Origin of the sequence: Aeromonas sp. 84A (assembly GCF_051919345.1) — a bacterium.
Lineage (GTDB): Bacteria > Pseudomonadota > Gammaproteobacteria > Enterobacterales > Aeromonadaceae > Aeromonas > Aeromonas veronii.
Window position 1 is genome coordinate 1,484,845 of the sequence record NZ_JBQBEW010000001.1, and the last position, 461,373, is coordinate 1,946,217.

Annotated in this window: 393 protein-coding genes, 16 tRNA genes, 1 other RNA gene, 18 pseudogenes and 2 riboswitches (2 of these 430 cut by a window edge); of the genes and pseudogenes, 227 read left to right on the forward strand and 201 right to left on the reverse strand. The window is 58.0% G+C overall.

All coding sequences use genetic code 11. From position 1 onward, the window contains the following. The 6 genes from ACTG20_RS06915 to ACTG20_RS06940 all read right to left on the reverse strand — a co-directional run. Window positions 1–173 carry the 5' end (the start) of a response regulator gene (locus ACTG20_RS06915; protein ID WP_194495478.1) on the reverse strand. 514 nt of this gene lie to the left of the window's left edge, so 173 of the gene's 687 nt are visible here — the first part of the coding sequence; the start codon lies at window positions 171–173; its stop codon lies off the left edge, out of view. 130 nt (window positions 174–303) lie between these two features. Beyond that, window positions 304–936, reverse strand: coding sequence for a tetratricopeptide repeat protein (locus tag ACTG20_RS06920; protein ID WP_139473655.1), 633 nt, complete (start codon window positions 934–936; stop codon window positions 304–306). Between the two features lies 1 nt (window position 937). Continuing rightward, the gene (locus ACTG20_RS06925) at window positions 938–1,807 is read right to left on the reverse strand and encodes an SDR family oxidoreductase (RefSeq protein WP_194495477.1); all 870 of its coding nucleotides are present in this window, start codon (window positions 1,805–1,807) and stop codon (window positions 938–940) included. A 34-nt stretch (window positions 1,808–1,841) separates the two neighbouring features. Beyond that, the gene (locus ACTG20_RS06930) at window positions 1,842–2,495 is read right to left on the reverse strand and encodes a TenA family transcriptional regulator (RefSeq protein ID WP_005354042.1); all 654 of its coding nucleotides are present in this window, start codon (window positions 2,493–2,495) and stop codon (window positions 1,842–1,844) included. Continuing rightward, the gene (locus ACTG20_RS06935; RefSeq protein WP_194495476.1) at window positions 2,492–3,958 is read right to left on the reverse strand and encodes an AMP-dependent synthetase/ligase; all 1,467 of its coding nucleotides are present in this window, start codon (window positions 3,956–3,958) and stop codon (window positions 2,492–2,494) included. Before ACTG20_RS06935 ends, ACTG20_RS06930 begins: the two co-directional genes overlap by 4 nt. Continuing rightward, window positions 3,955–4,629 (reverse strand): thermostable hemolysin, encoded by a 675-nt coding sequence (locus ACTG20_RS06940; protein WP_194495475.1) that lies wholly within the window; start codon window positions 4,627–4,629, stop codon window positions 3,955–3,957. The genes ACTG20_RS06935 and ACTG20_RS06940 overlap by 4 nt, the downstream gene beginning before the upstream one ends. 144 nt (window positions 4,630–4,773) lie before the next feature. Here ACTG20_RS06940 and ACTG20_RS06945 point away from each other — a divergent pair, with 144 nt between their 5' ends. Then, complete coding sequence (locus tag ACTG20_RS06945; protein WP_194495474.1) at window positions 4,774–5,421, forward strand: class I SAM-dependent methyltransferase; 648 nt, start codon at window positions 4,774–4,776, stop codon at window positions 5,419–5,421. 46 nt (window positions 5,422–5,467) lie between these two features. Here ACTG20_RS06945 and ACTG20_RS06950 read toward each other — a convergent pair whose 3' ends face one another. Continuing rightward, a complete protein-coding gene (locus ACTG20_RS06950) occupies window positions 5,468–6,856 on the reverse strand; it encodes an NAD(P)/FAD-dependent oxidoreductase (protein WP_194495473.1) in 1,389 nt (462 codons plus the stop codon). A gap of 28 nt (window positions 6,857–6,884) precedes the next feature. Beyond that, on the reverse strand, window positions 6,885–7,808 hold the full coding sequence (locus tag ACTG20_RS06955) for an ABC transporter six-transmembrane domain-containing protein (RefSeq protein ID WP_194495472.1): 924 nt from the start codon (window positions 7,806–7,808) through the stop codon (window positions 6,885–6,887). A 107-nt stretch (window positions 7,809–7,915) separates the two neighbouring features. On the opposite strand from ACTG20_RS06955, the gene ACTG20_RS06960 reads away from it, so the two are divergent. The 3 genes from ACTG20_RS06960 (at window position 7,916) to ACTG20_RS06970 (ending at window position 10,683) form a co-directional block, all read left to right on the forward strand. Next, entirely contained in the window at window positions 7,916–8,509 is a 594-nt protein-coding gene (locus tag ACTG20_RS06960) for a TetR/AcrR family transcriptional regulator (RefSeq protein WP_005335070.1), read from the forward strand. A gap of 106 nt (window positions 8,510–8,615) precedes the next feature. Continuing rightward, complete coding sequence (locus ACTG20_RS06965) at window positions 8,616–9,842, forward strand: winged helix-turn-helix domain-containing protein (RefSeq protein WP_194495471.1); 1,227 nt, start codon at window positions 8,616–8,618, stop codon at window positions 9,840–9,842. Between the two features lie 91 nt (window positions 9,843–9,933). Further along, window positions 9,934–10,683, forward strand: coding sequence for a substrate-binding periplasmic protein (locus tag ACTG20_RS06970; protein ID WP_139408141.1), 750 nt, complete (start codon window positions 9,934–9,936; stop codon window positions 10,681–10,683). 88 nt (window positions 10,684–10,771) lie between these two features. On the opposite strand, the gene ACTG20_RS06975 is transcribed toward ACTG20_RS06970, so the two are convergent. The 10 genes from ACTG20_RS06975 to mscM form a co-directional block, all read right to left on the reverse strand. Then, window positions 10,772–11,896, reverse strand: coding sequence for a M20 family metallopeptidase (locus tag ACTG20_RS06975; protein ID WP_194495470.1), 1,125 nt, complete (start codon window positions 11,894–11,896; stop codon window positions 10,772–10,774). Window positions 11,897–11,921: 25 nt separating this feature from the next. Further along, window positions 11,922–12,389, reverse strand: coding sequence for a YjiG family protein (locus tag ACTG20_RS06980; protein ID WP_005335063.1), 468 nt, complete (start codon window positions 12,387–12,389; stop codon window positions 11,922–11,924). Further along, on the reverse strand, window positions 12,386–13,114 hold the full coding sequence (locus tag ACTG20_RS06985) for a nucleoside recognition domain-containing protein (protein ID WP_194495468.1): 729 nt from the start codon (window positions 13,112–13,114) through the stop codon (window positions 12,386–12,388). Before ACTG20_RS06985 ends, ACTG20_RS06980 begins: the two co-directional genes overlap by 4 nt. Before the next feature lie 251 nt (window positions 13,115–13,365). Then, complete coding sequence (gene frdD / locus ACTG20_RS06990; RefSeq protein ID WP_005335059.1) at window positions 13,366–13,722, reverse strand: fumarate reductase subunit FrdD; 357 nt, start codon at window positions 13,720–13,722, stop codon at window positions 13,366–13,368. A 10-nt stretch (window positions 13,723–13,732) separates the two neighbouring features. Then, window positions 13,733–14,131 carry a hypothetical protein gene (locus ACTG20_RS06995; RefSeq protein WP_005335058.1) on the reverse strand — a complete coding sequence of 133 codons (399 nt, stop codon included), beginning with the start codon at window positions 14,129–14,131 and terminating at the stop codon, window positions 13,733–13,735. 16 nt (window positions 14,132–14,147) lie between these two features. After that, the gene (locus tag ACTG20_RS07000) at window positions 14,148–14,882 is read right to left on the reverse strand and encodes a succinate dehydrogenase/fumarate reductase iron-sulfur subunit (RefSeq protein WP_005335057.1); all 735 of its coding nucleotides are present in this window, start codon (window positions 14,880–14,882) and stop codon (window positions 14,148–14,150) included. Beyond that, window positions 14,875–16,659, reverse strand: coding sequence for a fumarate reductase (quinol) flavoprotein subunit (gene frdA, locus ACTG20_RS07005; RefSeq protein WP_005335056.1), 1,785 nt, complete (start codon window positions 16,657–16,659; stop codon window positions 14,875–14,877). The genes ACTG20_RS07000 and frdA overlap by 8 nt, the downstream gene beginning before the upstream one ends. 509 nt (window positions 16,660–17,168) lie before the next feature. Then, a complete protein-coding gene (locus tag ACTG20_RS07010) occupies window positions 17,169–19,046 on the reverse strand; it encodes a methyl-accepting chemotaxis protein (RefSeq protein ID WP_429221005.1) in 1,878 nt (625 codons plus the stop codon). A gap of 157 nt (window positions 19,047–19,203) precedes the next feature. Beyond that, window positions 19,204–19,881 carry a glycerophosphodiester phosphodiesterase gene (locus tag ACTG20_RS07015; RefSeq protein WP_429221004.1) on the reverse strand — a complete coding sequence of 226 codons (678 nt, stop codon included), beginning with the start codon at window positions 19,879–19,881 and terminating at the stop codon, window positions 19,204–19,206. Window positions 19,882–19,905: 24 nt separating this feature from the next. Next, on the reverse strand, window positions 19,906–23,187 hold the full coding sequence (gene mscM, locus ACTG20_RS07020; protein ID WP_439987525.1) for a miniconductance mechanosensitive channel MscM: 3,282 nt from the start codon (window positions 23,185–23,187) through the stop codon (window positions 19,906–19,908). A gap of 155 nt (window positions 23,188–23,342) precedes the next feature. Between mscM and ACTG20_RS07025 the strand changes: the two genes are divergently transcribed. Next, a complete protein-coding gene (locus ACTG20_RS07025; RefSeq protein ID WP_421255648.1) occupies window positions 23,343–24,680 on the forward strand; it encodes an MATE family efflux transporter in 1,338 nt (445 codons plus the stop codon). 88 nt (window positions 24,681–24,768) lie between these two features. Here ACTG20_RS07025 and ACTG20_RS07030 read toward each other — a convergent pair whose 3' ends face one another. Further along, window positions 24,769–25,590: a peptidoglycan DD-metalloendopeptidase family protein gene (locus ACTG20_RS07030; RefSeq protein ID WP_204382106.1), complete on the reverse strand. Its 822-nt coding sequence runs from the start codon at window positions 25,588–25,590 to the stop codon at window positions 24,769–24,771. A 302-nt stretch (window positions 25,591–25,892) separates the two neighbouring features. Here ACTG20_RS07030 and ACTG20_RS07035 point away from each other — a divergent pair, with 302 nt between their 5' ends. Beyond that, window positions 25,893–26,672, forward strand: a complete 780-nt coding sequence (locus ACTG20_RS07035; protein WP_042054576.1) for a BPSS1780 family membrane protein — start codon at window positions 25,893–25,895, stop codon at window positions 26,670–26,672. A gap of 66 nt (window positions 26,673–26,738) precedes the next feature. On the opposite strand, the gene ACTG20_RS07040 is transcribed toward ACTG20_RS07035, so the two are convergent. Then, window positions 26,739–27,638 carry a LysR family transcriptional regulator gene (locus ACTG20_RS07040; protein ID WP_005362277.1) on the reverse strand — a complete coding sequence of 300 codons (900 nt, stop codon included), beginning with the start codon at window positions 27,636–27,638 and terminating at the stop codon, window positions 26,739–26,741. 126 nt (window positions 27,639–27,764) lie between these two features. Here ACTG20_RS07040 and ACTG20_RS07045 point away from each other — a divergent pair, with 126 nt between their 5' ends. The 4 genes from ACTG20_RS07045 (at window position 27,765) to oxyR (ending at window position 32,213) form a co-directional block, all read left to right on the forward strand. Further along, on the forward strand, window positions 27,765–28,625 hold the full coding sequence (locus ACTG20_RS07045; RefSeq protein WP_042082822.1) for a Vmh family MBL fold metallo-hydrolase: 861 nt from the start codon (window positions 27,765–27,767) through the stop codon (window positions 28,623–28,625). 75 nt (window positions 28,626–28,700) lie between these two features. After that, on the forward strand, window positions 28,701–29,345 hold the full coding sequence (locus ACTG20_RS07050) for a DsbA family protein (RefSeq protein ID WP_440007974.1): 645 nt from the start codon (window positions 28,701–28,703) through the stop codon (window positions 29,343–29,345). 171 nt (window positions 29,346–29,516) lie between these two features. Further along, entirely contained in the window at window positions 29,517–31,157 is a 1,641-nt protein-coding gene (locus tag ACTG20_RS07055) for a methyl-accepting chemotaxis protein (protein ID WP_439987527.1), read from the forward strand. A gap of 156 nt (window positions 31,158–31,313) precedes the next feature. Further along, the gene (gene oxyR / locus ACTG20_RS07060) at window positions 31,314–32,213 is read left to right on the forward strand and encodes a DNA-binding transcriptional regulator OxyR (protein ID WP_439987528.1); all 900 of its coding nucleotides are present in this window, start codon (window positions 31,314–31,316) and stop codon (window positions 32,211–32,213) included. A gap of 49 nt (window positions 32,214–32,262) precedes the next feature. Here oxyR and ACTG20_RS07065 read toward each other — a convergent pair whose 3' ends face one another. After that, window positions 32,263–34,734 carry a penicillin-binding protein 1A gene (locus ACTG20_RS07065; RefSeq protein WP_042054572.1) on the reverse strand — a complete coding sequence of 824 codons (2,472 nt, stop codon included), beginning with the start codon at window positions 34,732–34,734 and terminating at the stop codon, window positions 32,263–32,265. A 300-nt stretch (window positions 34,735–35,034) separates the two neighbouring features. Between ACTG20_RS07065 and tapM the strand changes: the two genes are divergently transcribed. The 19 genes from tapM to ACTG20_RS07160 all read left to right on the forward strand — a co-directional run bounded on the left by tapM (window position 35,035) and on the right by ACTG20_RS07160 (window position 53,337). Continuing rightward, window positions 35,035–36,096 (forward strand): PilM family type IVa pilus assembly protein TapM, encoded by a 1,062-nt coding sequence (gene tapM, locus ACTG20_RS07070; protein ID WP_429151277.1) that lies wholly within the window; start codon window positions 35,035–35,037, stop codon window positions 36,094–36,096. After that, window positions 36,084–36,662, forward strand: a complete 579-nt coding sequence (gene tapN, locus ACTG20_RS07075) for a PilN family type IV pilus biogenesis protein TapN (protein ID WP_139460500.1) — start codon at window positions 36,084–36,086, stop codon at window positions 36,660–36,662. The genes tapM and tapN overlap by 13 nt, the downstream gene beginning before the upstream one ends. Continuing rightward, a complete protein-coding gene (gene tapO / locus ACTG20_RS07080; protein ID WP_019446350.1) occupies window positions 36,659–37,258 on the forward strand; it encodes a PilO family type IV pilus biogenesis protein TapO in 600 nt (199 codons plus the stop codon). The genes tapN and tapO overlap by 4 nt, the downstream gene beginning before the upstream one ends. Further along, complete coding sequence (locus ACTG20_RS07085) at window positions 37,255–37,788, forward strand: pilus assembly protein PilP (protein ID WP_005335020.1); 534 nt, start codon at window positions 37,255–37,257, stop codon at window positions 37,786–37,788. Before tapO ends, ACTG20_RS07085 begins: the two co-directional genes overlap by 4 nt. Before the next feature lie 16 nt (window positions 37,789–37,804). Beyond that, the gene (locus ACTG20_RS07090) at window positions 37,805–40,030 is read left to right on the forward strand and encodes a type IV pilus secretin PilQ (protein WP_439987529.1); all 2,226 of its coding nucleotides are present in this window, start codon (window positions 37,805–37,807) and stop codon (window positions 40,028–40,030) included. Between the two features lie 191 nt (window positions 40,031–40,221). Then, window positions 40,222–40,740 carry a shikimate kinase AroK gene (gene aroK / locus ACTG20_RS07095; RefSeq protein ID WP_005335014.1) on the forward strand — a complete coding sequence of 173 codons (519 nt, stop codon included), beginning with the start codon at window positions 40,222–40,224 and terminating at the stop codon, window positions 40,738–40,740. 14 nt (window positions 40,741–40,754) lie between these two features. After that, entirely contained in the window at window positions 40,755–41,837 is a 1,083-nt protein-coding gene (gene aroB, locus ACTG20_RS07100; RefSeq protein ID WP_127005894.1) for a 3-dehydroquinate synthase, read from the forward strand. Beyond that, window positions 41,827–43,407 (forward strand): SPOR domain-containing protein, encoded by a 1,581-nt coding sequence (locus ACTG20_RS07105; protein ID WP_439987530.1) that lies wholly within the window; start codon window positions 41,827–41,829, stop codon window positions 43,405–43,407. Before aroB ends, ACTG20_RS07105 begins: the two co-directional genes overlap by 11 nt. A gap of 70 nt (window positions 43,408–43,477) precedes the next feature. After that, the gene (locus ACTG20_RS07110) at window positions 43,478–44,350 is read left to right on the forward strand and encodes a Dam family site-specific DNA-(adenine-N6)-methyltransferase (RefSeq protein ID WP_439987531.1); all 873 of its coding nucleotides are present in this window, start codon (window positions 43,478–43,480) and stop codon (window positions 44,348–44,350) included. Between the two features lie 189 nt (window positions 44,351–44,539). After that, window positions 44,540–45,214 (forward strand): ribulose-phosphate 3-epimerase, encoded by a 675-nt coding sequence (gene rpe / locus ACTG20_RS07115; protein WP_005335006.1) that lies wholly within the window; start codon window positions 44,540–44,542, stop codon window positions 45,212–45,214. After that, on the forward strand, window positions 45,201–45,869 hold the full coding sequence (locus ACTG20_RS07120) for a phosphoglycolate phosphatase (RefSeq protein ID WP_323936656.1): 669 nt from the start codon (window positions 45,201–45,203) through the stop codon (window positions 45,867–45,869). The genes rpe and ACTG20_RS07120 overlap by 14 nt, the downstream gene beginning before the upstream one ends. Window positions 45,870–45,911: 42 nt before the next feature. Next, window positions 45,912–46,916 carry a tryptophan--tRNA ligase gene (gene trpS / locus ACTG20_RS07125; RefSeq protein ID WP_005362251.1) on the forward strand — a complete coding sequence of 335 codons (1,005 nt, stop codon included), beginning with the start codon at window positions 45,912–45,914 and terminating at the stop codon, window positions 46,914–46,916. Window positions 46,917–47,034: 118 nt separating this feature from the next. Next, entirely contained in the window at window positions 47,035–47,250 is a 216-nt protein-coding gene (locus tag ACTG20_RS07130; protein ID WP_005334997.1) for a hypothetical protein, read from the forward strand. Window positions 47,251–47,271: 21 nt separating this feature from the next. Continuing rightward, window positions 47,272–47,853 (forward strand): aminodeoxychorismate synthase component II, encoded by a 582-nt coding sequence (locus ACTG20_RS07135; RefSeq protein ID WP_075114953.1) that lies wholly within the window; start codon window positions 47,272–47,274, stop codon window positions 47,851–47,853. A 276-nt stretch (window positions 47,854–48,129) separates the two neighbouring features. Beyond that, window positions 48,130–49,347: an aspartate aminotransferase family protein gene (locus ACTG20_RS07140; RefSeq protein ID WP_139438888.1), complete on the forward strand. Its 1,218-nt coding sequence runs from the start codon at window positions 48,130–48,132 to the stop codon at window positions 49,345–49,347. Between the two features lie 76 nt (window positions 49,348–49,423). Further along, window positions 49,424–50,443: an arginine N-succinyltransferase gene (astA, locus tag ACTG20_RS07145; RefSeq protein WP_005334994.1), complete on the forward strand. Its 1,020-nt coding sequence runs from the start codon at window positions 49,424–49,426 to the stop codon at window positions 50,441–50,443. Window positions 50,444–50,515: 72 nt separating this feature from the next. Next, window positions 50,516–51,985, forward strand: coding sequence for a succinylglutamate-semialdehyde dehydrogenase (astD, locus tag ACTG20_RS07150; RefSeq protein WP_194495456.1), 1,470 nt, complete (start codon window positions 50,516–50,518; stop codon window positions 51,983–51,985). A 59-nt stretch (window positions 51,986–52,044) separates the two neighbouring features. Continuing rightward, the gene (locus ACTG20_RS07155) at window positions 52,045–52,842 is read left to right on the forward strand and encodes a DUF1338 domain-containing protein (protein ID WP_194495454.1); all 798 of its coding nucleotides are present in this window, start codon (window positions 52,045–52,047) and stop codon (window positions 52,840–52,842) included. Between the two features lie 234 nt (window positions 52,843–53,076). Continuing rightward, window positions 53,077–53,337 carry a hypothetical protein gene (locus tag ACTG20_RS07160; protein ID WP_194495452.1) on the forward strand — a complete coding sequence of 87 codons (261 nt, stop codon included), beginning with the start codon at window positions 53,077–53,079 and terminating at the stop codon, window positions 53,335–53,337. An 85-nt stretch (window positions 53,338–53,422) separates the two neighbouring features. Here the strand turns inward: ACTG20_RS07160 and ACTG20_RS07165 are convergent, their stop codons facing one another. Beyond that, window positions 53,423–54,019, reverse strand: a complete 597-nt coding sequence (locus tag ACTG20_RS07165; RefSeq protein WP_194495450.1) for an HAD family hydrolase — start codon at window positions 54,017–54,019, stop codon at window positions 53,423–53,425. A 171-nt stretch (window positions 54,020–54,190) separates the two neighbouring features. Between ACTG20_RS07165 and ACTG20_RS07170 the strand changes: the two genes are divergently transcribed. Beyond that, window positions 54,191–55,555: an MDR family MFS transporter gene (locus ACTG20_RS07170; RefSeq protein ID WP_194495448.1), complete on the forward strand. Its 1,365-nt coding sequence runs from the start codon at window positions 54,191–54,193 to the stop codon at window positions 55,553–55,555. A gap of 111 nt (window positions 55,556–55,666) precedes the next feature. Here the strand turns inward: ACTG20_RS07170 and nifJ are convergent, their stop codons facing one another. The 7 genes from nifJ to pnuC all read right to left on the reverse strand — a co-directional run bounded on the left by nifJ (window position 55,667) and on the right by pnuC (window position 64,339). After that, window positions 55,667–59,212 (reverse strand): pyruvate:ferredoxin (flavodoxin) oxidoreductase, encoded by a 3,546-nt coding sequence (gene nifJ / locus ACTG20_RS07175; RefSeq protein ID WP_194495446.1) that lies wholly within the window; start codon window positions 59,210–59,212, stop codon window positions 55,667–55,669. A 228-nt stretch (window positions 59,213–59,440) separates the two neighbouring features. Continuing rightward, window positions 59,441–61,081, reverse strand: coding sequence for an alpha-glucosidase (locus tag ACTG20_RS07180; protein ID WP_194495444.1), 1,641 nt, complete (start codon window positions 61,079–61,081; stop codon window positions 59,441–59,443). Window positions 61,082–61,281: 200 nt separating this feature from the next. Then, entirely contained in the window at window positions 61,282–61,683 is a 402-nt protein-coding gene (locus ACTG20_RS07185; protein ID WP_194495442.1) for a DUF1622 domain-containing protein, read from the reverse strand. Window positions 61,684–61,750: 67 nt separating this feature from the next. Further along, window positions 61,751–62,074, reverse strand: coding sequence for a N(4)-acetylcytidine aminohydrolase (yqfB, locus tag ACTG20_RS07190; RefSeq protein ID WP_194495440.1), 324 nt, complete (start codon window positions 62,072–62,074; stop codon window positions 61,751–61,753). A 42-nt stretch (window positions 62,075–62,116) separates the two neighbouring features. Further along, complete coding sequence (locus ACTG20_RS07195; protein ID WP_194495438.1) at window positions 62,117–62,788, reverse strand: Crp/Fnr family transcriptional regulator; 672 nt, start codon at window positions 62,786–62,788, stop codon at window positions 62,117–62,119. Between the two features lie 105 nt (window positions 62,789–62,893). Beyond that, a complete protein-coding gene (locus ACTG20_RS07200; RefSeq protein ID WP_159144214.1) occupies window positions 62,894–63,619 on the reverse strand; it encodes a nucleoside phosphorylase in 726 nt (241 codons plus the stop codon). Between the two features lie 3 nt (window positions 63,620–63,622). Then, window positions 63,623–64,339, reverse strand: coding sequence for a nicotinamide riboside transporter PnuC (gene pnuC, locus ACTG20_RS07205; protein WP_194495436.1), 717 nt, complete (start codon window positions 64,337–64,339; stop codon window positions 63,623–63,625). A gap of 263 nt (window positions 64,340–64,602) precedes the next feature. Between pnuC and ACTG20_RS07210 the strand changes: the two are divergent. Beyond that, window positions 64,603–66,433: pseudogene (locus ACTG20_RS07210) on the forward strand (SLC13 family permease). A 218-nt stretch (window positions 66,434–66,651) separates the two neighbouring features. Here ACTG20_RS07210 and ACTG20_RS07215 read toward each other — a convergent pair. From ACTG20_RS07215 to ACTG20_RS07250, 8 genes are all read right to left on the reverse strand, one after another. Continuing rightward, window positions 66,652–66,735: transfer RNA gene (locus tag ACTG20_RS07215), tRNA-Leu, on the reverse strand. Between the two features lie 8 nt (window positions 66,736–66,743). Further along, window positions 66,744–66,820: transfer RNA gene (locus ACTG20_RS07220), tRNA-Met, on the reverse strand. A 39-nt stretch (window positions 66,821–66,859) separates the two neighbouring features. Next, window positions 66,860–66,934 (reverse strand) — tRNA-Gln (locus ACTG20_RS07225). Between the two features lie 10 nt (window positions 66,935–66,944). After that, window positions 66,945–67,021, reverse strand: a tRNA-Met gene (locus ACTG20_RS07230). Between the two features lie 39 nt (window positions 67,022–67,060). Further along, a tRNA-Gln gene (locus tag ACTG20_RS07235) sits at window positions 67,061–67,135 on the reverse strand. Between the two features lie 41 nt (window positions 67,136–67,176). Then, window positions 67,177–67,251: transfer RNA gene (locus ACTG20_RS07240), tRNA-Gln, on the reverse strand. A gap of 46 nt (window positions 67,252–67,297) precedes the next feature. After that, window positions 67,298–67,372, reverse strand: a tRNA-Gln gene (locus ACTG20_RS07245). Between the two features lie 8 nt (window positions 67,373–67,380). After that, window positions 67,381–67,457 (reverse strand) — tRNA-Met (locus ACTG20_RS07250). Between the two features lie 444 nt (window positions 67,458–67,901). Here ACTG20_RS07250 and ACTG20_RS07255 point away from each other — a divergent pair. Then, complete coding sequence (locus ACTG20_RS07255) at window positions 67,902–69,176, forward strand: tyrosine-type recombinase/integrase (protein ID WP_068982117.1); 1,275 nt, start codon at window positions 67,902–67,904, stop codon at window positions 69,174–69,176. A 351-nt stretch (window positions 69,177–69,527) separates the two neighbouring features. Here ACTG20_RS07255 and ACTG20_RS07260 read toward each other — a convergent pair whose 3' ends face one another. Next, window positions 69,528–70,502 carry a hypothetical protein gene (locus ACTG20_RS07260; RefSeq protein WP_139118884.1) on the reverse strand — a complete coding sequence of 325 codons (975 nt, stop codon included), beginning with the start codon at window positions 70,500–70,502 and terminating at the stop codon, window positions 69,528–69,530. A gap of 806 nt (window positions 70,503–71,308) precedes the next feature. Between ACTG20_RS07260 and ACTG20_RS07265 the strand changes: the two genes are divergently transcribed. From ACTG20_RS07265 to ACTG20_RS07280, 4 genes and pseudogenes are all read left to right on the forward strand, one after another. Further along, window positions 71,309–71,485 (forward strand): helix-turn-helix transcriptional regulator, encoded by a 177-nt coding sequence (locus tag ACTG20_RS07265; protein ID WP_068982116.1) that lies wholly within the window; start codon window positions 71,309–71,311, stop codon window positions 71,483–71,485. A 374-nt stretch (window positions 71,486–71,859) separates the two neighbouring features. Further along, on the forward strand, window positions 71,860–72,528 hold the full coding sequence (locus ACTG20_RS07270; RefSeq protein WP_162516195.1) for a YagK/YfjJ domain-containing protein: 669 nt from the start codon (window positions 71,860–71,862) through the stop codon (window positions 72,526–72,528). Window positions 72,529–72,651: 123 nt separating this feature from the next. Beyond that, window positions 72,652–73,170, forward strand: a complete 519-nt coding sequence (locus tag ACTG20_RS07275; protein ID WP_224969626.1) for a Fic family protein — start codon at window positions 72,652–72,654, stop codon at window positions 73,168–73,170. Window positions 73,171–73,230: 60 nt separating this feature from the next. Further along, window positions 73,231–73,475: pseudogene (locus tag ACTG20_RS07280) on the forward strand (transposase); the annotation flags it as partial. Between the two features lie 307 nt (window positions 73,476–73,782). Here the strand turns inward: ACTG20_RS07280 and galK are convergent. From galK to galE, 3 genes are read right to left on the reverse strand one after another with little or no spacing between them, the layout of a single operon-like run. Continuing rightward, on the reverse strand, window positions 73,783–74,940 hold the full coding sequence (gene galK, locus ACTG20_RS07285; RefSeq protein WP_068982252.1) for a galactokinase: 1,158 nt from the start codon (window positions 74,938–74,940) through the stop codon (window positions 73,783–73,785). Window positions 74,941–74,949: 9 nt separating this feature from the next. Further along, on the reverse strand, window positions 74,950–75,990 hold the full coding sequence (gene galT / locus ACTG20_RS07290; protein ID WP_068982253.1) for a galactose-1-phosphate uridylyltransferase: 1,041 nt from the start codon (window positions 75,988–75,990) through the stop codon (window positions 74,950–74,952). Window positions 75,991–76,016: 26 nt separating this feature from the next. Then, complete coding sequence (galE, locus tag ACTG20_RS07295) at window positions 76,017–77,036, reverse strand: UDP-glucose 4-epimerase GalE (RefSeq protein WP_206424613.1); 1,020 nt, start codon at window positions 77,034–77,036, stop codon at window positions 76,017–76,019. A gap of 312 nt (window positions 77,037–77,348) precedes the next feature. On the opposite strand from galE, the gene galR reads away from it, so the two are divergent. Then, window positions 77,349–78,350 carry an HTH-type transcriptional regulator GalR gene (galR, locus tag ACTG20_RS07300; protein ID WP_068982255.1) on the forward strand — a complete coding sequence of 334 codons (1,002 nt, stop codon included), beginning with the start codon at window positions 77,349–77,351 and terminating at the stop codon, window positions 78,348–78,350. Between the two features lie 467 nt (window positions 78,351–78,817). Further along, window positions 78,818–80,104 carry a maltoporin gene (locus ACTG20_RS07305; RefSeq protein WP_081326103.1) on the forward strand — a complete coding sequence of 429 codons (1,287 nt, stop codon included), beginning with the start codon at window positions 78,818–78,820 and terminating at the stop codon, window positions 80,102–80,104. Between the two features lie 365 nt (window positions 80,105–80,469). Here the strand turns inward: ACTG20_RS07305 and ACTG20_RS07310 are convergent, their stop codons facing one another. The 4 genes from ACTG20_RS07310 to ACTG20_RS07325 form a co-directional block, all read right to left on the reverse strand. Then, entirely contained in the window at window positions 80,470–81,474 is a 1,005-nt protein-coding gene (locus tag ACTG20_RS07310; protein WP_068982257.1) for a glycoside hydrolase family 53 protein, read from the reverse strand. Between the two features lie 123 nt (window positions 81,475–81,597). Beyond that, complete coding sequence (locus ACTG20_RS07315; protein ID WP_068982258.1) at window positions 81,598–82,017, reverse strand: hypothetical protein; 420 nt, start codon at window positions 82,015–82,017, stop codon at window positions 81,598–81,600. A gap of 25 nt (window positions 82,018–82,042) precedes the next feature. Then, window positions 82,043–84,085 (reverse strand): methyl-accepting chemotaxis protein, encoded by a 2,043-nt coding sequence (locus ACTG20_RS07320; protein ID WP_068982259.1) that lies wholly within the window; start codon window positions 84,083–84,085, stop codon window positions 82,043–82,045. 297 nt (window positions 84,086–84,382) lie between these two features. Further along, window positions 84,383–85,465: an ABC transporter ATP-binding protein gene (locus ACTG20_RS07325; RefSeq protein WP_068982260.1), complete on the reverse strand. Its 1,083-nt coding sequence runs from the start codon at window positions 85,463–85,465 to the stop codon at window positions 84,383–84,385. 559 nt (window positions 85,466–86,024) lie between these two features. On the opposite strand from ACTG20_RS07325, the gene ACTG20_RS07330 reads away from it, so the two are divergent. From ACTG20_RS07330 to ACTG20_RS07370, 9 genes are all read left to right on the forward strand, one after another. Continuing rightward, on the forward strand, window positions 86,025–87,254 hold the full coding sequence (locus ACTG20_RS07330) for an extracellular solute-binding protein (RefSeq protein ID WP_068982261.1): 1,230 nt from the start codon (window positions 86,025–86,027) through the stop codon (window positions 87,252–87,254). Window positions 87,255–87,332: 78 nt separating this feature from the next. Continuing rightward, window positions 87,333–88,637, forward strand: coding sequence for a carbohydrate ABC transporter permease (locus ACTG20_RS07335; protein WP_068982262.1), 1,305 nt, complete (start codon window positions 87,333–87,335; stop codon window positions 88,635–88,637). Window positions 88,638–88,649: 12 nt separating this feature from the next. Further along, window positions 88,650–89,501 (forward strand): sugar ABC transporter permease, encoded by an 852-nt coding sequence (locus tag ACTG20_RS07340; protein WP_068982263.1) that lies wholly within the window; start codon window positions 88,650–88,652, stop codon window positions 89,499–89,501. A gap of 22 nt (window positions 89,502–89,523) precedes the next feature. Further along, window positions 89,524–90,723, forward strand: coding sequence for a glycoside hydrolase family 53 protein (locus tag ACTG20_RS07345; RefSeq protein WP_081326102.1), 1,200 nt, complete (start codon window positions 89,524–89,526; stop codon window positions 90,721–90,723). Window positions 90,724–90,786: 63 nt separating this feature from the next. Further along, the gene (locus ACTG20_RS07350; protein ID WP_068982264.1) at window positions 90,787–92,841 is read left to right on the forward strand and encodes a beta-galactosidase; all 2,055 of its coding nucleotides are present in this window, start codon (window positions 90,787–90,789) and stop codon (window positions 92,839–92,841) included. 54 nt (window positions 92,842–92,895) lie between these two features. Beyond that, complete coding sequence (locus ACTG20_RS07355) at window positions 92,896–93,243, forward strand: glucose PTS transporter subunit EIIB (protein ID WP_068982265.1); 348 nt, start codon at window positions 92,896–92,898, stop codon at window positions 93,241–93,243. A gap of 1 nt (window position 93,244) precedes the next feature. After that, window positions 93,245–94,420 (forward strand): glycoside hydrolase family 53 protein, encoded by a 1,176-nt coding sequence (locus tag ACTG20_RS07360; RefSeq protein ID WP_068982266.1) that lies wholly within the window; start codon window positions 93,245–93,247, stop codon window positions 94,418–94,420. Between the two features lie 44 nt (window positions 94,421–94,464). Further along, complete coding sequence (pykF, locus tag ACTG20_RS07365; protein ID WP_068982267.1) at window positions 94,465–95,877, forward strand: pyruvate kinase PykF; 1,413 nt, start codon at window positions 94,465–94,467, stop codon at window positions 95,875–95,877. A gap of 684 nt (window positions 95,878–96,561) precedes the next feature. Continuing rightward, complete coding sequence (locus ACTG20_RS07370; RefSeq protein WP_224970172.1) at window positions 96,562–96,834, forward strand: S16 family serine protease; 273 nt, start codon at window positions 96,562–96,564, stop codon at window positions 96,832–96,834. A gap of 61 nt (window positions 96,835–96,895) precedes the next feature. Here ACTG20_RS07370 and ACTG20_RS07375 read toward each other — a convergent pair whose 3' ends face one another. The 19 genes and pseudogenes from ACTG20_RS07375 to lolB form a co-directional block, all read right to left on the reverse strand. Then, a complete protein-coding gene (locus ACTG20_RS07375; RefSeq protein WP_123172552.1) occupies window positions 96,896–97,240 on the reverse strand; it encodes a type IV toxin-antitoxin system YeeU family antitoxin in 345 nt (114 codons plus the stop codon). 91 nt (window positions 97,241–97,331) lie between these two features. After that, the gene (gene radC, locus ACTG20_RS07380; protein WP_068982369.1) at window positions 97,332–97,829 is read right to left on the reverse strand and encodes a RadC family protein; all 498 of its coding nucleotides are present in this window, start codon (window positions 97,827–97,829) and stop codon (window positions 97,332–97,334) included. Between the two features lie 63 nt (window positions 97,830–97,892). Then, window positions 97,893–98,198 carry a hypothetical protein gene (locus tag ACTG20_RS07385; protein WP_068982368.1) on the reverse strand — a complete coding sequence of 102 codons (306 nt, stop codon included), beginning with the start codon at window positions 98,196–98,198 and terminating at the stop codon, window positions 97,893–97,895. Then, a complete protein-coding gene (locus tag ACTG20_RS07390; RefSeq protein WP_068982367.1) occupies window positions 98,191–98,601 on the reverse strand; it encodes a hypothetical protein in 411 nt (136 codons plus the stop codon). The genes ACTG20_RS07385 and ACTG20_RS07390 overlap by 8 nt, the downstream gene beginning before the upstream one ends. Before the next feature lie 9 nt (window positions 98,602–98,610). Beyond that, entirely contained in the window at window positions 98,611–99,036 is a 426-nt protein-coding gene (locus tag ACTG20_RS07395; protein ID WP_068982366.1) for a DUF2787 domain-containing protein, read from the reverse strand. Window positions 99,037–99,097: 61 nt separating this feature from the next. Then, window positions 99,098–99,676, reverse strand: a complete 579-nt coding sequence (locus tag ACTG20_RS07400) for a lecithin retinol acyltransferase family protein (protein ID WP_068982365.1) — start codon at window positions 99,674–99,676, stop codon at window positions 99,098–99,100. Between the two features lie 87 nt (window positions 99,677–99,763). Then, window positions 99,764–100,207, reverse strand: a complete 444-nt coding sequence (locus tag ACTG20_RS07405; protein ID WP_068982364.1) for an IrmA family protein — start codon at window positions 100,205–100,207, stop codon at window positions 99,764–99,766. A gap of 40 nt (window positions 100,208–100,247) precedes the next feature. Then, entirely contained in the window at window positions 100,248–100,691 is a 444-nt protein-coding gene (locus ACTG20_RS07410; protein ID WP_081326110.1) for a hypothetical protein, read from the reverse strand. 75 nt (window positions 100,692–100,766) lie between these two features. Next, window positions 100,767–101,315, reverse strand: coding sequence for a recombinase family protein (locus tag ACTG20_RS07415; RefSeq protein ID WP_043124758.1), 549 nt, complete (start codon window positions 101,313–101,315; stop codon window positions 100,767–100,769). 262 nt (window positions 101,316–101,577) lie between these two features. Next, complete coding sequence (locus ACTG20_RS07420) at window positions 101,578–102,546, reverse strand: recombination directionality factor (protein WP_068982363.1); 969 nt, start codon at window positions 102,544–102,546, stop codon at window positions 101,578–101,580. Further along, window positions 102,543–103,532 carry a YqaJ viral recombinase family nuclease gene (locus ACTG20_RS07425; RefSeq protein WP_123172553.1) on the reverse strand — a complete coding sequence of 330 codons (990 nt, stop codon included), beginning with the start codon at window positions 103,530–103,532 and terminating at the stop codon, window positions 102,543–102,545. The genes ACTG20_RS07420 and ACTG20_RS07425 overlap by 4 nt, the downstream gene beginning before the upstream one ends. A gap of 94 nt (window positions 103,533–103,626) precedes the next feature. Continuing rightward, the gene (locus ACTG20_RS07430; RefSeq protein ID WP_123172554.1) at window positions 103,627–104,577 is read right to left on the reverse strand and encodes a DUF932 domain-containing protein; all 951 of its coding nucleotides are present in this window, start codon (window positions 104,575–104,577) and stop codon (window positions 103,627–103,629) included. Window positions 104,578–104,923: 346 nt separating this feature from the next. Continuing rightward, window positions 104,924–106,015, reverse strand: a complete 1,092-nt coding sequence (gene ychF, locus ACTG20_RS07435; protein ID WP_005353921.1) for a redox-regulated ATPase YchF — start codon at window positions 106,013–106,015, stop codon at window positions 104,924–104,926. 116 nt (window positions 106,016–106,131) lie between these two features. Further along, a complete protein-coding gene (gene pth / locus ACTG20_RS07440) occupies window positions 106,132–106,728 on the reverse strand; it encodes an aminoacyl-tRNA hydrolase (protein ID WP_005334960.1) in 597 nt (198 codons plus the stop codon). Window positions 106,729–106,946: 218 nt separating this feature from the next. Beyond that, window positions 106,947–108,935 carry a bifunctional metallophosphatase/5'-nucleotidase gene (locus tag ACTG20_RS07445; protein WP_194496763.1) on the reverse strand — a complete coding sequence of 663 codons (1,989 nt, stop codon included), beginning with the start codon at window positions 108,933–108,935 and terminating at the stop codon, window positions 106,947–106,949. 116 nt (window positions 108,936–109,051) lie between these two features. Beyond that, window positions 109,052–109,999 carry a ribose-phosphate pyrophosphokinase gene (locus tag ACTG20_RS07450; RefSeq protein WP_005343846.1) on the reverse strand — a complete coding sequence of 316 codons (948 nt, stop codon included), beginning with the start codon at window positions 109,997–109,999 and terminating at the stop codon, window positions 109,052–109,054. A gap of 197 nt (window positions 110,000–110,196) precedes the next feature. Continuing rightward, a tRNA-Gln gene (locus ACTG20_RS07455) sits at window positions 110,197–110,271 on the reverse strand. Next, window positions 110,251–111,121 (reverse strand): annotated as a pseudogene (gene ispE / locus ACTG20_RS07460) (4-(cytidine 5'-diphospho)-2-C-methyl-D-erythritol kinase). The gene ACTG20_RS07455 and the pseudogene ispE overlap by 21 nt, the downstream one beginning before the upstream one ends. Beyond that, window positions 111,121–111,699: a lipoprotein insertase outer membrane protein LolB gene (lolB, locus tag ACTG20_RS07465; RefSeq protein WP_005353907.1), complete on the reverse strand. Its 579-nt coding sequence runs from the start codon at window positions 111,697–111,699 to the stop codon at window positions 111,121–111,123. Before lolB ends, ispE begins: the two are co-directional and overlap by 1 nt. A gap of 126 nt (window positions 111,700–111,825) precedes the next feature. Between lolB and hemA the strand changes: the two genes are divergently transcribed. The 7 genes from hemA to ACTG20_RS07500 all read left to right on the forward strand — a co-directional run bounded on the left by hemA (window position 111,826) and on the right by ACTG20_RS07500 (window position 119,019). Next, on the forward strand, window positions 111,826–113,085 hold the full coding sequence (gene hemA, locus ACTG20_RS07470) for a glutamyl-tRNA reductase (protein ID WP_194496761.1): 1,260 nt from the start codon (window positions 111,826–111,828) through the stop codon (window positions 113,083–113,085). A gap of 51 nt (window positions 113,086–113,136) precedes the next feature. After that, the gene (gene prfA, locus ACTG20_RS07475; RefSeq protein ID WP_042061304.1) at window positions 113,137–114,225 is read left to right on the forward strand and encodes a peptide chain release factor 1; all 1,089 of its coding nucleotides are present in this window, start codon (window positions 113,137–113,139) and stop codon (window positions 114,223–114,225) included. A 61-nt stretch (window positions 114,226–114,286) separates the two neighbouring features. Next, window positions 114,287–115,138: a peptide chain release factor N(5)-glutamine methyltransferase gene (prmC, locus tag ACTG20_RS07480; RefSeq protein WP_194496760.1), complete on the forward strand. Its 852-nt coding sequence runs from the start codon at window positions 114,287–114,289 to the stop codon at window positions 115,136–115,138. A gap of 56 nt (window positions 115,139–115,194) precedes the next feature. After that, window positions 115,195–115,578 (forward strand): SirB2 family protein, encoded by a 384-nt coding sequence (locus tag ACTG20_RS07485; protein WP_167574296.1) that lies wholly within the window; start codon window positions 115,195–115,197, stop codon window positions 115,576–115,578. Window positions 115,579–115,590: 12 nt separating this feature from the next. Beyond that, a complete protein-coding gene (locus ACTG20_RS07490; protein ID WP_194496759.1) occupies window positions 115,591–116,391 on the forward strand; it encodes a SirB1 family protein in 801 nt (266 codons plus the stop codon). A 182-nt stretch (window positions 116,392–116,573) separates the two neighbouring features. Beyond that, window positions 116,574–117,428, forward strand: coding sequence for a 3-deoxy-8-phosphooctulonate synthase (gene kdsA, locus ACTG20_RS07495; protein ID WP_005334937.1), 855 nt, complete (start codon window positions 116,574–116,576; stop codon window positions 117,426–117,428). Between the two features lie 310 nt (window positions 117,429–117,738). Further along, the gene (locus ACTG20_RS07500) at window positions 117,739–119,019 is read left to right on the forward strand and encodes a dicarboxylate/amino acid:cation symporter (RefSeq protein ID WP_058059198.1); all 1,281 of its coding nucleotides are present in this window, start codon (window positions 117,739–117,741) and stop codon (window positions 119,017–119,019) included. A 118-nt stretch (window positions 119,020–119,137) separates the two neighbouring features. On the opposite strand, the gene grcA is transcribed toward ACTG20_RS07500, so the two are convergent. Further along, a complete protein-coding gene (gene grcA / locus ACTG20_RS07505) occupies window positions 119,138–119,518 on the reverse strand; it encodes an autonomous glycyl radical cofactor GrcA (RefSeq protein WP_005334936.1) in 381 nt (126 codons plus the stop codon). A gap of 368 nt (window positions 119,519–119,886) precedes the next feature. Between grcA and ACTG20_RS07510 the strand changes: the two genes are divergently transcribed. From ACTG20_RS07510 to ACTG20_RS07520, 3 genes are all read left to right on the forward strand, one after another. Continuing rightward, complete coding sequence (locus tag ACTG20_RS07510; protein WP_194496758.1) at window positions 119,887–120,627, forward strand: substrate-binding periplasmic protein; 741 nt, start codon at window positions 119,887–119,889, stop codon at window positions 120,625–120,627. A gap of 69 nt (window positions 120,628–120,696) precedes the next feature. Then, entirely contained in the window at window positions 120,697–121,374 is a 678-nt protein-coding gene (ung, locus tag ACTG20_RS07515; protein WP_005353881.1) for a uracil-DNA glycosylase, read from the forward strand. Between the two features lie 70 nt (window positions 121,375–121,444). Beyond that, window positions 121,445–121,996: a hemerythrin domain-containing protein gene (locus tag ACTG20_RS07520; protein WP_005362195.1), complete on the forward strand. Its 552-nt coding sequence runs from the start codon at window positions 121,445–121,447 to the stop codon at window positions 121,994–121,996. Between the two features lie 100 nt (window positions 121,997–122,096). Here ACTG20_RS07520 and ygjK read toward each other — a convergent pair whose 3' ends face one another. The 4 genes from ygjK to ACTG20_RS07540 form a co-directional block, all read right to left on the reverse strand. Next, complete coding sequence (ygjK, locus tag ACTG20_RS07525; protein WP_194496757.1) at window positions 122,097–124,577, reverse strand: alpha-glucosidase; 2,481 nt, start codon at window positions 124,575–124,577, stop codon at window positions 122,097–122,099. Between the two features lie 195 nt (window positions 124,578–124,772). Beyond that, complete coding sequence (locus ACTG20_RS07530; RefSeq protein WP_042054529.1) at window positions 124,773–125,573, reverse strand: helix-turn-helix transcriptional regulator; 801 nt, start codon at window positions 125,571–125,573, stop codon at window positions 124,773–124,775. Window positions 125,574–125,584: 11 nt separating this feature from the next. Further along, window positions 125,585–126,121, reverse strand: a complete 537-nt coding sequence (locus ACTG20_RS07535; RefSeq protein WP_043822362.1) for a YbhB/YbcL family Raf kinase inhibitor-like protein — start codon at window positions 126,119–126,121, stop codon at window positions 125,585–125,587. 196 nt (window positions 126,122–126,317) lie between these two features. Next, window positions 126,318–127,574, reverse strand: a complete 1,257-nt coding sequence (locus ACTG20_RS07540) for an adenylosuccinate synthetase (RefSeq protein ID WP_439987537.1) — start codon at window positions 127,572–127,574, stop codon at window positions 126,318–126,320. Window positions 127,575–127,744: 170 nt separating this feature from the next. Between ACTG20_RS07540 and ACTG20_RS07545 the strand changes: the two genes are divergently transcribed. Beyond that, on the forward strand, window positions 127,745–128,659 hold the full coding sequence (locus ACTG20_RS07545; RefSeq protein WP_005353868.1) for a LysR family transcriptional regulator: 915 nt from the start codon (window positions 127,745–127,747) through the stop codon (window positions 128,657–128,659). Between the two features lie 124 nt (window positions 128,660–128,783). Here the strand turns inward: ACTG20_RS07545 and ACTG20_RS07550 are convergent, their stop codons facing one another. Together ACTG20_RS07550 and ACTG20_RS07555 are read right to left on the reverse strand one after the other, a co-directional pair. Beyond that, window positions 128,784–130,196 carry a TAXI family TRAP transporter solute-binding subunit gene (locus ACTG20_RS07550; protein ID WP_194496756.1) on the reverse strand — a complete coding sequence of 471 codons (1,413 nt, stop codon included), beginning with the start codon at window positions 130,194–130,196 and terminating at the stop codon, window positions 128,784–128,786. An 82-nt stretch (window positions 130,197–130,278) separates the two neighbouring features. Continuing rightward, a pseudogene (locus ACTG20_RS07555) lies at window positions 130,279–131,420 on the reverse strand (MalY/PatB family protein). Between the two features lie 182 nt (window positions 131,421–131,602). Here ACTG20_RS07555 and ACTG20_RS07560 point away from each other — a divergent pair. Continuing rightward, window positions 131,603–132,775, forward strand: a complete 1,173-nt coding sequence (locus tag ACTG20_RS07560) for an MFS transporter (RefSeq protein ID WP_439987538.1) — start codon at window positions 131,603–131,605, stop codon at window positions 132,773–132,775. Between the two features lie 14 nt (window positions 132,776–132,789). Here the strand turns inward: ACTG20_RS07560 and ACTG20_RS07565 are convergent, their stop codons facing one another. Together ACTG20_RS07565 and ACTG20_RS07570 are read right to left on the reverse strand one after the other, a co-directional pair. Further along, entirely contained in the window at window positions 132,790–133,704 is a 915-nt protein-coding gene (locus ACTG20_RS07565; RefSeq protein WP_064340871.1) for a LysR family transcriptional regulator, read from the reverse strand. Between the two features lie 132 nt (window positions 133,705–133,836). Continuing rightward, on the reverse strand, window positions 133,837–134,592 hold the full coding sequence (locus ACTG20_RS07570) for a YciK family oxidoreductase (RefSeq protein WP_040069067.1): 756 nt from the start codon (window positions 134,590–134,592) through the stop codon (window positions 133,837–133,839). A gap of 222 nt (window positions 134,593–134,814) precedes the next feature. Here ACTG20_RS07570 and sohB point away from each other — a divergent pair, with 222 nt between their 5' ends. Both sohB and ACTG20_RS07580 read left to right on the forward strand, forming a co-directional pair. Then, window positions 134,815–135,822, forward strand: coding sequence for a protease SohB (gene sohB / locus ACTG20_RS07575; protein ID WP_103250804.1), 1,008 nt, complete (start codon window positions 134,815–134,817; stop codon window positions 135,820–135,822). 199 nt (window positions 135,823–136,021) lie between these two features. Beyond that, a complete protein-coding gene (locus ACTG20_RS07580) occupies window positions 136,022–137,245 on the forward strand; it encodes an MFS transporter (RefSeq protein WP_194496754.1) in 1,224 nt (407 codons plus the stop codon). A 34-nt stretch (window positions 137,246–137,279) separates the two neighbouring features. Here ACTG20_RS07580 and ACTG20_RS07585 read toward each other — a convergent pair whose 3' ends face one another. After that, window positions 137,280–138,362: a diguanylate cyclase gene (locus ACTG20_RS07585; protein ID WP_194496753.1), complete on the reverse strand. Its 1,083-nt coding sequence runs from the start codon at window positions 138,360–138,362 to the stop codon at window positions 137,280–137,282. Window positions 138,363–138,537: 175 nt separating this feature from the next. Beyond that, a complete protein-coding gene (locus ACTG20_RS07590; protein WP_005334901.1) occupies window positions 138,538–138,891 on the reverse strand; it encodes a DsrE/DsrF/TusD sulfur relay family protein in 354 nt (117 codons plus the stop codon). Window positions 138,892–139,049: 158 nt separating this feature from the next. Between ACTG20_RS07590 and ACTG20_RS07595 the strand changes: the two genes are divergently transcribed. Then, window positions 139,050–139,442, forward strand: a complete 393-nt coding sequence (locus tag ACTG20_RS07595; RefSeq protein ID WP_194496752.1) for a DUF1090 domain-containing protein — start codon at window positions 139,050–139,052, stop codon at window positions 139,440–139,442. A gap of 56 nt (window positions 139,443–139,498) precedes the next feature. Here ACTG20_RS07595 and ACTG20_RS07600 read toward each other — a convergent pair whose 3' ends face one another. The 3 genes from ACTG20_RS07600 to ACTG20_RS07610 all read right to left on the reverse strand — a co-directional run bounded on the left by ACTG20_RS07600 (window position 139,499) and on the right by ACTG20_RS07610 (window position 142,104). Beyond that, a complete protein-coding gene (locus ACTG20_RS07600; RefSeq protein ID WP_005334896.1) occupies window positions 139,499–139,747 on the reverse strand; it encodes a YfhL family 4Fe-4S dicluster ferredoxin in 249 nt (82 codons plus the stop codon). A gap of 1 nt (window position 139,748) precedes the next feature. Next, a complete protein-coding gene (gene trhP, locus ACTG20_RS07605) occupies window positions 139,749–141,110 on the reverse strand; it encodes a prephenate-dependent tRNA uridine(34) hydroxylase TrhP (protein WP_005334895.1) in 1,362 nt (453 codons plus the stop codon). Window positions 141,111–141,366: 256 nt separating this feature from the next. Beyond that, the gene (locus ACTG20_RS07610) at window positions 141,367–142,104 is read right to left on the reverse strand and encodes an EAL domain-containing protein (protein ID WP_194496751.1); all 738 of its coding nucleotides are present in this window, start codon (window positions 142,102–142,104) and stop codon (window positions 141,367–141,369) included. Window positions 142,105–142,378: 274 nt separating this feature from the next. Between ACTG20_RS07610 and ACTG20_RS07615 the strand changes: the two genes are divergently transcribed. From ACTG20_RS07615 to ACTG20_RS07630, 4 genes are all read left to right on the forward strand, one after another. Then, window positions 142,379–143,083, forward strand: a complete 705-nt coding sequence (locus ACTG20_RS07615) for a hypothetical protein (RefSeq protein ID WP_194496750.1) — start codon at window positions 142,379–142,381, stop codon at window positions 143,081–143,083. A gap of 46 nt (window positions 143,084–143,129) precedes the next feature. Next, complete coding sequence (locus tag ACTG20_RS07620; protein WP_194496749.1) at window positions 143,130–143,627, forward strand: CS1 type fimbrial major subunit; 498 nt, start codon at window positions 143,130–143,132, stop codon at window positions 143,625–143,627. A 64-nt stretch (window positions 143,628–143,691) separates the two neighbouring features. Then, entirely contained in the window at window positions 143,692–146,109 is a 2,418-nt protein-coding gene (locus ACTG20_RS07625; protein ID WP_194496748.1) for a TcfC E-set like domain-containing protein, read from the forward strand. Next, the gene (locus ACTG20_RS07630; RefSeq protein WP_439987539.1) at window positions 146,096–147,301 is read left to right on the forward strand and encodes a hypothetical protein; all 1,206 of its coding nucleotides are present in this window, start codon (window positions 146,096–146,098) and stop codon (window positions 147,299–147,301) included. The genes ACTG20_RS07625 and ACTG20_RS07630 overlap by 14 nt, the downstream gene beginning before the upstream one ends. Here ACTG20_RS07630 and ACTG20_RS07635 read toward each other — a convergent pair. Further along, window positions 147,298–147,936 (reverse strand): response regulator, encoded by a 639-nt coding sequence (locus ACTG20_RS07635; RefSeq protein WP_103250811.1) that lies wholly within the window; start codon window positions 147,934–147,936, stop codon window positions 147,298–147,300. The genes ACTG20_RS07630 and ACTG20_RS07635 overlap by 4 nt on opposite strands. Window positions 147,937–148,184: 248 nt before the next feature. Here ACTG20_RS07635 and ACTG20_RS07640 point away from each other — a divergent pair, with 248 nt between their 5' ends. Next, on the forward strand, window positions 148,185–151,502 hold the full coding sequence (locus tag ACTG20_RS07640) for an ATP-binding protein (RefSeq protein WP_194496746.1): 3,318 nt from the start codon (window positions 148,185–148,187) through the stop codon (window positions 151,500–151,502). Here ACTG20_RS07640 and ACTG20_RS07645 read toward each other — a convergent pair. The 5 genes from ACTG20_RS07645 to astB form a co-directional block, all read right to left on the reverse strand. Further along, window positions 151,476–151,766 (reverse strand): hypothetical protein, encoded by a 291-nt coding sequence (locus tag ACTG20_RS07645; RefSeq protein ID WP_042082561.1) that lies wholly within the window; start codon window positions 151,764–151,766, stop codon window positions 151,476–151,478. The genes ACTG20_RS07640 and ACTG20_RS07645 overlap by 27 nt on opposite strands. Before the next feature lie 142 nt (window positions 151,767–151,908). Further along, window positions 151,909–151,993 (reverse strand) — tRNA-Tyr (locus tag ACTG20_RS07650). A gap of 44 nt (window positions 151,994–152,037) precedes the next feature. Next, window positions 152,038–152,122: transfer RNA gene (locus ACTG20_RS07655), tRNA-Tyr, on the reverse strand. Window positions 152,123–152,160: 38 nt separating this feature from the next. After that, window positions 152,161–152,245 (reverse strand) — tRNA-Tyr (locus ACTG20_RS07660). A 241-nt stretch (window positions 152,246–152,486) separates the two neighbouring features. Next, the gene (gene astB / locus ACTG20_RS07665) at window positions 152,487–153,824 is read right to left on the reverse strand and encodes an N-succinylarginine dihydrolase (protein ID WP_194495965.1); all 1,338 of its coding nucleotides are present in this window, start codon (window positions 153,822–153,824) and stop codon (window positions 152,487–152,489) included. Window positions 153,825–154,179: 355 nt separating this feature from the next. On the opposite strand from astB, the gene topA reads away from it, so the two are divergent. Both topA and ACTG20_RS07675 read left to right on the forward strand, forming a co-directional pair. Beyond that, a complete protein-coding gene (topA, locus tag ACTG20_RS07670; RefSeq protein ID WP_194495966.1) occupies window positions 154,180–156,801 on the forward strand; it encodes a type I DNA topoisomerase in 2,622 nt (873 codons plus the stop codon). A gap of 108 nt (window positions 156,802–156,909) precedes the next feature. Next, window positions 156,910–157,074 (forward strand): hypothetical protein, encoded by a 165-nt coding sequence (locus ACTG20_RS07675; protein ID WP_005334891.1) that lies wholly within the window; start codon window positions 156,910–156,912, stop codon window positions 157,072–157,074. Window positions 157,075–157,090: 16 nt separating this feature from the next. Here ACTG20_RS07675 and ACTG20_RS07680 read toward each other — a convergent pair whose 3' ends face one another. The 11 genes and pseudogenes from ACTG20_RS07680 to ACTG20_RS07730 form a co-directional block, all read right to left on the reverse strand. Continuing rightward, complete coding sequence (locus ACTG20_RS07680) at window positions 157,091–157,447, reverse strand: MGMT family protein (RefSeq protein ID WP_194495967.1); 357 nt, start codon at window positions 157,445–157,447, stop codon at window positions 157,091–157,093. A gap of 66 nt (window positions 157,448–157,513) precedes the next feature. After that, the gene (locus tag ACTG20_RS07685; protein ID WP_019446728.1) at window positions 157,514–159,067 is read right to left on the reverse strand and encodes a methyl-accepting chemotaxis protein; all 1,554 of its coding nucleotides are present in this window, start codon (window positions 159,065–159,067) and stop codon (window positions 157,514–157,516) included. A gap of 212 nt (window positions 159,068–159,279) precedes the next feature. Then, window positions 159,280–161,145: a beta-N-acetylhexosaminidase gene (locus tag ACTG20_RS07690; protein WP_194495968.1), complete on the reverse strand. Its 1,866-nt coding sequence runs from the start codon at window positions 161,143–161,145 to the stop codon at window positions 159,280–159,282. Continuing rightward, window positions 161,130–162,001 (reverse strand): annotated as a pseudogene (locus ACTG20_RS07695) (BadF/BadG/BcrA/BcrD ATPase family protein). The gene ACTG20_RS07690 and the pseudogene ACTG20_RS07695 overlap by 16 nt, the downstream one beginning before the upstream one ends. Further along, a complete protein-coding gene (locus ACTG20_RS07700) occupies window positions 161,994–163,709 on the reverse strand; it encodes a glycoside hydrolase family 9 protein (protein ID WP_194495970.1) in 1,716 nt (571 codons plus the stop codon). Before ACTG20_RS07700 ends, ACTG20_RS07695 begins: the two are co-directional and overlap by 8 nt. A 114-nt stretch (window positions 163,710–163,823) precedes the next feature. Further along, window positions 163,824–164,816: an ABC transporter ATP-binding protein gene (locus ACTG20_RS07705; RefSeq protein ID WP_005353824.1), complete on the reverse strand. Its 993-nt coding sequence runs from the start codon at window positions 164,814–164,816 to the stop codon at window positions 163,824–163,826. An 11-nt stretch (window positions 164,817–164,827) separates the two neighbouring features. After that, window positions 164,828–165,847: an ABC transporter ATP-binding protein gene (locus ACTG20_RS07710; RefSeq protein ID WP_005334876.1), complete on the reverse strand. Its 1,020-nt coding sequence runs from the start codon at window positions 165,845–165,847 to the stop codon at window positions 164,828–164,830. Next, a complete protein-coding gene (locus tag ACTG20_RS07715; protein ID WP_440007977.1) occupies window positions 165,844–166,764 on the reverse strand; it encodes an ABC transporter permease in 921 nt (306 codons plus the stop codon). The genes ACTG20_RS07710 and ACTG20_RS07715 overlap by 4 nt, the downstream gene beginning before the upstream one ends. A 1-nt stretch (window position 166,765) precedes the next feature. Continuing rightward, the gene (locus tag ACTG20_RS07720; RefSeq protein WP_194495972.1) at window positions 166,766–167,749 is read right to left on the reverse strand and encodes an ABC transporter permease; all 984 of its coding nucleotides are present in this window, start codon (window positions 167,747–167,749) and stop codon (window positions 166,766–166,768) included. Window positions 167,750–167,867: 118 nt separating this feature from the next. Beyond that, window positions 167,868–169,553 (reverse strand): ABC transporter substrate-binding protein, encoded by a 1,686-nt coding sequence (locus ACTG20_RS07725; protein WP_005353816.1) that lies wholly within the window; start codon window positions 169,551–169,553, stop codon window positions 167,868–167,870. Window positions 169,554–169,968: 415 nt separating this feature from the next. Further along, on the reverse strand, window positions 169,969–173,406 hold the full coding sequence (locus ACTG20_RS07730) for an ATP-binding protein (RefSeq protein ID WP_194495973.1): 3,438 nt from the start codon (window positions 173,404–173,406) through the stop codon (window positions 169,969–169,971). Between the two features lie 249 nt (window positions 173,407–173,655). Here ACTG20_RS07730 and ACTG20_RS07735 point away from each other — a divergent pair. Then, window positions 173,656–173,731 (forward strand) — tRNA-Gly (locus ACTG20_RS07735). 57 nt (window positions 173,732–173,788) lie between these two features. Continuing rightward, a tRNA-Cys gene (locus tag ACTG20_RS07740) sits at window positions 173,789–173,862 on the forward strand. Between the two features lie 50 nt (window positions 173,863–173,912). Here ACTG20_RS07740 and ACTG20_RS07745 read toward each other — a convergent pair. Beyond that, window positions 173,913–174,206 carry a hypothetical protein gene (locus tag ACTG20_RS07745; protein WP_005347702.1) on the reverse strand — a complete coding sequence of 98 codons (294 nt, stop codon included), beginning with the start codon at window positions 174,204–174,206 and terminating at the stop codon, window positions 173,913–173,915. Window positions 174,207–174,418: 212 nt separating this feature from the next. Here ACTG20_RS07745 and ACTG20_RS07750 point away from each other — a divergent pair, with 212 nt between their 5' ends. The 9 genes from ACTG20_RS07750 (at window position 174,419) to ACTG20_RS07790 (ending at window position 181,658) form a co-directional block, all read left to right on the forward strand. Further along, on the forward strand, window positions 174,419–174,619 hold the full coding sequence (locus ACTG20_RS07750) for a YbfA family protein (protein WP_005334863.1): 201 nt from the start codon (window positions 174,419–174,421) through the stop codon (window positions 174,617–174,619). A 436-nt stretch (window positions 174,620–175,055) separates the two neighbouring features. Beyond that, entirely contained in the window at window positions 175,056–175,319 is a 264-nt protein-coding gene (locus ACTG20_RS07755) for a BufA1 family periplasmic bufferin-type metallophore (RefSeq protein ID WP_005334862.1), read from the forward strand. Window positions 175,320–175,391: 72 nt separating this feature from the next. Further along, the gene (gene bufB / locus ACTG20_RS07760) at window positions 175,392–176,240 is read left to right on the forward strand and encodes an MNIO family bufferin maturase (RefSeq protein ID WP_194495974.1); all 849 of its coding nucleotides are present in this window, start codon (window positions 175,392–175,394) and stop codon (window positions 176,238–176,240) included. Beyond that, window positions 176,233–176,985: an HvfC/BufC N-terminal domain-containing protein gene (locus ACTG20_RS07765; protein WP_194495975.1), complete on the forward strand. Its 753-nt coding sequence runs from the start codon at window positions 176,233–176,235 to the stop codon at window positions 176,983–176,985. The genes bufB and ACTG20_RS07765 overlap by 8 nt, the downstream gene beginning before the upstream one ends. Then, complete coding sequence (locus ACTG20_RS07770; RefSeq protein ID WP_194495976.1) at window positions 176,982–177,425, forward strand: DoxX family protein; 444 nt, start codon at window positions 176,982–176,984, stop codon at window positions 177,423–177,425. Before ACTG20_RS07765 ends, ACTG20_RS07770 begins: the two co-directional genes overlap by 4 nt. Window positions 177,426–177,523: 98 nt before the next feature. Then, window positions 177,524–178,006, forward strand: a complete 483-nt coding sequence (locus ACTG20_RS07775) for a GNAT family N-acetyltransferase (RefSeq protein WP_194495977.1) — start codon at window positions 177,524–177,526, stop codon at window positions 178,004–178,006. 179 nt (window positions 178,007–178,185) lie between these two features. Next, window positions 178,186–179,481 carry a methyl-accepting chemotaxis protein gene (locus ACTG20_RS07780; protein ID WP_043822414.1) on the forward strand — a complete coding sequence of 432 codons (1,296 nt, stop codon included), beginning with the start codon at window positions 178,186–178,188 and terminating at the stop codon, window positions 179,479–179,481. Window positions 179,482–179,642: 161 nt separating this feature from the next. Continuing rightward, window positions 179,643–180,197 (forward strand): DUF3332 domain-containing protein, encoded by a 555-nt coding sequence (locus ACTG20_RS07785; protein ID WP_194495978.1) that lies wholly within the window; start codon window positions 179,643–179,645, stop codon window positions 180,195–180,197. 87 nt (window positions 180,198–180,284) lie between these two features. Next, on the forward strand, window positions 180,285–181,658 hold the full coding sequence (locus ACTG20_RS07790) for an HD-GYP domain-containing protein (RefSeq protein ID WP_069554035.1): 1,374 nt from the start codon (window positions 180,285–180,287) through the stop codon (window positions 181,656–181,658). 76 nt (window positions 181,659–181,734) lie between these two features. On the opposite strand, the gene ACTG20_RS07795 is transcribed toward ACTG20_RS07790, so the two are convergent. From ACTG20_RS07795 to ACTG20_RS07820, 6 genes are all read right to left on the reverse strand, one after another. Next, entirely contained in the window at window positions 181,735–182,793 is a 1,059-nt protein-coding gene (locus ACTG20_RS07795) for an FUSC family protein (RefSeq protein ID WP_194495979.1), read from the reverse strand. Window positions 182,794–182,855: 62 nt separating this feature from the next. Continuing rightward, window positions 182,856–184,619 carry a bifunctional molybdopterin-guanine dinucleotide biosynthesis adaptor protein MobB/molybdopterin molybdotransferase MoeA gene (locus ACTG20_RS07800; RefSeq protein WP_194495980.1) on the reverse strand — a complete coding sequence of 588 codons (1,764 nt, stop codon included), beginning with the start codon at window positions 184,617–184,619 and terminating at the stop codon, window positions 182,856–182,858. Next, window positions 184,616–185,260 carry a molybdenum cofactor guanylyltransferase MobA gene (mobA, locus tag ACTG20_RS07805; RefSeq protein ID WP_194495981.1) on the reverse strand — a complete coding sequence of 215 codons (645 nt, stop codon included), beginning with the start codon at window positions 185,258–185,260 and terminating at the stop codon, window positions 184,616–184,618. The genes ACTG20_RS07800 and mobA overlap by 4 nt, the downstream gene beginning before the upstream one ends. Next, window positions 185,232–185,927: an energy-coupling factor ABC transporter ATP-binding protein gene (locus ACTG20_RS07810; RefSeq protein WP_019446237.1), complete on the reverse strand. Its 696-nt coding sequence runs from the start codon at window positions 185,925–185,927 to the stop codon at window positions 185,232–185,234. Before ACTG20_RS07810 ends, mobA begins: the two co-directional genes overlap by 29 nt. Window positions 185,928–185,962: 35 nt before the next feature. Continuing rightward, complete coding sequence (locus ACTG20_RS07815) at window positions 185,963–186,664, reverse strand: ABC transporter permease (RefSeq protein WP_194495982.1); 702 nt, start codon at window positions 186,662–186,664, stop codon at window positions 185,963–185,965. A 129-nt stretch (window positions 186,665–186,793) separates the two neighbouring features. Then, complete coding sequence (locus ACTG20_RS07820; RefSeq protein WP_115521201.1) at window positions 186,794–187,636, reverse strand: substrate-binding domain-containing protein; 843 nt, start codon at window positions 187,634–187,636, stop codon at window positions 186,794–186,796. A 254-nt stretch (window positions 187,637–187,890) separates the two neighbouring features. Between ACTG20_RS07820 and ACTG20_RS07825 the strand changes: the two are divergent. After that, window positions 187,891–189,245, forward strand: a pseudogene (locus ACTG20_RS07825) (sigma-54-dependent transcriptional regulator). Window positions 189,246–189,270: 25 nt separating this feature from the next. Then, window positions 189,271–191,373, forward strand: a complete 2,103-nt coding sequence (locus ACTG20_RS07830; protein ID WP_194495983.1) for a sensor histidine kinase — start codon at window positions 189,271–189,273, stop codon at window positions 191,371–191,373. A gap of 80 nt (window positions 191,374–191,453) precedes the next feature. Here the strand turns inward: ACTG20_RS07830 and ACTG20_RS07835 are convergent, their stop codons facing one another. From ACTG20_RS07835 to ACTG20_RS07845, 3 genes are all read right to left on the reverse strand, one after another. Then, window positions 191,454–192,320, reverse strand: a complete 867-nt coding sequence (locus ACTG20_RS07835) for a helix-turn-helix transcriptional regulator (RefSeq protein WP_104014986.1) — start codon at window positions 192,318–192,320, stop codon at window positions 191,454–191,456. Between the two features lie 15 nt (window positions 192,321–192,335). Further along, complete coding sequence (locus ACTG20_RS07840; protein WP_194495984.1) at window positions 192,336–193,193, reverse strand: formate dehydrogenase accessory sulfurtransferase FdhD; 858 nt, start codon at window positions 193,191–193,193, stop codon at window positions 192,336–192,338. Window positions 193,194–193,288: 95 nt separating this feature from the next. Continuing rightward, window positions 193,289–193,873: a hypothetical protein gene (locus ACTG20_RS07845; protein WP_194495985.1), complete on the reverse strand. Its 585-nt coding sequence runs from the start codon at window positions 193,871–193,873 to the stop codon at window positions 193,289–193,291. Between the two features lie 508 nt (window positions 193,874–194,381). On the opposite strand from ACTG20_RS07845, the gene ACTG20_RS07850 reads away from it, so the two are divergent. The 9 genes from ACTG20_RS07850 to ACTG20_RS07890 all read left to right on the forward strand — a co-directional run bounded on the left by ACTG20_RS07850 (window position 194,382) and on the right by ACTG20_RS07890 (window position 203,434). Then, window positions 194,382–194,960, forward strand: coding sequence for a DUF3305 domain-containing protein (locus ACTG20_RS07850; RefSeq protein WP_194495986.1), 579 nt, complete (start codon window positions 194,382–194,384; stop codon window positions 194,958–194,960). Further along, complete coding sequence (locus ACTG20_RS07855) at window positions 194,953–195,537, forward strand: DUF3306 domain-containing protein (RefSeq protein WP_194495987.1); 585 nt, start codon at window positions 194,953–194,955, stop codon at window positions 195,535–195,537. Before ACTG20_RS07850 ends, ACTG20_RS07855 begins: the two co-directional genes overlap by 8 nt. 103 nt (window positions 195,538–195,640) lie before the next feature. Beyond that, a complete protein-coding gene (locus tag ACTG20_RS07860; RefSeq protein ID WP_320628417.1) occupies window positions 195,641–197,413 on the forward strand; it encodes a 4Fe-4S binding protein in 1,773 nt (590 codons plus the stop codon). A gap of 10 nt (window positions 197,414–197,423) precedes the next feature. After that, a complete protein-coding gene (locus ACTG20_RS07865) occupies window positions 197,424–198,041 on the forward strand; it encodes a TorD/DmsD family molecular chaperone (protein WP_194495988.1) in 618 nt (205 codons plus the stop codon). 101 nt (window positions 198,042–198,142) lie between these two features. Then, the gene (locus ACTG20_RS07870) at window positions 198,143–198,346 is read left to right on the forward strand and encodes a transcriptional initiation protein Tat (RefSeq protein WP_005303194.1); all 204 of its coding nucleotides are present in this window, start codon (window positions 198,143–198,145) and stop codon (window positions 198,344–198,346) included. A 23-nt stretch (window positions 198,347–198,369) separates the two neighbouring features. Further along, on the forward strand, window positions 198,370–201,264 hold the full coding sequence (locus ACTG20_RS07875; protein ID WP_194495989.1) for a formate dehydrogenase subunit alpha: 2,895 nt from the start codon (window positions 198,370–198,372) through the stop codon (window positions 201,262–201,264). 4 nt (window positions 201,265–201,268) lie between these two features. Further along, window positions 201,269–201,895, forward strand: a complete 627-nt coding sequence (gene fdh3B / locus ACTG20_RS07880; RefSeq protein WP_194495990.1) for a formate dehydrogenase FDH3 subunit beta — start codon at window positions 201,269–201,271, stop codon at window positions 201,893–201,895. After that, window positions 201,892–202,863: a formate dehydrogenase subunit gamma gene (locus ACTG20_RS07885; protein WP_323918806.1), complete on the forward strand. Its 972-nt coding sequence runs from the start codon at window positions 201,892–201,894 to the stop codon at window positions 202,861–202,863. Before fdh3B ends, ACTG20_RS07885 begins: the two co-directional genes overlap by 4 nt. A gap of 160 nt (window positions 202,864–203,023) precedes the next feature. After that, entirely contained in the window at window positions 203,024–203,434 is a 411-nt protein-coding gene (locus ACTG20_RS07890; RefSeq protein ID WP_439987540.1) for a DNA breaking-rejoining protein, read from the forward strand. 87 nt (window positions 203,435–203,521) lie between these two features. Here the strand turns inward: ACTG20_RS07890 and ACTG20_RS07895 are convergent, their stop codons facing one another. Continuing rightward, window positions 203,522–204,286, reverse strand: coding sequence for a substrate-binding periplasmic protein (locus ACTG20_RS07895; protein WP_439987541.1), 765 nt, complete (start codon window positions 204,284–204,286; stop codon window positions 203,522–203,524). A 274-nt stretch (window positions 204,287–204,560) separates the two neighbouring features. On the opposite strand from ACTG20_RS07895, the gene ACTG20_RS07900 reads away from it, so the two are divergent. Beyond that, window positions 204,561–206,276: an NAD-dependent malic enzyme gene (locus ACTG20_RS07900; protein ID WP_108614326.1), complete on the forward strand. Its 1,716-nt coding sequence runs from the start codon at window positions 204,561–204,563 to the stop codon at window positions 206,274–206,276. A gap of 89 nt (window positions 206,277–206,365) precedes the next feature. On the opposite strand, the gene ACTG20_RS07905 is transcribed toward ACTG20_RS07900, so the two are convergent. Together ACTG20_RS07905 and ACTG20_RS07910 are read right to left on the reverse strand one after the other, a co-directional pair. After that, the gene (locus ACTG20_RS07905; protein WP_040065365.1) at window positions 206,366–206,707 is read right to left on the reverse strand and encodes an RT0821/Lpp0805 family surface protein; all 342 of its coding nucleotides are present in this window, start codon (window positions 206,705–206,707) and stop codon (window positions 206,366–206,368) included. Window positions 206,708–207,105: 398 nt separating this feature from the next. Then, window positions 207,106–208,365 (reverse strand): annotated as a pseudogene (locus tag ACTG20_RS07910) (hypothetical protein); the annotation flags it as partial. A gap of 306 nt (window positions 208,366–208,671) precedes the next feature. On the opposite strand from ACTG20_RS07910, the gene ACTG20_RS07915 reads away from it, so the two are divergent. The 5 genes from ACTG20_RS07915 (at window position 208,672) to ACTG20_RS07935 (ending at window position 214,481) form a co-directional block, all read left to right on the forward strand. Continuing rightward, the gene (locus tag ACTG20_RS07915) at window positions 208,672–209,910 is read left to right on the forward strand and encodes a uracil-xanthine permease family protein (RefSeq protein ID WP_439987542.1); all 1,239 of its coding nucleotides are present in this window, start codon (window positions 208,672–208,674) and stop codon (window positions 209,908–209,910) included. Window positions 209,911–210,461: 551 nt separating this feature from the next. Further along, window positions 210,462–211,193 carry a substrate-binding periplasmic protein gene (locus tag ACTG20_RS07920; protein ID WP_005334783.1) on the forward strand — a complete coding sequence of 244 codons (732 nt, stop codon included), beginning with the start codon at window positions 210,462–210,464 and terminating at the stop codon, window positions 211,191–211,193. A 64-nt stretch (window positions 211,194–211,257) separates the two neighbouring features. Continuing rightward, the gene (locus ACTG20_RS07925; RefSeq protein WP_440007979.1) at window positions 211,258–212,784 is read left to right on the forward strand and encodes a methyl-accepting chemotaxis protein; all 1,527 of its coding nucleotides are present in this window, start codon (window positions 211,258–211,260) and stop codon (window positions 212,782–212,784) included. A 376-nt stretch (window positions 212,785–213,160) separates the two neighbouring features. Next, complete coding sequence (locus ACTG20_RS07930; protein WP_236767388.1) at window positions 213,161–213,952, forward strand: winged helix-turn-helix domain-containing protein; 792 nt, start codon at window positions 213,161–213,163, stop codon at window positions 213,950–213,952. Window positions 213,953–213,962: 10 nt separating this feature from the next. Next, window positions 213,963–214,481 (forward strand): hypothetical protein, encoded by a 519-nt coding sequence (locus ACTG20_RS07935; RefSeq protein WP_005353702.1) that lies wholly within the window; start codon window positions 213,963–213,965, stop codon window positions 214,479–214,481. Here the strand turns inward: ACTG20_RS07935 and ACTG20_RS07940 are convergent. Continuing rightward, window positions 214,471–214,890 carry a GNAT family N-acetyltransferase gene (locus ACTG20_RS07940; RefSeq protein WP_040065353.1) on the reverse strand — a complete coding sequence of 140 codons (420 nt, stop codon included), beginning with the start codon at window positions 214,888–214,890 and terminating at the stop codon, window positions 214,471–214,473. The genes ACTG20_RS07935 and ACTG20_RS07940 overlap by 11 nt on opposite strands. A gap of 160 nt (window positions 214,891–215,050) precedes the next feature. Between ACTG20_RS07940 and ACTG20_RS07945 the strand changes: the two genes are divergently transcribed. Next, window positions 215,051–215,551: an SRPBCC family protein gene (locus tag ACTG20_RS07945; protein WP_139741077.1), complete on the forward strand. Its 501-nt coding sequence runs from the start codon at window positions 215,051–215,053 to the stop codon at window positions 215,549–215,551. 205 nt (window positions 215,552–215,756) lie between these two features. On the opposite strand, the pseudogene glk reads toward ACTG20_RS07945, so the two are convergent. Continuing rightward, window positions 215,757–216,728, reverse strand: a pseudogene (glk, locus tag ACTG20_RS07950) (glucokinase); the annotation flags it as partial. A gap of 347 nt (window positions 216,729–217,075) precedes the next feature. On the opposite strand from glk, the gene ACTG20_RS07955 reads away from it, so the two are divergent. The 3 genes from ACTG20_RS07955 to befA all read left to right on the forward strand — a co-directional run bounded on the left by ACTG20_RS07955 (window position 217,076) and on the right by befA (window position 220,532). Continuing rightward, window positions 217,076–217,930 (forward strand): MurR/RpiR family transcriptional regulator, encoded by an 855-nt coding sequence (locus ACTG20_RS07955; RefSeq protein ID WP_005334759.1) that lies wholly within the window; start codon window positions 217,076–217,078, stop codon window positions 217,928–217,930. Between the two features lie 163 nt (window positions 217,931–218,093). Then, window positions 218,094–219,533, forward strand: coding sequence for a pyruvate kinase (gene pyk / locus ACTG20_RS07960; protein ID WP_439987544.1), 1,440 nt, complete (start codon window positions 218,094–218,096; stop codon window positions 219,531–219,533). 213 nt (window positions 219,534–219,746) lie between these two features. Further along, window positions 219,747–220,532 (forward strand): beta cell expansion factor BefA, encoded by a 786-nt coding sequence (befA, locus tag ACTG20_RS07965; RefSeq protein ID WP_058055727.1) that lies wholly within the window; start codon window positions 219,747–219,749, stop codon window positions 220,530–220,532. A gap of 56 nt (window positions 220,533–220,588) precedes the next feature. Here befA and ACTG20_RS07970 read toward each other — a convergent pair whose 3' ends face one another. Together ACTG20_RS07970 and ACTG20_RS07975 are read right to left on the reverse strand one after the other, a co-directional pair. Then, window positions 220,589–222,340 (reverse strand): amidohydrolase, encoded by a 1,752-nt coding sequence (locus ACTG20_RS07970; protein WP_194495999.1) that lies wholly within the window; start codon window positions 222,338–222,340, stop codon window positions 220,589–220,591. A gap of 66 nt (window positions 222,341–222,406) precedes the next feature. Beyond that, complete coding sequence (locus ACTG20_RS07975; protein WP_179085046.1) at window positions 222,407–223,318, reverse strand: AraC family transcriptional regulator; 912 nt, start codon at window positions 223,316–223,318, stop codon at window positions 222,407–222,409. 154 nt (window positions 223,319–223,472) lie between these two features. Here ACTG20_RS07975 and fliE point away from each other — a divergent pair, with 154 nt between their 5' ends. The 39 genes from fliE (at window position 223,473) to ACTG20_RS08170 (ending at window position 259,323) form a co-directional block, all read left to right on the forward strand. Then, entirely contained in the window at window positions 223,473–223,790 is a 318-nt protein-coding gene (fliE, locus tag ACTG20_RS07980; RefSeq protein ID WP_005353687.1) for a flagellar hook-basal body complex protein FliE, read from the forward strand. 62 nt (window positions 223,791–223,852) lie between these two features. Next, complete coding sequence (gene fliF, locus ACTG20_RS07985; protein ID WP_042054467.1) at window positions 223,853–225,562, forward strand: flagellar basal-body MS-ring/collar protein FliF; 1,710 nt, start codon at window positions 223,853–223,855, stop codon at window positions 225,560–225,562. Continuing rightward, a complete protein-coding gene (gene fliG / locus ACTG20_RS07990) occupies window positions 225,555–226,616 on the forward strand; it encodes a flagellar motor switch protein FliG (protein WP_005334749.1) in 1,062 nt (353 codons plus the stop codon). Before fliF ends, fliG begins: the two co-directional genes overlap by 8 nt. Window positions 226,617–226,684: 68 nt before the next feature. Next, on the forward strand, window positions 226,685–227,509 hold the full coding sequence (gene fliH / locus ACTG20_RS07995) for a flagellar assembly protein FliH (protein WP_005362059.1): 825 nt from the start codon (window positions 226,685–226,687) through the stop codon (window positions 227,507–227,509). Between the two features lie 52 nt (window positions 227,510–227,561). Next, complete coding sequence (fliI, locus tag ACTG20_RS08000) at window positions 227,562–228,893, forward strand: flagellar protein export ATPase FliI (protein ID WP_194496000.1); 1,332 nt, start codon at window positions 227,562–227,564, stop codon at window positions 228,891–228,893. Window positions 228,894–228,920: 27 nt separating this feature from the next. Further along, entirely contained in the window at window positions 228,921–229,361 is a 441-nt protein-coding gene (fliJ, locus tag ACTG20_RS08005) for a flagellar export protein FliJ (RefSeq protein ID WP_005334746.1), read from the forward strand. Between the two features lie 67 nt (window positions 229,362–229,428). After that, a complete protein-coding gene (locus ACTG20_RS08010) occupies window positions 229,429–231,357 on the forward strand; it encodes a flagellar hook-length control protein FliK (RefSeq protein WP_194496001.1) in 1,929 nt (642 codons plus the stop codon). Window positions 231,358–231,414: 57 nt separating this feature from the next. Then, a complete protein-coding gene (gene fliL, locus ACTG20_RS08015; RefSeq protein ID WP_040065335.1) occupies window positions 231,415–231,930 on the forward strand; it encodes a flagellar basal body-associated protein FliL in 516 nt (171 codons plus the stop codon). A 7-nt stretch (window positions 231,931–231,937) separates the two neighbouring features. Continuing rightward, complete coding sequence (fliM, locus tag ACTG20_RS08020; RefSeq protein ID WP_005334736.1) at window positions 231,938–233,008, forward strand: flagellar motor switch protein FliM; 1,071 nt, start codon at window positions 231,938–231,940, stop codon at window positions 233,006–233,008. Window positions 233,009–233,057: 49 nt separating this feature from the next. Further along, the gene (fliN, locus tag ACTG20_RS08025) at window positions 233,058–233,450 is read left to right on the forward strand and encodes a flagellar motor switch protein FliN (protein ID WP_005298791.1); all 393 of its coding nucleotides are present in this window, start codon (window positions 233,058–233,060) and stop codon (window positions 233,448–233,450) included. After that, window positions 233,447–233,827 (forward strand): flagellar biosynthetic protein FliO, encoded by a 381-nt coding sequence (fliO, locus tag ACTG20_RS08030; protein WP_005362049.1) that lies wholly within the window; start codon window positions 233,447–233,449, stop codon window positions 233,825–233,827. The genes fliN and fliO overlap by 4 nt, the downstream gene beginning before the upstream one ends. Next, window positions 233,814–234,587, forward strand: a complete 774-nt coding sequence (gene fliP, locus ACTG20_RS08035; protein WP_005334729.1) for a flagellar type III secretion system pore protein FliP — start codon at window positions 233,814–233,816, stop codon at window positions 234,585–234,587. The genes fliO and fliP overlap by 14 nt, the downstream gene beginning before the upstream one ends. 25 nt (window positions 234,588–234,612) lie before the next feature. Continuing rightward, window positions 234,613–234,882 carry a flagellar biosynthesis protein FliQ gene (gene fliQ, locus ACTG20_RS08040; RefSeq protein WP_042082491.1) on the forward strand — a complete coding sequence of 90 codons (270 nt, stop codon included), beginning with the start codon at window positions 234,613–234,615 and terminating at the stop codon, window positions 234,880–234,882. Next, complete coding sequence (gene fliR / locus ACTG20_RS08045) at window positions 234,879–235,676, forward strand: flagellar biosynthetic protein FliR (protein ID WP_194496002.1); 798 nt, start codon at window positions 234,879–234,881, stop codon at window positions 235,674–235,676. Before fliQ ends, fliR begins: the two co-directional genes overlap by 4 nt. After that, window positions 235,669–236,799, forward strand: a complete 1,131-nt coding sequence (gene flhB / locus ACTG20_RS08050) for a flagellar biosynthesis protein FlhB (RefSeq protein WP_194496003.1) — start codon at window positions 235,669–235,671, stop codon at window positions 236,797–236,799. The genes fliR and flhB overlap by 8 nt, the downstream gene beginning before the upstream one ends. 108 nt (window positions 236,800–236,907) lie before the next feature. Next, window positions 236,908–239,010, forward strand: a complete 2,103-nt coding sequence (flhA, locus tag ACTG20_RS08055; RefSeq protein WP_005353675.1) for a flagellar biosynthesis protein FlhA — start codon at window positions 236,908–236,910, stop codon at window positions 239,008–239,010. Window positions 239,011–239,026: 16 nt separating this feature from the next. Further along, window positions 239,027–240,451, forward strand: coding sequence for a flagellar biosynthesis protein FlhF (gene flhF, locus ACTG20_RS08060; protein WP_194496004.1), 1,425 nt, complete (start codon window positions 239,027–239,029; stop codon window positions 240,449–240,451). Window position 240,452: 1 nt separating this feature from the next. Then, on the forward strand, window positions 240,453–241,328 hold the full coding sequence (locus ACTG20_RS08065; protein ID WP_013723550.1) for a MinD/ParA family protein: 876 nt from the start codon (window positions 240,453–240,455) through the stop codon (window positions 241,326–241,328). Next, the gene (locus ACTG20_RS08070; RefSeq protein WP_019444723.1) at window positions 241,321–242,040 is read left to right on the forward strand and encodes an RNA polymerase sigma factor FliA; all 720 of its coding nucleotides are present in this window, start codon (window positions 241,321–241,323) and stop codon (window positions 242,038–242,040) included. Before ACTG20_RS08065 ends, ACTG20_RS08070 begins: the two co-directional genes overlap by 8 nt. Window positions 242,041–242,163: 123 nt before the next feature. Then, window positions 242,164–242,535 carry a chemotaxis response regulator CheY gene (gene cheY, locus ACTG20_RS08075; protein ID WP_005334709.1) on the forward strand — a complete coding sequence of 124 codons (372 nt, stop codon included), beginning with the start codon at window positions 242,164–242,166 and terminating at the stop codon, window positions 242,533–242,535. A gap of 12 nt (window positions 242,536–242,547) precedes the next feature. Continuing rightward, entirely contained in the window at window positions 242,548–243,288 is a 741-nt protein-coding gene (locus ACTG20_RS08080; protein ID WP_005353668.1) for a protein phosphatase CheZ, read from the forward strand. An 11-nt stretch (window positions 243,289–243,299) separates the two neighbouring features. Then, window positions 243,300–245,537 (forward strand): chemotaxis protein CheA, encoded by a 2,238-nt coding sequence (locus tag ACTG20_RS08085; RefSeq protein WP_439987546.1) that lies wholly within the window; start codon window positions 243,300–243,302, stop codon window positions 245,535–245,537. Between the two features lie 32 nt (window positions 245,538–245,569). After that, entirely contained in the window at window positions 245,570–246,685 is a 1,116-nt protein-coding gene (locus ACTG20_RS08090; protein WP_139741084.1) for a protein-glutamate methylesterase/protein-glutamine glutaminase, read from the forward strand. A 2-nt stretch (window positions 246,686–246,687) separates the two neighbouring features. After that, on the forward strand, window positions 246,688–247,425 hold the full coding sequence (locus tag ACTG20_RS08095; protein WP_162517715.1) for a flagellar motor protein: 738 nt from the start codon (window positions 246,688–246,690) through the stop codon (window positions 247,423–247,425). Between the two features lie 2 nt (window positions 247,426–247,427). Next, window positions 247,428–248,348 (forward strand): flagellar motor protein MotB, encoded by a 921-nt coding sequence (locus ACTG20_RS08100; RefSeq protein ID WP_194496006.1) that lies wholly within the window; start codon window positions 247,428–247,430, stop codon window positions 248,346–248,348. A gap of 4 nt (window positions 248,349–248,352) precedes the next feature. Then, window positions 248,353–249,147: a ParA family protein gene (locus tag ACTG20_RS08105; protein WP_043820930.1), complete on the forward strand. Its 795-nt coding sequence runs from the start codon at window positions 248,353–248,355 to the stop codon at window positions 249,145–249,147. Further along, on the forward strand, window positions 249,144–250,016 hold the full coding sequence (locus ACTG20_RS08110; protein ID WP_194496007.1) for a chemotaxis protein CheW: 873 nt from the start codon (window positions 249,144–249,146) through the stop codon (window positions 250,014–250,016). Before ACTG20_RS08105 ends, ACTG20_RS08110 begins: the two co-directional genes overlap by 4 nt. Before the next feature lie 69 nt (window positions 250,017–250,085). Continuing rightward, window positions 250,086–250,574, forward strand: a complete 489-nt coding sequence (locus ACTG20_RS08115) for a chemotaxis protein CheW (protein WP_005298836.1) — start codon at window positions 250,086–250,088, stop codon at window positions 250,572–250,574. 28 nt (window positions 250,575–250,602) lie between these two features. Next, window positions 250,603–250,980 carry a DUF2802 domain-containing protein gene (locus tag ACTG20_RS08120; RefSeq protein ID WP_005353661.1) on the forward strand — a complete coding sequence of 126 codons (378 nt, stop codon included), beginning with the start codon at window positions 250,603–250,605 and terminating at the stop codon, window positions 250,978–250,980. Between the two features lie 198 nt (window positions 250,981–251,178). Beyond that, on the forward strand, window positions 251,179–251,823 hold the full coding sequence (gene ccmA, locus ACTG20_RS08125) for a cytochrome c biogenesis heme-transporting ATPase CcmA (protein WP_005353659.1): 645 nt from the start codon (window positions 251,179–251,181) through the stop codon (window positions 251,821–251,823). A gap of 4 nt (window positions 251,824–251,827) precedes the next feature. Beyond that, window positions 251,828–252,496: a heme exporter protein CcmB gene (gene ccmB, locus ACTG20_RS08130; protein WP_005353658.1), complete on the forward strand. Its 669-nt coding sequence runs from the start codon at window positions 251,828–251,830 to the stop codon at window positions 252,494–252,496. Between the two features lie 170 nt (window positions 252,497–252,666). Next, a complete protein-coding gene (locus tag ACTG20_RS08135) occupies window positions 252,667–253,407 on the forward strand; it encodes a heme ABC transporter permease (RefSeq protein WP_194496008.1) in 741 nt (246 codons plus the stop codon). A gap of 2 nt (window positions 253,408–253,409) precedes the next feature. Then, window positions 253,410–253,616 (forward strand): heme exporter protein CcmD, encoded by a 207-nt coding sequence (ccmD, locus tag ACTG20_RS08140; protein WP_005353657.1) that lies wholly within the window; start codon window positions 253,410–253,412, stop codon window positions 253,614–253,616. After that, window positions 253,613–254,104 carry a cytochrome c maturation protein CcmE gene (ccmE, locus tag ACTG20_RS08145; RefSeq protein ID WP_005334685.1) on the forward strand — a complete coding sequence of 164 codons (492 nt, stop codon included), beginning with the start codon at window positions 253,613–253,615 and terminating at the stop codon, window positions 254,102–254,104. The genes ccmD and ccmE overlap by 4 nt, the downstream gene beginning before the upstream one ends. Before the next feature lie 82 nt (window positions 254,105–254,186). Further along, entirely contained in the window at window positions 254,187–256,142 is a 1,956-nt protein-coding gene (locus ACTG20_RS08150; protein ID WP_194496009.1) for a heme lyase CcmF/NrfE family subunit, read from the forward strand. Continuing rightward, window positions 256,139–256,669: a DsbE family thiol:disulfide interchange protein gene (locus ACTG20_RS08155; RefSeq protein ID WP_005353655.1), complete on the forward strand. Its 531-nt coding sequence runs from the start codon at window positions 256,139–256,141 to the stop codon at window positions 256,667–256,669. Before ACTG20_RS08150 ends, ACTG20_RS08155 begins: the two co-directional genes overlap by 4 nt. Window positions 256,670–256,680: 11 nt before the next feature. Then, entirely contained in the window at window positions 256,681–257,160 is a 480-nt protein-coding gene (locus ACTG20_RS08160; protein WP_017788562.1) for a cytochrome c-type biogenesis protein, read from the forward strand. Beyond that, a complete protein-coding gene (gene ccmI, locus ACTG20_RS08165; protein WP_194496010.1) occupies window positions 257,157–258,425 on the forward strand; it encodes a c-type cytochrome biogenesis protein CcmI in 1,269 nt (422 codons plus the stop codon). Before ACTG20_RS08160 ends, ccmI begins: the two co-directional genes overlap by 4 nt. A gap of 85 nt (window positions 258,426–258,510) precedes the next feature. Next, on the forward strand, window positions 258,511–259,323 hold the full coding sequence (locus ACTG20_RS08170; protein WP_005334673.1) for an MlaA family lipoprotein: 813 nt from the start codon (window positions 258,511–258,513) through the stop codon (window positions 259,321–259,323). A gap of 112 nt (window positions 259,324–259,435) precedes the next feature. On the opposite strand, the gene sodB is transcribed toward ACTG20_RS08170, so the two are convergent. Further along, window positions 259,436–260,020, reverse strand: coding sequence for a superoxide dismutase [Fe] (gene sodB, locus ACTG20_RS08175; protein ID WP_005334664.1), 585 nt, complete (start codon window positions 260,018–260,020; stop codon window positions 259,436–259,438). A gap of 288 nt (window positions 260,021–260,308) precedes the next feature. On the opposite strand from sodB, the gene ACTG20_RS08180 reads away from it, so the two are divergent. From ACTG20_RS08180 to ACTG20_RS08205, 6 genes are all read left to right on the forward strand, one after another. Beyond that, window positions 260,309–260,653: a Grx4 family monothiol glutaredoxin gene (locus tag ACTG20_RS08180; protein ID WP_005353650.1), complete on the forward strand. Its 345-nt coding sequence runs from the start codon at window positions 260,309–260,311 to the stop codon at window positions 260,651–260,653. 358 nt (window positions 260,654–261,011) lie between these two features. Then, window positions 261,012–262,016 carry a bifunctional threonine ammonia-lyase/L-serine ammonia-lyase TdcB gene (gene tdcB / locus ACTG20_RS08185; RefSeq protein WP_103251234.1) on the forward strand — a complete coding sequence of 335 codons (1,005 nt, stop codon included), beginning with the start codon at window positions 261,012–261,014 and terminating at the stop codon, window positions 262,014–262,016. 11 nt (window positions 262,017–262,027) lie between these two features. Further along, window positions 262,028–263,359, forward strand: a complete 1,332-nt coding sequence (gene tdcC, locus ACTG20_RS08190; protein ID WP_194496011.1) for a threonine/serine transporter TdcC — start codon at window positions 262,028–262,030, stop codon at window positions 263,357–263,359. Between the two features lie 199 nt (window positions 263,360–263,558). Then, a complete protein-coding gene (tdcD, locus tag ACTG20_RS08195) occupies window positions 263,559–264,767 on the forward strand; it encodes a propionate kinase (RefSeq protein WP_439987549.1) in 1,209 nt (402 codons plus the stop codon). Window positions 264,768–264,811: 44 nt separating this feature from the next. After that, a complete protein-coding gene (gene pflB / locus ACTG20_RS08200) occupies window positions 264,812–267,106 on the forward strand; it encodes a formate C-acetyltransferase (protein ID WP_194496013.1) in 2,295 nt (764 codons plus the stop codon). Window positions 267,107–267,175: 69 nt separating this feature from the next. Beyond that, on the forward strand, window positions 267,176–267,559 hold the full coding sequence (locus ACTG20_RS08205) for a RidA family protein (RefSeq protein ID WP_194496014.1): 384 nt from the start codon (window positions 267,176–267,178) through the stop codon (window positions 267,557–267,559). An 81-nt stretch (window positions 267,560–267,640) separates the two neighbouring features. Here the strand turns inward: ACTG20_RS08205 and ACTG20_RS08210 are convergent, their stop codons facing one another. Next, on the reverse strand, window positions 267,641–268,852 hold the full coding sequence (locus ACTG20_RS08210; protein WP_047434271.1) for an RsmB/NOP family class I SAM-dependent RNA methyltransferase: 1,212 nt from the start codon (window positions 268,850–268,852) through the stop codon (window positions 267,641–267,643). A 214-nt stretch (window positions 268,853–269,066) separates the two neighbouring features. On the opposite strand from ACTG20_RS08210, the gene ACTG20_RS08215 reads away from it, so the two are divergent. The 9 genes from ACTG20_RS08215 (at window position 269,067) to ACTG20_RS08255 (ending at window position 280,062) form a co-directional block, all read left to right on the forward strand. Beyond that, window positions 269,067–271,055, forward strand: coding sequence for a reprolysin-like metallopeptidase (locus tag ACTG20_RS08215; protein WP_194496015.1), 1,989 nt, complete (start codon window positions 269,067–269,069; stop codon window positions 271,053–271,055). Next, window positions 271,052–271,381, forward strand: coding sequence for a hypothetical protein (locus tag ACTG20_RS08220; protein WP_021229901.1), 330 nt, complete (start codon window positions 271,052–271,054; stop codon window positions 271,379–271,381). The genes ACTG20_RS08215 and ACTG20_RS08220 overlap by 4 nt, the downstream gene beginning before the upstream one ends. 252 nt (window positions 271,382–271,633) lie before the next feature. After that, on the forward strand, window positions 271,634–273,598 hold the full coding sequence (locus tag ACTG20_RS08225; RefSeq protein WP_194496016.1) for a reprolysin-like metallopeptidase: 1,965 nt from the start codon (window positions 271,634–271,636) through the stop codon (window positions 273,596–273,598). Continuing rightward, window positions 273,577–273,915 carry a hypothetical protein gene (locus tag ACTG20_RS08230; RefSeq protein WP_080768659.1) on the forward strand — a complete coding sequence of 113 codons (339 nt, stop codon included), beginning with the start codon at window positions 273,577–273,579 and terminating at the stop codon, window positions 273,913–273,915. Before ACTG20_RS08225 ends, ACTG20_RS08230 begins: the two co-directional genes overlap by 22 nt. 304 nt (window positions 273,916–274,219) lie before the next feature. Further along, complete coding sequence (locus ACTG20_RS08235) at window positions 274,220–276,409, forward strand: reprolysin-like metallopeptidase (RefSeq protein WP_194496017.1); 2,190 nt, start codon at window positions 274,220–274,222, stop codon at window positions 276,407–276,409. A gap of 177 nt (window positions 276,410–276,586) precedes the next feature. Next, window positions 276,587–277,225 (forward strand): pyridoxamine 5'-phosphate oxidase, encoded by a 639-nt coding sequence (pdxH, locus tag ACTG20_RS08240; RefSeq protein WP_194496018.1) that lies wholly within the window; start codon window positions 276,587–276,589, stop codon window positions 277,223–277,225. Window positions 277,226–277,261: 36 nt separating this feature from the next. Further along, window positions 277,262–277,876 (forward strand): glutathione S-transferase family protein, encoded by a 615-nt coding sequence (locus ACTG20_RS08245; protein WP_194496019.1) that lies wholly within the window; start codon window positions 277,262–277,264, stop codon window positions 277,874–277,876. Further along, the gene (locus tag ACTG20_RS08250) at window positions 277,876–279,516 is read left to right on the forward strand and encodes a GNAT family N-acetyltransferase (RefSeq protein ID WP_194496020.1); all 1,641 of its coding nucleotides are present in this window, start codon (window positions 277,876–277,878) and stop codon (window positions 279,514–279,516) included. Before ACTG20_RS08245 ends, ACTG20_RS08250 begins: the two co-directional genes overlap by 1 nt. Window positions 279,517–279,522: 6 nt before the next feature. Then, complete coding sequence (locus ACTG20_RS08255; RefSeq protein ID WP_194496021.1) at window positions 279,523–280,062, forward strand: GNAT family N-acetyltransferase; 540 nt, start codon at window positions 279,523–279,525, stop codon at window positions 280,060–280,062. A 96-nt stretch (window positions 280,063–280,158) separates the two neighbouring features. Here the strand turns inward: ACTG20_RS08255 and ACTG20_RS08260 are convergent, their stop codons facing one another. The 11 genes and pseudogenes from ACTG20_RS08260 to ACTG20_RS08310 form a co-directional block, all read right to left on the reverse strand. Further along, a complete protein-coding gene (locus tag ACTG20_RS08260) occupies window positions 280,159–280,572 on the reverse strand; it encodes a hypothetical protein (protein ID WP_194496022.1) in 414 nt (137 codons plus the stop codon). A gap of 183 nt (window positions 280,573–280,755) precedes the next feature. Then, a complete protein-coding gene (locus tag ACTG20_RS08265; RefSeq protein ID WP_005353621.1) occupies window positions 280,756–281,886 on the reverse strand; it encodes a ribosomal protein uL16 3-hydroxylase in 1,131 nt (376 codons plus the stop codon). Between the two features lie 139 nt (window positions 281,887–282,025). After that, entirely contained in the window at window positions 282,026–283,396 is a 1,371-nt protein-coding gene (purB, locus tag ACTG20_RS08270; protein WP_005334624.1) for an adenylosuccinate lyase, read from the reverse strand. 129 nt (window positions 283,397–283,525) lie between these two features. Next, window positions 283,526–284,140 carry a high frequency lysogenization protein HflD gene (gene hflD, locus ACTG20_RS08275; RefSeq protein ID WP_005334622.1) on the reverse strand — a complete coding sequence of 205 codons (615 nt, stop codon included), beginning with the start codon at window positions 284,138–284,140 and terminating at the stop codon, window positions 283,526–283,528. 23 nt (window positions 284,141–284,163) lie between these two features. Then, window positions 284,164–285,270 carry a tRNA 2-thiouridine(34) synthase MnmA gene (gene mnmA, locus ACTG20_RS08280; protein WP_005353619.1) on the reverse strand — a complete coding sequence of 369 codons (1,107 nt, stop codon included), beginning with the start codon at window positions 285,268–285,270 and terminating at the stop codon, window positions 284,164–284,166. Window positions 285,271–285,573: 303 nt separating this feature from the next. Beyond that, window positions 285,574–286,065, reverse strand: a complete 492-nt coding sequence (locus ACTG20_RS08285) for an NUDIX hydrolase (RefSeq protein WP_194496059.1) — start codon at window positions 286,063–286,065, stop codon at window positions 285,574–285,576. Continuing rightward, window positions 286,065–286,975 (reverse strand): annotated as a pseudogene (rluE, locus tag ACTG20_RS08290) (23S rRNA pseudouridine(2457) synthase RluE). The gene ACTG20_RS08285 and the pseudogene rluE overlap by 1 nt, the downstream one beginning before the upstream one ends. A 104-nt stretch (window positions 286,976–287,079) precedes the next feature. After that, a complete protein-coding gene (locus tag ACTG20_RS08295; RefSeq protein ID WP_194496024.1) occupies window positions 287,080–287,847 on the reverse strand; it encodes a PTS sugar transporter subunit IIA in 768 nt (255 codons plus the stop codon). Then, window positions 287,847–288,152, reverse strand: coding sequence for a PTS fructose transporter subunit IIB (locus ACTG20_RS08300; RefSeq protein WP_005334611.1), 306 nt, complete (start codon window positions 288,150–288,152; stop codon window positions 287,847–287,849). Before ACTG20_RS08300 ends, ACTG20_RS08295 begins: the two co-directional genes overlap by 1 nt. 218 nt (window positions 288,153–288,370) lie before the next feature. After that, the gene (uhpT, locus tag ACTG20_RS08305) at window positions 288,371–289,777 is read right to left on the reverse strand and encodes a hexose-6-phosphate:phosphate antiporter (RefSeq protein WP_439987550.1); all 1,407 of its coding nucleotides are present in this window, start codon (window positions 289,775–289,777) and stop codon (window positions 288,371–288,373) included. 601 nt (window positions 289,778–290,378) lie between these two features. Beyond that, window positions 290,379–292,286: a PTS fructose transporter subunit IIABC gene (locus ACTG20_RS08310; protein WP_201986597.1), complete on the reverse strand. Its 1,908-nt coding sequence runs from the start codon at window positions 292,284–292,286 to the stop codon at window positions 290,379–290,381. 757 nt (window positions 292,287–293,043) lie between these two features. Between ACTG20_RS08310 and ACTG20_RS08315 the strand changes: the two genes are divergently transcribed. The 5 genes from ACTG20_RS08315 to ACTG20_RS08335 are packed head-to-tail and all read left to right on the forward strand — an operon-like array spanning window position 293,044 to window position 295,898. After that, complete coding sequence (locus tag ACTG20_RS08315; RefSeq protein WP_440007983.1) at window positions 293,044–293,547, forward strand: NifB/NifX family molybdenum-iron cluster-binding protein; 504 nt, start codon at window positions 293,044–293,046, stop codon at window positions 293,545–293,547. A 35-nt stretch (window positions 293,548–293,582) separates the two neighbouring features. Continuing rightward, the gene (locus ACTG20_RS08320; protein ID WP_139463799.1) at window positions 293,583–294,569 is read left to right on the forward strand and encodes an SLAC1 anion channel family protein; all 987 of its coding nucleotides are present in this window, start codon (window positions 293,583–293,585) and stop codon (window positions 294,567–294,569) included. A gap of 4 nt (window positions 294,570–294,573) precedes the next feature. Then, complete coding sequence (locus ACTG20_RS08325) at window positions 294,574–294,915, forward strand: carboxymuconolactone decarboxylase family protein (protein ID WP_005353600.1); 342 nt, start codon at window positions 294,574–294,576, stop codon at window positions 294,913–294,915. A gap of 49 nt (window positions 294,916–294,964) precedes the next feature. Beyond that, a complete protein-coding gene (locus ACTG20_RS08330) occupies window positions 294,965–295,402 on the forward strand; it encodes a PaaI family thioesterase (protein WP_439987552.1) in 438 nt (145 codons plus the stop codon). A 4-nt stretch (window positions 295,403–295,406) separates the two neighbouring features. Continuing rightward, window positions 295,407–295,898, forward strand: a complete 492-nt coding sequence (locus ACTG20_RS08335; RefSeq protein WP_005334596.1) for a Dps family protein — start codon at window positions 295,407–295,409, stop codon at window positions 295,896–295,898. A 40-nt stretch (window positions 295,899–295,938) separates the two neighbouring features. On the opposite strand, the gene ACTG20_RS08340 is transcribed toward ACTG20_RS08335, so the two are convergent. The 8 genes and pseudogenes from ACTG20_RS08340 to ACTG20_RS08375 form a co-directional block, all read right to left on the reverse strand. Further along, complete coding sequence (locus ACTG20_RS08340) at window positions 295,939–296,205, reverse strand: hypothetical protein (RefSeq protein ID WP_439987553.1); 267 nt, start codon at window positions 296,203–296,205, stop codon at window positions 295,939–295,941. 11 nt (window positions 296,206–296,216) lie between these two features. Then, the gene (locus ACTG20_RS08345; protein ID WP_194496031.1) at window positions 296,217–296,732 is read right to left on the reverse strand and encodes an AAA family ATPase; all 516 of its coding nucleotides are present in this window, start codon (window positions 296,730–296,732) and stop codon (window positions 296,217–296,219) included. A 41-nt stretch (window positions 296,733–296,773) separates the two neighbouring features. Continuing rightward, a pseudogene (locus tag ACTG20_RS08350) lies at window positions 296,774–296,863 on the reverse strand (GNAT family N-acetyltransferase); the annotation flags it as partial. A 55-nt stretch (window positions 296,864–296,918) separates the two neighbouring features. Further along, window positions 296,919–297,182 carry a hypothetical protein gene (locus ACTG20_RS08355; RefSeq protein ID WP_021229928.1) on the reverse strand — a complete coding sequence of 88 codons (264 nt, stop codon included), beginning with the start codon at window positions 297,180–297,182 and terminating at the stop codon, window positions 296,919–296,921. 124 nt (window positions 297,183–297,306) lie between these two features. Then, entirely contained in the window at window positions 297,307–297,786 is a 480-nt protein-coding gene (locus ACTG20_RS08360) for a hypothetical protein (RefSeq protein ID WP_076491456.1), read from the reverse strand. Continuing rightward, on the reverse strand, window positions 297,783–298,496 hold the full coding sequence (locus ACTG20_RS08365; protein WP_320628418.1) for a winged helix-turn-helix domain-containing protein: 714 nt from the start codon (window positions 298,494–298,496) through the stop codon (window positions 297,783–297,785). Before ACTG20_RS08365 ends, ACTG20_RS08360 begins: the two co-directional genes overlap by 4 nt. A 180-nt stretch (window positions 298,497–298,676) precedes the next feature. Beyond that, window positions 298,677–299,204: a hypothetical protein gene (locus ACTG20_RS08370; RefSeq protein ID WP_194496033.1), complete on the reverse strand. Its 528-nt coding sequence runs from the start codon at window positions 299,202–299,204 to the stop codon at window positions 298,677–298,679. A gap of 31 nt (window positions 299,205–299,235) precedes the next feature. Continuing rightward, complete coding sequence (locus tag ACTG20_RS08375) at window positions 299,236–299,628, reverse strand: hypothetical protein (RefSeq protein WP_194496034.1); 393 nt, start codon at window positions 299,626–299,628, stop codon at window positions 299,236–299,238. Window positions 299,629–300,070: 442 nt separating this feature from the next. Between ACTG20_RS08375 and ACTG20_RS08380 the strand changes: the two genes are divergently transcribed. Continuing rightward, entirely contained in the window at window positions 300,071–300,412 is a 342-nt protein-coding gene (locus tag ACTG20_RS08380) for a DUF805 domain-containing protein (RefSeq protein WP_194496062.1), read from the forward strand. A gap of 166 nt (window positions 300,413–300,578) precedes the next feature. Here the strand turns inward: ACTG20_RS08380 and ACTG20_RS08385 are convergent, their stop codons facing one another. Then, on the reverse strand, window positions 300,579–301,616 hold the full coding sequence (locus ACTG20_RS08385; protein WP_194496035.1) for a Mal regulon transcriptional regulator MalI: 1,038 nt from the start codon (window positions 301,614–301,616) through the stop codon (window positions 300,579–300,581). Window positions 301,617–301,896: 280 nt separating this feature from the next. Between ACTG20_RS08385 and malX the strand changes: the two genes are divergently transcribed. Both malX and ACTG20_RS08395 read left to right on the forward strand, forming a co-directional pair. Next, a complete protein-coding gene (malX, locus tag ACTG20_RS08390; RefSeq protein ID WP_115522584.1) occupies window positions 301,897–303,468 on the forward strand; it encodes a maltose/glucose-specific PTS transporter subunit IIBC in 1,572 nt (523 codons plus the stop codon). Between the two features lie 87 nt (window positions 303,469–303,555). Beyond that, complete coding sequence (locus ACTG20_RS08395) at window positions 303,556–304,746, forward strand: MalY/PatB family protein (protein ID WP_194496036.1); 1,191 nt, start codon at window positions 303,556–303,558, stop codon at window positions 304,744–304,746. Between the two features lie 53 nt (window positions 304,747–304,799). Here the strand turns inward: ACTG20_RS08395 and ACTG20_RS08400 are convergent, their stop codons facing one another. The 6 genes from ACTG20_RS08400 to ACTG20_RS08425 form a co-directional block, all read right to left on the reverse strand. Beyond that, the gene (locus tag ACTG20_RS08400; RefSeq protein ID WP_194496037.1) at window positions 304,800–305,408 is read right to left on the reverse strand and encodes a hypothetical protein; all 609 of its coding nucleotides are present in this window, start codon (window positions 305,406–305,408) and stop codon (window positions 304,800–304,802) included. A 313-nt stretch (window positions 305,409–305,721) separates the two neighbouring features. After that, window positions 305,722–306,243, reverse strand: a complete 522-nt coding sequence (gene ruvC, locus ACTG20_RS08405) for a crossover junction endodeoxyribonuclease RuvC (protein ID WP_005334512.1) — start codon at window positions 306,241–306,243, stop codon at window positions 305,722–305,724. Window positions 306,244–306,358: 115 nt separating this feature from the next. Further along, the gene (locus tag ACTG20_RS08410; protein ID WP_194496038.1) at window positions 306,359–307,408 is read right to left on the reverse strand and encodes an efflux RND transporter periplasmic adaptor subunit; all 1,050 of its coding nucleotides are present in this window, start codon (window positions 307,406–307,408) and stop codon (window positions 306,359–306,361) included. A 15-nt stretch (window positions 307,409–307,423) separates the two neighbouring features. After that, window positions 307,424–310,486 carry an efflux RND transporter permease subunit gene (locus ACTG20_RS08415; RefSeq protein ID WP_194496039.1) on the reverse strand — a complete coding sequence of 1,021 codons (3,063 nt, stop codon included), beginning with the start codon at window positions 310,484–310,486 and terminating at the stop codon, window positions 307,424–307,426. Between the two features lie 167 nt (window positions 310,487–310,653). Then, window positions 310,654–312,993 carry an acyl-CoA dehydrogenase gene (locus ACTG20_RS08420; RefSeq protein WP_194496040.1) on the reverse strand — a complete coding sequence of 780 codons (2,340 nt, stop codon included), beginning with the start codon at window positions 312,991–312,993 and terminating at the stop codon, window positions 310,654–310,656. A gap of 48 nt (window positions 312,994–313,041) precedes the next feature. Continuing rightward, window positions 313,042–313,695, reverse strand: coding sequence for a TetR/AcrR family transcriptional regulator (locus ACTG20_RS08425; RefSeq protein ID WP_041208826.1), 654 nt, complete (start codon window positions 313,693–313,695; stop codon window positions 313,042–313,044). Between the two features lie 468 nt (window positions 313,696–314,163). On the opposite strand from ACTG20_RS08425, the gene ACTG20_RS08430 reads away from it, so the two are divergent. From ACTG20_RS08430 to ACTG20_RS08445, 4 genes and pseudogenes are all read left to right on the forward strand, one after another. After that, window positions 314,164–314,904, forward strand: a complete 741-nt coding sequence (locus ACTG20_RS08430; protein WP_194496041.1) for a phosphatase — start codon at window positions 314,164–314,166, stop codon at window positions 314,902–314,904. Between the two features lie 89 nt (window positions 314,905–314,993). After that, window positions 314,994–315,069, forward strand: a tRNA-Thr gene (locus tag ACTG20_RS08435). 152 nt (window positions 315,070–315,221) lie between these two features. Then, a pseudogene (locus tag ACTG20_RS08440) lies at window positions 315,222–315,374 on the forward strand (IS1595 family transposase); the annotation flags it as partial. A 126-nt stretch (window positions 315,375–315,500) separates the two neighbouring features. After that, window positions 315,501–318,578: a UvrD-helicase domain-containing protein gene (locus ACTG20_RS08445; protein WP_323925224.1), complete on the forward strand. Its 3,078-nt coding sequence runs from the start codon at window positions 315,501–315,503 to the stop codon at window positions 318,576–318,578. Here the strand turns inward: ACTG20_RS08445 and ACTG20_RS08450 are convergent. Both ACTG20_RS08450 and ACTG20_RS08455 read right to left on the reverse strand, forming a co-directional pair. Beyond that, window positions 318,559–318,699, reverse strand: a pseudogene (locus ACTG20_RS08450) (IS3 family transposase); the annotation flags it as partial. The gene ACTG20_RS08445 and the pseudogene ACTG20_RS08450 overlap by 20 nt on opposite strands. A gap of 291 nt (window positions 318,700–318,990) precedes the next feature. Further along, window positions 318,991–323,493: a sacsin N-terminal ATP-binding-like domain-containing protein gene (locus ACTG20_RS08455; protein WP_440008079.1), complete on the reverse strand. Its 4,503-nt coding sequence runs from the start codon at window positions 323,491–323,493 to the stop codon at window positions 318,991–318,993. Window positions 323,494–324,095: 602 nt separating this feature from the next. On the opposite strand from ACTG20_RS08455, the gene ACTG20_RS08460 reads away from it, so the two are divergent. Beyond that, window positions 324,096–324,461: a hypothetical protein gene (locus ACTG20_RS08460; protein WP_439987559.1), complete on the forward strand. Its 366-nt coding sequence runs from the start codon at window positions 324,096–324,098 to the stop codon at window positions 324,459–324,461. Between the two features lie 321 nt (window positions 324,462–324,782). Here the strand turns inward: ACTG20_RS08460 and ACTG20_RS08465 are convergent, their stop codons facing one another. The 4 genes and pseudogenes from ACTG20_RS08465 to ACTG20_RS08480 all read right to left on the reverse strand — a co-directional run bounded on the left by ACTG20_RS08465 (window position 324,783) and on the right by ACTG20_RS08480 (window position 329,152). Continuing rightward, window positions 324,783–325,340 (reverse strand): recombinase family protein, encoded by a 558-nt coding sequence (locus ACTG20_RS08465; RefSeq protein ID WP_323925222.1) that lies wholly within the window; start codon window positions 325,338–325,340, stop codon window positions 324,783–324,785. Between the two features lie 193 nt (window positions 325,341–325,533). Next, window positions 325,534–325,717 (reverse strand): annotated as a pseudogene (locus ACTG20_RS08470) (IS1-like element transposase); the annotation flags it as partial. Window positions 325,718–326,313: 596 nt separating this feature from the next. Then, window positions 326,314–327,729, reverse strand: coding sequence for a hypothetical protein (locus ACTG20_RS08475; RefSeq protein ID WP_439987560.1), 1,416 nt, complete (start codon window positions 327,727–327,729; stop codon window positions 326,314–326,316). Between the two features lie 218 nt (window positions 327,730–327,947). Further along, window positions 327,948–329,152 (reverse strand): IS3 family transposase gene (locus tag ACTG20_RS08480; RefSeq protein WP_100654772.1). Its coding sequence is split into 2 segments (ribosomal slippage): window positions 327,948–328,834 and window positions 328,834–329,152, totalling 1,206 coding nucleotides; the frame shifts between segments, so codons are not numbered across the junction. Between the two features lie 349 nt (window positions 329,153–329,501). On the opposite strand from ACTG20_RS08480, the gene ACTG20_RS08485 reads away from it, so the two are divergent. Then, window positions 329,502–330,664, forward strand: a protein-coding gene (locus ACTG20_RS08485; protein WP_439987562.1) for an IS3 family transposase whose coding sequence is annotated in 2 segments (ribosomal slippage) — window positions 329,502–329,757 and window positions 329,757–330,664 — 1,164 coding nt in all. Because the reading frame shifts where the segments join, the coding sequence is not laid out codon by codon here. A 532-nt stretch (window positions 330,665–331,196) separates the two neighbouring features. Here ACTG20_RS08485 and ACTG20_RS08490 read toward each other — a convergent pair. The 3 genes from ACTG20_RS08490 to ACTG20_RS08500 all read right to left on the reverse strand — a co-directional run bounded on the left by ACTG20_RS08490 (window position 331,197) and on the right by ACTG20_RS08500 (window position 333,580). Continuing rightward, a complete protein-coding gene (locus ACTG20_RS08490) occupies window positions 331,197–331,994 on the reverse strand; it encodes a hypothetical protein (RefSeq protein WP_439987875.1) in 798 nt (265 codons plus the stop codon). A gap of 172 nt (window positions 331,995–332,166) precedes the next feature. Continuing rightward, complete coding sequence (locus ACTG20_RS08495) at window positions 332,167–332,808, reverse strand: hypothetical protein (protein ID WP_439987563.1); 642 nt, start codon at window positions 332,806–332,808, stop codon at window positions 332,167–332,169. Beyond that, the gene (locus tag ACTG20_RS08500; protein ID WP_439987564.1) at window positions 332,795–333,580 is read right to left on the reverse strand and encodes a hypothetical protein; all 786 of its coding nucleotides are present in this window, start codon (window positions 333,578–333,580) and stop codon (window positions 332,795–332,797) included. Before ACTG20_RS08500 ends, ACTG20_RS08495 begins: the two co-directional genes overlap by 14 nt. 270 nt (window positions 333,581–333,850) lie before the next feature. On the opposite strand from ACTG20_RS08500, the gene ACTG20_RS08505 reads away from it, so the two are divergent. Further along, complete coding sequence (locus ACTG20_RS08505) at window positions 333,851–334,069, forward strand: hypothetical protein (RefSeq protein ID WP_144715261.1); 219 nt, start codon at window positions 333,851–333,853, stop codon at window positions 334,067–334,069. 22 nt (window positions 334,070–334,091) lie between these two features. Here the strand turns inward: ACTG20_RS08505 and ACTG20_RS08510 are convergent, their stop codons facing one another. From ACTG20_RS08510 to ACTG20_RS08525, 4 genes are all read right to left on the reverse strand, one after another. Then, the gene (locus ACTG20_RS08510; protein WP_144715259.1) at window positions 334,092–334,376 is read right to left on the reverse strand and encodes a helix-turn-helix domain-containing protein; all 285 of its coding nucleotides are present in this window, start codon (window positions 334,374–334,376) and stop codon (window positions 334,092–334,094) included. Between the two features lie 186 nt (window positions 334,377–334,562). After that, window positions 334,563–335,084, reverse strand: coding sequence for a hypothetical protein (locus ACTG20_RS08515; RefSeq protein WP_211029013.1), 522 nt, complete (start codon window positions 335,082–335,084; stop codon window positions 334,563–334,565). Between the two features lie 133 nt (window positions 335,085–335,217). Next, the gene (locus ACTG20_RS08520; RefSeq protein ID WP_440007986.1) at window positions 335,218–336,564 is read right to left on the reverse strand and encodes a tyrosine-type recombinase/integrase; all 1,347 of its coding nucleotides are present in this window, start codon (window positions 336,562–336,564) and stop codon (window positions 335,218–335,220) included. A 243-nt stretch (window positions 336,565–336,807) separates the two neighbouring features. Next, a complete protein-coding gene (locus ACTG20_RS08525) occupies window positions 336,808–338,004 on the reverse strand; it encodes an ROK family transcriptional regulator (RefSeq protein ID WP_194496042.1) in 1,197 nt (398 codons plus the stop codon). A gap of 119 nt (window positions 338,005–338,123) precedes the next feature. Here ACTG20_RS08525 and ACTG20_RS08530 point away from each other — a divergent pair, with 119 nt between their 5' ends. From ACTG20_RS08530 to ACTG20_RS08540, 3 genes are all read left to right on the forward strand, one after another. Further along, on the forward strand, window positions 338,124–341,402 hold the full coding sequence (locus ACTG20_RS08530; protein WP_194496043.1) for a DUF5107 domain-containing protein: 3,279 nt from the start codon (window positions 338,124–338,126) through the stop codon (window positions 341,400–341,402). 81 nt (window positions 341,403–341,483) lie between these two features. Then, window positions 341,484–342,935, forward strand: coding sequence for a sugar porter family MFS transporter (locus tag ACTG20_RS08535; protein WP_194496044.1), 1,452 nt, complete (start codon window positions 341,484–341,486; stop codon window positions 342,933–342,935). Further along, complete coding sequence (locus ACTG20_RS08540; RefSeq protein ID WP_194496045.1) at window positions 342,932–343,789, forward strand: aldose 1-epimerase; 858 nt, start codon at window positions 342,932–342,934, stop codon at window positions 343,787–343,789. Before ACTG20_RS08535 ends, ACTG20_RS08540 begins: the two co-directional genes overlap by 4 nt. A 95-nt stretch (window positions 343,790–343,884) precedes the next feature. Here ACTG20_RS08540 and fdhF read toward each other — a convergent pair whose 3' ends face one another. The 11 genes and pseudogenes from fdhF to ACTG20_RS08595 form a co-directional block, all read right to left on the reverse strand. After that, window positions 343,885–348,051, reverse strand: a complete 4,167-nt coding sequence (fdhF, locus tag ACTG20_RS08545; protein ID WP_439987566.1) for a formate dehydrogenase subunit alpha — start codon at window positions 348,049–348,051, stop codon at window positions 343,885–343,887. A 529-nt stretch (window positions 348,052–348,580) separates the two neighbouring features. Further along, a complete protein-coding gene (locus tag ACTG20_RS08550; protein WP_042082185.1) occupies window positions 348,581–349,792 on the reverse strand; it encodes an EAL domain-containing response regulator in 1,212 nt (403 codons plus the stop codon). After that, a pseudogene (locus tag ACTG20_RS08555) lies at window positions 349,785–353,165 on the reverse strand (ATP-binding protein); the annotation flags it as partial. The gene ACTG20_RS08550 and the pseudogene ACTG20_RS08555, both read right to left, overlap by 8 nt. Before the next feature lie 145 nt (window positions 353,166–353,310). Continuing rightward, window positions 353,311–354,243, reverse strand: coding sequence for an IS5-like element ISKpn13 family transposase (locus ACTG20_RS08560; RefSeq protein WP_004235553.1), 933 nt, complete (start codon window positions 354,241–354,243; stop codon window positions 353,311–353,313). 35 nt (window positions 354,244–354,278) lie between these two features. Continuing rightward, window positions 354,279–355,181 carry a transporter substrate-binding domain-containing protein gene (locus ACTG20_RS08565; protein ID WP_234915318.1) on the reverse strand — a complete coding sequence of 301 codons (903 nt, stop codon included), beginning with the start codon at window positions 355,179–355,181 and terminating at the stop codon, window positions 354,279–354,281. Between the two features lie 1,087 nt (window positions 355,182–356,268). Beyond that, the gene (locus ACTG20_RS08570; protein ID WP_440007988.1) at window positions 356,269–357,645 is read right to left on the reverse strand and encodes an McrC family protein; all 1,377 of its coding nucleotides are present in this window, start codon (window positions 357,643–357,645) and stop codon (window positions 356,269–356,271) included. Continuing rightward, window positions 357,632–360,178: an McrB family protein gene (locus ACTG20_RS08575; protein WP_439987570.1), complete on the reverse strand. Its 2,547-nt coding sequence runs from the start codon at window positions 360,176–360,178 to the stop codon at window positions 357,632–357,634. The genes ACTG20_RS08570 and ACTG20_RS08575 overlap by 14 nt, the downstream gene beginning before the upstream one ends. 143 nt (window positions 360,179–360,321) lie before the next feature. Then, complete coding sequence (locus ACTG20_RS08580) at window positions 360,322–361,056, reverse strand: type I restriction enzyme endonuclease domain-containing protein (protein ID WP_440008081.1); 735 nt, start codon at window positions 361,054–361,056, stop codon at window positions 360,322–360,324. A 25-nt stretch (window positions 361,057–361,081) separates the two neighbouring features. Continuing rightward, a pseudogene (locus tag ACTG20_RS08585) lies at window positions 361,082–363,601 on the reverse strand (type I restriction endonuclease subunit R); the annotation flags it as partial. 86 nt (window positions 363,602–363,687) lie between these two features. Next, window positions 363,688–365,067: a restriction endonuclease subunit S gene (locus ACTG20_RS08590; protein ID WP_439987572.1), complete on the reverse strand. Its 1,380-nt coding sequence runs from the start codon at window positions 365,065–365,067 to the stop codon at window positions 363,688–363,690. Next, complete coding sequence (locus ACTG20_RS08595; protein WP_439987573.1) at window positions 365,057–366,673, reverse strand: N-6 DNA methylase; 1,617 nt, start codon at window positions 366,671–366,673, stop codon at window positions 365,057–365,059. Before ACTG20_RS08595 ends, ACTG20_RS08590 begins: the two co-directional genes overlap by 11 nt. 610 nt (window positions 366,674–367,283) lie before the next feature. On the opposite strand from ACTG20_RS08595, the gene ACTG20_RS08600 reads away from it, so the two are divergent. Then, window positions 367,284–368,450: a hypothetical protein gene (locus ACTG20_RS08600; RefSeq protein WP_439987574.1), complete on the forward strand. Its 1,167-nt coding sequence runs from the start codon at window positions 367,284–367,286 to the stop codon at window positions 368,448–368,450. Window positions 368,451–368,816: 366 nt separating this feature from the next. On the opposite strand, the gene ACTG20_RS08605 is transcribed toward ACTG20_RS08600, so the two are convergent. The 11 genes from ACTG20_RS08605 to smpB form a co-directional block, all read right to left on the reverse strand. Next, window positions 368,817–369,167 (reverse strand): hypothetical protein, encoded by a 351-nt coding sequence (locus ACTG20_RS08605; RefSeq protein WP_439987575.1) that lies wholly within the window; start codon window positions 369,165–369,167, stop codon window positions 368,817–368,819. A 538-nt stretch (window positions 369,168–369,705) separates the two neighbouring features. Further along, complete coding sequence (locus tag ACTG20_RS08610) at window positions 369,706–371,631, reverse strand: DNA primase family protein (protein WP_439987576.1); 1,926 nt, start codon at window positions 371,629–371,631, stop codon at window positions 369,706–369,708. Beyond that, a complete protein-coding gene (locus tag ACTG20_RS08615) occupies window positions 371,628–371,864 on the reverse strand; it encodes a hypothetical protein (RefSeq protein ID WP_439987577.1) in 237 nt (78 codons plus the stop codon). The genes ACTG20_RS08610 and ACTG20_RS08615 overlap by 4 nt, the downstream gene beginning before the upstream one ends. A 116-nt stretch (window positions 371,865–371,980) precedes the next feature. Then, the gene (locus tag ACTG20_RS08620) at window positions 371,981–372,235 is read right to left on the reverse strand and encodes a hypothetical protein (protein WP_439987578.1); all 255 of its coding nucleotides are present in this window, start codon (window positions 372,233–372,235) and stop codon (window positions 371,981–371,983) included. Beyond that, window positions 372,232–372,399 carry a host cell division inhibitor Icd-like protein gene (locus ACTG20_RS08625; RefSeq protein WP_439987579.1) on the reverse strand — a complete coding sequence of 56 codons (168 nt, stop codon included), beginning with the start codon at window positions 372,397–372,399 and terminating at the stop codon, window positions 372,232–372,234. The genes ACTG20_RS08620 and ACTG20_RS08625 overlap by 4 nt, the downstream gene beginning before the upstream one ends. Window positions 372,400–372,752: 353 nt before the next feature. Continuing rightward, on the reverse strand, window positions 372,753–373,178 hold the full coding sequence (locus ACTG20_RS08630) for a hypothetical protein (RefSeq protein ID WP_439987581.1): 426 nt from the start codon (window positions 373,176–373,178) through the stop codon (window positions 372,753–372,755). Window positions 373,179–373,188: 10 nt separating this feature from the next. Further along, window positions 373,189–373,410: a helix-turn-helix transcriptional regulator gene (locus ACTG20_RS08635; protein WP_439987582.1), complete on the reverse strand. Its 222-nt coding sequence runs from the start codon at window positions 373,408–373,410 to the stop codon at window positions 373,189–373,191. Between the two features lie 196 nt (window positions 373,411–373,606). Next, a complete protein-coding gene (locus ACTG20_RS08640; RefSeq protein ID WP_439987583.1) occupies window positions 373,607–374,533 on the reverse strand; it encodes a hypothetical protein in 927 nt (308 codons plus the stop codon). Between the two features lie 103 nt (window positions 374,534–374,636). Continuing rightward, the gene (locus tag ACTG20_RS08645; RefSeq protein ID WP_439987584.1) at window positions 374,637–375,920 is read right to left on the reverse strand and encodes an integrase domain-containing protein; all 1,284 of its coding nucleotides are present in this window, start codon (window positions 375,918–375,920) and stop codon (window positions 374,637–374,639) included. Window positions 375,921–376,098: 178 nt separating this feature from the next. Next, window positions 376,099–376,458: a transfer-messenger RNA gene (gene ssrA, locus ACTG20_RS08650) on the reverse strand. A 166-nt stretch (window positions 376,459–376,624) separates the two neighbouring features. Then, entirely contained in the window at window positions 376,625–377,113 is a 489-nt protein-coding gene (gene smpB / locus ACTG20_RS08655; protein WP_157162244.1) for an SsrA-binding protein SmpB, read from the reverse strand. A gap of 169 nt (window positions 377,114–377,282) precedes the next feature. On the opposite strand from smpB, the gene ACTG20_RS08660 reads away from it, so the two are divergent. Together ACTG20_RS08660 and ACTG20_RS08665 are read left to right on the forward strand one after the other, a co-directional pair. Further along, on the forward strand, window positions 377,283–377,717 hold the full coding sequence (locus ACTG20_RS08660) for an SRPBCC family protein (RefSeq protein WP_005334496.1): 435 nt from the start codon (window positions 377,283–377,285) through the stop codon (window positions 377,715–377,717). Beyond that, a complete protein-coding gene (locus ACTG20_RS08665) occupies window positions 377,710–378,057 on the forward strand; it encodes an RnfH family protein (protein ID WP_019446547.1) in 348 nt (115 codons plus the stop codon). Before ACTG20_RS08660 ends, ACTG20_RS08665 begins: the two co-directional genes overlap by 8 nt. Window positions 378,058–378,137: 80 nt before the next feature. Here ACTG20_RS08665 and ACTG20_RS08670 read toward each other — a convergent pair whose 3' ends face one another. After that, complete coding sequence (locus tag ACTG20_RS08670) at window positions 378,138–379,412, reverse strand: amidohydrolase (protein WP_160882430.1); 1,275 nt, start codon at window positions 379,410–379,412, stop codon at window positions 378,138–378,140. Between the two features lie 180 nt (window positions 379,413–379,592). After that, window positions 379,593–382,049 carry an acyl-CoA dehydrogenase FadE gene (fadE, locus tag ACTG20_RS08675; protein WP_194495834.1) on the reverse strand — a complete coding sequence of 819 codons (2,457 nt, stop codon included), beginning with the start codon at window positions 382,047–382,049 and terminating at the stop codon, window positions 379,593–379,595. Between the two features lie 255 nt (window positions 382,050–382,304). Between fadE and lpcA the strand changes: the two genes are divergently transcribed. From lpcA to ACTG20_RS08690, 3 genes are all read left to right on the forward strand, one after another. After that, on the forward strand, window positions 382,305–382,883 hold the full coding sequence (gene lpcA, locus ACTG20_RS08680; protein WP_005334485.1) for a D-sedoheptulose 7-phosphate isomerase: 579 nt from the start codon (window positions 382,305–382,307) through the stop codon (window positions 382,881–382,883). A 164-nt stretch (window positions 382,884–383,047) separates the two neighbouring features. After that, entirely contained in the window at window positions 383,048–383,857 is an 810-nt protein-coding gene (locus tag ACTG20_RS08685) for a class II glutamine amidotransferase (protein WP_194495833.1), read from the forward strand. 291 nt (window positions 383,858–384,148) lie between these two features. Then, on the forward strand, window positions 384,149–384,484 hold the full coding sequence (locus ACTG20_RS08690) for an Hpt domain-containing protein (protein ID WP_194495832.1): 336 nt from the start codon (window positions 384,149–384,151) through the stop codon (window positions 384,482–384,484). A 42-nt stretch (window positions 384,485–384,526) separates the two neighbouring features. On the opposite strand, the gene ACTG20_RS08695 is transcribed toward ACTG20_RS08690, so the two are convergent. Next, window positions 384,527–385,441, reverse strand: coding sequence for a gluconeogenesis factor YvcK family protein (locus tag ACTG20_RS08695; RefSeq protein WP_005334480.1), 915 nt, complete (start codon window positions 385,439–385,441; stop codon window positions 384,527–384,529). A 113-nt stretch (window positions 385,442–385,554) separates the two neighbouring features. Between ACTG20_RS08695 and ACTG20_RS08700 the strand changes: the two genes are divergently transcribed. Continuing rightward, entirely contained in the window at window positions 385,555–386,739 is a 1,185-nt protein-coding gene (locus tag ACTG20_RS08700; RefSeq protein ID WP_194495831.1) for an FIST signal transduction protein, read from the forward strand. Window positions 386,740–386,770: 31 nt separating this feature from the next. Further along, window positions 386,771–388,866 (forward strand): annotated as a pseudogene (locus ACTG20_RS08705) (ATP-binding protein). A gap of 248 nt (window positions 388,867–389,114) precedes the next feature. On the opposite strand, the gene ACTG20_RS08710 reads toward ACTG20_RS08705, so the two are convergent. The 3 genes from ACTG20_RS08710 to narQ form a co-directional block, all read right to left on the reverse strand. Next, window positions 389,115–389,690, reverse strand: a complete 576-nt coding sequence (locus ACTG20_RS08710; RefSeq protein WP_005334473.1) for an LON peptidase substrate-binding domain-containing protein — start codon at window positions 389,688–389,690, stop codon at window positions 389,115–389,117. A 103-nt stretch (window positions 389,691–389,793) separates the two neighbouring features. Beyond that, the gene (gene narL / locus ACTG20_RS08715; protein ID WP_005334471.1) at window positions 389,794–390,432 is read right to left on the reverse strand and encodes a two-component system response regulator NarL; all 639 of its coding nucleotides are present in this window, start codon (window positions 390,430–390,432) and stop codon (window positions 389,794–389,796) included. Continuing rightward, complete coding sequence (narQ, locus tag ACTG20_RS08720; protein WP_005334468.1) at window positions 390,432–392,144, reverse strand: nitrate/nitrite two-component system sensor histidine kinase NarQ; 1,713 nt, start codon at window positions 392,142–392,144, stop codon at window positions 390,432–390,434. The genes narL and narQ overlap by 1 nt, the downstream gene beginning before the upstream one ends. A gap of 78 nt (window positions 392,145–392,222) precedes the next feature. Further along, a riboswitch (molybdenum cofactor riboswitch) is annotated at window positions 392,223–392,363 on the forward strand. Between narQ and moaA the strand changes: the two genes are divergently transcribed. From moaA to ACTG20_RS08800, 16 genes and pseudogenes are all read left to right on the forward strand, one after another. Next, complete coding sequence (moaA, locus tag ACTG20_RS08725) at window positions 392,351–393,346, forward strand: GTP 3',8-cyclase MoaA (RefSeq protein ID WP_194495830.1); 996 nt, start codon at window positions 392,351–392,353, stop codon at window positions 393,344–393,346. It overlaps the preceding riboswitch by 13 nt. Window positions 393,347–393,585: 239 nt before the next feature. Further along, window positions 393,586–394,128 carry a ferredoxin-type protein NapF gene (napF, locus tag ACTG20_RS08730; RefSeq protein WP_088869499.1) on the forward strand — a complete coding sequence of 181 codons (543 nt, stop codon included), beginning with the start codon at window positions 393,586–393,588 and terminating at the stop codon, window positions 394,126–394,128. 29 nt (window positions 394,129–394,157) lie between these two features. Next, window positions 394,158–394,412, forward strand: coding sequence for a chaperone NapD (locus tag ACTG20_RS08735; protein WP_031227438.1), 255 nt, complete (start codon window positions 394,158–394,160; stop codon window positions 394,410–394,412). 101 nt (window positions 394,413–394,513) lie between these two features. Beyond that, entirely contained in the window at window positions 394,514–397,003 is a 2,490-nt protein-coding gene (gene napA, locus ACTG20_RS08740) for a nitrate reductase catalytic subunit NapA (RefSeq protein ID WP_194495829.1), read from the forward strand. Between the two features lie 16 nt (window positions 397,004–397,019). Next, the gene (gene napG / locus ACTG20_RS08745; protein ID WP_064340968.1) at window positions 397,020–397,757 is read left to right on the forward strand and encodes a ferredoxin-type protein NapG; all 738 of its coding nucleotides are present in this window, start codon (window positions 397,020–397,022) and stop codon (window positions 397,755–397,757) included. Continuing rightward, window positions 397,754–398,628 (forward strand): annotated as a pseudogene (gene napH, locus ACTG20_RS08750) (quinol dehydrogenase ferredoxin subunit NapH). The gene napG and the pseudogene napH overlap by 4 nt, the downstream one beginning before the upstream one ends. Beyond that, entirely contained in the window at window positions 398,628–399,083 is a 456-nt protein-coding gene (locus ACTG20_RS08755; protein ID WP_005334452.1) for a nitrate reductase cytochrome c-type subunit, read from the forward strand. Before napH ends, ACTG20_RS08755 begins: the two are co-directional and overlap by 1 nt. 11 nt (window positions 399,084–399,094) lie before the next feature. Beyond that, window positions 399,095–399,685 carry a cytochrome c3 family protein gene (locus tag ACTG20_RS08760; RefSeq protein WP_005353459.1) on the forward strand — a complete coding sequence of 197 codons (591 nt, stop codon included), beginning with the start codon at window positions 399,095–399,097 and terminating at the stop codon, window positions 399,683–399,685. Window positions 399,686–399,927: 242 nt separating this feature from the next. Next, window positions 399,928–400,434 (forward strand): molybdenum cofactor biosynthesis protein B, encoded by a 507-nt coding sequence (moaB, locus tag ACTG20_RS08765; protein WP_005344126.1) that lies wholly within the window; start codon window positions 399,928–399,930, stop codon window positions 400,432–400,434. A 9-nt stretch (window positions 400,435–400,443) separates the two neighbouring features. Then, window positions 400,444–400,968: a cyclic pyranopterin monophosphate synthase MoaC gene (moaC, locus tag ACTG20_RS08770; RefSeq protein WP_194495827.1), complete on the forward strand. Its 525-nt coding sequence runs from the start codon at window positions 400,444–400,446 to the stop codon at window positions 400,966–400,968. Continuing rightward, window positions 400,965–401,210 (forward strand): molybdopterin synthase sulfur carrier subunit, encoded by a 246-nt coding sequence (gene moaD, locus ACTG20_RS08775; RefSeq protein ID WP_107685090.1) that lies wholly within the window; start codon window positions 400,965–400,967, stop codon window positions 401,208–401,210. Before moaC ends, moaD begins: the two co-directional genes overlap by 4 nt. A 2-nt stretch (window positions 401,211–401,212) precedes the next feature. After that, window positions 401,213–401,686 (forward strand): molybdopterin synthase catalytic subunit MoaE, encoded by a 474-nt coding sequence (moaE, locus tag ACTG20_RS08780; RefSeq protein ID WP_064340972.1) that lies wholly within the window; start codon window positions 401,213–401,215, stop codon window positions 401,684–401,686. An 87-nt stretch (window positions 401,687–401,773) separates the two neighbouring features. Further along, window positions 401,774–402,502, forward strand: a complete 729-nt coding sequence (modA, locus tag ACTG20_RS08785; RefSeq protein ID WP_194495826.1) for a molybdate ABC transporter substrate-binding protein — start codon at window positions 401,774–401,776, stop codon at window positions 402,500–402,502. A 111-nt stretch (window positions 402,503–402,613) separates the two neighbouring features. Continuing rightward, a complete protein-coding gene (gene modB, locus ACTG20_RS08790) occupies window positions 402,614–403,294 on the forward strand; it encodes a molybdate ABC transporter permease subunit (protein WP_005361814.1) in 681 nt (226 codons plus the stop codon). Beyond that, window positions 403,291–404,391 (forward strand): molybdenum ABC transporter ATP-binding protein, encoded by a 1,101-nt coding sequence (modC, locus tag ACTG20_RS08795; protein ID WP_376787908.1) that lies wholly within the window; start codon window positions 403,291–403,293, stop codon window positions 404,389–404,391. Before modB ends, modC begins: the two co-directional genes overlap by 4 nt. Before the next feature lie 91 nt (window positions 404,392–404,482). Next, a complete protein-coding gene (locus tag ACTG20_RS08800) occupies window positions 404,483–405,259 on the forward strand; it encodes an alpha/beta fold hydrolase (protein WP_194495825.1) in 777 nt (258 codons plus the stop codon). 70 nt (window positions 405,260–405,329) lie between these two features. Here ACTG20_RS08800 and moeB read toward each other — a convergent pair whose 3' ends face one another. Next, complete coding sequence (gene moeB, locus ACTG20_RS08805; protein WP_194495824.1) at window positions 405,330–406,085, reverse strand: molybdopterin-synthase adenylyltransferase MoeB; 756 nt, start codon at window positions 406,083–406,085, stop codon at window positions 405,330–405,332. Next, the gene (gene moeA / locus ACTG20_RS08810) at window positions 406,082–407,308 is read right to left on the reverse strand and encodes a molybdopterin molybdotransferase MoeA (RefSeq protein WP_196783505.1); all 1,227 of its coding nucleotides are present in this window, start codon (window positions 407,306–407,308) and stop codon (window positions 406,082–406,084) included. Before moeA ends, moeB begins: the two co-directional genes overlap by 4 nt. Window positions 407,309–407,617: 309 nt before the next feature. Between moeA and folE the strand changes: the two genes are divergently transcribed. Continuing rightward, window positions 407,618–408,274, forward strand: coding sequence for a GTP cyclohydrolase I FolE (gene folE, locus ACTG20_RS08815; RefSeq protein WP_194495822.1), 657 nt, complete (start codon window positions 407,618–407,620; stop codon window positions 408,272–408,274). Window positions 408,275–408,685: 411 nt separating this feature from the next. Continuing rightward, window positions 408,686–410,341 carry a methyl-accepting chemotaxis protein gene (locus ACTG20_RS08820; RefSeq protein ID WP_194495821.1) on the forward strand — a complete coding sequence of 552 codons (1,656 nt, stop codon included), beginning with the start codon at window positions 408,686–408,688 and terminating at the stop codon, window positions 410,339–410,341. Between the two features lie 72 nt (window positions 410,342–410,413). Here ACTG20_RS08820 and ACTG20_RS08825 read toward each other — a convergent pair whose 3' ends face one another. After that, window positions 410,414–412,144, reverse strand: coding sequence for a formate--tetrahydrofolate ligase (locus ACTG20_RS08825; RefSeq protein WP_194495820.1), 1,731 nt, complete (start codon window positions 412,142–412,144; stop codon window positions 410,414–410,416). 67 nt (window positions 412,145–412,211) lie between these two features. On the opposite strand from ACTG20_RS08825, the gene ACTG20_RS08830 reads away from it, so the two are divergent. Beyond that, a complete protein-coding gene (locus tag ACTG20_RS08830) occupies window positions 412,212–412,640 on the forward strand; it encodes a hypothetical protein (protein WP_106842653.1) in 429 nt (142 codons plus the stop codon). A gap of 58 nt (window positions 412,641–412,698) precedes the next feature. Here ACTG20_RS08830 and ACTG20_RS08835 read toward each other — a convergent pair whose 3' ends face one another. After that, window positions 412,699–413,598 carry a LysR family transcriptional regulator gene (locus tag ACTG20_RS08835; RefSeq protein WP_194495819.1) on the reverse strand — a complete coding sequence of 300 codons (900 nt, stop codon included), beginning with the start codon at window positions 413,596–413,598 and terminating at the stop codon, window positions 412,699–412,701. Between the two features lie 109 nt (window positions 413,599–413,707). Here ACTG20_RS08835 and ACTG20_RS08840 point away from each other — a divergent pair, with 109 nt between their 5' ends. The 4 genes from ACTG20_RS08840 (at window position 413,708) to ACTG20_RS08855 (ending at window position 416,697) form a co-directional block, all read left to right on the forward strand. Further along, on the forward strand, window positions 413,708–414,268 hold the full coding sequence (locus ACTG20_RS08840; protein ID WP_194495818.1) for a YceI family protein: 561 nt from the start codon (window positions 413,708–413,710) through the stop codon (window positions 414,266–414,268). Beyond that, window positions 414,268–415,005 (forward strand): hypothetical protein, encoded by a 738-nt coding sequence (locus ACTG20_RS08845; RefSeq protein WP_194495817.1) that lies wholly within the window; start codon window positions 414,268–414,270, stop codon window positions 415,003–415,005. Before ACTG20_RS08840 ends, ACTG20_RS08845 begins: the two co-directional genes overlap by 1 nt. Before the next feature lie 182 nt (window positions 415,006–415,187). Beyond that, window positions 415,188–416,312 carry an adenosylhomocysteinase gene (locus ACTG20_RS08850; RefSeq protein WP_194495816.1) on the forward strand — a complete coding sequence of 375 codons (1,125 nt, stop codon included), beginning with the start codon at window positions 415,188–415,190 and terminating at the stop codon, window positions 416,310–416,312. A 76-nt stretch (window positions 416,313–416,388) separates the two neighbouring features. After that, on the forward strand, window positions 416,389–416,697 hold the full coding sequence (locus tag ACTG20_RS08855; RefSeq protein WP_043821170.1) for a SelT/SelW/SelH family protein: 309 nt from the start codon (window positions 416,389–416,391) through the stop codon (window positions 416,695–416,697). Window positions 416,698–416,811: 114 nt separating this feature from the next. On the opposite strand, the gene ACTG20_RS08860 is transcribed toward ACTG20_RS08855, so the two are convergent. Further along, window positions 416,812–418,521, reverse strand: coding sequence for a lysophospholipid acyltransferase family protein (locus tag ACTG20_RS08860; RefSeq protein ID WP_194495815.1), 1,710 nt, complete (start codon window positions 418,519–418,521; stop codon window positions 416,812–416,814). Window positions 418,522–418,722: 201 nt separating this feature from the next. Then, the gene (gene pepT / locus ACTG20_RS08865; protein WP_194495814.1) at window positions 418,723–419,946 is read right to left on the reverse strand and encodes a peptidase T; all 1,224 of its coding nucleotides are present in this window, start codon (window positions 419,944–419,946) and stop codon (window positions 418,723–418,725) included. A 1,014-nt stretch (window positions 419,947–420,960) separates the two neighbouring features. Between pepT and speA the strand changes: the two genes are divergently transcribed. After that, entirely contained in the window at window positions 420,961–422,862 is a 1,902-nt protein-coding gene (gene speA, locus ACTG20_RS08870; protein ID WP_005344160.1) for a biosynthetic arginine decarboxylase, read from the forward strand. 84 nt (window positions 422,863–422,946) lie between these two features. Here the strand turns inward: speA and ACTG20_RS08875 are convergent, their stop codons facing one another. After that, window positions 422,947–423,471 carry a hypothetical protein gene (locus ACTG20_RS08875; protein WP_005353417.1) on the reverse strand — a complete coding sequence of 175 codons (525 nt, stop codon included), beginning with the start codon at window positions 423,469–423,471 and terminating at the stop codon, window positions 422,947–422,949. Then, window positions 423,468–425,464: pseudogene (locus ACTG20_RS08880) on the reverse strand (alkyl/aryl-sulfatase). The gene ACTG20_RS08875 and the pseudogene ACTG20_RS08880 overlap by 4 nt, the downstream one beginning before the upstream one ends. A gap of 235 nt (window positions 425,465–425,699) precedes the next feature. Between ACTG20_RS08880 and ACTG20_RS08885 the strand changes: the two are divergent. Continuing rightward, a complete protein-coding gene (locus ACTG20_RS08885) occupies window positions 425,700–425,888 on the forward strand; it encodes a hypothetical protein (protein WP_005334402.1) in 189 nt (62 codons plus the stop codon). 80 nt (window positions 425,889–425,968) lie between these two features. On the opposite strand, the gene ACTG20_RS08890 is transcribed toward ACTG20_RS08885, so the two are convergent. The 3 genes from ACTG20_RS08890 to ACTG20_RS08900 all read right to left on the reverse strand — a co-directional run bounded on the left by ACTG20_RS08890 (window position 425,969) and on the right by ACTG20_RS08900 (window position 430,019). Then, window positions 425,969–426,256: a hypothetical protein gene (locus ACTG20_RS08890; protein ID WP_194495812.1), complete on the reverse strand. Its 288-nt coding sequence runs from the start codon at window positions 426,254–426,256 to the stop codon at window positions 425,969–425,971. 267 nt (window positions 426,257–426,523) lie between these two features. Further along, complete coding sequence (locus ACTG20_RS08895) at window positions 426,524–428,530, reverse strand: methyl-accepting chemotaxis protein (RefSeq protein WP_194495811.1); 2,007 nt, start codon at window positions 428,528–428,530, stop codon at window positions 426,524–426,526. Between the two features lie 193 nt (window positions 428,531–428,723). Continuing rightward, the gene (locus ACTG20_RS08900; protein WP_021229327.1) at window positions 428,724–430,019 is read right to left on the reverse strand and encodes an amino acid permease; all 1,296 of its coding nucleotides are present in this window, start codon (window positions 430,017–430,019) and stop codon (window positions 428,724–428,726) included. 251 nt (window positions 430,020–430,270) lie between these two features. On the opposite strand from ACTG20_RS08900, the gene ACTG20_RS08905 reads away from it, so the two are divergent. The 7 genes from ACTG20_RS08905 to ACTG20_RS08935 all read left to right on the forward strand — a co-directional run bounded on the left by ACTG20_RS08905 (window position 430,271) and on the right by ACTG20_RS08935 (window position 438,495). Further along, window positions 430,271–430,654: a Rid family detoxifying hydrolase gene (locus ACTG20_RS08905; protein ID WP_194495810.1), complete on the forward strand. Its 384-nt coding sequence runs from the start codon at window positions 430,271–430,273 to the stop codon at window positions 430,652–430,654. 22 nt (window positions 430,655–430,676) lie between these two features. Further along, window positions 430,677–431,966 (forward strand): L-cysteine desulfidase family protein, encoded by a 1,290-nt coding sequence (locus ACTG20_RS08910; protein WP_194495809.1) that lies wholly within the window; start codon window positions 430,677–430,679, stop codon window positions 431,964–431,966. A gap of 64 nt (window positions 431,967–432,030) precedes the next feature. Further along, complete coding sequence (locus ACTG20_RS08915) at window positions 432,031–432,684, forward strand: helix-turn-helix transcriptional regulator (protein WP_040065159.1); 654 nt, start codon at window positions 432,031–432,033, stop codon at window positions 432,682–432,684. Between the two features lie 155 nt (window positions 432,685–432,839). After that, window positions 432,840–433,427 (forward strand): histidine phosphatase family protein, encoded by a 588-nt coding sequence (locus tag ACTG20_RS08920; protein WP_058059918.1) that lies wholly within the window; start codon window positions 432,840–432,842, stop codon window positions 433,425–433,427. Window positions 433,428–433,750: 323 nt separating this feature from the next. Then, the gene (locus tag ACTG20_RS08925; RefSeq protein WP_127005743.1) at window positions 433,751–435,376 is read left to right on the forward strand and encodes a methyl-accepting chemotaxis protein; all 1,626 of its coding nucleotides are present in this window, start codon (window positions 433,751–433,753) and stop codon (window positions 435,374–435,376) included. 287 nt (window positions 435,377–435,663) lie between these two features. Further along, window positions 435,664–436,857, forward strand: a complete 1,194-nt coding sequence (gene fabV / locus ACTG20_RS08930) for an enoyl-ACP reductase FabV (protein WP_005353312.1) — start codon at window positions 435,664–435,666, stop codon at window positions 436,855–436,857. 162 nt (window positions 436,858–437,019) lie between these two features. Beyond that, window positions 437,020–438,495 carry a YfcC family protein gene (locus ACTG20_RS08935; RefSeq protein ID WP_108541957.1) on the forward strand — a complete coding sequence of 492 codons (1,476 nt, stop codon included), beginning with the start codon at window positions 437,020–437,022 and terminating at the stop codon, window positions 438,493–438,495. A 63-nt stretch (window positions 438,496–438,558) separates the two neighbouring features. Here ACTG20_RS08935 and ACTG20_RS08940 read toward each other — a convergent pair whose 3' ends face one another. Beyond that, a complete protein-coding gene (locus ACTG20_RS08940; protein WP_005334367.1) occupies window positions 438,559–439,773 on the reverse strand; it encodes a pyridoxal phosphate-dependent aminotransferase in 1,215 nt (404 codons plus the stop codon). Between the two features lie 381 nt (window positions 439,774–440,154). Between ACTG20_RS08940 and ACTG20_RS08945 the strand changes: the two genes are divergently transcribed. Next, window positions 440,155–440,367, forward strand: a complete 213-nt coding sequence (locus ACTG20_RS08945) for a DUF1653 domain-containing protein (protein WP_005334366.1) — start codon at window positions 440,155–440,157, stop codon at window positions 440,365–440,367. 270 nt (window positions 440,368–440,637) lie between these two features. After that, complete coding sequence (aqpZ, locus tag ACTG20_RS08950; RefSeq protein ID WP_005334357.1) at window positions 440,638–441,327, forward strand: aquaporin Z; 690 nt, start codon at window positions 440,638–440,640, stop codon at window positions 441,325–441,327. 92 nt (window positions 441,328–441,419) lie between these two features. On the opposite strand, the gene ACTG20_RS08955 is transcribed toward aqpZ, so the two are convergent. Next, the gene (locus ACTG20_RS08955; protein WP_409012646.1) at window positions 441,420–442,169 is read right to left on the reverse strand and encodes a lytic transglycosylase domain-containing protein; all 750 of its coding nucleotides are present in this window, start codon (window positions 442,167–442,169) and stop codon (window positions 441,420–441,422) included. A 328-nt stretch (window positions 442,170–442,497) separates the two neighbouring features. Between ACTG20_RS08955 and ACTG20_RS08960 the strand changes: the two genes are divergently transcribed. Further along, a complete protein-coding gene (locus ACTG20_RS08960; protein WP_041980377.1) occupies window positions 442,498–442,938 on the forward strand; it encodes a GNAT family N-acetyltransferase in 441 nt (146 codons plus the stop codon). A 5-nt stretch (window positions 442,939–442,943) separates the two neighbouring features. Here ACTG20_RS08960 and ACTG20_RS08965 read toward each other — a convergent pair whose 3' ends face one another. Continuing rightward, window positions 442,944–443,486, reverse strand: coding sequence for a DUF1439 domain-containing protein (locus ACTG20_RS08965; protein ID WP_236356979.1), 543 nt, complete (start codon window positions 443,484–443,486; stop codon window positions 442,944–442,946). 97 nt (window positions 443,487–443,583) lie between these two features. On the opposite strand from ACTG20_RS08965, the gene cls reads away from it, so the two are divergent. After that, window positions 443,584–445,065: a cardiolipin synthase gene (gene cls / locus ACTG20_RS08970; protein ID WP_005361740.1), complete on the forward strand. Its 1,482-nt coding sequence runs from the start codon at window positions 443,584–443,586 to the stop codon at window positions 445,063–445,065. 107 nt (window positions 445,066–445,172) lie between these two features. Next, on the forward strand, window positions 445,173–446,435 hold the full coding sequence (locus ACTG20_RS08975; RefSeq protein WP_439987588.1) for a DUF945 family protein: 1,263 nt from the start codon (window positions 445,173–445,175) through the stop codon (window positions 446,433–446,435). 79 nt (window positions 446,436–446,514) lie between these two features. Here ACTG20_RS08975 and purU read toward each other — a convergent pair whose 3' ends face one another. Beyond that, the gene (gene purU / locus ACTG20_RS08980; protein ID WP_005334346.1) at window positions 446,515–447,351 is read right to left on the reverse strand and encodes a formyltetrahydrofolate deformylase; all 837 of its coding nucleotides are present in this window, start codon (window positions 447,349–447,351) and stop codon (window positions 446,515–446,517) included. Window positions 447,352–447,610: 259 nt separating this feature from the next. Next, a riboswitch (FMN riboswitch) is annotated at window positions 447,611–447,767 on the forward strand. 107 nt (window positions 447,768–447,874) lie between these two features. Between purU and ribB the strand changes: the two genes are divergently transcribed. Both ribB and ACTG20_RS08990 read left to right on the forward strand, forming a co-directional pair. Then, the gene (gene ribB / locus ACTG20_RS08985; protein WP_439987589.1) at window positions 447,875–448,528 is read left to right on the forward strand and encodes a 3,4-dihydroxy-2-butanone-4-phosphate synthase; all 654 of its coding nucleotides are present in this window, start codon (window positions 447,875–447,877) and stop codon (window positions 448,526–448,528) included. A gap of 225 nt (window positions 448,529–448,753) precedes the next feature. After that, window positions 448,754–448,996, forward strand: coding sequence for an Lpp/OprI family alanine-zipper lipoprotein (locus tag ACTG20_RS08990; protein WP_005334342.1), 243 nt, complete (start codon window positions 448,754–448,756; stop codon window positions 448,994–448,996). Between the two features lie 173 nt (window positions 448,997–449,169). Here ACTG20_RS08990 and ACTG20_RS08995 read toward each other — a convergent pair whose 3' ends face one another. Together ACTG20_RS08995 and ACTG20_RS09000 are read right to left on the reverse strand one after the other, a co-directional pair. Continuing rightward, on the reverse strand, window positions 449,170–450,018 hold the full coding sequence (locus tag ACTG20_RS08995; RefSeq protein ID WP_005353298.1) for a tetratricopeptide repeat protein: 849 nt from the start codon (window positions 450,016–450,018) through the stop codon (window positions 449,170–449,172). Beyond that, window positions 450,015–450,737, reverse strand: a complete 723-nt coding sequence (locus ACTG20_RS09000; protein ID WP_194495806.1) for a 4'-phosphopantetheinyl transferase family protein — start codon at window positions 450,735–450,737, stop codon at window positions 450,015–450,017. The genes ACTG20_RS08995 and ACTG20_RS09000 overlap by 4 nt, the downstream gene beginning before the upstream one ends. A 275-nt stretch (window positions 450,738–451,012) precedes the next feature. Here ACTG20_RS09000 and ACTG20_RS09005 point away from each other — a divergent pair, with 275 nt between their 5' ends. The 4 genes from ACTG20_RS09005 to ACTG20_RS09020 all read left to right on the forward strand — a co-directional run bounded on the left by ACTG20_RS09005 (window position 451,013) and on the right by ACTG20_RS09020 (window position 455,254). Then, window positions 451,013–451,501 (forward strand): C40 family peptidase, encoded by a 489-nt coding sequence (locus ACTG20_RS09005; RefSeq protein WP_005334331.1) that lies wholly within the window; start codon window positions 451,013–451,015, stop codon window positions 451,499–451,501. Between the two features lie 148 nt (window positions 451,502–451,649). After that, window positions 451,650–452,621 carry a 23S rRNA (adenine(1618)-N(6))-methyltransferase RlmF gene (rlmF, locus tag ACTG20_RS09010; RefSeq protein WP_194495805.1) on the forward strand — a complete coding sequence of 324 codons (972 nt, stop codon included), beginning with the start codon at window positions 451,650–451,652 and terminating at the stop codon, window positions 452,619–452,621. A 246-nt stretch (window positions 452,622–452,867) separates the two neighbouring features. Then, a complete protein-coding gene (locus tag ACTG20_RS09015; RefSeq protein ID WP_019445964.1) occupies window positions 452,868–453,593 on the forward strand; it encodes a MaoC family dehydratase in 726 nt (241 codons plus the stop codon). 245 nt (window positions 453,594–453,838) lie between these two features. Next, a complete protein-coding gene (locus ACTG20_RS09020; RefSeq protein WP_005334328.1) occupies window positions 453,839–455,254 on the forward strand; it encodes an SLC13 family permease in 1,416 nt (471 codons plus the stop codon). Between the two features lie 116 nt (window positions 455,255–455,370). Here the strand turns inward: ACTG20_RS09020 and ACTG20_RS09025 are convergent, their stop codons facing one another. Continuing rightward, window positions 455,371–456,357 carry a DUF481 domain-containing protein gene (locus tag ACTG20_RS09025; RefSeq protein ID WP_139463700.1) on the reverse strand — a complete coding sequence of 329 codons (987 nt, stop codon included), beginning with the start codon at window positions 456,355–456,357 and terminating at the stop codon, window positions 455,371–455,373. 39 nt (window positions 456,358–456,396) lie between these two features. Continuing rightward, window positions 456,397–457,353, reverse strand: a complete 957-nt coding sequence (locus ACTG20_RS09030; protein ID WP_194495804.1) for a L,D-transpeptidase family protein — start codon at window positions 457,351–457,353, stop codon at window positions 456,397–456,399. Window positions 457,354–457,744: 391 nt separating this feature from the next. Between ACTG20_RS09030 and ACTG20_RS09035 the strand changes: the two genes are divergently transcribed. Together ACTG20_RS09035 and ACTG20_RS09040 are read left to right on the forward strand one after the other, a co-directional pair. After that, window positions 457,745–457,834: transfer RNA gene (locus tag ACTG20_RS09035), tRNA-Ser, on the forward strand. 165 nt (window positions 457,835–457,999) lie between these two features. Then, window positions 458,000–459,250 (forward strand): integrase domain-containing protein, encoded by a 1,251-nt coding sequence (locus ACTG20_RS09040; protein ID WP_201902199.1) that lies wholly within the window; start codon window positions 458,000–458,002, stop codon window positions 459,248–459,250. A 214-nt stretch (window positions 459,251–459,464) separates the two neighbouring features. On the opposite strand, the gene ACTG20_RS09045 is transcribed toward ACTG20_RS09040, so the two are convergent. Then, a complete protein-coding gene (locus ACTG20_RS09045) occupies window positions 459,465–460,640 on the reverse strand; it encodes a hypothetical protein (RefSeq protein WP_439987591.1) in 1,176 nt (391 codons plus the stop codon). A gap of 712 nt (window positions 460,641–461,352) precedes the next feature. Here ACTG20_RS09045 and ACTG20_RS09050 point away from each other — a divergent pair. After that, window positions 461,353–461,373, forward strand: partial view of a type I restriction-modification system subunit M gene (locus ACTG20_RS09050; protein WP_439987592.1) — the start only. It continues 1,824 nt past the right edge of the window; only the first 21 of its 1,845 coding nucleotides appear in the window; its start codon is at window positions 461,353–461,355; its stop codon lies off the right edge, out of view.

Here is a 461,373-nt window from a genome sequence, read left to right on the forward strand (position 1 = left end):
TCGATGTCGGGCAGGTTGAGATCGAGGATCAGGGCGGCGAATTCGTCGCTCTTGAGGGCTGCCAGAGCGGGCAACCCCTGTTGCAGCCAGTCCACCGTATAACCGCTGTGGCGCAAGGCATCCTGCATGCCATCACCCAGCATCACATCATCTTCCACCAGCAGGATCCGCATTCTTTTCTCCCTGTTTGTTGGGTGTGGCGATCTGGCTAAGCGCCAGGGCGTGCCGTGGCATAAACAACCCTGCCCACCAGTATGCAAGCTGGTGGGCAGAGTTTAAATAGTTCTTTGATCCATCAGGGTTTTATAGCTTGGCCAGCCGATCGCGGATCTCCATTCTGCGCCCTTCGTCGGCCACTTCGCGACCTGGGCGGGCCGGGGCTGCCAGCGCCTTGTCGAGGTAGGTTTTGGCCTCGGCCTTGCGACCCTGATCCAGCAGGAAGTCGCCATAGAAGAAGTTGGGGTCGATGCCATCCGGATTGATGGCCAGCGCCTGCTTGAGCAGCTGTTCTGCCTTTTCGTCATCGCCAAAGCCGACCGGCCAGCCGGGCACCTGATAGTAGAGGGAGCCCAGACTGGTGTAGGCAGAGCCGTCCAGCGCTTTGGGATCCTGCTTGAGCGCCAGCTCCAGCTTGGCCTTGGCCTCTTTCACCAGACCCAGTGCCCCCAGCCCCCCTTTGGCCCCCGCCCAGGTGCTCTTGACGATGGCAGACCAGATCAGCAGGTCGGCGCGAAAAGGCTCCTTGGCGCTGGCCGCTTCGGCTTGGGTGCTCAGTGTTTCGAGGCAGCTCTCTTTCGCCTTGCCGCTCTGTTGATACTGGCAGACGGCCCACTGTTGCTGGATGGGGACGAGGGCATCACCCGCGGCCATGACCGAGGAGGACCCCAGCAGGATGGCGATGGCACAAGAGGTCACGGATTGACGGAAAAAATTCATATTAATGCTCCTTCTTGGTCGGGATCGGGCGGGACAAGTCTGGTTGTGGCGCACTGTTGGCGCCGGCATCAGCCGTCCCTGGCTGAAGATGACGGGCATAACGTTTGATGATCGGCAGCTGTCTGGCCAGCGCTTTATCGACGATGCCGGGCAGCAGGGCGTTGAGCCGCACGAACAGTTTTTCCGGCCAGCCGAGCCAGCTGCGGCGGGTTTCGTTGCACAGGGCGATGACCGCCTCTTCGGCCACCTCCTGCGGGCTGTCAGTCTGGGTGCCAAGCGCTGCATTCAGATCAAAGGCGGCCTCGGAGTTGAGCTTGGTACGGGTGGCGCGGGGGGAAAAGTGCAGCACCTTGATGCCACTCCCCTCCAGCTCCCGTCCCAGCGCTTCGCTAAAGCCGCGCAGGGCAAATTTGCTGGCGCAGTAGACGCTGTAACCGGGGTAGCCGATGCTGCCCAGGCTCGAGCCCATGTTCATGATGATCCCCGGCTTGCGCATGGTTGGCAGCAGGGCACGGGTGAGCTGGATGGGCGCCTCGATATTGAGCAGCAACTGGCGCTCCACCTGTTCGAAGCTCTGATCTTCCAGCCAGGCAAACTGGTTGCAGCCAGCGTTGTTGATCAGGATGTCGATCCCGTCCTCCAGCGCAGGGTGTTGCAACAGCTTGGCCCGCTCCTGCGCAGAGCCGAGGTCGGCGAGCACCACCTGATGGCGCTCGGGGTGGGGCAGTGACTTGCACAGCCGCTCCAGTGCGGGGCCGCGACGACCGTGCAGCAGCAGGTGTGCTCCCTGGGCGGCCAGCTCCTGCGCCAGCTCCTCACCTATGCCACCGCTGGCGCCGGTGAGCAGCACGAGTTTCCCTTCAAGGTTCATGGTATGGATTCCCTTTTTGCTGTCTGCTGCCGACTTACGGTGTGGCGGTGAGGTTGTAGAGCATCTCGCCATAGAGGCGATAAACCACCTTGGCCCCGTGGATGATGGCGGCCTGATCCGCCGGGCTTTCGACCTTATCCATCAAGGATTCAAAGAACTTGAGGTGCTCCTGATCCAGGGCGCCGTGGGAACTCAGGTAGCTCATCGCCTGGGGTGGCAGGCCGAGACCCTTTTTCAGCTGGTCGGCGACGGTGAGGGCGATGGCCACGCTGGTGCCTTCCAGCACCTGTACCATGCCGAAGAAGCCCATGGGGTTGCCGCGCTGGATCTGGTCGTAGAGGAAGGCGACCATCAGCTCGATGGGCAGCCCGGGCTGGCCGTGGCGCACCGCCTCGGCATCACCGCCACAGGCGCGGATATCGTTGAGGATCCACTCCTGATGGCCATACTCCTCGTCGATGTACTCGGCAATGGCACCGCGCACCCACTCGTACTCCTGACCTAGCTTGCCACCGGTTGCCATCAGCAGCGGAACTGTGTGGCGCACGTGGTAGTAAGCCTGTGCCAGAAAGGCGAGATAGGTGTCACGGCTGATGTCGCCACGGCGACAGGCTTCGATAATGGGGGCGTTGAACAGATGCTCACGCTCCTGGGCTGTGGCTTGTTGCAGAGTCTGATAGAAGCTCATGACGATTCTCCTGTAAGGCATTGGCTGATTTGCCGGGAAAAGTGTTGGTAAATCTCGTTGCGACGGGGGCGCCCGTTGGCGGTCAGCAGGCCGGGATGCTGGTCGAGTGCCACCGGCAACCAGTGGTGCAGCCGGGCATAATCGGGCAGCCGCTGGTTCAGACCTGCGATCTGGCGTGGCAGATCCGCCTCTTTGCCCGGCAGGGGCTGGATCAGCGCCACGTTGGCGGGTTGACCATCGCCAAACACCACGATGCGGGCGATGGCGGGGCAGAGCTGTGCTTCGGCCTCCACCCACTCGGGGGAGAAGTTGCGGCCAAAGGCGGTGATCTGGACATTCTTCTTGCGCCCGGTGATATGGAGGTAGCCCTCATCATCGAGATGACCCAGATCGCCTGTGGCGATCTGCATGGCAGAAGGTTCGCTGCTGCCGAGATAGCCCAGCATGGCGCTGCCGCTCACCATAATTTCGCCGTCGCTGGCGATGGTGACCTGACAGTGGGGCAGGGGGCGGCCGACGCTGCCGGGCTTGTCAGCATCTGGGCTGTTGAGCGCCACCACGGAGCCACACTCCGAGAGGCCATAACCTTCGTATACCGGCAGGCCGAGCTGGCGGGCATGTTTGATCAGGTCGGGGGCCACCTTGCCGCCACCGACGGCAATAAAGCGCAGGCTCTTGAGCTGCTGGGCCAGCGTCGGTGTGCTGGTGCAGAGCGCCAGCAGCAGGCGCAGCAGTTCGGGCACCAGCACCAGACTATGGGTCGACCAGCGCAGCAGGGCCTCCCCCAGCATGGCAGGGTTGAGCGAGCTGGAGCCGGTGAAACCGAGCTCACCGAGGGACGGAATGCGGCTGCAGGCACCGGTCAGCAGCGGCACATAAAGGCCGGTGATGTTCTCAAGCAGGGTCGCCAGCGGCAGCAGGGTCAGGTGTTTTTCCACCTTGGCTGGCGCGACTCGCTCGGCCAGCGCATGGCTCACCGCCATCATCTGGGTCAGTGACAGGCAGACGCCCTTGGGCTGGCCCGTGGTACCGGAGGTGTAGGTGATCTTGGCGGTGCCCTTGGGCAGCGCCGGTCGATTAGCCGGTGTGTGGCGCCAGAGTGGCAGCTCGCCGGTGATCAGCGAGAGCGGCTCGGCGGCATGCCACCCCTGATGATATGGGCCGACCAGCGCATCGGCGCCGCTGCTCTCCAGCAACCAGGCCTGCTGGGCCTGACTGAAGAAGTGGGGCACCGGAATGACCACGATACCGGCGCGGGTGCAGGCGAGATCCAGCAGCGCCCAGGGCAGGCCGTTGTCCAGTTGCAGCGCCAGACGGCTGACGTCGAGCTGTTGCAACTGGCTGGCCAGACGCTGGATCTGTTGCCACAGGGTCTGGTAATCGAGACGCTGCAGGCTGCTCAGCAGCGCAGGGGATTGCGGAGCCTCGTGGGCATGTTTGGCGATGGCGTCGAACAGGCTCATTGGGCGCACCTTTTTTGATGGGGCTGGTTATCACTGCTCTTGCCGGCATCCTCAAACAGGGTCGGCATGGGGGCCAGCAGATTGAGCAGCAGGCTGCTCTGGGCCAGCACCTCGCGCCCCTGATTGATGTCACCCACCATCACCTTGGGTTGGCAACGGTAGTACTCGCCCCAGGCATCGGCGTCGGCCCCCACCTGATGGGCCTGGGCGGGGGCCAGCTCCACCGGATTGAGTTGCAGCCGGGCAAAGCTGTTGCGCAGCTTGGCCGTGCCGGTAAAGACCACGTAGTCGAGGGCGTTTTCACACAGCAGACGACACAGGGCCGCGAACATCAGGCGGGCATTGCCTGGTTCGCTGCAGGCCAGATTGCCCACTTCGATAATCCGATTGCGTGCCGGGTAGACCCCGAGGCGGGTGTTGATGGCGGCCTCGATGGGTTGCTCCAGATACTGTTCCAGATAGAGAGCCCCCTCACTGGCATGATTGAGACCACAGGCACCGACCAGCGTCCCGTCCGCCCGATAGAGCCCCAGCAGGCAGGGGAGGAAATGGGGGATGCGGGCATTGAACTCGAGGGTGTAGGCGGCCTGGATATAGGTTTGCAGCGCCATGACCTGCTGCGGGGACTTGGCTAGCAGCAATCGGTAGGGGGCCTGGATCTCGATGGTCATGGGTGACTCCTTCTCTTGCGATGGTTTGAGAGTAAAAGGGCAAACTTAAGAAACCCTTAAGGAGCAAAAAAAGTTGTCAGCGAGGCAGCGGGCAGGCAATCTGCGCCGCTGTTATCCAACAGGAAGCCCCCAAGAGGAACCGCCATGTCATCCACCGTCAGCTGCCCCCTGTGTGCCAGCCATCGCAGTTATCCCCTGCCGGTGGCGGGCAAGCGCTATCATCGCTGCCTCGCGTGCGAGCTGGTCTGGCTGGATGAGGCGGATCATCTGGATGAGGCGGCGGAGAAGGCGGTCTATGACGGTCACGACAACCGGGTGGATGATCCCCGTTATCGCAGCTTTCTGATGCGGGCATTTGGCGAGGTGTTGAGCCGGGTGCCAACTCCTGCCTGTGGTCTCGATTTTGGCTGTGGCCCGGGCCCGGCGCTGGTGGCGATGGGGCGTGAGGCGGGTTACGACATGGTTGGATATGACAAGTTCTATGCCGATTTTCCCGAGTTGCTGACGCGTCAGTATGACTTCATCACCAGTACCGAGGTGATCGAGCATATCGCCGAGCCGCGCACGGTGCTGGCGCAGTTGTGGGATTGCCTCAAGCCTGGTGGCCTGCTGGTGCTGCAGACCCAGCGGGTGCTCGGTGACGAGCGCTTTAAAAACTGGCGCTATCGCCACGACCCGACCCACATCGTCTTCTTTGCCGAGGCATCGTTTCAGGTGCTGGCCGCCAGCTGGCAGGCCGAGCTCAGCTTCCCCCACGCCGATGTGGCGGTATTGCAGAAAGGCACGCAGTGAGGCGTGCCTTTGTCTGTTACTCGGCTGTTTCTTGCTCGGCTCTCGGTTACTCCTTGTAGCCCTTGTCCTGCCACTGGTAGTACATCAGGGCAGATTTGACGCCGATTGACTTGAACGGCTCTGGCGGCAGCCACATTGGCAGCGTCTGCTCCGCGTGGTTGAACCAGGGGTGATCCTTGCCCTGATAGAGGCTGGCTACAATGTCGCCAAACAGGAAGGAGAGGTTGATGCCGTGGCCGTTGTAGCCGAGAGCGTAGTAGATGTTCTTGTGAGCCCCCATTACCCCCACCGCTTCGGTGCTGTCACCTGTCATGCCGAGCACCCCGTCCCACACCTGCTCAAATTTGATCCCCTTGAGGGCCGGATAGAGGGTCACCAGCTCGGTCATCATCATCTCGCTGACCCGGTTAAGATCGCCTTTGTAGTTGAGGCCGTCGTTGAAGACGTACTCGGCATTGCCGCCACCGATGACGATATGGTTATCCGGGGTCAATACCAGATGGAACAGGATGTTGCGGGTGTCGTAGTAGGGCACCCGACTCTGCCACTGGATGGCGGCCAGCTGCTTTTTGGTGAGCGGCTCGGTGACGGCGCTCTGGGCGTGTACCGGAAAGACCCGGCCGCTGAAGTAGCCAAGTTTTGAGGTATAGCCGTTGGTCGCCAGCACTATGCTGTCGGCGGTCACCTTGTACTTGTCGGCTACATTGAGCTCGATCTGCTTGCCCTCCTTGATCCCCATTACCGGGCTCTGCTCGTAGATGGTAACGCCCGCCTGCTCCACCGCCTTGCGCAGGGCATTGACCAGTTTCATGGCGTGTACCTGACCGCCATTGGGGTCGTAGACCGCCCCCACGTAGCGGTCGGTGCCCAGTTTCTCTTCGGTGGTATCGGCGTTCCAGTACTGGAGCGGGATGCCGAGGCGATTGGCGGTTTTCACATAGTCGCGGTACTCGGCGATATCCTCCTCATCGAGGATTGCCTCTACATAGCCATCGAGCTTGAGGTCGGCCTCGACGCCGGTTGAGGCGACCAGCGCCTGCAGCTTGCGCATGCTGGCGACGGTGAGATCGTAGTGGCGTTTGCTCGCTTCCCCCTCTTCGTAGAGATCCATCACCTCGGAGCCCGGCAACACCATGCCGCCGTTGCGGCCCGAGGCACCACTGCCCACCTGCCGGGCTTCGAAGATGGCGATCTTGAGCGACGGATTGGCTTTGGCCAGATGCCATGCACTGGAGAGGCCGCTGTAGCCGCCACCTATGATGGCGATATCCACCTTCGTGTCTTGTGCCAGCGGGGCGCTCTCCTCTGTCGGTTTCTCCTTGAACCAGTAGCTGGTGTTGGGCTCAAAGTCGCTCATCTTGGGGCCGCAGGCGGTGAGGAAAAAACAGCTGATGCACATGGTCAACGCTCGTTGGCAAAGGGTGGTCGGATTCATCTTCTACTCCGGTTACAGATACAAAATATCAAATCATTTCATCGGGTTGGGCGGTATTGACCCGGCGGCCTATGTCTCTCAGCCGGGCCAGCTGATCGGCAAGACCGGGCCCCTCATCCAGGCTGGTGACAAAGTTCCAGAGGTAGGTCATCACAGCATAGACATGGCCTGCCGAGACCTGGGGCTGGGCCATCAGCATGGTGATGGCCAGCAGGAACAGCAGGGAGGCGCTGATGCCGACCGCCAGAAAAGCGAGTGCCTCCCGATCCGAAATCCGGATACGGAGCCAGGCCAGCGCGCGGTAGTGGCGGGCGAGGCTGGCTGACTGGGCATGAGTGACCAGCTTGACCTCGTGTTCCAGCCGATCGTTGAGCCGCTCGTGCAGCAGCTGGTTCTTGCGCGAAAAGCCGGGCAGTAGCAGGCCGAACAGCAGCAATACCCCCATGCAGGCGATGCCGACCCAGAACTCGATCACCATCAGCATCACGGCCGCCCCGACGATGGAGATCAGGCTGGTAGCCAGGATCGGGATATGTTTCTCGAAGAAGTCGACAAACTCCCGCGCCAGAGTGACCCGCGCCACTATGGTGGATTGCCCCTCCTGCTGCTGGCGCTGGGTCAGGATCACCGGCACCGCCAGTGCCGCATAGATATGGGTAAAGGTGCGGGTATCAACCGCCCGGCGCAGGGCGCCGATGAGCCAGAACAGCAGCACGATCAGGGCGTAGCTCGAGGCCTGCCACCACTGGCCCTTGACGATGGCGTCGATGGCAAAGCCGGCGAACAGGGGATAGACCACCAGCAGGATGTTTTCGAGGGCCACCAGCGAGAAGGTGCCCGCCAGCTTGAGGGGATTGGCCCGTGCAATCGCCCCCAGCGAACGACCGGCCGAGTGTGGCAACGGCGTGGCCTGCTCGTTGCAACTGGCTGCCGAAGTGGTTGGTGTTGTCATGGGTTATCTCCTAAGATGTCGGAAACGCTAATTTTGAGCGAGTGCTCAAAGTTTGTTTGAGCGACTGCTCAAAGTCAAGCAGTTCGATTGATATCGCAGGAGGTCAGATGGCACGCCCATCAGCAGAACAGCGCAAAGAGATGATCATCGAGGCCGTACTGGCCCTGTTTCGAGAGAAGGGGATGGCGGCATCGTCAACCCGTGATATTGCCGAGCGCACCGGTCTGGCGCGCAGCCACGTCTACCACTACTTCAAGGATTGGAAGGAGCTCTGCCTCTGCGCCGTGGAGCGTTTCACCTATCAGGAGATCGCCGAGCAGCGGGAGTGGCTGTTGCCGCTGCCGGCCCGCGAAGCGTTGCCGCTCTTTGTGCGGGACAACCTGCCGACCAGTCAGGATGCCTCCTGGGCCATCTATCTGGATGCCTGGAACGAGTCACTGCGCGACCCTGTGTTTGCCGAGAGCTACCGCAAAATCATTCTGGCGTGGCGGGAGGTGCTGGAGCAGATCCTGCAAAAGGGGATCGACAGCGGCGAGTTTGTGGCGGGCGATGCCCGGCGACTGGCGCGTCAGATCACCTCCCTCATCAACGGCTATGCCGATGACCTGATTCTGGAGCCGACTCCCGAGACGGTAGAGGCCACTTATCAAGAGATCATGCTGGTGGTGAATCAGCTGGTCTTGCCCCCGGCCCATTCATAGCGGCGCTGGCACACAGGGAGGGGAGGCATACCAGCGTGGTACCTCCCCCGGTTTTGTTGGCCATCCGCCGGGCGCGCGATGGTCAGATACCAGGGAGCGGTTGTTGATGTCGATTACCCATTTGTCACAGCAAGATGCCCGTCATCTGCAACTGGCAGCGCAAGGGCTGCTCGCCCCCCGTCGCAGCAAGGCGACCCCGGCCGATCTGTTGGCCACCATTCGCCGCATGGCGCTGCTGCAGATCGATACCATCTCGGTGGTGGCGCGCAGCCCCTATCTGGTGCTTTTTAGCCGCCTTGGCCAGTACGAACCGCGCTGGCTGGAGCAGTTGCTGGCCGACGGCGAGATCTTCGAATATTGGGCCCACGAGGCCTGCTTTGTGCCCCGCGAGAATTACCGGCTGCTGCGCCACCGAATGCTCGACCCCGCCGCCATGGGCTGGAAGTTTTCGGCCAACTGGCTCGCTACCCATCAGCAGGAGATCGACCTGCTTATCGAACGCATTCGCCAGCACGGCCCGGTGCGGGCGGCTGACTTTGAACGCACAACCGGCAAGGGCAATGGCTGGTGGGACTGGAAGCCGGAGAAGCGCCATCTGGAGGTGCTCTTTACCAGCGGTCAGCTGATGGTACGGGAGCGGCGCAACTTTCAGCGGGTCTATGATCTCGCCGAACGGGTGCTCCCCGAGTGGAGCGACCAGCGGGATCTGCCAAGCGTCGAGCAGGCCCAACGGGATATGGTGCGCGCCAGCTGCCGGGCGCTGGGGCTGGTCAAAACCGGTTGGGTGGCGGACTACTACCGGCTGCGGCGCGGCAAATATGACGCCTTGCTCCATCAACTGGCGGACGAGGGTGAACTGTTGCCGGTACGAGTGGAGGGATGGCAGCACGGCGCCTTTGTGCACGCCTCGCTGGCCGATGAGCTGGCAAGGGCACAGGCGGGCACCCTCAAGGCAACCCATACCACCGCCTTGTCGCCGTTTGACCCGCTGGTGTGGGATCGCAAACGGGCCAGTGAGTTGTTCAACTTCGACTATCGCATCGAGTGCTATACCCCGGCCCCCAAGCGCCAATACGGTTACTTCGTGTTGCCCTTGCTCCATCGCGGCAAGCTGGTGGGCAGGATGGATGCCAAGGCCCATCGCCAGCAGGGGATCTTCGAGATCAAGAGCCTCTATCTGGAAGCTGGTGTGAGAGTGACCCGCCAGCTTGCACAGGATCTGGCGAAAGCCCTGCAAAAGCTGGCTGACTGGCACCAGACGCCGCAGCTTCGTTATGGTGCCATTCCGGCCAATTTGCTGGCGTTGTGGCATGAAAGCACCCCTGCAAAGTGAGCTCTATCCCTTCTGGGCTAAGCTGCAAGAGGGATAAACAGTCCGGGAGCGGGAGATGAAACGAGTGGCAACATGGTGGGCGGGATTGGCGATGGCCATCTTGTCCCCCGCGCTATGGGGGCAAGAGCCGCCAGTGAAGATCTGTCTGGGGGAGGGCAACGAGTGGGCCCCCTTTACCTACTGGGAGCGCAAGGACGGGGTGCCCGATACCAGCCGCCTGACCGGTTCGGCGACAACGCTGGTGCTCGATGCCCTGCAACAGAGCGGGCTCTCGCACCAGATCCGCTATCTGCCCTGGGCGCGGGTGCAGCAGGAGCTGGCGGATTATCGCCAGAATGGTCTGTGCGAGCTGACCTGGGATGCCAGCTACAAGCCGGAGCGGGCCGAGTTTGCCTTCTACAGCGTTCCCCTCTACTACACCCACCTCGGTTTCTTCTATCTCAAGCGCCGCTACCCCGAACCGCCGGATCTGCAGACGGTCAATCGTTCCCGGGTGTGCGGGGTGATTGGCTACAACTACACGCCCTACGGGCTTGCGCAGGAGCCACGCCGGGTCAAGCAGTTGCAGCAGGCGCTCGATATGCTGGAGCGGGATCGTTGCGACTTTCTGCCGAGCGAAATCGAACCTCTGGTGGCAGGCATCAGCCTTGGCATCTACCGCAGCGAGAGCGGGTTGCTCAATCTCGCCCTGCCCAGCCGCAAGGGATTCTATCTGCTGGTGAGCAAGGGCTCCCCCCGCGCCCACCAGCTGGTGAACATCCTCAATCAGTCGCTGGTGGCATTTCAGGAAGGGGGGCATACGGATGAGGTGATGCGCCGCTTCTTGCCACCGATGGAGTAATAGCAAAGGGGGCTGTCATTCAGGAGGAGCAGATGGACAGAGGGCCAGCCGGTGCAAACCGGCTGGCCCTTTTCTACGTGAGAGGCTGTCAGGCTGCCAGACGGGTCAGTACCTTCACCAGCAGCTCGATGCGCGGGGCAATGCTGGCCAGATCCAGATACTCCTCGTTACTGTGGAAACCGGCACCGATGGGGCCCAGACCATCCAGAGTGGGAATGCCGAGGGCGGCGGTCAGGTTGGCATCGGAGCCGCCCCCCACCTCCTGCCAGCTAATTGGCAGTCCCAGTTCGGCGCCACACTCCTCCACCAGCTGCATCAGCGCCAGAGTGCCTTCTGATGGCACCATGGCCGGTTTGTGGGCCTCGCGGGTCAGCTGGATGGTGACGCCGTCCAGATGCGGCCGCTCGGCCAGGGTGAGCAGATGATCGTCGATCTGGTGGTACTCCTGATTGTCCCAGAAGCGGACGTCTACCACGGCGCTGGCATGGGCCGGCACTATGTTGGCGCCATTGCCCCCCTCGACAATGCCGATGTTGAGGGTGGTGCCGCTCTCGAAGTTGGTCAGGGCGTTGATGGCCAGGATCCAGTGGCCCAGCTCGGTGATGGCGCTGCGCCCCTTCTGCGGTTCGTTGCCCGCGTGAGCCGCCTTGCCGGTGAAGTCGATGCGATAACGGGCCATCCCCTTGCGCGCCTTGACCAGCGAGCCATCGGCGCGGGCCGCTTCGGCCACCAGCACCTGTTTCGCCTGTTTGGCCACCGCTGCCAGCCAGTCACTGGAGTGGAGGGAGCCAATCTCCTCATCCGGGTTCATGCAGACGCAGATGCTCAGGCGATCGCGCACCTCGCGGGGCAGTTCACGCAGGGCATAGACGATGTTGAGCAGGCCGGATTTCATGTCGGAGACACCGGGGCCGTAAGCGCGCTCACCATCGATGCTCATCGGGCGGGCGGCGGCGGTGCCGAGGGGGAAGACGGTATCCATATGGCCGATCAGCATTACATCGATCTGTGCCGCATCAGGCTGGTTGCGGATCTCCAGTCCCACCCCGGCTGCGCCACAGTCGACCCGCTTGATCTGCCAGCCGCCCATGGCCTCATATTTGGCAGCCATCAGGTCGGCCACTGCCGCAATGCCCGGCTGGTGCAGGGATCCGCAATCCAGATTGATCAGCGGGGCCAGTTCGGTCAGGTATTGATCCAGAGAAAAAGTCATTGCTTGCTCCACTATCAGATTCGGGTCAGAGAAGGATGTTCATCACCAGCATGGCGCCGAAGGCGTTGAGTACCGAGATGGCGACCATGATGGGGATGTAACGCCCTTCGGTGCCGATGCAGCCGAGAATGCGGCCCATGTACTGCACCTGGGAGCCCATCAGGTAGATGGCTGGCGCCAGAATGGCGATGTGGGTGCCGTTGAGGATCCCCTGATCGAACAGGGTGATGACCACACCGACCGCACCGCCCATCGACATCCAGGCGCCGATCAGCACGGCTGCCGCTTCACCGGGCAGACCGAAGATGGCCATGACGGGGGAGAAGATGGCGCCCATGGCATCCAGCGCGCCGGTGATCTGCAGCGCCTTGATGATGACGAAGGCCATCAGTACGTTGGGTACGGTGGAGGTGGTGGCGATGACCCAGCCCTTCTTGGCCCCTTCGACGAAGATATCGGTGACGATGGGTTTCTTGATGTTGGCCTGGCTCATTTGGCTTGCTCCTGAGAGTTGAGAGTCTGCTGGGTGTTGTTATCGGTCTGCTTGCCTTCGCTCATATTGAGGTAGACCCGGAACAGGTTGGCCCCGACAAATTTGAAGGCGAACATCACGATGACAGCCAGACCGATGGAGGAGCTGACCGCCGGGCTGCCATCTGCCAGCGTCAGAGTGAACAGCACGGCGCCGGAGGAGAAGAAGTTGACGATGGTGGCACCAGCGGAGAACTGGAACATGGTGAACACGTCGGTTTCACGCTTGGTGATGAGCCCTTCATCCTTGAGCTGACGAGTCATGGCGGCACCGGCATCGGTACTCTGCAGGGAGGCAATAAGGGCGAGGCCGGTGTTGCCCGGGATCCCCATCAGCGGGCGCAGCAGCGGGGTCAGCAACTTGCGGGCCGCTTCCAGCGCGCCGTAGTGTTCCAGCACATTGATCATGCCGAGGGCAAACATCACGGTGGGGATCAGGGTCAGGGCAAACAAGAAGCCATCGCGAGCGCCGTTGCCCCCCTTGCCGCGCATGTCGGTCATGGCGGTCTTGATGCCGTCACCATTCTCGCTGACGCTCTGGACCATGGTACCGAACGAACCGTTCAGCGTGGTGAAATCGAATACCCCGTACCACTCGCCGGATTGCAACAGTCCGGAGAAGAAGACCACGGCGAAGGCCAGTGCCAGGTAACTGCCTATGCTCACCGAGCGTGTTTTGTCTGTCATTAGCTAGCTCCATATGAATAATTATTTAATCTGAATAATTATAATTGATATGGATGTCACTAAATTGATGGTGGTCAAAATGGTTTGCTACAAATGACGAATGTATTGGGGTTATGTGACTGTGATCGCCATATGATTGGACGATAATCTGGTTTTTATCGAATTGTTTGAGTGAATAAAAAGCAGGGGCGGGATAACGGGGCAAAAAAAACCGGGCACGAGGCCCGGTTTGGTCAATCAGTCAGATGTGATTACTGGAGTACCAGCACCATCAGCAGGCCGACACTAATGGCAGATACCAGGAAGGCAAAGCCATAGAACACATAGTGGTGCAGCTTGGTGGTGTGGATCCCCAGATCGTGCAGACCGTGGTAGATACGGTGCATACCGTGCCAGACTGGCAGAGCGATGATCACCAGCAGGATGCAGGCACCCCACCAGGAGCTGGCGAACGCGTGCACGCGGTCATAGCTCATGGTTTCCACGTCCATGATGCCCATGGGCACCAACAGACCGGTGATGAGGACAATGACCGGCAGCAGCATGGCAACGACCATGCCACCCGCACCAAACAGACCCCAGTAAATTGGTTCGTCAGAACGTCTCATTGTTTTCTCCTCAGGCCACGATGATCAGGACAAGCAGGGACACCACCGCCAGCGCCACATACTGGGCGAGAACGATCGGCTTCTCCGGTACCAGGTCTTCACCACGGAAGATGCGCATGGCTTTCGGCGCCAGGGCGAACCAGGTTTTGGCATGGAACAGGCACGCCGCCAGAGCGACGACATGGAACAGGATAGCGATCGGGCTTTGCAGGGATTCCAGCCAGCCGTTGAACGCTTCCTGACCCTGAACCAGGCGCATCAGGCCCCACATCAGCACAACGGCGTAGATGGAGACGAAGATACTGGTGCCTTCACGGATCATGTAACCGGTGTAGAAGGCGTTCTTCAGCCACCAGTCTTTCTTCATTTCGCGGACGTAAGGTTTACGTTTGCTATCAGTGTTGTTCATGGTCTCAATCCTGCTCTCAATCTGGCTTGAACATGGCGATCATGTAGTCCTTGGCGCTTTCGACCTTGCCAAGCTGGATGGCCGCCGCCGGATCGACGCCTTTCGGGCACACTTCGGAGCAGTAGCCCACGAAGGTACAGCCCCAGACGCCTTCGTCCTGGCTGATGATGCGCATACGCTCTTTGGCGCCGGCATCACGGTTGTCGACGTTGTAGCGATAGGCCAGAGCCAGTGCCGCTGGACCGGTGAACTTCTTGTTGATGCCGTACTGCGGGCAGGCTGCGTAGCAGAGACCACAGTTGATGCACTGGGAGAACTGCTTGTACTGCGCCATCTGGGCCGGAGTCTGGATGTACTCGCCATCACACAGGCTGCGCGGCTCGCTCGGGATGATGTACGGCTTGATGCTCTCCAGCTTCTCGATGAAGTCGGACATGTCGACCACCAGATCGCGCTCGATCGGGAAGTTGTTGAGCGGCTCGACGGTCATCTTGCCCGGCAGATAGTCGCGCAGGAACGCCTTGCAACCCAGCTTGGGCACACCGTTGACCATCATGCCGCAGGAGCCGCAGATCGCCATCCGGCAGGACCAGCGGAAGCTCAGGGTAGAGTCCAGGTGATCCTTGATGTACTGCAGGGCGTCCAGCAGAGACATCTCTCTCTGGTATGGCACCTGGAAGGTTTGCATCCAGGGCTCGTTATCCTGTTCCGGACGGTAGCGCAGGATCTCAATTTCAATCATCTCAGCCATTCTTCTTAGCCTCGTCTTGTTTCTCACCCTCGGAGCCGTACACGCGTTTTGCCGGCTGGGACTTAGTGATCTTCACATCGGAGTAATCGATGGAGGGCGTTTCGCCATTTTTGTAGAACGAGAGCGTGTGCTTGAGGAAGTTCACGTCATCGCGCTCTTCGTAACCATCCAGACGCTGGTGGGAACCGCGGGACTCTTTACGATTGATGGCGGAGTGTGCCATGGCTTCAGCCACGTCCAGCATGTAACCCAGTTCGATGGCGTACAGCAGATCGGTGTTGAAGACAGAGGACTTGTCGTTGATCTTGACCTTCTTGTAACGGGCTTTCAGCTCGTTGATCTTGTCGATGGTGCCCTGCATCAGCTCTTCGGTACGATAGATACCGACACCGGCTTCCATGGACATGCCCAGCTCGTTGCGGATATCGGCCGGGTTTTCGGTACCGTCTACATCCATCAGGGAGAGGTGCTGCTTGATGAGTGCCTCGGCCTTGGCGGCCAGCGCTTCGGTGTTGCCATGCTTCTGAGTCTTGGCAAATTCACCTGCCTGCTCACCGGCCAGCTTGCCGAATACCACGATTTCGGACAGGGAGTTGGAACCCAGACGGTTGGCACCGTGCAGACCGACGGAGGCACATTCGCCCGCGGCGTAGAGGCCGGGCAGACGGGTGGCACACTTGTTGTCAGTCTCGATACCACCCATGGTGTAGTGGGCAGTCGGACGTACCGGGATAGGCTCTTTGGCCGGATCCACGTTGACGTAGGCTTTGGCCAGTTCGCAGATGAACGGCAGACGCTCTTTCAGGTACTTCTCGCCAAGGTGACGCAGGTCGAGGTGAACCACATCGCCCATCGGGCCCTGAATGACGCGGCCTTTCTGCTGCTCTTGCCAGAATGCCTGGGAAACGCGGTCGCGCGGACCCAGTTCCATGTATTTGCTCTTCGGCTGGCCGATCGGCGTTTCCGGGCCCAAGCCGTAGTCTTGCAGGTAGCGGTAGCCATCCTTGTTCAACAGGACGCCACCCTCACCACGACAACCTTCGGTCATCAGGATGCCGGTGCCCGGCAGGCCGGTCGGGTGATACTGGACAAACTCCATATCACGCAGCGGTACGCCGTGACGGTAGGCCAGTGCCATGCCGTCGCCGGTGACGATGCCACCGTTGGTGTTGTAGCGATAGACACGGCCAGCGCCGCCGGTTGCCACGATCACGGATTTGGCCTGGATGAAGCGGGTGATACCGTTCTGGATGTCGAAGGTCAGTACGCCCTGGACACGGCCGTCGTCCACGATCAGATCAAGGCAGAAATGCTCGTCGAAGCGCTTGATGCTCGGGTATTTGACGGAGGTCTGGAACAGGGTGTGCAGAATATGGAAACCGGACTTGTCTGCGGCGAACCAGGTACGCGGAACCTTCATGCCACCAAACGGACGCACGTTGGCTTTACCATCCGGCTTGCGGCTCCAGGGGCAACCCCAGTGCTCCAGCTGGATCATCTCTTTGGTTGCGTTGTTGACGAAGTATTCCACTACGTCCTGCTCGCACAGCCAGTCACCACCGGAGACGGTGTCGTTGAAGTGGTTTTCGAGGGAGTCGTCATCACGGACGACACCGGCGGCGCCGCCTTCGGCAGCAACCGTGTGGCTGCGCATCGGGTAAACCTTGGAAATCAGGGCGATGTCCAGGTCTGGCTGTGATTCGGCTATAGCGATAGCGGCGCGTAAGCCGGTACCGCCAGCACCGATGATGGCCACATCGGTCTTGATAATATCCACATCTGCCTCCTTAGGGATAGATTTGCTGGGCACGATTTTGCTCTATGAAAAAAATTCAGGCTTGATGCAAGTCAAACTGCTAGGTTTTATTCCCTTTTTATTGGTTATTTTTCTATAAAACACCCAAATCCCTGGATGAAAATGTCGTTATTATCGTCATTTTTTGGTGTTACTGAGCAGTTGAACACCTAGCTACGAGTACTTTAACTTCTGGATTGTACGTAGTTTTCTTTCAATAAAATGCGAATCACCTCTCTTTTTAGGTACTCGCGAAAAAAATTTTAAGTTTTTTATTGTATTTTTTTAATGAGAATTATTGGCATTTATCTATTCGGATAGAAATAGGTAATCCGAAGTGCTGCGGTGACCACGGCGGTGATCTGATAATCCCAGACGAATCACAAGGATTTCAAGGCGGGGTATTTGGCGGGTAATGTGAGATTACTCACTGAAAATTAAGCGCTATTTAGAAAAATAAAAGGGGCCTGTACGGCCCCTTTTGCTCATGCTCAAATGCGGAACATGCCTACCTGATTGCTCAGTTCACCCGAAATATTTTTAAGTTGTTCAGAGAGATGGCGTGAGCTGTCTGCATCCACTGCCAGTTCGTCCGAGACATCTTTCACCGCCTGAATGTTGCGGCTTACCTCGTCGGTGACGGCCCGCTGCTCTTCAGCCGCGCTGGAGATCTGGGTTGCCATGTCTGAGATCTGGTTGATCGAGGTGGTGATCTGTTCCAGCGCATGGGTGGCGTTGTTGGCATCATCCACGCTGTTCTGGGCCAGCAGCTGGCCTTCGTGCATGGTGCTGACCGCTCCCTGGGTATTGCGTTGCAGGGTTTCGATCATATTGCGGATCTCGACGGTGGAGCTGTGGGTACGCTGTGACAGGACGCGCACCTCGTCGGCTACCACCGCAAAGCCGCGGCCCTGTTCACCGGCACGGGCCGCTTCGATGGCGGCGTTGAGTGCCAGCAGGTTGGTCTGCTCGGCGATGCCCTGAATGGTGGATAGGATGGTGTTGATCTCCTGAGCGTTTTTCTCCAGTTCCTGAATGATGTTGGAAGCCTGTTCCACCTGAGTGGCCAGATCGGTGATGGAGCGCTGGTTGCGGGCGATCACCTGCTTGCCATGCTCGCAACTGCTGGAGGAGCTGCGGGCCGCTTCGGCGGTCTGCTCCGCGTTGCTGGCAACCTCGACCGCAGTGGCCGACATCTCGTGTACCGCAGTGGCGATCTGGGAGATCTCGTTTTGCTGGCGTGCCAGCCCCTGATTGGCCTTCTCCGCCATGCTGTGGGAGGACTTGGCCTGCTGATTGAGCTGGCCGGAGGAGTTGGAGATATCTTGTACCATCACATGGATCCGCTCAATGAAGGTGTTGACGTGTTTGGCAACCGCGCCTACTTCATCCTCACGTTCAATCTTGATGCGGCGAGTCAGATCGCCGTTGCCACGGGAGAGATCGGCAATCGCTTCGCCCAGGGTTTTCAGAGGGGCCAGCGAGCCGTTGATGGCGACATAGGAGAAGCCTGCCACGATCAGTATGGTGATAAGCCCCTGAATGAAGGAGGAGGTAACCATGCGGCGTACCGACTGGTAGGCGATCTCTTCATCCACCATCATGCCGTAATACCAGTTGGTATTGGGAATGGCATTAAAGTCGTAGACCTCTTTCTTGCCGCTGATCACCAGCTCGTGGATCATGCCGTCATGGGCGACCTGATTGATGTAGGCCGCAGTCAGTTCCGGTGCCAGAGCGGTGGCGGATTTCAGGCTCAGGGAGGCATCGGGGTGGGCGATGATGGTGCCATTGCTGTCCACCAGCATGGCGTAGGTGCCCTCGGTGGTGACCGCCAGAATGTCCGAGATCAGTGAGCTGATGGAGACGTCACCGGCGATGACCCCCTGGGTATTGCCGCGCTGGAACGGCTCGGCAATGGTAACAATCAGTTGGCCGGTGGAGATATCGGCATAAGGGGAGGTGATGGTCATCTTGCCAGCAGCCATTGCGTCTTTGTACCAGGGGCGTTGACGTGGGTCATAACCGGCGGGCAAATCGGTTGGTTTGCTCTGGATCATTTCGCCGTCTGCGGTACCGGCATAGACCAGGTCGAAGCCACCGGCATTCATGGACTGGGCCAGATGGCTGATGGGTTCATCCTCTTTGACAAAGGCCTCCTTGGTGCTGCTGACGATGGCGATACGGGAGTCAACCCAGCGGGAGATCCCCTTGACGTTGGCCATGGAACTTTCGTCGATGATATTCCAGACCAGTCGCTGGGTTTCGCTGCGCAATTGCGAGGTGTTGTACCAGACCTGTACCCCGGTAATCACCAGAATGATGATGCCGATAGCCAGGACCAGCTTGTTTTTAATCGATAAGTTCATAGTTACATCCTTGTGAGCGTCAGTCTGTGTTAGGAAACTGGTTATTGTTATGTGCCTGTTCTTATCGGCTTAAGTTGAGATCCTTGTATCCCTAATTTGCTATGTAAAGTTAGTGCCCAAATCAGAGCTTATCCATATATGTATCCTTGTCAGGTGGCTACAGGAAGCGATCTGGACGATTGGTGAAGATTCCATCGATCCCCATGCTGGCTAGTTTTTCATAATCTTCATGATAATCAACGGTATAAACTAGAACTCTTAATCCGCGTTGATGTGCATCTTCCACCAGTGTCCGGTCGACAAAATCCACGTCGCAGTTAAGTGACCAGGCCCCCAGCTCATCAGCAAACAGCGCCAGGTTGAGTGGCAGATTGGCAGTCAGGGCACCGAGCTTTATATCGGGCCGCGAGGCGGCAAATCGGGCCAGCTCCGGGTGATGGAAGGAGGAGACCACCCACTGTCCGGGTGTAAAGCCCAGCTCGACCTCTGCCCGTCGGGTCAGGGCTGCCACCACATCGGCGGTATGGGCGCCCTTGAGCTCGATATGCAACTCGCAGCGTCCGGCGATGATCTCCATTACCTGCCATAGGGTCGGGATCACCTCTCCCTCACCGGCATCGAGCTGCTCCAGATAGGAGCGGGATTGCTCGGTCAGCACCCCCTTGCCATTGGTGCAGCGCTCCAGCCGTCGGTCGTGGAAGACCCACAACTCGCCATCGGCCGCCTGCACGTCGATCTCGATGGCTGATGCTCCCAGCTCCAGCGCTTTGGCCATCGCCTTGAGGGTGTTCTCCGGTGCCAGACCGCTGGCGCCACGGTGGGCAATAATCTGCATGTTCTGCTCCTTTTACCTCGCGGATCAGCCGCGGCTCAGGTGAATGTCGATCTGTTGATGGGGCAGGGTAAGTCCCTGCTGCTGCATCTTCTCCAGCACCAGCGAGTGTACCTCGTGGGTGATGGGCATTCGGTGATCCATGTTATTGACGTAGAGACGGATCTCGTAGATCAGCGCTGAGTCGGTGAATTCGGTCAGGAAGACCTCGGGCGTCGGCGTCTCCAATACCAGGGTCGATGCCTGGATGGACTCTTCCAGAATGCGCTGCACCAGTTTCGGATCCCGGGTCAGGCCGATCCGGATCCGCAGTTTGACCCGGGTGATGGCATCGGAGAGCGACCAGTTGATGAACTGCTCGGTGATGAAGGCCTTGTTGGGCACGATGATCTCCTTGCGATCCCAATCCACTATGGTGGTTGCCCGGGTTTTGATCTTGGTGACCGTGCCGGTGAGATCGCGGATGGTGACGGTGTCACCGAGCCGGATCGGCTTCTCAAACAGGATGATGAGGCCGGAGACAAAGTTGGCGAAGATCTCCTGCAGACCGAAACCCAGCCCCACCGAGAGAGCCGCGACCAGCCACTGGGTCTTCGACCAGTCGATGCCGAGCATGGAGAAGCCGGTGAGGGCGCCGATCAGGATCACCAGATATTTGCTGATCGTAGTGAGGGCAAAGCCGGTACCGGGTGAGAGGCTCAGGTGTTGCAACAGGGTCAGCTCCATCAGCCCCGGCAGATTGCGGGCGGTCACCACGGTCAGAATGAAGACGAAGGCGGTCAGCATCAGATCCTGCAAGGTGATGGCAGAGAGTTGCTCGATGCCGCCAATCTTGCTGCTCACCTGCCACACTTCGATATTGCTGAGGAAGCTGAATGCCGAGTTGAGATCAGACCATTGCACCACCACCAGCATGGTGAAGCCCAGCATCAGCAGGGTGCGCACCAGTCCCAGCGACTGGGCGCTGATGGTGTCGAGATCCAGCTCGTTATCTTCCACCACATCGGGGATCTCCGAGCTCAGCTCCTCCTGATTGTCGTCACGCTCGCGCTGGGCCAGCATCTCGGCCCGTTTGCTCTTGGCGCGCTCGAAGGCGAGGCGGCGGCGCTGGATCAGCATCCAGCGTCTGGCCAAGTAGTAGATGAGCAGGCAGCCGAGCCCCATCAGCAGGCTCAGCTCCAGCTGGCGCAGCAGGGTGCGCGAAGTATAGAAGTAGCCAAACAAGGCGCCAATCACCGCCAGCAGCGGCGCCAGCATTAGGCTGTTCCATATGAAGTGGTGCAGCAGATGAGGCTTGGTCATGTCGGTCTGGCCCCAGGTGAGTGGCAGCCGCTCCCGGTTGAGGCGGGCAAAGAAGAGCAGCAGCCAGAGTGCGCCGATCATGAAGGCCATCCGGCCGAGGGAGTCGTAGAAGGCGTGCTCCTGATAGCTGTTGGCCATCCCCTGCACAAAGAAACTCGGGATCAGCACCAGCAGCAGGGTGCGAAACTGCCCCCATACCTTTTGCACCTGTTCTCGGGGCCAGCGGAAGTGGTGGATCAAAATCCCCCTCTCCAGTGTCAGATGGCGGGCCATCACCAGCGCCAGCAGCAGAAACCAGATCTCGCCAAGACCGCGCGCCACCGCCACCGCAAACGGGTATTGCCAGGCCCCTTCGAGCAGGCCGCGCACCATCAGCACCATGGCGGGCAAGGGGAGGGCGGCAAGCAGGGAGCGCAGCAGCAAGCGGCTGGTGAGGCTGAATTTGTCCTGAGTTACCTTGCCGATCCGCGGCGCAATATGGTCGCAATAGAGGCTCAGGTGACGGGCCAGCTTGAACCAGCTCCAGGCCAGCACCAGCAGCCCAATACCGGCCAGCGTGAGGCTCAGCGGGCTGTTCTCGGCGATGGCGTAGGGCAGTTGCAGCCAGTTATCCGGGTTGAAGGCCAGGGTCAGCGCGGCGGGAATGCCGAGCATCACCCGTGGGGTAAAGGGGCGCACATCCGGCATCCAGAACAGGTGGCTGGCGCTTATTTCACGGATCTCGTCGATCTTGCTGTTCTGACGGCTGTATAGCAGCTTGAGACGAGTCTGCTCCTGAATGAGGGTGTCTGAGGCGTCGTTGAGCCGGGTCAGCAGCTGGCGCCGGGCCTTGAGCAGGTTGTCGAGCACCGCTTGCTGTGGCCGATCCAGCGTCACCTCCTCTTCGGCCATCAGCTTGTCGCGCAGCTGGCGGGTATCCTTGAGCCCATCCTGCTCGCTCTCGTACTGGTACTTGGCCATGCGGGCGCTGACGATGGCGGACTCCAGCTTGTCGAGGGGGAACTGGGGAGGCAGATCGGAGAGTTTGCTGCGCAGGTTCTCGCCGTAGGCATTACTGATCTGCAGCCACTCCAGCTGTTCGCGTACCGAGTTGACCAGTTCATTCAGTTCAAACAGATTCTTGTCGACGCTGCGCTGCTCGTCCTGCACCCGCTCAATCTGATCCTCCAGCGTGCCGAGCTGGATGGAGAGTGCCTGATTCTGCTGTTGCTGCTCCAGCAGCAGCGGCATGTCGGTGGTGAGCTGCTTGCGCAGCCGTTCGCTCTCCTCCAGCGCCTGCTCGGTCTTCTCCCGCCGCAGCTGGTTCTGCTGGGTCAGCAGGCTGGCTTGCCACTCATCCTCGTCGGCGATGGCCAGATTGAGCTCCTGCAGCTTCAGCTTGCCGAGATCGTTGCGCTGCTGGGCCGAGAGCTGCTCCAGCTCCAGCATCTGGATCCGGTCGGAGAGGCTCTGCTCTTTCATTCTGGTCAGCAGCAGTTGTGCCTCCTGCTGGCGATCCGATTCGCTGCTGAAGCTCAGTCGCTCCAGCTGGCTGCGGGTCAGTTGCAGCTGCTTGCGCAGATCATCCACCCGCAGGTGATACTCCTGCCCGGTGCTCTCCAGCTGGTTGAGGCTGTCCATCACCCCCTGCCGCTCCTTGCGCAGGTTGAGCTGGCGGTTGCTGCTCAGGCCAATGGCCTGGCGCAGCGCCTCCTCCTTGAGGCTCGCCAGCGGCGGGCGAGCTGCGGGCTGATAGTTGTGCAGGCTCTCCTTGAGGCGTGCCGACTCCTTGGGGTAATCGATAAGGATCTGCTGATAGGCTTTACTCTGCTCCCGGTAACGCTCGGCCTCTCTGGCAAATTGCAGCGCCTGCTGGTAGCTCTCCCGCAGTTTCTGGTTTTCCGGGGTATCGCTCTTGGGCACGCTCTGCAACAGGGATTCGGCCTGGGCAATGGCATCGTCGGCGCGCACGGTTGGCGGCAACAAGAGAAGGGAGAGCAGCAAGAGGGTGAGCAGGCGTTGCAACATGAGGCTCGTTTCCGTTCAGAAGAGGTGGCCCTAGCCTAAAACAGGGCAGGGAGGCGGGTAAAGCAGTCTATATTAATGATTCATAACACAAATAACAGGAAGTCGTGCTGCCGTTTCGCTATGATCCCGGCCGCTTTCTCTCCACCGAGTCGAATATGTCAGCTGTTGATCTGGGCACAGCCCCGCTATCTCGCCTTTTCTGGCGTTACGTAACCCCGACCGTTGCGGCCATGCTGATCACCGGCATCTATGTCACCATCGATGGCATCTTCGTTGGCCATGTGCTGGGTCAAGATGGGATGGCCGGTCTGATGCTGGCTTATCCCATCTGCGCCGTGCTCTATGCGGTAGGGGCGCTGATCGGCATGGGGGCCTCGTCGCTGGTCTCCTTCTATCTGGGGCAGGGCAACCCGGCCAAAGCCCGCCATATCGTCGGCAATGCGCTGGTGATGGTGTTGCTGGCCTCGGCACTGCTCAGTTTTATCGGGATCCGCTATGGCGAGCCCATGCTGGCCTGGATGGGAGCGGAGGGGGAGATCTTCACCGCCGGGCTCTCCTACCTGCAGGCCTACGCCTGGCTTGGCGTCTTTGCGGTGCTGTCGATGGCGTTCAGCTCGCTGCTGCGCAACGATGGCCGCCCCGGGTTTGTCACCCTCATCATGGTAGTCGGGGGGCTGCTCAACGTGCTGCTCGATTATCTGCTGATGGTGGTGTTCCCGTTCGGACTGGCCGGGGTGGCGACCGCCACCATGCTCTCTCAGGCCGTGACAGGCCTCGCCTGCCTGTGGCACTTCTTCACGCCGCGCAGCCAGCTGCGGATAAGCTGGGATACCTTGCGCCCCGACCTGCGGCTGATGGGCGAGACGGTGCGCCTCGGGATTTCCAGTTTTCTGATGTACCTCTATCTCTCTGTAGTGCTGGCGCTGCACAACAAGGCGTTGCTGGCGGTGGGTACTTCGCTGCATGTGGCGGCCTACGGGGTGATCAGTTACACCGAGGCCTTCTTCTATCTGGTGTTCGAGGGGATCGCCATGGGTATCCAGCCCATCGCCAGCTTCAACGCGGGCGCCGGTCACTGGCGGCGGGTGCTGCGGATCCGCAATCTGGCACTCGGAGTGACGTTGGGGATCGCCCTATCCGCGATGATCCCGCTCTATCTGTGGCCGGAGGCGGCGGTCTATCTGTTTGCCGGGGACAACGCTACCCTGCTGCCGGTGGCGAGCCTCGGGATCTGGCTCTACTTCTGGGGGTTGCCGATGGAGGGCTTGCTGCTGGTGGGGGCCACCTACTTCCAGGCCATCAATCGGGCCCGCATCGCCTCCCTGCTCACTGGTGGCAAGCTGGTGCTGATTGGCGGTTTCTTGTGGGGCTTCTCGACCCTGTGGGGCGTGCCCGGGGTCTGGCTGGCATTGCCAACGTGCAGCTCATTGCTGGTGTTGGTGATGTGGCGGGCGATGCGTCGGGAGTCCGGCGCCCATGCGCTGGCCGGATAGGTAATCAGGTTCGACGTGCAGATAGCAGACAGGCAGCCATGGGCTGCCTGTTTTGTTAGAGGATGTTTTGTTAACGGGCTCTGCCGATTCAGGGCTTGAAGGCGCCGATAAAGATGGCGGGATCGACCCGGGTGTCGTTGAGGCTGACGTTCCAGTGCATATGGGGGCCGGTAGCGCGGCCGGTCGAACCGACTCGCCCGACGATGCCGCCCCGCGGCAGGCTCTGGCCGAGCTTCACATCGATCTTCGACATGTGGCAGAACATGCTGATGAGCCCCTGACCGTGGTCGACAAAGACGGTATTGCCATTGAAGAAGTAGTTGCCGATCAGGATCACCTTGCCTGCGGCGGGGGACTTGATCGGGGTGCCGGCACCCACTGCGAAGTCGAGGCCGGAGTGGGGATTGCGCTCCTCGCCATTGAAGAAACGACGCAGGCCAAACGGGCTGGAGAGGGGGCCGTTGACCGGCTTGTCGAACATCAGGTTGCTCGGCTGGTAGGGGCTGAAGGTCTGGTAAGCCCGGGTCTGCTCCGCCAGCTCGCGGTTGATACGTGTCATATCCTCGGCGAGCGGATTGACCTGACGGCTGTTCTTGAGCTTGATGTGCTGCTCGCGGTAGTGCTTGGGGGTGACGGTGAAGCCGAGAGTGCGGCCATCACCTGTGGTCAGTTGTTGGGTGCCGGGCTTGCTTTTCAGAGAGATGCCGACGATGGCGATCCACTGGTTGTCTTCGCGCACTACCAGCACGGGTTTGTCGTGATAGCGGGCCGTGGGGGCAGTGGGTGACGCGCCAAGAGGGATCACCGCAACGCCACCTGGCACCGGATGGTTGAGCAGGCGACTGATAAAACCCTCGGCCAGAACTGAATGGCTGGCCAGTAACAACAACAGACAACACACAACTCTCATGACGATATCACTCGATGTTAAAACGCCCGGGATGGCGGGATGACAACCTCCTGTCCGGCAGTCGCCGATCACTAAAGGGTGGTCACGACATGCTGGCCACGACAGGCGCGGCTGGAGGAGGGGACAGATTGTGCCTCGTTATGGTCGGGGCAGCCAGTGGCGGGGCGTGGCTGATGCCCCTTTTGTGCGTAGCTGCGTCAGGTTTTATGTCGTGGTCGGGCCGCTTCGCCATTGAGTCGCCCCCGCCCTGGCTCTAGAATCGGCTTCCGGCACTGATGCCACCGACACTCCGAGGAGACGATATGAACGGATTACCCCCTTTGCGCACCACTCCGGCCCGGTACACGACAGGTCGTGGCTGGCTCTGGGTTCGCAGCGGGTTCGATATCTTCAACAAGGGGATGGGGATCAGCGTGGCCATGGTGCTGGTCTGGTTTATGGTGGGTATGCTGCTGGAGCAACTGCCAGCGGGTGGCCTTATCTCCCAGCTGCTCTACATGGTGTGGGGCGCGGGTTGGGTGGCGGTCGCCGCTCGGGGTTATCGGGGGGAGCCGCTGCAGTTTGCCGATCTCTTCGCCGGTTTTCGCCACAAGCTGACCCCGCTGATGCTAGGCGGTCTGCTGGTGTTGCTGCTGTTCAGCCTGGTGGGCCTCGTCTGTCTCGGTCTGCTCTCCATGTGGGGGCTGCTCCCGCTGCTGACGCAGGATCCCGAGAGCATGGTGGTCTCAGCCAGTCAGTTGCAACAACTGCTGCTGGTATTGCTGGTGGGGATGCTGCTCATCATTCCCGTGCTGATGGGGGTCACCTTTGCTCCGGCGCTGATCTACCACCACGATATCGGCATCATCCAGGCGGTACGGCTGAGCTTCTTCGGCTGCTGGCGCAATATTTTTCCCTTCTTCTGGTGGGGGCTACTCTCAGCCATTTTGTTGCTGTTTGGTGCTGTGCTGTTGCTGGTAGGTCTGCTGGTGGTGATCCCGGCGCTCAACTACTCCATCTATGTGGCTTATCGGGATATTTTCCTGGACGAGAGTGCGCAGCCGGAAGCGCCGCATTCAGAACCATTCGGATTTGAAGCCTGATCAAGGGGTCAGAGTGAAGAAGGGGCCCGCAGCGGCCCCTTCGTTATGTTTGGGTGTGCGGAGTGCTTACTCCTGCCAGATGGGATCCGCCGCCATGCGGGCCAGCAGAAAATCGAGGAAGCTGCGCAGCAGTGGCGACATCTGTTTGCGGGTGGCATACACCCCGTAGACCCCGAGCCGCTTGGGCTGCCAGTCGGTCAGCAGGGGCACCAGTTCCCCGCGCTCCAGATAGGGTTGGGCCGAGTAGCGGGGTTGCAGGCTGATCCCTGCGCCTTCCAGCGTTGCTTCCAGCAGCAGGTTGGAGATATTGGCGCTCAGGTTACCGCTGACCGGCACTGACTCGGGACCGTCCGGTCCATTGAACTCCCACAGGCTCTTGCCGAAGTAGGTGTAGGTGAGGCAGTTGTGCAGCGCCAAATCCTGCACCTTGTGTGGCATCGGATGACGGGCCAGATAGGCCGGGCTGGCGCAGACTACCGAGTGGCAGGTGCCGAGACGACGCGCTACCAGATTGGGGTCGAGGTCGTTGGTGATGCGCACCGCCAGATCGATCCGCTCCTCTACCAGATTGACGGTTCTGTCGAGCAGCAGAATGTCGATGGCCGTCCCCGGGTATTGCGCGAGATAGTCGTTGGCAGCCCCGACCAGCAGTGCTTCTGACAGGGAGTAGCTGCTGGTGATCCGCAGTTGCCCCTTGGGGGCGTCATCCCCCTTCACGGCGATCTGCTCCATCTCCTCGCCGAGTGCCAGCATTGCGCGGGCCCGGTTCAGCGCCTCCTCTCCCGGCCCGGTCAGGCTCAGACGACGGGTGGTGCGGTGCAGCAGGCGGGCGCCCATCCAGCTCTCCAGCTCGGCCAGATAGCGCGACACCATGGCGCGCGACATATCCAGTTTCTCTCCGGCGCCGCTCAGGCTCCCTTGTTCGACTACGCTGACAAAGACCCGCAATGCGGTCAGTCGATCCATGTATGGCTCTCTATATGTTCGATATGTGCAACAGTGATGCGCCTTTTATGCTGTATTTGCACCTTAAGTGATCCAATACACTGTGTCCATCAAATGAACCCCCGAATACTTAATGAGGAATAGATGATGAACAACACCCTGATCCGCAACCTGACTCTGGCGACCACCCTGCTGAGTGGCGCCGCACTGGCCACCCCCCTGAGCGTGACCGTCTACAACCCTGGCGAGAAGGCGATCTTCCCGGTCTCCTCCTCACTGGTGACCGGTGACAAAGAGGCCATCCTGATCGATGCCCAATTCGATGTGCAAAATGGTCAGGCGCTGGTCGACATGATCAAGAAGAGTGGCAAGAAGCTGACCACTGTCTATATCAGTGCCGGTGACCCCGACTTCTACTTCGGTCTGGAGCCGGTCATGGCGGCGTTCCCGGATGTCAAAGTGCTGGCCGACCAGCATGTGGTTGACCACATCAACCAGACCAAGGATGCCAAGCTGAGCTACTGGAGCCCGATCCTCGGGAAGGGTGCACCGAAGAGCCTGACCGTGCCGCAAGTGATGACCGCCAGCCACCTGACGCTGGATGGCGAGAAGATTGAAATCAAAGAGATGAATACCCCGAATGCCTACCTCTGGGCCCCTTCCATCAAGACTGCTTTTGGTGGTGTACCGGTCTACCACGGGGTGCATGTCTGGATGGCGGACAGCCAGACCAAGGCTGCTCGCAGCAACTGGGTCAAGGCGCTGGATAACCTGCTGGCCCTGAAACCCGAGCGTGTGGTACCCGGCCACTTCCTAGGGACTGCTCCCAAAGGCACTGCTGCTGTGACCTTTACCCGTGACTATGTAGAGCGTTTCGAACAGGAGCTGGCCAAGGCGAAAAACTCCGGTGAGCTGATTGAGGCTCTGAAGAAAGCCTATCCGGCACTGCCGGTTGACGATGGTCTGGCCATCGGTGCCAAGGTCAATACCGGCGAGATGAAGTGGTAAGCCACTGAGCCTGCTTTCCCTGTGTTTTTTTACCGGGCCTAAGGGCCCGGTTTTTTATCCGAGATCGAAGCGAGAATGAAGATGAGCGAACAACAAACCACCCTCCATTATGTCTATGACCCCCTCTGTGGCTGGTGCTACGGTGCCGCCCCCCTGTTGCAGGCGGCTGCCACCATTGCTGGGCTCAAGATCGATCTGCATGCGGGCGGTCTCTGGATGGGTAGTCGCCGTCAGCCGATGGGCGAGGCATTGCGTGATTATGTGCGCCCCCATGATCAGCGGATCGAAGCGCTGACCGGCCAGCATTTTGGCGAACGCTACTTTAACGAACTGCTGCTGCGGGAAGGCTGTCTGCTGGACTCCGAGCTGCCGATCCGTGCGGTTTTGGCCGTCACGGCGTTGGGGGGCGATGGGCTGGTCATGTTGCACCGGATCCAGCAATCCCACTATCGGGACGGGATCTGGATTGGTGAGCCAGCGTTTCTAGCCACGCTGGCGGCAGAGCAGGGGATTTCAGCCGAGGCATTCCAGCAAGCTTATCTGCAGGCCCCCTTGCTGCAACATCTGGCAGATAGCCAGGGCTGGATGAAACGGCTAGGCGGTCAGGGTTATCCCACCCTTGGGTTGATGCACAACGGTAAGGTGAGTGCTGTTCGAGTGGCTGACTTTTTGGGCGATCCTGCCGGGTTGCGTCAGCATCTTCTTGAGTTGATGGAATAGTTATTAGAATGTGAACGGACAAGGTCTCTTTAGAAGTGAAGTGAACGGGCCGATATTCCTGTATGCAGAAGCGATATGAAAGCCTTCGACTTTCTGCTTGCAGACTATGCTCTATGTGACCATTCCCGGCGGATTTGCGGGAGTGCAGACTCATTTCAAGGAAGCCCTCATATGTTCAAAAACATGTCTATTGGCCAGAAACTGAGCGCCGGATTTGCCATTCTGGCCTTGCTGGTTCTTGGCTTGGCCTGGTTCTCCATCAGTCAGTTAGCAAAGCTCCATAGTGATACCGAGACCATTACCGGCAATTTGTTGCCTTCTACTCGTCTGGCGAGTCAGATGCATGTCGCCGTGCTGGATGCGCGCCGTTCAGAGCTGGCCCAGGTAATTGGTGGCCTTAACAAGGATGATCAGGAGGTGAGTGAACGAGCTCTAACCTTCAACAAGGCCAAGCAGGAGTTTGAGCAGGCCGTCCAAAAATACGGTGCTTTACCTTTCACTACTGGTGAAGAGAAACAGGTTTATGAGCAGGTGGTTGCGGCGGGGGCCAAGTATTTTGCGGTGCATGACCAGTTGTTAAGTGCCTTTGCTACTGGCGATCTGGAGCGAGTCAGAAGTCTGCGCAAAAACGAAACCCGGGTCGCGCTGGAGGAGGTGGAAGCAAAATCCTTCCGCCTGCGGGAAATCAATAACGAGATTGCGGCCCAGATGACAAAAGATGTGGAGGCGCTCTACAGCAGTGCCAGAACCATGAGCGTCATTGTCAGTCTGGTGACGCTGGGTTTTGTTGTGGCAATTGCCTGGCTGCTGACCGGTCAGATCCGCAATCCGGTGATGGCGTTGCTGGAACAGACCCGGCGGGTCTCCTCTGGTGATCTCACCTCCCGCATCGATATGCAGCAGTTCAACAATGATGAACTGGGAACCCTTGCCAAAGGGTTTGGTGAAATGCAGACCAATCTGCGCACTCTGGTGAGTGAAGTGTCGGGCTCTGTGGTGCAACTGAGTTCCGCCGCGGAGGAGATCAGCTCTGTTGCCAGCCAGTCAGCCAACAACATGAATGCTCAGCAACATGAGCTGAACCAGCTGGCGACGGCGATGAACGAGATGCAAGCTACGGTGCAGGAGGTCTCGCGCAACACCAGCGATGCGGCCAGTGCCGCCACCTCGGCCAGCGAAACGGCAGAGATTGGTGCGCAAACGGTGAATGACTCCATTCTGCGCATCGAGCGGGTCGCCGGTGCTATCGAGAGCACTGCGGTGGTGATCCGCCAACTGGGCGATGACAGCCGCAATATCGGCATGGTGCTGGAGGTGATCCGTGGCATTGCCGAACAGACCAACCTGCTGGCATTGAACGCCGCCATTGAAGCGGCCCGTGCCGGTGAGCAGGGGCGGGGTTTTGCGGTGGTGGCCGATGAGGTGCGTACTCTGGCCAAGCGCACTCAGGATTCCACCTCCCAGATCAACACCATCATTGCCGAGTTACAGCAGCGTGCCGAACAGGCCGGCAGTACCATGCAACAGAGTCAGGAGCTGATGAACACCACGGTTGCTACCGCGCGGGAAGCTGGCGAGTCCATTTCCCAGATCAGTGGCTCAGTCAGCAGCATCTCTCACATGAACATCCAGATTGCAACGGCCACCGAAGAACAGGGAGCGGTGAGCGAGGAGCTCAACCGTAACGTGGTCAATATCAGCCATGCTTCCGAAGAGGTGGCCGCCGGTGCCACCCAGATGGCTCAGGCATGCAACGAGTTGAACCATTTGGCTACCCAGTTGCAGGATATGGTGCGCCGTTTCAGGGTGTAATCCCTCGGCGAGCCAAACAGCCCGATTACCGCAAGGTGATCGGGCTTTTCTGTTTTGGAGGGGCAGCCAGAGAGGTTCACCGCGAGCGGATGACTTGTCCCGCCGGACGATATTGTGCATGCTGATGGCCCATTTTCCAGGCAGGACTCTTGCTGTATGAATCTTCGCGATCTCGAATATCTGGTGGCGCTGGATGAGGAAAAACATTTTCGTAAAGCTGCTGAACGCTGCTTTGTCAGTCAACCCACCCTGAGCGGCCAGCTGCGCAAGCTGGAGGATGAACTCGGGGTCATTCTGATCGAACGTACCTCGCGCAAGGTGCTGTTTACTCCGGCTGGTGATGCCATGGCCCATCAGGCGCGTCGGGTGCTCAAGGAGGTGCGCGAGCTCAAGAGCATCGGTCAGCACTTCTCCGAGCCGATGTCCGGGGAGATCCATATCGGTTTCATTCCGACCGTGGGCCCCTACCTGTTGCCCCGCATTATCCAGACCCTGCGTGAGCGTTTTCCCCAGCTGGAGTTCTACCTCTACGAGGAGCAGACCCAAACCCTGCTCAAGCGGTTGGAAGAGGGGGAGCTGGATTGCGTCATTCTGGCCGAGATGCCGGGGATGGAAGGGTTTGGTTCAATCCAGCTCTATCATGAGCCGATGTGGTTGGCTGTGCCTTGCCATCACCCCGAAGCACAGGCCAGACAGGTGCCACTCGGTAATCTCAAGGGCAAGAAATTGCTGATGCTGGCCGATGGCCACTGTTTGCGGGATCAGGCGATGGGATTCTGTTTCGCCGGCGGGATAGGTGAGGATCAACGCTTCAAGGGGACCAGTCTGGAGACGCTGCGCAACATGGTGGCCGCCGGTAGCGGCATGACTTTGGTGCCAAAGTTGGCCGTACCTGCCGGTCATGATGAGGGCGGGGTGAGCTATCGACCTGTGGTTGACCCTGTGCCGGGGCGTACCATCTCGCTGCTCTATCGCCACTACTCGGTGCGTCGCCCCTGCTTCAACGAGCTGGCCGCCTCGATCGCCACGCTGATGAGCAAGCAGTTGGCCCAATAAAAAAACCGGCAGCCAAGGCTGCCGGTTTTGCTTCTGCCGCAAGAGCAGCTTAGAAGATATCGTCGGTTGAGACAGGCCCTTCCACATCGGGGTTGTCACCGCCGTAGACCTGATTGCCATCCGAGCTCGGTGCTGCGTAGCGGGTCGGCTCTGTCCCTTCCTTGAAGTATTCGTCGGTGCCGCCACTGGTCGCCAGCAGGCCAGTTTCGCTATCAATCTTCACCGTCATGATCCCTTCGGGAACCGGCATCTTGTGCTCCGGCAGTTTTTTGAGGGCGACTTTCATGAAGTCGATCCAGATAGGCTGCGCGGCACCACCACCAAACTCGGCACGGCCAAGGCCACGCTGGTGGTTGTCAAAACCGATCCATGAGGTAGCAACGATGTCCGGGGTGTAGCCGGAAAACCAGGCATCCCGCGATTCGTTGGTGGTACCGGTTTTACCGGAGATGTCGTGACGTTTCAGGTCGCGGGCTGCGCGCCAGCCGGTACCACGCCAGCCGTTGCCACCCCAGATGGCTGTGCTCAGGGTGTCGGTGATCAGGAACGCACTCTGGGCACTGATGGTATGCGGGGCGATGGTTGGCGCGAGAGGGGTCTGCGTGCCATCTTGTGCGGCTCCATCAACAGTTGGCTCCGGCAGTGTGCTCTGCTCGGGTGCAGCCTGCTGTTCGCAGGTGGTGCAAGCAATAGCAGGGTTGGCCTGATAGAGGGTGTTCTCAAGACTGTCGGTCACTTTGTCGATGAAGTATGGGGTCACCAGGAAGCCACCGTTGGCCAGTACCGAGTAACCACGCACCACTTCGAGGGGGGTGAATTCGGCAGCGCCCAGTGCCAGCGACTCATGGGGAGAGATGAAGTCGCGGGGGAAGCCAAAGCGGGTCAGACCGTCGATATAGGTATCCAGACCGATGGCGCGCATCAATCGAACCGACATCACGTTCTTGGACTTGGCCAGTCCCAGACGCAGCGGGGTGGGGCCATCATAAACGGCCGGGGAGTTCTTGGGCTGCCACATGGGCCCTTTTGACGGATCCCACTGGTTGATCGGCGCATCGTTGATGAGCGACGCTAGGGTATAGCCGTGCTCCAGCGCGGTCGCATAGAGGAAAGGCTTGATATTGGAGCCGATCTGACGACGCGCCTGATCGACCCGGTTGAATTTGGATAGTTCGAAGCTGAAACCACCGACCAGTGCTTCCAGCGCGCCATTTTTCGGGTTCATGGCAACCAGCGCGGCGTTGACGTCCGGGATTTGGGCCAGCAGCAACTCTTCGCCCTCTTCCCGCACCCAGATCTGGGCGCCGACTTTCAGCACATCGCGCGCCGATTTCGGGGCATAGCTCTGACGGTCGTCGGTAATAAAGGAGCGGGCCCATTTAATGCCGTTCCAGCCGAGCTCTGCTTCCTTGCCATTCTTCAGTACCAGCGTGGCGCTGCGATCACCGAGCTTGGTCACGACCGCCGCCATCAGCGGATCATAAGTGGGCTGCTTGCCAAGGTGAGCGACAATCTGCTCGTAATCCCAGGCTGTCTCGCCTGCCTTCCATAACTGAGCCGTCGGGCCACGATAGCCGTGACGCATGTCATAGGCAAAGACGCCATCCAGCAGCGCCTGTCTTGCCGCCCGCTGACGTTCGGCAGAGACGGTAGTGTAGACGTGCAGGCCCATGGTGTAGGCATCTTCACCGAACTGCTCGACCATCTTCTGGCGCACCATTTCCCCCAGATAAGGGGCGTGCAGGGTCACTTCGGCGCCGTGAAAACGGGCCTTGATCGGCATCTTGGACGCTTCGTCAAACTGGGCCTGGGTGATCTTGCCCGTTTCCAGCATCCGGCCCAGTACCACGTTGCGGCGAGCAAAGGCGCGCTCGGGGGAGCGGATGGGGTTGAGCATGGAGGGGGCTTTCGGCAGACCGGCAATGATGGCGATCTCGTCCAGTCCCAGATCCTTGACCTCTTTACCAAAGTAAACCTGTGCCGCAGCACCGATCCCGAAGGAGCGATAACCGAGGGGGATCTTGTTGAGGTAGAGTTCGAGGATCTCATCTTTTGAGAGATTCTGCTCGATCCGCCAGGCCAGGAAGACCTCCTTGATCTTGCGGATGATGGTCTTCTCATTGCTCAGGAAGAAATTGCGGGCAACCTGCTGGGTGATGGTACTGGCCCCCTGACGGGCATGGCCGGAAACAGCCCAGACGGATGCTGCTCGAATGATACCAATCGGGTCAATGCCCGGGTGCTCATAGAAACGTGCATCTTCGGTCGCCAGTACGGCATCGATCATGGGTTGCGGAATTTCGTCCAGACGCAACGGAATGCGACGAATTTCGCCATATTGGGCGATCAACTCCCCATCCCGGCTGTAAACCCGCATCGGGGTTGCCAGCTTGACGTCACGCAGTGCGGTGACATCGGGCAGTTGGGGTTTGATATAGAAGTAGATACCGATGAGGCTGGCAACACCCAGCACTGCACCCAGCATCATGACAATAAACAGGCGAACGAGCCATTTCAGCATGGAAGAACTACCAATCGTCTTAAAATTAGCCAACGGGCGCAGAGTATAGCCCTTTTGCCATCGGGAATTCGAGGTTTTCCTGTGGCGAGCCACCCACCTCAAAAGGATGCGAGAGGTTAGCACTACGGGGAGCAATAACCAAGGAGGGCCACTTGCCATGAAGAAAGCGAGATGGGTCACTTTTCGGCATAAACTTTATGACATTGATAGTTAGAGCATTTAGGATGAGTGAAGCACTCCTCTGATCGGGTGTCCTACACTCTGTTCAGGAATAAAACCAAATAACGCATGGATGTGTATATGTTTGGGCTTTTTAACAAGGGATCCCTCCTCCCTCTGGTGGGCATTGATTTTGGCAGCCAGACCATCAAGGCCGTTACCCTCAGTGGCCGACCTGGCAAGCTTCATCTCGAATCGGTCGCCGATATTGCCACCCCGAAAGGGACGCTGGTTGACTATCAATTGCAGGATATCGAGCGAGTCAGCCAATCTCTCAAGAGCCTCAAGCGTCTTATTCCAACTCACAGCGACTATGCCGCCACTGCGGTGACCGGTTCCAATGTGATAACCAAGGTGATCCAGATTGATGCCCGCCTCAGTGACAAGGAGCTGGAGAGTCAGGTGCAACTGGAGGCCGAGCAGATCATTCCCTTCCCCCTCGATGAAGTGAGTCTCGATTTTGAGGTGCTGAGCACCAACAACAGTGAAGATCGTCAGGATGTGCTGCTGAGCGCAGCCCGCACCGAGAGTGTCAACGGCCGGGTCAGCGCCCTTGCCGAAGCCGGTATTGCCGTCAAGGTGGTGGATGTGGGCGCCCATGCGCTGGGCCGTGCCGTGGTGGCCTGTCTGCCCGAATTGCAGGAGAGTGAACGGCCGATCGGGGTGATAGATATCGGTGCCAGTGCCATGACCTTTGCGGCGCTGGTCAAGGGAGAGGTGATCTACTCCCGCTTGCAAAACTTCGGCGGCGATCAGTACAGCCAGGCGCTCTCCTCCTTTTATGGCATGACGCTGGATGAGGCTGAGCAGGCTAAAACCAAAGGTACCTTGCCTGTTGACCATGAGCTGGATGTGCTGATGCCCCACATCAACTCGCTGTTGCAGCAAGTGCGGCGCAATATCCAGCTGTTTTGCAGTTCATCCGGTTATCGCGACATCGCAAAACTGGTGCTGACGGGGGGAGGCAGTCTGCTACCCGGTTTGTTGGTGCAGGTAAAAGAAGAGGTCAATTGCGAGGTGTTGCACCCGGATCTGTTCGCTCTGTTTGGCAAACCGAAAGGGGAGGCCGAGCTGGTACATGGTGCTAAATATATGACGGCATTCGGGTTGGCTCTGAGGAGTTTCACACCATGTCAAATATAAACCTTCTACCCTGGCGTGAAGCCCGGGCCCAGCGCCAAAAGAAACAGTTTGGGGCCTTGCTGGGGATTTTTGTGCTGGCCACGGTCGCGTTGGGATTTTTTGCCAACTGGCTGGTTGATCGCCAGATCGCCGCCCAGCAGCAGCGCAACCAGAGGCTGGTTCAGGAGATGACTATTCTGGATGCCCAGCTGGGGGAGATCCGTCTGCTCAAAGAGCGTCGCAAGGAACTGATCGATCGGATGCAGCTCATCGAACAGTTGCAGATGCGCCGCAATGTGCCCGTCCGCCTCTTCAATCAGCTGCCTTCACTGGTGCCCAACGGGGTTTACCTGAACACCCTCTCAATGCAGAACAATATTATTGATGTAAATGGCAAGACCGAAGCCTATGGTCGGGTGGCCAGCATGATGCGGCGGATTGATGGTTCCGGTTGGTTGGGTCAGGCAAAGATAAGCACTATTTTTGCGGCTGATGTTGCGCCAGTGTCATTGAGCCAGTTTTCCATGATGTTCCTGATCGCCAACAATGCTGCGGCTGCAGGGAATGTGGCCAAGGAGCAACAATGAACCTTCAGCAACTCAACGAGTTGGATATCAATGACATAGCAAGCTGGCCAAAATGGGCAAAAGGGGTCTTCATCTTTTTCTGCTGCGTGTTGACCGGCGGCGCCATCTACTACTACGTGATTGCCAACTCACTGACCAGTTTGACTCAGGAAGCGGGGAAAGAGACCGAACTGAAAGCCCAGTTTGAAAGCAAGGCGATGCTGGCTGCCAACCTGGGGGCATACAAGGCGCAAATGGTTCAGCTTGAGCAACTGGTCGATACCCAGCTCAAGCAGTTGCCCAATACCCATGAGGTCGCCGGTCTGCTGGACGATATCAGCTTTATTGCTACCGACAACGGCTTGAAATTGAACCGGATCAACTGGGAACCCGAGGTAAAGCACGAGTTTTCAACCGAGCTACCAATGCGTATCGAAGTCGTGGGCACTTACCATGAAATTGGCAAGTTTACCGCTGACATGGCCGCTTTGCCCCGTATCGTCATCCTTGACTCCTTCACTCTGGGTCAGAGCAAGGATGAAGGGGAGCTGATTTCGATGTCGATGCTGGCCAAGACCTACAAGTACAACGGTAAAACAGTGGAGCCGAAACAATGAGACGCATCTGCTGGTTATTGCCTGCCCTCTTGCTGGCGGCCTGTGGTGGTCAGGAGGACATGGATAGCTATGTCGCCCAGACCAAAGCAAGGCCACCCATACCTATCGAGCCCTTGCCCGAGCTGAAGCCTTTTGCCCCTATGCACTACCAGCAACGCGAGTTGCGCAGCCCCTTCATGGTTCCCCAGCCTGAGGCGACGGTCGGAAGTACAAGTACTGCCAAGGCCCAGCCGGATTGTGCACAGACCCTGATGGATCGTGAGAAAGAGGTGCTGGAAAATTATTCGCTGGCCAGTCTGTCGATGCATGGTTCTTTGGGTAAGGCGGGTCAGTTGTGGGCCTTGATCAGCACCCCGGATGGCAAATCGATGCGGGTCGGGCTCAACCAGTATATGGGGCTTGATCAGGGTCGGGTCATCAAGATCACAGACACTGCCGTGGATTTGCTGGAAACCATTCCGGACGGGAAGGGGTGCTGGGTAACAAGAGAAACCCAGTTGGCAATGGCCAATGTGCAAGAAAAACAATAATCAGGGACGAACAGCAATGAGAACAATAATAGAGAGTGTATCCAAAGTGGCTTTGCTGTTTTGCGCCAGCGCCCTCAGTCAGGCGTGGGCAGTGGCAACCCTGCAGGAGATCAAGGTCAATCCGCTGCTTGCCGATCAATTGCTGGTGGAGCTCAGTTTTAGTGAGCCGGTCACTGGCTTTACCGATCGTCTCTCTTATCAGCCCAATCAGCTGTTGTTGCATGTTCCCGGTGCGGTAGGGGCACTTAAAGTGAACCCGCTGCCGATCCAGCGCCTGGGGGTAGATAATATCAAGGTTGAGGGTAAGGGCGCAGGTCTGGATATCAAGATCGCACTCGATCAGCTGGCCCCCTATCAGGTTCAGCAACAGGGGAACAAATTACTGGTGTCATTGGGCGAGGGGGCCTCTTCCGGGCTCATTAATGGTGAGAGCGCCCTGATTGCACCCTCACCCTCGGCTACTCCTGTGCCAGCGCCCTCTGCGATGGTGGTCACACCCTCTCCTTCGGCGCTGCTCAATCCTCAGGTCGTTGCCCGGTCTATGCCTGTTGCGCCCGTGACAACGCCGGTAGCCACACATCCTGCCAGCAAGCCGGTGCTCAACAACTATCAGAGCAGTGGGGGCGGCGCCTATTTCAACACGGTTACCGGTGTGGATTTTCGTCGTGGTAAAGATGGCCAGGGGGAGTTTCTGGTCACGCTGGATAACAGCTCCGCCGCCGTTGATGTGAGCAGCCGCGGCCAGACCGTACTGGCCAAGTTTCATGGCACTCGGGTACCGGATGGCTTGCTTAATCTGATCAATGTGCAGGATTTTGCAACGCCGGTCTCACAGGTTGAAGTCTCCCGGCAGGGGAGCGATACCCTGTTTGAACTGTCGATCAATGGTCAGTTTGATTACCGTTACGATCAGGCAGACAAGCTCTTCATTATCGAGGTGAAAAAGCGGACGACGGCCACGGCATCCAAGCAGTATCAGGGTAAGCCCATCTCATTGAACTTTCAGGATATTCCAGTCCGTACCGTATTGCAGCTTATTGCCGATTTCAACAACCTTAACTTGGTAACCACAGATTCGGTATCAGGCAATATTACCCTGCGTCTGGATGGGGTGCCGTGGGAGCAGGCGCTCGACATTATTTTGAAGGTGCGGGGTCTGGATAAGCGGTTGGATAACAACATCTTGCTGGTAGCGCCTGCAGAAGAGATCGCAACACGCGAGAAGCAGCAACTTGAGAGCCGCAATCAGGTCGCTGATTTGGCGCAGCTTTATACCGAATATCTGCAGATAAACTATGCCAAGGCCTCGGAAGTGGCGGCTCTGCTCTCTTCCGAAAGTACCAAGTTGCTGTCACCCCGTGGTGCGGTCAGCGTGGACGAGCGAACCAACGTGCTGGTGGTCAAGGATACCGCCGATGTCATCAGCAGCATCAAACGGATGCTCGATATTCTCGATATTCCGGTCAAGCAGGTGGTTATCGAGGCGCGGATGGTGACCATTGATGACGGCTTTGATGAAGCGCTCGGGGTGCGTTGGGGGGTGACCAAAAACGATGGTCATGGCAACAGTACGTCCGGCTCCATCGAGGGGAATGATGGCTCTGGTAACAACAATGGTGGCTCGACAATTACCAGACCGACAGCAGACGATCGGTTGAACGTCAATCTGCCGGTGACCAATGCGGCCGGTACTTTGGCCTTCCAGGTTGCCCGTTTGGCTGATGGCACCTTGCTGGATCTCGAGTTGTCGGCGCTGGAAAAAGAGAGCAAGGCCGAGATTATCGCCAGTCCGCGGGTGACCACTGCGAACCAGAAACCGGCATTGATCGAGCAGGGTACCGAGATCCCCTATGTGGAGTCATCTTCCAGTGGCGCTACCTCGGTTACCTTCAAGAAGGCGGTATTGAGCCTGAAGGTTACCCCGCAGATCACCCCTGACAATCGGGTGATTCTCGACCTGACCGTGACCCAGGATACCAAGGGTGAAACGGTACCGACCGGTACCGGTGATGCGGTTTCCATCAACGCCCAGTCCATCACCACTCAGGTGCTGGTGAACAATGGCGAGACCCTGGTGCTGGGCGGCATTTATCAGCAGACCATCAAGAGCGATGTAACCAAGGTGCCGCTGCTGGGCGACATTCCCGGATTGGGGGCCTTGTTCCGCAAGACCACCAGCGAGAACAAAAAGCGGGAATTGCTGATTTTCGTGACGCCCAAGATAGTCACCGACGCCTTCTGAATGCTTTACATGTGAGGGTAAAACACATATAACCTTACGCCCCAATGAGGCTGGGGCGTAAGGGCTGCGGTTGCCAGTCCCGATATCTATTGAGATAATCCCCCTCCTGATCCATCGCAAGATAAGGTTCATAGGTACCCCGATCCAGTATTCATCGGGGTCGTACAGTTTGTAATTACTAACGAAAAGACATGGCTGAGAAACGCAATATTTTCCTGATAGGTCCCATGGGTGCGGGCAAGAGCACCATAGGTAGACATCTGGCAGAACAACTGCATATGGAGTTTTTCGACTCAGATCATGAGATTGAGCGCCGCAGTGGTGCTGATATCGGCTGGGTGTTCGATGTTGAAGGCGAAGAAGGTTTCCGGATTCGCGAAGAGAAGGTGATCGGCGAATTGTCAGAGCAGCAGGGTATCGTGCTGGCGACGGGTGGCGGTGCCATCAAGAGTCGTGAAACCCGCAACAAGTTGTCTGCTCGTGGCATCGTGGTCTACCTCGAAACCACAATCGAAAAGCAGCTGGCGCGCACACAGCGAGACAAACGCCGCCCTCTGCTACAGACCGAAGAACCGGCACGCGAAGTGCTGGAACGTCTGGCACAAGAGCGTAATGCCCTGTATGAAGAGGTTGCCGACTTTGTTGTGCACACTGATGACCAGAGCGCAAAAATCGTTGCCAATCAAATTGTAAAACTGATCGGTATGTAATCTAGAGGACGTCCATGGAACGGTTGAAGGTCGAACTGGGTGAACGCAGCTATCCCATCGAGATAGCTGCAGGGTTGTTGCAGCGCCCCGAGGCGCTGGTATCGACCATCAAGGGCAAGCGGGTGATGATAGTGACCAACACGGTTGTTGCTCCGCTTTATCTTGAACAGGTAACCGCTCTGCTGTCGGGTTTTCAGGTTGAACACCTGATCCTGCCTGACGGCGAGGCGTACAAGAACCTGGCGACCTTTGAGCAGATCATGTCTGCTCTGCTTGAAACCAACCATGGGCGCGATACGACACTGATCGCTCTGGGGGGCGGCGTGATCGGGGATGTGGTGGGCTTTGCGGCAGCAAGCTATCAACGTGGCATTCCTTTTATCCAGATCCCGACCACTCTGCTCTCCCAGGTTGACTCCTCTGTTGGCGGTAAAACCGCTGTCAACCACCCCCTCGGCAAGAACATGATTGGGGCTTTTTATCAGCCCAAACAAGTTGTTATCGATACCGAATGTCTGAGTACCTTGCCCGCCCGCGAATTTGCCGCAGGGATGGCCGAGGTGATCAAGTACGGCATCATTTGGGATGCTGATTTCTTCAGCTGGCTGGAGCAGAACATGGTGCGTCTGCAACAGCTGGAACCTGCCGCGCTGGCCTACGCCATCAAACGCTGCTGCGAGATCAAAGCCGATGTGGTCGGTCAGGATGAGACCGAGCACGGCGTCCGTGCTCTGCTCAATCTGGGTCACACCTTTGGTCATGCCATCGAGGCCGAGCAGGGGTATGGCAACTGGCTGCATGGTGAAGCGGTATCCGCTGGCACCATGCTGGCAGCTTGGACTGCGCAGGCCCGTGGCGATATGAGCGAAGAGGACGTTGCGCGAGTGCGCGCTCTGCTGCTGGCCGCCAATTTGCCCATTCATGCGCCTGCCGAGATGGATTTCGCCGCCTTTATTCGCCATATGCGCCGTGACAAGAAGGTGCTGGAAGGCAAGCTGCGTCTGGTGTTGCCGGTTGGCATCGGCCATGCGCAGGTGGTGGGGGATGTGTCCGATGCCGAGTTGCTGGCGGTGATCGAGTCTGGTCGTGACGAATAAACTGCTAAAACTTCCTTCCCAGCGGCAGCTGGTTGACCGGCTGCTGCATCTGATTGAATTCAATCACCCTTTCATTTTTCTCTCCGGTAAACCCGGTTGTGGTCGCGGTACCCTGTGCGAATCCCTGCTCGGCGTGTTGCCGGAAAAAGTGCGGGTGGTAAGCCTGATTGGTACACCTGCCATGAAGATGGTGGATGTACGCCAGCTGTTGCTACCACAGGTGGTGGCGCGCCCGCTGTTCAATCCACAGGATGCGCTGGCGGAGAGCTTCTTTCGCATGCTGGAGGGGAGCAAGCCAGCCACCCTGTTGCTGCTGATAGAGCGGGCCGACCAGTTGCCAGCCGAATTGCTGGGAGAGTTGTGGGCGATCATCCGTCATAACGATACCCTGGCGGCGCCCCATCAGCTGGCCATTATTGTCTCGGGCAGTGACGTCTGGTGTCGTACCCAACGACCGCAGCTCAAAGGGCGTGCCATGCCAGCCCTTGAGCTGGAAGTGCCGCCCCTGAGCCCGCCCGAGCAGCGCATCTTCTTGTATGAGAAAGCCAAAGAGCTCAAGATCCCGGCGACCCTCTTGCCCAAGCCGCAAGTGGAGGAGATCCTGAAAACGGCGAACGGACATCCGTCCACCATCATGCAGTTACTGGAGGATATCATGACCGACAGAAGGCCCAAGAAGCGTCAGGCGGAGTTGCCTGTCAAGAAGATTGCCACCGCTATCGCGCTGGTCGCTGGCGGGCTACTGGCTTTGAGCTACCTGCTGCCTGCGCTGTTTGACAATGAAAGCAAACCGGCACTGCAGGATCCGGCGCAGAACACGGCATTGCCGATCCCGGTAGCGGGAGGCGATCCCCTCACCGCAGGCGGTTCGAATACCGATGCCGCTGCACAAGGCGCGCAAAACAGCGATGCAGCCAGCAATCCCAACGGGGTAGTGAAGGATTGGCAGCCGGAGGCGAAAGTGCTGCCCAAATCGGTGGAGAGCGAAACCGTGACCACCGAATCAACCAATTACGAAGGGCGTCGGGTGGTGATCTCTGACGAGGTCGTGCAAAAGCTGATGACCGAACCCAAGGTGAGCGGCGCACTGCCTACTGACGTGGTGGACGAGCTGACCGGCAAGAACCCGAGTGGCACAGCCCCCAGTGGTGCAATCGCAACCACGGCGCCAGCCAGTACCTCCAAAGCACTGAATCCGGCTACAACCGCAATGCCTGCGGCCACCACCAAAACAGCCAGCAACGAGCCGGTTGCCGCGCATGCACCCAAAGTGGCCCTGACACCGGTCGCCACCTTGAACAAGAAGCCGCGCAATCACTACAGCGTTCAGCTGATGGGGGCGAGCAACACCAAGGCGGTGGATCAATTTGTCGCCGAGCATGGTCTGGCGGGCAAGGTCTGGGTCTATCAGACCAAATTCCGTGGCAGCCCCTGGTATGTGGTGCTGCAAGGGGATTATGCCGGTCTGACCCAGGCCAAGAGTGCCATTCGCAAGCTTCCGCCAGCCTTGCTGAAAGGCCAGCCCTGGCCCAAGTCGTTTGCACAGGTACAAAAAGAGCTGAAGCAATAGCCTTGATACCGGATAAGGGGGTAGAATCGTCCCCCTTTTTGGGTCTTGCCTTCTTACACACCGGATTTCCATGAAAAAAACACGCGCTTTTTTAAAATGGGCCGGGGGAAAATACTCCCTGGTTGAAGAGATTGCCGAGCGCCTGCCGGCCGGGCGTGTGTTGCTGGAGCCCTTCGTCGGGGCCGGGTCTGTGTTTCTCAACACCGACTACGACGCGTATGTGCTCAACGACATCAATCCGGATCTGATCTGCCTGTACAACCACCTCAAGCTGACGCCGGACAGTTTCATTGCCGAGGCGCGCAAGCTGTTTGTGGCAGAGCACAACCACAAGGCGGCCTATTACCGGCTGCGTACCCAGTTCAATCAGACCGAGACCACCTTCGAGCGGGCACTCTTGTTCCTGTTTCTCAACCGTCACGGTTTCAACGGACTGTGCCGCTACAACAAGAAGGGCGGCTTCAACGTGCCGTTCGGTTCCTACAAGAAACCCTATTTCCCGGAAAAAGAGCTGTGGGCCTTTGCCGAAAAGGCGCAGAAGGCGACCTTTATCTGCGAGAGCTACGCCGACGCCATCAAGCGTGCCGAAGAGGATTGGGTTATCTATTGTGATCCACCCTATGCGCCGCTCTCCACTACGGCGAGCTTCACCACCTATGCCTCCGGTGGGTTTACCCTGGATGATCAGGCGATCCTGGCGCGACTGGCTCGCCACACAGCCGCTCACAAAGGGGTGCCGGTGCTGATCAGCAACCACGATATCGAGCTGACTCGTGAGCTTTATCGCGGTGCCCGCCTCGACGAGATCCTGGTCAAGCGCACCATCAGCCGCAACGGCGGCACCCGCAACAAGGTGGCCGAGTTGTTGGCGCTCTATCCGCCCGGAATCGAACCGGAGCAGGGCTACTATCCCAGTGACAGCGAACAGCTGCCACTGACGTAACAGACCATGCGGCGCCCAAGGGCGCCGTTTTTTATGGGCGAGTCCGCGCCCGTGCCGATGCCGCAAAACCCGGGTGGCTGGGGGAGGGGAGGCGATTGCCCCATTTACCCCGCATTCGAGTCGTTTTCGCCCGCCTTTTACGTTAAAATTGCGCCGCTTTTTCTCCCTGGCTGCCAATGGATGATGCTGATGAAAGACTTTCTGATTGCCCCCTCGATCCTCTCTGCCGATTTTGCCCGTCTGGGTGACGACGTAGCCAAGGTACTGGCTGCCGGTGCCGACGTGGTTCACTTCGACGTGATGGACAACCACTATGTCCCCAACCTGACCATTGGCCCCATGGTCTGTCAGGCGCTGCGTGACTACGGTATCGAGGCCCCCATCGACGTGCACCTGATGGTCAAGCCGGTGGATCGCATCATTCCTGATTTTGCCAAGGCCGGTGCTTCCCTCATCACCTTCCATCCGGAAGCCTCTGATCACGTTGATCGCTCTTTGGGCCTCATCAAGGAGATGGGCTGCCAGGCGGGTCTGGTGCTGAATCCTGCTACCTCGCTCTCCTGCCTCGAGTATGTGATGGACAAGCTGGACGTGATCCTGCTGATGTCGGTCAACCCGGGCTTCGGTGGCCAGAGCTTTATCCCCGGTACCCTCGACAAGCTGCGTCAGGTGCGTCGTCTGATCGACGAGAGCGGCCGCGATATCCGTCTCGAGATCGATGGCGGGGTGAAGGTCGACAACATTCGCGAGATCGCCGAAGCGGGCGCCGACATGTTTGTCGCCGGCTCGGCCATTTTCAGTCAGCCTGACTACAAGGCGGTGATCGACAAGATGCGTGCGGAGCTGGCTCATGTCACACGCTGAGCGCGCATTTGATTTGGTGCTGTTCGATCTGGACGGCACCCTGATTGACAGCGCCGCCCAGTTGGCGCTGGCAGTCAATCTGACGCTGACCGATCTGGGTCTGGAGCAAGCTGATGAAGCGGTGATCCGTACCTGGGTCGGCAACGGCGCCGACAAGCTGATCCAGCGGGCAATCGCCTATCGCGAGGCCGATCCCGAGCTGTTTGCCAAGGCCAGACCGATCTTTTTCCAGCACTACAACGCTTGCCTGCTGCAAGGGTTGGAGATGTATGACGGGGTTGCCCAGAGTCTGCGTCGCTTGCAAAGCCTGGGCTACAAGCAGGCGATCGTCACCAACAAGCCGAGCGATTTCGTGGCCCCTATCCTCGATGCCCTTGGCATCAGCGATTGTTTCGAACTCTGGCTCGGTGGCAACTGCGTGCCGGTCAAGAAGCCGAGCCCGGAGCCTTTGCTGCACGCTTGCCAGGAGTTGGGGGTGAGCCCGGCTCGCACCCTGATGGTGGGCGACTCAGAAAATGACGTGCTGGCGGCCAAGGCTGCCGGCATGAAGGTGGTGGGTCTTACATACGGCTACAACTATGGCCGTCCCATCGCCGACTCCCATCCCGACTGGGTATTTGAGCAGTTTGCCCAGCTCGATGCACTTTTGGTCTAATAGCGCAGCTGGGCTGGCTGAATAACAAGGATTCACACTCTCATGACTAAACCAATCGTATTGAGCGGAGCGCAACCCTCCGGTCAACTGACCATCGGCAACTACATGGGGGCCCTGCGTCAGTGGGTCAACATGCAGGATGAGTTCGACTGCCTCTACTGCATCGTCGACCTGCACGCCATCACCACTCGCCAGGACCCGGCTGCCCTGCGCAAGGCTTGTCTGGACGCAGCCGCCCTCTATCTGGCGGTCGGTATCGATCCCAAGAAGAGCACCGTCTTCATCCAGTCTCACGTGCCGCAGCACGCCGAGCTGGGCTGGATCCTCAACTGCTATACCCAGATGGGTGAGCTGTCGCGCATGACCCAGTTCAAGGACAAGTCCGCCCGTTTCGAGAACAACGTCAACGTCGGCCTGTTCGGTTATCCGGTGCTGATGGCGGCCGACATCCTGCTCTATCAGGCCAATCAGGTACCGGTCGGCAACGACCAGAAGCAGCATCTGGAGCTGACCCGCGACATCTGCACCCGTTTCAACAACCTCTATGGTGAGGTATTCACCATGCCGGAGCCTTTCATTCCGACCGAAGGGGCGCGGGTGATGAGTCTGCAGGATCCGACCAAGAAGATGTCCAAGTCGGATGACAACGAGGCCAACTTCATCGGCCTGCTGGAAGATCCCAAGCAGATCGTCAAGAAGATCAAGCGTGCGGTGACCGATTCCGACGAGCCGGCGGTGGTGCGTTTCGATCCGGAAAACAAACCGGGTGTCTCCAACCTGCTGACCCTGATGTCCGGTGTGACCGGCCGCTCCATCCCCGAGCTGGAGCAGCACTTCGAAGGCAAGATGTACGGTCACCTCAAGACCGAAACCGCCGAAGCCGTGGTCGCGCTGTTGGAACCGATCCAGGCCCGTTTCCACGAGTTGCGTCAGGATGAGGCCCATCTGATCGCGATTCTGGCAGAAGGCGCACAAAAGGCGCGCGAAAGAGCTGAAAAAACCCTGACCAGCGTATATGATGTAGTCGGCTTCGTTCCTCGAGCCTGACATACTGGGAAGGTGTAGTAGAAGAGAGCTGGGTATTTGCCTGGCTTTCTTTATTTTCTGCCTAGCTATTTTGTTTAATTTCTTTATTTCAACCTGGGTAATATCCCCAAGAGAAAGCATGCCTGTTCAACCAACTATTTCTGCTGAAGAGCTGAGTGACAAAGGTCACTGGCTACGTAAATTTCGCAAGGCGAAAAACCTCAATACCCTGCAGTTGATGGTCTCCAATGCCATCGACAAGCACCATAAAACCCCTGCCGTTGCTGCCGCCATCTATCTGGCCGAGTGTCAGCGTGAACGGGAAATGGAACAGGGTCGTTATCTCGATCGTTAATTCTCCGCTGTTGGTTATCTCATGCTGTTGTTGATCGATAACTACGACTCTTTTACCTGGAACCTGGTGCAATATTTCGGCGCCCTGGGACAAGAGGTTGTGGTCAAGCGCAATGATGAACTGACGCTTGATGCCATAGCGCAGCTCTCCCCCCGTTTTCTGGTGATCTCTCCCGGTCCCTGTACGCCCAATGAGGCAGGGATCTCTCTCGATGCCATCAGCCACTTTGCTGGCAAGCTGCCCATTCTCGGCGTCTGTCTCGGTCATCAGTCGCTGGCGCAGGCCTTTGGCGCCCGCGTAGTCCGTGCCCGTCAGGTAATGCACGGCAAAACCTCGCTCATCCGCCATCGCAATGAGGGGGTGTTCAAGGGGCTCAACAACCCGCTGCGGGTGACCCGTTACCACTCGCTGGTGGTGGAGCGCGACACGCTGCCCGACTGCTTCGACATCACCGCCTGGAGCGAGCATGCCGATGGCTCGTTTGACGAGATCATGGGGCTGCGCCACAAGACGCTCCCTGTCGAGGGTGTTCAGTTCCATCCGGAGAGCATTTTGAGCGAGCAGGGCCATCAGTTGCTGGCCAACTTTCTGGCGCGTTCATAAAAAGTTGTGATCGCCTTCTCAAGTTCGAGAGAAGGCAAAAAAAATTTCCCTGACACTTTATTCACCCCCTCTCCTGCCCAAATTATCTCTTGCCAAGCCCCCCTGAGTCGTTATGCAATGCGGTTGCCTAAAATCTCAAGAGCAATCGAACATTGTTCCTTATAGGCCGTCTTGTTACAGACTTTTTACTTTATTTCTGTGATAATCCCGTCACGTTTACACGGATTTAACTTTTGGGCGGTGGATTATTCTGTCGCCGAATCGAAGGAGAGCTATATGTCAGAGTTGTTGGCAGTGACACGTGAAGTGTTTGATGAAGTGATGGTTCCCAACTATGCGCCCGCCAAGATCATCCCGGTGCGTGGTGAAGGGTCACGTGTCTGGGATCAGGAAGGGCGCGAGTATGTCGACTTCGCCGGTGGCATCGCCGTCAACGGTTTGGGTCACTGTCATCCCAAGCTGGTCGAGGCCCTGAAAACCCAGGGCGAGAAGCTGTGGCACCTCTCCAACGTCATGACCAACGAGCCGGCCCTGCGTCTGGCCAGGAAGCTGGTCGCCGCCACCTTCGCCGACAAGGTCTACTTCTGCAACTCCGGCGCCGAAGCGAACGAAGCGGCCCTCAAGCTGGCACGTCGCTATGCCATCGAGAAGTTTGGCGAGCAGAAGACCCAGATCATCGCCTTCAATCAGGGCTTCCACGGTCGTACCTTCTTTACCGTCAGCGTCGGTGGCCAGGCAGCCTACTCAGATGGCTTCGGTCCCAAGCCCGGTGACATTACCCATGTTCCCTACAACGATCTGGCGGCGCTGGCCGAGGTGATCTCCGACAACACCTGCGCCGTGGTGATGGAGCCGCTGCAAGGGGAGGGGGGCATCATTCGTCCTACCGACGAGTTTGCCAAAGGGGTGCGCGAGCTGTGCGACAAACACAATGCCCTGCTGGTGTATGACGAAGTGCAGTCCGGTGTCGGCCGGACCGGTGATCTCTATGCCTATATGGGTCTGGGCGTCACGCCGGACATCCTCACCAGCGCCAAGGCTCTGGGGGGCGGTTTCCCCATCGGCGCCATGCTGACCACCAACGAAATCGCTTCTTACCTGAAAGTGGGCACTCACGGCTCTACCTACGGCGGCAACCCGCTGGCCTGTGCGGTGGCGGAAGCGGTGATCGATGTGATCAACACTCCGGAGGTGCTGGCGGGCATCAAGCAACGCGAGCAGCTGTTCCGCGAGGGGCTTGAGGCAATCAACGCCAAATACCACTGCTTTAGCGAGATCCGCGGCAAGGGTCTGCTGCTGGGCGCGGCCCTGAGCGATGCCTACAAGGGACGCTCTCGCGACTTCCTACTGGCCTCCATCGATCAGGGGCTGATGGCACTGGTAGCCGGTACCAACGTGGTTCGTTTTGCCCCTTCACTGGTGATCCCGGAAGCGGACATCAAGGAAGGATTGGCCCGCTTCGAGAAGGCGGTTGCCCAGGTGGTTAACGCCTGATTTCAAATTGAGGTGGGGAGCTCTCCCGGCAGGAGCCGGGACCCCACCTGTCGTCAATGAAAGGGAGTTGTCATTTATGTTGGTTATCCGTCCCATCGAGCAAAAAGATTTTGCCGGGCTCAAGACCTGCGCCATCGAGTCCGGCACCGGCATGACCTCGTTGCCCGTCAACGATGAGTTGCTGCAGCGCAAGATTGATGCCTCTACCCAGACTTTTTCCGACAAGCCCGCCGGCAAGGGGGACTGCCTCTACTTCTTCGTGGCTGAGGATCTGGAGACCGGCGAGATGGTCGGCACCTGTGCCATCGATGCCGCGGTTGGCCTCTCCCAGCCGTTTTACAACTACCACATCGGCAAGGTGGTGCACTCATCACCCAAGCTCGGCATCTACAACGTCGTTGAAACCCTGACCCTCTCCAACGACTACACCGGCAACTCCGAGCTCTGCACCCTGTTCTTGCGCGAATGTGCCCGCGAGGGGCTCAACGGCCGCCTGCTCTCCAAGCACCGCTTTCTGTTTATGGCCGAGCACCCCGAGCTGTTTGACGAGACCGTCTTCGCCGAGATGCGTGGCGTCTCCGATGCCAACGGTCACAGCCCCTTCTACGAGTGGCTGCAAACCCACTTCTTCTCGATGGATTTTCCTACCGTCGACTATCTGACCGGCATCGGCAAGAAGCGCTTTATCGCCGAGTTGATGCCCAAGTACCCCATCTACGTCAATTTGCTGAGCAAAGAGGCGCGCGCCGTTATCGGCCAGACCCACGAGAAGACCCGTCCCGCCATCAAGATGCTACAGGACGAGGGCTTCGTGAACCGTGGCTACGTCGATATTTTCGATGCGGGCCCCACCGTCGAGTGTGACGTGAAGAATATCCGCAGCGTGCGCCGCAGCAAGAAACTGCGGGTGCTGGTGGGCGAGCCCATCGGTGGCAAGACCCACCTTATCTGCAACAGCCGTTTCGAACATTACCGCGCCTGCTACGGCAATATCCGCGTCGATCTCGACAAGCACGAAGCCATCATTCCGCCCAAGATGGCGGCGGCACTCAAGGTGCAGGATGGCGACATGGTGCGGGTGGTTGACCTCGACTGAGGCAAACAGGACAAGCAAACCGATTATCAGACAGGCAGCCGAGGCTGCCTGCCAGCGACAGGGAGTGAATGGATGAGCCAGTTAGTGCAATTTATCGACGGTCAGTGGCTTGCCGGTGAAGGCAAGCCGTTCGAGTCAACCGATCCGGCCAAGAACGAGGTGATCTGGCAGGGGGCTGCCGCCAGTGCGGCGCAGGTGGATGCCGCCGTCAAGGCCGCCCGTGCCGCCTTCTACCACTGGGCGGACATGAGCCTTGAGGATCGTCTGGCCATAGTGCGTCGTTATGCCGACCTGCTTGGCGAGCAGAAAGAGGCGCTGGCCCTGACCATCGCCCGCGAAACCGGCAAACCGCTGTGGGAGACCCGTACCGAAGTAGCCGCCATGCAGGGCAAGATTGCCATCTCCATTCGTGCCCATGACGAGCGTACCGGCACCGTTGAAAATGCCATGCCGGGCGCCAAGGCGTTTGTCCGTCACAAGCCCCACGGTGTGGTTGCGGTGTTCGGCCCTTACAACTTCCCGGGCCATCTGCCCAACGGCCATATAGTCCCGGCGCTGATTGCGGGTAACGCCGTGGTGTTCAAACCCTCCGAGCTGACCCCCATGGTCGCGGAAGCCATGGTCAAGGTGTGGCAGGAGGCCGGATTGCCCAAGGGAGTGCTCAATCTGGTGCAAGGGGAGGTCGAGACTGGCAAGGCGCTGGCTGGCAACCCCGACATCGACGGCCTCTTCTTCACTGGTTCATCCCGCACCGGTCATTTCCTCCATCAACAGTTTGCCGGTCAGCCGGGCAAAATTCTGGCTCTCGAGATGGGCGGCAACAACCCGCTGATCGTGAAAGATGTGAGCGACATCGACGGCGCCGTCCATGCCATCGTCCAGTCTGCCTTCATCACTTCCGGTCAGCGCTGCACCTGCTCCCGCCGCCTGTTTGTCGAGCGGGGCGAGCGGGGCGATGCGCTGGTCAAGCGACTGGTCGAGGTGGTTAGCCAGATCAAGGTCGGCCTCTATGACGCCGCCGAGCAGCCGTTCATGGGCTCGATGATAAGCGAGAAGGCTGCACTGGGCATGGTCGAGGCGCAAGCCAACCTGCAGCGCCTCGGTGGCGAGAGCCTGCTTACCCTCAAGCACCTGGAAGCGGGCACAGGCTTTGTCTCCCCGGGCATTATCGACGTGACCTCAGTGAGCGCGCTGCCGGACGAAGAGTACTTCGGCCCGCTGCTGCAACTCATTCGCTATGACGATTTCGATGCCGCCATCGATCAGGGCAACGCTACCCGTTATGGTCTTTCGGCCGGTCTGCTGGGGGACAAGGAGGCGGACTGGAATCACTTCTTCAAGCGGATCCGCGCCGGCATCGTCAACTGGAACAAGCCCATCACCGGTGCATCCAGTGCCGCGCCGTTTGGTGGCATCGGCGCTTCCGGCAACCACAGGGCAAGCGCCTACTACGCTGCTGACTACTGTGCTTACCCAGTTGCCTCCGTTGAAGACAGCAAGGCCGCCATGCCGGATCAACTGTCGCCCGGCCTGCGCTTCTGATAACGACACGGGGCATCCAGCGGTGCCCCCATCTGTACCCGCAATCAAAGGAAAGAGAGATGCAAAAGGATATCGACACCCTGTTCAGTCATCTGTGGGACAACTACATCAAGGTGACGCCGAGCGCCCTCAAGGTGCACACCCTGCTGGGTGGCGGCGAGCCCATCGTCAACGATCACGTGGCGTTTCGTACCTACAACCTGCCCAAGCTGGGGCTGGAGAAGCTGGCAGCCCACTTCCTGGCGCTCGGTTACGAGCAGAAGGGCGAGTATGTCTTCAAGGCCAAGAAGCTCTACGCCAAGCACTTCGAGCATCAGGATCCGGACGCTCCCAAGGTGTTTATCAGCGAGCTGAAGGTCGAAGAGCTCTCCCCGGCGGCGCAGGCCATCATCCACAAGCTGGCCGATCAGGTGCCCGATCATCTGACCGATACCCCGGCATTTCTCTACACCGGCGTCCCCTGGCAGGTCTCCTATGCCGATTATCAGACTCTGCTGGCGGAGAGCGAGTACGCGGCATGGATGGCAGCATGGGGCTATCGTGCCAACCACTTCACGGTCAATATCAACAAGTTGAAGGATTTCGACACCATCCATCAGGTCAATGCTGCGCTCAAGGCGGCGGGTTTTGTGCTCAACAGCGTGGGTGGCGAGGTGAAAGGGGATCCGCAGGTGATGCTGGAGCAATCCTCCACCATGGCTGACAAAGCCGAGGTGCCGTTCAGCGATGGGGTACGTACCATCCCGAGCTGCTTCTACGAGTTTGCCCTGCGCTATCCGCAGGCTGATGGTGTGCTCTATCCGGGCTTTGTCGAGGCTTCGGCGGACAAGATCTTCGAATCGACGAATGCCATGTAACGGGAGCCACCCTGTTTCAGTCGCAACGCCTCCTTTGTGGAGGCGTTTTGTTTGGCGCAGAGTGACGGTATCGGGTGTTGTCTGACGCCGCGTGAAGAGGGGATTTGGACGGCGCCTAACAGGTGAAAATTTGTTGATAAAAATGTGAACGAGATCACTTGAGACGACACAGATTGACGCTGGCGGCGGAGCAAAAAGGAGTAGAATGGCGCTTTATTTTTGCGGGGCCAATCGATGCCTAACTATCACTTTTTCAAGCAGGGTCAGTCGCTTACCTATCTAGATGCCAATGCACCCAGCTATAGCGATGAGCGTCGTCAACTGGTCGAACAGGGATTTGCCGCCATCGCCGCCCCCACCTTTGCAGATACCCCGGCCGAAGCCCTTGAGCTGCTTCGCACTCATCAGGCACTACAGGATGAGGCGCAGGCCAACGCCCTTTGTCTGACGGTTGCCACCATTCCGGCGGTGATCGCAACTCTGTCCGGGCACTGACGCTACCGCCATGCTCACCTGAATAAAAAATGGTGCCACTGTGATGGCACCATTTTATCGGTTTGCCTGCTTGCCCCTGAGCCGTTTAGCGCGGGTGTAGGTCACCTTCGATGACCAGCACGGTATCCATCCCTGCCGCCTTGCCTGCCTCAAGCCCGATCCGGGTATCTTCAAACACCAGACAGTTGGCGGGATTGGCGCCGAGCAGTTCGGCCACCTGCAAGAAGGTGTCGGGATGCGGCTTGTGGTTGGTGACATCATCGGCGCTCACCACCACAGAGATATAGGCGTCAAGACCGGTACTCTTCAGGATCGACTCCGCCTGATTGCGCGGTGAACCGGTGCCAATCCCCATCGGCACCTTGCCGTGGTAGTGCCTGACCAGCTCCCACATCCGGGGGAAGACGCTGACCTTGTCGATATGCTCCATGTAGAGGGCAATCTTGCGGCGGGCAAAGGCGTCGGTATCTACCTCCAGTCCCTGCTGCTCGGCCAGCATGGCGATGATCTTGCGAGTCGGAATGCCGCCGTACTGGTAGAGCTGCTCCCGCTTGAAGGGGATGCCGAATTCGGCGCAGGTGAGCTCCCAGGCATCGAGGTGGAGGGGCATGGAATCAACCAGAGTGCCATCCATATCGAAAATCAGGGCATCGTAGTGATCAAACCGGTACTGCTCGCTCATGGGGACTCCTTGGCTAAATAGGGCAGGCTAGCAGATCGGGGACCTGGATTGTGGGATCGGCCTCATGGTTGAGGATGGCCGGCCGTGGTTTTTTCTATCTCTTGCTGATTTGTGAGACAATAATTCGCTCAATGCCGGATCCTTTGGCATATCAGATTAGCGAGTCCTCTTATGTCCCCGAAAACCATCTTCTCGAGTGTGGCGCTGGTGATCGCACTGGGATCACTGGAAAAAAGCATCGTCACTACCCCGCTGCCCATGATTGGCGCCGAGCTGCATGCCGGTGGCGCCCTTACCTGGGTGGTGACCGCCTACCTGCTGGCAGCCACCGCCGTGCTGCCCCTCTACGGCAAGCTGAGCGATCTTTTTGGCCGGGTGCGGATGCTCAATATCGGCATCGGCCTGTTTCTGGCGGGCTCGGTGGCCTGTGCTCTCTCTCAGGATCTGCAGACCCTGCTGGCAGCGCGGGTGCTGCAAGGGCTGGGGGGCGGTGGCCTGATTGCCCTCGCGTTTACCGTGATTGCCGATACCATTCCGCCGCGGGAGGTGGGCAAGTATCAGGGCTACATCTCGGCGGTCTATGCTGTCTCCAGCATCGCCGGCCCCTTGCTCGGCGGCTACTTCACCGAGCAGCTCAGCTGGCGCTGGATCTTCTGGATCAATCTGCCGCTCGGGGCGCTGGCGGTCTTTCTCATCAACCGCAACCTCAAGCAGCTCAACGTGCGTCGTCACAGTCGCTTCGACTGGAAGGGGGCGGGTCTGCTGATTACCGTCACCACGCTCACCCTGTTGCTGCTCTCGCCGGAAGCGGCGCTGCCCGCCGTCTGGCTCTCGGCGGCACTGGGCGTTGCGCTGCTGCTGCTCATTCTGATTGAGCGGCGTGCCCACGATCCCATTCTGCCCGCCCACCTGGCCCGGTTGCCCGGCTATCTGGTGAGTGTGCTGCTGGTGATGCTCTCCCAGTTGCTAATGTTTGCCGTGCTGGTCTATCTGCCGTTGCAGATGCAGTGGCAGAAGGGGATGAGCGCCAGCGAGAGCGGCGCCATCATGGTTATCTTCATGATTTGCATCACTGCCGGCGCCTTTGTCGGAGGCAAGCTGATTGGCCGTACCGGCCACTACAAGAGCTTTGTCGCGGTGGGCTTTGGCCTTGCGGCGGTGGCGCTGTGGCAGATCCACTTCGATGCCTGGGTCAGGCTGGCGCTCGGGTTTGCCGGTCTCGGTCTCGGTCTGGTGCTGCCCGCCCTCTCGGTGGTGGTGCAAAATGCCCTGCCACGGCAGGATCGCGGTATCGGCATGTCGCTGTTCAACTTCGGGCGGGAGCTTGGCGGTGCCGTCGGCGTGGCCATCTGCTCCATGCTGTTTCATTTCCGCCTGCCAGCCGGCAGCGGTGGCGATCTGAGCCGGCTCGCCCCCGATCTGCTGGCCCCGGGCTTCAGCGCGACCTATATCGGCATGGCATTGATCGCCACGCTGGCGCTGCTCATCACCCTGCTGGCGTTGAAGCGCCACGAGCTGGCCTCCATCAGCGCCTGATTTGGCCTGCGCCGATATTGGCTCACCATAGCTAGCATCAGGGCTCCCCGCGGGGAGCCCTGATCGTTATTTGGCGAATAGAGTGGCTGCTGCCATCAAGCCATACGTGGCTTACTCCTGCGCCGGACTCTCCTTGCCTGCCAGCTGGCTCAGCCAGGCGAAGCGGCGATTGGCCTCCTGCTCCGCCTCTTGATAGAGCTGGCTGGCCACCTCAGGCAGCTGGCGCTCCAGCCGCTGGAAGCGGGGCTCGTGGCGCAAGGTCTCGGCCAACGAGGCATTGGGGGCCCGCGAGTCGAGTGCCAGCGGCAGTTTGCCCTCGTCAGCGCGGCGCGGATCGAAGCGGTAGAGGGGCCAGAAGCCGGTTGCGGTCAGCTGCTTCATCTGCTCATGGCTCTCGGCCATGTCGTAGCCATGCTCCTCGCAGGGGCTGTAGGCGATGATGAGAGAGGGGCCCGGGTAGGCTTCCGCCTCCTGAATTGCTTTCACAGTCTGGTTCATCTGGGCGCCGAGGGAGATCTGCGCCACATAGACGTGGCCATACATCATCACGCTGGCGCCGAGATCCTTGCGTGCCTTACGCTTGCCCTGCTCGCCAAACTTGGTGATGGCACCGAGTGGCGTCGCCTTCGACTGCTGGCCGCCGGTGTTGGAGTAGCACTGGGTATCGAGCACCAGCACATTGATGTTCTCCCCCAGACTCAGCACATGGTCGAGCCCGCCAAAGCCGATGTCGTAGGCCCAGCCATCGCCGCCGATGAGCCAGACCGATTTTTCCACCAGATAGTCCGCATCGCGAGCCAGCTCTTGGGCTGCCGGGGTCTGGCTCCCCTGCAGCAGTGCTCGCAACTGCTGGATATGGGCCCGCTGCTCGGAAACCGGCAGGGTGGCATCGCCGAGCGCCTCGCGCAGCGCTGCCGGTATGGTGTCGCCCAGGCTCGCCAGCAGACGGCGCACCCGCTCCCTGTGCTGATCGACGGTGAGGCGGAAGCCCAGTCCGAACTCGGCGTTGTCTTCAAACAGCGAGTTGGCCCAGGCCGGCCCGCGCCCCTCGGCGTTGGTGGTGTAGGGGGTGGTAGGCAGGTTGCCGCCATAAATGGACGAGCAGCCGGTGGCGTTGGCAATCAGCAGCCGATCGCCATAGAGCTGGGTCAGCAGCTTGATATAGGGAGTCTCGCCACAGCCGGAGCAGGCGCCCGAGTATTCAAACAGCGGCGAGATGAGCTGGGAGGTGCGAATGTCGATGCGCTCCAGCTGCTCGGCGCTGCGCTCTGGCAGGTCGAGGAAGAAGTCGTAGTTGGCCTTCTGCTCGTCGAGGTGATCGAGGCGTGAAGCCATATTGATCGCCTTGCGATCCGGGTTGTTGCGATCCTTGGCCGGGCACACTTCGACGCAGAGATTGCAGCCGGTACAATCCTCCGGCGCCACCTGCAGCACGTACTGCTGGCCGCGCATGTCGCGGGATTTCACATCCAGCGCATCCAGGGTGGCGGGAGCATCGGCCAGCGCATCCGGTTCCACCACCTTGGCGCGAATGGCCGAGTGGGGACAGGCGGCGACGCAGTAGTTGCACTGGGTACAGAGCTCCGCCTCCCAGATGGGGATCTCCTTGGCGATATTGCGCTTCTCCCAGCGAGTGGTGCCGACCGGCCAGGTGCCATCCGGCGGGAAGGCGGAGACCGGCAGGCTGTCACCCAGCCCTGCCAGCATGGCGGCGGTGACGGTCTGGACAAAATCGGGGGCCTTGGCTGAAACCACCGGTGGGCGCGGGCGACTGGCGGGATCCAGCTCGCCAAGTTGCACCCGGGTCAGGGCGGCGCAGGTTGCCTCCAGTGCCTGCCAGTTGCGTTCGACCAGTGTCTGCCCCTTGCTGCCATAGCTGCTGGCGATGGCCTGCTTCAGCAGGCTGGTGGCCTCCTCGGGGGGGATGATGGCGCTGAGCTGGAAGAAGGCCATCTGCATCACGGTATTGATGCGGTTGCCGAGCTGGCAGTCGCGGGCAATTTTGGCTGCGTTGATGATGTAGAAGCGCGCCTCTTTCTCGCGCAGGGCGTGCTGCACCTCGCTGGGGAGGCGCTGCCAGATCTCCGCTTCGCTGTAGGGGGTGTTAAGCAGGAAGATACCGCCTGTTTTCAAGCGCTCCGCCATCCGGTACTTGTCGACAAACTGCCACTGATGGCAGCCGATAAAGTCCGCCTCTTCCACCAGATAGGCCGATTGCAGCGGCCGCTCGCCCACCCGCAGGTGAGAGACGGTGAGGCCGCCCGCCTTCTTGGAGTCGTAGACGAAATAGCCCTGCGGATAGAGGTCGGTGTGGTTGCCGAGGATCTTGATGCTGTTCTTGGCCGCCGAGACGGTGCCATCGCTGCCAAGGCCGTAGAAGAGCGCCTCCAGCTTGTGTTGCTGGCTGTGGATGGGGCTTTGCGAATCCAGCGTGGGCAGCGGTAGCGAGAGGCCTGTGATGTCATCGAAGATGCCGACGGTAAAGCGCGGACGCGGGTTCTCTTGCGCCAGTTCGGCAAACACCGCCAGCGCGCAGGCGGGGCCGAACTCTTTGGAGGAGAGGCCATAGCGGCCGCCGATAACCCGCGGCAGGCTTGCCCGCTCGCCCCGGCTGACCGCGTCGGCCAGCGCCGTCATCACGTCGAGATAGAGGGGCTCGGCCTGTGCGCCCGGCTCTTTGGTGCGATCCAGCACGGCGATGGTGCGGGCACTCTCGGGAATCACGGCCAGCAGGTGCCCGGCCGAGAAGGGGCGGAACAGCCGCACCTTCACCAGCCCCACCTTCTCCCCTTGGGCCTGCAGGCGCTCGATCACCTCTTCACAGGTGCCAATCGCCGAGCCCATCAGCACCACAATCCGCTCCGCCTGCGGGTGACCGACATATTCAAACGGCCGGTAGTGGCGGCCGGTCTGCTCGCCAAAAGCCTGCATCGCGTCGCTCACATGGCCATAGGCGGCGTCATACCAGGGGTTGCTCGCCTCCCGGCACTGGAAGTAGGTGTCCGGGTTGGCGGCGGTGCCGCGAATGACCGGTTTGTCGGGGGTGAGCGCCCGGTCACGATGGGCTCGGATGGCATCTGCGGGCAACAGGGCACGCAGGGTGCCGTCAGCGAGCGGCGCTATCTTGGCGATCTCGTGAGAGGTACGAAAGCCGTCGAAGAAGTGGATAAAGGGGAGGCGGCTGTTGAGGCTCGCTATCTGGGAGATCAGGGCAAAGTCCTGCGCCTCCTGCACATTGCTGGCACAGAGCATGGCGCAGCCGGTCTGGCGCACCGCCATCACGTCAGAGTGATCGCCAAAGATCGATAGCGCGTGGGTCGCCACGGTACGCGCTGCCACATGCAGTACGAAGGGAATGAGCTGACCCGCCAGCTTGTAGAGGTTGGGGATCATCAGCAGCAACCCCTGCGACGAGGTAAACGAGGTCGCCAGCGCGCCGGTCTGCAGGGCGCCGTGGACGGCGGCAATGGCGCCCCCTTCCGACTGCATCTCGACAACCCGGGGCACATCCCCCCAGAGGTTCTTGCCCCGCTCGCTCGACCAGGCCGACGACTGTTCAGCCATGGCCGAACTGGGGGTGATGGGGTAGATGGCGATGACTTCGCTGGTGCGGTACGCCACCGAGGCGACTGCGTTATTCCCGTCTGTGGTGATCATGTGTTTTCCACTTTGCTATGCCAGTTTGAAGGCCGATAGTTGCATCGGCAATGGATAGGTCGCTGGCATAGTAAGAGGGGCAATGAGAGCGTATCAAACGGGATAAATAATCAATTAATAAGTCAGTAATAGTGGTTAATTTAATCCCGCCGCGTGGGGGCATGATTTTCTGCTGACAACAAACGGGAGGTGGCTGACGGGCCATTGGTATGGCCCGTCAGCACGGGGTTAACCCTGATCCACTTGCAGCCAGATGGCGCACTGATAAGGGGCGAAGAGTGGCAGTGGTTCGCTTGGGTAATTGGCCAGTAGCAACCGCATCTTGTCTGTCACCTTGTCGAAGTGGGGCATCGGCAAGGGGTTCGCCGTGAGATTGGCGAGCAGCAGCAGGGTGTGCTGCTCTCCGCTGGCCGGATCCTGCCAGTGGCGGCGATAGCTGATGCGCTCGGGATCATCCCCATCCAGCAGCTCGAAATTGCCGTGGCGAACGACAGGGTGAGCCTTGCGCAGGGCGATAAGCTGGCGATAGCAGTGAAACGGCGAGTCGGGGCGGGCCAGCTGCTCGGCTGCATTGATTGCAACGTGGTTGGCGTTGAGGGCAATCCAGGGCGTGGCCGTACTGAATCCGGCGTGGGGGCCGCCGTCCCACTGCATCGGGGTGCGGGCGTTGTCGCGGCCAATGGCATCGAGCCGCCGACTCAGCTCGGCAGGATCCAGCCCTGACTGGCTGGCGCAGTAGTTGATGGCCTCCACATCGCGCAGCTCGCTCGGCTGCCAGTGGCGGTTGGTCATGGCGAGCTCCTCCCCCTGATAGATGAAGGGGGTGCCCTGCATCATATGCAGCACCATGGCCCACAACCTGGCGCTGGTTTCACGCCACTCGGGTCTGTCATCGCCAAAGCGGGAGACGGCGCGGGGCAGGTCGTGATTGCTGAGAAACAGGCTGTTCCAGCCACGCCCGTGTAGCCCTTGCTGGTGGCGGGTCATGGCTCGCTTGAAGGCGAGGGGATCGAAGCGGGATGACCACTTGTCACTGCCGAGCCCCAGATGCTCGAAGTTGAACACCATGCTGAACTCGCTGCCATCATGGTTCGAATAGTTCTGCATATGGGCGAGATCGGCCCCCCAGGTCTCCCCCACCGTAATGATCCCCTTGCCGCCGAAGCTCGCAGCATTGAGCTCACGGATATAGTCGTGCAGGCGAGGGCCATTGCTCATGGCCAGCCGGTCCCACTCCTTGCTCACCATGTCGATCACATCGAAGCGAAATCCCTTGATCCCTTTGCCCAGCCAGAAGTTGATCACCGCCGCCATTTCGGCCCGCACCGCCGGGTTGTCCCAGTCCAGATCGGCCTGACTGGGATCGAAGTTGTGCAGGTAGTAGCGATCAAGCTCCGGCACATACTGCCAGCCGCTGCCGCCAAAAATCGAGGTAATGGGGTGAGCATCGACAAAGGCTTGATCCCGGAATACGTAATAACCCTGATAACGGGGATCGCCAGCCAGTGCCTTCATAAACCACTCGTGCTCGGTGGAGGTGTGGTTGGCGACGATATCCATCATGATGCCGATGCCGTGAGCGGCCGCTTCGGCGATCAGCTGCTCCATCTCGGTCAGGGTGCCAAAGGCGGGGTCGATGGTGCGGTAGTCCGCCACGTCGTAGCCGTTGTCCCGCTTGGGGGAGCGATAGATGGGGGTGAGCCAGAGCATATCGACACCAAGCTGTGCCAGATAGTCGAGGCGCTGGCGGATGCCGTTGATATCGCCCATGCCGTCGCCATCGCTGTCCTGAAAACTCATGGGGTAGATCTGGTAGATGACGCAGCTATCGAGGTCGATATCGGGCGTGTGGAGGGGTTGCGGGTTCATCAGCGTGGCCGGTTGGGGGAGAAGATTTTCTATCTTACGCAGATGAACGGGTACTCGACAGGGCAGGGGAAACCTTGAAAAGGGTTCCATAGTTGGCTGATTGCCAAAAGTGCGGGAAGGGTCACAAAGGTGCCATCCCGGGCCACGGAGGTGGTCGGGATGGCACGGCACTTAGCACTGATACTCTGCAGGAATACAGGTTATTGAGCAGCCTTGGCCTGCTCGATGCGCTGCTCCTGCTGGCGCTCTGCCTTCTCTTGTTGGCTTTCCGCTTGCGCCTCCAGCTCCTTGCCGAGGAAGTAGTTCAGGAAGGTGCGGATCACCGCGATGATGGCGAGGCGGATCAGCTCCTCCTTGCTCGGTGCGACCGTGGTGGCCAGGATGTCTGCGGCGAGCTGGAACTCCAGCGCCAGAATGAGCCAACTGCCAAAGCAGAGACGAATACGCGGAAAGCCGGGCTGGTGATCCCGCACTCTTGCCGCCAGCCAGAGGGTCTTGCCAAGCCCTATCACCACACAGGCGATGGAGATGATCTCCAGCAGCAGCTGGAACAGCTCGACCCCGTGCATCATCCCTTCTCTCAGGCTCGCTATCTCAAACACTCGGGTCACCTCCCTGATTCAAAAGAGGACACTATTAACACATCGCTCGGCAAAGGCCAAATCCGGCTCAGGCAATCAGCTTGAATTCAATCACATAGAGCGGCGGCAGATCGGGGTAGATATCGTGGATCACCTGTTTGAGCTCGGGGAGGGTCATGTTCTCCTGACGGGCATGCTCGTTATTGAGCTCATCGAAGGCGACCGCCTTGACCGAGAGCACCTCTATGGTGCCAAAGGGCTGGTGCTCCGGGTTGGTGAACAGCGCCAGCCGCTGGCCGGGCTGCCAGTCGGCCTCGCTCTCGTCGCGGATGGTGATGGTCTTGCGGCCCGCCTGGATGTCGGCAACGAAGCGGCTGAAGAAGGTGAATTCGGGATAGGAATGAGCAGACATGGTGACTCCTGACTGGGTGAATCGAAATGAGGTGAATGGAAATCAAAGATCGAGATAGGCGCGCAGCCTGGCCAGATCGGCGATAACGGGGCCGTCACTGCTGTCGGCAATTATGCCCTGTTCGACCAGCTCCTTGAGGGCGCGGCGGTAGACCCGCTCTGTTGTGCCGAAGCGCGCTGCCTCGTGGGCCCGCTTGCGCGATCCCAGCATCGGAGTGCGCTGGCGCTCACGCCATAGCTCATAGGCGATGTTGTAGGCGATGGGGTGGAGCAGTCGGCTGGTGGTGATCTCCAGCGTATCGAGATAGTCGCTGGCAAGCGCCGCAGCGAAAAAGAGGGTCAACTCGGGTTCGGCCAGCAGCCGCTGGGCTAGTTTGTGGGCGCAGATGACTCGGGCATCCAGCTCGGTCTCGGCCACCACGTTCCACTGCACCGGGGTGGCGCTGAAGAACTCCATCTCGCCGAAGATCTGGCTGTGGCACTCAATTTCGCCAAGCTGGAAGCGGCGGCCAGAGTGTACCGTGCTGTTGAGGGAGACCCGGCCATGTTCGACCAGATAGAGCTGCTCGCTCTGCTCCCCCTGCCGCATGATCAATTCGCCCGGCAGGTAACGGCGCAGAAACAGGGTGCAGGCGTCGAGCGCCGCGGCAAAGCGGGGTTCCAGTTTGGCGAGTTCGGCGTGAAAACGGCCGAGGGGGTAGGGCTGTTGCTGCATGACTTGCCTGTCGCACCGGATGACGAGGGCCATGAGGCTAGCAAGAGTGCGGGCCGGATACCAGCCCGCACGGTAGCGGATGTGCCGCAGTTAACGGTTTACGGTTTATTGCACCAGGGCGTGGAGGGCAGCCGCGATGGCGTGCTGCTCACCGGCCATCATCGCCTGTTCGGCGCTGGCGTAATCCGCTACCCCTTGTTGCACATCCTGCTCGAACAGCACCACGTTGCAGAGCACGGCGGCGACCCGCACCTTGCGCAGGCGGCCCACGGTCAGCAGGGAGGCTGTCTCCATATCGGCGCCGAGCACGCCACGGGCATGCCAGTAGCGGCACACCTCCTGCTCGTCATCCCGATAGAAGCTGTCGTGGGAGCGTACCAGCCCGTGCCAATGAGGCTGGCTGCTAGTGGCCACATGGTTGAGCAGGGCCGCTTGCAGCCAGATATCGGCGCAGGCGGGGTACTCGGCGGGCAGATAGGCCTGTGAGGCGCCCTCATTGCGCACAGCGCCTTCTACCACGATAAGGTCGCCCAGCCCGATATCGTGTTGCAGGGCACCGGCGGAGCCGACCCTAATGAGCGAGTGGGCGCCGGCTTGCACCAGCTCCTCCAGCGCGATGATGGCTGAGGCGCCGCCGATGCCGGTGCTGCAGACCGTGATGGGCAGCCCCTGATAGCGGCCGTTGATGAGGCGAAACTCCCGGTTTTGCCCCAGCACTTCACACTGTTCGAGCTGGCTGGCGATGCGATCGACCCGGGCCGGGTCGCCGCACAGTACCACCCGCTCGGCAATCTGGTCGGGGCGGCACTGGAGATGGGGTAACAGACTCATGGCTTACAGACCTTGTGGCTGGCGCTTGGCGGCAATCACCCAGAGGCGAGTGCCGTTGGTGGCGATAAACAGCAGGATCAGATACTCCAGCGACATGGCGTAAACGCCCTGCGCGGCATAGACACCGATGCTGATGATGTTGATGACGACCCAGAGGATCCAGTTCTCCACGTATTTGCGGGTCATCAGGATCTGGGCGACCACCGAGAGCACCGTCATGCTGGCATCCCAGAACGGGAAGGCATCGGGGGAGGGCTCGGGGATGGCAAGGTTGGCACCAAACAGGTTGAGCAGGGAGACCGAGGTGCGTGCCAGGGTGGCGAAGACCGGGTCGATATAGCGGGTCAGCAGAGCGATGGCCAGCACGCTCACGGCGGCGGTCACCATCAGTTTGGATCTGCTGAGCCAGCGGATCTGCAGGGTATCCCCCTGATCGTTGGCCGGGCGGGTCCAGGCGTACCAGCCGTAGACGTTGGCGCAGAAGAAGAACAGCTGCAGCAGCAACAGTCCGTAGAGCTGGATCTGGAAGAAGATGATGGCAAACAGGCTGACGTTGATCAGACCAAACAGGTAGTTGATGGTTTTCTCCTGACTGGCGAACCAGATACAGGCCAGACCAAACAGGGTGCCGATGGCTTCAATCCATGACATGGCATAGCCGCCACCCAGCGGGATGGTCACTAGCGTGTTATTGATGCTGAACAGCTCGAATATGCTCATTTTCTGATCCTTGGGCATGAGGGTTAGTATGCGAGGGCGCCATTCTAAGGGGTGAGGGGGAGGAGGGGCAGGACTTTTGTCCGCCCCGTACTTGGCCCATATCAAAGAAATCGCCGCTGGTGCCCGGTTATTCCAGCAGTGATGGGTTATGGGGCCCCAGCGGGTCGGACTTTATTGATATGTAGCAAGATGATAGCGCCGTGGCTGTGGTCTGATAGAGTCCACTCTCCGGGAGGAGAATCACGTGATAAAAGGAGGTTGTATTGAATTCCGAGCTTGTCTGGGTGCTCTGTCTGCTGGCTGGCGCCATCTATCTCTTCATGACCAACAAGGTGCGCATGGACGTGGTCGCCCTGGGCGTGGTCATCTTGTTTGTGCTGAGCGGCACCCTCACCCTGCCGGAGGCACTGGCGGGCTTTAGCGATCCCAACGTCATTCTGATAGCCGCCCTGTTTGTTGTCGGGGAGGGGTTGGTGCGCACCGGCATCGCCTATCAGGTGGGGGATGCATTGGTGAAGGTGGCGGGTAGCAGCGAGACCAAGCTGCTGGTGCTGCTGATGGTGGCGGTGGCGAGTCTGGGGGCTGTGATGAGCAGCACTGGGGTGGTGGCCATCTTTATCCCGGTGGTGCTGAGCGTGGCGAACCGGATGGGGATCCCGGCCGGTCGCCTGATGATGCCCCTCGGTTTTGCCGGGCTGATCAGCGGCATGATGACGCTGGTGGCGACGCCCCCCAACATGGTGGTCAACAGCGAGCTGATGCGCCACGGCATACATGGTTTCGGGTTCTTCGATTTCACCCCCATGGGCCTGCTGATCTTGGGGCTGGGCATCCTCTACATGCTGCTGGTGCGCGGCTCCTTGGTGGGTGAAGGGGAAGAGGGCAAGGGCAAGCCGACCGGGCGCCGCACCCTGCGCGATCTGATCCGAGACTACCGATTGGCCGGTCGGGCCCGCCGTCTGGCGCTGCGGCCGGATTCCCCGCTGATTGGTCACACCCTGGACGAGCTGCAACTGCGCGCCCGTTATGGTGCCCACGTCATCGGGGTGGAGCGCTGGCGCAAGTTTCGCCGGGTGATGGTGCCGGTGTCGGGGATCAGTGAATTTCAGGCCAAGGATGTTCTGCTGATCGACATGTCAGACCCCGAGGTGGATGTGCGGGCGTTTTGCACCGAGGCGCGGCTCGAACCCATGATCCTGCGCGGGGAGTATTTCCGATCAGGCGCGGGAGGTGGGGATGGCCGAGGTGTCGCTGATCCCCGAGTCCAAGCTGCTGGGTAAAAGCGTGCGTGAGGTGACCTTTCGCTCCAGCTATGGGTTGAGCGTGGTGGGGCTGCGCCGCGACGGTGAGGCACTGGCAGGCAAGCTGGTAGACGAGCCGTTGCAGATGGGGGATACCCTGCTGGTGGTAGGGAATTGGAGCCACATCAGACAGTTGCAGACCCATAGCCGTGACTTTCTGCTGATGGGGCTGCCCGCCGAAGTGGACGAGATGGCCCCCGCCCGCAGTCAGGCTATTCATGCCCTCTTCTGTCTTGGAGTGATGATCCTGCTGATGGTGACCGATCCGGTGCCCAACGTGATTGCCGCGCTGATCGCCTGTCTGCTGATGGGCAAGTTTCGCTGCATCGACATGGAGAGTGCCTACAAGTCGATCCACTGGCCGACCCTGATCCTCATCGTCGGTATGCTCCCCTTCGCGCTGGCGCTGCAAAAAACCGGCGGAGTGGATCTGATCGTCGGTGGTCTGATCAATGCGGTGGGGGAGATGGGGCCGCGGGTCATGCTGGCCAGCCTGTTTGCCCTCTGCGCGGTGATCGGGCTCTTTATCTCCAACACCGCGACAGCTGTGTTGATGGCGCCCATTGCACTGGGCACGGCCCAGCAGATGGGAGTCTCGCCCTATCCGTTTGCCATGACCATTGCCATTGCCGCCTCGGCCGCTTTTATGACGCCGGTCTCGTCACCGGTGAATACCCTGGTACTGGGGCCGGGCAACTACAAGTTTGCCGATTTTATCCGTATCGGAGTGCCATTCACCCTGTTGGTGATGGCGGTGAGCGTGGTGGCGATCCCCTGGTTCTTCCCGTTCTGATAACCGGGATGATGAATGTGTGCACCAGCGGCCTGCGGGCCGCTTTTTTATGGCCGGGAGACAAGCGTGGCAAGGCGTGCTCGGAATCAGTGAAGAGTGATATGGACGGGAATTAACGTGGAGATGGGTTAATAGAGGAGCGAGAGAAAAACTGGGGAGAGGCAAATTTCAGATACAAAAAAACCAGCGTGAGCTGGTCTGTTTGGTACTGCTATTAATGGTGCGGAAGGAGAGACTCGAACTCTCACGCCTAGGGCGCCAGAACCTAAATCTGGTGCGTCTACCAATTTCGCCACTTCCGCAATATTAATGGTGGCTATGACGGGATTCGAACCTGTGACCCCCGCATTATGAGTGCGATGCTCTAACCAACTGAGCTACATAGCCGTTTGTTATCGACCACAGATGTGGAAGAGAACAGAAAAATGGCTGGGGTACTAGGATTCGAACCTAGGGATGGCGAGATCAAAACCCGCTGCCTTACCGCTTGGCGATACCCCAACAGAAATAATGGTGGCTATGACGGGATTCGAACCTGTGACCCCCGCATTATGAGTGCGATGCTCTAACCAACTGAGCTACATAGCCGTTTGTTATCAACCACTGATGTGGAAGAGAACAGAGAAATGGCTGGGGTACTAGGATTCGAACCTAGGGATGGCGAGATCAAAACCCGCTGCCTTACCGCTTGGCGATACCCCAACAGTGATGCCTGACAGAAACTATCAAACACCTTTCAAAAATGGCTGGGGTACTAGGATTCGAACCTAGGGATGGCGAGATCAAAACCCGCTGCCTTACCGCTTGGCGATACCCCAACAGCGTTCCTCAACAGTCGCGAGACTGGCAAAGAACTTTTAAAAATGGCTGGGGTACTAGGATTCGAACCTAGGGATGGCGAGATCAAAACCCGCTGCCTTACCGCTTGGCGATACCCCAACTAGAGATGGTGGCTATGACGGGATTCGAACCTGTGACCCCCGCATTATGAGTGCGATGCTCTAACCAACTGAGCTACATAGCCAACCTTGCTTCCGGTGAGTCGTTACCTCGTCACCGTGCGGGCCGAATTATGCGTATCTGGCTCTGGGGCGTCAACCCTTTTTTTGCCAGAAAAACGCAATTTGAGTGCGTTTGACCAGTTATTGGTCTCTGTTGCGCAAAAGCCCAACAATCTGGTTTTTTTTAAGACATTGCCATTATTGCCCGGGCAATGGTAGATAAAAAACAGGCCAGCAAATGCTGGCCTGTCATGGTATTAGACGTTGAACAGGAAGTTGGTCTTTAGTGAGTCTCCATGGGTGTCGTGAAGTCTCATTTTTAAATTTAAGATCTTTGTTATCAAAGGATTAAAGGTTTTTTTGTCTCACTACGTTTCAGGTGGAATCACTGGTAGCCAGGTATTTTGTGTACGCAGTTGTGTACTCAAAATGCTATTGTGTACACAGCTTGAACAAAGGGGGCTAGGGTGGCGCTTAAGACAGATCGGGAAATCGCCAATTTGAAGGCGGAGGATGGCCAACGGCAGGTGGTTGCTGTTGCTAGTGGTGCTGGTGGTGGGTTGTGTATCGAGGTTCGCAGTGGTGGGCGCTCTAAAACATGGCTTTACCGTTATCGTATCAATAATAAGGCCCGAAAACTCACATTGGGCTCTTACCCAGCCATGAGCTTGGCGACTGCGCGGGTTGAGCACGGTAAGGCTGTCGCTTTGGTTAAGGCAGGAGAAGATCCTGCTGCTGTTGCCAAAGCATCCAAAGTGAAGCGGTCTGCTATGCCGACATTTGATGCGTTTTTTGAAGAGTGGTTGGAGTGGAAGCAAGTTGCCAAGCCTGCCCGAGCATCTACCGTTGAAGCCTACCGTCATACTCACCGACTATATATAAGCAAAGCCATTGGTAGTCTGTTACTGAAGGATGTGACGCGAGCAGTGTTGTTTGCTCACTTATCTAAGGTACGAGGGCGCAGTATACAGGCTGCACGAAAGGCACTGACTATCTGTGCTCAGATGCTAGATCATGCTGTAAACCTTGAATTGCTCGAACTAAATCCAGCTCGAACCATTAAGCCATCAACAATTGGGGCTGAGGCACCACCTCCTCGTCAACGCTGGCTTTGTCGTGAAGAGATTGCAGCCTTTTGGCTTGGGTTAAATGAGGGAGGCTATCATCCGGCGCAGGTTAACTGCTTGCGCTTGATCTTGTTGACAGGGGCACGACGTGGGGAGGCGACATCCATGACGTGGGATCAGATTATTGGCAATAAGTGGGTCATTCCAGCCAGTAATGCTAAGAATGGCAAAGAGCATACAATAACTCTTCATCCATTGGCTTTTGATGTGATCGCCTCTCAGAGAGCTATCAGCAGAGGTAGTTCTTGGGTCTTCGAAGCCATTCGTGAACATGATGCGGGACAGGGCCATATTGATGGAAATGCCTTACGCTGGGTGCTTAATAAAGTGAGAGCACTCACTATGCCACAAAGTGAGGCATTTACCGTTCACGATTTACGCCGTACTTTTGCCAGTTGTTGTGCTGAATATTTAGATGCAAACGAAAGTGTTATTGAACTGGCACTTAATCATAGTAAACGTGATCGTCTTGTTGCCACCTACCAAGCAGGTAAAAGGGCTGAACAGGTAACTAGATTGTTTGAGCAGTGGGGGGACTTTGTCTGCACTTTAATAAAACCAGCGCAATACAATCCAGTTAACGTTATTTCATTTGATTTTCGAGGTCGTAATTAATAGTAGCGAGTTAAGCGTTTGCTACATGCCATATTGATATTTTTGAACCTTATCCTTAGTGATGAGTTTATTAAGGCGTTTGAATTTTTATTGTTAAAGTATTTAGGTGAGTTAGATGTGTTCAATCTACATGATTTTTCCCTAAGAGTAACCCTCTGATGAGACAGAGATCTGAGTACACCTGAATGACAGTCTGTTGCTACTTGATCATGTTTTCAATAACTACCTTGTTCTGAGCTATCAGGTTGGAGAGTGGAAGGTAAATTGAACTCATCATTTTATCTTAAAAGGATGCATATCGAGTTCATGGTCGCTGTAAAGTTTAGTGTCTATAGATTTTAAAAAGGCGGACTAGTGTCCGCCTTTTTTTATTTGTTCATATTCTTCTTGTATCAGTCTAATTATTACTTCATTTTTTCTTCTGTCAGTTTTTATGCAAATATCGTCTAGCATGCTAATTATCTTTTCTGGCAAGACAACACTAACCGCTCTTTTCCCATTGTTTTTGTCTCGAAAAGATTTTTGTGACCAAGCCGATTTCATTTTCCTAAGAATCAGTTCTCTGGCTGGTGGTATTTCATTTAGTAGGTCAAATAGTGTAATAATACAATCTTTGATTGTCGACGAATTATCCCTGTTGATGAACCATATCGGAGGTCTATTACTTCCTGTTTTTATATTTTCAAACAAATAACTCCATGCCCATTTATCATCACATTTATCCATCCATAACTTTACATCAACTTTTTGACTTGCAATTTGCCATTTAGTTTTTAAATAAGTAATATCTTTTATTTTTTGTTCGCTAGTCGTATTGAGTATATCAAAAAACGAGATTATGCAGTTTTTTTTGCTGATGTTATTAATTGGGCAAGGGTCAATATTCCAGATGTTATATGGATGAATACTGCGAGTCACTTCAAATGCACCATCTATTCTGACGCCTACATCCATAGTCGAAGGTGACATAAAAGAGAATGTAGTTAAAGAGCGTATGTATGACCATACATAATTGCACAAACGATCATTTTTTGTATCTATCCAGCTGAAATTTGTTTCGTTTATACATTCAGATTTAATGCTGCTTATTATTAATTCTCGTGGGGTAACTTTCCCCTCAAAACTTATAAGCGGAGAGCCAAGTCCACAATTATTTCTTTTTATAAGGATGCTGCTGTTATTGGATAGGTGGCTAATTATCTCCTCATCACTTACTGATAAGGATGTGTCTTTATTTAATAATCTGAGGGCGAACTCCCTTTCTCTTTTGGATAAAGAGATAGTGTTCGGTATTTCTAAACCAGTACCATCATATATTTTTGCCATAACAATATCAGTTCCGAATAGAATTCATTACTAAGTGATTTTATTGTTGTTTTTAGTTGTTTTATTGTTGTTTTCTAACTTATTTTAGAGTGGTTTGCAATGTCTTTGTGTCGCTTTGTTTTCCATTTTACAGGGCAGTGTTAATGTACTTTTGTCCACTATGAGCCTACGTTCTCTGGCTTCGTTGAAGGTAGTGAAGGCCCACTGTGTGGGGGGGTATGGCAGGAATCTCTATCAACGGACAAGTTGATGGGCACTCTATTGGTCATCGCAGTGGTCTGGTAGAGGGTTACCCACGATTTGAGCCGGACGTTAATGATAGGCGCACTGGACTTGCTAAAATACAGCCGCTAGGTAATCGAATGTCTGTACCAATAATTGGGCTCTTGATCCTCTGCGAGGATCATAAAGAGATGCCTTCAGCTGGGGAATGTTGGGGAATGTTGGGGAATGATATCTGGAGCGTTAACGTTGAATACATAGCACAAGTTACATGAAACCATCACACGCAATCACCAATGCAGAGGAATGGCTAGCCTGCTGGTTCGAGTGAAACTCTTCATGTATACCGCATCGTCTCTCCCTGGTAATAGCTATGAAACAGTGAGGTGTAGCACTATTAGGAGCAGTTATTTAGCTTAGCTCCTCAAGTTGGTGCCTCAGATTTGCTAATGAGACGTAGACCTGTGCTTTTTAAATTCTCTCTTTGGTAACGGAATTTGATCAAGAGATATGGGGTTTACGTTTTCTGTTCCGCTATATTTTTACACGAGCACCACGTCCTATGGACGACAAAGGAGCTCATCATGAAACTACTTAAGTTGAAAGATGTCATCGCAATGACATCACTCTCTAAGGCATCAGTTTACCGTCAGATGAATGACGGGAAATTTCCAGCATCAGTGAAGATAGGTCCAAGATCTGTTGCTTGGGTTAGCTCTGAAATAGAGTCATGGATTGAAGAGAAAAGAAATCTTCGTTAGGGTAATTTCTGGCGAGTAATTGAAATAAATTAGCTCGTTGCTCAGGCTAGAAGTCTTGTCCTATCAGGGACCAGAGTTATTTGGTTGGTTTGATATTCAATGCTTTGGTGTCGGCAATAGTAATATATAAATAAGGAGTGAAAATAAATACCGAATAAAACTGCATACACAGTATGCAGATCGACAGTACAAACATGTGGATGTCGTAACCATCAACATACCGAAATCCATAATCCATTATATCGCTAAGTTGATAGCACCGTTTCAAACCTTCAATGAAAGTGTGCTAGTGCACACTTGCAAACTGCTACCTTAATTCTAACGTCGGCATACATTCTCAGAATGTGGCCCTCCTTCTATCTATGGAGTTTAATATGTTTAACACTCTTAATGAGTATCGAGTGGCGGCTGAACGCCACTATCAGAAAAATGGATATACTTTCGATAAGGATAACCTCAGTAAAATTGTTGCTGTGATGCATCATGCTTTTGCGCAATACTCTAGGGTATTTGCTTTTAGAGTTGACCTTCGCTTCCCTGATAATTTGTTTACCAGGATGCTATCAGAAGGTAGTTCACGTTATCATGGCGCTGTGCTGAAAGCATTCTTTGCGGAGCTTGAAAAACTGTTTGTTCTGGATCAGCTGTCCCAAGCTACAAATGGAAAAAGGGTTCGCAAAACAGCAATCAGATATGTTTGGGCGAGGGAGCAAACAGCAGAGGCTGTCGTTCCTCACTATCACTTGATGTTTTTCTTAAATGGGGATGCCTATTGCTCTCTGGGGAGATTTAAGTCTGAGAATATGAATCTGGCAAACAAGCTTAGAGTGGCTTGGCATCGAGCTGTCTTTGAGGCGGATGTATCAATTGATTTTTGCAGGAGGCGAGGGTTAGTTGAACTTTCAGAGGAGGGACAGCACGAAGTTTTTTCAGATGATCCTGTGGCTATAAAAAAAGTGCTGCTCCATGCGGCCTACCTTGCCAAAAAGGAATCGAAGCGCCGTGGAGAGGGATATCAGTGTTTCGGGGGGAGTAACCTTTGAAGGCTTATTGGTGTTGATAAAAAGACTTTTACTGCAGTTTTAGATGGCATCTGATCCGGGAGTTTCTGCTCCCGGATCTGTTAAGCTAACCCTCATTTGTTATCGCATCAGTTGGAGTAACCCATGGCAGCCTATTCCCCTCCCTTCACCCTGACCCATGCCATGTTGAGTCGAGTGGCGGAGATCGCCGAGTTGGTGGGGCAGTGGCGGTTTGCTCAGAGTTCTCAGGTGCCGATGCTGCGTCGAGAGAACCGGATCCGCACTATCCAAGCCTCCTTGGCTATAGAGCACAATACCCTGAGTGTCGAGCAGGTGACGGCAGTGATTGAGGGGAAGACGGTGCTTGGGCTTCCACGGGAAATCCAAGAGGTCCGTAATGCGTTTGCGGCCTATGAAGCAATGCCTGATTGGGATCCTGCTTTAGCGGAAGATTTACTTGGTGCTCACGGACTCCTGATGCGTGGACTCTGCGATGATGCGGGTCACTGGCGTAGCGGTGGCGTAGGTATCTATCGAGGCGAGCAGTTAGTGCATATGGCTCCCCCTGCGAACCAGGTCCCTCGTCTGATGGGACCGCTATTGACTTGGCTGGCTGAGAACGAGGCTCATCCGCTGCCATATAAAGGGGTTTGGTCGGTGTGAATTGCCCCTAGTTCCCTAGAGACCTAACTGCCTTAAAATGAGGCCAGCATTGGAGGTGCCATGGTCCGTCAGCGTTATCCAGAAACTTTCAAAATCGAAGCTGTTAAACAAGTTACTGAGCGTGAGATGCCTGTGGCTGACGTTGCACGAGCCCTTGGGGTATCCAGCCACATTCTGTATGCCTAGCTCAAGCAGTACGGCAAGCCTGCAGAGCAGCAACACGATGAGTCTGCCTTGCAAGCCGAGATACACTGCTTGAAAACCGATCTGCGTCAATTAACCGAGGAGAGCGCAACATCTTAAAAGAGGTGGGATTCAATCGGGTGTGCGGCGACCATGTGAAAACATGCAGTTGCGGAGGATTGTTGAATGAAACGAACATTTACAGCAAAGAAAAAGGGGACTGCCGAAGCAGTCCCTGAGTTAGGCTCATTGCGATAACACATGTCTGAAGTTTGGTTCAATTGTATTATCTACATGTTAACCACAGCTGCTCACAGAGAGCGTTGTTTAACTCAACTAAGTCGAGCGTTCACCGTCTAGCAGGGCGGCTATACCATGACCAGTCTGGAAATACGTGACCACTACAATATTGAGGTGTCAGCGAACATATCAGAGTGGGCCGGCTCCGGCGGAGGGCTTACAGATATAGATGCTCGGGGCCAGACCGCTCACTTGGGGATAACGAATATTAACCTGTTCGCACACTGCTGCTGTCAGTGACTGTGGAACCAATGCAACCACACAGCCACCAAACCCGCCACCAGTCATCCTCACACCACCACGACTGCCGATGATCTCTTTGATCATGTCGACCAAGGCGTCGATAGCAGGCACTGTGATGGCAAAATCATCACGCATCGAGGCATGGGACAGCGCCATTAATTCGGCCATCATGACCATGTCTTCATTCGCAAGCGCATCGGCTGCTGCCAGCGTTCGTTCATTCTCGGAGATGACGTGGCGTGCACGGCTCGCGACGACAGGATCCAGTTCGTTGGCTCGCTCGGTGAACTGGGTCATCGTCAGATCGCGCAGTGCCTTGACCCCAAAATGCCGTGCGGCCTCTTCACACTGTGCCCTGCGGGTATTGTATTCGCTATCCACCAGGCCCCGACGTACGTTCGAGTTGATGATGACCACATCAATGTCGGCTGGCATGCTCACAGGACAGGTATCCAGACTGCGGCAATCGATCAGCAGAGCATGATCTTGCTGACCCAGAGCCGAGATGAACTGATCCATGATGCCGCAGTTGCAACCGACGAACCTGTTTTCCGCCAGTTGTCCATTCAGGGCGATATCTGCTTGGCTGATGTCGAGGTGATTCATCTCTTTGAAGATCTGTCCTACTGCCACTTCCAGAGAGGCGGAAGAGCTCAGGCCTGCTCCCTGAGGTACATTGCCACTGATTACCAGGTCTGCCCCTGTCAGTTGACAGCCTCGCAATAGCAAATATTTGACGACGCCTCGCACATAGTTGGCCCACAGGTATTCCGGGCGCGCCTCTATGGGGTGGCGTAAGTCAAATTCATCCAGTTGGTTGTGATAGTCGGCAGCGATAACCCTGATCAGACTATCTTGGCGGGGGGCAGCACTGATCACGGTCTGATAATCGATGGCGCAGGGTAGCACGAAGCCATCGTTATAGTCCGTGTGTTCCCCAATGAGGTTAACACGCCCAGGTGCCTGAATGGCGAGGGTCGGGCGATAACCATACTGAGTGTAAAAGGTATGTTCAGTCACGCTGTGTGGCGATTCAATACTCATATCTCAACCTCAAACCTGTTCACGAAAATGGATATCGCTGACGGAACGCAGGCGTTCGGCCGCCTGTTCTGCCGTCAGGTCACGTTGTGTTTCTGCCAGCATTTCATAGCCCACCATAAACTTGCGTACGCTCGCAGAGCGCAGCAGGGGCGGGTAGAAGTGGGCATGCAACTGCCAGTGATCATTCTCTTCGCCATTGAATGGCGCACCATGCCATCCCATCGAATAGGGGAAGGAGCACTGAAACAGGTTGTCATAGCGGCTGGTTAGTTTTTTGAGCGCCAGTGCGAGGTCTGCACGCTGTTGCGGTGTCAGTGTCGGTAGACGTGTTACCGCAAACTTTGGAAGCAACAGGGTTTCGAAGGGCCAGGCAGCCCAATAAGGCACTACTGCCAGCCAGTGTTCCGTTTCCACTACGGTGCGGCTGCCGTCAGCCTGCTCGCGTTCCGCATAATCGAGCAACATGGCTCGACCATGTTTGGCAAAATACTCCCGTTGGGCGACATCTTCCCGCGCGGCTTCGTTGGGCAAGAAGTCGTTGGCCCATATCTGCCCATGGGGATGGGGATTGGAGCACCCCATCATGGTGCCCTTGTTTTCGAATACTTGGATCCAGCGGTATTCGCGCCCCAGCTCTGCAGTTTGTTCACACCAGGTGTTGACCACGGCAGTGAGGGAGGGGATAGACAACTCGGGCAAGGTCTTGCTGTGATCCGGTGAGAAGCAGATTACCCTGCTGGTGCCGCGTGCACTCTCTAGCTGGAAGAGGGGGTCCTCGCTGGTTGGGGCCATAGGTGTATCAACCATCAGTGCCGCAAAGTCGTTGGTAAAAACGAAGGTCGACGGATAATCCGGATTTTTGTCACCAGTGACGCGAGTGTTGCCGGCGCAGAGGAAGCAATCCGGATCGTGAATGGATCGCTGGGTGCGATCAGGTTCATCCTGCTGCCCCTGCCAAGGGCGCTTCGCCCTGTGGGGAGAAACTAGAACCCACTGCTGGATCAATGGGTTGTAACGACGGTGGGGGTGATCGGTTGGTTCAAATTGCATAGGAAGGCCTGTCTCGTTCTGTACATTCATGGAAGGGGGTAACCGTTCGGATTTTGGGATTGCCAGCGCCAAGTATCGGCCGCCATCTCATCAAGCGTGCGATTAGCCTTCCACCCCAGCTCGTTGTAAGCCCGTGTTGGAGCGGCCCAACACTGCGCTATGTCCCCGGCACGGCGGGGCACGATCTCATAAGGCAGCTCGCGACCACAGGCCTTGGAGAAGGCGGCATGAATGTCTAGGACGCTGTAGCCATGCCCAGTGCCCAGGTTGTACACATGGACGCCAGCTTGCCCAAGAGTATGTTTCAAGGCTGCAACATGGCCATCGGCTAGATCCATGACATGAATGTAATCCCGCACACCGGTACCATCCGGTGTCGGGTAGTCATCACCAAAGATGGCGAGTTTGGCACGGCGGCCCACTGCCACCTGGGCAATATAAGGCATCAGGTTATTAGGAATGCCCTGGGGATCTTCGCCCATTAGACCGCTGGGATGGGCTCCCACCGGATTGAAATAGCGCAACAGGGTCAATGACCAATCGGGAGCTGATCGTGCAAAGTCTTTGATGAGACGCTCCACCATCAGCTTGCTCTGACCGTAAGGGTTGGTGGCGCTCAAGGTTGGCGTTTCCTCGGTGATGGGCATGCTCTCTGGCTCACCATAAACGGTGGCAGATGAGCTGAATAGTAAGGTCTTGACCCCGGCGCGTCGCATTGACTGCAGCAACACCAGGGTGCCGCTGACATTGTTGTCATAGTACTCGAGAGGCTTTTCTACCGATTCTCCTACGGCCTTGAGGCCTGCGAAGTGGATCACTGCATCTATCGGTTGGTCTGCAAACACACGATCCAGCAGGTCGGCATCCCGCACATCACCGTGATAGTGCAGGGGACGCTGCCCGCTGAGGGTGTGGATACGTTCTAGTACACTTTCTTTACTGTTAACCAAATTGTCCAACAAGATGGGGGTCATCCCGGCAGCGATAAGCTGCAAGCAGGTATGACTACCTATGTAACCAGTTCCACCTGTGACGAGTATCTTCAACATGAATCTCTCCTTGGTGCTCGTTTTAATTAGGCTTTATTTAGTGTAACCGCTTACCCTTATTCTGCGCTTGTGAAAGCAGGCCGGGAAGATGCACCTCTGTTTTGTGTGACTTTTGTCACGTTTTTATCCGCGATTAGCATGATAATGAAGAATAGTGTATGTAAGATGATTACACGGCGAGGCGCTCGTATTGATAGAATGCTCCCGCTTTTGGTATGAAAGCCGTGTCAGGCATTGGAAATATCGGTAGTATCCTTACCCTGTAAAGCACAGGTTTTTATTTATACCGTTCACCGGAAAAGCTAATTCATGGCAACCATCAAAGATGTAGCAATCCTGTCAGGCGTATCCGTCGCCACAGTCTCACGTGTCATCAATAATTCGCCAAAGGCAAGTCAGGCGTCACGCGATGCCGTCTTCAAGGCGATGCATGAACTCAACTACCACCCCAACGCGAATGCGAGAGCCTTGGCCCATCAGAACAACGAAACGCTGGGGTTGATTGTTGCTGATGTGTCTGACCCCTTCTTTGGCACCATGGTTAAAGCAGTCGAGCAGGTGGCGCAGGCTACGGGGAATTTTCTGCTCATCGGAAATGGCTACCACGACGCAGCCAAAGAGAAGCACGTAATAGAGCAGTTGATAGGGCATCGCTGCTCTGGTTTGGTGGTTCATGCCAAAATGCTGCCAGATGAAGAGCTGATCCAGATGATGAGCTATGTTCCCGGCATGGTGATAATCAACCGTATCGTTCCAGGGTTCGAGTCCCGTTGTGTGGCGCTGGACGATCGCTATGGTTCCTGGCTTGCAACTCGTCACCTGATCCAGGAAGGGCACAAGAAGATAGGGTTTCTGTGTTCAAATCATCAGATTTCTGACTCTCAGGATCGCCTGCAGGGGTATCTGGATGCGCTGCAAGAGCACAATATCCCGGTCGATGAGCGCCTGATCTCCCGTGGCAGTCCGGATGAGCTGGGAGGTGAAGCCGCGATGACTGAGTTGTTGAGCCGAGGGCAACAGATGACGGCGGTCGTCTGCTATAACGATTCGATGGCGGCAGGAGCTTTGTCCGTGCTTAGCGACAACGGGATCGAGGTTCCCCAGGAGCTATCTCTGGTGGGGTTTGATGATGTACTGATATCCCGCTACTTGCGCCCTCGTCTGACTACGGTGCGTTATCCCATCATCGCCATGGCGACCCAGGCCGCCGAGCTGGCCATTGCTCTGGCAAAAGGTGGGCCCTTGCCCCAGACGACACATATGTTCAGCCCGACTCTGGTTCGCCGTCATTCAGTCCGCAGTATCGATTGATCGACATTCTGGCAACCTGAATTCATCGGCCATCAGGCAAGGTTACCCGTCAGGGGCCTTGCCTTTTTAGTGCCTCATCTTCTTCCTCTCTCTTTTGTCGCTCACCCCTGTGGGGTCGGGAAGGTCTCACGGTGCCTTCCTATGCCCTGCACGAGGAGGTCATGTCTGCTGCGATGAGTCTGGTCGAGCCATGGTTATCTCAGGTGTAGACATTACCATCATGAGTGTAATCGATAACACACAATTCATTATCAAATGCCCCTTTAATTTCAATTGCTTGGGTTGCTAGTGATGTATTTATCAAGTGTTTTTATAGCAATATTTATGTAATAATTACAGTTTTGTGAGTTTCGTCATGTCAGTGATGGCACAGTTATTCCTATAATCCCCACCGGACAGTGAAAGCGCTTTCCCTATGGATTGGTAAGCGGTTCATCAAGATAACAATGCAACAGTGGAATAAAGGAATAACTATGAAAGTGAAACTACTGACGACATCCGTTGCCCTCGCTCTGTCAATGACTGCATTGAATGCTAATGCTGTTGATTTTACAGGCTATTTCCGCTCTGGCGTAGGTGTGTCCCAAGACGGTGATATGCAAACCGGTCGACAGAACTTTGTCGGTCGTCTGGGTAACGAAAGCGATACCTATACCGAAATTGGTATTGGTCAGGAGGTTTACAACAAGGATGGCAAGACTTTCTATGTAGACAGCATGTTCAGCATGCAGAGCGATGGCTCCAATGACTATGAAAGTACCACCACTGTGTGTAACTTCGATCAAAAGGAGTGCAAGGATGATGCAACATTTGCCCTGCGCCAATTCAATGTTAAGGCCAAGGGGCTGATTTCCGCTGCGCCCGATGCCGTGGTTTGGGCTGGCAAGCGCTTCTATCAGCGTCACGACCTTCACATCATCGATACCAAATACTGGAATATCTCGGGAGCCGGTGCCGGTGTTGAAAACCTCAAGGCAGGTCCAGGCGCCTTCTCACTGGCGTGGATCCGGTCTGATGGTAACGATATCGATAACTCGATTGTTAACAATGACCTCAACGTTAACTTCCTGGACCTGCGCTATGCCGGCTGGGCTCCCTGGGAAGGGGCCTGGACTGAAGCGGGTGTCAGCTATGCCATGCCCAATCCGACCGATGAGCAGGAGAAGGCCGGTAATCTCTATGATCCCAAAAATGGTGTCATGCTGACCGCAGAAATGAGTCAATATTTTGCCGATAGCCGCATCTACGAGAAGTTGGTGCTGCAATATGCTGACAAAGGGCTGGCCCAGAACATGATCTCCCAAGGGGGCGGTTGGTATGATGTTTGGCATCTGACCGATGATGCCAAGGGATACCGGGTGATTCTGACTGGTGACATTCCCATGGGAGAGAAATTCAGTGTGAACCATGTATTCACTTACGGTAAGGGTGAGAAACTTGAAGCATGGCATGACAACACCGAACTGTTCAGCGCTGTCGCGCGAGGCGGTTATGCGTGGACTGACATCATGAAGACGCTGGTTGAAGCCGGTACTTATGAGAGCACCAAGACCTGGACAAGCGGCTCTGAAGAGAAATCGAGTGGTCAAAAATATACCTTGGCTCAAGCTTGGTCAGCTGGTCCCAGCATGTTTGCCCGCCCGGAGATCCGTGTTTTTGCCAGCTATCTGAAAGATGGCGAAGGCAAATCCTTCAACGGCGGTGAGGATGATAATACCTGGAACTTCGGCGTGCAGGCCGAAGCCTGGTGGTAAAACCCGACTCGTTACACCACAGGGAGCCCGCTTGGGCTCCCTTTTTTATTTTGCATTGAGGACTCGCCTTGTCGTGCTGACGTCGTCTTAGGGAGCCCGATGTTGCGAGTCCCGGCTACGGAGGCTGCAGTCGGTGAGTCTGTTTGCCTCGGGGAGAGGGTGGTCATGTTTTCGGTGATGGTACCGGAGGGCCCCGAGCGACTCTGCTTAGTGGAGCTGCCACCCGCATCCAGAGTCATTACGCGCAGGCAAGTGGCGGGATGATATGCGTTGGTGATAAAGGGCGAAGAGACGGGCGAAGTCATGTCCAGGTGGCAGAATGAAAAGGCGCACTACCTACTGCGCCTCTGTGCAACGTTATATATTTACTGCAACAGGAAGGCATCCAGCGCATAGGTGGGTTTGCCGCTGTTGTCCATCAGCCCCAGGCTGTAACCCTGCCAGTTCTTGTAGCTTTGTGGTTCCCAGTAGAGCACTCCGAGCCCTTTGCTATCGGGGATCCACGTCATCTTATTGAGTAGATCAGCAATGGTGTCGTAACTGTTTTTCGGGTCATCCCATGGCATGCCCACCTCGACAATCATCACCTCCTTGCCATAGCGGGTCACCATATCGGAGAGGTTGTCGTAGCAGAGGTTGTTGAGGGTGAACCAGTCGCCGTTGCCACTCTGGGTTGGGTAGATGGAGGCACCAATGACATCCCACTTGGCACCGTTGTTCTTTAGGCCATCAAACATCCAACGATAGAGGCTGTTGTTCTCGCAGTTGGCCAGGTGGACGATGACCTTGGTGCTACTGTTGACCGCCTTGACGGCGTCATAACCGCTGTTGATGAGCCAGGCAAAGTTCTTCATGTTGACCGAGGCGCGCCCCTCTTCCCAGAGCATGCCATTGTTGGTCTCGTTGCCCACCTGTACCCACTTGGGGGTGATGCCTGCGTTTTTCAGGGCTACCAGGGAGTTGTAGGTGTGCCACCATACGTTCGACATCAGCTGATCAAAGGTGTAGCTCTGCCAGGCCGCCGGCTTGGTCTGCTTGCCAGGGTCGGCCCAACTGTCGCTGTAGTGGAAGTCAATCAGCAGATCGAAACCGGCCGCCTTGGCCCGCTTGGCCTTGGCGATGACGTCACTGATGTTGTTCCAGCCATCAGCAGGATTGACCCATACCCTGAGCCGGATGGTGTTCATACCGTGCTCTTTCAGGGTTTTTAACAGATCCTGCTGCTGGCCGGCGTCGTTATAGAACTTGTATCCGGTGTTCTCCATCTGGGTCAGCCAGCTGACGTCAGCCCCCTTGACCATGGCCTCTCCCTGGCCATGAAACAGCAGGGCGCTGCCAAGCAGCATGGTGGTAAGTAGATGTCTCTTCATTGTTGTTATCTCCTGTCTGGATGTGTGTAGGGTGGCGACAGGGATGCAGTCCCGCGCCGGGATGGCGTCGCCGTGTGACGCCATCCCGGCGGAGGCTGGGGCCGCCTTGCGGCGGCCCTGGGATCACCCGGCGGGGGAGACGGTGACCTGGATGTGTTGGGGATCGCGGCGATCCAGTGTGATGCGATACTGGCCGTCGTGGGGCGGGGTGAACTTCATGTCGCTCCACTGCCAGCCGGCCTTGACTACCACCGGTTTGTCCGCCTCGACCTTGACGGCGGGGTCGAACTGGCCATAGCTGGTGTCGGCCTTCCACTTCTCGTCGGCAATCTTGAACTTGTAGGCGCCGTGACTGGCCTGCAACGCCACCTGTACCGACAGCAAGTCTCCTTGCTGGGTCACCAGTTGCTGGTCTGCCGGTGCCTCCCAGTTGTTCATCTCGCCACGCAGGAATAGCGGGCGTGCCAGGGGATCCTCCTCATTGGCCAGCGCGGGCTGGAGGCAGGCAATCAGGGTAGTCAGCAACAGTGTCTTCTTGAACATGGGAGGTCCTCTTTGTGGTGTGTGGTCAGGCACTCTGCAGGGTGAAGCGGCGGGTCAGCGACAGTTGCTGCTGCGAGAGCTGCTGTAACTGGTCGCTGGTCTGTGCCACCCTGGCCAGGGCGCCCTGGTTGTCGTCGGCAATCCGGGCGATGTTGGTAATGTTGCGGGCGATCTCAGCACTGGTCTGCTGTTGCTGCAGGGTCGCGCTGGCGATACGGCTGCTCTGTTCGGCCACTTGCTGCAGCGCCTTGGATAGTTCTGCCAGGGTGGCGCAACCTGCATCGCTATCGGTGCGGCTCTGGGCCATCGCGTCGTGGCAGCGCAGCATGGTGGCGACCGCGCCGCGGGTGCTCTGCTGCAGATCGTCGATGATCCCCTGGATACGAGTGGTGGAGTCTGCGGTGTGGTGTGCCAGCTGACGCACCTCGTCGGCCACCACGGCAAAGCCACGCCCCTGTTCGCCGGCGCGGGCCGCCTCGATGGCGGCGTTGAGGGCCAGCAGATTGGTTTGTTCCGTGATGCGCCCGATCAGGGCAAGGATTTCACCGATGTTGACGCTCAATGTCTGCACCTGCTCCACACTGCGGCGTGATTGCGCCAACTCGTCAGCCAGTTGCTGCAGCCGTTTGCCGGTCGCAGCCCCACGCAGGCTGGCGGCGTGGGCTGCCGCAGCTATGTTGCCGAGTGTCTGCTCGGTCTGGCCAATACTCCCGGCAACCTCGCGAACCGAGTAGTCCATCTCCTCCATGGCGCTACAGACCCCTGTGGTCTCGTTGCGCTGTTCGCCGATGGCAAGCTGTGCGTGATGCTGGGCTTGCTGGTTCTGGCCGGCCATGCGGCCGAGCGCGTCGGCCGCATGAACTATCTGACCGAGCATGCCGCTCATCTCGTCGGCCAGGGCATTGATGCCGATGGCAAGCTGGCCAAACTCGTCGTGGCGCAGCAGCGGTACGCGTTTGCGCATGTCTCCCTGGCTCAGTGCCTTGAGGGTGGTGAGGATATGGTGCAGCGGCTGGCGGATGGCGTGCACCAGGTGCCACAGCACCAGGGCGCCGAGACCGAGAGAGAGCAGCAGGCCGGCGCACAGCCCGAGGCGTAGCCAGAGCAGAATGGCGCCGCTGCCGGCGGTGCTCTGGTGAAGCTGCTCGTCGATTGCTCCGTCAAGTTCGCTCAGCTCGCCTAGCAGACTGTCGATGAAACGGCTGGCTTGTGCGCTTTGGTTGCGAAGCATGATGCTTTGCTCGACCAGTGACAGGTGGCGGGCCAGCAAGCTGTCTGGACCACTTAGCAGGGTTGCGAGGGTATCGAGCCGTGCCCCTGTGCTACGTTCCAGGCTTAGGGTTGCGCCGAAAGCATCTTCTTGGCCTGCAAGCTGGCGCTCCAGCTCCTTGCGCAGATCTGTCATCTGCTTATTGGCCCGTTCATTGATGGCTAAGCGTGCCGCAATAGGAGCCGGGTCTTGCTGCTTGAGGATCTCCTGAGTAGCACTGACTTGCTGTTCCAGGTTCGCCAGCAGACGATTCTTGAGCAATGCGGCAGGATGGCTACCCAGAGGGGCAAGCAGTACATCGAGGGCACTGGCAAATTGGCGCGCCGTGCTGCCGAGGCGGGTGTCGGCAGCCAGCTTGCTCTGTTCGAGGCGGTTGTGGGCATAGTCATCGACCAGTTGTTGGGCCAGTTGCCAGTAGGCGGCCTGTTGCTCGCGCAGGCTATCGACGCGCTTACTCTGCTTTGGTTCCCCTGCTATCTGCCTAGCCAGGATGTTTAGGTCCTGCTCGAAGTGTGCTTGCCATTGCTGCATCTGCTGACGTGCTGCATCCAGATCCTCATCTCTGGTCTGCAGTAATGCGTTGCCCAGATGGCGGTCAAGCGTGAACAGATCGCGAGTCACGGCGCGGCTTTGTACCAGGGTTGGAGCAGTATGGCTGGCAAGTGTCCCTACCTGGTCGGCCAGCCGCTGGCCGGCGTAGAGGGAGAGGGCTACGGAGAGCAGCAGTAGCAACAGGATGACGGCAAAGCCCAGCGCCAGGCGCTGGATGATGGAAAGGTGACGGGTACGTAATTTCATGGTATCGATTACATGTGGTATTGAGCCAACCCGGCCTGATGGCAGAAGTGATAAGTCATCTATTATCAGTGTCTTACTTTAGTGAAAAATAAGGCTTTGATAAGACAGGGCACCTGAATCTGATTTCTGTGTAACTTTTTCACTATTATGTGAATCTTTTACACTCTTTCTCGGTACCCTTGTACGGGATTTGTCCTGGGTTGCGAGCCCGCTCTCATTTTGTGTCCTGCGCCCGGGAATAAAAAAAGCCCCCGACTGGGCGGGGGTAAAGTGGATCGGGGCATGCAGTAGCCCTATTTAGCGGCTGATCCTGAGCCCTTCGGCATTGAAAACAAGGCAATTTTGCGGGGCAAAGAAAACATCCATCTTCTGGTACGGATGAAACTCCCCATCCCCTGCCAGCAGCAGCTTGAAGCCGTCGGTGCCGCAGCACTGGCCGAACAGATAGGTGCTGTTGCCAAGACGCTCCACTACCTCGCAGGTAAAGGCGAGGTGGATCCCCTCTGCGCCCGGCACCACATGCTCGGGACGCAGGCCAAGGGAGATCTCGCTGCCCGGCTCGAGTCGCTCGGTGAGGATGGGCAGGGTGAGCTCCTGCTGGCCGGCTACCCTGACCCGGATCTGCTCCGGGCTCCAGGCCAGAACGCTGGCTGGCAGGAAGTTCATCTTGGGTGAGCCGATGAAACCGGCCACGAAACGGTTGCAGGGCTTGTAGTAGAGCTCCATTGGCGAGCCGACCTGTTCCACCTTGCCATAGTTCATCACCACTATCTTGTCGGCCAGGGTCATGGCCTCCACCTGGTCGTGGGTCACGTAGATCATGGTGGTCTTGAGTTCCTGATGCAGCTTGGCGATGTGCAGGCGCATCTCGACACGCAGCTCGGCATCGAGGTTGGAGAGTGGCTCGTCAAACAGGAACACTTTGGGGTTGCGCACAATGGCACGGCCGATGGCAACCCGCTGGCGCTGGCCGCCGGAAAGCTGCTTGGGTTTACGGTCGAGCAGATGAGAAAGCTGCAGAGTCTTGGCCACCATGCTGACCTGGTGGGCAATTTCCTCTTTTGGCACCCCATTGACCCGCAGGCCATAGCCCATGTTCTCCGCCACCGTCATGTGGGGATAAAGCGCATAAGACTGGAACACCATTGCCACCCCGCGATGAGCTGGGGCCACATCGTTGACCACTTGTTCATCAATGGCAATGTGGCCGTCCGATATCTCTTCCAGGCCTGCGATCATCCGCAGTAGGGTGGATTTGCCACAACCGGAAGGACCGACGAAGACGGTGAACTCACCGTCTTCTACATCCAGGTTGACGTTATGCAAGGTCACGTTGCTGCCAAAACGCTTGACCACATTGTTCAATCTGATACTCGCCATGAGCTTTAACTCCTTGATAGTAAATGCATTAGCTGCAGAGTCTCGAAGTAGTCAGCCCCTGCTGCGGCTTTTTTGCCCTGGGAGGGAGAAGGGGTTTCACACCGTTTCACTCTGTGGCTTTAAGGGGACTATATCAGTCAGTTGTAAGCGGTTGCACAAAATGCTGTTTCTTTTGTGCATGAGATCACAGCCTTGATATGTGCTACTAGCAGGCAGGGCAAGCACAGCTTACCGTAGAGTCATTCGGTGTAATCGTTACCTTTTTTCTGTTTAAGTGCACACCTGGAAGGCGTGCCAAGCAAGAATCAAGAGATAGAGCGAATTGATCCGGATCTGATGTATAGGGTTAAAGCATTTATTTATCATGATCTTAGTTAAGTTGGTGTGTGCGACTGCGATTTCCGACTTAACCGGTATGTAATCAAGATAAATTCTTAATTACACAATAACCGGTAAAAAATGCCACAAGTTACACTGGCTTGATGAAATTGTAACATTCACCTCACCTAGATGCTCGGCTAAGGCCTGTTTTCACCTGAGTTAGGGACAAGGAAATCATATGAAAATCAATAAATTGACCGTTTCAATGCTGTTGTCTTTGGGCGTGATGGGGCTGGGGCAGGTTGCCCGTGCCGCCGATGGCGAGCTGCTGGTGTGGGAAGACATCAAGAAATCCAATGGCATCGAAGAAGCGGTCAAGGCATTTGAAGCCAAGCACAACGTCAAGGTGAAAATCCTCGAAACGCCCTATGCCCAGCAAATAGAGAAACTGCGCCTGGATGGACCGGCCGGTATCGGTCCGGATGTGCTGGTACTGCCCCATGATCAGGTTGGCACCGCCGTGGTACAGGGGTTGATCAGCGAAATCAAGCCAAGTGCCGACTATCTGGCAGGTTTCACCAAGCCTGCTGTAGACGCCCAGACCTATGAAGGCAAGCTCTATGGCCTGCCCAAGGCAGTCGAGACCATCGTCATGGTCTACAACAAGGATCTGCTGCCCAAGGCACCGGAAAGCTTCGACGAGCTGATCAAGGCTTCCCAGACCCTGCGCGCAGAGAACAAATACGGCCTACTCGCCAAGTTTGACGAGATCTATTACTCCTACGGCGTAGTGGCAGCCATGGGGGGCTACATCTTCGGCCAGAACCCCAACGGTTCACTCAACGTCAAGGATGTTGGCCTGGCTAACCAGGGGGCAGTCGACGGGGTCACCTTCCTTAAGCGCTTCTATACCGAAGGGCTTTTCCCTGCTGGCATTGTCGGTGAGACCGGTGCAAACGCCATCGACTCTCTGTTTACCGAGAAGAAGGCGGCGGCTGTTATCACAGGACCTTGGTCGTTCCAACCTTACAAGGATGCCGGTGTGAATTATGGCGTCGCCCCGCTGCCGACACTGCCCAATGGCGAACACATGCGTTCCTTCCTCGGCGTGAAGGGGTACAGCATTTCAACCTATTCCAAGCAGAAAGAGCTGGCACAGCAGTTTATCGAGTTCATCAATCAGCCTGAGTACGCCAAGGTCCGCTTCCAGAAGACCGGTGAGATCCCGCCGCTCAAGGCGTTGATCGACGATCCGCTCATCAAGGACGACGAGAAATCCCGGGCCGTAGCCATTCAGGCTGGCTTCGCCATCCCGATGCCAAGTGTGCCCGAGATGCAGGAGGTGTGGACCCCGGCCAACAGTGCACTGCAGCTCGGTGTGACCGGCAAGCAGGATGTCAAGGCGGCTCTGGACGGCGCGGTCAAGAACATCAACATGCAGATCGAAGTCAATCACGCACAGCAATAACAACAGTCGAGCTCCGGCTCGATTCGGGCCGGGCGGCATCAGTGGTCGCCCGGGCTCTTAATGGAAAGGAGGTAAATTGTGGTTGTCGATTCCGAATCGTTCACCCAGATCGGTACAAGAACCCATCATGCCAAGGTTGCCGCGCTGCTCTCGCTGATACCGGGACTCGGACAGTGGTATAACCGGCAGTGGGTCAAGGGCACCCTGTTTTTCATCGTCATGGTTTGCTTCTTCGGCGTATTCCATGACTTCCTGTCCCAGGGCTTCTGGGGCCTGTTCACCCTCGGCACCGAGTTGCCGCGGGACAACTCCGTCTTCCTCCTGGCCAAGGGGGTCATCAGCGTACTGGTGGCCATCTTTGGTTGTGCTTTCTACTACTGGAGTATCCGCGACGCCTATATCAACGGTGATCGCCGCGATCGTGGCGTGGCCCTGACAAGTGTGCGCAAGCAATACCAGTTGCTGCTGAGCGAAGGATTCCCGTACCTGATGATCACCCCGGGCTTCATCCTGCTGGTGTTCGTGGTGGTGTTTCCCATCATCTTCGGCTTCTCCATCGCCTTCACCAACTACGATCTCTACCACACCCCGCCGGCCAAGTTGGTGGACTGGGTGGGGATGAAGAACTTCATCAACATTTTCAAGCTCGATCTGTGGCGATCGACCTTGCTTGACGTGCTGCAGTGGACCGTGATTTGGACACTGATCGCCACCACATTGCAATGCTCTGTCGGGGTGCTGCTGGCGATCCTGGTCAATCAGAAGGATCTGCGCTTCAAGCCGCTCATCCGCACCATCCTTATCCTGCCGTGGGCCGTGCCCGGTTTTGTCACCATTCTGGTGTTCGCCGGCATGTTCAACGAAACCTTTGGCGTCATCAATAACGGTATTCTGGCTTCTCTGGGTATTGACCCCAAGGCATGGATGACAGATCCCTTCTGGACCAAGACGGCCCTCATCCTGATGCAGACCTGGCTTGGCTTCCCGTTCGTCTTCGCCATGACCACTGGGGTGTTGCAGGCTATCCCGGATGATCTCTACGAGGCGGCCACCATCGACGGTGCCAGCACATGGCACAAGCTGACCACCATTACGCTGCCCCTGGTGCTGTATTCGATCGCTCCGATCCTCATCACCCAGTACACCTTCAACTTCAACAACTTCAACATTATTTACCTGTTCAACAACGGGGGACCTGCGGTGGCCGGTTCCAATGCTGGCGGCACCGACATCCTGGTCTCCTGGATCTACAAGCTGACCATGTCGTCATCCCAGTATGCGATTGCGGCGAGCATCACCATTCTGCTCTCCATCTTCGTGGTCGGCATTGCCCTGTGGCAGTTCCGTGCGACCAATTCGTTCAAGCAAGACGACATGGTGTAAGGAGAGCCAGCCATGAGTGCCAAACACAGTCTGAAAAAGAGTAATGCCATCCGCCTGACCCTAAGCTATTTGCTGCTGGCTATGGTTGCGGTGGTCATCATCTACCCCCTCATCTGGACGGTAGGGGCATCCCTCAACCCGGGCAGCAGTCTGCTCAACACCTCGATCATCCCGGAAAACTTCTCCTTTATTCACTACCAGGAGCTGTTTGATGGACGCATCGACTATGCCGCCTGGTACTGGAACTCGATGAAGATCAGCTTCCTGACCATGGTGCTGACCCTCATCAGTGTCAGTTTCACCGCCTATGCCTTCTCGCGCTTTCGTTTCCGCGGGCGGCAAAACGGCCTGATGCTGTTCCTGCTGCTGCAGATGGTGCCCCAATTCTCGGCCCTCATCGCCATCTTCGTGCTGGCCCAGATGCTCGGCCTGGTCAACAGCCACCTGGCATTGGTGCTGGTCTACGTGGGTGGCATGATCCCGATGAACACCTATTTGATGAAGGGTTACCTCGACGCCATCCCCAAGGATCTCGACGAGTCGGCGCGCATGGATGGGGCTGGCAACTTCCGCATCTTCATCGAGATCATCATGCCGCTCTCCAAGCCCATCATCGCGGTGGTAGCACTGTTCTCCTTCACTGGTCCGCTCGGTGATTTCATCCTGGCCAGCACCATATTGCGTACCCCGGATCAATTCACTCTGCCTATAGGTCTTTACAACCTGGTCGCCCAGAAGATGGGAGCCAGCTACACCACCTACGCGGCGGGGGCTGTGCTCATCGCGGTACCGGTGGCCATCTTGTACCTCTCCTTGCAGAAGTACTTCGTTTCCGGTCTTACCGCAGGTGGGACCAAGGGTTAATTCGTTAAACAGGACGTTCGACATGAAAATCAAGAAGACGCTGGTGATGGCGGCGCTGCTCGCCACCGGCATGTTGGGCATGCAGACCCAAGTCATGGCCGCCGAGAGTGCAGTGGTGCAACCAGTGGCGGTACCGCAAGCCTTCATCAAGGGGGCCGATGTATCCATGCTGGCCGAGGTGGAGAAGTTTGGCGGCAAGTTCTTCGATGCCAGCGGCAAGCAACAGGACGCCATGGCCATCCTCAAGGAGAACGGTTTTAACTACATTCGCCTGCGCCTGTGGGTGGATCCCAAGGATGCAGACGGTAAGCCTTACGGCGGCGGCAACAACGATCTGGCTGCAACGATAGAACTTGCCAAACGTGCCAAGGCGCACGGCATGAAGTTCCTGCTCGATTTCCACTACAGCGACTTCTGGACCGATCCGGGTCGTCAGAACAAGCCCAAGGCGTGGCGTGATATGTCGGTCGAGCAGTTGGCGGATGCGGTCTATGCCCACACCAAGGAGAGCATGGATGCCCTGGCCAAGGCTGGCGTGGTGCCTGACATGGTGCAGGTCGGCAACGAGATCAACGGCGGCATGCTGTGGCCAGAGGGCAAGAGCTGGGGCCAGAACGGTGGCGAGTTTGATCGCCTGGCGACTCTGCTCAAGGCCGGCGTGCGTGCGGTGAAAGAGCACGGCAAGGATATCAAGGTGATGTTGCACCTGGCTGAGGGTACTAAGAATGACACCTTCGTCTGGTGGTTTGACGAGATTGCCAAGCGCGAGGTGCCTTTCGATATCATCGGGCTCTCCTTCTACACCTACTGGAATGGTCCCATCAGCGCCCTCAAAGCCAACATGGATGACATCAGTAAGCGCTATGGCAAGGATGTGATCGTGGTCGAGGCCGCCTACGGCTACACCACGGACAACTGCGACAACGCCGAGAATAACTTCACCGCCAAAGAGGCGAGCGACGGTGGTTACCCGGCCAGTGTACAGGGGCAGGCCGATTTCCTTCGCGATCTTATCAAAAGCGTGGTGGCGGTACCGGATGGGCGTGGCAAGGGCGTCTTCTACTGGGAGCCTGCCTGGCTGCCGACGCAGGGCGCGACCTGGGCAACCAAGGCCGGTATGAAGTACAACAACGACGACTGGAAAGAGGGCAATGCCCGGGAGAACCAGGCGCTGTTTGACTGCTCCGGCCATGTGCTTCCCTCGATCAAAGTATTCAACTGACCCGGTTTCAACCGATAGGGCGGCCGGCCATGGCCGGCGCCCCCTCGTCTTAGGAGATGTGTGATGTTCAAGTTTTCCCCGCTCAGTGAACGGGTGCCCGCCCTGTTGCATGGCGCTGACTACAACCCGGATCAGTGGCTGGACGACCCTCAGGTGTTCGAGCGAGATCTCGAGATGATGAAGCAGACCCATTCCAATGTGATGTCGGTCGGTATCTTCAGTTGGTCTTCCCTGGAGCCGGAGGAGGGGCGCTATGAGTTTGGCTGGCTCGATACTGTGATCGATCGCCTGAACGAGAACGGCGTGTCGGTCTTCCTCGCCACCCCGAGCGGTGCCCGCCCTGCCTGGCTTTCCCAGCGCTATCCCGAGGTGCTGCGGGTCAGCAAGGAGCGGGTCAAGGCGCTGCACGGTGGTCGTCACAATCACTGCATGAGCTCGCCTGTCTATCGTGAGAAGGTACGTGCCATCAACGGCGCTCTGGCCGAGCGCTATGGTCGTCATCCAGGTGTTATCGCTTGGCACATCTCCAACGAGTACGGTGGCGAGTGCCACTGTGAGCTATGCCAGGGGCGCTTCCGTGACTGGCTCAAGGCACGCTATGGCAGCATAGAAGCACTAAACCACGCCTGGTGGAGCAGCTTCTGGAGCCACACCTACACCGACTGGTCACAGATCGAATCCCCGTCACCTATCGGGGAAAGTTCGATCCACGGCCTCAACCTCGACTGGAAGCGTTTCAACACCGCTCAGGTGAGCGACTTCTGCGCCGAGGAGATCAAACCCTTGAAGGCGGCCAACCCGAGCCTGCCGGCCACCACCAACTTCATGGAGTACTTCTACGACTATGACTACTGGCAGTTGGCCAAGGTGATCGATTTCATCTCCTGGGACAGCTACCCCCTGTGGCACAACAGTGGCGATGACTCGACCCTGGCAGCCTACACCGCCATGTATCACGACCTGATGCGCACCCTCAAGGGAGGCAAGCCCTTCTTCCTGATGGAGTCGACCCCGAGCCTGACCAACTGGCAGCCCATCAGCAAGCTCAAGAAGCCAGGGATGCACATACTCACCTCCTTGCAGGCGGTGGCCCACGGCTCCGACTCGGTGCAGTACTTCCAGTGGCGCAAGAGCCGTGGTTCGGTCGAGAAGTTCCACGGCGCCGTGGTCGATCACGTTGGTCACATCGACACCCGGGTCGGCCGCGAGGTTCAGGCTCTCGGCGAGATCCTGGCCAAGTTGCCTGAGGTTGCAGGCAGCCGCGTCGAGGCGAAAGTGGCCATCATCTTCGACTGGGAGAGCCGTTGGGCCATGGACAACGCCCAAGGCCCGCGCAATGCCGGTCTCTTCTACGAGAAGACGGTGGCCGATCACTACCGCCCCTTCTGGGAAGCAGGGGTGGCGGTGGATGTCATCAATGCCGACTGCGCGCTCGATGGTTATGACCTGGTTATCGCCCCCATGCTCTACATGGTGCGCGATGGCTTTGCCGAACGGATCGATGCCTTCGTCAAACGAGGCGGCCAGTTTGTCACCACTTACTGGAGCGGCATTGTCAACGAGACCGATCTCTGTCACCTGGGGGGCTTCCCCGGGCCGCTGCGCCCTGTCCTTGGGATCTGGGCAGAGGAGATAGACAGCCTCTATGACGAGGAACGTAACGCCGTCTCGGGTCTTGCCGGCAACGAGGCCGGACTCTGTGGCCCTTACGAGGTGACCCACCTGTGCGATCTCATCCATTTGGAGGGTGCGAGGTCCTTGGCCAACTATGACGGCGACTTCTATGCCGGGCGTCCGGCGGTGACGGTCAACGAACACGGGGCAGGGCGTGCCTACTATGTCGCCTCGCGCAACAATCTGGCATTCCAGCGCGACTTCTTCGGACACCTCATCGATACCCTGGCACTGCCGCGCGCCCTGCCGGCCTTGCCGGATGGGGTCACCGCCCAGTGTCGCACTGACGGTGAGCAGGTGTTCGTGTTCGTGCAGAACTTCGCCAACGCCGAGCGCCTAGTCACGCTGCCGGGTGGTCACAGCGACATGGTGAGCGGCGAGGTGTTGGGCGACTCGCTGGTGATGCCGCCGTTTGGCTGCCGGGTGTTGCGTCGCGCCTGTTGATCGCGGGGCGGAGCCAGTGGCTTCGCCCTCTTTTTTCACGTTTAGGAGGTTCAAATGGTCAAGATGCAGGACTTTAAACGGCTGTTCGCCGCCGCCCTCGGCCACAAGGGGGAGAAATCAGCCGAGGCACCGCTCTCCGGGCTGGACGAAGCAGCCATCACCGCGCTCATCGCTGCCTTTGGTGGGCGCGACAACATCGTGGGCTTTGACGCCTGCCTGACCCGGCTGCGGGTCAGGGTCAATGCCTTGCAGCCGGTCGACAGCGAGGCGCTGCAGCGTCTCGGCGCCATCGGCGTCATCATCATCGGCGACGAGGTGCAGGCCATCTTCGGCAAACGCTCGGACAACCTGCGTCGTGAGCTCGGTCAGTGGTTCGAGCTGCACGAGCCGGAGCAGCACTAGGATGCACCCCCCGCTGAGCTGGCCACTGCTGGTCATGCTAGGTGCCCTCAGCGCCGGGGCTGGCGCCGCCCCCCACAACCTGGCCATCCGCGGGGCGGATGTGTCCACTCTGGCCGAACTCGAGCGCCTCGGCGTGCACTATCAAGACGGAACGCGGCAGGGGGAACTGCTGACCCTGATGCGCGAGCGCGGTCTCAACCTGGTACGCCTGCGGTTGTGGGTCGATCCCCACTCCGCCAAAGGGGAACCCTTTGGCGGTGGCAACAACGATCTGGGAAGGGTGATTGCACTGGCACAGCGCAGCCGGGCCCTCAACCTACCCTGGTTGCTCGATCTTCACTACAGCGACTTCTGGGCCGACCCCGGCAAGCAACACACGCCACGCGCCTGGCTGGGCAAATCGGACGCCGACCTGGCAGCGGTGCTGCATGATTACAGTGCCACCGTCATGCGCCGCCTGCGTGAGGCTGGGGTGCCACCGCAGATGGTGCAGGTCGGCAACGAACTCAATAATGGCATGCTGTGGCCGCAGGGGCGACTGCACCGGCGGGAAGAGGCCGAGTTCGACCGTCTGGCTCAGCTGCTCAAGGCGGCTATCGCCGGGATCCGTGCTGGCAGCGAGGGGGGGAGCCCCCCGCGCCTGATACTGCATCTGGCCGAAGGGGGCGATGAGGCACAGTGTCTGCGCTGGTTCAAGGCGATGCAGGCGCGGGATGTGCCGTTCGATCTGGTGGGTCTCTCCTTCTACCCCTACTGGCACGGATCCTTGGGTGACCTCTCGCGCACCATGAACAGCCTGGCTACCCAAATCAGGCGCCCACTCCTGGTGGTCGAGACCGCCTATGGCCACGACACCGTCAACCAGGACGCAGTCCGCAATGCCTTCGGCGAGCAAGAAGCCGCGCGCGGCGGGTTTGCCGCGACGCCCGAGGGGCAACTGGCGTTTCTCGATGCCCTGCGTGCCGCTATCGCAGCTGTGCCGGATCGGCTCGGACTCGGGTTTGTCTACTGGGAGCCTGGCTGGATCCGGGTCCCCGGCGACAGCTGGGCCAGTCATGCCGGCATGACATTCCTCGGGATAGACGAACCCCTCGGCAATGGCTGGGAGAACCAGGCCCTGTTTGATCGGGAGGGCAGAGGACTGCCGTCGCTGGCCGCCTTCGCCCGGACCCGCTGACTATTTCACGTTAAAGAGATGACAACAGCACCATGAAGACTGACATGAAAAAGACCAAAATCGTCTGCACCATCGGTCCCAAGACCGAATCCAAAGAAATGCTCGGCAAGATGCTCGACGCCGGCATGAACGTCATGCGCCTGAACTTCTCTCACGGTGATTACGAAGAGCACGGCACCCGTATCCGCAACCTGCGTGAAGTGATGGCCGAAACCGGCAAACACGCAGCCATCCTGCTGGATACCAAGGGTCCGGAAATCCGTACCATGAAGCTGGAAGGTGGCAACGATGTCTCTCTGGTTGCCGGCCAGACCTTCACCTTCACCACCGACCAGACCGTGGTTGGCAACAAAGACAAGGTCGCCGTGACCTACGCCGGCTTTGCCAACGACCTGCGTGTCGGCAACCGCATCCTGGTGGATGACGGCCTGATCGGTCTGGACGTCATCGAAATCACCGAACGTGAAGTCATCTGCAAGGTGCTGAACAACGGTGATCTGGGCGAGAACAAGGGCGTCAACCTGCCGGGCGTCTCCATCAAGCTGCCGGCCTTGGCCGAGAAAGACAAGCGTGACCTGATCTTCGGTTGCGAGCAGGGCGTGGACTTCGTTGCCGCCTCCTTCATCCGCAAGAAAGAAGACGTGCTGGAAATCCGTGAGCACCTGAAGGCCCACGGTGGCGAGGCCATCCAGATCATCTCCAAGATCGAAAACCAGGAAGGCCTGGACAACTTCGACGACATCCTGGCTGTCTCCGACGGCATCATGGTTGCTCGTGGCGACATGGGTGTGGAAATTCCGGTTGAAGAAGTGATCTTCGCCCAGAAGATGATCATCACCAAGTGCAACAAGGCACGTAAAGTGGTCATCACCGCCACCCAGATGCTGGATTCCATGATCAAGAACCCGCGTCCGACCCGCGCCGAAGCCGGTGACGTGGCGAACGCCATCCTGGATGGCACCGACGCCGTCATGCTGTCTGGCGAATCCGCCAAGGGCAAGTACCCGCTGGAAGCCGTGACCATCATGGCCACCATCTGCGAGCGTACCGACGCCGTGATGCCGTCCAACCTGTCTGCTGCCAACGACAGCAACAAGCTGCGCATCACCGAAGCCGTGTGCAAGGGTGCGGTCGAGACCTCCGAGAAGCTGGACGCCCCGCTGATCGTGGTTGCCACCGAAGGCGGCAAGTCTGCCAAGGCCATTCGCAAGTACTTCCCGAAAGCCTGGATCCTGGCCATCACCACCAACAAGAAGACTGCTGCCCAGCTGGTCCTGACCAAGGGTGTGGTTGCTCACGTGGTTGACAGCATCGCCTCCACCGACGATTTCTATCGCATCGGCAAAGACGCAGCGCTGCAAAGCGGCATGGGTCTGAAGGGTGACGTGGTCGTCATGGTCTCCGGTGCCTTGGTACCGAGCGGCACCACCAACACCGCCTCCGTGCACATGCTCTGAGCTGGAGTCGAGTCTTTCTAGTCCCATACTAGACTTAAATATTATTAGCTAACTTTAGCTACTCAGAACCCGCGATGCTCCATATCGCGGGTTCTTTATTTCAAGAGGGGGTACGCATATGTTATAAATATGCGCTATCTTACCGCCTTGATATCACTGCAGAAAACGTGGTGTACCACCTTTCCATCTTCTGCGGGGCACTTCCATTTTACCTATGCTTCTGAAGAGCTCATACATCACAGTCAGTAGCATTTCATCAAACTTGAGCAAATAGTTCAGCACATTATGCAATAGCAGATGACGTTCTTCTAAGTCATCGTGATACACCATGCTAATATCGTATATTCCCTACTCCTCAAACTTATTCCTATACGTATTACAGTTGTAATATGTTCTGGGTGCACTGCTCAGTGATTTCCAGCCTTTGCCTAATCGACGCCAAAGGTTAATATCAGTGACGGCGTATCATTTGTGGGCACGGATGGCGCCAGATAACGGCAGGCATGCGACCTCTTGGTTGGGTTCCAATACGCCAGCGAAGGAGGCGATCCGGGTCGGTTTCGATTACTTCAAAGGCAACCTGAATCGGGTCAGCGCAACAGCCAAGTTCTCCGAGCATGAGTACCATTTGCATGTGGTCGAGCTACATAACTCCTGCCCCAGCACCAAACCAGTCTGGCCGCGCTGGTAGCGTTTTGTTCCATTCTGATGGGCAAGCCGGTGCAGGAGCAGATGGTAGTGCTGGGTGACATGACGCTAGGCGGTGTGGTCAATCCGGTTGAGGATTTGGCTGGCAGTCTGCAACTGGCAATGGACAGTGGCGGAAAACGGGTATTGTTGCCGATGGCGTCAGCCTCGGATATTCCAACCGTACCGGCGGAGATCTTCTCCAAGTTTCAAATCAGCTTTTATGCTAATCCGGTAGATGCCGTCTACAAGGCATTAGGGGTTCAGTAGTCAGCCAAAAAAAAAGAAGTATCAGGTAGGGTGAGCTACATGCTCACCCTCTGCCTCAGATTCATATTTTCGCGGCTTGAACACTACTGCATTCCTGCCGGTAGACATCCAGATAGAGATATCCGTAGCTGGCTTTGGGATTAGCCAGACACACCCATTCCCCTTGCTGCAACGTCACCAATTTATCTTGGTCACTCAGTAGTTCTCCTTGTTGAAAGAGCTTTCTAAGGCGCTCAATAAAACTCGGTATAACGGTATCAATGTCGGTGAGCCATTGCTCGTCAGCATCGCCATAGACGCCGCAGCGATCCCAAAGCAGGGAAACCCTGCTTCGTTCAACAATTGCACGTGCGCCAAAACGTGGCTGAACTTGGGTGTGTAATCCCCAACTCCCTATGGTTCGCATTTTCTGTGTACTCCTAATGATGGTAAGTCGTTGTAGAGCTCACTGCTGGCTATGCCTTCTTCCTCCATGGGCCCCCTGACCGGCGTGGCAGTTACAAATTTCCTCGTTCTGCCAGCGACACCACACCCTCAGTACCGACGACCAGATGATCCAAAATCCGGATATCCACTAGTGCCAAGGCATTCTGCAGGCGCAGGGTGATCTCGATATCTGCCCGGCTGGGTTCCGGGTATCCCGACGGGTGGTTATGCACCAGTATCAGAGCGGCAGCATTGTGGTGCAGTGCCCGCTTGACGACATCGCGAGGGTAGACGGTCGCAGCGGACAGAGTGCCAAGGAACAGCTCCTCGTAGGCCAGGATCCGGTGTTGGTTATCGAGGAACAGTGCTGCAAACACTTCGCGGTCTCGTGTTTGCAGCAGCCCTTGCAGCGCTTGTTGTGCCAGGTATTTATCGGTGAGAGCTGTGCCCTTGGCGAGTTTCTGGCGGGCAACGGCTTGGGCGATGGTGAGCAGGTCATCGTCGGTGACAAGGTCAGTCACCCGGTAGGTGCCGGGGGTTTCCCCGGCGATCAGTTTGTGATGCAACATGATTGTGCTCCATACACCATCGTCCCACCGCGTTGGATGCGGCAGGGTTGGCGAGGTAGTTGGTTAATGGGTTACTGAATGGGGGGTGACTGCAGACTTGGTTGGCGGTGTTCTGGCCGCCAGGGTGTGCGGGGTGTAGTCGTGCAGCGGAATGTGGTAACTGGTGGCGAGCAAGTTACCTACCTGTGTTAGCCAGTAGTGATCCAAGTGATCGCACAGCCATTGCGCCAGTGCATCACCCCGTTCGTTTTCATAGCGCAGGTAGAGGGCGTAACCGTCTACCGGCTGGCTTTGGTCATGCACTGCTTCAATCTGACCATCATGCTCAAGATAAGCCTCCAGCTCGATGGCGAGCACGGCGTTAATCATCTTCGGTCTCCTTGTCAGGGATGGGGTCACTCGCCACGGCATAGCCGCGATGGATGCAGATGCGTTGCAGGTCGGCCAGAAAGTTGGCCAGTACGCGAGGTTGCTCGGTGAGCGGGACTGGTCCTGCCTGGCAATGCCAGAAACAGCGACGTTCGGGGTCGATGCAGATTTCATCCCTCGGCCGGCTCATGGTGTGCCAGTCCTCAGCATTGGTGAGGGAGATCAGTTGCCACTGCACGCCAGACCAACGGACCTGCAGGGTGACGGTGCGGATGTGTGGACTATCCGGTGTCAGGTGCAGCAGCCATCGCTGACTACTGCGGGTGGGGGGTATCTTGGCGTTGGCGGCAACTTGTCCCAACCACTGACGTGAGTAGTGGGAGAGCGCTAATTCTTGGCTCATCGTGTCCTCCTAATCTCCTGCGACGGTGACGCTGAAGCATTCCAACCGGCAGTAGGCAATGAAGTTGCTCTGCCAGATGCCGAACAACTCCCGCGCCTCAGCCAGCCGCAGCGGTCCCCAGCCCAACATGGTGTGTTCCCCATCGAGGAAGTTGAAATCGAGCTCCTTGCAGAGCTCAGCATCTTGGCCCGGCCCCTGGTAGCTGAAGTCGGTGACGTAATCGAACAGCCAGCCATCAAGCCCACGGATCAGGCGGATCTCGACCGGGTGTACGCCGCCTTGCTCGGCGCTGTAGCCGGGATTGCGAAAGTTGAAGGTCAGTTGGGTTAAGCGATCGATATTGAGCTCGGTTTTAGCGATTTCCTGGTTGAGCAGAACTAGCAATGCTTGGGCTACGGGCAGGGCAAAGCCGTCCCGGAAAAAAGGAATGGTCATGGTGTTTCCTCATTGAGTTCCAGCAGGAGAGCGCCCCTGCGTTTTGCTTTGAAGTGATAGGTCAGTCGTTTAACCAATCCCACAGTTTGCTGACGCCATAGGCTGCGACGGCGCCCACGGCAAGGGGGGCTAACAACGGGGCGGTGGCAATACCGGTCACCGATACTACCGTTGCAGCAGCGCCACTACCTCCCGCAGTTGTGGCTAGGGTGCTGGCAGCAAGTCCAGCCGTTGCACTGGTGGCAGCCTTGCTTAACGTGTGACGAGCGACTTCGGCAGCCACCACCGTTGCTACAGCGGTCTGCAGCAGCTTGGGGGGATGCTGAATCCCTTCAATACACCAAGTGACAAACAGCTCACTGTTGGCAAACGGCTGGCCCTGCTCTCCTTCACTGAGTCGGGCGTAAGCCCGTGTCAGGCTTTCCTCTCGACTGAACAGGCGTTGAGTATGGGGTTTGACTTCAATAGCGCAGTGCAGACTGAATTGAGCCAACGAGGTCAGCGTCAGTTGGCCTGAATGCTTTCCTGAAGCGGATGGTAGACAGTGAATGATCTGGTCATGGCCAACAAAGATGCCATGATGGTGGCCTTCAGACTGTGGTGTTACCAAGTGATCGCCGATAATGAAATGTCGTGTCATGGGGTGATGATCCTCATCAAGAGTTGGAAATGAAAAAGGGCGTCACCATTACGGTGACGCCCTTTGGCTTTGTTTTTCCTGAGCGGGCTAATTGCCGCCCAAGGTTATCTTCAGTGGTTGATGAAACTGGGGGGTGAAGGTGGAAACAGGTAGCCGAGTGACTTGGTTGTGAGCGAGCACCTCGGTCGCCTGAATAATGGCGATGGACTTGGCCTGCTCTACCTGGGCGCAATCCACTTCTGTAAAGCCGCCACCATAACGAGTAGCGGAACTCCCACCGAATGGCTCAACCTCCAGCGTTGACTCGGCCAGCGCTTTGCCCTTTTTGTCATTAAACTGCAGCGTGATATACAACCGCCCAAACTCATCGGCTCCCCCACTATCTAAAGAGAAGTGATACGCGCAGACGCCCTGGTTGGCGTAGACGGTGTCGGTGTGCTGGATAGAGAGATAACGTTGTTCTTGGGCACTGCAGGCGATGGCCGAGAATATCAGCGTGGAGGCCAATAAATACCGATGTATGTCTTTCATAGAAATCCTCGTGACAATTACTTTCTCTTAAACCACTTAGTTATTTACGCCCAAGGTATCTGAATATTTCTTTGCCATTGTAAAAGCCAACCAGGTCTTCCTCATTCTTATACTTCTTATTTGGTTGAAATTTGACAACAGTGCCAGGTCGACACATATCTTTCAGTGAAATATTGAATTTTTCATCAGGCGTAACTGTGTAACCAATGGCAATTTTCTGTGGGGAGCCCGCAGTGGCGATCCAGCCCCACATGCCTGCTTCACACTCACCGAAGGGCTGACTGCGAACAATGACCATTGAAAGATTACTGATTTCAGTTGCGATACATTTTCTATTTAACTTCAAATGGGCGTTACACCAAAATGGTTTCCCTGTTTTGTCCTGCACTAGTGCAGGCAGAAAGCCTGTGAACGGCTCTGCTGCCCGTAGTGATAGACTTCCAGACATAAGCGTTAGTAGTAAGCAGAATGTCAGCTTTTTCATTTTTTATCTCACCGAATAACTATTATTAAATAGAGGCGTATGGCTATCACTAGGAACGGTAAACCACACTACTTTTCAGTTGCTCTGAGATCTGAGTATGCGTTGTACGCTGGAGATACTGATCCCCGTGCGCTTGGCAATTTCAGATCTTGGTAATCCTTTGGCAACCAGTGCAAGAACTTCATTACCTTTTGCCATTGCAGTAGGCTTACGCCCCTTATAGGCACCTCGGCGCTTGGCTAACTCAATACCTTCAGCTTGCCGCTCCAACATCAATTCTCGTTCAAAGGTTGCGATAGCACCGATCATGGTGAGCATTAACTTGCCGGTAGGCGTTGAGGTATCAATCCCCAGATTTAATATCCGCAATGCAACTTGCTTGTGTTGTAGAAATTCTGATATCTCCAATAGGTGACGAGTATTACGAGCCAGACGGTCCAGCTTGGTAACCATCACCACATCCCCCTCCTTCACATAATCCAAGAGGAGAGCAAGTTGTGGCCTATCATCACTGGCACCGCTAACCTTCTCTTGGAAAACCTTATTGCATTCGGCCAGCGCTCGAAGCTGGACTTCAAGGCTCTGACCTCCCGTACTAACACGTGCGTAACCTACCAGTGCCATGGTCTCCTCCCGGTCAATAGGGCAAGGTACACTGACCCCCATGGTCAAAAGTCTCGAAGAGACCTTCTTGACCTGAAAATGGAGGAAAATAGATGAAATGAGTGCCGATTTCGTGAGTGTCACTAGGGCTTGATCTATTGACTCCAAACTAGCGATGGAGAGAAATAACGGGACGCTTTGTGATAAACGTCCCGTCGTGATGGGTAGCAGAATAATGTGCTACTGATTGATTTGATTGGATGTAACAAGATGCCAACGTAAGTTATTGGCTTTGTGGCTCAGGCGTAGGTGGTGAAGAGGCCGCGTTTTTACCCAGTTTACTGGTCAGGGGCGAGGAACGAGGGTTGAGGCGTTTTGGTGCTGTTACGGTTGCCAAAGGCTGTGAGGTGGAAGATGACGCTATTATTGCTGGCTCAGGATAAAACTCCTCCAGCAGCATCGGCACCTCTTCATCGATATCCTCAAACTGGCCGTTACGCAGCAGCTCGCGAGCAGCCTGCTCCATCTGCTCAATGGCGAGCCCCGCTTCTTGGTCACGCTGGGCGGCCTCCTGTGCGAGCCTGACTGCCTCGGTCAGGTTGGTTTCCTCCCGCAAGGTTAAATCCACGTAGTAGACCGGGGTGCGGTAGGACTGGGCAGTGCTCTTGGCTCGCAACCGCAGGGTGAGCGGCAGATAGCGGGTATGGCCCCCGCTCACTGCCTCCAGGTACTTCAGTCGCGCCGCCAGGGTGCGTACCGAGTTGTAGCCGGTGGTGCGGAAGATAAAGCTGCCCAGCTCATCCCCTTGCCCCTCCACAAACAGGTTCAGTCGCCCGTACAGCTTGCAGCCCTGTTGCCCGGCAAAAGCGCAGCGCTCAGGTCCCTGGCAGCTGACCTCCTCCATGCCTTGCGCCCCGACGCGTCTTGCCACCTCCCCATTCCCGACACAGAGCGGCCTGCCGGTTTGCCGGTCAAACGCGCTGTATTCCGCCCGCAGATTCAGGTCGCTATCGTTGAACAGCACCCGCACCGGAATGGCGCGGATCTTGGTCTGCTCCTGCCCTTGGTTATTCTTTTGCGCTGAGTAGTGTTGATGCAGGGGATGGAGCAACCATCCCCCCTTTTGTTGTATCTGGGTGGTGAGGGTGAAGCTGTCATCCTTCTCCGGCACCCACTTATCCTGTTTTTGCACCAGCTTGCCGATGCAGATCCGCCCGATCACGGGCGGGGTGATCGCCAGTCCTTTGATCATGGTGTTTGCCTCAAGGGTTGAATGGTGAAACGGCGTACGCCGGGCACCGGTTTGACGTAGAGGGTGAGCAGGTCGGGATGATCCCGTCCGAGCTTATCCAGATCCGGTGCCAGCCGGTCTTTGCTGCGCTTCCAGGTGATCTTGCCGTCGGCAAACAGCCCGGCTGTCGCTTCACCCAAAGTGGCTTGCAGCCGCTGTTTGAGTTGTGACTCCTGCAGTTCGACCGTTTCTTTCTGCTCACGCAAACGCAGTAGCTCGCCAAACATCTGGTTGAACTCGGGGGAATCGGAGAGATCCACCGTCTGGCCATCATCGCGGGGGAAGAGCCAGCTCAGGGCATTGGCGGCATCACTGGATCCGTCAGGCTCTGGCTGCTGGTCTTGTTGCACCATCTGCCAGAACTGTGCTTCCCGCTCGGTGAGATCCTGGATCTTCTCCTCATCGCGCTTGATGCGGTAAATCCGGAAATCCTGGCCACCGATCAGCACTGCCACCTCAGCCCAGGCATGGCCGGTAACAGCCAGCTGATGCAGTACCTGACACTGGTAAGCCACCGGCACTCCTTCCTCCCACTGGGGAGCGCTGTGATAGCTGGCAGTTTTGATCTCCAGAATGCCAGGCCCATCGGGGTGGCCGACTACCTCCCGATCGAGGTTGGCGAGCATGAAGGGTTGCTCGGGGTGTTGCAGCACCGCATTGACTCGGCGCACCTTGTAACCGGTGCGTTTGGCGTAGACCTGTGCCAACACAGGTTCCAGCTCAATGCCCCACAGCACCGCTTCCTTGTGGGAGATATCTTCCGGCTCCTTGCGACCGGTCTTCTCCAGCCACAGACTGAGCGGGCATTTGTAGGGAGATAGCCCCACTGCCACGGCGGCATCGGAGGAGCCAATGCCGAGTTTGCGGATAGCGAGCCACTGCTCGCGGGTTAATTGGGTAGTGGAGGCCAGCCGCAGGGCCTGGCCGTATTTGGATTTTGCTTTCATGACGACTCCTTGTTAACGGCATAAATGGCTACGCCCGGATTGGCTTGCGCCAGTCCGGGTGAGGTCGTTATGCGGTTTGAATAGGGAAGAGGAATTACTGCAGCAGGGTAAGGGCTTGGTTCAGGGCTTGGGATTTGAGTTGGGCTCCCTGACCGAACCAGGCGGAATCGAGTCGATGGTCCTGACTGCGAGCACGGCGGTGGTGATCGACATATTCCGTGACAGCATTAACCAGCCCCCAGGCGGTATTGCGGGAGCTGACAAGTTCTGAGCCCATGCCTGCGCCCTGATAGAGCTCATGCAGCCGTTGTACCGGCTTGGTGAGGATGATGTTCTCCTCATCCAGCGGTTGCGCCAACAGGTCGCTGAAAAAGCGCAGCGCCTCTTCGGGGGCGACGGGCCGCTGTGCCAGCGCCTTGGTCTGCGCCTTAAATTCATCCCAATGAGAGAGCCCCAGCCCGAGCGACTCTTTGACGGCAGCGGCATCGAACTGAGTAGAGTGGGGCACCTTGATGGCACCGGTAGCACCGCGCAGTGCCATCTGTAGGGTGTTGTTGCAGACTACCCGCAGCGAGGTGAACTGCGCCGTGGTGCAGAGCGTGCCGTCGCAGCTGGTCGCCAGCAGCAGATAGGACTTTACCAAGTCATTGCCTTTGAGTTTTAGATCCTGGCCGGTCTTAGCGAGTGCCCACAGCTTGCGGCCGCCTTTGAGCGAGCCTGCGGTCTCCAGCTCAAAGCCTCCGGCTTCCACCAGGTCTTGATAGAAATGCAGCACCTCGTGAGGCTGTACCACGTTGTAGCGACTTGAGACCACCGATAGGGGGGCGAGGGTATCGGAGCGATACAGCACCTTGCTGTCGCTGTAGGGGCGGATATGCAGTGCATCGGAGGCGACGTTAAACATCACGTCGCTCTGCTCGATGGTCCAATCCATCCCAGCTGCTTGCAGCCAGATATCGAGAGATTGCTGTGGGGGCAAGACATTGCCAAGGCCATGCCAGGGCGTTTGACCGGTGTAGGCCATTGTGTCGATCAGGTGAGCCATGAGAAATCTCCAATGAAAAAGGGACTGCACAGAGCAGTCCCTTGGGTAGGTTCATGGAGATAATATATATCTGAAATCAATTCAAATGAGACCTGTTGGCTTCTCTGGTTTCTAGCTATGGAATGCGCGCTGTGGCTGCACTGTGGTGTACAAATTGAAAGGTGGGACTCAAAAGGAAGTAAGGAGGGATCAGGGAAAGAGAAGGGCCTATCAGATTTTAGATAGGCCCTTTTGATAACAATTATGCATGCCTAGCGTTGCCTAGTGTGTACGCAAAAGTGTACTCAAACTAATAATGGCTGCGCATTGTGATTGCATGTCATTGAAAGTAATCTATAATTTTATTTTAGACGTTGAACAGGAAGTTCATGATATCGCCATCTTTGACGATGTAATCTTTCCCTTCAGCGCGCATCTTGCCCGCTTCCTTGGCGCCTTGCTCACCCTTGTAGTTGATAAAGTCTTCAAAGGCGATGGTTTGGGCGCGAATAAAGCCTTTTTCAAAGTCAGTGTGGATCTTGCCAGCCGCTTGCGGGGCAGTGGCACCGACCGGAATGGTCCAGGCGCGTACCTCTTTCACACCGGCGGTGAAGTAGGTCTGCAGGTTGAGCAGCTGGTAGCCGGAGCGGATAACGCGGTTCAGGCCCGGCTCTTCGATGCCCAGGTCAGCCATGAACTCGGCGCGATCTTCGTCGTCCAGCTCAGCGATGTCGGCTTCAATAGCACAGCATACGACCACGACAACCGCGTTCTCGGCGGCGGCGATTTCACGCACCTTGTCCAGATAGGGATTGTTCTCGAAACCATCTTCCGCCACGTTGGCGATATACATGGTGGGTTTCAGGGTCAGGAAGTTGAGGTGGCTCACGGCGGCCAGCTCTTCTTTATCCAGCTTCATGCCGCGGATCATCTGGCCGTTTTCCAGCGCGACCTTGATCTTCTCAAGCACTTCCACTTCCAGCTTGGCATCCTTGTCGCCGCCTTTGGCACGCTTGGACTGACGGTGAATGGCGCGCTCGCAGGCGTCCAGATCCGACAGGGCCAGCTCGGTGTTGATCACTTCGATGTCGTCGGCAGGGGAGACCTTGCCGGCAACGTGAATGATGTTCTCGTCGTCGAAGCAGCGCACTACATGGCCGATCGCTTCGGTTTCACGGATGTTGGCCAGGAACTGGTTACCCAGACCTTCACCCTTGGAGGCACCGGCAACCAGACCGGCGATATCCACAAATTCCATGGTGGTCGGCACAACACGCTGCGGATTGATGATGGCAGCCAGCTGATCGAGGCGGGGATCCGGCATCGGCACCACACCTGTGTTCGGCTCGATGGTGCAGAACGGGAAGTTGGCGGCTTCGATACCGGCCTTGGTCAGCGCGTTGAACAGGGTGGATTTGCCTACATTGGGCAGGCCCACGATACCGCATTTAAAACCCATGGATTGTTACCTTACTTGATGGATGCTGTTGGGGGTCGCCCGCAGGCGGCCCATGTCATGCTTGTTCTGGTCGTTGCTCATGTACCGGCACAATGCCCGTACAGGGTCAAACCGACCTAACCTTTTTCAGCCTTGAAGCTGTGCAAGCGATTCATGGCCTTGGTCATATCTTGTTTGAACAGGATGTCGGTGGCGCGCAGAGACTCGTCCAGCGCGGCGTCGATCAGGTTCTGTTCACTGCTGGGGGCCTTGGTCAGGACGAAGCCAGCCACCTGCTCTTTGCTGCCGGGATGGCCGATCCCGAGACGCAGCCGGAAGAAGTTATTGTTGTTGCCCATCTTGGCGATGATGTCCTTGAGGCCGTTATGGCCACCGTGACCACCACCCTGCTTGAACTTGGCGATGCCAGGCGGCAGATCCAGTTCGTCATGGGCCACCAGCATCGCTTCCGGCTCAATCTGATAAAAACGCGCCAGTGCGGCCACCGCCTTGCCAGAGAGGTTCATATAGGTGTTCGGGATGAGCAGCCGCACATCCTGCCCCTCGACCAGGATGCGGGCAGTATGGCCGAAGAACTTGGGTTCTTCACGCAGGCTGACATTGTGCCAGCGGGCCAGTTGCTCCACATACCAGGCGCCCGCATTGTGGCGGGTCTTGGCATATTCCGGGCCGGGGTTGCCCAGTCCGACGATCAGTTTGATTTCGCTTGTCACGCTTGATGTCTTCACTCGCAGCTGCCGTGGGCACACTACCCAGGGCAATAGGACGCAATATTCTAGCCGCCGAGTGGCGATCACTCAACCAATGCGCATGTTATGGCGGGATTTGCAGCATTATTGCGGCCAATGGGTGGCTAACTGTGGGCAAACGGGCCTCTTGCAAGAGGCCCGTTTCAGTTTACCGATGGATTGTGCCCGGTTGACTACCGTCGTTATTTGGTACGCAGCAGGGTGACGGTCTCTTCATCCAGTGCGGTCAGGGTGGGACGGGCATCGCGCACATACTCCACGAAAGAGGCTGCATCGGTGCCGCAATCCACGCCGCTGGCTTTGCAATCGAGGGCCTGGCCCGGGGCATAGACGGCGCCGAGCAGTTCACCGTTTTGTGCCACCTTCAGCACCGGGAAGGCGGTCAGCTTGCCATTGACGCTGGCGATATCGACCCGCTCGCTCTGGTGGCGCTGGGCATTGGCCAGTGCCTGCCAGCCATCGTTGCCGTTGGCGCTGTAGGCGTTCATCACCACCCGATAGCGCTGGCTATCCACCAGATCTTGCCACTCGCCGTTTGCGGTCTCACGCTGCAATTGGGTCAGGTTGCCCGCTTTGCCTGCGTCGATCTCCTGGAAGGTGTAACGCAGGTGACCGCCATAGGGGAACTTGCCGGCATGGGCGCTGGCGGGCAGGGTGGCGGTGATGGTCTCGGTCAGCAGGGCGCGTACCTCGGCGCCGGTCAGGGTCAGCACCGCGAGCTGGTTCTTGAATGGCAACAAGGTGAGGGCACTATCCCCCTCACGCCATTCGCCAGCAGGCAGGTCGGCGCGCACGCCGCCCACCGCAACCAGAGAAAAATCGACCGGGCCGCCGGTCAGGGCTTGCACTGCTGGGGTATTGGCCCAGTAGAACTCCCCTTCGGCAACCAGCGGCGCTACATCTGAGCCGTGGCTGTCGCTGCCGTTGTCACCGGGACGACGGGCATTTTGCAGCTGCTCGGGGATGGTGCCGATCACCGGGCCGTAGGCTTTCTCCAGCGCCGGTTTGTAGTGGCTGTCGATGATGCCGCGCAGGCGCGGATCTTCATCCACGGTCACCAAATTGGGCTGGTTGTCGACAAACTGGCTCGCCTCTTTGCTGCGGGCGTCGTCGAGTGCTTGCTTGCGCGCCGCATCGGCGAAGAAGTCGCGGCTGGCCAGCAGGCTGTTGTGGCCCTGGCAGTCGGTCACCTGACCCTGGCTGTCAAAGGTCACCTGTGCCAGACCGATGGCCTGGGCGTAGGAGCCTGCCTGCACCACGCAGGTTTTGCCGATGCCATCCGGATTGGTCACCAGCTTGGCGTAATCGCCGGTCTTGCCCCAGCCGATATTGCGAAAATCGCCGAGCAAGCTGTGGGAGTGGCCGCCGACGATGGCATCGAGGCCGTTTACCTTGGCGGCCAGCGCCAGATCCCGCTCGTTGCCGATGTGGGTGAGCGCCACGATCTGATGGATCCCCTTGGCTTGCAGCATGTCGACCGTGGCTTGAGCCGAGGCGACCTCCTTGCCAAAGCGCAGCTTGCCGACGTTGGGGGCGATATTGCCCATGTCTTCCAGTACCAGACCGATGACGGCGACCAGCTGTTTGCCTTGTGGCAGGTTGTCGAGATCGGTGACCGGGCTCTTCTGGTTGCCGTCAAAGGCGTAGACCACGAAGGGCTTGAGGTTGTCAGCCTTGCTGAGGGCCGGATCGGCCTTGGTGTCGAGGTTGGCGGCCAGCACCGGGAAGTTGACCCCCTCGATGAAGCGGGCCAGCTTCTGGTTATCCAGGTCGAACTCGTGGTTGCCCAGCGCCATGGCATCGAGGCCGAACTGGCTCAGCAACTCGGCGTTGGCCATCCCCTCGTTGAGCTTGAAGTAGCCGCTACCCTGCCAGGCATCGCCGCCGTGCAGCAGCAGCAAGGGCTGGTTCTTGGCCAGCGCCTCGGCCTGATAGGCTTTCGCCATGGTCAGCAGGCGCGGATAACCGCCAAAGCGGGTATAGAGGGTGTCCGTCTCCCCCTGCTGGGCAAAGATCTGCCCTTTGATCTCGGCATTGACCGGCTCAAACTGGGAGTGGGTGTCGTTCATGTGAGCCAGGGTCAGCACGAAGGGTGGGTTCTCTTTGGCGGGCTGACAGGCGAACAGGGCGGAGGTGAGGGTCGCGAGCAGGAGGGGACGCAAGCAATTCATGGGTAAATCCTTAAGCCTGCCGGGGGCAGGGTCGTACCAGATAGCAGAAAGTTGGAAAGAGACGGTCCAGAAAGACGAAAACCGCCTGATGGCGGTTTTCGTTATTGCTGAATCTATCAATGCTCAAACATGGCAGAGATGGACTCTTCGTTGCTGATGCGACGAATGGCTTCGGCCAGTACAGTTGACAGCGTCAGCTGCTTGACCTTGCCGACCGCTTTCATCTCCGCAGTGAGCGGGATGGAGTCGGTGATGATCAGTTCATCGATCACGGAGTTCTTGATGTTCTCGACGGCGGAACCGGAGAAGACCGGGTGGGTAGCGTAGGCGAATACACGCTTGGCACCGCGCTCTTTCAGGGCCTCTGCGGCTTTGCACAGGGTGCCGCCGGTGTCGATCATGTCATCAACGATGATGCAGTCGCGGCCGGCAACGTCACCGATCAGGTGCATGACCTGGGAGACGTTCGGGCGGGGACGGCGCTTGTCGATGATGGCGATGTCGGTGTCATCCAGCAGCTTGGCGATGGCGCGGGCACGCACGACGCCACCGATGTCCGGGGAGACAACGACAGGAGACTCGAGGTTCTTGGACTTCATGTCTTCCAGCAGCACCGGGCTACCGAACACGTTGTCTACCGGAACATCGAAGAAACCTTGAATTTGCTCGGCATGCAGGTCAACGGTCAGCACGCGATCCACACCGACGCTGGAGAGGAAGTCAGCGACAACCTTGGCGGTGATGGGTACACGGGCGGAGCGGACGCGACGGTCCTGACGGGCATAACCAAAGTAGGGGATAACGGCAGTGATACGGCCAGCTGAAGCACGACGCAGAGCATCCACCATGACGATCAATTCCATCAAATTGTCGTTGGTCGGGGCACAGGTGGATTGAATGATGAAGATATCGCCACCACGTACATTCTCATTGATCTGTACGCTGATCTCGCCGTCGCTAAAGCGACCTACGGCAGCATTGCCGAGTTTGATAAACAGGCGATCTGCGATCTTCTGGGCTAGTTCCGGCGTTGCGTTACCAGCAAACAGCTTCATGTCAGGCACGGTTTGAAACCTCGGGGTTGCATCCAGTATGTGGGGGAGTCTGAAATCAGACCCTATCGTTTTGGGGCAAACGATTTATCAAGATAACGTACAAGGTGTCTGCTGCCCAATGAATGTGATGATACCGGTAACCCGAATCCGTGGCCGAGTGCACAACCGGCCACGTTTATCACAACGCATCATTGATACTTGGGAATTGGCTGGGGTACTAGGATTCGAACCTAGGAATGGCGAGATCAAAACCCGCTGCCTTACCGCTTGGCGATACCCCAATCATTTGAACTGTTGCAATGTGGAGAAGAGAGGTGATATGTTCTCGCCCTTGGCGACAAACCCATCAAGTCCCTTCGGCACGCAGGCCAACACTTCCCGAGCAGTCACTTCGTCTTCAAATTGAGCAAAGACGCAGGCTCCTGTGCCCGTCATTCTTGACGGCGCGTATTCTAGCAACCAGCCGAGCGCATTGGCAACCTCGGGGTGGCGCTTTTTCACCAGTGATTCGCAATCGTTTTTCCACTCGCCTTCCAGCAGGTTGTCCAGCGCCATTTTCGGCGTGGCTCTCGGCAGGTCCGGATCCTGGAATACGGCCGCGGTCGCTACATGGCAATCGGGCTTGAGCACCAGATACCAGGCATCGGGCAGTTCGACCGGTTGCAGCCGCTCGCCCACTCCTTCGGCAAAGGCCGCCCGGCCACGGACAAATACCGGTACATCCGCTCCCAGCTGGACGCCAAGCGCTGCCAGTTCATCTTCACTCAAACCTGCTTGCCAGAGGTGGTTAAGCGCCACCAGCGTGGTGGCCGCATCGGATGAGCCGCCGCCAATGCCGCCCCCCATGGGCAGTACCTTCTCCAGCCGGATATGGGCCCCCTGCGGGCTCGACAGGGTTGCCTGCAGCAGGCGCGCCGCTCGGATAATCAGATTCTGCTCATCCGGCACCCCGGGAATGGCCGGGCTCAGGGTGAGTGTGTCGCTATTCGGTATCACCTCGAACTCGAGCCAGTCGCTGTGGTTGAGGAAGATAAACAGGGTCTGCAGCTCGTGATAGCCATCGGGACGACGGCCATTGACGTGTAAAAACAGGTTGAGTTTGGCCGGTGCCGGCCAGCGTGTGGAAGCCATTAACGTGCAAGAGTCCATTGGTTGATCTGAAGCTTGAGGCGGCTGTTCTGGCCGGTCATGGTCAGCTGGTGCGGCAGGCGGTAGCCATCCTGATCCCGATAATCGCCATAGACGATCTGCCACTGACCGTCGCGCACGCTGGCCAGACTGCTGTCGGGGTTGAGTTCAAACTCCGCCTGACCTGGCAGCCCCTTGATCCACTCTGGCAATCCCGCAACCGGAATATTCCAGCCGGTCAGTTGATAGATGAGCGCTTCGGCATCCTGGCTCTGGTGGCGATTGCCGTCGCTGTCGAGCAGGGTGATTTCGCCCTTGCTGCGGGAGAGCTCCAGAATGCTGGTGCCAATCAGGCTGGTGAGGTTGAGGCGATAATCCTCCCCATCCTGCTGCCAGTTGAGACGGGCGCTGCCCTTTTGCTGTGGCGTGATGATGGCCATCTTGCCGGATAGCTGCCAGTGGGTCAGTTGCTCGAGACGGGTCCGCTCCTGGTTCCAGTTCACCTGGTCACGCTGGGGCTGGGTGGTGGCACAACCGGCCAGCAACAGCAGGCAGGTGAGGGTAAAAATACGTAGCAGCAAGAGACGGCTCCAGAGAGAGGAATTTGCCACAGTATACGGGGCGGCCGTATTGCTTTTAAAGACTTACCCTTTCTCGTACAATTGGCAGCCTTTGCACCCAGCGTATGAAATGATCGTCGCCCACTCATGAGTTTGCTTGCCCTCGGAATCAACCACAACACCGCCAGTGTCGCCTTGCGGGAACGGGTCGCCTTTGGCCCGGACTGCATCGATCGCGCCTTGCGTGAGCTGGTGAGCCAACCCGGTGTCAGCGAGGCGGTGATCGTCTCCACCTGCAACCGGACCGAACTCTATTGCAATCTGGAGGAGGCGCGGCAGGAGCAAGTGCTGCGCTGGCTGCAGCAGTTCCACGGGCTGGACGCGGCCGAACTGGTCACTGCCATCTATCAGCATCACGATGAAGAGGCGGTGCGCCACCTGATGCGGGTGGCGTGCGGGCTCGACTCGCTGGTGCTTGGGGAGCCGCAGATCCTGGGGCAGATCAAGCAATCCTACGCCCATGCCCAGCAGGCGGAGTCGGTGAAGGGGGCGCTGGAGCGGCTGTTCCAGAAATCCTTCTCGGTGGCGAAAAGAGTGCGTACCGATACCGAGATTGGCGCCAGTGCCGTGTCGGTGGCGTTTGCCGCCGTCAGTCTGGGTCGGCGGATCTTCTCCGATCTCTCTCAGACCAAGGTATTGCTGGTCGGGGCGGGGGAGACCATCGAACTGGTGGCCCGTCATCTGCGCGAGCAGAACGTCACCAAGATGATGGTGGCGAACCGCACCCTGCAGCGCGCCCAGACTCTGGCAGCCGAATTCGGCGCCCAGGTGATGACGCTCGAAGAGATCCCCGACTATCTGCACGAGGCGGATATTGTCATCAGCTCGACCGCCAGCCCACTGCCCATCATCGGCAAGGGGATGGTGGAGCGCGCGCTGAAGGCCCGCCGCTTCAAACCCATGTTTCTGGTGGATATTGCCGTGCCGCGCGACATCGAAGCCGAAGTCGATGAGCTCTCCGATGCCTATCTCTACACGGTGGATGATTTGCAGGGGATCATCGAGCAGAACCTCGAAACCCGTAAACGGGCTGCCGCACAGGCGGAAGTGATCGTGCAGGAAGAGCGCGACGAGTTTATGGGCTGGTATCGCGGCCAGAGCTCGGTCGACCTCATTCGCGATTACCGCCATCAGTCACAGCAAGTGGCTGATGAAGAGTTGCAACGGGCCCTGCTGGCATTGGCGCAGGGCGAGAGTGCCGAACAGGCGCTCAAGGCGATGGCCCATCGCCTCACCAACAAATTGATCCACGCGCCGACCCAGGCGTTGCGCCAGGCTGCCTCCCTGGGGGATCAGAGCGAGCTCTCCCGCTTGCGGCAGGCGCTGGGGTTGTCACAAGAGCCATAATTTTCGGGCAACCTGCCGGTTGTCCCGTCCTCCATTGAGAATGCAAGAGTTATGAATCCGTCACTGATCAGAAAGCTGGAAGGCCTCATCGAGCGCCACGAAGAAGTACAGGCCATGCTCGGCGAGCCGGACGTGGTCTCGGATCAGGATCGCTACCGCGCCCTGACCCGCGAATATGCCCAGCTGGAAGATATCGTTCACGCCTTCCAGCGTTACCGTCAGGCTCAGGATGATCTGGAGACCACCCAGATGATGCTGGAGGAGGAGGATGCCGACCTGCGCGAGATGGCGCAGGAGGAGCTGCCGCTCGCCAAGGCCAATCTGGAGGCGCTGGAGCAGGAGCTGCAACTGATGTTGCTGCCCAAGGATCCCAAGGATGACAATAACTGCTATCTGGAGATCCGCGCCGGTGCCGGTGGCGACGAAGCGGCCATCTTTGCCGGTGACTTGTTCCGCATGTATTCACGGTTTGCCGAGCGTCAGGGCTGGCGCGTCTCCATCGTCAGCTGCAACGACGGTGAATACGGTGGCTACAAGGAGGTGATCGCCAAGATCGACGGCGAGCGCGTCTATGGCCGCCTCAAGTTTGAATCCGGTGGTCACCGGGTACAACGGGTGCCGGAGACCGAATCTCAGGGTCGGGTGCACACCTCCGCCTGTACCGTCGCCGTGCTGCCGGAAGTGCCGGAAGCCGAGCAGATCGAGATCAACCCTTCCGACTTGAAGATCGACACCTTCCGTGCCTCCGGTGCCGGTGGTCAGCACGTCAACAAGACCGACTCGGCCATCCGCATCACCCACCTGCCGACCGGTCTGGTGGTGGAGTGTCAGGACGAGCGCTCCCAGCACAAGAACCGCGCCAAGGCAATGTCAGTGCTCTCCGCCCGCCTGCAAGCGGCCGAGGATGAGCGTCACCGCGCCGCCGAGCAGAGCACCCGCCGCAATCTGGTGGGCTCCGGCGATCGCTCCGAGCGCATCCGGACCTACAACTACCCGCAGGGTCGCCTCTCCGAGCACCGCATCAACCTGACCCTCTATCGCCTCTCCGAAATTTTGGAAGGGGATCTGGACTGCGTCATCACCCCGCTGGTGCAGGAGTATCAGGCCGATCAGCTCGCCTCGCTGGCCGAGAACAACTGATGCAAATGGTGATCCGGCAAGCTCGCATTAAGTGTCGTGCCCATAAGGTGGAGTGGCACTGATGCAGATACAGCAGGCCCGCACCCATATCATGACTGTGTTGGCTGAGGGGGACTCCCCCCGCGCCGATGCCGATGTACTGCTCTGCCATCTGCTCGGGTGTCGTCGCATCTATCTGATGACCTGGCCCGAGCGTGAGCTGGATGCTGCCCAGCAGGCCACCCTGCAGGGGTGGCTGGCCCGTCGTCTCAACGGCGAGCCTATCGCTCATCTGGTGGGCGAGCGGGAGTTCTGGTCGCTGCCGCTGAAAGTGAGCCCGGCGACCCTGATTCCGCGCCCCGATACCGAGGTGCTGGTCGAGCAGGCGTTGACCAGAATCCCGCAGGGGCCCTGCGCCGTGCTGGATCTGGGCACCGGCACCGGCGCCATCGCGCTGGCGCTCAAGTCCGAGCGGCCCGAGGTCGATGTGTGGGCGGTGGATCGGATGGCGGATGCCGCGGCGCTGGCCCGCGAGAATAGCGCCGCGCTGGGATTGCCCATCGAGGTGCGCGATGGTAGCTGGTTCGAGCCCCTTGGCGAGCCGGATCGCGACAATACGCCACGATTTGCGGTGATTGTCTCCAATCCCCCCTATATTGATGGCGCCGATCCCCATCTCGAGCAGGGTGATGTGCGCTTTGAGCCCCGCTCGGCGCTGGTTGCCGATGACGCCGGGCTGGCCGATATCCGCCACATCGTGGCCCATGCTCCCGCTTATCTGCTGACCGATGGCTGGTTGCTGCTGGAGCATGGCTGGGATCAGGGGGAGGCGGTGCGTCAGTTGCTGCGTGATGGCGGCTACCGCGAGGTAGCCACGGTGCGTGATTACGGGGATAACGACAGGGTGACGCTGGGCCTCTGCCCGCTGCGCTGACGGTTCCTCACTGTTACTCGGCGGGTTGCCTGTGCGCCCCCATGCAAGGATTGAATATGGTTTTTGTGCTCAAACACCTGCACCTCACCCTGATTGCCGGGGCCGTGCTGATGTTTATGCTCCGCTTCTACTGGGTACAGACCGCCACTGGCCGTGCCTATAGCGCGCCGGTGATGAAGGTCAGCGGCTGGCTCAACGGTCTGGTGGTGCTCTCCGGCGTATTGCTCTGCATGGCGCTGGATCTCAACCCGCTCAATAACGGAACGCCCTGGCTCAGCGAGAAGCTGATGGCCATTCTGGTGCTGGTATTTCTGGCGGCGATGGCGCTGCGGTTGGCCAAAAGCAATCTGGTGCGCTGGTGCTCCTTTCTGGGGGCGCTCGGCTGGATCTACTTTATTGCCAAGTTGGCAGTGCTCAAACAGACGAGTGTGTTCGGCTAAGGCATGAAGAGAATGTTACACATAGACGAATGGACCGATTTCGAAGCCCACGACATCACCGAGCTGGCGTTGTCAGTCAGCGACGAGATTTATGGCTCGGTCGAGGAGGGGATCCGCGAGTTGAACCTGCTGGACGAGTGGCTGGACGAGCATATCGAAGAGGGCACCTGCGACGAGGTGCGCCAGCAGTTGCTGCAAGGCTTCTACCACAGCCTCGGTTTTCATGGCGACTGGCAGGACTATTTCTCGGCCAACAACTGCGATCTCAATCAGGTGCTGGTTCAGCGCAAAGGGATCCCGGTCAGCCTCGGCATTCTCATCATCCAGCTGGGGCGCAAGCTCGGGCTCGATGTAGAGGGGATCTGCTTCCCCGGCCACTTCCTGGTGAGCTTTGCCGGTGGCGAGGGCGAGGTCTATGTCGACCCCTTTACCGGCGACGAGCTGAGCCTGGCCCGTATCGAGCTGCTGCTGCGCGGTGCGTTGGGGGACTTGGCGACTCTGACCCCCGACTACCTGCAGCCCTCCGGCCAGTGGGAGATCATCGAACGGCTGCTCAACGTCAGCAAGGGAGCCCTGCTGCGGGAAGACCGAATGCCCGAGGCGCTGCGTTGCAGCGAGCTGTTGTTGCGGATGAAGCCCGGCGATCCACTGGAGACGCGGGATCGCGGCTTTATCTACGAGCAGCTCGATTGCCCGCGCCAGGCTGCCGACGATTTTGAATATTTTATTGAACAATGCCCGGACGATCCGGTCGCCGATGTGCTGAAAGTGCAGCTGGCCGCGCTGGATCTGAGCCCCAAGCCCCTCCATTAAGGGCGGCTTGAAACTAAACAGAAGAATATCAAGGCCGCTGCGTCCGGTCGCAACGGAGTAACTTGGCTTCAGGCCCTTTTATTAAGGATGTCTTGGAGTTGAAACAGAAGAATATCAAGGCCGCAGCGCTCGGCTGCAACGGAGTAACTTGGCTTCAGGCCCCTTCATTAAGGAAGTCTTAGATGGAACAGAAGAATATCAAGATCAACCAGATCGACGTTGCCAATGACAAACCGTTCGTGCTGTTTGGCGGCATGAACGTGCTGGAATCCCGCGACATGGCGATGGCGGTGTGCGAGAAGTACGTGGAAGTGACCAGCAAGCTGGGCATCCCGTTTGTCTTCAAGGCGAGCTGGGACAAGGCCAACCGCTCCTCCATCCACTCCTACCGCGGTCCGGGCCTGGAAGAGGGGATGAAGATTTTCCAGGAGCTGAAAGCGACCTTCGGCATGCCGGTCATCTCCGATCTGCACGAACCCCATCAGGCCAAGCCGGTCGCCGAGGTGGTTGACGTTATCCAGCTGCCCGCTTTCCTGGCACGCCAGACCGATCTGGTGGAAGCCATGGCCCGCACCGGCAACGTCATCAACATCAAGAAGCCGCAGTTCCTCAGCCCAAGCCAGATGAAGAACATCACCGACAAGTTCGAGGAGTGCGGCAACGACCAGCTGATCCTGTGCGAGCGCGGTGCCAATTTCGGTTACGACAACCTGGTGGTGGACATGCTGGGCCTGGGCGTGATGAAAAAGAGCACCGGTGGCTATCCGGTGATCTTTGACGTGACCCACTCCCTGCAGTGCCGTGATCCGCTGGGTGCCGCCTCCGGTGGTCGTCGTGAACAGGTGACCGAGCTGGCACGTGCCGGCATGGCGGTCGGTCTGGCCGGTCTCTTTATCGAATCCCACCCGGATCCGAAAATTGCCCGCTGCGATGGCCCGAGTGCCCTGCCGCTGGAGAAGCTGGAAGGCTTCCTCAAACAGATGAAGGCCATCGATGACCTGATCAAGGGCTTCGAACCTCTCGATACCTCGGCCTGATCCCGACGCTGTCATGCCTGATGAAAATGCCCCGCAATGCGGGGTATTTTTATATCTGCCATATTTAGTTGAAGACTCAAATTAATCTACGAGCAAACAATTGTTGGTTGCTGTGGTGTTAATGGTGTTAATGGTGTTAATTTTGTTGTGTGATTAATGTCTCTTAATTGTTTTTTATTACATGTAAAGTGGTCCCCGTAGTAATGCAGAAACAGCATGGATCGGGTGAGGTACGCAGATATCTCGTCCGGCTATCTGCATGTTTATTGCTGCCATAACAATGTGCAATTAAATTAACAGGACGTTAATAATGCGAAAGAAACTATTTAGCAGCCTCTATTTTCAGGTATTGCTCGCGATTACCCTCGGGGTATTTCTGGGGCATGTCTATCCGGAACTGGGCGCCGATATGAAGCCCCTCGGTGATGGCTTCGTCAAATTAATCAAGATGATCATCGCCCCCGTTATTTTCTGTACCGTGGTTACCGGCATTGCCGGGATGGAGAGCATGAAGGCGGTCGGCAAGACCGGCGCCATTGCTCTGCTCTACTTCGAGGTGGTCAGCACCATCGCCTTGATCATCGGGCTGTGCGTGGTCAACCTGCTGCAACCGGGTGCCGGTATGAACGTCGATCCGGCTGCGCTGGATGCCAGCGCCATCTCCGCCTATGCGGAGCAGGCCAAGTCCCAGGGCATTATCGCCTTTTTGCTGGATATTATTCCGGGCAGTGTGATCGGTGCCTTTGCCAGCGGTAATATCTTGCAGGTGTTACTGTTTGCGGTGCTGTTCGGCTTCTCCCTGCATCATATCGGTGAAAAGGGACAGATTATTTTCGGCGTCATCGACAGTTTCTCCAAAGTCATATTTGGCATTATCAATATGATAATGAGACTGGCGCCGGTCGGTGCATTCGGGGCAATGGCATTTACCATCGGCAAATATGGAGTAGGTTCACTTGTACAGCTGGGCCAGCTTATTGCCTGCTTCTATCTCACCTGCCTCTTCTTTATCTTCATTGTGCTGGGCAGCATCGCTAAAGCCTCAGGCTTCAGCATCCTGCGTTTCATCTCCTACATTCGCGAGGAGCTGCTGATCGTGCTGGGGACCTCCTCTTCCGAGTCGGTACTGCCGCGGATGCTGGACAAGATGGAGAAGCTGGGTTGCCAGAAATCGGTGGTGGGGCTGGTCATTCCGACCGGGTACTCCTTTAACCTGGATGGCACCTCCATCTATCTGACCATGGCGGCGATTTTTATCGCCCAGGCTACCAATACGCCGCTGGATCTGTTCCAACAGATCACCCTGCTGGTGGTACTGCTGATCTCCTCGAAAGGGGCAGCAGGGGTGACTGGTAGTGGCTTTATCGTGCTGGCGGCAACTATTTCGGCGGTGGGCCATCTGCCACTGGCTGGTTTGGCGCTGATCCTGGGGATCGACCGTTTTATGTCCGAAGCGCGGGCGTTGACCAACCTGATCGGTAACGGGGTTGCCACCGTGGTGGTCGCCAAATACTGCAAGCAACTGGACGAGAAGAAAATGGATGCAGTGCTCGGCGGCAAGGTCGGGCAACTGGAAGCGGACAGGGCGTAAGCGCTGTTTCCCCCGCACGGCCGCGTTGGCTGGTGCGGGGGCAATAAAAAAACGGCCAATCGGCCGTTTTTTTTTGTGCTGATACCGCAAGTATCAGCTATTCACTGCAGGGCGCTGATTACAGGCTCTGGGTGAAAGTACGGGTAACCACGTCACGCTGCTGTTCCGGGGTCAGGGCGTTGAAACGCACTGCGTAGCCAGATACACGGATGGTCAGCTGCGGGTACTTCTCCGGGTTTTCGATAGCATCTTCCAGAGTTTCGCGACGCAGCACGTTGACGTTCAGGTGCTGGCCACCTTCAACAGCAGGTTCAGCCTGAACCGGCAGTTCGCGGTATTCGAACTGACCCAGGTCAGCCAGTTGCACTTCTTGATCGGCAGCGAAAGCATCGCCTTTGACGCAGATGCAGCGAGCTTGTTGCTTCTCTTCGTCCAGCAGCCAGAAAGAGTTCAGCAGAGCGGTGTTGGCGGCCTGGGTGATTTGAATGCCTTTGATCATGGTATGACTCCTCAATGGGAACGCGAATCCAACTGTAAGGAAATTACCCTGATGTATTTAAGCTACCGTCGATGGCGATGACTTAAAGGGCCCTTGCCTTACACCTTTTCTTTGATGGGGTCATATATACCACGGTGGTAATATTACCAAAATTGATCTAGATCAAGAAAATCCGACAAAGCGCCATTTCAATGGGATTAAATTCTTGAGTTGAATCAAAAATAGGTCATTTTTCTGATTTTGTAAGATATCCAAATTATGCATCTTTTATCTCGTTAATCTAGTAATTTAACTACATCTTTTCGGCTTTTTCTGAGGTTAATTGAGGGGTTGGCGACACTCAGCAAAAAAAGCGAGGAGAGTGCCGGGTGAATAATGGGTGGCGAAAGTGGACATGGCTCGCCCTGTGCTGTTGCTGGGCAAGCAGTGTTGCGGTGCGGGCCGAGACGGTGCGTATTGCCGTGGGCGAGTGGCCACCTTATATCAGTGAGGCGCAGCCCAATCAGGGCTTTCTCTGTGAGGTGGTGCACCAGGCCTTTGCCGAAGAGGGGCTCGATGTCAGCTTTCACTTCTATTCCTGGGCCGAGGCTTACCGACTGACTCTGGAGGGGCGCTATGTGGTCACCATGCCCTGGTTTCGCTCCCGCGAGCGGGGGCAGCTTTTCTATCTCTCCGCCTCGCTCGGCCATTTCACCACTCGCCTGATGACGCTGACCGGTACGCCCGTGGTCAATCTGGGTGAGCTGAAACACCAGCCGGTCGGGGTGACCCGTGGTTATTTCTATGGCGATGGTTTTGCCGTCCGCCAAGCCGGGCTCACCCTCGAGTGGTCAGATTCCGATGAGGAGAGCGTGGGCAAGCTGCTTGACGGGCGGATCCACTATCTGGTGATGGATGAGCAGGTAGCACAGACTCTGTTCCAGCAGGCGCTCGTTCGTCATCCCCAATCGCTGTCACTGACCGGTGCCGCCGACCCCATCTGGTCGCAACCGGGATACCTGCTGATGCGCAAGGTCGATCCCGAGGCGCGCCGTCTGATGCTGCTGTTCAATACCGGCCTGCGCAAGCTGGAGCGCTCGGGGCGCCTTGCTAGGCTCTGGAAAGCGTGAGCCACGGTTGCGTCTTGCGGGCTGGCCCCCTATCCTGAGCCCTTCGCCGTATCAAGTGAGGAGGCCGGGGTGCTGACCTGGAGTGATGTGATTGGCTCTGAGAAAGAGCAGGACTATTTCAAGAGTACGCTGGCAACTGTCAGAGCCGAGCGGGAAGCGGGCAAGGTGATCTACCCGCCAGCTACCGATGTGTTCAATGCCTTCAAGCTGACCGAGCTGGATCAGGTCAAGGTGGTTATCCTGGGGCAGGATCCCTACCACGGCCCCAATCAGGCGCACGGTCTCTGTTTCTCCGTTCTGCCCGGCGTGCGTACGCCCCCCTCACTGGTCAACATCTATAAAGAGATGCAGCGTGACCTGCCAGGTTTCGTCACACCCAATCACGGCTTTCTCGAATCCTGGGCCAAACAGGGGGTCTTGCTGCTCAACACTGTGCTGACGGTGCAGGCCGGTCAGGCCCATTCCCACGCCCATCTGGGATGGGAGACCTTTACCGATCGGGTCATCGAGCAGATCAATGCCAGTTGTCAGGGTGTGGTGTTCCTGCTGTGGGGTGCCCACGCCCAGAAGAAGGGACGTTTCATCGACCGCCAGCGCCACTATGTGCTGACCGCGCCGCACCCGAGCCCACTCTCTGCCCACCGCGGTTTCATCGGTTGCGGTCACTTTAGCGAGACCAATCGCTTGCTGGAACAACAGGGCAAGAGTCCGATAGAGTGGAAATCTGTCTGCATCCCACTTGATTGAGTGCAAAGTTCGGGCGACAAATGACCGTATACTCAGGGACATAAGATTAATTCAGAGCCAAGGAGTGCCCATGTTATCCAGTCTGCACAAGGACCATCTCAACATCGCCCGACTTTTGGAGCTGCTCAAGCACAAGCTGGCAGCCATCCGTGCCGAAGAGCCCATCAGCTATTTTCTGGTGCGCGATGTCATCGACTACCTGCGGGAGGTCTCTGACAAGTACCACCATCCCAAGGAAGATCTCATCTATGACTACTACCTGAAATATCGGGTGGTGGAGGGGGAGGTCGCCAACCGCCTGCAGGAGGAGCACGTCAAGCTGCTGGAGGCCGGGGCCGATCTCAAGGAGATGGTGGAGATGATCCTGATGGATGCAGTGATCCCCCTCGATCAGTTCACTACCAAGCTGGAGCGCTTCGTGGAACTGCAAGAGGCACACATGAACTATGAAGAGGGGGTGATCTTCCCCCATCTGCGTGACTCCCTGACCGAGGATGACTGGCGTCATCTGGAGCAAAACTGGCAGAACCGCGCCATTGGCGACCCCCTGTTCGGGGCTGAGGTGAGCCAGCACTTTCAGGCACTGGCCAAACGCCTCTCCTTGCCGCTCACGAACGGCTAAGACTAGCCCATACCTGCCGTGTGGTGGGTATTGTGTGAGTGCAACTTGAGTGAAAACAGAAAGGCCTCCATCCGGAGGCCTTTTGCATGTTGGAGCAAGCTTACGCCTGTGGTTTCAGGAAGTTGCGATAGAGCATGTAGAGGTGGGCCGAGCTCCAGCTGAAGTTGCTGGCCCCCTGCATGGCGCCGGTCTCCGGATTGTAGTTTTCGCGGATGGGGCCGCTGCCCGCCAGTCCTTCGGCATTGTTGAACAGCTTGTTGACCAGTGCCTCGGCATCGCTGCGATAGCCGTAGTTCTCCAGCCCCTTCACCCCGAAGTAGAACTGATCGAGCCATACCCGGCCGCGCCAGTAGATATTGGGGTCGTAGGCCGGGTTGGTCAGCGCGGCTGTGCCCAGCGGGATCTTTGTGTTGAACTCCTGAGCGTTGAGCATGACCTCGCGCACCCGCGCCGCTTTCTCCTTGTCGGCGACTTCTGCCCAGAGCGGGCTCCACCCTTCCGGGCCACGGCCGCGAGCGGTCAGCAATTTGCCGACACAGCCGTTGCCGTCAGCCACATCCCCCTGAGCAATCTGGCGATCGTAATAGAAGCCTGATGCCTCATCGAACATGCAGCTATTGATGTAACCAGCCAGCTGGGTCGCGCCATCGCGGTAGCGGCTTGCGTCGTCCGGTTTGCCAAGCAGGTCGGCCATGTCGGCCAGAATGCGTTTCTCCTTGGCGAGGAAGGCGTTGAGCTCCACCGACTCCTGATCGATGGAGAATCCGATCAAATCGCCATTGTCCTGATGGTTTTCAAAGAAGGCGACGTTCCAGTCCTGACGCGCCTTGGCCAAATCTCCGCCATAGGTCTTGTCGGCATAACGTTGCAGCTGGCCCGGTTCGATAAAGCCGAAGCGGGCGGCGTTGTCCATGCCGGACTCCCAACCGGCGCCGTGCTGGGCACCGATATCCATGTCGCTGTAACCGCCCACGTTCAACACCTGTTGATAGAGCGGCATACCGGCGCAGGCATACCAGCCATCCCCCTCACTGGTACAGCTGGAGAGATCCAGCCCGGCGGGAATGCCGTTGGAGTACTGCACCTTGAAGGTGATATTGCCGTACTCGTCGTTGTGCTCCACATGCTTGGTGGCGCCATATTCGATGATGCCGTTGCGGTTGTTGTCCCGCGCGCGGTACCACCAGTCGTGGTAGGCCTGCAGCTTGGGATACATCTCGGCGATAAAGGCCTTGTCCTTGGTGGCGCTGTAGATTTCCCAGATGGCCCAGGCGGAGAGGGGCGGCTTGGTGTCGCGCTCGTTCCAGTTGCCGCCATCGCCACCGCGATCCGCCAGCTTGTTGTAGAAGACGGCATCGATCACCATGCCCGCATCCTGCGGTCGTACCGGATCATCCGGCTGTACCTGATAGTCATACATGGCGCGCACGTTATTCTTGGCTACCTCAGGGTTGAAGTGTGCCATGGCATAGGCGTGCTTCCAGCTGTCCCAGGCCCAGACGCCATCGAACCAGCGGGCGGTATTGGAGGGGGTTACCCCATCGTGGAGGATGGCGCCAGCCGGGGATCGCCAGTTGCCATTGAGGGTCTCCATCGCCTTGACGGCGATGCGGCGCTCCGACTCGGGGATACCCTGATTGGAGAGCCCCTTGGCAAGGTAGCCCTCCCAGCGGCGGATGGAGTCGGCAAAATAGCTGGCCGGGTTGGCCAGCAGGGCCTGATGGCTCTGTTGATGGCGGCTGGCGTCATCTGCGGAGTGGAGATAGCTCTGCAGGGTGTAGATATCCTCGCTTCCCTTGGCGGCCAGGGTAATGCTGGCGTCGCTTTGGTAGCCCAGTGTCTTCTGGTCGAGGGTGGTGCGACTTGGCAGGGTGCGGTCGATTCGATAGCGGGCGCTGCCGCTCTGCATGATGTTCCAGGTGCTGCGCAGTTTACCGAACTGGAATTCGATTCCTTTGTCGCTCTCGCTGATGGTGCGTGTCCAGCCTGGATATTTGCTGGCAATCGTATCCTTGGCATCCCATTGATTGAGCAACTCGCCCTGCCAGTTGAGGTTGAGGGTGAGCGGTGCATCGGTCTGATTGATGAGTCGGGTGCGGATAAGAGCGGTGCGGGCATCGCCATAACGCAGCTCCAGCTCCAGCGTAAAGGGCTCGAACTCGAAGCGTTGCACCAGCGCTCCGGGAATGGCGTACACCTCCTGCTTGCGGGCGCTGGTGAGCGGAAACGGGCGGCCGCTCGCATCGCTCAGGGTGAGCTTGTCCAGCTCGCGGGCAAAGAAGAGGCTGTACTCCTCCGAGATGACCATGGGGCCGGTAAAGCCCCCCCACTCCTTGTCGCTGGCAGGCAGCAGGAAACCGTGCCAGGCCCCCAGATCGAGCAGCGGGTTGTATTTGAGGTTGGAGTAGCTGTCAAAGTCGCGGAATTGGGTCGGTGTTCCCCGACGGTCGATCACGTCCTTGTACTGGATGGCCTGCTCCGGTTTGGCGACTGTGCTGCTCTCTGTCTGGTTATCGTTGCAGGCGGTCAGTCCGAACAGGGCGGTGCCGAGGGCTACCGAGAGTAAAGTTTTACGAAACATTTCTCGCTCCAATTCCGTTTATGTAGGTTAAAAGGAAGATTTTTTACGCTTATTTTTAGTGAAAAGGTGTTCGGTAGCCATTGTATGGCAAGGGGAAAGGGAGCGTTGGCGCGAGATCACACTCTGAAGAGGCGGCAATGTGAGCGGGATCACCGGGTTACATCAGGTTACATAGAATGGTCTTTAAGTAATATTTTACTTTTCGTTGCTCGCCAATCTGGCAGGGCAGGTGTGCAGGTATTGGTGGGGTGTCAGGCCGAACTCCTGTTTGAAGCGGGCGGCAAAGCGACTGGGGGAGTCATAACCGCAGGCGAGGGCGACCTCCAGCGGGGTCAGGCCCTGTTGCAACAGGTTGAGGGCGTGGCTCATGCGTACCTGAGCCAGCAACTGGCGAAAGCTGCGACCTTCGGCGGCCAGCTTGCGCACCATGGAGGCGCGGCTCATGGAGAAGTGGGGGGCCACTGCCTCAAGGGTGTGGTCGATGCCGGGTTCCACCGCCAGGTAGCGGGCCAGCCGCTCTGCGAGGGTCATGGTGCTGGCGGGAAAGAGCAACCCGAGGGCGTTGGCGGCCCGCAGCTCGGCATAGAAGCCGCGCAGCAGTTCGGCCTGGGTCGCCTCGCTCAGTCCCCGTTCGGCCATGGTGCTGATGAGCTCAAAGCAGAAGGCGAGCCCGGGGGTGACCTTGACAGCGGGTTCCTCCAGATCTGCGTGGGAAGGGGCTGACTCGGCCAGCCATTCTGGTGGCGGCGGAGTGAGCAGCGTGATGGCGTGGGAGCGAAACTTGCCCTGCTCCGGCTGATTGACGAAGGTGAGCTGGTGGCCTGCCGGGATCAGCAGCCACCGCTCCCTGTCAAACGACAGACGTCGCTCGCGCCACCATAATTGCTTGCTCCCCTGGGTGACCCAGATGAGGGTTGGGGCATAGATGAGCACCCGATGCAGGGGCTGCTGGCGGATCCCGAGATAGTGGCTCTGTTGCAGCAGGGGAGTGCTCATCCGGTTGGCTCCTAGGGGGTGACGAAGGTGGCGGTCAGGGTGGCTTTGCCGAGCGCCATGCTGTTGAGCATGTAGCCTATCATAGCGGGCGGGGTATCAGCCTTTACCTCGAGATCATGGGGCAGGGCCCAGGCGGTGAACTGATAGCGGTGCATGCCGTGACCTGCAGGCGGGCAGGGGCCGCCGTAACCCTGGCTGCCAAAGTCGGTGCGGATCTCCAATCCCTGCTTGAGCTTGCCTGAGGCATTGCTGGCAAGCTCGCTCTGGGTGGCAGGCAGGTTAACCACCAACCAGTGCCACCAGCCGCTGCCGGTGGGGGCATCGGGGTCATAGGCGGTGATGGCAACGCTTTTGGTGCCAGCCGGCAGATCCTGCCAGCTCAGCTGGGGCGAGTGGTTGTCGCCGCTGCAGCCAAAGCCGTTGAAGCTGAACTGTTTGGCCATCAGCTGGCCTTCGTGAATATCCGTGCTCTTCAGGGTCATGGCAAAGGCTGGCATGGCCGTCAGGCAGAGCAGTGGCAACAGGGCACTCTGTTTGAGCAATTTCATCGGGTGACTCCTCGTGTGGTAACGGGTTCACTTTAACGAGGGCAGGGTAGAATGTTATTGCAGAACGGCTCAATGTGAGGTCGATTGGTGAGTTAATTGAGCCTTTGGGTTGTTTTATGGCAAGAAGGTAAACGGCAGCCATAAAAAAACCGGCATCAGGGATGCCGGTTTTTTGTTTGACGATGAGAGGTGCGGCTTAGCGCAGGATCATCTCGTCACGGCCCGGGCCGACGGAAACCATCGGAACCGGTACGCCGAGCAGCTCTTCGATACGCAGCACGTACTGCTGGGCAGCGCGCGGCAGCTCTTCGAAAGTGCGGCAACCGGTGATGTCTTCGCTCCAGCTTTCCATCTGCTCGTAAACCGGCTTCAGGGCAGCGGTTTGCGGCCAAATCGGGTTCTCGGTGTGGGCACCTTCGTAAGCCACGCAGATCTTCAGATCCGGCAGACCGGTCAGGCAGTCCAGCTTGGTCAGTGCCACTTCGGTGGCGGCTTGCAGCTCGACACCATTCTTGGTGGCAACGGCATCGAAGTAGCCGACATCACGGGGACGGCCGGTGGTAGCGCCGAACTCGTTGGTGATCTTGCGGAACTCGTCCTGGTTCTCCATGGCGGTCAGCAGGGTGCCGGTACCGACAGAGGAGCTGAATGCCTTGGCCACAGCGATGACGCGCTCCGGACGCAGACCCGGCAGACCGCCACCGATACCGGCGTAGGCGCCAGATACGTGGGAGGAGGTCACCCAGGGGTATTCGCCGTAGATCAGGTCACGGCCAGCGCCCAGCTGGGCTTCGAACAGCAGGGTCTTGCCTTCGGCCTGCAGCGCTTTGAGCGGCATGCTGACGTTGCACACGGCGTCGATCCAGGGTGCAGAGACTTCCAGCAGCCAGTCGGCCATCTCCTGGGCAGTCTGGGTGAATTCGAAGGAGGGGTAGATAGCCTTCATCTGCGGCAGTTTCCAGTCCAGCATGAACTGGATGCGCTCGACCAGTACGTCCGGCTGTTTCAGCCAGCCGACCAGGATCGCTTTCTTCATGACGCGATCGCCGTAGGCAGGGGCGATGCCCTGACGGGTGGAGCCATAGGCGCCATCACCCAGACGTTGCTCTTCAAGAGTATCTTCCAGCGCGTGCAGCGGCAGGCAGAGGGTTGCGCGGTCAGAGATGGCCAGCTTCGGAGTCAAGCCGGAGGCTTTGACTTCGTCGAGCTCGACGGTCAGTTTCTCGGGGCTGATCACCATGCCCGGGCCGAGGACAACCAGGCAATCCGGGTTGAATACGCCACTCGGAACCTGGTGCAGCTTGAAGGTGCCAAGGTCGTTGACCACGGTGTGGCCAGCGTTGTTGCCGCCCTGGAAGCGAATGCTGGCGCCAGCTTGACCTGCCAGATAATCCACGATGCGGCCTTTGCCTTCATCACCCCAGTTAGCACCTACGACTACGATAGACGACATGACTCTTTCTCCTAAGACGTTAGGCGTCCATCCTAGGAGCCTGATGCGGATTAGAAAAATTAATTATCTTTATAATTCCGATAAGATAACCATATAATTATGGCCAATTAAGCGGCAAACTGCTCGATTTTGCCTGGCAAACCCCGCACCTCGCGGGTTGAGGGACTCTTATGCTGGATATTCACTGGCTGCAAACCTTTGTCACCCTGGCCCGATTGCAACATTTTGGCCAGACCGCCACCGAGCTGCACATGACCCAGCCCAATGTCAGCCTGCATATCAAGCGGCTGGAGCAGGCGACCCGAGTGCGGCTGATCGAGCGCAGCCCGTTTCGCCTGACGCAGGCGGGGGAGCGGCTGCTGCAAAGCGCCGAGCGCACCATCGCCGAGTTGCAGCTCTGCCAGTCCGATCTCAATGCCCTCAACCAGCTCAGTCAGGGGACGCTGGCCATCGCCGCCAGCGACATCATCTCCCGCCTGCTGCTTATCCAGCCGTTCCAGCGCTTCAAGCGGGAGTTCCCCGGCATCGACCTTACCCTGTTCAACACCACTTCGGATCAGGCCGCCGAGCTGGTCAAGGCGGGCAAGGCGGATCTGGGTTTTGTCATGGCGCAAAAGCGCAGCGAGCCGCTCTTCTACACCGAGCTGCAACAGGTGACCTGGTGCGCGCTGGGCCACGGCCTTGCCCGCTGGCAGGCGCGGGCGGTGGCGGGGGAGAGCGACCCCCTCGACGAGCCGACCCTGATCCTGCTCGGTCACGACACCCGCACCCGGGCGCTGATCGACCCGTCCCTGCCGCTGCTGGCCTTGCCTCCCTGTCGCATCATGGAGGTGGGCAGCGTGGACGCCCAGCTCGATTGGGCCGAGGCGGGCTTTGGTGTCGCCATCGTGCCGGACTTCTCCCTGCATCCGCGCCTCAACCTCACCGCGCCGGTCACCAGCCTCGGCGACTTTCCCGGTACCAGTCTGGGCTACGTGGTGCGCCAGAATCAGGTGTTGTCGCGGGCCATCAAGCAGTTGCTGCACTGGGTGGAGGAGGAGATCCAGAAGCCCAACCCCTATCTGACCCGGGTGATGGAGCCGTAGCGGGGCGGCAAGGTGAGCAGGCCTATTGGGGTGACTGTGCCGCCATCAATTGCGTCACTATCGAACGCGCGTAAACAATCAGGGCAGCCGAGGCTGCCCTGATGCATTTGTGGGCGCTGACCACTCAGTGCTGCGGCGGTGTGGCTGCACTGGTGGCAGGGGCGGGAGGTATATCGGTTTTATCCTGCGGTGGGGTTTCGCCAGTCACCGCGCTGCTAGCAGGCTGGGTTGCCTGCTCTTGCGGCGAAGTTGCCGCAGAGGCGCTTTGCGGCCACTGAGTCGAAACGGCAGCCGATGGTGATGGAACCGTTGACGCTGCGGCAGAAGGAGCCATGCTCTCACCCTCGTTGGTTGGCGTAGCAGTGAGCTCGGAGGTGACCTCAAGTGCCTCTTCGGGCAAGGGATTAACCTCTGTAGCTTCTGTTGCCACTGCGGCACTGCTGGTGGCGGTCGCGTCAGAGGGCGCAGTCGTCCCGTCGGCGGCACTCACCTGCTCTGTCGTGGGCACCGCTTCCGAGGTCGATGGTGCTGGTGTTAACGGCTCCGGCGTCAGCTGTTCCGCAGTTAACTGCTCGGGGGTCAGTGGCAAGGGGGCTGGCGGTTGATCCGACATCCCCGCATGGAGGGGCAGCTCGGTTTGCGCCTGCAACTGCTCGGGGGTCACCTTGCTCAGGGCGGGATGCAGCCGGCTGAACTGTTTGACCCGGGCCAGCAGGGTATCGCGCACGGTACGGACGATGGGGTCCGGCAGGCTGGCCAGCGCCACCAGTTCGGCACTCATTCCGATGTTGTTGATGGCAGTAGTCTGTCCCGGATAAAGGTTGGCGGCGATACGGCTGCGCTGGTAGTAGGGGTGTTGTTTGAGCAGCGTGTCGATCTGCTCCCCTTCGATGGGGATGAGGCGCACCTTGCAGCGGCTGATCAGATCGCCGACCGCCAGACTGGGGTGACCGGCAACCACAAACGCGGCATCCAGCGAGCCATCGCAGAGTCCTTCCAGCGGTTCGCTGTCCGATTTGAGCTGATAGGCAGCAAACTGCCCGGGTTGCCATCCCATGGCCGCCATCAGGGCCTGGCTGGTGATCTGCTCACCGGCGCCCTTGTTGCCGGGATAGACCCGCTTCCCTTCGATATCTGCCAGGGTGGTGATGCCGCTATTGGGGGCGGCCAGCAGGGTTAACGACTCCTGATAGAGGCGAAACAGGCTGCGCAGCTCATTGTTGGCCCCCTGCCCGCTGAAGGGGCCGGTGCCGTGCAGGGCGTGGTGCAACACATCGGACTGCACCAGCGCCAGCTGTACGTCCCCCTTGTCGAGTGCCTTGAGGTTGGCCATCGAGCCACGGGTGCTCTGCACGGTGCAGCTGTCCCCATGCAGTGCATGGCCGGCATTGAGCACCCGACAGATGGCGCCACCGGTCGGGTAGTAGACCCCGTTGAGCGGGCCCGTTCCGATAGTCAGCGCCTGGCTGCCAAAGGGGAGCAGCGCAGAGAGTGCACAGAGGGGAAGCAGAAGGTGATGCAAGATCCGTAGAGACATAATTGACCGTTGACTGAGTTGACCGCAGGCTGATGACACAGGGGAAAAAGGGATGGGGCTTGCCCATCCCGTTGCTGGCTGATCAGGGCTTGTTGTTGAGGATTGCCCGCTCCATCCGCGCCAGCGCGTCGGTCAGTCGTGCCCTGGTGCAGCCGAAGTTGAGCCGCACAAACTGACCATCGCCAAACTGGGCGCCGGGGGAGAGACCAACGCCGGCCTGCTCGAAGAAGGCGATGGGATCGGCAAGGCCAAGGGCGCTCACATCGATCCAGGCCAGATACGTCGCCTGATGGCTGGCCAGCTTGACGCCGGGCCAGCGTGCAACCGCCTGCTGGATCAGGGCCAGATTGGCCGCCAGATAGTCGAGTTGCTCGGTCAGCCACTGTTCGCCACCCTCATAGGCTGCTTCGGCGGCGACAAAGCCCAGCAGGTTGACGTCGGCGCTGATGCCGCGCATAGCCTGTTGCAGCCTGAAGCGCAGACGGGCGTTGGGGATAATGGCGAAGGAGCAGCAGAGACCAGCGATATTGAAGGTCTTGCTCGGGGCCATCATCACCGCGCAGCGCTCGGCTGCTTGTGCACTGATGGCGCCGTAGGGAATGTGGCGGGCATTCTTATCCAGCAGCAGATCGCAGTGGATTTCATCGGAGCAGATCACCAGATTGTGGCGCGCGGCGATGGCATCGATGGCCAGCAGCTCGTCACGGGTGAAGATGGTGCCGCCCGGGTTGTGGGGATTGCAGAGCAGCAGCAGATCTGCGGCGGGAGCCTGACGCTCCAGCTCTTCAAGATCCAGCACCCAGCGACCGGCTTCCTCAATCATCGGCACGGTGAGCAGGGGACGATCATTGAAGCCCGGCGCCTGCAGGAAGGGGTAGTAGACCGGCTTGGGGGTGATGATACCGCGGCCATGCTGGCTCCACGCCTTGCAGGCAAGGTTGAGCCCCGGCACCACGCCGGGCAGGAACACCAGCCATTCGGGCTCGATGGCCCAGCCATAGCGGGTCGCCATCCGTTCGATAATGAGTTCGATCAGGCGCGGCGAGGGGCGTGAATAGCCGAAAATGCCGTGGGCGACCCGTTTGGTCAACGCCTCGATCACGGACGGGGGGAGACAAAGTCGGTATCGGCAACCCACATGGGCAGCACATCCTGACCCTTGTACTTGTCCCATTTCAGGCTCATGGTGCCACTGCGGTCTACTTCCTGATCAAAATCAAACATGCGAACTCCTTGTGCTGGCAGGATGGGCTTTCACTCTACGGGGTCGCGGCCTCCCTCGCAAGGCGCACACCCGCTTATGCCATCCTTGAGCCTGCTCTTGATAGTGACATAAGATAGGCGCCGAATTTTCATACGGCTGCCGCCCGTTAGCCCGTATCGTCCCTCCAACCAGTGGTAACCCTATGAGCTTGTCGATAGCGGCGGTCAAACGCCCGGACCCCGTCTCTCTTTCATTTCTTGCCGTGACCTTTATGACCGGCGTCGCGGTGGCACTGCAGGTGCCTACCTTAAGTCTGTTTCTGGCCGAAGAGGTGCAGGTGCGCCCCTTTCTGGTCGGGCTCTTCTATACCATCAATGCTGTGGTGGGCATTCTGGTCAGCCAGTGGCTGGGCCACCGCTCCGACAACAAGGGGGATCGCAAGCGACTGATCCTGCGCTGCTGTTTTGCCGGGGTGGCGCTCTCCTTGCTGTTTGCCTGGAACCGCAACTACTGGCTGCTGGCGAGTCTGGGGGTGATGCTGGCGGCGCTGGCGGCCACTGCCAGTCCCCAGCTGTTTGCGCTGGCGCGGGAGTACTCCGACAGCCGCAACCGGCGGGCGGACATGTTCAGCTCGGTGATGCGAGCCCAATTTTCGCTGGCCTGGGTCATCGGCCCACCCATCGCCTTCGCGCTGGCCATCGGCTACGGCTTCGAGCTGATGTACCTGGCCTCGGCACTGGCCTATCTGCTTTGTGCCCTGGTGGTGTGGCGCTGGCTGCCCTCGCTGCCACTGCCCAAGATGGCTGAAGAGAGCGAGCGGGTCAGCAGCTGGCGGGATCCGGCGGTGCGGGCGCTCTTTATCGCCTCCACCCTGATGTGGACCTGCAACAGCATGTATCTCATCAATATGCCGCTCTACATCACCCGGGAGCTTGGGATGGATGAGAAGCTTGCCGGTATCCTGATGGGCACGGCAGCGGCGATGGAGATCCCCTTCATGCTGCTGGCGGGTTACTACACGGCTCGCTTTGGCAAGCGCCCCATGATGTTGCTGGCGGTGCTGGCTGGCGCGGCCTTTTACACAGGTCTGGTGACCCTCACCGACCAATACGCCCTGATCGCCTTGCAGCTGTTCAACGCCATCTTCATCGGCATCGTGGCGGGGATCGGCATGTCCTACTTTCAGGATCTGATGCCGGGGCGAGCCGGGGTGGCGACCACCCTGTTTGCCAACAGCATCCGCACCGGCTCCATCATGGCAGGGGCCATCGCCGGTGTGGTGGCGGAGGTGTGGAGTTTCCACGGGGTCTTTATGGTGGCGCTGGGATTGGCACTGGTGGCACTGGCCGCCAGCTGGCGGGTGCCCAACGTCTGACAGGGGGCTGGCTGTTATTTGTCGTGTTGGGGCTGGGCGTGCGGAAGCGGCGCTGATTCGCCCTGATATTCGTTGCGCAGGCAGCGCAGCAGCAGCTCGGTCGCGGGGCCGAGGGATTCGGGGGAGAGGGTCAGCAGATAGGTGTAGAGGTGGCGCTCGTTGCCGCTTTCCAGATCCAGCTGTATGAGTGACCCTTCCGCCAGCTCTCGCTCAACCAGATGGCGCGGCAGCCAGGCATAGCCGAGGCCGAGGCGTAGCATGGCGAGCACTTCGTGGTAGTGGGTCGCCTTCCAGCCGGTGTCATCCGCATCGTTCCAGTCCACCGAGCGGTGAATGGGGGGATGAAGGCTGATCTGGTTGTGACTGGTCAATACGTCGCTGCGGATGGGCCCCTCCTCCTGTGCCAGCGGATGGCTGGCGGCGCAGAGGGGCAGCAGGCACACCTCGTCCAGCAGCAGACCGGTGCGATCGCCGGGCAGGTGCTCGGAGAGCATCAGATCCCCCGGTTGCAGGGCGTTGAAGTGGCAGTGAATGCGTTCGTGCAGGTTGACCCGGCAACCCCGGCTGCGGGGATAGAAGCTGGCCAGCGCCCGATAGAGGCGATCCCTTGGCTGCAGCGCCGAAACATAGAGGTTTATCTGCGGCTCCCACTGCCGCTCCAGGTTGTTGGCCAGATTTTCCAGCTCCTCCACCTGCTGGCTCAGTTGGCGGGCCCGCTTGAGGAAGATCTCGCCCGCCGGCGTCAGCACCGCCTTGCGGCCGCGCACCTCCAGCAAGGGCACCCCCAGACTCTGCTGCAACTTCGCAACCGCATGATTGAGGGAGGACTGGCTCTTGTTCAGCGCCTCGGCCGCCTGGGCGTAGCCGCCGCAGTCGACCACCGCCTGAAAGATCCGCCATTGCTCAAACGTGCTCTTGGGACGAAACATAGTTCAACCTGATTGGAGATAGGATGGTCAGTGGTTCGAACAGGGAGCCTGTGCCCCCTATTCAATTTAACCCCTGCCGCACAACACTCTGGGTATTTTATTGATTTATTTGGGCTGGGCCACGCAACTTGTTTATTTTGGCTGAGCCACAAAGGTCTGGCCGGTTTTGCCGCGGCTGTCCGATCCCATCAGGTAGAGGTAGAGCGGCATCAGGTCGGCCGGAGTCTTGAGGTTCATGGGATCTTCCGCCGGGAAGGCGCTGGCGCGCATCTTGGTACGGGTACCGCCCGGGTTTAGGGTATTGACCCGCACACCGGTGTTCTCAAGCTCGTCGGCCAGCACTTCCATCATCCCCTCGATGGCAAATTTGGAGATAGCATAGGTGCCCCAGTAGGCGCGCCCCTTGCGCCCCACGCTGGAGGAGGTGTAGACGATGGAGGCATCGCCCTGCGTCTTGGCGGTCTGGCGCAGCAGCGGCAGCAGCGCCTGGGTCAGCAGGAATTCCGATTTGACGTTGACCTGCATCACCTCGTCCCACTCCTTCTCCTGAATGTGTTCAAACGGAGAGAGGGTGCCAAGCAGACCGGCGTTGAACAGCACGCCATCGAGGCGGCCAAACTGCTGGGCGAAGGTTTCGGCCATGCCGCGGTAGTGGGCAGCGGTGGCCCCTTTCAGATCCACCGGCACGATGGCGGGCAGCGGATAACCGGCCGCTTCAATCTGGTCATACACGGCTTCGAGTTTGGCGCTGGTGCGGCCGAGCAGGATCACGGTGGCACCGTGAGCGGCGTAGGTGAGGGCGGCTTCGCGGCCGATCCCGTCGCCGGCACCGGTGACCAGAATGACTTTATCCTTGAGCAGATCGCGGGGCGCCTGATAATCGAGCATGACAACTCCTGTTAACAAATTCCGGCCATAAGTGCATGGCAATCGGCGCCAAGTGTACTGATCCGCGCGCCTGTTTGACCAGCCAGCGGCAAGAAAAATGTGAAGAAAATAGAGAGGTTGTGATGCTCGGGTTGGTTTTTCCTGGCACTGGCTGCGATTTTTTGCGCGCCTCCATCAAACTCCCTAGAATGTGACGAAAACCGATCCATTCTGGAGTCCATCGTGACATTTCTGACCGAATATGGCCTGTTTCTGGCCAAGACAGTGACCTTCCTGCTGGCCATCGGCGCCATCATCCTGATGATCGTCAGCACTCGCCAGCCGAAAGCGCGCAAGGGTGAGCTGGTGGTGACCGATCTCTCGAGCGAGCTGGAGCAGGGGCAGTTTGCGCTCAAGAGCGCGCTCGCCAGCAAGACCGAGCGAAAGGTGATGGAAAAGCAGCAGAAAGAGGAGCAGAAAAAACGCGCCAAGGCGGGGGATGAGCGCAGTCGCCTGTTCGTGCTCGATTTCAACGGCAGCATGGATGCCAAAGAGGTGGCCTCCCTGCGCGAGGAGGTGAGCGCGGTGATCGGCGTCGCCCAGCCCGGCGACGAGGTGCTGCTGCGGCTCGAATCCGGTGGCGGCGTGGTGCATGGTTACGGCTTGGCCGCTTCCCAGCTGCAGCGGCTGCGCGATCGTGACATCAAGCTCACCGTGGCTATCGACAAGGTGGCGGCGAGCGGCGGCTACATGATGGCCTGCGTGGCGGACAAGATCCTGGCTGCCCCCTTTGCCATCGTCGGCTCCATCGGGGTGATCGCCCAGATGCCGAACTTCAACAAGTTGTTGAAAAAGCATGACATCGAATTCGAGATGCACACCGCCGGTCAGTACAAGCGCACCATCACCATGTTTGGCGAGAACGACGATCTGGGGCGCGAGAAGTTTCGCGAGGAGCTGGCGGCGATCCACGAGCGCTTCAAGGCCTTTGTGGCCGAACACCGCCCGCAACTCGATATCGATCAGGTCACGACCGGTGAACACTGGCTGGCGAGTCAGGCCAAGGGGTTGGGGCTGGTGGATACCCTCTGCACCAGCGATGACTATCTGCTGGCGCAGGCCAGCCACCACAAGGTGATCGGCATCAGCTATCGTAAGCCAAAAAGCCTGACCCAGAAGCTGGGGCAGCAGGGCGCGCAGGCGCTCGAGGCAGGACTTGGGCGGCTGTGGCAGCAAAGCCCTTGGCGCTAAGCCTGGCCCTCTGGCGCTAGCCCGAGGGAAATCCCGTGATAAAAAGGCCAGCCGAGCCCATCGGCTGGCCTTTTTGCATCCGGTTGCACCTTGTCGGTGAGCAAAGGTTGTTTCTATTGAGGCCCTCTGTTACAACTGAATGCTTTCCCCGTTTATGACAGGATCTTGTGGTAAGAGCTGCGGGGCATGGAGTATAGCGATGTCATGGAGCACCTTCAGGCAATTTACCCCGCTGGTCTGGATCGTCATTCTGGGCACCTTTATGGTGCGTACCAGCTACTACATGGTGTGGCCCTTCCTCTCCATTCTGCTCTATCGGGAGTATGACCTTTCGGCCACCTTCATTGGCCTGTTGCTGGGTGGCTCAATGGCCCTCTCTACCCTGGTCAGTTTTTACGGCGGCTGGCTCTCTGATCGCTTCGGGCGGCGCAGCATACTGCTGGCCGGTTGTCTGGTGGCGATGCTCTGTTTCGGCCTGCTCGGCTTCTCCCATGCGGTGTTCTGGCTTGGGGTCGGGGTGATGGGTAGCGGCCTCTCGTCGGGGCTCATCGATGCCCCCGGCAAGGCGTTGATGGCCGACAGTCTGGCCTCGGCCAAGGCGAGGGAGCTGGCACTGCACCTGCGCTATTTTCTGCTCAACCTGGGGGCGGCGTTGGGGCCTCTGCTCGGGGTGACCCTCGGGATCAACGCCCAGCAGGAGACCTTCCTGTTTCTGGTGGTGAGCTATCTGCTGCTGGCGCTGGCCTTTGGCTGGGGATTTCGCCGGGCTGGCAACACAGGCAAGCCGGGGGCGGCAGGCCCCGGACTGCGGGATGCCATCAAGGTGTTGCTGGCGGATCGCGCCTTCCTGCTGCTGGTGATGGCCAATCTCCTGATGGTGCTGGTCTACTCCCAGTTTCACTCGCCGCTGGTGCAATACCTGACCCGGGCTGATATGCCGCAGGTGGCCGAGCTGGTTGCTCTGCTGGTGGCGACCAATGCCCTGACCGTGGTGTTGCTGCAGTTTCCGCTGCTGCGGTTGTTGTCACGCTGGCCGGTACGGGTGCGTCTTCATATCGGTATGGCGCTCTTTCTGGCGGCCCAGCTGCTCTTCGCGCTGGGGGACCCGATGGTGCGCAGCCACTGGTTTGGCGCCGTGCTGCTGCTCAGCATCGGCGAGACCATCCTCTTCCCCCTGCTCAACGTGCTGATCGACCAGATGGCTCCCACCCACCTCAAGGGGAGCTATTTTGGCGCCAGCGCACTGGCCGGGTTGGGAGGGGCCGCCGGTGCTCTGCTGGGAGGCTGGATCCTCGAGCAGTGGAGCGGGCAGTTGCTCTATGTGCTGATGGCGCTGCTCTGTGTGGCGATTTTTGCGCTTTATGAGTGGGGGGCCAGAGTACAGCGTCCCGCTGCGGCCACGTCTGTGGTTGAGCGGAACTGACCCGGTTAACGCAGGGATCCTTGATGCTGAATGTTCAGTGAGTGCTACCCGGCGTCTTCTCTTTGAGCGCCTTCTTGGCTGCGTACATCCTCTCGTCGGCGAGGCGGATCAGGTTTAGCCCGTCGTCGTAGTGCTCCGGCCCGGTCTGCACTATGCCGATACTGAGAGTGAGATCGCCCAGCTGCTCCTTGACGGTGTTGATCAATCGTTTGAGATAGATATCCCGCGCCTGACTCTCGTTGCAGTTGGGCAGGATCAGGCAGAACTCATCTCCGCCATAACGAAAGCAGCTGTCTTCGGCGCGAAAGACCTGACGGATGCAGTGGCCAACGATGCGCAGGATCTCGTCTCCGCGCTGGTGACCTTCGGTATCGTTGATTTTCTTGAAGTTGTCGATATCGAGATAGGCGATTGCCATGGGTTCGGCACGGCGCTGACAGGTGCGCAGGCTTAGCAGCAACAGTTCGTTGAGGTGGCGAACGTTGAGCAATCCGGTCAGGGCATCGGTGCGGTTCAGCTCCTCCAGTTGTTTGGTACGCTCGCGTACTTTCTGCTCCAGACTCTTGGCATAGTTCTCCGACTTCTCTCTGGATGACTCTATTTCCGACACCAGACTGCGAATGTAGGTTTCGAAGACCAGAGTGATGTCGAACAGAAAGAGTTTGTCCAGTGCGGCCAGCATGACGAGACGCTCCGGTTCATCGTGGATCTGCTCGAACATATCCTCGATCAGCAGGGCTTTGAGGGTGTTGATGGCGGCCAGATAGAGCTTGGGTTCGACCCCGATCCGCTTGTGAACCAACCCGATCCGCAGCCGGTTGTTGACGTACTCCAGATCGTAATGGCCGCTGAAGAGATCGAGCACATAGCGCCGTTGCGCGGTGCGCAACCGTATGAGGGTATCGGCATCCCCGATCAACAGGGCGATCTCGGTGATGGCCGTCTGCTGCTGGTAGAAGCGATCCACCAGGGCGTCGATCCGTGGTTCTATCTTGCTGCAATAACTTGCCAGCCGCGCCACATCCTGCTCATTGAGCAGCAATAACTCCTTGCGATGGGCAATCTCGAAGTCGGTGATCCTCATCTGCTCAAGCAGGGTCTGTTCGGTCGGATTCATCGTCGTCCTCGGTTTATTACTGGGCGTTACGCTGTCCGTGAGGTGGGACAAACAAGCTGGCGTGGCAACTGATAGTGTAGTCAGTGAGGCTGGCGGCGTGCGCAATGCCCCCGTGTGGCGGGGGTCATGGAGGGTCAGGTGAGAGCTAAAGAGGCAAGAGATCCGGAGAGGGTGCTCAGAACGTCAGCACCTTGTCGGCAGCCAGCGTCCATTGGGCCAGCATCGGCAGGGTGCCGACCTCAATGCCCTCGATCAGCGGCAGGGCGGTGATGCCACGGGCATCGGTGCAGGTCTTGCACAGGCGAATGGTGACGCCCTGTGCCAGCAGGATCTCCAGCATCTGGCGCAGGTTGTACCCTTCGGCCGGAGCCTGACCGGCCAGTGCTGCACTCACCGCATCTGACATCAGGAACAGCTTCAGGCTGGCACCACCCTGTTCGTTGAGGGCGATAGCGAGACGCAGGGCGTTGAACAGGGATTCGCTGCCATAGGGGGCACCGTTGGCAATGACCACAATTTGTTGATTCATAACAGACTCCCGATTGGAAAGAGCGCCATTGTAGAACCAACAGGGTGGCAATTGCGTGATGTTGCACAACTTCTGTCGCACCTTTTTCCCGCTTGCTTGACCCTGCTGCCGATCGAGGTTTTTATGGTCAGCTCGCAAACAAGACCGGATGAATCGAGATGTGGAAAGTATTGGGAGCCGGCTTGCTGCTGTTGGCGGGTCAGGCCTTTGGCAGTGAGGTGGTCGGTTGCAAGGCTCGTCTGCAGGCCGTCAACGACCAGCTGGTGTTTGCCAAAGCACACAATAACGCCGGGCAGATTGCCGGGCTGGAACAGGCCGCGCGCAATATCAAGGCCAACTGTACCGATGAAGGTCTGCTCAAGGAGCAGAAAGAGCGGGTTAACAAACTGCGTGGCGAGGTGAACGAGCGCCTGCTCGATCTGCAGGAGGCGAGAGTCAGTGGCAAACCGGAGAAGATTGCCAAGCGACAGGCCAGGCTGGAGGAGTCCCAGACCCGGATGCTGGAGGCCCAGCGTGAGCTGGACAAACTGATCCGGCTGGTCGGCAAGTGATGGCCAGCCGCTGCACGCAGGATCAAAAAAGGCCGATTGCTCGGCCTTTTTTCGTTTTATTGCCTGTGCATCCGTACAAACTTCTCCATCAGCTGATCTTCGGTCTCCACATGAGCGGGATCCCAGATGATGCAGTCGATAGGGCAGACACTGATGCAGGTCGGCTTCTCATAGTGACCGACGCACTCGGTGCAGCGACTGGGGTCGATCTCGTAGATCTCCTCACCCAGGCTGATAGCCTGGTTGGGGCACTCGGGATCGCACATGTCACAGTTGATGCACTTGTCGGTGATGAGCAGCGCCATTTCAGGCCGCCGTGTGCGGGTTGCGGGTATCCTGGCTGTCGCCCAGATTGCGCAGCAAAATGCCGTAGTTCACATCCAGATCTTTCGGGACCGGCACATAGACCACGTGACCGTTGCCCGGCGCGGTGTCGATAAGCTCCCCTTTGCGGTTCTCCATCTGCTCCAGATTGAAACGGACGTTGCCCTGCGGGGTCATCAGCTCCAGGTTGTTGCCCACCAGGAACTTGTTCTTCACCTCGACCTCGACCATGTCACCTTTGCGACCGGTGATCTCGCCGACAAACTGCTGGGTGTCGGAGACGGAGTAGCCGTAGTCGTAGTTCTGGTATTCGCTGTGGTTGTGACGGCGCAGGAAGCCCTCGGTGTAGCCGCGGTGGGCCAGATTTTCGAGGGTGCCCATCAGACTGCGATCGAACGGACGACCCGCCACCGCATCGTCGATGGCCTTGCGGTAAACCTGAGCGGTACGGGCGCAGTAGTAGAAGGATTTGGTGCGCCCTTCGATTTTCAGGGAGTGAACGCCCATCTTGGTCAGTCGCTCGACGTGCTCGACCGCGCGCAAGTCCTTGGAGTTCATGATGTAGGTGCCGTGTTCGTCTTCGAACGCGCTCATGTACTCGCCCGGGCGGTTGGACTCTTCCAGCAGCACCAGCGCATCGGTCGGTTTGCCAAGGCCTAGCGTGTTGTCCGGACGCACTGCGATGGGCTCCTGACGGTGGACGATCTGGCCCACGTCATCTTCTTTACCTTCGTGCACCTTGTACTCCCAGCGGCAGGAGTTGGTGCAGGTGCCCTGGTTGGGGTCACGCTTGTTGATATAGCCGGAGAGCAGGCAGCGGCCGGAGTAGGCCATGCACAGCGCGCCGTGAACGAACACTTCCAGCTCCATCTCCGGTACCTGCATGCGGATCTCTTCGATCTCGTCCAGCGACAGCTCGCGGGAGAGGATGGCGCGGGTCAGGCCCATTTGATGCCAGAACTTCACCGTGGCCCAGTTGACCGCGTTGGCCTGCACCGAGAGGTGAATGGGCATATCAGGGAAGGCTTCACGCATCATCATGATAAGACCGGGGTCGGACATGATCAGCGCATCGGGCTTCATCTCCACCACGGGGCGCATGTCGCGGATAAAGGTCTTGAGCTTGGAGTTGTGGGGCTGGATGTTGGCCACCACATAGAACTGCTTGCCCAGTGCATGGGCTTCGTTGATGCCCAACTGCAGGTTTTCGTGATCGAATTCGTTGTTGCGCACCCGCAGGCTGTAGCGGGGCTGACCGGCATAGACGGCATCGGCGCCATAGGCGTAGGCGTAACGCATGTTCTTGAGGGAACCTGCGGGGGAGAGCAATTCTGGTTTAAACATGGCGGACTCTTTATATCTGATTGCAAATCAGGACGATGCCACCTGATGGCATCGTAGTGGTTGAGCTGCGGTGCAAGATGCCCTCCGAGAGGAGGCTCAATGCAGCGCGACCCGATGACGGCATATCCGGGGCTATCGAAAGAAGATGCGCCGGATATTCGGGGTGCGAGATTGTACTCGCCCCCACGTCATCATGCAATTTGGCAGGAAATTGTTGGCTGCGCGAGCCGACAGAATGCCGAAATGAAACAGCCGCTCAGGCCCAACGGGAGAGGGGGGAGGGCATGGCGTAGACGTAACCCTGTTGATAGTCACAGCCGAGCTGATCGGCAATCTCGATATGGGTCTGGTTTTCCACCCCTTCGCACACCACCTTCATGCCGAGTCGCTGCAGGTACTCCACCAGTCCGGTCAGCATGCGCAAGGCATGGCTACTCTTGGTCGCTTGCAGCAGCAGAGAGCGATCCAGCTTGATGATCTCGTAGGGGAGTGCCATCACTCGCTGAAAATTGCACTCCTGGGTGCCAAAGTCATCGCAGGCGATATGGGCACCGTGGCTGCGCAGTACCTCGATCAGGGCCAACTCCTTGCGCTCTAGCGGGGCGTACTCCACCACCTCGAACCAGATTGCGATATCCAGCTTGCGGGCCTGCAAGAGAGTGAGCAACAGCAGGTTCTTATATGTAGGGCTCTCAAAAGCGGGGTTGAGGTTTATCGAGAGGGTACAAGGAGCATGGCGTGCCAGCGCGGTCAGATCACGCCAAATGGCTCTGAGCATAACGATATCCACATGCAGGGACTCCTCATCGCAGAGAGAGGGAAAGTCTATTCCCTGATAGCGCTGCTGGTGGGGTTCCCAGCGTCTGGCCAGCGCCTCAAAGCCGATGATCTGGCGATCCCGGTCAACGATTGGCTGATAAAAGGGCACGGCAATGTCCGCTGTCGTCAGGGATGCCACGTCACCGACCGGAAACTCTTCTTTAAACGCAAACATGTCACTTCCCTGCTGACTGAGATGATTTCGGATAATAGGGAGGATGTTGAAAGCTGGCTGTAGGAATTGTCTGATTGTTTGCAGAAAAAATTCTTTGGCAGTATCAGATTATTCCGATTAAGTCCGGTGCATGGATTATCTAGACTGGCCTCAATGACGAGTCGCTGAGCCAAATATGATCATTGGGCGATTTGCATATATGGAACCCATATATTTTTCGGAGCCTGCAATGAAGGCACCACTCTCTATCGTTTTTACAGTGTGATTATTATTCATGAATAAGATTTTTACTGTATTGCTGCTTATATTAAGCAGCAATGTCTTGGCATCGCCGGATATTAGCGTTGGCACCTTATATGACTATATGTCGGCAGAAAAAACTACGCTGCTCAAGCGGGTTAGAAATCTTGGTGATGAGACTGCATTTGTCAAAATAACGCTGGCCGAAATTATATATGGTGCCGATGGCGTGCCGAAGGAGCGGGAGTTACCGGAGGAGGGCGTTCGTCAGTTGGTGACAAGTCCATCACGGTTGATTATTCCGGCAGGTGGTATGCAGGCTACCCGTTTTATCTATATGGGCGTGCGGGAGCGAGAACGTTATTTTCGGGTGCGTTTTGTGCCGGTCAAACCACAGGACGATGAAATAACCGAATTACCACCACAGCAACAGATTAGCGCCGGGGTCAGCATCATGACCGGTTTTGGCACCATTCTCTTTGTGGCCCCTAAAGAGACCCGTTATGACACCCGTATTGACCGTAAAAACGGTGTTCTCTATGTGGAGAACCGGGGCAATGCCACCGTTATTCTCGATTATCTGGAACTGTGTGACCAAAAAGAGAGCTCATGCAGTCAACCGGAGAAGATGCATCTGCTGCCCGGCGTTAAAAAGCGGGTCAGTCAAGAGGCAACCCGATTGGTTCGTTTTGAACTGATCGAAGGGAAAAAATCGGCATTCAGGGAGTTCAAGCTCTGAATCCCGATATAACACAAGAACGACAATCACACCTTAAGGAGTGACTATGAAGATGGTATCGCTTTTTCCCGCCCTGTTGCTGGCGAGCGGATCGCTGATGGCGGCCGAGCGTATCGAGCATACGGTGACGGTAACGGCGCAGATCCCGACCGAACACTTTTATGTGCAACCCGTGGGTGACTGGATGAGTACCCCACAGAAACTGACCTTCAACCCCTTTAGCCAAAAGCTGGATCCCTTGGCCAAGCAGCTGGAGATGAAGAGCACCATTGGTCCCATCAAGGGTTATCTGGTTTATCCCGCAACCATGGCCAGCGGCAAGGAGAGTATCGGCTTGACGGTCAAGGTGGCAGGCGTTGCGCTGACCACTACATCTGCTGACTTGCTGAATCAGGCAGATGCCAATACTGGCAAACAGGTAGGGCTGGAGATTATTCCGGCCGCGGCGCCAACCGGTGGCTACAAGCCCGGCAACTATCAGGGGATTGTCAGCATGATGTTTGAATCGGAGGCACCGCCGGCACCGCCTGCTCAAGGCAGCTGACATGAGTATGTGGGGGTCATCAGGCCCCCTTTAATTGATATTCCAGGCATTCAGGTTGTTCTTCATGGTTCGTTCTCTTCTTCTCTTGCTCGGGTCGTTGCTCTCTGCCTCACTGGCGGCGGCAGACCCGGCACTGTTGCTGCAACAGGCGCGGCAGTTGCCAGAAGGGTTTGAAGCGCACTTTTTTGGTGTTCCCCTGATGGTGCGGGTGACCGTCGACGGTCGCCTGCTGGGGGATGGGGAAGTGCTGCTCGGGCGGGATAACTCGGTACAGCTGCTTTCACTGGTGGATGTGCAGGAGAGCGATTTTGACGAGGGGGCGCGTGAACGCTGGTTGAGCAAGCTGGGAGCCCAGCAGCCGCTCGGCGAGTGTGGCCGGACCTGTCCTGAAGGCATAGTGGGGTTGCAATACAGCCTGGAGGAGTCCCAGCTCTCGGTGCTGACCGGTGAGGTAGAACAGGAGGCACGGGATCAGCGCTTTATAGCATTGCCTCAAGAGAGCAAGGGGTTGCTGATCCAGAACCAGCTGAACTTGGTGCAGGGCACTCAGCGCAACGGTCACTACAACCTGCAGCTGGAGGGCAGCTGGGGACAGTGGACCCCTTTTATGGAGGGGGATGCCACCTGGCAAGAGGGTGGGCCAACTGATCTCGGGATGGCTCAGGTCTATGGAGAACGGCTCCATGAGGCCAATTTTTATCGTCTCGGCTTCTTCTTTCCCTCGGCGCAGGGGTTGGTGCGTCAACCCAACTACTACAGTGGTGCGACGCCCACAGTGCTTGGCGTGATGTGGGGCAGCTCGGATCTGCTACGTCGGGAACGCGGGGTGCCCAGTCTGGCGCCGATCCAGGTGGCACCGGCACGACCGGGCATGGTGGAGATCTATCGTGACGGCAACCTGATCCAGTCCCAGCCGGTCGTATCGGGTTTGCAGGCACTTGATACCCGATCGCTGCCCGGAGGTATCTACGAGGTAGAGCTGCGGTTGCTGGAGGATGGTCAGGAGACCCGCCGTTGGCGCGAGATGATCTACAAACCCTCCAACTGGCAGACGCCGGAGGAGCCGTGGCGCTTCAACCTGTTTGCCGGACGCCAGACCCGCTGGCTGGTACGCCAAGGCGATAGCGATTTGGAGGGGGCCAGTGGCGGCGTAGCGGTGAACCACCTGTTGCTTCCTTCGTTGGTGGTGGGGGCGGGTAGCCAGTATGTGGACAGACGGACTCAGCACTCCCTCTCGCTCGACTGGGAGGCGACCAGTCAGCTTCACGGCTTTGCCTCCTTCAACCAGAGTGTTGGCATGGGGTGGGGCTACGATCTGCAGGGGATCTACTGGCATGGCAACAGCAGTCTGGTGGCCAGCCATTCGCGTAATCTGCGCAAGCAGGTTGAAGCAACTGCGGTGTCCAGTCTGTCACTGCAACAGTCGCTGGAAAAGTGGGGCTCCCTCAGTCTCTATGTTTCTCACCAGTCTGGTCGTGGCAATGGTGCCGATCTGGGGTGGCACTATAGCGATCGGTTGTGGGGGCGTTGGGTGACCTGGGGGGTGACCCTGTTCGATCGTCCCGGCAGCGAGAGCACGGCGCAGCAGCGGGATCGCGGTAGCACGCTGAGTCTCACTATCAACTTGGGGGGAGATGATCGCCAGTTGTCGCTGGGGCTGGGCAGCAATACCTCACGCTCGGGCGGTGCCCAGCGCAGCGCCTATCTCAACTACCAGCAGGAGGTGGATTGGGGGCCGCTGCGTCAGGTCAGCGTGGGCAGCACCCATGACAGCTATGGTACCGGTCTATCCGGCTATGGTCGTTTCGCGTCGTCCTGGTTGGGTGGCGACCTGTTTGCCCAGCACTCCTCCTATAACGCAGAGGTGACCGGCGGCGTTAACCTGGAGAGTGTGCTGGCGCTGGGGCATGAAGGGGATCTGGCGCTCGGTTTCCGCGATACGGGCGGCATGGGCAATGAGGCGGCGATGATCCTCGATATTGCGGCCGATGATGAGGCAGCGCGGATCCGGGTCAACGACGATCTGGGCAGCGTACAGACCCTTGGGCCCGGTCGTCATCTGGTCTCGGTGCCAGCCTTGCAAAGTGGCGCCTTGCAACTGGAGATGGCCGACCACGAGGGGATGCCACTCACCATCAAGCCCACCGTGCTCCCCTACCATCTTAATCGCGGCGGGGTGGGTTATGGCCAGGTGAATGCTGTGAGCACCGTTACTGTGATTGGTCGCCTGCTGGACGAGCAAAGCCAGCCGCTGCGTGGTGCCATGGTCAGTAACCCTATAGGGCGGGCATTTACCGAAAATGATGGCTTCTTTGCGCTGGAAGCGAGCCGACGACAGCCGCAATTTAGCGTGGAACACAATGGTACCCTCCATTGCAACAACTCATCAGGAGTGCAGAGCCGTACGGAGGCATCGGAGATTATTATATTGGGAGAGTTAATATGTTCACCTGGTGTGACTGTAAAAAATGAAAACCATTAAAATATTAGTTCTACTGATGTTTAGTCACTCTTCTTTGGCTGATGTGATTAATATTACTGCAGACTATAAACCTGAGAGCTATGAAGTCAGTGGTGGGCGTTTTATCAACACCACTCCGTGCGATGTCGGTCAACCGATTTCTTATTGTGACCCACAGAAGCCGCTAGAGTCATCGGTTATAGTAAAACTCCCAGTGTCGATAGCAAAAACAATAAATTCGGCGAAGGGTAAACAGAACTACCTAAGTTACTATCGACTTTCTGGTCCTAAAAAAGTGACGTTGACGAACAGCAAAAATGGAGAACATCATGAATTGGCATTTATTCCAAACAATATAGGTGCCAAGGTAATAAAAATGGAGTATCCAATTGTCAATAATAATAGATGGCCCATGCATACTATTGGTGGTGATTGCTATCAAAGCTTTAGTACTTGGGGGTGGTTCGGGTCTGTAGTAACTGGGCAACTTTTTTTATATTCTATTAATGATTTAGCTCAAAATGGTGCGTCTGAGTGCTATCACAATAGCCAACTTGGTGATGGAACATCATACTCTGTCGATTGGCTGAATTATGGCTTTCGTATCAAAGCACCTAATCCATTGACTATGTCAAACGGAAAGTATACTGGTATTTTAAAAATAATGGTGGGGCGTAACAAGGATATTGACCTGGGTGATGCAACTTATTCTGGGGGAACAGAGCATGAACTTAAATTTACACTGACAGTCCGTCATCAATTGAAAGTTGATTTTCCCAAAGGAGATAGCGATGGCCATAGCCAAGTAACCTTATTGCCACCAGGTGGGTGGAGTAATTGGATTCATAGTGGAAAGCGAGAGCCAAGCATATTGCAGCAAGATCTTCCTTTTCGAATATGGTTTAGTGCCCCATTTACTGTCTCACTGCGTTGCCAATATCAATGGTCTACTAGTGGCGAGTGCGCATTAAAAGATAGCAAGGGGCGAACAGTGCCTTTAAAAACGCACTATGTTAACAGCATAAATGAAATATTTCTGTTGACTACAAATAAAACCAGATTTGTACTTCCTGTACAGGGAAGTCCGGTTATCAATGCTGCCAGAGCGATTCGATTTCAGATTGTGGGTGGGACGGTCGCCGAGATGATGAAATACCCTGGCTCCTCCTTTAAAGGTGATGTTACCCTGATATTTGATGCGGCTATTGATTAATAGAGTCCGCTGCTTTTGGCATAGTCAAAGAGGGCGCTATCGCTGCTAATACCCAGCCGTATCATTGCGCTCTTTTTCTGGGTGCTGATGGTTTTGACACTGCGATGAAGATAGTCGGCAACCTGAGTGACGGACATGCCGCTGGCAAGTAGGCGCACCACTTCGCTCTCCTTTGGTGTAAGCGGGTGGGGTTCGCCTTGGGCAGAGATTCCGGCATTGGCCAGCAGTATTTTTACCGCAGGACCAATATAGCGATGACCGAGCAATATCTGGCGAATGGCATCGGCCAGTTCATTGATAACCGATTTTTTCAGTATCAGACCGTTGACCCCAACCTGAATAAGAGATTGCAAGATGGCGCTGTTCTGGATCTGGGTCAGCACAATAATGGGCAGGTTTGGATAATCCCGACGCAACTGCTGGATCATCACCAGTCCATCACAGCGGATATCTCCCGGCATGCTGAAATCAGTGATCAACAGATCACAATGATGCTGTTGCAATAATTTCAGCAAGTCAGATACCTGATATGCCTCGGCGATCACTTCACAATGGGGTGTTATCTGGTCAATCAGGCTACGGATCCCGGTCAGAATCAAGGGGTGGTCATCAGCAAGAATAATCTTGAAGGACATGGATGAGCCTCTTATAAAACGGTGAATAATATTCAGGCTACCAAAGCTAACATTTCTATACTACCGTGCGCACCCCATTTTTTTAGGAGCATATATCTTTTGACAAATATATGTGAATCGTTATGTCTATGTATTGTTTGCTTATGTCATTAATCAAGCGATTCATAATTATTGTCGCTGTTTTTTCCTTGACGCCTTCCGTATTTTCGGCGGAGGTACATTCTGTACCAACGATTGAAGTGGGCATATTGGCTGGCGGATGGGGACCATTCCAGCAGTGGGACGGCAAGGTCGCCGCTGGCTTCAGTGTTGAATTGATGGAGGAAATAGCCAAAAAGCTTGACTACCGGATTGCCTGGCAGGTCTACCCTGACTGGAAAACCATGTATGCCGATGCCTGCCGTGGCAAGCTGGATATCCTGCTCGATGCATTTAATTCTGAGGTGCGTCAGTGTGTCACCTATAGCCTGCCTTACTACACTTCGCCGACTGTGGTGGTGGTGCGCCAGGACAGCCCCCTGTTTCGGGATGTGAGCCGGTTGCAGTCCGCCAGCATTGCCATCGAAAAAGGCTTTCTGACCGAGAAGCTGGTCAAGCTGCACTATCCCAATGTTACACCGCGACTCTTTGTCGATACGCGCCGTGCATTGCAGGCGGTTGAGCAAGGTCGAGCGGATGCCTATATCGGCAACCTTCATGTGGCCAATCTGTTTATCGAGCGTCACCCGGCGTTGGTGGTGGTCGCCCAGTCTCCCTTGTTGATGGAAACCCTGCATCTTGGTGTCGCGAGCCAGAAACACTCTCTTGCTATCCGGCTTGATACTGCCATTCAGTCGCTGACGGTCGAGGCACGCAGTGCATTGGAGAAACGCTGGCTGGGGGAGAGCCTGGAGCCCAACTTTATGGGGCACAGTCATTTTTTACTGCGTCCTGATGAGCGTGGCTGGCTCTCGATGCTGCCACCGCTCAAGCTGGGGCTGATCCCCGGCTGGGTGCCCTTCTCCCATCTCGATGAGGAGGGCAATTCGGTCGGCTTGATAGCGGATTATCTGAAGCTGTTGCAAGAGAAGTTGGGGTTGGCTTACAGCCGAATATCGGTAAAGGATTGGCCTGACCTGCAGCAGCAACTGCTGCATCACGAAGTCGACCTGGCGGTATTACCCGCTCGCATTATCGAGCGGCTGGTGGGTTGGCATGCCAGTGAACCCTTCGCATCATTCCCGATGGTGCTGGTGACGGCGCGCGGTAGTATTCCGATCGGGGATCTCTCTGATCTGGCTGGTAAAAAGCTGTTGCTGACCGACAGCATGCTGATCCCCCAGCTGAGGGTAATGGTGCCTGACCTTAAACTGATCACGACCAAGAGTGCCAACGAGGGGCTTGCTCGTGTCGCTGCGGGGCAGGGAGATGCCTATATCGGCAATCTGGTGGTGGTCTCCCGTCTTATCACCGAGCAGTTTGATGACCGACTTCATATTGCCGCGCCCACCCCCTTCAAGGATGAACTGGCTGTGGCAGTACGTGAGCCTTACGTCCCCTTGCTACCCTTGGTCAACCGGGTGCTTGCCAGCATGAGCGACAAGGAGAAGCGCCAGATACGCAACAGCTGGCTGGCGCTCAATTACAGCGAAGGGATCCCCAGAGCGAAACTGGTGCGTACCCTGCTGCCCGCCGGGGTGGCGATCACGCTCTTTATTCTGGTGTTGTCGGTGGCTTACTGGCGGCTGCGTCAGGAGATAGTCCGTCGTCATCAGGTTGAGGCTGCATTGGCCAGAGCCAAGGCCAAAGCGGAGTCTGCCGCCACCCAGAAAGGGGAGTTTCTGGCCACCATGAGCCACGAGATTCGCACGCCCATGAATGGCATTGTCGGTATGGCGGAACAGCTCACTTTTACCGAGCTGACCCAGGATCAGCGCCAGATGGTCGAGGTTATCAACCGCGGTGCCCAGGGGTTGCATGCGCTGATCGACAACGTGCTCGACTTCGCCAAGCTGGAGGCGGGCAAGATGCAACTCGAAGAGGCCCCTTTTCTCATCCGTGAATTGATCGACAGCGTGCTGACCATGACGGTGAGCGAAGTACATCGCAAGGGATTGCGCGTCTATCTCTGGGCGGATGCCGGTGTGGCGGCTCGGGTTAGTGGTGATGCGCTGCGTCTGCGCCAGATCCTCTTCAACTTTGTCAGCAATGCCATCAAATTTACCGAGCGGGGCTTTATCGAGATCTCGGTGCAACTGCTGTCGCAGGGGGAGGGGCAACAGCAATTGTGCTTCGGTGTGCGCGACAGCGGCATCGGTATGAGCCCAGAGGCGCTTGGCCGGATCTTCAATGCCTTTGAACAGGCAGAGAGCTCCACCACCCGTAGTTATGGTGGTACCGGCTTGGGCCTGAGTATCTGCCAGACCCTGGCCACCTTGATGGGTGGCGAGATCCGGCTGGAGAGTGCCCCTGGGCTGGGCACTTTCATCAGCCTGACGGTCACGTTGCCAGTGCTGGCACAGCGAGAGCCTGATCTCCGTCTCAATGGCGTGCAAGCCCATATCGATCTCCATGACGAGAAGCTGTGCCACACCCTGCTGTTGCATCTTGATGCCTTGGGGGTAACACGAACGTTGGAGTCTGGTGATGCTCATTTGCGTTTCACAGACCATGAGTTGGCGGGCAACGGGCTCATCCGGGTGCTGCCGCTGGCAACCCCTCTCGGTTATCGTTGTGATGAGGAGGGTTACATCCTCAACAGCAATCCCATGACCTGGCATGCGGTGCGGGAAGTTTGCTATCGCCAGCTTGGCTTGAGCGATGGGACGGCAACGAAAGCGATGCGAAAGAGCGCACCCATGCAGCCCTGCCGGGTATTGCTGGTGGAGGATAATCCCCTCAACCAGTCGCTGATGATACGCCAGCTCAGGCAAGTTGGGATGAACTGCGATGTGGCAGAGCATGGCCAGCAGGCTCTCGAGATGGTCGCGCAGCATCCCTATGAGCTGGTGCTCTGTGACTGTCAGATGCCGGTGATGGATGGTTACGAGTTTACCCGCAGAATACGGGCTGCAGAGAAAGGCGAGCGGCAGCTGATCATCGCCATGACGGCCAATGTGTTGCCAGAGCAGGCTCAGCGCTGTTTTGCCGCGGGCATGGACGATCTGTTGGGCAAACCGGTGCTGCTGGATGCTCTGCATCAGATGTTGCAGAAGTGGCAGATCTTACCCGCGCCAACCTTGATTGATATTGCAGCTATGGAGGCATTTTTTGGTCATGGTGACAAGTTGCAGCAGATGTTTCCACTATTTCGCCAGGAGCTTGAACAGTCGATGGTGCAGGAGCCACTTGATGACAATGCATTGGCCAATTGGGTGCATCGTCAGGCGGGGACCATCAGCATGATGATGGCGCCGGAATTGGCTGAACAGGCATGGCGATTGGAAGAAAAAATCCGTCAGTTTGGATCGCCAGCTTGTACCGATGAGCTGACACGCTTTCGTACCCAATTACAGCAAATCATCGATGAACTGACGTTATTGAGCGAAAGAGAGGGGCATTCAGTTATCGAGGGAGAGCTGGAGTAAGGGGAACTGTTCGCTCATAAAATTGCGGGGGCTATGGCCATTGCCTGCGGTGGCCAGCCATTCCCAATCCAGTTTTGGCGAGCCCGCTTTGAAGCGTTGATAGGCAACGCCCTGATGAATGGTCAGAAAGAGGGTCGTGGGGAGTCCCAGCTTGTTGCTGTAGCGCACCATCAGATCACCCTGATAGTCGTTGCTGATTCTGACTTTGAGCGCCTGCAGTGTCAGACCGGTGGCGTGACCATGCTCGTCCCAGACTTCAAACATGATGTGAACACTCTGATGTCGATGATGCCACGATGAGCAAGATGGGATGCAATTGCAACTGTCAGATCTGACAAGGTCGGAAAAGTGTGATGAGAATGGCAGAAAGCGAAAACCCGGCGCGAGACCGGGTTTTCTTGAATGATGGTGGAGGGAGAAGGATTCGAACCTTCGAAGGCAGAGCCGTCAGATTTACAGTCTGATCCCTTTGGCCGCTCGGGAACCCCTCCACAGGGGCAAAGCAAATTGTATTCAGCCATTGCAATCAGGGAAATGGTGGAGGGAGAAGGATTCGAACCTTCGAAGGCAGAGCCGTCAGATTTACAGTCTGATCCCTTTGGCCGCTCGGGAACCCCTCCACGGGGTATTTCCTGATTGTCACTACTTTGCACTTGAATGGTGGAGGGAGAAGGATTCGAACCTTCGAAGGCAGAGCCGTCAGATTTACAGTCTGATCCCTTTGGCTGCTCGGGAACCCCTCCCCAAGTGCGAGGCGCATACTATCAGATCCAGAGGCTTTGTGAACCCCTTGATGAGGCATCTGGCAGTAAAAAATGACTGTTCGTCGATTTTTTGATACATCCAGCTCAAAATTCAAGCTTATCAGCAAGTTGTGCGCTGCTTTTCTGCACAAAACAGCATCCGTGCAAGTTGGCGATCGCGCTGAAGAGAAGGCAGATAGCAGAAGACCGCCAGTGTCGGCGGTCTTCCCGGGCATCACATCTAGCGCTGGAACGGGTAGACCGACCCCAGTTTCAGGATCTGGGTCAGCTCGTCCAGCGCACTGCGGGACTCCTGCACCAGTGCCGGATCCCGCAGGTCATCGAGGGTCAGGCGGTCGCGGTAGTGACGATCGACCCAGCCATCGAGGCGGGCAAACTGGCTGTCGTTGATAAGGCAGGCCGGATTGACCGCAGCGAGTTCCTGATCGTTCATGGCAACCCGCAGTCGCAGGCAGGCCGGGCCGCCACCATTACGCATGCTCTGTTTCACATCCATATAGTGGACCGCCTTGATCGGAGTCTCCTGCGTCAGCAGCTTGCCAAGATAGGCCGACACCGCCGGATTATCGCGGCACTCGGTGGGGGCGATAATGGCCATCTCACCGCTCGGCAGGGTGAGGATCTGGGTGTTGAACAGGTAGGATTTCACCGCATCCAGCACGGATACCTCGGCGGTTGGCACTTCGATAAAGTGCAAATCCCCCTCGCCAAACTTGCCGCGGATTTCGGTCAGCACCGCTTCGGTGTTGAGGAATGCTTGCTGGTGGAAGAAGAGCACGTTCTGGTTGCCCACCGCGATCACATCGTTATGGAATACCCCCTGATCGATCACCTCCGGGTTTTGCTGAATAAACACCACGCTCTCCTCGCCGAGGCCATGCAGGCGGGCGATGGCCTGGCTTGCCTCCAGGGTCTGGCGGGCCGGGTAGCGCTTCGGCGCCGGGCGGGAGTAGTCAAAGGCACTGCGGCCATAGACGAACAGCTCGACCCCCGCCTCGCCATAGGCGCGGCAGAGGCGGGTGTGGTTAGCTGCCCCCTCGTCGCCGAAGTGGTCATTTTCCGGCAGATGGAGGTGGTGGCTGAAGTGGCGATCATTGTTGAACACGGCTTGCAGGATGCGACCAGTGACGTCAGGCTCCAGGGAGCGGTGAAACTTGTTGGTCAGGTTGGCGGGGGTGAAGTGAATGCGGCCATCCTGGGTATCGGCACTGGGAGAGACGGTGGCGGCGTTGGCTGTCCACATGCTGGAAGCCGAATAGCAGGCAGCCAGTACGGCGGGAGCCTGTTTGGCGGCCAGCTCCAGCACCCGGGTATCGTTGCCGGTGAAGCCGAGACGGCGCAGGGTGGCGAGATCGGGACGCTCTTGTGGCGCCAGTACTCCCTGGGTCATGCCAAGCTCGGTCAGCGCCTTCATCTTGCGCAGCCCCTGTTTGGCGGCCTCTTTCGGATTGGAAGCCTCCTGGGCATTGCTCTGGGAGGCAACGTTGCCGTAGGAGAGGCCAGCATAGTTATGAGTCGGGCCGACCAGACCGTCGAAATTGACCTCGAAGTGCTTCATTGAGTACATCCTTTCGATTTTTATGATGGGTAGCGGTTCCTTCCGCGCGCAATGCGTCGGGGTTGGGCCATTATAAAGAGATTTTATGTTTTTGTAACAAGCCGGTAACCAGCAGACGTTTTTATGTCGTTTCAGATATAAAAAGAGGGGCGGTATGGCAGAAAATTGAAAAAGCGGTTGCGTCCGGCCTGTTGCCTTCGCATTAATAAATAAAGAAGCAATAAAAGAAGCCGTGTGGTTCGGGCTGGGCAGGCAAATTTGCTCACAAGATTGCTTTTTCGCGCCAAATCTCTTATACAGCCCCACAAAACCGCACACCAACCCCGTCGGGTGCAATGAGGATAATAGTTACAGCATGGGCAAATCACTGGTCATAGTGGAGTCTCCGGCCAAGGCCAAGACGATCAACAAATATCTGGGCAAGGACTACGTGGTGAAATCCAGCGTTGGTCATGTTCGCGATCTGCCCACCAGCGGCAGCGCCAGCACTGAGCCCAAGAAACCTGTCATTCGCGGCATCAAGTTGAGCGAATCCGAGAAGGCTGCCAAGGATCGCAAGGCCCTGTTTGCCCGAATGGGTATCAATCCGACCGCTGGCTGGCAGGCCAACTACCAGATTTTGCCCGGCAAGGAGAAGGTGGTTAGCGAGTTGCAAAGTCTGGCCGAGAAAGCTGACACCATCTATCTCGCAACTGACTTGGATAGAGAAGGAGAGGCGATCGCCTGGCACCTGCGCGAGATCATCGGTGGCGACGACAGTCGCTACAAGCGCGTGGTGTTCAACGAGATCACCAAGAGCGCCATCAAGGAGGCGTTCGCCCAGCCGTCCGAACTCAATATTGACCGCGTTAATGCCCAGCAGGCTCGTCGTTTCCTCGACCGAGTGGTGGGTTACATGGTTTCCCCGCTGCTGTGGAAAAAGCTGGCCCGCGGTCTCTCCGCCGGTCGGGTACAGTCCGTTGCGGTGCGTCTTATCGTCGATAAAGAGCGCGAAATCAAGGCGTTCGTTCCGGTCGAGTTCTGGGATCTCAATGCCGACCTGCTGACCGCCGACAAGAGCGATCTGCGGATGGAAGTGGTCAGCCGCAATGGTGCCGACTTCAAGCCGGTGACCCAGGCCGAGACCTTTGCCGCTGTCGCAGCCCTGGAAGGGGTCGACTACAAGGTGGTGAACCGGGAAGACAAGCCGACCGGCTCCAAGCCGTCCGCACCGTTTATCACCTCCACCCTGCAGCAGGCGGCCTCTACCCGTCTGAGCTTCGGGGTCAAGAAGACCATGATGATGGCCCAGCGTCTCTATGAAGCGGGTTACATCACCTATATGCGTACCGACTCCACCAACCTCAGTAAAGAGGCGGTTGAGGCGGTGCGTGAATTTATCGGCGAGCAGTATGGCGCGGCCTATCTGCCAGCCGAACCGAATTTGTATGGCGCCAAGGCCAATGCTCAGGAAGCGCACGAGGCGATCCGTCCCTCCAATGTACAGGTGACTGCCGAGATGCTGGAAGGGATGGAGCCGGATGCCATGCGTCTGTACGATCTCATCTGGCGTCAGTTCGTTGCTTGCCAGATGACCTCGGCTCAGTACGACTCTTCCACCCTGACCGTCAAGGCGGGTGAGTTCGAGCTCAAGGCCCGTGGCCGTACCCTACGCTTCGCCGGTTGGACCAAGGCACTGCCGCCGATGGGTCGCAAGGGCGAAGATAGCCAGCTGCCGGCGGTGACCGTTGGCGAGGTGCTGAAACTGGTCAAGCTGGATCCGCGCCAGCACTTCACCAAGCCGCCTGCCCGTTTCACCGAAGCGGCGCTGGTGCGCGAGCTGGAAAAACGCGGCATCGGCCGTCCGTCAACCTACGCCTCTATCATCTCCACCATCGTTGATCGCGGATATGTGCGGGTCGAGAGCCGCCGTTTCTTCGCCGAGAAGATGGGCGAAATCGTCACCGATCGTCTGGTGGAGAACTTCGTTGAGCTGATGAACTACGAGTTCACCGCCAAGATGGAAGACAAACTCGATGGCATCGCCGAAGGGAGCCTGGAGTGGAAGAAGGTGCTGGATGCCTTCTACGCCGAGTTTACCCAGGAGCTGGAGAAGGCCGACAAGGCGCCCGAAGAGGGCGGCATGCGTGCCAACCAGATGGTGATGACCGACATCGACTGCCCGGATTGCGGCCGCAAGATGGGGATTCGTACCGCGACTACCGGCGTGTTCCTCGGTTGCTCCGGCTATGCTTTGCCGCCGAAAGAGCGCTGCAAGAAGACCATCAACCTGGTCTCTGCCGATGAGTTTGTCTCCGCCACTGACGGCGAAGAGGCGGAAACCGAGGCGCTGCGTGCCAAGCACCGTTGCGGTGTCTGTGGCACTGCGATGGATGCCTACATCATCGATGACAGCCGCAAGCTGCACGTCTGTGGTCGCAACCCGGACTGCGATGGCTACGAAATCGAGAAGGGCCAGTTCAAGCTCAAGGGCTACGAAGGGCCGAGTATCGAGTGCGACCGCTGCGGCAGCGAGATGCAGCTCAAGAACGGCCGTTTCGGCAAGTACATGGGCTGCACCAACGAGACTTGCAAGAACACCCGCAAGATCCTGAAAAACGGCGACATCGCGCCGCCGAAAGAAGATCCGGTACCGTTGCCGGAGCTCAAGTGCACCCAGTCCGATGCTCACTTCGTGCTGCGTGACGGTGCTGCCGGTCTGTTCCTGGCAGCCAGCAACTTCCCCAAATCCCGCGAGACTCGCGCGCCGCTGGTGGAAGAGCTCAAGCGCTTCAAGGATCGCATCTCCGCCAAGCACAAGTATCTGGCCGGTGCCCCGCTCACCGATCCGGACGGCAACCCCGCCATCGTACGCTTCAGTCGCAAGACCAAGGAGCAGTACGTGATGAGCGAGGTCAACGGCAAGGCGACCGGTTGGACCGCTCACTACGACAACGGTACCTGGCAAGAGAGTTTGCCAAAGGCTAAAAAAGCCTGATGAAAAGAGGCCCCGACAAGGGGCCTCTTTGCTTATGGATAGCGGTATACTGAGACAGCTGCAAGGAGTGCAGCTGTCATCAATCGCGAAGTAGACAAGGAGGTTGAGATGGAGATTAACGAGATCCGGCCGGGCATGAGCTGTATGACCCGGGAAGGGGCGGCCTATGTGCTGGAGGTGGACCGGCAGAGCCTGCTGGTGCTGCTGCAGCGTGCGGATGAGACCATACCGGTGCAGGTGCGCAGCGACGAGATCCTGGCGCCGCTTGAGTGATCCGGCTGTGATCCCCTCAAAACGGCAGTAGAAAAAGCAGCTCGGCCAGATCGGGCTGCCATTGCCACTCCTTCATTCTGACCCGTCCACCGATCACCACGACCCCCTCCTGCTGCAGGCGTCCCGTCTGTTCGGCAAAGCCTGGCGATACTTTCGGTAACGAGATGGTGCCCGCGGCGCCCAGTACCCGATGCCACGGCAGTACCTTGTCGGTTTCCCGCAGCACCTTGCCCACCAGTCTTGCCCGTCCGGGCAACCCCGCCAGATCGGCCACCTGACCGTAACTGACCACCCGGCCTGCCGGGATCAGGGCGATGATCGCTTCGATACGGGCTGTTTTGTTCAATGGGGATGGACTTGGTTCAATGCTCATAGACCCGATTCGTCAAAAACAACAGAAGCGCCATTGTGGCGCTTCTGTCATGGGGCTGGCAATGATTCAGCCGAAGGTCTGGCTAAGCCCCTTCAGTTGCTTGGCCCGTTCCAGCAGAGCCTGACTTGAGTGATCGACATCCAGCATCTTCTGACTGTTGGCGTGGGAGTACTCGGAGATCTGGTGGATGCTGCGGCTGATCTCCTCCACGACCGCTTGTTGCTGCTCTGCAGCGGTGGCTATCTGGGTGGAGTGTTCGGTGACCAGCTCTATCTCTGCCAGCACGGTATGGAGGCTGCTGGCGCCCTGGCGGGTCATCTCGGCACATGCGCGGGTCTGTTGCAGGTTCTCCTGCATCATCCCCTTCCAGCGTCCCAGAGTGTGCTGGATCTGCTTGATGCTGACCTGGATCTGCTCGGTCGCCTTGTGGGTGCGGGTCGATAGAGTTCGCACCTCGTCTGCGACCACCGCAAAACCACGGCCCTGCTCCCCGGCGCGAGCCGCTTCGATGGCGGCGTTGAGGGCGAGCAGGTTAGTCTGCTCGGCGATGCCCTGGATCTCGCCCATGACACTGCCAATCCGTTCGGATTCGCTGGCGAGCTCCACTGCCGAGTTGAACGCCAGCTCAGCCTGTTTGGCGAGCTGTTCGATCTGCAGCTCGGTCTGGTTCAACTGCTGGTTGGTTTGTTCACAACGATTGCGAGCTTCGTTGACCTGACCGTTGGAGTCCTGAATGTTGCGGGCGATCTCGTGAGCTGTGTTGGCCATCTGAGTCATAGCCGTAGCCATCTGCTGGGTCTGGGCATCTTGCTCGTTGATATCGAGACAGGCTTGATGAGAGGCCTGCTTCAGATTGATGGCCAGGGTTTGCAGAGGTGCCGTGGCATCGTTGATCCGTCCCAACACGGTTCGGATGCGGGCTTGAAGCATCTTGATATGAAAATCGGCAATGGCGCCGGGGTTGTCACCGGAGTAGACCAGCCGGGTCAGACTGTCATATTCACGGCCCAGTTTCTGCAGATAGTGGGGCAGGGCAAAGAGCTCGCGCCAGTAGGCTCCGCCAATAAGCAACAGGGGCAGCAGCATCAGCAGGACGGTCATGGCCCCTTGACTGGCGAAGGTCCAGCCCATCAGGCCGAGCAGCAGCAGGGTAATGGCCGGGGTGCGTACTTTGGCAAGAGAGGGGAGGTTGCTGCTGTTGCCGCGCTCGGCCTTGAGCAGTGCCTGGTAGGTCTGAGCGGCGATGCGCTTGAATTGGGGCTCGGGCTTGCAGCGTACCGACTGGTAGCCGCTGATCCTGTTGCCTTCATAGATGGGGGTCACATAGGCATCTACCCAGTAGTAACGGCCATCCTTGCAGCGGTTTTTTACCATACCGCGCCAGGGTTTGCCCTCCTTGAGGCGGGCCCAGAGATCGGCGAAGGCGGCCTTGGGCATGTCGGGGTGGCGTACCAGATTGTGGTTGTGTCCCACCAGTTCATCGACCGTGTAGCCTGCGATTTCGCAAAAGGCCGGGTTGGCGTAGGTGATCACCCCGCGCAGGTCAGTGGTGGAGACCAGTTGTACGTCGGCAGGAAACTCCACTTCGCTATCCAGGGTATGGACATCTCTGCGGGCCATAGGAATACGCTCCGATGTTCTTGTTGATAATGTTGTCGTTGTTATTGTGGCAGATCTGGAGGTGGCCGCAGGCTCGCGCCAGCAGGAGGCAGACCAGCTTCATTGGGGGCTGGATTTTGCCAATAATGGCGGATGAATGGTAGGGGGAAGTTGATGTTTTGTTGGCTAATCGTAAAAAAGGCGGCCGATTGGCCGCCAAAGTAGAGACAACATTACCTCTGTGGCATCCGGTAGCGCACCTGCAACTGATCGAGGATCTGCAGCTGACCCGGCAGGCGGGCGGCGAAGTGCTCCCAGCCCTTGTGGGCGGGATCGCTCCAGGCCACCTCGGCCGTGGCCAGCATACGCGGGAACAACATGTAGTCGAGACGATCACGGCTGGTGATCAATTCTGACCACAAGGGGCTCAGCACCCCGAGGATGTTATCGTTGGCATGGAAATCGGCTGGGGCAGGGTCACACGCGTAGATCTGCTCCAGATTGAGGGTCCCCGCCCAGTAGAGGCCGGGTTCATGAATATCGGCGCTCCAGGCGAGATCGAGATAGAGGAACTGGGCGGGCGCCATCACCACCGGATAACCGGCTGCGGCTGCGTCCAGCCCCGCCTGAAAGCTGGTCCAGGCACAGATGGCCGCTTTGCGGCTCACCTTGTCGCCATGCAGGATCTCCTCCCAGCCGATCATCTGTTTGCCTCTGGCGGCCAGATAGCGCTGGCAGTGGCGCAGCAGATGGCCCTGCAGCTCGCGGCAGTCGGCGTAGCCCTGTTCGGTCATCAGCTGCTGGCAGGCGGGGCTGTCGGTCCAGACCCCGGTCGGCACCTCGTCACCCCCCATGTGGATCTGCGGGCCGGGGAAGAGTTCGCACACCTCGTCCAGCACCGCTTCCAGAAAGCGGTAGGTGCCGGGCAGGGCAGGGTTGAGCACGTTGTCATCGAAATGCTGAACCGAGCGGTAGCGGGAGTGATCCGCCGTTTCGATCAGCAACTCGGGCAGCGCCTTGATGGCGGCGTGGCAGTGGCCCGGGATGTCGATCTCGGGAATGACGGTGATGCCGAGCTCACTGGCATAGCTCACCAGCTCCTTCACCTCGCTCTGGGTGTAGTAGCCGCCATAGGGTTGGGCACCGCCGCTGAGCTGGGGGGCGATCGCCAGATCGTGGCCGCGCCAGGCACCCACGTCGGTCAATGCCGGGAAGGCCTTGATCTCGAGTCGCCACCCCTCGTCATCGGTCAGATGCCAGTGGAAGCGGTTGAACTTGTAGAGGCTCATCAGCTTGAGCAGGCGCTTGATGGTTGTCGGAGTGTGGAAGTGGCGGGCGCAGTCGAGAAAAATGCCGCGAAAGCCAAAGCGCGGGGCATCCTCCAGCGTGACGCAGGGCAGGCTCTCCCCATGTTGCAGATACCACTGGGCCAGCGTGACCAGCCCATGACGCCAGCCCGCTTCGTCGGCGGCGGCAATCACCACCTCCTGCGGCGTGATGGTCAGTTGGTAGGCTTCGGGGGCCAGTTTGGCCTCGGTCAGCCGGATTTCAGCGTCGTGATCCTGCTCCAGCGCCAGCGACGTCAGTTCGTTGAAGTGGGCCAGCAGCTTCGGTACATCGCGGGGGGCGCTGACATGAGCCCGCTCTGCCAGCCGGAAGTTCCCCTCCAGCAGTACCAGATGGGCCGGTTGTGGCACTATGCCGGGCTGGGGCTCGACATCCGGCAGGTCGGGGCGGGTTACCGGCGGGTTTTCCAGTCCGAGATCCTGCGCCGCCAGCGTCACCGGCAGCAGCTGGGCACCCGTAGTCGCTTCCGGCAAGCTGAGGAAAAAGCCCTGCGGCATGTCGGAGAGCTTCTTGATGGGGGTCTGGCGGCAGCAAAAGCGTAGCTCGCAGCTGCCAGCGTTCGGGACAATCACCTTGTAGCTGCCGCTCTGGCGCTCCAGCTCGCCCCCTTGCAAGGAGTCGGGGTCGATATGGCGAGCCAGACAGAAGTGCAGCTTCCACTTGGTATCCGGCATGCGTGAGAGGGTGAAGGTGAACCAGACATCCTCGCCGTCACGTCGGGCGACCTGGGTGTGGATCAGGGGTGTAGACATGGAAAATCCTCTGATTGGGCAAACAGGATGGCGCCATCAAGCGCATCTGCCAGGGGGGGATCAGGTTGAGCTGGCCGAGACGGGGGGCAAGGCGGGTGCCAATCCCCCCCAGCAGGGCGATCTGTCTGGCACCCAGCTGGGTCATCCCCTCCAGCAGGATCCGCAGCTGTTCGCAGGTTTCGTCCAGCAGCTGATTGGCGAGCTCGTCGCCATCGCTGGCGGCATCGAACACCCAGGGGGCAAAGTGGCCATAGTCCGCCGGAATGGCGCGGGCGGCCCAGCGTACCACCTCGGCCTGATCACGCTTGAAGCGATCCATCAAGCGGATGGCGAGGGTGCTGGGGGGCAGAATGCCGTCGTGGCAGAGCAGGGATTGCTGGATGGCGCGCAGCCCCAGCCAGGCACCGCTGCCTATGTCTGAAATGGGGAAGCCGCGGCCGGAGCAGGTGCGAATTCGCCCCTCCTGATAAACCAGTCCCACCGAGCCGGTACCGGCGATGAGGATGGCTCCCTCACGGCCGCCAAAGGCGCCGAGGCAGGCGCCGAAGGCATCAGAGGTGAGCCTGACGCTGGCAAAGGGGAAGGGCATCTCGAGCAGGGCGTGATAGCAGTCGGACAGCTCGGCGGAGGCGAGCGCCAGCCCGACCCCCATCTGCTGTTCACTCTCGATAGCGATCCCGGCGGCAAGGCGGGCGCTGGCGATGGCGGCCAGCACATTGGCGTGGGCATGGGGGATGCCAAGCTCCAGATTGGAGCCGGCTGCGCGCCCCTCTCCGAGCAGTTTGCCCGCCCGATCCCGAATGCGGGCGCGGGTGTGGGTGCCCCCACCATCGACGCCGACCCAGAACTCAATCATGGCGACCTCCTGCGGCATTTTGCCAGCTGATGGCCAAGGCAAACCAGGCGGCGTGGGGGATCCACTGCTCGCCCCAGCGCCAGTTCTGATCCAGCCGATCCTTGTACTCCTCCGGAATAAAGGCCACCTCATTTTCGTCATCAAACCCGGCGGTGATGCCGTTACAGATACCCCCCTGCGCATTGGGATACCCGGCGGTATAGGCGGGGTTGTTGATGCCGTGGCCCGCCAGCATGCAGGCGTTGAAGGGGTTTTGCCCGAGGATCCAGTCGAGTTGGCGCTGACCGTAAGTGATGAGCGGCTGGCTCTGGCGGGGGAAGTGGCGGGCGCCAGCAAAGGCCATGGCAGCCAGCGAGGCCAGGCGGGCATTCTCCCCCTGCCACCAGTAACCGGATTCGTTGTGGTGGGGCATAAAAAAGCTGACGCGCGGCGCTTCATCCACCCCTTTCACATATTGGCGGGCGAGGGAGAAGGGGTTGCCCGCGCGGGCGCAGAGCGCCAGCTCGGCGGCCAGCGCCTGCTCCACCACGGTTTGTACCCGGGCCTGGTGCCCCTGATCCGGCTCTACGCCCAGATATTCCAGCAGCGCCAGCACCGGCAGACCCGCCTCAGCGGCGTGGTAGTAGGGGCGCGAGCCATCCTCGTTGGCCGACCAGTAGTGACCCAGCTCAGGATGAGGGCGCTGGTGGGCACAGAGCTTGCTGGCACGGGCTCTCGCCTCATTCAGCCACTCGTTGCCGAAGGTGCGGGTCAGCTCCACCGCTGCCAGCAGGGCGCAGTAGTCGTCGATGATGTTCTCGACCCCGTCATCAAGGTAGGCAAGGTTGTGTTCGCACAGATGCAGGTAGCCGCGTTTGGCGGCCTCGGCGTAGCGGCTGGCATTGAAGTCGCCACTGACGCTCTCGCGGGCGGCGCGGGCCAGCGCGGCGATAGCCATGCCGCCCCCTTGGCGAAAACCCGCCTGCCAGTTGGCTGATTTGATCCCCTGTTGGGTGGCATAGGCGCACAGCTCGCGCTGGGCAGGATCCTTGCTCCACTTGTCGAACAGGGTCATGAAGAAGAAGCCCGACTCATCCTGCATCCGGCAGAGGAAATCGGCGCCGTGCAGCGCCTCGTCATTGAGCCGCTTGCAGAGGTTCACCCCGTCGATATCGCGGCGCGGGGCCAGCAGTTCGCGGCACTTGAGCAGAGCCCACACCACCATGGGGGTCTGCTGGGGGTTGAGGTAGTTGGTGTAGGAGAGGTGGCTCAGGTACTTGCTCATGTCGCCGCTGGCATCGAACCAGCCGCCGTGCACATCTTTGTGCTGGTCGGTGCCAAACAGACGGGCGTTGCGGTCGGCCCGATCGAAGGTGCCGCTGGCGCGCTGCCCCTTGAAGTAGTGGATGACATCGGAGAGGCAGTGGCTGGCCAGCAGATCCTGGCCGATGGCAAAGCGGGTCGAGCGGACAATGCCTTGGGCAGTGATCGCCTCCAGCCGATAGTCGCCGGGCTCCTTGAAGGCGGAGAAGTCGGCACGCCAGTAAGCGCGGCCCTGCCAGCCGGGAACGCTGCCGGCCGGTTGCAGCGGGGTTTCAAACAGGATCTGGCCATCGTCGAGGCGTTGCAGCCTGACATAGCCGCCGAGATCAGGGGCGGGGGAGGTTTGCAACAGGGCGACCTTGTGTCCGTCGCACTCGTAGCCCACCTGATTGATCAAGAGTTCCATCAAGGTATTACTCCTGTGGTTCACCGCCGAGCGGTGAGGCACATCACGGGGCTGTGGCCGCCCCGTATCGAGGCATGGCCGGACAGGGTTGTCCGGCCGGTCTAAGGCTCACCCTCACTCGTAGAGGTAGCAACGCACGAAGTGGTTGTCGGCAAGCTTGGTGATGGGGGGCAGCGCCTCCTTGCAGCGGGGCATCGCCTGATTGCAACGCCCGGCAAAGGGGCAACCGCAGGATTCTGGCGTCCAGAGCGGGATCTCCCCCTTGCGGCCTCCTTCCAGCTCGGCGTGGATGCTCTTCTCCGGGTCGGGCACCGCCGAGATAAGCAGTTGGGTGTAGGGGTGCTGCGGGTGGTGCAGGATCTCATCCACCTCGCCCCACTCCACCATGTGTCCCACATACATGACTGCCAGATCTTCCGCCACATAGCGGGCGGTGGCGATGTCGTGGGTGATGTAGAGCATGGAGACGCCGAGCTCATTCTTCATCTGCTCCATCAGGTTGAGGATGCCGATGCGAATGGAAACGTCGAGCATGGAAGTCGGCTCGTCCGCCAGCACCACCTCCGCCTCCACCGCCAGATTGCGGGCGATGTTGACCCGCTGGCGCTGGCCGCCGGAGAGCTGGTGCGGATACTTGGCCGCCGTTGCCTTGGCGGGGGTCAGGCCGACCTTCTCCAGCAGGGCGTAGACCATGTCTGGCAGCTCTTTCTTGTCGATCACCTTGCTGTGCAGCAGCAGGGGGCGGGCGATGTGGTGATAGATGGTGTGGGTCGGGTTGAGCGAACCGAACGGATCTTGCCACACCATCTGCACGCTCTGGCGATAGTCCAGCAGGGCGGTGCCTTTGTTGAACTCCTCCAGATCGTGGCCGCGATAGAGAATGCGCCCGGCACTGAGCTTGTACATCTTGGCGATGATCTTGGCGATGGTGCTCTTGCCGGAGCCCGACTCCCCGACCACCGCCAGGGCGCGGCCCCGGTGCAGGTTGAAGGTGATGTCGGAGAGCGCCCGCATCTTGCCACTCTTGATGGCATTGGAGTTGATGGGGAAGTCCTTGTAGAGGTGCTGGACTTCGATGATGGGAGCATCGGTTTTGGCGATTTGCATGACAGACATCCTTAACAGCCAGCGGCCTTGTCCAGATAGATCACGGAATCTTGTTGCAGTCCCTGCTCCTCATAGAGGTGGCAGGCGGTCTGTTGCCCGGGGCGGATCTCGGCCAATCTGGTGTACTCCTGACGGCAGCGATCGTGCACCTTGCCGCAGCGGGCCTGAAAGCGGCAGCCGACCGGCACCTCCAGCAGGTTGAGCGGGGTGCCCGGGATCCCTTCCAGCACCTTCTTCGGTCCGTGCAGGGGCGGGAAGGAGTTGCCGAGCCCTCTGGTATAGGGGTGCAGCGGCGCGGTCAGGATCGCCTTGGAGGGGGCGACCTCCACCAGTTCACCGGCATACATGATGCCGATGCGATCGCAGAACTCCACCATCAGGGAGAGGTCGTGGGTGATGAACAGAATGGAGAAGTTGAACTTCTCTTTCAGGGCATAGACCTTCTGCAGGATCTCCCGCTGTACCACCACATCGAGCGCCGTGGTTGGCTCATCCATGATGAGCAGCTCGGGGTTGAGCGCCATGGCGATGGCAATCACCAGCCGCTGGCGCATGCCGCCGGAAAACTGGTGCGGGTAGTCCTTGAGCCGGCTCGGGTGGATATCGACGATAGTGAGCAACTCCTGGGCGCGCTTGATCGCCTCGTAACGGGTCATGCCGGGGTTGTGGGCCAGCAGCACGTCGCAGAACTGCTCCTCCATCCGCAGCACTGGGTTCAGGGCGTTCATGGCGGACTGGAACACCACCGACACCTGTTGCCAGCGGTAGGAGCGCAACCGTTCGTCGTTGTAGTGGAGGATATTCTCCCCCTTGAACAGGATCTCGCCACCGCTGATGTAGGCGGGCGGCTTGTGCAGCCGGGCCACCGAGAAGGCGACGGTGGATTTGCCGCAGCCCGACTCACCGGCGAGACCGAAGATCTCGCCTTGTCTGATATCGAAGCTCACCGAGTTGACGGCGCGCACGTCGCCATTTTCGGTGATGTAGTCGACGCAAAGATTGCGTACTGACAGCAGGGGATGCTTGTTCATGCTGTCTTCTCCTGTGCTGTGGCAACCGGAGTGGTGACCGGGGCCGCGAGTTTCTTCCAGCGGTTGAGCCCTTTGTGGGAGCGCAGCTGCGGGTTGGCAATCTCGTCGATGGCGAAGTTGAGCAGAGCCAAACCGGCACCCAGGGTGGCGATGGCGAAGCAGGGGGCCAGGATCTCCCACCAGGCGCCGACCAGAATGGCACTGGAGGTCTGGGCGTTGTAGAGCATGATGCCCCAGCTCACCACGGTCGGGTCGCCAAGCCCCAGGAACTCCAGGGTCGCTTCGGTGACGATGGCGTAGATGATGGAGCCGATAAAGCTCACTCCGATGATGGAGATGAGGTTGGGCAGGATCTCCACCAGAATGATGCGCCAGGCCGGCTCGCCCAGCACTTCGGCGGCAATGACGAACTCCTTCTCGCGCAGGGCCAGGGTCTGGGCGCGGATGACCCGCGCGCCATAGGCCCACGAGGTCAACCCTATTATCACGGCAATTACCGCCGGTGACGCCTCCCCGATAAAGCTCGCCAGCACCAGTAGCAAGGGGAGGTTGGGGATCACCAGCACCACGTTCATCAGGAAGGTGAGGCACTCATCCACCAGACCGCCGAAGTAACCGGCAGTGATGCCGATGGCGACGGCCAGGGTGCAGACCAGCAGGCCAGCACTGAACCCCACCATCAGTGAGATACGGGCGCCGTTGGTGGATTGGGCCCAGATATCGTGGCCCATGCGGGTTGAACCCATCACGAACTCGGCACTGGGCGGCTGGTGCGGGCGAGCCACCCGTTTGGTCGGCTCGTTGCTGGCCAGAATGGGGGCAAATATGGCCATCAGTACGAAGGCAACCACGATGGCGAGGCCACAGGCAGCCTTCTTGTTGCCAAGCAGGATTTTGAGAATGGTCGGCATACGCATCTTATTTGCCTCCTGTACGCAGACGGGGATCCAGGAAGACGTAGAGCACGTCGGCCAGGAAATTGAAGCTGAGCATGGTGATGGTCATGATGAGCAACTGCCCCTGAATGAGCGGGTAGTCGCGGGCCAGAATGCCCTGATAGAGGGTCAGGCCCAGACCGGGATAGTTGAAGATCACTTCGGTGATGAGAGAGCCACCGATGACGAAACCGAGCGCCATGGAGAGGGCGGTGACGCTGGGCAGAATAGCGTTGCGGGCGCCGTAGTTGAAGATCACCCGGTTACTGGAGAGCCCCTTGGCCTTGGCCATGGTGATGTAATCCTCGCCCAGCAGGTTGATCATGTTGTTGCGCATGGTGATAAGAAAGCCCCCCACCTGCACCACGGCCAGGGTCAGCACCGGCATGATGGCGTGGGTCATGATGCTCTTGATGTGCTCCCAGCCCCAGTCAGCCGGGATTTCCGGGCTATAGGCATAACCGATGGGCAGCCACTCGAGGCTGACCCCGAACAGGAACAGGGCGAGCAGGGAGACCACCACCGGCGGAATGGCCTGCATCACCAGGGTGAGCGGGGAGAGAATGCTGTCCATCCGGCCGCCGCGATACCAGGCGGCGAAGATGCCGACGATGGAACCGATGGAGAAGCTCAGGATGGTGGAGGTGCCGACCAGAAACAGGGTCCAGCCGATGGCACGGCCCAGCACGTCAGAGACCTGCTGCGGGTAGAAGCGCACCGAGGTGCCGAGATCCCAGGTGAAGACACTCTTCACATAGGTGAGAAACTGGGTGCCGATGGGGCCGTCGACGAAGCCGAAGGTGGCTTTGAGGGCTTCCAGGGCGGCGGGTTCCATCATGGCGCCAGCGCGGGCAAACATCACGGAGACAGGATCCCCTGGCATGGCACGGGGTAACAGGAAGTTGATGGTGGCGGCTACCAGAAAGGCAACCAGATAGAAGGAAAAGCGTCTCAGTATGAATCCCATGATAGTACCTTTTACTGCAAGTCTGCCCCGCGTCGGGTATAGCGACCCCAACCCCGGCGGTGCCGGGCAAGAAGGGGATTAACGGGGAAGATGGCCCCCCGCAGGGGGCCGGGATTGTTTAGCTGTTTGGCTTGAGGGACAACACGTGCAGCAGACGCTCAGGGGTGTCCGGGTGGAGCTGAGGTTTGGCTACCGGGTTATCAGCACTGAACCAGCCGTTGAAGCGCTTGGTGCTGTACTCATACCAGGTCGGGTTGTTGAAGACCGGAATGATGGTCTGGTTGGCACCAACACGATCCTGGATGGCGAACATGATCTCCTTCTGCTTGGCCGCATCGGCGGTCTGGGTGAAGTCATCGATCAGCTTGTCGAGCTCGGGGTCCTTGTAACGGGGCGCAGCGAAGCGGTTGCCACGGTCACCCATGTTGCGGGAGTGGAACGCAGTCTCGAAGTACTTGTGCGGGTTGGCACCGGCAAAGTAACCCTGTAGGGCGACATCAAAGTCACCGGTGATCAGGTTCTCGGTCCAGACGGTTGCTTCCGGGGTGGCGGTCTTGGCGTTCAGGCCCAGTGCCTGCAGCCCTTCTACACCGATCTGTACTGTGTTGACCCAGTCGGTCCAGCCGTTCGGTACCAGTACCTTGAACTCGATCTTTTTGCAGCTCGGGGTGTCGAGGAACTTGTCGCCGTCACAATCCTTGTAGCCTGCCTCTTTCAGCAGGGCCTTGGCCCCTTCCAAGTCGAACTTGTTGTACTTGCCGTACTTCTTGTCCACTTCCGGGTTGTTCCAGGAGTCAAAGGCTTTGCCCAGACCTGACGGGTACTCGTTGACGGTGGGGTAGCCGTAGCCCGCGATATCCACCATGGACTGGCGGTCCATTGCCATGGAGAAGGCGCGGCGGAAGTTGATGTCGTTGAAGGCTTCGTTATTGCCCGGGTTCTTGGTCTGGAAGTTGACGTTGAACGCCACGGTACCGGAGGCAGGGAACCAGTATTTGTTGTTCTTCGGATCGTTGCCGACGTAGAGGCGCTCGATATCCGGCACGAAGGAGCCGAACCAGTCGATGTCACCCTTCATGACAGCAGCCAGCACCTGGTCGTTGGTGGCCATCTGCGGCATGCGGATACAGTCGATGGCGAGGTTGGCGTTATCCCAGTAGTGCGGGTTGCGGCACTGGGTATAGAGCTGGGCGGAGAAGTTGTCCACTTCGGTGAAGGGGCCAGTACCAACCGGCTTGTCGTTGGTGAAGGCAACCGGATCTTTCACCGATTTCCACTGATGCTCCGGCACTATGGGTACCAGCACCAGATCGTTCACCACGTTGGTGTTGACCTCGGTCAGGTCGAATTTGACCTTGTTCGGGGCCAGCTTCTCGACGCTCTTGATCTGGGTCCAGATTGAGCGCTCATCCAGCGCCTTGTTGGCCTTGACCAGATTGAAGGAGAAGATGATGTCATCGGCATCAAAGGCTTCGCCGTCAGACCACTTCACGCCGTCACGCAGATCGAAGGTGACGGATTTCAGGTCATCGCTGAACGCATAGTTGGTGGCCAGACGATAGACGGGTTTGCCCCCTTGCATATCGTTGAAGATCACCAGCGGCTCATAGATGAAGTGACGGGTGGTGTGCAGCAAGCCCGCTTGCAGGAAGGGGTTGAAGTTCTTGACCCAGGCGGTTTCCTGCTGTGCGACCATGGTCAACACGGTTTTGTTTTCTGCGGCCATGGCGTTACCGGCGGCACCGGCAAGCATCATGGTTCCCAGCATTACAGCGGTAGAGATTTTGGATACTTTGGCAAGCATATGTTTTCCTTTCTTATTTTTTGGCATTCCCGAGGGTTCGCCTTGTTTTGTGTGAGCACCGGTTTCGCATGCTGATGAAATCGGCCCTCTGTGTTGGTCAGGTGTCTAACCTTTGTCGTTCTGTTTTCCAACGCCCTAAGCAAACCAGAATTAACAGGAAAACAACAACTATTGATTTCGTTGTTTTCGTAAAAATTGACGGTGTTACGTCAATCTCGTCAAAATGCTTTTTTATTTGTTTAGAATCATTAGCTTGCGTTATTTGCTCTCGCGTAGAAAGTGGCTGTGAAAATAGCGTATATGACAAATTTGTGAATTGGATCTGCTCTCGGTTTCGGGGTTGTGCGGGGCTTTGTTTTGCATAAAAAGAAACCAGATTGCCAATTGTGATCCGGCGCCCGTTTAGGGCGTCGTGTCACGGCTTGCGGTTGGCGAGTTGACGCAGGGTCTGGGCGCTGTGCTGTAACTGTTGGCGCTGGTGGTCATTGAGTGGGCAGTGGCCCAGCACATACTCGGTGGTGGCCACTACCGTCTTCCAGCGTGGCGACTTGGGCAGGGTGTCCAGACTCAGGTATTTGTCGAGGGTGCGGGTCTGCGGGCTGGATCTGTCCATATAGACCCGCCACAGCTTGCTCTTCTCTGCCAGCACGATTTTGCCCTTGCCGGTCCCCTGCTGCCAGGCATCCAGGGTTAGCTGCATGGTCTCTACCAGCGCCCGGCGCAGCGGCTCGTCATCCTGCTGGCGAATGAGGTCGTCGGCCAGCGAACGGAACTCGCCACCCAGGCGGCTCAGCTCGCCCAGCAGCTGTTCATCTTCGATGATGGCTTGCCGCGAGAGGTTCTTGAGGGCGTTCTCCAGCGCCATTACCCGGTTCTCATCCTGACGCAGCTCGGTACTCAGAGTGAGGGCGAAAGCGGCCTGTCCTCCGAGCGCGATGGGCAGGGCACGGGCGTTGAGCACATCTTTTTGCCCGGCCACCAAAAATTCCAGATTGTGTTCCCGCTCGCTGGCAAGGTCGGGCCACTGCTGTTGCAGCGGGGTGGCGAGCCACTCATTGAGGGGCTGCCCCTCCATGGCTTCCGGCTCCTGACCCAGCAGGCGTGCCATCACCCTGGAGGCAAACAGCACAGTGCCCTGCTCGTCGATAAAGAGCATGGGGTCGGCCCCTTCACCGAGCAGGGCCAGCAGCCGCTGCTGATCCTGATGCAGCCGATCCTGCAGGGTGAGGCGATGTTCGATCTCCTGCTTCAATAGCCGGTTCTCTACCAGCGAGGCGCGTCCGGCCTTGGCCTCCAGCAGTGCCTTGACCCGGGCAAACAGCTCTTCTTTGCAAAAGGGTTTGACCAGATAGTCGTTGGCACCGGCCCCGAAGCCCTCCTCGATATCCTTGGGCTGGTTGAGGGCGGTGAGCAGCAGCACCGGCAGCATATCTTTCGGGTGTTGCTGGCGCAGGCGACGGCAGACGTCAAAACCGGAAAGGGTCGGCATCATCACATCGAGCAGGATAAGGTCCACCGGCTCTTCGGCCAGCTTGGCCAGCGCATCGTGGCCGTCACTGCTGGGCAGGATGCGGTAGCCGCAGGGCTGCAGCAGATGGCGCAGGATGTGCAGGTTGATGGGCTCGTCATCCACCACCAGAATGAGCGGAGCATCCTCGGGGGGAGGGGGCAGATCGTCGCTCTCCCAGTCCGGCAGGATCAGCGGTTGCTGGCGCACCAGCTGATGCTCGATCTGGCGGCTGTCGAGAGTCAGATTGGCCGCTTTGCCGGTGGCAAGGGGCAGGGTAAAGGCGAAGGTAGAGCCGACGCTCGGCTCGCTCTCGACGAACAGCTCGCCCCCCATCAGGTGCACCAGCTGGCGGGTGATGGAGAGGCCAAGACCAGCCCCCTGCTTGCTTACCTCCGGGCTCATCTGCACCAGCGGCTCGAAGATATGTTCCAGATGGTCGGGGGCGATGCCGATGCCGGTATCCGTGACCTTGATGCGCAGGAAGTTGTTCTCGACGATGGCGCTGAGCACCACCTTGCCCTGCGGCGTGTACTTGATGGCGTTGCCCACCAGGTTGTAGAGCACCTGTTCGAGCCGCTGTTCGTCGGCCAGCACCGGCGGCAGTTCGGCCGGGCTGATATCCACCAGAGTGAGGGGTTTGGCCTGCACCAGATGCTGGCAGAGATCCAGTACCAGCCGGATCACCCCTTTTGATGAGACGGGCTGGGAGTGGATCTCCAGCTGGCCGTAGCGCATCTGATGGTAGTCAAGCAGATCATCTACCAGACGGGCCAGGCCATCGGCGCTCTTGATGATGAGGCCGAGCTGTTTTTGCTGCCCTTCGGTCAAATCCTGCTGGCTGGCGAGCATCGACTCGGCCATCCCCTTGATGCCGTGAATGGGGGTACGCAGCTCGTGGGAGGTGTTGGCCAGCAGTTCATCCTTGAGCTTGTCTGCCTGCTGCAAGCTGAGGTTCTGCTTGTGGGTCAGCTTGACCTGCTGTTGCAGCTCCTGGGTCTGCTGTTCGATCAGTTCGATCTTGTCCTTCACCGAGCGCTGCATATGGCGAAACGCCTCGGCCAGCCGGTCGATATCATCGCCGGTGCGCTCGATGGCGATGGGGTGATCCAGCGCGCCGTCGGCCACCTGCTCGGCTGCTTCGGTCAGGGATCGCAGCGGCGCCGTGATGGAGTGGGATAGCCAGCGGGAGAAGAGGATCAGCAGCAGCACCGAGCCGGCACCCAGCACAATCACCAGAGTTTCCAGCTGGCGGATCGGGGCATAGGCTTCCCGGGTGGAGATCTCGGCGATAAAGGCCCACTCGGTATCGAACACCTTCACCTGGGTGTAGGCGGCCAGCACCTCGTCATCCTGATAGGAGTGGAACAGCCCGACCCCCTGCTCGCCGGAGAGCGTCTTGGTGATGAGGGGTGTTTGCAGCGGCCGGAAATTGGGGCTGAAGCTGTTCTCGACGCTGAACTCCGGTGCCAGCCAGGCATCGGCGCGCATCCGCTTGTCAGGGCCGATCAGGATGGTCTCGCCGGTCTCGCCCAGCCCCTCCCGCTCCGCCATGATCTGGTTGAGCTTGTCCGGCAACAGCTCGAAAATCACCACCCCGCGCACATAGTCGTACTGCATCACGGGGGCCGCCATGTAGGCGACCACCTGCCCGGTCAGCTCGTTGCGGCCAAAATCGGTGAACTCGAAGATCTGCTGCGGTTTCTGGCCGCCATCGAGGCGGCGTTTGATCTTGGCGAAGGTCTGGCCCAAGCCACTGCCCTGATAAGGTCCGGAGAGCAGATTGGTGGCAAAGTTGGGGTGCTTGGTGACCGAATAGACCACATCACCGTTGAGGTCCACCAGAAAGATGTCGCTGTAGTTGGACTTGCGCACCATGTCGGCATAGCCGCGATGAAAGCGCTGGTGCACCCGGCCATACATCTCGTCGGCGAGGATAAGCGCCGTGATGGAGGGTTCGATCTCCACCTGACTGTCCGGTTTGCGCAGTTGATCCCAGGAGCCGGGCAGATAGCGGGCCTGGGCACGGCTGCGGGCCTCCTGCGGTGTGGTGCCCAACTTCTCGAAGGCGCCGGTAAAGCCATAGAAACGGCCGATACTGTTGCCGGCAAAATCCTGCTGGGAGAAGTTGATGATCTGCTCTTTGAGGTTGTTGAAGTAATCCTCGAGCTGACTCTTCTTGATATTACGAACGGAGACCAGGTGGTTGGAGGTCTGGGTGGTGAGATCCTTGCCGTGGCTGTATAGGAAGAAGAGGGTGATGACCAAAAAGGGCACCATGCCCAACATGAAAAAAGCCAGCATTAACTGCGGCCTGAGCCCACGAAGCGTGAAGATCCATTTCATCTTGTGATTTTCAATTGAGAATCCGGTTATTAAGCCGCTCAAGTCTCGAACGAAAGCGTAATCATTTCAACGACTTTATCCCAAATTCGCTTGGTGGGTCACAGCTGGCTGGAGAAAAATGCAGCAAGGCGTTTAAACCCTGAACAAACAGTCTGCATCAGGGCTTAAATTGCGAAAAAGGGGTTGTGCTGGCGCTCGTGGTACGTATAATGCGCCTCGTTGTCAGGCAACTGGCACGAAAGCAGTAACGCGGGAATAGCTCAGTTGGTAGAGCACGACCTTGCCAAGGTCGGGGTCGCGAGTTCGAGTCTCGTTTCCCGCTCCAATTTTCCATCACACCAACGATGGAACTCACTTTCAAGACAATCAGTCTTGTCAGCATGGCGCGTTAGCAAAGCGGTTATGCAGCGGATTGCAAATCCGTTTAGTCCGGTTCGACTCCGGAACGTGCCTCCATCTTCTCTCTCTTTTCCCTGATTTATCACTCTTCGAGCCGTGAAGCTTGGTCAGTATCCTTGCTGCACCAGTAACTGTTCGCAGCCAGCCTGTTTCCACTCGCGCTCGAGATAGTGGCTCACATCCGCCATGTTTTGCCCCCGATATTGAAACTGCACCTCGGCACTGTGCTGGTTGAGATCCGCAATCCGTTGCTTCAGTGTGCCGCATTGCCACAGGCTGACGGTGGGCACGCCCCGTTCGGCCAGCACGATGGCATCTTCCCGATTCAGTTGCCACTCCTCCAGTTGTGCCCGTGTCAGGGCAACCATCAGCACCAGCAGTGCCACTTCAGGCAGTTTCATGCGTGTCTCCCTACTGCATGTTTTTCCCCTGATAACTGTGGCAAAGCGCACGATTTTCGCAAGTTTGTTAACTGTTGGTTAATGACGTAACCCGTTTTCAGTATTTCCCGTTTTTCACCATTTTTTTATAAAAAAATGCGTTGGTGATGTAGTAATCCTACATGGAGTGGGGTAATCTTTGCTCAGTGGTCTTACCAGTAAGGAGTTACATCATGTTTCATCCCTTTTCCCTGACTCAGATTATTCTTCGTCGCATTTATGTATTGCTGGTGGGCATTCTGGCTTTCCCCGTGATGCTGTTTCGCAGCGATCGTGCCCGCTTCTACAGCTATCTGCACCGGATCTGGAACAAAACCAGCACCAAACCGGTGTGGCTCAAAATGAGCGAGCGTGGCGAGCGGATCTTCTACTAAACCCCATTCGCACCATGTGCAAAAAGAGACAGCCAAAGCTGTCTCTTTTTTTATCTGTATGCCGCAACTCCTGCCTCCCAACACTACTCAGATTGTTTATTTCTTGTTTCTTTAAAGTTGCATCCAGCCCTGCCTGTTGGCGGGGCTTTTTTATGTCTGACGCCTCTCTTTTGATGGAAGCAGTGAAGAAGATTAACGGGATGAAAGCATCAAATGGCACTCTTTTTTTGTTCATAAAACGGTGGTCGGCAAGAAATTTTTAATGAGAGGATAGTTGTTTTAAATCAATACTTTGACTTCTGTCATTTGGATTATTTAATTCTTTTTGTGTTTTTTTTGAAAGGGAATATCCCGTTTGCCGGTTCTATTGCAGGTACCCGGTTGCGACAAATCGGGGATATCAGCAACATCCAACGACATCAAAAGGAACATGAACATGAATGTTAAAAAAAGCACTGCTATCGCCTCCGCCATGACCGGTCTGCTGGCGCTGGGCGCCCAATTTATCGCGGCACCAGCAATGGCTGCCGATGAAAAGGAGAAGTGCTACGGCGTGGTCAAGGCCAGCAAAAATGACTGTGCGACCAAGAGCAGCTCCTGCGCCGGTACTGCCAAGGAAGATGCTCAGGGTGATGCCTTTGTGGTGATGCCCAAAGGGCTGTGCGAGAAGCTGGTCGGCGGTTCGCTGCAACCCAAGTAAGAGACATCGGGCAGGGGATGGCCAATGGGTCGCCCCCTGCATCTTCTCTGATTGGCGAAAGCGAGTCTTGCGATGAACCCTTTGATTGGTATCGGATTACGCACTCCCCATTACGATGAGATCCGGCAAACCCTGCCGGCAGTCGGTTGGCTGGAGGTGCATAGTGAAAATTACTTCGAACGGCACAGTCACGGTTTTCAGGTGCTCGCCGAACTGGCGCAACACTACCCCGTCAGTCTTCACGGCGTTGGCATGTCCCTCGGTTCTGCCGACCCGCTCGATCCGCACCATCTGCAGCAGTTGTCGACACTGGCTGCGGCGATCAAACCGGTACGGATCTCCGAACATCTCAGCTGGGGCAGCATTGGTGGGCGTTACTTCAACGATCTGCTGCCGGTGCCCTATACACGCGCCTCCCTGCGCAACATGAGCGACAAGATCCAGCAGGTACAACAGACTCTGGGTTGCCGCATGTTGATTGAAAATCCCTCCTCCTATCTGCAACTGCCCGGGGAGATGAGCGAGTGGGCATTTCTGGCCGAGCTGCAGCAGCGCAGCGAGTGCGGCATTCTGCTCGACCTCAACAATCTCTATGTCAGTGCCTTCAATCACGGTTTCTCTTGCGATGAGTATCTGGCGGCGATCGATCTCGCCACCGTCGGGGAGATCCATCTGGCCGGTTATACCGAGAAGCAGCTGCCGGAAGGCTCCCTCTATATCGACACCCACAGCGCCCCTGTGGTGGAGCCGGTCTGGGAACTCTATCGCCAGATCTGCCGCAAGCAGGCCATTCCCACCCTGATTGAGTGGGATCTCGAGATCCCGCCGCTGCCGGTCTTGCTGGCAGAGGCGGCGCAGGCTGGTGCCATTCTGGATGAGGCGTGCGCCATGAGTGCACCACGGGAGGTAGCCCATGGCTGAACTGGCACAGCTGCAACAGCACTTTGCCGATGGTCTGCTGGGGGCGCCTGACGCCATTTCCCCTCACATCAGCTCCCGGCTCTTTTCTGCCGAATCTGTGCTGCAGGTCTATCGCAACCACTTCATCCTGAGCCTTGGCGAGGTGCTGGCGAGCAGTTATCCCGCCGTCAAGACCATGGTCGGGGATGACTTTTTTGCAGCGGCGGCCCGTGGCTTCGTATTGGCCGAGCCCCTCAGGGAAGGGAGCGTCATGCACTATGGCGCCGGGTTTGGTCAATGGTTGGCCCGCTTGCCGACTACAACCGGACTGCCCTGGCTGGAGACGCTGGCTCAGTTCGAATGGCAGCTTGAGCGTGCCAGTCTGCTGCCGCTGGAATCACGCTGCTGGCCAGCCGAGCGTCTGGCCGCATTATCGCCGCAACAATGGGAGCGGCTGCGGCTGTTGCCAGCCACGGATCTGCTGCTGGTTGCCAGCGATTATCCGGTGCTGGCCCTGTGGCAGATGGCGCTGCACGGTGGTGAAGCGGTGGACGCGCTTGATGCCCCCGTCTGGTTGGCATTGAAGAAACAGCCGGATTGCCGGGTTGCCCCCTTGCCCCTGACGGCGGGTGAGTGGGCGCTGCTACAGGGTTGTCTCGCTGGTACGGCGCTGGTCGATCTGCTGGCGGCCGACCCTGCGGCCAGTGAACATCTCACTCGCCTGATAACCCTTGGTCTGCTGGTGGATATGGAGGTAATGCCATGATGGCAAACAAATGGCTGGCGCTGGCCAGCTCGAGTGGTGATTTGCCGCGCTGGAGCAGCGCTGGTGTGCTGTTGCTGGCGCGGCTTTGGGTCGCCTCGGTTTTTTTCACTTCAGGCTGGCTCAAGCTCACGGCGTGGGATTCCACCCTCTATCTGTTTGAATCTGAGTATCAGGTGCCCCTGTTGCCCTGGTTGTGGGCTGCTTATCTGGGTACGGCGACCGAGCTGCTGTTGCCGCTCTTCCTGCTGGCGGGGCTTTTTACTCGCCCGGCCGCCTTGCTGCTGTTTGGCTTCAATATCATGGCGGTGATCTCCTATCCGACCCTCTGGGCGGGTGGCTTTTACGATCACCAGTTGTGGGGCTGGATGTTGCTGACCCTGACCGTCTGGGGCGGTGGTGTGCTGAGCTTGGATCACTGGCTGACACGTCGCAACCATTGATTTATCAGTGATTTCCCCCAATGACAAAGAGCGCCACAAGGCGCTCTTTGTCATAATGACGGCCGGCGAAATTTCCCATGAGAGAAAAGGAGCAACCCATGATCATTCGTCAGGCAAGGGCCGCAGATATACCCGCACTGGTGGCGCTGCGCATGGAGCTGTTTTGTGAGGTCGGTGAGCTGGTGACGCCGCAGGCAGACCCGGCCTTGTGGCAGGCCACCCTTGACTACTTTACCCGGGCGGTGAGTGAAGAGAGTGCTTTATCCTGGCTGGCTGAGGACGATACGCAGGAGGGCGGCAAACAGATCGTGGCGGCCGGGACGCTGGCATTGTTTGAACGGCCGCCCTATCCCGGCAATCTGGCGGGGATGGAGGGGTATCTGCTCAACATGTATACGCGGCCACAATGGCGCCAGCAGGGGATCGCTACGGCGCTGCTCGATGCCATTACAGCCTTCGCCAGATCGCGTCAGTTGGGCAAGGTGTGGCTCCATGCCAGCGAGCAGGGGCGCCCTCTCTATGAGCGGATCGGCTTTGTCGCCAATCTAGCCTATCTGGAGTGGCAACCGGCGGTGGAATAAGGGTTTCAGCTCTGCATGAGTGGCGTTTGGTCGGTGAATTTGATTTACAGCAATAAATATGGCGTCAGATGGGATCGCGGCAAAGCCGCCAACTATGCTGATGGAGCACGCCACCATTATCTTATTGATCCACTGCGTGGTTTGGCCATGGTGGGTGCCAGTCTGGAGGATACGTTTCGATGTTCAATAGCAAACTGAAAGCCGAGTTGCAGCAGTGCCAGGATCAACTTCTGGAACAGCAGGGATTTTTTGACGCAGTGCACGGCAGCGTGGCGACCATCACCTTTACGCCGGATGGCACTGTGCTGGCCGCCAATGATCTCTTTCTCAACGTGGTGGGCTTCAGTGCGCCCGAGGTTATCGGTCAGCATCACCGTATCTTCTGCGACAAGCTGTATGCCCAGAGCAGCGACTATCAGCAGTTTTGGGCGGACCTGAAGCAGGGGCGTTCCCGCACCGGGGTGTTCCAGCGCTTCAACAAACGGGGCGAGGTGATCTGGCTGGAAGCGACCTATTTTCCGGTCAAGTTGCGGGGAGTGGTGACCAAGGTGATCAAGATCGCGGCCGATATTACCGAGCACCACCTGCAACTGCTCAGCCAGCAGGCGGTGGTGACGGCGCTGGATCGGTCACTGGCGGTCATCGAGTTCACCCCCGGCGGGGAGGTGATTGCTGCCAACGGTAATTTCCTCCATACCATGGGCTATACCCTGGCGCAGGTGCAGGGCAAGCATCACCGCATCTTCTGCGACGATCAGTTCTATCGAGACCAGCCCCACTTCTGGGATGAGCTGGGCCGTGGTCAGTTCAAGTCCGGTCTCTTCTGTCGTCAGAACAGTCACGGTAGCAAGGTGTGGCTGGAGGCAACCTACAACCCTATCCTGGATGACAACCGCCGGGTGGTGAAGGTGATCAAGTTCGCAAGCGATATTACCGAGCGGATCAACAAGAGCGATGCGGTGCGGGAAGCGGCCATGCTGGCCCACGATGCGGCCCGGGAGACCCTGAACTGCGCCGAGCGTGGCGCGGGTCTGCTCTCCTCGGTGGTCGATACCTCCAGCCTGATTGCCAGCCAGCTGACTCACAGTATCGGCCTTATCAACCAGCTCAACGAGCAGTCGCGCAGTATCGAGGCGATCGTCTCCACCATCAGCAGCATCGCCGACCAGACCAATCTGCTGGCCCTCAACGCGGCCATTGAGGCGGCGCGGGCGGGGGATCAGGGTCGTGGGTTTGCGGTGGTGGCCGACGAGGTTCGCCAGCTGGCGGCCCGCACGTCTCTCTCTACCGACGAGATCGCCAAGGTGGTACAGAACAACCGGGAGCTGACCGCCAAGGTCACCTCCGAGATGTCCGACGTCGCCAGCAGCGCCGAGCTGGGTAAACAGCAGGTGGGTGAGGTGAATGAGGTGATGAGCGACATCCGCCGGGAGGCGAACAACGTCTCCAGCACCGTCTCTGATCTGGCAATCTGAACCCCCTGACTTCTTGTCATGCCGGGGCATTGACTCATATTTGAGCAGTCAGTGCCCCAATCTGAACCCCTCCTGTATCGTCCCGCCATTGTGAATTGTCCTCTTCTGGCCCCTTGATTAGGCTTGCCGCCTCATTTATTTCAGAGCAGGAACAGAACAAGATGGCATTACAACAGAAGGGGCGGGCAATGGCCCTGCTGGTTATGGTCGCGAGCATGGGTCTGGGCGGCTGTATGGGGCAGATGGGGCTTTCCGGCATGGTCACCAAGGGCAACCTGAGCGTGGTGGATAATCGCTACGCTCGTGCCGGGGTCTTTATGCTGCTCTCCCCTGTCTACGGTCTGGCCGCGACCGCTGACCTGTTCGTCTTCAATACCATCGAGTTCTGGTCTGGCAAGAACCCCATCACCGGCAAATCTCCGGCTGTGGTGGACATGAAAGCCGATCCGGTGATCAAGGTGAACCAGCATCTGGATCCGGCCCTCAAGACGGTGCCGCTGGCCATGCTGCCGCAAGGGGTACGCGAGGTGGAGATCAGCTACCCGGACGAGCATACCGCCCAGATGGAGGTGCACTATCTGGATGGCCGCCGCAGCATGATGCGTGGCGAAAAGCGTGGTGAGCTGATTGATATCTACTTCGATGGCCGCTTTGTCTCTACCCTGAGCCGTGCGGAGCTGGAAGAGCGGGCTAATCAGGGCAAGGTTGCTGCCTAAATTCAACTGAATCCAGATCGATCCAGCTTCAGATGGGGTATACCTAATCTGCTGGCAAAATCGCCATGATGTCTAAGGGAGTAGACTATGACGGTGAATGGATTGCGATTGGCGGAGTTGATTGGTTCCCTCAGTCATGCGCTCGATATGACCGAGGGACAACCAAGAGGACACTGCATTCGCTGCTGCTGGATAGGTTCCCGTCTGGGGGAGCGGCTGGGACTGGACGCCCGGCTGCGCCATGATCTCTACTACACGCTCCTGCTTAAGGATCTTGGGTGCAGCAGCAATGCTGCCCGTATCTGCGAGCTCTATCTCACCGACGATCTTCACTTCAAACGCGATTTCAAACTGGTGGATGGCTCCCTCTCCGAGGTAGTCAACTTTGTGCTGGGCCACACCGGCTTGCAGGCGGACCTGCTGGGACGTTTTCGCAGCCTGTTTCATATCTTTCGCAACGGTGACCAGATTGCCAACGAACTGATCCAGACCCGTTGTCATCGGGGGGCGGATATCGCTCGCCAGTTGCGTTTCAGTGACGAGGTGGCCGATGGCATCCTCTCCCTCGATGAACACTGGAATGGCAAAGGTCGGCCCCTGCAACTGGCTGGCGAGGCGATCCCGCTCTTCTCGCGCATTGCCCTGCTCTGTCAGGTGGTGGATGTGTTTCACGCGGCCGCCGGCCCGGATGCGGCGCTCAAGGAGCTGCGCGAGCGCAGCGGCAGCTGGTTTGATCCGGCGCTGGTTCGGGAATTTGAAGCGCTGGCCGACGAGGAGTTCTGGCAAGGACTGGCCGATCCCCGGTTGACCGAGTGGGTGCTGGTCCACCCGGCCGGACAGGGGGAGGTGGCGCTGGATGAGGATTATCTGGACGAAATCGCGGCGGCCTTCGGGCAAGTGGTGGACTCCAAAAGTCCCTACACCGCGGGTCACAGCGGCAGGGTTGCGCTCTATACCGACATTCTTGCCACCCAGATGGGGTTGTCCGAGTCGCGTCGACGCTGGCTCAAGCGGGGCGCCTTGCTCCATGATGTGGGCAAGCTCGGGGTGAGCAACGCCATTCTCGACAAGCCAGGCAAACTCGATGCGCAGGAGTGGGCGGCGGTGCAGATGCATGCCGCCTATACCGAGGAGATCCTGAGCCGCATCGGCGCCTTCGAGGAGCTGGCACAAGTGGCAGGCGCCCACCATGAGCGGCTTGATGGAAAGGGCTACCCCAAGGGACTGAAAGGGGACGAGATTACCCTTGAGACGCGCATCATCACCACAGCCGACATCTTCGATGCCATCACCGCCAAGCGCCCCTATCGCGGCGCCATCCCTGTGCCGCAGGCACTGGAGATGATGGCGGAGAATCTGGGCACTGCGATAGACCCCGACTGTTTTGCCGCCCTGCAGGCGGGTATTCAGGATTTCTCCCTCTACCTCACCACCGAGCAGCCGCTGGCCAATGCCAGTTAAGAGTTGCTGAACAACGGCCCAAGCGGCCAGTCAGACAGCAAAACGCCCCGCCACTGCGGGGCGTTTTGCATTGGATCTAGTCGGGCTGCTTGCGATGGGGCGGGGTGAGGATCAGCCCCAGCAGACGGCGCAGGTGGGTGAGCTGCTCGGTCAGCTGGACGTTGAGCCAGAGGTAGCCATTGATGGCTGCCTCTGCGTTGGGCGGCAGCGATACCCGGGTCGCCACCTCGTGCAGGCGGGCGATGGCGGCATCTGCGCCGCGACCATCGCCGGTTTGCATCATCAGGGCAAGCTGGTTGATCGCCTCCTCGGTGGCCAGATGGCAGGTTTGCAGCGCAGCCGTGCTCTGCATCAGGAAGTGGCTCTCCCGATCGTTCCAGTAGGTGTTGGCCAGCATCTCAAGAGTGCAGAGGGTGTTGCGCATGGTGACCTGCACCGCATCAAACAGGGCGACGCTGTGGCGTGTCTCCTTGGCCGCGGGGGCCAGCAGGGCCCGCAGTTTGCCGGTCTGTGCCAGCAGTTGGGAGAGATTGTGCTTGAGGCGCGGGCGCTCCAGCACATTGGGGGAGAGGTGGGTGTGATAGAGCCGCCCCGACTGCTGCAGGATCTGGTGCAGTTGCAGCCGCCAGTGGCTGTAGGCCCGCTGGGGGTAGATGCTGCAAAAGAGCAGCGCCAGCAGGGAGCCCAGTATTACGTCGGCACTGCGCCACAGCGCCGTCTCTATATCCCCCGGCATGGCCCCCATGGTGACCCCCAGGGTGATGCCGATCAGCAGCCCCACATAGGGGCGCTTGCCGAGGGCCAGATAGCCGCAGAGAAACATGATGCACCCGCACCAGATCAGGGTAAGCGGTAGCGAGTAGATCTCGAGATAGAGCGCCACCACCCCGCAACTGGCGCCGAAAATGGTGCCCACCACCCGCTGCAGGGCGCGGGAGAGCACATTGCCCCAAAACGAGATGGGGCCCATCACCACCACCAAGGTTATCAGCGGCCAGGTGCTCTCCGGCAGTTTCAGCTCGCGGGTCAGCAGAAAGGTGAGCATAAAGGCGAGCGCAATGCGCAGGCCATGGACGATCCGGTAGCGGCCATAGACCAGCAGATCGAGTCGGGAGAGGGGGGCATCAAGACGCACGGTCTGCCTCCTATCTGGTGGGGGACGGGGCGCCGTGCATCCGGCCAACGCCCCGTCGGGATTTAGGCCAGTCGTCCCTGCAGGGGATGGATCCAGACCCGCTCGCCAACGGTAATCCCGGGTTGGTCCGGTACGATTTCGATCAGGCAGTTGGCATCGCTCATGGAGCTCAGAATGCCGGAGCCCTGTGGCCCTGTGGTGCGCACCCGCAGCTGGCCGTTACGGTCCTGATGGAAGATGCCGCGCAGAAACTCGGTGCGCCCCGGGCGGCTCTTCATCTTCTCGTCTGCCAGTGCCGAGAGGCGCAGCGGCTGCCACCGCTTGCCTTGCAAGCGGGCGATGGCAGGCTCGACAAACTGCAGCACGCAGATCATCGCCGCCACCGGATTGCCCGGCAGGCCGAAGAAGGGGGTCTGCCCCAGCTTGCCAAAGGCGAGCGGGCGGCCCGGCCGCATCTGGATGCGCCAGAAATCGATCTGGCCCAGCTCCGCCAGCACCAGCTTGATAAAGTCGGCATTGCCCACCGAGACCCCGCCGGAGCTCAACACCAGATCGGCGCTGGCGGCGGCCTGCTCCAGCTGCTGGCGCAGTATGGTCTTGTTATCGGGAATGATGCCAAGGTCCATCACCTCGCAACCGGCGGCGCGGATAAGGGCCATCAGGGTGAAGCGGTTGCTGTCGAAGATATGGCCGGGGGCGAGCTGCTCGCCCGGCGCCTGCACCTCGTCGCCGGTACTGAACAGCGCCACTTTCAGCGGGGGGCGCACGCAGAGCGATGCCTGACCGAGGGATGCCGCCAGCCCCAGCTGGGGGGCACCCAGCCAGGTTCCGGCCGGGATGGCGACCGCGCCCTTGGCGAGATCTTCCCCGGCGAGGCGCACATTCTGTCCCGCCTGGATCGGTGCGGTGACCGTAACCCACTCACCTTCAATCAGCGTCTCTTCACGCATCACCACGGTATCGACACCGGGGGGCAGCGGGGCGCCGGTCATGATCTGCACCGCCTGACCGGCCAGCACAGGCTCGTGGCGCTGCAGGCCTGCCAGCACTTCCCCCACCAGTTGCCAGCGACCGGCGGCGAGATCATCGCTGCGAAGGCCAATGCCGTCCATCGCCGAGTTGGCGTGGGGCGGCACATTGATGGGGCTTATCAGATCGGCGGCCAGCACGGCGCCGTGGCACTGGGCCAGCGGTTTGTCGCTGCAGGCCGTGCTCGGGGTGAGGGCCGCCAGAATGGCATTGCGGGCCGCCTCGACCGAGAGAAAGCCCTTGCCCGCCTCCGGCTCCTTGCTCTGGCAGCCGTCAAGCCAGCTGCAGACGAAGTCGGCGATAGCCGCCAGATCGTTGATATCGAGTCGGGGCAGGCTTGTCTGCTGTTGTTCGCCACTCTGTGGGGACTGATCGCTGGCCAGCGCGATGATGTCGCTGTCTTCGGGGAAGAGCAGCGGCTTGCCAATCTCGGCGCGGTGCAGCTCGATTTTCGGGAAGTGTTCGTGCTTGAACCCCTCGACCAAGAGCAAATCGAGCTCTGTCTGATCGAAGCTGGCCAGCAGCTGGCGAAAATCGGCTTCGTCCAGCTCCGTCTCAATGATACGAGCATGACGACGACGGGAGGCGACCATCATCTGCTTGGCACCCGCCTTGCGCAGGCGGTAGCTGTCTTTGCCCGGCTGGTCGATATCAAAGTCGTGGTGGGCGTGCTTGAGCACCCCGATGCGCAGGCCGCGATCCACCAGCAGGGGGATCAACTGCTCCAGCAAGGTGGTCTTGCCGGTGCCGCTCCAGGCGGCGAAGCCGAGCAGGGGAAGGGTGGGGGCCGGGGTCATGAGGTGACTCCTTGTTGGGGGTCGATAGCCGTGGCGAGCAGACGGGCCTCGTAGGCGGCCAGCTCGGCAGGGCTGTTGAGATTGATAAAGGCATCCGGCTGATCGGCAAAGCTCACCACCGCCATATTGTGGCGGGCAAACCAGATATCGATTTTGCGCTCTCCCTCTGCCAGTGCGGCGGTGAGGGAGGGGAGCAGGGATTTGTGCAGCAGGGCCACCACGGGTTGCAGCCAGTCGCCGTCGTGGGCCACTACCAGCTCGGTATCCGGGGTCAAGGCGGCGCGAAAGCGGCTCATCAGATCCAGCGGCAGGGCGGGGCCATCGCAGGGGACAAACAGCACCCAGTCGTGACGGGCGGCAGCAAGACCAGCCTGCATGCCCGCCAGCGGGCCGAGATAGTCGTTGTTGTCATCGCTGATGACCGGAGCCAGCGCCTGATAGCGGGCCTGACTGCGGTTGGCGTTGATCAGCACCTCATCCACCTGGGGGCGCAGGCGCGCCAAAACATGGTCGATAAGAGGGCGTCCCGCCAGTGCTACCCATCCCTTGTCTTCGCCCCCCATCCGGGTGGCGCGGCCTCCTGCCAGGATCACTGCTGATACGGCAACGGCATCAGAGTGGCTGTCGCTTTTTGAAGTCATGTCGCTCGATGATTTTTAAAGGGGTCGTCTCTTGCAGCTGGCCACGGGCGAGGGTCCATTGCCGCTCGCACAGGGAGGTCAATGCGTTGCTCTGGTGGCTGATAACGACCAGGCCGCTGCCATGTTCTCGCAGATCTTGCGCCAATGCGGCCATCAGGGCAACCGAATGTGTGTCCAGATTGGCGGTGGGCTCATCCATCAGCAGAAAGGCCGGTTGCAGTGCCCAGGCACGGGCCATCGCCAGCCGTTGCCGTTCGCCACCGGACAAAATGCTGATGTGCTCTCGCGCCAGCCCCTCCAGCTCGACCCGGCGCAGCGCCTCGAATACCCGGATCTCGCTGCCGAGTTGTTTATCGAGCGCCCAGGCCACGTTGTCGTGCACCGTGCGATCGAACAGATAGGGGGTCTGGTGCAGATAGGTAACCCTACCCGGCCCCAGATCCCGTTTGAGCAGCCGGTTTAGCCGCTGCTGCCAGCGCCCCGGCAGATTGGTGTGGCCGCGGGTGGGTGCCAGCAGCCCCGCCAGAATTTTGAGCAGAGTGGTCTTGCCCACCCCGTTGGCTCCATGCAGCCAGATGGCATCCCCCGGTGCGATGGCGAGCCGGTCAATCTCGAACAGCTGACGCTCGCCAAAGCGCATCGTCAGCTGGTGGGCGGTCAGGGCCATGGGTTACTCCTGTTGGTACACAGTGGGGGGCATGGTCAGTTCTTCAGATAGCTGTGGCCGCGACACGCCGTCAGCAGCAGGTTGAGCAAGAGGGCGAGGGTGAGCAGCACTATGCCGAGTGCCACCCCCTGGGTGAAGGCCCCTTTCTGGGTCTCCAGCGCGATGGCGGTGGGGATATTGCGGGTGAAGTGCAGGATATTGCCCCCCACCATCATGGAGCAGCCCACCTCGGTGACGATACGGCTGAAGGCGCCGATGATGGCGGCCAGCAGGCCAAAGCGGCACTCGTGCATCAGGCCGATCAGCGCCTTGGGCCAGGAGACCCCCAGGGTCAGGGCGGTCTCCCAGGCACGCCGGTCGCTCTGGACAAACGCCGCGTGACCCATGGTGGCGATCACCGGGAAGGCGATCAGCATCTGCCCCACCACCATCGCCTGCTGGGTAAAGAGCAGCTTCCAGTCGCCAAAAGGGCCGGCCCGCGACAGCAGCATATAGAGCAAAAGACCGATCACCACGGTCGGCACCGACTGCAGGGTGTTGATGCAGGAGAGCCAGAACCAGCGGCCGGGCAGCGGCAGATAGGCCAGGGCAAAGCCCAGCAGCAAGGCGGGCAGCAGCACCAGCAGCAGGGCGATGCAGGAGACGGAGAAGGAGACCCCCACCACCTGCCACAGTTCGGTGTCACCACTGAACAGCAGGGCGAGGGCAGCCAGCGTGGTATCGATCAAGGTCGGCATGACGCCTCTCTCTCATCGTGCAGGGCGAGGGCCGTCAATACGGTCGTGTCGAGCAGAGTCGGCATCAGGCGCCTCCCTCAGCGAACCGGGGGAGGGCCATCAAGGTCAGCTCAGCGGTCAGCGTTGCCATTATTTCCCGTTGGCATCCGCTACAAACAGCGCCTGACCCGCCACCTTGAAGTCGCCGATCAGCTTCTGGCCATGCTCGGAGACCAGCCAGTTCTTCAGAGTGCGGGCCCCTTCGGTGTTGAGATCCGGGTAGCGCTTGGGGTTGACCAGGATCACCTGATAGGGGTTGAACAAGCGCTTGTCACCCTCCAGCAGCACGGCGAGATCCAGCTTGCTCTGGTAGGCGAGCCAGGTGCCGCGGTCGGTCAGGGTGTAGGCTCCGAGCTCCGAGGCCATGGTCAGGGTCGGGCCCATCCCCTGGCCGATGGATTTGTAACCGGCAAACTCGGGTTTGACGTCGGCCGCCTGCCACAGGGTCTTCTCCTTGATGTGGGTGCCGGACTCGTCACCGCGGGAGATAAAGGTCTGGCCCTTATCCTTGATGGCCTGCAGCCCTTTGGCTGCATCGTGCAGTTTGCCGAGACCCGCCGGGTCTTTGGCCGGGCCGACGATAACAAAGTCGTTGTACATCAGGTGCACCGGCTCGATACCAAAGCCCGCATCGACGAACTTCTTCTCGGCAGAGGGGGCGTGGGTCATCACCAGATCCGCATCGCCATTCTCGCCCATCTTCAGGCTCTGGCCGGTACCGGCCGCCATCACCTGCACCGGATAACCGGTCTCCTTGGTGAATTGGGGCAGCAGCCAGCCCAGCAGACCGGACTGCTCGGTGCTGGTGGTGGTGGCGAGGCGGATCGGCGCTTTTGTGGCATTAGTATCTGCTTCGGCGTGGGCCGCACCGGCGATCAGCAGGCTGGCGGCGAGGGAGAGGGCAAAACGTTTGAGGTTGGTTTTTATCGTCATCGTGATGCAACTTTTTCAGGGTGGCTGAGGAGAGGGCAAGAGTAAGCAAGCAGGGTGCCAAACTGTTCCTTTGCCGCTGCATTCACGGTTTGCCGTTTAAAAACAGAAGCTTATTAGAATCAATTAGGTGAGCTTGTTATCGCTTTTAATAATTGGTGTTGGTGCTTTTGATACGGTAAGGACAAAATGTCCCACTAAGGTTCCGGTTATCGGGACATTCACCGACCGTACGTGCATCCGAGGTACTTTTTTCCATGACACTCCCTCCCAGCCGCTGGTCTGCCCTCTCCCTGCTTATCGTTGACGATGAGCCCGGCATGCGCAGCTTTCTGGCCAAGGCGCTGGCCAAGCGTTTTGCCCAGATTGAGACTGCCGCCAGCGTGGAGGAGGCGGAAGCCCTGCGCTGCCGCCTTCACTTTGACCTTATCATCGCCGACATCCGGCTGCCGGGGCGCTCTGGCATCGAGTGGCACGAGGCCATAGACCCCGCCACCCGCCGCAGCGACATCATCTTCATGACCGGTTTTGGCGATATGGAGACCGCCCTCAAGGCGCTGCGCCTCGGCGCCAGCGACTTTATCCTCAAGCCCTTCAACCTCGATCAGATGGTGCAGGCGGTGGACAGAGTCATCGAGCGCCGCCAGATGGAGCGGGAGAACCTGCTGCTGCGCCGGGAGGTGAGCAAGCTGTTCCCCCCACCCTGATCGGCGACAGTGCCAAGACCCGCGAGCTCAAGACGCTCATCGCCAGAGTAGCGCCCTCCAACGCCGCCGTACTGGTGGAGGGGGAGTCCGGCACCGGCAAGGAGCTGGTGGCCCGCGCCCTGCATCAACTTTCCGGCCGTATGGGGGCCTTTGTGCCCCTCAACTGCGCCTCTATCGCGCCGGAGCTTTTGGAAAGCGAGCTGTTCGGCCATGTGCAGGGGGCCTTTACCGGCGCCCGCAAGGGGCGCGACGGCCTGTTTCGGGTCGCCCATCAAGGCACCCTGTTTCTCGACGAGATCGGCGAAATGCCGCTCGCCATGCAGGCCTCCCTGCTGCGGGCACTGGAGCAGAAGGCCATCCGCCCGGTCGGTGCCGAGCGCGAATTGGCGGTGGATGTGCGCATCGTCGCCGCCACCAACCGCAACCTCAAGGCCGAGGTGGAGGCGGGCCGCTTTCGCGAAGATCTCTTCTATCGCCTCAACGTGGTGGCGCTGCCGGTCGCCCCGCTGCGGGAGCGGATCGACGATATCCCCGCGCTGGTACACCACTTTACCCGCCAGCTCACCGCCGAGATGGGGATGGGCTCCTTGAGCTGGACCCACGAGGATGTGGTAGCGATGCAGGCCTACCCCTGGCCCGGCAACGTGCGGGAGCTGCGCAACCTTATCGAGCGCTGCCTGCTGCTGGGCAAGCCCCCGGCGGATTACTGGCAGAGCAGCAAGCCCGCCGAACCGGGGGCGAGCGAGGAGGGTTATCCGCTGGCGTGGCCGCTGGCGGAGGTAGAAAAAGCCCACATCCTGCAGGTGGTGGCGAGCCATGATGGCAACAAGTCGGCCGCCTCCCGGGTGCTCGGGGTGGCGCGCAAGACGCTGGATCGCAAATTCAAGGAGTGGGCCATCGAATGAGGAAGGCTGACTGGATGGGGTGGCGATGAAACTGACCCTGCTCTCCCGCTGCATGCGTGCCCTGTTGCCCCGTTGCGTGCGCACCAAAGTGCGCTGGCGCCTGCTGCTGCTCACCTCGGTACCCATCATGCTCACCCTGGTGGGCATGATTGCGCTCACCCTCTACTGGACCCTCACCTACAGCTGGCAGAACCTGCTCACCACGGTGCGCAGCGATCTCGGGGTGGCCCACCACGCCATCACGGTGCAGCAACAGCGCCAGACCGAGCATCTCGAGCATCTGCGCGATGCCTGGGCCTTTCAGCTTCGGCTGCGGGAATCGCCGGATCAGCTGCATGACTGGGTGATGCCGCTGGCGGCCAACTATGGTCTCGATTTTCTGCGCTTGCGCCGTGGCCCCGAGCTGGATCAGCTGACGGCGCAGGAGCGCGCCGCCCTCACGGCCGGGCGCAGCGTCAGCCACTTCGTGGTCTGGTCGCAGCAGGAGATGCTCGCCCTCTCCCCGCAACTGGCCAAGCGGGCCGTGCTGTGGCAGCGGGATGGCACCAGGGTGGTGGAGGACCGGGGGCTGATCAGTCTGTCACTGACCCCTGTGATGGGCCGCGACGGATCGCTTTGGGCCGTGCTGGAGGGGGGCGAGCTTGTCAACGGCAGCACCCGGCTGGTGGATGAGCTCAAGGGGCAGGTGTTTGCCAAAAATACCCTGCCGGATGGCAGCGTCGGCACCGTTACCCTGTTTCTCGACGATCTGCGGGTGAGCACCAATGTGCCGGTCAGCAGCAGCCGTCAGGTGGGCCGGGCGGTGGGTACCCGGGTCTCGCCGCCAGTGCGCGAGCAGGTGCTGGGGCGGGGGGAGATGTGGGTTGACCGCGCCTTCGTCCACGACGCCTGGTATGTCTCTGGCTACGAGCCGCTGCTGGGAGCCAGGGGCGAGCGGCTCGGCATGCTCTATGTGGGCTTTCTCGAGTGGCCCATTATCCGCACCTACCTCACCAATCTGGTGGAGCTGGGTTCCGGCGTAGTGCTGCTGTTGCTGCTCTCCGGCCTGCTGGTCTATCGCGGCGCGCGGGATCTCTTCTCCCCCATCGAGCGGATGCACAAGGTGGTGCGGCAGGTGCAGGCCGGGGAGTCGGCTCGCATCGGCCCGCTGGCCCTCGACCCTGACCACGAGCTGGCCCAACTCGGTCGCCAGTTCGACGCCATGCTGGACAGGCAAGAAGCGCATCAGCAGCAGATGGCTCGCAGCGCCGACGAGCTGGAGCAGAAGGTGGCCGAGCGTACCCAAAGCCTCGAGCTCAAGACCGCCGAGCTGGAAGATCATATTCATATGCTGACCGAGGCGCGCCAGCAACTGCTTATCAGCGAGAAGCTGGCGGCCCTTGGCGAGCTCTCGGCCGGGGTGGCCCACGAGATCAACAACCCGCTAGCGGTGATCCTCGGCAATGTGGAGCTGATGAAGCTGGAGCTGGGGGAGGCGGCCGAGCCGGTCAGCGAGGAGCTAGCGCTGGTGCTGGCCCAGATTGAGCGCATTCGTGCCATCACCCGCAGCCTGCTGCAATATTCGCGCCCCGGCGATTACGAGACAGAGCCTGTGTGGCAGCACCTTAACCCCATCATCGAGGAGAGCTTGACCCTGGTACGCTCCGCCCTGCGCCAGCAACAGGTGGAGCTGGTGGCCGATCTCAGGGCCCAGCAGCCCATCGAGGCGGATCGCCAGCAGCTGCTGCAGGTGCTGATCAACCTCCTGGTCAACGCCCGCCACGCGCTGGGGGAGCAGGGGGAGATCCGGGTCGAGAGCCGCGACTGGGTCGATGAACTGGGTCAGTTGCGCGGGGCCGAGGTACGGGTGATCGACAACGGCAGCGGCATCGAGGCGGCCATTATCGACAAGATCTTCGACCCCTTCTTCACCACCCGTGCTACCGGCACCGGACTGGGGCTGGCCCTGAGTCACCGCATCATCAGCCGCTGGGGTGGGGAACTCTTGGTGGACTCCACCCCGGGGCAGGGGAGCTGCTTTACCGTGCGGCTGCGCAGCCACGCCCTGCTGCCCAGCGGTGGCGAACCGGTCCAGCTAGAAGGGTGGCGCATCGCCCTCAATGCCGAGGGGCGTGAGACAGGCGATTGATCCCGTTATAAAAAGGCCCGTGATAAAAACAGCCCGTCAACATGGTTGACGGGCTGTTTTGTCGGTGGGTGAGTGGTTATTTACTGCGGGCTCCACACCAGCTTGCCGCTCTGGGTCAGGTCATAGCCGCCGAGGCGGGCCGCCAGCTCGCGCCCCTCGGGGGATTGCAGCCAGCCGATCAGCTGCTGTAGCAGGGTGCGAAAGAAGACCCCCTGCGGCATCACCAGATCGAAGCACTCCTGCGACAAGGGCATAAAGCCGAGGCCAAACTCGGTGGCGGTGCTCTGGGCGCCGGGCCCGACATCCGCATCGCCACGGCTGATGGCGGCGGCCAGCTCCCGCTCGCTGTTGACCTCGAGGGTGCGCTCCAGCCGGGTCAGCGACTCGCCTTGAGTTTGCAGCCACTCCTGCAGGGCGCGCTGGCTGCCAGCCCCCTCCTGACGCATGGCCCAGCGCCAGTCGAGCGCCTCTTTCGCCTCCTTGGGTTGCAACCCCTGGCGCAGCACTAGACCCTGCACCCGCCTGAATCCATGAACGATCACCCATTGCCGGTGGCCCTGATACTGCTGCACCAGCGCCGGGTGGCGCAGGTGCGCCTCCTCGGCCTGCCCCCAGTGGATGGCGCAGAGATCCACATGGCCGCGCGCCAGCATCGCCAGCCCCTGACGGGTACCGCACGGGGTGTAGCCCACCAGTGCCTGGGTGCCGAGCTGCCGGGCCAAGCGGCTGCTGGCGTAGTGGAGCAGCACATCGTCCGAGCCTGCCAGCAGCAGGCGGTCGTTCATCACCCCCTCGTGGCAGCTGCCGAGCAGCCAGCGATCGAGCAGGGATCGCGGAAACAGCCACTTGCCGGTCGCCTTGGTGGCGGGGATACGCGCCTCGTTGGCGAGCTGGTAGACCTTCTTCTCGTTGAGATCGAGGTATTCCGCCACCTGCTTGACGTTCATAAACTCATTCATGGCTTAGTCCCGCATCCCGCGACCGGCTGAACCGGGCGCCAGCACCGGCGGCTTCTCGTCCAGCACCATATGGTCGTGGCCGCTGAATACCTCGAAATGGCGCCCCTTGGCGCGGGCAATCATGGTGATGCCGAGCTGGCGGGCCAGATCCAGCCCCATCTGGGTTACGCCGGAGCGCGACAGCAGCACCGGAATGCCCATCTGCGCCACCTTGATCACCATCTCCGAGGTGAGCCGCCCGGTGGTGTAGAAGATCTTGTCGTGGCCACTCTCGCCGCGCATCCAGAGCTCGCCCGCCAGGGTATCCACCGCATTGTGGCGCCCCACATCCTCGACAAAGGAGAGGATTTCGCTGCCGCGACAGATGGCGCAGCCATGGACGGCACCCGCCATCTTGTAGGTTTCGTTATGGGCCGACAGCGCCTTGAGCAGGGCGTAGAGGGTGCTCTGTTTAAGCTCAGGCGCCGCCAAGACCACCCCTTCGAGCTTCTTCATCACGCTGCCATACATGGTGCCCTGACCGCAGCCGGAGGTGACCGTCTTCTTCTCCAGCGACTTGTCGAGATCGGCGGCCTGCTGGCTGCTCACCACGGCGGCGGCCTCGCTCTCCCAGTCGACGATCACCGACTCGATGGCCGAAATATCCTCGATAAAGCCCTGATTTTTCAGATAACCCAGCACCAGTGCCTCGGGGCGCGCCCCCAGCGTCATCAGGGTTACTATTTCCTTCCAGTTGAGGTAGACCGTCAGTGGCCGTTCACAGGCGATTTGGCGGGTGTTCATTGTGCCCTGCTCATCCATCACCTCGACGGCCATGGTGAGCTGGGCTGCGGCATTGCTTTTGATAAAGGTCGGTGTCATGGGCCCCTCGCGACCGGTTGCCGGGATCTAAGGGGAGGGATACAGCAAGTTTTGTTCCAGATTATTTCTGGGTGAGGTTTTTGCTACTGTTCTAATCATTTTAATATGGCAAAGAGAGTGGCAAAAATAACACAAATAGTAAAAAGCCAATTCAATACAACTGAAATTCGGTGGAGGTTTTTCCTGACGTTGGTTCTTTCATACCGCAAAGGTCTGTCGTTAGGTGTAACGCATATTCGATATTCTGTAAGGATGTTGTTCAGTAGCTCATCAGATTCTTTCTGGTTTTTTCCGTAACGATACTGACGGGATAGTAAGTCAGCTCTACAGCTGCTAATAACGTCTTTATTTGTCACAAGCTCATCCTCTGTGATGAACTCGAACTCATTAATGATGTATTGATAGGGTCTGCGTATACTAGGGTGAGTTACAAACGCATCACACGTTATCAACTCATCTTTGTATAAAAAATCTTGTAAATCCAAGTTCTGAGCAGCCTGAATATTATCAATCAAAGACTGTCTAAGAATTTTATCAAATGGTCGAATATAACCTGCTCTTGATCCAAGCTCGTTGCCAACCGAATTATACTCATAAAATTCCCCCTCTATTGACTTACCTCCCCAGTTAAAACGCACATAGTTATCTGGGTAGGTCTGGTAACAATTGAGAACCGACATAAGTAACCTCTAGTGATTTCATTTGTTGAAACCTGAACCAAGCATCGTCTCGATCAAGTTTGTCAAAAATTTGATATTCCAGGGGCGGCGCAGACAATGACGATTGTAATCGACCTCTATGTGCTCGAATATCGTTTTTGCATTTTATCTCGCATGTTGGGCTAAAGCGTAGGTTGGTGCTGAACGAAGTGAAGCCCAACGTTTACTGGGTGATCTTGTTGATGTAGGCAATCATCTGGTCACTTGTTTATTCCCAACACCAAGCTGGATTGGGATGTGGGGAAATTGGTTTCTCTTTACATGTTGGGCTTCGCTGCGCTCTGCACCAACCTACCTCCCGCATGATGCCTAACCCGCAGCAAAGCCCCCATCGGCTACCAAGCCTGCCTTGGCCCCACTCTTGCTAAGTCTTATCCCATTGATGGCCGTGGCCGCCCTGAATCTCCTGCTCTGATCCGCACCGAACGGGGTGGATCACGGCGGAGGGCGGCCCGGCAGAGACCTTCTGATGGGAGCCGTGACAGTGCAAGACACCACCAATACCTTGCCCCCGCAGCGCTGGCTGCAACTGGAGTTAAAGGCCATCGACAGCCAGGTTGGCCGCTGGCAGAGCCGCCGTTTCGAGATTGCGGCGCTCCATCCCGCCGAGCCCGAGACTGCTGGCGCCTTGCCCCTCACCCTGTTTCGCGATGAGCGGGGGGATTATCGCTTCAATTTGAGCTCCGGCTCGCCCCGCCTCTTTGTCACCGGAAGCCGCGTGGACAATGGCTTTGTGGCCGATGGCCTGACCCTGAGCCAGACCGTGGCCGCCGCCTATATGGATGGCGAGCGGCAGGTGCTCTCCTGCCCGCTGCCCGAGGCGCTGCAAGCCTGGGTGGAAGCCTTTATCGGCCGTCACGGCGAGCTGCTGGAGGCCCGTCGCAAGGGCAAGAAGGGCAAGGGGCGGGCGCAGGATCAGCTCGGTGTCGATACGGTAGATCAAGCCAGCTGCGGCGCCGTTAAAGCCACCGGCCCCGATGGCCGCGAGCGTGACAGCGACGCCGGAACCTGTGCCGTAAACAAGGCCGGAAACAGCGCCCATGAGTGAGTTCCTCAAGCGCTGGTCGTCTCGCAAGCATCAGGCATTGCAGCCGAGGGAAGAGGTTAGCCCCGAGGTAGTTTCCGCCCCCATAGAAGGCAGTGGTGAAGGTGAAATCTCAGATACCGCGCTGGATAGCCCCGTAGTCAGCACTGACAAGGGGAGCTGTGAACTGCGTGCCGTTGAGGGGGCCGAGAGTGGCGAACCGCCGCTAACAACAGCCCAGCCGGGCAAGGCCAAACTCCCCGACAAGGAGGCGCTGCGGGCCATGTTTCGCAGCCACAAGCCGGATGAGCTCGACGATTACACCCAGGATTTCAGCCAGCCCGAATTGCTGCCCGCGGCCCTGACCGCCGGGCTGCGCAACTGGCTGGTGGATCAGGTGATCGCCCCGGAGAGCGAATCGGCCAATCCGGCCAGCGGATCCACTGAACCGGTGGCGCTTGCCAGCGAACCTGCCGCCGAGCCGCCCGAGTTGGCTGATAACCATTCTCAAACCCACACCGACGATCGGGACATTTTGGTTTCCTGTGGTGGACAAAATGTCCCAACCAACGGTGGGGGAATGGAACCCTCAGGATCCTGACTCCCTGTCAGTCACTTTTTTCCCGGGGGAGTTGGCTCGCCTCTTGCTCTCTCGGCTTACCAACAAGCGCCCATCCCATGAGGTGGTGCGCACAGGAGCGTATGTGAGCACTGAACAAACATTGCCAAGTCTGACCCCAAATCTGGCCTCCAATCTTGCCCATGGGGCGGGGGCGGCCGCGCATAACGCGCGCGCTCGCGCCTATGCCCTGCAGCATACGGTCAAGACCGATAACCTGATCCCGGCCACTGTCTCTTACCAGAGTCAGGGGCGCCTGCTGCTGGTCGGCCCGGAAGATCGCATTCGCCGCGCCGCCAGCCTGCTGCCCGCCGGGGTGAAGCCCACCCTGCTGGTGAGCGAAGCGGTCCACGATGCCGAGGCGGCCGATCTCGAAACCATTTTCGATGCCACCGCATCCCTCGCGGCCCTGACCCTGCGCGAGCCGAGCCTGACAGGGTATCTCGGCCAGTTTCAGCTCACCGGCCTCAATGGGCAGGGTGAGCGGGTTAATCTGGCGGCGCTTTGCTTCCCACAGAAAGGCTTTCCACACCAAGCGGCTGCTGTTAGTGAACAGCCACGGGAACCGCGCTTCGATCTGGTGGCCGATCTGGGCCGCGCCCCGCTCTTTGCGCTGGAGCGTCCGCCGGTCGGCTATCTGCATCTGGCTGATGACGATGGGCTTGCCGAACGGCTTGCCGAGCTCTGTGCGCTGACCGGTATTTTCGACAAGCCGCGCTATTTTCGCCTCGACCCCGAGGCCTGCGCCTTTACCGCCCGCGGCGTGCCCGGTTGCAGCCGCTGCCTCGATGTCTGTCCGACCGATGCGCTCAAGCCCATCAATGGTCGCATCCAGATCGATCCCCATCTCTGTCAGGGCTTTGGCAGCTGCGCCTCGGCCTGTCCGACCGGGGCGATTGGCTATCATCAGCCCGATGCCAACACCAGCGGCGACTATCTGTTCCGATTGCTCAAGCATTATCGGGAGGCGGGCGGCGAAGCGCCCCAGTTGCTGATCGCCGGTGAAAACGAGCGCGAATGGGTGGAAGCCGAACTCACCCGCCTGCCTGCCAACTGGCTGCCGGTCTGGGTGGAGGAGAGCGCGAGCTTAGGCATCGAGAGCTGGTTTGCGGCACTCGCCTACGGTGCCAGCACGGTGCGCATTGCGCTGGGTGACGATGCCCCCGAAAGCGTCCGTGCACTGGTTGAGCGGGAACTGGCGAGCGCCGCCGTGCTCTTGGCGGGCGCAGGGCTTGCTGCCAATCGTATTGCCCTGTTTAACCCGGATGCCGAACAAGATAAGCCGATCTCCGGTGAGCCAGCCGTTGCCTTGTTGGAGAAGCCGCTCAAAGGGGACAAACGGGAAAACCTGTTTGCCGCCTTCGATGCCCTCTGGCAGGCCAACGAGGGGAGCCGCGAGCCGCTGGCGGTGCCCCACGGCGCCCCTTACGGCAGTGTGGAACTCAAAGAAGCTGACTGCACCCTCTGCATGGGCTGCGTGGCGGTCTGCCCGAGTCGCGCCCTGCATGCGGTTGGGCACACGCCTGGCCTCAACTTTATCGAGCAGGACTGCATCCAGTGCGGCATGTGCGAAAAGGCATGCCCCGAGCAGGCCATCGTGCTGGTGCCCCGCTTGCAACCCGTGCCCGAGGCGCGCCGCGCCGTGCAGAGCCTGAAAGCCGAAGAGGCGGCCTGCTGCATTCGCTGCTCCAAGCCGTTCGCGCCCGCCTCGATGATCCGCCGCATCCAGCAAAAACTGGCCGGTCACTCCCACTTCCAGAACGAGGCAGCCCAGCGGTTGCTGATGTGCGAGGACTGTCGGGTCAAGGATGTGTTTGCGGCGCTGGCGGCGGATCCCGTCTCCCAACTCAAGGTATGAGGGGCCAGTGATGAATGAACAACATAACGAAAAGGCTGGCGAACTGACCATAACCGAACTGGAACAGAGCAGCGCCGATCTCTACGCCCTGCTGGCAAGCCTCTGGCGCGCCGCTCCCCGTGGCGAACAGCTCGCTTGGCTGCAAGGGTTGCAGGCTATGCCGGGCCCCTTTGCCAGAGGGCTGGGGCTGGTGCAGCTGGCGGCCAGCAGCCACCACGAAAACGAGCTTGCCGAGGAGTATCAGGATCTCTTTATCGGGCTGGGGCGCGGTGAAATTGTGCCGTTTGCCTCCTGGTATCTCACCGGCTCATTGATGGAGCTGCCGCTGGCGGTGCTGCGCGCAGATCTGCAGTCCCTCGGTTTCGAGCGCCAGAGCGGAGTGTGCGAGCCGGAAGATCATCTGGCCGCCCTCTGTGAGGTGATGGCGGTACTGATTGGCGAGCAGCACCCGGAGCGCAACCGCTTCTATGAGCGCCACCTTGCCCCTTGGGTACTCGCCTGTTGCCGCGATCAGCAACAGGCGAAAGGGGGCAGCTTCTACCGGGCGGTCGGGGCCCTTGCCGAAGATTTCTTCAAGCTGGAAAACGAATTGCGCCTGCCGTTTGGCGCCTGCGTGGTGCCGGGCTGAACGCCCTTATCCACCCACAACAAAACGAACAGACGAGATATCCCATTGGACGCGAAGCTGGCGCGCAGGCGCCGGCAAGAACAACAACAGAGGTCACAAGAATGAGCGATGAACAGCTGAAAGACCCGTCCCGCCGCAATCTGATCAAGGGAGTTGGCGTGGTCGCCACCATAGGCGTATTGGCCGGTGCCACCGGCCGGGTGGTGGGCAAAGAGGTGTTGACCCACGACACCGAGCCTGACAAGGGCTATCGGGAGACCCCCCATGTTCACGACTTTTATCGCACCCTGCGCGGCACCGACTGAGCCGGATCAGTGAAGGAGAACTCATGAAACTGACAAAACGTGCCGAGCAGCCCCAGGCGGGTGAGCAGGGCAATGAGGCCATTCGCGGCCAGGGGCTGACCCGCCGTGCTTTTATGGTCAACTCAAGTCTGGTGGCCGGTGGCGCCGTGGTGGCCGGTGGCGCCGTGGCGGCCGGTTGGCTGGCTCCTGCCATGATGCAGCGGGCCGAAGCCAAAACTGTGGCGGCCGGGGTGCCGGTCGAGGTGAAGCGTACCATCTGTTCCCACTGCTCGGTGGGCTGCGGCGTCTATGCCGAGGTGCAAAACGGCGTCTGGACCGGTCAGGAGCCGGCCTTTGATCACCCCTTCAACCTTGGCGGTCACTGCGCCAAGGGGGCGGCCCTGCGCGAGCACGGCCACGGTGAGCGTCGCCTCAAGTACCCGATGAAGCTGGTGGGCGGCAAGTGGCAGCGCATCAGCTGGGATCAGGCCATCGAAGAGGTGGGCAACGAAGTGCTGCGCCTGCGCAAGGAGTCCGGCCCCGACAGCGTCTACTGGCTCGGCTCCGCCAAGCACTCCAACGAGCAGGCCTACCTGTTTCGCAAGATGGCGTCGCTTTGGGGCACCAACAACGTGGATCACCAGGCGCGGATCTGCCACTCCACCACGGTCGCTGGCGTAGCCAATACCTGGGGCTACGGCGCCATGACCAACAGCCTGAACGACATGCACAACAGCAAGTCGATCATGTTTATCGGCTCCAACCCGGCGGAGGCCCACCCGGTCGCCATGCAGCACATCCTGCTGGCCAAAGAGCGCAACGGCTGCAAGATCCTGGTGGTCGACCCGCGTCGCACCCGCACCGCCGCCAAGGCGGACATGTACCTCTCATTGCGTCCGGGTACCGACGTCGCCTTTATCTGGGGCATGCTCTGGCACATCTTCAAGAACGGCTGGGAAGACAAAGAGTTCATCCGCACCCGCGTCTACGGTATGGACGAGGTGCAAAAAGAGGTGGCGCGCTGGACTCCGGCCGAAGTGGAGCGGGTGACCGGCCTCAACGAGCAGCAGGTCTATGGCGCCGCCAAACTGCTGGCCGACAACCGCCCCGGCTGCGTGGTCTGGTGCATGGGCGGCACCCAGCACACCACAGGCAACAACAACACCCGCGCTTACTGCATCCTCGAACTGGCCCTCGGCAACGTGGGCAAGAGCGGGGCGGGCACCAACATCTTCCGCGGTCACGACAACGTGCAGGGGGCCACCGATTTTGGCGTCACCTCCGACTCATTGCCCGGCTACTACGGTCTGGAAGAGGGCTCCTGGAAGCACTGGGCCCGGGTGTGGGATGTCGATTACGAGTGGATCAAGGCCCGCTTCGACAACAAGGCCTACAACGGCAAGCTGCCGATGAACAACAATGGCATTCCGGTCTCCCGCTGGGTGGACGGTGTGCTGGAGAACGCCGATCTCATCGAGCAGGGCTCCAACATCCGCGCCATGTTCTACTGGGGCCATGCGGTCAACTCCCAGACCCGCGGCCCGGAAATGAAGAAGGCGATGCAAAAGCTCGACATGATGGTGATTGTCGACCCGTACCCCACCGTCGCCTCGGTGATGAACGATCGCACCGACGGCGTCTACCTGCTGCCGGCCACCACCCAGTTCGAAACCTATGGTTCCGTTACCGCCACCAACCGCTCCATGCAGTGGCGCGACAAGGTGATCGAGCCCCTGTTCGAATCCAAGGTCGACCACGAGATCATGTATCTGCTGAGCAAGAAGCTCGGCTTTGCCGACCAGCTGTTCAAGCACATCAAGGTGGAGAACAACCAGCCACTGCTGGAAGACATCACCCGCGAATATAACCGCGGCATGTGGAGCGTGGGTTACACCGGCCAGAGCCCGGAGCGGCTCAAGGCGCACCAGCAGAACTGGCACACCTTCCACAAAACCAACCTCAAGGCCGAGGGCGGCCCGGTCAGTGGCGAAGTGTACGGTCTGCCGTGGCCCTGCTGGGGCACCCCGGAGATGAAACATCCCGGCAGCCACATCCTCTACGACACCAGCATTCCGGTGTCGGAAGGGGGCGGCGGTTTCCGTGCCCGTTTCGGCATCGAGTATCAGGGCGTCTCGCTGCTCGCCGAAGACTCCTGGCCGAAGGGAAGTGAAGTAGAAGACGGCTATCCCGAGATCACCGCCGATTTGATGAAGCAGCTCGGCTGGTGGGATGAGCTGACCGAGGCCGAGAAGAAAGAGGCCGAGGGCAAGAACTGGAAGACTGACCTCTCCGGCGGCATCCAGCGGGTCGCCATCAAGCACGGCTTCGTCCCCTACGGCAACGCCAAGGCGCGCTGCGTAGTGTGGACCTTCCCGGATCAGGTGCCCAAGCACCGCGAGCCGCTCTATACCCCGCGCCGGGATCTGCTGGCCGACTACGCTACCTGGCCTGATTCGAAGAGCCTGTGGCGCTTGCCGACCCAGTACGCCTCGGTGCAGGAGAAGGATGTCAGCAAGGAGTTCCCGATCATCCTCACCTCCGGCCGTCTGGTCGAATACGAGGGGGGCGGCGACGAGACCCGCTCCAACCCCTGGCTGGCTGAATTGCAGCAGGAGATGTTCGTCGAGATGAACCCGGCGGATGCCAACGATGTCGGCGTGCGCGACGGTCAGGATGTGTGGGTCGAGGGGCCGGAAGGGGGCCGGGTCAAGGTGAAGGCGCTGGTGACCCCGCGGGTCAAGCCGGGGCTCGCCTTTATGCCGTTCCACTTCGGCGGCCACTTCGAGGGCAAGGATCTGCGATCCAAATATCCGGAAGGGTCTGACCCCTATGTGCTGGGGGAGTCGGTCAACATAGTCACCACCTATGGTTATGACCCGGTCACCCAGATGCAGGAGACCAAGGTCACCCTGTGCCGTTTTCGCAAAGTAGGAGCCTGATCCCATGGCCAGAATGAAATTCATGTGTGACACCAAGCGCTGCATCGAGTGCAACGGCTGTGTGACGGCGTGCAAGAACGAGAACGACGATGCCCTGGAGTGGGGCATCCAGCGCCGCCGGGTGGTGACCCTCAACGACGGCCTGCCGGGGGAGACCTCCATCTCGGTCGCCTGCATGCACTGCACCGACGCTCCCTGCATGGCGGTCTGCCCGGCCGACTGCTTCTATCACACCGACGACGGCATAGTGCTGCACAACAAGGATCTCTGCATTGGTTGCGGCTACTGCCTGTTCGCCTGCCCGTTTGGTGCCCCCCAGTTCCCGAAAACCGCCGCCTTTGGCGATCGGGGCAAGATGGACAAGTGCACCTTCTGTGCTGGCGGCCCGGAAGAGGATCACTGCGAGGCGGAGCGCCAGAAGTACGGTGCCAACCGCATCGCCGAGGGCAAGCTGCCCATGTGTGCCGAGCTCTGCTCCACCAAGGCGCTGCTGGCGGGGGATGCGCAGGTGATCTCCGATATCTTCCGCGAGCGGGTTGCCTATCGTGGTGCCAAGGATGCGGCTTGGGGTAATGGCGATGAGCTGTTCCACGATGCCAGCAAGCTGAACAAGCAGGGAGGGGCGGCATGAAAACCTGGCTAATGGCCCTGTTTGCTGCCCTGCTGCTGGTGAGTACCGCAAGTTTCGCCGATGCCGAGAAAGAGGCGGTCGGCTTTGCCGGCGCCGATTATTGGCGGGCGGTGAAGGATGGGCAGGAGGGGGTGACCACCTCCCGCTCGCCGGAGCACGGAGTGCTTATCTCGGTGCCGGGCCAGCTCTGGTTCGAGGTGAAGACCAAGTGGGTGTCGCCGCTTGGCGCCATCGCCATCTTCGGCTCCTTGGCCATGTGCGGTCTGATGTACCTGATCGTGGGGCAGACCAAGCTCTCCAAACCGCGCACCGGGCGCAAGCTCAAGCGCTGGAGCAGGCTGGATCGGGCACTGCACTGGACCACGGCGGCTATGTTCCTGACCCTCTCCGGGTCGGGGCTGGCCATCATCTATGGCAAGTACTTCATCAAGCCGGTGGTGAGCCTCGGGGTGTGGGAGAACTGGATCTGGTTTGCCAAGGTGTTCCACAACTACGTGGGGCCGCTTTTCTTCCTCTGCCTGATGGGGGTGCTCATCAAGTGGTTCCGCCACAACATCGTCAATATGGTGGATGTGCAGTGGTTCATGAAGTTTGGTGGCATGCTCGGCAAGCACAAGGGAAGTCACCCCTCGGCGGGCTTCTCCAACGGCGGCGAGAAGGCGATCTTCTGGTTGCTCATCTGGTTTGGCGGCATTGTGGTGGCGACCGGGTTGTTCCTCGACTTCCCAATCTTCGGCCAGCTGCGCCGCCAGATGGAGTGGGCCAGCTTCATCCATATCGTCGGAGCACTGATCCTTATCTGCGGCTTTATTTTCCATATCTACATGGGCCTGTTCCAGTTGGAAGGGGCGCTGGAGGGGATGGTGACCGGCGAGGTGGACGAGACCTGGGCCAAGGAGCACCACGACCTCTGGTATGAAGAGGTCAAGCACACCCTCGATGAGCCCAAGTCGGGCAAATCAAGCTGATGGTCGACAAAGAGTAAAAGAGAAGGGGCGCAGCGGCGCCCCTTTTGATGGCGGGTCGATGGTGATGGCAAATTGATTGAGCGATGCCGCAAACGGCGATGGTTTTTTGGGCCACCTTGAGCAACAGTAACAGGGGTTCCATTCACACAAGGGATGACAAATGATGAGAAAAGCATGGCTGGCAGCGGTATGTGCATCTGCGCTCTTCGGTGGTATTGCGGGCGTGGCGCAGGCGGCTGACGGGATCAAGACCCAGCAGGTGCAGTTCAAGAAGGGGGAGTCAGGGGCAACCATCAACAGTACCATTCAGGGTAGCCAGACCCTCGATTACAAGCTGACGGCCAACAAGGGCCAGAGCATGGTGGTGATCCTGACCGGCAAGCCCTACTTCAATATTCTGCCGCCGGGCAGCAAGGGGGAGGCGATGTTTATCGGCTCTCGTGACGGGAACAACTTTGAGGCAACCCTGCCCGCCAAGGGCACTTATACCATTCGGGTCTACCAGATGGGGGCTGCCGAGAGCAGCAAGGCCAAGACGCCGTTCAAGTTGGAGGTGGGCATCAGCGGCTAATGCCAGCAGCTGACAAGCATCACAGAGGTGGCGGCCACAAAGGGCCGCCACCGTTGTTTTATCCCCTCTGTTTTTGCCTCTCCAAGGTCAATATTCACCCCGGGCCAGTCGCTCGAAGTAGCGCTGATAACGTCCGCTGGCGATGGCCTGCTGCAACTGCTGATTGAACTGATCCCGCAGTTTGGCTGAATCCGGCATCTTGCGCGGGAACATCACGAAGCTGTCGTTGCGCAGAAAAGGGGTCTGACTGTGGGTGATGAGTGCCGCGCTGGCGGGATCGAGCTGGCTCTGCAACTCGGCCAGACCGACTCGCAGCTCTTGCGGATAGAGGTCGATCCGCCCGCGCAGCAGCTTGCCGAAATTCTGCTTCACGTCGGTGACTTTCTGTTGGGTTACCTTGCCATCGGCCACCATCTTGTCCAGCTCGGGCCCGTAGCTATAGGCGATATCGCCCCCCAACCGCATGCCGATGATCTGCTCAAGGCGCTCGGCTTGCAGTTGCCGTGATTTGAGGGAGAAGAAGACAAACTGCTCCTGCAGCACCGCTTCGCTAAACAGAAAATCCTGCTCCCGCTCCGGTTTGTGCATCCAGACGGCGGTGGCATCGTAGAGCTGGCTGTTGGCCGCCAGCGAATAGACCCGACCCCAGGGGGCGAAGTGGAACTTCACCTCATAGCCCGCCTCCTTGAACAGATCGCTGATGAGGTGGGCCACTGGCCCGTGCTGTTTTGACTGCTCGGAGACGAAAGGGGGCCATTCACCCACGATGATGTTGAGCACCCGGCCCGGTGCGGCGAGAGCCGATTGGCTGGTCAGAAACAACCACAGAGCAAGCAGCGGGATCAGGCGCATGGCAGGAAGAACGGGGCGCAGGCTGGTAGAGGCGAGGGCATCAGGTCACTCCCGGCTGTGATGCGGTGAAAGGGGCTGGGTTGCCCGCAATGCTAACATGAGTCTCATTCCTTGCCGTGGATATTTGTCTCGCCGGGGTCGCTAGGCGCCTATTTTGGCCGCAGGGTATGCCCAAGCTCACAAAACCGATCGAGTAAACGTCATATGATTGATTTCATTATGAGTCTTGCTCTCCTGCCGAACGGCAATTTCACGTAAATCAAAGAGAATGACTATGGCTACCGGACAATATCTGCTGTGGAAAGATGCACAGGGACAGGATTTTCGCCCCGTTGCACTGACCGGCACTGATCTGCTTAACAATCGATACCTCAACAAGGGCACAGCCTTTACCGAACAGGAGCGGGCCGATTTTGATCTCGATGGTTTGCTGCCGCCTCAGGTGCAAACTTTTGAAGCCCAGCTCGAGCGAGTGTATGAGGGGTTCAAGAGCGCTTGCAGCGATATCGAGAAGTACCAGAACCTGCGTGCCCTGCAGGATCGCAACGAGACTCTCTTCTATGCCCTGTTGTCACGTCATGTGGAGGAGATGACTCCCTACATCTATACCCCGACCGTGGGCAAGGCGTGCCAGGAGTTCAGCCACCGCTTCCAGAAGCCGCGGGGCCTCTACATTACCCCGGACAACGTGGATGACATGGGCAGTCAGGCCCGTCACTTCGATGCCAAATCGATCCGCATCATAGTCGTCACCGACAGCCAGGGCATTCTGGGGATCGGCGATCAGGGTGTTGGCGGCATGGGGATCCCCATCGGCAAGCTGGCGCTCTATACCCTGGGGGCCGGTATTCACCCCGCCTGTTGCATGCCCATCGCGCTGGATGTGGGCACCGACAATCAGAAACTGCTCGATGACCCCATGTATCTGGGCCGCCCCCACAAGCGCATTCGCGGCAAGGAGTATGAGGAGTTCATCGACAAGTTCGTGCAGGGGGTCAAGCGTCACTTCCCCAATGCGGTGCTGCAGTGGGAAGACTTCAGCAAATCCAATGCCTTCAACAATCTGGCCCGCTACCAGCAGTCACTGCCGTCATTCAACGATGATATTCAGGGCACCGGTGCCGTGGTGCTGGCCGGTATCATAGGCGCGGTCAAGGTCAAGGGGGAGACCCTGGGCCAGCAGAACTATCTGGTCTATGGCGCTGGCGCCGGCGGGGTTGGTGTCGCGGATCAGATCTGCGCGGGGATGATCCGCGAGGGGATGGATCCGCAGGCGGCCCGCGATCGCATCTACATTCTGGATACCCAGGGGCTGGTGTGCGACAACCGGGACGGGCTCGACGAGTACAAGCGTCGCTACGCCAAGCCGGGGCTGCTGCTGGCGGGCTGGGATACCGAGGTGCCCGGCAAGGCCAATCTGGCCGATGTGCTGCGTCATGTGCCCATTACCGTGTTGCTGGGTACCAGCGGCTCGGGCGGTGCCTTCCAGGAAGAGCATATCCAGCTGATGCTGCAGCATTGCGAGCGCCCCATGGTGTTCCCGCTCTCCAACCCGACCGCCAACTGTGAAGCGCTGCCGGAAGATATCTACCGTTGGAGCAAGGGCAAGGCGATCGTGGCGACTGGCAGCCCGTTCAAGGATGTGAGCTACGAGGGGCAGGATTTTCGGGTCGGGCAGGGCAATAACGTCTTTATCTTCCCCGGTGTAGGTCTGGCGGCCATCGTCAGCCAGATCCGCGAGATCACACCCGATGTCTTCACTACCGCCGCCTTTGCGCTGGCCGAGTGCGTGAGTGAGGTGGACCTGGCGAAAGGAGCCGTGTATCCCCGCATTCGCGAGCTGCGCAGCATCTCGGTGCATGTGGCCACCGCCGTGCTCAAGGATATCGTGCGTCGGGATCCCTCCCACCCGCTGATCGGTCAGGATCTGCAGCAGCATATCCTCAACCACATGTGGGAGCCGGTTTACCTGCCCTATCGTCGGGTATAACCGCGTATTCACCGCCCGGATAACGGATCGGTAAAGATGACAAGGGGGTAGCGCTGCTACCCCCTTTCATTCATCACCCGTGGCATTCACTAAGTTCGCAATGGCCGCCAGCGCCCTTGCTGATTGCGACAGGCGGTATCCTGCCACTGCTGGCTCGCCTTGCCGATATAGAGTTGCTCGCGATAGTCGCGACACCACTCCCCGCTGGTATGGCGGAAGGTGCGCAGCGGGGTGACGCTACCCGAGTGACGGTTAGCTGGATTGAACCAGGTGAGGCTTTGGCCTTTGGTACGGGTTTCCAGCGCCTTGGCGAGAGCCTGATTGGCCAGTTGAACATCTGCCTTATCCATTTGATGGTAAAGCGGCGGAGTGTCGACCGTGGCGCAGCCAGCGAGGCCGAGCAGGAGGAGTGTTAGCAGATAACGCATCATGGTTGCCCCTGTTGGCGAAAGCCGTTGTTGAGCAGCGCCCGCTCCTGCTCATCGGTAAGCACTTGCTGGCGATCGTCGACCGTGCCATCACCCCTGAGCTTGTTGCCATTGGCATCGACGGCATCCACACCGTTGTCATCGACCGTGCCATCGCCCCTGAGCTTGTTGCCATTGGCATCGACGGCATCTACGCCGTTGTCATCGACTGTGCCATCGCCTCTGAGCTTGTTGCCGTTGGCATCGATGGCATCCACGCCGTCGTCATCGACTGTGCCGTCACCTCTGAGCTTGTTGCCGTTGGCATCGACGGCATCTACGCCGTTGTCATCGACCGTGCCATCGCCCCTGAGTTTGTTGCCGTTGGCATCGACGGCATCCACACCGTTGTCATCGACCGTGCCATCACCTCTTAGTTTGTTGCCGTTGGCATCGACGGCATCCACGCCGTTGTCATCGACTGTGCCATCGCCTCTGAGCTTGTTGCCATTGGCATCGACGGCATCCACGCCGTTGTCATCGATGGTGCCATCACCCCTGAGCTTGTTGCCGTTGGCATCGACGGCATCCACGCCGTTGTCATCGACTGTGCCGTCACCTCTGAGCTTGTTGCCATTGGCATCGACGGCATCTACACCGTTGTCATCAACGCCATTGCCAAATCCGCGGCCACCCCCATGGCGTTCTCCCCCTGCATGTTTTTCTCCACCAGCATGCCGTTCACCTCCACCATGCTGCTCTCCGCCGGCATACTCGCCTTGGCTGCCACTGTCATCGCTGCCCCCATCGCTGTCGCTGCCACCGCCGCTGTCGCTGCCTCCGCCGCTGTTGCTGCCACCACCGCTGTTGCTGCCACCACCGCTGTTGCTGCCACCACCGCTGTTGCTGCCACCACCGCTGTTGCTGCCACCACCGCTGTTGCTGCCTCCGCCGCTGTTGCTGCCCCCATCGCTGTCGCTGCCACCGCCGCTGTCGCTGCCACCGCCGCTGTCGCTGCCACCGCCGCTGTTGCTGCCTCCACCACTGCTGCCCCCACTGCCACCATCGCCATCTTTGTTGTGAACGATCAGCTCATTGGCGATGTAGCTGTGGCTGCCATCGAGCAGCAGATTGAAGAGTGCGGTAGTGGGAGATGCCTCGATCCAGCAGAGTGACTCAACCAGCAGTAATTCCGGCTGGGGTTGCAGGGCCAGATTGCCCGTCACCATGGCAGGTGCCGGGCGACACATTATCTGCATGCCGGTAAATAGCGGCAGCACCGCCAGTTGCGGGTTTTCGGTTCGGGTCATGGCCGGTGAGATGGCCGCCCAGCCCCGAGTGGTCAGCAGAGGGTGCTCTGCGGTAAAGAACGGGGGCACATCATTGATCCCATAGAGTCTGCGCTTGCCCAGTATGACCCGTTCGACCGCCAGGATCCGGTTACTGCCGCCGTGCTGATCCAGCACCTGTTCACCGACCCGGAGCGTTTCTATGGGGCGGGTGGAACCATCGGCCATCGTGATGCGAGTGCCGGCGATAAAGCAGGACTTGGCATAGGCCTGATTCATTTGCCACTCATTTTGGGCGAAATCATAACTGAACGGGTTCGCAAACAGGGCGAGTGCGATGGCCGAGCCAATAAGCAATCTGCGCTGGCTGGCCTTGAATGGGGGCTGTGACATGGGGACTCCTTGTCCATCTTGATTCACAGGATCCATTATAGAGCGCGCCCCTGGTGGCGGCATTTTTGACCATGAACACAATAAACATGATGGAAAAACGATTGGCGTTCGTCACAATAATGCGTAAAATCGCATACTCGATGCTTGTAGCAACGAATCCCGCCTAAAAAGCCAGTTTCATGCCCTTCCCAAGCAGTAAAAGGCAACAAGTGACGTATTTGTGTTCATTTTGTGCCTTGGAAAAGTCTTGTGATAACTGAAAAGTGATAAATATCCCCATCAGTTATCAAAAAATTAAGGACATCCATGTTTTCCTTAGTCAAGCAAAGTGTCGCCGGGCTGCAAATCCTGTTTGTCGCCTTCGGTGCCATGGTTCTGGTGCCCCTGCTCACCGGACTGAACCCCTCCATGGCCCTGCTTGGCGCCGGTGTGGGCACCCTGTTGTTCCAGCTCTGCACCCGCCGCCAGGTCCCGATTTTCCTCGGTTCCAGCTTTGCCTTCATCGCCCCCATCATCTACGCCACCCAGACCTGGGGATTGCCATCCACCATGTTTGGCCTGTTTGCCGCCGGTTTCATGTATTTCATTCTGGCTGCGCTGATCCGAGCAAAAGGGATGGGGTTTGTGCACAAATTGCTGCCCCCGGTGGTGATTGGCCCGGTGATCATGGTCATAGGTCTTTCTGTGGCGCAGGTTGCCTGCAACATGGCGATGGGCCGTGCCGGTAGTGAGCAGGTGGTTCTTGCGGGGACTGCGTTGACGCTGGCCGGTATCTCGCTGGCGGTCACCCTGATTGCAGCTGTGTTCTGCAAGGGGTGGATCAAGCTGATCCCCATCCTGTGCGGCGTGATTGCCGGTTATGTCTCGGCGGTGTTCATGGGCCAGGTGAGTTTCGATGGCATGGTGAACGCCCCTTGGCTGGCGCTGCCCCACTTCGAAACCCCGGAGATCAACTGGGCTGCTGCGTTGTTCATGTTGCCGGTAGCCATCGCCCCCTGTATCGAGCATATCGGTGGCGTGTTGGCGATTGGTGGCGTGACTGGCAAGGATTACACCAAGGATCCGGGTTTGCACCGTACGCTGGCCGGTGACGGCATCGGCGTCTGCTTCGCCGGTTTCATCGGTGGCCCACCCGTGACCACCTACGCCGAAGTGACCGGTGCCGTGATGATCACTCGCAACTTCAATCCGGTCACCATGACCTGGGCTGCGGTGTTTGCCATCATTCTGGCCTTCTTCGGCAAGTTCAATGCGCTGCTTACCTCCATCCCGATGCCGGTGATGGGCGGTATCATGCTGCTGCTGTTCGGATCCATCGCTGCCATCGGTCTCAAGACGCTGGTGGAATCCAAGGTGGATCTGGGACTGTCACGCAATATCGCCATCGTCGCCGTGACTCTGACCGTCGGTGTCGGTGCGCTGGAGATGAAGATTGGCGACTTCGCGCTGGCCGGTGTTGGCCTGGCATCTGTTGCCGCCATCCTGCTCAACCTGATCCTGCCTGCGCACTCCGAAGAGGGTGTGATGGACGCGGCCAAGGATTGAGTTCCACCAGACGTTCATTGTTGATTTGGAGAAGGCCACCTCGCGGTGGCCTTCTCATTTTCGGGTATCTCGTGCCACTTTGTGGCTCGACGGAGCTCATCTGGAATCTAATTTGGAAGCAGATGAGGGGGTTAGCATTCTCATTTGACGTATCTCTTTTCGTGACCTTAGCTAAAGGACAGGTTTGGCTCTGAGGTCTCCTCGAGCAGTATGGGAAAATGGATGTTGGCGTTTTCTATCATTTCTCTCCCAGACCCCTGTCATAAAACGATGCGCTTCTTCTTTGCCACGGCGCTGTTGTATGGCAGAGGCTTATCCGCCCCACTCCGCACTCCCCTCATGCTGCCCTGGCATGTTTCCACCTCGATTTGTTGTGAGCCTCCCTCGCCGGTTGCGTTTCGTTGCGCACAGGCAAAATCCGGATCTGTTTGCTGCTGCACATGGGTGGGCGGCGAGCCGTGAAAGCCGGCATGACCCCAGCGGGTCAGACGTGCACCGCCATCGGTAACGGCGGATGTTCAGGGATGAATGGCAAGCTAAGCGAGGTTGCAATGAACTATCAACTGCTGTGGAAAAGTGCAATTTTTTCAGTCTCTTCCATGATGGCGATAAGCGCTGTTCAGGCTGCGCCACTGAACGTGATGACCGAGGATTACCCGCCATTCAACATGCAGGGTGAGGGGGGCAAGATTGTCGGGCTGTCGACCGAGGTGGTCGAAGAGCTGTTCAAGCGTGCCGGGGTCGAATACAAGCTGACCCTGATGCCCTGGAAACGGGCGTACGAAGATACCCTCGGCACCCCCAATACCGCCCTCTACTCCACGACCCGCACTCCGGAGCGGGAAGCACTGTTCAAGTGGGTAGGGCCGCTGGTCAATAACAACTGGGTGTTTTTCTCCAGTTCGACCGCCAATATCACGGTCAAGTCGCTGGAAGATGCCAAGCAGTATTCGGTGGGGGGCTATAACGGTGATGCGGCCGCCGAATATCTCAAGGCCCAGGGATTTGCCAAGTTGCAGCTGGCGGCCAACGATACCGCCAACGTGAAGAAACTGGAGGCGGGCCGCATCGATCTTTGGGCAACCGGCCAGTATCTGGCGCCTTATCTGGCCAGCAAGGAGAAAGTAGCTTCACCCAAGCCGGTCTTCGTGTTCAAGGAAACCCAGATGAGCTTGGCGTTTAACAAGGATACGCCCGATGAGCTCATCACCAAGCTCAACGAGATCCTCGCTGCCATGAAGGCGGATGGCACCATCGACAAGATCAATGCCAAGTACCAGTAACAGTACCAATAGCAAGTGCCGCTCAATGGCACTGCGCCGGCTGCCGTAAAACCGGGAGGAAACCATGGATTGGAAAAGTCTGACGTTCAGGATTGCCGTGTTGACCTCCCTGTCGGTGAGTCTGCTACTGGTGTTGTTTGGCGCTTACAACTACCACGCCGTCAAGGCGGAGAGCTACAGCAAACAGAGTGCGCTGGTCGAACAGGCCATCGGTCGGCTGCAGCTCTCCCTGCCCGGCCCGCTGTGGAATTATGAATCGGCCTTCATCGAGGCATCACTCAAGTCCGAGCTGGCGGCCGATATCCTGAGTGCTTTGCTGGTGGTCAACAAGGACAAGCTGGTGGCCGGGTTTGCCCGTGACACGGCGGGGAGCATTGCCCCCGTGACAGCCATGCCTGCCGATACCACTGCCTATGGGGGATATGATCTGGTCTATGACGACAGCGGCCAGAAAAACACCGTGGCCCGATTGCTGGTGCAAACCAGTGATGCCGCCATTCAGGCCCAACTGCGCCAGCAGTTGATCACCACCGTCTGGCAGATCCTGGTGCTCGATCTCTGCATCATCGCCCTGTTGATGGTGCTGATTCATCGCAACGTGCTCAGGCCGCTTCACCAGATGAATCAGGCGGTGTTCGATCTGGCCAAAGGAGAGGGGGATCTGACCCGGCGTCTGAAGATCAGTCGCCAGGATGAGATAGGCGCGCTGGCCACTAACATCAACCATTTTATTGCCAAGTTGCAGGAGATGGTGGCGGAGATCAACGAGCTCTCTGCCGGTGTGTTGCAAACCGCCGAACTCTGTGACTCCCTCTCGGCAGATACCCGGGTAGGCAGTGACGCCCAGCAATCCGAGCTGGATCAGGTCGCCACCGCCATTACCGAAATGAGTCAGGCTGTGCAGGAAGTGGCTGGTAACGCGGTGAAAACATCTGGCGCCACCGATGAGGCCAACCTCTATGTGGAGCAGGGTTACAATCTGGCGGGCCATGCCAATGAGGCCATCCATCAACTGGTGGGGGAGGTGGAGCGAGTCGCCACCCTGATGCGCACCCTTTCGACCGAGAGCAGCAGCATTGGCACCATCATCGAAGTGATCAACGGCATTGCCGAGCAGACCAATTTGCTTGCCCTCAATGCGGCCATCGAGGCGGCGCGGGCGGGTGATCAGGGGCGCGGTTTTGCGGTGGTGGCGGATGAGGTGCGCACCTTGTCGGGCCGTACTCGCCAGTCGACAGAAGAGATCAGCGCCAGTATCAAGCGGTTGCAGCAAGCGACCCAGAATGTCGGTGCCGGCATGCAACAGAGTCAGGAGAAGGCATCCCGCGCCGGCATCGAGGCGGCAGATGTGCAGATATCGGTGGAGAAAATTAAAAATCAGGTCAGCCTGATCCGCGAGATGAACATGTATATCGCCCAGGCATCGGAAGAACAACACTCGGTGGCGGAGGCGGTCAGCCACAGCGTCAACCGGATTGCGACGCTCAACAGCGAGAGTGCGGCCAGAGTGGCACAGGTTGCCGAGGCCAGCAGCGATCTGCGGCAGCTGTCGGCCCAACTCGACACCCTCCTCAAGCAGTTTCGGGTCTAGTCAGTTCACTTCGCCCCGTTGGATCATCCTGCGGGGCAGGCCAGTTCCCATTATTTTGAGGCGCGGCGAGATGTTGTGAGGGGCAAGGGGCCTTGTCCAGCAGCGCTTTTCGTCATACCCATGTCACTGTTCAGCTGAGATTGGCGTGACCGCGATAGGCGAAACTCGCAGCATCATGCTCTGCCCGATACGCAGTCCGACAGCGCTGGACGCATATTTTCATTTTCCCCGCTCATGCCTGCCTGCATCTATTGTGCCGCTGATCTCGACCCTTTAGAATTTCGTTTAATTACAGCGAGTCCTGAGCCGCCATCTGGCTTTATCAGGTGTGGAATCCCATCTTCTTCATGATGAATGCAAATAACAGGTGGTTGGTATGACGGGGGTTGCGCCAGGCAATAACATATCAGCCTATCACTTCGGTGATTATGTCTTTGATGTCAAAAGGCGAGAGCTGATCTTCTGTGCCGACAAGGACAACTTGCAAAGCGCCCGGGTGGTGCGTTTGTCATCGGCAGAGAGCCTCATTTTCAGCTATCTGCTCGATCACCATGACGAGGTGTGCGACAAGGATCTGTTGCTCGAAATCGGCTGGTTGGGTCGCCCCATCAGCCCCAACTCCCTGAACGTGGCTATCGCCAATATTCGCCGCCACTTCGCCTCATCCCCCCAGACGCTGGATATCAGAAGTACCCCGAAAAAAGGGTACTCCCTGCATCTGAACTGCAAGATGAAGAGCTATTTCGGCAAGGCACTGCCAACAGAGAGTGAGCCCTTGTCCGAGCCGGTGAGCGAGCCCACGCCTGCAGCGGCTGCGCAACCACCGTCGACATCTCCAAGCTCCGACCACGAGGTCATCAAAGAGCCTGCTGCTCCCCGTTCTTTTGGTGAGCGCGCCAAACTTGCCTTTCTCAGCGGTATCGGGCGGCCAATGCTGGCAAGGGGCCTGATATACGTCAATCTGCTACTGGCTGTGCTGGTGGCGTTTGTCGCCAGCTATCTCCATTTCGAGTGGCTCCATGTGCACTGCACCGACTCGCCGACCGGCGTTGTTTGCCAGATGGAGGCACGTAGCGATGTGCCTCCAGTCAAACCGGCATCGCTGGTGCTGGTCTCCGGCCACCAGGTTCGCGTGCTTTCCTATAAAGAGCTCGAAAAAACGCTGTAAGGGATCTCTGATGAAACGAACGCTGAAAAATACCTTGCTGCTGTTGCCACTGCTTGTCGTGCTGCTGTTTGTGGTCGGGATGTTTATCAACAGTCTGGGCTGCCATTACGACCTGAAGATGTCGGCCAATGGAGTCAACTATCACGGGGTGTGCCGCTGGGGCAAAATCACCGTGATCGAAGAGGAGGAGGCGACCAGGGAGAAGTGGCGGGTGACCGGTTTTCAACTGACCTTCTTCAACCAGCTTGTTTACCTCATCGACAGTCGTACCCAACTGCACGAATCGGGTAACGATGACTCCTATCTCAATGAGTACAACCTGATCCAGTCGCAATATGCGCTGGTCAACTATGCCTGGGTGCCGCTGACTGAAAACAAGGTGGCGATCTTCCAGCGCGATCCGGTGCACGAGGTCGTGATTGCCCAGCGAGATGGCTGGTTCGATCTCTACCGCTGGTTCTTCCCCCCGGCACCGCTGGTGCCTGTTCAACCACAAAGCGCAGGTGCCGGGCGTCCCGCTAGTTTCTAAGCAATTTGCACCAGGGGCCGGTGACCTCGCAGTGGCCTGTCTCATCACTGTTTTGCCAGCCCAGCCGATGGTAGAAGGCTACTGCCGCCGTGTTGCGGGTCGCAACCTTGAGCGAGCCGTGCGGCGAATCAGCGAGGCCCCGCTCCAGCAGGGCGCGTCCTATCCCCTGACCGTGCCAGTCGCTTGACACATAGAGGTGATGGACGAAGTGATCGGGCTGCCAGATGGCGATAAAGCCGCAGATATTGCCCCCCTGCTCGGCTACCCACACCTGTTCACCTTTGGTCTGTTCCTCGAAATCCTCGAGTTGGAAACGGGCGGGATCGACCCAGTGAAAGGTGTGGCGGCGGCTTTTCAAAAACAGCCGAGCCAGTTGTGGAATGTCGTGTTCTTCCATGAGCCGGATCATGATGCCCTCCCGGATCAAGCCAATGTTCATTGAGGCAACTGCACAGCGGCAGGTTAATCGATGCAAATGACAAGGGTGTGATTAAGCACTGTCCATTGTATTTGCCATGGGGCTATACTGCCGGAGTCCCTTGTATGGATGGCTTGAGGATCGCTGATTTATGGACAATAAACTGATTGAAGGCAACATTTTTGTTCCGGCGCACATAGACGATGTCTGGCACGCCTGGACTACCGAAAGCGGTCTGCGCAGTTTTCTGGCTCCCGAATGTTTGATGGTGGCCGAACCGAATGGTCCTTTCGAGATCTACTTCAGGCCTGATGCCCCGCTGGGTGAACGTGGCAGCGAAGGGTGCCGGGTCATGGCCGTCATGCCCTATGACCTGCTCAGTTTCAGCTGGAATTTCCCGCCCACCCTGCCCCATATCCGCCAGCAAAAGACCCAGGTTTGCCTGCGATTTGTGCCGGAAGGGCAGGGTACTCGCCTCTACTTCCTGCAGAGCGGTTGGGCCAATGATCCGGATTGGGATCAGGGTTATGCCTATTTTCGGGAAGAGTGGCTGGAGACCAGCCTGCCACGGTTGCAGTACCGTTTTACCCATGGTCCCATCGACTGGAACAATCCGCCAGACAAGGCGCAGTTGAAGGCGCTGGCCCAGTAATCCCAGGTGTCAGACATAAAAAAAACCGGCCAAAAGGCCGGTTGAAACAGTTCAGGCTTGTCAGGTGACAAACGTATCCAGCGGATGAGAGTCGCTTTCCACTCCTTGTGAAGCACAACACTCTTGGTTACGTGCGGCTACTTTATGCCATTCACACTGAATCGAGGCTGAACCATGGATGATCCCGCCTCGTTCCCCTCTTCAATCAGATAGTGATCCCCATCGACTGGCGCAAGTAAGCGCCCGCACCGAGTAGCCCCGGCCCTTCATGGGTGATCAGAAACACCGGGATCTCCTTGAGGTAGGACTTGAAGCGCCCCTTGTCTTCAAAGGCGACCCGGAAACCGGAACCGGTAAAGAACTCCTGGAAGCGCGGCACTATGCCACCTGCTATATAGACGCCGCCAAAGGTACCCATATTGAGGGCCAGATTGCCGGCAAAGCGGCCCATCAGCACGCAGAACAGGCTCAGGGTGCGACGGCAATCGAGGCACTCACCCGCCAGCGCACGTTCGGTAATGTCTTTGGGGGCGAATGGCTCAGGCTCACGGCCATCGGATTTCACCAGCCCGCGATAGAGATTGACCAGGCCCGGGCCGGAGAGGAAACGCTCTGCCGAGACATGGCCCAATTCGCCTCGCATTACTTGCAGCACCGCATCTTCCTCTTCGGTGTTGGCAGCAAAATCCACATGACCACCTTCACCCGGTAAGCTCAGCCACTGCTCACCCGCCTTGACCAGATGAGCGACCCCAAGGCCGGTACCCGCACCATAGATGGCGATGGGCTTGCCTGCTACCGGCGCGGCGCCGCCAAGCTGGATGCGATCCGATTCAGCCAATACCGGCACCGCCATCGAGACCGCAGTAAAGTCGTTGATCACTTGCAGGCGTGCCAGCCCGAGATTGCTCTGCATCTCGCTGATGGAAAACTCCCAGCTGTGGTTGGTCATGGCAACCCAGTCACCGTTGATGGGGCAGGCGATGGCGATGCAGGCTTCAGCCACCTGTACCTTGTGTTCCTCCAGATAGAGGCGTACCACGGCTTCAAGGCTGGGATGGGCCAGACCTGAGTAGGTCTTTGCCTGAGAGATAGTACCGGTGGCCAGCTCACACAGGGCCAGACGCGCATTGGTGCCGCCGACATCGCCGACCAGCGCATGGGTATGCTGCATAACAACTCCTTCGTTACAGGATGGGGACGACTCTGGTGTCCCGAGATTATTGTTGGATTATGACGGCCCATTCTATCCGAGCTCAGGCTTGCTCACCCGCCGGATCGATACAAACGTGCGCCTGCTCACAGTGTTGTTGCTTTGCAACATTTGTAAGCGCTTTCATGGCTAGGTGACGTTTTGTAACGAAAAGTACGAAATAATTAGAGATGAGTCATACTTTGTATGGCAGGCGTTAGTTGCGATAACCGCTTGTCTTGTATAGTCCTTAGCTTGAATGGAAACTTGCTTAGCCGTAGATTGAGTGCAAAGACACTGAAGCTAAATTACAAAAACGCCTGGTGGTGATGATGAATACCCTTGATAAAATTACGAACAACTTGGAAAGTTTCAGTAAATCAGAACGCAAGGTTGCCGAGGTGATCCTGGCGTCTCCCCAGACCGCCATCCACTCCAGCATCGCTGCTCTGGCCAAGATGGCCGATGTCAGTGAACCGACCGTCAACCGCTTTTGCCGCCGTCTCGATACCAAGGGCTTTCCTGATTTCAAACTCCATCTGGCCCAGAGCCTGGCCAATGGCACCCCTTACGTAAATCGTCATGTGGAAGCGGAAGATGGGCCGGATACCTACACCGCCAAGATCTTCGAATCCACCATGGCCTGTCTGGATGCTGCCAAAAACAGCCTGGATATCTCTGCCATCAACCGCTGCGTCGATATCCTGACCCAGTCCAAGAAGATCAGCTTCTTCGGCCTTGGCGCCTCCTCCGCCGTTGCCCGCGATGCCCAGAACAAATTCTTTCGTTTCAACATTCCGGTAGTGAGCTTTGACGATATCGTCATGATGCGCATGAGCTGCATCAACAGCAGCGAAGGGGATGTTGTGGTGCTTATCTCCCACACCGGTCGCACCAAGGCACTGGTCGAGATCGCCGCGCTGGCCCGCGAGAACGACGCCACCGTGATCGGCATGACCGCCAAGGACTCCCCGCTGGCCCGCGAGTGCAATCTGGTGCTTTCCATGGATGTGCCGGAAGATACCGATGTCTATATGCCGATGGCATCCCGCATCGCCCAGCTGGCTCTGGTGGATGTGCTGGCGACCGGTTTTACCCTGCGCCGGGGGATGAAATTTCGCGAAAATCTGAAGAAAGTAAAAGAGGGATTGCGCGAATCCCGCTTCGAAACCCCGCACTCTTCCTGAACCGTCGGGGGCTCCGGCCCCCGACTGTCTATGCCACCCGCCTTGGTGTAGTATTGTAATTTAATAACAAAAACCACCCAGATGGTTTGTAAACGGGTGCATCAAGCCATGGGCTTGATGGGGCAGAATCTCAAGTCATATCAACTTCATATTGGAGTCTTTCATGCCTAGACGTACAAAGATTGTAACCACACTCGGTCCGGCTACCGACCGCGAAGGGATCCTCGAAGGGATCATCCGCGCCGGGGCCGACATGGTGCGGATGAACTTCTCTCACGGCACTGCTGAAGACCATATCCTGCGCGCCAATCAGGTGCGTGACATTGCTGCCAAGCTCGGTCGTCACGTCGCCATCATGGGTGATCTGCAAGGCCCGAAAATCCGTGTTTCCACTTTCAAGGATGGCAAAATCTATCTGGCCATCGGTGACAAGTTCATTCTCGACGCGGCACTCGGCAAGGGTGAGGGTTGCCAGGAGCAGGTTGGCATCGATTACAAGAGCCTGCCAGACGATGTGGTTCAGGGCGACCTCCTGCTGCTGGACGATGGCCGTGTGCAGCTGAAGGTCGAGCAGGTTGAAGGCACCCGCATTCACACCACGGTGACCGTGGCCGGGCCGCTCTCCAACAACAAGGGCATCAACAAGAAAGGGGGCGGTCTCTCCGCTCCGGCCCTGACCGAGAAGGACAAAGAAGACATCAAGACCGCTGCCCGCATGAATGTGGACTATCTGGCTGTCTCCTTCCCGCGCTGTGGCGATGATCTGCGCTATGCCCGCGAGCTGGCCCGCGAAGCCGGTTCCAATGCCAAGATCGTGGCCAAGGTTGAGCGCGCCGAAACCGTCGCCACCGATGAGGCGATGGAAGACATCATCCTCGGTTCCGATGCTGTGATGGTCGCCCGTGGCGATCTGGGTGTCGAGATCGGTGACCCCGAGCTGGTTGGCGTACAGAAGAAGCTGATCCGCCACTCCCGTCGTTTGAACCGTGTGGTGATCACCGCGACCCAGATGATGGAGTCGATGATCAATGCGCCGCTGCCGACTCGTGCAGAAGTTATGGACGTGGCCAACGCCGTGCTGGATGGTACCGATGCGGTGATGCTCTCTGCCGAGACTGCTGCCGGTCAGTTCCCCATCGAGACCGTGACCTCCATGGCGAGCGTCTGTGTCGGTGCCGAGAAGCACCCGAGCCTGAACGTCTCCAACCACCGCATGAGCTACACCTTCACCTCGGTAGAAGAGGCGGTGGCCATGTCCACCATGTATGCGGCCAACCACCTGGAAGGGGTCAAGGCGATCGTGGCGTTGACCGAGTCCGGCACCACTCCGCTGCTGATGTCCCGTATCAGCTCCGGTCTGCCGATCTTCGCCATGTCTCCCCACAACAAGACCCTGGCCTGGACCAATCTCTACCGTGGCGTCACCCCAGTGATGTTTGACGGTGACGAGACCAAACCGGTCTACGAAGTGTGCCGCGATGCGCTGGCCGTGCTCAAAGAGAAGGGGCTGCTGCAAAGCGGTGACATGGTGCTGCTGACTCACGGTGACAAGATGGAAACCGTGGGTAGTACCAACACCTGCAAGGTGATGATGGTCGAATAAGCCCGTCCGGTTTTACTGTGCTTAACAAGGCTGCTCCTCTTTGATGAGCAGCCTTTTTGTTAACCGCAGTCGGGCTGTGGCGGTATAAACAGGACTCAATGATTGCTTAACCGGATTCCCCTTCCGATAATGCGGGAGTGATTTTCAGCGGGTAGCCTGTTGTAGGTGATCCCCCTAGGTAACCCAGACACTCGACAATACGGGAGTGAAAAAATGAACAAGCGTAACTGGTTGCTGGCCCTGTCACTGAGTCTGGCCTTCTCACCTTGTTATGCCGACTGGGCCAAGCTCAAGGCCGCAGCGTCCGATCTGGGAGCGGCAGTGAGCGAGACCAGCAAGGAGGTGTGGCAGGATGTCAGCGATTTTTCCAAAAAGAGCTGGGCTTCCATCTCTGCATGGGGTGAAGAGGCGTTCAATACCGCCGGGGTCTGGACCGACAAGAGCATCGCGACCGGTAAGGAGTGGCTTAAGGCGGCCGACAAGGAGCTCAACGAGATGCTCAACCCCAAGACGGCGAAAGAGGCTAGGGTCGCGCTCAATACCATGGCCGACACTGCGCTGATCCGGTTGTTCAACGAGCAGCCATCAGCCAAATTGTTGTTTGACAAGGCTTATGGCTATGCGGTGTTCGATTCGCGCAAGTTCTCCCTGATGCTGCATACCAATCAGGGGGCCGGGGTGGCGGTCAATCGCAAAACCGGCAAGCACACCTATATGAAGATGTTTGGTGCGGGTCTGGCGGCCGGGATTGGTGGCAAGTTCTATCAGCAGGTGATCCTGTTTGAAGACAAGGCCAGATTCGATGCCTTCGTGACCCAGGGTTGGGAGGCCACTTCCGAAGTGGGCGTGGTGGCCGGCAAGGAGAGCGCTGAGTTGACCGCCAAATATAATGGCGGCATGGCCATCTACCAGATTGGCGAGAAGGGTTTGCTGCTCGATGCCAATATCTCCGGCTCTAAATACTGGATTGACAAGGACTTGACTGAAACGAGCCGCTAATCCTGTCGTGATCTCGCCAACAGGCCCGCAGTGCGGGCCTGTTTGTTCTCTCGGTGTCAGTGGGCTGAATAGACCTGCTTGCCCTTGAACATGGTCCAGAGCACCTTGGTCTCCTTGATCTCTTCGCTTGCTACTTGCTCCAGATTGCGATCCAGCAAGATCAGGTCAGCACTCTTGCCCGCGCTGATGGAGCCAATCTCTTTCTCCCGTCCAATTACCTTGGCGGCGTTGAGGGTATAGGCCTGCAAGATGGCCTGACGGCTGATCTGCTCGCTGGCGGGGGGCAGCAAGCCAAGCTCCCCTTGACGAGTGATCGCGGTATACATGGCGAGGAAAGGGTTGGGGTTGGAGACCGGCCAGTCACTGGCACCGGCGATAATGGCGCCGCTTTGCAGCAAGCTGCCTGCCGGATAGAGGCGGGCTAGCAGTGCCGAGGGCACTTTTCCTTCAAGCAGCAGGGTGGTCGCCACGTTTTTACCGGCCCACAAGAGTTGCATCGATGCGGCCACATTGAGCGGTTTGAAACGGGCAATGCTGGCCGGGCTCACCACCTCCAGATGGGTGATGCTGTGCAGCAAGCGGTGATCCTGATTGTGGGCCCGGGCATAGGCGATGGCATCGAGGGATTCTCGGACGGCCCGATCGCCGATGGCATGAAAGTGAGCGATCAGTTGATGGGCATCCGCGGTGCGGATCAGCTCGTTGAAACGCTGCTTGTCCAAATCGTCCTTGCCGCTGTAACCGGGACGGTTGAGGTAGGGCTCGCTCAACTTGGCGGTCTGGGATGGATACTCGATGACACCATCTTGCAGGATCTTGATCCCCACCAGTTTCACGTCCGGGGCATCTTGAAACTGCTGTCGCAGCGCCAATACGTCATCAATGATGGCGGGTGATGCATGTATCCCCACCAGTGCCAGTGCGGATACATGTCCGGTCAGCTTGCCTTCCCGGGAGAGCATGCTGTACGCCGGCAGCAGGCCGGTATCGCGGCGATCCGGCTCGGCGTTGAAGATGGGGGCGAGGGGGCGAATGTTGCTGATAGGGTCCATCCAGGCGGTAATGCCCACCTGATTGAGTTGTTTGGCGGCAGTCATGATGGCACTGGCAATCGTCTCGTCGCTGACAGGTGGCAGCGCCTTGAGGATGGCATCCCAGCCGCCTTCCGAGGCAAAGCCATTGAGCTTGCCGGATGGGGTGAGGCCAAAATTGCCTTTCAGCGGAGCATAACGACCGTCAAGGGTGTCGGCATCAATGCCAGCCTTGCGCAGCATGGCCTGATTTGCCCAACCGGTGTGGGCATCCGAACCGGCCAGTACTACGGGTATTTGCTGGTATTGCGGACCATTGAACACCTGATCGAGCAGGGGAAGCTGATGCCAGTAGTCGAGGGAGACATTGCTGTATAGCTCTACATCGCCCAGTGTCAGGCGGGGGTCATCCTTGCTGCGGGTCAGAAATTGCTGCACCTGCTCAACCTCACTCATGGCATCGGGAAAGTTAACCGTCATCCCCTGAAAACCGGCAAATGCCGCATGAACATGGCTGTCGATGAGCCCTGGCATCAGGTACTTTCCTTTCAGATCAAGACGCTTGGCATGGTTGCCGAGGCGGGCGCTGACCTCCTGATAGCTGCCGACTGCCACTATCTTTTTACCTTCAATGCCGACCGCTTCCGGGTGAGGGTTCGCCGGATCACCACTGTAGATGGTGCCGCCAAAGATCAGCGTCTGGCTCTGTGACTGGGCATTGGCGGCAGCGGGAAGCGTTACCAGCAGGCTGGCTAGAAACAGCGTTTTGATATTCATGGGCATGACTCCGTCGCTTCGGTGCCCGAAGGCACCGAAGTGGGTAAATGGAAATGAGGTATCGGCTTATCGGTTGATCAGCGGGATACAGATATCAAACACGTAATGATCCCGGTCGGAGTCCGTGCCTGCGTGGTATTGCTCGTAACACGGGCGATCGTCGCAGTTCAGCCCTTGACCCACTACCCAGCGAAACGCCGTCTCCCAGCAGGCAACCAGTTGATCGCCGCGAGCGATAAACTGACAAACCGCATAGGGGCCCGCGGCGATGGTCTGGGTGGTTAACTGGCGCCCTGCAGGGATCTCTGGCCCCAGCTCGATGCAGACGTCAGTACGGCAACGGGTCTCATCGGTGATATCGGGGATATCCCAATAGAGACTCAGGGTACCCGCCGGTGTCATCGCCTCGTCTGAGGCGAACAGCGCGAGCAAATCCCGATGAGCTTGCTCACAGGTCTCTTTGCCATAGGGGCCCAGGCGGCGCATGTACGCCACGCGCCGGGCGGGCATCAGCCTGACGCTTGCCCCCTGCAACAGACCCGGGTGTTCGGTGACCGGGTGCATGACCAGGCCATCATAGGTGTCAAAGGGAAGGGGATCGTTTCCAATCTTGCTTTTCCAGTTTCCCCCCTGCTGCTGGCGGTATTCCGAGGGGCTCATGGCGAAGTGCAGGCGAAAGGCTTTGGCGAAATTCTGCGAGCTGGAGAACCCGGCGGCCAGTGCGAGGGTGGTGATGTCGCTCTGGGGGGAGGCGAGCAAGCGACGGGCAGCGCGCTCCATACGCAGGCGCCGGGTAAATCCGGCAATGGTCTCGCCGACCATCGTCTTGAAAATACGGTGGAAGTGGAAGGTGGAGATGGCTGCCGCTGCTGCGACCTCATCCAGGCCCGGATTGTCATCCAGATGGTGGCTGATGTAGTCCATCGCCTTGAACACGGGTTTGCGATAATCCAGAGCGGACTCCTTGCCAGCCAGCAAAAGTGGGCGTCAGAGTCGGATTTAATCAGAGCCACCTGCCGTTGTCGAACCCGTCCGGCCTGGTCTGGCCACTCATCCGCATCGCGCTTTTAACGCATTGGCACTCTAATTGCTTGTTGCATGCAAGCGTCAATGATTTGTCTGGGGATGGAAAATGGAAATTAGTGCAAGCAGCCTGATGCAAGAGATGCAGGCGCTCAAGATCGAAGCAGGCGCAACGCCGCTGGCACAACCCGGTCGTCAGGTAACCTCCGACTTTGGTCTGCTGCTGCAACAGGCGCTTGGCAACGTCAACGAGCTGCAAGGGGCCGCCAATGACCTGCGTACCCGTTTCGATATGGGTGACAAGTCGGTGGATCTGGCCGAGGTGATGATCGCGGGCCAAAAATCCTCCATCGCCTTTGAAGCCACGGTACAGGTACGCAACAAGATGGTCGATGCCTACAAGACCATCATGAACATGCCGGTATAAGCGACGCCAATAAACCATGACGACTGAACATCATGAACATGTCAGCAATAAGGACATAAATCGTGGCTACTGACCAAAACGGCGATCTGCTGATAAACGATGAGGGCACCGCCGCCCTCGATGAAAATGAGCAGAAGAGTTCGGCGCTGGGCTTCCTGTCCAACACCGATGTGCTGCGGCAAATCACCCTGATCCTGGGGCTTGCCATCTGTCTGGCCATTGCGGTGTTTATCCTGCTGTGGGGCAAGGAGCCGGATATGCGTCCCCTCGGCACCTACACCACCCAGGAGCTGGTGAAGACTCTCGATTTCCTCGATCAGCAGAAGATCCCCTATGAGGTGGATGGCAAGAGCGTGCTGGTCAACGCCGAAAGTTACCCCACTATCCAGCTGGCCCTGACCCGTGCCGGTCTTGCCAATGCCACCGATAGCAGCATCGGTGGTGAAGATATCCTGCTCAAAGATTCCAGTTTCGGCGTCAGCCAGCGGATGGAGAGCGAACGTCTGAAGCTGAGCCGCGAGCGCCAGCTGGCGAGCGCCATCGAACAGTTCCAGAATGTGGCCAAGGCCCAGGTGCTGCTGGCTATCCCGAAAGACAACGTGTTTGCCCGCAACGAACGCAAACCCAGTGCCACCGTGGTGCTCAACCTGAAAGGGGCGGCGCTGGGGCAGGGGGAGGTGGACTCCATCGTCGATATGGTTGCCTCCGCCGTACATGGCCTTGAGCCGACCCGCGTCACCGTCACCGACCAGAATGGCCGCCTGCTCAACTCCGGCTCGCAAGACCCGATCTCGGCCCAGACTCGCAAAGAGTTTGCCATGCAGCAGAAGCAGGAGCTGGAGTACAAACAAAAAATTGACGCCATCCTGATCCCGGTGCTGGGGGCCGACAACTATACGGCGGAAGTGGATCTCTCCCTCGACTTCTCCCAGCAGGAGCAGACCCGCAAGACTTACAACCCTGACCTGCCTGCAGTGCGCTCCGAAATGACCATGGAAGAGAACAGCGCCAGCGGCAGCAACGGTGGTGTGCCTGGCGCCCTCTCCAACCAGCCCCCTGCCGCCTCCAATATTCCCGAGGAGGCGACCGGTGGTGATGGTGCCAGCGCTGCCGCTTCGGGCCGTTCCCGCAAAGAGGCGACTCGCAACTTCGAACTGGATACTACCGTCAGCCATACCCGTCGCCAGATGGGTGGCATTCGCCGTATGACCGTCTCGGTTGCGGTGGATTACAAAGCGGTGCCAGGTGCCGACGGGGCCGTGACCCGTGAGGCGCGCACCCAGGCGGAACTCGATACATTGCGCCGTTTGCTGAGCGGTGGCCTTGGCTTTGATGTGACCCGTGGTGATACCCTTGAGGTGGTCGCGATTCCGTTCAATCGCCCAGAGCTGGATACCGTGGCCGAGGTGCCGCTCTACGATCAGCCCTGGTTCTGGCGTGCGGTGCGGATTGCCGCCTCGGTATTGGTGATCATCGTCTTGATCGTCACCGTGGTTCGCCCCATGCTCAAGCGACTGCTCTATCCGGATGCCAAACCGGAAGGGGAAGTGGATTTCGACAACCACACCGTACTGGGTGGCGACGACGAGTTGAGTCTGCTGTCAGCACAAGTCGAGAACGATCAGGTATTTGGTGTCCGCGATGGCCAGCTGAAACTGCCGGATCTGCACCGTGACGAAGACTTGCTCAAGGCGGTACGTGCGCTGGTGGCGAACGAGCCGGATCTGGCCGCTCAGGTCATTAAAGAATGGGTAACGAACAAAGATGCCTGAAGAAAAGAAGAGTCAAGTCACCGGCAATGACATCACCGACAGTCAGCGCCAGATCCTCGACCAGATGTCGGGGATGGAGATGGCTGCGGTGCTGATGCTGAGCCTCAATGAAGAGGATGCCGCCCAGATCTTCCGTCATCTCGAGCCCAAGCAGGTGCAGCGGCTCGGTATGTCGATGGCCTCCATGTCTGACTTCAGTCACGATCGGGTGGCTGCGGTGCACCGTCAATTCATCGACGATATCCAGAAGTACACCAACATCGGTATCGGCAGCGAAGACTTCGTGCGCAAGGCGTTGGTGGCGGCCCTTGGCGAGGACAAGGCGAGCAATCTGGTGGACCAGATCATTCTCGGTTCCGGCGCCCGTGGCCTCGATTCGCTCAAGTGGATGGATGCACGTCAGGTGGCCAGCATCATCCAGAACGAACACCCGCAGATCCAGACTATCGTGCTCTCCTATCTGGAGCCGGAGCAATCCGCCGAGATCCTGAGCCAGTTCCCGGAGCAGGTGCGCCTCGATCTGGTGATGCGTATCGCCAACCTCGAAGAGGTACAACCGGCGGCACTGCAAGAGTTGAACGACATCATGGAGAAACAGTTTGCCGGTGCGGCCGGTGCCCAGGCAGCCAAGATGGGCGGCCTGAAGGCAGCCGCCAACATCATGAACTATCTGGATACCAATATCGAAGGCCAGCTGATGGACTCCATCCGCGAGTCGGACGAAGAGATGAGCCAGCAGATCCAGGATTTGATGTTCGTGTTCGAAAACCTCATCGATGTGGACGATCGCGGCATCCAGACCATGCTGCGGGAAGTGCCTGGGGATCTGCTGCAACGCGCCCTCAAGGGCTCCGACGATCAGATGCGCGAGAAGATCTTCAAGAACATGTCCAAACGGGCGGCCGAAATGCTGGCGGACGATCTGGAGGCCATGGGGCCGATCCGGGTCTCCGAAGTGGAAGCGGCCCAGAAAGAGATCCTCTCCATCGCCCGCCGTCTGGCGGATGCCGGCGAAATCATGCTGGGTGCCGGTGGCGGCGAGGAGTTCCTCTAAGCCATGGCCCATAAACCGAATTGCGATGCCAAACCCGCATCAGGCAGTGGTGAGGAGCCGCGCAAAGCATGAACAACAAACTGCGTGGTTATGTGCGCCCCGAGGGCGATGATGCCCGGGTTGAGACCTGGGGCTGGCCCGAGATGGAGGTCGAGGTAGAGGCGGGAGCGCCTACCAATGCTCTTGGCCTTGCCCCTGACTGGTATCAGCAGGAAGAGGAGGTGGTGGAGCCGGAGCCCGAACAGGAGCCGGCCCCCAGCATCACCGCCGAAGAGCTTGAAGCGATCCGTCAGGCCGCCTGGGAAGAGGGGATGGCCGAGGGGCGCGAGTCCGGTTATGCCAAGGGGATGGAAGAGGGCAAGCTGGAAGGATTGCAACAGGGCCACTCTGCCGGTCTCGAACAGGGGCGTGAGGAGGGGCTGGCTATGGGGCGCGAGCTGGTGGAGCAGGAGATCGCCCACTGGCAGGGGCTCGCCGCCCGCCTTGCTAATCCGCTTAACGAGCTGGATCAGGCGGTGGAGCAGCAGTTGGTCTCGCTGGTGATGCAACTGGCTCGTGCGCTCATTCGTCACGAAGCGGAGACCTCTCCTCGCATTTTGCTGGAGGCGCTTAAAGAGGGGCTGGCCTTGCTGCCCGCCGCCGAACAGGGGGTAACTCTGATGCTGCACCCCGACGATATAGCGCGAATCGAGCAGGCATTTGGCGCCGAAGAGTGCGCCAAGCGCCACTGGCGATTGCAGAGCGATCCCACCCTCTCCCCCGGCGATCTGCAATTGGCTACCGAGCTCTCCAGCATCGATCTGACCCTCTCCGGTCGCATCGATCAGTTGCTGCGCAACTTCTTGCGCGACAATGCGTCGCAGAAACCGGCTTCGCAGGACTCACGCCCATAACCGATGCCGGACGTTGCTGTCCGGCTGCACTTTTTAGCTCTCAGGAGGCCAGATGAGCGGCTCGCTACTGAACCGGTTGCAAGGGTACAAGGTACGCGACAGCGCCCCTAAACCGCCGGTCGCCGGCAAATTGACCCGGGTGGTGGGGCTGACCCTCGAAGCCATCGGCTGCCGTGCCGCCATCGGTGCCCTCTGCCGCATCGATACCCTTGATGGGACGCTGGAGGCTGAAGTGGTCGGTTTTTCTGGCGATCGCCTCTATCTGATGCCGAGCGAGCAGCTCAAGGGGGTGATCCCCGGTGCCCGGGTGGTGCCCATCACCGAAGAGCACGGCATTCCGGTCGGCATGAACCTGCTAGGTCGAGTCATCGACGGCATCGGCCAGCCACTCGATGGCCTCGGCCCCATTCTCTCTTCCCAGACCGTGCAGTTTGCCCAGCATCGCATCAACCCGCTCTCTCGCCGCCCGATCCATCAGCCGATGGACGTGGGGGTACGCGCCATCAATGCCGTGTTGACGGTGGGGCAGGGCCAGCGGATGGGGCTGTTTGCCGGTTCCGGTGTCGGTAAATCGGTGCTGCTTGGCATGATGACTCGCGGCTCGGTGGCAGATGTGGTGGTGGTCGGCCTCATCGGTGAACGGGGCCGGGAAGTGAAAGAGTTTATCGAAGACATTCTGGGAGAGGAGGGGAGAGCCCGCTCCGTGGTGGTGGCGGCTCCCGCCGACGCCTCGCCACTGATGCGGCTCAAGGGGTGTGAAACGGCGCTGGCCATCGCCGAGTATTTTCGCGCTCAGGGGCTTAATGTGCTGCTCTTGATGGATTCGCTGACCCGTTATGCCCAGGCCCAGCGTGAAATCGCGCTGGCGGTGGGCGAGCCGCCAGCGACCAAGGGTTATCCACCGTCGGTATTTGCCAAATTACCGGCGCTGGTGGAGCGGGCGGGTAACGGCAGTGACGGCCAGGGCTCCATCACCGCCTTCTTCACCGTCTTGACCGAGGGGGATGACCTGCAAGATCCCATTGCCGATGCGGCGCGGGCGATCCTCGATGGCCACATAGTGTTGTCGCGCGAGCTGGCCGATGCGGGCCACTATCCGGCTATCGATATCGAGAAGTCCATCAGCCGGGTTATGCCCATGGTGACCTCGCCGGAACATATGGATTTGGCGCGCACTCTCAAGCAGTTCTACTCCCTCTATCAGCAGAACCGGGATCTCATCACCATCGGCGCCTACAGTCAGGGTTCCGATCCGCGCATTGACCGCGCCATCATTCAAAAACCCTATCTGGATCAGTTCTTGCAGCAGGGGATGCGCGAGGTCATTCACTATGATGATGGCCTGCAAGCCTTGCAGATGGTGGCGATGCCATTGATGCGCTGATGATGGTCGGTAACAGAGAGGTCGACGATGAGTAAAGGGTTGGTATTGTTGGCCGATCGGCTGGTGGAGGCGGAGCAGCAGTGTGCGCTGGCGCTGGTGAAGGCGCAGCAGGATCTCAAGCTGTTCATGGATCAGCAAAATGCCCTCAACCAGTACCGCCAGATCTATCACCAGCAGTGGACCGATCGCGGCCTGCAGGGGATTTCGCCCCAGCAAAATACCCAGTATCACGCCTTTATCAACAAGCTCGAACAGGCAGCGACCCAGCAGTACGAAGGGGTGTTGCAGGTGCGTCAGGCGCTGGAACAGCGCCGTGAAGAGTGGCTGGCGGCCCAGCAGCGGCGCAAGGCGGTAGAGCTGTTACTGGAGAAGCAAGCGAGCCGCGAGCAGCAGAAAGCCCAGCGTCAGGAGCAGAAGATGCTGGATGAGTACGCCATGTTGCGACGTTTTCATCAATCTGGCCTGTAACTTGCTTTGATATGGACATTGTCGGCGGCCATCTCTTTGGGGGCCACCAGAATTCAGGGATCCCATCATGATGCAGACACTGTTGACACAAACGCCTTCGGCTCCGGCCAACGGGTTGGACAAAGCGCCTCTGAGCGGTTCCGTCGAGAGCAAAAGTATCGATGGGGGAACCGGTAGCGACAGCAAGGGTGATTTCGCCACCCTGATTGCCAAGGCCCGGAACAGCGAACAGGGCGCCGCCGAGGCCACTCAGGGCGGTAACCATGTCCGAGCAGCCAAATCTTTGGCGACCGAAAGTGCCTCTCCCAAAGAGGAGACCGGCAAGGAGCAGGATCCTGACGCCGACAACAAGGTGGAGGAGGTCCCTGCCACCGACTTTCTACTGCGCCTGCAAGACTCCCTCAAGCTCGATACCTCGCTAGTGACACCCCAGCTGGCGGTGGCGGCCCAACAGAGCGCCACTGCGGTAGACGGCAATCCGTTGCCGCAAGAGGGTGAGCTGGAGGGGATTGCGCTTGATGACGGCGAGCAGACCCCTGCCGCTGCCAGAATTGCCAGCCAGCTTGCCGGTCAGAACGGGGCGCAGTCGCCGCTGGCGACGACCGCCAATTCGACTCTTGATACCACCGTATCGTCTTCAGCGGCGCGAGTGGTGGCGCAGGGCGATGCCTCTGCTGCCGTTCTCTCCTCTGAAGGTGAAGATGCAGCCACTACTACGGATAGGCAGTCCGGGGAGAAAGCCTCTGCCAAGGGAGAAACCCTCGGAGCAGATGGCAAGCACACCAAGCCCCTCACGGGGGCAGAGCGAATGGCCCAGCTGGCCAAGGTGCTGCCGGTCGATGAGTCGGCAAGCACCGCCAAATCCGCTGAGTCACTCGCTGCAAAAGAGGCTGGCGACAGCAAATCCGATCTCGCCGCCAGCAATGCTTTGACTAACAAGGGGCCGGCGACGCAAGCCACAACTCAGGGGGCTGCGCTCAAGGCCTTCAGCGAGGGGCTCAAGCAGCCTGAGGCTGGCGCTGCTAACTCTTCAGCAACTGCGGATGGAAGTGGGGTAGCTGGCAAGGGGGCAGAAAAGGGTGCCGCCGAGGGTAGCCAGCAGCCAGCCACCGCCGCCAATCAAGGTTCGGCGCCCGTGACGACGGCGCAAAGTGCCGCAGAAAGTGCCGCAGCCCAGAGCAGAGTGACGGCAAATGTGACGACTCAGAGCGATAGCGCTGCCGCCCCCGTGATGGTGGCGCCGCAGCAGGTGTTGGCACAGGTCGAATCTCAGGGGCCGCAAGCATCGCTGTCGACTATTTCAGCCGGCATCAAGCAGATGGAAGTGACCGGCACCGACGAGGTGCGCAAAGCGGTGTCGCTTGAGGTAAAACCGAAGGCCGGTGAGGCGGAGAAGAGCCTGGTTGCGACGACATCTAGCAGTGAGAGCAGCCCGAGCCAGACCGTTCAGCATGGCCAGAACAGCCAGACTCAGCCACAGGTAGCCGATAGCCGGGCGCCCGCCGCTGAGACGACGCTGCGCCGTGAGCCGCAGAATTTACCCCATTTGAAACTGGCCAGTCAGGAAGCGCCTGCCGAATTGCACCAGAAGGTCAATGTGATGCTGGCCGAAAAACTGCAACAGGCGGAAATTCAGCTCGACCCCCTCGGCCTTGGCAAGATGAAGATCCAGATCCAGATGGGGATCGACAGCCAGGCCAACGTCCATTTTGTGGTACAACATGGCCAGACCCGCGAGATGCTGGAGCAGGCAATGCCCCGGCTGCGTGACATGCTGGCAGGGCAGGGGATCCAGCTTGGTCAGACGCAGGTGCAGCAGCAGTCGCAACAACAGCAGCAACAGGGCCAGCCCACCTTTAATGGGCAGGGTCAGCAGGGTCAGAGTAGTGGTCAGCCGCGGTCCGGTAACGGGCTGGTTGAAGGGGAACTCACCACTTCCAACCCCAGTTTGCTGGTGGAATCGACAAACGGTTCTGGAATTGATTTCTATGCTTGATGCAATCCCGAGTAAGTTTATGATATCGAACAAGTTTGAGACTAGGGTGGACAAGGGATGGCTGACGATAACGAGTTGACGCTAAAAGACCCGGCTGCGGGCAAGAAAAAGAAGCTGATCATTATCATTGCCCTGGCGGTTATTTTGCTGGGCGGAGGTGGTGTTGGCGCCTTCCTGATGCTCTCCGGCTCCGATAAACCGCCTGCTGAAGCGGCGGAAGGTGCCGAGGCCACACCCAAGGAGGAAGCGCCTAAACCTTCCCTCTATGTCGGTATGCCGCGCCCCTTTGTCTTCAACGTCGCAGGTGCCCAGCGAGATCGACTGGTGCAGATCAAGATCCAGCTGATGGTGCGCGGTACCGCCGACGAGACGCTGGCCAAGCAGAATATCCCCCTGATTGAAGGCACCTTGCTGCGGGTATTCAGCGCAGCCAGTGCCGAACAGCTGATGACCTTTGAAGGCAAGGAGAAGCTGCGCAAGGATTCACTGGAAGAGTGCCGTCGGGTGCTCAAGGACCTGGTCTCTTCCCCCGTTATCGAACAAGTGCTGTTTACCGGCTTTGTAATGCAATAGGTGAAGCGTGAGCGATCTGTTAAGTCAGGACGAAATTGATGCCCTCTTGCACGGTGTCGATGATGTCGAAGAGGAAGAGATAGGCGGCGCTGGAGACCCCGGCGTAGCCCAATTTGACTTCTCCTCCCAGGACCGCATCGTCCGTGGTCGCATGCCGACGCTGGAGCTGGTGAATGAGCGTTTCGCCCGCCATATGCGGATCAGTCTGTTCAACATGATGCGTCGTACAGCCGAGGTCTCGATCAACGGGGTGCAGATGCTCAAGTTTGGCGAGTATGTTCATACCCTGTTTGTGCCGACCAGTCTCAACATGGTGCGGTTCCGCCCGCTCAAGGGGACGGCGCTCATCACCATGGAGGCTCGACTGGTCTTCATTCTGGTAGAGAACTTCTTCGGTGGCGATGGCCGTTATCACGCCAAGATTGAAGGGCGCGAGTTCACGCCGACCGAACGGCGCATTATCCAGATGCTGCTCAAACTGGTGTTTGAGGATTACAAGGATGCCTGGGCGCCGGTGATGGACGTGGGGTTCGAGTATCTCGACTCCGAAGTGAACCCTGCGATGGCCAACATCGTCAGCCCGACCGAGGTGATCGTGGTCAGCTCGTTCCACATCGAGCTCGATGGTGGCGGCGGCGACTTCCACGTGGCGATGCCCTACTCCATGCTGGAGCCGATCCGCGAGCTGCTGGATGCCGGTGTGCAGAGTGACAAGGGGGATACCGACGTACGCTGGAGCAAGGCGCTGCGTGACGAGATCATGGACGTCAAGGTGGAGCTGCGGGCCAAGCTGCTGGAGACCGAACTCACTTTGCGTGAGCTGATGGAGCTGCGACCCGGCGATATCATTCCGGTCGATATGCCGGAAAATCTGCTGGTTTTTGTGGAGGACTTGCCCACTTTCCACGCCAAGATGGGCCGCACCAAGGATAATGTGGCGCTCAAGATCACCGACAAGCTCAAACGTCCGGAAGGGGTCAAGACGGAGATGCATCTGGTTACCCGGGGCGGGGTACGAATTGATGGCGAGGCCGAGCTGGAAGAGCTCGAGCGCAGTATCGAAGATCAACAGCGATAATTGACGGTTTATTACGGTAAACGGTCACGAAGTAGCATAAGGAAACAAGATGAGCGGAACTGAGGAAGAGGATCTGATGGCTGATGCCTGGGCTGCGGCTCTGGAGGAGCAGGTGACGGCGGAAGCCAAGCCAGCCCCGCTGGAAGAGTTGAAAGATGATGCCCCCATCAGTGCCGAGGAGCGTCGCAAGCTCGACACCATTCTCGATATTCCGGTCACTATCGCCATGGAGGTGGGCCGCAGCCAGATCAGTATCCGCAACCTGTTGCAGCTGAACCAGGGCTCGGTGGTGGAGCTGGATCGGGTTGCAGGCGAGCCGCTGGATGTATTGGTCAACGGTACCCTGATCGCTCATGGCGAGGTGGTGGTGGTGAACGACAAGTTCGGTATCCGCCTGACTGACGTCATCAGCCAGATTGAACGGATCAAGAAGCTCAAATGATGCGCCTCCTGTTGTTATTGCTGCCTGTTCCGGCCTTTGCCGAGACAGCGGCATCTGCCAACGTGCCTAGTCTGAGCTCCTGGTTGCTCTCCAGTCTGATGGTGATTGGTCTCATTCTGGTGCTGGGCTTTCTGCTCAAGAAGAGCAAGCTGGCGACCGCCATGGGTGGCGGCCAGATGCGGGTCATCGCCTCGTTGCCGGTGGGTTACAAAGAGAAGCTGCTGGTGGTCAAGGTGGGCGAACAGCAACTGCTGGTCGGCGTAACACCGCAGCAGGTCAACTTTCTCTACCGGCTGGAGGAGCCGCTGGACGAAAACCAGCCGCAGGCGTTTTCCCAGCAGCTTGGCAAATTGATGGGCAAGCATGAAAAAAGCTAACGGCTTATGGCTGAAAACGGGGCTGTTGGTCAGCCTGCTGATACCACTGTTTTGCTCTTGGCCAGCGCTGGCACAGGACGCCATGTCGGCGGTGACCGTCAAGACCATGGGGGATGGCTCTCAGGAGTACAGCCTGACCCTGCAAGTGCTGGCGCTGATGACCGCGCTCTCCTTCTTGCCGGCCATGGTGATCATGATGACCTCGTTTACCCGCATCATAGTGGTGCTGGGTATCTTGCGCCAGGCGATCGGTCTGCAACAGAGTCCCTCCAACCAGGTGTTGATCGGCATTGCCCTGTTCATGTCGTTTTTCATCATGTCGCCGGTGCTGGATCGCATCAATGATGAGGCGCTGCAGCCCTATCTGGCCGAAACCATTCAGGCAAAAGAGGCGCTGGAGCGGGCCGAGTTGCCCATCCACCAGTTCATGTTGGCCCAGACCCGGATCAAGGATCTCAACACCTTTATGGAGATCGCCAACGTGCAGGTGGAGAAACCGGCCGATGTGCCGCTACGGGTGCTGATCCCGGCGTTTGTCACCAGCGAGCTGAAAACCGCCTTCCAGATTGGTTTTATGCTGTTCTTGCCATTTCTGGTCATCGATCTGGTGGTCGCCAGTATTCTGATGGCGATGGGGATGATGATGCTCTCGCCGATGATTGTCTCGCTGCCTTTCAAGCTGATGCTGTTTGTGATGGTGGATGGCTGGAACCTCATTCTGGGGTCGCTGGCCAACAGTTTCGGACTGGGTGCCGGTTAGCCGGTCGAGCGCAAGGAGCCCGAACATGAGTCCTGAAACCTTTGTCGACGTCTTTCGTGAGGCGCTCTGGCTGGTGACCATCATGGTGTGCGCCGTGATCCTGCCCAGCCTCGCTATCGGACTGGTGGTAGCCATTTTTCAGGCGGCCACCTCCATCAACGAACAGACCCTGAGCTTTCTGCCTCGTCTTATCGTGACCCTGCTGGCCCTGGGAATTGGTGCTCACTGGGGAATGCAGAGTCTGATGGACTTCTTCATACTGATGGTCAATCAAATCCCCGAGGTGGTGGGATGACCTACACAACCGCTCTGATCATGGAGTGGTTGTCTTCCATCCTCTGGCCGCTGGCGCGGGTGAGCAGTCTGCTGATGGTGATGGCGGTGTTCGGCAGCCGCCTCGCTCCTGCGCGGGTACGGATGGGGCTGGCTTTGGCCATCACCTTTCTGATTGCCCCGCTGCTCCCGAAAATGCCCCCCATTGAACTCTTCTCTGCCGGCAGTTTTCTGGTATTGGGCCAGCAACTGCTGATCGGAATTGCCCTCGGCCTGATGACCCAGTTTCTGATGGAGAGCTTCGTGATGGCCGGTCAGGTCATCGCTATGCAGACCAGTCTGGGTTTTGCCACCCTGGTGGACCCGATGAATGGCCAGTCTGCCCCCGTGGTGGGTCAGTTTTATCTGATGCTGGCGACCCTGGTGTTTCTGGCGCTGGATGGTCATCTGGTGATGCTGCGGCTGGTCATTCTTAGTTTCGAGACACTGCCTGTCTCCGAGCATGGCCTCTCGGTTTCATCCATGAAAACCCTGAGTGCGTTTCTGGGTGTGATGTATCAGGCTGCTTTGGTGATGTCGCTCTCAGCCATCGTCGCCTTGCTCTTGATCAACTTCGCCTTTGGTGTCATGACCCGGGCGGCGCCGCAACTCAACATTTTCAGTATCGGTTTTGCGGTCAGCATGATATCGGGTCTGCTGATCCTCTGGCTCACTATCGGCGGGTTCCTCGGTCACTTCGACATCATGTGGGAGCGGGTGCAGGAGGTCAGCTGCGAGCTGATCAACACCCAGTGTTTCGGGGGCGCTCATGGCTGATACCGACCAGGAACGTACCGAACAACCCACGGGCAAACGACTGCAACAGGCCCGTGAAAAAGGGCAGATTGCACGTTCAAAAGAGCTGGGGACCGCCAGTGTTCTGCTCTCGGCGGTCTTTGGCCTGCTGATGCTCAAGGGCTCGCTGGCGACTGCCATGATCAAGGTAGTCACCATGGGCTTTACCCTGGACAGGGAGCAGGCTTTCGATCCCAATGCCATGATCGCTATGGTGCCGGCGCTGCTGGGGGAACTGGTGCTTCCGCTGGGACTCTTGTTTGCACTGGTGGCGATTGCCGCGTTTATCGGCAACACCCTGATGGGGGGGATGAACTTCTCCACCGAAGCCATGATGCCCAAGATGAGCAAGCTGAGCCCGCTCAGCGGCCTCAAGCGAATGTTCGGGGTGCAGTCGCTGATTGAGCTGGTCAAATCCATCGCCAAGGTGGTGTTCATCACCCTGTTTGCCTGGTGGATGTTATCCAGCCAGTTCAATCACTTGCTCAACCTCTCTATGGAGGGGTTCCCCGGCGGTATTATCGATGCGCTGGAGTTGTTTCTCTGGATGTTGATCATCCTCTGCTGCGCCCTGCTTCCCATCGTTGCCATCGACGTGCCGTTCCAGCAGTGGAATCACATGCGTCAGCTCAAGATGACCAAACAGGAGGTCAAGGACGAGTTCAAGGACAGCGAAGGCAAGCCCGAGGTAAAGGGCAAGATCCGTCAGTTGCAGATGCAGATGGCGATGCGCCGGATGATGGGGGATGTTCCCAAGGCCGATGTGGTGATCACCAACCCGACCCATTACTCGGTAGCGCTCAAGTATGATGCGGGCAAACCCGGTGCCGCGCCCAATGTCGTGGCCAAGGGCACCGATGAAATTGCAATGAAGATCAGGGAGATCGCCAGAGAGTACGAGATCCCCATCATGCCGTCACCGGCTTTGACCCGGGCTATTTACCACTCAACCGAGCTGGGCCACGAGATCCCGGAAGGGCTGTTTGCGGCGGTTGCCCAGGTGCTCGCTTATGTCTTCCAGCTCAAGAAATTCCGCCGTGGTCAGGGGCGCCGTCCCCAGCCGCTGGCTAAAGATCTGCCCATTCCGACCGAATATCGAAAATGACAAAGTTCTGACGTAGTCAAAAATAAATCCATTGCATTTCAATGCCTTGCATTGTTGGCTTGATGTTTGCTTTAATCTGGCACCAGCAGGTTGAAATTGAGAAGCGCGATGGAATTCAAGGCAGTATTGGGCCAGTTCAAAGAGTACCGGGGAGTTTTGGGCAAAGGCCTTGGCACCCCTCTGCTGGTATTGGCCGCGCTCGGCATGGTGGTGTTACCCATCCCGCCGCTGATGCTGGACGTGCTCTTCTCCTTTAACATTGCCCTCTCCATCGTGGTGCTGCTGGTATCCGTCTATACCCGCCGCCCCCTCGAATTTGCAGCCTTCCCGACCGTACTGCTGCTCGCTACCTTGCTGCGGTTGGCGTTGAACGTTGCCTCGACCCGGGTGGTGTTACTGGAAGGTCATAATGGCAGTGCGGCGGCCGGCCATGTGATCGAGGCGTTCGGTAACGTGGTGATCGGCGGCAACTATGCGGTTGGCATCATCGTTTTTACCATCCTGATGATCATCAACTTTGTGGTGATCACCAAGGGTGCCGGGCGGATCGCGGAAGTAAGTGCCCGTTTTACCCTTGATGCGATGCCGGGCAAACAGATGGCCATCGATGCCGATTTGAACGCCGGTCTCATCAATCAGGAAGAGGCGAAGAAGCGTCGCCAGGATGTGACCCAGGAAGCCGACTTCTACGGCTCCATGGATGGTGCCTCCAAATTCGTCAAAGGGGATGCCATTGCGGGCATCATGATCCTCTTTATCAACATCATCGGCGGCTTCATCATCGGGATGATGCAGCACCAGCTGACCTTCAGCGAATCGGCCGAGATCTATACCCTGTTGGCCATCGGTGACGGTCTGGTGGCGCAGATCCCCTCCCTGCTGCTCTCCATCGCCGCCGCCATCATAGTGACCCGTCAGAATACCGATCAGGACATGGGTACCGCAGTACTGGGTCAGCTGTTTGACAATCCCAAGGCGCTGATCATCTCGGCCGGGATTCTGCTGATGATGGGGCTGGTGCCGGGGATGCCGCATTTCGCCTTCCTGAGTCTGGGGGCTCTTGCCGCCGCTGGCGCCTGGTGGTTGCTGCGCCGCGAGAAACTGGCTGCCGCCAAAGCGGCTAAGGGCGAGCTGCTGCCTGCCACTGCCGAACAACCTCATGAGCAGAAAGAGCTGAGCTGGGACGATGTGATGCCGGTGGACATCATCGGGCTGGAAGTGGGTTATCAGCTGATCCCGCTGGTGGATCGCAATCAGGGTGGCGAACTGCTCAACCGGATCAAAGGGGTGCGCAAGAAACTCTCGCAAGAGCTGGGCTTTCTGGTCCCGGCCGTCCACATTCGCGACAACCTGGATCTGGCGCCAAACCAATACCGCATCACCTTGATGGGGGTCAGTACCGGCGAGGCCAATGTCTACCATGATAAGGAGATGGCCATCAATCCGGGGCAGGTGTTCGGCCAGATCCAGGGGATAGCGACCCGGGATCCCGCCTTCGGACTGGAAGCGGTCTGGGTTGCCAAGGAGATGGTATCTCAGGCACAGACGCTGGGGTATACGGTGGTGGATACCGCGACCGTGGTGGCTACCCATCTGAGCCAGATCCTGACCAACCATGCGGCTCTGCTGCTGGGCCATGACGAAGTACAACAGCTGCTCGACATGATTGGCAAACATCAGAGCAAGCTGGTCGAAGGGTTGGTGCCGGAAGTGATCAGCATGGGTAACCTTGTGAAGGTATTGCAGAATTTGCTCAATGAAGGCGTGCCAATCCGCGATATGCGCACTATCCTGCAGACCCTGGTTGAATACGCGCCGCGCAGTCCGGATCCGGAAGTGCTCACGGCCGCTTGCCGGATTGCCCTGCGTCGCCTGATTGTGCAAGAGATTGCAGGCCCCGATCCCGAGCTGCCGGTGATTACCTTGGCGCCGGAATTGGAACGTATATTGCATCAATCCCTGCAGGCTGGTGGCGGTGATGGTGCCGGTATTGAACCGGGTCTGGCAGAGCGGATGCAGCGTTCGCTGGTGGAAGCCACTCAACGACAAGAATTGGAAGGCCAACCGGCCGTGCTTCTGACATCGGGGATCTTGCGCAATACCCTGGCGAAATTTGTCAAGAATGCCATTCCTGGATTGCGCGTTCTGTCTTATCAGGAAGTGCCCGACGACAAGCAGATCCGCATCGTCAGTGCGGTAGGGCAGAACTAGTTAGCGGAGACGACGGGTGAAGATTAAGCGGTTTTTTGCCAAGGATATGCGAACGGCTCTGGCCGAGGTCAAGGAGACTCTCGGGCCTGACGCCGTCATCATGTCCAACAAGAAGGTCACCGGAGGGGTAGAGATAGTCGCCGCAGTCGATTATCAATCCCAGGTCCCGGGGCCCAAAGATGCGTCGGTTCGCCGTCAGCTGAACGATGAGAGCGTCAATATTTCGTCTGCTGCACGGCAGATGATCCGCCCCGAGCCGTCGCCGGCGAAGGAGCAGAACGAACATTATGCCGATACCCTGGCCGCCTTGCTGGCGCGCCAGCAGAAGCTCAAGCCGGGCAATGGGGCGCCACTGGGTAATACCCAATCGGCCGGTCTGGCCGCTGCCAATGCTGCGCCCAGAACATTGGCCGAGCAGGGGCAGTGGGGCGCCGCTCCGGAACCTGCCAAGCCCAAAGCCCGGGTTGCGTCCGGCCAGCGCCCCCCTCAACCTGCCCAGCGGGATCAGGAGATGGAAGGGATGCGCAAGGAGATGGCCAGCATCCGTAAATTGCTGGAGCACCAGATCTCCGGGCTGATGTGGCAAGAGGTGGAGCGCCGCGAACCGATGCGGGCTCTGCTGATCAAGGAGCTCAAGAAACTGGGCTTTGATGATGCCTTTGCCGATCAACTGGCGGGACTGATCCCCGAAGATATGTCCATCCATCAGGCGATGGCCCAGTTGGCCGAGGTGTTGACGGCCCAGCTCAAGATCAGCGAGGACGAGATCATGCGTCAGGGCGGCGCGGTGGCGCTGCTTGGCCCGACCGGGGTGGGCAAAACCACCACTATTGCCAAGCTGGCGGCCCGTTTCGCCATGAAGTATGGCGCCGAGCAAGTGGCGCTGATCACCACCGACAACTACCGGATTGGTGCCCATGAACAGCTGCAGACCTATGGCCGCATCATGGGTTGCCCGGTACGGCAGGTGCGTGATGCCGAAGAGCTGGCCAATGCCCTTTATCAGTTCCGCCATCGTCGGCTGGTACTTATCGATACGGCCGGGGTTGGCCAACGGGATATCCGGTTGACCGAGCAGCTCGATACCCTGGTCAAGAATGCCAAGGTACGGATCCGCAGTTATCTGGTGATGTCGGCAACTTCCCAGCGTCGGGTGATGCAGGAGGCGGTTGACCATTTCCGGCGTATTCCATTAAGCGGCTGCATACTTACCAAATTGGATGAAAGTCTGAATCTGGGCGAAGTGATTAACGTGTGTATCCAGAATTCATTACCCATCAGCTATATCACTGATGGACAAAGGGTTCCGGAAGATATTCAGGTTGCCAATGCGGCGCAGCTCGTCGGAGCAGCCATGGGCTCGCTGGAGCGAGAAACAGAGGAGCCCTATTTCTGGGGCGCAGGCTTTGGCGAGGCCGAAGATTCGGAGTTTTATGAGTAACATGTATATGGATCAGGCGAGTGGTCTGCGCAAAATGCGTCAAAACAATCGAGTAAAAGTAATCGCCGTTTCCGGTGGTAAAGGTGGCGTGGGCAAGACCAACGTGACCCTGAACGTGGCCGGAGCCATGGCCGCCCAAGGCAAGCGGGTGATGGTGCTGGATGCCGACTTGGGTCTGGCCAACGTCGACGTCATGCTGGGGCTGCGGGTTCATCGTAACCTCTCTCATGTCCTGGCGGGTGAATGCACCATCGACGATATCATCGTCGAAGGTCCCTACGGCATGATGATCGTGCCTGCGACCTCGGGCACCCAGTCCATGGTCGAGCTTTCTCCGGTGCAGCATGCCGAGCTTATCCGCGCCTTCAGCGAGATGAAGACCCAGGTCGACATCCTGCTGGTGGATACGGCTGCGGGGATCTCCGACATGGTGCTGAGCTTCACCCGAGCAGCTCAAGACATCATGGTGGTGGTCTGCGATGAGCCGACCTCCATCACCGATGCCTACGCCCTCATCAAGATCCTCTCCAAGGATCACGGCGTGTTTCGTTTCAAGGTGGTGGCCAATATGGTGCGCAGTCTGCGCGAAGGGCAGGAGCTCTTTGCCAAACTGACCCGGGTCACGGATCGTTTCCTCGACACCTCGCTGGAGCTGGTAGCCTGTGTACCCTATGACACCAATCTGCGTGCCGCTGTGCGCAAGCAGAAGCTGATTGTCGAGGCGTTTCCCAAGTCGCCGGCCGCACTGGCGTTTCGGGCCCTTGCCAACAAGGCGGCGAGCTGGCCGGTTCCCAACCAGCCGGGCGGCCATCTGGAGTTTTTCCTGGAAAATTTGTTGCAGAAACCGGCCACAACACAGGAAGGTTCCCGTGAATAAAGCCCAAGCGTACTTGCGTCATCAGGATTCCTACGTGCTGGTGGAGCGTCATGCTCCCCTGGTCAAGCGAATTGCCCAGCATTTGTTGGCTCGCCTGCCCAGCAGTGTCTTGCTGGATGACCTGATCCAGGCAGGTATGATTGGGCTGCTTGAAGCCTCCCGCAACTTTGACGGTAGCAAGGGGGCCAGCTTCGAGACGTATGCCGGGATCCGCATCCGAGGCGCCATGCTGGATGAGATCCGGCGTGGTGACTGGGTACCCCGCTCTGTGCATCGCAACAGTCGCGCTATTGCAGAGGCGATCGAGAATGTCGAGCAGACTCACGGGCGTGACGCGCGAGATACCGAAGTTGCTGCCGAGATGGGGGTCTCCATCGCTGATTACCATGCGATGCTGCAAGACGTCTCCTGCGGCAAAATTATCGGCATCGAAGATTTGGGGGTCAGCGAGGATGTGATCGGCAACCCCGATGATGCCCCTTCAGGCTCGGGATTCGATGAATTGGCTGCCGAGCGATTTCAGATTCAATTATCCGAGCAAATTGGTCGTCTACCAGAGAGAGAAGCTTTGGTTCTCTCTCTTTACTACGATGAAGAGCTGAATTTGCGTGAAATTGGCGAGGTTTTGAATGTCAGCGAGTCGCGTGTGAGCCAGATCCACAGTCAGGCAATGCACAGATTGCGTGCTCGTTTGAGAGATTGGCATCTATAAGTGTTTGTACTGGCTACACTGAGATGAAACTCTAAGGCATAATCCGCACGACACAACCCGTTTTTAGCATCATGTAAGTGAGCCACTCTGGTGGCTATTTAGGAGGGAATTTTGGACAAGAACATGAAAATCCTCATTGTTGACGATTTTTCAACGATGCGCCGGATTATCAAGAACTTGCTGCGCGACTTGGGATTCAACAATACCCATGAGGCGGATGACGGCAATACAGCGCTGCCGATGCTGAAAAATGGTGATTTTCAGTTTGTAGTTACCGACTGGAACATGCCTGGCATGCAAGGTATTGACCTGCTTAAAGCCATCCGTGTCGATGAGAAGCTCAAGCATCTGCCGGTACTGATGGTAACCGCTGAAGCCAAACGTGAGCAGATCATTGAAGCCGCCCAAGCTGGCGTCAACGGTTACATCGTCAAGCCCTTCACCGCAGCAACGCTCAAAGAAAAACTCGACAAAATTTTCGAACGAATTGGCTAAGGAGCTGCAGGGATGATGGCCAAAACGAGAGCAATGATTTCGCTCGACCAGGCAAGGATGCTTGTTGCTCATCTGGAGCAAGGCGAATTTGAGCTGGCCGATGAACTGCTTGCCGAAGTATGTGCCCCCAACGCAGCCGATCTGTTTGAAAAAGTAGGTCAGCTGACCCGACAACTGCATGATTCACTTCAAGAATTTCGCCTTGATCCCCGTATTCCCGATTTGGCTACTCATGATATTCCCGATGCTCGGGAGCGCTTGAGCTACGTTATCGATATGACCGACAAAGCGGCCAATCGCACAATGGATGCGGTGGAGGCCAGTTTGCCGATAGCGGATCGCCTGAATGACAATATCCAGCTGGTGATGCCGAACTGGAATGCCCTGATGTCTCGTGACATGAGCGTGGGGCAGTTCAAATCCTTATGTCACCAACTTGATGATTTTATTAAGGCTTCAGAGTCTGATGCCGATAAATTACGGCAACTGCTGACAGAAATCCTGATGGCACAAGATTTTCAGGATTTGACAGGTCAGATGATCCGCAAGGTCATCAAGCTTGTTCAGGAAGTTGAAACAAAATTAATAGAAATGCTGACCATGTTTGGTGAGGCTTCTGCTGAGCATTCAACTCGTAGTATTCCTGTCAACGGGATTGAAGCAGAGGGCCCTATCATGAACCCCGAGGCTCGTGCCGATGTGGTCAATGGTCAGGATGATGTGGACGATCTGCTGTCTAGCTTGGGATTCTAATGGAGTGACGCATGGCCTTCGAAGTTGATGAAGACATACTGCAAGACTTTCTGGTCGAAGCATCCGAAATATTGGAACAGTTGTCTGAACAACTGGTCGACTTGGAAAAGCGGCCCGATGACAAGAACCTGTTGAATGCCATCTTTCGCGGTTTCCATACCGTGAAAGGGGGGGCAGGTTTTCTGTCGCTCGGTGAACTGGTTGATGTATGCCACGGTGCGGAAAACGTGTTCGATATCTTGCGTAATGGCAAGCGAACCGTTACTGCGGAGCTGATGGATGTAATCCTGCAAGCGCTGGATGCCATTAATGTCATGTTCGCCCAGGTTCAAAATCGCGAAGCACCCAGCCCTGCGTCAGATGATTTGCTTCATGACCTCCATGAGTTGTGCAAGCCAGAAGGGGAAGAGCAACTGCGCACTGCTACCAGTGCGGCTGCGGCTGTAGAATCTGAACCTGCAGCACCGGTAGTTGTTGAAGAAGTCGCTCCAGAAGTTGTTGAACCCGCAGCCATCAACAGCGAGCCTGCGCCTGTCAATGGCGGCGGCTCGATCGATGAAATTTCTGCAGACGAATTTGAACGTCTGCTGGACGAGCTCCACGGCGTGGGTGGGGCTCCGACCAAGACGGCTGCAGCAGCCCCGATAGCGGGTGGCTCTGGCGATATCACCGATGATGAGTTTGAGGCCTTGCTGGATCAGCTCCATGGTCAGGGACAGCACATGGGGGCGCCAGAGGTAAATCCTCTGAAGTCGGTGCAAAAAGAGGTGGACGAGCTTATCGATGATGATGAGTTTGAGCGTCTGCTCGATGAATTGCATGGTCGTGGTCAAGGGCCTCAGAGTACTATGGCACCTGCCGCACCTGCCGCACCTGCCGCACCTGCCGCACCTGCCGCACCTGCCGCACCTGCCGCACCTGCCGCACCTGCCGCACCTGCTGCGGTGACTCCGCCCAAACCGGCCACTCCTGTAGCCAAACCAGCACCGGCTGCCCCCGCAAAACCCGCTGAAGTAGCCAAGGCGCCAGCGCCAGCCGCCAAGGCTGCGCCTGCGCCAGCAGAAAACAGTGCCGTGCAAAGCGATACGACGGTGCGGGTGGATACCAAGACCCTCGATGTCATCATGAACATGGTAGGTGAGTTGGTACTGGTTCGTAACCGGCTGGTGAGCCTGGGTATTGCCAGCAATGATGAAGAGATGTCAAAGGCGGTTGCCAATCTGGATGTGGTAACGGCTGACCTGCAAGGTGCGGTGATGAAAACCCGCATGCAGCCAATCAAGAAGGTATTTGGTCGTTTCCCGCGCGTGGTGCGTGACCTGGCCAGAACCCTCAAGAAAGAGATTGAGCTGGTGATGGTGGGGGAAGAGACCGATCTTGATAAAAACCTGGTAGAGGCGCTCGCCGATCCTCTGGTTCACCTTGTTCGCAACTCATGCGATCACGGGGTCGAAATGCCGGATGTGCGAGAGAAAGCGGGCAAGCCGCGGCAAGGAACTATTACCCTTAGCGCCTCCCAGCAAGGTGACCATATTCTGCTTTGCATCGAGGATGATGGGGCAGGGATGGATCCTGAGAAACTCAAGTCCATCGCAATCAGTCGCGGTGTTCTGGATGCAGATACTGCCGCTCGCATGAGCGACAACGATGCCTATAACCTGATTTTTGCTCCGGGCTTTTCAACCAAGGCCGAGATCTCCGATATCTCTGGCCGTGGTGTCGGAATGGATGTGGTTAAAACCAGCATTGTCAGCCTCAATGGATCGGTGCACATCGATTCCACCTGGGGGAAAGGTACCCGTCTCGAAATCAAGGTTCCGTTGACGCTAGCCATTCTGCCGACTCTGATGGTTGAGGTGGGTGAGCAGACCTTCGCACTTCCCCTTGGTTGTGTGAACGAGATTTTCCATCTGGACCTGAAAAAGGCAAATATGGTGGATGGTCAGCTCACCATCATTGTTCGTGAGAAGGCAATTCCGCTCTTCTATCTGCACAAATGGTTGATTCGTGGCGCTAACAAGCGTTCACGCCAGGATACCGGACATGTGGTGATCGTGCAGATTGGCACTCAGCAAATCGGGTTTGTGGTAGATAGCCTGATTGGTCAGGAAGAGGTAGTGATCAAGCCACTTGATAACCTGCTGCAAGGCACCCCTGGCATGGCCGGGGCGACGATTACCAGTGATGGCGGAATTGCTCTTATTTTGGATGTGCCGAGTCTGCTCAAAGCATATGCGCGTAGACATTAATAGCTCAGGCCCAAGGAGTTAGAAAAACAACAATGGCAGTCAAGGTATTAGTTGTCGACGATTCGAGCTTCTTTCGCCGTCGGGTGAGCGAGATCATCAATCAGGATCCCATGCTGACGGTGATTGATACGGCCCAGAATGGACGTGAGGCGGTGGACAAGGCGCTGTCACTGCGCCCTGATGTGATCACCATGGACATAGAGATGCCCGTGATGGATGGCATCAGTGCGGTGCGGGAGATCATGGCCAAGTGCCCAACCCCCATTCTGATGTTCTCCTCCCTGACCCATGAAGGGGCCAAGGCTACGCTGGATGCGCTGGACGCTGGTGCCCTAGACTTCTTGCCCAAGAAGTTTGAGGACATTGCCAGAGACAAAGATGAAGCGGTCAGACTGTTGCAACAACGGGTGAAGGAGATCTCCCGCAAGCGCTTCCTGATGACATCCGCTGCTCGCCCCAAAGCACCTGAACCGGTTGCTCGTGCTCCTCTGGGCAGCACAGCGTCCAGAACTCCTGATCGTCAGCCTGACCTGCAACGCACTGTGCCAAGTGCTTCATTCAAGCGTAGTGGCAAGAGTTATCAGTTGGTGGCGATCGGTACTTCTACCGGCGGGCCTGTTGCTTTGCAAAATGTGCTGACCAAGTTGCCGGGGGATTTTCCCCATCCAATCCTGCTTATCCAGCATATGCCAGCCACTTTTACCGCCGCGTTTGCTGCCCGTCTCAACGGGTTATGCCAGATTGGCGTCAAGGAAGCGGAAGATGGCGATGTGCTTAAACCAGGACATGCCTACCTTGCTCCCGGTGGCAAACAGATGCTGCTGGAAGGTCGTGGTGCAGGGGCTCGCATTCGCATCGTGGATGGCAACGACAAGGTAAATTACAAGCCTTGTGTGGATATTACCTTTGCCTCTGCGGCCAAGACCTATGCCGACAAGGTATTGGCGATTGTGCTGACCGGTATGGGCGCAGATGGCCGTGATGGCGCCAGACTGCTGAAAGAGCAGGGATCAACCATCTGGGCTCAGGATGAGGCTTCCTGCGTGGTATATGGTATGCCCCAAGCAGTAGCTAAAGCGGGGATTGCCAGCGAATCACTCCCTCTGGACAAGGTGGCCCAGCGTATTCTGGTTGAGTTGGGGCGCTAATCATGGGCTTGCTCGGTCTGCTCCTGGCATTGGGAGCTATTGCCATTGCCCAACTGTGGCATGGCGGCTCCCTTTTGACGCTGGTGGACGGCCCTGCTTTTTTGATCGTACTGGGTGGTACCGTCGGCGCCGTCACGTTGCAGACTCCAGCCAAGTACATCTTGCTGGCGTTGCGCCAGCTGTTATGGATTTTTAATCCTCCCCGCCAAGATCTTGCGACGCAGGCCGAACGGCTGCAGTCATGGGCCGTCTTTGCGCGCCAGCAAGGGCTGCTGGCCCTTGAAAATCAGGCCGAGCAGGAGGAAGACAACTTTACCCGCCAAGGGCTTGGCATGATTGTCGATGGGGTATCCACAGAGGATATTCGTATGCTGCTGGAAGCGGACATCGATATCGAACAGGAGCGCAATGAACATGCCGCCAGAGTATTTGAAGCCATGGGGGGATACAGTCCGACCATCGGGATCATCGGTGCCGTGCTGGGCCTGATCCAGGCCATGTTTCATCTCGAAGACCCGTCAGCACTCGGGGCGGGGATCGCAGTGGCATTTGTGGCAACCATCTATGGAGTGGGGTTTGCCAATCTCATCTACCTGCCTATCGCTAACCGGCTACGCGCGTTTCACTATCACTATGCACTCTTTCAGGAGATGACTCTGGAAGGGCTGCTGGCTATTGCCCATGGTGAAAACGGCTTGCAGGTTGAACGCCGGCTCAGAGCCTATTTGAAAGGAGAGTAGCCATGCGCAAGCGCTATCGGTTGCACTTGCAGGGGCGCGAGCATCTTGACCGTTGGCTGGTCTCCTATGCCGATTATATGACGCTGATCTTTGCCTTATTTGTGGTGCTCTACTCTGTTGCACTGGTGAATAAGGACAAGTATCGCGCGGTGATTGATGGTATGAGCCAGGCGTTCAGTGTCATGCAGTCTGGCGGCAATGGCTTGCTTGAAGGGCAGGGTAATTCCCTGCTGGATAACCCGGTATCTGCCTCTCCATCATTGCTGGAAAGCCCAGCATCCTCCTCTCCTTCACTTGCTCCTATTTCTGGTGTGCCAGTGCTGCAAGATGGCGCGACACTTGCAAAACTCGATATGCAGTTGCAACAGAGCATGGGCTCGCTGGTGGATGCCGGTATCGTCAAACTGACGCAAGATGAGAACTGGCTGACGGTTGAACTCAGTTCAGGCTTGTTGTTTGGCAGCGGCAGTGCCTTTTTGGGACCAAACGCTGCACCGGTCATTAATACTCTTTCAAGTATTCTCAAACCGGTCGATAACTATGTAAGGGTTCGGGGTTATACCGATAACCAACAGATAAATAATGAAATTTATCGTTCTAACTGGGCGCTTTCTGCTGCTCGGGCCGAAGCGGTACTCAATGGCTTGATTGCTGATGGGATCGCCCCCCAGCGTCTGGCGTTCGAGGCATATGGCGAGTTTTCCCCCTTTGCTGACAACGGCAGCGAGCAGGGCAGACTGCAGAATCGCAAGGTTGTGGTCGCTATCTCCAAATTTGCCTGGGTGCCGCCGGCACCTGTGGTTGCAACGCCGACGGTAGTTGCCGAACCGGTTCCTGCTGTACAACAGGCGGTGGATGCAGGAGAGATAAAGGTGATCACCTTGCCCGGTGGTGGCATACGTATAACAACAAGGCAGGATTGATACAGTGATTGTTTGGACGGTTGCCAACCAGAAAGGTGGTGTGGGTAAAACCACCACAGTGGTCTCGCTTGCGGGGATCCTGGCCCAGCGTGGCCAGCGGGTGCTGTTGATTGATACCGATCCCCATGCTTCGCTGACTGCATATCTTGATTTTGATTCAGATCGCCTGGATGGAACCCTCTATGAGTTGTTTCAAGCTGTCAAACCGACAGCCGAGCTTGTCAATAAACTGACGCTCAAGACCAAGTTCGAAAATATCAACTTACTGCCAGCATCTATTACCTTGGCGACCCTTGATCGGGTGATGGGCAATCGTGAGGGGATGGGACTGGTACTGAAGCGGGCACTGCTGCGCATTCAGGATCAATATGATTACGTGCTGATCGATTGCCCGCCAGTGCTGGGGGTGATGATGGTCAACGCGCTGGCTGCCTGCGATCGCATTCTGGTGCCTGTCCAGACCGAGTTTCTGGCCCTCAAGGGGTTGGAGCGGATGATGAAAACATTCGAGATCATGCAGCGTTCCAAGCGTGACAAGTTCCGTTATACCGTGATCCCGACCATGTTCGACAAGCGCACCCGTGCCTCTCTGATGACCTTGAAGTCGATCAAGGATCAATATGGAGATTCAGTATGGAATGCGGTGATCCCTATTGATACCAAGTTTCGGGATGCCAGCTTGCTGCATATCCCCCCGTCTATCTATTCTCCCGGGAGTCGTGGAACCTATGCATATGAAACGCTGCTCAACCATCTTGATGCCCTTGAGCGGCAACGGGTTCATGAGGTGACGGTATGAGAGATACCATTCAAGTTCGGGCGATGGATGACTATTTCCACTCCCTGCTGCTCGATGAGCCACTGGTGCTGGATGAGGCGGAAGAGATTCAATCTGCCCCTGTTTTACAGTTGCAACGTCAGCCTCAAAGCGTCCCCGAGGTCGTCGCCGTACCTTACCTTGAAAGCGATCCACGGCTTGCCCAGCTCGGTGAGCTATTGGCTCAGGTGGGACAAGTCCAGTTTGAGAATGACGCCTTCACCCAGGAAGCGACTCTCACCGCACCGCTGGAGATTGTGGCGGAGGAGTCACTGTTGCCGGTGGAGCCTGAGTGGCCTGCGGAGGTGCTGCTCCCCGAGGTTGCGGAGCCCCATACTACTATCCTGACCGAGACAGCGCTGGAGGTTGCTCCGGTAGAGGCCAGTGAACCTGTTGCCTGGGAAAATATCGATACCGGCAAAGAGTTCCAGGCCCTTTTCTTTGAAGTCGCGGGTGTGACGTTTGCGGTCCCGTTGACCGAGCTGGGTGGTATTCATCAGCTGGGCGAGATCACCTCCCTGTTTGGCCAGCCGGGCTGGTACAAGGGGATCATGACCTCTCGCGAGCAGAAGATGAATGTGGTCGATACTGCCCAGTGGGTCATGCCGGGTCAGCATCTCGAGATGGATGATTACAAGTATCTGATTATGCTTGGTGAATCGCCGTGGGGATTAGCCTGCCACCATCTCAAAGGGACTGAATTGTTACACCGTGACCAGGTGAAATGGCGCCATCAGGAGGGCAAGCGCCCCTGGTTGGCGGGCATGGTCAAAGAAAAAATGTGTGCCCTGTTACACGTCCGCGAACTGCTCCTGTTACTGGAGCGTGGGGTTAACATAGAAGGTCGCTGATAACTTCTGCAATCGAGCTGTTTTATTGCTAGTTTTAGCAGTAGACGTTTTCATAAAAGGAATAAAAACATGACAGAAAAGCGCAATATTGCACAGAATCTGGCCGAAGATGAAGTGCTGCAATGGGTAACCTTCCAACTGGAAAACGAAACCTACGGCATCAATGTGATGCAGGTTCAGGAGGTGTTGCGCTACACCGAAATTGCACCGGTGCCGGGTGCGCCTGAGTACGTACTGGGGATCATCAACCTGCGTGGCAATGTGGTGACTGTCATCGATACCCGTTCCCGCTTCGGTCTGCCTTCCGGTGATGTGAGTGAAAACTCCCGGATTGTGATCATCGAGGCCGAGAAGCAGGTGATCGGCATCATGGTCGACAGCGTGGCGGAAGTGGTTTATCTGCGCTCTTCCGAGATCGATGCGGCACCTGCGGTCGGCACTGAAGAGAGCGCCAAGTTTATTCAGGGGGTGAGCAACCGCGATGGGCAACTGCTGATCCTGGTTGACTTGAACAAGCTGCTCTCCGATGAAGAGTGGGAAGATATCGGTTCCCTCTGATAAGTAAGGTGATGTTTTGATAATCGAGATGGTTGCCTTGGGGGTGTCCCTGATTGCCTTGGCGTTTGCTTCTTATATCTGGTTCAAGAGCAAGCGCAGCAAGCAGGAGTCCGAGGCCAGTGTGGCAACCCTGCAAGGTCAGTTGGAAAGCTTGCGCAAGCAGATGATGGAGCTCCATACCGGTGCCATTGGCATGGGTCAGCGTCTGCAGTCGGTGGAAGGGGCGATGCAGCAGGTCAATGAGCGCCAGCAAGAGCTGACCATGCAGGACCCCGAACGCAGGCTCTACAGCCGAGCGGCAAAGATGGTCGAACTGGGCGCCGATCTTGATGAAGTCATGAGTGAGTGCGAGTTGCCAAAGGCAGAGGCTGAGCTCTTGATATCGTTGCGAAAAGGTCGCTCATGATGATTCAGGAAGGCAATTGCCTTCCTGAATTTTATGGCGTGCAGCCGCTTTCCCCCCAGCTGCGTTGAGCAGACGGTTTCTACCATATTTTCTTTGTGATCCCGGTCGCCAGTCAGTTCAATTGTTGCATCTTTGAAAAGACGTATTCCAATACTGTGTTAAGATGCAGACCGCTTCATTTTCTCTGAAAAAATCCCCATGCTGCTTCAAGTTAACAATCTGAGCTGCGTGCGCGAAGATCGCACTCTGTTTGAACACCTCTCTTTCTCTGTTGCGCCCGGCGATCTGGTGCAAATTGAAGGGCCCAACGGGGTCGGCAAGACAAGCCTGTTGCGGTTGTTGACCGGGCTGTCGCAGCCGTTTGCCGGTGAGGTGTGCTGGAATGGGGAGAATATTCGTCACTGTCGTGATGAGTATCATGCCAATCTGCTCTATCTCGGCCATCAGCCGGGCGTCAAAGCGGCGCTGACCCCTTTTGAAAACCTGAAGTTCTACCAGCAGTTGCATCATCCGCAGCAGACAGAGACTGACTTGTGGCAGATATTGGCCCGGGTAGGGCTTGCCGGGTTTGAAGAGAACCCGACCGGGCAACTTTCTGCCGGCCAGCAACGCCGGGTGGCTCTGGCCAGACTCTGGCTGTCACAGAAACCGGCGCTCTGGATCCTTGATGAGCCCTTTACCGCTATCGACAAGCAGGGGGTCAAGGTGCTCGAGCAGCTCTTTCTGGCCCACGCCGAGCGGGGCGGCATGGTGATCCTCACCACCCATCAGGATCTGACCCTGATGCAGGGGCGGCTGAAGACTATCTCGTTGACCCCCTTCGCATCGACATTGCAGGAGTAACGCCATGTTGCGCGCTGTTATGCACCTTATTCACCGTGAACTGCTGATGGCTCTGCGCCAGCGTTCCGATATTCTCAACCCGCTCTGGTTTTTCCTCATCGTCATCACTCTGTTTCCGTTAGGGATTGGCCCTGAGCCCAAACTGCTGGCCCGTATTGCCCCGGGGATTATCTGGGTGGCGGCGCTATTGGCGGCCATGTTGTCGCTGGAGCGGCTGTTTCGCGATGACTTTGCCGATGGCGCGCTGGAGCAGATGATGCTGATGCCGCACCCTCTGGGCTTGCTGGCGCTGGCGAAAGTGGTCGCTCACTGGCTGCTGACCGGCTTGCCGCTGCTGCTGATCTCTCCCTTGCTGGCGATTTTGCTGTCGCTGGATATGAACACCTATCTGGCTGTCGTCGCGACGCTGGCACTGGGCACTCCAGTATTGAGTCTGCTCGGCGCGGTCGGAGTCGCGTTGACGGTGGGACTGCGCAAAGGCGGGGTGCTGCTTAGTCTGTTGATCCTGCCGCTCTATATTCCGGTACTGATTTTTGCCACCTCAGCCATCGATGCCGCGGGGATGAGCTTGCCCTATGGCGGGCAGCTTGCCATTCTGGCCGCCATGCTGGTGGGGGCTTTGACACTGACGCCGCTGGCTGTGTCGGCGGCGTTGCGGGTCAGCCTCAACTGATGGCCGTGAGCTGAACCGGATTTGGCTCCGAACGGAGTCTTTTTGCAAAAAATAATGTTGCGATGGATCAAGGAGAGTGCCGCTTATTGCTTTCGGGGTATTTGATGCTGCCCTGCGGTCGGTATGGTAGGCCTCGCCAAACGATTAATAACAAAAAGGTTTTGTGAGCTATGTGGAAATGGTTGCACCCTTATGCCAAACCGGAGCGTGCCTATCAGCTGGCAGGCACGCTGTTGCCCTGGTTTGCGGTGATTAGTCTGCTCTCGTTTGTGATCGGTACTGTCTGGGGCCTCGCGTTTGCGCCAGCGGATTACCAGCAGGGAGATTCGTTCCGGATCATCTATATCCACGTGCCTTCCGCCATTCTCTCCATGGGGGCTTACTCCACTATGGCGATTGCTGCGTTTATCGGGCTGGTATGGCAGCTGCGGATGGCTGACATGACGGTAGCAGCTATTGCTCCGGTCGGTGCCATCTTTACCTTTATCGCGCTCTTTACCGGTGCGGCCTGGGGCAAGCCGATGTGGGGAACCTGGTGGGTCTGGGATGCCCGTCTCACCTCCGAGCTGATTTTGCTGTTCCTCTACCTCGGCGTCATCGCCCTCTACAACGCCTTCAGCGACAAGGTGGTCGCTGGCCGTGCGGCCGGCATTCTGGCGCTGGTCGGGGTGATCAACCTGCCCATCATTCACTACTCGGTGGAGTGGTGGAACACCCTGCATCAGGGGGCCACCATCACCAAATTTGACAAACCCTCCATTTCACCCGAGATGCTCTGGCCGCTGCTGATCATGATTCTGGCGTTTGCCGCGTTTCTCGGGGCCCTGACCCTGATGCGTTTTCGCAATGAACTCCTGATGCGGGAGTGGCATCGCCCCTGGGTCAAAGAGATTGCAGAGCAGGAGAAGTAAGCATGCACTTTGCCTCTTTCAGTGATTTTATGGCGATGGGCGGTTACGCCTTCTATGTCTGGCTCTCTTTTGGCCTGACGCTGGTGTGTCTGGTCGGCATCATTATTTCTACCCGCATGAAAACCCGCAGCCTGCTCGCCGAGTTACGCAGCAAACAGGCGCGTGAGGCCCGTCGCAAGGCGGCCCAGCAGATGGAGAACACCCTATGAACCCGAGACGCAAAAAACGCCTCACTATCATTCTGGCCATTACCCTGGGTTTGGCGACCGTCAGCGGGCTAGTGCTCTACGCCCTCAGTCAGAATATCGACCTCTTCTACACCCCGAGCGAGCTGGTGGAGGGGAAGGGGCCGGACAAGATCAAGCCGGAAGAGGGGCAGCGCCTGCGCATCGGTGGGTTGGTCGTGCCGGGGTCGGTACAGCGGGATCCCCAGAGCCTCAAGGTTGCCTTCAAGCTGGTGGATAACGGCGGTCATTTGGTGAAGGTCGAGTTTGACGGCATCCTGCCGGATCTGTTCCGTGAAGGGCAGGGGATTGTTGCCCAGGGCACCCTCAAGGATGCCACGACCGTAGAGGCGTTCGAGGTGCTGGCCAAGCACGATGAGAACTACATGCCGCCGGAAGTGGCCGATGCCACCAACGGTATGCACTTCAAGCCGGAGTATACCGAGGCGCAGTTGAAGGGAGCCAAGCAGTGATTCCTGTGGTGTCTGCCTTTTCCGCTTTTCCTGCCGTGCGTGGTGCGGCTGTTGTCACCGTTCAATTGAAAGGAATGCCTTCATGATCCCGGAATTAGGTCAGTTTGCGCTTATCCTGGCCTTTGCCACCGCCCTGCTGCTGGGCAGCTACCCACTACTGGGCGCCAGTTGGGGGCGTCTTGGCATGATGTCGGCGGCCCGTCCGCTCGCCTATGCCCAGTTCTTGCTGCTGCTGCTGTCGTTTCTCTGCCTGACCTGGGCCTTTATCGATAACGACTTCACCGTGCAGTATGTGGCCACTAACTCCAACAGCCTGCTGCCGCTCGCCTATCGCATTTCCGCCGTATGGGGCGCCCACGAAGGTTCCCTGCTGCTGTGGGTTCTGACCTTAGGTGGCTGGACTGCGGCGGTGGCCATGTTCAGTCGCCGTCTGCCGCTCGATGCTGTCGCGCGGGTACTCGGTGTGCTGGGGCTGATCTCGGTCGGCTTCACTGCCTTCGTGCTGTTCACCTCCGATCCCTTCACCCGCACCTTGCCCTATTTCCCGGTCGATGGTCGTGACCTCAATCCGCTGCTGCAGGATCCGGGTCTTATCTTCCATCCGCCGATGCTCTACATGGGTTATGTGGGTTTCTCGGTGGCGTTTGCTTTTGCCATTGCTTCGCTGATGACCGGCCGTCTCGATGCGACCTGGGCTCGCTGGTCGCGCCCCTGGACCATGGCGGCCTGGGTATTCCTGACCCTGGGCATCGTGCTCGGCTCCTGGTGGGCCTACTACGAGCTCGGTTGGGGCGGCTGGTGGTTCTGGGATCCGGTAGAAAACGCCTCGTTTATGCCTTGGCTGGCGGGTACCGCTCTGCTGCACTCGCTGGCGGTGAGCGAGAAGCGCGCCACTTTCAAGGCGTGGACCGTGCTGCTGGCCCTCTCCGCCTTCTCGTTGAGCCTGCTGGGTACCTTCCTGGTGCGCTCCGGCGTGTTGGTGTCGGTCCATGCGTTTGCCTCGGATCCGACCCGCGGCCTGTTTATTCTCGGCTTCCTGCTGGCGGTGATCGGCTCATCCTTGCTGCTGTTTGCCTTCAAAGGCTCGCAGGTGAAGAGCCACGGTAAACACGAGCTGTGGAGCCGCGAGACCCTGCTGCTTTGCAACAACATCATGCTGGTGGCGGGTCTGCTGACCGTGCTGCTCGGTACCTTGCTGCCTCTGGTGCACAAGGAGCTGGGGCTGGGGAGCATCTCTATCGGTACCCCCTTCTTCAACCACATCTACAGCTGGCTGATCATCCCGTTTGCCCTGCTGCTGGGGGTTGGCCCGCTGTTTCGCTGGCGTCGTCAGGAGCTGGGGGAACTCAAAAGCAAGGTGGTTGTGGCACTGGTGCTGAGTCTGGCCGCAGCCTTGCTGTTGCCGCAGCTCTTTGCCGAAACCTTCAAGCCGTGGGCGGCGGTAGGGATTGGTCTGGGGGCCTGGATCATCGTCACCAGCGTGCAGGAGACCTGGGCGCGGGCGACCCACAAGCACAGCTTTGCAGTCGGTGTGCGCAAGCTTGGCAACAGCCACTGGGCCATGATTCTTGGCCACGTGGGGCTGGCAGTCAGCATCATTGGTATCGCCTGCACCCAGAACTACAGCATCGAGAAGGATCTGCGAATGCAGGCGGGTGATCGGGTGCACTTTGCCGATTACGAGTTCGTCTTTGCCGGGATAAAAGAGAAGAACGGCCCCAACTACGATGGTTTCAAGGGCGTGTTGGAAGTGCACAAGGATGGCAAGCAGGTGGCCCTGCTCAAGCCGGAGAAGCGGATGTACAAGGTGACCCGGATGCCGATGACCGAAGCGGCCATCGATGCCGGTATCACCCGCGATCTCTATGCGGCGCTGGGGGAACAGCTCGACAACGGTGCCTGGGCGGTGCGGATCTACTACAAGCCGTTCGTGCGCTGGATCTGGTTCGGCGGCGTCTTTATGGCTATTGGTGGCGTGTTGGCGATGCTCGACAAGCGTTACCGTTTCGGCCGTCGTGAGGAGGAGGCCAAGGCATGAACAAAAAGACCTGGTTGTTTTTAATCCCCTTTATCGTCTTTTTGCTGGGGGCAGTGTTCCTGTTCAAGGGGCTCTACTCCGATCCCACCAAGCTTGAGTCCGTGATGGTGGGTAAAGAGGTGCCGGTGTTCACTTTGCAGGACATTTACGATCTGAACAAGCAGCACGATCGCAGTATCCTGACCGGTCGCCCCATGTTGCTCAACGTCTGGGCCACCTGGTGCCCCACCTGCTACGGCGAGCACACCTACCTCAAACAGCTGGCAGGGCAGGGTATTCCCATCATCGGCATGAACTACAAGGATGAGCGCGACAAGGCGATCAAATGGCTGGCTGAGCTGGGCAACCCCTATCAGGTCAACCTCTATGATCCGGACGGCATGCTGGGGCTGGATCTCGGGGTATACGGCGCGCCGGAGACCTTCTTTATCGACAGCAAGGGGATCATCCGGTATCGCCACGTGGGGGATATCAACCCCGAGAACTGGGCGTCGACCCTCAAACCCATCTTTGATGCCATGAAGTGAGGGGAGTCCTGATGAGAGTATTTATTGCTTCCCTGCTGCTGTTGCTGGGATGGGTGGTGCAAGCGCCCGCCATGGCCGCTATCGATGTCTACACCTTCGACAACGACAATCAGGAGCAGGTCTTCCGTGAACTGACCAAGGAGCTGCGTTGCCCCAAGTGTCAGAACCAGGATATCGCCGACTCCAATGCTGGGCTGGCCAAGGACTTGCGCGACAAGACCTACCAGATGGTGCGCGAGGGTAAGGATAAAGAGGAGATCGTGGATTACATGGTGGCCCGCTACGGCAACTTTATCCTCTATAACCCGCCCCTGATGGCCTCCACCCTGATCCTCTGGCTCGGCCCGCTGCTGGTGATCCTGATTGGTGGCGCCGTGGTCGTGATGCGCAGCCGCCGGCCACCTGCGGTGAAAAAACAACTGGATAACGCCTTGAGCGAGGAGGAGCAGCGCCGACTGGCCGAGCTGCTCAAAGAGGAAGAGAAACAATGACCGCTTTTTGGATAGTGATTGCGGGCTTGCTGGTGCTGGTGAGTCTGGCGCTCGTCGTGCCGCTGTGGCGTGGTGAAGGCAAACAGAGTATCAGTCGCTCGGCGCTCAACAAACAGCTCTATCGCCAGCGGCTGCTGGAAATTGGCGAAGAGCGCGAGCAGGGTGTTCTGGCTGAGGAGTCCGACTCGCTGGTCGAGCTGCAACGAAGCCTCTTGGATGATATCCCTGATGTGGAGCAGACCGCCCGCAGTGGCAAGAGTCTGATCTGGATCCCGGGTGTGCTGGTGCTGTTGGTGGTGAGCCTGGGGCTCTACTACAAGTTGGGCTCCTGGCAAGAGGTGAGTCGCTGGCAAGATGCCAGCGGCCGTCTTGGCGAGTTGAGCAACCGCATTTTGGTGGAGCGGGATGCCCAGGTGACCGAGCAGGACCTGCTGGATTTCACGCTGGCACTGCGTACCCGCCTCAAGGATGAACCGAATGACTACCGCGGCTGGCTGCTGCTGGGGCGCTTGGCGCTGGATGGCAATGATCCCGAGATGGCCAGCGAGGCGCTGGAGCGGGCCTACAAGCTGGCTCCCCAGAAGTCGCTGGTGGCGGTGCCCTATGCGCAGGCGCTGATGATGACGGGGGATGAGGCGCAAGCGGATGCCCTGTTGCAGGCTGCTATCGCGCAGGATCCGGACAATATTGAAGCGCGTTCCGTCTATGCCTTTATGGCGCTGCAAAAAGAGGACTTCCAGACCGCGCTGGCTCGCTGGCAGGCGATGTTGCCACTGATGGAGAAAGGCACTCCTCGTTACGTGATGGTCGAGCGCTCCATGGAGTATGCCCGCGCGCAGCTCAAGCAGCGCGGCATCGAGGTGACGAATTCAGGCGCAGCCAAAGCGGGTACAGTTGAGGGACAACCGCTGGCGGTGAAGGAGGGGGAATTCCCCATCCACGTCACGTTGGCGGCGGGCATTCAGATGCCGGAAGATGCCCATCTCTTCGTCTTTGCCGTGGTGCCCAACGGGCCGCCCATGCCCATCGCCGTGAAGCGTATCGCAGGGCCAACCCTGCCAGTTACCCTGTCACTAGGGGATGGCGATGCCATGATGGAAGGCAGCAAGCTGGCGGCCTATCCGGAGCTGCAGTTCAAGGCACGTCTCTCGCGCGGTGGCAATGTGATGAACAAGGAAGGAGCCTTCGAAGGGGTATCCGTGCCGGTCAAGACGGCCGAGATCCCTGCTGCTCCGATTGACATCCGTATCGATCACGCCCTCTAATATGCCTTTGGATAACCCGGCTCCTGGATAGGAGCCGGGTTATCTATACTTCTGATAAATCAAAATAAAACGTCAGGACAATCATATGTATCTTCGTTCAGGGGCCATACTGGCAGCCCTCTTGCTGGCTGGCTGTGCCGGTGGCCCACCCAAGCCTGGCCCAGAGAGTCTGGATCTCAATCCCGGCATGAATAATCCGGGTGCAACCAGTACGGCGGCCGATCCGCGCGATCCCTTCCAGGGGGCCAACCGGGCCATGTGGGCGGTCAACTATGATGTGCTGGAGCCCTATGTGGCACGTCCAGTGGTACATGCCTATGCCCGCTACATTCCGGTAGGGGTGAAGGATGGTATTGCCAACTTTGTTGCCAACTTTGATGAACCGAGCAGCATGGTGAACCATCTGATCACCGGTGATTTGAAGGGGGCTGGCACCAACCTGGGGCGCTTTACCCTCAACACTACGGTCGGTCTGCTGGGTATCTTTGATGTGGCCAAACATGCCGGCCTTGAGCGTAACAAGCTGGAAATGGACACAGTGCTGGGCAGGGCCGATATCGGTAATGGTGCCTACATCATGGTGCCTGTCTACGGCCCGACTACCACCCGGGAGCTGGTTGGTGATGCGATTGACAGCTTCTACTTCCCCTATGCCCTGTTAACCTTCCCGATGAAGGTTGCACACTGGGCCCTGGATGGCTTGGGCACACGTGCCAAGCTTATCGATCAGGAGCGGATCATCGACAACTCCCTCGACCCCTATGCGCTGACCAAGGACTTCTACCTGCAATATAACCAAGGCAAGGTGACGGGCAAGCAGACCGAGCTGAAAGCGTCTCAGCAAGAGCAGGCCGACGATGCCAATCTGGATGAATATATGGACGAGCTGGACCAGTAAACGGGCTATCTCGATATGTAAAAGGCGCCTGCGGGCGCCTTATTCATTCTCGCAGCCACATAGAGATAAAAAAACGCCCCGCAGAGCGGGGCGTTTTGGCAAGCGAGGCTGATTAGGCAGCCAGATTCTTGGCCACGAATTCCCAGTTAACCAGAGCCCAGAAGGTTTCCATGTACTTCGGACGCAGGTTGCGGAAGTCGATGTAGTAGGCGTGCTCCCACAGGTCAACGGTCAGCAGCGGGGTGGTACCGGCTTCAGTCAGCGGGCAGCCAGCGTTGGAGGTGTTGACGATAGCCAGAGAGCCGTCAGCTTTCTTCACCAGCCAAGTCCAGCTGGAACCGAAGTTGCCGATGGCTGATTTGGTGAAGGCATCTTTGAACTCGGCGAAGGAGCCGAATGCCTTGTTGATGGCATCAGCCAGGGCGCCAGTCGGCTCGCCACCGCCATTCGGGGAGAGGCAGTGCCAGTAGAAGGTGTGGTTCCAGATCTGGGCAGCGTTGTTGAAGATGCCGCCGTTGGAGGTCTTGATGATCTCTTCCAGAGACTTGCCTTCAAACTCGGTACCCGGCACCAGATTGTTCAGGTTGACCACGTAGGTGTTGTGGTGCTTGCCGTGGTGATATTCCAGAGTTTCCTGGGAGATGTGCGGTTCCAGAGCGTTGATTGCATAGGGCAGAGCGGGAAGTTCGAATGCCATTTTCTACTCTCCATTGGCTGGACCGTGCGAAGGCGACGGTTGCAAGACATTGCGTACTCTTTTCTATATGTGAAAAGAGTTGTTTTTAAAATGATGGGGCTGGGTAGCCCAAAGCCAAGGGATTGTAGCAGTATCAAAGATGGCCTAACAACTCTTGATTGGCGCCATGATCGCGATCAATCCTGTGTGGGTTCTTTGCACAATTCGAGCCGGGTCACCCCTTTGTCAGTTTGTGCTCGGGCAAGATTGCAGTAGAATGGCCGCCGAAATCGCTCTAGTGAGGCACCTATGGAAACTATTGAAAAGATTAAGCAGCAGCTGGCTGACAACCCCATCATCATCTACATGAAGGGCTCCCCCAAGCTACCCAGCTGTGGCTTCTCTGCCCAGGCCTCCCAGGCTCTGATGTCCTGCGGCGAGCCGTTTGCCTACGTTGATATCCTGCAGAATCCGGATATCCGCGCCGAATTGCCAAAATTCGCCAACTGGCCGACCTTCCCGCAACTGTGGGTTGAAGGTGAGCTGATCGGTGGCTGTGACATCATGATCGAGATGTTCCAGGCTGGCGAGTTGCAGGCTCTGATCAAAGAGACTGCTGCCAAGTACAAGAAAGATGATGCGGCAGCCGAGTAATCGGTTCTGTGTTGTCGAGAGGGAGCCTTATAGGCTCCCTTTTTTATTGTCCCGGTTCTGGCAGGCAAGCAACTGATTGCCGGTTGCAAAAGCAACGCAATTGCCCTGAAAAATCTAATATTTACGGCTTTGTTTTGGAGTTGTTAATTATATTATTTCCCAATGTCTGATTACTTTTTTTAATCCATTTGGATTCAAGTGTTGCTGTCATCACATTTTTTGATAATTTCACCGTAACGCAGTCTCTTTGTAGATTTTTTTGTGTTTATGCTCACATTAATTGCAAGTGATAGAACCTAGTATCGCTTCGCCCTGTGAAATAAAACCCTACAAATTAATAAATAAAAAGAGATTTGCGATGAAGATGTATAGCAATCTGCCCATTGGTCTTCATGATATAACTGAAGCCAAAAAAAGACTGACCAATCATATATACAAGACCGCGCAACTACCCTCTAACTACATCAGCGAACGTTGCCATGGCGAGGTTTACCTCAAGCTTGAAAACATGCAACGTACAGGCTCTTTTAAAATTCGTGGTGCCTTCAACAAACTCAGTTCATTAAGTCTGGAAGACCGACAAAAAGGTGTTGTCGCCTGCTCGGCGGGCAATCATGCCCAAGGTGTATCACTCTCCAGTGCTATGCTTGGAATTGATGCCAAGGTGGTCATGCCTTGCTGTGCCCCCAAATCAAAAATTGCTGCAACCAGTGACTATTCAGCCAAAGTGATCCTCCATGGAAATAGCTTCAATGACACCATTGCCAAAGTCAGCGAAATCGTGGAGATGGAAGGCCGCGTATTTATCCCCCCCTTCGACGATGCAAAAGTAATTGCCGGCCAGGGCACCATTGGCCTGGAAATTATCGAAGATTTGTATGATGTCGATAACATCATAGTGCCGATCGGTGGCGGTGGTTTGATTGCCGGTGTTGCCATGGCTATCAAATCTATTAATCCGACCATCAAGGTGATTGGTGTGCAATCCGAGAATGTGCACGGTATGGCGGCCTCTTTCTATGCCGGTACCATGACCAATCACAGAACCAGCAGCACGCTGGCCGATGGCTGTGATGTGGCAAGACCCGGTTCACTGACCTTCGAAATCGTCAAACAATTGGTGGATGATATTGTACTGGTCACCGAGGATGATATTCGTCATAGCATGGTTGACCTTATTCAGCGCAACAAGGTGATTACCGAAGGGGCGGGAGCTCTGGCCTCGGCAGCGCTGCTCAGTGGCAAGCTGAAACATTATGTCGAAGGTAAAAAGACCGTCAGCATTATTTCGGGTGGCAATATTGATCTGACTCGGATCGCCGAAATTATCGAACAGAACAATATTCGTAAATTTAGCCTGTAAGGAATGCAGTCATGATATTAGACAGTGTTGTCACCGGCAGTAAAGAGAATACGCGTGCATGGCGTAAATCGGATACCACATGGGGATTAGGTCTGTTCGGTACTGCTATCGGGGCGGGGGTCTTGTTCTTTCCAATTCGGGCCGGATATGGTGGCCTGATCCCAATATTAATCATGCTGGTGCTGGCTTACCCCATTGCATTTTATTGCCACAGGGCGTTGGCCAGATTATGTCTTTCCGGCAGCAATCCTTCAGCCAATATCACCGAAACCGTTGAAGAACATTTTGGCAAAATGGGTGGCGTGGTAATTACCTTCCTCTATTTCTTTGCCATCTGCCCACTGCTGTGGATATATGGTGTGACAATCACCAATACCTTCATGGCATTCTGGGAACATCAACTGCAAATGGCGCCGCTCAATCGGGGTGTTGTCGCCCTTGGGCTGCTGCTGTTGATGGCCTTCGTGATCTATTTCGGTAAGGATCTGATGGTTCGCGTAATGAGCTATCTGGTCTTTCCCTTTATTGCCAGTCTGATCGTTATCTCTCTCTCCCTCGTCCCGTACTGGAACAGTGCCGTCTTTGATCAGGTCAATCTGAGCGAGATATCGATGTTTGGCCACGATGGTATTCTGGTCACCGTCTGGCTGGGGATCTCCATCATGGTCTTCTCCTTCAACTTCTCGCCGATTGTCTCTTCTTTCATTGTCTCCAAACGGGAAGAGTATGAGCAGGAGTTCGGTCGTGATTTTACCGAAAAGCGCTGCTCGAAGATTATCTCCGGTGCCAGCATGCTGATGGTGGCCGTGGTGATGTTCTTTGCCTTCAGCTGCCTCTTTACCCTGTCACCGCAAAATATGGCGGAAGCCAAAGCCCAGAATATTCCGGTGCTCTCCTATCTGGCCAACCACTTCTCCTCAATGACGGGCAGCAAGTCTGCGTTTGCCACCACCCTGGAGTATGCGGCGTCCATTATCGCGCTGGTTGCTATCTTCAAATCCTTCTTCGGTCACTATCTGGGGACGCTGGAAGGGTTGAATGGCCTTATCCTCCGCTTTGGCTATCAGGGCGACAAGAGCAAGGTTTCCAGTAAAAAACTCAACATGGTCAGTATGTTGTTCATCATGGGCTCCACCTGGCTGGTCGCTTATGTGAACCCCAACATCCTCGACCTGATTGAGGCAATGGGGGCGCCAATCATCGCCTCCCTGCTCTGTCTGCTGCCGATGTATGCGGTGAGCAAGACACCGGCACTTGAAAAATATAAAGGTCAGGCCAGCAACCTGTTTGTCACCATCATCGGTGTGCTGACCATCCTGAATATAGTTTCCAAGCTGTTCTGAAAACCTTTTCTGCAAGTCATCAACCATTCAGGCCCCCCTGGCGGGGTCTGGATGGTGCAGTCAGACATGAGCAATAACCGGTTCTTCGTTGGCCACAATTATGTGGGCCCTGGGTAAGGCTTGCCGTTTTTTGACTTTCTGTTTATGGCGAAATGCCCTGACTGCAGTGACTCGACACTATTAATCTCGAGGCGATGTAATGAAGTTTGATTCGTTGGTTCTGGTTATCAATTGCGGCTCCTCATCGGTCAAATTCTCGGTACTGGAGAGTCAATCCTGTGAGGTGGTGATATCCGGTATGGCGGATGGTATTGAGACGGCCCATCCCCAATTGCAAGTGGGTAAAGAGCCCGCTATGTCATTAACTGAAAATAACCACACCTGTGCATTGGCTGCCATCGCGGCGGAATTGAAAAAACGGGATCTGCTGGGTGCCATTGCACTGGTGGGTCATCGTATTGCTCATGGTGGTAGTGAATTTAGCGAAGCCGTGATCATTGATGAACATGTCTTGGCCAAAATACAGCAGGTGTCACCCTTGGCCCCCCTGCACAATCACGCCAATTTAAGTGGCGTGATGGCCGCCCGCCAGCTATTTCCCAACCAGCCCCAAATTGCGGTATTTGATACCGGCTTTCACCAGACCCTCAAGCCGGAAGCTTATATATATGGGCTGCCTTACCAATATTTGCAGGATTACGGCGTGCGCCGCTATGGCTTCCACGGTACCTCCCATCGCTATGTCGCCGAGCAGGCTTGCGTATTTATGGGGCTGGATGAGCAGCATGCCGGTCTGGTCATCGCCCATCTGGGCAATGGCGCCTCTATTTGCGCTGTACAGGATGGCAAGAGCGTCGATACCTCGATGGGGATGACGCCGCTGGAGGGGTTGATCATGGGCAGCCGAAGCGGCGATATCGATTTTGGCGCGCTGGCCTATATCGCCAGCAAGACGGGTCAATCCATCGAGGATATCGAGCGGGTATTGAACAAGCAGTCCGGCCTGCTGGGTATTTCGGGGCTCTCCTCCGATATGCGGGTATTGGAATCTGCCTATCACGAAGGACATCCCGGGGCAAAATTGGCCATTCACGCTTTTGTCCATCGTATTGCCCGCCATATCGGCGGTCATGCCACCTCATTGCGCCGGCTGGATGCCGTTATTTTCACCGGCGGGATCGGCGAGAACTCGGCCTTTATCAGAAAGCTGGTATGCGAACGACTTCAGGTATTTGGCGTAGCGATCAGCGAGCCGTTTAACCAGCGTCCCAATAGCGAGGGCTGCCGGGTAATTTCGGCGGCAGAATCCATGGTACTGGCGGCGGTTATTCCCACCAATGAAGAGAAAATGATCGCGCTGGATGCCATTCGTCTGGGGCAGCAGGTTCGTCAGGCCGAGTGCGTCTGAGATCTTCCACTCTTGTGTCATGAGTAGTGAATGAGGTTTATTTGATGAAAGTTGATATGCAATTGGATCAGGATAAATTCCGTCAGGCATGGCAAGGGTTTGCCGGTGAAAACTGGAAGCACGAGATCAACGTCCGTGATTTTATCCAGCAGAACTACACCCCCTATGAAGGTGACGAACAGTTTTTAGCAGATGCGACCGAAGCGACCACCACTTTGTGGAACAAGGTGATGGAGGGGATCCGTATCGAGAACGCCACCCACGCACCGGTCGATTTTGATACCAATATTGCCACGACCATTACTGCCCACGGGCCAGGTTATATCGAGCAGGGGCTGGAAAAGATTGTTGGCCTGCAAACCGACAAGCCCCTTAAAAGAGCACTGCATCCATTTGGCGGCGTAAATATGATCCGCAGCTCTTTTGAAGCATATGGCCGGGAGATGGATCCCGAATTTGAATATACCTTCAGCGAATTACGCAAAACCCATAACCAGGGCGTGTTCGACGTCTACTCTCCCGAGATGTTGCGCTGCCGAAAATCGGGAATTTTGACCGGTTTGCCGGATGGTTACGGCCGTGGTCGCATTATCGGAGATTATCGTCGGGTCGCGCTTTATGGCATAGATTATCTAATCCGTGAGCGGGAACTGCAGTTTGCCGATCTGCAACCGGCGCTTGAGCGGGGAGAGCAGCTGGAGCAGGTGATCCGCCAGCGCGAGGAGCTGGCCGAGCACAAGCGGGCACTGGTGCAGATCAAGCAGATGGCGGCCAGCTACGGCTTTGACATCTCCGGGCCGGCACGCACGGCGCAGCAGGCAGTGCAGTGGCTCTACTTTGCCTATCTGGCGGCGGTGAAGTCGCAAAATGGCGGGGCCATGTCCCTCGGTCGTACTGCCACCTTCCTCGACATCTATATCGAGCGGGATCTTAAGGCGGGGCTTATCAGCGAGCAGGATGCCCAGGAGCTGGTTGATCACTTCATCATGAAGATCCGCATGGTACGTTTCCTGCGTACCCCCGAGTTTGACTCCCTCTTCTCCGGCGACCCCATTTGGGCCACCGAGGTGATTGGTGGCATGGGGCTGGATGGTCGTACTCTGGTGACCAAGAACTCTTTCCGTTACCTCCACACCCTCAAGACCATGGGGCCGGCGCCCGAGCCCAACCTCACCATCCTTTGGGCGGAAGGGCTGCCGCGGGCCTTCAAGACCTATGCGGCCCGCGTCTCCATCGATACCTCATCCCTGCAGTATGAGAACGATGATCTGATGCGCACCGACTTCGAGAGCGATGACTACGCCATCGCTTGCTGCGTGAGCCCTATGGTGATCGGCAAGCAGATGCAGTTCTTTGGGGCCCGTGCCAATCTGGCCAAGACCCTGCTCTACTGCATCAACGGCGGGGTGGACGAGAAGCTGAAGATCCAGGTTGGCCCGAAAGTGGCGCCCATCATGGACGAGGTGCTGGATTACGACACCGTCATGGCGAGCCTCGACAGCTTTATGGATTGGCTGGCGGTGCAGTACATCAGCGCGCTCAACCTTATTCACTATATGCATGACAAATACAGCTACGAGGCTTCCCTGATGGCACTGCACGATCGCGACGTCTATCGCACCATGGCCTGCGGTATCGCCGGTCTGTCGGTGGCGGTCGATTCGCTGGCGGCCATCAAGTACGCCAGGGTCAAGCCGGTGCGCGATGCTGACGGGCTGGCGGTCGATTTCGTGATTGAGGGGGAGTATCCCCAGTACGGCAACAACGACGAGCGGGCCGACTCCATCGCCTGCGATCTGGTCGAGCGCTTCATGAAGAAGATCCAGGCGCTGCCGACCTACCGCAATGCGGTGCCGACCCAGTCGATCCTGACCATCACCTCCAACGTGGTCTATGGCCAGAAGACTGGCAACACCCCGGATGGCCGCCGCGCCGGTGCCCCGTTTGCCCCGGGAGCCAACCCGATGCACGGTCGGGATCGCAAGGGTGCGGTTGCTTCGCTCGCCTCGGTGGCCAAGCTGCCGTTCAAATACGCCAAGGACGGGATCTCCTACACCTTCTCCATCGTGCCGGGGGCGCTCGGCAAGGAACCCGCCAATCGCGAGAACAATCTGGTGGGGCTGATGGATGGCTACTTCCATCATGAGCGGGATGTGGAAGGGGGTCAGCACCTCAACGTCAATGTGATGAATCGCGAGATGCTGCTGGATGCCATCGACAATCCGGACAAGTACCCCAGCCTGACCATCCGGGTCTCCGGTTATGCGGTGCGCTTCAACGCCCTGACCCGCGAGCAGCAGCAGGACGTCATCTCCAGAACCTTCACCAACATGATGTAACTCTCATGCCCGGGGTGAGCAGGCTTGCTCCGGGCCTACTTTTTGTTTGTCAGTACGAGGAAGTAACAGATGCGACAGGTTATCACTACCAAGGCGGCACCGGGTGCCATCGGCCCCTATGTGCAGGCCACCCGGATTGGCAACATCCTCTACACCTCCGGTCAGATCCCGCTGGACCCGGTGAGCGGCGACGTTGCGGAGGGTATCGAAGCGCAGACCCTGCGTTCCTTGCAAAACGTTCGGGCGATTGTCGAGGCGGCAGGTGGCGAGGTGCGCAACATCTTCAAGACCACGGTGTTTGTCTCGGATCTGAACGACTTTGCTGTGGTGAATCAGGTCTACAACGACTTCTTCACCGAGCACGATGCCATGTATCCGGCGCGCTCTTGCGTGGAAGTGGCTCGGTTACCGAAGGATGTGAAGATAGATATAGAGGCGATTGCTGCGCTGTAACCCCATCGGGAGTGGGTCAGCTAGCCAAAACAGAGCGGCTGCCAATGGCAGCCGCTTTTGTCTATATGGTCATCGGGCGGATCAGGCGATCCGTTCGATTCGAGCCATGTAGAAGCCGTCGAAGCCGGTCTCGGACGGGCTCACGGTGTGATCGTCACGCAGACGGAAGTTTTCGTTGGCGGCGAGGAACTTGTCCACCTGCTGACGGTTCTCCTCGGGCAGGATGGAGCAGGTTGCATAGACCAGCAGGCCGCCCACCTTCACCATCTGGCTGTAACGCTGCAGGATCTCTTCTTGCAGCGCGACCAGCACCGGCAGACGCTCGGCGGTATCACGCCACTTGGCATCCGGATTGCGCTTGAGTACGCCCAGACCGGAGCAGGGCACGTCCAGCAGTACGCGGTCGGCGCTCTCTTTGAGGCGCTTGACGGTCTTGCTGCTGGTGATGACCCGGGTCTCCACGTTGTGGGCACCGGCGCGACGAGCGCGTTGCTTGAGGTTCTCCAGCTTCCACTCTTCCACATCCATTGCCAGCAGACGGCCTTTGCCCTGCATCATGGCGGCGATATGCAGGGTCTTGCCACCGGCACCGGCGCAGGCGTCGATAACGCGCATGCCTGGGGCAACTTCCAGCGCAGCAGCAACCAGCTGGGAGCCTGCGTCCTGCTGTTCGAAGCAACCATCGGCAAAGGCCTTGGTGCGGAACAGGGCTGCGTCGGAGGTGACCTGCAGGGCAGTCTCCACACCTTCAACCGGAATGGTGGTGACCTGCTCTTTGGCCAGCATGGCCTGCAGCTCATCACGGGTGCACTTGAGGGTGTTGACCCGCAGGTAGCGCTTGGGCATCCAGGCCAGAGCTGCACGCTCGGCAGGCCAGGCTTCACCCAGCTGCTCGCTGCCCAGTTTCTCCAGCCAGCTCGGGCAACCATCCATCAATACCGGGTTCTTCTTCGCCTCGGTCAGACGGCGGCGGAATGCTTCTTCATTGAAGCGATCCAGGGTCGGGTGGTTGGGCTGGGCAATTTTGTGGAATGCGTGCCAGCTGTGAAGCAGCGGCCAGACATTCTTTTCGGCCTGACGCACCTGAATACCGGTGAGGAAACAATAGAGGCTGAGACGGCGCAGCAGGTCGCCGGTGACCAGGGCAATCCTTGCCTGTTCTTGCGGTTTGAGTTCGATGCCGGAGAAGTGACGGGCATAAGCGCGGTCGAGGGTAAGACCCTGACCGAGCACATCGTCAACAATGGCAACGACCAGATCCCCGAAACGGGGCAACAGTGGGGATTTGAGCATGAGATTAACCTTGGCCAGATAAAGATGAACCGCCCTTTGTGAAGAGGAGCAGTTCTAAAATTGACAAATCCGCGCAATGATAGGGGTTAGACGGGGTTGGCGCAACACTCCCCATGGGTGAGTGGCTGAAACAGTGGCGCCGGGCTTTTTGATTCGGCGGGATAATGATGCCGGTAATGGTTCAAAAAAGTGCATGACTACAAGGATGACAAAGATGCATGTGACCAGTAAGTGTTCGTTGGCCTTGTTAGTGGCCAGTTTGTTGGGGTCAACCAGCCTGATGGCCAGCGAGTGGAGCACGGTAGCCGCCAGAGCGACTGCGGAGCAAGGTTATGAGGTGCGGGCTAATCAGTTTCGGGTGGCCAAGGTGCCGCTCGACTATTTTGCCGGGCTGCAAGCCGGGGCGAGTGAGCTGACCCTGCCGCTGCCCGATGGGGGGGAGGTCACCTTTGCTCTGGAAGCCTACGACTTGCTGCCTGCAGATCTTGCCGCCAAGTATCCGCAGATCCGCACCTTCAAGGGTCACAACCCGGCGCATCCGATAGAGACGGGGCGCTTCGATCTGGGGCCGCAAGGTTTCCACGCCATGTTCAGCCATCAGGGCAGGATGGTGTTTGTCGATCCGCTGCGCAATGCCGAAGGTTACGCCATCTATTACCAGCAGGATGCCCATAGTCGATTGGAAGAGGCTGCAGATGAGGTGATAGGGCCCAAGCTCAGCAAACTGGTGCGCAAGGTGCAAGTGGATGGCAATGTTCGCAAGCGCTACGTCATTGCCATTTCGGCGACAGGAGAATTTACCCAATACCACGGTGGCTCCAAAGCGCTTACCATGGCGGCGATTGCGACCTTGCTCAACCGCGTCAATCAGGTCTATCAAAGGGATGTGGGCGCCGAATTCGTGCTGGCCAGTGGCAATGACAACCTGATCTTTACCGATCCGGCCAGCGACTTGTTTGCCAATGATAATTCGGATGCGCAGACCAATATCGGGGTACAGGCTTATTACTTTACCAATATGCAGCTCGGTAATTTTGATATCGGCCATGTCCTGAATACCAATGGCGGCGGTCTGGCCGGATTGGCAGTGCTCTGCACCAATCAGAAGTCTGGTGGGATGTCGGGTTCACCCACACCGGTGGGAGATGCCTTCTTCGTTGACTATGTGGCTCATGAAATTGGCCACCAGTTTGGTGCCGATCATACCTTCAACGGCACTACCGGGAGTTGCGGTGCTGGTACCCGGGTTGCGAGTCAAGCCTATGAGCCTGGTAGTGGCAGCTCCATCATGGCCTATGCCGGTATTTGTGGTGATGAGAATATTCAGACTCACAGCGACCCCTATTTTCATAGCAAGTCCATCGAGCAGATGCGTGCGCACATGGCGACCGTATCGACTTGTGGAACCACACTCGCGTTGAGCAATAATGCCCCGCAGGCAGCTGCAGGGGGGGACTATGTGATCCCTGCCAATACGGCCTTTATGCTAAAAGGGGCGGGTGGAGATCTGGATAATGACTCTCTGCTCTACAACTGGGAGCAGATCGATCTGGGTACTGAATCGAGCAGTGCCGCCACCATGATTGACGATGGCTCCCGGCCGCTGTTTCGTTTTGTCTCTCCCGCGGCATCGTCGGAGCGGATCATGCCGAGTTTGCCATCCCTGCTCTCCGGCACGCTTGCCAAAGGAGAGGCTTGGCCGACTACCAACCGGGATCTCAATTTCAGACTGACGGTGCGTGATGGTCAGGGTGGCGTTGCCAGTGATGACATGAAAGTGCAAGTGATCAATACCGGTGCGGCATTTCGCATCACCAACCCGTTTTACGGGGTGACTCTCACTCCGGGGGCCAGTCAGGCCATAGCATGGGATGTGGCGGGCACAACTGTGGCGCCGATCAGTTGCAGCAAGGTGGACATCTCGGTGACCCAGGATGAGGGCGCAAGCTGGACAATGCTCGCCGCCGGACAACCCAATAACGGCGCAGCAACGGTAACGTTGCCTGCCGATCTCACCAGCAGCGTCAGGCTGAAAGTGGCATGCAGCGACAATATCTTCTTTGCCATCAGTCCCCTCAAATTGCCTCTGGTGCAAGGTGGCTCGACTTCAGGTGGCGGCGGTGGTGGCGGGGCGCTCGGATTGTGGACGCTGGCTCTGGCTCTGGCTCTGGCACTGCTCGGCTGGCAACGGAGGCGTACATGAAGGGAGTCCCTCTGTTGCTGCTTGTCATGCTCGGCGGTTGTCAGGCCGATGCCAGCACGTTGGAACAGGAGCTGAGTGCAAACCTCGCCAGGCAGGATTACCGCCTGATAGTGATAGCCGGGCGGGGAGAGTTCGTCCCCGGTATTGCAGCCGAGCAGCAGGCAGAGGCCAAGGCGCGCTGTGGCAAGCGTTATCTGGATGGATTGGGCGATGTGATAAGGCCCGGTCAGCAAGAGATACATGCCAAGTTGAGTGCTTACGCCAGCGAGTATAACCAGCGTATGGTGATTCATTGCCCAATAGCATCGGGCGCTGGCAAGCAGTAATACACCAACGAACCAATCCAAATGGAGGGGATATTCATCCCCCTATCTATCCGTGAAGGCGCCAATGGCGCCTTCACTTTTTCCGTTGTTGAATGGGGCCAGTCTGTATTGCCTGAGATGGGGAGCGCGGGTGTAGCACGATTTTTCAGCGTGACAGAAGTTTTGTGCGAATTTTCTTTTCTGTCTGTCACGCAGATCGTCAATTGACGCTGCACCATACTTGTTGTCACCAAGGTAGGGCAAGGAGGCTCTATGAAGCATGGCATTGCGGTGATTATCACCAGTTTGTCTGTTCAGGTAGCAGCAGAACCACAGTGGACCTTCATGGATGAAAACTTGGAAAGGGGAGGGATCTATGATGTGCGAGCTGAAAAGGTCAGAGTGGTGGTTCCTGACAAGCCTTTTGAACCCGGGCATCTCGCCAGTGTATTGACCTTGCCATTGCCGGATGGCACTACGGTGCAGTTTGATGTTCATCCCAATGCCTTGCTCCCGGAGCCTTTGGCCCAGCGCTACCCTTCTATCAATACTTACAGTGGGAAGGCTATCGATCGGGCGGCGGATACAGGCCGATTTGATGTCACCATACATGGTTTTCACGGTATGTTTACCCATCAGGGGCGTACCTTTTATGTCGATCCGCTTCAGGACGGTTTCTCTTATGCCGTTTATGAACAGCAAGATGCCTGGCGGCGACAGGATGTGGATCAGGTGATTGATCCTCATGGTATCGAGCGTGAGCGAGCTGTGCTGGTCGATGGCAATTTGCGCAAGCGCTACACTATCGCCATCTCGGCAACCGGGGAATATACCCAGTATCACGGTGGTACCAAGGTTGCAGCACTCTCGGCCATTGCAACACTGCTTAATCGGGTCAATGAAGTCTATCGCCGTGATGTGGGGGCCGAGTTTCAGCTTGCAGCTGATACGGATAATGTGATTTTCACCGATCCTGCGACGGATCCTTTCACCAACTCGACTCAGGATATCGCCATCAACCAGACCCAACAGGGGGTGTTGCTCAATCCTTCTTTTGATCTGGGCCATCTGCTGGCGACATCAGGCGGCGGGGTGGCGACCCTGAGATCTTTATGCAACCCTTTCAGCCGTTCACGGGGCATGACCGGAGGCTCACAGCCTATCGGTGATGCATTTTTTATTGATTATGTGGCTCACGAATTGGGGCACCAGCTGGGGGCCGAGCACTCCTTCAATGGCATGGCCGACAGTTGTGCCACGGGTCGCAAGGCTAGCTCAGCCTGGGAACCGGGCAGTGGCTCGACCATCATGGCCTATGCCGGGATCTGTGGTGAGGAGAATCTGCAGGTTAACAGCACACCTTTCTTTCACAGCAAGTCGATCGAGCAGATGCGGGCTCTGATGGCCTCTCTGCCCTCCTGCGGCACCGACCTGGCGCTTGCCAATAACGCGCCGGTTGTGGATGCGGGGGGCGATAGGGTGATCCCCGCCAATACGCCTTTCACTCTTGTCGGTAGTGCGCTGGATCTGGATGGTCATCCCCTCAGTTACACCTGGGAGCAGGTTGATCTTGGCAATGCATCCTACAGCGTGGCAACCATGGTGGATGATGGAACCCGCCCGCTGTTTCGCTTTGTTTCACCAACATCGGATCCCCGTAGAACATTGCCCGCCATGAGCTCTCTGATATCGGGTGTCTTGGCTAAAGGAGAGGCGTGGCCTGCGACCAATCGCAATCTCCAGTTCCGCATTACCGTACGTGATGGTCAGGGGGCGGTGAGCAGTGATGAAATGGTGGTTCAGGTGATCAATACCGGCGCGGCATTTGCCATCACAGCTCCGCAGATCGGCGCCATGGTGGCGGGTAGCACTCAGCTAGTGACATGGAATGTTGCCGGGACCGATCAGCCTCCTATCAATTGTCCCAGCGTGGATTTGGCACTGACACAGAATGGTGGTTCTACTTGGGCTACGCTGGCAAGCGGGCTTGCCAATAACGGTTCGGCCAGTGTGGTGTTGCCTGCACCGTTGACCAGCACGGCCAGGCTGAAGCTGGCATGCAGCAATAATATTTTTTTCTCTATCAATGGGATAAGAGGTAATGCGTCTGCCACTACGGAAAGTGCAACTGTCATTACCGACAACAATGCGGGTGGCGGCGGTGGTGGTGGTGCAGTGAATCTTATCGTGATCCTCCTGATGGGAGGGGCAGCCGGATGGCGCAGGTATTACGGTTAGCCGTCAGTTTGCTGTTTCTATATATCTGCGCAGCGCCTGTTGTGGCCGCATCACTGACCGAGGCAATAGATGAAAGTCTTGCTGCTCAGGATTATCGGCTCATCGTGCGTGGCGGGCGCGGCGGTATGGCTCCGGGGGTTGTGGAGTCATTGCAAGCAGAAGCGAGAACCCGGTGCGGAGTCCGTTATCTGAAAGGGTTCGGTGATGTCATTGAGATGGGCAAGGAATCGGAGTTTGAGCAGCGGATTGACTATGCCACCCGATATAACCGACAGATGCTGGAAAGGTGCATGCCGGAGGCGATTTCAAGGCCGTAGTGGCTGTTCAACAACGGCGTGTAAATCGGCATGATTGGAGTTATAACTCTAATATTCCAAACATAGTGATAGCCTCATGGGAATGATTCGATGACTCACATATGAGCCTCCATATAATTTTTTTGGAGTTTTAACTCTATTAAAAGAACTGCTTAAAATGCTAACAAAATGAGCTGTTTATAAACTTTAACTCACTAACCTTATGATTTTAAATGAAATAAAATTCATTTAATTTTTATTGAAAAAGTTGAATTGTGACTTGCGTCACGTTATTCTCGCCGGCTGTTCAGTCAGGTGATTAATAATGATGAAGTTCACAATAAATGCAATCTCAGTTGTCATCGCAATGTCAGCCAATATCGCGCTGGCATCCCCATGGCATATGGTCGAAGCACACAATAGGCAGGCGGCTGATACAGTCACAACTAGTGCCTATACCAGCTTTAAGGTCGATGAAGAGTTTATTCAAAATCTGCGTGCTGGCGATACGCTGATTACTTTGCCATTACCAAATGGTGGAATGGTGCAATTTGAAGTGCAGCCCTCGTCGGTGTTGCCACCTGCATTGGCCGCCAAGTATCCGGATATCATGACCTTTAAAGGCCATGAAGTGGGCAATGAAAATAATACCGGTAGTTTTGATATTTCCCCACGTGGTTTTAATGGCATGTTTATGCACCAAGGGGAGCAGGTGTTTATTGATGTTCAACGTAGTGGTCTTTATTCTGTTTATTACAAGAAAAATGTAAAGCCGCGAAAAAATGGGCATCATGAAGAGCTGATGCAGAATAATACAAGTGAGCATGAAAGTGAAAAAAAGCGCTCATTGTTAGATAGTGCAACTAAGCAAGCAGCACAAAAATATAACTTTCCTGGAATAAAAACATATCGGATTGCGATATCTACCACTGGAGAGTACACCACCTCATTTCATGGTAAAATAGGTGCTTTGTCATCTATTGTAACATTGCTGGTTCGAGTCAATGAGATATATGAGCGTGATCTCGGTATAAAATTTATCTTGGCTGATGGCAATGATAATATTATTTTTGACGATCCGGACACAGATCTATTTTTTAATGGAACTAATAAAGACCGCACATTTACCACGCCTACAATAGACCGTGATGATGCACATCGAAATGAGCTTGTTCAACTGTTGGCTCAAAGAGAAACCAATCCTGCGAAAAAGTTAGGTGAGTTTGATATTGGCCACGTGCTGATGACGACTAATTATTCTGGCTTGGCATGGGGGACGCTGTGCGCAGCTCCAAATCTGGATTATTTTGGGAATAAGTCCCCTGGTCGAAACTTGCGATCTAATGCAATGAGTGGAGCCGGTAATGGCAGCTCGGGAGCGGGAATCGCAGAGATCGATGCGATGTTTGTCGATACCTTTGCCCATGAAGTGGGTCATCAGCTCGGTGCAGAGCATATCTTTAATGTCGACCAAGGCGGACGTGTAGCTAATTCCGCTTGGGAGGTTGGTAGCGGTGCGACCATCATGGGTTATCCGGGCAGAGTTGGCATGGGGTCACAAAATCTGCAATCTAAAACGACTGGTTATTTTCATAGCAAGTCCATTGAGCAGATGCTTGCTGTGCTAGCCAGCCGTCCAGATAATTGTGGCGTTGTTGAGCCTATGTTCAAGCAAGATATTGATGTGAATATCTCACCAGCATCGCAATCAAAAGTTATTCCTGTTAGAACTGCATTTTCACTCACAGGGATTGGTTCTGGTGAAGATGGAATGACCTTTAGCTGGGAACAGGTTGATCTTGGTCGAGCGACAGAGAGTGCATCTGATATTTACTATGGGAAATTGAACGATGGACCCTTATATCGTTTTGTAGCGCCTACAACGTCTCCTGAACGTCACTTTCCTTCTTTGGCTACTCAGCTAAGGGGATATGAACGATTTATGTTGCAACAGCCTGAGCTAATAAAAGATGAAGAGAAGGGCGATCCATGGGTCAATGTACCGCGTACTCTGAATTTCCGTTTGGTGGCCCGTGATGGAAAAGGCGGTGGTGCCTATGATGAGACCTCGGTCGAAGTGGTCGATACAGGTTCACAAACCTTCAAGATATTGCCAGCCCCTGACCAGCGTATTCTGGTTGGCAGCCCGACCACAGTGAACTGGCAAGTAGCTGGAACTGACGGTGGCCGTATCAACTGCCAGCGGGTCGATATCAGTTATAGCAACGATGAAGGCAAGAGCTGGCAGCCGCTGGTCAATGGCGTGAGCAACAATGGCGCTCATGAGGTAACCATTCCGGCCAATGCTGGCAGCGCTGTTCGCCTCAAGCTGGCCTGTAGCGACAATATCTTCTATGCCATTACGCCAAAACTGGCGACCAAGAGCAGCGATACACCGGCTCCCCAGCCTGAAAGCAATGGCGGCGGCGGTGGCGGCGGTTCGACCGGTCTGTTCGCGCTGCTGGGCCTTGGTATCGCTGCGCTACTGCGTCGTCGTGAGATCATGAGCTACTAAACCAAGATAACCCAAGGGTGAGATTACCCATCTTTGGTAAATTGATAAACCAAGCGAAGAGGCGTGAGCCTCTTCGCTTTTTTTGTATGGTTTACAAGGTCGCTTTATCGAGCGCACAATGCCTGCGTCACTCTCTTGATGGTCGTGGAACCATTATTTATTTGAAGGAAAATCAAGATGATGGATGTTGCTGATCTGCGCCGTGAGTATACCCGTGGCGGGCTGCACCGGGCCGATCTGCCGGCCGAGCCGCTGGCGCTGTTCGAGAAGTGGTTGGCGCAGGCCTGTGAGGCCAAACTGACCGATCCCACCGCCATGGTGGTGGCGACGGTGGATGCCGAAGGTCAGCCCTGGCAGCGTACCGTGCTGCTCAAGCACTACGACACCCAGGGGATGGTCTTCTACACCAACATGGGCAGTCGCAAGGCGCATCAGCTGGAGGGGAATCCCCGCATCAGCCTGCTCTTCCCCTGGCACACCCTCGACCGTCAGGTGCATGTGACCGGTCGGGTGGAGAAGATGAGCACCTTCGAGGTGATGAAGTACTTCCACAGTCGTCCCAAGGATAGCCAGATCGCCGCTTGGGTCTCCAAACAGTCGACCCGCATCTCGGCGCGCGGTGTGCTGGAGGCCAAGTTTCTCGAGCTCAAACAGAAGTTTGCCAACGGCGAAGTGCCGCTGCCGAGCTTCTGGGGCGGCTTTCGGGTGGTAATCGAGACGGTCGAATTCTGGCAGGGGGGTGAACACCGTCTGCACGACCGTTTCTACTACACCCGTGACGGGGATGGCTGGCATATCGAGCGTCTGGCTCCCTGACCGGTTTCTCAAATCTGTTTTTCACAAGGAGTGTGCATGCGTCTGTACGGTGATCTGCGCTCCGGCAACTGCTACAAGGCGTGGTTGCTGGCGCGCTGGCTTGAACTGCCCCTCGAGTGGGTGGCGGTCGATATCGCGGCGGGGGAGACTCAAACCCCCGATTTTCTGGCGATGAACCCCAACGGCAAGATCCCGGTACTGGAGCTTGCTCTCGGCGATCTGCTGGCCGAATCCAATGCCATCCTCTTCTACCTGGCGCAGGGCTCGTCTTTGTGGCCGACCGATCCGCGCCAGCAGGCCGACGTGCTCAAATGGATGTTCTTCGAGCAGTACAGCCATGAGCCCTATATTGCGGTGGCCCGTTTTATCGTCCGCTATCTGGGGCGGCCCGAGTCGCAGGAGGCGCGGCTCGACGGGCTGAAGGCCGGTGGCGAGAAGGCGCTGGCGGTGATGGAGCAACAACTGAAAAAGAGCCCCTATCTGTGCGGCGAGGCGCCGACCATCGCTGATATCGCCCTCTACGCCTACACCCATGTGGCGGAGGAGGGGATCTTCTCCCTGCAGGGGTGGCCCGCCATTCGTGACTGGATTGCCCGCATCGAGGCGCATCCACATCACATGAGCCTGCCAGCGGCCTGTCAGGCGGGCTGATGGAACTGTTGATCGAGGGGAGCCTGTGGCAGCCCAATTGGAACGAGGTGGTCGGCCACTGGCAGCAGCAGGGCCATCGCTGGCAGCTGCTCTTGGGCAAGGAGGCTGCTGCCACCCTCGATCACCAGAGCGCCCTCTGGGCAGGTCTGACCCCTGATGGCGTGATCTGTCCCGGTGCCCTGCTGGCCGCCTGGCTTGATGGGGATTTGTTGCCGCAACACCACGCCGATCCTACCCAGCAGATCCTTCTAAGTGGTTCAGCTTCCTTGCTGACGTTGGCCCGGGAACAGGGACTGCTCACGCTGGGGGCGGTTGGCGCCGATCTGACGCTGGATGCACATGCGGATCTGGGCGCTCTGCTCAATCGTCTGCTTGCACGCCGCCTGCGGATACCCTCTTTACGGGAACAAGATTGCGATGCTCCACTGCAACTGCGGGCACTGCGCGCCGAGGATGAACAAGAGATCGTGCGCTATTGCAGCGACGAGGCGCTGGCCCGCTATACCCTCAATATTCCTCACCCCTATCCGCCGGAGGGGGCCCGCGACTGGCTGGCCCTTAGCTGGCGCAAGGCGGCGCTTGGCCTTGGCTGGAGCTGGGCCATCACCTTGCCAGAGGAGCAAGGGGCGGCGCTGGTTGGGGTGATCTCCTTGCACTGGAATGGCGAGCTCGCCTGGTGGGTGGGCGTGCCCTGGCAAAATCGCGGTCTGGCGACTCGGGCCGCTGGCTTGGTCAAGGAGTTTGCCTTTGACCAACTGCAACTGCCGGCGCTGACGGCTCGCCATATGCCGGACAATTTAGCCTCCGGCCGGGTGATGGCAAAAGTGGGGATGCACTATCGCGGGCGGCGCCATATCAGTGGTCGCCAGCCGTGTGAGGTGAGTTACTGGCGGCTGGATCGCGCTCCCTCCTTACCCAATCCTTTGCCCGAGGAGATTTCCCGCTGGCTGGCTGATGAGCGGATCGCCGTGGTGATCCTGTGGGATCCTGTAACGTTGGATCGGCAGAGTGCCAACGGCAAGCTGGCCATCTCGCTCTTTGTGGATGAGAGGGGCGCGGGGGAAGAGTCCTGCTCTATTCGCTGCCCGCCGCATCTTGAGAGGTTGCTGGTGCTGCACTGTTATTCCGTCGATCTGCTGGAGCAGGCCGAACCGGAGCAGTTGTCCCATCTTGGCGGCGTCTTGCTGAAAGACAGGGATGAACAGGGGCTGGCGTGGTTGCTGCAACTGGCCGCGCTGCAGCGGCAGGGGCCCGATCTGCTCAGCCGCGAGGAGCGCGCATCACGGCTCCACTGGTTCAACCAATTGATGGCGCAGGCGCTGGGCGGCAACGGTGACTCGTCGCAGATACGCTATCAGCAGTTACGGCTGCTGGTGGAGCTGCCGGAGCTGGTCGATGAGCTGGATGGCTGTTGGCATCAAACGCCCGAACTGACCTTTGAGCGGTTGGTGCGGGAGGCTCCCGCCCTTTGGTTGGCCTACAGCGAGGCGATGAACAGGGTCACCCCGGCTACGCTAACCGCCTTGCAGCAGCAGTTTGCAGCTCGTTTTCCTGAGTGCACCCTCCCATTTTTGGACAAAGGTACTCAGAATGACCAGCCGTTGTGTGGAATAATGCCCGCTCTGCTGTACGAGGAGTAATACCTGATGTTGAGAACCGAGCGCCCCGGTGACATGCTGCCGGTCTATGAGCTGCTGAGTGCCGCCTTCGGTCGTGCCGATGAGGCCGAACTGGTCAACCGCCTGCGCGAATGTGGTGCTGCCGTAGTGACCATGGTCGAAGAGGAAGAGTACGAGTTCATGGGGCACCTGATGCTAAGCCCGATCACCATTAACGGCATGGAAGGGCCCTGGCTCGGTCTGGCGCCGGTCGCGGTTCATCCCGACTGGCAAGGTCAGGGTATTGGCTCTGATCTCATCCGTGAAGGGCTTGATACGGCGCTCGAAATGGACTGGAAAGGGGTGGTTGTACTTGGGGATCCGGCCTATTACAGCCGTTTCGGTTTCCGCCCGGCCAGCGAGTTTGGCCTCCACTGCATCTATGAGGTGCCTGCCGACTGCTTTATGGCTATGGAGCTACAGGAGCGCGGTTTTGCGGGTGTGCAGGGTGAGGTGCTCTATCACCCCCTGTTTGATGAACTCCCCGACGAGCTGCCGGACGCGCAGGCAGAAGTGTCCCATTTATAGCGAGACGTCGCAGCGACAAGCCATAACGAAAAAGCCCTCATCGAGGGCTTTTTCATCTTGTATTGGTCCCTGTCGGGCTTATTCGAGCAAATTGGCTCAGGCAATGATATCGAGCTGGGTACCCTTGCGATTATCTTCACCCACCATGTCCCCCATCTGCTGGGCGAGCGGGCTCTGCTGGAATTGCATGTAGTCGCTGAGATTCTGCTGGCGCTGGTAGCGATTGGTCGCCTGATAGAGTTCAGCCGTGCTCGGGCCCGACTTGCTGTCGCTCTCCTGACCGCTGGCCTCCAGGTAGCGCTCCACCACGGCTTTATCTTGCTGGTTAGCCGTATAAGAGACCGCCAGGGTTCTGCGAGCCGTTGCTTTCTCTTCGCTCTGTGCCTGCAATTCATCCTTCTTGGTCAGTGCTTCGTTACGGGCCTGACTGACCTGCTCGGGTGTGACAGCCGGAGAGGAGGGGTATTTGCCGTAATCGGGCAGCGGCATGGGCCTGGAGGTGATTTGCATGGTGGCGCTTCTCTTGTGAACAGGGACGGACGCATGATACCCATCCATGTTAGCTCAATAAATCACCACATGTCGGTTCATCAAGAGTGGGTTCAGCTTCACGCATCGATTGTTAATTGAACCGCATCTGAGTGACAAAAAAGGCGCCATAAGGCGCCTTTTTATCCTTCGCTAACTGCTGGATCAGTTGAAGAACCAGTAACCGCGGTTGACCAGACGGGTCAGCAGTTGCAGGAAGCCAGCCTGATCGGCCAACTCCACCATGTCGGCCTGAGTGATGATGTCCTTGTCACACAACAGCGAAATGGCTGCCGCGTCTTCGCTCTGCAGCGTCCAGGCTTCGCCGTCGATGAAGCATTGCTGGCTCTCGCCGCTGAACCAGACGGTGCGCAGACCTGGCACCTTGATGGCGGGCTCGCCCTGGGTCAGCAGGTCGGCCACTTCCTCGGCACTGTAGTCCGGCTCGACCGGATTGACGTCCAGATCGTGCTTGGCCTCGGAGATCATGGTGCCGAACCACTCCTTGAACAGGGTCTCGTCATCGAGCGCCTGTTGCATCAGCTCGCGCAGACGGTGCAGCTCGTGGGGCTGGATCTCGCCGTGACGGGCGCGGGGCTTGAGATCGGCATCGCCGTAACGCTCGGTACGCACCTCGTTGTCGATCAGATGATCGGCAAAGGAGGAGATAAGCGCCTTGGCATCCGGTGCGCGGAAACCCACCGAGAAGTTCATGGAGGGCTCGATGGCGTAGCCTTCGTGGGGGAATCCGGGCGGAATGTAGAGAATGTCGCCCGGCTCCATGATGACGTCGATGATCGCCTCGAACGGCTCGCAGTGCAGCAGGGCGGCGTGGGCGGCAAACTCGTTGAGCGGCTTGGCATCGCCAACCCGCCAGTGGCGTTTGCCCAGCCCCTGGGTGATGAACACATCGTAGTTGTCGATGTGGGGGCCGACACCCGCATGGGGGGTGGAGAAGCTCACCATCACATCGTCAAAGCGCCAGCCCGGGATGAACTGGAACGGCACCGCCAGCTCGTTCACCTCGGGAGCCCAGTGGTTGCAAGCCTGTACCAGAATGGTCCAGTTCTCTTCGCCCAGATGGTCGTAGGATTCGAAGGGGCCGTGGGCAGCATCCCACTTGCCGTCGAAACGGGTGACGAGGCGGGACTCGACCACCTCTTCCATGGCCAGACCGGCCAGCTCGTCCGGGCTGATGGGATCCTGAAAGTCCTTGAAGCCACCCTTGATAAGGAGCGGGCGCTTCTGCCAGTAGTGCTCGAGGAAGTGAGCGATATCCAGATTGAGTTCGTACATGCTGTTTCTCGTGTCTCGCAAAGAGGTTTTGCCCAAAGCAGGCTTGGGAAAAGCCACTCGGGATCCTGCCGTGGCAGGGAAAATAACAGGGGCCCTGTGGCGTATCGTGCACAGGGCCCCTTCGTCACTGCCGGTTGGCTTACTTCAGCAGATCAACCAGACGCTGGGCGTCGCCGATATAGTTGGCCGGTGTCAGCTTCTTCAGCTCAACCTTGACCGCTTCCGGCAACTCCAGGGTGTCGATAAAGGTACGCATCCCTTCGGCATCGACGCGGCGACCACGGGTCAGCTCCTTGAGCTTCTCGTAGGGCTTCTCGATACCGTAGCGGCGCATCACGGTCTGGATCGGCTCGGCCAGCACTTCCCAGTTGGCATCCAGATCGGCAGCCATGGCGGCGTCGTTGGCTTCCAGCTTGGAGATACCCTTGAGGGTCGCCTGATAGGCAATCAGGGAGTAACCCACCGCCACACCCAGGTTGCGCAGCACGGTAGAGTCGGTCAGATCACGCTGCCAGCGGGAGATAGGCAGCTTGCTCGCCAGATGCTGGAACACGGCGTTGGCCAGACCCAGATTGCCTTCGGAGTTCTCGAAGTCGATGGGGTTGACCTTGTGCGGCATGGTGGAGGAGCCGATCTCGCCCGCGATGGTGCGCTGCTTGAAGTGACCCAGGGAGATGTAACCCCACACATCGCGGTCGAAGTCGATCAGGATGGTGTTGAAGCGGGCCATGGCGTCGAACAGCTCGGCGATATAGTCGTGCGGCTCGATCTGGGTAGTGTAGGGGTTCCAGGTCAGACCCAGGGAGGTAACAAACTCCTCGGAGAACTGGTGCCAGTCCACATCCGGGTAGGCGCTGAGGTGGGCGTTGTAGTTGCCGACTGCGCCGTTGATCTTGCCGAGGATCTCCACCGCCATGATCTGCTTGAACTGGCGCTCCAGACGGTAGGCGACGTTGGCCATCTCCTTGCCCATGGTGCTCGGGGTGGCCGGCTGGCCGTGGGTTCGGGAGAGCAGCGGCATGTCACGGTACTCGTGAGCCAGACGCTTGAGCTCGCTGATCAGCTTTTCGCAATAAGGCTTGATGACCTCTTCGCGAGCGGTTTTCAGCATCAGACCGTGGGAGTTGTTGTTGATGTCTTCCGAGGTACAGGCGAAGTGGATGAACTCGCTGACAGCCGCCAGCTCCGGGTTCACTTCGACTTTCTCTTTGAGGAAGTACTCCACCGCTTTCACATCATGGTTGGTGGTGCGCTCGATCTGTTTGATACGGGCGGCGTCACTCTCGTTGAAGTTGCTGACGATGCCGTCGAGCAGGGCGTTGGCGGCCGCGCTCAGGGCAGGGACTTCCGGGATCCCGGCGTGGCTGGCCAGTTTTTGCAACCAGCGCACCTCGACTTCGACGCGAAAACGCAGCAGGCCGAATTCGGAGAAGATAGGGCGCAGGGCATCGGCCTTGTCGCCATAACGACCGTCAATCGGGGAAACAGCAGTCAGCGCGGACAGCTCCATGGGGTGAACTCCTGATGATTTGTGTGGGGGATCCATATCCACTCGCGCGTGGGGCTGAGTCGTCATCAAGGCGGATGTGCGGCTGTTCACCCTGATGTTGACCTCGCTTGCCCGCGCGCGAGCCGATGATTAGTAACGTTTGGCCAGCTCCACCATCTTCTTGCGAGCAAAGATGATCTGGGTGCGGCTGCCACCGAGCTGACGCCACAGCACGCAGGCACGAATGCCTGCCAGCAGCAGGGCGCGCACCTTGTGCTGCACCAGCGGTTGCTGCAGGAACAGCGGGGTACCCGCCACCTGGATGCGTGGCCCGATGGGGCTGATAAGATCGCTGTAGATGCTCGCCATGTTGGCCAAAATCTGCTCGTCGAGCAGATCGAAGTGCTGTTGCTGGCGGCCAATCTGGCTGATCCGCTCACCCAGCATATTGAGAATGTCCTTGCGCTTGGCCAGCTTGCGCTCCAGTGCAATCAGGCTCACCACGTAGCGGGTCAGCTCGGCATTCTTCTGGCTGCCGTCGGCACCCAGCTGTTCGACCAGCGCACGGTAGCCGTCGCGAATGGCCAGATGGGTGTTGTTGAACACCTCGAGCGGCTGGCTCGGGTTGGTCACCAGAATGCTGGAGAGGCTCTCGCGCAGGGCGGCCTCGTCACAGCTGCCGTCTCGGGCCACCTTCTGCACCAGATACGCGGCCTGGCAGATGCCGGCAAAGGCCATTGTTCTGTCTTGGAATTTATCGCTCACGTCTGCTGCCTTCTGTTAAGGATTCAAACCGGATGGCTGAAACGTTGTTCGATGATGCCGCCGCCCAGACACACTTCCCCGTCGTAGAAGACGGCGGACTGGCCCGGGGTCACCGCAGCCTGTTTCTCGTCGAAGATGACCCGGATGGTCTCGTCGTCGATAGGCTGGATCAGGCAGGGGATATCCTGCTGACGGTAGCGGGTCTTGACGGTGCAGCGACGCGGCTCGCGGATCGGAGTGCGATCCACCCAGTGCAACTGGCTGGCAATCAGGCCATCGGAGTAGAGACGGGGATGCTCGCCCTGCGCCACCACCAGCACGTTGCGCTCGACCTCTTTGTCGACCACATACCAGGCCTCTTCGGTGGCATCTTTGCGACCACCGATGCCGAGCCCCTTGCGCTGGCCCAGGGTGTGATACATCAGACCCTGATGCTCGCCGATCACCTTGCCATCCACGGTCTCGATTTTACCGGGCTGGGCGGGCAGGAACTTGGCCAGGAAGTCCTTGAACTTGCGCTCGCCGATAAAGCAGATGCCGGTGGAGTCTTTCTTCTTGGCGGTAATGAGATCCAGCTGCTCGGCGATGCGGCGCACCTCGGGCTTCTCCAGATCGCCAACCGGGAACAGGCTCTGACCCACTTGCTTTTCGCTCAGGGTATAGAGGAAGTAGCTCTGATCCTTGTTGGTATCGAGACCGCGCAGCAGGCGCGGGCGGCCGGTGCTGTCGTCACGGCGCACATAGTGGCCGGTGGCGATGTAGGTGGCACCCAGCTCTTCGGCGGCAAATTCGAGGAACGCCTTGAACTTGATCTCCTTGTTGCACAGGATATCCGGGTTCGGCGTGCGGCCAGCCTTGTACTCTTCGAGGAAGTGCTCGAACACATTGTCCCAGTACTCAGCCGCGAAGTTGATAGTGTGGAGTTTCATCCCCAGCTTGTCGCAGACGGCCTTGGCATCAGCCAAATCCTGGGCGGCAGAGCAGTACTCGTCCGTGTCGTCTTCTTCCCAGTTCTTCATGAACAAGCCTTCGACCTGATAGCCCTGCTGCTGGAGCAGGTAGGCCGAGACGGAAGAATCCACGCCGCCGGACATGCCGACGATCACCTTGATTTGGCTGTTGTCTGTCATTAGTCGAAGTTACCAGTTCGTTTAAACGGGGCGTATTCTACCAGAGTTTTGCGCCCCCGGTCACATATCCATGCCGCAGTTCCCATCAGGAGCCTGATAGCAGGAAATCGTTTTTCTGTTTGTCAGCACCATGATGAAAAAATGGTGCCAAACGATATCGGATAGCCTGTTCACGATCTGTCACGAGAGGCCGTCAGCAAGGTAAAGAGCAGCGCAGGAACCGGAGCGTATATATATACGTGAGGATTCCGAGCAGCACATGAGCCTTGATCACGGCCTCGCAGTAAGAGCGTGGGCAGGTTCTCAAATAAAGGCCTTGAGTGCCGACAGTGGCAGCCGTGTCCCCGCCAGATAATCCTGAATGCACTGCCATACCAAGGGGCTGCGCAGGGCCGGTTTGCATTCCGCTATTTCTTCCAGAGTGAGCCAGTGGCAAGCCAGCACATCACCGTCAGGATCCTCTGGATGGTGCTGACCCGGCGCTTTTTCAAGGTCGAAGATGATGGCGGTACGCACATAGGTGGCCTCGCTGTCGGCCGGTTTGAACAGATAGGTGCCAAGCCAGGCGGTCGGCGTGGCGGTCAGACCCGTCTCCTCTTTGAGCTCGCGGCAAGCCGCTTCAAGCAGGTTTTCCCCCGGCTCCACATGGCCGGCGGGTTGGTTGAAACGGCGCTTGCCCTTGATCTCCTCTTCCACCACCAGAAAGCGCCCCTGCCACTGTACTAGGGCGGCGACTGTCAGGCGCGCCTCCATGCGGGCGTGGCTGGTGGCCGATTGCTCTGCCTGATTGCTCATCATGACTCCTTGTCGTTGCTATTGGGATTGCCCGCTCGGGCCGGTCGGCGTGCCGTTCCTCGCCCGCTGCTGCGGGGTTTGCCGCCGGTCGGGTTTGAAGTTGAATGCTCGGTTGGGTGAGTGCTGCGGGGGCGTTCGTCCCGTCTCGGCTGGCTGGCCCGCCGTGGCGCATCCCCTGCCGGTTTGGCCGGTTTGACGGTATGAGCGCCTGAACGAGATGAGGAGGGACGCGGGCGGCTGCTGGAACTCGGCGCCAGCTCGGGGGCGGGCAGGCAGCGGCTCTCGCCGGGGGCCAGACCATCCAGGGTCCAGTCACCGATGGCGTAGCGAATAAGGCGCAAGGTGGGGTGGCCGATATGGGCGGTCATCCGCCGCACCTGCCGGTTGCGCCCCTCGATGATCTTGATCTCCAGCCAGCTGGTGGGGATCTCCTTGCGCTCGCGGATCGGCGGATTGCGCGGCCACACCGCAGGTTCATCCATGATGCGCGCCCCGCGGCGGGCAGGGTCATGCCGTCATTGAGCTCCACGCCGGCGCGCAGGGCGGCCAGTTGCTCCTCGCTCGGGATCCCTTCCACCTGCACCCAATAGGTCTTGGGGGTCTTTTCTCCCGGCTGGGTGAGGCGCGCCTGCAGCTTGCCATCGTTGGTGAGCAGCAACAGTCCCTCGCTGTCGCGATCGAGCCGCCCTGCGGCATAGATGCCGGGCTCTTTGATGTAATCCTTGAGGGTCTCGCGGCCCGCCTCGTCGGTGAACTGGCAGAGCACCATGTAGGGCTTGTTCAGCAGGAGCAATTTGCGATCCTCGGGGGCCAGCTCCGGTTTGCGAGGGGCTGCTGGTTTGGCCGCCGTGCGCGGGGCGTTATCGCGCGGCGAACGGTTGACGGAGAGACGGGAGCGGGGAGATTTCATCGGATACACACTTCAGACAGACGATGGCAGCGAGTGTACCACAGGGTGCTGAGGGCAGGATGAATGGCTGGCGTTACAGCAAGCAGCGCCCAGAGCCAATTCGCCTAGCTTAGCAGGCTCTCGATCACGATAGCCTGACGGGCGGGGGGCGAGCCTGCCAACAGCAGGGCGTGGCTGACCACATCGTCGATCATCGCCTGCGCCAGTCGGGTAAGGGGGCGCAGGGTCTCCCGCCCGCTGCCAACCGGCACCGCCAGCAGAATAATGGTCTGCACCGGCCCTATTTGAGAGCCCCACTCGATGGGCTCCTTGCAGCTAAGCAGGGTCAGCGCTGGCTGGCTGATCCCTTCGCTCAATACATGAGGCATGGCAAGGCCGGGGCGGATGATGGTGGCCGAGACCTGCTCGCGCCGCTCTACCGCAGCGGTCAGTGTGGCGCGGTCGGTGATCAGCTCGGCGGGCAGCAGATCGATCAGATGCTCGAGGGCCTCGGCCTTGGTCAGCGGTTCGGGGCTGTGGGCCAGCTGGCGCAGGGCAAAATGGTACTCGGGCAGGGCGTTGGCCAGTCGCAACTCCGCCAGTGCGGCGGTGTGCGGGCGCACCAGTGGTTGACCCAGCTCCCCGCACCAGCAGGTGAAGGCCATGTGGGCCAGCTCGGCATCGCACCCTTCAATCTGCAACTGGCAGAGATCGCCGGGCTGGGTAGCGAGGGTCAACAGGGAGAGCTGGTTGCTGGCGGCAACGGTCTGGCGCCGGGTGAGGTTGGCGCAGCGGATGGTGGATTTGAACATCCCCGCCAGCCGGTTCAACTGCTTGGCCTGGGTGATGCTCAACCCCTGCTGGCAGTAGAAGGTGATTTCGCGGGTCAGCATCAGGCCGGGATCGGCAGGGCCTTGAGTACGGCGTTGGCATCCAGCAGCACGGTTTCCAGTCTCACCTGATGGATGGTGCAGCCGAGGAAGCGCTCTTTCTGCTCAATCTCGATATCGGAGGCAATCAGCACCAGGTCGGCGCTGGCAATATCGCGGGCGGTCAGCATGTTCTCCATGCCCATGGCGCCCTGAGTCTCGACCTTGATCTTGAGTCCCAGCCCAGTGGCGGCTTTTTGCAGGGCATCGGCAGCCATATAGGTATGGGCAATACCGGTCGGGCAAGCGGTGACGGCGACGATCTTCATCTGCTCTCTGTGATGCTGACAAGGGGGAGCAACAAGATAGCGCCAGTGGGGGGCTTTTACCAAAAGTCCATATGAAAAGTGGGATCTTGATGGGGATATGCCCGTCCCTTGAACGGTAGTGCAGGCTCATGCCGGGCCAGTCGGGTGTCTGGTTGCTCTAAACAACAAGGGCCACCCTGTGGGTGGCCCTGAACAATCTGCGTCTGTTGTGATGGCTATCAGGCGGTCTGGGCGGCCAGTTCGGCGGCTTTCAGTTCGCGCTTGATGCGGCGGATCTTGCGCTCTTCGGCGACCGCGACACAACCCATCAGCACCAGACAGGCGGCTGCTGCGATATCCAGCGCCGCGAAGGTGCCACTCCAGCCGGTCAGGCCGAAGATGGGGGTGCCATCGGCGATCATGCCCAGACCCAGTTTGGCGAAGCTGTCACCAATCAGGTAAGCGAAGGTGCCCTTGACGCCATCGGCCACGCTGATGCCCTGCTTGGGGACGAAGCCCACGGCGGCGACGCCGATCAGCAGTTGCGGACCAAACACCAGGAAGCCCAGCAGGAACAGGGAGCCCAGGAACATGAACTGGGTGGTGGCATGCTGGTAGAGCCCCAGGGTGGCGATGATCAGCGCCAACGCCACGCAGGCCACCAGACCACGACGGCCATTGGCCAGGTCGGAGAGGTAACCCCACATCAGGGTACCGACCAGAGCACCCACCTCGAAGAAGGTGAAGCCCTGAATGGCCACGTCTTTGGAGAAGCCCAGCACCTGGTGAGCGTAAACGGTGGACCACTGGTCAATACCGATGCGCACCACGTAGAGGAAGATGTTGGCAAAGCAGAGCAGCCAGATCACCTTGTTGAGCAGCACGTACTTCACGAAGATCTGACCCTTGGTCAGCTTCTGCTCCTCGGTGGCGACATCTTCTTCACTCGCCACTTCGTCAAACAGCTCTTCCACCTTGCCCAGACCATAGGCTTCCGGTGAATCGCTACCAAAACGCAGGCCGATAAAGCCGACGATCAGCGCGATGATGGAGGGGAAGATAAACATGCCGAGCACGTTGCCATCAAACAGGTAGTTGGCACCGAACAGTGCCACACCGGCCGCACCGGCACCGCCCACATTGTGGGAGAGGTTCCACATGCCCAGATAGGTACCGCGCTTGTTGCGGGGCGTCCACTTGGTGATGGTGGAGTAGCTGCACGAGCCACCACAGCTCTGGAAGAAACCGCTGGCCGCGTAGAAGAAGATCATCAGGTAGAGGCTAAACCCGGTACCGCCCATGCTGGCACTGAAGCCCAGCATGCACAGGGCGGAGAGGATCAGCATCAGCGGCAGGAACTGCTTGGTGTTCTTGCCATCGGCGTAGTAGGAGACGATGGTCTTACCCACCCCGTAGGTGATGGAGAAGCCAAGGCCGATCATGCCGAGCTCGGTCATGGAGAGACCGTACTCCTGGATCATGTCATTTTGCGCAATGTTGAAGTTCTTGCGGATCAGATACATGGTCAGGTAGCCAATAAATACAACCAGATAGGATTGCATAAACGGCTTGAACCAGAGCTTGCGCCGGGCTTCGACCGGCAGGTCGAGGGTGGGGACCCGGACCTGTTGGAGCAATTTCAGCATCTTCGTTCATCCTCTGCGAGATAGACGGTATTTCCGCCGCGCCCCTCATTTGTAGATAGGTTGTTCGAGGTCACGCCACGGAAGGGGGAACGGAACGTCGGGGCCGTCAGCCGTTGCTGCGCTCGACGCACCATCCATATAAACCCGGGCCCGGCACGGGATGATGGGGCGTTTTGCCCATCGTGGTGCGGGTCACGACATCAGGTGAGGTGACTCTAATCAGGGGTGAAATAAATGGCTTGAGAGTCATCCCTAGTAGGGCTAGGAAATTTTCCTAGTTTTTGCGCTTTCGTGGACAAAGCGTGAGAAACATCACACCACTGACGCCTGATTGCAGCCATTTCAGCCAGTTTTCCGCGGCGTATGAGCTTTTGTTTGCTAGGTGAGAGAGCGGTGGGCGGCCAGGAGGGGGCGATGGCGAGGTGAGGAGAAAGAGAAGGACAAAGGCAAGGCGGGCGGTTAGGAGATAGGTGCTCATCGATCACCATTTCGTGGAGGTGGTGTCGGGGAAAACGGCCCGCCAGCCATTCCAAAAAACAAGAAGCCACCCCGTGGGGTGGCCTCTTTTTATGCTCTATGAGCCGCGATGGTGAGGGGGAACTCAGGCCGCCTTGGCCAGGGTTACCTCGTCACTCTTTTTGACCCGCAGCTTTTTCAGGGCAACCGCGACCACGCCGGTGACGATGGCGCCGCAGATCATGCAGAGCAGAGCCAGCAGCGGCTTGTTGACCGCACCCAGCAGGGCCACGATGGGGCCACCGTGGGCGACGCTGTTGGTGATGCCAAACAGGAAGGCCATCACGGCGGCGGTCATGCTGCCCAGAATGTTGGCTGGAATGACGGCCAGCGGATCACGGGCGGCAAACGGAATCGCCCCTTCGGAGATCCCCACCAGACCCATGGCACCGGCGGCTTTGCCCGCTTCGATTTCAGAGGCATCGAAGATACCCAGCTTGCGACCGAGCACGGTAGCCAGCGACATGCCAAGGGGCGCGGCCGGGATGGCGCAAGCCATGGCACCCATAAACTGGGTCTGACCGGAGGCGATCATGCCGACGGAGAAGAGGAACGCCACCTTGTTGACCGGGCCACCCATATCAAAGCCGGCCATACCCCCCAGCACGATACCCAGCAGCACCAGACTGCCACCACTCATAGAGAGCAGCATGGCGTTGAGGCCGGTCATCATGTCGGCAATGGGGGCGCCGATGATGAAGATGAATACCGCCGCGATAAACAGGGAACCAACGATCGGGGCGATCAGGATCGGCACCAGCGGCTGCACCATCTTGTGGTACTGACGGGTCGCAATCCAGCGCACCAGATAGCCGACCAGGAGGCCCGCGATGATGGCACCGATAAAGCCGGTACCGGCGTCAGCGCCGTAGAAGCTGCCGTTGTTGGCGATCCAGCCGCCGATAAAGCCCGGTGCCAGTGCCGGACGATCACCGATGGCGTAGGCGATATAGCCCGCCAGAATGGGGATCATCAGGGTGAAGGCGGCCACGCCCACGTTGAGGATCTGGTTCCACATGCTCCCTTCCGGGATCTGCATACCGCTCGGGGTCGGGTTGCCGCCGATGGCCAGTGACAGGGCGATCAGCAGACCGCCGGTCACCACGAACGGGATCATGTGCGATACGCCGTTCATCAGGTAGCGATAGAGATCCGAGCTGCCGCCCGCGCTCTTCTCTTCACCTTTTTTATCTTCTTTGCCAGCCACGTAGGCGGGGGCTTTCAGGGCCTGCTCGATCAGACCCTTGCCATCCTTGATGGGGGCCTTGACGCCGGTTTTGATCAGCGGCTTGCCAGCGAAGCGGGCCATATCCACCTGCTTGTCACAGGCGACCACGATGGCGCTGGCGCGAGCGATCTCGTCCGCGGTCGGGCTGTTCTTGACGCCGATGGAACCGTTGGTCTCCACCTTCACCTCATAACCCAGCTCCTTGGCGGCGCGCTCCAGCGACTCGGCCGCCAGATAGGTGTGGGCGATACCGGCCGGGCAGCCGGTGACACCGATGATAAAGCCTTTGCTGGTGGTCGGGGCCGCGCTCTGCTCCTCTTTCTTGGCCAGCAGCAGCGCCAGCGCATCGGCCGGAGTTTTCGCCGCCAGCAGCTTGGCGATAAAGCCCTCTTCGATCAGCTTGCCGGAGAGCTCGGCCAGCACCTCGATATGGTGGTTGGCGCCGCCATCGGGGGAGGCGATCATGAAGAAAATGTGGGACGGCTTGCCATCTTCGGCGCCGTACTCGATGCCGTTGCGGCTGATGCCGATGGCGACCGCCGGGTTGCAGACCGCCGCACTCTTGGCGTGGGGCAGGGCTACGCCCTCTTCAAAGCCGGTGTTGCCCAGCTCTTCGCGGGCCCACAGATCCTTGATAAAGGCCTGCTCGTCGCTGACCTTGCCTTGCGACGCCAGCAGACGGGCCATCTCGGTGAAGACCTCTTCCTTACGCGTCGCTTTCAAATCGAGGTTGATCAGATGTTCATTGATCAAGGTGGTGATCATAGCGCTCTCCCCGCTTCCGGTGACGGAAGCTATGCGTGAGTACGTATCGACGTACTAGATAAAAATGACCTGATCATTATCGCGGCTCGCCCGCACCCTCCCTATCGGACAAATGTGCTAATCACTGGATTTTTGTGCGCAGCAAAACGCGATGTGATGAAGATCCCGTTTCAGGCAGGACTCGCCATTTTCAGCCGACCATCCATTTTTTCTTTAAAAACAGATAAATGAATTGATGTCATGCTCACCGTCAGGTTTGTAATGCGCCATATCAATAAATTAATCATCAGCAGGGTCTGGATTTATATGTGGTTAAACGGCGCCATCAGATGTGACCCTTCTCACAAAAAGTCGCCATTTCGCCGGGAGGATTAGGATTTTTATGCGCCATTTCTCCCCCTGCCTTTTGCCCTCGCTGATAGCGGATTGGCGCGCACTGGAATGATGCCAGGGCGAGCTTTAATGAGTCCCCAAACCTCTTCGTTGGAAAAAATAGTTTGTTGCATATGCCATAAACTGAGCGTATACATGGCATATGCCAATTAAGGCGGCATCATGATCAGACGCTTATCGAGCCGAATGATGCGTGACTAAACCAGTAAAAGTTGATGCGTACGGCTCTTCATCTGGTTGCTGCAAGAGGCTGGGAACATGGCCATGCCAACCGGCAAGCCTGCGGGAAGCTCCTGAACAAGGGGACGAATGCAGAGTGGCAAGGGGCAGGGCCGGAATATCAACAGTGATAGCAGGAGGTCAAATGACCATCATCACAGCCATTCCGATGAATGACGACCATATCGCAGGACATTTTGCCAAGGCAGAGCGCTTTGTATTCGTAGATGAACAGGGACGCACCCTGGCAGAAATCGCCAATCCGGTGGCAGGCAACGAGTGCAAAAGTGCGTTGGCGGAGCTGCTCCAGGCGCAGGGAGCCCGTCGTATCGTGCTGAAAAATATCGGTAGCAAGATGCTTGGCAAGCTGCTGGGCAGCGGGCTTGCCGTCTATCAGGCCAGTCAGGGGCGTCTCGCTATGGCCGACATGCTGAGCAATGAGTCGGGCAATCTGACCGAGCTGACATCCGCTGAACAAGGCAGTGCATCGCGCTGCGCCGAGGGGGCTGGCCATCACGGCAAGGGAAGCCGTCAATGCGCTCCCCGTGGCCGCCTTGGCAAAGGGGGGGGCTGCAAGTCAGCCTCCGGACAACAGCAGGGCTGTCAGGGTAACCGTCAGCGCAACCACAAAAAATGTTGTGAAGAGTAAGCACAACCGCTAGGTCGAACTGGAGGGGAACGTTGATGGAAAACCTGAATCAAGAGGGTAAGCAAATCCCCTCCATAACCAAGATTGCACATATGCCTGTCACACTGTTTTCAATCATCATGGGGCTGACGGGGGCGGCGATTGCCTGTCGCAAGGCATTTCCGGATCTGCTGCTGTTGCAGTCGGCAGGGTTCCTGTTCGGGGTCTTGTCCTCCCTGTTACTGGCGACGTTTCTGGTGATGTATGGCTGGAAAATCCTCAGACACAATGACGAGTTCCTGCATGAGCTGAAACACCCGGTCAGGATCAATTTCTTCCCGACCATCTCAATCAGCTTGCTGCTGCAATCCGCCTACTGGGCCAGCTGGCATGATGCAGCGCTGGCCCTCTGGTCGGTGGGCGCCAGCTTGCAACTGCTCTTCACCCTCTACATCATGAGCAACTGGATCCATCGCGACCATTTCACAATCACCCACACCAATCCGGCATGGTTTATACCGATTGTCGGCAATATTGTGGTGCCCCTGGGGGGCGTGCCGCTTGGCTTTCACGAGATCAGCCTGTTCTTCTTCAGCATTGGCCTTATTTTCTGGTTCTCTCTGCTGACCATAGTGCTCTATCGGCTGTTCTTTCATGAGAGCCTGCCCGAGAAGCTGATGCCCACCATGTTTATTCTGCTGGCACCGCCTTCCATCGGATTTATCTCGTATAGCGAAATAGCCAGCTCCAGCGACCTGTTTGCCCATGTCATTTATTATTTTGCGCTGTTTGTATTTATCTTGCTGATGTACAACACCCTCACTTTTTTGAAACTGAAATTTTTTCTCTCTTCGTGGGCGTACTCATTTCCACTGGCGGCATTTTCCGCAGCCTCGGCCATGTTTGCCGACGCAACCGGGAATATCATTCCATATTATCTGGCCAAAATAGTGGTGTGTGCCCTGATTGTATTGATCATCTGGTTAATCAGCATGACAGTGCAGTCATTCTATAAAGGTGAGATTTTCACACCGGAGAAATAACGTGATGAAAAATTATCGAGAGATCAATAAAGAACAACACCAGCTTGGCTCTGCTTATCGCAAGAGCAGCCCGGATACCATGAATGCATTTATTGCGCTGCACAAAGCCGTTATGAAAGAGGACGAGGCGCTGGCGTTGAAATATCGGGAAATGATCGCCCTCGGTATTGGTATCGCTTCCCGCTGCGATGGCTGCATTGCCGCCCATGTTGCCGGGGCCGTGAAGGCCGGTGCTTCGCGAGCGGAACTCATTGCCACCGTGGATGTCGCGGTATTGATGGGAGGCGGCCCCTCCATCATCTATGGCACCCAGGCACATGCCGCCATCGAAGAGTTGCTCTCCTAGCACTCTGTTCTCAACATGCGAGTGGCCAAATAGCGAGTGAATAGATCAAGTGGATGAATATCAATCAGAGAGTTATCAACAGACCATGATGTCCCACGCCCGTTGCATGGTGTGTGGCACTCATAACCCGGATTCACTGGGAATTCGCTTTTATCAGGGGGAGGAAGGGGCGACGGAAGGGCTGTTTATTGCCAACCAGCGTCATCAGGGTTACAGCGATATTTTGCATGGCGGCATGACCAGCACTCTGCTCGATGCGGTGATGACACATGCGTTGCTGCAACGGGGAATAAGAGGATTAACAGCGGAGCTGACTGTTCGTTTTATTGCTCCCATCGATATCGGTAGCAAAGTAGCGCTGTCGGCCAGAATAGTCGACCAGCGTCACGGTATCTATCATCTGAATGCCGTAGCGTCGGTCGGCGGGATGATTGTTGCAAAAGCATCGGCCAAATTTATCAAGCCGAAAGCCAATAACAGGAGTTAGCGTGATGAAAAAAGAGAGTGTGGTTTTACCAGAAATGGATATCGGTATTTCAGCCGCCGATCGCAAGAAAATTGCAGATGGATTGTCGGCACTGCTTGCCGATAGTTACACCCTTTATTTGATGACCCACAATTTTCACTGGAACGTAACTGGCCCGCAGTTCAACAGCCTGCACAATATGTTTATGGATCAATACACCGAGCAGTGGAATGCGCTGGATGTTATTGCCGAGCGGATCCGCGCATTGGGCTTCCCCGCACCCGGCACATACAAGGAGTTTGTCCGTCTCTCCTCCATTGAGGAGGTCGAAGGGGTGCCCTGTGCCAGTGAAATGCTCAAACATCTGGTGTTGGCGCAAGAAGCCACGGCGAGAACCGCCAGAAAACTGTTCGATCTGGTCGATGCCGTCAATGACCAGCCCACCGCCGATGTGCTGACCCAGCGCATCGATATTCATGAAAAAACCGCCTGGATGCTAAGAAGCATGCTCTCCTGATGGCACGGGGCTGCCATATCTTTGGCAGCCCGATCTTCCCTTACCTGTTTGGTCCAACCGGGCCCTTTGGCTGCTGTCGTTTGGTTCGATAGCGATGCACGAGCCAGTCAATTCCCGCCATTGCCGCCGCGACGCCAATCATGATCAGAGTGAGGCGGCCGCCCTCCTGCCATGAGAGCAAATCCAGATGAAAGTCCTGCCGAATAAATTCCGGGATCAGGCCGATAGGCAAGGTAATAGCCAGATAGGATATAAATTTTCTGAAAAACATATGGTCATGTTTTGGCGTCTGTTTGTATTGGTCCATCCAGTTTCCTGTTAGCTGTTAACGGTCAGTTGAGTGAGATAGCTATTTACCGCTTCACGAGTCGTGAAATGGTGCTTGTCGTTTGGGAATAGATCAAACAGCTCTTGATGGAAGTGGCGGGAGCTTTTACCGGCTCGCTGCCCATATTCCGATGCCCACACCAGCAGTTGTTGAAAGCTCTCTTCGGCTGCTACGGCATCCCGTTGCCTGGCACTTTGTGATCCGCGCGATAGCAGTGAATCACGGCATACCGACCAGTCAAGATCCAGAAAAAGCACGGTATCGGCGGCATCAAGCAGTTGCTCGGCCAGGGCACCAAATACCCCTTCGACCACCCATGATTGCTCTTGAGCAAGTGTCTGAATGGCATGGTCAATCTCATGCTGGGGCCGTTTTTGGTTAAAGCCGCCCGGCTGCCAGACAATGGTGTCCAGATTGACCTCGCGGATAGTTAACCCCTCAGCCAATCGAGCTGCCAACCAGCTCTTGCCCGATCCCGAGTTGCCAATAATCAGAATACGTTTCATCTATGAGTGCTCTTTTCTGGAACAGATATCTGGAGGCTGGAAAGTAGAGGTGCAATGCGCTGCTCTGCGGGATCGGACTCCAGCAGCAGCGCCAGCGGCAGTTGACCGGGGGCCCTCTCGACAAACTTCATATTTATTTCTCTTTTATCCCGCACTGACGGTCCGTGGTGCACCGCCATCTGAGCCTCAATACTCCAGAAATTTCTCCCCGCAGCGCTCGCAGATAAGATGTTTTACATGGGTGGCCTGATAGGCGAGGGTCTGGCCGAATACCGCATTGGTCAGGCTGCTGGAGCGAAAAGCTTGCCAGAAGGCTTTGCGCGGATCCTTGGGCATGATGTCCTGGCTGTGATCGCGGGCGACCAACACCACGATATGGCGGGTTCGCTCCCGGCATTTGTCACAGCGATGGATTTCACTCGGTGGGTTCTGGTCGTGCGGGTTGCTCATAAAGGGGCTCGTGAAGAGAAGGGGCTCCCATCATATGCCTCTCCACTTGACTCTCAATTCCCTCGCTGCAAAGAGGTGATCAGGCTCACCTTCTATCTTGGGGGGCTGGGTCTGGAGTGGGAATTTACTGTGCTTTCACCGGTACCGAAGGCCAGAACCTGTGGTAGAAATCCAGTGAACCCTCAAAATGGCCCTGCAGTATTTCCGGGTGAGGCGACTGTTGAAAAATGGCGATATGGTCGGGGGTCAGCTTCTTCCAGCCATAGTTAAGGGGCATGGTGAAGCTGCCATGCATCTTGTTAAGGTCACTCAAAGGTGATTTGGTCTGGGGGGCTTCAACCTGAGAACGTTCAGTGACGAAGAAAATGAGCTGGCTACCCAGCACAGCCTGATATGCCGTGACCATCCAGGTCGCTTTGGAGCCGTGTTCACGTTCGATGACGGTAAATTTGCCAGCTCGGCAAACGGCATAATAATCAGCCTCTTTGGATGACAAACGCATTTCATAGTCACAACCCAGACTATTTAGCAGTATCAGCGAGACCAGCAGCATCCCCAGCGAACTCGACACATAGAGCAGTCGAGTCAATAAACTACGTTTCATCGCTGTTTCTCCTGAAATTTTGCCTGCTCCTCACCCACCATCAACCAGATCTCCCCCTGTTTTGGGGTCGGCAGTTGGCTGGCTGGCTTCTGGGTATGGCAAAGGATCCCTTCTCCGGCCGGTTCGCATTTGACGGTGACCCAGGTAGTACTCAAGTAAATGCCTGTCAGCAGTAGCAGGAGCACAAATCCCCCCATCATGATCAGCATCAGATTTTGCTGCCAGCTGGACAGCGGGAGCGGCTTTGGCTCTTTGCTTGTCGTTGCAGATACCGGATGGGTTGGGTCATCCGCGGTTGACATGACAGGCGTGGCAGCAGCCTCTTGTTCACGGGGAGCCTGCGGTTGGGCCAGCTCGGCCTCCTGCACAGAGACAGCGCCGGGGGCAAGCATGAACAGATAGCCTTGCCGCGGCAAGGTTCTGATCACCGCCTCTTGTTCCGGGGTATCGAGATAGCGGCGCAGGTTGGCGATGGCGACTGGCAGTGAACTGGCGCTGACCGGTCGACCCAGCCAGCCGGTTTGCAGCAGCGTTTCTTTGCTGAGCAAGGTGCCAGCATGCGTGAGAAAATAATGCAGGAGACGCGCTTCAGCGGCAGAGACACGCATGACCGATCGCTCGCCATCCTGGCGTCGGGTCAACGTAAGTTGTTTGGTGTCCAGCACGAATCGGCCGAAAGAGTGCAAATGGGAATCCTGATCCGGAAGCATGGCGTGGTGAGCGTCTCGAGAGTCATGGTGCTGAAGGTCAACTTGATAGTGAACTCTGACGGGGGAGGCTCTTTTTTGTCAAGGGACATATGTGCCTGACAGGCTTCTGTTGTTGCTGATCGTGAGTAAAGGCAGGAGCCGTCACAACAGACTCCCGCCCTGAGCAGGGGAATAGGGTGGTTAGCGTTTGAGGTTCATGCCGAGGAAAGAGCCATCTTTGCTAAAGGTACACTCGAAGAAAATCTCGTCACTCTGCCCCGGCACCACGTATTTGCCATGGCTTTTTTCGGCGGGCAGGGTGCTGACATCATCCTTGTATCTTCCCAGGTCTTCGGCAGCAAAATTCAGGCAGTAGCTGGGCATCTGGTTGACGGCAAGTCGCTGTTTGTGGTTATGACTCGGGGTTGAAGAGTGAGATCGTTGTACGACAGCGCCACACTCATCACGTTGCTCGTCACTGATGTCATTGACCTTGCCATGTTTGACGGCCAGGCGGATGCACTGCCGGTCTTGTTGGTTCCACCAATATTCGACGGCGTTGCTGGGTGCTGAACCTTTTACAAAACCGCGGTCGCTCAGTTCCTGTTTGACCCAACCAATATCCTGATAATTAAGATCGGCAGTGTCGGCTGCCATTATCGGTAATGCACAACCAGAGACACTCAACAAAATCGCGACAGCCATATATTTTGAATATGTCATTTTCATGGGGATGTTCCTGTTAATAATGATAATTTAATTAGGCGTGGCAATTTTCATTGCGTGTATCAGAGGCATTTTTTACGTCTCCATGAACAGTTTTCAACTGCAAACATTGATGAGAGTTGTCGTTATACCAGATGGCAAAAGAGGCATGGTTGCCATGATCATTTTGCCAGCCATCGACCATATGAAATCCATGTTGCTGCAATTGGTCACTGGCCTGGCTCTCACGCAAACCGGTCAGGTCTTGCTGATCGAATTGTGCTGAGTTGTTCTCTTTTCCTGAATTTTTATGATGCCCGGCATAATAGCCAATCGCACCGGCTGCACCCAATGCTGTTGCACCAATCAAGGCATCACGGGTACTGATATTCGAGCAGCCTGTGGTCAGCAAGGTCATGGTAACAAGGATGGCTAAACTTTTTTTCATATCTCACCTGTTTGGCATTTGTGATGTGGAACGTTGCTTTCTGACCTGAAGCCTAACTGGCCAGTCCAGTGAGATGCCAACCAAAAATAATTATTAAAAACTATTAAAACAAATTAAATCATGGTGTTAGCGAATGGTCTGACGGCCGAGCGCCCATTTCCAAGCACGTTTGCTGATGTGGTGAGCAAGCCACCTCTCTCTCTCAAGCTGCGAGGCTCCCATCCCGTGCGAAAAGGGAGGCGGCGGCAAGTGAGCCATCAGCCAGAACACGCTCCGCCATCCTCGTTTTTTATATTTTCGCGTTAATATTTTTTAATAATCTTTATTGTGTTGGTACGGCTAACGCCATTGGTTATTGTTGAACTGCTCCGGCCAATTACGACATATCGCATGAAATTGGCACAACAATATTTTTGTTCAGATACTCATATAGAGGTGTGTGATGGATTGTTACTTTAAAGCGTTCAAAAACTACTTTAATTTCCACGGACGTGCATCACGTCAAGAATACTTTATGTTCTTGTTGTTCCATACCGTGATATGCGTTATTTTAGCCTTGTTATTTAACTCCCCGGAACATCTAAATTACGAACTTGCAGTTTATTCGGTGCTGACAATTATTCCTTGTTTGTCTCTGGCTGTGCGTCGTATACATGATACCAATCGCACTGGTTGGTATGTATTGATCGGTGCAATACCTGTCATCGGTTTCGTGTTGTTATTACTGATTAAACTGCAAAAAGGTTCTAATGAAGCCAACCGCTATGGTGAGGCGTTGCTGTAAATAGATGGCATTACTTCTCATAGCAATGACAAAACACCGCCAATTGGCGGTGTTTTGTCATATATGGGGATGCCATGAGTGGTGGGGTGGGCATCGGCAGATAAGGCCGCTTTACTCATCCAGCTTGTAGTTCATGCCCCCTTTACTACTCTGCAAGCCTCCTCGCTCAGGCTGATTCTCGCTTCTGCAGATTGGGGGTGATGATATAGCGGTTGGGGGCGAGCTCGGGTTGCTGCATCCGGGTCAGCAGGCGCCTTGCCGCCTGACGGCCGATTTCGCGGGCTGGTGAGCTGACGAAGGTGAGAGCGGGGGAGGTAAGTTCGGCCTCCGCCACGTCGTCAAAGCCGAGCAGGGCCACCTGCTGGCCGATGTAGTTGTCCTTGCCCACGGAGCGGCCGCTCGCCTCGACGCCATAGATGGCGCCGAGCGCCACCTCGGGGTAGTGGCAGAGCACGGCGGTCACCTTGGGGTGCTGGTGCAGCAGCTGGGCGATGGTATCGGCGGCGCTGCGCTGGGTGCGCTCGCACTCCAGTACCCACTCCGGTTTGAAGGGCAGGCCATATTGCAGCAGGCTGGCACAGTAGCCGCCGATCCGCTCGGCGCGGGTGAGGGAGTCGGCCCGCCCGCCGACATAGGCGATATGGCGGTGGCCCTGCTCGATCAGGTAGGTGGTGGCCTGCTTGGCGGCGTGGGTGTTGTCGGGGCCGATAAAGTCCACGTCATCGCGATAGTAGGAGCGGGCGGCGCACACCACCGGCAGTTCGGAGTCGATCAGGGTCTCCAGGGTTTTGGCCGCCGCGCCGCGCACCGGATTGAAGATGATGCCCGCCACCCCCTGCCGTGACAGGGAGTGGATGCTCTGCTGCAGCCGCTCCGGGCTGTGGCCGCACTGGGTCAGAAACAGCAGATAGCCCTGCTGCTCAAGCACCTCGCTCACTCCGGCGGTCACCTCGGTATAGAAGGGGTCGGTGATGTCGCGCAGGATCAGTCCCACCAGATTGGACTGCTGGCTGCGCAGGTTGGCGGCGGCGCTGTTGGGCACATAGTCGAGCTCTTTTATCGCCTGTTGCACCCGCTCGGCGGTGGCCGGCGAGATGCGCCCCTTGCCGTTGAGCACCATGGAGACGGTGGTGACCGACACTCCCGCCCGCTGGGCGACATCGGTGATCTTGGTGGCTTTGGCAGAGAGGGATTTGGGCGACATAGGGCGAATGGACGACGGACAGTTGAAAGCGAGGCTCAAGCATACCTGCTCATATGCCCAAGTGAAACGTTACATCACCATCTGGCCGATCCGGCTCACAAATTTGGATCCTGCTGCCAGCCAGCCCCCTTATTCTGTGATCCTGTCGGCACTTGTAAATTGATAAAACGTTTTATCATCCAGCAAAACCTGATGCTGACCCGCGCCTTTTGCTTCGAGATTGCCTCGAGCGGGGGAGGGCAGCCGCAGACATTGCTGTCTATTCACAAGGAGCCGTTTCATGGCCAAGCCTCAAGCCAAATCCACCATCTGGGAGTTCCTGCAGAGCCTCGGCAAGACCTTTATGTTGCCGGTCGCCCTGCTGGCCTTCTCGGGCATCCTGCTCGGTGTCGGCAGCTCGCTCACCAGCGATGCGGTCAAGCAGAGCATGCCCTTCCTCGACAATACCGTGCTGCAACTGCTGTTCCTCTGGATGACCAAGGTGGGGCTGGTGGCCTTTATCTACCTGCCGGTGATGTTCGCAGTTGCCATTCCGCTCGGGCTGGCGCGGGAAGAGAAGGGGGTCGCAGCCTTTGCCGGTTTCGTCGGCTATGCAGCGCTCAACCTCTCCATCAACTTCTACCTGACCGTAGCCAACGTCATCGGTGACGCGGCGGCGGAGAAGGCCTACGGGGTGAAATCTATCCTCGGCATCAGCTCCATCGACACCGGGATTCTGGGGGCCATCATCGTCGGGGTGATCGTCGCCAAACTGCACGCCCGTTTCTACACCTACAAGATGCCCGATGCGCTCGCCTTCTTTGGCGGTGCCCGCTTCGTGCCTATCATCACTGCACTGGTGCTGGGTGTAGTCGGTCTGGTCGTGCCGTTCGTCTGGCCCTGGTTTGCCGCCGGCATCAACGGCATCGGGGCGCTCATCTCCCACGCCGGTCCCTTCGGCCCCTTCCTGTTCGGTACCGGTGAGCGTCTGCTGCTGCCGCTCGGTCTGCACCACATTCTGGTGGCGCTTATCCGCTTTACCGAAGCGGGCGGCACCCAGCTGGTATGCGGTCACGAGGTGAGCGGCGCCCTCAATATCTTCTACGCCGAACTCTCCTGTGCTGACACTTCCGGCTTCTCGGTCTCTGCCACCTCCTTCCTCTCTCAGGGCAAGATGCCTGCCTTCCTCGGCGGCCTGCCGGGTGCGGCGCTCGCCATGTATCACTGCGCCCGTCCGGAAAATCGCGGCAAGATCAAGGCGCTGCTGGTTTCCGGCGTGGTGGCCTGCGTCATCGGTGGCATCACAGAGCCGCTGGAGTTCCTGTTCCTGTTCGTGGCGCCGGTACTCTACGTCATTCACGCCATCCTGACGGGTCTGGGCTTTATGACCATGGGGCTGCTCGGCGTCACCATCGGCAACACCGACGGCAACCTCATCGATTTTCTGGTGTTCGGCGTGCTGCAGGGCACCGCCACCAAGTGGTATCTGGTGCCGGTCGCGGCCGCCATCTGGTTTGCCATCTACTACAGCGTGTTCCGCTTCGCCATCGTGCGCTTCAACCTGAAAACCCCCGGTCGTGAAATCGAGACCAGCGAGGCTGCTCAGCCCGCAGGCAAGAAGGCCGGCAACAGCGGTTACAACGGTGAAATCATCCTTAACGCCCTGGGCGGCGCCGATAACATCCTGGCGCTCGATAACTGCATCACCCGCCTGCGGATGTCGGTGCAGGACATGAGCCGGGTCGATGACAAGGTATTGAAAGCGAACGGCGCCATCGGGGTGATCAAGCTCGACGAGCACAACCTGCAGGTGGTGATCGGCCCGCAGGTGCATCTGGTGAAAAACCAGCTGCAGAGCCTGATGGGGGCCTGAACCGGCCAATAAGATCCGAACGGGGGGCGCAAGCCCCCCTTGTTTGCCTCTCCCAATATGTCTCCTGTTTATGGAGGGAGAAACTTCATGCACGATATTTATGACTTCGACCGCGTAGTCGACCGCCACGGCACCTACTGCACCCAGTGGGACTATGTGGCCGACCGTTTTGGCCATGCCGACCTGCTCCCCTTTACCATCTCCGATATGGATTTCGCGACCGCCCCCTGCATTCGCCAGACGCTGGCAACCCGCCTTGAGCACGGGGTATTTGGCTACAGCCGCTGGAATCACGGCGATTTCAAAGGGGCGGTGAGCGACTGGTTTGCCAGCCGCTACGGGGCGACCCTCGACCCCGAGACGCTGGTCTACGGCCCCTCGGTCATCTATGTGATTGCCCAGCTGGTGAGCCTCTGGTCGGCGCCGGGTGAAGGGGTGCTGGTGCACACCCCCGCCTACGACGCCTTCGGCAATATGCTGGCCGCCAACGACCGGGTGCTGCTGCCCTGTCCGCTTAAAAAAGAGGAGGGGAGTTACCAGATCGACTGGGAATGCTTTGAGCAACAAGCGGCTCGTCCCGATTGCCGGATTTTGCTGCTCTGCAGCCCCCACAACCCCACTGGCCGGGTCTGGACGCGGGATGAACTCGGCCGGATGGCCGCCATCTGCCAGCACCACGGGGTCAAGGTCATCTCGGACGACATCCATATGGATGTGAGCTTTGCCCGCTACCTGCCGTGGAGCGAGGTAGCGCCGGACGATCACTGGGCGCTGGTGAGCTCGGGCTCCAAATCCTTCAATATTCCTGCCCTTGGCGGCGCCTACGCCTTTATTGCCAACGCAGCGGCGCGGACCGCCTATCTGCAGCGGCTCAAGGCGGCCCACGGTCTCTCATCGCCCCCCATTCTCGGGGTGCTGGCCCATATCAGCGCCTATCGGGACGGCGCAGCCTGGCTCGATGCCCTTAAAAGCTATCTGCACGGCAACCTCGCCCATGTGGCGACGCGGCTTAACGCCGCCTTCCCCACCATCGACTATCGGGTGCCCGAGGGAACCTATCTCGCCTGGATTGATCTGCGCGGCCTTGGCATCGATTCCAGCGAACGGATGGATGCGCTGCAAGCCTTGCTGGTGGAGAAATACCGGGTCGCCATCATGCGCGGCGACACCTACGGCCCGGAAGGCACAGGTTATATCCGCCTCAACGTCGGCTGCCCGCGTTCAAAGGTCGATCAAGGACTCGACGCTCTGATCGGTGCACTGGGGGAGCTGGTTTAACACAGTGCCCCTTGCCAATGCTGGCAAGGGGCACTGAACCATAAGATACCTGTTTACATACAGCGAACGGCTTTCTGCCGTGCGATGATATAGTCTCCCAGCGAGGCGTAACCATCCACCCCCTGCGGGGCTGCGCCTGAGTTATGGCGCAGATTATCTTGGTAGGCTGTCAGCGCCTGAGCCAGGGATGAACAGGTACTTTTTTGATCCTGCAGTTCCTGATAGACAGAGGCTTTTAGTAGCTGCACATTGCTCAGCTTGTCGTAAGCGGTTGTTGTATTTAGCTGAGTGGCGGCCTGCTCCAGATATGCTGCTGCCTTGATTGTCCTGTTTTGCAGGTTGACTGTCTGATCTATAAATCCTTGTTCTTTATAGTGTTCTGCCCAAGTAGAACCAACGGAAGAAGATAGGAGTAGCAGGGCATATTCTCTATCTGCCATGGCATGGCAAACCGCGTCTTCCTTGCAAATGTTTCTGGCTTCGACGATAAGTTTTTCTGCAGCGGTTGCCCGCCCATGTTCAATCAGCACATCTGCTTGGGCCAGATTTTGCCAAGGGTCGTTGCTTATTACGACGCCAGCAGCAGAACAACCACATAGCAGAAGGGCGATAGCGGAAAGTCCGATTTTTTCCATATCTAATTCTTCCTTGGCGTGATTCATATCAGTTTGTAACTCGAGGTTGTATTGTTTGCGGCCACGACTAATTGAAAGCAAGTATCTATTGCCAAGAGTGTGATTTATAAGCCTCTTTGGCGTTGTGTCTGATGGCAATACGGTACGGGTTTACGATGATAATCGAGTTGCTCGTCACGTCGGCGCACGTGTCGCTCGATTGCAACTTTTGATGGAGCTGGCGTGTATGACCTTGCTCTCCGGATTGCTCTCTATTCCGCGCCCAAAACAAAACCGCCCCGGATAGCCGGGGCGGTTTTGTTTTGGTGATACCGGGATGAGTCGTGGACGACATAAGGGCTCAGCGATAGCGGCCACGTACCGAGCTGCTGGCGCGACCGGCCATCTTGATCAGGCTCTGGCGGGTGTGCAGGTGGCAGAGCGCGACGCCGAGGGCATCTGCTGCATCCGCCTGCGGGGTGGCGGAGAGTTTCAGCAGATGGGTCACCATATGCTGCACCTGCTCCTTGGCGGCGCCGCCGGTACCGACCACCGCCTGCTTGATCTGGGTGGCGGAGTACTCGCTCACCGGCAGATAGGCGTTGACCGCGGCGACGATGGCGCTGCCCCGGGCCTGCCCCAGTTTCAGGGCCGAGTCGGCGTTGCGGGCCATAAAGACCCGCTCGATGGCAAATTCGGTGGGCTTGAACTGGGTAATGATCTCGCATACCCCGTCATAGACCTGCTTGAGGCGCTCCGGCAGCTCGCCGCAATCGGTGCGGATGCAGCCAGAGCCCAAGTATTCGGCCTTGCCGCCCACGACCCGGATAACCCCGTATCCGGTGATCCGCGAACCCGGATCGATGCCCAAAATAATGCTCATGGGTGTTGATTGCTCTAAACGCGAGTGATGGCCGCCAAGATAGCAAACTGTGGACCGTTTGGCTGTATGTCCCGGGTCAAGCGGGCAAAGATTGGCCAGCTTGCGTCGGGTGTGGTTAGCCCTTGAACAGCGCTATGGTGTCGCCATCCTGCAGGCTGCCCGCGCCACGCACCACCACCCGATCCCCCTGCTTGAGGGCGCCGCTCACCGCCACCTGCTGGCTGTCGCCAAACAGCACGGTGACCGGCACCCGATTAACCTTGAGCGCCTTGCCGCTTCGCGCCACCTGATAGACCACGCTGCCATCGGTGCCGAGCACCAGGGCGTCCCGGGGCAGCAGCATGCTCTGCTGATCCCCCAGTGGCAGGGCAACCCGTACCGGCGAGCCGATGATGAAGGTGCCCGCTTCCGGTTTGAGGCGCAGCTCGATGAGGCGCGACTTGGGGTCGGCGCTGGCGGCCCGCTGGTAATAGACGCCATGACCGCTCAGCTGCTCCCCTTCCACCCGCAGCCGGGTTTGTGGCGCCAGCTGCTGGGCCCATAGGATGGGGGCCTGCAGGCGGATATCCGGTTGATCCGGGTTGACCAGCTCCAGCGCCTGCTCGCCTGCGTCCACATGCTCGCCGGGCTGGATGAAGTGGTTGTTCACCACCCCGTCGAACGGGGCATAGATGTGGCTGCGGCGCAGCTGTTCTTCAATCTGGTTCACCTGTATGGCGGCCAGCCGCTCGGCCAGCGCGGCCTGCTCCACATCGTAACTGGCCTTGTCGTACTGGCTTTGGGAGGCGCTCTTTTGCTGGTGTAGCCGGGTGATCCTCTGGGATTCGGCGCGAGCGAAGCGCAGGTTGCTCTGCCATTTCGCCTGCTCGGCGCGAGCCTGCTCCAGCGAGAGGCGCAGCGCCGTACTGTCGAGGCGCAGCAGCTCATCTCCTTTTTTGACCTGGCTGCCAAATTCGGCGATCCACTCCACCCGGCCGCTCACTTCGGCGCTTAGCGCAGCTTGCTGGCGACTCGCCACCGTGCCGCTGACCCAGATATTGGCGGCCGCATCCCCTTGGGTCACATCCGCCAGGGTCACCATCTTGCCCTGATCGGCCAATACCGGTAGCGCGCTGCCTGCAATCAGCACAGCGCCAGCCAACATTCGGGTAATCATATGTGTCATCGATGAGCTCCTTGCTCAGGCCCGCTGGCGCAGGGGTTGTGGGATCGCCACCTGCTCCCCGAGACGCAGGAAAGCAGGCAACAGGATCAGGGTAAACAGGGTGCTGCAGCTCATGCCGCCGACAATGACGGTGGCGAGCCCGCGGTAAATTTCGCTCCCTTCGCTCGGGCTCAGCATCAACGGCAGCATGCCGAAGATGCTGGTGAGACTGGTCATGGCGATGGGACGCATCCGGCTTTGCAGGGCATCGGCCACCGCCAGCTGACGGCTCATGCCGTCCCGCTCGGCGGTGCGGGTCTGATGCACCAGCAGGATGGCGTTGTTGACCACCAGTCCCAGCAGGATGACAAAGCCGATGATGGTGAGCAGGTCCATCGGCAGCGGCACCAGCAGCCCGCTCAGTTGCAGCGCCAGCACGCCGCCAACTGAGGCAAGGGGCAGGGTGAGCAGCACCAGCAGGGCATCCTTGATGGAGGCAAACACCCCCCACAGCAGCACCAGCAGGATCACCACGGCAAACAGGAAGATGGTCCCCAGATTGTCGAGCGCCTGTTGCAGGCTGTCGGCGTTGCCGGCAATGCGCAGCTCGCCACCAGCGGGCAGCAGGGGGCGGATGGCGGCAAAACTGCGGTTTTTCAGGGTGTCGAGCACCTGCTCCATGGTCATGCCTGCCGGGGGCGCTATCTGCAGGCTGATACTGCGCCGCCCATCGGCCCGGAAGATGCTGGCCGGGCCCATGTCATGCTCCACCCGCAGCAGCTCGCCAAGGGGAACGATGCGCCCGGAGGGGGTGGCCAGCGGCACTGCCTTCAGTTCGCCCGGATTGGCGGAGCTCTGCCCCATCAGCATGATGTCGAGCCGATCTTCGCCGTCGAAATACTCGCCAACCCGCAAGCCGTCGCCAAAGGTCTGGATGATGGTGGGCAGGGGCGTGCGATCCCAACCCACTTCGGCGAGACGCCGATCTTGCGGCACCAGTTTGAGCTCGGGGGCGGTGAAGTCGAGACTCGGCTCGGGCCGGATCTGTGCTCCCGGCAGGTCCTTGCTGAGGATCCCCATGCTGGCTCGGGCCGCCTGATAGAGCTCGGGCAGGTTGCCTCCCTGCAGCAGCAGGGAGACGCCGTTCTCGCTGTCAAAGCCGCCAAACAGCGACCCCTGACCGCCGAACACCCGGGTGTCGGGAATACCCACCAGCAGCTGTTTCATCAACAGGCTCTCCAGCTCCTTGATGCGGGTCTCGTCCTTGGGTCGCACGCCAATCTGGGCGCCCCCCGGGTAGCGCAAGATGTAGTAGTTCTTGAGGGCAGGCTCTTTCTCCCCCTTCATGTAGGGGGCGAGGCGGGCTATCAGGGTATCGATCACCTCTTCGCGCTGGGCCTTGAGGTTGACCCCGGGGGTGAAGTTCATCCAGACATCCACCGCGTCCCGTTTCACGTCCGGCAGATAGTCCATCTTGGGCAGCAGCGCCCAGGTGGCCAGGGCCGGCAGGCTCATCATCAGGGTGATGACCGTCCAGCGCTGGCGTGAGGTCGAGGTCCAGCGGATCACATGACGAGTGGTGCGCTGCCACAGCGACTCATAGGGATCGGTCAGTGTTTCATGTCCCATCCAGCGCGCCGCCACCGCAGGCAGCACGATGACGGCGACCAGCATGGAGACCGTTACGGCGCAGGCGATAGTGAGCGCCAGATCGGCAAACAGCTGACCTTCTACATCGTTGAGCAGCAGCACCGGCAGGAAGATGGCGACAGTGGTGAGGGTGGAGGCCACCAGCGCCGTCCACACCTGACGGGTGCCTTCAAGCGCCGCCTCCGCCTTGCTCAAATCCCCCCGCTCGTGGCGCCGGTAGATACTCTCCAGCACCACGATGGCGGCGTCGAGCACCATGCCTACGGCAAAGGCGATGCCCGCCAGCGAGATGATGTTGAGGGTGCGATCCATCACCTTGAGCAGGCAGAAGGTGAGCATGATGCTGATGGGAATGGCGAGGGCAATCATCAGGGTCGCCTTGAGCTGGCGCAGGAAGAGCCAGAGGATGGCGCAGGAGAGCAGCACCCCGAGCCCCAGGTTGGCAGTGACCATGCTGACGGCGCGATTGATGTAGAGGGAGGCATCGAATGACTGCTCCATGTGCAGCCCGACCGGCTCCAGCACCTCGCGGTTGAGCTCGTTCACCCGGGCCTTGATCGCCTCAAGGGAAGCCAGGGCATTGGCGCCGCTCTCCTTGAAGATCTGGGCGGCGATGGCGGTATTGCCGTTCTGGATCCGCAGCACCGGGTTCTCTTCCCTGGCCACCCTTACTTCCGCCACATCCCGCAGATAGATGGGCAGGCCATCGCGCCAGTCCACCACCTTGTCCCCCAGCGTCTCGACATCGTAGCGACCGGCAAAGCGCAGCTTGTACTCCCAGCGACCGATGTCGAGGGTACCGGCCGACACGTCCCAGCCGGTGGTGGCGCGGCTGGCCAGCACCGGGATCTCTACCCCCAGCTCGGCGGCTCGGTAGGGGTCGAAGCGGATCTGGATCTGGCGCTCGTTGATCCCCTCGATCGCGACCGTCGAGACCCCTTCGATGCGCTCCAGCTCGGGTTTGACCCGCGCCTCGATCAACGCCTGATGGTCATCGATCACCCCTTTGGCGCCGGGCAGCTGCTGGATGAAGAAGAAGGTGAGGGTGTCGTTGCTGCTGTAGTTGTTGACGTAGGGGCCGCCAATCTTGTCCGGCAGTCCCGAGACCCGGTTCAGCCGCGAAATCACATCGAGCTGGGCCCGCTGCATGTCGGTGCCGAGGGCAAACTCCATGTCGATTTCGGTAAAGCCGGGATAGCTGTTGCTGACAAGGCTCTTGAGCCCTTGCACCCCCTGCATTTCCTGCTCGATGGGGTCGGTGATCTCCGACTCCATCTCTTGCGGCGAGGCGGAACGCCAGCTCACCGAGATGTTGAGGTGTGGACGGTCGATGTCGGGGAACAGCTGGATCGGCAGTCCCCGGATGCTGAGCAGGCCCAGCAGGAAAATCAGCACGATCGAGACCGCCACCCAGATGGGGCGTTCGATCGCTGTTTTGGCGAGGTTCATTCACTCTTCCTGAGTTGTTGTTATCGGCCATTCCGCTGGCCTTGCTTCCAAAGCCCCTGCAACAGGGACTCAAGCATTTAACTGGAATTCTCCCGGCTTGTAAATGCATGGTTAACAAACAAAAAAACCGGCCACGAGGGCCGGTTTGGTACTGGTTTGCCAGGGGATCAGGCGGCGTGCTCGACCTTGTTTGGCTGTTTGTTTGCTTGCTGGGAGAAGCCTTCCAGCTCGCCCGGGGCGAAGTTGTCTACCTGGATCGCTTCGTAGCGCAGGGCATCGGCGGCCAGCAGTTTGTCCGCTTCGTCCTTGCTCAGGATGGAACCGGCCAGTGCGGCGGCAACCAGCTCCGGCAGCGCCAGTTTGCGGGGCAGTTTGCCCTCTTTCTGGGCCTGCACCAGCTTCTTCTCGTAGGGCTGCACAGCGACCATGGCCTGGAAGGCGCGCTCCATCAGGCCGACCGGATCTGCCTCGTCTTTGCCCACATAGCAGAGGGCGGTCAGACGGTCGCGGAACTCGCCCGGCTTCATCATGGCCAGGCAGATGGCGTGGCAGCGATCGTCTGCCGGCATCTTGTAACCGACACCGAACGGGAATACCACCCGCTTGAGTACGGCACCCACCACCTTGTTCGGGAAGTTCTGGAAGAAGCCCTCGAACGCCTTGCCAATCAGGTAGAGGTTGCGCTCCACCGCGTACTGCACGAACGGCAGGTCGGAGACCATACGGCCCTGATCCTCGTAATGCTTGAGGGTGGCGGAGGCCAGATAGAGGTGGCTTAGCACGTCACCCAGACGGGCGGAGATCATCTCCTTGCGCTTGAGATCGCCACCCAGCATCAGCATGGAGACGTCGGCGCACAGGGCCAGCCCTTTACTCATGCGGGAGAGCTGCTTGTAGTAGCGAGCGGTTTCGCCTGCTACCGGTGCGCTGTTGAACTGACCCAGAGTCAGCCCCTGGAACAGGGAACCGAAGAAGTTGCCGGCGCCGAAGGCGATGTGTTTCATCAGCAGGGCGTCAAACTTCTCGAGACCGCGTTCCACGTCGGTATCGGCCGCCGCTTCCAGCTCGGCAAACACGTACGGGTGGCAGCGGGTAGCCCCTTGCCCGAAGATCATCAGGTTGCGGGTCAGGATGTTGGCCCCTTCCACCGTGATGGCGACCGGAATACCCATGTAGGCGTAGCCGGTGTAGTTTTTCGGGCCCAGCTGGATGGCACGACCGGCGTGGATGTCCATGGAGTCATCCATGATCTGACGCGCCATTTCGGTCATGTGGTACTTGGAAATCGCGGTGACGATGGCCGGTGCCTGACCCAAATCCAGCGAACCGGCGGTCATGCGACGGGCCCCTTCCAGCTGATAGGTGAGGCCGCCGATGCGAGCCAGCGCCTCTTGCACACCTTCAAACTTGCCGATGGACATGCCGAACTGCTTGCGCACATAGGAGTAGGCGCCCACGGTGCGGCTCGCCATGTGACCGCAAGCGGTGCCCAGCGCAGGCAGCGAGATACCGCGGCCGGCGGAGAGGCATTCGACCAGCATGCGCCAGCCGCGGCCAGCGTAATCCGGGCCGCCGATGATCCAGTCGAGCGGGATGAATACATCCTTGCCGAAGGTCGGGCCGTTCATGAACGCCAGACCCATAGGGTAGTGGCGATCGCCGACGCGCACGCCGGGGTGGCTGGTCGGGATGAGCGCGCAGGTGATGCCGAGCTCTTCCTTGTCACCCAGCAGTTTTTCCGGGTCATAGAGTTTGAACGCCAGCCCCAGCACGGTGGCGCGCGGCGCCAGGGTGATGTAACGCTTGTTCCAGTTGAGGCGAATACCCAGCACCTCTTCACCCTTGTGCATCCCTTTGCAGACGATCCCCTTGTCAGGAATGGCGCCTGCATCGGAGCCCGCTTCCGGCCCGGTCAGGGCGAAGCAGGGCACCTCTTTGCCACTGGCCAGCCCCGGCAGCCAGAAATCTTTCTGGGCCTGGGTGCCATAGTGCATCAGCAGCTCGCCCGGGCCGAGGGAGTTCGGTACCATGACGGTGACCGCCACGCTCAGACTCTTGGTGGCAATGCGGGTGACGATGGTGGAGTTGGCAATCGCCGAGAACTCGCGGCCGCCATAGGATTTCGGGATGATCAGGGAGAAGAAGCCTTCCTTCTTCAGATAGTCCCACACCGGCTCCGGCAGGTCTTTGGTTTCGTTAACGATCTTGAAGTCATCAACCATGGCGAGCAGGGTTTCGACCTGATTGTCGATAAAGGCCTGCTCCTCTGCGGTCAGCTCGGCCTTGCCGTAGCCGTGCAGTTTTTTCCAGTCGGGGTTGCCGCGAAACAACTCGCCATCCCACCAGACGGAGCCGGCTTCCATGGCCTCCCGCTCGGTAGCTGACAAGGGCGGCAATATCTTTTTGAAGATGCCGAACACCGGACGGGTTACCACCTTTTTACGGATGGAGGGTACGCCGAGCACAACGGCTATCGCCAGCACCAGCAGGACAAGCAATGTGATCATACCGAAGTTCCTTCTATTTCACTGTTTCCGTTGATTTATTGTTGGTTGTTACACGGCCAGGGAGAGCCTGGTCGACTCCACGGGCGCCCCGACTCCGGACGCCAGATAAGGAATAACGTTGCGCACCAGCCCTTCCACATCGAGCTGCTGGCCAAAGTCGGCCAGGGCGATGTCGCGCAGGGCATCGGCGGAGGCCATGGTGAATACGACGGTGCCCAGAGTGAAGTGCAGGCGCCAGAAGAGATCTGCCGGCGAGAGGGCCGGGTTGGCCTTGGAGATCGCCTGGGTGATCCGCTGCAAAATGGGGCCATAGTGGGCAGTGATAAAGCGGCGCAGGTGGCCCTGGCTGTCGATATAGCCGCGCCCCAGCAACTGCATGAAGATGGCCGGGCCGTTGGCCCGCACGGCCGAGAGCTTCATCAGCGGTTCGACAAAGCTTTCAAAGAGTTGCAGCAGGGTGAGCTGATCCTGCTCCATCAGTACCCGCAGGCGGGCATCAAGATCGGGCATAAACAGGCTCAGATAGCGGTCGAGCACCGCCTGGATCAGCTCCTTCTTGGAGCCGAAGTGATAGTTCACCGACGCCAGATTAACGTCGGCCTCGCTGGTGATCAGACGCAAAGAGGTATCGGCGAATCCCCGCTCGGCAAACAGCACTTCAGCGGCGTCGAGAATACGGTTTTTGGTATCGATTTTACTCACTGGACACCTCACTTAAACGAATGTTTAAAAAGTACGTTTCATAACGTAAAGTGTCAAGAGGATGTGAATGAGTGTTAGCGGAATGTTTTTCGATGAAAAAAGCAAAGTGGGCGGAACTTAGTCAAAAAGCAGGACTCTATATCTATGCCACTGCAATTAAACATTAAGTCTCGCCCAACCTGCACCATGCTAGTTGGGCCTTTTTTTGCGCGTCTGTTACCGGTTTGCGGTTTGCAGGCAAAAAAAACCGCCGCAGGGCGCGACGGTGGGGAAAGTGAGTTCGCGTCATCCTGACGGCAAACTGTCGATGCGAGTTCAGGCATGTATCGACGGGGGCAGTATGCCAGCCAGAGCCCCTCAGACTATGTCAGCTTCGCGGTATTTTGTGACAAAGTGTGGCAAGCACTGGCGTGGCCCAAGCTACCGCTCTTTGCTATGCTGCCCTTTCAAAATATGAGGGGAGAGAAGATGAAGTACCCGGTCGATACCCACACTCACACCATTGCCAGCACCCATGCCTACAGCACCATCCACGACTATCTGCCGATAGCCAGGGCCAAGGGGATCAAGCTGTTTGCCACCACGGATCACGGCCCCGAGATGGCCGATGCCCCTCATGTCTGGCACTTTGCCAACTTGCCGATATTGCCAAGAGTGGTGGATGGGGTAGGGATCCTGCGGGGTATCGAGGCCAACATCAAAAACCTGGAGGGGGAGATCGATTTTCCCGAGCGCTATGAGTCGCGCCTCGACATGATCATGGCGGGCTTTCATGAACAGGTATTCCCTCCTTGCGATCAGGCCACTCACACCCAGGCGATGATCAACACCATCAAGAGCGGCCGGGTCGATATGATCAGCCACCCGGGCAACCCCTCATTTCCCATCGACATTCAGGCGGTGGTCAAGGCGGCGGCCGACTATCGGGTGGCGCTGGAGATCAACAACTCCTCCTTCATTCACTCGCGCCCGGGCAGCGAAGGCAACTGCCGTGCCATAGTCGAAGCCGCGCGAGATCTGGGGGCCTATCTCACTTTCGGCTCCGATTCCCATGTCGCTTTCAGCCTCGGCGATTTTGACCATTGCCACCGTCTGGTGACCGAAGCGGGCTTTCCGCTGGAGCGGATCCTGGTGCGCTCCCCCCGCGCCCTGCTCGAATTTCTCGAGAGCCGCGGCCGTGCCCATATCCCCGAGTTTGTCGATCTGTAAATCGGGCTCTAACACCATGAGCCAACTCATAAAATCGAGCTGGCTCAATTGACTTGCCGGTCATTTTTTATGAATGTGGAGAGCAACAAGCCGGTATAGCTCAGTTGGTAGAGCAGCGCATTCGTAATGCGAAGGTCGCAGGTTCGACTCCTGTTTCCGGCACCAGATGCAGCAAGGCTCGCAGCGATGCGAGCCTTGTTCGTTTTTTGAACGGGCTAACATCAGGCTAACGTCAGCCCCTCCGTGGAATCAGCATCGGCTCCCCTTTCAGTCGTTCGCCGGCCTGCTGTACCATGTAGGTGCGGGCCAACTCAGGTAGCCAACACTTACCGCGCTATCTTGCGGAGTACTGCTATCGCTTCAACAACCGCTTTGAGTTGGACAACTTGTTGGCAAAATTGAGGCTGGATGCGAGCCGAACGCCACTCATGCCATATCGCTTGCTCAAAATGACTGAGTTTCATGGGTAATCACGTTAGAAATTGTACTGAAACCTTAAAAACGGAATTGAATCAACTGGTCAGAAGTGCCAAGTTGAAGTACCACGCCTATTTACAGGCACTGTAAACACCGTATCAGATCGACCCTACAAGAAAATGTCAGAGATTCAGCCACCTGTTCAGCTAACTGCCCATCCGCTCTCTCACCTGTGGGGCCTTCTCTCCCGTCGAGCAAGCGGTATCAGGCTTGAGTCGGGACAACTGCTATTTGAGTTTCATCGCTCACAGATTGCCATTCCGATAGGCGAGATCACCGCATTACGTCTAGAGCGGGGGATACTTTTCTCTCGACTGGAAGTGCACACAGTCTCTAAAAACTTTCGGATTGGCGGCCTGTCTAGCCGCTCGCTGGGGACATTCGTTACCCGTATACAGCGCATGGCGCTGACGGTGCTGCAACATAGTGGCGAATGGCGCAGGCTGATGCGTTCGGTCGAACGCTATCAAAGCGGTGTTCACTATTTTTCTACCCATGAGTGGCAGGCGCTGGCTGCCCTGTTGCCATTGCAGCAACGACTGGGCGACCTTGCAATTGATGAGGCGTTCATCGCAGGGGAACAGGACAATTCCATCGCACAGCTGGCGCTAAAACTTACTACCAAGGATGTGTCGGAGCTGGCCCGTGACAATTTCAACCGACAGGTTATCCCCCGGCTCTTGGTCACAAATGCTGCATTCTTCGACCAGATTGAAAAACAACCCCTAAGCCAGCCGCAACGAGAGGCTTGTGTTACCAACGAGGATCATACCCTAGTAGTAGCTGGGGCCGGTACCGGCAAGACCTCGACCATCATCGGCAAGGCCGGCTATCTGCTGCATTCTGGTCTGGCCCAACCGGACAATATCTTGATGCTGGCCTTTGGCAACAAGGCGGCAGGCGAGATGGAGGAGCGGATAGCAACCCGATTGCCGGCTGCGGCTTCCAAACTCAAGGCCACCACCTTTCATGCCTTTGGTAATCGTATCGTTGCCGAAACTCAGGGGACAAAAATGGCCCTGACCCGCTTTGCCGAACAGGACCATGAACTGCATCAGTTTATCGAGTCGGTGCTGGAGCAGCAGATAGCTAGGAGTGCTGACTACCGCGCCGAGTTGATAAAGTATTTTGTCTGCTATAGCACCCCTGGCCGCTGTGAATATGATTTCGAAACGATTGAGGAATATCACGAGTTTTTAGAGAGTTGCCGCTTGATTACCCTCAAGGGCGAATTCGTCAAGAGTGTGGGCGAGTTGAGAGTAGCCAACTATCTGCATCTGTATTCAGTTCCCTACGCGTATGAGGCAGCCTACATCCACAAGACAGCCACTGTAGATCGTCGTCAATACAAACCGGATTTTTACCTGCCAGATAGCCAGCTCTATATCGAATATCTGGGTCTGGACCGACAACAGCGTACCGCACCCTTTGTGAATCAGGATGCCTATCTGGAGGGGGTAGCCTGGAAACGGGAACTGCACCGGCAACAGGGCACTCATCTGGCGGAACTCTATAGCTATCAGTTGTGGGAAGGCATTTTAGAGGAGGCACTACTTGAGATCCTGAATAACGCGAAGATACCTCACCAACTGCGAAATATAGATCTCCTGCTTGATGAATTGAAGGCTTCCTCCATGTCACCCTGGCAGGGGTTTATCGATCTGATGTTGCGATTTCTGAGTCTATTCAAGGAAGGCCAATTTACCTTCGAGAGCTTGAATGAACCGGCAAGAGGTGTTGATCTGGGCCGAACCAGAGCCTTTTTGTCGCTGTTCAAGCCCGTGTTTGAGGCTTACGAAAAACAGATGCTTGAGCAAGGTGAGTTGGATTTCAGCGATATGATAGCCAATGCGACTCAAGCGTTGCAGGAGGGGCGTTTCCAACATCGTTACGATTATGTGCTAGTCGATGAGTTTCAGGATCTCTCTGGCGGCAGAGGTAAATTACTACGGGCACTACTTGCCAGTCGCACCAATATGCGGCTGTTCGCTGTGGGTGATGACTGGCAATCCATCTATCGCTTTAACGGCTCGGATCTGCGCTTTTTCACCCAATTTAACCAGCAGTTCAAACCGTCCAGAATGTTACCGCTGGACAAGAGTTATCGCTTTAACAATCGTATCCATGAACTGAGCGCCGCTTTTGTGATGTGCAATCCGGCACAACTGAAAAAGCAGATCATCACCCATACCCAAGTAGAACATCCGGCGGTGCAACTGCTGGATATTCAGGAAATGATGGAATATACCCCACAGTCTGCATCGAAGAGAGAGCGGAAGGCTGGTTCTTACGCACTACTGGTGAGGCGGGCACTTAAACGTTGCAGCGATCGGCAGATGCGTCTGAATAAGGGCGGGCAGGCTCCCGTCATGTTGATTGGGCGCTATCGTAAGGAAAATATGTCGATCATGAGTGCTATAGATCTTCAGTTTTTAGCCCAGGAATTTCCGCTGCTGGATATTCATTATCAGACTGCGCATGCCAGCAAGGGTTTAGAGGCTGACTATGTGATCATATTGGGACTCGACGAGGGAGGCTTTCCTTCTGCCCGGGAAAATGACGAGCTGATCGATTTATTGTTGCCCGAGCGGGAATCGTATCTTTTTGCCGAAGAGCGCCGTCTGTTCTATGTGGCGATGACACGCGCCCGTCATTATGTATTCATGATTTTTGATGGCCAAAATGCGTCTGGTTTTGCTGTGGAAATTGCCAAAATGGGCAAGCAGTATGTTACCAAAAAAGATGATCTGACGCTGGGTCTGTGGGGTTGTCCAAGTTGTGAGTCAGGCTGGCTGAAGACCAAGACCAATAACTACAACAAAAAATTCTATGTTTGTTCACACGAACCGGCCTGCGACCATATCACCAATGCGTGCAAGCAATGTGGGGCCCCGTTGCTGAACTTCGCAGGTGTATTGCGAGTTTGTGCCAACAATGCGTGCCGAGAAATCGAGATTGGTTGTCGTCGCTGCGGTATTGGCACCATGCGTCAGCGTAAAAACAAGGACGGTGGATCCTTCTATGGTTGCAGCAGGTTCAGGCGTGAAGCAGCGGATTGCTGTTATGAAAATATCACCAGCGAGGAGTATGAGCTCCGAATGTCACAGGCAACAGTGATGGCGACCTCCTCGTCTGGTAGCAAAATTGCCCCTGGAGTTGAGAACGCTGTGTATTTCAGCCCACTATTTCGCAAGTAAACACATCCTTGAGGTCGGCCAGATAGAGCCAGCGCTCCTCGGCGGCGATATAGGTAATATCACACATCCCGACTTAGTTGGGCTTAGTCGGCCAAAAAACCTGGCCAAGGATATTCTCCGCTGTCAATCAGCATCGAAAAATGACCAGTGATCAGCGTCCAAAATTGACCAGGGTTAGCTGGTTGATTTCAACCTCTGCTTGAAGCAACGGGGGCCATTAAGCACTTTTTCCAGCTCAACTACCGGAGGTTGCACACACTCCGGGGTGGTCATTTGAGCGCGCCGAACAACAGTCCAAGGGCAGGGAAGACAGCGCGTGACTGTCATACGTGACTGACGAACCGGATCAAGGGGGGATTCAAAAGCTCCCCTTCTTTACTTTGCGTGGAGTCAATGCGATCCCGGTAAACGCTTACCTTTCATCTTCGTGTCCTGCCTTGTCGAACTCGAATTCCAGCGCCTCTGCACGACACACGCCAGTCAGCATAAGGTCGCTGCGCACCCTGACATCAAGCTGCGCTAACGGATCGAAGATGAAGCGGACGCGTAGCTTGCCCGCACCGTCCTCTAGACCAGAGACAATAGCCAGGAAGAAATCCGGGTCGTTCCTCGCAGCCTCAACCTCGCTTGCAGTGAGGATGATGTCATTGGGTACCGCCGAATTCGAACTCATTTTGATCTCATAACACTGGCGCAATTCGTCGATCGCATCGACGCCCACCCCCCTTGCGTTGCGAAGGTCGTTGAGCTGCTGGGCATCTAGCCGCAAAGCACACCGCACTGCGTCTAGTGCCATCCTCTCACGGTCGCTGGCAGGCGGAAGCACCGTACGCTGCAGCGAGGGTCCGTTCGATCCGTTCCTCGGGGCATTAGGATCATACTGCCTCGTCCCAGAGTCCTTCCGGCGCCTGGCAAAGATAAGTTCGCCGGACGGCTTTGCCCCCTCGTTGATGACCTTTCCAACCGACGGCATCAACTCGTCGAGGTCGCGCAGTTTACGCACTTGGACCGGTCGTGAGGAAGTATCAGTCTTCATCCCAGACTTCTCAGCTTGGGCCCTGCCCTTTTTCCGGCTGGACGCCTGCTTTGCAAGCTCTTCGAGCCGCTCCTTACCATCGCCGCGCTCGGCCCGAGTCTTTGGCAGCACGGCGCCTTCTGCCTGCTCACCGGCTGCGGCACGAGGCCAGACAGCAGCCCACGCCCACGCGACCTTCTGGCGATCACCGTCAAACAGCGATGCGAGGGCGGCGCCAGCGCCCTCCGCAGTTCCCACTTCTGACAAGCTTCTGACGATCAGGCTGAGCGGTTCTCGACCGACATGTGCTCTCGTCCGCAGATGGACAGGTCCAGAGGTGAGTTCGGCGACTATCGATAAGTTGGGGTCGACCACCACTGGTGCAGCAATAAGATGCTCCCAATCGACAATGAGCCCGTCGAGCAGCGCTTGGTCAGCCCTGACGAGTTCCTGCCTAAGAAGAGCGATACCCCTGGCAAAGACCAGCCTAATGGAATCCCCCTCAGCCATTCCGTATGCGGGAATTGATGCAGGGCGGAAGTCCGATGGGCTTAGTCGGACCACACCTAGCGGCTCGAGCAGTGTCGAGATAGTGGAAAAGGAGGTAAGCCCGGGCCTCCAAACCCTCATGTTGACAGGCGCGCCGGACAGCAGCGCCTCTCCCTCCAGTGCGTAGACTGGGCGCTCCGTCGTCCATTCCGAGCCAGTCCAAAGCGGCAGTTTGCGTAACTTCGTACGCATCTGAGGCGACATATCGGCTAAGCCATTCGACACGAGAGTGAAGGCACGGATTGCGATCCCCAAGTCTTCTGGTGAAGGCTGCCCTTTGGCGATCTCCTTGAGGACAGCGATTGCATCGCTGGCAACCGGCAATTCGACGCCGAGAATGTTCCATAACGGCTCTAAGCCGTCCACGTGCGGCGCGAACGCCCTGCGGCTGCCAAAGATTGTCGGTCCGCGCAGCAGGGTCTCGGGCGATTGCCATTCGCCACCTACCAGCAGCAGACCCTTACCCTCCGAGTCTGCTCGGAACGCGTTCTTCAGCTGTGCGGTCGTCATTCTTCCTTCCGGGAAACCGTCGCTTTTGTTACGCAGTGAAGCGGCGAGGAGTTGATAGACGGCCAACGAGTCAGCAACGACCGACACCGTCACAGGCTCTTTGCGCAGGGCACGAAGCCGCTCGATCAGATCTCTTTGAGTTGGTCCGGCCTTCACCCCTAGTGCGGCAAGAATCCCTGTCCGCAGGATCTGCGGATCTAGCTTGGCAACGGTTGAAGCTCGCTCGCTCGGTCTAGGCGGACTTCCTGGTATTTGTACCTGTAGATCCGATGGCCGCTGCAGGCCATTGCCAGCGTCGGGCATCCATTTGATGTCCGCGAGCCGTGCAAGCCATGTCGCGCGCACCTCGCCGACGCGAGACCAGTATCCGTTGTACGCGGAAGCGGTGAATGCCGTCGCAGAGTCCGAATAGTGTTTATCCCATGCACGACTGAGCGTCGAAAGTAAGGCTGTCCCCCTCTTTTTACGAGTCTTGACCGGAGAACGGGAGATGTTTACAGCGACCGCCTCAGCATCCGGCGACCAATGGTCGTCAAGGAGATGCGTGGAATACCCTCCTGCTCGAATACTGCGCAGCTGGTCCACGGTGCGCATGGGTGTATCAACAGGGCTCACCGGCCTCGAGTCGCGAGAATAGCGGACGTATTCGTCGTTCGGCCTAGTCAACCGGGGCTCACGCGCGACTCCCCAAGCGGACAGAAGGCGCTGTGCGCCAATCGCCGAGCGCCCCGCCGGCTGCTTAAGAACCTTGGCGTACTCCCCATCCACCCATTTTAGGCCGTGTGTGTGGTAAGCGGCCGTGGCGAAGCTGTCCTTTTCGCGATCGATGCTGGCGGGCAGATACATCACCACTGGGCGGGCCCAGCCAGCGACCCGCCTGCCGTCGGTGCCGTACCAAATCGCTTTCAATTCGATCCGCTGGCCAACTTTATGACCCAGATCGGCGTGCCGTTCGCGTGGAAGCTCAGCCCAAGCGTCACGGAGCGCGAGCAGGTCTGCATCCTCTAGTCTGATGGTCGTAGGTGTTTCGCCGAGAGAGGACGCGCCGCGTTCAAAGATCGTGAAAACGTCGGTCGCGGCGTCCCGGTCGTCGAACAACGCGCCTTGGCTTTTAAGTTTCGACAAGAAGGCGACGGTTCCTGCATCGTCATCGAAGTAGGCCGGGTGAAGCTGGCGGGCTAGTCCGAGACGCGTGGCCAGTGCCGCTGGTGACGCCGTCTTTACTAACACCCATATATCTGTCGACGCCGGCCGAGTGGTGGTCGTGCCATCAGCCAAGAAAAGACCTCGCTGCGATATGAAGGTACCGAAATGCCCATGTCGCTCCGCGATCGCAGCGAACAGCACGTACCAATCGACGCCCCGGTCGGGGTCGCCGTCGACGACGTCAAGCGCATCATGAACCTCGACGATCTTGGAGCTATCCAATTCTCCCAGCACCAGACGCCAACGTCCCGATATATCCCGACTTCCGCGCGGAAGAGCAACCTTACCCTCAGTCAATCGCTCAACGTCCTGCTCGTTAAGTAGGGCCTCGAGCGCTTCGGCTTCGTAGGCGATGTCGTCGACCGACGTTTCACCATAACCGGTCCGCAGGGTCAAGTGGTCTCGGAGGATGGCATGACTGGCATCGACGATGAACTTGCGAACTTGGTCGGCAGTCCATCCCTCACTCTGATCCGCTTCGGACATCAGGGGGACGTGGTTCCAAGCCATGGCGGCGTCGGTTTGAAACGCGTCGAGCGCAGCCCAAGCTATAAGCTGACCAAGATCAGCGAACCTGTTCCTGTTCCAATCATTGGGTAGCAAGGTCGATCTAGCTGCATCAGGGTCGAACTGTGCATTAAATCCTATCGGCAGTCCGGTGAATATTGGTAGCGGCATGCGGTCGTACAGTCGCAGGGGCCTGGGTAAATCATTCACGGGCACGCAGACCCCAATAGGAGTGGAAGTGTCCGTAGCCTTATTCGACCGCTTTTCGCCATTTCGTATAACGCGCCGCGTCGTATAACGCCGGTAGGACTGCGCCACGCCAGCAGGAAAAACGACGTCCACGTCCGCGATTTCAACTACGGCGGCTTCCTTATCGAATTCGATCCGTCCGTTTTGCCGTGGAGTCACTTCAATGGCGAAGATTAGATCTTGGGAAGGATCTTCGAGATGATGGAATTGGAGGGTGCGGATGCTACGTAGGAAGATTAACGAGTCGGTATCCAACTCGCGAACGGCGTCGACGACCTTTTCGCTTGTGACCGATTCTACCAGCGGAATCACAAGCATCGTATCCCGGCGACTTGCCCGGTAGACACCATCTACGTCGGGGTATGGTTCGACCGATATTGGCCCCTTCTCGCCCATCACAAAGTGAAATGGCGGAGCGTGAAGCGTGATCGGGCCACCAAGAGCTCCGAGGGTGCGCTGGCCGATGCCGAAGCGCCCGGAAGCATCGGCGTCGGCATCCTTGGTCGATAGCCATGGGAGGAGCATCGCGCCAACATTCGCAAACGTGACAGGTGCGCCGTCATGGACAATTAGCAACTCGGGATGTGGTTTGCTCCCATATGCGATATGCAGAGTTGAGGCACCGAGATCATCCGCGTTTTGCAGACACTCTATGAGCCCCTGGAAAGGTCGCGGGCTAAGTGTGCTAGCCCCCCTGTCGGCGCCCCTCATACTGGCCCGGAATATCGTCGGCTGGGCGGAGATGAGCTCGCCTAAGCGATCAGTTGCAGCGCGAGCCCACTCGCGAGTCGGTGATGCGGGTATCCAGTCACGATTGTCCCAGTCATGCACAAGCCGATCTGCAGCATCCCGACCCGCTGCAGTCTCGTCGTCGATCATCGTAGTCGCTGCCAGTAGCTCCTTCACTTCGCGTCCCCTTCAATGTACCGCAAGAATTTCGCTCAAGGTCGCGAATGGATAGCTGCGACAGAACTCATCCTACCACTGGATATTTGAATTGCTAGGCAGTTCAATTGTTTGATGACATCGGCATCACTTGGTGTTCATGGCTTAGGGGGGCGCTCGATTGTTGAGCTGGAGGCCGAAGTCGCTCAACCGTCCTCAAAATTCAGTTAATACTGATTCCAACATGTGGAACTATTCGAGTTACCATGATGCATCTATCTGTGATCAAACAGGGTCTAGGGGAATTACAGTGGCATTCTGGTAGGGAGACCATAAGCAAACGTACAGCACAGAAATCGAGGGTGGCTACATCTGGTCGCCTAAATCGAACCGCAACGGCTCGAAGAACCAGACCTATATCAACCTCACGCTGACCCGTCCTGAGGACTTTGTAATCTCCTACGCCAGCGGACTTATCAAAGCAATCGGCCAAGTGACTGCCCGATGTAATATGCGACCGAAGCCGCTTGAATATGGCAACGCCGGAGAGTCTTGGTCTAATTCAGGCTGGAGAGCCCTCATAAAATAGGTGCCTAATGAGCTCCGCGACAACCGAAGGACCACTTGGAGTTGATAGCACCACGACTCCCCTTAAGGAACTCCCTTTACAGGTCAGCGGTAATGGGTATCAGGGTTGCTACCTTGCAGGTATAAGCGACGATCTTGGTAGCCTAGTGCTCTCGTTGGCAGAGAGTGTGAATCCATTCCTTGCGAATGCCATCAAGCAACACCAGACCGAACAGGAAGAGGAAGCTACCGAAGCGGCCATTAAGACGTCCTCCCTGAACACGACAGAGAAGGTGCAATTAATCAAAGATCGCATCGGCCAAGGCCTTTTCCGCATGAACCTAGAGAAGATAGAACCTGCTTGCCGGGTTACCGGCGTAACCGACAGGGCTTAACTCATCGCCAGCCACATCAAGCCCTAGAGCAAGAGTAACAACGACGACGCCTTGACGGGCACAATGGCTTGCTTATCTTCCCCCATATCGACAAATTATTTGACCAGGGGTGGATAAACTTTTCTGACTCCGGCGACTTACTATGTGCCGAAGCAGGCATCGAGCAGGCCCTTCAGCAGTGGGGAATTGCTCTACCCATGAATGTCGGTCTATTCAGCCCCAAGCAGACTAAGTTTCTCACCAATCACCGCGCCGAGATCTTCAAAACAGCTCCTGCCTAACCTTAATCCCCGTCACATTCAACATCCGTCATATCTTCCTTTACGTGACCCTGCAAGCGCGTTTTACGCTGGCGGGCGAGATACCGAAGTGTTCAGCTGTCAATTTAATGCTCGCTGAGTTTTCTTTGCGCCAGACAGAGACAGCTGCATCGTCAATAGTCTTTTCACGTCCGAGTGCCTTACCCTCTGCCCTCGCCTTGGCGATCCCGGCCATCTGTCGGGTTTTGATGTTCGAGCGCTCCAGCTCTGCAACAGCGGCCAACATGGTTAGCATGGCTTTGCCGATGGGCGTGGACAGATCGAACCCCTCCCGTAAACTGATGATTGAAACTCCCTTGCCTTGTAGTGCTTCAACCGTATTCAACACGTCGATGGTATTGCGCCCAAGGCGGTCGACAGCGGGTACGATCAGTGTGTCGTCCTTGCGTATGAACTTGAACAGTTCGGCAAACCCAGGACGCTGTAGCGCCTTCACAGCCCCCGATACCCCCTCATCAGCAAACCACGTCTCAATCTTGTGAGTCTGTTCAATGCTGTGACGCTGTGCCCCAATGCTCTGTTCGCCAGTGCTGACCCTGAGGTACCCAATTACCGCCATGATGCGCCCCTTAATTAGCTCATAATCTATGGCTCTAAGTGTAGGTGTGGCTCATATGTAAAACAACATATTTGAGCCAGTGATTTGGGAGGGATTGCTGAATAGATCAAAAGGTACACGTTTTGAGCTATTCTCGACGGCAATATTTGTGTCACCGTGACGAATAGTCGGCAACCTAATAAAGGTTCGCCCTGGCGCCATTGAAGGCCATGTCGACAATCTTGTCTTTCACACCGGGTTTGCGTGCTTCATAGGTATAGGTGAGCTGGAAGACATGGGGCAGGGCTGCGGCAACGGGCATGATCTGCTGCGGTCTTGCCGTGGCGGTATATGCGATCAAATTGGCAGCGAGAGCAGTAAATGGTGAGGGTGGCTATGAGGAATGCTGAATCTCAAAAGCCACCATAAAACATGATGCTCAACTGATTGGAGGCACCACCTTTTTACGTTTGTACCAAGTTCCTTTACAGCAAGCGATTTTGACTCATTGACACTTTCACACGGCATTGTTGGGCAATCTAACGCTCCGTTGAATTCATACAAGTCCGGCGGAATGATGCATCAAGAATAAGGTCTTCAGCGTCACTTGGATTTCGGAAGCTAATCCATTTCGTCATTCCGGAGACACATTGTTCTAGTCGTGCATAATCAACTGTGCTCGGTGGAATTGTTGCAGTAAAACAGCCAACCACCCTCCAAGATTCACGTACCTTCTGATCAGACTCATCATTGGCCAACACAACTGCGTAGCCAGATGTAACCGAAACAACATCGACCTTATGCATAGGGAACGAACCCCTCAGCTTTTCCATAAGAGTTTCAATCTCTTTTGTTGATACAGAGTGTTCCGTAGTGCACTGCTCGCCAGAAACGCACTTGAGGTTGCATATCGGCAGCAGCCTCGGTTGCGGAGAAACGCACGCCGCCAGAAAAAACAGCTGAGTTACCGCAATAAACCTGCTGCGCCGATAGATCATGGTCGCACCTTAATCACAGAAAGATCTGCGAGCACATTCGTCTCGAAAGAGGTGTTTTTTTGAGCTATATAGCCAAGTACACGAAGGCTTAAATCGCCGTCAGAAAAGCGGAGTTCATTGCCGTTTTTCTCAACATGGTGCTTTTCTTGATGTTCATGGCGTTTGTACCCTCCGCCAAGACCGATTCCAAAAAAGCGCGCAGATCCGCTGCCGCCGACAGAGAAATCGCGAACATAATCGTACTTCCACGTGTTGGTAGACTTAAAGAGAATATTGAATCCTCGCATAACAACTAACGCGGTGGGATAGTAGAGGAGCGTCCCTTTAGGGCCAAGGTACCTTTCAAAGGTTCGTTTGTTCTTCAGTATTAACTTATTTCCAAAGAGGTTCGGATCAAACCATGATGGAGGCTGGACAGGTACGATCATGCACGCCTTGCACCCTAGCGTCACATCTTTGGTGTGAGAAAATTCTTCTTCAATCTTAGTGGATGAAGAGGCGTTAACGGACGCACTAAACCAACCATAAGAGCCAGAGACTGAGCTAGACCAATCGACAGACATGCTCTCTTTCGCAGTACTAAACTCATTAAACGCAATGCTAAATTGCCCGTTCGAACCACCGACTATAGTGTCAAAAGACAGGTCGGGGAATATCACAGGTCTATCGGCATACTGTGCTGTATCCCCTGTGGGTAGAGATGCGAGGTAAGGCAGTGAGAACTTTGAACCGTCTGGGTACTCATCATCAGGACGCCGCGGGTACCTAATTCGAGACCCGATAGAGATCATCTTGTCCCACGCCTCCTTGATATCCCTTTGGTCCACGTCTGAGTACTGTTGCCGACGCAAGCGTTCAAGTGTTCCGTAGGTGTCGGCAAGTGCTCTTCCATGGGCATCTATGTCATTTGCGTTTCCATAGCGGTTACTCCACTGTAAGTACTGAGACAAGTCGCCGTACGGAATTCCGCGAAGCTCCGCATACTCTTTCCACGCATCGGCATCTTCCCGGACAAGACGTCGAACCTCCTTCTTGATGTTGTCTACGCGGACAACTTCGGCGTTAATCTTGCTGACTACCTCTGGAGGGAGTTCGATCGCCTCAACAAGCTGCAAGGCGGTTTCAACAAACCTCTCATATTCTCGCGCTAGCGTTCTATTAGTGACAGTAAACTGATCACTTAGTGGTTCAGGTTTTAGCGTTTGGTCGACTTTATTCAAATAGGTGAAGTACGAGAACCAGCGGTAGTGCTTTGCGAAATCCAGAGGCTCGGCAATTGTTTGTAGTTGAAGATACTGATTCGCTTTTATGTCGCCTTTAACTTGGCCCTTAACAAACTCATAAAATAGGTCGAATGTGGCCTTATAGTGATCAAGCGGCTGGATTTCTTTCAGGTTGGCAATATGCGGCATTGTTGTCTCCTTTGCTTTTGTGGTGCGCGAAGCAAACATAGCTCTTTGAGGAAGTGCTGTGGGTGATACTCGTGAGGCCCAATAATTTATAGATGGTATTCCGCCGCCTATCCACAGTGTTGACCGCAAAATCTGAGTGGGCTGATAGGGTGACACGGTACGAATAGGCGGATCGCGTATTTGGATTTGACCCCATAGGTCCAGACACTTTTTCCCGCTTAGGGTTGTGATACCCGACTGCGCAGAAATTCCCGTGGTGAACGGTATCCCAAGGCGCTGTGCGGGTGGTGCTCGTTATAATGCTCAAACGCGATAGCCAAATTGCCTACCGCTGTTCGGCTATCCGGTTTTGGCATCATCTCGATATAGTCTCGCTTCATCGTCTTCACGAAGCTCTCCGCTATACCGTTACTCTGTGGGCTTCTCACTGCTGTCGTTCTGGGCTCCAACCCGATTTCTCGTGCAAACGCGCGGGTCTCATGGGCTCGATACGCCGAGCCATTATCAGTCAGCCACTCCACCGGTGATGCCGGCAACGAATCCCCAAAGCGACGTTCGACAGACCTCAGCATGACATCTTGCACAGTGTCACTATCGTAACCCCCAGTACTGGCCGCCCAGTCCAACGCTTCCCTATCGCAGCAATCCATGGCGAACGTGACACGTAGTTTTTCACCGTTATCGCAGCGAAACTCGAAGCCATCTGAGCACCACCGTCGATTGCTCTCCTTGACGGCAACACGCCCCTTATGTGCCTGCTGGGCCAATGGTGCAGCTGGTTTTCTTTCCAGCAGCAAGCCATGTTCGCGCATGACGCGATATACCCGCTTAGCGTTTACCACAGGTTGTTCTGTTGCCTCAGACTGACGCCGTAACAGCGCCCAGACCCGGCGATAGCCATAGGAGGGAAGCTCTGCCATCGCCTCCATGATACGGCCAAGTAAGGCTGCATCATCACGCTGGCGATGATGACGACCATCTTGCCAACCCGGTTTTCGATGAACACGAACGGATAGCTGCGCACGCGATACATTAAGAGCCTGGCTCACAGCACTTAATCGTCGTCCCCCGGCAACAAGGGCGCATGCGCAATCCATTTTTTTGCTCGACCATACTCCACGGCTTCTTTGAGGATCTCGTTCTCCATGGTCTTCTTCCCGAGCAGACGCTGAAGCTCTCGGATCTGCTTGATGGCAGCAGCCAACTCGGAAGCAGGAACAACATCCTCACCGGCGGTGATCGCCGTGAGAGACCCTTCTTGGAATTGCTTACGCCATTTGAAAAGCTGGTTTGCGTTGACGTCGTGCAAGCGAGCAACATGAGAGACGGTCATCCCGGGCTCAAAGGTCTGCTGCACGATGGCGATCTTTTCTTGTGGAGTCCGGCGTCGACGGCGCTCGGCCCCTGTTAACACTTCGACCATCTTCTCGTTGTGACTAGTACTGAACATAGCTCCAAGACTACCTCTTAAGTTAAGAGGGGCGAAGTGTCTGGATCTTCAAGGGGCCAATCTAGTATTTGAGAATCTACTGTCGTTTAAGTGTGACCTTGGCCTATGAAGCAGAGCGAAAATGGCTGGGCTGATTGGCGCAGTGAAGGGTGCAACCTCAATAGGTGCTCCCAGATTTGTTCCCATGATGAAAACCTACATTTCAAACCAAGGGTAGGCACGGCTTTGCAACTGTTCGCTAGCTAACTTCTGTATGTAGTGGTCTAATCATCCCGGACACCATTTTAGGTGGTACAGTCGCCACCATGACCTGAGGTGTTCAATGACAAGATTACGTCGCTCATTTACTGCCGAATTCAAACTCGAAGCCGCATCCTTGGTGCTCGACCAGGGATATTCTGTCCCTGAAGCCAGCCGTTCACTGGATGTCGGTGAAACCGTACTGCGCCGCTGGGTTCAGCAACTGCAATCCGAACGCAGTGGCACTACCCCAATCAGCAAAGCGCTGACTCCGGAGCAGCAGAAAATCCAGGAGCTGGAAGCCCGCATCAATCGGCTCGAGCGCGAAAAGGACATTCTAAAAAAGGCTACGGCTCTCTTGATGACGGACGAGTTCACACGTACGCGCTGATAGACCGATTAAGAGAGCAAGCCCCCATCACCCTGGTCTGCTGCGCTTTCGATGTGCCCACTTCCTGTTTTCACGATTATCTGGCCCGCAGGCGGGCGATTAACCGTGAGCGTATGCAGCAGCGCTCTGAGTTGCGCCGTTTGTTCAAAGAAAGCCGGAACTCAGCGGGCAGCCGTGCCTTGATGTCGATGATGCGGGAGCTGGGGTATCAGATTGGTCGATTCAAAGTACGTAACCTGATGAAGGAAGCCGGCCTTGCATCCAAACAGCCGGGCACACACCGCTATAAGGTCGCTCGGTCTGAACGACCGGACATTCCCAATCTGCTAGCCCGCGAATTTGATGTCCAACAACCCAATCAGGTGTGGTGTGGCGATATTACCTACGTCTGGGCAGGTGGTCGTTGGCATTACCTGGCAGCGGTGCTTGACCTGCATACCCGGCGGGTTGTGGGGTGGGCGATGTCAGATAAACCAGATGCCAAGCTGGCCATCAAAGCACTTGAGATGGCGTATCAGCAGCGGGGTTGTCCGTCAGGCGTGCTGTTTCACTCTGACCAGGGCAGCCAATATGGCGGCCGAGCATTTCGGCAACGACTGTGGCGCTATCGCATGACCCAGAGTATGAGTCGGCGTGGCAACTGCTGGGATAACGCCCCGATGGAACGGTTGTTCAGAAGCCTGAAGTCAGAGTGGCTCCCGGCTATGGGATATATGAGCGTGCGGGAGGCGAAGCAGGATATCAGTTATTACCTGATGGATTACTACAACTGGCGGCGTCCACATCACCACAATGACGGGATACCGCCAGCAAAAGCCGAGATTCGGCCTAACCAAGTGTCCGGATTTAGTTGACCACTACATTCTGTATTGAAGCAAGAGCCTGTTGTCTAGGGAGCCCCAACCCTGACCGAACTGAAACCATCAGAACTGCGCAGAAGGGGAAGGTGGTAGCGGTTGCGCTTCAGTCCAACCAAAAGAGCAGGGCGAGCAATCGAGACCCGACGAATGCGCATATCTGCCAGCCAGGGAAACCTCTGCCCTCTGGCTAGCCGCTTTATAGCATAAGGCGGTGGCACTGATGACCGGGTAGCCTCAACCACGAGGGGTAACGAAACGCGGCACCCTTTCCGGCTGAACGGGAGGATAAAACTGCGATTGGTGAGTGGCCTGAAACTGGCCATTAGATGAGGGCGCAAAAAGGAGTATCCAGAAAAAATGCCCCACAAATGCCCCACAAAACAGGGATGCCCGAAAAGCACAAGGGCCTAGCCGAAGCTAAGCCCTTGTTGAATGTGGTCGGTGTGAGAGGATTCGAACCTCCGACCCCTTCGTCCCGAACGAGATTGCCACGATGGCTTTGGGGCTTTCATTCAATCTTACAAAATCAGTCATCCTTATAAACCTCGCTATCTTCGCCCCAGTTGGGTGGATTCACAAACGTGACTGTCGATTTCACCTGCATGCTCCCGTGGTTAACGCCAGAATTTTCTCGCGGCCCCCCATCGCCGTACTTCTTGGGAGCCAGCTTTGAGGCCAGCCATTTACGAGCATCGATCTGCAGGCGGGCACGGGCAATCACATCATGGTTAACTTTTACGTTCCCGTTGGCGTCGAGGAAGGAGTCCTTACTGCCGTCATCGGCAATCTGGAGGATCTCGTCGGCCAGTTTGTCGGCCAGATCCTCGCGCGCGCACGCGTACTGGTCCCTAAATTCTATGTAGCGTTCATCAGCCAACCAGCGCATCACCATGGATTTGGACGGCATACCCGGACGAGCCAACACTGCTCGTAGACTGACCCCACCAGCAATGGCGCTGCATATGGCCTCCCCCAACTCGTTCGTGTATGCGCTCCGACGGCCTCTAGTTACCGATTTGGTATTCGACGTATTGGTTTCCACAGTGGAAACCTGAGGAGTGCAAACTGGGCTCATAACCTGAGTTGTGGCGTTCACATGATCAGCGCCACTGATAGGGGCCGTAGGCATACCTGAAGATGAGGTAGCGTTAACTGGTGTTGTGACTCTTGACCATTTGTGCGTCTTGGCCCGCTTGTTAATGGCGGTATGTGAAATACCGTGCTCTATCGCTATCTGGCGCACACTCTGGCGGCCAGCACAGTACGCGAGTTCGATACTGTGCCAGTCTGGGGAATCTGTTGTATGCATAGGGGAATAGGTCATAGGCGACCAGTATTTACGATGGGGGTAGACCGGTTCCAGCCCTACAGGGGGAGGGCGATAATCATTGCACAGATGTGCGGCAATCAATCCATCTTCCCCCAGTCAGCTTCTCGCACGGCTCAATCTCTTGAGGTTGTGCTCTGTCTCCATAGTACTGTAGTGGAAGAACACCCTACCGATTTTGGTCAGTCAGACGCGGCCTTCCATCCAGATGCTCTGTGGCCCGTGTTACACCTTTCCTAGCAGAGATAGCTACGGCCTGCAGGGCCTGCTTAAGGGTCCGGCCACGGCGGGGGGACCTTGGGTTGTTAGGGTCTTCACCCTCCTTGAGGGGGCGCATCGAGCCATCTTGATAGTTGGCCTCCAGGGCGCAATATGCTTTCAAGAAGCGAGACTCTGCTGCATCACCGTCACCCTTGAGAATACCCGCCAGCCCACCACAATTCCTTACCGCCTGCGCCGCCTGAGTGTCATATTGCGAATTGAGTTGGGTGTGCCCCCTCTCCTTCATGTGATGCAGGTTCACCCTGATGAACGCGAACCATTCGCGGCCCCACTCTTCAGGCGACTTCATACCAGACAAGGCGGAGATCTCTTGGGCCAGGCCCGCCAGTTCGCCAGGCTTGGGAAAGAAGGAGCCAAAGCGCGGACTGGTCACCGCCTCCCGGTAGGTGGCCTCCACTACTGCCAGCGGGAACGGCGCCAGAGCGACAAAGCAGGCCTCCAGATAGCCCTCATCACCCCGGAGGTGCTGATAGGCATCGGTCAGGCGCTTGTGCAGAGCGGTAAAACGCGGCTTATCATTCATGTTCATAGGTAAATCCCTGCTGTTGCTGGTTATTGCCTAGGAAGCGATCAAAAATTGCATCCTGATCGGCCATCTGTTGTTGATATTTCGTTGGGCGGCTGCTGGTGGAGTGACCTGGGCTTTTGAAGTCGCGCAGGAACCAATCCGCCTTGAAGCCTTGCCAGCCCCTCACATTCCACTCATTCAAGATCTGGTCATCAGTAGCACCGGCCGCGCGGCAAGTGGCAAACTCCGTGCCCAAGGTATTGATGATTCGTTGGGTCAGCGGCTTGCCCTTCGTGTGGGCCTTTCGGATTGTCTTCACCTCGTCTACCAGCTCGGGCGTCATGTTGAGCGGGGAGAAATCCAGACCCTTGAAATCCTTTTTCAGAGCGCCAGCGACATAATTTTTATCGTTACCTTCCTTCATCCCTTTCCATTGTTCTTTATTCTTACTGTGGTCGTCTCCTGGTTGAGTGGTGGTTTTCTCCTGGCTGTCAGTCGGCGAGGACATGAGAGAAAGTATTGAAATCACTGTGATTTTTCCAAATTTTATCTGGCTGATTTCTCGCTCATCCTTCAGTTGCTTCAAAACGCGACGAATGACACCCTGGGTGAGTCCTGTTTTGCTTGCCCACTGGCTCCGGCCAAACACCAGTTGCCCCCTCTTGAGGTGAACTGTCTGGCCGCAGGCGGTGATCAGGCGATCCTTAATGGCAGCCTCGATCAGGAGACGGTTGTACAAGTGCGATCCTGCTGGGTCGTGCTCAAACAGCTCTATGATGCGGCGCTGAGCCATTACAAAACCCTCCATCCCACTCCCCTCGCAGCTTCCTCCAGACTAAATTTGGGTAAGGCTTCCCCCCGAGGCTGATTGCCCCAACTTGTTAATGTCATCGTGTAGACCTTACTGATTGATACTAGGTATGCATGCGGCATTGGCTTAATGCCCATCACTGGATCTCCGAGCTATCCGATTACAGACGCTCCTCGTGTCCAGCTGACTGACCTCTGGCAGGTGCTAGGGCTCCGTCTCGCCACAGTAGTTGGGGAAACAGGTCTGCAAGTGATGAGCACCTGTGATGTTGATCAGGGCGAACTGCTCTTCGGGATGCCTGTCATCCCCGCAGAACCGGCCGGTAAAGGGGATAACGCAAGTGCTTATGCGGTTCACCATGGTAAGCACAACCAGATGGTGGTAGATACCGAACAGCAGCAATGCGAGCTGGAGAACGGGGTGAAAATTGGGGAGGAAACCGTCAATACAGTACGAGTCGTGGTTCACTGATGTGGCATGGGTAACGCGCATGTTAGAACCTCTCGCCGGTGTGATGAGCAGTGCGACTGGCCAGGAACTCGGCCAGATCGCTGATGCGGTATTTCACCAAGCGTCCGACCTTGAGATAGGGCAGGTTGTAGCGGCCGGTAGAGCGCCAGACGGCCAATGTCGTCGCCTTCACGGCAAGGACCTCAGCGGCCTGCTTGTCACCTACGTTAACGGGAGGATTTTTGGGGTCAAAGCCGAGTTGCGCGACAATCTGTGCGGCAATCTCAGCCTTGAGATTGGCAATATCGGTGGCGGGGGGAGTGCGCATGAAACTAACCTCGTTCAGTTTGATATGACGGGGTTAGATTAGGTATTGGAAGATCTCGATTACAGACCACTCTCCGCGGAAACTGTACATCCTCCGCGGAGAGTGTAAACCTATCTAGAGATCACCTTTCGACCAAATGTGTCTCCAACAAGGCTATTCAAATCTGAACTTCTAAATTTCGACTGATTAAAGTGGCTTCGCCGCATTTTTGCGCTTAGCCTTCTCATGTTCGGAAAGCCATTTGCACAGGACTCTCTCTGTTACCCCATATGTTATGTGGTTACGACGGGCAAACTCACTCATGTTGGTGAGACCACTTTCATCCCATGCCTGCAGAGCCCCAGCCATCCGCTCTCGGTTGATTTTATGGTTAATATCGTTAGCCTTTTTCGACGCGCGCTGTAGGGCTCCATCAACACCCATTTTTATAATGCCTGACGCATTCCTCACCAGAGTCTGAAACATCAATGTAAGCCGATGATTCTGCTCCGCCAGAGAGCGGTAATGCTCACTAATGCTATGAAACCCTTTATCCATAGGAGGCTTACTGTTCAGGACGTCTACATAGATCATATGCTGCGCGGCAATCTCAGCCACTTGGGCCGGGGTGTAGAGCCTCTGAAGCTCCTCGGCCAATGCGCTTGTTTGTTCGTTGTATTCCTCCTCGGAAGTAATCTCCTTACCATGCTTCCAGCTTTGTTTATCCATTTATCGCTCTCTGATACTCCCACTGGATAGGTCGGTCCGCCAGACAGGTGGGAACTCTGCTATTCGCCCGTCGGGCTAGGCTGCCCGCTATTCGTTTGGTTTCTTGTTCCCCTCGTTCACCCGCAAATTACTGTCAGCGTTTGCTCGTCCTTCCTTCGACGGGAGACTTGATACCAGCCGCGTCCATCATGGCGCTTGTTGCCGTCTCAACGGACTGGCGCACGGGGTCAAGATCCAGACGGGCGTAGATTGCCGTAGCCTGATGAGTTTTGTGGTTAAGCGACTTGCCGATGATCGCCAGCGAAGCACCTGTCTTGGCCTGCCAGCTCCCCAAGGTGCGACGCAGATCGTGGATGCGTAAGTCGGTCATATCATAGGTCGCGGGGTCTATTCCAAACCCATCGGCCACCGCGCGATAACGTCTCTCGGCAACAACGGGTGCTTGGGCAATCTGCTGCTCAGCATGTTGACACTCTTCAGCAGTGAGCTTGCCAAGAGCCTCCAGATTGTCGAGTAAACGGCGCAAACTGGCGCGACGCAGGATTGCCAACCATGCCTTTTTTGGCTCGACCAGATGTCCAGTCTTGCCCTCGCCAGGGAACACAAAAGAGGTGTGGCCGATTCTGCGCTTACGGGTGATGAGGATATCCACGGCCTCGGGAGATAGAGGGACATTCTGCGGCGTGCCATTTTTGGTCATATTGATCCGCCAGATGCGGGCATCAAGGTCGATATCGCACCAGGCCATCTCCTGTACGTTGGAGCGTCTGGCGCCTGTCAGCTGCGACAACCAAAAGAAGTCGGCGAGACTCGACTCGTCGATTGCAGTAAAAAGGTATGGTAGTTCGGACGCTTGAACAAAACGATCGCGTGAAGGTGCCGGATTTTTTTGAATGCGGCTAGCCGGATTGGTACCGCTGAATATCTCCAAGTCGGCGGCGAAATTGAACACTGACGAAACGATGGCGAGCGCCCGGTCGGCCTGGGCTGCACTTTTTTTCGTGGTTTTGGTGTGGATCGCTTTGATATCTGCACGAGTGACGTGCGACAACTTCTTTGACTTAATCGGTTCCAGATACATGCGCAGGGTGTCGCGATAGTCACGCTTAGTGCGCTCACCGATGGGAGTGCCATCGCGCTTGCGCTTCTCGACCAAGAACTGCTCGAACATCTCGGCAAAACTTGGCTCTTCCCTGATGGCCCGGCGAGCAGCGGCAGGGTTTGCGCCGGCGGCGAACTCACCAAGAATCTTCTGCGCCTCGTTACGGGCTTGCTCGACTGTCATTTCGGGGAAAGAACCGAGCTTGATCCAAGCAATCGAGGCACCGGCACGCTTTACAACGTAGAAGGTGCGAGAGCCCGCTGCGGTGAGCCGTACCGCCAGCTTCTGTACTTCGGTATCGTATACCGTAGAGCGCTTTCCAGACTCCGGCGGAGCTAGCGACAGTAGTGCCGTTTTGGTGAATTTTAACTTAACCATGATCCAGCCTAACTCCTTCAGGCTAACACCGGGCTAACACCGGCTAACAAATTAGGCCAATATCCGTGTTAGCCCATAAAAGCAACGCTAGTCCTAAAGTCATATTTTGTATAGTGTAAAATAGATTGGTTAATGTGAGGGTGTTCACGCATTTTCTCATTCGTAATGCGAAGGTCAGGAGTTCGATTCCCCTTATCGGCACCAGATCGTGAGGGCAGGTTTCATTTGTGAAACCTGCCCTTTTTACATGGCTTTTGCCAAGGCTCGCTCCACATAGAGATAGCCAATCCCCATCACCTGCTGGGCGCGGCTGAGCTGGCCGAAACGGATATGGGTGGCGTTGACCGCATCGCTGCAGTCGAACGGGTTGGCGCCGGTCTGACTGACGATCGTTTGCAGCCAGGTTTCACCAAAGTGGCAGCTGCGGCCATAGAGCCAGATGCGGTTGATATTGAGGATATTGAGGAAGTTGTAGAGGCTCAGGCCAATGGCGCGGGCCCCTTCATCCACCAGGGCACGGATCATGGTATCCCCCTGATGGTAGAGCGCGAGCAGTTGGGCGGTATCCAGCTCTACACCAGTCTGCGCCGGGTTGTCGGCACTGGCTTGCTGCTTGAGAAAGACCCGAGCCCGTTTCTTGATGGCAAACAGCGAGGCGACTGTCTCCAGGCAGCCATAGCGGCCGCATGCACAGGCGCTGCCGTCCGGATTGATGATGGTGTGCCCTATCTGGCCGCTGCCAAACAGGGCGCCCCGGTAGATCTGGTCGTTGATGATAAAGGCCGAGCCGATACCGTAATCGACGTTGATGACGCAAAAATCCCCGTTCCCTTCCCGGTCCTGCCACTTCTGGGCCAGCGCCAGCATGATGCAGTCGTTATCCACCATCACCTCGCAACCCAGCCGCTCCTCCAGCAGGTACTTTAGCTCGACCGGTGCGTGCCAGGGTGCTTGCGGCATGGTTTGTGATACCCCGGTCGCCGGGTTGACCTGACCGTGTACCGCCAAGGCCAGCCGGATCGCCAGTCCCTTGTGGCGGCGCTTGTGCTGGTAGTAGTGCGCTTCAATCAGGTGCAGCAGTTCATCGGGGGTTTGCGGGGCAATCTTCTGGTCGCTGAATTCATCCAGCGGGGTGATCAGGTTATCCACCAGGATGCTCTCCAGATGGGTGGGGCTGATATTGAGGCAAAGAATGGCCCCCTGACCGCTGGCAATGCGGTAGCTGCCGCCATTGATGCCGCGCTGGGAGAGGTTCTGATCGCTGTGGCTGATGGCGCCATCGGCCACCAACTCGTCAAGGATCTTGCTGACCGCCGGAATGGAGAGCTCGCAGTGGCGCGCCAGGGTGGACTTGCTCGCCTCTTTTAACTGATAGAGCAGGGCAAGCAGCACCTGCTTGTTGTGGTGGCGGACCTTCTGGTTGTTCAACCCTATGCTCATCGCTTCACTAAACTCCGCTTACTGTATTGCGTGATCTTTCAGCAATTAATGCAGGTTTAACCATTCTAATCTGGTCTCACTGAAAACTTTACTAACAAATGTTGAGTGAGGCGAGATTAATGAGAGCTGATGTCAAGGTCTGGGTAGAGACCATCTCACTGCCGACCTACGAGGTAGGCGCCGAAGATCCCAACCCCATGTTTCTCGAGAAGCGGGTCTATCAGGGCTCCTCGGGGGCTGTCTATCCCTATGGGGTGATCGACACCCTCACCGGCCAGAAGCAGATGAAGTCCTATCAGGCGGTCTGGCTGGAGAACGACTTTATCAAGGTGATGCTGCTGCCGGAGCTGGGGGGGCGTATCCACCGTGCCTACGACAAGGTGATGAATCGCGACTTCGTCTATTACAACGAGGTGATCAAACCGGCGCTGGTGGGGCTGGTGGGGCCCTGGATCTCCGGCGGCATCGAGTTCAACTGGCCGCAGCACCACAGACCCACCACTTTCATGCCGGTGGACTTCACCATTACGGAGCGGGAGGGCGGCGCCAAGACCGTCTGGCTCGGCGAGGTGGAGCCGATGCGTGGTCTGCAGGTGATGGCGGGGTTTACCCTCTATCCCGACAAGGCGCTCATCGAGATCACTGGCAAGGTGTTCAACGGCAACGACACGCCGCGCCACTTCCTCTGGTGGTCCAACCCGGCGGTGAAAGGGGGCGATGCCCACCAGAGCGTCTTCCCGCCCGATGTGACCGCCGTCTATGACCACGGCAAGCGCGACGTCAGTGCCTTCCCCATCGCCCGCGGCACCTACTACAAGGTGGACTACTCCGCCGGGGTCGATATCTCCCGTTACCGCAATATTCCGGTACCCACCTCCTATATGGCGGACAAGTCTGACTACGACTTTGTCGGTGCCTACTGCCATGACGAGCAGGGCGGCCTGTTGCACGTGGCGGATCACCACGTTTCGCCGGGCAAGAAGCAGTGGAGCTGGGGCAACTGTGATTTCGGTCTGGCCTGGGATCGCAACCTGACCGATGACAACGGCCCCTACATCGAGCTGATGACCGGGGTCTATACCGACAACCAGCCTGACTTTACCTGGCTGGATGCGGGGGAGGAGAAGGAGTTTGTGCAGAACTTCCTGCCCTATAACACCCTCGGCACCCTGCAAAATGCCAACACCCGCGCCGCCATCAAGCTGGAGCGCAGCGATGACGGCCTCGTCTGCGGAGTCTATGCGGTGGCGCCGCTTTGCGGGGCCCAGTTCGAGGTAAGTGACGAGAGCGGAGTACTGTTTACGCAGCCTCAGGATTTGCAACCGGGTCAGGCCTGGCTTGAGCCGCAGGCCATCACCAGCGAGGGACGTTTGCAGGTACGCCTGCTGGATGAGCAGGGCCAGCCGATCCTGAGCTATCTCGAGCATCAGCCCGCGGGCGAAGCCCTGCCTGATCCTGCCACCGCGCCGGAGCCCGCCGTCAATCTCGACTCGGTCGACGAGCTCTACTTCATCGGCCAGCATCTTGAGCAGTATCTGCACGCCAGCCGTTCGCCCTTTGATTACTACCTGCGGGCACTGGAGCTGGATGGCGGCGACTATCGCTGCAACCTGGCGCTGGCAACGCTGGAGTACAACCGCGCCAACTATGAGCAGGCGCTGACCTACGTTAATCAGGCGCTGGTCCGTGCCCATCGCCTCAACAAGAACCCCCAGTGTGGCAAGGCGAGCTTGCTGCGTGGCCATATTGAGGAACGTTTGGGGCAGTTCGATGCCGCCTTCGATGACTTCTACAAGGCGACCTGGAGCGGTAACTGCCGCGACAGTGGCTTCTTCGGGCTGGCCCGTATCGCCATGGTGCGCCGCGATGCCTCGCAAGCGCTGCAATTTGTCGAGCGCAGCCTCGCCATCAACGGCACCCACTACGGCGCTATCGCCCTCAAAGGGTTGGCGCTGCTGGAGTCTGGCCAGCGGGAGGCAGCCATCGCTTATATCGACGAGCAGCGCGTTCGTTATCCACTTCACTATCAGCTGGCCTTCTTGCGCTGGCTGGCAAGCGAGCAGCCGACCGATCTCGAGGCGCTGCGTACCCTGTGCAACGGGCGCGGGGTGAATCTCTGCTTCCTGGCAAGCGATCTGCTGGCATTGGGACGCCCCGAGCTGGCGCAGCAACTGCTCTCAACACTGCCGGTGGAGGAGACCCTGCCGCTGCTGTTCCAGGCTGCATTGTTGCCGGAAGGTGAGGCGCAGGATGCCCTGCTGGCGCGGGCCGAGCAGGCCTTTGGCCGCAAGGTGCGCTTCCCCAATACCCTTGGCGAGGTGGCCATGCTGGCGCAACTGCCACACAGCTGGTTTGCCAGCTACCTGCTGGGCTGCTTCCACTACAGCAAGCGCAGCTACCCGCAAGCCATTGCCCTGTGGCAGCAGGTGTGCGAGCAGGCGCCCGGGTTTGCCCCGGCCTGGCGCAACCTTGGCATCTATCACTTCAACAAGAGCGGCGATCCGGTGGCGGCCGAGCAGTGTCTGAGCCGGGCCTTTTCCCTCAAGCCGGATGATGCCCGTCTGCTGTTTGAACTGGATCAGCTGCACAAGCGCTGCGCCATGGCGCCAAGCGAGCGGTTGGCGCTGCTGGAGGCGCATCGTGAGGTCGCCCTCAAGCGCGATGATCTGACCGCCGAACTGCTTAGTCTCTATCACATCACCGGCCAGCTGGAGGCGGCGGCAGAGATCTTGCGGCTGCGCGAATTCCACCCCTGGGAGGGGGGCGAGGGTAAGGTGACCGGTCAGTACCTCATTAATCAGCAACGCCGGGCGTTGGCGTTGATGACTCAGGGACGCCACGAGCAGGCTATTCCGTTGCTGCAACAGGCGTTGCACTACCCTCTCAATCTGGGGGAGGGACGTCTGGTTGGGCAGACCGACAACGATATCCATTACCTGTTGGCGCTCTGCCATCTGGCCTGTGATAACCAGAGTCTGGCGGCCCAGTGCCTGCAACTGGCCTGTCTGGGTCAGGGGTCGCTGGGGGCCAGCCGCTACTACAACGATCAGCCGGTGGATTATCTCTTCTATCAGGGTATGGCGCTGGCACGTCTTGGTCGGGTTGCGGAGGCGCAGCGTCTCTTTGAAGGAATGGTCGGCTGGGCTGAGCAGGCGATGGGCGAGTCGATCGAGGCGGACTTCTTCGCCGTCTCACTGCCGGATCTCATCGTGCTGGATGACGACCCGCAGCACAAACATCGCCAGCACTGTCTGCTGGTCAGAGCACTCGGTCTGTTGGGGCTGGGTCAGCTGGATGGTTGTGAACAGACCTTGCGAGAGCTGCTCACCCTTAACCCGGCTCACGACAAGGGACACCTCTTTGCCCTGATCTGCCGCGAGCTGTCACTCCACTCATAACTCTCATAACAAAAACCGGCGCCCCGCCACGGTGAGGGGCGCCACTGCACCCTACAATCGACAAGATAGAAAGGATGAGTCATGGAACGCACGAAAAATCAATTGGATACGAATGGGCTCAATATGAGCTACATCTGGATGATCTGTTTGGTGGCCGCCTGCGGTGGCCTGCTGTTTGGTTATGACTGGGTCGTGATTGGCGGGGCCAAGCCCTTCTATGAGGCCTATTTCGCCATCACGGATCCGGCCCAGTCCGGCTGGGCCATGAGCTCGGCGCTGGTGGGCTGCGTGCTGGGGGCCGCCATCTCCGGCTGGTCAGCCGATCGCTTCGGTCGCAAGAAGCCGCTGCTCCTGGCTGCCATCCTCTTCACCATCTCGACGTGGGGCACGGCTGCGGCCAGCAACTTCGATCTGTTTGTGGTTTATCGCATCATCGGCGGGATCGGCATCGGTCTGGCTTCTGCGCTCTCGCCCATGTACATCGCCGAGATCAGCCCGGCCAACAAGCGCGGCAAGTTCGTGGCCATCAACCAGCTCACCATAGTCATCGGTGTGCTGGCGGCTCAGCTGGTGAATCTGATGATCGCCGATCCGGTCGCGAGCAACGCCACTCAGGCCGATATTCTGGCGACCTGGAACGGCCAGTCCGGCTGGCGCTGGATGTTCGGGGCCGAACTGGTACCTGCGTTGGCGTTTCTGGTGTTGATGTTCTTCGTGCCGGAGTCGCCGCGCTGGTTGGCCAAAGATGGTCAGTATGAGAAAGCCTCCCGCATGCTCGGCAAGATTGGCGGGGATGCCTATGCCAAGCAGACCCTGGCCGATATCCGCCAGACTCTGGTGGGCGAGACCCACAAGGTCTCGCTGGCGGAGCTGGGCAAACCCTCGGTGCGGCCGATCCTCATCATCGGGATTGTACTGGCAGTGTTCCAGCAGTGGTGCGGCATCAACGTGATCTTCAACTATGCGCAGGAGATCTTTGCCTCCGCCGGGTTTGACATCAACAGCACCCTCAAATCCATCGTCGCCACAGGTCTTATCAACCTGCTGTTTACCCTGATCGCGCTGCCCATGGTGGACAAGATTGGCCGTCGCAAGCTGATGCTGATTGGCTCGACGGGGCTGACCATTATCTATGGCATGATGGCGGCGGCCTACGCCACAGGCGTACTTGGGCTGCCAGTGTTGCTGCTGGTATTGGCGGCCATCGCCATCTATGCCCTGACTCTGGCGCCGGTCACCTGGGTGCTGCTCTCGGAGATCTTCCCGAATCGGGTGCGTGGGCTGGCGATGTCGGCTGGAACCCTGGCGCTCTGGATCGCCTGCTTCGTGCTGACCTACACCTTCCCGCTGCTCAATGCCGGGTTGGGGGCTGCGGGCAGCTTCCTGCTCTATGGCCTTATCTGTTTTGCCGGTCTCATCTTTATCTATCGCAAGGTGCCCGAGACCAAAGGGGTGACGCTGGAGGCGCTGGAAGCCCAACTGGCCCAAGGCAAGGTCGAACTGACGCCGACCAAGGCGAGCGCCTCGGCATGACGGTTTACACATTAAATAACCCGCATCTTCGGATGCGGGTCTCTGCACAAGGGGCCTGCCTGCTGGGGCTGGAGGATGACAAAGGGCGCCCGCTGTTGCGCGACACGGACCTGGCGCAGCCCTGGCATCCCGGCCAGAGCGCGCTGTTTCCCATGTTGCCGCTGGCCAACCGGGTCGCAGGCAACCGTTTTGAGTTGTGGAGGGAGGAGCATCGCTTGCCAGACAGTCCCGTCGATCCCGACTTTTTCCTGCATGGCGATGGCTGGTTGCAGTCATGGCTGTGGGTGGCGGGTTCTACCAGTTCGGTGACGTTGCAGTTGACCAGCCAATGCGGCCCTTTTCACTATCTTGCGGAGATCGACTATCGGCTGCAGGGGGCGAGCCTGGTAGCGCGGATCAGCCTGACCCATCTTGGGGAGAGCCCCTTTCTCTACGGCGCGGGTTTTCACCCCTTCTTCTGGCGCGACGAGCAGACCCGCATCCGTTTTCTGGCGAGCGGCGTCTGGCAAGAGGGAGCGGAGCATCTGCCGACCGACTGGTCGAGCAGGCTGGCGCCACACCTCGATTTTCGCCAGTGGGCTCGCCCACAAGGGTGGCTCAACCACTGTTATGGCGGCTGGCGCGGTCAGGCCGAGCTTGACCATCCTGCCCGCCAGCAGCGGCTGCTGGTTTCAAGCGAGTGTGCCTTCCTGATGCTCTACCAGACCGATGAGGGGAGTGGCTTCGTTTGTCTGGAGCCCCAGAGTCATGCCGCCAATGCCCACCACCTGGCCGGTCACCCCGGTTTGCGGCTACTCGCCAGAGGTGACCGCATGAGTATCGGGATGACCCTGACAGTGGCGTCCGGGGGCTGATAATGATCTGGCTTGTGGTATTGGTGAACGCAAAGAGCCACCCGTCGGGTGGCTCTTTTTATTGCGGATTATCCTGCCTGTTACCTGATCTCCGGTCAGGCTATCTCCATCTCTGGCTGTGGTGTCGAGGTGTGTTGGCTGGTCAGCTTGTCGATGCGCACCGCCGCCACCTTGAATTCGGGGATCTTGGCGTGGGGGTCGGTGGCATTGATGGTGAGCCGGTTGGCCGGGGCTTCGGCGAAGTGGAACGGGATAAAGACTACACCCGGCTGCATCCGCTTGGTGACGAAGGCGGGCAGTTCTATATGGCCGCGGCGACTGGTGACTTTGACCCGCTCGCTGTTGCTGATCCCCATCCGCTGCGCATCCGCCACGCTCATCATCACCCGCGGCCCGGCCAGCTTGTCGAGCCCCTTGGTCTTGCGGGTCATGGTGCCGGTGTGGAACTGCTCCAGCAGGCGGCCGGTGGTGAGCACGATGGGATAGGTCTCATCGGGCAGTTCGGCGGCATAGCGGAACGGGGTGGCGACCATCTCCCCCTTGCCACGGGTGAACTGCTTGCCGTGGAGCAGGCGAGTGCCTTCGGGCGCCGCGTCGTTGCAGGGCCACTGCAGCCCTTGTGCTCCCACCTTATCCCACTGGATGCCGGCGTATTGCGGGGTTACTTGGCAGATCTCGGCGGTGATCTCCTGCGGGTGCTGATAGCGCCAGTCGCCGCCCATGGCGTTGGCGATCTGCTGGATGATCCACCAATCCTCCCGCGCTTCACCCGGCGCCTTGAGGGCGGGGGAGATGCGCTGCACCCGCCGCTCGGTGTTGGTGAAGTGGCCGCTCTTCTCGGCAAAGGAGCAGGAGGGGAGCACCACATCGGCCAGCTGGGCGGTTTCCGAGAGGAAGATATCCTGCACCACCAGAAACTCCAGCTGCTTGAGCCCCTCGATGACGTGATGCTGATCCGGATCGCTCAGCACCGGGTTTTCACCCATCACATAGAGCCCCTTGATGCTGCCTGCACAGGCGGCATCTATGGTTTCGGTGAGGGTGAGACCGGGCGTGCGCGGCAAGTCTGGCTGCTTCCAGGTGGTGGCGAAGCGGGCATGCACCTCTGGGTCGGTCACCTTCTGATAGCCGGGCAGGCAGTTGGGCAGCGCCCCCATGTCACAGGCACCCTGCACGTTGGATTGGCCCCGCAGCGGGTTGATACCGCCCCCTTCGATGCCGATGTTGCCGCACAGCAGTTGCAGGTTGGCGATGGCGCGCACGTTGTCGTGGCCGGTGGTGTGCTGGGTGATCCCCATCGAGTAGTAGATGGCGGTGCGTTCGGCGGTGCCGATGAGGCGCGCGAGCTCGATCACCTGCTCGGCCGGTACGCCGGTGACGAGGGCCACCTTGTCCGGGGCATAGGCGGGGGAGAGCACCTCCGCTTGCAGCGCCTCGAACCCTTCCACTCGTGCGGCAATATAGGCCTTGTCGTGCCAGCCGTTCTGGATGATCTGCTGCATCAGGCCGTTGAGCAGCATCACGTCGGTGCCGGGGCGGTGGGCCAGATAGAGGCTGGCGTGGTCCGCCATCTCGATCCGCTTGGGATCGGCCACCACCAGCCGAGCTTTGCCTGTGGTGACTGACCGCTTGATATGGGAGCCGATGATGGGGTGGGCGGCCGAGGTGTCGGAGCCGATGATGAAGATGAGATCCGAGTGGTCGATACTCGGGATGTCGTTGGTCATGGCGCCGCTGCCGAGTGACGCCTCCAGCCCGGTGACGGTGGAGGCGTGGCAGAGCCGCGCGCAGTGATCCACGTTGTTGGTGCCAAGCTCCCGGCGCATGAACTTCTGGAACAGGTAGTTCTCTTCGTTGGTGGTTTTGGCCGAAGAAAAGCCCGCCAGTGCATCGCTGCCATAGCGCTGGCGCAGGGCGGTGAAACGCTCGGCGACCAGGGCGATGGCCTCCTGCCAGCTGGCGGGCTCCAGCTCGCCATTTTTGCGGATAAGCGGGGTCGTGAGGCGCTCCTTGCTCTGGATAAAGTCAAAGCCGAAGCGCCCCTTGACGCAGAGCAGCCCCTGATTGACTGGCGAGTTGCGGTTCCCCTCCACATAGCGGATGCGGTTGCGCGCCTCATCGACGTAGAGGGTGACGCCGCAGCCGACCCCGCAGTAGGTGCAGATGGTATTGACCGGCGTGAGCAGTTCGGTGCGCCCCTGTGACTTGTCGCGGGCATCCACCAGGGCGCCGGTGGGGCAGACCTGTACACAGGCGCCGCACTGCACGCAGTGGGAGTCGCCCATTGCCAGCCCGCTGTCGAACTGCGGGCGGTTCGAGAGGGTGCCATCGCTGTGCTTGGCAAAGCGCAGCACACCCTGCACCGCCTGTTCGCCACAGGTCTGCACGCACTGGCCGCAGCCGATGCAGCGGTTGGCATCAAAGACGATAAATTCGCTGCTGTTATCCACTGCAAACTTCTGGCACTGGCTGGTGTCGAGAGCGCTCTGCTCGACTTTGTATTCGGTGGCGTAGTCGCGCAGGGCACAATCGGTGTTGGCCTGACAGCCGCACTCGAGGCAGCGGCTGGCTTCGCTGCGGGCATCGGCATCACTCAAACCACGCTCCACCTCGGCAAAGCTGCCCTCGCGATCCTGCTCTGCCAGATGGGGCATGATGGTGCGGGCGACTTTTTTCAGATGAGCAAACTGGGCGGGATCCACCTGCTTGAGTGTGGGAGCCTTGCTGGCGTTGAAGGGACGAACTGGATCGACCATGTCACCGTGGAGGAACTGATCGATGGCCAGCGCGGCCTTGCGACCATCGGCGACCGCCTCTATGGCGGTTGCCGGCCCGCGGCGCAGATCGCCGATGGCGAACAGGTTGCCGTGGCCGCTGTGCATGGTTTCGGGATGGGACTCCAGCGTCTGCCAGCGGGTGAAGGGGAGGGTGAGGGGCTCCCCTTCCATAAAGCTGAGATCCGGCTGCTGCGACACTGCCGCAATCACGGTATCAAACTCTTCAATGAGGTACTCGCCGGTGGGTTCCGGGCGGCGGCGACCGGAGGCATCCGGCTCGCCGAGGGCCATCTTCTCGAGGCGCACCTGACAGACGCGACCACGGTTGTCTGGCAGATTCTCCACCGGATTGGTCAGCATCATGAAGCGCACCCCTTCATGCTCCGCCTCGTCGATCTCGTAGGCTTCGGCGGGCATCTCGGCGCGGGTGCGGCGATAGATAAGGGTGGTGTCAGCCCCCAGCCTGACCGCCGTGCGGGCGCAGTCGATAGCGGTATTGCCGCCACCGATCACCGCAACTTTCTTGCCGGTGGTGAGCCGCTTGGTCAGCATCCGATCCTTGAGGTAATCGACCCCGAGATAACAACCGGCCAGGGTGCTGCCCGGGTAATCCATCGGCACCGCCTTGGAAGCGCCAACCGCCAGACAGACCGCATCATAGTCGCGGCACAGCGCCGAGAGGGTGATCTGGTGGCCCAGTCGCTGCATGGTGTGGATCCGCATGCTGCTTTGACACATCAGGTCGATCTCCTGATCGAGGATCGCCTTGGGCAGCCGGTACTCGGGGATGCCGTAGCGCAGCCAGCCACCCGCTTCGGGCATCGCCTCGAACAGGTCGACTTCGAACCCTTCGTAACCCAGATAATAACCACAGGTGAGACCGCCCGGGCCGCTGCCGATAATGGCCACCCGCTTGCCCTTGGCGGGCTTCTTTGTCGGTTGGTAGGGGGCAACCTCGGCCAGATCGAGATCGGCGGCATGGCGCTTGAGTTGGCGAATGGCCAGCGGCTCATCCACCAGCGCGCGGCGGCACTCGGCCTCGCAGAATGCGGGGCAGACCCGGCCGATGGAGAGGGGCATCGGCAGGGTCTGTTTGATGACGGCCATTGCTGCCTCGTGCTCCCCCATGGCGATGTGATGCAGATAGGATTGAATGTCCACCCCGGCCGGACAGGCACGCTGGCAGGGGGCTTCGCAATCGGCGTAGTGATCTGCGAGGATGCGACCGAGCGCCTGCTGGCGGTGCGCACGCAGGGCATCGCTTTGGGTCGTGATCGTCATTCCTGCCTCGGGGCGCGTCTCGCAGGCGCGCCGGATGCCGAGACCGGCAATCTCCACCACGCAGAGATCGCACGGCGTCTTGGGGCCGTTGGTGTTGTCACCGCACAGGGAGGGGATATCAGTCTGGTGCTGTTTGGCTATCTGGAGCAGGGTTCTGGTCGGGTCAACCGTCAACTGAGCCCCATCGAGGGTGATGGTGATCATGGCGTCATAAACTCGCTTTCAAGGCGCAGAAAATGCTGCATCTGGCGGAGCCAGCAGGGGAAGCGACAGGGAGGCCGCTTGCTATACGCTCACCATAACAAAGATTATTTACAACTTTATTTGATTTTAGACAGCTTATTGTTCAAAAGGGAAAACGATTTCAGGTTGTCTTGTCTACCTCATCGGCACGGCGCATCGTTGAGAACTATTCCTGTTAAAGCAGGATATTCATTGTTTTATTGTCAGTTGATGCGTCTGGTAGAAGAGAGGCAGCTCTCGCTCGCGATAGGCGTTATCCGCCAGTAGCACCATTTGTGATGCAACTTATTTTGCATAAATGGTGACTCAAGACATGCGGCGCATACAGAGCAAAGGGGGGGTGGCACTCGGTTGGATAAAAGGTTGGTGGATAGGGGGCGGGCATGCGTGAGTGGCGAGTCCTAGATAAAGAAAATGGCCACCTTTTCCAAGGCGGCCATTCACGTTGCCGGTCGGTGCCCTGTTGGCCCGAAGGGTTGGTCGCAGGAGATCAGCCGGATATCAGGGTCGGCAGTCGGGCTTGCCAGATCTGGTGCCAGTGCTGCAGTTCGCTGCGCGGCATCGGGCGGGCGGTGAAGAAGCCCTGACAGATATCGCACCCCAGCTTGGCCAGCAGTTGCCAGGTCTGCACATCTTCCACCCCTTCGGCGACTGATTTCAGCCCCAGCTTGCGTGCCAGCTCGATGCTCGATTCGATGATGGCCAGACGGGAGGGGTCGGCATAGCAGCGATCGACAAAAGATCGATCAAGTTTGAGCTCGGTAAACGGCAGCAGCGCCAGCTGCTGCATCGAGGAGTAGCCGGTACCGAAGTCATCGATGGAGAGGCCAAAGCCGTGCATCCGCAGCCGGGTCAGCACCTCCAGTGCCTTGCCGATATCCTCGACAAACGAGCTTTCTGTCACCTCCAGGGTGATCAGCTCGGGATTGACGCCCCAGCGCTGGCACTGGTTGATCAGGAAGTGGCAGAGATCTCCCTCAATCAGCGAGGTGGTTGAGAGATTCATCGACAGATTGAGGGAGAGACCGGTCTGGCCCCACAGATGGCAATCCTGCAGCGACTTGTTGATGATGACATCGGTCAGCTGATCGATAAGGCCGTTATTTTCCGCCAGCGGGATAAACATGCCGGGAGAGATCAGCCCATATTCCGGATGCTGCCAGCGGGCCAGCGCCTCCATCCCCACCCACTGGCCGGATGCAAAGCCGACCTTGGGTTGATACCAGGGCAGCAACTGGTCGTTGTCGAGGGCGCGTTTGAGCTCGTCCACCGAGAGGACGAGGCCATCGTCCTTGCCCGAGGGGGCCGACTTGGGGGCCCAGGAGTCAATCAGCTGGCGCAGTCGCTGCGGGCTGGAAGGTTTCTCGATGCGACCCAGCACATGGAGACCATAGGCCGCGCTCATGCGCAGCACAGCCTCCACCACGTCATCTTCCAGCGCGCTGGAGAGGATGATGCCGCCCCGAAAGCCACCCAGCGAGAGGCGGCGCAGCAGCGCCATGCCATCCATGCCGGGCATCCGCAGATCGCAGAACAGGATGTCGACAGTGTGGCTCTGGCACAGCGTCAGGGCTTCGATGCCGTCTGCGGCCTCCAGCAGTTGCTGATAACCGAGCGCCCGGATCTGGTGCATCAGGGTCTTGCGTTGAAACCCGTGATCCTCGACCACCATGATGACCAACTCGTCTGCCGTTCTACTCATCGAGCCACAATCCCATTTCACGTTCAATATTGTTCATCTGTTCTTCCACTCTCTGTGTCAGCAGCGCGAGCTCGCTCAACTGTTTGAGGCGGGCCGCCGATTCCAGTTGCGCCGCCTGCACGGCCAGGGAGAGCTCCCCGACCATTCTGGCTGCCCCTTTGATGCGGTGGGCGATCTCCACCAGCTCCTGGCTATCATCGGAGGAGAGCGCGCTCATCATAGCGTGGCAATCTTTCCGGTTGGAGGCCAGATACTCCCTTGCCATGCTTTTGGCAATCCCTTCATCGCCAAACAGATCTTGCCAGCGACCGATCATGTCGAGATTGATGGCCTGTCGTGCGGGCACTCTCTCTGTGATCGTAGTCGCGGGCAACCACCGCAGCAGCATCTGGCGCAGTGACTCCAGCGAATAGGGTTTGCACAGCATGCCGTTCATGCCGGCTGCTGTCATATTGGCTGCCGCCTCCTCCGAGGTATCGGCGGTGACGCCGATGATGGGGGCCTGCTCCCCTTGTTCTCGCAGGCGGCGGGTCAGGGTGTAGCCATCCATGTGCGGCATGTGGCAGTCGGTGATCAGCAGGGCGAAATTCCGGGTTTGCCAGGCGCGCAACGCCTTCTCGCCATCTTCCACTACCTCGCACTCCACCCCCAGAATCGCCAGCTGACGGGTCAGCAGGGCGCGATTGACCAGATGGTCATCGGCGACCAGTACTCGCCCGCCCAGTTTTTCGATGCTGGCGGCATGGGTGGTCACGGCTCGCCCGGTGATCAGTTCGCGGCAGCTTTCGAGCAACAGATCCGGATAGAGGGGGGATTGGCCGAGGCGCCACCAGTTCTCCGAGCCTATGCGCCCCCGCAACGCTTCGCGGGGGGAGAGGATGACCCCCTTGAGAGTGCCGGACTGCAACAAGGTGTGCCAATCGCTCCCCAGACTGGATTCCAGCGCGGCCTCTTCCGCCAACAGCAGGCCGTCGAGATCGGCGGTGAGCTGGTGGATCTCGAGGGGGGTCAACCGGGCGCCGAGCCGTGCCATGGTGGCCTGCCAGGCGGCATCGCTACCCAGCCACCACCATTCGCTGCCCGCCAGTGCGGGTGGTTCCCACAGGCCATTGAGCAGCGGGATGCTGAAGCGGAAACAGGCCCCTTCACCGAGCTGGCTCTTGACCGTCAGGTTGCCGCCCATCTTCTTCACCAGCTGATCACAGATGGCCAGGCCCAGACCTGTGCCACCAAAGCGGCGATTGATATCGGATTCCACCTGCTCGAACGGGGTAAAGAGCAGCGCTTGCTTCTCTTCGGCGATGCCGATGCCGGTATCCGTCACCGCGATAACCAGCTGCTGGTCGTGACAGCTGACCTGGATCGAAATGGTGCCCTGCTCGGTGAACTTCACCGCGTTGTTGAGCAGATTGGAAACCACCTGGCCCACTCTGACCGGATCGATATCGGCCAGGTCGGGGAGTTGGTCCTCCCACTGGAGCGTGACCTTCAGCCCCTTGCTGTAGGCCAGTGTTGCATGGCCGCGGATCACATCGCACACCACGGGTAGCAGACGGCAGGATTGGCGATTGAGGTGCAGCTGACCCGCCTCGATTTTGGAAAAGTCGAGGATATCGTTGACCAGATAGAGCAGGTGGTTGGCCGAGCTCTCCACATTGCGCAGCAGATAGCGCTGGTCATCATTGAGCTCGCTCATGCGCAGCAGCTCCAGCATGCCGTGCATGCCCGAGATGGGGGTTCTCAGCTCATGGCTCATGGTGGCCAGAAAAAGGCTGCGCGCCTGCATCGCCTGCTCGGCCGCGGCGCGCGCCTCACGCAGCTCATGCTCCTGTTGCTTGATGGCGGTGATGTCCTGCACCACGCCGTTGAGCAGGCGATCATTGCCCTGTTGCGCCACAAAGTTGCCGCGGATCTGGATATAGCGCTCCCCCTGAACAGAGGGCACCAGCACCTCCATATCGAGCGGCTCAAGGGTTTGCGCATGTTTGGCCACCTTATCGATAAAGGCTGCCAACGCCTCATCGTTCAAGCCGAGGATCACGCCGCCAGACTCGGCTGCCATCAACTCTTGATGGGTCATCCCGAGAATGTCGCTGGCCCCCTGGGACAGATAGAGGAATTTCCCCTTGCCGGCCCCTTGCCAGAGATATTGATAGACCAGACCCGGCATGCTGTCGGTGATATCCCGCAGTCTGCCCTCCACTTCCCGCACCTTGTTTTCGGCGGCCTTGAGGGCACTGACATCGGTCAATACCGTCAGCACCCCCTGAATCGCGCCGTCTGCTGCGCGATAGGGCAACTTGACGTAGACCACGTGAAGGGGAACATCCCCCTCGCGCTGGGTATAACCCGATCCTTGGAAGATCTCGCCGGTTTCCCAGACCGCACGCTCCTCGCGCAGCATCTGTTGCCGCTCGTCCTCGGTCATATAGCCCCAGCGATCACCTTCTTCCCCATCACCGACAAACAGCTCGCGGTATGCCCGGTTGCTGAGGGTCAGGCGATGATCGCGATCCCGCAGCGCCACCATATTGGGCAGGGAGTCGAGCAGGGTCTGGACGAACACTAACTGTTCATTGAGCGTCTTTTCGGCCCGTTGTCGCTGCACGATCTCCCGTTTCAGGGTACGGTTCCAGGCCCAGAACAGGGTAAACAGCAGGGTGGCAGCGGCGCCGCTCATTACGAACCAGAACAGCACTGTTTCGTTATTGATGCCGGTCTGCACGCTCATGGAGAGCCAGCGTCTCTCCACTTTATTGAGCTCCTCCGGCGGTATCGAATAAAGCACCTTGGTAAGGATCCGCTGCAGCATGGGATCTTTGCGCGTGGCCATGGCGACCGGCAGGCGCAAGTCTTTGCCGGCATAGACCACCTGATAGCGTTCGCTCACCCGCTTGTTGATGGATGGCAGGGTGACCATCACGTAGTCGGCATCGCCCGTGTCCAGCAGCTCCAGCAAGCGGTTGTCATTGTTGACCTCTACCGGATGGGCGCCGATGTGGGTCAGTAGATCTTTATCCAGCGAGCCATGCACCATGCCGACCCGTTTCCCTCGCAGCAGTGAGAGATCGGTGATATCGGCACTGCGTTTGGGGGCAATAACGACCCGATCGACAAACAGATAGCCGGGGGTGAACAGCGCAAACTGGCCGCGGTCGTGGTTGGGGGAGATGGCCGGAATAAAGTCGATCTGCCGCAGCTTCAGCATATTCTGGGTTTCCCCCCAGCTATTGGTGCGAACCAGAGAGAACTTCAGCCCGGAGACTTGCTGCATCAGCGCCATCAGGTCTGCCACATAACCGACCAGCCTGCCCCGGTAATTGAATTCGCTCATGGAGGTCCAGTCCGGAGAGACGCCGTAAGTTAGGGAAGGTGCGATTTAATCAGTCATGACGATCCAGAGCCTGGATATCCTCCTTACGCGGCAAAGTAAGCACCCCAGTTTGGACAATATTTAATCTCCCCCATCAACTCAGGGTAAGCAAAATGTCACTGCTCCACTGATATTACAATGATTTTCACGACATCCCCGCCAGTTGTCCCGCCCGCACCAAATTGCACATTGCAAACAGCATTGAAAGCCGGTTGTGGTTCTTCATCAGTCCCCGTAATCGTGTTTTGCTGAAACCAAACTGGCACTTCAGTATCCGGAAAGGATGCTCAACCTTTGCCCTAATACCTGCTTTCACATATTCATCATGCAGCGCCTGCTTATTCAGCCGGGGATGCTGTCTGAGCTTTTTTACGGCATGAGGACCTTTGGCAATAAACCACTCTTTAACCCGATGTGTCAGAGAGTCCCGTTTTTCTGCCCCGCGATATCCGGCATCGGCGAAGACAATTGCTACCGGCTCCGTAATCAGGCTATCCGCCGCATTCAGGTCATGCACATTTGCCGCCGTGGTCACTACTTTTTCCGTCAAGCCTGTGGCCGCATCAACAGCAATATGAGCTTTCATACCAAAGTACCACTGATTTCCCTTGCGGGTCTGATGCATTTCAGGATCCCGTTGACCGGCTTTATTTTTTACGGAACAGGGAGCGGAAATAATGGTCGCATCGATAATGATGCCCTGACGTAACATCAGTCCGGCCTGCTTCAGTTTCTGGTTAATCAGTGCCAGTATCTGTTCTCCTGCATGATGTTTCTCCAGAAAATGGCGGAAATTCATGATGGTTGTGCGATCTGGCACCGTGTCACAGATCCCCGCAAATTGACGGAACGGCAGGACATCATGCAGGGCGTCTTCAGCCGCTCCGTCACTGAGGTCAAACCAGAGTTGCAGGCAGTGGATACGGAGCATAAGCACCAGGGGGAAAGGCCGTCGGCCGCGACGGGATGACGGATAGACGTGAAGCAGCTTATCAGCAATATCCTGCCACGGCACCAGAACATTCATACGGTCAAGAAAACGGGATTTACGGGAGGAATAGCTGGAAATGGCAGGCATTGTAAACAGCTCATGATAAAGAAAGCTTTATGTTCTCACATATGACGATTAAATCGCACCTTCCTTAGCTCAGGATGCTGGTTGAGCCACTCCTGCTCCTCAGGGGTAAACTGCACAGACTTCACCGCTCCTGAGTCCGCATGTTGGCTAGTCGTGGTAGCTGCCAGCATGTGACGACGATCTTCAACCGGTATCTCGTTGAATGCCTTGCTCACCAGGCTGGCCAGTGCCGGGTCGCTCTTGTGCATATTGATGGAGAGAGACGTGCCGCTTACCCATTCCGGAGTGGCAATGGTGAAGCCAGCCTTGGGATGCTGATCTCTCACCATCACCAGTGACGGCATGTCGGCAAGATAGGCGTCAGCCATGCGCTTTTTGAGCATAAAGGCTGCTTCGCTGCGACTCTCTGCCTCGGTCACACGGGGAAATCCCAGTTTTTTCAATTCACTGCAAGCATTGACTCCCGTGACACAGACCCAGTGCAAGCCATGGGCATCCTGTCGTGACAACTTCGTTTTGCCATTGTTGAGCAGCACGCCGCGCGGCATGGAGAGCAAAAACGGGAGGGAGACAATATTGGATCGCCATTGTTCGCTTGGCTGGTCGTTCACCAGTATGTCGATTGCTCCGTGGTCAAGTCCGGACAGCGCATCCACGTAGGAGGGGTAAACCTTGTAGCGCAGGGTCAACCCGAGCGTTCTGGCAATCTGCTGCGCAATATCGGGGACTGGGCCGGTAAAGCGTTGATCTGCATCCTCATAGCTGTATGGAGGGTCACCCATCATCGGCATGCCGATGACCAGTTCCTGGTGTGATGACAGCCAGGCGCGCTCAGACAGATCAAACTCGTCTTCATTCAGACTGGTAATGGCGTGCGCCGCCACGCCCCAGAGCAGTAGCAGGAGAAACAGGAATAGACGATCACATTGGCGGAGCATCAGAAGGAATCCAACAGAATTGGGCGCATATTGTAAGTGCATTAAAATGCAGCGGCCAACTTCAATTTACTCAATATTGGGCCACGACATGCCACTGTGCGGCTGTGAGCCCGGCTAGTGCCGGGATGGCAACCTGATGATAAAGCCTGCGCGGTGATGCACCTGATTTTTTGCCAAAGGCCAGTTCAAGGGGGATATTGGAAAAAAACCAACCAGTTTGATATCGGTAAACAACATGGACATGGACAAATAAAAAGGGCCACCTCTTGCGAGATGGCCCTTTCCAAACGTTTGGTGGGCTGGGGGAATCTGACTTGTGTCTTTAATGTGTTGATTTATATGAATTTCAATTAGTGGGAAATCTGGCTGGTGTTACTATTGGTGTTACCATTGAACAAGTCACCCCCGAATTTCGGTATTGAAATCGCGGATAGGTAACTATCACGAACAAGAGTAAGGGGGGCGGATACGGGTTCAAATTCCTGTCGCCGTCATAGTATTGCCACCAGTCCAACGGTGGCTATCTCAAGCAAGTTGCTCACTTGATCTGCAAGGAGGTTATAGAGCCAGCCAAGCAGAGGGTGAATCGTAGCTTACCCGGTTGGAGTGGGAGCAAGGCAATTGCATGGCAAGTCAATGATGATGGTTTAGCGCACCTTTTGGCATCACCAGGATGCTGTTTCCACCAACCCTTCAACACCCACATATTCCCACGAACGAGCAGTCTCGAGCTCTCCACCTGCGCGCCAGTGACGGGTACCTTGGCTGCGCTCCAGTTTAATCGGTTAGGGCTCCTCACAGAGGTGCTGATATGGGTCTCAACAAGGCCTATACATTTTTCTCGTAGCGTGATATTTCGCGCATGCGCGCGCGTACGCGTAATGGTCGCATAAGCACGCCCCAAATATCAGTTAAGTTATTGTATTTATTTGGTTTATCGTAATAAACCTTGTATTGCATTCACATGTGGTTTTTCACACTGGTCGTATAAATACCTTACTGGCCATTTGCTACCCTAACCATGTTGCATGTTGAGCCAGTTGGCCCATGTTGGTGCCATCTAACCTTCATTCTTACTCTGAACGCTTCACTGCAAGCTTCGCAGCTGTAACTGGCATTGAGCAGGCAGTACCAAGCGGGACTCAACGGCATCAATCACAAACGGCACCACCCATAAGCGCATGGTTTTTTGGCCAGCAACTGGGAAATCAAATGGCTGGGCTATCGGCTCCTGAAATCCGCGATGGGCTGGATACACCAGGAACATCTCTCTGTCCCCATCTGGGTCATCAAAGTAGTGATGGCCATAGGCAAACATCTGATAGAAATCACCTTGCTGCAGATCGTATTTGTCGGTGCCATTCCCTTTTGCGGGGTCTAGTAGCTTCCATTTCGTATCCAGCACGCTGATCACCTTACTGCCCTGCTCAATCACCATATCGGGTTTAAGCCGAAACCATGCAGCGTCATGATGGGAAACCAGGTGTTTGCGCTGTGCCTGGGGGGTTAACGTCAGCTGGGGCGCAAGTGTGGCTTGCAGCGTTTTCGCCACATAGTTTTCAAAAACCCGCTCCATCGGGAACAGTAATGAGATTGCCCGGTGCCCCCCGCTCATTGTTTGCGGAGAAAAGCCCTCTAAAATCAATTTCGCCCATGCCAGCGGCGTTTGGTAATGGCTCATTCCCCGGTCAATGCGCAAGCGGGCAAAATCACTCTTGTAGTCGGCACTGAGCGGCACCTCGCAAAAGATAAAGGTCAGCTCTTGCAGCAACCTTTGGTTATGCCCACTGCGCGTGATGGTAGCCAGCGCAACCAGTGCCGAATGCAGCAGGCGGTTGGCAGGGCGATCGACTAGGAATTCATCATATTCACAATGAAACTTGTGTTTGGTGATGATGTTTTGACGCAACTGACGGGCGGTATTGAGCTTGCCCTTGAGGTAGCTCAGATTCTCTTCACAGCGCACATAGTCACTGCGCAGCCCCTTCTTGACCAGGGTATTCACCGAATCAAGAAATTGGCTAATGAACACCTCCAGCAACGGCATTTTTTGCTGGCGGATGTTGGCGTTCGTTGTTTGAAGATGGGAAAACTCCCGCAATGCCCGCAGCATGATCAACAGCGCATGCCGGGCCGCTTCACAGCGGGCGGTAGGAGAGGGGGGGGCAGTATCGGTATCGTTGGTCTGAACAGGCCTCCCCAGCTTGGGCAACACTTCAACTTGAGTGCCATCAGGGGTGAAGATCACCCCTGCATAATTTTGTACCTGCAGTGCTTCTGCGCCGAGTTTTTTGCACAGCCGAAACAGGCGATTATCCTGGTCGATCCCCAGGACCATCTCCTTGAGGTAACGAAACGCCAACGGCGAAATCGCCTCCACCTCATGCGGGATCGGGGTAATACCGCTCTCCTCGCTGACCAGATAGGCATACTCGAACAGCGCGATATCGTTACGAAGTGACATCTTCGACCTGCGCAGCAGAGGGTTGTGATGCGTGATCCGGCGTATAGCGTTGGGCCACATCAGGGGCATAAATCGCCAGATAGGCCATGCCTTCATCCCATACCGAATGCTCATGATCAGCCAGCTCATAACGGTGCTGGTTCACTCCGAACTGATCCGACTCATAGTCATTGCCAAATAACATCTTGAAGTCGATCGGCCGCTGTTGCACAAATTGCAGCCCTGCCACCTCTTTGCCACTGGCGTCTCGCTTTTGGTTATCCCCGAGTACCAGGCGGATCTTTTGCCAATCCTCATAGAAGTACTCTTGCAGTAACGGGATCACCTTGGTCTGGAATGCCTCTTTAAGTGCGAGCAAGGCGCCTGCGTGATCGCCATTTTTTACCGCCTGATAGGCCGGGTAAAAGAACGCATGCCCCAGCGTATGTTCGCGGTCATAAAGCACCTCAATACGCTGATTGAGCCTATCAAGCAGCTTGCCAAGGCTGAGGGTGTTACCGCTGCCGATATCGATGGCATCATGACCCGCAAACAGAGTGCTATCAGGCATCATCTCGATGAAGTCAAAGCGACGGCGTAGCGCAGTATCCATCAATGCCAAAGAGCGATCGGCGGTATTCATGGTGCCGATGATATCGACGTTCGATGGCACGCTAAATGGCTTGCCACTGTAGGCAAGCTGAATGGTCATGGGGTGCTGACCACCGGCCCGTTTATCGACCTCAACCAGCGAAATGAGCTCACCAAAAATCTTGGAAATATTGCCGCGGTTGATCTCATCAATAAACATCGCGTACTGATGCGAAGGGTCTTGCTTGGCGCGGCGACACAGCTTTAAGAATTCACCCGGCTCAACCGAATAGTGAATATTTCCCTCATCGTCAGTTGCCGCTCTCAGTCCCTCGATAAACTCTTCGTAGCCATAAGATTGATGAAAGGTGGTTGTCGCATAACGTTTGATTTCGTCGGCGGATTGCGGCCCGCGGGTCAGTTCAGCATGTAACTGCACCACATCATCCACCAACTCCAGCCGATCATCGAGCAGCTGCCACACGGCGTCGCTTGATTTATCAAAGACCCCGGGTTCACTGCGCCCCTTGTAATTGACGGTCGCCGACTCGGCAATGGTAAATTTCTGCAGATAGCTCCACGCCGTTTGCGCCAGATTATCGGTACGGCCGTTAATGCTCGCTTTGGTCTGGAAGAACTTACTGCTCACAATCTCGGCCACTTTGGCGCGCTTGCCCAGGCTCAGCAATGACAACACCAGCACCTGCATCCAGTTGAGGGGCGCCAATTTATCGCGCAGCCACAGCGACTCATCCATCACGGCCGGGCGATGGGTGTACTCTGCTTGCAGCTGTTGCAAGTGGTAGGTTTTGCCGGTTCCCGGTGGCCCGTAATAAATGACATTTTTAGGCTCTGTCATAACCGCAGGCGCTGCGCTCGTTATGCTCGTCATATAGTTCGCATCTAGCTCCTTGACCTGATGAACCGGATTGGATGGGGCATGGTTGTCATCATGTGCTGGCTCAGTGAGCCATTCATAGAGGTTCCATAGCAAGATATTACGGGTATACAGATCCCACTCAGCGGGGACGAGAGGGATCACCGCCGCCAGCAATGCTTGATTGTCCGCTAACCAATGATCGCTGAGTTGAATATCAAGTTGAAATTGTCTTTGCAGGCCCTGGCACAGAGGTTTAAGGCAAGAACCATCAGCAATACTGGTGTAATTTTGGGGGGATGCAGCACCAAACACCCGGTTAATGACAACCTTAAGAAACCGTTTAAAAGTCCCATCACTCTTCCAGCGTTTAAAGACTTGGCGATAGGTCTCTGCCGTGGGAGCCTGAATGATTTCCCCGGTCAGCTGGCGCAGGAATTCAAGATTGTTGTTGAACTCCTCGTTATACATAATCCCCTGGCCTGCACTGGCGATGCCATTGGATTTATCACGCCACAGCTTATTGATATCGGCATCCGTCACCGGTTTACCGAGCCTTATCTCGTCGGCTAACCGGCAGGTATCCTGATACTCCTCATACCACTGCTGATTAAAATTCTGTTCTTTTGCCCAGCCCATAAACTGCACTAACGAATGGCGATGCTTACCGGCCTCCCACAGATCCGCGAGCGCAGCAGAAACATCAGCCTTGATCGCAATGCCTGATGTTTGCGAACTCCAGGTTTGATCCCGTAGCGCAGCCTTGAGCAGCAACATTGGCAATAATCCCGCCTGACATGATTGTCGCAACTCCTGCAACTGGAACTTGATGTAAGAGCGCTCCAGATTTGCATCTTTCCAGTCTGAATCACTGAACGGTGCTTGGGTAACAACCCCTTTGGCAATGATTCCGCGCGGCTCTTTGCCTAGGCGGATCAGATACACAGTATCCCCAAATTGCGGTTGTTTGCTGCGGCAAGACCATCGGATCTCATCGCCCTCACGGTAGTCCAACAGGCCAGCTTGACTGCCATCACCACCGGTAGAAAATTGATCAGGATTCCAGGTCAACAAATAATCCGACATACTCACGCAACCTCAAAGAGCACACAGATAAGGGCGGTTATAGATATGTGGTGTCACGCCATCCCGCCTTGCCTGTCTGCAATACAACAAAAAAAAGTGCGCGGTAGCCGCCATTGCGACCACCGCTCCGAATTGTTATGGGCTTAACTGCCCTGATACTTCTTGAAGTTCTCCGCCTGCTCCAACACGCTCTTGTAGACCTCGTCGTTGGCCACTGGCGGGAAGCCGAATTTGTGTAGCAGCAGGATCAGGTCAACCTTCAGCTTGGCCTTGATATCGTCGCGGTTGCTCCAGTCGGGGTACTGGGCGTTGTTATCGACCGTCACCTTCATCTCTTTGGCCAGCTCCAGCATTTTCTCTTCGTCATAGGTGAACTGGTACTTCACGCACATGTGTTCGAGGATATCGAGAAACGCCTTCTCCTCCATGTCGATGCCCATATCGGTGAATGACATCATCTCGGACTTGATGTCATAGATCATGTCGGCCATCTGCTGGGTGAAGGCATCGAACTCTTCACCGTTGAGCACGTCGTTCTCTTTACGCTGGTTGTACTGTTCCACTAGGGCCTGGAAGCGTTTAGAGAAGTTGATCCCCTGCAGCTGGTTCACCTTTTGAAAATCGCTGATGGCCTTGGCCAGCATCTTTTGCAGCAGTTGCATCCGGGTGTTGGGCAACTTGATCTTGCCGATGCGAGCCATGTACTCGTCATCAAAGATATCGATGGTCTCGGCCTTGTCCTCACCAAGGGTGAATATCTCCTCCACCCCTTCCGCCTTGAGGGCTTCGGCAATCATCTCCCGCACCTTCTGGTTCATCTGTGCGGTATCCGGCGCATCGCCCTTGGTGAGCTTGTAGACGATGGAGCGTACCGCCAGATAAGTGGATCAGCTCGCGCTCCTCCTGGCCAATATCTTCACTGCCCACACACACGTCATAGGCGGCCTTGAGCCGTTTCACCAAGCCCATAAAGCGCAGCTCAATCTTCTTGGTCTGCAGGGCAAATTCAGCGGCGCGGTTAAGGCAGTCGAGCTGCAGGGTTGGTGTGCCAGAGAAGTAATCACTGTTATCGAAGGTATGGAACACCTGGCCTAGCAGATGCAGGTGGTTGCGCACCTCGATCAGCGACTGCTGAACATCCTCAAAGTTGGACTTGTCCGCCTTCGAATACATGGCCAACGCCATGTTCATCCGACTTTTGATCCCGATATAATCGACCACTAGTCCCTTCTCCTTGCCTTCAAAGCGGCGGTTGACCCGAGAGATGGTCTGGATCAGGTTGTGTTTTTGCAGCGGCTTGTCGATGTAGATGGTATCGAGCTCCGGCACATCAAAGCCGGTCAGCCACATGTCTACCACGATGGCTACCTTGAAGTTGGATTTGGGATTCTTGAACTGCTTGTCCAACTCCCCGCGATACGTCTTGGTGCCGAGCAAGTCATACATGGCTTGCTCATCATCCTGGCCACGGGTCATCACCATATTGACCATGGGGAGTGGCATCAGCTCCTCCTGCTCCTGTTTGGTCAGGGTGACACCATCGATGGCCAGTTTTGACTCGAACCACTCGGGCCGCAGAGCGTTAAGGCTCTGATAGAAGGCATAGGCAATCTCCCGGCTGGCACAGACAAACATCGCCTTGCCTTTGACTGTCGAGCCTTCCGCTACTCGTTGCTCGTAATGCTTGGCGAAGTCCTTGGCCAGTGCCTCGATGCGATCAGAGTCGCCCAGGATCGAGTTCATGCTGGCCGTGGTCTTCTTGCTCTCTTCAATCTGGTGCTCGCTGGCACCTAGCGCTTCACACTCCTGGTAATACTGCTCGATCTCTTCCAGCTTGCTGTTATCGAGTACCACCTTGGCGGCGCGCCCTTCATAGACGATACGTACCGTGATCTGGTCGTTGACCGACTCGGTCATGGTGTAGCTGTCGATGGTGGGGCCGAACACATCCAGGGTGGCGTCGATAGGGGTACCGGTAAAGCCCACATAGGTGGCATTGGGCAGCGAGTCGTGCAGGTACTTGGCGAAGCCATAAGTCTTTTTGATGGTGCCCTTCTCTTGGTTGAAGGTGAGCTTCAAATCAAGGTTGATCTGGCTGCGGTGGGCCTCATCAGAGATACAGATGATATTGCTGCGATCGGAGAGCTTTTGGATATCTTCGGTGAACTTGTGAATGGTGGTGAGGAATACCCCGCCACTGGCACGGCCAGCCAGCTTGTCACGGAGATCCTGGCGACTGGTGACTGGCTGAATGATGTCATCACCAATAAACGCCTTGGCGGTACAGAATTGTTCACCTAACTGTTCATCAAGATCGGTGCGGTCGGTAATGAGGATGATGGTCGGGCTGGCAAAGTCGATGCTCTTCATGAGCAGCCGCGCCAAAAACTGCATGGTGTAGCTCTTGCCACAGCCGGTGGCGCCAAAGTAAGTGCCTCCCTTACCGCTACCCCCGATGTTTTCACCATTGGCGGCTATCAGCTTGCGCTCTTTTTTGATGTTGTAGTAGAGCTTGCGGGCCGCGTAATACTGCGGATAACGGCAGCAGATCTTGGTTTCACTCTTGGATGTGTCAGGGAAGAAGACGAAGTTCTTCACCACATCGAGTAGCCGCACCGGGTGAAACAGCCCCTGGATAAGGGTATAGAGACCGTTGATACCCTCCTGCTCGGTGGACTCGTTACCGGTCACCTTGCGCCAGGCATAGTAGAACTCGTAGGGGGCAAACAGGTTGCCCATCTTGTTGTTCACCCCGTCACTGATGATACACAGGGCGTTGTAGACGAACAGCTTGGGGATATCGCGCCGGTAGCGCACACAGAGCTGACGCCAGGCATCATAGGTGGTGGCTTCTTCACCGCGCACCGCCGATTTGAACTCGAATACCACCAGCGGCAGGCCATTGACGTAGAGGATGGCATCGGGGATGCGCAGTTGCAGGCCGCCATCCCGGGTTTGCCCCTCAATTTCCAGCTGATTCACCACGCGGTAGATATTGTGGTCGGCCTCTGCGATCACCTCCTCTTGCCCCACAAACATGCTGGCCAGCTGACCGGGCAAGGCTTGGGTGCTCATCAACTCGATATAGAGGTCTTTCTGATCCCGGTCTTCGCGCTTGAGCAAGAAGCCATTACTGAGCCAATGGCAGAAGGTTTTATTGCTCTGGTAGAGGTCGCTGGCGGGCAGGGTCTGCAACTGGTGCAAAATGGCTGCAATTTCACCTTCAGTAATGCCATCGGCCTGGTACTGGCGAGCAAGGTACTGGCGCAGGTCATCAGCAATTAGCACCTCACTCTTATCTTTGCGCGGCACATCGCTACCGACATAGTGAGGGTAACAGGGCTGGCCAGCGGCGTTAAGATGCTGCCCCAGCAGGGTGATAATGGCCTGTTCCAGCTTTGCTTCCGTGAAAATATGGCTCATGGCAATGGCTTCTTCTATTTGCTTAAAATGGGTTCGTTAATGCTGGGCATATCGGCGATGGCGAAAGGGCGGCGTAGCCCACCGGATCAGGCCACCTCTTCCTTGGCAAGATCAGTGGCAATATTATCGAGGCGCAGTTCGCCAGAGATCAGCTTGGGAAGCAGCGTGTCGCGGAGTTGAGCAAGCGTTATATTCTCATGGTGACGACCGTCTGATGATGTATAAAACTTGCTCACCCTTTCGGAAAAGAACAGCCTCAAATTTAATGGCGGTACGATGAGTCCCCATTCCAAAATGGCTTTCTTATCTCCCCTTGGCATTTTTGAACCTTTGGAGGTGGCCATCATGAAATCAAAAAATGAGTCTTGATACATCAAGTTGAATACGTAACATTCTGTGTCAGAGTCTTTTGCCTCGAACCCAAGCACATCGTTGGAGTGGCCACCATTACCATTAGCAAGCCATATTTTTTTGAAATAAGGCCTGATGTTGGAAATGAGAATGCTGCCCGTCGTGTATGCAGGGACACTATTAACGGTTGGCAAATTAGCCGCTGACTGAATACCTTTTCTATCTGCGAGCATATTTTCTGTGGATATATAGTTTTCAAGCGTTAGCTCTTCGGTATCAATACGCTTGGCACTATAACGGGCAACATCTGCCACACATCCATGTTTCCACCCCTGCGGCACCCAGCCACCAAGACCAACAGAAGGCTCGGCGCACTCCTCGAAGGCGGTGGGGAACAGTTGGCGGGTAGCGTCTGGCAGTGGCTTAAAGTCAGCGTGTTCACGCACGGCTTTACGGGCCTCGGCACGGCGTAGCAGCTCGTCAGGGAAGGCTAAATCCTGCTCGAAGAAGCCCGCATCCAGCGCGTTATCGACCACGGGATCAAAGTCCACAAACCATGATTTAAACAGCGCCTGCGCCATCTGCTCCAAGGTCTGGTTGATTTGGCGGTTAAGGGTGATTTTGTCATCCAACGATGAAAGGAAATTTGCAATTTCAGCTCGTTCTTGAGCTGGTGGTTGAGGAATTTCCAATTCCCTTATACTTTTTAGGCTAATAGTTTTTTGAACCGCACCAACAGCCATGTTATCTATTTTCCGCCTCAACTGAGGAGAAACAAGTGCATAATATAAAAATCGGTCATTATCTTTTGGTATTATTAAAGCTGTGTTTTGTCCGAGACAAAACTTTTGTTTTGAAGACACGTACGAAACATTACCATAACTCCCTACTCGGGAAATAATGAGATCCCCAATTTCTGGATCTCGTCCCTTTGAAAAGTCAGCATATACATCTGAAGTGACATTTTTTGTATCTGTTAATGAGAGTTCACCACCTTTAACATCAACAACTCGAACCATAGGATACCCGATGTCGCTGTACTGAGGTGTTTTATGCCTTGAGTCTATTACTTTAGCAATTTTCTCTAATGGCAAAACTGGCCAATTATTTCCCATAACCCAGCGCCTCCATATTGGACCGAATTGCCTGATCCAGTTCAGCCGCCTCATCAAGCTGGCGATAGAGGGTCTGGGTTAGCTCCTGCATCTTGGTCTCAAAGGCGATGCCATCATCTTCAATGTCAGCGGCCCCCACATAGCGGCCCGGGGTCAGCACAAAGTCGTTAGCTTTTATCTCGGCCAGGGTTGCTGCCTTGCAGAAACCTGCTTGGTCTTGATACTGCGGGGCACTGATCTCTTTGGCCTCAATCCGGCGTTTGAGTTCGCCTTCATCACTGCGCCAGGCGTGGAAGGTATCGGCGATGGTGGCGATATCGCTCGTCGTCAGCTCTTTCTGGGTGCGGCTGATCATGGTGCCGAGATTGCGGGCATCGATAAACAGGGTCTCACCACGGCGATCGCGATAACCATATTTGACGCTGGCCTGCTTGCTCTTGCTGATAAACCACAGGCAGACCGGGATCTGGGTGGTGTAGAACAGCTGGCCCGGCAGGGCGATCATGCATTCGATGCGGTCATCTTCGATAAGCTTTTGGCGGATCTCCCCTTCACCGCTGCTGTTGGAGCTCATCGAACCGTTGGCCAATACAAAACCCGCGATGCCATCCTCGGAGAGCTTGGAGAGCATATGGAGTATCCAGCCGTAGTTGGCATTGCCGGTGGGCGGGGTACGGAAACCGGCAAAGCGCGGGTCGTTGGTCAGCTCCGCCTCATTGCGCCAATCCTTCAAGTTAAATGGCGGGTTGGCCATGATGAAGTCGGCTTTGAGATCCGGGTGCTGGTCGGCAAAGAAGGTATCGGCCGGGCGCTCCCCCAGATTGCCAGAGAGGCCACGTACCGCCAGGTTCATCTTGGCCAGCTTGTAGGTGGTGGCGGTCAGCTCCTGGCCGTAGATGGCAATATCCTGGCTCTTGCCCTGATGGCTTTGCACAAACTTGAGAGACTGGACAAACATACCGCCCGAGCCGCAGCAGGGGTCATAGATCTTGCCCTGATAGGGTTCCAGCATCTCGGCCAGCAGGGTGACGACGCACTTGGGGGTATAGAATTCACCGCCGCCCTTGCCTTCACTGGCGGCAAACTTGCCGAGGAAATACTCATACACCCGGCCCACCAAATCCTCTTCGGTCAGATTGCATTCATTGGCGAGGGTGTCGATGTTCTCGATGCTGTCGATGAGAGACGCAAGCTTGGTCGCGTCCAGCCCCAACCGGGAGAAGTAGTTATCGGGCAGGGCACCAGAGAGCGAGGCGTTGCACTTCTCGATGGTTGAGAGGGCCGTATCGATAATGACGGCAATATCATCCTGCTTGGCGCGGGCACTGATATAGGACCAACGGGCCGCTTCGGGCAGGAAGAACACGTTGTCTTGCTGGTAGAACACATCCATATCGACAAAGGCTTCCTGGCCGCTGGCGATCAGCTGCTTGCGCTTGGCCTCGAACTTGTCGCTGATAAATTTCAGGAACACCAAGCTCAGCACCACGTGCTTGTATTCGGAAGATTCCACGCTGCCACGCAGCTGGTTGGCGGTATCCCAGAGGGTCTCTTCAAAGCCTTTGCTGGCTTTCTTAGCGGGTGCTTTTTTCGGGGCGGTGGCCATGTTTTTCTATTCTCTTGTGCTGCTACAACCAGTCCCGCACCTTGACGGCATATTGCCCCCAGAGGAGTGTGCGGTACTGCAAAAGGCAACGGCCAGCCAGCGCTGGCACTTGCCGCGAATGTATTGAATTGGCGGTCATTCTAACCCCATGACCGGATAGCATAAACCGTTACGTGCCGACCCTGCCTGCAACTGTGACCCCGATCCCCCGGTGGTGGCACGTAGCCCCTTGCACACATTGCGCACATTGCGCACATTGCGCAGTTTCCGGCCTTCACCCATTTACCGCCAACCCTTGCCCTACTTGGGTTAGCCGCCCACAGCCAGCCCGATTGCGCAGCACAGCTTTACATTTCGTTTTTGACCCCTTGCGCAATCTGCGCAGTGACCCGCGTCGGGATGCCAGCCAGATAAGAGGGGGGACCGGATGGGGGCAAGGGAACGTTCAATCCCGCGATTAGCCCGGAGATGATGGCGGATGGCGATGCTGCTGTTAACGGAAGAGGACCCCAATCAGAAGGAAAATGAGTGATACAGTTAAGCCACACTCAACCAGAGGGCACAGAAAATGTTGAGTCCAAACAAACTACGCCGGACAGTGGAAGAGGCGTTGAAGTCAATCAATCCGAAGGAGTATCGCCAACTGAAAGTCGGGGGCAGGCTGGAAGAGGCGCTAGAGGCGCTGATGGGGATGTACGTCCAGAGCGTGGACGACGGTCAGCAAGCCGCGCTGAATCGGATGGTGGACGGGAAAATAACGGCGGATCAGTTGCCAATGCTGTTTCTGGAAATCGAGCGGGAAGCGATGGAACAGGTAGTGGAGCAGATCGAAGCAATGACCACATCAATTGACCCCGAGGTGATGCTGGCGGTCGTTGAAATGGGCGCACAAGCTATTGCCGAGGGGGCCGTCACGTTTGCCCAGTTTGTGCGCGAGGTGCTGACAACAACCCTAGCCGTTGGTCTCTCTGAGGATCATGTTAAGCCTTTCCTCAAAGAGGCATATGGCGCCATCTCTGCTAACCCGGAGCGATTTGGGGTTACCGAAAAGGTGGCCGATTGCATGGATCTGCCGCGCGAAGTGCGTAAGGCCGATATAGATGCCCTGTCAGCAGAAGAGGCTGCCAATGGGCAGGAGAATATCAACCAGGATGGTGGTTGGAGTGAGGACTTCGGCAAGCGGGTGACCGCGGCGATCTTTGCCTATGGCTATGACAACCAGCGCTTGTTGGAGGCTGCCACCGGCGAAACTGATGAGGTGGGGCGCAACATTACCGCAGCCTTGCTAAATAATGCGGTTGGCATGACGACATTGCGCCAACACTCCCCCTATCGCGCAAAAGTGTTGACTAACTTTCTGGCGGAAGGGATAGAAGCTATCGTGCGCAACAGGCACAGCTGCCAGTCGTTACAGGAGATGGTGGCACAAAACGATCTGCCGGGTTACCAGACCAGCCCCCATGGTATGATGCTGGCGGAAGCGATTGCGAGAAATGCCGAAAGTAGTAAGGCGATCACCGGGATTATTGGCTACATACTCAAAGTGCTGAATGATACGCAAGTCAACAGCAGCACGCTTGGTGTGCCACACCAGATGCAGCTATTCACGAATGGGTTTGATTCATATGAGCTCGAACGCAGTGAAAAGACCAAGGACGGCAGCCCTGCGGAGATCTTTTTAGCCTCGCCGCAGCACGGAATGACCACAGTGCAGGATCAAGCGCTGCGGAGCATAATCACGAATGCGATAATATGGACACAAGACCATTGTGGGTAAAAGATGCCATTCGGCAAGAGGAAGAATACCAGCAACGGGTAGAGATAGCGGGCGTCAACATCAAGACGCCCGTTTTTGATCTCGAGCAGCAGGATGCTTACAACCAATCGGTACACCGAAGCCCCGTCTCTTTCTCGCCGCAGGGCATTGAGCAATCGCCCGTTTGACGGTGAGCCGGGTGGGTGAACCGCGTTTGAGCGCAGAGAGGGGGTCGTAGCGCAATCTACTGGCGTCCATTCAGGCCGCAACTCGCCAAGCAGTAGGGGCGCCAGATCTTCCCCTTCGGATCACCTGTGATGTCGTTCACAAGGCGCCAACGGGGTCATGCTCAGGGAGAGAGCAACGCCCTGAGCTGCTCAGTGCCAGTTAATTACAGCCGTACTCGTTGCAGGTAGTCGAGAAGGGGTCTCCGTTGCTATCGGTGCCGTTAATATAAGTGGAGTTGCCGACCCGGGTTGCGGTGCTATTCCAGGAGTTGCCATCGGCATCGTGGCCATTGGTGAAGGTACTGTTGCCGACCTTTTGACTGTTTTGATTCCAGGTCGAGCCTGTCTTGGCATTATGTCCGTTGACATAGGTCGAATTACCAAATTTTTGAACGGTATAGTTATTGCCATTATCGTCATAACAGGTCTTAAAACTGCCGGTTCCGACACAATTGGCAGTGGCCATACCGCTAAAGAATAAGGCGGCCAGGGTGAGGGTAGTGATACGCATGTTGAAGGTCCTTTTCAATCGGTGATGAGTCTTGCTGTTTTATCGTCCGATCATTACCAGATGATTAACTTGAGCGCGGTCACAATTTTTTCATCATCTCCTGCGGTGAACAGCCGACCGCAGGCCAGCGAACAAGCCGCGAGGTCGTGGGTGGTAAAGTTTGGTTGCAGTGAACCCTACTAACCCTACCCAGGCTGCAAGCCCTGATATGACTGGCTGATAGCCATAGGGATTCACCTGATAAACCCTACCCTATCCCTACCTGGCACCCTACTTGCTCATATTGTGCGCGCCATTTCCATCTGCCGAACGGGCTGAAAACTCAGTGCAGCAACCAATGAACGGGGCGGGACAACGATAGCAAGGTAGGGGTTGGGTAGGGTCTGAATATGATAACCCTACCTCGTTTCATTCCTTATCTGGCTGGGCCTGCAAGGTAATGGGGTAGGGTAGGTAGGGTTTAAAACACTCTATTTGAGCATCGTCGTTGATGAGTATAAGGGGACGCTGGGCAACCCCTGTTTCTCGCTGGCTGGCGTCACGCCTCCCCGATCTGCGCCGCTTGTGGAATGAATAGCAGCGCGGCATCGCTTAATGCGACGTTGGTCTGTGCCTTGCCTTTGATGGTCCTGCTGAGGTACTGGGCGCCAAACTCTTTGGCAGCGACCTTGATGGCTCGGGTGAATGCCTGTACCGACAGTGGCCGCCCTAGCCCGTGATACCCCATAAAAGCGAGGTAGAGGTGATACAGGTAGCGGCGTGGCTGGGGTTGCATCGCGCTATTTCCTCCCATGTATAGCCCTTTGGCTTCATCCATAAAATTCAGGGTGGCGCAAAAATCAATCACCGGATCGGTGGCCCGTTTGATCAACAGGGCGTCACTGCCATTGCGCTGTTCCAGCAGCAAGCTCCTGGCAACCTCGGGATTGGCAAACTGGGTCAGCAGATGGCGGATCACTACGGGCAGCTCTGCCGCTATCTTGTCTCCTAGCAATGGGTCTTTGTCTGCATCGCTCACCACGCGATTAAAGGTGAATATCACCCGGCGGCGTGATACTCCGCCATTGCGCTCGGTGATCTTCATCGGCTCATTGTTGGTGATCAATACCACGGCCTTGATGATGGTGCCGAACTGCTTTTCATACTTGCCGTCAATCTCGACCATGTCCCCACCGGTGATCGCCTTGATGCCGCTGCCCTCACCTACGTATTGGGGTTGGTCGGGCAGGGCAATCAGGCGTTTGTCTACGAACTGGGCGCGGCCCCTGGCATTGTCTAGGGTTGCCATGCTGCCGGAACCGGTGTTGCGCTGACCTCCCGCGAGCAGGGTGGCTATCTTGGCGAAAATACTCTTGCCGCTGCCACCTTCACCGGTCACTTCCAGAAATAGCTGCCAGTCATAGCGGTTTGCCAACACCATAAACAGGGCGGCCTTGATGCGCTCCATCTTTTCGGCGTCATCTTCTGCTGCGTTCTGGAGCCATTTGATAAAACTGGGTGCGTTGCACTCGATGGATTCATCCGGCAGCGGATTGGCATACTCAATGCCATTGTGGTTTAACAGGCCATCCAGCGGCGAATGGGGGCGAAACTGGCGGGTTGCCATATCGTAGACGCCATTGGCAAAGCCGATCAGCTCGTTGGCTGGCTGACTCAGGGGGTCGATCATTAGCTTCATCGTTGCGACGGCGGCGGCAATCCCCTTGTCACTGAATTTCGCTTCGTGCTCAGTGAAGGTAGCCGCCATCTCCCGGCGCAACTCGGTATCCGATTTCGGCAACCACAGGCTGCCGTCATAGCAATAGACGCGATCTGCCTCGATATTGATCGCTACCTCTCCCAAACGAGCCATCAGCAGGGCAGCCCGTTGGCTGGCGCTCATTTTATCAATCATCACCTCCGTTGCTTTGACCGACGATGCCAATCCAGTCGGGTGAAGTGATACCACTTCGCCTCTTTGGCTGTTCTGTTTGTTGTGGGGGTGGTGGTTAGCTGCCTGCGTTTGCTCGAGTGCAACAACGTCCACCAGTTGCCATGGCTCGGCGTTCCGGTGCGGGTTGCCACGGTAAATCTCGGCATGGGGGGCTTGTTCACGCAAGGCGACGACTAGCCGCTTGGCTTTCTCGGTGGCCAGGTTGCCAACCAGGTGAACAATCACTCGCTTGGTGGCATCCCGATCGGCCATTTTGTCGAGCTTGGCGCCTTCATCCAGCTGAGCTGGTGCCACATACAGCGTCTGCTCGGGCTCGCACTCTGGATCTATCGGGTTCTCTGCCACAATGGCGTCGTTACGGGCGCGTTGCAGGGTGGCCCTGATGCCTGTATCCCGACTGGCTTGCTCACCGGTGTGGATCACGACCACCTGCAGATCGTCCAGATCTGCAAACTTGAGGCAGGCTCCAGCCCGGTATTGCGGGCTGTTTTGCTGACCGAGGTTGGTCGTTTCTTGGGATACCGCTGTCATTGCATCGCCCTCCGCTTGCTCTCTTGTGTTAGCTCGACTGCCGGATCCTTGCCCTGGTCCAGCATCTCCCGTACCTCGGCGCAAAATGCCCGGTTCATCTCGTCCAGTACCTGACAACCCAGTGCGGTGAGCTGATCCCCAACCAGCATATGACGCAGCATCAATAAGGCGTTCTCCTGCCCCTGCTGACTGCCAGCGCGCTCCAGAAGGGCGCCCACAATGTTGTTTTGCATGGCCAGCTCCAACACATCAGGCGCCAGAGGGAGGCGAACTCCCAAGTGCGTAAAGTAACTGCCTCGCTCGGTCAGATACGCCATCGCCAGTCGTGCAACTAGCACGTTGATTTCCGTCATTGTTCACCCCCCAGCAACACGGCCACCAACTGGTTAAAAGTGCGCAGGTCCAATCCGGCTTTCAGCTCGCGGGCCTGCTGGGCCGTGACCGCCACGGCCTTCCCGTTCGTTTGCTCAATAAAGCGATCCCGATCTTGCCGTCGCTCAAAGACGCTCAGACAACCCGCTTGCGAGCGCTTGCCACTTCTGGGGTTAACCGGGCCAATAAATCGGGGCGTATCCCCCACGGTTGCCCATGCGAAATATGTCATGCGCCAGCCCTCTTGGTCGGAGTGCAAGAGAGAAACACCAACGGCAGGCCAGCCAGCGTGGCACGGGCTTGGGCCTCGGTATCAGCGACGACGGAAATGGTGCGGATACGGCGCAGGTCTGCCAGACGGCAGGCGCCCGGGGCGATCAGGAAGGTGAAGATCATGGGATGAATCCTTGGTTTTGATAGACCAAGGCGGATCGGGTAGCCGCAAAGCAGTGCCAAACCAAGGAAGGCACAGTGGGGGCGTTTTCTTTGGCTCCCGACCCATGCCCCCAAAACTGGATAGATCCCCGGCAGGGTGCCGGAAATGGGGGAAGAGGTGCAAATTGTCCTTGGTTTAGTCACAGCGTGCGGGTGCTTAATCCGCCAGCCATGCCGCCACTTGCTTAAGGTGGCAGCGCTAGCAATCGTACCTTGTGGAAGGGGCGCGGACAAGGTGTGGGCGCTGATTTTGGGCATGACTTCTCCCTTGGCGCTAAGCCAATCGTTTAATGGGTTCATAGTTTATGCCTCGGTTATGCGGCGTGCTGCGGCAAAGGGAAGCGAGACAGATAGCGGTCTATCTGTTTTTGGTTCAGCAAAGTGGCACCCCGTAGTGTGCGCTTGTGGTTTATCAGTGCGATGGCCTTGCGAGCCTCGTTGCGGTCAGCCAGCCAGTGGCGTTTGAAACGAGCCACTCCACTACCACTGTGCCGGTGTTCGAAGGTTTCCCCCCGGATCACCAAGTGATGCCGGTTGCGCAGTTCATTAATCCGACTCCGGTAATTGAAGTCTTGGTGACTAGCGAATGCGGTGAGTTGGCTTGTTCCACTTAAACCCTTATCTAACAGGTGGATACAGGCGATCTCTAGCAGACTGGCTGGTTTGTGGCATCTAGCACTATGCTGGTGCTGTTCATGTTGGGTCGTGCCGTTCGCGGTGTGGCCTTTTTTATTGTTCATGCCAGCCCCCTTACGCCACAGCCTTGGAATGGCGAGCAGCAATACGCTCGGCCATCCACGCATCAACTTCTGCCTCGATGAATGCCACGGCACGACCACCCAATGGGATCGTATTAGGGAAATGGCCTTGTGCCATCATGTCGTAGATCGTGGATTTGCTTAGACCGGTTTTTTGGATGACCTCCCGCACTCGGATAAAGCGGAGTGCCGACTTCATGACATGTTCATTCATTTTTTATTCCCCCTGAGTCGAATAAGTGTCGCTAATATCGCCCAGAGGCAAGAGGGTGAATAGGGAGGGAAGTTATATAAAACCTACCCTCACAAGTCCTTTTAGGCTTGGGGGTAGGTGACGTAAGAGACGACAAGGAAAATTACTCGTTATACCGGCAACCCTTGTCAGAAGTGGCCTGTAACTTAGGGGGAAGTTAACTTGTTGGCGTTTTTGGTGCTCCGCCCTGCAAATCCCAGTTTGCCAGCGCGGCGATCTCCGAAATGCTGTTTTTGCCCAGAGGATAGTTCTTGCCTTTGGCGGTTAGGCCAAGCTCAACTGCGTTGTCTGTTAGCCAGTTTGATAGTGACTGCTTGGTAGAAATCCTTGGTTTGGGCTGGTAGTTGAGCCATGCTTGCACGGCAGCGGCTAGCTTGGGGGCGTAACGCTTATGGTTTGGATCAAGGTATCCTGGGAGGGCTGGTTCAGCGGGTGCTGGTTCAGCGGGTGCTGGTTTTAGTTCTGGACACATTGGTATAAAAACTTCATTAACTTTAATTACTTGAGGCAGATTTTTATAGGGTAAAGGCTTACTTACAGATTTATGCACCCTTTCAATTACCTTGTCTTGCATTTCGTGCACTAAATCCCAGGCCTCTCTCTGTTGCCTTTCAAGCTCCTCTACATACTTTCTCTCTTCTTGCTTAACGTTCAAAGAGTCAATTTCATCAAGGAAATCTGTAACTGCAAAATAACAACCCATATCAGGATCTGTGTATCGGTTAATCCATCTCCACAGCGACTCTCTTTCGAAGGTGGCGGTGTCTGGTCTGCCCCTTTCAGTAATGGCAGCCATAATGGCTTCCGTTTCCTTAAATGTCTCGTACTCAGGCCCATTAGATTCACTAGAGTCATTGGATATGTTATAGCCAATGAAAAGTGGCTTGGGGTCTAGACTACCAGCAAGCAAGTTATTCAGCAGGGCATCCTTGATAGTCACAGCCATCTGCCAACCGATGTAATTCCCTTGCTTTGCTTCACTCACGCTGTTGTTTACCTCTGCCGTGCAAATGTTGGCTGCCACCAAAGCAGCCTGGTCGGCGGTCACGACCATAGCAGTACTAATAAAAGTTTTTATTGTCATCGCGTTACCTTTCAACGCTCCTTGTATTGATGCCGGGTCAGGCGGGTAAGGTTTTCCCGCTTTTCGATTGGCCGATCTAGGCCCGACAATGCTTAAGTGGTCATTATTTGCCCACAACTTTTAACGCTTTAAAACCACTGGCTAAAGCCAGGCTCCCTTGGCTGGCCCTATCTATGTGCTCACTCCACCAGGTCATCATGATCACCCGCTGCTCGAAGTAGTCCGACCGGTTGTAGGCGCGGCGGATCTCGTTATCGTCGGCGTGGGACAGTGCAGCTTCAATGGCGTCAGGATTGAACCCCTGTTCGTTGAGGGTGGTACTGCCGAGCGAGCGCAAACCATGAGCTACCAGTCGTCCGCCATAGCCCAATCGCTTAAGGGCGGCATTCGCGCTTTGTTCATTGATATGGCCTAGCGGATCGCGGTAGCCGGGGAACACAAAGGGACGATGACCACTGATCGGTCTCATCCGTTCCAATAGGGAGATAGCATGTGGTGTCAGGGGGACGCGGTGTGGGCGGTCCATCTTCATTCTCTCAGCGGGGATGTTCCAGACTTTAGCTTCCATATCGATCTCATCCCAGCGAGTACCGGCTGACTCGCCAGGACGAACCAAGGTATGCAGGCTCCATTCAATTTGGCAGCGCGTTGTGGAATCTAGCCGTCCATTGGCAATGTCCGCCATAAGAAGTGGCAATTCTTCTGGCTTGAGGGTCGGCATATGCATTTTGGTGGGTTTCTTGAATACCTTGCGAACGGCAGAGCAGGGGTTGGCATGGAGAAGGCCATGATTAACGCTGTAGTCGAGGATCTCGTTAATCCGCTGACAAAGACGGCGAACGGTCTCAAGTTTGCCATCGGCCTCCAGAGGGCGCAGCATCTCGATGACTTTTGGAGCACGGATCTGGTCGATGGGCAAGGAACCGATGAAGGGCAATACATACAGCTCAAGGGAGCGCCACGAATCGGCGGCATAGGCTTCAGTTACATCATGGCGTTTGAGATCCAGCCACTTCGATGCCATGTGTTCAAAGGTGTTGGTACTGGCTTCTTCCATGGCTTTGACAATGGCGGCCTGTTCTTCTTTGTGGAGCTTGGGATCAATGCCTTGGGCCAGCAGGGCGCGAGCTTCTCGACGCCGCTCTCGAGCTGCCGATAGCGATACATCAGGATAAGCACCGAAACTAATGTTTGAACGCTTCTTGTCACTTGGCCGGTAGTAGTTGAGCAGCCACAATTTAGAACCATTCAGCTTTACTCTCAGGTAAAGCCCATCCCCGTCTGCCAAATTGTACTCTTTGACTAGAGGCTCACCCGCCTTGGCCTTCGGCGGTACCCCGGGCTTTGCAGTTCTTACCTTTGAATCACTCAGTTTGTCGTTGCTCATGGTGTTACCTGTCAAACGTAACACCAAAAACGGTGTTACCAGGGCGGTGTTACCACAGATGTTACCTTGAGAGCTGGATTAAATCGACTTCCCCGGATTTCTACGGACAACAAAAAACCCGCAAGACGTTGAATCTTGCGGGTTTCTGTACTTCTTCGTTCCTGCTCGGAACAATATTTGGTGGAGCTGGGGGGATTTGAACCCCCGTCCAAAATTACTACATCCTTGGCACTACATGCTTAGTCACTCTTTACATTCGCCAACCCGCTGCGGAGAGACACGCCACGAATTGACTAGCTCGATTGGTTTTAATGCTTCCGCCCCGAGCAGGACTTCCACACGATCCTGTGAAGGATGACCTTCCGATTCCCTAGGACACAGGCAAGCTAGGGTAGAAGGGCTCTATGCAGGTTATTAAGCTGCTAGTGCGTAGTTTTCGTCGTTTGCGACTATTTTTTTGCGGTTTATTAACGAGGCCTACCGCACCTCGGCATGCACCTTGGGTTTCGTGAATCTTGTCGAATCCAGAATCAGCCCCAAGTTGTTAATTGAGATTGTACGCAAAAATGCTGTCATAGCAAGGCGTTGATACCCATTCCCTCTGGCAGCCAGTCTGTTTGCCGATTTATTGTACGCAGCTGAGCCTGAAGAGCCAGCTGCGCCGGGGGAAGGTGAACTGGCGCCCAGATCCTGCCAGTAGCGGGTTAGCCGCGATGCTTGTTCTTCATGATGCGAGCTTTTTCCCGATCCCATTCGCGGGCCTTGGTATCTTCGCGCTTGTCGTGCTCTTTCTTGCCCTTCACCAGACCGATCTCGACCTTGACCCAGCACTGTTTCCAGTAGAGGGCGAGGGGGACGACGGTATAGCCCTGACGGGCAATCAGGCTTTCGAGTTTGTCGAGTTCACGACGGCTCAGCAGCAGTTTGCGGGTACGGGTCGGGTCACACACCACATGGCTGGAGGCCGCTTGCAGTGGCAGGAAGCTGGAGCCGAACAGGTAGGCTTCGCCATCGCGGAAGATGACATAGGCTTCGCTGATGTTGGCCTTGCCCGCCCGCAGGGATTTGACTTCCCACCCTTGCAGGGACAGACCCGCTTCGATCTTCTCTTCGATGAAGTATTCGTGGCGCGCGGTTCTGTTGAGTGCAATGGTGCTGGACCCGGCTTTGTTTTTACTGTTTTTTTTGCTCATGACGGGCGATTTCCGGCAATGACTAGGAGGCTCGTATTATACGTAGGCGGGGGCGGCTGTAAAACGCGCAGCAGGTCAAGTGGTGGCTTTCTGAGCGGTTTGGCTGAGGTTTTACCTCCACAACCCCAAACATGGTGATAAAATCGCGCCGATTGGATGAGGAAAAGCCATGCCCCGAATTACGCGCAGTGCCCTGGTGATGTTCAGTGCAGAACAGATGTTCAAGTTGGTTAACGATGTGGATGCCTATCCGCAGTTTTTGCCCGGCTGTGTCGGCAGCCGTGTCCACGAGGCTGGCGATGACTACATGATGGCGTCGGTCGATGTGGCCAAGGCGGGGATTGCCAAGACCTTTACTACCCGCAATCAGCTTGATGTGAACCGTCAGATCAGGATGGAGCTGGTGGATGGCCCGTTCCGCAAGCTGGCGGGCTGGTGGACCTTTACCCCGCTCGATGTGGATGCCTGCAAGGTGGAGTTTGATCTCGATTTCGAGTTTACCTCCAAGCTTATCGAGGTGGCATTTGGTCAGGTGTTCCGCGATCTGGTGAGCTCCATGGTCTCCGCCTTCTCCAACCGGGCGAAGGAGGTCTACGGTGTCTGACCAGCTCAACATCGAGGTTGTCTATGCCTTGCCGCAGCAGCAGACGGTGATTGCCCTGCGGGTGGCGCCCGAGACCTGCGTGCAGGCGGCCATCGAGCAGTCCGGCATCGTGCAAAAGCACCCCGAGATCGATCTGGCGGTCAACAAGTTCGGCATCTACAGCCGACCGGTGAAAGGGAGCGAACCGCTGCACGACGGGGATCGTATCGAGATCTACCGCCCGCTCATCGCCGATCCCCGCGAGATGCGCAAAAAGCGGGCCGAGAAGGCCAAAGAGGAGGGGAGAGCCGATAGCGTGACCGGGGGCCGCCCCGATGTGCATCGCAAGCACCGCGAGTAGCGCTCAGGTTTTCTTGCAGAAAAAAGGCGCCGAGGCGCCTTTTTTTGATCCCATTAGCCGGTGAGCTGGCCGAGGGGATATCAAGAGAGGGTTGCTTCTGCCACACCCAGCCGTGCGCGTGCCCAGGCGGCCAGCAGCTCGACCCCGCTTTGCATCACCCGCTCATCGAAATCGAATTCGTTGTGATGGTGTGGTGCCGCCAGATCGGCCCCCAGAATGAGGTAAGCCGCTTCGCCCCCCTGTTTTTGCACCCGCTCCATCAGAAAACCGGCATCTTCGCTGGCGCCAAAGCGGCGAGTCTGGATAGTGGCGAGCCCCTGCTTGCGGGCCAGCGCCGCCAGCTCGGCTTGCAGGGCCGGGCTGTTGTCGAGGGCAATGGCCTCACCCTGCTTGATGATGCGATAGGTGACACCGTGGGCGAGGGCAGTCCCTTCGACGATGCGCTGTACCTGACTGAACATGTAGTCGTTGAGCGCGCTGTCGGCGCCGCGTGTTTCACCGCGCAGCTCGGCATGATCGGGGATGACGTTGCGGCCGCTGCCAGCGTGAAGCTGGCCAACGTTGATGCGGGTCATGCCGTCGCGGTGGCGGGGAATGCCGAGCATGGCGGTGGTGGCCATGCAGGCGGCGGCCAGCGCATTGCTGCCAGCGTTGGGTTCGAGTCCCGCGTGGGCGGCGGTGCCCATAAAGTGGACGTCGAACTTGGTGGAGCAGAGAAATTCGGTGGGATTGATCACCAGCTCGCCGCTGCCAGCGTGAATACCGATATGGAGCGAAAGCAGGGCATCCACGTCATCGAGTGCGCCACCGGCAGCCAGCGCCTTGCCACCGCGGCACCCCTCTTCGGCGGGTTGGAAGAAGAGCTTGATGCGGCCGCAAAGCTGCTCTTTCATCGCCATCAGGCTGCTGGCCAGCCCCATGCCGATGGCGGTGTGGCCATCGTGGGCGCAGGCGTGCATCCACCCCTTATTGTGGGAGGCAAAACCCTCCTGCTGCGGTTGGTGTTGTTCAGCATCGGACTCTTCTACCTCCACCGCATCGATATCGAAGCGAAAGGCCAGGGTCGGACCGGGACGGCCGGTATCCAGCTCTCCCATCAGGCCAGTGACATCACCGATCCGCTCCAGCCAGTCGGGATGGGCTCCCTGACGGCGGGCACGGGCCTTCTCGGCCGCCACATCCACATCACGGCCCATCATCAGATTGCTGGCCAGCAGTTTGTCGCCAAGCACAATGCGATAACCGAGCTCGCTCAGGTGGTGGGCAATCAGGCTGGTGGTGCGAAACTCTTTCCAGGCGGCTTCCGGCAGGCGGTGCAAGTCGCGGCGCCACAGGATCAGGTGCTCAAGGGTCATCTTGGCTTCCTTGGTGATTCGATTTGTCGGCTATTGTGCCTTTTTTCCTGACTGACCACACGGGGGTAGCAGCTGGTCGGGGGAGCTGTGAACGCGGGCAATGGCATTGGAGGCCATTGATAGGGGTGAGAGAAGATAAAAAAACGCCTCCACAAGGGAGGCGTTGTCGATAGCTGGTTATCAGGCCGCGTGATGGTAAGCGGAGGCTTCAAACAGCTTCTTGTTGGCCACCAGATCGATGGGGTCAAAATCATCGACGTTGATGGTGCGCAGGCGACTTACCTCGGCGCGGCGCAGCAGTTCCGCTTCGCTCTGGGTCAGTACACCAGCGGCCAGGCCGATGTCGGCCACCTTGTCCAGCGCCATGAAGGGACGCTTGATACCATCGCTCTTGCAGACTTTCTCGAACAGCGTCTCGGCGGCCAGTACGTCATCGAGGGCCTGCTCCAGCAGACCGAAGGGGTTGCCCTCTTCGCGAGTCAGGTATTGCCCCTTGGCCAGGCGGCTGCGGGTCTCGCTCGGGGTTTGCAGCAGACGGGCAACCTGTTGGTCCAGCTTGTCGCATGGACGGTTCAGGTCACGACCCAGCGGCAGCACCACGGCGCGCAGGGCAAGCCCAATCCAGCGGTTCGGGAAGTTGCGCAGCAGCTCGTCAATCGCCTCTTGTGCCTTAAACATGGCATCTTGCAGTGCCCAGTGCAGCAGCGGCAGGTCGGCCTGCTGGCGTCCCTCGTCCTGATAGCGCTTGAGGGCGCTGGAGGCCAGATAGAGCTGGCTCAGCACGTCGCCAAGACGGGCGGAGACCCGCTCCTTGCGTTTGAGCTCGCCACCCAGAGTACCCATCGCCATGTCTGACAGGAACGCCAGGTTGGCCGAGAGGCGGGAGAGCTGCTGGTAGTAGCCCTTGGTCTGGTCCTTGTACGGTGAAGCGGCAAAGCGAGCGCCGGTGATACCGAGCCAGAAGCTGCGCACCAGGTTGCTGATGGCAAAGCCGACGTGGCTGAACACCGCCTTGTCGAAATCCTTCAGCGCCTGCTCCTTGTCGGGATGGCTGGCGGCCAGCATCTCCGGCAGTACATACGGGTGGCAGCGGATAGCGCCCTGACCGTAGATGATCATGCTGCGGGTCAGGATGTTGGCACCTTCCACCGTAACGGCGATGGGGGCACCCTGATAGCCACGGGCCAGATAGTTGTTGGGGCCCATGCAGATGGCCTTGCCGCCGTGGATGTCCATGGCATCGATGATGCACTTCTGGGCACGGTCAGTGAGGTGGTATTTGACGATGGCGGAGATGACCGAGGGTTTCTCGCCAAGGTCGATACCTGTCACGGTCAGGTTGGCTGCGGCGCCCATGATATAGGCGTTGCCACCGATGCGGGCCAGCGGCTCTTCAATCCCTTCCATCTTGCCGATAGGCAGCTTGAACTGGCGACGGATGCGGCTATAGGCGCCGCTCGCCAGGGCCAGCATCTTGACGCCACCTGTGCTGTTGGAGGGCAATGTGATGCCGCGACCGACCGACAGGCACTCGACCAGCATGCGCCAGCCCTGACCGGCCATGGCCGGGCCACCGATGATGAAATCGAGCGGGACGAACACATCCTTGCCCTGGGTCGGACCGTTCTGGAACGGCACGTTGAGCGGAAAGTGGCGACGGCCGATGCCGACACCCTTGATGTGAGTGGGAATGAGGGCGCAGGTGATGCCGAGCTCTTCCTCTTCTCCCAGCAGGTGCTCGGGGTCACGCAGTTTGAAGGCCAGACCCAGCACGGTAGCAATGGGGGCGAGCGTGATGTAGCGCTTGTTCCAGGTGAGGCGCATACCGAGCACCTCTTTGCCTTCCCACTCGCCCTTGCAGACGATACCGAAGTCGGGGATGGAGCCGGCGTCAGAGCCCGCTTCCGGGCTGGTCAGGGCGAAGCAGGGGATCTCTTTACCTACCGCCAGGCGGGGCAGGTAGTAATCTTTCTGCTCGTCGGTGCCATAGTGCTGCAGCAGTTCACCCGGGCCCAGCGAGTTGGGCACGCCGACGGTGGAGGCGAGCACGGCGCTGGCACCGCACAGCTTTTGCAGGACACAGGACTGGGCGTAGGCCGAGAACTCCAGACCGCCATATTTCTTCTTGATGATCATGGCGAAGAACTTGTTGTCCTTCAGGTATTGCCACACCTCGGGGGAGAGATCCGCGCGCTCGTGGGTCACTTCCCAGTCGCTCACCATGCGGCACACTTCCTCGACCGGGCCATCCATAAAGGCCTGCTCTTCGGCAGAGAGGGTGCTGACCGGGATGGCGTGCAGCTTTTTCCAGTCTGGGTTGCCCGCGAACAGGTCGGCTTCCCACCAAGTTGTGCCCGCTTCAATCGCCTCTTTCTCGGTGCGGGACATTTCCGGCATGATCGATTTGTAGATCTTGAACAGCGGCTTGGTTATTTGATTGCGGCGAAATTCCACCAGATTGAGCGGGATGGCGATCACCGCGAACAGCGCCCATACCAGCAAGGGCACATGACCATAGATGGTGCCAAGCACCAGGGCGGCGCCGGTGACCAGGGTGGAGATGAACAGGGATGCCCGGCGATAGGCCAGGGCTCCGATAACCAGGATCACCCCGAGCAGAGTGAGGGTCGTCGTCATTGCTTGCTCCTTGCGTGGTTAGGTTGCCAACGTGGCGTAACTGATCCAGAGGTCTGACCTGTTGGATATGGCCCCTGTTGTAATTCATACGCACAAAGTTATCAAGCTGTTTACATCTTCATTACCTTCTCTCTGTGATCCCCATAACGCTCACGCGCCGCCAGCGCTGTGGCTCGCAGGGGGGCGACTGTGCGATTCGCTTGTGCGAGAATAGCCGCGATCTACACGCACACTAAAAACAGTGGAAGAGACATCATGTACCAAGAATTGATCCGCAATGAACTGACCGAAGCTGCCAGCGTGCTGCAGGCCTTCCTGGCTGATGAGCAGAACCTGAAAAACATCGAAGCGGCCGCCAAACTGCTGGCCGACTCTTTCAAAGAAGAGGGCAAGGTGCTCTCCTGTGGCAACGGTGGCTCCCACTGTGACGCCATGCACTTCGCCGAAGAGCTGACTGGTCGTTACCGCGAGAACCGCCCAGGTTATGCCGGTATCGCCATCTCCGATCCGAGCCACCTCTCCTGCGTCTCCAACGACTTTGGCTATGACTATGTCTTCTCCCGCTACGTAGAAGCGGTCGGCCGCCGTGGCGACGTGCTGCTTGGCATCTCCACCAGCGGCAACTCCGGCAATATCCTGAAAGCCATCGAAGCGGCCCGCGCCAAAGGGATGAAAGTGATCGCCCTGACTGGCAAGGATGGCGGCAAGATGGCAGGTCTGGCGGATGTCGAGATCCGGGTGCCGCACTTTGGCTATGCCGACCGTATTCAGGAAGTGCACATCAAGGTGATCCACATCCTGATCCAGCTGGTCGAAAAAGAGATGGCCAAGTAATCAGGCCATCGTCACCAGACAAGGGCATCACCGGTTGCATGGTTTGCCATCTGCCGGTTGTTGCCAGTCACAGGGGAAGGGATTGCGCCTTCCCCTGCGGTCTGTCGAACCAGCGTGCTGGTCGAACATGACACAAGCCAAATCATGAAAGGAGTCTGCCGGATATGTGCGAACTGCTCGGCATGAGTGCCAATGTGCCGACCGATATCTGCTTCAGCTTTACCGGGTTGATGCTGCGCGGCGGCAAGACCGGGCCCCACAAGGATGGCTGGGGGATCACCTTCTACGAGGGGAAGGGCTTTCGCACCTTCAAGGATCCCGAGCCCAGCGCCCAATCTCCCATCGCCAGACTGGTACAAGCGCTGCCCATCAAGAGCTGCGCCGTGGTCAGCCACATTCGGCAAGCCAACCGTGGCTGCGTGTCGCTGGAAAATACCCACCCCTTTACCCGTGAGCTGTGGGGCCGTTACTGGACCTTCGCTCACAACGGTCAGCTCACCGGCTACAAGAAGCTGCCAACTGGTCGCCACCGTCCGGTGGGGGATACCGACAGCGAGCACGCCTTCTGCTGGCTGCTCGATCGGCTGGAGCAAAAATATCCCAAGCGTCCGGCCAACTTTCCCGCCATGTTTCGCTATCTCGCCACCCTGTGTGACGAGCTCAGAGCATTCGGAGTGTTCAACATGCTGCTCTCGGACGGGGAGTATGTGATGAGCTACTGCAGCAACAACCTGCACTGGCTGACTCGCTGTGCGCCCTTTGGCGAGGCGAGCCTGCTGGATGAGGAGGTGGTGATCGACTTTCAAAGGGAGACCACCCCCAACGATGTGGTGACCCTGATCACCACCCGTCCGCTGACCGGCAACGAGAATTGGGTCAAAATGGCGCCCGGCGAATTCAATCTGTTTCGCATGGGGGAGCGGGTGGCGACCAACCAGGTCGTGCTTGAGCAAGATAAAAAAATACCAGGGTAGATACCTACCCTGGTTCTTCGCAGCAGCCATAAAAGGCAAAAGGGATGAGAGGTGTTGCTGAGCATCATCACTCTGACGGCATTGAGTGTTGATCAATTGTTAATTTGTGGCAATCAAGTTGTTGTCTTGACGTGCATTTCAGCATCGCTATTTCGATACTGATCACATTTTTTGCCACTTTATTCCCTGAGCCATCCAATCGGGTGCTTCATCACTGCCTGGCCGTGAGCCACGACATCGAAAACTATCTATAGTATGGTCTGTTTGAATACCGTTCAGGAGGAGCCTCGCATGGAGTGGGTGGATCGCAAGGTGTTGCAGCAGCTGGCAGAGGATATCGGTCCGGATATGCTGCCCGTGGTCATCGCAGTCTTTATTGAAGAGGTGGGCGAGCAGCTGAGTCAGCTCAGACCCCTCTATGAGCAGGGGGAGTGGGAGGCGTTGGCTCGGGTAGCGCACAGCATGAAATCATCCTGTGGCAGCTATGGCGCCATGCCGAGTTATCAGCAGGTGATGGCGCTGGAGATGGCCAGCAAGCAGGCGGATGTGGCCGAGGCAGAGCGCCAGTTGCAACTGCTGGAGGCCTCCTTGCCCCGGGTGCTGGCGTTTCTTGCCGATTATCAGTAACGGCGGCGCTATGCAGGGATGCCGGGGCGCCGTGACCGTTGCCTAACGCTGGTTGAGCAGTTGCTGGATGATCCGGTCCAGCGCCAGTTTCAGCTTCAACCGATCGTGCCGATGGGGCAGCTCAAGCTCGCCCAGCTCGGCTTCGATCACTCGCCCTTGCCAGTCCCCCGCATCACCCGCGCCTTGTGGGGCCAGGATGGCATCCAGCCGACCCTGACCGACCCGGGATTCCAGCCAGCGACACTGACTCATCAGATCCAGCTGGCTGGCAGGGCCGTTTTCCGCCACCAGATTGCAAACAAAAACCAGCATGGCGCTGCTCTCGTTGATGGCCTGGGCGATCTCGGCCAGCAGCAGTGGCGGCATGATGGAGGTGAGAAAACTGCCCGGCCCCAGAATGATCATGTCTGCCTGCTGCAGTGCCAGCACCGCTTCGCGGGTCGCTTGCACCTCCGGCATCAGGCCGAGGGAGAGGGGTGGTGTTGCCAGTTGATCGATGGATACCTCTCCCAGGATCTGGGTGCCACACTCCATATGGGCGCAGAGATCGGTGGGAAATTCAGACATGGGTAGCAATTGTGACTCGATTTTGAGCATGTCACTGATCAGCTTGATAGCATCAAGAGGACGGACACAGAGATTATCGAGCGCCAGCAGCATCAGGTTGCCAAGGTTGTGGCCCGCCAGCTCGCCTTTGCCGGCGAAGCGGTACTCGAACAACAGGCTGCCGATGCTGGGATCGGTCACCAGTTGGTTCAGGCAGTTGCGCAGATCGCCCCAGGCGATGCACTCCTGACTCTTGCGCAGGCGTCCGGTCGAGCCGCCATCATCTGTGGTGGTGACGATGCCGGTGAGCCGTTGACCGAGAAACGAGAGGGACGAAAGCACTCGTCCCATGCCATGGCCACCACCGATGGCAACGACCCGATCGAAGTCATTGATGTTTTTTTGCCACATATGGGCGTCCTGTTATTGGTCTCAGTTGACCGCTATGTTAGCAAGCGAAGCGAGATAATTGTTTGATAAAGGTATGATTTTTGCTTGAGGCTGCCATTCGATAAAACAAGGAGATGGTGTTGAAATTTCTGACCGTTCACTCCCTCGCCCAGAATTCATCGCTGGCGGCCCAAGATATCTGCGCGCAGCTGCGCCACCATGCCGATCAGGCCCCCTCCCTGCTGTTACTCTATTTTACCCAAGCCCATGACGGGGCGATACTGCGCGACGCGCTCAAACGCCAGTTCCCGACGACCCGCCTGCTTGGGTGCAGCTCTTGCGGTGGTGTCATGACCGAGATGGGACACCACGCCCGAGACGGATATGGGCTGGCCGTTGCTGCCCTGTACGATGAGAAAGGGGCATTCGGGGTAGCCGGTGCCAGCGGTGACGGGGTGGATGTGCGACAGTTGCTGCGCCGAGCCATGAGCGACTGTGGTCGGCCGGGCGAGCTGCCCCAGCTGATCTTGTTTCATGCCAGTCCCGGCAAGGAAGAGGGGCTGCTGGCCGGTATCGAGGCCGAACTCGGTGCCTCGGTGCCGGTGGTCGGTGGATCGGCGGCTGATAGCAGTGTCAGCGGTGACTGGCAGATCTGCTGGGATGAGGCGGTGAGTCAGGATGGCATCGGTCTGGCGGTGCTCTATCCCGATTGCCAGCTGGCCTTTCAGTTTCACTCCGGTTATGTGCCTGCCGAATTCAGTGGCGAGATCACCGCCTGCAACGGGCGGGAGGTACTCACCATCGATCACCAGCCTGCTGCCGAGGTCTATGCCCGCTGGTGCGGGCGCGAGCAGCCCTGGCCGGTGGGGGCGATTTTGCGCGAGACCACGCTCACCCCGCTGGCTCGTCAGGTGGGAGCGCTGGATGGCATTCCTTACTACAAACTCTCCCATCCCGAAGCTGTGACCGAACAGGGCGGGCTGCGGCTCTTTACCGATGTGGTGCAAGGGGAGCGTCTGCTGTTGATGTACAGCAGTCAGGAAGGGTTGCTGCAGCGCAGCCTCAATGCCATGCGCGTTGAGCCAGGGTATGGGGTCGATGTGGAATTGCAGCCTATCGGCGCTCTCATCATCTTTTGTGCTGGTTGCCGTTTGGCGCTAGGTGATATGTTGTGCCAATTTGTCGAGCAGAGCCAGGCTCGCCTCGGCAAGATCCCCTTTATCACCCCCTTTACCTTCGGCGAGCAGGGGCGGCTGCCCAATGGCGAGCTGGCCCACGGCAACCTGATGGTATCGAGCGTGATTTTCCTGACCCGTTGAGTCGGCAGAACATAACAGAGCAGGCAACAAGATGATTGGCAACAGTGAACTGGAAGCCCTCGGCGACAAATTGCAGACCACGCTGGTCGACCTTATGCGTTGCCGCGAGCGCGAGGCCAAGTATCGTCACGAGTCTCAGACTCTGCTGGGGGGCGTTGCCACCCTCGCCGATGCCAAGACGCTGGAGCAGGTGCTGGAGAGCCTTATCCAGGTGCTTAAACCCTTTATCGGCTTTGAGCAGGCGGATGTAGTGGCCTGGGAAGGGGAGCAGGGGAGTACCCACCTCAGTACCGAGCCAATGCTATCAGCCCGCAGCTGGCGCATGACCCCGGCATTTGCCCGCGCCATTTCGGGTGAAACCCTGGTGATTTACGATCCCGCCCAGCTGCCTGAGCTTGCGCCGCTGGCGAGCGAGCCGGGCTGGGCCAGCGTGATGCTGACCGGGCTGCAGGCCCCCGGCTTTACCGCTACCCTCATCTGCCGCCACGCTCGGGCGGGCACCTTCGATCTCACCAGCAAGGCCGCCATGGAGCGTTGCCGTCCGCTTATCGCCCAAGCGCTGGTCAACATCACCTATCGGGCCCGCTTGCAGGAGCAGGTCGCGGTAAAAACCGAGGCGCTGCAGGCCAGCGAACGCCGTTTTCGCAGCTTCGCCGCCATGGCTTCTGACTGGTTCTGGGAGACAGATGCCGAGCATCGCCTCAGTTATGCCTCAGAGCCGGGTTATCTGGATGAGATGACCCCGCAGGCGACCCGGCCGACCCTCTATGACTACGTCTGCAACAAGCAGAGCTGCGATGCCCAGAAATACCTGCAGCTTTTGGAGCTGCGCCAGCCGGTGCGAGGGGTGCGGATGCAGGTTGCGCTGCAACACGGCCCCTGCTGGATGGAGGTGAGCGCCGAGCCCTGCTTTGACCATGATGGCCTGTTTATTGGTTATCGCGGCACTGCCCGGGATATCAGCAACCAGATCCGCCGTGAAGAGGAGCTGGCGCGGGCACGGGATGAGGCCGAAGCGGCCAACCGTGCCAAGTCCCAGTTTCTCGCCATGATGACCCACGAGATCCGCTCGCCCATGAATGCGGTGTTGGGGATGCTCGATCTGGTGCAGCATGCCGAGCTGGCGCCGGAGCAACAGAGCCTGCTGCGCCATGCCACCCACTCGGCCAGATTGCTGCAAACCATCATCGACGACGTGCTCGATTTTTCGAAAATCGAGTCGCAAACCCTGGTGTTTCACTGCGAGACCCTGCAACCCGTCCAGCTTTGCCAATCTCTGGTCGAGCCGCTGCAAGCTCGCGCGACCGCCAAGGGGATCGCGCTGGTTTATCGGGTCGATGAGTCGGTCCCCCGGGAGTTGCAGGGGGATCCGATGCGTCTGTCTCAGGTGATGGGCAATCTGCTGGACAACGCCCTCAAATTTACCGAACAGGGGCAGGTGACACTGCATCTGGGTTGGCAGGATGAGAAGCTGCTGATCTCGGTCTCCGACACCGGGATCGGGATCGCTGATGCGGATCAGGCACTGCTGTTTGAACCCTTCTCCCAGGTCGACAACTCGGCCACCCGGCGTTTTTCCGGTACCGGCCTCGGTCTTGCCATCAGCAAGCGTCTGGTGACGCTTATGGGGGAGAGATCCACCTGAAGAGCGAGCCGGGCAAGGGAAGCTGTTTCTGGTTCGAACTGCCCGGCATGGCGCTACCCTGCCATAGCCAGCCGCAGCGGGAGGAGGGGGCTTCGGCACTGCTGCCACTGGATGTGCTGGTGGTGGAGGACAGCCCGGTGAATCAGTTGGTGGTGTCGCTGATGCTGCAAAAACTGGTGGGCAAGGTACGGCTGGCTGCCAATGGTCTGGAGGCGCTGGCGCAGGTGGATGAGCAGCTCCCCGATTTGATCCTGATGGATATGCGGATGCCCCTGATGGACGGACTGGAAGCGACTCGCCGGTTGCGGGAGTTGGGATGCACCATGCCTATCGTCGCCCTGACGGCCAATGCGATGGCGGAGGACAAGGCGTGCTGTCTGGCGCAGGGGATGGATGACTTTCTCGCCAAGCCTATCACCTTGTCACGGCTGAGAGAGTGTTTGCAGCGTCACTTCGGTCAGCGGTTGCCGACGCGCGGATAAAAAAAATGGTCAACTTTGTGGGTTGACCAGTTCTTCAGCAAATACTGAAGAGAGCACGGGATAAATCGGGTTGTATCAATCTATATGAAAAATCTGTGCCAACTTTTTTAGACTCTTTTGTGTTCAATTTTGGCCGTTTAGCGCAGCGGCTCTCTCTTGTTATGGCGTTCTGCGTTCCTACTCACTCGCAAAATGCGAATTTCACATTTTCATTGTTGGAATATTTGCATTTTGCAACGCTGTTTTTGTCATTGTGAAATCAGGCGATGCAGGAATTTACGGGCTGCTTCGCTGTTTTGTTTGGCAATCAGCATCTGCTTTTCATAAATCGGCATCGGCAATATCTCGAGCCAGCGTTGGCAGAGCCAGGCGGCATCTTCAAAGCGCTTGTCCGGATAGAGCTCATCAAGCTCCGGATACTGCTCGAACACTTCCCGCAGGCGATTGACCAGCAGCTTGTCGTTGAAATCTGAGTGGGTGCTCGGCCAGTTGGGCAGCATCTCCACCTTGGCCCGGCGCAGGCCCATCTCGTCTGTTTCCATCTCGTGGATACAGAAGCGCTCCAGTCCCAGCACCGTCACCCCCAGCAGGCCATCATTAAGGGTGTAGAAGTCAGTCACCTTGACCCGGGTGCCCACCGGCAGAATGCGGCCGGATTGTCCCGAGGTGGTCGACTCTTCCATCACGATGCCAAAGCCCTGATCGTTGATGAATGACTCCTTGAGCATCTGCAGGTGGCGTGGCTCGAACAGACGCAGAGGAAGCTTGCCGCCCGGCAGTATGTGGGAAGGCAAGGGGAACAGTGCCAAAGGTTGTAGTTTCATGTTCCATCCTCCATTGAGTAGTTGCTGAATATGACAATGCAGCGACTGTGCCAGAGAATGAAAAAAGCCACCGGAGGGTGGCTTTTCGGGAGGTTGAGGGCGCTTAGTTGCGCTGCTCCAGATACATGACAGCCGCTTCCACGCGGCTTTGCGCCTCGAGTTTCTTCAGCAGGCTCTTCACGTGAACCTTGACCGTTCCCTCGGAGATATGGAGTACCGAGGCGACCTGTTTGTTGGAGAGGCCTTTTGCAATTTCGCGCAGGATTTGCATTTCGCGACGCGTTAAGCTTTCCAGCTTCTGCTGCAGGTGATCCAGCTCGTAGATGTTTTCGAGATAGGGGCGCAGCGGTTCGCTCAGGATCTGCTTGCCGGTCATCACGTCGGCCAGCTGGGCCAGCAGCAGATCAGGCTCGGTATCCTTGAGCAGGTAGCCGTCGGCACCGGCCTTGAGCAAAGCCACCACATCCTGACGGGCATCGGAGACGGTGAGGATCACCACCCGGGAGGTGATCTCTTCGGCCCGCAGCGCCTTGAGGGTATCGAGGCCGGAGAGCCCTTTCATATTGAGGTCGAGCAGGATCAGGTCCGGCTCGGACTCTTTGGCCAGTGCCACGGCATCTGTGCCGTTGGAGGCTTCACCTGTCACCTCCATGTTCTCTTCCAGAGCCAGCAACTGCACAATCCCTTTGCGCATGAGGGGATGGTCATCTACGACCAGAACTGTGTATTTCATCTCGTCCATCAGGCGTCTCTCGCTAGACTGGTGGGAAAGGTCAGATGCACGCAGGTGCCTTGTGGTTGCTGCTCGTTGATGGTCAGCAGACCGTGCAGTTTGCTGGCGCGCTCGTTCATGATGCTCAACCCGTAATGATTGATCGCCGAGCTGGCGAGTCCGATCCCGACACCGTCATCTGAAATCTGAACCTCGATGTTACCACTGGCGAGGGTCTCACAGCTAACATCAATCACTTGCGCGTTGGCATGTTTGATGGCATTGAGCACTGCCTCACGGATCAACTGCAAAATGTGGATATGCTGGCCCGCCTCCAGGTCGTTGTCGGCCAGTCCGTAATGGAACCGGATTTCGGCCTGGGTCTGAGGTTGCAGTTGATCAAGCATGACGCGGATCGCTTCCCCCAGATTGGCATCGCCAATGGTGAGACGGAAGGTACCGAGCAGTTCGCGCAACTGGGTATAGGCATTGCTAAGCCCCTCGTCGATCTGCTGCATCGCCTCCTGCGCCTTGTCATGCTGCCCCTTGGCGTAAGAGCGCTTGAGCAGGGTGGACTGGATCTTGAGATAGGAGAGGGCCTGCGCCAGCGAGTCGTGCAGCTCCCGGGCGATCACCGCCCGCTCCTCCATCAGCAGCAGTCGCTGCTGTTGCAGCAGGGTCTGGTCTTTGTGCAGCACCTGAGCCAGCAGCATGGTGAAGTTCTTGATCAACCGCTCATCGATGGGGTGCTGGCTGATGATGTCGAGGCGGCCGAACTCCTGTTCATCCATCTGCAGATAGAAGCTGGCGACCGCATCGAGATCGCCGGGCCAGCCGGTGCGCCCCGAGATGTAGACCGGCATGGCGTTGTGCTCGAAGCGGGTCAGCCGGATATGGTCGATATGCTGGTGGGCGGCGGCTCGGTCCAGCAGTTTGATGAGGGTACGGGTACTGAGCGGGGCGGCGTGCAGCTTCTGGGCGGTCGAGTAGAGAAACGAGAGGGTGTCGTTGGCCTGTTGCAGCTTGGCGGTTTTCTCTTCCACCTTGTTTTCCAGCTCCCGATAGAGCTTGCCCAGCTCGTCGGCCATGGTGACGAAGGCGCGCGACAGTTCCCCCAGCTCGTTTTCGCCGTGGGCGGGCAGCTTAAGATCGAAATCCTGCCGCTGGATCTGGCGAGCGCAGTAGACCAGCTGGTTGAGGGGGGCGACCACCTGCTGGCGGGTGAAGCGCACCGTGAACCAGGCGATAGTGATGATGGCCAGCAGGCCGAGCCCCTCTGCCAGTGCCAGCATCCTCACCTTGAATTCCACGTGGTACTGCATCTGATTGACGAAATTGTCGATGGCCGCCACAAACTGCTCGGTGTTATCGGTGTACCGTCTGGGGGTGCGATCCTCGATGTGCTGGCGCATTACCTGCCACTGGCCGAGCACCTCGCCATAGGTGCGACGCAGGGAGGCAGGAGTGATCCAGCGCTGGGTCTCCTGCAGCTCTTCGGCGTGCAGGGTCTCTTCAAACTGGGAGAGGCGCCCCAGCACGCTGTCGCCCCGCTCGATTTCGTAGGCCATCCGGTAGGCTTGCATCCGCAGCGAACCGGAGAGGTTGATCGCCTTGGCATCGGGTACCGAGTAGAAGAGGGTGACCATGGCGACCAGCGCGATCAGGCTGGCCATGAAGAGGATCAACACCATGGCGCGGCCAATGGCACTGCTGACCGAATGGACCCTGAACCGTTTTCCCATACTGATGCGCACCTCTGAATAGTGATAAGTACCCCGCAAGATGCGTGGGAGTGTACTCCAACTTGTGTTAGCATCGAAAAACTAGATGAACTCCGAGCGGTTTTGCCTAAGTCCTAGCGATAGGGGGAAACCAGCCGTCAGCCGACGTTCGAGCTGTAAGGGTCAGGAAAGAAATGCCCTGGCCTCCCGTATTTGGAAAGGTGTTTATGTTGCCACTTGAAGATGGTTTTTCCCGTCGTTTTTACTATTTGCGTCTGTCGGTGACCGATGTGTGCAATTTCCGTTGCACCTATTGCCTGCCTGACGGTTATCGTCCCCCCGAAGGTCACAAAGCGGGGCGTCAACCCTTTCTCTCGATTGACGAGATCCGCCGCGTGGTCAGCGGTTTTGCCGCCATGGGCACCCGCAAGGTGCGCATCACGGGGGGCGAGCCCTCCCTGCGCCGCGATTTCACCGAGATCGTCAAGGTGATTGCCTCCACCCCGGGCATCGAGAAAGTTGCCATGACCACCAACGGCTATCGCCTCAAGGAGCGGGCTCAGGAGTGGTTTGATGCCGGACTCAACGCGCTGAATGTCAGTGTCGACAGTCTCGACCCGCGCCAGTTTCACCAGATCACCGGAGAGAACAAGCTGGCCGAGGTGATGGAGGGGATCGAAGCAGCACTGGCCGCCGGTTTCAAATCGGTGAAGATCAATGCGGTGCTGCTCAAGGGGCTCAACGACTACCAGCTCGATGCCTTTCTGGGCTGGATCAGGCACAAGCCTATCGAGCTGCGCTTTATCGAGCTGATGCAGACCGGCGAGATGGATACCCTGTTTCGTGACCACCATGTCAGCGGCGAGCAGATCAAACAGCGCTTGCTGGAGAGCGGCTGGGTGCAGCAGTTGCGGGGCACGGATGACGGTCCGGCGCAGGTCTTTATGCACCCCGATTCGCAAGGTGGGGTGGGGCTCATCATGCCCTACAGCAAGGATTTCTGTGCCGGTTGCAACCGGCTGCGGGTCTCCTCGCTGGGGAAGCTGCATCTGTGCCTGTTTGGTGACAACGGCATCGACCTGCGGGATCTGCTCGGCGCAGATGGACAATCCGATGAGCTGCAACAGCGCATTCGCGCGGCACTGGCGGGCAAGAGTGCTACCCATCGTCTCCATGAGGGCAATGCCGGTATCACCCCTCATCTCGCCTCGATCGGCGGATAACCGCAAAAAATCGCCAACGATTAAATAGCAATCCTCACATGGAGGTATTTTAACCGATACCTCCATTTTTATTGCGCTGCAAGGCTTTGATCTGGCGCAAGAATCCCCCCTGTTTATCTCCCTGGTGGTATATCCCTTACCTTGTCAGGGCCGCAATATACACCCACTCTTATAATTGGTATCAAGAATGCCAATCATGGACTCGCACTGTCCCCTTTTTCACCAGAACAGGAGTCAACATGCCGGATGAGATCGATCTTGCCCGCCGCGGCCTGTTCCGGGGGCGGCTGAGAACTGCCGAACCGCCGGTGCAGTTGCCCTGGTCAGTCAACTGGTCGGCATTTGTCGCCGACTGCACCCGCTGCGGGGACTGTCTGGCGGCCTGTCCGGAGCAGATCCTGGTGAATGGCGAGGGCGGTTTTCCGGTGGTCGATTTCCAGCGTGGCGAATGCACCTTCTGCACCGAGTGCGCCACGGTCTGCAAGGCGCCTGTGTTTCGCCCGACCAGCGAGTCCCCCTGGCACTATAAGGCCCATATCGAGGCCAACTGTCTGGCCAATGGTCAGGTGTTCTGCCAGCGCTGTCAGGACAGCTGCGAGCCCAATGCCATTCGTTTTATTCCGGTGCTGGGGCGTGTGCCCACCCCGACGGTCGAGCCGGATCGCTGTAATGGCTGCGGCGCCTGTGTGCAGGATTGTCCGGTTGGCAGCATCAAGGTCGACGGGCGAGCCGCCCCATCCGGTGGTGCGAGCCAGCCCACCCTCAAGCAGGAGTCAGAATGAGTCAGAAGCCGTGTGACACAGAAGCCACAATGGATCAGGAGTTCCATGTATCGAGTCTGGTGGTGCTGACCCAACCCCCTTTGCGCCATCAGCTCGCCGAGCAGATTGGCGCCCTTGAAGGGGCCGAGATCCACGCCGTCAGTGACGAGGGCAAGCTGGTCGTGACCCTGGAAGGTCCGAGCCAGCGGCCGATCATGGCGGCCATTGATGCGATACAGGCGATGCCGGGTGTGCTCTCAGCCGCCCTGATTTACCACCAGTTCGATGAACTGGGCGGTCACTGAAAAGAGTGATGGGATGCCGGGCGTGCCCTCTGCCGCTGATGGCTGGCTCCCGTTCGACAGATTCGACAACTATTACGCGATAAGCAATGTGAGGATATGCCATGAAGCTGAGTCGACGCGACTTTATGAAGGCCAACGCGGTGGCAGCTGCCGCTGCCGTGGCCGGTGTCAGTGCCCCCACGCTGGCAGCCAATCTCATCACCAGTACCGACAAGACTGCCATCCATTGGGATAAGGCTCCCTGCCGCTTCTGCGGTACCGGCTGCTCCGTGCTGGTGGGCTCTCAGGATGGTCGGGTCGTGGCGACTCAGGGCGACCCCGATGCACCGGTCAACCGTGGCCTCAACTGCATCAAGGGTTACTTCCTCTCCAAGATCATGTACGGTCAGGATCGCCTGACCCAGCCGATGCTGCGGATGAAGAACGGCCAGTTCGACAAGGATGGCGACTTCGCCCCCATCAGCTGGGATCAGGCGTTCGACATCATGGCCGAGAAGTTCAAGGCGACCCTGAAAGAGAAGGGGCCGACCGCCGTCGGCATGTTCGGCTCCGGCCAGTGGACCGTCTGGGAAGGTTACGCCGCCGCCAAGCTGATGAAGGCCGGTTTCCGATCCAACAACATCGATCCCAATGCCCGTCACTGCATGGCCTCTGCGGTCGTTGGCTTCATGCGTACCTTCGGCATGGACGAACCGATGGGCTGCTACGACGATATCGAGCAGGCCGATGCGTTCGTGCTGTGGGGCTCCAACATGGCCGAGATGCACCCCATCCTCTGGTCGCGGATGTCCGATCGCCGTCTCTCCAACCCGGATGTGCAGGTGCATGTGCTCTCGACCTTCGAGCACCGCAGCTTCGAGCTGGCGGACAACGGCATGGTGTTTACCCCGCAGACCGACCTGGCGATCCTCAACTATGTCGCCAACTACATCATCCAGAACGACAAGGTGAACTGGGACTTCGTCAACAAGCACACCGTGTTCAAGAAGGGGGTCACCGATATCGGTTACGGCCTGCGCCCGACCGATCCGCTGCAGCAGAAAGCGAAGAACCCGGACAGCGGCGATGCCACGCCGATGACCTTCGAGGAGTTTGCCAAGTTCGTGGCGGATTACGATGTGGAGTCGGTCTCCAAGCTCTCCGGCGTCTCCAAAGAGAAGCTGGAAAAGCTGGCCAAGCTCTATGCCGATCCGAGCAAGAAGGTGGTCTCTTACTGGACCATGGGCTTCAACCAGCATACCCGTGGCGTCTGGGCCAACAACCTCTGCTACAACATCCACCTGCTGACCGGCAAGATCTCCGAGCCGGGTAATGGTCCTTTCTCACTGACCGGCCAGCCCTCTGCCTGTGGTACCGCGCGTGAAGTGGGTACCTTTGCCCACCGTCTGCCTGCCGACATGGTGGTGACCGAGCCCAAGCACCGCGCCATTGCCGAGCAGATCTGGAAACTACCGGAGGGGACCATTCCCGACAAGGTGGGTTTCCACGCCGTGCTGCAGGATCGCATGCTCAAAGATGGCAAGCTCAACGCCTACTGGGTGATGTGCAACAACAACATGCAGGCCGGCCCCAACATGAATACCGATCGCCTGCCTGGCTATCGCGACCCGCGCAACTTCATCGTGGTCTCTGACCCTTACCCGACCGTCACTGCCCAGGCCGCTGATCTCATCCTGCCCACCGCCATGTGGGTGGAGAAAGAGGGGGCCTACGGCAACGCCGAGCGCCGCACCCAGTTCTGGCACCAGCAGGTGAAAGCGCCGGAAGGGGCCAAGTCCGACTTGTGGCAGCTGATGGAGTTCTCCAAGCGCTTCAAGGTTGAGGAAGTGTGGCCGGCTGAGCTGATTGCCAAGATGCCGGAAGTGAAGGGCAAAACCCTGTTCGACGTGCTCTATGCCAACGGTCAGGTCAACCAGTTCCCGAAAGAGCAGAGCAAAGGTCTGCTGAACGACGAGGCCGAGCACTTCGGGTTCTACGTCCAGAAAGGGTTGTTCGAAGAGTACGCCACCTTCGGTCGTGGCCACGGTCACGATCTGGCGCCGTTCGATCAGTACCACGAAGCCCGTGGTCTGCGCTGGCCTGTGGTAGATGGCAAAGAGACCCTGTGGCGCTATCGTGAAGGGTTCGACCCCTATGTGAAAGCGGGCGAGGGGCTACGTTTTTATGGCAAGCCCGATGGCAAGGCGGTCATATTCGCCCTGCCGTTCGAGCCCGCTGCCGAGTCGCCGGATAAAGAGTACGATCTGTGGCTCTCCACCGGCCGCGTGCTGGAGCACTGGCACACCGGCACCATGACCCGTCGGGTGCCCGAGCTCTATCGCGCCTTCCCGGATGCGGTGCTCTTCATGCACCCGGACGATGCCAAGGCCCGCGGCGTGCGTCGTGGTGAAGAGGTGATCGTCTCCTCCCGCCGTGGCGAGGTGAAGACACGTGTCGAGACTCGTGGTCGCAACCGTCCGCCGAAAGGACTGGTGTTCATGCCCTTCTTTGATGCCAGCCAGCTGGTCAACAAGCTGACCCTGGACGCCACCGATCCACTCTCGAAAGAGACCGATTACAAGAAGTGCGCCGTCAAGGTGATGAAGGCTTAAGGCGGGGGAGTGCGAGATGAGTCGTAGTCGTCGCCAGTTTCTGGCCGACATGGCCAAGGGGGCCTGCGGTGTGGGCCTGCTTGGCGTGGGGCTAGGTGGCATGGCCCGCCAGCAGGCGCAAGCTGTGCCTGCCCAGGCGCTGCGCCCGCCTGCCGCCCTCGATGAAACAGAGTTCCTCAGCGCCTGCGTGCGTTGCGGGCTCTGCGTTGAGGCGTGCCCCTACGACACCCTCAAGCTCGCCCGGCTGTTTGACCCTGTGACCACCGGTACCCCCTATTTCAAGGCGCGTGCCGTGCCCTGCGAGATGTGTGATGACATCCCTTGTGTGGTGGCCTGTCCGAGCGGGGCGCTGGATCAGCAGATGACCGACATCGATCAGGCCCGGATGGGGGTGGCAGTGCTCATCGATCACGAGACCTGTCTCAACTATCTGGGTCTGCGCTGCGATGTCTGTTATCGGGTCTGCCCGCTGATTGACAAGGCGATCACTCTTGAGCTGCAGCATAACCAGCGCACCGGCAAGCATGCCATGTTCCTGCCCACGGTACACAGCGATGTCTGTACCGGCTGTGGCAAGTGCGAGCATGCCTGCGTGCTGGAGGAAGCGGCCATCAAGGTGGTGCCACGCCAGCTCGCCAAAGGTGAGCTGGGTCATCACTACCGGCTCGGCTGGGAAGAGAAGGCCAAGGCGGGGAACAAGTCGCTCATCGGCGACAGACTCACCCTGCCCACCCGCAAACCGGAGGGGTTATGAGTCGTTATCCGGGGGAAGAGGCTCGCATCAAGCTGGGTTGGTGGCGTTCCCACCGCTTCCTGCTGCTGCGTCGGCTGAGTCAGTTCAGCGTGCTCGGGCTGTTTTTGCTGGGGCCGTTGGTGGGTATCTGGATCCTCAAGGGCAACCTCTCCAGCTCGCTGTTGCTGGAGACGGTGCCGCTGACCGATCCCCTCACGCTGTTGCAGTCGCTGGCGGCGGGTCACTGGCCCATCACCACTCTCTGGCTGGGGGCTGCCATTGTACTGGCCGGTTACTGGCTGGTCGGGGGAGGGTGTTCTGCTCCTGGGTCTGTCCGGTCAACCTCATCACGGATGCTGCAGCCTGGCTCAGGGTGCGCCTTGGCCTCAAGGGCAATGGCCAGTTCAGCCGTGCGACCCGCTACTGGCTGCTGGCCATGGTGCTGGTGGTGCCAGCGGTGGTCGGGGTGATGGCGTGGGAGCTGGTCAATCCGGTGTCACTCGCCATGCGTGGTCTGCTGTTTGGCATGGGGGCTGGCTGGGCCCTGCTTGCAGCGCTGTTCCTGTTCGATCTCTTCGTGGTTGAGCGGGGTTGGTGCGGTCATCTCTGTCCAGTGGGGGCTTTCTATGCCCTGGTCAACCGGGTCGGATTTATCAAGATTTCTGCCAAGGGGCGCGAGCGGTGCAACAACTGCATGGATTGTTATGCGGTCTGCCCGGAGCGTCCCATCCTGCGCGGGCCTGTTCACGGTGCCAAGCGCGGTCACGGGCCCTTGATTGCGGCTCAGGAGTGTACCAACTGTGGCCGCTGCATCGATGTCTGCGCGGAACAAGTTTTTGAAATCACTGTAGGTTTTGCCGTCAAGGCAGAAAAAACGTCGGAGAACAAATAATGAAAAAGCTGATTGGAGCAATGCTGGCCTGCCTGATGGCGGGATCCTTGATGGCAGCGGCCCCCGAGATCACCAACAGTACCGGTGGCCTCAAGTCCGAGCGTGGCGCCACCGATCTGGTGACCGATGCCACCGCCGCGCCCCTGAAAAACTTCCGCAAGGATGGCGCGCCCTACGATCGCCAGTACATGCATCAGCCGCCGCTGATCCCCCATGACATTCGCAACTACGAGGTGGATACCAAGGTCAACAAGTGCCTGGCTTGCCACAGCTTCAAGAATGCCAGTGCCATGAAGGCCCCCAAGATCAGTCCGACTCACTTCGAGACCCGCGACGGCCTGACCCTGGGTGAAGTGTCGCCGCGTCGCTACTTCTGCCTGCAGTGCCATGTACCGCAAGCGGATGCCAAGCCGCTGGTGGAAAATACCTTTAAACCGGTTGAAGCGCTGAACTGAGGAATCCATAGATGAAATTACCCGGCTTTATCCAGCGTCTGTGGACCACCTTCAAGTCACCATCGAAGGCGGCTCTCTGGGTCATCTTGCTGATGGGCTTCTTCGGTGGCGTGATTTTCTGGGGTGGCTTCAACACCGCCATGGAAGCTTCCAACACCGAGGCCTTCTGCACCAGTTGTCACGAGATGAAGGACAACGTGTTCGAGGAGTATCGCGATACCATCCACTACGCTAACCGCTCCGGTGTGCGGGCCAGCTGCCCGGATTGTCACGTACCCCATGAGTGGACCTACAAGATCATCCGCAAAGTGCAGGCTTCCAAGGAGCTGTGGGGCATGATCACCGGCAAGGTGGATACCCGCGAGAAGTTCGAGTCACACCGACGCGAGATGGCGGAGCGGGAGTGGCAGCGGATGAAAGAGACTGATTCGCGCGAGTGCCGCAACTGCCACAACTTCGAGTACATGGACTTCTCCCTGCAGGGGCAGCGTGCCGCCAAGATGCACTCTACCAATCTGGCCAGTGGTGAAAGTACCTGCATCGACTGTCACAAGGGGATAGCTCACCAGCTGCCCGACATGACCGGGGTGAAAGGGTTCTGATCCTGCGACGACAGGCCGGGTTTGCCCGGCCTGCGTTTTGTTCATATATGGGACAAGCATCAGATTTGTGTGTCTTTTAAATCCCATATCTCGTGAAACCTTTGATAGAATCAGCCCGCCGTCACACGCTTGAGCAAGTTGGTCACCCCTGTCTGCGTCCGTTTTTGCGCCCTGACAGCTGGCCTCTCATACCCCTTCTCTTCCTGCCTCGTTGACGGCCCATAGCCACAAGGAGCTGCCCGATGGGACAGAAACACAACGCATTTATTCCCCTCAAGATCGCCGTGCTGACGGTCTCCGACAGCCGCACCGCCGCCGATGACAGCTCGGGCGACTATCTGGTCTCGGCCCTTACCGACGCGGGCCATCAGCTGGCCGATCGGGCACTCTGCCCGGACAACCTGTTTCGCATCCGCGCGCGGGTGAGCGAGTGGATCGCCGATGAGGGGGTGCAGGTGGTACTGATTAACGGAGGTACCGGCTTCAATGAACAGAACCGGGTACCGGAAGCGGTCGGTGTGCTGTTCGAGCGCACCGTACAGGGTTTTGGCGAGATGTTCCGTCAGCTCTCTTTTGCCGAGATTAAAGGCTCCGCCATGCAGAGCCGTGCGCTGGCGGGACTCGCCAATCGCACCCTGATCTGCTGTCTGCCCGGCTCCACCGGCGCCTGTCAGCTGGGTTGGGAGCAACTGATCCGCGATCAGCTCGATGCCCGCACCAAGCCGTGCAACTTTGTCTCCCACCTCTGAGAGCAAACGATGAACCAGACCGATCCCAAGCAGACCCAGCCCAACCTGACGCATCTGAACCAGAGCGGCGAAGCCCATATGGTGGATGTGACCGACAAGCAGGTGACCGAGCGCGAAGCCCGCGCCGAGGCGTTTGTTACCATGGCCCCCGAGACGCTGGCGCTGATCCTGAGCGGCCAGCACCACAAGGGTGACGTGTTCGCCACCGCCCGCATCGCCGGTATCATGGCCGCCAAGAAGACCTCTGATCTGATCCCACTCTGCCATCCGCTGGCCTTGACCAAAGTCGAGGTGGAGATAGTGCCGCTGCCCGAGCAGAATCGGGTGCATATCCGCACCCTCTGCAAGCTCTCCGGCAAGACTGGTGTCGAGATGGAGGCACTGACCGCCGCGTCGGTAGCGGCGCTGACCATCTACGACATGTGCAAGGCGGTGCAAAAGGACATGGTGATCGAGCAGGTGCGGCTGGTAGAGAAAAAAGGCGGCAAGTCTGGCCATTTTCAGTTGGGCTCAACGAGCGGGGAACAAGCATGATCAAGGTACTGTTTTTTGCGCAAGTAAGAGAGCTGGTAGCGTGTGACGAGCTGAACCTGCCGTGCGACTACGCCACCGCCGAACAACTGCGCGCGGCGCTCTGTGAGCGCGGCGACAAGTGGGCGCTGGCGCTGGAAGCTGGCAAGCTCTTGGTCGCGGTCAATCAGACCCTGGTGCCCCTCGATACCCCCATCAATGATGGCGATGAGGTGGCCTTCTTCCCACCGGTGACCGGAGGTTAAGGATGAGCGAGGCAACCATGACCGATCGCATTCTGGTGCAGCGGGAGGATTTCTCGCTGGCGGACGAATATGCCCGTCTCGCCACCCGCCCCGACAGTGGCGCCATCGTCACCTTCGTTGGCAAGGTTCGCGACTTCAATCAGGGGGAGGAGGTGAAGGGGTTGGCCCTCGAGCATTACCCCGGTATGACCGAGAAGGCGCTGGCCGATATCGTTCAGGAGGCCCGCCGCCGCTGGCCGCTGCAGGAGTGTACCCTCATTCATCGTATCGGCGAGTTGTGGCTTGGCGATCAAATCGTGCTGGTGGCGGTGAGCAGTGCCCACCGCGACGCCGCCTTTGACGCCTGTCACTTCATCATGGATTTCTTGAAAACCCGGGCGCCGTTCTGGAAAAAAGAGCTGACCGCCGAGGGTGTGCAACGCTGGGTCGAGGCCAAAGAGAGCGACAACGCCGCCGCTGCCCGCTGGCAAGCCTGACCTGTTCATCACGAGGGGCGCAGGTTCAACGGGAACCACGGCCCCGCCAAGGGGCGCGGATGTGCGGGCCCCATCAGGAGAAAGGGAATGAAACCGCTGTTATCTGTTGTCATCGCCGGCGTCTGCGCCGCCACCTTGCATACCGGTGCCGTGCAGGCCGATGAAGTGAAAGTGGCCGTGGCGGCCAACTTCAAGGGCACTATCGAGCGTATCGGCAAGGAGTTCACCGCCAAGACCGGCCACACCCTGGCCATATCGTCAGCCGCTACCGGAGTGCTCTACACCCAGATCAGTCACGGTGCGCCGTTCGATCTCTTCCTCTCCGCCGATGCGGCGACCCCCGAGAAGCTGGAAAAAGAGGGCAAGGGGAACGATCGCTTCACCTACGCCATCGGCCAGCTGGGGCTGTGGAAGAAGGGGGGGCCGGCCCCTGACGAGGCGACCCTGCGTAGCTGGAAAGGCAACCTCGCCATCGCCAATGCCCGCACAGCTCCCTATGGTGCAGCCGCCATGGCTACCCTCACCCATCTCAAGATCGATCCCAAGCAGTACCGGTTGCTGACCGGCGCCAACATCGGCCAGACCTGGCAATTTGTCGACACCGGCAATGCCGAGCTGGGCTTTGTCGCCTGGGCCAATCTGGTTGAGGCGGGCAAGACTGGTGAAGCCTGGGCAGTGCCAGCGAGCTTCTATCCTCCCATCGAGCAGCAGGGGCTGGTATTGAAGAAAGGTGCCGCGGTCGAGGCGCTGGTCGCCTGGCTCAAGGGGCCGGGTCAGGCGCAGATCAAGGCAGCTGGTTATGCCTTGCCCCAATAAGGGGATGGGCCTGATGCGATACCCTGAGTGGTCGGCCTTCGGGTCGGCCACTCTTTGCAATAAGGATGGATACCATGCCGTTGGGGGCATTTATCAACCGGGAGGTCGGCAATGAGTGAAGGGGATCTGCTGGCGGTCTGGCTCACCCTGAAGCTTGCGGCCTGCACCACAGCGATTTTGCTGTTGCTGGCACCGCCGCTGGCCTGGTGGCTGTCGCGCAGTCAGAACCGCCTGCGGCCGCTGGTGGAGGCGCTGGTGGCGCTGCCGTTGGTGCTGCCTCCCACGGTACTGGGTTTTTATCTGCTGCTCGCCTTCTCCCCCGAATATGGCTTCGGCGCCTGGTGGCGCGACACCTTTGGTGCCCCGCTCGCCTTCAGCTTTCTTGGCCTGCTGTTTGCCTCCATCCTCTATTCGCTGCCGTTTGTGGTGCAGCCGCTCACCTCCGCCTTCGTCAACATGGGCAACAAGGAGCTGGAAGCTGCTGCGACCCTGGGGCTCGGCCCGCTGGAGCGCTTCTTCCACATCATCTTGCCGATGACCCTACCAAGCTTTGTAATGGCGGCGGCGCTCGGCTTTGCCCACACCCTAGGGGAGTTTGGCGTGGTGCTGATGATTGGCGGCAATATCCCCGGCGAAACCCAGGTGCTCTCCATCGCCCTGTTTGATCATGTGGAGGCGATGGACTATCAGAACGCCCATATTCTGGCGGGCGGCCTGATGGCCTTCTCGTTGGTGATGCTGGTGCTGGTCTACGGGGTGTTGCAGCGCCGACAGCGGAGAGTGTTTGGATGAACCAGTCCGCTACTATGCCGCCTGTGAACGTGCCGCACCGCCATGCCTTGAACCTCCATGTCCGACGCGGGTTTGGCCCTTTTACCCTCGACTGCGCACTGACCCTCGAACTGGGTGGGATCCTCGGCCTGTTCGGCCCTTCAGGCTGCGGCAAGAGCACACTGCTGCGCATCATCGCCGGGCTAGATCGCCGAAGCGTGGATCGCTTGCTGTGGTGCGGGCGGGAGTATGCTCAACTTCTGCCCGAAGCGCGCCGGATCGGACTGGTGTTTCAGGACTCGCGCCTCTTCCCCCATCTGACGGTGCTCGGCAATCTGCAACTGGCGGCCCGCAAGGGGCGAGGGCGCTGGCAGCCCGAGGCGCTGGCGGCGCGGCTCGGTTTTGCCGAGTTGCTGGGGCAGCCTGCCCATGCTTTGTCGGGTGGGCAACGCCAGCGGGTGGCATTGGGGCGGGCGCTGCTGGCCGAACCCGATCTGCTACTGCTCGATGAGCCTTTCTCGGCGCTCGATCGGCGCAGCCGCATCCATCAGGCCCATGTGCTCAAGGGCTTGCAGCAGGAGAGCGGCATCCCGATGATCTTCGTCAGCCACGCCATGGAGGAGGTGAGCCTGCTCTGCGATCAGCTGGTGCTGCTGGAAGGTGGCAGGGTGGAGGCGCAAGGTCGGCCGAGCGAGATCTTCGCCCGCACTGATCTCTCGCTCGCCAGCCGTGACGATGCCGGGGTGATGCTGGCGGCGACCCTCTCTCACTACGATGAAGAGGAGCAGATGGCGACCTTGCAGCTTGGTGAGCAGCAGCTGCGGGTCACCATGACCCATGTGCCGGATGAGAGCGGCCCTTTGCAGATCAAGGTGGCGGGGCGGGATGTGGTGATTGCCACGGCACCCATCGAGCACTCCAGTCTCTCCAACTGTCTCGTCACCCGTCTGCTGGCGGTGCGCGAGGTGCGCCCCGGCCAGACTCTGTTGCAGTTAGCGCTGGGTGAGCAGATACTGCTGGCCCGGATCACCAGCCGCTCCGCCAGGCGGCTGGCGCTGGCGCCGGAGCAGCAGATCTACGCTTATATCAAGGCGGTGAGTCTGGTCAGCGAAGGCTGATTGGGCACCGTGCTGATAACGTGGCAGGATGGCCACGGGCAACATAACAACAAGAGATGGTTCAGGTGATGAGTCGAGAGGCAATACACTGATGCGCCGCAATCAGGTGATGAAATTCAACGGTCTTGCCCTGCGCAGCGCAGGAGAGGGCCCCTTGCTGTTGCTGCTGCATGGGCTGGGCTCCTCCAGCCTCGACTGGCAGGCGCAGATCGAACGGTTTTCCGAACACTACCGGGTGGTGGCGCTGGACTTGCGTGGCCACGGCCAGAGCATGCAGGAGGGGCCGTTTGACGTGGCGACCCTGGCAGCCGATGTGGTGAGCTGGCTCGATGAGCAGCCGGAGCCCGCCTGGGTGGTGGGATTGTCGCTCGGGGCCATGGTGGCGCTGGAGCTGGCGCTGCAACTGCCCCACAAGGTGCAGGGGCTGGTGCTGGTCAACGGTTTTAGCGAGTTTCTGCTGGAAACACCCAAAGAGCAGGAGCGTTACGCCCAGCGCCTCAAGTGGCTGCGCTGGTTCGGTATGCGCCCGCTCGCCTGGTGGCTGGGACGCGAGCTCTTCCCGGGCCCGGATCTGGCACAGGTGCGCCACACCTTCCGGCTGCGTTTCGTGCGCAATAAAAAGAAAACCTACAAGGCGCTGCTGGAGGCGTTACCCGGCTGGTCGGTACGCGCCCGGCTTGGCGCCATCTGGCAGCCGGTGGCCATCATCTCCACCAGTCACGACTACCTGCCGCTGGCCAAACGGGTAGAGCAGTTTGCCGCCCTGCCCAACGCCACCATCCACACTCCCAACGGCCACCACGCCTGGCCCGCGGAAGATCCCTCGGGCTTTAATCACCTGTTGCAACGGATCCTCACGACCCATTGAGGAAGGGGTTGTTAGGTGCAGGTACCAAAAAGCCGAACCACAGGGTTCGGCTTTTTTGATCCCGTTTGCGTCAAGGGTGGGAGCAGACGGGGCAGTCGGGGCGCTTGGGTAGCTTCATCTCGCGGAAGGTGCCACCGAGGCCGTCGATCATCAGCAGGCGGCCGCTGTAGCTTTTGCCCATGCCTGCCAAGAGCTTGATAGCTTCCAGTGCTTGCAGGCTGCCCACCAATCCCACCACGGGGGCGAGCACGCCCGCCTCGACGCAGGTGAGGGCCTGCTCGCCAAACAGGGCGCTGAGGCAGGCGTAGCAGGGTTCATCTTCCTGCCAGGTGAAGCTGCATAGCTGTCCCTCCAGCCGGATTGCGGCGCCACTGACCAGCGGAACCCTGTGTCGGCGTGCCTTTTGGTTGAGCAGGTTGCGAATGGCCAGGTTGTCAGTGCAATCCAATACCAGCTGGTGTTGGGGCAACAGGGTATCGAGCAGCGCCTCGTCGGCCACGGCCGCGTGGGTCTCGACGTTGAGCCAGGGATTGAGCGCGCGCAGCGACTGGGCGGCAGAGTCCACCTTGTAGTTGCCGATGCGCTCATCGTTGTGCAACACCTGACGCTGCAGATTGGAGAGCTCCACCTTGTCGAAATCGACCAGGGTGAGCTGGCCAACTCCGGCTACCGCCAGATACTGGCTGGCGGCGCAGCCAAGGCCACCAGCGCCGATCACCAGCACACGGGCCTGCTTGAGCGCCTCCTGTCCCTCGAAGTCGAAGGATTTGAGGATGATCTGGCGGTTGTAGCGCAGCAGTTCGGCGTCGCTCAGGATCTCGCTCACAGCAGCAATCCCCCGAATGGCTCCACGGTCACCGTCTCGCCCGCGGCAACGCGGCCCCGTTCCCGTTCAAGAACGATGTAGCAGTTGGCTTGCGACAGGGAGCTGAACACGGCGGAGTCCTGCGAGCCGGTGCTGCGCACCTCGAGGCCGTTTGGCCCTTGGCTCATGATGCCGCGCTGGAAGTCGAGTCGGCCGGGGCTCTTTTTGAGTGGTTCGGCCGCAATGGCCTGTAGCTGGAGCGGGCGCTCGAAGCGTTGGCCCGCCAGCTTGGCCAGAGCCGGTTGCACCAGCTGATCGAAGGTGACCATGGCGGAGACGGGGTTGCCCGGCAGGCCGAAGAACCAGGCGCGGGGCAGACGGCCAAAAGCAAACGGCTTGCCCGGCTTGATGGCCAGCTTCCAGAAGCCAATCTCGCCGAGTTCGTCCAGCAGTTGTTTGGTGAAGTCCGCTTCCCCTACCGAAACGCCGCCGGTGGTGATGAGTACATCGGCCTCTTCGTCGGCGCGGATAAAGGCGGCGCGTAGCTGGGCCGGATCGTCGGGGATGATGCCAAGGTCGAGGCAGTCGCAGCCCATACGTGCCAGCATGGCCCGCACGCCGTAGCGGTTGGAGTCATAGATATCGCCGTGAGCAAGCGGGGTACCGACCGGTTTGAGCTCGTCGCCAGTGCTAAAGATGGCCACTTTCAGCGGTCGGCGCACCGCGACGGTAGCCACGCCGAGGGATGCCAGCAGCGGCATTTCGCGCGGGGTTAGGCGAGTGCCAGCAGGCAGCACGCAGGCGCCCTTGCCGATATCGCTGCCGGCGCGGCGGATGTTCTGGCCCGGTTCGGGTTGTGCCAGAAAAGTGATCCGATCGCCGTCGGCCTGCGTTTCTTCCTGCATCACCACCGCATCGGTGCCTGCGGGTACCGGGGCGCCGGTCATGATCCGCACGCAGTGGCCAGCGGGCCACTCGCCCTGATAAGGCTGACCGGCAAAGGCCTTGCCCGCCATGATGAGCGGGGTGCCGCTGGCGAGATCCGCAAGGCGTACGGCATAACCGTCCATGGCAGAGTTGTCGAAGGGGGGCACGGCGAGTGGGGAGGCGATATCACAGGCCAGTACCCGGCCAAGGGCCTCTGGCAGGGGCAACTGCTCGCTGTCGCAGCAGCAGGCGAGTTGTTCCAGCATCCCTTGCAGGGCATCGCTTAAGGGGAGTAGTCCGCTGGTATCAAATCCCATCGTCATGACCTCTTGTGATGATTGAAGGCGGGATTATCACAAAAATCCCCGGGGATGGGCAGGTTATCTCAAGGGAATCTCGGGGTAATCGGCGCAAAAACGGGGGTAGATGGCCATAAAGTATGAGGTGACGCACAAGTTGACTTGAATCTTGGCGGCAATGGCCGTTTACTATGCCGCCATAACAGATGGCCGTCACAACCTGTGTGGCTACCATTACAGCGATACCGTCGGCCCTGTACGCCGCCATAACATAAGGGGTTGCTCCTTGAGCGGCCCTCACAGTCCCTGAGCGTGGGAGAGAAGATAATGACAACCTTAAGTCCGGAAGCCTTGCTGGTCAGGGCTGCCCTCGAAGCCCAGGGACTGGAAACTCCCCTGGTCACCAACGAGTTTAACAGCCAGCAGAAGCGGGAGAAGATCGAAGGCCATATGCGCTCCATCATGGAGACGCTGGGGCTGGATCTGACCGATGACAGTCTGGCCGAGACGCCGCACCGCATCGCCAAGATGTACGTCAACGAGATCTTCTCAGGCCTCGACTATTCCACCTTCCCCAAGGTGACGGTGATCGAGAACAAGATGCAGGTGGACGAGATGATCATGGTGCGGGACATCAGCCTCACCAGCACATGCGAACACCACTTCGTCACCATCGACGGCATGGCCCATGTGGCCTATATCCCTCGTGGCAAGGTGATTGGCCTGTCGAAGATCAACCGCATCGTGCAGTTCTTTGCCCGCCGTCCCCAGGTGCAGGAGCGGCTGACCCAGCAGATCTTGCTGGCGCTGCAGACCCTGCTCGGTACCAAGGATGTGGCTATCAGCATCAAGGCGACCCACTACTGCGTCAAGGCACGCGGAGTGATGGACTCCACTTCCTATACCACCACCACCTCCCTCGGCGGGGTGTTCAAGACCCAGCCCGATACCCGGGCCGAGTTTCTCGGTGGCCTGCGCGGATAAGATGGCGGTTGTTTTGTAACCGCCACGCTGAATAAACGAGACGCCAGCAGCCATTGCTGGCGTTTTTCATTGGTCCCGGATGAGAGTGGCGGCCTGCAACGGCTTGACCCGCGCTGCTTGCCTTATGCAAACGTTATGCATTTTTCCGATTTATTCATCTGGGCGGTATATTTAATCGAACACGAAAAACCCCTCGTTTTCACCTTACAAAAAGTAACCGGGCAGACTCTTTCCGAACCATCACAATCCGGTTACTCTAGCGCCCCCTCACGGCTCTCGCTGCCGCTCATGGAATTCAGAGATATTCATCAAGGTTGGATGGTGCGCCACTGAACAGGTGGCCAGACAGTTCATGCCAGGAGGGCGTGAACCGGACGAGTGCTACGAATTTAACGACCACCAGGATATCCCATGAATACCAGTACCATGACCATAGGTAAAAAACTCACCGCCGGCTTTGCCGTGCTCGGTTTGATGGTCGCCTTTATCGGCGGTTTTGCCCTTGTCCAGTTTGGCAACATGAATGATGTTGCCATCCGGTTTACCGACAGCATCTTGCCAGCGGTCAATCGCACCAGCGCGATCGGGGATTCTCTCGGTGAGTTGCGTCGTTATGAGCTGGGTTATTTCGTGGTGGCTGCCGAGCCGCTGAAAAGGGCTGAATATCGGAATATTGCCAGTCAACAGCTTAACGCGATCGCGCAGCAGTTGATTGCCCATGACAAGACGATCTGGCCTGAGGATGTGGCGGAGCGCCGTACCTTCGATACGGTGAAATCTGACTGGGATCGTTACGTCGCACTGCACCAGCGAGTCCAACAGCTGCAAGACAGCGATCAGCTTGCCGAAGCCCAACGCATCTTCCTTGAGGAGGGGGTTCCCCTTTATACCGCGCTGAGCAAGTCAGTGGCCTCCCTTATCCAGATTAACCATGGTTATGCGTCTGAATCCCGCAGTGATATTGTCGACTCTTATCAATCCGCCAATCTGAGTGTCACCATCGCGCTGGTGATCGGTTTGATCCTTGTGGTGGTGCTCTCCGTGGTACTGACCCGCCAAATTCGCGACCCGCTGATCATGCTGGCCCGTCAGGCCCAGCGCATTGCCAATGGCGAGCTGGGGCAGGGCGAACTGCAGCAGTGGATCCGTGACAGCCGCTTCAACCGCGATGAACTGGGCCAGCTGGGTTCCGCCATCAACCGGATGCAGGGCTCCCTCTCCGATCTGGTGAGCGAGATCGCTGGCTCCGTGAGCCAACTCAGCAGTGCGGTGGAGGAGGTGAGCGCCATCTCCAGCCAGTCTGCCAGCGGCATGGCTATCCAGCAGAACGAAGTCTCCCAGGTGGCGACTGCCATGAATGAGATGCAGTCCACCGTCAACGAAGTAGCCCGCAACACCACGGATGCCATGAGCGCCGCCAAGGATGCCTCCCGCACCTCCGCTGCTGGCAGCGAAGTGGTGCGCAGCTCGATTACCAGCATCGAAGAGGTGTCGGTCAAGATTGAACAGGCAGGCACAGTGGTACAGCAACTGGAGGCCGACAGCGCCAACATCAGCGTGGTGCTGGATGTGATCCGCGATATTGCCGGTCAGACCAACCTGCTGGCCCTTAACGCGGCCATCGAAGCGGCCCGTGCCGGTGAGCAGGGTCGTGGTTTTGCGGTCGTCGCCGATGAAGTTCGCTCCTTGGCACAGCGTACCCAGGACTCCACCGCCGAGATCAGCAAGATGATCGAGCTGTTGCAGAGCCGCGCCGCCGAGGCGGGCAACGCCATGCAGCTGAGCCGTCACCAGATGCAGGAGAGTGTCGGTCTGGCACGGGATGCCGGTACCAGTATCGAGACCATCAACGGTGCCGTGGTGCGCATCACCGACATGAACACCCTGATCGCCACCGCAACCGAAGAGCAGAACGCGGTGACCGAAGAGCTCAACCGCAGCATCGTCAACATTCACAATGCCGCTGACGAGAATGCCCAGGGCGCTCATCAGATCGCCCAGGCTTGCGTCGAGCTGAGCAAGCTGGCCAACACCCTGCACCATATGACCCAGCGCTTCACCCTCTAAGGGTTGATGCATGGATAACAGAAGGCCCCGCCAATTGGCGGGGCCTTGTTGTTTCTGGTGTTGTGGAAGGGCTCAGCTCAGGCCGACTATCTCGCCGTTCTCATCGATATCGATATGGCGATAGGCAGGCAGACTGCCCAGCCCCGGCATGGTCATGATGGGGCCCGCCAGCGCATAGATGAACCCGGCACCGGCGCAGAGCTTCACCTCGTCGATGGGCACCTCGAAATCGGTCGGCACGCCCTTGAGAGCGGGGTCATGGCTGATGGAGAGCGGCGTCTTGGCCACGCAGATGGGCAAGTGATCCCACCCTTCGGCGGAGAGTTGCGCCAGCTGCTGGCGGGCTTTGTCGGAGAGCTGCACTCCGCGGCCGCCGTAGCCGCACTCCACCAGGGTAGCCAGCTTGGCGTCGAGGCTCATCTCGTCGGGGTAGAGCAGTTTGACTTTGCTTGGCTGCTCGCAGGCGGTGACCACGGCGCGGGCCAGCTCGCTGGCACCGGCACCACCCTGGGTGAAGGCGTTGGAGATGGCTGCGCCACAGGCACCGGCTTGCTGCGCTTCATGGGCCAGCAGCGCCAGCTCGGCCTCGCTGTCGGTGGGGAAGCGGTTGATGGCGACCACCACCGGCACCCCGTAGCGACGGGCGTTCCGGATATGCCAGGCGAGGTTGGCGCAGCCCTGCTTGAGGGTTGGCAGATCTTCCCCTTGCAGGCTGGCTGGCAGCGGCTGGCCCGGGCGGATATCGAGCAGGCCGCTGTTGGCCTTGAGGCCGCGCACCGTGGCCACCAGCACCACGCAGGCGGGGGTAATGCCGGATTGGCGGCTCTTGATGTTGAAGAACTTCTCCAGCCCCATGTCGGAGCCAAAACCTGCCTCGGTCACCACATAGTCGGTCAGACCAAGGGCGATGCGATCGGCGATCACCGAGGAGTTGCCGTGGGCGATATTGGCAAAGGGGCCGGCGTGCACCAGCACCGGTGTCTGCTCGGTGGTCTGCATCAGGGTCGGTTGCAGCGCATCTTTGAGCAGCACCGTCATGGCGCCCGCTACTTCCAACTGTTCGGCGGTAATGGGCTTGCCGTGAATATTGCGGGCCAGCTGGATGCGGCCGATGCGCTGGCGCAGGTCTTTCAGATCGCTCGCCAGCGCCAGAATGGCCATCAGCTCGGAGGCGGCGGTAATGACGAAGCGATCGCTGCGCTCTACACCATCGGCAGCGCCCCCCTGTCCAATCGTGAGGTGGCGCAGGGCGCGGTCATTCATGTCGAGGGTGCGTGGCCAGAGGATGTTGTCGGCATCGATATCGAGCCGCGGCAGGCCGGTTTTGGCGGTGAACTGGTCGCCGAGTTTGCGCTCATGGAACAGGCGGGCATCGAGGGCTGCAGCCGCCAGATTGTGAGCCGCCGTCAGAGCGTGAAAATCGCCGGTGAGGTGGAGGTTCATCTCCTCCATCGGCACCACCTGGGCGTGGCCGCCACCTGCGGCCCCCCCCTTGACCCCGAATACCGGACCGAGACTCGGCTGGCGGATAGTGGCGATGCTGGGCTGGCCGATATGGTTGAGCCCCATGGAGAGGCCAAGGGTAGTCACCGTCTTCCCTTCACCGAGTGGGGTAGGGGTGATGGCGCTCACCAGTACCAGCTTGCCGCTCTGCTTGGGTTGAGACGTGAGCAGGTCGAGGCTGAGTTTGCCTTTGTAGTGGCCATGAGGGCTGAGCAGGTGCTGGGGGATGGCGAGGCGTTCGGCCAGCGCGTGGATTGAGAGACTGGGGGACTGGCGGGAGATCTCGATATCGCTTAGCATCAGCACCTCGTTGGCATATCGGGGTAAAATATGCGGCGCAGTCTAGTGGAATATAACGGGTAATCCAATGACGAAAACGATTTTATTTGGTGAGGGTGAGGTTCGTCAGAATCCTGTTCGGCTGGATCTCAACGCACTCTATCATCCCCCCAAGCAGCCGATGACGGCGCTGGGGATTGTCAGCGCGCTGGTGCCGTTGTTCGGTTTCGGCTGGCAGGCGATGACCCAGGACCCCGAAACCCAGCTGCGCCACGAGATCCGCAAACGGGTCAACAAGCACAAGACCGACGAGGCAAACCTCATTTTGATCCTGCAACTGGCCGCCATGTTTGACTGCCCCGAGATTGAAGTGGCGCTCCCCTATGCCCTCAGTGAACCGCAGTTGTCGGTGATCCGCACCCGTCTGCCACGCTGGCAGTTAAGCCTCGAGCAGGAGCGTCTGCTAGCCAAGCTCACCCCTGTTGCCGCATCCACCACCGCACCCGACCAGCGTTAGGTTACAAGCCGGACCAGCAGGCCGGACAGTCAGGCCGTATCTTCTGCTCTGGCAATCATCACGGCTTATCCCACTGTTGCGGGGCGAGATAGCGCTCCTGCACGAACTCGATAAAGCAGCGCACCTTGGCCGAGACGAAGCGGCGGTGCGGATAGACCGCATAAAGTCCCACATCTCCCTTGTCCCACTCTGGCAGCAGGCTGACCAGCTGTCCTGACCGCAGGGCCTCCCCCACGATAAAGGTGGGCTGCAATATGATGCCCTGATCATCACAAGCGGCGCGGGTCAGCGCCACCCCGTTGTTGGCCCGCAGCGGCCCCTGTGGCCGGATGCTCTGCTGCTCGCTTCCCCGTTTGAAGTGCCACTCCGGCTGGGTCAGGGTGTAGATCAGACAGTCGTGCTGCTTGAGATCCTCGGGTTTTTCCGGTCTGCCCTTGCGCGCAAGATAGGCGGGGCTGGCGCAAAGCTCGACCCGAATGGTGGCAAGCTGGCGCGCCACCAGCGAGGAGTCGCTGAGGTGGCCGATCCGCAGCGCCAGATCGAACCCCTCTTCCACCAGCGCTACCCGCCGGTCGCTGTACTCGATATCGAGCTTGAGGTCGGGAAAGCGCTGGCGAAACAGCGGCAGGGCGGGGGAGAGGTGCAGATAGCCAAAGTCCATCGGCACCGAGAGCTTGAGGGTGCCGTTGGGCTGCTGGTTGTGGTGGGTCAGCTGGCTGTGGGTCTCTTCCAGCTCTGCCAGCAGGGCGAGGGAGCGCTGGTAGTAGAACTGGCCCGCTTCGGTGGGATTGACCTGACGGGTGGTGCGCGACAGCAGCCGGGTGGCGAGGGACTCCTCCATCTGCTGCATCAGTTTGGAGGCCATGGCGACCGAGATGCCGAGCTGGTTGGCGGCCTTGGTAAAGCTCTGGCACTCCACCACCTTGATAAAGGTGCGCATGGCGGCGATCTGGTCCATTTTCCATCCTCAGTAAATAATGAATTTAATAAATCACTGATTATTCATCTTCAGAACGAGGTTAGCATTTTAATCACTGATGTGAACCCCAAGATGAAGGAACGAACGGATGAAAATGACCAAGGCTCTGCTGGCCTCCTGCCTGTTTATGGCTACCCCTCTGATGGCGGCGGATTACGATGTGGATGCGGCGCACACCACGGTGCAGTTCAAGGTGGGTCACCTGGGCTTCTCCGAGCTGGTGGGTCGCTTCAACACCTTCAGCGGCACCTTCAGCATGGATGACGCCAACCCGGCGGCCGCCAAGGCGAGCTTTGAAGTGGATGCCGCCAGCGTCGACTCCAATCACGAGGCCCGCGACAAGCACCTGCGCAGTCCGGACTTCCTCGACGTGAAGCAGTATCCCAAGATGACCTTCGTCAGCTCCGCTTACGAGGGCACCAAGGATAAAGGCGTGCTGAAAGGGACTCTGACTCTGCACGGCGTCTCCAAGGAAGTGGCCTTCGATCTGGTCAAGATCGGTGAGGGCAAGGATCCCTGGGGCGGCTACCGCAGCGGCTTCAACGCCTCCACCACCATCAAGCGCAGTGACTTTGGCGTGAACTACATGCTGCCCGGCATCCCGGACGAGATGAACATCAACCTGTTTGTCGAAGGCGTGCGCAAGTAATGGGCGCGGAACTTCTGCTGCAAACCCTGGCGGCTCCTCTGGGAGCCGCTTTGCTATCGTGGCGCTGGCCGCGACTGGGTTATCTGTGGGGCGCGCTGGCGCTCTGGCTGGTGGGCTCCTTGCTCGGTGGCCTCTATGGCATACCGGAAAAGGCGTGGCAGTGGCTGCCGCTAACCCTGTTGGTCCCCGTCATCGCGGCTCAGGTGAACGATCTGCGCGGCTCGCTGCTGCTCTTTGCCGTGATCAGTGCGCTGGTGTGGTGGCAGGGATTGGCCTCGGTACTGGTGAGCGAACCCGGGATCTGGCTGGCGCTACTGCCCGCCATCCTCTGGTTTGGCTGGAGCACCTTGCGCTGTGATAGCCGCGAGGGGCTCGGGTTTGCCCTCGGCTTTATCTGGCTGGCGCTGGTGATCGGCATCGATGGCAGTCTGCTGATTGCCCAGCTGGCCGGTGCGCTGGCCGCTTTCGCCGGTTTTCGCGCCCTGCTTACCACCTTTGTTGACATCAAGGTAGCACCCGCCGGTCTGGCGCTGGCCCTCGCCTTCGTCCAGATGCTGGCCTGGCAATATGTGGAGGTGCCGCTGCTGGTGTTGCTGCCGGTCTGGTTGCTGCCGCTGCTGGAGTGGGCGTTGCGTGACAAGCCGTGGCCAGTGCGTTGGGGTGGGCTGATCTTGCTTGCTGCCGCGGGAACCGGGCTCAGCCTATGGTGGGTGTGGCCTGCTGCTTCTTTGTACTGATTTTTGCATGAAAAACAGACAATTACAGTCATTTTTGCATACTCGCTCATACTCTTGGCAGATAATGATTGAGCCCCATATGTGTTTCAGATAAAAAGGATTTTCATTTTATTTGGACACACACAGAACCCGGCCGCGCCGGGTTCTGTTTGCCTGCTTTGCGGCACATAAGGAGGCCACAGTTGCGCAGTCAAGGATCTGAGCATCTGTTTTTTCGCCATTTCACCGGACAGGGACGTATAGATGGTCTCTGCATTCTGCTGGTCACTCACCTGCTTCCCGATCGCCCCCGTTTTATCGACGCTCTCGGTCAAATTGGACGGATTGGGGCCATTTTGCCCAAACCGAAATCGGTACACGGTCCGACCCTGGAGTGGGTGTCCCAGCACTATCCGGTGCAGCCCCTCAACCGACGCTGGACCAATGAACCCGACAGCATCATCCAGCAGATTGCGCCGCTGGTGGCCCCCCACGAACGATTGCTGATCCTCGATATTGGCGGTTACTTTGCCAAAACCCAGGTGATCTTGAGTGAATACTTCGGCCCCCGTTTCCTCGGGGTGGTGGAGATGACCGAGAACGGCCACCAGCGCTATGAGCAGGAGGTGCTGGCGACCCCGGTGGTGTCGGTGGCACGCAGTCCCCTCAAGCAGGCCGAGGATATCCAGATTGGTCTGAGCGTGGTCTACTCCGCGGAGTCGCTGGCTCGTAACCTCAACCGTACTTTCAACGTCTGCGAAGCCGTGCTGTTTGGCTATGGCAAGGTGGGGCGCAGCATCGCCCGCGACTTGCGCTGTCGCAACCTCCATCTCGGGCTGGTGGAGACCGATGTGCTGCGACAGGTCGAAGCGCTCTCTCACGGTTTTCGCTTGATCACCAAGGCCGAGGCGTTGAGCCGCGCCGAGCTGGTGATCTGCTCTACCGGCAACGGCTCGCTGGATTTGGCGGATCTGCAGGCGCTGCGCCCCGGCACCATGGTCGCCTCGGTCACCTCGGCCGACGACGAGTTTGCCTTCTCGCTGGCCCAGTTGCCGTGGCCGAGCGAAGAGGTGTGCCCTCATGTGCTGGCCCTTAACCGGCCGGATGGTACCCAGATCTACCTGCTCAACCGGGGCGAGGCGGTCAACTTCGTCCATGGCGCCGTGATTGGTGAATATGTCTATCTGGTGCTGGCGGAGATCATGGAAGGGATCCGGATGCTGGCGGCAGGCCCTCTTGCACCCGGCCTGTTCGAGCTGCCAGAATCGGCGATGCGTACCATTGCCCGCCATTGGCTGGCCGATTTTCATGGGGTTGATCAGCACTGATTTGACCAAACCGGGATCGGCCATTGGGCAGCGGTACGCCACTTCCCGCCATTGTCGCTTTTTTATGGAGTCACTCATGACCGAGTCTGAAACCCTGATCAGCAAACCCCGCATCGAAATCCGCTACTGCACCCTCTGTCGCTGGATGCTGCGCGCCGCCTGGCTGGCGCAGGAGCTGCTCTCCACCTTCGACAGCGATCTGGGGGAGGTGGCGCTGGTGCCGGCCAGCAAGGGGGAGTTCCGCATTCTGGTGAGCGGGGTGCAGGTGTGGGATCGGGTGGTCGATGACGGCTTCCCCGAGGCCAAGGAGATCAAGCAGCGGGTGCGTGACGTCATCGCCCCTGAGCGGGATCTCGGCCACTCGGATCGCAAGGCGGCCGAGTAACGCCAGATGGGCCGAGCGCCTCGAAAAGGTGCTGAGCATGAGAGCGAAAGGAGAGGGAGGCCATGGCCTCTCTCTCCTTTTTTGCCTTTGGCTGTTTGCCTGGCGCCTGCAGGGCTATAAGCGCGGCTCGGCCAGATGGCTGCCGATATAGCGGGCCCGCTTGTGGGACTTGATGCGGCTCACATCGACCCACACCAGCCCGTCGATGCAGTGGTTGAAGTCGGGGTCGATGCCAAAATCCATGAACTGCACCCCGCCCGGCTCGCACAGCTCGGAATACTGCTTGTAGAGGGTAGGGATGGCGCAGCCCAGATTGTCGAGACGGGCCTTGAGTGCTTTGAGATCAGCGCCGTAATCCACCCCCTCGAACAGAGGTTGCGTCTCGGGGTAGGGACGGCGGGAGGGGGCCAGCGCCAGCTCGGGGGCAAAGTGCTGGCGGTAGAAGCTCACCAGCAGATCCTTGGCCGCCGGCGGCAGGCTGCCGGAGAGCGACACCGGGCCAAACAGGTAGCGGTAGCGGGGATAGCGGGCCAGATAGGCACCGATGCCGAACCAGAGATAATCGAGCCCCCGCTTGCCCCAGTAGGCGGGCTGGATAAAGCTGCGGCCAAGCTCGATGGCCTGCTCCAGCCGGGGCAGCAACTTATCCTCGAAGCCGAACAGGGTGTGGCTGTAGAGACCATCCTTCCCCTTGCTGGCCAGCAACTCCGCCACCGGGGCGAACCGGTAGGCACCGATAATATCGAGCCGGGCCGGATCCCAGAGGATCAGGTGGTGATAGTCGTTGTCAAAGCCATCGAGATCCCGCCGCTTGCCGGATCCTTCCCCCACTGCGCGAAAGGCGATCTCCCGCAGCCGCCCCAGCTCGCGCAGGATCACCGAGTGGCTCAGTTCGTGGCGGCGGTAGAGGTAGATCCCCTGACCATCCGGGGTGGTGCCGAGCTGTTCGCAGCTTTCGATGGCCTGTTTGAGCTGGCGGCGATCCTCCGGCAGGGCGATGGGGGCCTCGGTCTGCAGCCGTCCCGCCTTGCCACGGCCAATCCGGTAGAGGTGGTTGCGCACCAGCCGCGCCGCCGTCTTGGCGGGTAGATCCTGAAAACTGCCGAGTGGAATGCGCGCCCCTATGGTCACCGGCAGGGTCTGCCCCTGCTGGCGAAACAGCTGGCGCACCAGCAACAGGGCTGAGGCGGGCTTGTTGAGCCAGGAGGCGAGATAGAACCAGAGGCTGTTGCGCCCTCCCAGATGGATGGGCACCAGCGGGGTACGGGTGCGCTGGGCCAGCTTGATAAAGCCTGCCTGCCAGGGGCCGTCTTTCACCCCCTTTAGGCCAAGCCGCGAGACTTCGCCTGCGGGGAAGATCACTAGCGCCCCTTCATGGGCGAGGTGCTCGTTCATGGCGAGGATGGCCTGTCGATCTGTCTTGCCCTCCATATTGTCCACCGGCAATAGCAGAGGGCGCAGCGGCGCGAGCTGGGCCAGCAGCTGGTTGGCGACGATCTTCACATCGGGGCGGATGCGGCCGAGCAGTTGCAGCAGCGCCAGTCCGTCCAGCGAGCCGATGGGGTGGTTGGCGACAAGAATGACCCGGCCGCTGTCGGGAATATGCTCCAGTTGCGCCTCGCTGACCCGATAGTCGAAATCGAGCTGGGTCAACGCCTGCTCGACAAAGTCGAGGCCGCGCAGGTGCGGGTAGCGGGCGGCAAAGTCGGCAAAGGCTTGTTCGTTGAGCAGCCAGCCCAGCAGCCGCTTTAACAGCGGGGTGAGCAGGGGGTAGCCAAGCAGGCGGGGGAAGTGCTGGGTCAGCAGGGTATCGATAGTGAACATCTGGAGGGCTCCGGCGATCCGTTGCTCCCAGCATGATTGGCACTGTTCCCGCGACATGTCAGCGGGATGACAGTTTGATGGCAGCGGCAGCCAGTAGCTCCTGAGCGACCCTCCCCGGTTTCCCTTTCTTGATGGGTGATGGCCAGATAGCAAGGGGGGCGCCGGTTAACCGGCTCCCCCCTTGGTTGTCATGGTAATCGATTAACCGCGCCAGGCTGCGGTGAGGCGCACCAGCTCCACCAGGGTGGCGACCGATTTCTCCATCGATTGCAGCGGGATGAACTCGTGCTTGCCGTGGAAGTTGTGGCCACCGGTGAAGAGGTTGGGGCAGGGCAGGCCCATAAAGGAGAGACGGGCGCCATCGGTACCGCCGCGAATGGGCTTGATTTTCGGCACCACGTCGGCGGCTTCCATGGCGGCCTTGGCCAGCTCGACGATATGCATGTGCGGCTCAATCTGGCTGCGCATGTTGCGATAGCTGTCGGTCAGGGTCAGCTCGATGCGGGCCTTGGGATACTCGGCCTGCAGGGTAGCGACCCGGCTCTGCATCTCGGCCTTGCGCGCGGTGAAATGTTCGTCGTCGAAGTCACGGATGATGTAGTGCAGGGTGCTCTCCTCCACGGTGCCGCTCATCTGGGCCAGATGGAAGAAGCCCTCATACCCGTCGGTGCACTCCGGGGTCTGCTCGGCAGGCATGGCGGCGTGGAAGCGGGCGGCCAGGGTCTGGCTGTTGATCATGCTGCCCTTGGCGGTGCCGGGGTGGACGTTATTGCCGATAAAACGCACCGTGGCGCTGGCGGCGTTGAAGTTTTCATACTCCAGCTCGCCCAGTTCGCCGCCATCCACGGTATAGGCCCACTTGGCCGGGAATCTCTCCAGCGGGAACAGGTTGGCGCCACGGCCAATCTCTTCATCCGGGGTAAAGCCGACCCAGATATCGCCGCGCGGGATCTCGGGGTGGGCCTGCAGGTGGTCGATGGCAGTGAGGATCTCGGCAATGCCTGCCTTGTCGTCGGCGCCAAGCAAAGTAGTGCCGTCGGTGGTGATGAGATCCTGACCCAGGTAGTTTTTCAGGAAGCGGTAGTCACGGATGGCGAGCACCTCGTCACCCTTGCCAAGGCAGATGTCTCCGCCCTGATAGTTTTCGATGATTTGCGGTACTACGTGCTCCGCCTCGTAGTCGGCGGTGTCCATGTGGGCAATCAGGCCGATGGCGGGGGCGTCCGGCTGGTTGCCCGGCAGGCAGCCGGTGAGGTAGCCGTTTTCATCCAGGGTGACCTGGCTCAGCCCCAGCGCCTTCATCTCTTCTTGCAGGGCGCGGGCAAAGATCAGCTGGCCTTCGCTGCTTGGGCAGGCTGGATTGGTCTCATCGGAGCGGGTATGAAAAGTTACGTAACGCAGAAAACGCTCAAGCAGGGTATCCATTAGTCAGCCTCTAACCGATTGTGAGCGGCCATTGTGGCCAATCCGTGCGGGGCACTCATTGCGTCAGCGCAGGTTTTTCCCATTTTTTGACGCAAGGGAAGAGCGGCGAATGTGCGGCGCGCGGGGCAACGTCCGGGAGGGAGATCGCATAAATGTGGCATTTATTGCGATATTTAGGCGCTGGCGGTGGCGGCCAAATTCCCCTCAGCGACCGCACAGCAAGGCGTCAGCCCAATCATGGCGTTTTCACACACTTTTCAAGGGGAAACCGGGCTGTCGCATAACCTGCGCCATCCCAGAGCCCGCCTGCCCGCCAGCAAGATTTGATCGACTTATTAAAAGGGGATTTTGAACACTATTTTTTATTGTCACTGCCCGCGGTAAGTGTGTACACTCCGCGCCGATCCAAGGGCAACCCTGAAGCAGGCAGAGCCGCCAGAAACCCGACCGATCATACGCCTATAGGGCGAGGCACGCAGAAACGACAGACACTGCTGGGGAATGGTTTCTTTAATACCGGTTAGGCTCCGGTATCAGGGAGAACAACAGACTCTCATCCTTCATTTGACCGAGTGGGCCACCGGCTCATCATCTTCCCTTGTCATGGGCGGTCACTGACGGTGAGGTGGGCTGTGGTTGTTGTCGTCTATCAACACGCATGCGTGCTGGCGCCTTCGCTTCTCTTCCTTGGAACCCTCTCCTTCTGTCGGGATCGCTGCCGAATGATGAACTGACGGCGTGGCTGATGTCGTCTGTCATCAAAGTACCGCGGCGCTACGGCATAGTGGCACCGCATACCGTTGAGCTTGATGTAAAGCCACCAGCCCCACATCAAGACTCGTTACTTCCCCAAGATCCACCAGGCAGCCTCTGGCTTGCCGCGATGTGCAAAGGGTTGGTTTGGGTGGCTGCGTCTCGTGATGGCAGCGCTCGCCGTACTCTGCACTAGATGGTCTGGATGTGATTGAGGGTAACGAAGGCGACTTTGGGTCGCTCATTTGCGAGGCATAGCCCATGACTAACTGGTCCAGCAAGGACTCCTTGAAGGTCTACAACGTTCCCTACTGGGGTGCGGGTTTTTTCAATATCAATGACGCCGGTCATGTGACCGTCGCCCCCGACAAATCACGCCCTGACGCGCATATTGTGCTCTCTGACGCCATCGAACAGTTGCGTCAGTCCGGGCTGACCACCCCCGTGTTGCTGCGCTTCCCCGACATTCTCAAGAGTCGGGTCGATGCGCTGTTCAACGCCTTTGGTCAGGCCATCGAGAAGTCAGGCTATGAAGGGGACTACCTCTGCGTTTATCCGATCAAGGTAAACCAGCAGCGTCGTGTCATCGAGACCATCAGCCAGTCCTACAGCGACAAGCCCCGGCTTGGCCTGGAAGCTGGTTCCAAACCGGAACTGCTGGCCGTGCTGTCCCATCACCATGAGCAAGGCTCGGTGATCGTCTGCAACGGTTACAAAGACCGCGAATATATCCGCCACGCCCTCCTGGGCAACCTGATGGGCCACAAGGTCTACATCGTGGTGGAGAAGCCCTCCGAGCTGGAAATGGTGCTGGACGAGTCAGCTCGTCTCAACATCAAGCCCAACATCGGGGTGCGTGCCAAGCTCGCTTCCACCGGCTCCGGCATGTGGGAATCGAGCGGTGGCTCCATGTCCAAATTTGGTCTCTCCGCCTCCCAGATCCTGGCGCTGATCGAACGTCTGCGCGGGCTGGGCAAGCTGGATTGCCTGCAACTGCTGCACTTCCATCTGGGCTCCCAGATCGCCAATATCCGCGACATTCAGGGCGGCATCCGCGAGTGCGGCCGTTTCTACGCTGAACTGCGTCGCCTCGGTGCCAACATCGAAGTCGTGGACGTCGGTGGTGGCCTGGGCGTGGACTACGAGGGAACCCGTTCCCAGAGCCACTGCTCCGCCAACTACAGCCTCTCCGAGTACGCCAATAACGTGGTATGGGGCATCGGTGATGTCTGCCGCGAGTTCGATCTGCCGCACCCGACCATCATCAGCGAGTCCGGCCGTGCCCTGACAGCCCACCACGCCGTGCTGGTCACCAATATCATTGGTGCCGAAGGTGTGGAGATGAACGACATCAGCGCGCCGGACGAAGATGCGCCGACCATTCTGCAGAACATGTGGAAAGGCTGGCTGGATCTGCGCAGCGAAGATCCCTCCCTGCTGGAGATCTTCCATGACTCGGTGGCAGATCTGGGTGACGTGAATACCCAGTACACCATGGGCCTCTTGAACCTTGAACAGCGTGCCTGGGCCGAGATGCTGCACCAGAACACCTGTCTGGCGCTCAAAGAGATGCTCAACCCGGTCAACCGCAACCACCGTGCGCTGGCTGACGAACTGAGTGAAAAGCTGGCGGACAAGTGCTTTGCCAACTTCTCTCTGTTCCAGTCCCTGCCGGATGCCTGGGGTATCGGTCAGGTATTCCCGGTGATGCCGCTGGCCGGTCTCGATCGTCCGCTTAGCCGTCGCGGTATCCTGATGGATATCACCTGTGACTCCGACGGTCAGGTCGAGCACTATGTCGACGGTCTGGGGGTCGAGAGCACCCTGCCGATGCCGGTTTATGGCGAAAACGAAGAGTGCCACGTCGGCTTCTTCCTGGTCGGTGCCTATCAGGAGATCCTCGGCGATCTGCACAACCTGTTCGGTGACACCCACTGCGCGGAAGTGTGGCTGGACGAAGAGGGCAAGATGGACATTCGCAACGTGGTGCGTGGCGACACCGTCGACCAGCTGCTGCGTTACGTCAACATCGACCCGTCCGTGATCCGCGAAAACTACCAGCGGATCGCCGCTCACCCGGCGCTGGACGATGCCACTCGCAAAGCCCTGCTCGATGAGCTGGAGCTGGGCCTGCAAGGCTACGCCTATCTGGAAGACGAATAAGCGCCCGCGCTTGACGTTCGCCGTGAAGGCATAAAAAAGGGAGGCATTTGCCTCCCTTTGTTCTATCTGTTCCTCCTGTGGCGGTCAGGTCTGCGAGCTCAGCGCCTTGTGCAGATCTCGCTGCAACTGCTGATTGTCGTCTCTTTGCAGCTCCACAATACCCAATTGCAGTCCCTGCTCGATGGTGAGCGACCCATTCAACATGGCGTTGATGGCGGCTTCACTCAGCAGCATCACCCGGTCTTTGGGGTTTGGGCCGCTGGTGTGCAACTGGAGCAGTAGAGACTCCTTGCCTCGTACTCTGGACCAGAGTCCTGAGTCGATAAGCAGGATGGAGATCCCACCGCCGACCCCTGCCTGCTGGAGTCGACTTTTGAGGGTTTGGAGCCATGCCTGGCTACGGGAGAAGCCGGCTTCGCCTGTCAGGGCTGCCAAGGGGGGTAACTGCTCGCGGCTCACCGCAGTCGCCGTGGCCATGGCAATATTGACCGTGCCGGGCCAGCTCTGTTCGAACGGATTGGGATAAAGGGCATCATAGCCACAGCTCTGCCCCATCCCGGGGATGAGGCAGAGCAGGACCATGCATGCGCGCAAGGTGCGTTGCATCATGGCGTCACTATGTTGAACCAGAAGTTGAACTTGTCGAGCAGGCTGATGAAGTCACTGAACTTCTGCTGATCTCCCTCGATCTTGATCTCGCCGTTGGCGATCTTCTGCTCTATGGTGCCCTGACCGAGCTGGATATCATCCAGCGTCTTCTTGCTCAGGGTAATGGTCACATCAGGCTTGGCGGCATAGCGGGTTGTGTGGTTGAGCACCGAGTTCTCCAGACTCAGGGTATGTTCCTCCTCTATGTCGGTGAACGCCATGTTGATGACCATCTTCTTGCCCGCCGCTTTCTCGGGGTTAATGCGCACCGAGAGATAGTCAAACAGCATGCTGGGGCTCATGGCCCGGATGGTATCCGGTGAGGCCGTGACTGTTCCGCCAACATTAGGAACGCCATTGCGCAGCTCATAGGCGCCTTGCAGATAGACGGAGCGCCACGGGCCGGATTCAGCCTGATAGCCCAGCTGCTCCAGTGCATCTGCCAGCAGCAGCTTGCCCTCTGTGTTGTTCGGGTTGGCAAACACCAGATGTTTGAGCACTTCTGCTACCCAGCGATATTCCCCCTTGTCGAACGAGGCCTTGGCTTTTTTCAGTACCTCCTGCTCGCCCCCCATGAACTCGATATATTTGGGGCCGACCATTTCTGGGGGCAGGTTATCGAGATCGGAGGGGTTGCCGGAGTACCAGCCCATATAGCGCTGATAGATGGCGCGGCTGTTGTGGCGCAGGGTGCCGTAATAACCGCGGTTCGGCCAGAAGTCGTTGAGCTCGGGGGGAGGGTGATCTGCTCGGAGATCTCCTCGCCGGTGTAGCCCATGTTCATCAGGCGCACCGACTGGTCGTGGATGTATTTGTAGAGATCCCGCTGCTTCTTGAAGTAGTCGACTATGTTGGCATTGCCCCAGCGTGGCCAGTGGTGGCTCTGGAACTTGACCTCGGCCTGATCACCCCAGGTTTCGATGGTCTCGTTGAGAAAGCTGGCCCACTTCAGCGCATCACGCACCTGGGCGCCGCGCAGGGTGAGGATGTTGTGCATAGTGTTGGTGGTATTTTCGGCCATCCACAATGCTTTGCTGTCCGGGAACCAGGTGTTCATCTCGGCCGGGGCTTCGGTGCCCGGGGTCATCTGAAAGACCATCTTGACGCCATCGACCGTCAGCGTCTCACCGGTTTTGGTGATAAAGCGGGTCGGCAGCAGCAGCGAGGGCACGCCGGTGGAGGTGGTTTGCCCCAGACCGCCGTTGACGCCCCCCTGCGGGTTACGTGGCAGCAGGGCGCCGTACATGTAGACGGCGCGGCGAGCCATGGCGTTGCCGGCGATGACGTTCTCCGACACCGCGTGTTCGGTAAATCCTTCCGGCGCGATGATCTCGACGCCGTTCTTTTTCACCTCGTCCAGCGAGTTGAACAGACCGGCGGCACCGCCGTAGTGATCCACGTGGGAGTGGCTGTAGACCACCGCGGTGACCGGGCGCTCCCCTTGGGTCTTGTTGATGAAGGCCAGCGCCGCCTTGGCGGTTTGCGGGGAGATCAGCGGATCGAACACCACCCAGCCCTTGTTGCCTTCGATAAAGGTGATGTTGGAGAGATCAAAGCCCCGAATTTGGTAAATCTTGTCGGTGACCTTGAACAAGCCGTACTGCATGTTGAGCTGGGCATTGCGCCACAGGCTGGGGTTGACGCTGTCCGGCGCGGCCTTGTCGAGGCCGATGTAGCTCTTGTACTGCTCCAGATCCCACACCACGTTGCCCTTGTCATCCTTGATGGTCAGGGTCTCCGGTTTGGCGATAAAGCCACGCTGGGCATCCTCGAAATCCTGCTTGTCATTGAAGGGCAGGGTATTGAGCACCTGCTGGTTTGCCTTGATGGTAAATTCGCTGGCAGGCTTGGGGTCGATGGCGGCCTTTGCCGACTGCACAAGAGCAGGCTGCACAAGCAGTGCGCCACAGAGCAAGAGCGAGAAAATCGTGGGGGTGGAAAGCCTCGGTTTCATCGGTATGACTCCAGATGGTGGTGTGGGTCGACAGGGCTAAGTGTAGTCAGGCTCAAGTCAGGGAAGAGAAGAAAGGGGGACTTGCGCTACACAACGCCATCCGGGTGGAAAACTGCGGGAATTGCGCCCGCAGGAGCACAGCCGTTGCACATCTTGATCTGTATCAAGATAGGTCGCAGCGGGTTGTCTTACGGTCAGGAGTGATGTTGATGGGATGTAACAAAAGGATGTGCATATGGAACTGAAAAGGGACCCGAGATGCTATACCGACGTCTGTATCGACGGTAAGTGGTATCACTACGACCACTGCAGCACCAACGTCTATATGCTGATGGGAGGCGCTGCGCCGAGCCTTCAGCTGGCCTATGAGCCGAGCAGCGAAGAGGAGTTGATCGAGATGCTCCAGCAGTTGGGGCGCTTCTGACTTACCGAATTGATGTCTTGCCATATGGCCATCGGGCGCGTTGCCACGATGGCCACCACTCTTCACCGCTGTACCTTATCTCAGCGGTTTTTATTGCCCAATAACCCCTTGCCAATCTCCAGCATGGCGACGGCCGCAGCGTAGCTGCTATCAGACTTGCCAATCTCGTCCGCTACATAGAGAAAATTGGATTGGTACTTCTCGACGGCCTCCCGTGGACTGGTCGCGTCAATAAAGTCCTCCTCCACCTCGAATCCTTGGGTCAGCAGTGCCGCCTTTTCACTCAGAAAAGTCGGAGATGACATGTCGATAAAGGTGTATTGCTGCCGATTGGACGCCGGAATGGTAAAAAACTGGTATCTGGCCATGGGTAAATCCTCGCTTGAAGCGGGTGATAAATGACGTGACGCTGGGTTTAATCTGTGGCTCGCAGGCGGCTTGCTTGCCTCGACGTCGCAGACCGTGCGTGTCGGGAATGCCGCATTTTGTTTTCGTTCGAGACTACTTTGTTGGCGTTTGCCCGGCAAGTGGGTCGCAGAGATTTTCTGGATGATCCGTGCAACCGAGATGTTGTGGGCAGGGGCGAGGCCGGGATAATGCCGGGCTCACGTTGAGCCCGGCTTGTCAGCGCTCTGTTACAGCACGAAGCTCTGTACCATGGCGCGCAGCTGTTCGGTGAGCTGGTGGATCTGGCGGGCGGCATCGCGGGCGGCGTTGGCTACTTGCAGCGCCTCGTCGCTGCCATCCGAGATGCGCACCACGTTGCGTTCGATCTCGTTGACCACTGCGCCCTGCTGCTCGATGGCGCTGGCGATGATGGCGTTGGTATCGACCATTCGATCCACCTTCTCGGTGATGGCGCCAAAAGCCTGCTTTGCCTCCTGCGCCAGCCCGACCCCCTCCTGCGCTTCATGGCTGGCCGCCGACATGGCGGTGACCGAGGCGCGGGCGCCGGATTGCAGCTGTTCGATCATCTGCTGGATCTCGACGGTAGCCCCCTGGGTGCGGTTGGCAAGAGACCGCACCTCGTCGGCCACCACCGCAAAGCCGCGACCCTGCTCACCGGCCCGGGCCGCTTCGATGGCAGCGTTGAGGGCGAGCAGGTTGGTCTGTTCGGCGATGCCACGGATCACGCTGATGACGCCGCCAATCTGGCTGCACTGCTGCTCCAGTTGGCCTATGGTGTCGGCGGTGCGCAGCACTTCGCGGTTGATATGGTCGATTGCCTTGATGGTGCGCTCCACCACATCCTCGCCCTGACCGACCACGTTCTGCGCCTCCTGGGTCATGCGGGCGGCTTGCAGGGCGTTGCCCGCCATGTCTTGTGAGGTGGCGGCCAGCTCCTTGATGGCGGTAGCGACCTGATGGGTCTCCCCTTGCTGATCGGCAATGACCTCCTGCGAGCGGCAGGTGCGCGCTTCGATCTCGGTAGCGCTCTCCACCACGGTGACGCCATTTTCACGCACCCGCAGCATCAGGGTGCGCAGGGTCTCCAGGGTCACGTTGTAATCCCGGCTGATGGCGGCCAGCTCGTCCTGACCGACGATCTCGATATGCTGGCTGAGATCCTGGGCGTTGACCCGAGCGGCAATATCACGCACCCGCCCTACGGTGTCGCGCAGGGAGAGATAGGCACCGATCATCAGGTAGAGGTAGAGCAGCAAGCTGACGGTCAGCGGCGCGGTGACCCACCAGAAGTGGCGCTGGTTGGCGGCCAGCCGCTGATGCAGGTCGGCCTCCAGCCGCTGGCGTACCTGGCCTGCCAGCGCGGTGATAGCCTCGTCTATCTTATCCCCCAGTGCCTGCACCTCCTTGGTGGAGAGCTGCACCAGCTGATCCTTCATCATCTTGTTTTCCATGGTCTCGACCCCCTGACGCACCAGCTGCATCAGGGCATCGGTCTGCTGACCCAGCTCGGCGCGGTAGGCCGGTTCGATCTGGTAGAGCAGGGTCAGATCGGCCTCCAGCTCTTGCAGAGTGGCGCTGATAAGGTCTAGACGAAAACGCAGGCCGCTGTAGCCCTCGGCCTGAAACAGGCCGAAATCGGCGATGGTGGCGGCGCGATCCCGCACCTGGGCCAGCAGGTCGCGCAGTTGCGGCAACCGCTCGCTGGCGAGGATCACCATGTAGTAGGTACCGAGCGCCGGATCCTGGATCAGGCTGCTACTGGCGGTAATGTGCTTGTAGAGATGGCGCACCTCGGTCAACAGCTTGTCGTGGCGCAGGTTGCTCTGCTCCACCTCCAGCTTGCCTGCTTCACTCTGCAGGGCGGCCCAGCCCTGCTGGATCACCTCAAAGGAGGGGTTGTTCTGGCGGGTGTCGGCAAAGGCTTGCAGGCTCTGATCAACGGCTTGTGCGGCCGCCTTGAGCTGATCGTCACCGACCGGATCCACCTCATAGGCGTGGCGGGTCATCAGATTGCGATGGGTGAGCAGGGCCTGTTCGATGGCGGGAATGGGGGCGAGATTGACCACGCCGGCCAGCTCCCGGTTGGCCTGCGCGTTGTCATCCTGCAGCCGCCCCAGCAGATTGGTCATGCTGTAGGCCAGTGGCAGCAGCATCAGGCAGGACCAGAGCAGGAATTTGTATTTGAAGGAGAGCTGATTGCCCAGCCGGATGGCGGGGTTGAAAATCCATTTCATGTTAAGCCTCGATACCTGAGTGCGGGCGTGAGTCGTGTTGCCTGAATAGTACTCCGAGCGGCCTCCCTTGGGTGATGGCCGGTTGCAAGTTGTGATCCCCTTGGCTTTTTACTTCCGGGCGGAGGCGCGGTCAGCCGCACCAATAGAAAACGGGCCACCCGAAGGTGACCCGCGGTCGATAAGGGGAAACCGATCAGTTGAACGCTAGGAAGGGCGAGACGCAGAGCAGCAGGCCGGTGACGATGATGATGTAGAGTGAGGTGCCCTTGTACTTGTGCAGCGCCGGTACCTGATAGACCAGATAAGCCGGGATGAGGCAACCCACCATGCCGAAGATGGGGCTGCAGATGGAGGTGAAGCTCAGTACCGGTGCGTTGAGCACGATGGCACCCCAGGAGAGCATGACGGTAAACACCATGATGCCCTTACCTACCAATCCTTTGTTGATGCGGTTTTCCGGCAGCACCCGGCGCAGCAGGTTCATTGCCAGCCCCTGACAGGCTTCACGAAAGCCCAGATAAACGCCGAAGTAGGCGGTCATCACCGCGAAGATGTTGAGGGTGAGGCTCAGGAGCTTGAGGGTCTGGCCGGGCATCCCCTGGGCTACCATGGCCAGCGCGGAGATGTTCTCTTCGGAGGCTTTGACCGCCTGATCGTGGCCCATGGCCAGGGTGAAGGAGACCGCGTAGAAGAACACCACCACGAACAGGATGCCGAAGGCGATATTCATGGCGCGCATCGCCTTGAAGCGGGCTACTTCCAGCGACTTTTCCCGCGAGCGGTAGGAGATCACCATGGGGCTCAGGCTCTGGATAAAGAGGATGGAGGTGAGGGTAAAGGGCAGCATGATGATGGCATCCTTCATCCAGTCACCGGCAGCGGGCATGGCGGTGATGTTGGCCGCATCCCACTTGTCCACCATCATCAGGCCGAGCACCGCAACAACGCTGATCTTGGTCAGCACCATAAAGGTGGAGATCTTGAACAGCAGGTTTTCGCCGCGCGAGGCCAGTGCCACCAGGCCACAGATCAGCACCAGACCATAGAGCGGGTTTTCGGAGAGCAGACCGTCGGTGACGCCGAAGCTCTGCAGGAAGGAGGCGCTGTCATTGGTGATGGCGGTGGAGTAGACGAAGACCCAGATCACCAGCATCACGAAGTAGAGCGCGCCGAGCAGCACACCCCAGTTCTTGCCGAGGTAGCCGGTGATGACGCTGGGGTAATCCTTGCACTCCGGCGAGGTGGCCAGGGTGTTGATAAAGAGGCGTTGGAACATGTACATGGCGGGGTAGCCGATCACCGCCGAGAGCAGAAAGACCCACAAGCCCATCAGACCCACCTGTACCGGCAGGAAGACGATCCCCGCGCCGATGGCCATGCCGATGCTCATGATGATCCAGCCCCAGTCAGTGCTGTCGAAGCGAACCGCTTCTTTCCATTCCAGCGTGCCCATCACGGGGCTGGCGAGTGTAGTGCTATGCGCGTCCATTAAAACCTTCTTTTTTGTAGGGATGTGGGAAAGCGGCGCAAATATAGTTGAATGAAACTGTCATAAACAATGCCCATAAGAGTACTTTTGTTCAAATCAGGATGGTGATCACGGTTTATATTGAGGCCGAAAGGTGCCTTTAAACGCCATATTTGTATCTTTTTGTTGAATGGATAAAATAAAAAGCAAATAATGTTGAACGAAATGAGATTCATGATTGCAAAAAAAATTGCACAAACAGGAGTGGCTATATGAAACGCATCATCACGGCAGCAGCGGCACCTGACGCTATCGGTCCCTACAGCCACGGCACTGCCTATGGCGACCTTATCTTTACCTCCGGTCAGTTGCCGGTCTGCAAGCAGCAGGGTGGTGTGGTGGAAGGGGGCATTGCCGCCCAGACCCGCCAGTCACTGGAAAACCTGAAATCCGTGCTGGAAGCCGCTGGCGGCTCGCTGGATACCGTGCTCAAAACCACCTGCTACCTCGCCGAGATCAGCGATTTTGCCGCGTTCAACGAGGTCTATAAAGCCTATTTCCAGAAAGATTGTCCGGCGCGCAGCTGCTTCGCAGTGAAGGATCTGCCGATGGCCGTCAAGGTTGAAGTGGAAGCGATCGCCCATATCGCTCGTTAATGCTGATAAAAAGGTTCAAGTGATGAAACAAGCGTGGCAGCAGTATCTGCAGATTATTCAACAGGTTGTCAAACCAGCGCTGGGTTGTACCGAGCCAATCGCCGCCGCCTATGCCGCGGCTGTCGCCGTCCGGCAACTGGGCTGTGAGCCCGGTCGCCTCGAGGTCGCGGTGTCGGACAATCTCTATAAAAACTCGATGGGTGTCTATGTGCCGGGGACCGGCAAGATCGGTCTGGCCATTGCGGCCGCGGCCGGTGCCATCGGCGGTAACGCCGATGCCGGGCTGGAGGTGCTGGCCGCAATCCAGCCAGAACAGGTGGATCGTGCCCAGCAGCTGATCGATGCCGGCAAGGTGCAGGTGAGCCGCACCGCCGCCCCCGAGTTTATCTTCTGCCGCGTGACCGTTTATGGCACTGATGACAAGGGTGAAGAGCACAGCGCCGAAGTGACCCTGTGCGGCGGTCATACCCGCATCGTCGAGCAGCGCCGCGATGGCGAGGTGACCTTCACCGCCGATCAGAGCCAGGGCGGTGCCACCGGTTCCATTTGCGACGGGGTAGATATCAGCATCGCAGCCATCTACGAGTTCGCCACCCAGGTGGAGTTCGAGCAGATCAGGTTTATCCTCAAAGCCTCGGAGCTTAACGGCAAGCTCTCCGCCGAGGGGATGAACAACCCCTATGGTCTCGAGATCGGGCGTACCATGCAGCAGAACATCAATGCCGGTCTTATCGGCGAGGATGTGATGAACCGCATCGTGATGATGACGGCGGCCGCTTCCGATGCCCGCATGGGGGGCGCGACCCTGCCAGCCATGAGCAACTTTGGCAGCGGCAACCAGGGCATTGCCGCCACCATTCCGGTGATGGTCATTGCCGAGCGCTTTGCGGCCAGCGAAGAGCAGCTGGCTCGCGCCCTCATCATGAGCCATCTGGGCGCCATCTATATCAAGTCCCACTATCCGCCGCTGTCGGCCTTCTGTGGCAATACCGTGACCAGCGCGGCCGCCTCCATGGCCATGGTCTATCTGGCGGGCGGCAGCTTCGAGCAATCCTGCTTCGCCATCCAGAACGTGCTGAGCGACAGTGCCGGTATGGTATGTGACGGGGCGAAAGCCTCCTGCGCCATGAAGGTGAGTACCTCCTCCGGCGCGGCGGTGCGCGGCTTCCTGATGGCCCTCAACAGCCACTCGGTGTCGGGGCAGGGGATCGTCGCCGGCGACGTGGATCAGACCATCCGCAACGTCGGCCAGATGGTGAAGGAGGGCATGTCTGCCACAGACAGCACCATTATTGATATCATGTCCGCCTGATGTCCCTGTCGGTTGCTGCCCGGCGTCCATCGCCCGGCAGCAACCCTTGCAAGAAGGTCCCATTGTGAAGCTGCAAGAGTTGAGTCCGAGCGATTTTGAGATCCTCAAGTCGATGGAGAACATAGTGGACGGCATCGCCGCCATGTATGGTCAGCACACCGAGGTGCTGCTCCACAGTCTGGATGTGCGCAATCCCTCGATCGTCAAGATTGCCAACGGCCATATCACCGGCCGCAGTGTCGGCGCCCCCATCACCAACCTGGCGATGATGAAGCTCAAGAGCGGGCAGGATATCTCCAGCCCCTACATGACCAAGTGCGCCACCGGCAAGACCCTGCGCTCCATCACGACCGTGATCCGCAACGGGGAGCACAGGGCCATCGGCTTGCTCTGTATCAACAGCGACATGGATGCCCCGTTGCAATCCGTGCTGCGCACCATGATGCCGGAGTGCATGCATCCCCACGAGAGCCATGCCACCCCGGAGGTGTTCGCCCGCAACATCGACGAAGCGCTCAACAGCACCATCGACACCGTCAGTGCCGAGGTGCGTGGCAACGAGGCGGTGCCTCCCTCCCAGAAGACGCGGGTTATCGTCAATCAGCTGCACGACATGGGGATCTTCGAGTTAAAAGACAGTGCCCAGATTGCGGCGCGCCAGCTCGGGATCTCGGTCCACTCCATCTACCGCTATCTGCGGGAGATCAAGAAGGGCTGAGCCGATACACTCTGGTCAAATTGGCAGCAAACGGGTCAGCCTTGACCCGTTTTTTACGCCCGTTTTAGCCTCTCTGTTTGGGCCATCCTTCGGGCTCATCTGCTATCATATTCCCCCCTTCATTTTTCTATCTATCTGAACGTGCTGGAGAAATCATGTCTCGACTCATCTATCTGCTGCGCCACGGCCAGACCCGCTTCAATGCCGAGCAGCGTCTGCAGGGGCGTTGCAACTCCGAGCTGACCGACAAGGGCGAGGCGCAAGCCATCGCCATGGGGCGGCGCCTTGCCGACGAACTGGCAGATCCAGCCCGCTGGACCGTCTACGCCAGTCCGCTCGGCCGTGCTCGCCAGACTGCGCTGCTGGTGTGCGAGCAACTGGGGTTGGCGGCAGAGCGCATCGTCTGGGACGACCGATTAATGGAGCTCGGCATGGGGGAGTGGGAGAGCTGCCAGATCCCGGCGCTGCGTCTTGCCCACCCCGAACTCGATACCGGCAAGGGGGACTGGTATCTGCAGGCACCGGGGGCTGAGAGCTTCGAGAACATTCAGCGCCGGGCACACCAGTGGTTGCAGGATCCTGCCATCGCCGAGCGGGCCATTGTTATCTCCCACGGTCTGCTCGGTGCCATGTTGCGCGGCGTCTATGCCGATCTCGACTATGAGGCGACCTGGTCACAGGAGTTGCCCCAAGATGCCTTCTATAAGCTGCAGGATGGCCACATCACTCGCATCAGCTGCTAGTTTCGTGGACGTTGCTGCCATCAGTGCATGGACGATGCAGGCTGCAACGCACTACGGATTTTGCTTTGCGAAGATTAGACATCAACGAAATGATGAATAGACTCAAAAAGCGCATTATCAATAAGGGCATTAGCCCTTCTCCTGCGGTGATGTGTTTAAGGTCTGGTTTTGCGAACAGGTTGCAACTTGCATTGCACTATGGTGCACAGACCGCGCTTTTTAATGAGGTAAGCGGGTGATTGTATTGAAATGAGTGGTCGCGTGATGCTTGGTGTATCAATTGCATATTAAACGACCAGTGGCCTGAGTATGAGGACGACACCATGAAAGGGATCTCGGTTCGTAGCAAATTATTGATGCTGGTTGTGGTACCGCTGTTTTGTATGATTTTGCTGTGCACTCTCTCCCTTTGGGGGATGCGCCTGATGAATCAGGCTGCCCATCAGGTGAATGAAGAGGAGGTGCAGCAGTTATCCGAACTGAAGCTGATTTCAGACTTGTATGCGGTCAGTGTCGTTGATGCGATCAATAAAGCGCATGTTGGATTAATCACCCGTGAAGAGGCAAAACGTTCCGTTACTGAAGCGCAGTTAAAAGCCGCAACGGAATGGAAGCGTTACATGGCCCAGAAGATGTCTGCGGAAGAGCGGGCGATAGCGGAGTCTGCCCAGGTATTGATGAACAAAGCCGACATTACACTGGATGGTATTAAGAGAGATCTTTCATTAAAAGCTCCCCTTGATAAGGCAATTCATCAGTTATACAGCACGGTTGATCCTTTTAATGAGGAGCTGGGCAAGCTGGTTGAACTCCAGCTGAGATTTGCAGATGAGCATGTTGGTACCCTGGAAAGTCTGGCCGTTGATTTCTCATTTGCCTTCCTCTCCATCACCGGGATTGCCCTGTTCGCTTTATCCGTGCTGGGGATCTGGATTTTTCGCGGGATCAGTCAACCGCTCACCGCTTTGCGCAGAGCACTTTACAAATTGCAGCATGAGCAGGATTTGACCGTCACCGTCCCTGTTATTCGGGAAGATGAATTGGGGCAAGTCGCACGGGCGCTGAATGATATGGTTAGCCATTTCCGCAGATTGATTGGCGAAATGGATGACGTGGCCGAACAGTTATCGACAGGCGCCGATGCACTGAACGAGCTGGGGCTAACCAGTGCAGAGCAAATGGCCCAGCAGCGTCTGGAGACAGATCAGAGCGCTGCGGCGATGAATGAGATGAGCGCAACGGTTAACGAAATCGCCCAGAATACAAATAGTGCTGCAATTGCCGCCCGTCAGGCTGAAAACAAGGCAGAAGAGGGGCAAGCGGTTGTCAAGGAGACCATTGGGAATATGGCTCTGCTCTCTGGTCAATTGCAAAATACATCCACTGTGCTGCAAAACCTGGCTATCGAAAGCAATAACATTACTCAGGTGATGGGGGTTATTCGCTCGATTGCCGAACAAACCAATTTACTGGCACTGAATGCGGCAATTGAAGCCGCCAGAGCGGGTGAGCAGGGGCGCGGTTTCGCGGTGGTGGCTGATGAAGTCCGGGTACTTGCTCAGCGCACCCAAAACTCTACCGGAGAAATCCAGAATACCGTCAATCGCCTGCAACAGAATGCAACTATGGCTGTTGATAGTATGAATATCGGATTATCTGAAGTGGAGAAGACGAATACCCTGATGCTGACCTGCGGCGTCTCTTTGGAAGAAATTGTGAGTGCCGTGGATGATCTGAATAATCTCAATGTGCAAGTCGCCGCTGCAGCCGAAGAGCAAAGCAAAGTCACCGAAGAGATGACGCGCAGCATGGTCAATATTGCCGATATCGCAGTACATACCTCGGACTCGGCAGCCCATGTATCGGCCAAGTGTCAGCGTCTTGATGAGATGGCCAAGTCAATGAGAACACAGATTAATCATTTTAAATGGCGATCACATGCCGCTTGATATAGTTCGATGACATTACCCCCAGGCCCCGAGAGTTCGGGGCCTTTTTGTATCATGTTGGTCGTACTGCACCTGTGTTGAAACATGTCATCGGTTTCCATAGATATGGGAAGATTCATTACCGGACTGATGAAGTGAGGCTTTCCGAAAAATTGTGCATTTTTGACGGCAGCCGTCACCCTGAATGGCCATTTTTGCCGCAGTTCAACACATCAGAGCACCTTATCGCGGCAAGATGAGGTATCTTATGCCCCGATTTCATCCATTAAACGGATCCGAGACCCCATATGATCATCAAACCCAAGGTTCGCGGCTTTATCTGCACCACCACTCATCCGGTCGGTTGTGAAGCCAATGTTCGTCGCCAGATCGCTTATACCAAGGCCAAGGGCACCATCGAGAATGGTCCCAAGAAGGTGCTGGTGATCGGCGCTTCTACCGGTTATGGCCTGGCCTCCCGGATTGCGGCTGCCTTCGGTAGCGGCGCCGCCACCCTCGGCGTCTTCTTTGAAAAGGCGGGCACCGAGTCCAAGACCGGTACCGCTGGCTGGTACAACTCTGCCGCCTTCGACAAGGCAGCCAAAGAGGCGGGCCTCTACGCCAAGAGCGTCAACGGCGATGCCTTCTCCAACGAGTGCCGCGCCAAGGTGATCGAGCTTATCAAGCAGGATCTGGGTCAGATTGATCTGGTGGTCTACTCCCTAGCCTCTCCGGTGCGCAAGATGCCGGAAACCGGCGAAGTGGTGCGCTCTGCCCTCAAACCGATCGGTGAGGTCTACACCACCACCGCCATCGATACCAACAAGGATCAGATCATCACCGCTACCGTCGAGCCGGCGAACGAGGAAGAGATCCAGAACACTATCACCGTCATGGGCGGTCAGGATTGGGAGCTGTGGATGGCAGCCCTGCGTGATGCCGGCGTGCTGGCTGACGGCGCCAAGTCCGTGGCCTACTCCTACATCGGTACCGATCTGACCTGGCCAATCTACTGGCATGGCACTCTGGGCCGCGCTAAGGAAGATCTGGACCGCGCCGCTGCCGCCATCCGTGGCGATCTGGCCGCCAAGGGCGGCACCGCTCACGTGGCCGTGCTCAAATCCGTGGTGACTCAAGCCTCCTCCGCCATTCCGGTGATGCCGCTCTATATCTCCATGGCCTTCAAGATCATGAAGGAGAAGGGCATTCACGAGGGCTGCATGGAGCAGGTGGATCGCATGATGCGCACCCGTCTCTACGCGTCCGACATGGCGCTGGACGAGCAGGCTCGCATCCGCATGGATGACTGGGAACTGCGTGAAGATGTGCAGCAGACCTGCCGCGACCTGTGGCCATCTATCACCAGCGAAAACCTCTCCGAGCTGACTGACTACACCGGCTACAAGCAGGAGTTCCTGCGCCTGTTCGGTTTCGGTCTGGATGAGGTCGATTACGATGCGGATGTAAATCCGGATGTGAAATTCGACGTGGTCGAGCTCTGAGTCTGACTCAAGTGAAAACAGGGCCCCGCGGGGCCCTGTTTTTTTGGCAAACATTCCGCTAATTTGCGGAATTTTATTATCAGCGATCACCTTTTTCCCATATCAAACCCGCTAGTCTTGCGCTGATCGGATCACAGACGGCATTGCCGAGGTACGGAAGCTATGACCACTCCAAACGAGGCGCCCAAGAAGCGCCAACTCCCCACTGTTTATACCCTGCTTTTCATCATCATCGCCCTGATGGCCGCCCTGACCTGGGTGCTGCCAGCGGGCAAATATGACTATGTCACCGCCAAGACCCAGCAGCCGGTGGCGGCAGCGGCCGTGGCCGATTACAGCGGCGACGAGCGGCTGTTGCCGGTGCCTGGCAGCTACACCGAGTTACCCGCCCACCCGCAGGGGGTGTTCGAGGTGCTCAAGGCCCCCATTCAGGGCTTTCACAAGGCGGCCGACGTGGCGCTGTTCGTGCTCATCATCGGTGGTTTTCTCGCGGTGACCATGCAAAGCGGTGCGCTGGATGCCGGGGTGGGGGCCATTGTGCGCGGCTTTGCCGGCCGTGAGCGGCTGCTTATCCCCGTACTGATCGCTCTCTTTGCCCTCGGCGGATCCACCTTCGGCATGGCAGAGGAAACGGTAGCCTTCTGGGCGCTGATCGTGCCGGTGATGATGGCGGCGGGCTTCGATCGCATGGTGGCGGCAGGGATCATCCTGCTTGGCTCCGGGGTCGGGGTGCTCGCCTCTACCGTCAACCCATTTGCCACAGGTATCGCCTCAGGCTTTGCCGGTATTCCCATCGGTGAGGGGATTGGCCTGCGGGTCATCCAGTGGCTGCTGCTGGTGATCTTCGCCTCCTGGTTCGTGATGCGCTACGCCAAGCAGGTGCAGCAGGACAAGTCCCGCTCCGTTCTGGCCGACATCGTCTATGACGACGAGTTCTCCCAGATGAAGAGCGGCAACCTCGCCTTCACCGGCAAGCAGAAGCTCACCATGCTGGTCTTCTTCGGCACCTTCCTGCTGATGATCTATGCGGTGGTGCCTTGGTCGGATTTGGGGATCGATGCGCTGCCCACCTTTGGCTGGTGGTTTGATGAGCTATCCACCCTGTTCTTCAGCGCCTCCATCCTGATCGCGCTGATCAACCGGATGCCGGAGTCCAACTATGTGGCGACTTTCCTGAGCGGCGCTCGGGATCTCATCGGGGTGGCACTGGTGGTTGCGGTGGCGCGCGGCATCTATGTGGTGATGGAGCAGGGCGTCATCATCGACACCATTTTGCATTGGGCTGAAGGGCTGGTGACCGGACTCTCCTCGTCGGTCTTCATCCTGATGGCCTATCTGGTGCACATCATCCTGAGCTTCTTCATCCCCTCCACCTCGGGGCTGGCGACTGTATCCATGCCGCTGATGGGGCCGTTGGCGGACTTCTCCGGTATTTCGCGGGATCTGGTGATCACTGCCTATCAGTCCGCCTCCGGTTGGATCAACCTGTTTGCCCCCACCGCCGCCCATCTGGTGGCCGGTCTGGCGCTCGCCAAGATCCCCTACGATCGCTTCGTGCGCTGGGTGCTGCCCTTCATCATCGGGGTGGCTCTCATCACCATGGCGGTGCTGGTGGCCGGTGCCCTGCTGCACGGCTGATGGCACGGATAAAACCACAGATAACAAAAAGGCTCCCGCGGGAGCCTTTTTCATGAGCTTTGCTTACTGCTTGTAGCCCTTGAGGAAGCGGGCGAGGCGGCCGATGGCATCTTCCAGCTCCTCTTCGCGGGGCAGGAACACCAGCCGGAAGTGATCCGGTGCCGGCCAGTTGAAGCCGGTGCCCTGTACCAGCAGCAGCTTTTCCTGTTGCAACAGGTCGAACACCATCTTCTGATCGTCGCGGATGTCATACACCTTGGGGTCGAGGCGCGGGAACATGTAGAGCGCTCCCTTGGGTTTGACGCAGGAAACCCCGGGGATCTCGTTCAAGAGCTCCCACGCCTTGTCCCGCTGCTTGCGCAGGCGGCCGCCCGGCAGGATCAGCTCGTTGATGCTCTGGTAGCCGCCAAGCGCAGTCTGGATGGCGTGCTGCATCGGCACGTTGGCGCACAGTCGCATGGAGGCCAGCATCTCCAGCCCTTCAATGTAACCGCGGGCACGGCCTTTGGGGCCGGTGATGACCATCCAGCCCTGACGGAAGCCGCAGGCGCGGTAGGCCTTGGAGAGGCCGTTGAAGGTCACCACCATCACATCGTCACACAGGGTGCAGACGCTGGTGTGGGAGATATCGTCGTAGAGGATCTTGTCGTAGATCTCGTCGGCGAAGATGATGAGGTTGTGCTGGCGGGCGATCTCGATCACCTCCAACAGGAACTCGCTGCCGTAGACTGCACCGGTCGGATTGTTGGGGTTGATCAGTACCAGACCGCGGGTGCGCGGGGTAATGCGGGCGCGGATATCGTCGAGATCCGGGTACCAGTCAGCCCCTTCATCGCAGCGGTAGTGCACCGCATGGCCACCGGAGAGGGTGACGGCAGCGGTCCAGAGCGGGTAGTCGGGGGAGGGCACCAGCATCTCGTCGCCATTGTTGAGCAGCGCCTGCATCGCCATCACGATCAGCTCGCTGGCGCCATTGCCGATGTAGATGTCGTCGATATCGACCTTGCGCATCCCTTTTTGCTGGTAGTACTGCATCACCGCTTTACGGGCAGAGAAGAGCCCCTTGGAGTCGCAGTAGCCCTGGCTCAGCGGCATGTTGAGGATCACATCCTTGATGATCTCTTCCGGCGCATCAAAGCCGAACGGGGCCGGGTTGCCGATGTTGAGCTTGAGAATGCGGTGGCCTTCGTCTTCGAGACGGCGAGCCTCTTTATGCACCGGGCCGCGGATGTCATAGCAGACATCGTCGAGCTTGTGCGACTTGTCGATTGTGAACATGGTGAGTGTGATTCCTTCCCCACAGGGACGCGTTGGCGAAAAAGGCGATTTTTAGTATCAAATTTCTTTTCCCCTATTCTTCACAGAATTGAATGCTAGAACAATCCTCTTTTTAGAAGAATTCCCTGATTTTTAGCCCTAAAACAGGGTTGCTAGAACGTTAAATTCAGCACGATCTTTGGTGCTAACCAAGGTTAACTAGTGAAACATGGGGAACGAATTAACAAAGCTGCCTGACTGTGTTGCAATATCCGGATCCTGTGGCACGATTGGCTTGTGTAAAAAATCGTCTTCGTCCCCCTTTTCGATGAGTTGACTGGCACTCATGGTGTCATCTTTATGTGGTTCGCTCATCGGTGTTCACTTCTGCGAGGTTTTCCCATGCAAGCACCCGTTCCAGGCCGCTATCGCCACTTCAAGGGGGGTTACTATCAAGTGCTTGCCCTGGCTTTGCATACCGAAACCCAGGAGCAGCTGGTCATTTATCAATCCGAGCAGGATGGTCAGGTCTATGCCCGTCCCGTCGCCATGTTTATGGAGTGGATTGAGCATCAGGGGCAGGTTGTCAGCCGTTTTGCCCCTGCAGGAGACTGACCACGCCTCCGTTTTTATCGTTCAAGGGATGAGCACTCGAGCTAAACGGTGTCACAAGTTGTCGCATGACGCCCTTGGGTATGAGATGTGCAGCCGGCTGTCTTAATGATAAATCCCTTATCTAATCAACTAATTGTGACGAACATCACATTCAATGAGCTCTGCCCGCCGGGTTCGCAATCTGGACTCACACTCCCATAATGCTGCGCTTGTTCAAGCATGGGCCCTTCTCGGGTCTTGTTCGGTGTTATCTCAAATGGGAGAAATAATGTGAAACCTGTTGCTGCTGAGTTTATGGGCACTTTCTGGCTGGTATTGGGCGGTTGCGGCAGTGCCGTGCTGGCTGCTGCCTTCCCTCACGTCGGGATTGGTCTGCTGGGGGTCTCGCTGGCTTTCGGTCTGACCGTGCTGACCATGGCGTTTGCCATCGGCCATATCTCCGGTTGCCACCTCAATCCGGCCGTGACCGTCGGTCTGTGGGCGGGTGGTCGTTTTCCGGCATCCGGTGTACTGCCGTATATCGTGGCGCAAGTGTTGGGTGGCATTGCCGCCGCTGCCGTGCTTTACGTGATTGCCAGCGGTCAGGCAGGGTTTGATCTCTCTGCCGGTTTTGCTTCCAACGGCTACGGTGAGCACTCTCCGGGTGGTTACAGTCTGACTGCCGCACTGGTATGCGAAATGGTGATGACCGGTTTCTTCCTGTTTGTCATCATGGGGGCCACCGATAGCCGTGCGCCTGCCGGTTTCGCGCCGATCGCCATCGGTCTGTGCCTGACCCTGATCCACCTCGTCAGCATTCCGGTGACCAATACCTCGGTCAACCCGGCCCGCAGTACCGGTGTTGCGCTGTTTGTCGGTGACTGGGCTATCAGCCAGCTGTGGCTGTTCTGGGTTGCCCCGATTGTCGGTGCCATTCTGGGTGCGCTGGCTTATCGCCTGGTGGCGACTGAGCAGAAGTAATCATTTGCGAAACAAAGTGTGGTATCGACACGCCTGCGGGCGTGTTTTTTGTTTCTGGAGGGGCGAGAAAAGAGCATTAACCGAGGCTAACCTCAGAGCCCTTTGTCCTGCAGCATCTCTTTGTAGCGCAGGTGGAGGAGCTGGACGCGCTCCACATAGGCACGGGTTTCCGCATAGGGCGGGATACCGCCATGTTTTTGTACGGCGCCCGCGCCTGCGTTGTAGGCCGCGGTCGCCAGCGCCACGTTGCCGTCATACTGCTTGAGCAGTCCCGCCAGGTATTTCACCCCGCCGAAGATATTCTGCTCCGCCAGCAAGGCATTGCCGACCCCCAACTCCCGCGCCGTGGCGGGCATCAGCTGGGTCAGCCCCATCGCCCCCTTGCGGGAGACCGCCAGCGGATTGAAAGCGGATTCCGCATGGATCAGCGCCCGGATCAGCGCCGGCTCAACCTGATAGGTTTTGGCGGCCGCCTTGATGGTGCTGGCATAGTCATAGAGAAACAGCCCTGTGGTTTGCCAGTTGACGCTGGATTTGGGATCGCAGGCGAAGCAGTCATTGAACAGCAGCAGCTCGTAATGGCCCTGTTCGGGTGCCATATCGGAGTAGCGAACCACCCCGTTCTGCTGCACCGATTTATAGACCTGGATCTGCTTCTTGCCGTTGGTGGCGACTGCCGCTGTTTGAGCGGTGTCGGGTTGTGAGGCGGGAGTGGCATCTTTGCTCGGACGCAAGGGGGAGGGCGCGGCGGTCAGGAAGATCACCTCCGCGGGGGGGGGAGTCTGACTCCATCCGCTCAGGGGGATCAACAACATATGGCCTGCCAGCATCCATGCTTTCAACCCTAATACTCCTTCTTGTGATGACCATGTTGAGTAAAGCATCATGACGAGGGCAGAACAAGCGGCCAACAGGGGGCAAATGATCCGATTCGGTGACCGGGATCAAAGTATCCGCCGCAATAAAGGATTGTCATCATAAAGCACGGTTTTGGCCGTCAGGCGGTGGGTCATGGCCTCTTCCACCGGGTAAGCAAGCTGCCCACGAAGTCCGCTTTTTTGTTGACGAAAGGCATGCTATCGTGCTGGCGTCATGTGGTCGGATTAGCGCACCGTATCTGGCACTAATAACTGATTATCAAAGGATTTGTCTGTGACAAGCAAGCTGGCGATGGAACTCACTTTCGAAGAGTACTGCGACGCCGACCTCTCCCTTATCAGGGACTATTACGAGACGACGTTTTCCCACTATGTGCCGGATCTGGCCGAGCGGATCTTTGTCGTGCGTGATGCTCACTGGCTGGTGGGGGCGGTTCGGTTGCGGGACGAGGAGGAGTTTTACCATCTGTGCGGCTTTCGCCTGTTGCCCCACTACCAGTCGCTGGGATTGGGGTCACGGCTGCTGCAGCACGCCTGTCACGGTCTGTTGGACAAACCTGTGGTCTGTCAGGCGCTGCCCTTCGAGAAGCCTTTCTATCTCAAGGCCGGGTTTGCTGATATGCCCCTCAATCAATTGAGCGGGTCGCTTTTCTCCCTCTACGAGCGGCAGCAGCAGCAGGGTTATCAGGTGGAGCTGCTGGTACGGGATACCACCCAGCCCCTCCTGAATTGAGTGGTTTAGCGGGGTTTGGTCAGCATGTGGATCTTGCCCGGTGACAGCTCCAGCCCCAGCAGATTCTCCTTCAGCCAGGCCTGATCCGGGTCCTTGTCATTGAGTTTGTAGACCGGTTTGGTCTCGAGTCGCTTCTCCATGCTCTGCAGCAGCATGTTGAGCATCAGCCCGAACTTCTTTTCGGCCGCCTCCGGCTCCAGCTTGTACTCCACCAGCTTCATGTTATCGAGAAACAGCGCGCTCTGGCTCTTGTCATAGCGGGGTCTCGCCTCATAGGTCATCTGCAGGCGGGCGTCATATTCGGTATTGTCTGGCAGGGCGATTTTGAGCTTGCCCTTGCCATAGACCCGGGCGGTATCGGGGCGTTGGCGACCGATCTGGACATCGCTCTGCTCAAGCGTCACATGGGCCTTGATGATGCCCGGCAGCTCCAGCTGTTTGTCGACTTGCACCTGAGATTGCAGGTACTGGTTTATCTGTTGCTCATTGATGTCATATGAGCCTTGGCCTAGCATGGCCAGGCTGAGCAGCATAGATTGCAGGATCATGCGTGCGACCTGATAGAATGGATTTGCCTTACAGCATACCATCCCGGCCGGTTGGGGTCTGCCCACCGCGCTGTTTGTCGATTAGAAGGAGTCCCCGTTGTTTAACGGTCTGGAACACGATCTTCAACTGCTGTTTTCCCGTTTTCTGGGTTGGCTGCTACTGCTTTTTCATACCGTGATTGTCACCGGTGTGTCGTTTCGGGTGGTGATGAAACGCCGTCCCATCGGGGTGTCGCTGGCCTGGCTGGCGCTGATCTATGCCATTCCGTTTGCCGGGGTGGGCTTCTATGTGCTGTTTGGTGAAATAAAGCTGGGGCGCCGTCGTGCCGAGCGCGCCCAGGCCATGTATCGCCCTTATGCCATCTGGATCCGTCAACTGGCCCGTCTGTTCCCGCAGCACTGCTGCGAAGTGGGCGCCAAAGCACAGCCGCTGCACGATCTGATCCAGGGACGGCTCGCCATGCCGATGCTCTCTGGCAACCGCATGACCTTGCTCAACAAGCCGGACTGGATCTTGCGCGAGATTGCCCAGGATATCCGTCGCTCGACGCTCTCCTGCTATCTGGAGTTCTATATCTGGCACCCCGGCGGCGATGCCGACGAGGTGTGCGAGGCGCTGATTGAAGTGGCGCAACGCGGCGTGGATTGTCGCTTGCTGCTTGATTCGGTGGGCAGCAAGCAGTTCTTCCGCTCCCACTGGCCCAAAAAGCTGCGCAAGGCGGGGGTCAAGCTGGTGGAGGTGCTGCCGGTCGGCGCCTGGCGCATTCTGTTCCAGCGTCAGGATCTGCGGATGCACCGCAAGCTGGTGGTGATCGATGACAGGGTGGGTTACACCGGCTCCATGAACATGGTGGATCCCCGTTTCTTCAAACAGGATGCCGGGGTCGGCCAGTGGGTCGACATCATGATCCGGGTGCAGGGGCCCATGGTGCCGCTGATGTGGTCGATCTTTGTCTGGGACTGGGAGATGGAGACCGGCGAGCGGCTGCTCGACAGTCTGCAGCATGAGCCGGAGGCCTGGCCCCAGACCAACTACCGCGCCCAGCTGATCCCGTCCGGTCCCTTCGTCGGCGGCGACTGCATCCAGCAGAGCCTGCTGCTGGCCATCTATCAGGCACGCAGCCATCTGGTGCTGACGACTCCTTACTTTGTACCCGACGATCCACTGGCGGCCGCACTCAGTTCGGCAGCGGCGCGCGGAGTGCAGGTGCAGCTGGTGTTGCCGGCACGCAACGACTCCATCATGGCCAATTACGCCTGCAACGCCTTTATGGAGGAGCTGCTGGCGGCCGGGGTGGAGATCTACCGCTACGATGCCGGTCTGCTCCATACCAAGAGCGTGCTGGTGGATGATGACTTCGCGCTGGTGGGGACGGTCAATCTGGATCGGCGCAGCCTCTGGCTCAACTTCGAGGTGACCCTGCTGGTGGATAACCCCTCGTTCGTGGCCCAGATGACCCGGCTGGTACAGGGCTATATGGCGGAAGCCACCCCGATGACCCTAGCCCAATGGCAGGCCCGCCCCTGGTACAAGAAGGCGATGGAGAACATCTTCTATCTCTTCAGCCCCTTGCTGTGATGTTGTGGCGAGCCGCAAGAAAGTGGACTCGCCATCTGATTGGACTTGCCTAGCCCCGAGTCCGCCCCGTAGAGTGCAGTGACAACTCCCTGGAGACACATGGATATATGAAAAAGATAGTGGTCCTCGCCGTGGGTGCGGCACTGGTAGGTGGTGGTCTGGCTGCGTGCTGGTACACGGGCAACAGCTTCGACAACATCATGGCGGAGCAGATCGCCAAGGTGGAGAAAGAGAGTGGGCTCGACATGCAGTGGCTGCCGGGCAGCAGCAACCTCTTCACCCGTGACGGGGTCCTGAAGGTCGTGGTGACGCCGGAGGAGCTGGCTGCCATCGACAGCGAGCTGGAGGGCAGTCAGCCCATCGAGTTGCAACTGGTGGTCAAGAGCCAGATCCTCCCGCTCTACATCAAGAGCCACTTCCTGCTCGATACCCATAATGGCACGCTAGCGCCGGTTTTCACCGCACTGGGCATGGAGCAGTGGGAACTAGGTCTGGAGTCGGTCACCAGTCTCTGGACCCAGGGTAACAGCAGCCGTTTCTGGGCCAAGGAATTCAAGATCAAACAGGGGCTGGACGAGTTCAGCTTCCTGCCCCTGAGCGGCGAGTTCCACGGCAATCTGGAGGGGAATGGTCACCTCACCATGACCTGGCAGGGGATGACGGTCCATGAAGAGCAGAGCAAGATGGACTTGGTGCTGGCCGACCTGAAAGGGAGTGCCGACATTGCCGAGATCAACGGTGTGCTCCTCTCGCCCCAGAGCGAGATGACCCTCTCGGCCCTCACGGTGCAACTGCCTGACAGCGTCAAGGTCGCCCTGCAGGGGATGACCACCGAGACTCAGCTGACCGGTGATGATGCCCAGACCCTCTCCAGCAGCTATCAGATGAAAATTGCCAAGCTGGATCTGGAGAACGAGACCGACACCCTGGCAGTGACCGACAGCAAGTTGGCGCTCAACCTCAACGGTCTGGATCTGGAAGGGTATCAGGGGCTGCAGGCAGCCGGTGGCAAGGGAGTTGAAGATGCCGCCATCCAGCAGGCGCTGGACAAGATGCTCAAACGTGGTGCGACCCTGGAGCTGGCCGATCTCAGCGCCAAGCTCAACGGTGAGGCGGTGACCATGAAGGGGGACGTGAAGCTGGCCTCCACCTCGCTGGAGCAGCTGTTCAACAGCGACGCGGGGATGCAGGCCCTCTCCGGCGTGCTGCATGCCAGCCTCAGCGACAAGTTGGGCAAGGCGGTGCCGCAACTGGCCCCCATGCTCGATCAACTGACCCTGATGGGTTATCTGAAGGCCGACAAGCAAGCGCTGACCTCCGAGCTGAAGCTGGAGAAGGGCGCGGTGACGGTAAACGATCTGCCGCTCTGACACTCGGCGCAGAAACAACAACGGCTCCCGCGGGAGCCGTTGTTGTTTCTGGCGTTTGCATACGTGCCGTGTGGGCGAATTACTTGAAGACTACCGTCTTGTTGCCGTAGACGAACACCCGCTCGTTCAGTACCAGCTCCAGCGCGCGGCTCAGCACCGATTTCTCCACATCCCGACCAGCCTTGGCCATGTCCTCCGCACTGAAGGCGTGACCGACGTGGATCACGTCCTGTTCGACAATGGGGCCTTCATCCAGATCGTCGGTCACGAAGTGGGCGGTGGCACCGATCAGCTTGACGCCGCGATCAAACGCCTGCCGGTAGGGGCGGGCACCGATAAAGGCGGGCAGGAAGGAGTGGTGGATGTTGAGGATCTTGCGCGGATAGGCCTCGACGAAGCTCGGGGTCAGCACCCTCATGTACTTGGCCAGGATCACATAGTCAGGCTCATAGCTGTCGATGATGGCGCGCACCTGCTCTTCATGCTCGGTACGGCTCAGACCCTCGTGACTGACGGTGTGGAACGGGATATCGAACTTGCCGGTGAGCTCGGCCAGGGTGTCGTAGTTGCCGATCACCGCGACGATATCCATATCCAGCGCGCCCGCGTAGTTCTTCATCAGAATATCGCCGAGGCAGTGGGTCTCTTTGGTCACCAGGATGACGATGCGCTTCTTGCCCGCCTTGACCAGACGGCGCTGGGCACCGGTGGGCAGGGCATCATCGAGGTCGGCCAGCAGGGTCTCGTCGTTGAAGCGCCCCTCCAGCTCGGTACGCATAAAGAAGCGGCCATTCTCGTGATCCACAAACTCATCGTTCTTGATGATGTTGAGCTGATGCTTGTAGCAGATGTTGGTGATCTTGGCGATGAGCCCTTTGGCATCCGGGCAATCCGTGAGCAGTATTTTCTTTTCCATCTCTGTCATTTTCCGTTTGTGGTGTTGGCGCTGCTGTCTGCGTCGGCAGCGTTGTTCAGGCTCTCTTTTCGGGCTCTGTTTTTTTGTTTCGGGAACTATGCCATAAACCGATCCGCGCCATAAAGAAATTCGCCAGTCATGGCCTCTCGTGCTGGCGAGCGGGCTGCAGAGCGGGATCCCGGGCGCAATGTTGAAACGCTTTTCAGCCAGTGGGGGATTTTGGCTGGTATCTGCAACCGTTTTTCTTTAGGCTGTCTGCGCTTATTCTCAGGGCGGGGTGCAATTCCCCACCGGCGGTATCCCGATTGACTCGGGGAGCCCGCGAGCGCCCGACTTGGCTGATTGCCGGGTCGGGGTCAGCAGATCCGGTGAGATGCCGGAGCCGACGGTCATAGTCCGGATGAAAGAGGATAAGACAGACCTTGCCGTGTTGGCCCTTGTGGGCTTGCCGCTGCATGCCCGTCTCTGTCTGCCTTTCCATGCCCTGATTCTGGTCCTTGTCTTGTTGTTTAGGAGTTTTACCATGAATCAGTCTCTACTCAGTGAATTCGGTGATCCCGTTGCCCGTGTCGAAACGGCGCTGTCTGCCTTGCGTGCCGGAGGCGGCGTGCTGGTGGCCGACGATGAAGATCGGGAGAACGAGGGCGACCTCATTTTCGCCGCCGAATCCATGACCAATGAACAGATGGCGCTGATGATCCGCGAGTGCTCCGGCATCGTCTGCCTCTGCCTGCCCGACGAGCGGGTTCGCCAGCTCGAACTGCCGATGATGGTGGAGGCCAACTCCAGCCACTACCAGACCGCCTTTACCGTGACCATCGAAGCGGCGCAGGGGGTCACGACCGGTGTCTCGGCGGCTGATCGCATCACCACCATCCGTGCAGCCATCGCAGACGGCGCCAAACCGGGTGATCTGCACCGCCCGGGTCATGTTTTCCCGTTGCGGGCGCGAACCGGTGGGGTGCTTACCCGCCGTGGTCATACCGAAGCGACGGTCGATCTGATGCTGCTGGCTGGTCTCAAACCGTTTGGTGTGTTGTGTGAATTGACCAAAGAAGATGGCTCGATGGCGCGTCTGCCAGATCTGGTTGCGTTCGGTCGCAAGCACCAGATGCCGGTGCTGACCATCGAGGATCTGGTGCAATATCGTCAATTGTTGTCAGAACGTACAGCCTGAGCCTCATACGAAATTGTAATAAGGCAAAAATTTGGTTAACCTTTGTCCGTGCCCCCACCACACGGCACTCATTTTTTAGACGAATCTGGACAAAAACTGTTCATTCAAAAAAAAATGAGGGTTTTAATGCATTTATCTGTGGTGGGGACTATGCAAAGTAGGATTTTTTTGTGCCATAATCACGCCGCTTGCTAAACGTCTGGCGAGTTCAAGGGAGCTTTAAAAATGAAAAAATTGTTGTTGGTAGGTGTTGTTGGTCTGTCCGCTCTGCTGGGCGGTTGTGCAAACACCAGCGAACTGGAAACTTCCGTTCAGAATCTGTCTAACAAAGTTGACCAACTGGCTCAAGATGTTAGCGCAGTTCGTGCTGATCAGTCCAAAATCGCTGCTGATGTTGCCGAAGCCAAGCAAGAAGCTATGCGTGCTAACCAGCGCATCGACAACATGGCTACTTCCTACAAGAAGTAATCCATGCGAAAAAAATGGCGCAGTTTTGCGCCATTTTTTTTTTGCCTGAAATTCACCGTATCTCCACTATTCTCACAGTAACTTATTCCCACAGTACCTTCTTCGTACTTGACCCATGAGGTCATGCCGGTTTCCCGGCACTCCCCCATCATTACCAGCCAGTTCGATTCCGCTCAGTAGAGCAGACTATAGAGTTTTCGACGATAGCTCTGCGCCGCCGGTGTGCTGCCCATGGTCGCCAGAATATCGAGATAGGTCTTTCTGGCATCGCCGAATGCCAAATCCCGCTTGAGGATCTCCAGCAGCAGTCCCAACGCCTCTTCCTGACGGCCAGCCTGGTTGTATTGCACCGCCAGCTCCTGAGCCAGTGCAAAATCATCAGGCTGTTCTGCATGGCGGGCTTCCAGCGCGCGCAGCTCCGGGCTGTCTGCCGCTTGCAGGGCCAGCGCCAGTCGTGAGCTCAGGGTATGGAAGTGGCCATCCTGCGCCGCCATCGGGATGGTGCCGAGGCGCTCCTGCGCTTCATCCAGCAGGTTGAGGTCGAGCGCAGCTTGAATGAGCCACAGGCTGATGTCGTGACGTTCAGGAGCCAGCTGGTGTGCCTTGGTCAGATGGGCATAGGCGATGCTGGGCTGCTCGTCAGCCAGCGCCTGTTGTCCCTTGGCCAGCAACTCTTCCTCTTCTTTGGGGGCGAAGGCGGCGAAATACTGGCGCAGGGTGGCTTCATCCTGCGGCCCTTCGATGATCCCCTGTTCGTCAGGGCGACCCTGATGGAACAGCACCAGCGCCGGCAGGGCGCGCAGGCCGAGCTGACTGGCCAGCGGCTGCAACTGGGGATCGTTCATATCCACCTTGGCCAGGGTGACCTGCTCATTGGCGGGCCCAACCAGTGATTCGATCAGCGGTGTCATCCCCTGACACTCCGGCATCTGCGGAGCATGGAAATAGATGACGACCGGCTTCTTCATGGACGCATCGATAAGTTCAGCGTGAAAATTCTGGGGAGTAATGTCGACGATCATGAGTTGGACTCTTCAGAAATGGTGTTGAGTAACATGGGGTTAAGCGAGTGGCAATTCAAGCGCTCATCCAGCCGGTAAAAGGTCACAGGGGCTGCCGCCGCTGCGAGGCTGAGCCAGCCGCTGGCAAAGGGCCAATCCTGTACCTGATAAGGGGTGTCATCGAGCCGGTTGTCGAGTCGCCATCCTTCCTCCGGGATAAATCGTACCTTCTCCAGCCCCGCCGCTATGCCGCCACCGTGGGCTTTCAGTACCGCCTCCTTGCGTGACCAGAGCCGGTAGAAGGCGCTCTCCTGCTCTTGAGCAGGCTGTGCGCAGAGCCACTCATATTCACTCTGTGCATAAAAGCGGCGGGCCAGGGGGAGGGGATGCCGCCGCCGTTTGCCCAGTTCTATATCCACTCCAAGCGGCCCCTGCGGGCAGAGCGCCAGCACCAGCCAGCTGCCACTGTGGCTCAGATTGAACTGCCAAGCATCATCATGCAGTCGGGGCTTGCCGTGGGGGCCGTTGCAAAATTGCAGACTGGCGGCGGGTTGTTGCAGCCGCTCGGCCAATAGCTGGCGCAACAGGGCGCGGCTCACCAGATATTCCTGACGCCGTTCAGGATGGGTCATGGCTTGCCAGATATGCTGCTCATCGGTTGACAGCCATTCAGGCAATTGAGCAAGCAGCTCCTGGCATACCCTGGCCGGTTTTAACAAAAAAAGATCGGTTTCGATCATGATTTTTCACTTTAAAAAGGTGCTGAAGCAGGGATAAAAGCCAGTTATCTATGAGGCCTAAGGCTCTTTTTGCGATTGTATATTGTTTGGTCATGATCACATTAATTATGAAAAATCGTGCATTTCCTTGCAAAAATGTGAGCTTGATAGGGATTTTCACTTGCCTCGATAGAATTCTTGGATATAGTCGGGTGCTGTTGCCTTATAAATTGCCCTTTGGGGCCGTATTTTAACAAGATTTACTATTTAGCGGGGATAAAGGATTGCGCCACCTGATGCTACTGCTGGTCGCGCTCGGAATGGTGGGTTGTGCCTCGGCACCCCAACCCGAGGTCGCGAGCAAGATCGAAGTTTCCATGGTTGAACCTGTCATCGAACCGGAAGCTTCCCAGACACCCGATGTGAATGAAATCCTGACTGTATACAAAGAGTGGCGTGGTGTTCCTTACCGGATGGGTGGCAGCAGCCAGCGCGGTATCGACTGTTCCGCCTTTGCCCGTGAAGTGTTCCGCAATGCCGTCGGTATCGAATTACCCCGCGATACCCGCTCCCAAGTCCACGAAGGGACGCGCGTTTCCAAGCAGGATTTGGTCGAGGGTGACCTGGTCTTCTTCAAAATCAATCGTCGTCTCAACCACGTTGGTATCTATGTCGGCAATGGTGAATTCATCCACGCCTCGACCCGCGCCGGTGTGACGCGCTCCAAGTTGGATAGCCAATATTGGCGCAACAAGTTCTGGCAAGCTCGCCGGATCGATATCTGAGTCAGGCTGGACAAACGGCTCGCAGTACGGACTGTTTTTCCAACCTCACTTGAACCGGGCTCGATAGCCCGGTTTTTTATTGCCCTCGTTTAGACTTTCCCGAGTCAAATCACTATAGTGTGGGCCCGTTTTCTTCGGCAGGCTCAGCATGAAACCCCGCATCCCATCAGCCGGTGGCCCCAAGTCGGGCGACCGTAAATCCGGACTTCACTCCCGTAATCGCCATCAGGCGGGTTACGACTTTGAGGCGCTCTGCCTGCGAACTCCCGAATTGGCTGCCCACGTCTTTATCAATGACTACGGCACCCGCACAATCGATTTTGCCGATCCCGATGCAGTGAAGACCCTCAATCGCGCCCTGCTGGCCCATCACTACGGGATTGCCCACTGGGACTTGCCTGCCGGTTACCTCTGCCCGCCTATCCCGGGACGGGTGGACTACCTGCACTGGGCGGCCGACCTGCTGGCCGAGAGCGCAGGCCAGCTCCCTACCGGCAAGGGGGTGAGAGTGCTGGATATCGGGGTGGGGGCAAACTGTATCTATCCGCTGCTGGGGGCCCGCGAATATGGCTGGCGTTTTGTGGGATCGGATATCGATCCGGTCTCGGTCAAGGCGGCCACTTTGCTGGCCAAGAGCAACGGACTCGGCAACCAGATTGAGTGTCGTTTGCAGGGTAACCCCAACCATGTGTTTCGCGGCATTATAGGGCCGAAGGAGCGCTTCGCCCTGACGCTGTGCAATCCGCCGTTCCATGCGTCGCTGGAAGAGGCGAGTAAGGGGACGGAGCGCAAGCTGCGCAATCTGGGCAAGGAGGTGACAGGCGCCCCTGTGCTTAATTTTGGCGGCCAGAAGGCCGAGCTCTGGTGCGAAGGGGGCGAGGCGGCGTTTCTGGCCAACATGATTGCCCAGAGCAAGGAGTTTGCCACTCAGTGCCTCTGGTTCAGCTCGCTGGTGTCGAAAAAAGAGAACTTGCCGGGGGCGAAAAAGGCATTGAACCGGGTGGGGGCGCGTCAGGTACGGGTGATCGACATGGCACAGGGCAACAAGGTGAGCCGGATCCTCGCCTGGTCCTTTCTGGATGAAGAGGAATTGCGTCGCGGCTGGTCTAGCGCGCGCTGAGTCCCCACCACAAGGCCCGATGAGGGCCTTTTTTCATGATGAGCACCGCGAATTTTCCCTGCTGGCGGCATCTTTGGCAATCGATTTCCTCATTGGCAGATCGTGCTGGTTTGCATTGTGTAAGTAGTTACTTCCGCCTTGGTACAGGTGTACGCCGAGATTTTTTTTGCACTTACAGCTGAAACTTTAATAAAATAGGACTGGTTAGACCTCTTTACAGGCATTGAATCAAATAGGGATCGGTAGATGAAAGTTGTCGATTTTCTGAAGCGCAAGCGCGAAATTCTGGCGCAGCACCCCTTTGAGCTCAAGGATTGGCTCTCTCCGGCGATCCGCGACTACTGGCGTGAGTTTCAGCAAAAGGCACATCTTCACCCTTTGCTGGGTCGTGTGCTGGACTTGCAAGCCGAGTCCCAGAGCGAGCAACAACAGGATGCAGCAACCGTGGCACAAGTAGCCAACGGTCAGCCTGCCGTGGCTCAGGAACCCGCTGTTGAGCTGGGGGCCGAGGCGGCCGAGCTCTATGCCGCCCTGCAGGCCCGCATTGGTGAAGAGACCCATGTCGGCGAGTGGCTGCACGTCAGCCAGCAGATGATCGATCAGTTTGCTGCAGTGACCGGGGATCACCAGTGGATCCACACCGATCCGGAGCGTGCGGCCGCCGAGTCGCCTTTCAAGACCACCATCGCCCACGGCTTCCTGACCCTGGCGCTGCTGCCGCAGTTGACCGGCTCGGTCGATGAGGCCACCCCCGAGTTCCCGACCGCCCGCATGGTGGTGAACTTCGGGCTGGATCAGGTACGTTTCCCGTACCCCATCAAGGTGGACAGCAACATCCGCGCCCGCACCAAGCTGGCCCGGGTCACCCCCATCAAGGGTGGGCTGGAGTTGCTCAAAGAGATCAAGGTTGAGATCGAAGGGATCCGCCGCCCGGGTTGCGTCATCGAGTCGGTGACCCGCATCTACTTCTGAGCCCCCTCATCGGCATGAATGGTGAAACGGGCCCGCTGTCGTGTGCAACGAACAGCGGGCCCGTTTTTTTGCCTGTTTGTTGCAAGGGTTGAGGCGTCAGCCATAGTGCGCCGACCCCAGCTTGATATGACTCACAAAACGGTGCGCCGTGCAGTTAGCCAGCTCTCATTTTGGCGAGTTGGCCGCGTGAGGCGATAGCATTTTATGCCACTATTGGCTTCTTACTCCCGATCCTGGAGACAATAGTGCCCATCAATAACAAGATTATTCTGCCACTACTGCTGAGCCTCACCATCCTGCTGATCCCGACCCACTGGATCCCGCTGGAGGGGATCACCGTCATCGAGCAGCGGGTCGTGGCCATTTTCGTGCTGGCCGCCCTCTGCTGGATCCTGGAGCCCATCCCTATCTTTGCTACCTCGGTGCTGATCATCGTGCTGGAGCTGCTGTTGCTCTCCGACAAGGGGCTCTGGTTCATGACTGCCGACAAGGCCGAACCGGGGTTTGGTGAGCTGCTCAAGTCCACCGAGGTGATGGCGACCTTTGCCTCGCCGGTTATCATGCTGTTTCTTGGTGGTTTTTTCCTCGCCATTGCGGCGACCAAGTACCATCTGGACGTCAATCTGGCGCGGGTGCTGCTGCGCCCGTTCGGTCAGGATCCCCGGATCGTCATGCTGGGGCTGATGTTGATCACCGCCACCTTCTCCATGTTTATGAGCAATACCGCCACCACCGCCATGATGCTGGCCATCCTTACCCCGGTGCTGGCGGCGTTCCCCGACAAGGACCCAGCCAAAATCGGCTTTGTGCTGGCCATTCCGCTGGCGGCCAACCTCGGCGGGATCGGCACTCCCATCGGCACTCCGCCCAACGCAGTGGCCCTCAAATACCTGACCGGCGAGCATGCCATCTCGTTCGGTCAGTGGATGGGATTTGCGGTGCCCTTCGTGGTATTGCTGTTGCTGCTTGGCTGGTTTCTGCTGGGGCGCTTCTTCCCGAGCACCCTCAAGCGGATGGATCTCAAGATTGAGGGGCGCTTTATGCAGACCCCTCGCGCCTGGGTGGTCTACCTCACCTTTATCACCACCATAGTGCTCTGGCTGCTGGGGGATCTGCATGGCATGAGTTCCTACGTGGTCGCCATGATCCCGGTAGCAGTGTTCCTGACCACCGGCATCATCACCAAGGACGATCTGCACAAGATCTCCCTCGACGTGCTCTGGCTGGTATCTGGCGGTATCGCGCTGGGGCTGGCGCTGGAGGACTCCGGGTTGGCCGAGCGGCTCATCACCCACATTCCGTTCCACGAATACTCCACGCTGGCGGTGCTGATCGGCGCCTGTCTGCTGGCAGTGGTGATGGCCAACTTCATGTCCAATACCGCAACCGCCAATCTGCTGCTGCCACTGGTGGCGGCACTGGCGGTCAGCATGCCGGAGTTGGCCGAGTGGGGCGGCAGTCATACCCTGATCCTGGCGGTTACCATTTCGGTTTCGCTCGGGATGTCGCTGCCCATCAGTACCCCGCCCAATGCGCTGGCCCACGCCACCGGTCTGGTGGAGAGTCACCAGATGGTGCGCATCGGCGTCATCATGGGATTGGTCGGCACCCTGCTGGCGATGGTATGGATCTACCAGATTGCCGCTTGGGGACTTATCTGAGAGTACGGCCGGTTTCTCATCTGTTGCCTGCTCCATCATCGGAGAAGTGCCATGGCAGGTGATGACCAAAACAGAAAGAGGAGCCAACTTGGCTCCTCTTTCTGTTTGCAGTTGACTCAGAAACTGGCGCCCAGATTAAGCAGGTGCCTGAATTCGGTCTCTTTGTACTTTTGCTCGAGACCGACGAAATGGACTTCGCCATCTTCCCACTCCATCTCGCTCGACCAGGAGAGGCGCAGGTGGTCGTTGAAGTAGTAGCGCAAGCCCACGCTGCCGGTCACATCTCGATTCAGAGTGATATAGGGGGAGGGTTGATCCAGATAGAGCAGATAGCGCCCCTGACTGAACAGCTCCAGTTTTTCCCGCCATATCGGGATGGGTTGGCGATAATCCCAGTTCATGCTGGCAAAGGGATAGTCGATGATCCGGTTGCCTTTGAAGAGCAACCCAATCCCGCTCTCTTCCCTGAAGTAGGTCTTACGCAGACCCCCCTGCGCCACGAACTCCAGCCGACGGCGCTTTTCGTTCCAGAAGCGGTAACCCGGCCCGGTACCATAGTCGAGGCTGAGGTAGTTGCTCTCCAGCATGTCATATTCGGCATTGAGCGAGCTGCGCACAAACCACTGTTGATCGAAAAAGTAGTCAATGGTCGGGTTCAGCTTGTAGTCGTGGTTATCGGTGACGCTGTCAGACGTTTCGTAGGAGTACTCTCCGGAGAGGCTGTAGCGCCAGTCCAGATTGGCCAACTCGGTCTTGCCCTTGAAGTTGACGTTGTTGGTGTGCTTGTCCTTGTGTTTGAGCTTGATGTTGAGATCGCCACTACCGGTCCAGAGCCAGGCCTTGCGTTCATCCTGCTCATCCTTGAACAGGGTGAATCCACCTTTGGCGGTCGCCTTGGGTTTATCCTGATGCTCTAGTCGCCAGCGCTTGATGGCATCCCGCTTGACGGTAACGGCACCGGTATAGGGCAAAGAGATGCGTACCGACTCATCGCCAATCTCTTCGATGGTACCGGTCAGACGATCGCCATTGTTCATCCAGAGGATGTCTTTTGCCCACAGGGGATGGCAGATCACCATGAGTATGAGAGGCAGGTATTTCATGAGGTAAGGTGACTCCGGTGCGACTCGGGCGCTGCTGACTTAACCACTGACAAGCTGGCTGCTGATGGGGCGGGGCAGGCCATTTTTGCTCTCCAGCGCCGCCGTCACCTCATCCTGCATCACATCAGGTGCGCTGATAAAGCTTTCTATGGCCGGTGATAGCATCAGCGGGGCGCCATTTTCAAGCTCCTCTTCGGTGCGGGAGAGCGGGGAGTGTACCTCCAGCCAGCGCCGACCATCCGGTTCGATGGCTACCTTGACCGGTTGATTGATGACCCGTACCGGCGTGCCGATCGGCACAATCTTGAACAGGGCCTCAATATCGTCAGGTCGCAGCCGGATGCAGCCTGCACTTACCCGCAGGCCAACGCCAAAATCCTTGTTGGTGCCGTGGATCAGGTAGTCGCGCTTGCCATAGCCAAGGCGCATGGCGAACTTGCCGAGGGGATTCTCCGGGCCGGGGGGCACCACGGCGGGCAGGGTGATCCCTTTTTGCTCCAGCCAGGATTTGCGCACCATGGGGCCGGGCACCCAGGTCGGGTTGGGATTCTTCTCGATGACGGTGGTGGTCATCTCCGGAGTCTCGCGGCCGATATCACCAATCCCGATGGGCAGCACGATGACCTCGTTCTTCCCTTTGGGGAAGTAGTAGAGGCGCAGTTCGGGCAGATTGATGACGATCCCCTCGCGAGGCACATCAGGCAGCAGCATCTGAGTGGGCAGCGTCAAGCGGGTACCCGGCTTGGGTAAATAGGGGTCTACACCCGGATTTGCTTCAAGCAGCGCCAAAAATCCAATTTGTGTATTTTGGCCAACCAGCTCCAGATGCTCATTCTGCTGGATGATGTAATCCTCCAGCTCACCGATGAGGCGACTCCCGGCTGGTGGCAGCGGGTAGCGTTTGGCCTCTGCCGGCGCCGCGCAGAGCAGGATCGCTGCCAGCAGCAGGGAAAGGGCGGGCGTTAAGGATAGGAGCTTGAGTTTCGGCAATCGCATAAGAAGATCCATCAGTTCAATCGGGGCGGAACATCATCAACACAGCCGCCAGAATGGCGCGATTGTTCCTCAATCAGCCCATGATTACCAGCTTGCTGCGCACCCGCAATGATGTGGGGATACATAGGAAACCGGCCAAAATCGGCATCACCCATAAATTTGAGCGCCAAGCAGGGAAAAGAGACGCCTGATGGCAATGGGGGAATGTCACGATATGGATAATGGCCGGGTGTGCGAGCGGGTGGATACAGGGCCATACAAGAGTGGCCTCGCAACGTAAGCCGTGCGTAAAGCAATGTGAGCCTGCTCCCAGATATCTGATTCAGCCATTTGATATCTAAGAAATTTTTATTGCATCCTCGGCCCTGCTTGGGTAAAACTCTCTCCCCACGGAGAGATGCCGGAGTGGCCGAACGGGATTGACTCGAAATCAATTGTGGCAGCAATGCCACCCAGGGTTCGAATCCCTGTCTCTCCGCCAAATTGTAGTCCGAGATAGTCTGGGATAGTACAGGAAACCCGCATGGTATAAGGCCTTGCGGGTTTTTTAGTGTCCGGCGAAGTTCGGTTTGATTTGCCTAAAACCGGTGGTTTTTGGTACATGTTTTGGTACATGACGTGCGGCATTACGATGGAGCGTGTACCAATGCCAAGAATTACCAAACCCCTCTCTGCCACGGAAGTGCGTAACGCAAAACCCCGTGAGATCGAATGGACTCTTTCAGATGGAAACGGCCTTGAACTGTGCGTCTCCCCTAACGGGAATAAGCTATGGCGCTTTCGATACACTCGACCAAGTGGGTCGCGTACCCGGATCTCGCTAGGCGCATACCCGGAGATATCGTTGTCGGACGCCCGCGATCAGGCAGATGCATACCGCCGGTTGCTAGCCAAAGGCAAAGACCCCCAGGACCAAAAGGCTGAAGAACGACTTGCAGCCAACCTCACCTTCCGCATTGTTGCCGAGGAATGGAGGGCGCTGCACCAACGCAGGGTGACCGCTGAGTATGCCAAGGACCTGTGGAACTCATTGGAGCGGCATGTGTTGCCCGGGTTGGGGCATATCCCGATCCAGCAAGTGACGGCACAACATGCAATTGCTGCATTGCGCCCTCTCAAGCTGGAGGAGAAGCACGAGTCGGTTCGACGTAGTTGCCAGCGTATCAACGAGATCATGACGTATGCCGTTAACTCGGGCTACATCATGGCCAACCCGTGTGCAGGTATCCGTCAGGTATTTGATAAACCAACCAAGCAGCACTTGCCCAGTATCGAGCCAAGTCAGTTACCGGTTCTTCTCCGAGCAGTAAACCAAGCCAGCATTACCGTGATTACGCGTAATCTCATCATGTGGAGCCTCCATACCCTTGCTAGGCCGGGTGAGGCCGCAACAGCCCGGTGGGATGAAATTGACTGGGAGGCCAAGGTATGGCGTATACCAGCCGAAAAGATGAAGCGTCGCCGGGAGCATCAGGTACCTCTCACAGATCAGGCTCTCGATATTCTGCACGCAATGAAGCCGATATCGGGCAGGTTTCCCTACGTCTTTCCCGGGGAACGTAATCGACGTAGCCACTGTAACAAGTCAACGGTCAATATGGCTTTGAAGCGTATGGGATTCGCTGACAAGCTTGTAGCACACGGATTCAGGTCACTTGGAAGTACGGTGCTCAACGAGCGAGGGTTTGCAAAGGACTTGATTGAAGTCGCACTGAGTCACATGGATCGAGACGCTGTACGTGCAGCCTATAACCGTACCGATTTCCTAGAAAGACGCAGGCCTATGATGGAGTGGTGGAGCAACCACATTCAGACTATGGCGCGTAGAGCCACTGAGCTTGACGAGGAAGAGCCTGCGCTAGATGTCGAGGCTGACAGTGCCGAACTTGTTAATTGAAGCTAGCAGATCTTATTGAGCGGTTTAGCCTATCGAACAGCTCATATCATGAGGCCATTTGACAGTGTCATTGTGTCATTGTGTCACGACATCACTGCGAGCTTCTTGGCCCATGCCGGTGTATGTTCGCTCAGGTTCTGACGTCGCTCAGTCCTCCAGGGCGCTTGCTGGCCAAGGGATAAGGGGGCAGGTGCCCCCTTGTTCTTTGATTGCGCTATAGAGCCTCTGAGGCGCTCTGGGCGAACAAGCGCTGTGCTTCCTCTTCTGCCTTGCTGGCAAGCTCGGGGGCGAGTGGGGGCAGTTCGATGCCTTCCCGTCCGGCCACATAGAGTGGTCCACCCACATCATCATCGTAGTCATCGCCATTCTCATGGATGGCCCTCAAGTCGTCCTGAGTGAAGTCGTTGCCAAGCAACTGGGCTAAACGCAGCCATACCCAAGATTGGTAGAGGTTGTCCCGGTCGTACTCTTCAATGAGGGCGAGCATGGCCTGTGTATCGCCTCTCTGCGCTGCTTGCGTCAACCAGTGGTGGGCAGCTTGTTGGTTGTCGTGTTCCATTGCGAGCCATGCGATGGCTGCCGGGTCGCTCACCGTGGCTGGGTCAATGTCAAAGATGCCGCTATCCAACCTTGCTTCGGCCAGTGCAAAGCGTGCCTCGACGATGCCGCCTTGGGCGGCTTTGAGGGTGTGATGAAGCCAGCGTTGTTGTTCTTCCAACATTGCAGCGAAGCCGTTGGCAAACTCCAGTTCTGGACCGCTCAACACCATCCCTTCCTGTTGCTTTCTGTACCAGTAGCCGCTTGGCACGTCGGAGTTATCAATATAAGTCTCTGCATCACCCAATCGCTGTGCCAGCCACCAGTGCACCTGTGGATGGCCTCGTTCTGCGAAGGCCTCCAGTTGCTGCAGTGCCTGGAGGGCGATTGGGGGCTGATGGTAGGCATCAAGTTGCGCTAGTAGTGCCTGCGCCGCATCGAGTGGCGTCGTGCTGGATGGGGCAGGTTGGAGCTGCGCGTCGTCATCCTCGGCCTCATCATCGAGCCAGCCATCTTCCCATGTGTTATCCCAATCGTCCTCTCTAGTCAGGCCGAGAGCCTCGACTTGGATGCTCACCACGCCAGCACGTTGTAGATGTTGGCCAACCAGCAGCGACAGGGTCTGGGGTTGGGGTAACGCGAGCTCACGTCCTCGCTGCTCGAGTAGGGCGAGGTCAGGCTGACAGGGCCAAGGTGTCTGGTGCAGCACGATAGCCTCGGCTTGAAGCGCAGCATAGCTGCGGTAGCCGAAAGCGGCGGCGATCAGTTCGTAGAGGTGGCTGGTCTTGAGTGACAGTGCGCTTGAGTCAGCGAGTTGCTGGCGCGTGTCGTGCACGAATTGCTTGATGGTCATGATCCAATCTCCGAGTCCACGCTTCGGGTCAGGTGCACACGTTTAAGCAACCGGAAGGTGGATGCTGGGTATCAGATCATTAAGGATATGGGGTATTCAATGCCGGTTTGACTCGTGTGCAAGTCGTGCGGGCCGCACCCAAGCACGGTAGCTAACTGCGCAGTCTTGGGCAAGTGACGTTGAAACAAAATTCCGCATTGTTGATCCACTTAACAATAACGACGTTTGTATGGCTACCTTGGTATTGATTTAATTGTCATTTGTCTATGCTGTTTCGGGTGAGAGTCCGTGTGAGTTTGGTAGTGACGATCCCATTGCTTTCGTTCCTCCGTGAGATGTTCGTGCGTTAGTCGGGCCTGTTATCAGGCCCTTTTTTTATTGTGTCTGGCTGATCTGCTTGCCTTCTGACCACTTGAGCTACCTCGCCTGTGATGACTGCATCCAGCGTGACATTACGCATAGTGCTGCGGGGTTCATTTGTATAAACTGCCCGCCAGATAATGGATAGACGACTGACGGGCCGGACTTTTTCTCGCCGATGCATCACCTTGGCTGCATCGCCTTCTGTTGACCCACCACCCTGGATAGGTCCCTGCTGCGCCCGCAAGGCTCGGCATGTGCCGCCCCGTCAGTCTGACGACTTGGCCCGCATCCTCACCTTGGCTTTCGCGCAGGTGAGCTGTGACGGCAACATGCATAACCGGAGAACCCCATGACCGACCTCAACGAGCTC

Excerpts from the sequence above, each read along its gene's own strand:
- ACTG20_RS07410 (WP_081326110.1), bottom strand. The coding sequence starts at position 100,691 with ATGAAAAAGCTGACATTCTGCTTACTACTAACGCTTATGTCTGGAAGT.
- pepT (WP_194495814.1), bottom strand. The coding sequence starts at position 419,946 with ATGGATACCCTGCTTGAGCGTTTTCTGCGTTACGTAACTTTTCATACC.
- ACTG20_RS08820 (WP_194495821.1), top strand. The coding sequence starts at position 408,686 with ATGAATACCAGTACCATGACCATAGGTAAAAAACTCACCGCCGGCTTT.
- ACTG20_RS07585 (WP_194496753.1), bottom strand. The coding sequence starts at position 138,362 with ATGAATCCGACCGAACAGACCCTGCTTGAGCAGATGAGGATCACCGAC.
- ACTG20_RS07845 (WP_194495985.1), bottom strand. The coding sequence starts at position 193,873 with ATGTCGGTTCTCAATTGTTACCAGACCTACCCAGATAACTATGTGCGT.
- ccmA (WP_005353659.1), top strand. The coding sequence starts at position 251,179 with ATGCTGCTTCAAGTTAACAATCTGAGCTGCGTGCGCGAAGATCGCACT.
- ACTG20_RS06935 (WP_194495476.1), bottom strand. The coding sequence starts at position 3,958 with ATGAGCCTGTTCGACGCCATCGCCAAACATGCCCACGAGGCTCCGCAA.
- ACTG20_RS07415 (WP_043124758.1), bottom strand. The coding sequence starts at position 101,315 with ATGGCACTGGTAGGTTACGCACGTGTTAGTACGGGAGGTCAGAGCCTT.
- ACTG20_RS07000 (WP_005335057.1), bottom strand. The coding sequence starts at position 14,882 with ATGGCTGAGATGATTGAAATTGAGATCCTGCGCTACCGTCCGGAACAG.
- ACTG20_RS08095 (WP_162517715.1), top strand. The coding sequence starts at position 246,688 with ATGGGCTTGCTCGGTCTGCTCCTGGCATTGGGAGCTATTGCCATTGCC.
- oxyR (WP_439987528.1), top strand. The coding sequence starts at position 31,314 with ATGAATCTTCGCGATCTCGAATATCTGGTGGCGCTGGATGAGGAAAAA.
- ACTG20_RS08685 (WP_194495833.1), top strand. The coding sequence starts at position 383,048 with ATGTGCGAACTGCTCGGCATGAGTGCCAATGTGCCGACCGATATCTGC.
- ACTG20_RS07170 (WP_194495448.1), top strand. The coding sequence starts at position 54,191 with ATGTCCCCGAAAACCATCTTCTCGAGTGTGGCGCTGGTGATCGCACTG.
- ACTG20_RS08250 (WP_194496020.1), top strand. The coding sequence starts at position 277,876 with ATGGAACTGTTGATCGAGGGGAGCCTGTGGCAGCCCAATTGGAACGAG.
- ACTG20_RS07930 (WP_236767388.1), top strand. The coding sequence starts at position 213,161 with ATGACGGGGGTTGCGCCAGGCAATAACATATCAGCCTATCACTTCGGT.
- ACTG20_RS08090 (WP_139741084.1), top strand. The coding sequence starts at position 245,570 with ATGGCAGTCAAGGTATTAGTTGTCGACGATTCGAGCTTCTTTCGCCGT.
- prmC (WP_194496760.1), top strand. The coding sequence starts at position 114,287 with ATGCAGATACAGCAGGCCCGCACCCATATCATGACTGTGTTGGCTGAG.
- ACTG20_RS07820 (WP_115521201.1), bottom strand. The coding sequence starts at position 187,636 with ATGACGATAAAAACCAACCTCAAACGTTTTGCCCTCTCCCTCGCCGCC.
- galK (WP_068982252.1), bottom strand. The coding sequence starts at position 74,940 with ATGAGTATTGAATCGCCACACAGCGTGACTGAACATACCTTTTACACT.
- ACTG20_RS08335 (WP_005334596.1), top strand. The coding sequence starts at position 295,407 with ATGAAAAAAGAGAGTGTGGTTTTACCAGAAATGGATATCGGTATTTCA.
- ACTG20_RS08180 (WP_005353650.1), top strand. The coding sequence starts at position 260,309 with ATGGAAACTATTGAAAAGATTAAGCAGCAGCTGGCTGACAACCCCATC.
- ACTG20_RS08515 (WP_211029013.1), bottom strand. The coding sequence starts at position 335,084 with ATGGATAAACAAAGCTGGAAGCATGGTAAGGAGATTACTTCCGAGGAG.
- ACTG20_RS08620 (WP_439987578.1), bottom strand. The coding sequence starts at position 372,235 with ATGACATATTTCGCATGGGCAACCGTGGGGGATACGCCCCGATTTATT.
- ACTG20_RS08225 (WP_194496016.1), top strand. The coding sequence starts at position 271,634 with ATGAAGCATGGCATTGCGGTGATTATCACCAGTTTGTCTGTTCAGGTA.
- ACTG20_RS06950 (WP_194495473.1), bottom strand. The coding sequence starts at position 6,856 with ATGAATCCGACCACCCTTTGCCAACGAGCGTTGACCATGTGCATCAGC.
- bufB (WP_194495974.1), top strand. The coding sequence starts at position 175,392 with ATGAACCCTTTGATTGGTATCGGATTACGCACTCCCCATTACGATGAG.
- aroK (WP_005335014.1), top strand. The coding sequence starts at position 40,222 with ATGGCTGAGAAACGCAATATTTTCCTGATAGGTCCCATGGGTGCGGGC.
- ACTG20_RS07330 (WP_068982261.1), top strand. The coding sequence starts at position 86,025 with ATGAAAATCAATAAATTGACCGTTTCAATGCTGTTGTCTTTGGGCGTG.
- ACTG20_RS08475 (WP_439987560.1), bottom strand. The coding sequence starts at position 327,729 with ATGCCGCATATTGCCAACCTGAAAGAAATCCAGCCGCTTGATCACTAT.
- ACTG20_RS08080 (WP_005353668.1), top strand. The coding sequence starts at position 242,548 with ATGATGGCCAAAACGAGAGCAATGATTTCGCTCGACCAGGCAAGGATG.
- ACTG20_RS08940 (WP_005334367.1), bottom strand. The coding sequence starts at position 439,773 with ATGTTCACAATCGACAAGTCGCACAAGCTCGACGATGTCTGCTATGAC.
- ygjK (WP_194496757.1), bottom strand. The coding sequence starts at position 124,577 with ATGTTTCGTAAAACTTTACTCTCGGTAGCCCTCGGCACCGCCCTGTTC.
- ACTG20_RS07885 (WP_323918806.1), top strand. The coding sequence starts at position 201,892 with ATGAAAACCTGGCTAATGGCCCTGTTTGCTGCCCTGCTGCTGGTGAGT.
- ACTG20_RS08135 (WP_194496008.1), top strand. The coding sequence starts at position 252,667 with ATGTGGAAATGGTTGCACCCTTATGCCAAACCGGAGCGTGCCTATCAG.
- ACTG20_RS07385 (WP_068982368.1), bottom strand. The coding sequence starts at position 98,198 with ATGATTAACGCCGTGCTCGCCATCGAGCTGGAGGCTTATCTTGAGCAT.
- ACTG20_RS08605 (WP_439987575.1), bottom strand. The coding sequence starts at position 369,167 with ATGCGTATCACTACCCTCACCCTGGCCGCCTTATTCTTTAGCGGTATG.
- moeA (WP_196783505.1), bottom strand. The coding sequence starts at position 407,308 with ATGGGATTTGATACCAGCGGACTACTCCCCTTAAGCGATGCCCTGCAA.
- ACTG20_RS07680 (WP_194495967.1), bottom strand. The coding sequence starts at position 157,447 with ATGAGCATTGAACCAAGTCCATCCCCATTGAACAAAACAGCCCGTATC.
- ACTG20_RS06945 (WP_194495474.1), top strand. The coding sequence starts at position 4,774 with ATGTCATCCACCGTCAGCTGCCCCCTGTGTGCCAGCCATCGCAGTTAT.
- ACTG20_RS08640 (WP_439987583.1), bottom strand. The coding sequence starts at position 374,533 with ATGACAATAAAAACTTTTATTAGTACTGCTATGGTCGTGACCGCCGAC.
- ACTG20_RS08205 (WP_194496014.1), top strand. The coding sequence starts at position 267,176 with ATGCGACAGGTTATCACTACCAAGGCGGCACCGGGTGCCATCGGCCCC.
- ACTG20_RS07035 (WP_042054576.1), top strand. The coding sequence starts at position 25,893 with ATGAACGGATTACCCCCTTTGCGCACCACTCCGGCCCGGTACACGACA.
- pykF (WP_068982267.1), top strand. The coding sequence starts at position 94,465 with ATGAAAAAGACCAAAATCGTCTGCACCATCGGTCCCAAGACCGAATCC.
- fliJ (WP_005334746.1), top strand. The coding sequence starts at position 228,921 with ATGAGTAAAGGGTTGGTATTGTTGGCCGATCGGCTGGTGGAGGCGGAG.
- ACTG20_RS07400 (WP_068982365.1), bottom strand. The coding sequence starts at position 99,676 with ATGACACGACATTTCATTATCGGCGATCACTTGGTAACACCACAGTCT.
- tdcC (WP_194496011.1), top strand. The coding sequence starts at position 262,028 with ATGATATTAGACAGTGTTGTCACCGGCAGTAAAGAGAATACGCGTGCA.
- ACTG20_RS07610 (WP_194496751.1), bottom strand. The coding sequence starts at position 142,104 with ATGTTTGCGTTTAAAGAAGAGTTTCCGGTCGGTGACGTGGCATCCCTG.
- ACTG20_RS08455 (WP_440008079.1), bottom strand. The coding sequence starts at position 323,493 with ATGATCGACGACGAGACTGCAGCGGGTCGGGATGCTGCAGATCGGCTT.
- narQ (WP_005334468.1), bottom strand. The coding sequence starts at position 392,144 with ATGGGAAAACGGTTCAGGGTCCATTCGGTCAGCAGTGCCATTGGCCGC.
- ACTG20_RS08960 (WP_041980377.1), top strand. The coding sequence starts at position 442,498 with ATGGAACTCACTTTCGAAGAGTACTGCGACGCCGACCTCTCCCTTATC.
- fliH (WP_005362059.1), top strand. The coding sequence starts at position 226,685 with ATGAACAACAAACTGCGTGGTTATGTGCGCCCCGAGGGCGATGATGCC.
- tdcD (WP_439987549.1), top strand. The coding sequence starts at position 263,559 with ATGAAGTTTGATTCGTTGGTTCTGGTTATCAATTGCGGCTCCTCATCG.
- ACTG20_RS07110 (WP_439987531.1), top strand. The coding sequence starts at position 43,478 with ATGAAAAAAACACGCGCTTTTTTAAAATGGGCCGGGGGAAAATACTCC.
- pflB (WP_194496013.1), top strand. The coding sequence starts at position 264,812 with ATGAAAGTTGATATGCAATTGGATCAGGATAAATTCCGTCAGGCATGG.
- ACTG20_RS08630 (WP_439987581.1), bottom strand. The coding sequence starts at position 373,178 with ATGAACAATAAAAAAGGCCACACCGCGAACGGCACGACCCAACATGAA.
- ACTG20_RS07715 (WP_440007977.1), bottom strand. The coding sequence starts at position 166,764 with ATGCGTATGCCGACCATTCTCAAAATCCTGCTTGGCAACAAGAAGGCT.
- mscM (WP_439987525.1), bottom strand. The coding sequence starts at position 23,187 with ATGTTGCAACGCCTGCTCACCCTCTTGCTGCTCTCCCTTCTCTTGTTG.
- ACTG20_RS08975 (WP_439987588.1), top strand. The coding sequence starts at position 445,173 with ATGAAAAAGATAGTGGTCCTCGCCGTGGGTGCGGCACTGGTAGGTGGT.
- ACTG20_RS07140 (WP_139438888.1), top strand. The coding sequence starts at position 48,130 with ATGTCAGAGTTGTTGGCAGTGACACGTGAAGTGTTTGATGAAGTGATG.
- fliN (WP_005298791.1), top strand. The coding sequence starts at position 233,058 with ATGAGCGGAACTGAGGAAGAGGATCTGATGGCTGATGCCTGGGCTGCG.
- ACTG20_RS07750 (WP_005334863.1), top strand. The coding sequence starts at position 174,419 with ATGTTTCATCCCTTTTCCCTGACTCAGATTATTCTTCGTCGCATTTAT.
- ccmD (WP_005353657.1), top strand. The coding sequence starts at position 253,410 with ATGCACTTTGCCTCTTTCAGTGATTTTATGGCGATGGGCGGTTACGCC.
- ACTG20_RS07785 (WP_194495978.1), top strand. The coding sequence starts at position 179,643 with ATGGCATTACAACAGAAGGGGCGGGCAATGGCCCTGCTGGTTATGGTC.
- ACTG20_RS08710 (WP_005334473.1), bottom strand. The coding sequence starts at position 389,690 with ATGAAACTACAACCTTTGGCACTGTTCCCCTTGCCTTCCCACATACTG.
- ACTG20_RS07675 (WP_005334891.1), top strand. The coding sequence starts at position 156,910 with ATGGAGATTAACGAGATCCGGCCGGGCATGAGCTGTATGACCCGGGAA.
- ACTG20_RS07875 (WP_194495989.1), top strand. The coding sequence starts at position 198,370 with ATGAAACTGACAAAACGTGCCGAGCAGCCCCAGGCGGGTGAGCAGGGC.
- cheY (WP_005334709.1), top strand. The coding sequence starts at position 242,164 with ATGAAAATCCTCATTGTTGACGATTTTTCAACGATGCGCCGGATTATC.
- ACTG20_RS08495 (WP_439987563.1), bottom strand. The coding sequence starts at position 332,808 with ATGAACATGAATGATAAGCCGCGTTTTACCGCTCTGCACAAGCGCCTG.
- ACTG20_RS08830 (WP_106842653.1), top strand. The coding sequence starts at position 412,212 with ATGACGAAAACGATTTTATTTGGTGAGGGTGAGGTTCGTCAGAATCCT.
- ACTG20_RS07755 (WP_005334862.1), top strand. The coding sequence starts at position 175,056 with ATGAATGTTAAAAAAAGCACTGCTATCGCCTCCGCCATGACCGGTCTG.
- fliG (WP_005334749.1), top strand. The coding sequence starts at position 225,555 with ATGCCTGAAGAAAAGAAGAGTCAAGTCACCGGCAATGACATCACCGAC.
- pyk (WP_439987544.1), top strand. The coding sequence starts at position 218,094 with ATGCCTAGACGTACAAAGATTGTAACCACACTCGGTCCGGCTACCGAC.
- tdcB (WP_103251234.1), top strand. The coding sequence starts at position 261,012 with ATGAAGATGTATAGCAATCTGCCCATTGGTCTTCATGATATAACTGAA.
- ACTG20_RS08085 (WP_439987546.1), top strand. The coding sequence starts at position 243,300 with ATGGCCTTCGAAGTTGATGAAGACATACTGCAAGACTTTCTGGTCGAA.
- ACTG20_RS08320 (WP_139463799.1), top strand. The coding sequence starts at position 293,583 with ATGGAAAACCTGAATCAAGAGGGTAAGCAAATCCCCTCCATAACCAAG.
- ACTG20_RS08690 (WP_194495832.1), top strand. The coding sequence starts at position 384,149 with ATGGAGTGGGTGGATCGCAAGGTGTTGCAGCAGCTGGCAGAGGATATC.
- ACTG20_RS08945 (WP_005334366.1), top strand. The coding sequence starts at position 440,155 with ATGCAAGCACCCGTTCCAGGCCGCTATCGCCACTTCAAGGGGGGTTAC.
- ACTG20_RS08860 (WP_194495815.1), bottom strand. The coding sequence starts at position 418,521 with ATGTTCACTATCGATACCCTGCTGACCCAGCACTTCCCCCGCCTGCTT.
- ACTG20_RS08800 (WP_194495825.1), top strand. The coding sequence starts at position 404,483 with ATGCGCCGCAATCAGGTGATGAAATTCAACGGTCTTGCCCTGCGCAGC.
- ACTG20_RS07500 (WP_058059198.1), top strand. The coding sequence starts at position 117,739 with ATGCGAAAGAAACTATTTAGCAGCCTCTATTTTCAGGTATTGCTCGCG.
- ACTG20_RS08345 (WP_194496031.1), bottom strand. The coding sequence starts at position 296,732 with ATGAAACGTATTCTGATTATTGGCAACTCGGGATCGGGCAAGAGCTGG.
- ACTG20_RS08460 (WP_439987559.1), top strand. The coding sequence starts at position 324,096 with ATGAGCTCCGCGACAACCGAAGGACCACTTGGAGTTGATAGCACCACG.
- napA (WP_194495829.1), top strand. The coding sequence starts at position 394,514 with ATGAAGCTGAGTCGACGCGACTTTATGAAGGCCAACGCGGTGGCAGCT.
- ACTG20_RS08505 (WP_144715261.1), top strand. The coding sequence starts at position 333,851 with ATGAGCACCTGTGATGTTGATCAGGGCGAACTGCTCTTCGGGATGCCT.
- moaE (WP_064340972.1), top strand. The coding sequence starts at position 401,213 with ATGAGCGAGGCAACCATGACCGATCGCATTCTGGTGCAGCGGGAGGAT.
- ACTG20_RS08365 (WP_320628418.1), bottom strand. The coding sequence starts at position 298,496 with ATGCTTCCGGATCAGGATTCCCATTTGCACTCTTTCGGCCGATTCGTG.
- ACTG20_RS07595 (WP_194496752.1), top strand. The coding sequence starts at position 139,050 with ATGTGGAAAGTATTGGGAGCCGGCTTGCTGCTGTTGGCGGGTCAGGCC.
- smpB (WP_157162244.1), bottom strand. The coding sequence starts at position 377,113 with ATGAGCAAAAAAAACAGTAAAAACAAAGCCGGGTCCAGCACCATTGCA.
- frdD (WP_005335059.1), bottom strand. The coding sequence starts at position 13,722 with ATGAGACGTTCTGACGAACCAATTTACTGGGGTCTGTTTGGTGCGGGT.
- ACTG20_RS08155 (WP_005353655.1), top strand. The coding sequence starts at position 256,139 with ATGAACAAAAAGACCTGGTTGTTTTTAATCCCCTTTATCGTCTTTTTG.
- ACTG20_RS08410 (WP_194496038.1), bottom strand. The coding sequence starts at position 307,408 with ATGACACATATGATTACCCGAATGTTGGCTGGCGCTGTGCTGATTGCA.
- ribB (WP_439987589.1), top strand. The coding sequence starts at position 447,875 with ATGAATCAGTCTCTACTCAGTGAATTCGGTGATCCCGTTGCCCGTGTC.
- ACTG20_RS08445 (WP_323925224.1), top strand. The coding sequence starts at position 315,501 with ATGTCAGAGATTCAGCCACCTGTTCAGCTAACTGCCCATCCGCTCTCT.
- ACTG20_RS07325 (WP_068982260.1), bottom strand. The coding sequence starts at position 85,465 with ATGGCGAGTATCAGATTGAACAATGTGGTCAAGCGTTTTGGCAGCAAC.
- ACTG20_RS08100 (WP_194496006.1), top strand. The coding sequence starts at position 247,428 with ATGCGCAAGCGCTATCGGTTGCACTTGCAGGGGCGCGAGCATCTTGAC.
- ACTG20_RS07055 (WP_439987527.1), top strand. The coding sequence starts at position 29,517 with ATGTTCAAAAACATGTCTATTGGCCAGAAACTGAGCGCCGGATTTGCC.
- ACTG20_RS07935 (WP_005353702.1), top strand. The coding sequence starts at position 213,963 with ATGAAACGAACGCTGAAAAATACCTTGCTGCTGTTGCCACTGCTTGTC.
- galT (WP_068982253.1), bottom strand. The coding sequence starts at position 75,990 with ATGCAATTTGAACCAACCGATCACCCCCACCGTCGTTACAACCCATTG.
- ACTG20_RS08935 (WP_108541957.1), top strand. The coding sequence starts at position 437,020 with ATGACCACTCCAAACGAGGCGCCCAAGAAGCGCCAACTCCCCACTGTT.
- ACTG20_RS07810 (WP_019446237.1), bottom strand. The coding sequence starts at position 185,927 with ATGGCCCTGACCGCCCACCAGCTGACGATGCGCTTTGGCGAGCGTCAG.
- ACTG20_RS08990 (WP_005334342.1), top strand. The coding sequence starts at position 448,754 with ATGAAAAAATTGTTGTTGGTAGGTGTTGTTGGTCTGTCCGCTCTGCTG.
- ACTG20_RS07620 (WP_194496749.1), top strand. The coding sequence starts at position 143,130 with ATGAAGATGGTATCGCTTTTTCCCGCCCTGTTGCTGGCGAGCGGATCG.
- ACTG20_RS07690 (WP_194495968.1), bottom strand. The coding sequence starts at position 161,145 with ATGTCTACACCCCTGATCCACACCCAGGTCGCCCGACGTGACGGCGAG.
- ACTG20_RS07905 (WP_040065365.1), bottom strand. The coding sequence starts at position 206,707 with ATGATGCGTTATCTGCTAACACTCCTCCTGCTCGGCCTCGCTGGCTGC.
- malX (WP_115522584.1), top strand. The coding sequence starts at position 301,897 with ATGGCCAAGCCTCAAGCCAAATCCACCATCTGGGAGTTCCTGCAGAGC.
- ACTG20_RS08375 (WP_194496034.1), bottom strand. The coding sequence starts at position 299,628 with ATGAAAAAAAGTTTAGCCATCCTTGTTACCATGACCTTGCTGACCACA.
- ACTG20_RS08220 (WP_021229901.1), top strand. The coding sequence starts at position 271,052 with ATGAAGGGAGTCCCTCTGTTGCTGCTTGTCATGCTCGGCGGTTGTCAG.
- ACTG20_RS08825 (WP_194495820.1), bottom strand. The coding sequence starts at position 412,144 with ATGCTAAGCGATATCGAGATCTCCCGCCAGTCCCCCAGTCTCTCAATC.
- ACTG20_RS08325 (WP_005353600.1), top strand. The coding sequence starts at position 294,574 with ATGAAAAATTATCGAGAGATCAATAAAGAACAACACCAGCTTGGCTCT.
- ACTG20_RS08925 (WP_127005743.1), top strand. The coding sequence starts at position 433,751 with ATGAAAGGGATCTCGGTTCGTAGCAAATTATTGATGCTGGTTGTGGTA.
- ruvC (WP_005334512.1), bottom strand. The coding sequence starts at position 306,243 with ATGAGCATTATTTTGGGCATCGATCCGGGTTCGCGGATCACCGGATAC.
- ACTG20_RS09040 (WP_201902199.1), top strand. The coding sequence starts at position 458,000 with ATGCCAAGAATTACCAAACCCCTCTCTGCCACGGAAGTGCGTAACGCA.
- ACTG20_RS08400 (WP_194496037.1), bottom strand. The coding sequence starts at position 305,408 with ATGAATCACGCCAAGGAAGAATTAGATATGGAAAAAATCGGACTTTCC.
- ACTG20_RS07560 (WP_439987538.1), top strand. The coding sequence starts at position 131,603 with ATGAGCTTGTCGATAGCGGCGGTCAAACGCCCGGACCCCGTCTCTCTT.
- fliE (WP_005353687.1), top strand. The coding sequence starts at position 223,473 with ATGGAAATTAGTGCAAGCAGCCTGATGCAAGAGATGCAGGCGCTCAAG.
- ACTG20_RS07940 (WP_040065353.1), bottom strand. The coding sequence starts at position 214,890 with ATGATCCGGCTCATGGAAGAACACGACATTCCACAACTGGCTCGGCTG.
- ACTG20_RS08010 (WP_194496001.1), top strand. The coding sequence starts at position 229,429 with ATGATGCAGACACTGTTGACACAAACGCCTTCGGCTCCGGCCAACGGG.
- ACTG20_RS07700 (WP_194495970.1), bottom strand. The coding sequence starts at position 163,709 with ATGGAACTCTTGATCAATCAGGTGGGCTACGAGTGCGACGGACACAAG.
- ACTG20_RS07135 (WP_075114953.1), top strand. The coding sequence starts at position 47,272 with ATGCTGTTGTTGATCGATAACTACGACTCTTTTACCTGGAACCTGGTG.
- ACTG20_RS06985 (WP_194495468.1), bottom strand. The coding sequence starts at position 13,114 with ATGACAGACAAAACACGCTCGGTGAGCATAGGCAGTTACCTGGCACTG.
- ACTG20_RS09025 (WP_139463700.1), bottom strand. The coding sequence starts at position 456,357 with ATGAAATACCTGCCTCTCATACTCATGGTGATCTGCCATCCCCTGTGG.
- ACTG20_RS08840 (WP_194495818.1), top strand. The coding sequence starts at position 413,708 with ATGAAAATGACCAAGGCTCTGCTGGCCTCCTGCCTGTTTATGGCTACC.
- ACTG20_RS07090 (WP_439987529.1), top strand. The coding sequence starts at position 37,805 with ATGAGAACAATAATAGAGAGTGTATCCAAAGTGGCTTTGCTGTTTTGC.
- ccmI (WP_194496010.1), top strand. The coding sequence starts at position 257,157 with ATGACCGCTTTTTGGATAGTGATTGCGGGCTTGCTGGTGCTGGTGAGT.
- napF (WP_088869499.1), top strand. The coding sequence starts at position 393,586 with ATGCCGGATGAGATCGATCTTGCCCGCCGCGGCCTGTTCCGGGGGCGG.
- ACTG20_RS08300 (WP_005334611.1), bottom strand. The coding sequence starts at position 288,152 with ATGAAGATCGTCGCCGTCACCGCTTGCCCGACCGGTATTGCCCATACC.
- flhA (WP_005353675.1), top strand. The coding sequence starts at position 236,908 with ATGGAATTCAAGGCAGTATTGGGCCAGTTCAAAGAGTACCGGGGAGTT.
- ACTG20_RS07180 (WP_194495444.1), bottom strand. The coding sequence starts at position 61,081 with ATGAACCCGCAACCCCTCCACACGCCCGATATCGACCTCGATAGCTGC.
- ACTG20_RS08905 (WP_194495810.1), top strand. The coding sequence starts at position 430,271 with ATGAAACGCATCATCACGGCAGCAGCGGCACCTGACGCTATCGGTCCC.
- ACTG20_RS07745 (WP_005347702.1), bottom strand. The coding sequence starts at position 174,206 with ATGAAACTGCCTGAAGTGGCACTGCTGGTGCTGATGGTTGCCCTGACA.
- ACTG20_RS07685 (WP_019446728.1), bottom strand. The coding sequence starts at position 159,067 with ATGGCCCGCAGAGATGTCCATACCCTGGATAGCGAAGTGGAGTTTCCT.
- ACTG20_RS06995 (WP_005335058.1), bottom strand. The coding sequence starts at position 14,131 with ATGAACAACACTGATAGCAAACGTAAACCTTACGTCCGCGAAATGAAG.
- ACTG20_RS07600 (WP_005334896.1), bottom strand. The coding sequence starts at position 139,747 with ATGGCGCTGCTCATCACCGACAAGTGCATCAACTGTGACATGTGCGAT.
- ACTG20_RS07800 (WP_194495980.1), bottom strand. The coding sequence starts at position 184,619 with ATGACCCCGGCCCCCACCCTTCCCCTGCTCGGCTTCGCCGCCTGGAGC.
- ACTG20_RS08530 (WP_194496043.1), top strand. The coding sequence starts at position 338,124 with ATGAGAGCTGATGTCAAGGTCTGGGTAGAGACCATCTCACTGCCGACC.
- ACTG20_RS07895 (WP_439987541.1), bottom strand. The coding sequence starts at position 204,286 with ATGCGCCTGATCCCGCTGCTTGCTCTGTGGTTGTTTCTGACCAGCCAA.
- ACTG20_RS07780 (WP_043822414.1), top strand. The coding sequence starts at position 178,186 with ATGTTCAATAGCAAACTGAAAGCCGAGTTGCAGCAGTGCCAGGATCAA.
- fliP (WP_005334729.1), top strand. The coding sequence starts at position 233,814 with ATGAAAAAAGCTAACGGCTTATGGCTGAAAACGGGGCTGTTGGTCAGC.
- ACTG20_RS06970 (WP_139408141.1), top strand. The coding sequence starts at position 9,934 with ATGGCCATCTTGTCCCCCGCGCTATGGGGGCAAGAGCCGCCAGTGAAG.
- ACTG20_RS08465 (WP_323925222.1), bottom strand. The coding sequence starts at position 325,340 with ATGGCGGTAATTGGGTACCTCAGGGTCAGCACTGGCGAACAGAGCATT.
- ACTG20_RS08380 (WP_194496062.1), top strand. The coding sequence starts at position 300,071 with ATGGATTGTTACTTTAAAGCGTTCAAAAACTACTTTAATTTCCACGGA.
- ACTG20_RS08520 (WP_440007986.1), bottom strand. The coding sequence starts at position 336,564 with ATGGTTAAGTTAAAATTCACCAAAACGGCACTACTGTCGCTAGCTCCG.
- ACTG20_RS07200 (WP_159144214.1), bottom strand. The coding sequence starts at position 63,619 with ATGAGTCTGTTACCCCATCTCCAGTGCCGCCCCGACCAGATTGCCGAG.
- ACTG20_RS07850 (WP_194495986.1), top strand. The coding sequence starts at position 194,382 with ATGGGAGCCGTGACAGTGCAAGACACCACCAATACCTTGCCCCCGCAG.
- ACTG20_RS06930 (WP_005354042.1), bottom strand. The coding sequence starts at position 2,495 with ATGAGCTTCTATCAGACTCTGCAACAAGCCACAGCCCAGGAGCGTGAG.
- ACTG20_RS08610 (WP_439987576.1), bottom strand. The coding sequence starts at position 371,631 with ATGACAGCGGTATCCCAAGAAACGACCAACCTCGGTCAGCAAAACAGC.
- ACTG20_RS07725 (WP_005353816.1), bottom strand. The coding sequence starts at position 169,553 with ATGCTTGCCAAAGTATCCAAAATCTCTACCGCTGTAATGCTGGGAACC.
- ACTG20_RS08385 (WP_194496035.1), bottom strand. The coding sequence starts at position 301,616 with ATGTCGCCCAAATCCCTCTCTGCCAAAGCCACCAAGATCACCGATGTC.
- ACTG20_RS07260 (WP_139118884.1), bottom strand. The coding sequence starts at position 70,502 with ATGGCAAAAATATATGATGGTACTGGTTTAGAAATACCGAACACTATC.
- hemA (WP_194496761.1), top strand. The coding sequence starts at position 111,826 with ATGAGTTTGCTTGCCCTCGGAATCAACCACAACACCGCCAGTGTCGCC.
- ACTG20_RS08570 (WP_440007988.1), bottom strand. The coding sequence starts at position 357,645 with ATGTCACTTCGTAACGATATCGCGCTGTTCGAGTATGCCTATCTGGTC.
- ACTG20_RS09015 (WP_019445964.1), top strand. The coding sequence starts at position 452,868 with ATGAAAGTTGTCGATTTTCTGAAGCGCAAGCGCGAAATTCTGGCGCAG.
- ACTG20_RS08660 (WP_005334496.1), top strand. The coding sequence starts at position 377,283 with ATGCCCCGAATTACGCGCAGTGCCCTGGTGATGTTCAGTGCAGAACAG.
- ACTG20_RS07545 (WP_005353868.1), top strand. The coding sequence starts at position 127,745 with ATGCTGGATATTCACTGGCTGCAAACCTTTGTCACCCTGGCCCGATTG.
- topA (WP_194495966.1), top strand. The coding sequence starts at position 154,180 with ATGGGCAAATCACTGGTCATAGTGGAGTCTCCGGCCAAGGCCAAGACG.
- ACTG20_RS07625 (WP_194496748.1), top strand. The coding sequence starts at position 143,692 with ATGGTTCGTTCTCTTCTTCTCTTGCTCGGGTCGTTGCTCTCTGCCTCA.
- fliR (WP_194496002.1), top strand. The coding sequence starts at position 234,879 with ATGACCTACACAACCGCTCTGATCATGGAGTGGTTGTCTTCCATCCTC.
- ACTG20_RS06965 (WP_194495471.1), top strand. The coding sequence starts at position 8,616 with ATGTCGATTACCCATTTGTCACAGCAAGATGCCCGTCATCTGCAACTG.
- ACTG20_RS08735 (WP_031227438.1), top strand. The coding sequence starts at position 394,158 with ATGGATCAGGAGTTCCATGTATCGAGTCTGGTGGTGCTGACCCAACCC.
- ACTG20_RS07030 (WP_204382106.1), bottom strand. The coding sequence starts at position 25,590 with ATGAGAGTTGTGTGTTGTCTGTTGTTGTTACTGGCCAGCCATTCAGTT.
- ACTG20_RS07195 (WP_194495438.1), bottom strand. The coding sequence starts at position 62,788 with ATGCAGCAACAGCCCTACCCCCTCGGCCGTTTTCACGCCGAACTCGCC.
- ACTG20_RS07530 (WP_042054529.1), bottom strand. The coding sequence starts at position 125,573 with ATGAGCACTCCCCTGCTGCAACAGAGCCACTATCTCGGGATCCGCCAG.
- ACTG20_RS07730 (WP_194495973.1), bottom strand. The coding sequence starts at position 173,406 with ATGAAATGGATCTTCACGCTTCGTGGGCTCAGGCCGCAGTTAATGCTG.
- ACTG20_RS08370 (WP_194496033.1), bottom strand. The coding sequence starts at position 299,204 with ATGAAAATGACATATTCAAAATATATGGCTGTCGCGATTTTGTTGAGT.
- ACTG20_RS07315 (WP_068982258.1), bottom strand. The coding sequence starts at position 82,017 with ATGTTCAAGAAGACACTGTTGCTGACTACCCTGATTGCCTGCCTCCAG.
- ACTG20_RS07565 (WP_064340871.1), bottom strand. The coding sequence starts at position 133,704 with ATGTTTCGTCCCAAGAGCACGTTTGAGCAATGGCGGATCTTTCAGGCG.
- ACTG20_RS08590 (WP_439987572.1), bottom strand. The coding sequence starts at position 365,067 with ATGGGAAATAATTGGCCAGTTTTGCCATTAGAGAAAATTGCTAAAGTA.
- ACTG20_RS08245 (WP_194496019.1), top strand. The coding sequence starts at position 277,262 with ATGCGTCTGTACGGTGATCTGCGCTCCGGCAACTGCTACAAGGCGTGG.
- ACTG20_RS07870 (WP_005303194.1), top strand. The coding sequence starts at position 198,143 with ATGAGCGATGAACAGCTGAAAGACCCGTCCCGCCGCAATCTGATCAAG.
- ACTG20_RS08110 (WP_194496007.1), top strand. The coding sequence starts at position 249,144 with ATGAGAGATACCATTCAAGTTCGGGCGATGGATGACTATTTCCACTCC.
- ACTG20_RS09005 (WP_005334331.1), top strand. The coding sequence starts at position 451,013 with ATGCTACTGCTGGTCGCGCTCGGAATGGTGGGTTGTGCCTCGGCACCC.
- ACTG20_RS07865 (WP_194495988.1), top strand. The coding sequence starts at position 197,424 with ATGAATGAACAACATAACGAAAAGGCTGGCGAACTGACCATAACCGAA.
- ACTG20_RS07165 (WP_194495450.1), bottom strand. The coding sequence starts at position 54,019 with ATGAGCGAGCAGTACCGGTTTGATCACTACGATGCCCTGATTTTCGAT.
- ACTG20_RS08625 (WP_439987579.1), bottom strand. The coding sequence starts at position 372,399 with ATGATCTTCACCTTCCTGATCGCCCCGGGCGCCTGCCGTCTGGCAGAC.
- ACTG20_RS08265 (WP_005353621.1), bottom strand. The coding sequence starts at position 281,886 with ATGTACGAACTCAATCTGGATATCGCTCACTTCCTCGAGCACTACTGG.
- ACTG20_RS06975 (WP_194495470.1), bottom strand. The coding sequence starts at position 11,896 with ATGACTTTTTCTCTGGATCAATACCTGACCGAACTGGCCCCGCTGATC.
- ACTG20_RS07925 (WP_440007979.1), top strand. The coding sequence starts at position 211,258 with ATGGATTGGAAAAGTCTGACGTTCAGGATTGCCGTGTTGACCTCCCTG.
- ACTG20_RS08500 (WP_439987564.1), bottom strand. The coding sequence starts at position 333,580 with ATGGCTCAGCGCCGCATCATAGAGCTGTTTGAGCACGACCCAGCAGGA.
- fliL (WP_040065335.1), top strand. The coding sequence starts at position 231,415 with ATGGCTGACGATAACGAGTTGACGCTAAAAGACCCGGCTGCGGGCAAG.
- ACTG20_RS07050 (WP_440007974.1), top strand. The coding sequence starts at position 28,701 with ATGAAGATGAGCGAACAACAAACCACCCTCCATTATGTCTATGACCCC.
- ACTG20_RS08845 (WP_194495817.1), top strand. The coding sequence starts at position 414,268 with ATGGGCGCGGAACTTCTGCTGCAAACCCTGGCGGCTCCTCTGGGAGCC.
- ACTG20_RS07065 (WP_042054572.1), bottom strand. The coding sequence starts at position 34,734 with ATGCTGAAATGGCTCGTTCGCCTGTTTATTGTCATGATGCTGGGTGCA.
- ACTG20_RS07485 (WP_167574296.1), top strand. The coding sequence starts at position 115,195 with ATGGTTTTTGTGCTCAAACACCTGCACCTCACCCTGATTGCCGGGGCC.
- ACTG20_RS09000 (WP_194495806.1), bottom strand. The coding sequence starts at position 450,737 with ATGATCGAAACCGATCTTTTTTTGTTAAAACCGGCCAGGGTATGCCAG.
- ACTG20_RS08285 (WP_194496059.1), bottom strand. The coding sequence starts at position 286,065 with ATGAGCAATCAGGCAGAGCAATCGGCCACCAGCCACGCCCGCATGGAG.
- moaB (WP_005344126.1), top strand. The coding sequence starts at position 399,928 with ATGGGACAGAAACACAACGCATTTATTCCCCTCAAGATCGCCGTGCTG.
- ACTG20_RS07835 (WP_104014986.1), bottom strand. The coding sequence starts at position 192,320 with ATGAACGTCAAGCAGGTGGCGGAATACCTCGATCTCAACGAGAAGAAG.
- ACTG20_RS08965 (WP_236356979.1), bottom strand. The coding sequence starts at position 443,486 with ATGATCCTGCAATCTATGCTGCTCAGCCTGGCCATGCTAGGCCAAGGC.
- ACTG20_RS06960 (WP_005335070.1), top strand. The coding sequence starts at position 7,916 with ATGGCACGCCCATCAGCAGAACAGCGCAAAGAGATGATCATCGAGGCC.
- fliQ (WP_042082491.1), top strand. The coding sequence starts at position 234,613 with ATGAGTCCTGAAACCTTTGTCGACGTCTTTCGTGAGGCGCTCTGGCTG.
- ACTG20_RS07830 (WP_194495983.1), top strand. The coding sequence starts at position 189,271 with ATGAAACTGACCCTGCTCTCCCGCTGCATGCGTGCCCTGTTGCCCCGT.
- ACTG20_RS08565 (WP_234915318.1), bottom strand. The coding sequence starts at position 355,181 with ATGCTCCGCCAATGTGATCGTCTATTCCTGTTTCTCCTGCTACTGCTC.
- ACTG20_RS07645 (WP_042082561.1), bottom strand. The coding sequence starts at position 151,766 with ATGTTTGAAGTCTGGGACGAGCATGGTCACGCCACCGGTCTGACACTG.
- ACTG20_RS08295 (WP_194496024.1), bottom strand. The coding sequence starts at position 287,847 with ATGCTGACCCGCGAAATCACCTTCTACTGCCAGCAGGGGTTGAGCATC.
- ACTG20_RS07420 (WP_068982363.1), bottom strand. The coding sequence starts at position 102,546 with ATGATCAAAGGACTGGCGATCACCCCGCCCGTGATCGGGCGGATCTGC.
- ACTG20_RS08415 (WP_194496039.1), bottom strand. The coding sequence starts at position 310,486 with ATGAACCTCGCCAAAACAGCGATCGAACGCCCCATCTGGGTGGCGGTC.
- ACTG20_RS08355 (WP_021229928.1), bottom strand. The coding sequence starts at position 297,182 with ATGAGCAACCCGCACGACCAGAACCCACCGAGTGAAATCCATCGCTGT.
- ACTG20_RS08550 (WP_042082185.1), bottom strand. The coding sequence starts at position 349,792 with ATGAGTAGAACGGCAGACGAGTTGGTCATCATGGTGGTCGAGGATCAC.
- ACTG20_RS07025 (WP_421255648.1), top strand. The coding sequence starts at position 23,343 with ATGTCAGCTGTTGATCTGGGCACAGCCCCGCTATCTCGCCTTTTCTGG.
- ACTG20_RS07270 (WP_162516195.1), top strand. The coding sequence starts at position 71,860 with ATGTTTAACACTCTTAATGAGTATCGAGTGGCGGCTGAACGCCACTAT.
- ACTG20_RS08235 (WP_194496017.1), top strand. The coding sequence starts at position 274,220 with ATGATGAAGTTCACAATAAATGCAATCTCAGTTGTCATCGCAATGTCA.
- ACTG20_RS07840 (WP_194495984.1), bottom strand. The coding sequence starts at position 193,193 with ATGACACCGACCTTTATCAAAAGCAATGCCGCAGCCCAGCTCACCATG.
- ACTG20_RS07570 (WP_040069067.1), bottom strand. The coding sequence starts at position 134,592 with ATGCTCGATTATCAGGCGCCCCGCGATCTGCTCAAGGATAAAGTCATT.
- ACTG20_RS07490 (WP_194496759.1), top strand. The coding sequence starts at position 115,591 with ATGTTACACATAGACGAATGGACCGATTTCGAAGCCCACGACATCACC.
- ACTG20_RS08895 (WP_194495811.1), bottom strand. The coding sequence starts at position 428,530 with ATGAAATGGATTTTCAACCCCGCCATCCGGCTGGGCAATCAGCTCTCC.
- ACTG20_RS07535 (WP_043822362.1), bottom strand. The coding sequence starts at position 126,121 with ATGAAATTGCTCAAACAGAGTGCCCTGTTGCCACTGCTCTGCCTGACG.
- ACTG20_RS08170 (WP_005334673.1), top strand. The coding sequence starts at position 258,511 with ATGTATCTTCGTTCAGGGGCCATACTGGCAGCCCTCTTGCTGGCTGGC.
- ACTG20_RS08340 (WP_439987553.1), bottom strand. The coding sequence starts at position 296,205 with ATGGACCAATACAAACAGACGCCAAAACATGACCATATGTTTTTCAGA.
- ACTG20_RS08065 (WP_013723550.1), top strand. The coding sequence starts at position 240,453 with ATGTATATGGATCAGGCGAGTGGTCTGCGCAAAATGCGTCAAAACAAT.
- ACTG20_RS08230 (WP_080768659.1), top strand. The coding sequence starts at position 273,577 with ATGGCGCAGGTATTACGGTTAGCCGTCAGTTTGCTGTTTCTATATATC.
- modB (WP_005361814.1), top strand. The coding sequence starts at position 402,614 with ATGAGTGAAGGGGATCTGCTGGCGGTCTGGCTCACCCTGAAGCTTGCG.
- ACTG20_RS08910 (WP_194495809.1), top strand. The coding sequence starts at position 430,677 with ATGAAACAAGCGTGGCAGCAGTATCTGCAGATTATTCAACAGGTTGTC.
- ACTG20_RS07360 (WP_068982266.1), top strand. The coding sequence starts at position 93,245 with ATGCACCCCCCGCTGAGCTGGCCACTGCTGGTCATGCTAGGTGCCCTC.
- ACTG20_RS08120 (WP_005353661.1), top strand. The coding sequence starts at position 250,603 with ATGGTTGCCTTGGGGGTGTCCCTGATTGCCTTGGCGTTTGCTTCTTAT.
- ccmE (WP_005334685.1), top strand. The coding sequence starts at position 253,613 with ATGAACCCGAGACGCAAAAAACGCCTCACTATCATTCTGGCCATTACC.
- trhP (WP_005334895.1), bottom strand. The coding sequence starts at position 141,110 with ATGTTTAAACCAGAATTGCTCTCCCCCGCAGGTTCCCTCAAGAACATG.
- ACTG20_RS08255 (WP_194496021.1), top strand. The coding sequence starts at position 279,523 with ATGTTGAGAACCGAGCGCCCCGGTGACATGCTGCCGGTCTATGAGCTG.
- ACTG20_RS07345 (WP_081326102.1), top strand. The coding sequence starts at position 89,524 with ATGAAAATCAAGAAGACGCTGGTGATGGCGGCGCTGCTCGCCACCGGC.
- ACTG20_RS07955 (WP_005334759.1), top strand. The coding sequence starts at position 217,076 with ATGAATACCCTTGATAAAATTACGAACAACTTGGAAAGTTTCAGTAAA.
- astA (WP_005334994.1), top strand. The coding sequence starts at position 49,424 with ATGTTGGTTATCCGTCCCATCGAGCAAAAAGATTTTGCCGGGCTCAAG.
- ACTG20_RS07445 (WP_194496763.1), bottom strand. The coding sequence starts at position 108,935 with ATGAATTGCTTGCGTCCCCTCCTGCTCGCGACCCTCACCTCCGCCCTG.
- uhpT (WP_439987550.1), bottom strand. The coding sequence starts at position 289,777 with ATGCTGAAATTGCTCCAACAGGTCCGGGTCCCCACCCTCGACCTGCCG.
- ACTG20_RS07010 (WP_429221005.1), bottom strand. The coding sequence starts at position 19,046 with ATGAACTTATCGATTAAAAACAAGCTGGTCCTGGCTATCGGCATCATC.
- pdxH (WP_194496018.1), top strand. The coding sequence starts at position 276,587 with ATGATGGATGTTGCTGATCTGCGCCGTGAGTATACCCGTGGCGGGCTG.
- ACTG20_RS08540 (WP_194496045.1), top strand. The coding sequence starts at position 342,932 with ATGACGGTTTACACATTAAATAACCCGCATCTTCGGATGCGGGTCTCT.
- ACTG20_RS07775 (WP_194495977.1), top strand. The coding sequence starts at position 177,524 with ATGATCATTCGTCAGGCAAGGGCCGCAGATATACCCGCACTGGTGGCG.
- ACTG20_RS08890 (WP_194495812.1), bottom strand. The coding sequence starts at position 426,256 with ATGGCCAGATACCAGTTTTTTACCATTCCGGCGTCCAATCGGCAGCAA.
- ACTG20_RS07590 (WP_005334901.1), bottom strand. The coding sequence starts at position 138,891 with ATGAATCAACAAATTGTGGTCATTGCCAACGGTGCCCCCTATGGCAGC.
- ACTG20_RS07540 (WP_439987537.1), bottom strand. The coding sequence starts at position 127,574 with ATGTCGTCTATCGTAGTCGTAGGTGCTAACTGGGGTGATGAAGGCAAA.
- ACTG20_RS08310 (WP_201986597.1), bottom strand. The coding sequence starts at position 292,286 with ATGATCACCACCTTGATCAATGAACATCTGATCAACCTCGATTTGAAA.
- ACTG20_RS07520 (WP_005362195.1), top strand. The coding sequence starts at position 121,445 with ATGTTATCCAGTCTGCACAAGGACCATCTCAACATCGCCCGACTTTTG.
- ACTG20_RS08700 (WP_194495831.1), top strand. The coding sequence starts at position 385,555 with ATGGTGTTGAAATTTCTGACCGTTCACTCCCTCGCCCAGAATTCATCG.
- ACTG20_RS07155 (WP_194495454.1), top strand. The coding sequence starts at position 52,045 with ATGCAAAAGGATATCGACACCCTGTTCAGTCATCTGTGGGACAACTAC.
- ACTG20_RS08395 (WP_194496036.1), top strand. The coding sequence starts at position 303,556 with ATGCACGATATTTATGACTTCGACCGCGTAGTCGACCGCCACGGCACC.
- ACTG20_RS08855 (WP_043821170.1), top strand. The coding sequence starts at position 416,389 with ATGACCGAGTCTGAAACCCTGATCAGCAAACCCCGCATCGAAATCCGC.
- ccmB (WP_005353658.1), top strand. The coding sequence starts at position 251,828 with ATGTTGCGCGCTGTTATGCACCTTATTCACCGTGAACTGCTGATGGCT.
- fdh3B (WP_194495990.1), top strand. The coding sequence starts at position 201,269 with ATGGCCAGAATGAAATTCATGTGTGACACCAAGCGCTGCATCGAGTGC.
- sodB (WP_005334664.1), bottom strand. The coding sequence starts at position 260,020 with ATGGCATTCGAACTTCCCGCTCTGCCCTATGCAATCAACGCTCTGGAA.
- kdsA (WP_005334937.1), top strand. The coding sequence starts at position 116,574 with ATGGAACAGAAGAATATCAAGATCAACCAGATCGACGTTGCCAATGAC.
- ACTG20_RS07405 (WP_068982364.1), bottom strand. The coding sequence starts at position 100,207 with ATGAAAGACATACATCGGTATTTATTGGCCTCCACGCTGATATTCTCG.
- ACTG20_RS08595 (WP_439987573.1), bottom strand. The coding sequence starts at position 366,673 with ATGGCCACCGCCCCGAAAAAAGCACCCGCTAAGAAAGCCAGCAAAGGC.
- ACTG20_RS07630 (WP_439987539.1), top strand. The coding sequence starts at position 146,096 with ATGAAAACCATTAAAATATTAGTTCTACTGATGTTTAGTCACTCTTCT.
- ACTG20_RS07040 (WP_005362277.1), bottom strand. The coding sequence starts at position 27,638 with ATGGATCGACTGACCGCATTGCGGGTCTTTGTCAGCGTAGTCGAACAA.
- ACTG20_RS07430 (WP_123172554.1), bottom strand. The coding sequence starts at position 104,577 with ATGGCTCACCTGATCGACACAATGGCCTACACCGGTCAAACGCCCTGG.
- trpS (WP_005362251.1), top strand. The coding sequence starts at position 45,912 with ATGACTAAACCAATCGTATTGAGCGGAGCGCAACCCTCCGGTCAACTG.
- ACTG20_RS08115 (WP_005298836.1), top strand. The coding sequence starts at position 250,086 with ATGACAGAAAAGCGCAATATTGCACAGAATCTGGCCGAAGATGAAGTG.
- fliI (WP_194496000.1), top strand. The coding sequence starts at position 227,562 with ATGAGCGGCTCGCTACTGAACCGGTTGCAAGGGTACAAGGTACGCGAC.
- prfA (WP_042061304.1), top strand. The coding sequence starts at position 113,137 with ATGAATCCGTCACTGATCAGAAAGCTGGAAGGCCTCATCGAGCGCCAC.
- ACTG20_RS07710 (WP_005334876.1), bottom strand. The coding sequence starts at position 165,847 with ATGAACAAGCATCCCCTGCTGTCAGTACGCAATCTTTGCGTCGACTAC.
- ACTG20_RS07355 (WP_068982265.1), top strand. The coding sequence starts at position 92,896 with ATGGTCAAGATGCAGGACTTTAAACGGCTGTTCGCCGCCGCCCTCGGC.
- ACTG20_RS07815 (WP_194495982.1), bottom strand. The coding sequence starts at position 186,664 with ATGCCGACCTTGATCGATACCACGCTGGCTGCCCTCGCCCTGCTGTTC.
- ACTG20_RS08215 (WP_194496015.1), top strand. The coding sequence starts at position 269,067 with ATGCATGTGACCAGTAAGTGTTCGTTGGCCTTGTTAGTGGCCAGTTTG.
- ACTG20_RS07915 (WP_439987542.1), top strand. The coding sequence starts at position 208,672 with ATGTTTTCCTTAGTCAAGCAAAGTGTCGCCGGGCTGCAAATCCTGTTT.
- ACTG20_RS06955 (WP_194495472.1), bottom strand. The coding sequence starts at position 7,808 with ATGACAACACCAACCACTTCGGCAGCCAGTTGCAACGAGCAGGCCACG.
- ACTG20_RS07770 (WP_194495976.1), top strand. The coding sequence starts at position 176,982 with ATGATGGCAAACAAATGGCTGGCGCTGGCCAGCTCGAGTGGTGATTTG.
- ACTG20_RS07350 (WP_068982264.1), top strand. The coding sequence starts at position 90,787 with ATGTTCAAGTTTTCCCCGCTCAGTGAACGGGTGCCCGCCCTGTTGCAT.
- ACTG20_RS07160 (WP_194495452.1), top strand. The coding sequence starts at position 53,077 with ATGCCTAACTATCACTTTTTCAAGCAGGGTCAGTCGCTTACCTATCTA.
- ACTG20_RS08210 (WP_047434271.1), bottom strand. The coding sequence starts at position 268,852 with ATGCTCAAATCCCCACTGTTGCCCCGTTTCGGGGATCTGGTCGTTGCC.
- ACTG20_RS07085 (WP_005335020.1), top strand. The coding sequence starts at position 37,255 with ATGAGACGCATCTGCTGGTTATTGCCTGCCCTCTTGCTGGCGGCCTGT.
- narL (WP_005334471.1), bottom strand. The coding sequence starts at position 390,432 with ATGGACGAGATGAAATACACAGTTCTGGTCGTAGATGACCATCCCCTC.
- ACTG20_RS07615 (WP_194496750.1), top strand. The coding sequence starts at position 142,379 with ATGAATAAGATTTTTACTGTATTGCTGCTTATATTAAGCAGCAATGTC.
- ACTG20_RS08535 (WP_194496044.1), top strand. The coding sequence starts at position 341,484 with ATGGAACGCACGAAAAATCAATTGGATACGAATGGGCTCAATATGAGC.
- lpcA (WP_005334485.1), top strand. The coding sequence starts at position 382,305 with ATGTACCAAGAATTGATCCGCAATGAACTGACCGAAGCTGCCAGCGTG.
- ACTG20_RS07890 (WP_439987540.1), top strand. The coding sequence starts at position 203,024 with ATGATGAGAAAAGCATGGCTGGCAGCGGTATGTGCATCTGCGCTCTTC.
- ACTG20_RS08525 (WP_194496042.1), bottom strand. The coding sequence starts at position 338,004 with ATGAGCATAGGGTTGAACAACCAGAAGGTCCGCCACCACAACAAGCAG.
- ACTG20_RS07970 (WP_194495999.1), bottom strand. The coding sequence starts at position 222,340 with ATGAATATCAAAACGCTGTTTCTAGCCAGCCTGCTGGTAACGCTTCCC.
- moaC (WP_194495827.1), top strand. The coding sequence starts at position 400,444 with ATGAACCAGACCGATCCCAAGCAGACCCAGCCCAACCTGACGCATCTG.
- yqfB (WP_194495440.1), bottom strand. The coding sequence starts at position 62,074 with ATGTCTGCTCATTCCTATCCCGAATTCACCTTCTTCAGCCGCTTCGTT.
- mobA (WP_194495981.1), bottom strand. The coding sequence starts at position 185,260 with ATGACTTCAAAAAGCGACAGCCACTCTGATGCCGTTGCCGTATCAGCA.
- flhB (WP_194496003.1), top strand. The coding sequence starts at position 235,669 with ATGGCTGATACCGACCAGGAACGTACCGAACAACCCACGGGCAAACGA.
- napG (WP_064340968.1), top strand. The coding sequence starts at position 397,020 with ATGAGTCGTAGTCGTCGCCAGTTTCTGGCCGACATGGCCAAGGGGGCC.
- modA (WP_194495826.1), top strand. The coding sequence starts at position 401,774 with ATGAAACCGCTGTTATCTGTTGTCATCGCCGGCGTCTGCGCCGCCACC.
- radC (WP_068982369.1), bottom strand. The coding sequence starts at position 97,829 with ATGTTGCATCACAAACTGATCGCCGGGGAAACCCCCGGCACCTACCGG.
- ACTG20_RS06925 (WP_194495477.1), bottom strand. The coding sequence starts at position 1,807 with ATGAACCTTGAAGGGAAACTCGTGCTGCTCACCGGCGCCAGCGGTGGC.
- ACTG20_RS07320 (WP_068982259.1), bottom strand. The coding sequence starts at position 84,085 with ATGAAATTACGTACCCGTCACCTTTCCATCATCCAGCGCCTGGCGCTG.
- ACTG20_RS07120 (WP_323936656.1), top strand. The coding sequence starts at position 45,201 with ATGTCACACGCTGAGCGCGCATTTGATTTGGTGCTGTTCGATCTGGAC.
- purU (WP_005334346.1), bottom strand. The coding sequence starts at position 447,351 with ATGGAAAAGAAAATACTGCTCACGGATTGCCCGGATGCCAAAGGGCTC.
- ACTG20_RS08510 (WP_144715259.1), bottom strand. The coding sequence starts at position 334,376 with ATGCGCACTCCCCCCGCCACCGATATTGCCAATCTCAAGGCTGAGATT.
- ACTG20_RS08575 (WP_439987570.1), bottom strand. The coding sequence starts at position 360,178 with ATGTCGGATTATTTGTTGACCTGGAATCCTGATCAATTTTCTACCGGT.
- ACTG20_RS07580 (WP_194496754.1), top strand. The coding sequence starts at position 136,022 with ATGTCATGGAGCACCTTCAGGCAATTTACCCCGCTGGTCTGGATCGTC.
- rlmF (WP_194495805.1), top strand. The coding sequence starts at position 451,650 with ATGAAACCCCGCATCCCATCAGCCGGTGGCCCCAAGTCGGGCGACCGT.
- ACTG20_RS08760 (WP_005353459.1), top strand. The coding sequence starts at position 399,095 with ATGAAATTACCCGGCTTTATCCAGCGTCTGTGGACCACCTTCAAGTCA.
- moaD (WP_107685090.1), top strand. The coding sequence starts at position 400,965 with ATGATCAAGGTACTGTTTTTTGCGCAAGTAAGAGAGCTGGTAGCGTGT.
- ACTG20_RS08635 (WP_439987582.1), bottom strand. The coding sequence starts at position 373,410 with ATGAATGAACATGTCATGAAGTCGGCACTCCGCTTTATCCGAGTGCGG.
- fliO (WP_005362049.1), top strand. The coding sequence starts at position 233,447 with ATGATGCGCCTCCTGTTGTTATTGCTGCCTGTTCCGGCCTTTGCCGAG.
- ACTG20_RS06940 (WP_194495475.1), bottom strand. The coding sequence starts at position 4,629 with ATGACCATCGAGATCCAGGCCCCCTACCGATTGCTGCTAGCCAAGTCC.
- ACTG20_RS07015 (WP_429221004.1), bottom strand. The coding sequence starts at position 19,881 with ATGCAGATTATTGCCCACCGTGGCGCCAGCGGTCTGGCACCGGAGAAC.
- ACTG20_RS08900 (WP_021229327.1), bottom strand. The coding sequence starts at position 430,019 with ATGGACGCGCATAGCACTACACTCGCCAGCCCCGTGATGGGCACGCTG.
- grcA (WP_005334936.1), bottom strand. The coding sequence starts at position 119,518 with ATGATCAAAGGCATTCAAATCACCCAGGCCGCCAACACCGCTCTGCTG.
- fadE (WP_194495834.1), bottom strand. The coding sequence starts at position 382,049 with ATGACGACGACCCTCACTCTGCTCGGGGTGATCCTGGTTATCGGAGCC.
- ACTG20_RS08875 (WP_005353417.1), bottom strand. The coding sequence starts at position 423,471 with ATGATGCAACGCACCTTGCGCGCATGCATGGTCCTGCTCTGCCTCATC.
- ACTG20_RS08670 (WP_160882430.1), bottom strand. The coding sequence starts at position 379,412 with ATGACCCTTGAGCACCTGATCCTGTGGCGCCGCGACTTGCACCGCCTG.
- tapM (WP_429151277.1), top strand. The coding sequence starts at position 35,035 with ATGTTTGGGCTTTTTAACAAGGGATCCCTCCTCCCTCTGGTGGGCATT.
- purB (WP_005334624.1), bottom strand. The coding sequence starts at position 283,396 with ATGGAGCTGTCCGCGCTGACTGCTGTTTCCCCGATTGACGGTCGTTAT.
- ACTG20_RS07375 (WP_123172552.1), bottom strand. The coding sequence starts at position 97,240 with ATGCGAACCATAGGGAGTTGGGGATTACACACCCAAGTTCAGCCACGT.
- ACTG20_RS07390 (WP_068982367.1), bottom strand. The coding sequence starts at position 98,601 with ATGAGCCAAGAATTAGCGCTCTCCCACTACTCACGTCAGTGGTTGGGA.
- rpe (WP_005335006.1), top strand. The coding sequence starts at position 44,540 with ATGAAAGACTTTCTGATTGCCCCCTCGATCCTCTCTGCCGATTTTGCC.
- ACTG20_RS07550 (WP_194496756.1), bottom strand. The coding sequence starts at position 130,196 with ATGTCTCTACGGATCTTGCATCACCTTCTGCTTCCCCTCTGTGCACTC.
- ACTG20_RS07765 (WP_194495975.1), top strand. The coding sequence starts at position 176,233 with ATGGCTGAACTGGCACAGCTGCAACAGCACTTTGCCGATGGTCTGCTG.
- ACTG20_RS08995 (WP_005353298.1), bottom strand. The coding sequence starts at position 450,018 with ATGATCGTCGACATTACTCCCCAGAATTTTCACGCTGAACTTATCGAT.
- nifJ (WP_194495446.1), bottom strand. The coding sequence starts at position 59,212 with ATGATCACCACAGACGGGAATAACGCAGTCGCCTCGGTGGCGTACCGC.
- speA (WP_005344160.1), top strand. The coding sequence starts at position 420,961 with ATGACTAACTGGTCCAGCAAGGACTCCTTGAAGGTCTACAACGTTCCC.
- ACTG20_RS07900 (WP_108614326.1), top strand. The coding sequence starts at position 204,561 with ATGGCTACCGGACAATATCTGCTGTGGAAAGATGCACAGGGACAGGAT.
- ACTG20_RS08160 (WP_017788562.1), top strand. The coding sequence starts at position 256,681 with ATGAGAGTATTTATTGCTTCCCTGCTGCTGTTGCTGGGATGGGTGGTG.
- ACTG20_RS08615 (WP_439987577.1), bottom strand. The coding sequence starts at position 371,864 with ATGCAAAACAACATTGTGGGCGCCCTTCTGGAGCGCGCTGGCAGTCAG.
- ACTG20_RS08260 (WP_194496022.1), bottom strand. The coding sequence starts at position 280,572 with ATGCAAATCACCTCCAGGCCCATGCCGCTGCCCGATTACGGCAAATAC.
- fabV (WP_005353312.1), top strand. The coding sequence starts at position 435,664 with ATGATCATCAAACCCAAGGTTCGCGGCTTTATCTGCACCACCACTCAT.
- ACTG20_RS07340 (WP_068982263.1), top strand. The coding sequence starts at position 88,650 with ATGAGTGCCAAACACAGTCTGAAAAAGAGTAATGCCATCCGCCTGACC.
- ACTG20_RS07275 (WP_224969626.1), top strand. The coding sequence starts at position 72,652 with ATGGCAGCCTATTCCCCTCCCTTCACCCTGACCCATGCCATGTTGAGT.
- ACTG20_RS08420 (WP_194496040.1), bottom strand. The coding sequence starts at position 312,993 with ATGATCACATTGCTTGTCCTGCTGGTGCTGGCGATAGCCGTTGTGCTC.
- mnmA (WP_005353619.1), bottom strand. The coding sequence starts at position 285,270 with ATGACAGACAACAGCCAAATCAAGGTGATCGTCGGCATGTCCGGCGGC.
- aroB (WP_127005894.1), top strand. The coding sequence starts at position 40,755 with ATGGAACGGTTGAAGGTCGAACTGGGTGAACGCAGCTATCCCATCGAG.
- ACTG20_RS07425 (WP_123172553.1), bottom strand. The coding sequence starts at position 103,532 with ATGAAAGCAAAATCCAAATACGGCCAGGCCCTGCGGCTGGCCTCCACT.
- ACTG20_RS08755 (WP_005334452.1), top strand. The coding sequence starts at position 398,628 with ATGAAAAAGCTGATTGGAGCAATGCTGGCCTGCCTGATGGCGGGATCC.
- ACTG20_RS08315 (WP_440007983.1), top strand. The coding sequence starts at position 293,044 with ATGACCATCATCACAGCCATTCCGATGAATGACGACCATATCGCAGGA.
- ACTG20_RS08645 (WP_439987584.1), bottom strand. The coding sequence starts at position 375,920 with ATGAGCAACGACAAACTGAGTGATTCAAAGGTAAGAACTGCAAAGCCC.
- ACTG20_RS07705 (WP_005353824.1), bottom strand. The coding sequence starts at position 164,816 with ATGCAAATCGCCAAAACCGATGCTCCCATCATCGAAGTCCAGCACCTC.
- ACTG20_RS08695 (WP_005334480.1), bottom strand. The coding sequence starts at position 385,441 with ATGTGGCAAAAAAACATCAATGACTTCGATCGGGTCGTTGCCATCGGT.
- ACTG20_RS08835 (WP_194495819.1), bottom strand. The coding sequence starts at position 413,598 with ATGGACCAGATCGCCGCCATGCGCACCTTTATCAAGGTGGTGGAGTGC.
- ACTG20_RS07395 (WP_068982366.1), bottom strand. The coding sequence starts at position 99,036 with ATGACCATTCCTTTTTTCCGGGACGGCTTTGCCCTGCCCGTAGCCCAA.
- ACTG20_RS08360 (WP_076491456.1), bottom strand. The coding sequence starts at position 297,786 with ATGAAACGTAGTTTATTGACTCGACTGCTCTATGTGTCGAGTTCGCTG.
- astB (WP_194495965.1), bottom strand. The coding sequence starts at position 153,824 with ATGAAGCACTTCGAGGTCAATTTCGACGGTCTGGTCGGCCCGACTCAT.
- ACTG20_RS07720 (WP_194495972.1), bottom strand. The coding sequence starts at position 167,749 with ATGGGATTCATACTGAGACGCTTTTCCTTCTATCTGGTTGCCTTTCTG.
- modC (WP_376787908.1), top strand. The coding sequence starts at position 403,291 with ATGAACCAGTCCGCTACTATGCCGCCTGTGAACGTGCCGCACCGCCAT.
- ACTG20_RS07130 (WP_005334997.1), top strand. The coding sequence starts at position 47,035 with ATGCCTGTTCAACCAACTATTTCTGCTGAAGAGCTGAGTGACAAAGGT.
- ACTG20_RS09045 (WP_439987591.1), bottom strand. The coding sequence starts at position 460,640 with ATGACCATCAAGCAATTCGTGCACGACACGCGCCAGCAACTCGCTGAC.
- ACTG20_RS08920 (WP_058059918.1), top strand. The coding sequence starts at position 432,840 with ATGTCTCGACTCATCTATCTGCTGCGCCACGGCCAGACCCGCTTCAAT.
- astD (WP_194495456.1), top strand. The coding sequence starts at position 50,516 with ATGAGCCAGTTAGTGCAATTTATCGACGGTCAGTGGCTTGCCGGTGAA.
- ACTG20_RS07045 (WP_042082822.1), top strand. The coding sequence starts at position 27,765 with ATGAACAACACCCTGATCCGCAACCTGACTCTGGCGACCACCCTGCTG.
- ACTG20_RS09030 (WP_194495804.1), bottom strand. The coding sequence starts at position 457,353 with ATGCGATTGCCGAAACTCAAGCTCCTATCCTTAACGCCCGCCCTTTCC.
- tapO (WP_019446350.1), top strand. The coding sequence starts at position 36,659 with ATGAACCTTCAGCAACTCAACGAGTTGGATATCAATGACATAGCAAGC.
- galR (WP_068982255.1), top strand. The coding sequence starts at position 77,349 with ATGGCAACCATCAAAGATGTAGCAATCCTGTCAGGCGTATCCGTCGCC.
- moaA (WP_194495830.1), top strand. The coding sequence starts at position 392,351 with ATGTTGCCACTTGAAGATGGTTTTTCCCGTCGTTTTTACTATTTGCGT.
- ACTG20_RS08560 (WP_004235553.1), bottom strand. The coding sequence starts at position 354,243 with ATGCCTGCCATTTCCAGCTATTCCTCCCGTAAATCCCGTTTTCTTGAC.
- pnuC (WP_194495436.1), bottom strand. The coding sequence starts at position 64,339 with ATGAGCATATTCGAGCTGTTCAGCATCAATAACACGCTAGTGACCATC.
- ACTG20_RS07920 (WP_005334783.1), top strand. The coding sequence starts at position 210,462 with ATGAACTATCAACTGCTGTGGAAAAGTGCAATTTTTTCAGTCTCTTCC.
- ACTG20_RS07790 (WP_069554035.1), top strand. The coding sequence starts at position 180,285 with ATGACGGTGAATGGATTGCGATTGGCGGAGTTGATTGGTTCCCTCAGT.
- ACTG20_RS08150 (WP_194496009.1), top strand. The coding sequence starts at position 254,187 with ATGATCCCGGAATTAGGTCAGTTTGCGCTTATCCTGGCCTTTGCCACC.
- ACTG20_RS06920 (WP_139473655.1), bottom strand. The coding sequence starts at position 936 with ATGAATTTTTTCCGTCAATCCGTGACCTCTTGTGCCATCGCCATCCTG.
- ACTG20_RS07635 (WP_103250811.1), bottom strand. The coding sequence starts at position 147,936 with ATGTCCTTCAAGATTATTCTTGCTGATGACCACCCCTTGATTCTGACC.
- ACTG20_RS08490 (WP_439987875.1), bottom strand. The coding sequence starts at position 331,994 with ATGACCTATTCCCCTATGCATACAACAGATTCCCCAGACTGGCACAGT.
- ychF (WP_005353921.1), bottom strand. The coding sequence starts at position 106,015 with ATGGGTTTTAAATGCGGTATCGTGGGCCTGCCCAATGTAGGCAAATCC.
- folE (WP_194495822.1), top strand. The coding sequence starts at position 407,618 with ATGACAACCTTAAGTCCGGAAGCCTTGCTGGTCAGGGCTGCCCTCGAA.
- ACTG20_RS07855 (WP_194495987.1), top strand. The coding sequence starts at position 194,953 with ATGAGTGAGTTCCTCAAGCGCTGGTCGTCTCGCAAGCATCAGGCATTG.
- fdhF (WP_439987566.1), bottom strand. The coding sequence starts at position 348,051 with ATGATCACCATCACCCTCGATGGGGCTCAGTTGACGGTTGACCCGACC.
- ACTG20_RS07310 (WP_068982257.1), bottom strand. The coding sequence starts at position 81,474 with ATGAAGAGACATCTACTTACCACCATGCTGCTTGGCAGCGCCCTGCTG.
- tapN (WP_139460500.1), top strand. The coding sequence starts at position 36,084 with ATGTCAAATATAAACCTTCTACCCTGGCGTGAAGCCCGGGCCCAGCGC.
- ACTG20_RS06980 (WP_005335063.1), bottom strand. The coding sequence starts at position 12,389 with ATGAGCCAGGCCAACATCAAGAAACCCATCGTCACCGATATCTTCGTC.
- ACTG20_RS08430 (WP_194496041.1), top strand. The coding sequence starts at position 314,164 with ATGAAGTACCCGGTCGATACCCACACTCACACCATTGCCAGCACCCAT.
- ACTG20_RS07945 (WP_139741077.1), top strand. The coding sequence starts at position 215,051 with ATGGACAATAAACTGATTGAAGGCAACATTTTTGTTCCGGCGCACATA.
- ACTG20_RS07265 (WP_068982116.1), top strand. The coding sequence starts at position 71,309 with ATGAAACTACTTAAGTTGAAAGATGTCATCGCAATGACATCACTCTCT.
- ACTG20_RS08885 (WP_005334402.1), top strand. The coding sequence starts at position 425,700 with ATGGAACTGAAAAGGGACCCGAGATGCTATACCGACGTCTGTATCGAC.
- befA (WP_058055727.1), top strand. The coding sequence starts at position 219,747 with ATGAACAAGCGTAACTGGTTGCTGGCCCTGTCACTGAGTCTGGCCTTC.